A 461,373-nucleotide genomic window follows, 5' to 3' on the forward strand; every position below is an offset into this window, starting at 1 on the left:
TGCACCGTGGGTGCGTAGCCAGACACCGCTGTTATACAAAGGCGAGCAATTGCTGGCCTGGCCGGGTGTTGGTGTACAAGCCGAATTCCAGGCGACCGAAGGCGAGCACGGCTGGTTGCCGTTCTGGCAGCCCGATCGGCCGTACCAACCCCTCTAAGCGGCCAGTGGCGCGGGGTGCTGCGCCAACCACGCCCATTCCTCATCGGTGTACAAGCGAGAGCGCGTCAGAAAGCGCAAGCCGGTGGGGCGTTCCAGCGAGAACATACCGCCGTTGCCGGGGATCGCATCAATCATTAAATGAGTATGTTCCCAGTAGCTGTACTGTGATTCGCTCATATAAAACGGCACGCCGCCGATTTCGCCCAGCAAGACATCGGACGAGCCCACCATAAACTCATCGCGCGGGAAACACATTGGCGCGCTGCCATCACAGCAGCCACCGGACTGGTGAAACAGCAAATCGCCGTGCTGCGCTTTAAGTTGCTCAATAAGCTTGAGCGCCTCTGGCGTTGCGGTGACGCGGGTAACCTGGTCGGTCATGCGGGTCTCCTTGTCAGGGCATGGCGGCCCGGCCTATTGCCACTGGCCGCCATGCAGGGGATGCGCTTAGAAGAAACCCAGCGCCTTGTCTGAATAGCTCACCAACAGGTTCTTGGTTTGCTGATAGTGATCCAGCATCATCTTGTGGTTTTCACGCCCGATGCCCGATTGTTTGTAGCCACCAAATGCCGCATGCGCCGGGTAAGCGTGATAGCAGTTGGTCCAGACCCGGCCCGCCTGGATTTCCCGGCCAAAGTGGTAAGCCCGGTTCACATCCCGCGTCCACACGCCAGCGCCCAGGCCGTAGAGGGTATCGTTGGCAATTTCGAGCGCTTCGGCTTCATCTTTGAAGGTGGTCACCGACACGACCGGGCCAAAGATTTCTTCCTGAAAGATGCGCATCTTGTTATTGCCCGCAAACACGGTGGGCTTGATGTAATAACCCTTGGTCAACTCACCGTCAAAGCGTGCCGGTTCACCGCCGGTAAGGCACTTGGCGCCTTCTTGTTTACCCAGATCCAGATAAGACACGATCTTCTCAAACTGCTCTTGTGAGGCTTGTGCGCCGATCATGGTATTGCCATCCAGCGGATGGCCCTGGCGGATGGCCTCCACGCGTTTGATGGCGCGTTCCATAAAGCGCTCGTAGATCGATTCCTGCACCAGCGCACGGGAAGGGCAGGTACACACTTCGCCCTGATTGAGCGCAAACATGGCAAAGCCTTCCAGCGCTTTGTCAAAAAAGGCGTCGTCGGCACGCATTACATCGTCAAAGAAGATATTCGGGCTCTTGCCGCCCAGTTCCAGCGTGACCGGGATCAGATTCTGGCTGGCGTATTGCATGATCAAACGGCCGGTGGTGGTCTCACCGGTAAACGCAATCTTGGCGATACGCTTGTTGCTGGCCAGCGGCTTGCCGGCTTCCAGACCAAAGCCGTTGACGACGTTGAGTACGCCCGGCGGCAGCAGGTCTGCAATCAGGTCTAGCAAAACGAGGATGGAGGCCGGCGTCTGTTCAGCCGGTTTCAGCACGACACAATTGCCCGCAGCCAGCGCCGGGGCCAGTTTCCAGGTGGCCATCAAAATCGGGAAATTCCACGGAATGATCTGGCCAACCACGCCCAGCGGTTCATGAAAATGGTAGGCAATGGTGTCGTGATCGATCTCGGAAATCCCGCCTTCCTGCGCCCGTACCGCGCCAGCAAAATAGCGGAAGTGATCAATCGCCAGCGGGATATCCGCCGCGCGGGTTTCGCGGATCGGCTTGCCGTTATCAATGGTTTCCGCCACGGCAAGTACTTCCAGATTGGCTTCCATGCGATCGGCAATCTTGTTCAGGATATTGGCGCGTTCTGCCGGCGAGGTTCTGCCCCAGGCGCCTTTGGCGGCGTGGGCGGCATCCAGCGCCAGTTCCACGTCCGCTGCCTGTGAGCGCGGTACCTGGCAGAACGGCTCGCCGGTAATGGGCGAGACATTGTCAAAATAGCCGCCATCCACCGGCGCAACCCACTTCCCGCCAATGTAGTTTTCATATTGTTTGCGATAAGGGAAGGGCAGATTCAGGAACTTCATCTCAGCGTGGTTCATTTGACCGGTTCTCCTCTTTGAGTGGGGCAAGTGTTGTCACCTGTACCAGCCCCGGTGGGGCCAACCACACTGTTGCAAGCGCTGTGCCACCTTGTGCTGCGTATGCATCAATCACGCAATGTGCTGATTTTTCGGGGTTTTCCGGCCGGGGCTGGCGAAGGGTGTCGGTGCTTTTGCGCCAGAATGCAACAGGTGTTACATTGGCTGGTGAACAGTCAAGGCCTTGATTCTGAACGAAAATCTCGTTGCACTGCAGCACGGATTGACGACCTGCGGAGAGCCCTGTGCCCTATTCATCATTCCAGCCGCTGGGCGAAACGGCCATGCCGCTGGACCTTGCCACCTTGCGCAACGCCCACGCCCGCTCGCGTCAGTTTGGCCTCTCGGAAAACACCCGGCCGGACTACGCTTTGCTCTCGCCCAATGCGCTGGCGCAACGGCTTGACCAGCACCGCCTGTTCTACGAGCACGCGCTCCCGCTGGTCGAAACGTTGTATCAGCAGATCGCCAATACCCACAGCATGATCGTGCTGACAGATGCTTCCGGTCTGGTGTTGCATTCATTGGGGGACGACGATTTTCTGGCGCGCGCACAAAAAGTCGCGTTGCAGCCCGGGGCCATCTGGACAGAACAAAGCCAGGGCACCAATGCCATCGGCACGGCCCTGGCAGAACATCGGCCCGCCACGGTACACGGCGACCAGCATTTTCTGAAAGCCAACCAGTTTCTGACCTGCGCCAGCGTACCCATCCTTGACCCGCATGGCGGCTTGTCGGGCGTGATTGATGTGACGGGCGATTATCGCGGTTATCACCGTCACACCATGGCACTGGTACGCATGCAGGCGCAAACGCTGGAAAACCAGCTCTTGCGGGATGCGTTTACAGACGTGCTCTACCTGGGGTTTCACGGCCGGCGCGAGTTCGTCGGCACGCTGATGGAAGGCATTGCCGCTTTCTCGCTGGAGGGTCACTTGCTGGCCGCCAATGGCAGCGCGCGTTTTCAGTTGGGGCTGGAAGACGATATTGCCGGTTTGCGGTTTGATGCGCTGTTTGATCCCGGTATGGAACATGTGCTGGCGCGTTGCCAGGCGGCGGGTGAGGGCTGGGTGACCTTGTGTTTGCATAACGGTGTGATGGTGCAGGCCCGCGCGGCTTTGCGCTTGCGTGATGCGCCCGTGGTGACGCGCGTGTCGCCGCGCTTGTCACGGCTGGGATATCTGAATACCGGTGACGCACAACTGGCGCGGGTGCTGGAGCGCGTTGGCAAGGTGCTGGGGCGGGATGTGCCGGTGTTGATTACCGGGGAAACCGGGACCGGCAAGGAGATGCTGGCCCAGGCCATGCACGGCGATTCACCGCGCGCGGATAAATCCTTTGTGGCGGTCAACTGTGCCTCGATTCCGGAGACGCTGATCGAATCCGAATTATTTGGCTACGCCGATGGTGCATTCACTGGTGCGCGGCATAAAGGCCATCGCGGCAAGATCGTGCAAGCCCACGGCGGCACGCTGTTTCTGGACGAGATTGGCGATATGCCGCTGGCCTTGCAGGCGCGGTTGCTGCGCGTGTTGCAGCAGCGCGAGGTCATCCCGCTGGGTAGTGCCCAGGCCGTGCCGGTGGATATTGCACTGATCTGTGCCACGCATTGTGACCTGCCGGCCATGGTGCAACGGGGCGAATTCCGGGCCGATCTGTATTACCGCATTCAAGGGCTGACCGTGCGGCTGCCACCCACGCGTGAGCGCACGGACCTCGCGGCGGTGATCCGCAAAATGCTCAATGCCGAACAAACCGGGCAGCTGCGTTACACGCTCTCGCCGCAAGTCATGGACCTTTTTCTGGCCTACGCGTGGCCGGGCAATTTCCGGCAGTTGTACAACGTACTGCATACCGCGTGTGTGCTGGCGGGGGACGAGACAGAAATTACCCTGGCGCATTTGCCGGATGATTTTGTAATTCTGGCTGAAGCGGGCGGCCATGCTCAGGAGAGCAGCGCCGGCCGCCTGGCAACGGTGACGCAAACCGCCATCCAGTCTGCGCTGGCCGAGCATGAGGGCAACGTGTCAGCGGCAGCGCGGGCGCTGGGTGTGTCGCGGAATACGATTTACCGCAAGCAACGGCATTGAGGGGTGAGGAGGGGGACGTCCGCATGCCTCTGACTCGTCATTCCTGCGAAAGCAGGAATCCAGTCCGCCCGCCACAGGCGGGCTTTCACTGGCAAACCAATTCGGTGCCTGCGGCACGTTAGTTACACCTGGATTCCGGCGTTCGCCGGAATGACGCCGTAGTTGTTTGAATCCGGGGTTGCCATGCAGATCGGCGCTTGAGCGGCAGCGTCTCCCCGTATTGCGCCTTGCTTCTTCCTGGCTATGAAACGATCCTGAGGAAGGGCAGGCGCTCCGCGCGCAACTTACGCGACCAGTTTCTCCAGCACCCGGCGGTAGACGCCAGCCAGCTTGGGCAGGTCTGCCACGGCCACACACTCGTTGAGTTTGTGGATGGTCGCGTTCAAGGGGCCGAACTCCACGACTTGCGGGCAGAACTTGGCAATGAAACGCCCGTCAGATGTGCCGCCTGTCGTCGAGAGTTCCGGCGTGATGCCGGTTTCTTCCTGAATGGCCGCCTGGATGCTGTTCACCAGTTCGCCCTGGCCGGTCAGGTACGGCTCGCCCGACAAGCTCCAGCTGATTTCGTGTTCCACGCCGTGCTTGTCCAGAATGCTTTCCAGTTTGGCTTTCAGCGTGTCGGCCGTATTCTCGGTAGAGAAGCGGAAGTTGAACAAGACTTCAACGGTACCCGGGATGACATTGGTGGCCCCGGTGCCGCTGTGCATATTGGAAACCTGCCAGGTGGTGGGCGGGAAATACGCATTGCCCTTATCCCACTCGGTCACGGTCAGTTCCGCCAGCGCCGGCGCCAGGCTGTGGATGGGGTTTTTGGCCAGATGCGGGTAGGCAATGTGACCTTGCACGCCATGGACGATCAAGTGACCAGAGAGCGAGCCGCGCCGACCGTTCTTGATCATGTCGCCAAACTGTTGCGAGCTGGTCGGTTCCCCGACAATGCAAAAATCAATCTTCTCATTGCGGGCGGCCAGCGTCTCAATCACCTTGACCGTGCCGTCATGCGCCGGGCCTTCTTCATCTGACGTAATCAGATAGGCAATTGAGCCCTTGTGGTCGGGATGGTCCTTCAGGAATGCCTCGGTCGCGGTAATGAACGCAGCCAGCGATGCTTTCATGTCTGCGGCCCCGCGGCCATACAGATGACCATCGCGGATTTCTGGTGCAAACGGATCAGAGTGCCAGCGATCCACCGGGCCGGTCGGTACCACGTCGGTGTGGCCGGCAAAGACCAGCACCGGGCCGCTATCGCCTTTGCGCGCCCACAGGTTGTCCACCTCGCCAAAACGCAGGTGCTCAATATGGAAACCCAGATTAGCCAGGCGCCGCGCCATGATGCTTTGGCAGTCAGCGTCATCAGGGGTGACAGAGGCACGGCGCATCAGCGCTTCGGTCAGTTCCAGGGTGGGATCGCTCATGGTCTTCTGTTTTTCTCGTAATCAGTGGTAATCAAATAAAGGTCAGGTGAAGCCGGGCAGGGCTCAGGCCGGTTAGCCGAAGATGCCTTGATACAATTCGGGTTTATAGCCCACGGTGATCTGACCATCGCGCTCCAGCACCGGGCGCTTGATGACAGACGGCTGGGCCAGCATGACGGCAATGGCCGATTCGGCATCGACGACGCCTGCTTTGGTGGCCTCATCAAGCTTGCGCCAGGTGGTGCCCTGGCGGTTTACCAGCGGCTCCCAGCCTGTGCGGGCAATCCAGCCGGCCAGCAATTCGCGGCTGACACCGTTCTTTTTGAAGTCATGCCATTCATAGTCGTGGCCTTGTTCAGTCAGCCACGTGCGGGCTTTTTTAACAGTGTCGCAATTGGGGATGCCATAAAGCTTCATGGGTATGCTCGTCATATGAATTCTGGTGCGTGGCGGCTGGGGTAGGGCCCATGAAAAAGGGCCGCTTTTTGCGGCCCTGATTATGCGGCTTAACGCGCATCAATGCAGCATCAATGCAGCGAAATATTGAAATTGAGATCAGGCGCTGCGGCCTCGCCCGTTTTCTTGCCGGAAGACTGATCTTGCTCTTCGACGGTTTGGGCGTTGTTCACCATCCAGGACAGGTTGGTGGCCGAATCGGCGTTGCGCAGCGCTTCATCCAGTTCTACTTCGCCAGCGCGATACAAGCGATAGAGTGACTGTTCAAAGGTTTGCGAACCTTCCGCCAGGCTTTGCTCCATGGCTTCCTTGATTTCAGACAGTTGCCCGTCCCGGATCAATTCAGCAATGCGCGCGGTATTGAGCAGGATTTCCACCGCAGGGATCAGTTTGCCTTGTTTGTTGCGAATCAAGCGCTGGGAAATGATCGCTTTGAGCGAGGTAGAAAGGTCATACAGCAGGCTCTCGCGCGCTTCTTGCGGGAAAAAGTTAACCAGACGCGCCAGCGAGTGATAACTGTTGTTGGCATGCAGCGTACTGATACACAGATGGCCTGCCTGCGCGTATTGCATGGCGTAGGTGACGGTTTCGCGGTCGCGCAATTCGCCAATCATCAGCACGTCTGGCGCTTCCCGCATGGCGTTTTTCAGTGCGTCATTAAAACTGTGGGTATCCATGCCCACTTCGCGCTGGTTCACCAGGCTCTTTTTGTGGGTGTACAGATACTCGATCGGGTCTTCCATGGTCAGGATGTGGCCCGAGTGATTCTGGTTGCGGTGTTCCAGCATGGCCGACACGGTAGAGGACTTGCCGCTGCCGGTTGCGCCTACCACCAGAATGATCCCGCGCTTTTCCATCACCAGATCTTTCAGCAGACCCGGCATGCGCAGTTCTTCCAGTGTGGCGGCGTTGGGCTTGATAAAGCGCACCACCATGGCCACGCTGCCGCGACTCTTGAACACGTTGATCCGGAAATTACCGATGCCTTCCAGCGCCATGCCAAAGTTGAGTTCCAGGTCTTTTTCAAAGCGCGCAATGTGCTGCGGGCTCATGATCTGGTACACCAGTTGTTTGACGTGATCGGTCCCCAGAACCTGATTGTTGACCGGGTAACACACCCCCTGGATCTTGATCGTGATCGGCGCATTGGCTGACAAAAAGAGGTCGGACGCCTGGCGTTCCGACATCAATTTGAAAAACGGCATCAGGTTCATGGTTCTTCCTTCCCGGTTTTATTCAGCAGCCGGCAAAATCGGCCCGGACCGCACGCCCCATCCATACGGGCTGCGGTCCGGCTGACTGGCTGGCGGCTTTTATGCCTGGCCCTGGCGTAGTTCCCGACGCAGAATCTTGCCCACGTTCGATTTGGGCAACTGGTCACGGAACTCGACAAGACGCGGTACTTTGTAATTAGTCAGTTGTTCACGGCAATACGCAATCAATTGCGCTTCCGTGAGCGTCAGGTCTTTCTTTACCACGAAAATCTTGACCGCTTCGCCGGATTTATCGTCAGGCACACCAATGCAAGCCACTTCCAGTACGCCCGGATGTCGCGACACCACGTCTTCCACCTCGTTGGGGTAAACGTTAAAGCCGGACACCAGCACCATGTCTTTCTTGCGGTCGGCAATGCGGAAAAAACCGGTGGTCGACATGATCGCTACGTCGCCCGTACCCAGAAAGCCATCGGCCCCCAGTACCTTGTCGGTTTCATCTTTGCGCTGCCAGTAGCCCTTCATGACCTGCGGGCCCTTGATAAAGAGCTCACCGGCTTCGCCGGGCGGCAGAACCTGGCCCTGATCATTGCGGATCTGGGCATCCGTGGACGGAATCGGCAGGCCAATCATGCCATTGTATTCACGCAACGTCATCGGGTTGATCATGGCCGCGGGTGAGGTTTCGGTGAGCCCGTAGGCCTCTACCAGCGTGACGCCAGTGACTTTTTTCCACTTGTCAGCGACGGACTGCTGTACCGCCATGCCGCCGCCCAAAGTCAGCCGCCAGGTGGAAAAATCCAGCTTGAGAAAGTCCGGGTTGTTCAGCAACGCGCCAAACAGGGTGTTAACGCCGGTGATCGAGGTCACCGGGTATTTGGCCAGTTCTTTGACAAACCCCGGAATATCGCGCGGGTTGGTGATCAAGAGGTTGGTAGCGCCCAGCTTGGTAAAGATCATGCCGTTCGCGGTCAGCGAGAAGATGTGATACAGCGGCAGGGCGGTCACAATCAGTTCCTGACCATCGCGCACCGCGCCAGAAATCCACGCATGCGCTTGCTGCATATTGGCCACGATATTGCCGTGCGTCAGCATGGCACCCTTGGCTACGCCGGTAGTGCCGCCGGTATATTGCAAAAACGCCAGATCGTCGTGGGTCAGACGGACCGGGCTGAAATGCAGACCCTTGCCAATCTTGAGTGTGCTGTTGAAGTCGATGGCGCCGGGCAGGGAGTACGCCGGCACCATTTTCTTGACGTACTTGACGACGCTGTTCACCAGCAAACGCTTGGGGAAATCCAGCATGTCGGCAATTTCGGTCACGATCACATGCTTGACGCTGGTATTGCCGATGGCTTTTTCCAGTGTGTGGGCAAAATTGGCGACGATGACAATGGCCTCGGCACCAGAATCTTTCAGCTGGTGTTCCAGTTCGCGCGGGGTATAAAGCGGGTTGACGTTAACGACCACCATGCCGGCTTTCAGAATGCCGAAAAGGGCGACCGGATACTGCAGCAGATTGGGCATCATGATGGCGACACGTGTACCGCGTGCCAGCTTCAGATCCTGTTGCAGGTATGCCGCAAATGCCGTGGTGAGCTCGTCAAGCTCGTGATAACTGATGGACTTGCCCATATTGATGAACGCGGTCCGGTCAGCATATTTGACCAGTGTTTGCGTGATCACGTCCGGGATCGACGAGAACTCTTTCATATTGATCTCGTGGGCGATTCCGGCGGGATAACTGGAAAACCAGGGGCGGTCCATGTTTGTCTTCTCCATGTTGAACCCATCTATGGGCTCTTGTTTTGGCGATACTCTAGTGCCGGAACGCATAACCAACAAGCCGGTTATCTACTATGGCGTCCGGGTTTACGCCAGAGTTTCGCCAAAGTCTTGTTTCTGATAGAATCGGGTTTATCCCCTGGTGAGGCGTTTTACGATCAGTTGATCGGTACCCGCACGCAGCAGGGAGTGCTTGAGAATGGGCGCTGTTGTAGCAGCCCATTTTTTGTTTGCGAAAAGGATTTTGCGTTTTTATGGCAGTGAGTCTGCAAAGTGTGCTTGAACTGACCGTCCCCGGCCTTGGTTATGAGCTGGTGGATGTGGAATTGGCCCCGAACGGGGTTGTCCGCATTTTCATCGACAAACCAGGCGGTATTACCGTGGAAGATTGTGCCACGGTCAGTAATCACCTCCAGCGCCTCTTTGAGGTGGAAAACATCGGCTACGAACGCCTTGAAGTGTCGTCGCCGGGGCTGGATCGCGTGTTGAAAACGCCTGCTGATTTTGAGCGCTTTGCCGGCCAGATGGTTCGCGCAAAATTGCGACTGCCATTGCCGGACAAGCGTAAGCGCGTGTTGGGCAAGCTGATTGGCTTTGAAGACGGCCGCGTCGTCATTGAAGCGGATGGTGAACGCCTGAGCCTTGAAATGACGCAGATCGATAAAGTGCGTCTGGAACCGCAGTTCTGATTCCAGACGGTGAGTGAATACCGACAATACAGCTGGCCGGGCTTTGCCGGGGGAAATAGACAATGAGCCGTGAAATTCTGTTGCTGGTCGACGCACTGGCACGTGAAAAGAATGTTGAAAAAGACGTCGTGTTTACCGCGCTGGAACTGGCGCTGGCCTCGGCGACGAAAAAGCGTTACGACGACGAAGTGGATGTCCGCGTTTCGATCGACCGCGAGTCGGGCGATTACCGCAGCTTCCGCGTCTGGACGGTGGTAGAAGACAACGACCACGAAGAACCGTCCCGTCAGATTGCGATTACTGATGCACCAGATTACGACAAGGATCTGGCGCTGGGCGATACCTGGGAAGAAGAACTCGAGCCGATCGAGTTTGGCCGCATTGGCGCGCAAACCGCCAAGCAGGTCATTTTGCAGAAGATTCGTGACGCTGAGCGTGAACAGAATCTGAACGACTTCCTGGATCGCCGTGAACATGTGGTTAACGGCACCATCAAGCGTATCGAGCGCGGCAACGCGATCATCGAACTGGGCAAGCTCGAAGCGGTGCTGCCCCGTGACCAGATGATCCCCAAGGAAAACCTGCGCGTGGGTGACCGCGTGCGTGCTTTCTTGCTGCGCATTGATCGCCTGGGCCGGGGTCCGCAACTGGTGCTGTCGCGTATTGCACCAGAATTCATGTGCAAGCTGTTCGAGATGGAAGTACCGGAAATCGAGAACAGCCTGATCGAATTGAAGGGCGTGGCGCGGGACCCTGGCATGCGTGCCAAGATCGCCGTCAAGTCCAACGATCCGCGTGTTGATCCGCAAGGTACGTGTATTGGCGTCCGCGGCACTCGTGTAAATGCAGTAACCAACGAACTGGCAGGCGAACGTGTCGATATCGTGCTGTGGTCTGCCGACCCGGCGCAATTTGTGATTGGTGCGCTTTCTCCGGCTGACGTGAGCTCCATTGTGGTGGATGAAGAAAGCCACGCCATGGATGTGATCGTTGACGAAGAAAACCTCGCCATGGCCATTGGCCGTGGTGGCCAGAACGTGAAGCTTGCTTCCGAGCTCACCGGCTGGAAACTGAACATCATGACGGTGAATCAGGCTGAAGAGAAAAACGAAGCCGAATTCACCAAGGTCCGCGAACTCTTTGTGAAAGCGCTGGACGTGGATGAAGATGTAGCCGATGTGCTGGTGCAAGAAGGCTTCAATACGCTGGAAGAAGTGGCCTATGTGCCACTGAATGAAATGCTCGAAATTGAAGCATTTGATGAAGACACCGTGAACGAGTTGCGCGCCCGTGCTCGCGATGCCCTGTTGACCCAGGCCATCGTGCACGAAGAACAACTGGAACATCAGACCGAAGATCTGAAGAGTCTGCAGGGCATGACGGCCGAACTGGCCGGCAAGCTGGCCGAGCACGATATCCATACGCGAGACGACCTGGCCGAGTTGGCTGTCGACGAACTGGTGGAAATGACCGGTATCGCCGACGACGATGCCAAACAGTTGATTATGAAGGCCCGCGAGCATTGGTTCGCATAAGGCGGGAGGAATTGCATGAGTGAACTGAAAGTCAGTCAATTCGCGGCAGAGCTGAAAATGCCGTCGCAAGAATTGCTGGAGCAACTGCGGGCGGCAGGTGTCGCCAAGCAAAATGAATCGGATTCCGTAACGGCCGAGGACAAAACACGCCTCCTGGATCATCTGCAAAAGAAGCACGGCGCTGCCGGCGACAAGCCGCGTATTACCCTGCAACGTAAACAGACCAGCGAAATCCGCAAGACCGATGCAACAGGCAAGGCCAAGACCATTCAGGTCGAGGTCCGCAAGAAGCGTGTCGTGGTGACGCCGGAAGTGCCTCAGCCCGCTGTTCAGGCTGAAGCTGCCCCGGCACCCGTTGCGGCACCGAGCGCACCGATTGTGAACGCAGATGAACGTGCTGCACGTGAGGCAGAAGCCAATCGCCAGAACGAACTGTTTGCCCGCCAGGCCGCCGAAATGCGTGCCAAGCATCACCGTGGCGAGCCGCGTCGTGATGACGCGGTTGCCGAAGCAACCACAGTTGAGGCCGCACCGGCAGAAGCTGTCGCTGTCGTGGCAGAACCTGCTCCCGCGCCAGTCGTGGCCGAGCCGGTAGCCGCACCTGTTGCTGCAGCACCGGCACCCGTGCCCGCACCGGCTCCGGCCGTTGCAGCACCTGTACCTGCTCCGGCACCGGCACGCGCTCCGGCCCATGCGTCGACACGTTCGGATGATTCTCGTCCACGTATCGGTATGCGTGTTGAGTTGCGCAAGCCGCGTAACGAGCCGCTGCGCGCTCCGGAACCTGCCAAGGCCGCCGCACCTGCGCCGGCTCCAGCCCATCCTGCCGAGAAGAAAAAGGGCGAGAAGGGTTGGGAAGATGATCGTCAGAAACGCGGTGGTGGTACTGGCCCCGGCGCTGGCAAGAAGGGTGGTTTGCGTACCAAGGGTGGCGACGCCGGTAATAACGACTGGAAGTCCCGCAAGGGCGGTCGTAACAAGAACCAGCAGCAACACGATGCCAACGCCCACGCTTTCCAGGCGCCGACCGAGCCGATTACGCATACCGTTGAAGTGCCGGAAACCATCAGCGTGGCCGATCTGGCACACAAGATGGCCGTGAAGGGTGTCGAGGTCGTCAAGGCGCTCATGAAAATGGGCATGATGGTTACGATCAACCAGGTGCTGGACCAGGAAACCGCGATGATTGTCGTGGAAGAAATGGGTCATACCCCGGTTGCCGCCAAGCTGGACGATCCGGAAACCTATCTGGGCGACGACGACAAGAGCGAACACGAACGGCTGCCACGCGCACCGGTTGTGACCGTCATGGGTCACGTTGACCACGGCAAGACCTCGCTGCTGGACTACATCCGCCGTGCCAAAGTGGCCGCGGGCGAAGCCGGCGGTATTACGCAGCATATTGGTGCCTACCACGTCGAAACCGAAAAGGGCGTGATCACCTTCCTGGATACCCCGGGTCACGAGGCGTTTACCGCCATGCGTGCTCGCGGTGCCTCGGCCACGGATATCGTGGTGCTGGTGGTGGCTGCTGATGACGGCGTGATGCCGCAGACCATTGAAGCGATTCACCATGCCAAGGCAGCCGGTGTGCCGATGGTGGTTGCGGTCAACAAGATCGACAAGCAAGGCGCCAATCCGGAGCGTATTCGCCAGGAACTGGTTGCGCAGGAAGTGGTACCGGAAGACTGGGGTGGTGATACCCAGTTTATCGAGGTCTCTGCCAAGCAAGGTACAGGTATCGATACCCTGCTCGACGCGATCTTGTTGCAAGCCGAAGTGCTGGAACTGACTGCGCCGATCGATGCGCCGGCCAAGGGCATCATCATTGAAGCCCGTCTGGACAAGGGTCGTGGTGCTGTGGCGACCATGCTGGTACAGACCGGTACGCTGAAGAAGGGTGACGTGTTGCTGGCGGGCGGTGTGTTCGGTCGTATCCGTGCCATGCTGGATGAAAACGGCAAGCCGATCAGCGAAGCAGGCCCATCCATCCCGGTGGAAATTCTGGGTCTGTCCGAAGTGCCGCGTGCGGGTGAAGACGCCATGGTGCTGGCCGACGAGAAGAAGGCGCGTGAAATCGCCTTGTTCCGTCAAGGCAAGTTCCGCGACGTCAAGTTTGCCAAGCAACAAGCGGCCAAGCTGGAAAACATGTTCGCGCAGATGGCCGAAGGCGGCGAAGTTCAACGCCTGCCGATCATCATCAAGAGCGATGTACAAGGTTCGCTGGAAGCGCTGGCTGGTTCGCTGCAAAAGTTGTCGACCGACGAAGTGCGCGTGCAGATTCTGCACTCGGCGGTGGGTGGCATCAGCGAATCCGACATCAACCTTGCTTTGGCTTCCAAGGCGGTGGTGGTGGGCTTTAACGTGCGTGCCGATGCAGCTGCCCGCAAGCTGGCAGAGCAAGAAGGCGTGGACATCCGTTACTACAACATCATTTATGATGCGGTAGATGACGTGAAGGCAGCGCTGTCGGGCATGCTGGCTCCGGAGAAGAAGGAGCAAGTGATCGGTCTGGTGGAAATCCGCCAGGTGTTCGTGATCTCCAAGGTGGGTTCGATTGCTGGTTGTTACGTGCTGGACGGTATCGTCAAGCGTGGCGCAGGCGTTCGTGTACTGCGCAACAACGTGGTGATCCATCAAGGCGAACTCGAAACGCTCAAGCGCTTCAAGGATGACGTCAAGGAAGTCAGATCGGGCTACGAATGTGGTCTGCAACTGAAGAACTACAACGACATTCAAGAAGGCGATCAGCTGGAAGTCTTCGAAATTGTTGAAATCGCCCGTTCGCTGTAATCAGGCGAATGAGTGTAAGGGGCAGGCTGCTTGAAGCGTGGGGCGTGAAGCAGGGGGTGGAAAGGTGATGCCGTAACAGGAATCCCTTTTTGCTTCCCTGCTTTGCGGTTCACGATCTTCAGGAGGGCTTGCCCCTTTGTATTTTCAGCCCGCTTCGTTTCACATTACATGTATCACCACTGACGGGTTCCAAATCATGCCCAAGCAAACAAAGAATTACTCGCGCGCCGATCGCCTGTCGCAGCAGTTGCAACGCGATACGGCCCAACTGATCCGCGCCGAGCTGGATCACCCCAAGGCGTCGCTGATTACCATTACCGATGTGGAAGTCACGCGCGATTACTCGCACGCCAAAATTTTCTACACCTTCCTGGGTACGCCGGAAGATGCCGCAGATGTCGCCGCCAAGCTGGAAGCGGCCAAGGGCTTTATCCGTAGCCAGTTGGCCAAGGGTTTGTCGCTCTTCAAGATGCCTGAACTGCATTTTGAATATGACCACTCGGTTGAGCGCGGCATGGCACTCGATAGCCTGATCCAGAAAGCGACCAGCCTTTCCAGCGCGCCGGATGACCAGCATGAAGATTGATTGTTTGCTGCTTGCTCCTGAGTGCGGCGATGGCCAGGCAAGACCAGGCACGGCGCACAAAGGCGGGCGCAGCATCGATGGGTCTATGCAAGGAGGCCTTTTTGGGTCGTAACGCAGTATTGCGCAGCCAGCGCGGTTTTCAGGAGTGAGCAGTGGCCAAACGAAAGATTGACGGTGTCTTGTTGCTGGATAAGCCGTTTGGCGTTTCCAGTAACAATGCCCTGCAAAAGGCCCGTTGGTTGCTGCAGGCAGAAAAAGCCGGTCATACCGGCGTGCTTGATCCGTTTGCGACCGGGTTGTTGCCGCTGTGTTTTGGCGAGGCGACCAAGTTTGCCCAGCGTATGCTGGATGCAGACAAGGGCTATCGCGCTACGTTGCAACTGGGCCAGGTGTCGACCACGCTGGACGGCGAGGGCGGTATTTCGCGTAGTGGCGAAGTGAGCTGTGATCGAGCGCAGATCGAAACCGTACTCAAGGCATTCACCGGCGATATCGAGCAGGTGCCGCCTATGCATTCCGCGCTCAAGTACCAGGGCAAGTCGCTGTACGAATACGCCCGCCAGGGTGTCGAGATTGAACGTGCCGCGCGCGCGGTAACGATTTATACGCTCGATATCGTCAGTTTTGAGGGTGACGTGCTGGTGCTGGATGTCTCTTGTTCCAAAGGGACCTATGTGCGCACGCTGGCCGATGATATTGGTCGGACCCTGGGTTGTGGTGCCTACCTTGCCGGTTTGCGCCGCACGCGCACGGCCGGTTTCTCGCTGGATGATGCAATCGGCCTGGACGAATTTGGCCAACTGGAGATGCCGCAGCGCGAAGCATTGCTGATGACGCCAGAAACACTGCTGACCGATTTGCCGCAGATTGAACTGGATATGGCGGACACTGATCGTATCCTGCATGGCATGAGTGTGAGCCGCCGGGCGGGCTGGCCCGACGGAGCGGGGCTCTTTCAGCTTTACGGCACCCCGCAAAACGGGCATAATCGCGCGTTCCTTGGTTTGGGCGAAGTGGCATCCGATGATGTGCTGCGGCCCAAACGTCTGCTAAGCACTGTGTAAGCAGTGTCTTGGTTAATGGAGCAAACCCGGGTTAGTCGCTCGGCTTTGCTTGTCTGATCTGAAAACCTGCCGTTGTGGTGGTTTGAGATCATTTATCGGAGTAACAACATGACTGTTTCTGTGAGCCAGAAGGCTGAAATCGTAGGTCAATTCCAACGCGCCGCTGGTGATACCGGTAGCCCGGAAGTGCAAATTGCACTGCTGACCGCACGCATCAACGATCTGACCCCCCACTTCAAGGCCAATGCCAAGGATCACCACTCCCGTCGTGGTCTGTTGAAGATGGTGTCCCGTCGTCGTCGCCTGCTGGACTACCTCAAGCGCACCGATGCTGATACCTATCGCAACGTGATCTCGAAGCTGGGTCTGCGCAAGTAATGGTCCGCGAAAAAGTCGCAGTGAAAACTGCGACTTTTTTGTTTGGGGCACCCCGCCTGACCGACACGGTTGGGCGGTCAGAGGGCACTTGTCCATTCATTCTGGTGATCTGTAGTTCAGAATGAATCGACAGGTGCCTTTTTGTTTTCCGGTTTGCCGGAAATAAAAAGGTTTCCTGGTTGTCCCGCGTGTTTGTCAAATCGCAGTTCCGGCGGCAAACAAACGGGTGATGGACTGTGCTGGAACTGGCGGTCACGGACAAGGTCTTGTGAATGCGAAGCGGCCCGCCGGCTGTGCATCATTGGCACAGCGGTCAAAGCCTTGATGCTTCGCTCTTTTGTCCCGGATGGTACTGGCTTGCGCCGAACACAACGCGACCTTTATCGTCTCCCGGCCTGACCGCAGCGGCAATCGCACGCGCTTGTGGCCGAAAAGCGCATCACTGAAAAGGATAGCAATCCGTGTTCAATAAAATTTCGAAGTCTTTCCAATACGGCAAACACACCGTGACTCTGGAAACGGGCGAAATCGCTCGCCAGGCCTCCGGTGCGGTTCTGGTTTCCATGGATGATACCGTGGTGCTGGTCACTGTCGTGGCAGCTCGCGGTGTCAAACCCGGTCAGGATTTCTTCCCGCTGACCGTTGATTATCAAGAACGTACCTACGCTGCGGGTAAAATCCCCGGCGGTTTCTTCAAACGTGAAGGTCGTCCTTCCGAGAAAGAAATTCTGACCAGCCGCCTGATCGATCGTCCGATCCGTCCGCTGTTCCCGGAAGGTTTCTTCAATGAAATCCAGATCATCGCCACCGTGGTGTCGCTTGATCCGCAGATCGACTCTGATATTCCGGCCATGATCGGTGCCTCCGCTGCGCTGGCTATTTCCGGTGTACCGTTCCAGGGCCCGATTGGTGCCGCGCGCGTGGGTTATGCCAATGGCCAGTACCTGCTGAACCCGACCAAGGAAGAATTGGCGACTAGCCAGTTGGACCTCGTGGTGGCCGGTACCGAGAAAGCCGTGCTGATGGTGGAATCGGAAGCGCAAGAACTGTCCGAAGAAGTCATGCTGGGTGCCGTTGTGTTTGGTCACGACGAAATGCAAAAGGCGATCAACGCCATCAACGCATTGGCCGATGAAGTCAATCCGGAACTGCTGGAGTGGGATGAGCCCACCGCTGACAGCGCGCTGGAAGCACAGATTGGCGAGATCGCCGGTGCCGATATCGGTGCTGCGTTCCGTATCGCCCAAAAGCAGGCGCGTACCGCCAAGCTGAGCGAAGCCTGGGACAAGGTGAAGGCTGCACTGATCACCGAAGACACCGATACCCTGCAAGCGAACAAGATCCGCGGCATTTTCCACAATATGGAAGCCAAGATCGTTCGTAACCAGATTCTGGACGGTTTCCCGCGTATCGACGGCCGCGACACCCGCACCGTACGTCCGATCACCGTGCGTACCGGCGTGCTGCCGCGTACCCATGGTTCCGCTCTGTTTACCCGTGGCGAAACGCAAGGTCTGGTTGTCGCCACGCTGGGTACCAAGCTGGACGAGCAGAAGATTGATGCGCTGGCTGGTGAGTATTCCGACCGCTTTATGCTGCATTACAACTTCCCGCCGTACTCCACCGGTGAAACCGGCCGTGTTGGCACACCGAAGCGCCGCGAAATCGGCCACGGTCGTCTGGCCAAGCGCGCGCTGATCGCCGTGCTGCCGAGCGCAGAAGAGTTTGGTTACTCCATGCGCGTGGTGTCGGAAATCACCGAATCCAACGGTTCGTCCTCGATGGCCTCCGTGTGCGGCGGCTGCCTGGCGCTGATGGATGCTGGCGTACCGCTGAAGAACCACGTGGCGGGTATTGCCATGGGTCTGATCAAGGAAGGTAACCGTTTTGCCGTGCTGACCGACATCCTGGGTGATGAAGATCACCTGGGTGATATGGACTTCAAGGTAGCCGGTACCGATGCTGGTGTGACCGCGCTGCAGATGGACATCAAGATCGACGGCATCACCAAGGAAATCATGAAGGTGGCACTGGACCAGGCCAAGTCTGGTCGTCTGCACATCCTGGGCATCATGAAGTCTGAAGTGGCCGGCGCCAACGCTGAGGTGTCGCAACACGCACCGCGTCTGTACACCATGAAGATCAACCCGGAAAAGATCCGTGACGTGATCGGTAAGGGCGGTTCCGTGATCCGCGCACTGACCGAAGAAACCGGCACGCAGATCGACATCCAGGAAGACGGTACCATCACGATTGCCTCCATCAGCGCCGAAGGTGCCGATGAAGCCAAGCGCCGCATCAGCGAAATTACCGCTGAAGTGGAAATCGGCAAGATCTACGAAGGCCCGGTTGTCAAGATTCTGGACAACAACGTCGGTGCTATCGTCTCGATCATGCCGGGTCGTGATGGCCTGGTGCATATCAGCCAGATCGCCAACGAGCGCATCAAGAACGTGTCTGACTACCTCAAGGAAGGTCAGGTTGTTCGCGTGAAGGCGCTGGAACAAGACGAGAAAGGCCGTGTGCGTCTGTCGATCAAGGCTGTACTGAACGACGAAGCCGGCACTGCGCCGGTGACGCCGGAAGCGTAATTGATCCGGTGCGGGCGGCCCGGCTGCCCGCATGCAGCTTCACAAAAACCACGGCTTGCCGTGGTTTTTTTATGACCGTCAGACCAGGCGCCCCGCCTGAGGGCTCAAGAACTTTCGGGCATTGATGTCATCCCATAGGCTGGTGCTCAGCATCAACACATATACCCCTTCTGGAGAATCACCATGCGCGCAGTGTTGCAAACCGCTCCGGGCGGTCCCGAGACTCTTTACGTGGGAGAAGTCGATCAGCCACGCCCAGGCCCCGGCCAGTTGCTGGTCAAGGTGCATGCCGCTGGCGTAAACCGGGCGGATCTGATGCAGCGCGAAGGGCACTATCCGCCTCCGGCAGGAGATTCCACCATTCTGGGGCTGGAGGTGGCCGGGGAGGTTGCTGGACTGGGTGAGGGTGTCGCTGGTTTCGTGCTGGGTGATCGGGTGGCTGGCCTGGTCGGTGGTGGTGGCTATGCCCGTTATTGTGTGCTGGATGCCGCAATGGCACTGCATATTCCGGCAGAGCTGGACGATGTTGCCGCGGCCAGTCTGCCTGAGGCCTGGATGACGGTCTGGTTCAATCTGATTGAACTGGGTAACTTGCGGGAAGGTATGCGGGTGCTGGTGCATGCCGGTGCATCTGGCGTGGGCAGCGCCGCCATCCAGCTTTGCAAAGCCTATGGGGCCTGGGTGGCCGTTACCGCTGGCGGGGTCGAGAAGGGGGATTACTGCAAAAGCCTGGGCGCCGATATGGTGATTGATTACAAAACCCAGGATTTTGCATCGGAGGTAAAACGCGCAGGCGGAGTTGATCTGATCCTGGATGGGGTAGGTGGTGATTATCTGTCACCTAACCAGGCGTGCTTGAATCCGGATGGACAGATCATTGTGATTGGCATGCTGCGCGGCCCGCAGACCGGGATCAACATGGGGCTATTGCTGGTCAAGCGGCAAACCGTACGCGGCTCCACTTTGCGGCCGCAGGCTTTGCCGGTGAAGCGCCGGCTGGCGCAAGGCGTATGTGATTACGTGTTACCCAGGCTGATCAGCGGCCCACTGCGCATCACCGTCGATAAAGTATTTGACTGGCAAGCGGTCGGAGATGCGCATCGCTACGTGGCAGAAGGCAAGAACCTGGGGAAGGTGATCTTGCGGGTGAATGACCCGGATTAGGGTCGTTTTTGATGAGGATCAAGCGCTTGCAAAGTTCCCGGTTCTGCCTGACAAAATCGTAATATATATTTGTTGATAACAATTCTCATTTAGATTAGAGTGCATTCCATAGCTTCACCGGTGCAGGGTGTACCGGTGACTGACCACCAGCCAGATGGCGATGGAGTGCTTCATGAACGCATTTATTGTTGGCGCAGATACCCTTGGCAATATCCCGGATGTACTGAATCAGTACGGGATTGCCATTCACAAACATGTATCTGGCCGCAACGCCGCTCACCAGCGCAAGCCAGCGACACTTAAAGGCGTGGATCTGATTATCCTGTTTACGGATTTCCTGGGACACAACGTGATGCGCCACTACCGTGAAATGGCGCATGAGGAAAACATCCGCTTTGTCGCTTGCCGGCGTTCGGTGTGTGCGCTGTCGCAAAGCCTGGACAAAGTATGTTCGCCCCGGCAATGCGACGACTGTCCGGCGCATAAAAAACACTAAGTCCGGTTAGCTGCCGGCTTTGCTGGCCTCTGGTGGGCCGGCGAAGCGATAACCGTTTTTGGTGCTTTGTTTGATCTCATACATGGCCGCGTCCGCAACACTGAGTAGCGCCTCAGCGTTGACAGGCTCGCCGGGCAAATGCAGTGCAATGCCGATGCTGGTGGAGAGCGTGATCTGATGCTCACCCAGGTCAAACGGTTGTTGCATGGCCTGCACAATCTTCTGGGCGACCCGGGTGGCGTCCGTTTTGGGGTTTTGCAGGTCTTCCAGCAAGATGGTGAATTCATCCCCGGCCAGCCGTGCGACTGAATCGGTTTTGCGCACACAAGTCTGTAATCGCCGGCCGAAGGTGGTGAGCACCTCATCACCCGCATCATGACCAAACTGGTCATTCACCGCCTTGAAACCATCCAGATCAAGGAAGAACACCGCTAGCGGCTGCGGGTGGCGCTCCTGGCGTTCGCACGCGCGCTGGATTAATTGCAGAATCGCGCGCCGGTTGGGCAAACCGGTCAGCGGGTCCTCCATGGCCTCGCGGCGGAGGGTTTCTTCCAGCCGTTTACGGTCACTCAGATCAACGCCCAACGTAAAACAACCGCGCACGTGACCATCTGCGGCCAGGTCGGGAATCATGCTCAGCCGCACGTCGCGGGGATGATTACCCGTGTCCAGATGAATGTCTGCCGCACTTTTGTTGCCAGAGAGGGCATTGCGTACCAATCCCTCAATCAATGCCCATTCTTCAGGGCTGGCGACATCCGGAATCGGTTGATCGATCAGCAACTGCGGGTCGCGACCAAACCACTCCTCATAGGTCGCGTTCATATAACGGCAGCGCAGGTTGGCCTCAACATAGCCAATCAGCACCGGCACATTGTCCATGATGGTTTGTAGTTGTTCCTGGTTTTCACGCAGTTCGGCCTGGGCATGTTTGCGCGCCGAAATATCGTGCAGAAAAATATTGAACAGATAGCGCCCGTTGTCCCAGATCGGCGAGACCGTCTTTTCGACCTCGATCGGGTGGCCATCCTTATGGCGCGCATGCATTTCGCCGCGTTCAAACAGTTGCGGCAGATCGGCAAATTCCACATAGGCCCGCACCGCCGCCCGCACGGCATCGCGATGCTCGGGCATGATGATCAGATCGGCAAAGTTATTGCCCATCGCCTCGTCCCGCGTCCAGCCAAATGTTTCGGTAGCTTGCTGGTTCCACTCTACGATGGTGCCTTCCTGCGTGGCGCCGACAAACGCCTCCAGCGCGGTGTCCAGCGTGTCGCTCAGCCGCCGTTTCTTGATCAGGGTCTGATCCTGGATAACCCGCAATTCGCCCAGGGCCCGCGCCAGTTGCACATTGGCTGAAGTCAATTGCTGGGTACGGGCCGCGATCTCTGCCTGCAGGCTGGCTTGCAGTGCTTGCAGTTCGGCCTCTGCGGCCTTGCGTGCCGAGATATCCTGGGCAATCAGCACCAAAAACCAGGGTTGCCCGGTTTCACCCCGGAACAGTGAGTAGGTGAGTTCCAGCCAGACTTTGTGGCCCTCGCGATGCTGTACTTGCTCTTCGGTACGTTCGCACTCGCCGCCGTTGATCAGGCGTTCCCGCCGGGCAATCATATGGGCTGCGGATTCTGGCTCCAGCAACTCATTCAGCGGCACAGCCATCAGCGAGGCCACGCTGTGCCCCAGCAGATTGGCAAACCGCGCGTTCACCCGTAGCCAGTCGCCGTCCAGGCTGAGGTGGGCGACGCCGACCGCGGCTTGTTCAAACGTGCTGAGGAACAAACCTTCCTGGTGAATGATTTCTTCGCTGGCACGCGCCTGTGATAAAGAGGCCCGCAAGGCAAATTCACGGGCGTGCAGTTCTTTTTGTACCAGCATGGCCACGTCGATCAACTGGTCGATTCCGGCCTGATCCAGTTTGCGCGGTTGCGAATCAAACACGCAGAGCGAGCCAATGCGATAGCCACTGAGTGTTTTGAGTGCCTTGCCTGCGTAAAAGCGGATGTGGGGTGGTCCGATGACGGATGGATTGTCGTGAAAGCGGGGGTCTTCGCGCGCGTCTTCCAGGACAAGCAGATCATCGACAATGATGGTGTGGCCGCAGAAAGAGACGTCGCGCGCGGTGCGTTTGCCGGTGAAGCCGTAACAGGATTTGAAAAACTGGAAATCCGCCGCCACCAGCGAGATCAGCGCGTTTTCCACGCCAAACACCCGGGCTGCCAGCCGGGTTAACCGGTCCAGCGCAGGATCCGGGTCGCTATTGAGTAAGTTAAGCTGGTTAAGCGCTTGCAAACGCGCTTCTTCATCAGGCGGGATCGGCGGTGTGATCATATTGCGCCTGAGTCAAAGACAGCCTGCCAGAGCGTGATACGAGAGCGGATATGCATCAAAGGGCCTGTTCTCCGTGTTTTGTCTGAACACCGGGAGGCGGTATGTTCTTCCTGGATCATAGGCGGTTTTACGCGGGAATTCGCTATCGCATTGCCCGTGTCCAAAGGCATTACTGAACGGAACTGCGCCGATACAATATGGTCATCCGCCAAAGTGCGCCAACATGAAGTTGATGAATTCGCTTAACTTGGGTGTGGGCTGTCGGTCAGCCTGATAAATCAGGTGCATAGGGCGGGCCGGCGGCGTGAAGTCAGGCAGCAATTGCACCAGTCGCCCACAGGCAAGATCATCCGCAAGCACCGCTTCTGACTGCATGACAATGCCAAACCCGGCCAGTGCCGCGTTGCGCAGTGCCTGGCCATTGTTGATGGTCAGGCGCGCCGGCACCTGGACCTGGATTTCGCCGGATTCACCAAACATCCGCCAGGTGTGCTCGGTTTCCCACCGCAGAAAATCCATGCATTCATGGTGGGGCAGGTCGGTGGGTAACTGCGGCGTACCGCGCCGAGCCAGATAAGCTGGACTGGCGCACAACAGCATGCGATAGGGGCGCAGAGGCCGGGCGATCAAGCCAGAGTCATTGAGTTTGCCGATGCGAATCACCGCGTCATAGCCATCCTCCACCAGATCCACGACCCGATCGTTCAGATGCAGAGCCACATTGATTTCCGGAAATGTCTGCAAGAAGCCGGTGAGTGCAGGGGAGAGCTGATTGGCACCAAATGAAACCGGTGCGCTGATGCGTAACTCACCCCGCGGAGCATTGCGCAAAATGTCCACGCTGGCGTCAGCGGCCTCTACCTCGGCCAGGGCCTGACGGCAGCGCTGATAGTACATACGGCCCGCTTCGGTGAGACCTTGCCGGCGCGTGGTGCGATTCAACAAGCGCACGCCCAGGCGTTGTTCCAGCGCCTGCACATGTTTGCCTACCATGGTTGCCGAGATATCAAACTCTTTAGCGGCAGCGGTAAATCCGCCCAGATCGACCACCCGCACAAAAATCTCCATGCTTTGCAAACGATCCATCGCGCGCCATTTATAACTTGTGGTTGAAGGTGTTTCAAAAAATAGCACATTTATCATCTGGAGATTGGCAATGATAATGGGTTCGTGCCTTGCAAAACGATGACCGTTTTGCCACATACCAGGGAGAACGCACCATGTACATACTAACCGCCAGCTATTCTCAAAGCCCCGCTGCTGTGGAACCGCATATTGCGTCTCATGGTGCATGGGTGAAACGCTATCTGGAGGCTGGGGTGTTTCTGGCTGCCGGCCCCAAGCGCAGTGGTCTTGGCGGGGTGATTTTGGCGCAAGTGCCATCCCGCGAGGCTTTGCGACAAATTCTGGCTGAAGATAGTTATGTCACGGCCGATGTGGTGAACTACACCATCGATGAAGTTGACTTCAAAGTCACCCTGCCGGAGCTGGATACGCTCAAGGGCCGTTAAACCAGGATGGGGCAGCGTAGCTGTGCATGAAAAAAGCCGACCAGCAGGTCGGCTTTTTGTTGGTCTTGCACAGGCTCAGAAGCGTTCCGGCATGCGTTGCAGCAGAATGATGCGTTTGTTTTCCAGACGCACATAACCGCCGAAGACCAGTTCCTTGAGAATCCGGGCAATCATTTCCCGCGAAGACCCCACACGGTCGGCAATAGCTTGTTGGGTGAGGGGCTCGTTAATGATCATGGTGCCGTCTGCCTGTTCATGCACCATCCCCTCGAACAGGGCGCGTACACGGCCATAAACATCCAGCAGTGCCAGGTTTTTCATGGTGGCGGAGAGGCGGCGCACCATGCGGGCCAGCGACAGGATGAGCTTGTCTTTGATTTGCGGATAGGCATCCAGCGCCGTGCGGAAATCCTGCTTGGTAAACATGAGGAAGGTGGAGTCTTCCTCGCACTGGGTGGACCAGCTGCGCGGTTCGTCGTCGATCATGGAGGTCTCGCCAAACACGTCACCGGCTTCCCCGATCAGGAACACGAATTCCTTGCCTTGATTGTCGCTGGTGAACGAACGGGTGCGCCCCTCAACGAGAAGGTACATGGCTTCACCCGGGTCGCCTTCGCGAAACAGGAAGGTGCCTTTGGGTAGATGGCGGCGTACTGCGGCTTGCAGTACCACTTCCAGGTCTTCGTCTGAAAATCCTTCAAACGCAGGGATCTGGCTGAGAAAGTTTTTCAAGGTAGTATCCATCTATGAAACATCTCCTGTGCTCACTCGCCGTCCTTGGCCGGCGCAGAGGCTGCTGATGTGTTGTGTTGGTCAGGCGCTGCCTTTTTCTTTTCTTCAGGATCAGGGCCGCAGTCTTCAGAACTGCTTGGCACCACGTCCATTTTTCTGGCCAGCATATATTCGTTCATTTCTTTCCAGCCGGCAAAGATATCCGATTTGGCGATTTTCGGATTCCGGCTGAAACAATCTTCCAGCGCTCTACCGCTATGGCGGCAGGCCGCTCCAATCGCTTTGCCGTTGGCTTGCTGTTTGTTCAGCAATGTATTGACCTGATCACAGCCGCTGAGTGCCGTAACGACAAAAAAAAGTCCTGCGAGAGGGCGAAGTCTGGACATGAGGTTTGCAACCCGTAGTTGATCGGTTAACGGCTATATCGGGCTAAACCATACTTTACTTTAGTTGCTGTAAAGCAATTTGCCCGCTCGCAGACAATTTGCAAGGGCCTGGCTACAAAATGGGGAATATCTGAACGTCAGAATGGCGTGCTGCCGCGCTAAAGACGCTGATGGCCCGCAAAGATCATTTGCGGGCCATCAGGCGGATGAAACGGGGAGCAAGTAGCGGATGACCAGGCTTAACGAGGCTGCTCAATGCCCGCCAGCAACCAGCGGGTAGACGGGGCTTTTTGCTTGGTGAAATGCCAGATTTCTTCAAATGGCTGGACTGGCGCGTTCACATATTCGCTGACCTGGCCTTTAAAGCGCACGCTGGCCAGCACGCGGCCAGGCTCATCCGAAATATCCAGCAGATCAATATTAAGCGACGGGAAATCTGCAATCTCCCGGTTGGTGGCAATTTCTGCCTGCAACTCGGTAAAGAGTTCCGGGGTCAGGTATTTGCGCAATTCATCCAGTTGCTCTGGCGAATTCATTGCCTGCAGATGCTGAAAACTGGCTTTGGCATGCCGCAAAAATGCTTGTGTATCCGTGCCATCTGGCAGACTGGCGGGCGCGCCCTGGCCGTTTTGCATCAAACCTTCGCCAATCCGGTAAATTTTTTGATTGTTTTGGGTATTCAGGCGTGAGTCATTCCAGCCTGGCACCGGCCGGGTTTCCGGGTAGGGGTCGACCACCGGGCGCTCGCGCCGACGCAAAAACATGAAGCCAGCCAGCGTGAGCCCACCCAGCAAAATCAGCCAACCCCAAGGCAAGCTGCTGCCGCCCTGATCGGCACTGGCGGCAGAGGCGTGCTCGCCATTTTTCGCGAGCGCATAGCCGGCTGCAGCGCCCACGGCTGCGCCGGCCAGCGCCGGGACCAGCACAGAGCGCTGTGGCTGTGGTTGGGGTTGCTGCTGTGGCTGTGCCGGAGTCTGTGGCGCGGGTGCGCTGCGCGTAATCTGGCTGCGTTGCAGACCGGCGGAACGGCCACCGCCCAGACGCGCGGCTTCGGCCGGCCCGGTGATTGCAATTGCAAGAGCCAGAAATACAATAAAGAAACGTGATCCGGGAATACGACTACGCATTAACGACAGTCCCTGGTCAATCGATTGTCAGGTTGTGCATTGGTGAACCATGAATCGTACATTAGTAAGGGCTTAAACTGCTAATTTCAAGTGCCACTAAATGACGATTTTTGTGTATACGATACAGGCCGTCTACGCACCTCATAGCGGTATGGGCGGTATTTTTGAGCTAACAGGCTGTAAGTACGGCAACTTTCCGCCGGGCCAATGACGGCTGGCCGACAAGGGCTGTTACCGATCCGTGCAAAGCGAAATTGCGCGCCGGCAAGAATAGCTTTCCAGTCCGGAATCTATTTTCTTACGACTTGCGATGTGTTGCGAGACGGCAGCGACCTGACTCATGTATCAAGAGTCTGGCATCTGCCTGCGGGTCGCAAGTACAAAAAGCTGAAAGGCGCCGGAAGAAAGATCAGCTGCGCTGGCCGCGCTCGATGGTGACGCCAACGCGCCCCACCTCATGCAAAATGCCCAGCTTGGTGACGGACACGCGGGTCCAGGGAGCGGAGAAATCCTGCATAATCAAATGGGCAATATGCTCGGCCAGTGCTTCGAGCAGCAAAAAGTGCTGTTCGGCCATGGCGGCGCGCAGATGCTGCACCACTTTGTCGTAATCAATGGTGTCGGTCAGGTTATCGGACACACAAGCGCGTGTTGATGGCAGGCCGATTTCAAGATCAAGTTCGACTACCTGGGGGGCAACACGCTCCCAGTCATACCAGCCGATCAGGGTTTTGGCGCGCACGCCGTGCAAAAAAATGATGTCCATACCACTCCTGGCGCGGGTTCAGTTTGACGTTCCCGGCTGCGGATCGCTTACAATCGAAAACTCGTTATTGTAGTGGATTTCCAAATGCAGTCGTTAATCGTCGTGCTGGCCGCTTATCTGATCGGTTCTCTCTCGTTTGCGGTGATCGTATCCCGCGCAATGGGCATGGCCGATCCACGTACGTATGGCTCGGGTAACCCGGGAGCGACCAATGTACTGCGCTCCGGCAACAAAAAAGCCGCGTTGCTGACGCTGCTGGGCGATGCAGCCAAGGGGCTGATCGCTGTCCTGTTTGCCAGTTTGCTGGTTGGTTTGTGGCAAATCCCCCAACCGCACGCGGTGATTGCTGCGGCCTCGCTCGCGGTTGCCGTGGGACATATGTGGCCGGTCTTCTTCCGCTTCAAGGGCGGCAAGGGTGTGGCGACAGCAGGGGGGATTTTGCTGGCACTCGATTGGCGCTGCGGCCTGATTACCCTGGGGGTATGGTTGATTCTGGCCAAGGGTTTCAAGATTTCTTCCGTCGCAGCGCTCGTTGCCGCCGTAATCGCACCTATCCTGACGTGGTATTTCATCCCGCAGCGTGAGTACCTCTATGCCGTGCTGGTGATCTCGGTGCTGCTGATTGCGCGGCATCATGAAAATATCCGCAAGCTGTTGCAGGGCAGCGAAAGCCGCATCAGCGGGCGGGACGAAAGTCGCTCCTGATTGCGGCGTGTGGTTGTGGACGTCTGCGCAATCCAGCAAAAAGCCCGGCATGGACCGGGCTTTTTGCTGGGGTGTTTCTTGCTGGCCAATCAGACCTGCTTGGTGTGCTGCCGTACGATGCGGGCTTTTTCGCGCACCCACTCCCGTTCTTTCTGCGTCTCGCGCTTGTCGTGCTGCTTCTTGCCTTTCGCCAGACCGATATCCAGCTTGATATAGCCATTCTTGAGATGCATGTTCAGCGCGGCCACGGTATAACCGGAACGCTCGACCTTTTCGGCCCACTTGAGAATCTCGTGGCGTTTGAGCAGCAACTTGCGTAGCCGTACCGGATCTGCATACACGTGTGTCGAGGCAGAAACGAGCGGCGTAATATGCGACCCCATCAGCCAGAAGTCGCCTTTGGAAAAGATCACGTAGGATTCTTTCAGCGCAACCCGACCGGCGCGAATGGATTTGACTTCCCAGCCTTCCAGTTGCAGTCCGGCTTCAAGCCGGTCTTCGATAAAATAGTCGTGAAACGCTTTACGGTTATCAACAATCGTCATTTCTTTTGCCATTCGGGCTCATCGTCTGAATAAAGATTGTACCGGGTGGCGCGATTTCGAGGTATCACTGTGCAAATTTGTATTCTTTATACCGGCGGCACCCTCGGCATGCGACCGGGGCCGGATGGTCTGGCGCCAGTGCCGGGCTTTCTGACACAGACCCTGCAAGCCCGGTATCCGATGGTGCAAGTGCTTGAATATGCGCCATTACTCGACTCCAGTGATATGACGCCGGCGGACTGGAATCGCATCGCCACCGACATTGCCCAACGGGCAGAGCAATACGATGGATTTGTGGTGCTGCATGGCACGGACACCCTGGCCTGGACCGCCGCTGCACTCTCGTTTGTGCTGGCCGGCCTTGGCAAGCCGGTGGTGGTGACCGGTGCCCAGCACCCATGGGAGGCCGCGAAGAGCGACGCACCAGGCAATGTGGCGGATGCCATTGGTCTGGCTGCCAGCGGGGCGTTGGCCGAGGTGGCTGTGGTTTTTGCCGGCGTGGCATATCGCGGCAACCGGGTACGCAAAATGGATTGCGAGCGGGATGCTGCATTTGATAGCCCCAATTGCCCGCCGCTGGGTCAGCGTTTTGGCAATGGTTGGGCATTGAACAGTTTGCCTTTGCCACAGCCCGCCCATCAGGGTCTGCTGCCCGTCAAGCCGGGTGCGCGGGTAGTGCGCTTGACGCTGGCGCCTGGCTTTAGCGCAAGTTGGTTGGCGCAGTCATTGCTGGTTGCACCGCTGGATGGCGTGGTGCTGGAAACCTACGGCAGTGGCAATGTGCCCGCAGATGCCGAACTCAAAGCCGCAATCGAACAACTGGCCAGGCAGGCGTTGGTGGTCAATTGCACGCAATGCGCGGCAGGGGCCGTACAAATGGGCTTGTATGCTTCCAGCAAAAGTTTGCTGGAGGCCGGCGTGCTCAATGCACATGACATGACTCCTGAGGCTGCCATCGCCAAGTTGTATTGGGTGTGTGGTCAGACAGAAGATCTGGCGGAACGGCGCCAGTTGTTTGGGCAGAACCGGGCAGGGGAGTTTGACCCGGGGGATTGATTTGCAGATTGGGTAGCGGCAGACAGACGGTCCATGGTATAGTTGCCCTCTGTTCTCGATGGCGGGTCTCCCCGCATGGCTAGAAGGTGAACTTGGTCAGGTCCGGAAGGAAGCAGCCACAGCTTTTGATGCCAGTGCCGGGGGTCGGGCTCGCCACCCCTCCCTTTTAGTTTTCCCTGTTATTCTCCCGAATCTCTTTCAAGACCGATCTGTTTGCGGCCGGTACTTCGTATTTTGGCTTCGCGCGCGTTTTGCAAACCTTCCCAGGCTTTCCCGCTTTCTTCGATGTTTTCCCGCCTGATGTGATTTGTACCTGGAATAGCTTGACCCGCATCAACACGTCATACCCCGTGTGAGCGCAATATCCACTTCGCAAGCTGATGCTTCGTGTATCTCCAGTGGAATTTCCGCCGCGCTAGTCGCGGCGTTTTTTTTGCCTGTGACCCAGCGCCTTGTCAGTGCCGGGAGCCAAATGCATAATGCGCCATCCAGTATCTGGTTCTGTCTCAATGAAGGCTTTTTTCGACCTCTTCCCGGTCATCTTCTTTTTCCTGGCGTTTTTCTTCAGCTCGCACGATCCTGCACATGCCGCGTCTCTGGCCAGCCACGTGCCCGTCCTGTCGCAAGTGATTCTTGCCGCCCAGAATTCCACACCACCCAAAACCCCTGATCAGATTGCCATGTTGATCGCCACTGCGGTCACCATGGTCGCCAGTGTCGTGCAGCTGGTGTTTGCATGGATCAAATGGCGCAAGATCGACAAGATGCTGATCGTCAGCTTTGTCCTGATCATGGCCATGGGTGGTGCCACACTCTATTTTGATAACCCGGACATCATCAAATACAAGCCAACCGGCCTGTACTGGATCTTTGCCGCCGTCTTGCTGTTTTCGCAGTGGGTGCGTGGGCAGAACTTGATGAAGGTGATGATGGGCAAGCAGATGTCGCTGCCCGAACCAGTCTGGAATGGCGTCAATTACGCCTGGGTGCTGTTTTTTGCAGTGATGGGTCTGTTGAATATCTGTATTGCCCAACTGTTCAGCTATAGCACCTGGGTCAACTTCAAGCTGTTCGGAACGTTAGGTTTGACGGTGGTTTTTGTCGTGGCACAAGGCGTACTGCTGAGCAAACACATGACCGACGAGCCCGTCCAGCGCGGCAATCCGTCGGACAAGGACTGAAAAACATGCCTCTTTACGCAATTATCGGTACACACTTGCCCGATACACTGGAAAAGCGCAATGCCGTGCGCCCGGGCCATCTGGCACGGCTGGGAGAACTCAAGGCGCAAGGCCGGCTGGTGCTGGCCGGGCCATTTCCGGCCATTGATGCGCCCGATCCTGGCCCGGCGGGCTTTACCGGTAGCCTGATTGTGGCCGAGTTTGAATCGCTGGCCGCAGCGCAAAAATGGGATAGCGAGGACCCGTATCACCAGGGCGTCTACGGTCAAACCAGCGTGAAACCCTTCAAGCAGGTACTTCCCTGAACTCTGGTATGATGAATTCGCTACAAGTTGAGCTGCAGCAAAGACTGGCGGCTCTTGAACCTGAAACCCTGATCGTGCACGATGACAGCGCCGCGCATGCCGGACATGCTGGCAGTGGTGGTGGCGGTCACTTCGAAGTCACGATTGTGGCGCAGGCCTTTGCTGGTCTGGGCAAGGTGGCCCGACACCGCAAAGTGTATGCACTGGTGGCAGATTTGATGCCTGCGCGCGTGCATGCGCTCAGCATCAAGGCGCTGACGCCTGATGAGCTCTGAGAACGCCGTCGGTGTTCCCGGACATATAACTTGATATGTATGCAGCATTGAACCGACAACATTCAAAGGAATCGTAATGCGTTCTACCAAGCTTCTTGTTGGCGCCCTGGTTGGTGCCCTGATTTCCACCTCGGCCATGGCCGATGGCAGCGTTGCGACCGTGAACGGCGTGGCCATTCCGCAAAGCAAGATGGACATGATCGTCAAGCAACTGGCTGAACGCGGCCAGAAAGATTCGCCGGAACTGCGCGACCGTATCAAGCAACAGCTGGTGACGAACGAAGTGCTGTATCAAGACGCCGTGAAGAAGGGCGTGGACAAGTCGGCTGACGTGCAATCCCAACTGGACGCCGCCAAGCAACAGATCGTGGTCAGCACCTACGTGAACAACTTCGTCAAGGCCAACCCGGTTAGCGACGCTGATGTGCAGAAAGAATATGACCGCGTGATCAAGGCCAACTTTGCTGGCAAGGAATACCACGCTCGTCACATCCTGGTGAAGACTGAAGCTGAAGCCAACGACATCCTGGCCCAGCTGAAGAAGGGCAAGAAGTTTGATGATCTGGCCAAGGCCAAGTCCATCGACACCCAAAGCGGTGCTCAAGGTGGCGATCTGGGCTGGTCCAGCCCGACCAACTACGTGCCGGAATTCTCCGCTGCCATGACCAAGCTGACCAAGGGTCAGATCACCCAGACTCCGGTGAAGACCCAGTTTGGCTACCACATCATCAAGCTGGAAGATGTGCGTGATGCCAAGGCTCCGCCGCTGGATCAAGTGAAGGGTGAAATCTCTCAACAACTGGAACGTCAGAAGGTTGAGAAGATGGTGAGCGATCTGCGCGCCAAGGCTACTGTGCAGTAATTAGTAGTTCTGGTTTGGCCTGCTGGTTTCACTGGCTGGCCCCGCCAAAACAAAAACGCCATGCATTCGTGCATGGCGTTTTTGTTTTGTTCACCCGCAAATGCAGTCAAACGATTACAGCTTGCTGGTCAACTCCGGCAGCAGGGTAAAGAGATCACCCACCAGCCCGTAGTCGGCATACTGGAAAATGGGCGCATCCGGGTCCTGGTTGATGGCCACCACTGTCCCGCTATCTTTCATGCCGGCCAGATGTTGTACCGCACCAGAGATGCCAATGGCCAGATACAACTCCGGCGCGACCACCACCCCGGTCTGGCCCACTTGCCAGTCATTGGGCGCATAGCCTTCATCGACCGCTGCCCGTGATGCGCCAAGCGCTGCACCCAGCTTGCCCGCCAGTGGCACCAGTAATTCCTGGAATTGTGCCGCGCTACCCAGGGCGCGCCCACCAGACACCACTGTTTTGGCGGTGGCCAGTTCCGGGCCCTTACTGACCGTTTGCTCGGCACTGATCCATTGTGCCAGGCGCTTGTCCTCAGTGGCCACTTGCCACCCAAGCGGCTCGATCGGGGCGGCGGGCTGATTGCCGGCCGCCGCAAAGGCGGTCGGGCGGATGCTCAAGACGCGCACCGCATCGGCAGTTTGTACGGTGGCGTGGACGTTGCCGGCATAGATGCCACGTACAAAGGTGTCGGCGCTCACGATCTTCAGCACGTCTGAAACCATGTTGGCGTCCAGCAGCGCGGCCACGCGCGGCAACATGTTGCGGGCGTAAGTGCCCGACGCAGCGATCACATTCTGGTATTTGCCCGCGATGCTGGCGACCAGCGGCGCGATACGCTCCGCTTCCTGGTGAGCAAGGTCTGTGCTTTCCACGACCAGAACGCGGCTGACGCCAGCCAGTTGTGCGGCTTGTTCCGCAATCCCGGCAAGCCCTTCGCCGGCAACCAGTACGTCGATTTCCCCGCCAAGTACAGTGGCTGCGGTGACGGCGTGGTGGGTGATAGCCCTCAATTGGCCATTTTGATGTTCTGCAAGCAGGAGGGTGCTCATGGCAGTACCTTTGCCTCGGACCGCAGGCGTTCAATCAATTCGTCAACACTGCCCACCTTGATGCCGGCTTTGCGGGCAGGGGGCTCGGCAACCTGGAGCAAGGTGGTGCGCGCCGTGGCAGCTACGCCCAAATCTTCGGGTGTCAGGGTTTCCACCGGTTTCTTGCGGGCTTGCATCAGATTGGGCAGCTTCACATAGCGCGGCTCGTTCAGGCGCAGGTCACTGGTCACCAGGGCGGGCAGGGGCAAGCGCAGGGTCTCCTGGCCGCCATCGACTTCACGAGTGACGGTGACAAAGCCGTTTTCCGGTTCAAGGCGGGAGGCCGCAATACCTTGGCCGATACCCAGAAGTGCTGCCAGCATGGGGCCGGCCTGGGCGGAATCGTCGTCAATGGCTTGTTTGCCCAGCAGTAGCAGGTCCGGGTTTTCCTTGCGGGCCACGGCTGCCAGCAGTTTGGCGACGGTGAGCGAGTCTGTTGCTGTGGCGTGTTCGACCAGAATGGCCCGATCTGCGCCCATGGCAAGGGCGTGGCGCAGGGTGTCCTGCACGCTCGCGGCGCCAATGGATACCGCGACGATTTCGGTGGCAATACCTTTTTCTTTCAGGCGTACGGCTTCTTCCACGGCAATTTCGTCAAACGGGTTCATGCTCATTTTGGCGGCGGCAATATCCACGTCGGATTGATCGGCCTTGATGCGTACCTTGATATTGGGATCAACGGTACGTTTAACGGCAACCAGAATTTTCATGTGTTCTCCTTTGTTCTTGCTTTGTGCGGCACCGGCTTACCAGAGTTGTTCCACCGCCAGATGGCCAGGCACACTGCGGCGGGCGAGCGTAAAGCCACGGTCGCCAAGTAATTTGCGGGTTTCATCGACCATATCCGGGTTGCCGCAAATCATGATGCGTGAGCGTTCGTGATCCAGCGCAATGCCGGTGTGCGCTTCCAGTCCGCCATTGGACAAAAGGGTGGTAATGCGCTCGCTCAGGGCACCGGGCATTTCTTCGCGGGTGACGATGGGCACGTAGTGCAGCTTGTGCGCAAACTCGCTGTAATACTCGTGACTGGCAAAACTGCGGATGGTGTCTTCATACGCCAGTTCGGCCTTTTCGCGCACGCTCTGTACCAGAATCAACCGGTCATATTCTTCCCAAGCAGAGAAGTCGTAGAGGATGGACAAGAACGGCGCCAGGCCGGTGCCGGTGGCCAGCATCCACAGATCCTTGCCTTGCTCGAACCGATCCCGCGTCAGAAAACCGTAGGCGGTTTTATCTACATATAAGGTGTCACCCACTTTCAGGCGTGACAACTCGCTGGTGAATTCGCCACCGGGTACGACAATAGAGAGGAACTCCAGGTGCTCGTCATAATCGGCGGACAGGATGGAGTACGCCCGCCAGACGATCTTGCCGTTCTTTTCCACACCCAGCCGGGCGAACTGGCCGGGTACAAACTTGAATGCATCGCTGCGCGTGGTGCGCAAAGTGAAAAGGCTGGGCGTCCACGTATGCAGATGCGTGATCGTCTCTGCCGTATATTTTTCGCTAGCCGTCATGGTTTTATATTCCTGCTGGTTATCTAGATTTGCATCTTAAACACAGGTACAATATCTGTAAATTTGAATTAATAAATAAAATATATCCAAGGTATAGATATGAGATACACGCTCAGGCAGATGGAAGTCTTTGTCGCGGTGGCACGCTCTGAAAGCGTCTCGCGGGCCGCAGAAGCATTGTCTTTGTCCCAATCAGCGACCAGTACGGCGCTGGCAGAACTGGAAAAACAATTCGACACCCGCCTGTTTGATCGCTACGGCAAACGGCTGCAACTCAATGAACTCAGCCGCCAACTGCTTCCCCGCGCCATTGAACTACTCGATCGGGCTAACGAGATTGAATCCACCCTCGCGGGCGAGTCCGGTATCGGCCCTTTGCGCATTGGTGCCACGCTGACCATCGGCAACTATCTGGCCACGCTGCTGGTGGGCGAGTTCATGCGGGTGCATCCGGGTAGCCGCGTCAATATCTCTGTTCACAACACGGCCACGGTTGTACGCGATGTCGCCCACTTTGAACTTGATCTGGGGTTGATTGAGGGAGAAATCCAGCACCCTGACCTGGATATGTTTCCGTGGGTGGCGGACGAAATGGTCATCTTTGCCGCGCCCGAACATCCGCTCGCCCGCCAAAGCACAGTCACACTGGAAGACGTGCTGGCCGTGCCCTGGATTATGCGAGAGCCCGGCTCCGGCACGCGGCAGACCTTTGAATATGCCATGCGACATGTACTGGCCCGGCTGGATGTCCGCCTGGAACTGGAACACACCGAGGCCATCAAGCGCGCGGTGGAATCGGGCCTTGGCATCGGCTGCATTTCACGGCTGACCCTCAAAGAGGCTTTCCGTCGCGGCAGTCTGGTGCCGCTGGAAGTGCCGGGTCTGGATTTTCGCCGCATGTTCCATTTTGTGCTGCACAAGCAAAAATTCCGTACTGCCGGGATTGAGGCTTTTATCGAACTGTGCCGGGATGCCGCGCGCGATGTGGAACGCAGTGATGAGATCGTCCTGCGCCGCCCCGACGGCCAACCGGTGGAATACCGCTAGCCGCCGTGATGGTCTTTTTGTGGCCTGACCCTTGGTTGTTCTTCTTTACCTTTATCTATTCACTCAATTCAACCTCTATCCAGGTGTTTCATGCAGCGCGATGTAATGGAATATGACGTAGTAATCGTTGGTGCCGGTCCGGCCGGCTTGTCGGCGGCCATTCGCTTCAAGCAACTGGCGCAGCAAGCCGGGCAGGATTTCAGCGTATGTGTGCTGGAAAAAGGCGCGCAAGTGGGCGCGCATCTTTTATCTGGTGCGGTGCTGGACCCTGTGGCGCTCAATGAACTGATCCCCGACTGGCGTGAGCGGGGTGCACCCCTCCATACCGCGGTGACGCACGATCGTTTTCTGGTACTGGATGAAGACCTGGCCTGGACTATCCCGGATGTCATGATTCCGCGGCTGATGCGTAATCATGGTAACTACATCATCAGTCTGGGGGAGTTTGGTAGCTGGCTGGCCGGGCAAGCCGAAGCGCTGGGTGTCGAAATCTACCCCGGCTTTGCGGTGGCAGATGCGGTGTATGCCGAAGATGGCTCGGTCAAGGGTGTGCTGTGTGGCGATATGGGCATTGGTAAGGACGGCAAGCCCAAGGCCGACTTTACGCCGGGGATTGAAATCCATGCGCGTTACACCCTGGTCGCGGAGGGCGCGCGGGGCTCGCTCACCCAGGTGCTTGAGCGTCAATTCAAACTGCGGGACAACACACAGGTACAAAAATTCGGCCTGGGGATCAAGGAGTTGTGGCGCGTTCCCAAAGACCGGCACGAAGCCGGGCTGGTATTGCATACGCTGGGGTGGCCGCTGGGCGGGCGCGCGGGCGGTGGGGCGTTTATCTATCACATGGGCGAAGATCTGATATCGCTCGGCCTGGTGACCCATCTGGACTACGCCAATCCGTCCTTGTCCCCGTATGAAGAGTTCCAGCGTTTGAAACGACACCCGGCCATTGCCGCCATGCTGCAAGGCGGGGAACGTATCGGCTATGGTGCGCGGGCCATTACGGAAGGCGGCTGGCAATCCTTGCCGGAACTGGCGTTCCCCGGCGGGCTGTTGCTGGGCTGTGCGGCGGGTATGGTCAACGTGCCGCGTATCAAGGGCAATCACAATGCCATGAAGAGTGGCATGCTGGGGGCAGAGGCCGCGTTTGACGCTTTGGTGGCTGGCCGTGCCCACGATACCTTGACAACTTACGCCGATGCCGTGGCGCAAAGCTGGATCGGGCGCGAGTTGCGCCAGGTCCGCAATATCAAACCGGCGCTGTCGCGTTTTGGCGGGTTGTTGGGCACGCTCTACGCCGGTGCTGAACTGTGGCTGGATCAACTGGGCTTGACCGTGCCGTGGACGCTCAAACACACCAAAGCAGACTACGCGACCCTCAAGAGTGCACGGGAAATGCCGAAATTGGTGTATCCGCTGCCCGATGGGGTGTTGACATTTGACAAGGCATCCTCTTTGCAACTGTCCAACACCTGGCATGAGGCCGATCAACCGCCACACCTTGCTTTGGCGCATCCGGAGGAGCATATCAGTGTGAATCTGGCTGTCTATGGTTCGCCTGAATCACACTATTGTCCGGCGGGTGTGTACGAGATCGTGCAGCGGCAGGGGCAGCCTGCATTGCAGATCAACGCGCAAAACTGCCTGCACTGCAAAACCTGTGATATCAAGGATCCGTCCAGAAATATCACCTGGCTGGTGCCCGAAGGGGGCGGCGGGCCGGGTTACCAGGGGATGTAGCTGTAAGACTGGTCGACGGAAAAGTGTTTGTTTTTGGCTGCGTATACGGTGTTCTGCTGATCAGTTTGTCTTGTTCTATGGTTTAATGGGTTTACAAAAAATTAAAAACTTTCTTACATCGTAAGAATTTGGATGGTTGCGGGTGCAAACGTAATGCAATGGTTTGTACCGGCGCAGGGCGTCGTTTATGCTCCGCAACAGTCATTGGACTCTCAGAACGAAGCCCCACACAGTGATGCAACAACTGCTCGCGCGGCTGCGCGTTTTTTCCCGGGAAAACCGGCTGGCTCTGCGACTGGTCGTCGCCGTGATGGTGACGAGCGTGCTGGTCGCTGCATCGCTGGCGTTTTTCCTGGCGCGCCAGGAATACCAGCGCAGCCTCTCCCAGATCCGCTCTGACCTGGAAACCCTCTCGCGCAGCGTTCGGCCACAACTGGCGGTCAATCTGTGGCTGGTCAACACCGAAGCGGTGCGCACCCAGCTCAACTCTTTGCTGCAAACCAAAGTGGTGGGCTACGCCGAGCTGGTGGAAACCGACGGTTCGCGCTATCAAGCCGGCGAATTGCCGTCTGACCAGCGCTCTGTGGTCAGCATGACTTTCCCGGTGGAATACCTGCATCCGCTGACCAATAAATCCGTGCGTCTGGGGCAGTTGACGCTGGTCAACACCCTTGACGGCCTTGAATCTGAAATCACGGATCAACTCAAACGCATTCTGCTCTTGCTGGTCACCGGCATGGGTGCGGCGGCGCTGGCATTTATATGGTTATATCACCGCTTGATTGCCCGGCATCTGCGTTATATCGCGGACTACACCCGTCACTTCAATTACGAACGCCTGTCCGCACCCCTGGTGCTGGCCCGGCCGCCCGGTACGGCCGACGAACTGCAAACGCTGACGGATGCCTTTAATGCCATGCGGCGCAACCTGTTGCAGGGCCTGAACGAGCGTGACACGGCCCAGCATGAGTTGCTGCGTGAAAAAGAACTGGCCGAAGCCACCTTGAGTTCGGTTGCGGACGCCATTGTTACGACCACCGCTGACGGCAAGGTCAAGCTGTTGAACCCGGCGGCAGAAACACTGACAGGGTGGCCCTTTGCCGAAGCCTCTGGCCGGCCGATTACCGATATTGTCATGACCGTGGATGAAGCCAGCGGCACACGTCTGTCCCGCTTGCTGGCCGAAGCGCTGGAAGGCGGCCATGCCGCCACGCGTGAAGTCGCCACGCTGGTGAACCGTCTGGGCCAGCGTTACCGGGTAGAGATGGCCATTGCTGCTGTGCCGGATGAACACGGTATTGGCCTTGTGGTGGCACTGCACGATATCAGCGAGGCGGAAGCCCTGACCGAGCGCCTGGCTTATCAGGCCACGCATGATGAACTGACCGGGCTGACCAACCGCCGTGGCTTTATGGGCTCATTGGTACAAGCCAGCGAAACCGTGCGCGAGAGCGGCAGACCCTGCGTCTTGATGCAGCTTGACCTGGACCAGTTCAAGCTGGTCAATGACACCTGTGGTCACCTGGCTGGTGACGAGTTGCTGCGGCAACTGGCGCGCCAATTGCTGGAAATTGTCCCGATCGGGGTGCAAGTGGGGCGCTTGGGGGGCGATGAGTTTGGCTTCCTGATGCACGACGCCACCACCGAACAAGCCCAGCAACTGGCCGACCGTATTTTGCAAGCGCTTGAACAGTACCGTTTTGTCTGGCAAGACCGCCCGTTTACCGTCACTGGCAGTATGGGGCTGGTGATCATGGATACCGAGGCGCGCAATCTGCAAGAAGTGATCAGCCGGGCAGACGTGGCCTGTTTTGCTGCCAAGGAAGCGGGGCGTAACCGCCTCTCCTGGTATCGCGGTGGTGAAGTGAATCTGGAGCAGCGCCACAACGAACTGCAATTGCTGGCCACCTTGCGGCAGGCCGCTGAACTGAACTGGTTCCAGTTGTATTTCCAGCCCATTGTCTCCTCGGTCGATGCGGATGAATTGCACTATGAAGTGCTGCTGCGACTGGTGGGAGAGAACAGCAAAGTGATCTCGCCGGGGGCGTTTATTCCGGCCGCCGAACGCTATGACTTGATGGCGACCATTGATCGCTGGGTGGTGTCGCACGCCATCAGTTTCCTCGCGGCTCAGGAACGCTCGGGTCGGCCCATGCCGATGTTGTCGGTCAATTTGTCCGGCAAATCGCTCAATCGCCAGACGCTGGCCTTTGTACTGGAGCGGCTGGATGAATCCAGTGTGCCGCCAGAAAACCTGTGTTTCGAAATCACCGAAACCAGCGCCATTGCCAACATCAAAGAATCCACCCTGTTTATTGAGGCGCTGCGCACGCGCGGCTGTCGCTTTGCGCTGGATGACTTTGGCAGCGGCTTCTCTTCATTCACTTACCTGAAAACACTACCGGTCGATTACCTCAAAATCGACGGCAGCCTGGTGCGTGACATCGTGGAAGACCATGTCAGCCTGCAAATGGTGATTGCGGTGAACCACATCGCCCACGCCATGGGACGCCAGACCATTGCGGAATACGTCGAATCTGCCGCGATTGCCGACAAGCTACGCGAGATTGGCGTCGACTATTTGCAGGGATACCACATTGGTATTCCCTCGCCCAATATGGTGCTGGAGCCCGCCAGATATAGCGCCTGAGTGGTCCCGATGGGTATGTAAGTATTCTTCCCGATTGGTGAAACAACTCGCCCGCCGCACAGTGTGCCGGGCGGGTTTGTTTTTATGAGAAGGGCAATGACGCGGGGGCGCGTCACGCCATGCTCAGTCGATATAAATAACAGCAACAGATAAAGCTATAAGCGGTTCTTGGGAGGTACAAATGACGATGCGCATGCGCTTGATGCTGCCGGTGATGCTGGTGGCGCTATTGGGTTTTGGCGTTACGCTGGGATATGTGTTGTTTGGGCAGGGCCTGGCGCTGGACGGGCTGGCTTATACATTCGCCGCATTCAGTTTGCTGGCTTTGGCTGGTGTGGTCTGGTTTGCCGCCGGCTTTGCGCTGCAGCCCATCAATACCTTGCAACGCAGCTTGCAGGATATGGTCGGTGGCAAAGCAGGTTTGTCGGTCCGCTTTGCAGAAGAGGGCGAACTGGCGGAGCTGACGCGCCCGTTGAATCAGTTTGTGAGCACACAGCAATCCGTGCTGCGTGAAATCCAGCGGGAAATGGAAGCGCTGGCCCTGAGCCTGCACGAACTCACCGCCGTAACCACACAAATTTCCAACGATACGCGCGTACAGTCTGATCACGCGTCGGCCTCTGCGGCCACCGTGGGACAGATTACGCAGAGTATCTCCAGCATTGCCTTGCGTGCGCGGGACGTGGATGAAGCCGTGCTGGATACCCAGTCGATCTCCAGCGAAAGCGCGCAAGCGGTGATGGGCGTCTCCAGTGAGGTGGCTGAGGTGGCAACCGCCATGCAGTCGCTAGGCACTGCCATGGATAACCTCAGCCAGCGCGCCCGCGAAATCAGCGGCATTGTGGTGGTGATCAAGGAAATTGCGGATCAGACCAATCTGTTGGCCCTGAATGCCGCCATTGAAGCGGCCCGAGCCGGCGAGCAAGGGCGTGGTTTTGCGGTGGTGGCCGATGAAGTCCGCAAACTGGCCGAGCGCAGTTCTTCTGCCACCGTGGATATCGCCCGGCGGATTGATCTGGTGAACGCGGAGACCAATGCCGTGTTGTCCGACATGACCCGAACCTCAACCGGCGTCGCACAAAGCGTGGACAAGGCGGAACACGCGCGCAAGCACATGCTGGCTATTTCTGGGCGCATGGACGAAGTAGCCCAGGTCGTGCGGCAGATTGCCGATGCCACGGCCGAACAATCTTCCGCCACCGAATCCATGGCGCGTTCCACAGAGCGGGCCAGCGGGATGACCCGGGCAACGGATTCGGCGCTGCATCAGGCCCGCCAGACCTTGCAAAGCGTGGATGAGCGCGCCAAAACGCTCTTGAGCGCAGTCGGCAAGTTTCATCTGGCGGACGTGGAAGTGCTGCACTGGTGGTTGTCACGCAGTGAAGCGCGCGCCGTGTTTGAACTGAAAACCCGCCTGAACGCACAGGGCCATCACTGGATGGATACCCGCACCAGTGGCGGCGACCCGATGGCGGCGCTCAATTCCCGCGTGCAATCGGGTAATGCGCCGACCGCCGCCGCCAACCGCATCATCAATATTGGCAAGTGGTCCAAAATGGGTGTGCTGGCCGATCTGAACGAGATCGCCCAGCGGCAGCGCTGGTCCAGCGTGCTGCCGGCCGTGCTGGATAAAATGATCCAGGTAGATGGCAAGTATGTCGCCGTGCCGCTGGGTGCGGCGCGCGTGAATACCCTGTGGGTGAACCTGCCGCTGATTCGTCAGGTGAATGGCCAGCAGCCGCGCACATGGGATGATTTCTTTGCGCTGTGCGACAAACTCAAGGCGGCGGGTATTACACCGCTGGCGGTGGGTGAGCAAGACTGGCAGATCGCCACCATGCTCGAAACCATCATCCTCGCTGAGGGAGCCGAGTTTCACCGCAACTGCTTTGTGAAGCTGGATGCTGGCGTGTTGGGTGGCGCGGGCATGGCGCGGGCGCTGGAGCGTTTCCGCCGCCTTAAGCCCTATTGCACGGAAGACGCGGCCGGGCGGGACTGGAACCTGGCGACGGTGGACGTCATCAACGGGCGTGCTGCCATGCAGATCATGGGCGACTGGGCCAAACCGGAGTTCATGCAGGCCGGTAAAGCGCAGGGCAAAGACTACATGGGTTGGGCTGCACCGGCGGCGGCGGGAGAATTCAGTTTTGCCTGCGACTCGCTCATCATGTTCAAGCAAAAAGATACGGACATGCAGGTGGCACAGCGTGATCTGGTCGAAATGCTGATGGGCCAGGAAGGCCAGGAAGCGTTCAACTTCTTCAAGGGCAATGTACCCGCGCGATCTGATACCCCCATGAGCCGCTACGACGGGTACTCTCAGGAAACGGCGCGTTCTTTTGCACAGGCCGCCAACGCCAATGTATTGGTGCCGTCTTGGGCGCACAGCCAATGTTTGCCGGAAGAAGTGCGGGGCGCCATTTTCGAGATTACCCTGAAGTTCTGGCGCAACGGCAATATGAGCGCGAGCGATGCCGCGCGCATGATGGGTGAAGCCGCCCGGCGTGGTTGATGGGTGAGGGTGGGTTGGTCCTGCCGCAGCAAATAGAGCCAGTTCACCCGGTACCACCAACAAAAAGCCCCGCAATTGCGGGGCTTTTTGTTGGTCAACCATCAATATGGAGGATTACTCCACGCGATAGTTCGGTGCTTCCTTGGTGATCTGCACATCATGCACGTGCGATTCACGAATACCGGCAGAAGTGATCTGCACGAACTCGGCTTTCTCGTGCATCTGGGCAATGGTCGCGCAACCCAGATAACCCATGGAAGAACGCAGACCGCCCACCAGTTGGTGAACAATTGCCGTTACCGGGCCCTTGTACGGGACACGGCCTTCAATGCCTTCCGGCACCAGTTTGTCGGCGTTGGCGGTGTTTTCTTCCTGGAAGTAACGGTCGCTGGAGCCTTGCTGCATGGCACCCAGGGAACCCATGCCACGATAGCTCTTGTAAGAACGACCCTGGTACAGTTCAACTTCACCCGGTGCTTCTTCGGTACCTGCCAGCAGGCCACCCAGCATGACGGTGTGGGCACCGGCAGCAATAGCCTTGGCGATATCACCAGAGAAGCGGATGCCGCCGTCAGCGACCAACGGCACGCCTGTGCCAGCCAGTGCGTCAGCAACGTTGGCGACTGCGGAAATTTGCGGCACACCTACGCCGGCCACGATCCGCGTGGTGCAGATAGAACCCGGGCCGATGCCTACCTTGACGGCATCAGCACCCGCATCAACCAGTGCACGGGCGGCAGCGGCAGTGGCGATATTGCCGCCAATCACCTGAACATTCGGGAAATTGCGTTTAACCCAGTTCACGCGGTTCAGCACCCCGGCGCTATGACCGTGGGCGGTGTCGACCACAATGACGTCCACACCGGCTTCGGCCAGCAGGGCCACGCGTTCTTCCGTGCCATCACCCGTACCCACCGCTGCACCAACGCGCAGACGGCCCAGCTCATCTTTGGAGGCCAGCGGATGTTCGCTGGTCTTGATGATGTCTTTCACGGTGATCAGGCCACGCAGCTGGAAGCTGTCATTCACCACCAGCACACGCTCCAGCTTGTGGTCATGCATCAGGTGGCGGGCTTCATCGATCGATGCGCCTTCACGCACGATCACCAGCTTGTCTTTTTGCGTCATGACGCTGGAGACGGGCACATCAAGACGGGTTTCAAAACGCAGATCGCGGTTGGTGATGATGCCAACCAGCTGGCCTTTGGCATCAATGACCGGGAAACCGGAAATACGATGTTGTCGGGACAGATTCAGTACATCGCGCACCAGCATGTCAGGCGACACGACCAGCGGGTCTTTCACCACGCCGGATTCATACCGTTTGACTTTGGAAACTTCAGCCGCTTGCAGCTTGGCAGACATGTTTTTGTGAACGATACCAATGCCGCCTTCCTGAGCGATGGCAATCGCCAGAGGGGCTTCGGTCACGGTATCCATGGCTGCGGAGATCAGCGGCAGGTTGAGCCGGATGTCACGAGTAAACTGGGTACCAAGGCTAACGTCGCGAGGGAGGACGTCAGAATGGGCCGGGACGAGCAGAACGTCGTCGAAGGTCAGGGCTTGCTGCACGATGCGCATGTGCGAATCCTTTCACGCCAAAAGTCGATTATACCGGGTATGCCACCGTAAGACTATGCCGACGTACTGACGTTTTACCGGTGCCGTGTTGCAATTTGTACAAGGTGGCGGTGGCTGGCAGTGACTTCAAGGGCCCGTCAGGCGGCGCGCGGGACGGGGGCGCCAACGGCACGGCGCGCGCCAGGGTTGAAGTGCTGCGCTTGCGCGTTGCAACGCCTTTTCTCTTTCCTCTCTCTTTTATATATGCGATCACAGCGGGTCCTGTCGCGTTCGCGCAGCACCTGGTGCGGGGCAAAAGGCGCAGAACACCTGCTTTCTTTCATGCTGCCGTGCTGTTGCGTAGTATGGGATTCAACATCGTAGAAAATCGCCGTGAAACGGCGCTGCGGGCTAACCCGGCGGGCGGTGACAAGAAAACGGGGTAGTCATCCCGGTACAAGCGGCAACGACCGCAATCCACAACAAGGAGGACGGCATGGAGCATGCCGGGGCGACACTGCATCAACAAGAAAAGGGGGTGTGCGCGCTGATCTTGTCCGGCGGCGGCGCGCGGGCGGCCTATCAGGTGGGGGTTTTGCTGGCGGTGGCGCGCATCTGGCGTCACGGTGAGGCCAACCCGTTCCCGATTATTTGTGGTACTTCGGCCGGGGCCATCAATGCGGCCGGGCTGGCTTCCCGGGCCAGTGCATTTCAGTCTTCCGTGCGCCATCTGGCGCGTTCCTGGTTATTGCTTTCGCCTGATCGGGTTTACCGCGCCAGCGTCATGGCGCTGATCAAAAGCGCGGGCCATTGGGTGATTTCCGTGCTGGCGGGCGGTTTGGGGGAACGCAACCCCAAATCCTTGCTGGATAACGCGCCACTGCGTGATCTATTAAGTGAGCTCGTGGATTTTGACGGCATTGGTCGCGCCGTCGAGGATGGCGCTCTGCTTGCGCTGGCGATTACTGCGTCCGGATATACCTCGGGCCAGTCCGTCAGCTTCTTCCAGGGCGCTGCAGCACTGCCTGATACCTGGCAGCGAGCCTCACGCGTGGGTGTGCGTGCGGATATTTCGGTCGAGCACCTGATGGCATCCAGCGCTATTCCACTGGTTTTCCCTGCGGCGCGCATCAACCGGGAATACTTTGGTGATGGTTCGGTACGGCAAATTGCGCCCCTTAGCCCGGCCATTCACCTGGGGGCGAACAAGCTGCTGGTGGTTGGAGTAGCGCCCCATGCAGAGCCACCTGCGCGGGAAAAGGTCAATGAGTACCCCTCGCTGGCGCAAGTCACCGGTCATTTGCTCAATAGTGTGTTCCTCGACGCGCTGGAGGCCGACCTGGAGCGTGTCCAGCGCGTCAACAACACCATCTCCTTGTTGTCTGAAGAGGTGCTTGCCGCACATCGCACCAGCCTGCGCCCACTGCAAGTGTTGACCATTGCGCCATCGCGCCCCCTGGAGCGCCTGGTTATGCCGCACCGCAAGCGCTTTCCGCCCGGGTTGCGCTTCTTGTTGGGTGGGTTGGGGGCCTTCAGGCGGCAGGGTTCTATCCTCTCCAGTTATCTGTTGTTTCATGGGGACTACGTGCGGCAACTGATCAAACTGGGATATCGCGATGCCATGAAGCGCCGGCGGGAACTGGAACAGTTTCTGGCTGACTGAGTCATCACGCCGGGACGGGGGCATACGGGCTTGTCATCGACATAATCTTTGCTGGTAGAATATTGATTGAAAAAATCAATCGATCAGCGCGATAGGCAATGCTGGCGATTCCCACTGCAGGTCATGTTGCCCGCTGGCGTTTTTACCCGCGATGACTGGCGTTTGCCGGGCAATTTCCCCAAACGTGTTTCCTGTGAGAAGGTGAGTTATGTTCGTTCGTTGGCGGCTGGGTTTTCTGGCACTGAGCCTGATTTGCGGCGGTGCTATTGGATACGCGTTGTACCTGCAATATCAAGAATTCCTGAGTCCGTGCCCGCTGTGTATTTTTCAGCGTGTCGGCATTATCTCGTTTGGCCTTGTCTCTTTGCTGGCGGCGTTGTTTCCTTTGCGCCGTGCAACCTGGTTCTGGCCGGCGCTACTCACGCTTGTGGGATTGGCAGGCGCCAGCGTGTCGGCCCGTCAGGTTTATCTGCAATATTTTCTGACTGACAAATCGTCGCTGGGCTCTTGCGGGCCGGGCCTTGAGTACATGCTGGATAACCAGCCGTGGCTGCAGGTATTCCGCTCTGTGCTGGTCGGACATGGCGAATGCGCTGTGATTGACTGGAAATTTCTGGGCCTGTCGCTGCCGTGCTGGACGCTGGTGTTGTTCCTGGCGTTGATTGCGGCCGCGTGGCTGATCCGTGCCTGGCAAGGAGGGCGCAAGTGACCCTGACAGAACTGCGTTATATCGTGGCAGTGGCGCGTGAGCGCCACTTTGGCCGTGCTGCCAATAGCTGTTTTGTATCGCAGCCGACTTTGTCGGTGGCGGTGAAGAAGCTGGAAGACGAACTGGGCGTCACGCTGTTCGAGCGCGCGGCGGGCGAAGTGACGCTGACACCTATTGGTGAGCGCGTGGTTGAGCAGGCCCAGCGCGTGCTGGAAGAAGTCCAGGTGGTCAAACAGTTGGCGGAGCAGGGTAAAGATCCGCTGGCGGGGGCTTTGCGGCTGGGCATTATCTATACCATCAGCCCTTATCTATTACCGCACCTGATCCCGCATCTGCGTGAAGCCGCGCCGCAAATGCAGATTTTGCTGGAAGAAAACTACACTGGCCGCCTGGCGGAGATGCTCAAGCAGGGCGAAATCGACGTCGCTATCCTGGCGGAGCCGTTCCATGAGCCAGGTATCGCGACGCAAGCGGTCTATGACGAGCCATTTGTAGTGGCCACACCCAAAGGGCATCACTGGGAGAAAGAGCGCGCCATTGATGCCTCCATGCTGGCTGAAGAGAACGTGCTGTTGCTCTCTCCGGGTAACTGTTTCCGCGATCATGTGCTGCAGACCTGTCCGGACCTGAACCGTGAAAGCCTGCCAACGGGTAGCTTGCAGCGGACCTTGCAGGGCTCTTCGCTGACGACCATTCGCCATATGGTGGCTGGCGGTATCGGCGTCACCGTGTTGCCGGCAACCTCGGTGACGGCGGCGGACGAATCCTTGCTGAGTATTCGCCCGTTTACCGAACCCGTGCCGACCCGGCGCGTGGTGCTGGCCTGGCGCCGCAATTTCCCGCGGCTGGCTGCGGTCGAAGCGGTGCGCAATGCCATGCTGGCGAGCGATCTGCCGGAAGTCACTTTTCTTGATACGCAAGACCCGGTGCCGGTTGCGGCCTGAGGTCTGCGGTGGCGGGCGGCATGATGTGCTGCCTGCCTATCTTGTTTTTCTTGTCCCGTTTTGAATGCCCCCTTCGCTTGAAGGGGGCTGGAGTCAATCATTCATGGCATTGCCTGTCGTTATCATTGGGGCCGGTCTGGCCGGTTACAACCTGGCCCGCGAGTTCCGCAAACTCGATGCCGAAACCGGTCTGGTGGTCATTGCCGGCGACGCGGCCGATTTCTATTCCAAGCCCATGTTGTCCAATGCGCTGGCCGGTAACAAAACCCCGGCGACACTGGTGATGAAATCGGCAGAGAAAATGGAGGCTGAACTCAATGCCACCATTTTTGCGCGTACCGAAGTGGTCGGTATTGACCGCGAAAAACAGATGTTGATGCTCTCGGACGGGCAGGTACAGCCGTATCGTGATCTGGTACTGGCGGTCGGCGCCGAGCCGGTGCGCTTGCGTTTGGGGGGTGATGCGGCGGACGAAGTCTTGTCCGTCAATCATATTGATGATTTTGCCTGGTTTGCCGGCAAGCTCGACGGCGTCAAGCGCGTGGTCATCCTTGGCGGTGGTCTGATCGGCTGCGAATTTGCCAACGACTTGCTCGCTCGCGGGATTGAGCCCGTGGTGGTCGAATCTGCCGCGACACCGCTGCCGCGTCTGTTGCCGCCCCAGGCGGGGCAATGGTTTGCCGACAAAATGACTGGGGCAGGGGTGCGCTTTGTGTTTGGCGCCCTGGCCGGCGCGGTTCACGCGGCTGGCAACGGATTTGCTGTGGAATTGAGCACCGGCGAACGGCTTGAGGCTGATCTGGTCCTGTCCGCGGTGGGGTTGCACCCCAATAACAGCCTGGCGGACGCGGCCGGTTTGAAGGTGGAGCGTGGTGTAGTGGTCAATCGCCAACTGCAGACTAGCGATCCGCATATCTACGCCCTTGGCGATTGCGCCGAGGTGGAGTCGCTGCATTTGCCCTTTGTGATGCCGATCATGCATGCCGCACGGACGCTGGCACAGGTGCTGGCGGGTAAAGAAGCCAGTCTGCATTACCCGGCCATGCCGGTGCTGGTCAAAACCCCGGCGTGCCCGACGGTCGTCTCGGCTCCTGCCAAAGATGCGCAGGGTGCCTGGCAAGTTACCGTGACTGAAGAGGGCGTGGACGCGCGCTTTATTGGCCAGCAAGGGCAGTTGCTGGGATTTGCCCTGTGCGGTGTGGCGACGAAAGAGCGGCAGGCGTTGCTGCCGCAACTGCCGGCGGTGTTGGCGTGATTGTGCTGGTACAGAGATAAAAAAACGGGCTCCGGCCCGTTTTTTTATCTGCAGGTGTTGCATCCTGCGTCACAAGACCTCATTTCAAGTGCTTGAAATCGTTTTGAAAACGATTCAGTCCAGGATGCTGGTCAAGCTTTACTGGTTTTCCCGTACAACCGGTTCTATACCCAATTTGCGCAATTTGCGAATCGCCGCATCAGCATCGGCCTTGTTCTTGAACGGGCCGATCTGAACGCGGGTTTCCAGCCAGGCGGGCACACCGGCGGCTTGTAGTTGGGACAGCAGTTTGTCGGCATTGGCCGCATGCTGGAATACACCGGCCTGAATGGTATAGCCGTTGTTGCCGGCGTGCACTTCGAACTTCCCCGCAGCAACAGGGGTCTCAACAATCTTTTCCGGTGGCGGCAAATTGAGTGCCGGTTCGGCCACTTTAGGTGCGGGCGCTGGTGCCGGGGTGTTGCCTGCGGGTGGGTTTACAGGCGCCGGAGCGGCGTGACCGGGTGCTTTGACGGGGGCGGCCACTGGCGTCGTTACGGGTTGCTGTGGCGCGGGTTCCGGCGTTTCGGTCGTTGGTGCTGGTGTTGCTGCGGGTGCAGAGGCAATCACCGGCGCGCTGGCTGCAACGGGGGCAGAGGCGACGGCAGAAGCCACAGCGCTGGCCTTGATGGCCGCGATGGCGCTGGCAGCAAGGGCAAAGCGGGGTGCAACGATGGTGGGTTCAGGTTCGCCGCTCTGGCTGTGATCCAGAAACCAGATGGCGGCAAGAACGATGACGATGAGCCCGGCAGCAATGCCAAGGCGCCATGCCAGTTGCTGTTTAAGCCGGGATTGCTCGGCTTGATGCAGGATGGGGTCGAGTTGGTCGCTCATCTGCCGCAATGTTGTTGAATTTGTTATAATGTTTGGCTATTTGGCTGAAGAGCACCGATTTTTGGCCCCCGATTCAGCAGCAATGCCGTGCTGTTAGTAGCATTGCCGCATGAAGTAAACACGTAGAAACAAGTTAAGTCAAATCAACCTGGAGTAGGAAAACAAATGGCTATTGAACGTACCCTCTCGATCGTAAAGCCGGACGCTGTTGCCAAGAACGTCGTCGGCAAGATTGTCGATCGCTTCGAGTCCGCCGGCCTGAAAGTGGTTGCTGCCAAAATGAAGCAACTGTCCCGTGCTGAAGCTGAAGGCTTCTACGCAGTGCACGCAGCACGTCCTTTCTTCAAGGACCTGGTTGACTTCATGGTTTCCGGCCCGGTGTTTGTCCAGGTGCTGGAAGGCGAAGGCGCCGTGCTGAAGAACCGCGACCTGATGGGCGCAACCGATCCGAAGAAGGCAGACAAGGGCACCATCCGCGCCGACTTCGCTGAATCGATCGATGCAAACGCTGTACACGGTTCCGATAGCGCCGAAAACGCCGCGATCGAAATCGCTTATTTCTTCCCGGCTAGCGAAGTTTACAGCCGCTAAGGCGTAGACGACGCGGGAGCACTGGTATGTCGGTCAATTTGCTGGATTACGATGCCGAAGGCCTTACCGAGCTGATGATCAGCTACGGTGAGAAGCCGTTTCGCGCTAAACAGTTGATGAAGTGGGTTCACCAGCACGGTGAGGCCGACTTCAACAACATGACCGATATTGCCAAGGGCTTTCGGGAAAAACTGGCGGCGGGCGCAGTCGTGCGCTCGCCCGCCATGCTGGCTGAACATGTGGCCAGCGACGGCACCACCAAGTGGTTGCTGGATGTCAATGTCGGCAACGGCATCGAAACCGTGTTCATTCCTGAGGATGATCGCGGCACCTTGTGTATTTCGTCGCAAGTAGGTTGTGCGCTGGAGTGTTCGTTCTGTTCGACCGGCGCCCAGGGTTTTAACCGCAATCTCTCCGTGGGCGAAATCATTGGTCAGTTGTGGTGGGCCAATCGCCGCCTGAGTGCCGAACAGGCCCGCGTCGGTGTGCCTGTCAACGAAGATACCCGCATTGTCACCAACGTGGTGATGATGGGCATGGGCGAGCCCCTTGCCAATTTTGAAAATGTGGTCAAAGCCCTGCGGCTGATGCTGGACGACAATGCCTACGGTTTGTCGCGCCGCCGTGTGACCTTGTCCACCTCCGGCATTGTGCCGGCGATGGATCGTTTGCGTGATGCGGTGCCGGTGGCGCTTGCCGTCAGTCTGCACGCCTCCAACGATCGTCTGCGCGATGAAATCGTGCCTATCAACAAGAAATACCCGCTGGCGCAGTTGCTGGCAGCCTGTAACCGCTATCTGGAAAAGGCGCCGCGCGACTTCATTACCTTTGAATATGTGATGCTTGCCGGTGTGAACGATCAGCCAGAGCATGCACGAGAATTGATTGCGTTGCTGCGCGACACCCCCTGCAAGCTGAATCTCATTCCATTCAATCCCTTCCCGAATTCGGGCTACAACCGTTCCGGCCGTGATGCTATCCTCGCGTTCCGGGATATCCTGATGAACGCTGGCTACATCGTCACTGTCCGCAAAACGCGCGGCGATGACATTGATGCAGCCTGTGGCCAACTGGCCGGTCAGGTACAGGACAAGACGCGTCGCACAGCCAACCGCATGGCGACGGAGACGCGGCCCATCCAGTTCAGATAAAAATACCAATACAGGGGAAGTGGAATGATCCGGCGGTACATGGTTTCCTTGATTTGCTTTGCCATGACAAGCCTTGCCGCACCTTGGGTGCAGGCTGCATCTTCCGACGACGAGATGTCGCAAACTGACCGACGCGCCATGTTGCATACGCAACTGGCGGCGGAATACCTCAAGCGCGCGCAATATACGGTAGCGGTGCAAGAGGTCAGAGAAGCGCTGAGTTCCAACAGCCGCTATGCCCCGGCCTATGGGGTGCTGGGCCTGATTTATGCCGAGTTGCATGATGATGCCAAGGCGGTTTCCAATTTCCAGCAAGCCCTCAGCATTGCGCCCAATGACTCGGATATCAACAATAACTTTGGCTGGTATTTGTGTAATCACTCGCGTCAGCAAGAGGGTATCCAGCATTATCTTGTGGCGGTGAAGAATCCGCTGTACGCCAATGGCGATAAGACCTTCGTCAATGCCGGACAATGCGCGGTGAGTCTGAAGGACGAAAAAGCGGCCAACAGTTATTTCCTGCAGGCATTGCGCCTGCGTCCGGATAGTGTCGTGGCGCGCCAGGAACTGGTAGAGCAGGGCCTGCGCACCAAGGATTACGTCCAGTCCCGTCAGTACTACAACGAGTTGCAGCGGATGGTGCAACCGAGTTCCGGGCTGACCTGGATGGGTCTGCGTCTGGAGCATGCGCTCGGCAATACCGAGGCGGAAACCCGTCTGGCCAATCAGCTCAAGAGCCAGTACCCGGACTCCATCGAAACCACCCGTCTGTTGAGCGGTCAGCTTAACTGAAGCGGCCTTACCTGCATTGGACCTCGTAAACCGGTCCCAGTCTGACCGGCGGAAACATCCGTGATGAGCGAACAAGAACAAACCTACGCGCCAGCATTCGGGCCTGGAGCCCGCCTCAAAGCCCAGCGTGAAGCATTGGGCCTGAGCCTTGAGCATGTCGCAACGCAGCTCAAGCTGTCGGCGCGCCAGATTGAATCGATCGAATCTGATCATTTTGACCAGTTGCCGGGCAATACCTTTGCCCGTGGCTTTGTGCGCAATTACGCCAAATTGCTGCAACTGGATCCGGCGCCTTTGCTGGCCCAGCTGGAAGCCTTGTTGCCGCGTGAACGTGTCCAGGTGGCTTTGCCGCATCTGGTGGAAGAAAACAATTCATTCTCCGTCGGCAATGGTGGTGGCGGTGGTGGTGGGCGGGTGCTGGGCATTGCCGGCTTTGTGCTGGCGTTTTGCGCGGCACTTGGGGCAATTTTCTGGTATTTGCAGCAACCGCCTTCACCTGAACTGAATGCGGCCCAGGTGGCGTCTGAACCACAAGCGGCGTCTGAACCTGTTGTAGAGATCGCCAGCGCCCCGGTTGCGTCTGACGTGGCCGCCTCGGCACCGGTGGTCGCTGTGGCTTCGGTTGTGCAACCCACGGCAGCACCGACCCCGATTCCGACCGTCGTGCCGACCAGTGTGCCGGTGGCGACGGCACAGGGTGCAACCCCGACGCCCACGCCGGCCGTGATTGGCAATGGTGAACTGCGTATCGTGGCGGATGAAGACACTTGGGTGCAGGTAGTCGATGCCAATGGCAATCGCCTCGTCAGCAACTTGCTCACTGCAGGTTCTGATCGCAGTCTGGGTGGCACGCCGCCGTATCGTATCAAGATTGGCAATGCGCCAAAAACCCGTGTCTGGCTGCGTGGTCAGGTCGTGGATTTGTCGCAATACACGAAAACACAAGTCGCTACGTTCGAACTGAAATAACAACAACGACCGAGCGGCATTGAAAGCAGAAGCAAACATCATGATTACCGACAACATTCCGCGCCGGGCTACCCGGCAGGTGCGTATCGGCAACGTATGGGTGGGAAGTGACCACCCGATCGTTGTCCAGTCCATGACCAATACCGATACCGCAGATGCCAGGGGAACGGCAGACCAGATCTATGATCTGTGGCGCGCAGGCTCGGAAATGGTGCGGATTACCGTCAATAGCCCGGAAGCCGCGTCGCAGGTGGCGCGCATCCGCGACATGCTGGCGGCGCGTGATTGCGACGTGCCCATTGTCGGTGATTTCCACTTCAATGGTGACCGGCTGCTGCGCGACTACCCGGACTGTGCTGAGGCGCTGGCCAAGTACCGCATTAATCCGGGTAACGTCGGCAAGGGTTCGAAAAAGGACGAGAAATTTGCGTTCATGATCGAAAAAGCCGTCGAATATGACAAACCAGTGCGCATTGGCGTGAACTGGGGCTCGCTTGATCAAGTGCTGGCCGTGCGTTTGATGGATGAAAACGCCAGACTCTCCAAACCGCTGCCCGCCGAAGCGGTCATGCGCGAAGCGCTGATTCGATCCGCGCTGGATTCAGCCGCACAGGCTGTGTCCTGGGGCCTGTCGCCTGACAAGATCATTCTGTCGTGCAAGGTGTCGCACGTGCAGGATCTGATTGCCGTCTACCGTGATCTGGCCGGCCGTTGTGATTACCCGCTGCATCTGGGGCTGACCGAAGCCGGCATGGGCTCCAAAGGGATCGTCGCTTCCAGCGCCGCCCTGGCTGTGTTGTTGCAGGAAGGCTACGGCGATACCGTGCGTATTTCGCTGACGCCAGAGCCGGGTGGCGATCGCACCAAAGAAGTGGTGGTGGCGCAGGAACTCCTGCAAACCATGGGTTTGCGCTCGTTTACCCCGTTGGTCACGGCGTGTCCCGGGTGTGGTCGGACCACGTCCACTGTCTTCCAGGAACTGGCTCAGGGTATTCAGCAGTTTTTGCGTGAGCAGATGCCGGTGTGGCGTTTGCAATACCCCGGCGTGGAAGACCTCAAGGTGGCGGTGATGGGCTGTGTCGTAAATGGCCCGGGTGAATCCAAGCTGGCCGACATTGGGATCAGCTTGCCGGGCACCGGCGAAGTGCCGGTTTGCCCGGTCTACGTAGATGGCGAAAAAACAGTAACGCTCAAAGGTGATCGGGTGACTGAAGAGTTCCTCGCCATCGTGCAGGACTACGTGTTGACGCGCTATCAGGAAGGCGGGGCCAAACGACGGGAAACCGCCGCGCCGCGTACGATTCCACTTAAACAAATCTGACCGCTGCGCGCCGCCCCGAATGGGCGGCGCGTGTCTTTACCCATACCGGATTGATCAAATGAGTAAAAACATTGAGGGCGTTCGCGGCATGAACGACGCGTTGCCCGTTGTGACCAAAGGCTCGCCGATTGCGACGCCTGCCTGGTTGTACCTGGAGTCTGTCGCGCGTGAATGGCTCAACGCCTACGGCTACAAGCAAATCCGCACACCGATCGTGGAGTCCACCGACCTGTTTGTGCGCGGTGTAGGCGAGCACACGGATATCGTTGAAAAAGAAATGTACTCGTTTGAGGACAAGCTCAATGGCGAGCGCCTGACACTGCGGCCGGAAGGTACGGCCGGTACTGTACGGGCGTGTATTGAACATGGTCTGCTGTACAACCAGACGCAGCGCCTGTGGTACATCGGGCAGATGTATCGGCATGAGCGCCCGCAAAAAGGGCGCTATCGCCAGTTTCACCAGATCGGCGCTGAAGCTTTCGGGTTTGAAGGTCCGGATGTGGATGCCGAGCAGATTGTCATGCTGGCCGACCTGTTCAAGCGTCTCGGCTTGACGGGCCTGACACTGGAACTGAACACCCTGGGTGAGGCGAGCGAGCGGGCAGCGCACCGCTCAGAACTGATCAAGTATCTGGAAGGTTTCAAGGACCAACTGGATGAAGACGGCCAACGCCGCTTGTACACCAATCCGCTGCGCGTACTGGATACCAAAAATCCGGCGTTGCAAGACATGGCCAACAACGCGCCGCGTCTGCTGGATTTCCTGGGCGAAAAATCCCGCGCCCACTTCGAAACGCTGACGGCGCTGCTGGATGCCGCGGGTGTCGCCTATGTCATCAATCCGCGTCTGGTTCGCGGGCTGGATTATTACAATCTGACCGTGTTTGAGTGGACGACCACCGAACTGGGTACTCAGGCCACGGTCGGTGGTGGCGGCCGTTATGATGGCCTCGTCGAGCAACTGGGTGGCAAGCCTTGTCCAGGGGTCGGATTTGGCTTGGGCATTGAGCGCCTGTTGCTGTTGCTGGAAGCTCAAGGCATTGTGCCCCCGGCGCAAGAACCCGATGTTTATCTGGTGCATGCCGGCGACGGCACTGGCACGGCTGCTTTCAAGCTGGCTAATACCTTGCGTAGCGACGGGTTTGCCGTGGTACTCAACTGCGGTGGTGGTAGCTTCAAATCGCAATTCAAGAAGGCCGATGCCTCTGGTGCGCGCTTTGCCGTGGTCATTGGTGATGAAGAAGTGGCCAACGGCACAGCCAATCTGAAAACGCTGAAAGGCGAGGGCGCTGGCGCACAAGTGACATTGCCTTTGGCCGACCTTGCCGCGCAAATTCGGGCATAATCCGAAACCTGATCACCGATGCGACGTCATGCGATGACGGCGCATTTATCCACATAACAAGCAGCACAACAGGAAATCAGAATGGCTTTTGATTTGCAAGAACAGGAACAGATTGCCGAACTGAAGGCAGCCTGGGAAAGTTGGGGCAGGTTTGTAGCAGGCGCAGTCGTCATCGCGCTGATTGGCTATCTGGGCTGGACTGGCTGGAACTGGTACGCCAACAAACAGGCGCAGGCCGCTGGCGACGAATACTCGGTTTTCGAGAAAGCCTACGGCGTAGATCCGACCAAGGCCGGCGCGCAAGCGGACGCGCTGAAGAAAGATTACCCGAACAGCCCGTTTACCACCCGCGCCGCTTTGCTGGCCGCCAAGGGTGCTGCGGACGCTGGCGATACCAAAACGGCTACGGATCAACTGACCTGGGTGATTGCCCATTCGGCGGAATCTGCCGTGCGTGACGCCGCCCGCATGAGCCTGGCCGCAGTTGAGCTTGACCAGAAACAGTACGACGTTGCCCTCAAGACCCTGAGTGGTCGTGAGAACGAGTCTTACACCGCATTGTTTGCCGAAGCGCGCGGCGATGTTCTGGCCGCCAAGGGCGATGCCGCCGGTGCCCGTGATGCATATAAAGACGCTTTAGCCAAGCTCGACAAGAGCGCCGGTAATGCCCGCTTTGTTGAAGTAAAACTCGCTGCTCTCGGAAATTCCTGATATGTCTTTGCAACGTCAGTTTGTTCGTGGTTTGTGCCTGAGCGCAGTAGCCCTGGCACTGGCCGGTTGTGCCGCTCCCAGCAATGCGCCCACACCGTCGCCGCTCCCCGTAGTCAAGAACACGGCCAACGTGGCTGTACAGTGGCGTGCTTCTGCCGGTAGCGAGTCGGAGTTCCTGCGTTTCTTGCCGGCCAATCTGGGTGACCTGATGGTCGTGGCGGGCGCGCCTGATCGCCTGACTGCGTACAAACTGGATCGTGGCACCGTGCAATGGCAAGTCCGTCTGGAAAAACCGGTTGCCGGTGGTGTTGGTGCGGGTAATGGTGTGGTTGCGGTCGGCACTCTCAAGGGCATGGTTTATGTCTTTGATGCCAACGGCAAACCGCTGTGGAATAGCCAGGCGACCAGCGAAATTGTCGCGCCGCCTGCCATTGCCAACGACGTTGTGCTGGTACGTACCGGTGATGGCAAGATTTCTGCCCTGTCGATTGCCGACGGTTCGGTAAAGTGGCAGTTCTCTCGCCAGTTGCCTACCCTGACCCTGCGCAACTATGCGCCTCTCACTGTGGCAGATGGCGTTGTGTACGCCGGCTTGCCGGCAGGTCACCTGGCCGCATTGTCGGCTGAAGATGGCCGTGTGCTGTGGGATAACGTGGTCGCTCAGCCCAAAGGGGCCACTGAGGTCGAGCGGGTCGCCGACGTTGTTTCCGCACCGCTGATCAGTGGGGGCTCTGTCTGCGCTGCCGCTTACCAGGGTCGCGTAGGTTGTTTTGACCGCCGCAGTGGTTCCACCGTCTGGTCGCGTGAAGCTTCCAGTTATTCAGGCGTTGCCGTTGACGGTAACAAGGTCTTCCTGACCGACGATCAAGGCCATGTGCGCGCTTTCGAGCATGAAACCGGCCGTAGTGTCTGGGATCAGGACAAACTGGCCGCACGTATCGTGAGTGCACCCTCCATCCTTGGTGGTTACGTCGCTGTGGCGGATTACCAGGGTTACGTTCACCTCTTGAACGAAGACGACGGCAGTTTCGTCGCACAAATCGCAACCGACGGCAGCCGTATCGCCGCGGCACCGCAAACCTTCTCTGACCATCTGATCTTGCAGTCCCAAAAGGGCGATGTTTATTCGGTTGGTATAAAGTAAACGCATGAAGCCAACGATTGCCCTGGTAGGGCGCCCCAATGTGGGCAAATCCACACTATTCAACCGGTTGACCAAAACGCGGGATGCGTTGGTCGCCGATATGCCCGGCTTGACCCGAGATCGTCACTACGGTCACGGCAAGGTGGGTGATCGTCCGTATTTTGTAGTCGACACCGGCGGTTTTGAGCCGGTGGTGGACGAAGGCATCTTGCATGAAATGGCCCGCCAGACGCTGCAGGCCGTAGACGAAGCCGATGCCGTGATTTTCATTGTGGATGGCCGTACCGGCATTACCCCGCAAGACAAGATCATTGCGCAGCGCCTGCGTGAGAGCCAGCGCCCGGTCTGGGTGGCCGTCAACAAGGTTGAGGGGATGACCCGCGGCGTTGTGGTGGCCGACTTTTACGAGTTGGGCCTGACCGAACCGACCGCCATTTCTGCCTCTCATGGCGAGGGCGTGCGCGAACTCATCAGTGAAGTGCTGGAACGCTTCCCGGTTGACGAAGAATCGGCCGAAGCCGATCACCCCAAGTTTGCGGTGATTGGTCGCCCCAATGTGGGCAAGTCGACGCTGGTGAACGCGGTGCTGGGTGAAGAGCGCGTCATTGCGTTCGACCAACCGGGTACGACGCGTGACTCGGTATACATCGATTTTGAGCGTAACGACCGGCACTACACCATTATCGACACAGCCGGTATGCGCCGTCGCGGCAAGATTGATGACGTGATCGAGAAATTCTCGGTCATCAAGACCATGCAAGCCGTGACCGACGCCAACGTCGCCGTGCTGGTGCTCGACGCCACGCAAGAAGTGTCTGATCAGGACGCCCGGCTGGCCAGTTTTGTGCTGGAAACCGGCCGCGCGCTGGTCGTGGCCATCAACAAGTGGGAATCCGCCGACGAAATACAGCGTGACCGTATCAAGCGCGAGATCGACCGCAAGCTCACCTTCCTTGATTTTGCCAAATTCCACTACATCTCTGCCTTGCGCGGGCAGGGTGTCGGTGATTTGTTCAAATCCATCGACCAGGCGTATCACGCGGCGATGATCAAGATTCCAACGCCCAAGCTCACCCGTGCGCTGCAACTTATGGTGGAGCGTCAGCAACCGCCGCTGTCCGGCAAGATTCGCCCCAAGCTGCGTTACGCTCACCAGGGCGGTACCAATCCGCCGGTAGTGGTGGTGCATGGCAACGCGCTGGAACAGATTCCGGCCGTGTACTGGCGTTACCTTGAACGCAGCTTCATGACCATGTTCAAGTTGCAAGGTACACCCTTGCGCGTACAGTTCAAACGCGGGGATAACCCCTTCCAGGAAAAACTGGAAGAGCCGAAAAAGCAGAGTTTGATGGAACGCCGCCGCAAGGTGGTTGCGGGCAAAAAAGAAGAAAGCCGCAAGAAGCTGGCGGCCCACAGGGCCAAAAAACCGCTTCGGCCATAGCATGTTTTGCGGCCAGGCAATGGTAACTTGCCTATTGGCAGCTAACAGCTTTTGTACTATAAGCGTAAGACAGGTTGTAAAAAGCAAAGCAAATTAGAAGATTTGCGATTCACCACCAACAATAACGCATCGGAGAATTAAAACATGAGTACCAAGGGGCAAATGCTACAAGACCCGTTCCTGAACATCCTGCGTAAAGAACACGTTCCGGTTTACATCTATCTGGTGAATGGCATCAAGCTGCAAGGCCAGATCGAATCGTTCGATCAGTATGTTGTCCTTTTGCGCAATAACGTGACGCAAATGGTGTACAAGCACGCCATTTCGACCGTTGTGCCGTCGCGCCCGGTCAATATTCCGCATGAGCACCCGCAATCGGCCACGGTTGCCGCTGCCACGCCGGAAGCCTGATCAGTCTGACTGGTAGAAAAAAACCCCGGAGGTTTGGGCCCCCGGGGTTTTTTTCTGGCCGGATGCTGCCATATTGCTAGGTACGGCCGTGCCGGGGCGAACTCTCGCCGGCACATGTTTTTCATCTTTTGTTCCAGTGATCCAGAAAACTTATGTTCGAACGCCACAAAGGCGGGGACCGGGCGGTTCTGGTCTGTCTTGATTTCAATGAGCCAGACTACCGCGACGGTCAGGAAGAATTCGTGCAACTTGTCGAGTCTGCCGGCGTGACGCCGGTGGCCATGATCGAGGGTAGCCGGCGCAAGCCTGATCCGGCGTTTTTCGCCGGTACCGGCAAGGTTGAAGAAATTGCCGAAGCGGTACGTGCCAACCAGGCGGAGCTGGTGATTTTCAACCATCAGTTATCTCCGGCGCAGGAGCGCAACCTGGAAAAGGCCATTCAGTGTCGTGTCGTGGATCGCACCACGCTGATTCTGGATATCTTTGCCCAGCGGGCCCGGACTGCCGAAGGCAAGTTGCAGGTTGAACTGGCGCAGTTATCGCACATGTCCACGCGTCTTGTCCGCGGCTGGACTCACCTTGAGCGACAAAAGGGCGGGGTGGGTCTGCGTGGCCCGGGTGAAACGCAGCTGGAAACCGACCGCCGCTTGCTGGGTATCCGCGTCAAGCGCTTGAAGACGCAACTGGAAACCGTTCAGAAGCAACGGCAGACCCAGCGGCGCGCGCGTGAACGTAGCAACCAGTTTTCGGTCTCCATTGTGGGCTATACCAATGCGGGTAAATCCACGCTGTTCAATGCATTGACCAAGGCCAATATCTACGCGGCAAACCAGTTGTTTGCCACGCTGGATACCACGTCACGCAAGCTGTTCCTGGATCAAGAGCATTCCGTGGTCATTTCCGACACGGTCGGATTTATCCGCCAGTTGCCGCACACACTGGTGGCCGCATTCCGCGCCACGCTGGAAGAAACCATCCAGGCAGACCTGTTGTTGCACGTTGTTGATGTCAATCATCCGCTGCGTGACATGCAAGTTGAAGAAGTCAACAAAGTTTTAAATGAAGTAGGTGCGGAACACATCGAGCAGTTGATGGTCTGGAACAAGATCGACCTGAAAGGGCTTGCGCCAGCAGTCGAGCATGACGAGTATGATAAAATCCGTGCGGTTCGTGTAAGCGCCGCGCAGGGGGAAGGGCTCGATTTGCTGCGGGGCGCGCTGGTCGATGCAATGAGTCAACCCGTCGAGGAATAACAAGATCCCATGAGTCAAAACGATCCGCAGTGGGGTGGTGGCCGCAAGGATGGCCCGCCCGATCTGGACGAAATCATTCGTAACTTCACCAACAAGCTGTCCCGTTTCTTTGGCGGTGGCAATCGGCCGCCGTCATCGTCGGGTAACCGTGGCGGTATTCCGGGCGGCAGCACGGGCGTTGTTGCGATTATCGGCATTGTTGTTGTGTTGTGGCTGGCCTCCGGCTTTTACGTGGTCGATGAGCGTGAGAACGCGCTCATCCTGCGTTTTGGCCGCTATGTCGAAACCGTCAACAAGTCAGGCCTGAAGTGGCACTACCCCTGGCCGATTGAAGCGCGCGAAATCATCAACGTGACCGAAATCCGCAGTCTGGAAGTTGGCGGTCGTGGTGACAACGGCAGCGATGAGTCGATCATGCTGACGGGCGACCAGAACATCCTGCAAGTGCAGCTTGAAGTGCAATACACCCTCAAGTCTGCGCAAGACTTTGCCTTCAACAACCGCTTTGTGGATCGCGATGGCAAGGACATGGTCAAGCAGGCTGCAGAAACAGCCATTCGTGAAGTCGTCGGCCAGAACAAGGTGGACTACGTGCTGAACGAAGGTCGCGGCAAGATTGCCGAAGACACGCGAGACCTGATCCAGAATCTGCTGGACCGCTACGGGGCCGGTATTACCATTGCCCGCGTCAATATCTCGGACGTGCAGCCGCCGGAACAGGTGCAAACCGCGTTTGCTGATGCGGTCAAGGCACGGCAGGATCGGGCGCGCCTGATCAATGAAGGTACGGCTTACGCCAATGATGTGGTGCCCAAGGCCAGCGGTACGGCTGCCCGCCTGATGGAAGAGGCGCAGGGCTACCGTCAGCGTGTGGTCTCGCAGGCAGAAGGCGATGCATCGCGCTTCAAGCAGGTCGCGACCGAGTACGCCAAGGCTCCGCAAGTAACGCGTGAACGCATGTACCTGGATACCATGGAACAAATGTTCCAGAAGACCACGAAGGTACTGGTGGATCAGAAGGGCAGCGGCAATTTGTTGTATCTGCCACTGGATAAACTGATCCAGTCGACCAATCCCGCTCCGTCTGCGGATGTGGCCAAGCCGGCAGCACCGGCTGACACCAGCGCAGATGCCACCCCGGCCACCACGGCTGCCGCTCCGGCGGCGGACCGTGCCGGGCGCGACGGACGATAACAGGGAGTGGTCATGAATCGAATTATTCCGACCCTTGCGGTCATACTGGTTGTGCTTTTCGTGCTGAGCCTGGCGCTCTTCACGGTGGACCAGCGGCAGTACGCCGTGGTGTTCCAGTTCTCTGAATTCAAGCGCGTGCTTAAAGAGCCGGGTATTTTCTTCAAGGTGCCGCTGCTGCAAGACGTGCGTTACTTTGATAGCCGGATCCAGAGCATTGACGAGGCTGAGCCGGCCCGTATCCAGACCATTGAAAAGATGAACGTCAAGGTCGACAGCTACATCAAGTGGCAGATTGTGGATGTGGAGCGCTATTACCGCGCGGTGGGTCTGGACGAAAGCAAGGCGCGTGATCGTCTGCGCAATACCGTCAACAACATGCTGCGTGACGAGTTCGGCAAACGCACCGTACAAGACGTGATCTCAGGCCAGCGTGATGCTGTCATGGCACGGGTGCAGCAAGTGGCTGATGCTGACGCGGCGCGGATTGGGGTACGCGTGGTCGATGTGCGTATCAAGCGCGTTGAACTGGAAGACAGCACGCTGAACTCCGTGTACGAGCGCATGCAGTCTGAGCGCAAGGCCGTGGCCAATCAGTTGCGTGCAGAAGGTTCTGCTGCCGCTGAACAAATCAAGGCCGATGCAGATCGTCAGCGTGAAGTATTGCTGGCCGATGCCTACAGCCAGGCGCAAGCGCTCAAGGGTGAGGGCGATGCCAAAGCTGCCGCGATCTACGCTGATGCTTATGGCAAGAACCCCGAGTTCTATTCCTTCTACCGCAGCCTGGAAGCCTATAAGCAAAGCTTCAACAAAAAGTCTGACCTGATGGTGGTCGATCCTAGCGCCGATTTCTTCAAGTACATGAAGAATCCTGGCCCCGGTGCGACTGGCAAGGCAGGCAAGTAAGCACACCTCCTTCCTGGCGTTTGCACTCACGTCAGAGGGCTTTTGCTGCTTGTGTTTGCGGGGCCTGTGCATATTGCAAAGGCCCCGCATGCACGATATGCATGTGCGGTAGTCTGACCTTGTACATCCATTCATGAAGGCCCTTGTGGCAGTTCTTGCCCGCGAAGGGCGGCATTCATGAGATAATACGATACGAAAATCACGGCCCCGGTGCGTCCTGCGCGCCAGGGCCTTGATTTGTCTGGATTTTCTGTCATGCGGATTTTTGAGAGTCCGCAACACTCCTGGTTTGAAAATGCGTAACTGGATTCTGCCGGAATATATTTCCGATGTGCTGCCCCGCGAAGCTCGCCAGATTGAGGCAATGCGCCGTGGTCTGCTCGATCTCTTCTCCCGCTACGGCTATGAACTCGTCATGCCGCCGCTGGTGGAATACGTTGAATCCCTGTTTTTGCATGATGATCCCGCGCTTGATCTGAAAACCTTCAAGCTGGTCGACGAAATGACTGGCCGTCAGATGGGCTTGCGCGCAGACATTACGCCGCAAGTGGCACGGATTGATGCTCATATCCTGAACCGCCAGGGTGTCGCGCGGCTGTGTTACTCCGGCTCTGTGGTCAGTACCCGCCCGGACGGCATTCTGTCCACACGTGAGCCACGTCAGATTGGCGCGGAAATCTACGGCTGCGCGGATGTCGCCGCTGACGTGGAAGTGATTGAGCTGATGTTTGAAAGCCTGGCCTTCGCCGGGCTGAAGAACGCCCGGCTGGATGTGGGGCATATTGGCCTCTTTCACGCGCTGGCGGATGCCGCCGGTATGAAGGGCGATCTGCGTGATCAGACCTTCAGCGCCCTGCAGCAGAAAGACCTGCCCACGTTGTGCGAACTGTCGGCCGGTCTGGATCCGGCCATTGCCGCTGGTTTGCAGGCGTTGCCCGCACTGTACGGCGGTTATGACGTGCTGGCGCGCGCACGCGCTGCCATGCCGCCGCTGGCTGGGGTGAATGCTGCGCTGGCCGCGCTGGAAACCCTGTTTGCCGCATTGAAGATGCGTGGTATTGCAGTGCGCTTTGATCTGGCGGAAGTACGCAGCAGCGATTACCACACCGGTCTGGTCTTCGCCGCCTATGCCAATGGCTTTGCCAATGCCGTGGCGCGCGGTGGCCGCTATGACAGCGTGGGCGAAAAATTTGGTCGTTCCCGTCCGGCCACCGGTTTCAGTCTGGATATGCGTGAACTGAGCCGTTTGCCGTTCCCGGAAACCGCAGCCGCCATCCTGGCTCCGGCCGGCGATGACGCTGAACTGATTGCAGCCGTGCGCCGTCTGCGCGACGCCGGTGAAACCGTGATTGTTGATCTGGGCGTCAAGCCCGAAGAAGTGGCTGTCAACCGCCGCCTGGTACTTAAGGGTGGCCAGTGGCAAGTTGATCCGCTTGTCTGATACGCGGGCTTTTCGCAGGGTTGTCTGCTAAAAAGCGGGCTGCCTGAATGTAAATGATTGTTCTATCTGGTTAAATCGAGGTTCTGAATGAGCAGAAACGTAGTCGTGGTCGGTACCCAATGGGGTGACGAGGGCAAGGGCAAGATCGTCGACTGGCTGACCGATCACGCCCAGGGCGTTGTCCGTTTCCAGGGTGGCCACAATGCGGGTCATACACTGGTCGTGGGCGGCAAGAAGACGGTGTTGCGTCTGATTCCGTCCGGCATTCTGCATCCGGGCAAGGATTGCTTTATTGGCAATGGCGTGGTCATTTCGCCGGAAGCCTTGCTCAAGGAAATCGACGAACTGGATGCCGCTGGCATTGACGTCGCTAGCCGTCTGCGCATTTCTGAAGCCTGCCCGCTGATCTTGCCGTACCACGTGGCGCTGGATCAGGCCCGTGAAGCGGCCAAGGGTGAAGCCAAGATTGGCACCACCGGTCGTGGTATCGGCCCGGCCTATGAAGACAAGGTGGCCCGTCGTGCCATCCGCGTGCAAGACCTGTTCCACCCGGAACGTTTTGCCGCCAAGCTCAAAGAAAACCTGGAATACTACAACTTCCTGTTGACCCAGTACTTCAAGGCGCCGGCGCTGGATTTCCAGACCGTCTATGACCAGACTCTGGCATTCGTTGAGCGTATTCGCCCGATGGTGTCCGATGTCTCGCGCACCTTGTATGACCTGAACAAGGAAGGCAAGTCCCTCTTGTTTGAAGGCGCGCAAGGCACTTTGCTGGATGTGGATCACGGCACCTATCCGTATGTCACGTCTTCCAACTGTGTGGCTGGCGCGGCGGCACCGGGTGCTGGTGTGGCACCGCAGATGCTGCACTACGTGCTGGGCATTGTGAAGGCGTACACCACGCGCGTGGGTTCTGGCCCGTTCCCGACCGAACTGTTTGACGAAGTCGGTGCCGGTCTGGCCAAGCGCGGTAACGAGTTCGGCTCCGTAACCGGTCGTCCGCGTCGTTGTGGCTGGTTTGATGCGGCTGCGCTCAAGCGCTCCATCCAGATCAACGGTGTGTCCGGTCTGTGCGTGACCAAGCTGGACGTGATGGACGGGATTGAGACGATCAATTTGTGTACCGGTTACAAGATCGACGGCAAGATTGTCGACATCCTGCCGGTGGGCGCAGAAGAAATCGCCCGTTGCGAGCCGGTGTATGAAGAAATGCCGGGCTGGAGTGAATCCACGTTTGGCGTGAAGCGCTTTGAAGACCTGCCGGCCAATGCCCGTGCTTATCTCAAGCGCGTGGAAGAAATTTGCGAAGCCCCGGTCGATATCATCTCGACGGGTCCGGATCGCGAAGAAACCATCGTAATGCGTCACCCGTTCGGCGCTTGAGCCTGACTGGTGTTTGCCAAAAAAAGCCCCGCATTGCGGGGCTTTTTTGTTGGGTGGCGGCGTTCAGGCGCGCAGTTGCGCCAGCAGTTCTTCGCATTGTGCGCGGGCGCGCTGAAAGTCCAGGTTGCTGATGGCATCCTCAATCCTGGCCCCATGTTCTGGATACGCCGCGTTCAAACCCGCCTTGATTTGATCAAACACGCGCGTGGCTTCCATATTGGCAGAAGCCAGTAGCCGAGACAGGGTTTCCAGGTCGCCCGTGATGGTCAGTGCCGAGTCCGGGACTGTGGTGCTGCCGGTATCGCCTTCTGATGTCTGCAACAAGGCCAGCAGGGCTTTGACGTTGCCGCAGGTTTCTTCCAGCGCAGCACTGACCTGCAACAGCTTTTCACCGATCGCCTTGTCGGGGATGTTGTCGCGTAAGTCCGTCTCTACCTGCCGTACCTGCAAGGCCAGATCCGTCGCGCCCACCGTGCCGGCAGTGCCCTTGAGGGTGTGCAGCAAGCGCGCCAGCGCGTCTTGCGGGCTGCCAGGCCACCATTGCGCCAGTTGTTCGTTCATCTGGGCACTGGTACTCAGAAAACTGCCCAAGGCCCATTCAAACAGCGGCAAATCACCGCCGAGGCGCGCTAGCGCTGCGGCGATATCCAGCCCGCGCTCTCCGGCTAGCTTGAGGGCTGCTGGCGGAATCACACCGCCACTGCGCAGTTGTGCGGGTGGCGGGGTGAGGGCGGGTTCGACCTGGCGGGTAAACTGCCGGATCACCGCCACCAACTGGTTGAGATCGAAGGGTTTGCCGACATGGTCATTCATGCCCGCATCAAGGCACGCCTGGCGATCGCTGGCCATGGCGTTGGCGGTCATGGCAATGATGGGCAGGGTATGCAGGCCCAGCTTGTGACGAATCTCCCGCGTCGCGGCGTAGCCATCCATGTCGGGCATCTGGATATCCATCAGCACGGCATCGTACTGCGGATGGGCATTCTGGACGGCCGTCACGCCGTCGATGCCGCCACCCGCCACATCGACCTGGGCGCCTTCGTTTTTCAACAATTCGCGCGCGACCTGTTGATTGGTCGGATTGTCTTCCACCAGCAACAGACGCAGGCCGATCAAGCGCTGGCCTGCACCCGCTTTGCGGGCCGGCGCGATGGTGGTGCCCTGATTGGCACGGGCGTCCGCTACCGCATCGAATAAAGTGGAAATCGTGATGGGTTTGACCAGAAAACCATCCAGCAGGGCTTGTTCGCTGGCAAGCCGCTGCGCCAGCATTTCGCGCCCGTGCGCGGTCACCATGACGATCAAGGGGGAAGTGCCACTGGGGGTGATCTGCCGGATGTGCTCAGCGGTTTGCCAGCCATCCATGTCCGGCATGGACCAGTCGACAAAGATAACGTCGTACGCGCGGCCACGGTCAATGCTTTGCCGGAGCAGATCGAGCGCTTCCAGGCCTGATGCCGCAAGGTCGGCGCGCCAGCCCAGCGAATCAACCATGCGCGAAATCACCTCGCGCGCGCTGGCGTTATCGTCGACCACCAAGGCCCGCACACCACGCAGATTGGCCAGTGCGGGCAGACTTTCTTCCAGCGATATCTCCGCCCCGGTGGCCTGCAGCACGATCTCGAAATGGAACTGGCTGCCTTTACCCGCGGTGCTTTCGACCTCCAGTTGCCCACCCATCAAACGCACGAGGCGCTGACTGATGGCCAGCCCCAGCCCGGTGCCGCCAAACCGGCGGGTGGTCGAGACTTCAGCCTGGGAGAATCCTTCAAAGATATGGCTGATTTGATCTTGCGTCATGCCAATCCCGGTGTCGCGCACCGAGAACTGCACGGTCAGTTGCTCATCGCGCCGGCGTTTCAGCCGCACCGACAGCACCACCTCGCCGTGCTCGGTAAATTTGATGGCGTTACCCGACAGGTTGATCAGCACCTGCTGCAAGCGCAGCGCGTCACCAATCACCAGTTCGGGCAGGGCGGGGTCAATATCGAACAGGATTTCGATGTTCTTCTTGCCCACACTGGCAGACAGAATGACGCCGATATCCTTCAGCAGTTTGTCCAGCAAGAAGGGGTGTGGGTCGAGTTCCAGTTTGCCGGCCTCGACCTTGGAGAAGTCCAGAATATCGTTGAGCAAGCCCAGCAACGCCTTGGCGGAGGATTCGGCTTTCTCGGTGTAATCGTATTGGCGGCTGGTCAGATCGGTTTGCTGTAACAACTGCAGCATGCCAAGGATCGCGTTCATGGGCGTGCGGATTTCGTGACTCATATTGGCCAGGAAGTCCGATTTGGCGCGGGTGGCCGACTCGGCGCTTTCCTTGGCCTGGCGCAGGACCGCTTCATCACGCTTGTGCGCGGTGAGGTCCATGGCAATGCCGAGGAAGCCGAAAATCCGGCCTTCGGTGTCGCGCAGGCTACTGACCGTCAGCAGCACGGCAACCCGGCTGCCGTCTTTGCGGATATAGGTCCATTCGTTGGAGTCCGGCTTGCCCAGGCGGGACTTGGCGACAAAGGTTTCAAACCCCGGCTCCACCAGATAACCCAACTCCTCGGTCAGATCGCGCGCGCGGCGTTCCACTTCTGCCGTGTCATGCATGATGCGCGGTGTTTCCAGATCAATCACTTCATCGGCCCGGTAACCCAGCAGGCGTTCAGCGGCAGGGTTGAACAGCTTGATCAGGCCGTCTGAATCCGTGGCGATGATGGAATAACCTGCGCTTTCCAGAATGGCCGCCTGTAACGCCGAGAAGGCCTGGATCTGTCCGGTGCGTTCCTGCACCTGCTGCTCCAGCGTGGCATTCAGCTTGAGAATCTGCGCCTCGGTTTCCTTTTGCTGGCTGATATCGCGCACGGTCTTGGCTGCGCCATCAATTTGCCCCGCCGGGCCGCGGATGGGGGACACGGTGACCGATACCGTGATCAAGCTGCCGTCCTTGCGACGGCGCACGGTTTCAAAGTGCGGCACGATCTCGCCATGACCCACCCGGCGCAGGATTTCCGCCTCTTCATTGGCCCGATCCTCCGGGACGACCAGTTCGCGGATCGTATGCCCGATGGCCTCTGCCGCGCTGTAGCCAAACATGCGCTCGGCGGCGGAATTCCAGGAGGTCACCACGCCTTGCAACGTCTTGCCGACGATCGCGTCGTTGGAGCCCTCTACAATCGCGGCCAGTCGTGCCTGGTCTGCACCGGCCCTGAGGCGGCGGTCCACATTGACCGAGTACAGATAAATCACCCCCGCCAGCAAAATGGCGCAGGCCAGCACGATCAGCGCGGGCTCCAGCGGGGAGAGCAGATTCAGGTCCGAGATGAACTTGGGCAGGGCCGCAATCTGCGCGTGCCAGACCTGACCATAACGGTGAATATCCGCCTCGTAGACAAAGCCTTGTTGCGGCTTGCGGTCGCTGAGCGGGGAGGCAAAAAAATTGGCGTTTTTATCGTTGGTATCCAGCGCCGAGAGTTTGACGGTGATCTCGCCATCCCGATAATCAAAGTGCTTCATCACCGCACTGACGACCAGCGGGGTATACACCCAGCCTTGGGTCGCCTCTTCGCGTTCGGCCGGGTTGGCTGGCATATTGCCATCCCGATAGACCGGCATGACCAGCAAAAACCCCAGATTGGGCTCGCCCTTGGGCAGGGTGAGGCCCAAGGGCCGCGTCAGCGTGGCTTGTCCGCTGTTCATGGCATCACGCAACGCGGTCAGGCGAGTTGGCTCGGAGGCAATATCCAGCCCGATCACGCGGTTGCCGATCTCTTGTGGCACAAAATACTGGACCACGTATTTGTCGCCGGTATGTGGCTGCAACTGGAATATATGAAAATCCGGCTGGCCGTTGGCACGCTGGTTGATGACAAATACAGACTCTTGCGCTGCGGGGACACGCCGTACAAAACCATATCCACGCGCCCCCGGAAATTCAGAGTGCAGGTCCAGTGAGTTGCCATACTGAATAAAACGCGCCTGGGCGGCATCATCGCCCACCACCCCGGACACCGCACCGCGTGCACCGCGCAGACCATATTCGTAAATGCGTAATTGGGTATCGATTTGCTCTACTGCGCGCTTAGAGCGCGATAAAAAGCGCTGATGCGCTGCCGCTTCATTTTCTGTTTGCTGATGGTGGGCGAGCAGGGCGGCCAGTATCAGGCCCAAAGCAACAATGATCGCGGGCATCCACCTTGGACTATTGATCTGCAAACGTTCTCACTCCTGAGTGGGTGCATCCTGGCGAAGCTGACAGGGGCGGTGATCGGGGGTAATGCATCACCATAAAGCCGTGCCGTGAAAATCCTGTACTTCCTTGTAATCGGTGCTATCCAGTAATTAATAAGTCATTCAGCAGAAAAAATTGCATTAGTAAGTGCCTGTATAGCAAAGCAATGACCGGACTGCCGCACTGGAGAGAAAACTTACGTGTTTGCTGTCGAAGAACAGTGGCCCCGACCGACTATCCTGATCGTTGACGACGCAGTAGAGAATATCAAGCTGATAAGTCATGCACTGTATGGCATGGCCGATTTGCTGTTCGCTACCAACGGCCCGGATGCATTGCGCATTGCTGATTCCAGCCGTCCCGATCTGGTGCTTCTTGATATTGAAATGCCAGGCATGGATGGGTATGAAGTCTGCAATGCCCTCAAGGCCAACCCTTACACCAGCGAATGTGCGGTGATTTTCATCACGGCCCATGAGGGGACGTCTTACGAAACGCAATCGCTAGCTGCTGGTGGCATCGACTTTCTCAACAAGCCGATCAATGTACCGATCTGCCGCCTGCGGGTGCAAAACCAGCTCACCCTCAAGCGCCAGAAAGACGAACTGGCACAAACCCGCCGTGATCTGGCCGACCTGGTTCACCACTTGCCCTCGTTTGTTGCATTCTGGGGCGCAGATACCATCAATCGTTATTGCAATGACCAATTGGGTCACTGGTTCGGGATTTCTTCTGCCCGCATGCTGGGCATGTCGCTGGACAGCGTGCTCAATGAAGAAACCATGACCCAGTTACGGCCACACTGGGCGGGGGCCATGGAAGGGCGGACCATTTCGGTGGAGGTGACGCTGTTTCCGTCTTCTGCCCGCCGTCGTATCGCCCAAACCACCCTGGTGCCCAACTGGCAGATGGGGGTGGTTGCCGGGGTGCTAATGGTGCTGACCGACATCACCGATCGCATCACTGCCGAACGCGCGCTGTGGGAAGAAAAAGAGCGTATGCGCATTACGCTCAATTCAATTGGTGATGCGGTCATTGCCACCGACCAGCAGGGGCTGGTGACCTTCATGAACCCGATTGCGGAAGAAATGACCGGCTGGCATTCGTCCGACGCCATCGGCAAGCCCATCGATAATGTCATGGAGCTGCGAGACGCCAACAACGGCCACGTCTTGCGTAATCCCATTTATCTGGCGCTCAAGGAAGAGCGGATTGTTGGCATGGCGCTCAATTGCAACCTCGTGGCCTTGAGCGGTCAGCAATCGGCCGTGGAAGACTCCGCCGCGCCTATCCGCAATGTGACCGGCGAGGTTTCTGGCGCCATCATCGTATTCCGTGACGCCAGTGAAGCGCGGGCCATGGCCATCAAGATGAGCTACCTGGCCAGCCATGACCCGCTGACCGGCTTGCCCAACCGCCTGTTATTGCAAGACCGGATTTCTCACGGCCTGCAAGTGGCCCGCTGGAGCCAGACCCACGTCGCCATGCTGTTGCTGGATCTGGACTACTTCAAGTTTGTGAACGACTCCATCGGCTATACGGCGGGTGACGATTTGCTGCGCCAGATTGCCCACCGGCTGGAAAAAGAACTCTCTGCCACCGGCACCATCGGCCGCCTGGGGGGGGATGAATTTGTGGTGTTGTTACCCGAGTTGCGTTCGATCAACGAGGCTGACGAGGTTGCGACACGCCTGCTGGCTGCCATGGGCGAGCCATTTGAACTGGATGGCAACCGCTTTGATCTGTCCATCAGCGTCGGTATCAGCCTGTTTCCGGATGATAGTTCTGACGAAGAAACCCTGATGCGCCACGCCGACGTGGCGATGCACCGCGCCAAACAGGACGGGCGCAACCGCTACCGGTTTTTCTCCACCGAACTGGAAGACCTGGTGTTAAGCCGGCATCTGCTGGAACGCCATCTGCGCGAGGCCCTGCAGGAAAACCGGTTTGAGGTGTTCTACCAAAGCAAGGTCAACGCGCGGGAAGGGCGGGTCATCGGGGCTGAAGCGCTGGTCCGTATGTACAGCACGGAGGGCGAACTGCTCTCACCAGGCCGGTTTATCCCGCTGGCCGAAGAAACCGGCTTGATTGTGCCACTGGGTAAAATGGTACTGGAAATGGCCTGTCAGCAGGCCGCGACCTGGCAAGCCCAGGGGCACGTGCTGAAAATGTCGGTCAACATTGCGGCGGCCCAGTTTGCCGCCGGTAATTTCCCGGAGGTTGTCGCAGAGGTGCTGGATCACACCGGGTTGAATCCGGATCTGCTGGAGCTGGAAATCACGGAGGGCACCTTGATGAGCGACGCCAATGCCGCCCGGGAAACCCTGGTTGCCCTCAAGGAACTGGGAGTGCATGTCTCACTGGATGATTTCGGTACGGGTTATTCCAGTCTGGCCTACCTCAAGCGGTTTCCGCTGGACACGCTCAAGATCGACCAGTCCTTTGTGCGTGACATGCTCAATGACAAGAGCGATATGGCCATCATCCAGACCATCATTGCACTAGGCCAGACACTGGGAATGGAGCTGGTGGCAGAGGGTGTGGAACTGCGCGAGCAGGCCGAGATTCTGGCCAGTATGGGCTGCCACATCATGCAGGGCTATCTGTATGACAAACCCAAGCCTGCCAGTGAATGGAGCTTTGTTGAGGCAACTGGCATTGCACGCTCCATTTCCGGCACTTGACCCTTGATATGACAAGGGTATTACCGTTTGTCAGCAGGTGAATTTTGTTACTGGATTGAGAATTGTTCTTGTTAGATAATGAGAACAGTTATCAGTAACAAGGCCGGTTTCATGTACGTCTGTATCTGTAATGCAGTGACCGAAAAAGATATTCACACCGCCGTAGACCAGGGCATGCGGACCTTTGCGCAAGTGCAAATGGCGACAGGTGCCGGTACGTGCTGTGGGCAATGTACAGATTGCGCCAAGAACACCATGCTTGATGCTATTGAGGCTGAAGCCATTCGTGGCTGGGAAGAAATGGACGCCATGGCGGCCTGATGTTCACGCAGACTATCCAGATTCAAAAGTAACGGCCGGGTTTATCCCGGCCGTTACTTTTGTGCCACGTATACCCGCTGCAAACCAGCACGCCCGCTCAGGTGGGGCTGCCGCTACCCATCTGGGATTGCAGATAGTTCTGTGTACCCACGGTACCCAGCAGGAACAGTTGTTGTTCCAGCCAGTGCGCGTGATCCACTTCCGTATCGTCCAGCAGACCCACCAGCATCTCGCGCGTGACGTAGTCTTGCTCGCGTTCACACAGCGCAATGGTGTCCTTCAGCGCCTTGGCGACTTCGTATTCGGTATCGAGGTCGTTCTTGAGCATGGAGGGCACATCGGTGCCGATACGCAAGCGCGTGCGCGTCGCCACGTTGGGCATGCCTTCCAGAAACAGAATGCGCTCCATCAGCCGGGTGGCGTGGCCGATCTCGTCCTGGCGTTCGTGGTCAATGCGTTCAAACAGACGGTGATAACCCCAGTTCTTGTACATCTGGCTATGCAGAAAATACTGGTCAATCGAGGTCAGTTCTGCGGCCAGCAGGTGATTGAGTGCGTCAATAACGTTGGTCTTGCCTTGCATGAGAGCCTCCGGTTCAATCGCCCATCTGCGCTTGCAGATAGTTGGCCAGACCCACTTCCGGGATCAGACCGAGCTGGGTTTCCACCCAGTCCACATACTCTTCTTCTTCTTCCAGCAGTTCTGTCAGCATATCGCGGCTGACATAGTCCTGGGCTTGTTCGGCGTTTTCAATGGCGCCGCGCAGCGTGGTCAGATAACCGGTGGTGAGCTTGAGATCACAGGACAACATTTCCTGCGGGTTCTCGCCAATCATCAATTTGCCCAGTTGCTGCAGATTGGGCAGGCCTTCCAGAAACAAAATGCGTTCGATCAGTTCATCGGCACGCTTCATGGCGTGGATTGACTCGTGATACACATGGTCGTTCAGCCGCTTGTAGCCCCAGTTTTTGTACATGCGCGCATGCAGGAAATACTGGTTAATAGCGGTCAATTCATTGGTGAGCACGGTGTTCAGCGCTTTCACCACATCAGGATTACCCTGCATGATGCTTTCCTCTTGTTGTCGGGCTGACCTTTTATTTTAGAACAGCCTGCCGCGGATCACTGCGATAATTCATCCGTTTCCCGCCGTTTGCAGAACGTGTTAGGCTGCGCGCCGAGGCTAAAAAGGTATAGATCACCATGAGTCAACCCACGATTTCGCAAGACCTGATCGTTCTGGCCCACGAACTGGCCGATATTTCTGGTCAGACCATCCGCAGCTATTACCGTCATGATGTGTCGATTGTTTCCAAGGCCGACGACAGCCCGGTTACGGTGGCCGACCGTGAGGCCGAGCGCGTCATGCGTGAACGCATCCGCGCCGCGCGCCCCAATGACGGCATCATTGGCGAAGAACATGGCGAAGAAAACACCGATGCTGAATGGGTCTGGGTGCTCGATCCCATTGATGGCACCAAGTCCTTCACCGTCGGCCGGCCGCTGTTTGTCACGCTGATTGGCCTGCTGCACTTTGGCAAGCCGGTGCTGGGCGTCATCAACCAGCCCATCGTCAACGACCGCTGGATTGGTGGTGTTGGCGTCCCCAGCACACTCAATGGCAAACCCATTGCGGCCAGTCAGATCAGCGATCTGGCTGAGGCCCGAATTGGCACCACCGGCCCGGAGCATCTTCAAGCCTGCGCGGATGTCTTTAAGGATCTGGTCAAAGCCTGCCGTTACCCGGTCTACGGTGGTGATGGTTATCTATACGGGCAAGTGGCAGCGGGCTGGCTGGATATCGTGGTGGAAGAGGGCCTCAAGCTGCATGACTATGCCGCATTGGCACCTGTCATCATTGGCGCGGGCGGGGTCATGACCGATTGGCAGGGCGAACCGTTGCGTCTGGGCAGTGCTGGCCGGGTGCTGGCGGCGGGGAATGCCGCACTGCATGCACAAGTGCTCCCCGCTTTGCGCAGCTTGCCGGTATAATCAGCGCATCGCAAAAAAACAAACACGGTGTTTTGCATCCATGGCTCAAGATATCAATTACGTTTCTGAATTCACCCAGTTCATGCGCGGCTACCTGGCCGAGCATCAGGATGTGGCCAAGGGCCAGGTCGAAGGTCGTTCCCTGCTCTGGGACAAAGCCCCGATCAATCTGGATGAAAAAGCCCGTAACGACGCCTCCCGTGTGGCGCAAAAGTCCTATCCGTACCAGGCTGACTGATCACACCAGATTGCCTGTACGTCCCTGAAAAAGGCCGGTTTCCGGCCTTTTTTCACGCCTGCTGCCAGCACAAACCGCCGGGCAAGTACACCGCCGCATGGGCGATGTGCATGGTAATATTCGGCCCTCACAAATTTATGCCCAGTCTGATTGATTCAGGAGCTTGTCATGCGTATCGGAACACCACTTTCTGCCACTGCCACCCGTGTCATGCTGCTTGGCTGCGGCGAACTGGGCAAAGAAGTCATCATCGCCCTGCAGCGTCTTGGGGTGGAAGTGATCGGGGTGGATCGTTATCCGGACGCGCCGGGCATGCAAGTGGCGCACCGCAGCCATGTCATCAATATGGCGGATGCCAAGGCTCTGCGCGCCCTGGTGGAGCAAGAGCGCCCGCATCTGATCGTGCCGGAAATTGAAGCCATTGCGACGGAAGAGTTGCTGCGCATTGAAGCGGATGGCCTGGCCGAGGTGATTCCGACTGCCCGTGCCACCAATCTGACTATGAACCGTGAAGGCATCCGTCGCCTGGCTGCAGAAGAACTGGGCCTGCCGACATCGCCATACCGCTTTGCCTCCTCGCTGGAAGAAATGCAGGCCGCCATTGCCGAGATTGGCTTTCCGTGTCTGGTCAAGCCGGTGATGTCCTCCTCGGGCAAGGGTCAATCCACGCTGCGCTCTGAGGCCGATGTGGTGCCGGCCTGGGAATACGCGGCCAGTGGCGGCCGCGTGAACCAGGGCAAGGTGATCGTTGAAGGCTTCATTGATTTTGAATACGAAATCACCCAGTTGACCGTGCGTGCGATGGGTGAATCGGGCGAGGTGGAAACTTTCTTCTGCGACCCGATTGGTCACGTGCAAGTGAAGGGCGATTACGTGGAAAGCTGGCAGCCGCAACGCATGAACCCGCTGGCGCTGGAACGCTCACGCGATATCGCCAAAAAGATCACGTCCAATCTGGGTGGCCGCGGCCTGTTTGGCGTAGAGCTGTTTGTAAAGGGTGATGAAGTCTGGTTCTCTGAAGTCAGCCCGCGCCCGCACGATACCGGCCTTGTCACTCTGACTAGTCAGCGTTTCTCCGAATTTGAACTGCACGCTCGTGCCATTCTGAAACTGCCGGTCGATGTTGCCCTGCGTGAGCCGGGTGCCAGTGCCGTTGTGTATGGTGGCATGGAAGAAAAGGGCATTGCTTTTGAAGGCGTCGAAAAAGCCCTGGCCGTGCCGCGCGCCGATATCCGCCTGTTTGGCAAGCCGGAAGCGTTTGAACGCCGCCGTATGGGCGTGGCCGTAGCCGCCGGTGATAACACCGACCAGGCTCGCGAACGCGCCAAGCTGTCCGCCAGCCTGATCAAACCGGTCAAGGGTTGAGTGTGGAAGAAGTAACGCAACTGACGCCGTATCAAATGCTGGGCGGCGAAGCGCCGCTGCGGCATCTGGTTGACCGTTTCTACGACATCATGGATACCGACCCGCGCGTGTTGCCATTGCGGCAAATGCACGGGCCGGACCTGACCCCCATCCGCCAGAAGTTGTTTGAGTTTTTGTCGGGCTGGCTGGGTGGCCCGTCGCTGTTCATCGAGAAATACGGTCACCCGATGTTGCGCGCGCGGCATATGCCGTTTGCGGTGGATGAAGACGCACGGGACCAGTGGTTGCTGTGCATGTACACCGCCATGGATGAAGTGCCGATGGAACAGGCGCTGCGGGATCACCTGGAAGATGCGTTTTTCCGTACTGCGGATTTCATGCGGAATCGGTGATGTGTTTGAGCAAAAAAGGCCCCGTGTTGAACGGGGCTTTTTTTGTGGGTAGTACGCGGATGGGATGTTGTTTTGCGTGCATACCACATCGTCATTCCGGCCGCCGCAGGTGGCCTTTGCCGGCAGATGCTACTGCGTAGCCCGGATGGAGCGATAGCGGAAATCCGGGATGGCGGGCCTGGTTTATATTGCTTTGGGTGTAGGGTGGATTTGGAGCGAAGCGACAATCCACCTTCGCAGTGTGTGTTAGCGCCTTCGGCGCGGGTTGAAAGGCATTTGATACCGGCGGTGGCCGGAGCACGTTACTTTCTTTGCTTCGCCACCTCGGCGGCCCCAAAGAAAGTAACCAAAGAAAGGCGACCCCTGCGACAGTGCCCTTCGGGTTTCCTGTGCTTCTCGCGTGGCCCGGCGGGCTCGGGAACTCGCTACGCTCAGACACCCCTCGCCGAAACCCCGGGCCCCGCTGCGATGCTCGGCGCTGCCGGAGGGGAGGCAAGTCAAAAGCAACGTCAACGTCAACGGCAAACCCAAACTATCTATGCGCAAGAATGGTGGGGCTTGCCCACCACTTCGTCATTCCCGGCCTCGGCGCCCCCCTTGGCGGGAATCCGGCTGCACAGTCAGTCAGAACAGTCGCCTCAAACCCCGCCCTCATAGCCGGCCTGCCGCCAGGCCTCAAACACCGTCACTGCCACGGCATTGGATAAATTCAAGCTGCGGTTCTGCGGAAACATCGGCAAACGCAAGCGGTTTTCCGGCGCAAACTTTTCCAGAATCTCAGCCGGCAGGCCGCGCGTTTCCGGGCCAAATACAAACACGTCGCCAGGCTGGTACGTCAGTGTCTGAAACAGCGAACTGCCCTTGGTGGTCATGGCAAAAATACGGGCGCTGGCGGGCAGGGCAGCGATGAGCGCAGCCCAATTCTCATGTACCTGCATTTCGGCAAATTCGTGGTAATCCAGGCCGGCGCGGCGCATGCGGGCGTCATCCAGGGCAAAGCCCATGGGTTTGACGAGGTGCAAGGTGCAGCCCGTGTTGGCGGCAAGCCGGATGACGTTGCCAGTGTTGGGCGGAATTTCGGGCTGGAACAAGACGATATGGAACATGTTTACAAGTCTGGAAATAAGAAAAAAGCCCACAAGGGCGCACAAATCAAGTCAGATTGCCGGTTGGCACGATTGCGCCATGCCATGGCGATAAGGTTGCTGCTAGAATCACCGGCTAATCAAGTTTTAACCGGATTGCTGCATGAACACCGCCACGCTGCTGATCAGTTGCCCTGACCGTAAAGGTCTGTCGGCTGCCATCGCCAACTTTCTGTACACCTACAACGCCAACATCGTGCATTCCGATCAGCACCAGGATGTGACAGACGATCTGTTCCTGATGCGGGTGGAGTGGGATCTGACGGATTTTACGCTGGATATGGCAGCTTTTGCGCCGGCTTTTCAGCCGATTGCAGATCGCTTCAACATGCAGTGGAAAGTGGCGTTGACCACGCGCCGTCCGCGCATGGCGATTTTTGTCTCTAAATATGATCATTGCCTCGTAGATTTGCTGCATCGGCATCAAAGTGGCGAACTGGCGTGTGATATTCCGCTAGTGATCTCCAATCACGAGGATTGCCGTGCGATCACCGAGTTTTACGGCGTGCCATATCACGTCATTCCGGTGAACAAAGACAACAAGGTGCAAGCCGAAGAGGCCCAACGCCAGTTGCTGCAAGACAACGGTATCGATCTGATTGTGCTGGCACGTTATATGCAAGTGCTGTCACATGACTTCACCGCCCGCTATCCGCAACGGGTCATCAATATCCACCACAGCTTCTTGCCGGCATTTGATGGTGCAAAACCCTATCACCGCGCCTTTGCCCGTGGCGTAAAGCTGATCGGTGCCACCAGCCATTACGTCACTGAAATTCTGGATGATGGTCCGATCATTGAACAAGACGTGATCCGGATTTCGCACCGCGACGATGTGGAAGAACTGGTGCGTAAAGGGCGCGATCTGGAAAAAATCGTGTTGTCCCGTGCGGTGAAATGGCATCTGGAAAACCGGGTGCTGGTGTTTGCCAACAAGACCGTGATTTTTGCCTGAGTCCAAGAGCCTGTTCATGCTATTTGCACGCCAGCGCCGGGCCATGAAAAGGTCAGGCACAAGGCGTGCGACGAAGCCAATAGTCCGCTATTGGCAAGGAGTGCAACGCAGTGAATGACCTTTTCATGACCCGGCCCTGCGGGGTCATGTCGCAAGCAGCACGCTACGGCGTTGCAGGCCGCTTGTGGTACGTGTACCACGGCGCGACTTGCGCCTTGTATCGTACCGCTTGCAACATGAACGCCGGTGCGCAAATAGCATGAACAGGCTCTAGCAAGTGCTTTCACGTTTTCTGCGGGATGCACTGGATGTCTGCCTTCTGCGCATCAAAGCGCTGGAAGAGTACAGCTATGCGGCGTGGATGCCGGCGGTGTGGTTGTGCCTCGTGGGCATGGCTGATGCCGCTTCAAGCAATGATCTGGATGCCAGCCTGGGCGGGCGCCTTGTGTTTTTTGTGGCGCTGAACTGGCTGGAAACGATCTTGTTGGCACTCTGGCTGGCGCTCTGGTACCGCATTACCGAAAGAAAACCACTGGAAGGCAGTTTGTTTCCGCTCATGGTGTTGTGTTCAACGCCAGAACTGATCGCCCCCGCAGTCGCCCAATTGCCGGATGCGCTGAATAACCTGCTGCAACTGGTGATGATGGCGTACGGCCTGGTGATTTCTGTGCGCGCCCTGATGATTGCCACACGGCAGAAATTATCCAGTGCCATGATCGCGGTCTTGTCTTTTTTGCCAGTTGCTGTGTTGCTGGCCTCCGGTGCCAACGGCATCGCCAGCGAACTGGGCTGGGTTCAGGATGAACCCCCAACCAGCGCCCCCACCGCCGAGGAGATCGGGTTGTGACCGCTTTTCGCTATGTAGCGACCAGCCAGGATGGCACCAGCAAACGCGGCATGATTGAAGCCGATACCCAGCGTCAGGCGCGCAGCTTGTTGCGTGAGCAGGGTTTGTGGGTGAGCGACCTGGGTGAAATGGATGCCGGCAACGGCAAGCGCTCGGGCCGCAAGGGCCTGGGCGGGCAGCGTCTCGCCGTCTGGACCCGCCAGTTTGCCACCTTGCTGGATGCCAGCTTGACGGTAGAACAAGCCCTGGCCGTATTGATCGAACAAAGTGAAGATGAGCGCGAGAAACAACTCGCGGGCGCTTTGCGTAGTGAAATCTTGTCTGGCGCTTCGTTGTCGCAGGCATTGTCACGCCAGGGCAAGGCGTTTCCCGAGTTATATCGCACCATTGTGGCCGCAGGCGAAGAGTCTGGCCGTGCCGCGACGGTGATGCAGCGTCTGGCCGACTACCTGGAGGCGCGTGCCGCGCTAGCATCCAAAGTTGCGCTGGCGTTTGTCTACCCGGCCGTGGTGATGGCCGTTTCCGTGATTGTGGTAGTCGGTTTATTGACCTGGGTTGTGCCACAGATGGTGACGGTATTCCAGAGTGCCAAAACCGAATTGCCGTTTCTGACTCGAGCCATGTTGTGGGCCTCTGCAGCGGTCCGGGGTTGGGGCTGGCTGATTTTGCTGGTGTTGATCGGCCTGGGGGTCGGTGGCTGGCAAGCGCTCAAACAAGAGTCCGTGCGTCGGCGCTTTGATGCCTGGCGCTTGCGTGTGCCGCTGTTTGGCCGGTTTGAACGCGCGGGTAATACGGCGCGGCTGGCCTCCACACTGGCCATTCTGGTGGGCAGTGGCGTGCCCTTGCTCAAGGCTTTGCAGGCGGCGGTGGGCGTGATCAGTAACTTGCCGCTGCGCGAAGCGGTGCAGGAAGCCGCCCGCCAGGTGCGCGAAGGCGTGCCGTTATCGCGTGCGCTGGCGCAAAGCCATCTTTTTCCGCCGGTGCTGATCCACTTGATTGGCAGTGGCGAAGCTACCGGCCGCCTGGAATACATGCTGGATAAAGCCGCAGCGCAGCAAAGTCTTGAGCTGGAAAACCGGGTTGCCACCTTTACCAGCCTGTTGGGGCCGATCATGGTGCTGGCCATGGGTATTGTTGTGTTGTTGATTGTGCTGGCGATTTTGCTTCCTGTTTTTGAAATGAACCAATTGGTCAAATGAGGATTTCCATGTTTGCAGCAGCATCCCGCCGTGCCACCGGCGCCGCCCAGCGCGGTTTTACCCTGATCGAAATTCTGGTGGTGATCACCATTCTGGCTATCCTGGGCGCGTTGATTGTTCCCAAAATCATGGATCGGCCTAACGATGCCCGCGTGGTTGCGGCCAAGCAGGATATCCGCTCGGTTGTGCAGGCGCTCAAGCTGTACAAACTGGATAACGGTCGTTATCCGACCACTGAACAGGGCCTGAAAGCCCTGGTCGAAAAACCCACGGCCACGCCGGCCCCGACCAACTGGAAAACCGGTGGTTACCTGGAAAAACTGCCCAAGGATCCGTGGGGCAATGATTATGTTTATCTCAACCCTGGTCTGCATGGCGAGATCGACGTGATGAGTTACGGTGCGGATGGCCAGTCTGGCGGCGAGGGGTATGACGCCGACATTGGCTCCTGGCAAAACTAAGTATCCATCTGCCATCCATGAATCTGCAGGCGCGTGCGGCGCGCGGCTTTACGCTGATCGAAATTCTGGTCGCGCTGGCGCTGATCGGCATCATTCTGGGGCTGGCGGTCGTCAAGCTGGGCCAGTCTGACGGCCAGATTGCCGAGCGTGAAGCCAATCGTCTCGCCGCCGTGCTGGAATCCGCACGGGACGAGGCCATTGCTGGCGGCCGCACGGTGGGCTGGTCCACGGACGGTCACGGCTACCAGTTCTGGGTGCAGGACGACCAAAGCAACTGGCAGGCGATTCCCAATCATGAAGTGCTCAAGCCCTACGAGCTGCCGGGTGATCTGCGTATTACCCGGCAGACCGCCAATTTGCGTGAACTACGGTTGGGGCAGCGCATTGTGTTCGAGGCATCCGGGGTGAACCAGCCGTTTACCGTGGATATGGAAGTGGGTAGCAATCACTGGTTGCTGGAAGGCGATGTCATGGGGCGAGTGAATGCCCGCAAGGTGGAGCCCCATGCCTGAGCCGCGGGTATCTGTCATGCGGCAACGCGCCTTTACCCTGATTGAGGTCATGGTGGCACTGGCCGTGGTAGCGATTGCGCTGATGGCGGCGCTTAAGGCCACCAGTTTTGCCACCGACTCGGCCATGGATTTTCGTACCCGCATGCTGGCTGGATGGGTGGCGGAAAACCGTTTGGCGGAACTGACCGCCCGGCGTGACTTTCCTGAAACCGGTCAGTCCAGCGGTAACGAAGACCAGGCCGGCGAGACGTTTATCTGGCGTATCAATGTGGGCCCATCGCCCAATCGTTCGTTCCGGCGGCTGGAAATCACGGTCTATGAACAAAAAGACCAGCAGCATGCTGCTGCCACTCTGGTGAGCTATCTTGCACGCGTCCAATAACCCCGCTGCTGCCCGGCAGCGGGGCTTTACGCTGCTGGAAATCCTGATCGCACTGGCCATTTTTGCGGTGATGTCGCTGATCGCGTTCCGGGGTCTATCCACCATGGTGGATACCAAGTTGCGCCTTGATACGGAAACCACCCATTGGCGCGATATGACACTGGTGCTGGGACGGTTTGATGATGATCTGACCCAGGTGCTCAACCGGCCCTGGCGTGATACCACCGGCGTCTCCCAGCCCGCGATGGAAGGCAATGCCCAGCCAGACAACCCGAACTGGCCGCTGTTGCAACTGGTGCGTGCCAACCGTGATCAGGAGCCACTGCATGTGGCTTACCGGCTCAAGGAAGGTCGTCTGGAAATGATGCAGTGGGACAGTCTTGACCTTGCGCCCCGCGCGGAACCGCAGATTCACACCATGCTCGATCATGTCGAGCGCTTTGAAGTGACCTTCATGGACAGCGGCAGCGTGTGGCAACCCGTCTGGCCCGTGCCAGGCAGTACGGATGTCTTGCCACGCGCGGTGCGTATTGTCATGCAACAAACCGGGCAGGGCCCGATAACACGGATTTTTGCCCTGCCATGAGACAAGCCCGCATGACTTCAGCCGCACGACAGCGCGGGATTGCCATTCTGACGGCCGTGGGGCTGGCCGCGCTGGTGGCTGCGCTGGCGGCCTGGATCGCCTGGCGGCAGGGTTTATGGTTTCGCCAACTGGAAAACCAGATGGACCAGGCCGAAGCCATGGGTGTGGTGCGGGCCTCCATTAATCTGGCGCGACTGACACTCAAAGATGATGCCCGCCTTAACCAGGTGGATCATATGCTGGAGCCGTGGAATATCCCCATTCCGGCCATTCCGGTGGAGAATGGCCGTACGGGCGGGCGTGTTCTGGAGCAGAACGGATTTTTCAACCTCAACAACCTGGTGAGTGATGCCGGGCAGGCCAACGAGGTCGAAATCACCGCCGCAAGGAAGTTGTTTACGTCCTTATCGCTCTCGCCCGACCTGGTGAACGCCCTGGCCGATTGGGAAGACGCTGATTCGGATGCCCGCAGCCCCGGCGGTGCGGAAGACAATCAATATCTGCAAGCGACGCCGCCATATCGCGCTGCCAACCAGCGTTTGACGGATTTGGGGTCGCTTAATCGCGTAGCGGGCTTCACGCCGGACGTGATCAATACATTGCGGCCGTTTGTCACGGTGTTGCCCATTCAGACCGCCGTGAATGTCAACTTTGCCAGCGCTGAAGTCCTGGCTGCGGTGGTGCCGGGCCTGTCGGTTACCCAGGCGCAAAGCGTGGTCGCCAAACGCGCCGGCTCTTACTTTGCGACGACCACCGACTTTATCAACGCATTGCCCGATGCGGCGAAGCCGACAGTGGTGGCGGCTGATCTGGCGGTGCAAAGCACCTACTTCATCAATGAGATTGATGCCCATTTCGGGCGGGTGAGCTTGCGCTATGCCGCCTTGCTGGAGCGGCGCACCACGGATATCCCGCGTATCGTCTGGCTGCGCCGCGAGTAATCACGACCAGTCAGGCCAGAGCGTCCTGAGGGAGGGGCGTCACGCCGGCAGGCGGCGCTGTTCCTTGGGGAGTTCAACATGCACGATCAGCCCGTGCGGTTTGGCATCCAGCAGGGTGACTGACCCGCCGTGACGCTCGGCAATCTCCTTGACGATCGCCATGCCCAGGCCGCAGCCGTTACCGGTTTGTTCGCGACGGTAAAAACGTTCAAATACACGCGGCTTGTCGTCATCCGGAATACCAGAGCCGCTGTCTTCCACCTCGACCACATAGCGCGTGTCATCCTCGGTCAGGCGCACCGTGATATTGCCGCCGCGTGGAATGTATTTGATGGCGTTTTCAACCAGGTTGACGAACAGTTCGCGCAAGAGGGCAGAGTTACCCTCAATCACGGCTTCGGTCAGGGCGGTATCACAACCCAGATCCATGCCGGCGGCCAGTGCCCGGGGGACGGATTCTGCTGTCAGGTCACGAATCAACCGGGCCAGATCCACTTTGACGCGGGGCATGCCGCTTTGCGTGCCCGGTTCCGAGCGCGCCAGCGTCAGCAGCTGATTCACCAGGTGAATACTGCGCGTGGCGCTGGTGTGCACCATGTGCAGCCGGGCGCGCAACTGCTCTGGCTCCGTCTCACGCATGGCCAGTTCGGTCTGCGATTTCAAGCCGGCCAGCGGCGTGCGCAATTGGTGGGCGGCATCTGCAATAAACCGGCGCTGCCGCGCTACGCTTTCATGCGTGGTCGATAACAGTTGAGTCAGCGCCTTGGCCAGTGCGTGCAATTCTTGCGGTGCATGGCTGAGTTCAAAGGGGGCCTGGTCTTGCGGCGTGCGTTTTTCCACAAGGCGTTGCAAGCCATTGAGCGGGCGCAAACCGCGGTTGATGCCCAGCCAGACCAGAAAGCTCATGACCACCAGCAAACCCCCCAGGGGCAGTGCAATGGTCAGCATGATCTGGCGCGACAGGTGATTACGGCTAGCCAGGCTGCGGGCCGCCTCAACGTGAATCCAGCGGGTCTGGCCCTGGCCGGTTTTGTCGAGCGGGTAATAGACGGAAACCATGCGCACCGGCGAGGGCAGCTGCATCAGGTTGCGATATGCAGGCTCACTACCAGGCGTCTGGCGAGGTTCGGGGGAAGTCGGAAAACTGAAGTTGCCAAGGATTTTCTGGCCATCAGGGCCGGAAATGGCATAAAGCAGCTGGTCGTCCTGAGGGGCATCAAGCAAAAGATGCGTCGCTTCGGGGTAACGGGCAACCACTTTGTCGTCTTCTACATGCACTTGTCTGGCCAGCGAATCGGCCAGTTGCAGAAGACTGTTGTCGATCACTTCATTGGCAAAGTGACTGGCAACCTGAAAACTAAGTAACGCCCCAGCTAGCCACAAGACTAGCTGGGGTATCAAAAGCCAGAGTAAAAGCTGGCGTTTGAGCGAATACTTAGCCTGCATCGAACGCTGTGTGGGGTTGCTGTTTCTCCAGCAAATAACCCAGACCGCGGATGGTGCGAATCACGACACCACACGGCTCCAGCTTTTTACGCAGACGGTGAACATAAACTTCAATGGCGTTCAGACCGACTTCCGCATTATCCGAACCCAGTTCAGACACAATCTGTTCTTTGGTCACAACACGATCAATGTTGGACATCAGGATTTCCAGCACCGTCAGTTCACGGGCAGACAAATCCAGCGGGGTATCATTGCACCAGGCGCGCTGACCTGCACGATCCAGGCGCAGGTTGCCCAGTTGCTGCACCGACTGCGGCAGAATCTGGCTGCGGCGCAGCAGGGCGCGCAGACGGGCTTCCAGCTCGGCAAATTCAAACGGCTTGGCCAGGTAATCATCTGCACCTGCATCCAGACCGGCAACGCGGTCTTCCAGACCGTCCAGCGCAGTCAGGATCAGAATGGGCAGGGAAGGCTTGTGCTGGCGAATGTTACGCAGCACCGTCAGGCCGTCCATGTTGGGCAGGCCGATATCCAGCACGACCACATCGTAATCATTGTGAAGAAGAATCTGCAGGGCCAAAGAACCATCGTTCACACAGTCGACCTGAAAATCGGCCTGCGACAAACTGGTTTTCAGGGCATCCGCAAGAATGAGATCGTCTTCGGCGAGAAAGAGCCGAGTGCTCATGAGGGGATTCCTTCCGGTTGTAAGATTAAGCTTACCGTTGAGTGTAACTGGAATTGGCAAATTGCCCAAGATTTTTTTTGCATTATTGTTTCGCGCCGAATTTTTGAGCGCGTAGATTGGCTATTTTAGCGGCTTCCAGCGGGGTTTCACTGGTTTGACCTGTCGTCGGCCAGTTTGTAAGTTGAAGGGCTACAAAGTCAGCTAAAGCAGCAATCCAGGCCGGATCGTCATTAAGACAAGCAATGTGGTTCAGCGTCTTGCCACCAGCTGCCAGAAAAGTCTGCTTACCCTCCATGGCGATCTCTTCCAGCGTTTCCAGGCAATCGGCCACAAAGCCAGGGCAAAACACGTCTACGGTCTTCACGCCACCGCGTGCCAGTTGGGTCAAGGCCACGCTGGTATAGGGTTCCAGCCAGCGGGTCCGCCCAAAGCGGGATTGAAACGCCACGGTGTATTCGCTTTCTTCCAGTTGCAGTGCCGCGGCCAGCAGGCGCGCGGTTTTCTGGCAATGGCAAAAATAGGGGTCCCCCTGATCCAGGGTATAGCGCGGCAAACCGTGAAAGCTGAGCACCAGATGCTCGCCCCGGCCATTTTGTGACCAGCTTTGCCGCACGCGGGCAGCCAGGGCCGCGATATAACCGGGAAAGTCGTGCCAGGCCTTCACCAGATGCAGTTCCGGCGTATTGCGGTATCGGGCCATCTGCGCAAATACGGCGTCGTAAGCGCTGGCCGTGGTGCTGGCGGCATATTGCGGATACATGGGCAGCACAAGAATGCGTTCGCAGCCGGCTGCCTTGAGTTCATCCATGGCGCTGGCGACCGAAGGGTTGCCATAGCGCATGCCCAAGGCTACGGCGGGGCCGGGCGTGCCATAGCGGGCGGCGCGTTCACCCAGCAGACCTTTGAGCAATTTGGCCTGTTTGGTACTCCACGTCAGCAACGGCGAGCCGTCCCGCGTCCAGATCAGGGCATATTTGGCGGCAGATTTGGCCGGGCGCGTGGTCAGCACAAACAGATTGAGGATGACCCACCAGATCAGGCGCGGGATTTCCACCACACGCGGGTCGGACAAAAACTGGCGCAGGTAGCGACGCACGGCGGACGACGTCGCGGCGTCGGGAGTACCCAGGTTGATCAGCAGAATACCGGTCCTGGCGATACTGCCGTGGCGGTAGTCAGGCTCTTTTGCAAAACGCGGCATGCAGCGTCCTTGGTTGGCGGGGTAAGAGGCTGGCTTCTTGAACTGGCCAGGCAGGCAAGCTGCCTATCATAACAGCCGCACCGCACCCCGACGAAGGTCCGGACAACGGCGGCCAGGTTTCTTCTGTCGGGCTGCGCGCGTTCAGGTTAGAGTGGAGCCCCCTTGATTCCGCGCGCTTTCGCTGCGTTGCCACCATGACCAGTCCCTTGTTGCTGGATGTTCCGGAACAATTGCAAACCGACCGTCTGCTGCTGCGCGTGCCGCGAGCGGGGGATGGCGTAGCGGTCCACGCTGCGGTCGTAGAAACGCTGCCACTGTTGCGGGCTTTTCCGGCCTCGCTGCCTTGGGCGATGTTTCCGCCGTCGGTGGCCGCGTCAGAAAGCTGGTGTCGTGAGCGCGCGGCGGCATTTCTGCTGCGTAAAGATTTGCCATTTTTGGCGTTTGACCGGTTTACAGGTGAGTTGGTGCTGGCAACCGGGCTGCATCGACCGGATTGGCAGATTCCGCGACTGGAATTAGGGTACTGGTGTCGGGCTTCCCGTCAGCGGCAGGGATATGTGCAAGAAGCCGCCGGGGCTTTGCTGGGGCTGGCATTTGAGACATTGGCCGCGCGCCGCGTAGATGCTTTTTGCGATAGCGACAATACCCGTAGTCGGCAAGTCTGCGAGCGGCTTGGCATGGCGCTGGAGGCCGTCTTGCGCAACCATCGCGCCACCCCGGATGGGGTGGTGGGCGATAGCTGTGTTTATGCCATCACCCGCGGGTAGACGAGCCTGCGCGAAAGCGCCGCGTGGCACGGGCAAAGCCCGGTAGCGCATCGGCCGCCTCGCCATAGCGGATGGTCAGATACTGGCTGGCGATGGCAATGATCTCTGCCTGTTGGCGTGGCAAGCGGGCTGCGGCACGGCGGGCGTAATGCAGCGGGCCTTCGCCTGTCGCCGGGCGAATGCCAGCTCGCACCAACTTGCGCTCAAAGCGTTGCCAGTGGCGTTGGGCGACATCCGGGTGGCGGCGAGCCCGGCGCTCCCAGGTGGCGATCAGGTAAATGATCAACATGATGCCAAAGCCGCCACCCAGCAAACCCACAAACGCGGGCGAGACCAGATTGTCGACGCCCATGCGATTCAATATCTGCATCTGCCGTGCGGCATCGTAGCCGACCACCCATTTGTCCCAACCGTGCATGACCGCATCCCATTGCAGCCGGGTGCTGTTCAGCCAGCCCGCTTCGTTACGCAGCAGATACGGGAGCGGATCGGTCGTGGGGATGGCCTCCTGCAGGCCGCGCGTCAGGCGATCCGGGGCGACAACGGCGGTGGGATCGACCCGCTGCCAGCCCTGGCCTTCCAGCCAGACCTCGGTCCAGGCATGGGCAGCGGCCTGACGCACAATCCAGTAATTGCCAGCGCGATTGTACTCACCGCCCAGATAGCCGGTGACCACGCGCGCGGGTATGCCAGACGAGCGCATCAAAAAGGCAAAGGCGCCCGCATAGTGTTCGCAAAAACCGGCGCGGGTCTGGAACAAGAGTTCATCGACCCGGTTGCGCCCGGTCAGTAGCGGCGGCCCCAGGGTATACCGGTAGCCACCTTGCCGCAGAAAGGCCAGCGCCGCATCAATGCGGCCCGTCGGCGGTAAACCGGCCCATTGTGCTGCCAGAGCCCGGGCCTGCGGGTTGATGTCCCGGGGCAGGGTCAGATCGCGTTTGAGCCGGAGATCGCTTTCATCCTGGATAATCCAGCGCGGCGCACTGGTGAAGGTATAGCGTTCCCGCTGGGAAACCGGGCTGCGTGACACGGCCTGCAGGCTACTGGAGCGGCTCGTGTCTGCGGGCAACTGGATCGGCACGTCCAGCGCCATCAGCCAGGTGCGCTGGGTGGGTTCCAGCGTTATGGTGTAGCGGTATTGCGGCCCCTGAGGGACCACTGCGGTCAGTTTGCTGTCCGGCAATCCGGCCCGCCAGGTGCTGCCATCGAACGACTCCAGCACCGGACCACGCCAATACATCTGGCTGCGCGGCGGCGGGGTGCTGTCAAAGTCCACCCGGAACGCCACGCTATCATCCTGCGTCAGATCGCTGATACTGCCCGGCGTCATGCTGTCAGACATGCCGGTGCGGGCTTGCTGGGTATCGTTGGGCATGCGCCAGAGCGGTGTGGCAAGGCGTGGAAACAGCACAAACAACAGCAGCGCAATCGGCAGCGCCTCTGCCAGCATACGGCCGATACGCAACAGGTCTTTGCCGGAGACCTGGCCGTCTTCGCGCAGCCAGGTCAGCAATTGCAGACAAATGAGCAGCATGGCGACAACGGCATAGGCCATCATCAAGGGTGATTGCGACAGCAGAAAACCGGTGCTGCAGGCAAAAAAAGCCAACAGGGTCAGCACCCGTACGTCACGCTGGCTGGTGGTTTCCAGAAATTTCACGGCAATCAGGCTACCCAGCGCCGCAACGCCACCTTCGCGTCCGATCAGTGTGTGGTATTGCAAGAAAACAGGGACAAACAACAAAAACGCCACGCCGATGCGGATCACCGGCCTGGGCACAGGCAGCCCCTTGCGGGCCAGCCAGATACGCCAGACCAGCGGCAACAGCACCAGCACGCTGTGCCAGAGCGGCACCTGCAATAGCACCGGGCCGAGCGCGCAGGCGACGGCAGCGGCCAGCACATAAAACGGGGCCAAGGGGAGCGGTGTGCCTGTCATGGGGTTTTCCCGGCCGGCCCAAACAAGGCCAGCGTACGCAAGCAAGTGTCGCGGTGCCCGGCGCCGCTAGCCGGGGCCAGGCGCTGGCCGGGGAGCTCCAGCGTGTACGGGCGGCCGGTGGCATCGGCGCGCAAAACCCACGCGGTCAGGCGGGACAGACGGGCCTCAATGCCCAGCCCGGCCGTGTCTTCCCAGCGCAGGTGCAGCATGGCCGATTGCGGTGTGTCATGCGTACGCACGGCCAGCCATTCCAGTCGCGCGGATTGTTTCCAGGCAATTTGCCGCAGGGTGTCGCCAGCCTGGTACTGCCGCAAGCCGGCAAAGTCTTCCTCCCCGGTGCGTTGGCGTAGCCCGGCAACTTCTTCGCCCGCGCCGGAGGGCCATGCTGGCGCATCAGGTTCCGGTGCGGGATAAACCAGGCATTGTGCCTGCAGATGCACCACGGTCCAGGCCCGACACCAGCCGGTGGGAAAACGTGTTTCGATCGTCATGCGCGGCAATGCCAGCCAGCCGCGGCCGGTCGCAGGTACGGAGAGCCAGACTTGCGTTTCGCTGGCGGCCGCCACGGCCAACGGGGTGGTTTCCTGCGCGGTGCCGGCACGCAGGTGCAGACCAAACCGCGCGTAGTTGCGGGCATCGCCCAGTTGCAACGGAAAGTGCGCAGTGTCGCCGGCAAACACGGCAGACGCGGGGAGTGCTGTGACGGTTAGCCCCAATAAATTGCGGAAAGACTGGATCAAACCGGCGTGCCCCAGACCCAGCATCAAAAAGGCAAACAGATAGGCAAGGCTGAGCTGGTAGTTGATGGCCCCGATCAAGACCAGCACGCACGTGACCGCGTAGCCCAGTCCGAAGCCACTGGGGAGCACGTAAATGCGGTTCTGCCGGACACGCACAGTGCCCGTCACCGCAGGGTGGCGCTGCGCCATCCAGCGCTGCATGCGCTCCTGCATTGAAAAAGGCCAGTTCACGCGGGGTGCTCAGGGAATCGCAATTGAAGCCAGCAGATCGCGCGCGATATGCGGGTCTGGTTGACCATGGATGCGCCCTTGCAAGCGGTGGCTGGCCACCGCTTTGAAAACGGCCTGGACGTCTTCCGGAATGGCAAAGTCGCGTCCATCCAGCCAGGCCCAGGCGCGTGTGGCGGCAACCAGGTCAAGCAGCGCGCGCGGCGACAACCCGTAGGTCAGGCGCTCGCTGTTGCGGGTGGCTGCGGCCAGGGCCTGCACGTAATCCAGCAGCGGGGGCGCGATACGGACAGCGGCTACAGCCGCCTGCGCGGCCAGCAACTGCTCTGGCAATACGGTGGGGCGCAATTGCGCCAGCAGCGTACGGCGGTCTTCTCCTGCCAGTAGTGCGCGTTCGGCACTGACACTGGGGTAGCCTAACTCCAGCCGCATCAAAAAACGGTCAAGTTGAGACTCCGGCAGGGCAAAGGTACCAATCTGGCTTTGCGGGTTTTGTGTGGCAATCACAAAGAAGGGTTCGGGTAGCTTCCAGGTTTTGCCATCGGCACTGACCTGGCCTTCTTCCATGGCCTCCAGCAGCGCCGATTGGGTTTTGGGCGGTGCGCGGTTGATTTCATCGGCCAGCAGTACCTGACTGAACACCGGGCCACGGTGAAAACGGAAACTCTCGCTTTCCCGGGCATAGACCGATACCCCCAGCAGGTCTGCCGGCAACAAGTCGCTGGTGAACTGCACGCGCTGAAACTGCAAACCCAGCGTCGCCGCCAGGGCGTGCGCCAGCGTAGTCTTGCCCACCCCGGGGACGTCTTCAAACAGCAAATGCCCGCGTGCCAGGACACAGGTCAATGCCAGTCGCACCTGGTTTTGCTTGCCCAGAATCAGGGTGTTGAGTTGGGTTAACGTTGCAAGAAAGGGCTGGAGCATGAGCGATCTCTGCGGGTAGCGGGTCTGGATGGGTCGGGATCAGTCTTGACCGCGACATGGGCCAGATGGGGGCGGGTTGGCGGCATGCCAGTAGCATCTACTGATATGAACCGGATATTAATCTGAATCGCCCTGCGCTGCGTAGTGCAAGACTATGGGCTTTGCCTTGGCGGCTTGCGAACGCGTAAACTCTGCGGACAGGCGGCGTCAGAGGTGCCGCCCGGCGATTCTGCAACCAGTTCAAAGATCCGGTACCGGACGGGAGTTGGGCGTTTGGCAACAACCAGAAACGATGTGACTGCCTATATCAGCGCCAGTGCATGCACCATGCACGAAATGGGCAAGGGCCATCCGGAATGCCCGGAGCGTCTTTCCGCCATTCAGGATCGGTTGATGGCGGCCGGTCTATGGGACACCTTGCTGCACGTCGAGTCCGAGCCCGCCAGCTATGCGCAATTGGCGCGTGTCCATGACACTGCGTATCTGGACAAACTGGCGCAGATGTCGCCCTCGCACGGGTATGTTCATCTGGACCCGGATACCGCCATCAACCCCTACAGCCTGCGGGCAGCCTATCACGCTGCCGGCGCCGGCATCAGCGCCGTGGACATGATCATGCGCGGCCAGATCCATAACGCCTTCTGCGCCGTGCGCCCGCCAGGTCACCACGCCGAACATGCCAGGGCGATGGGATTTTGCATGTTCAACAATGTTGCCGTCGCGGCGGCGCATGCGATGGCGCAATACGGGCTGGAGCGCGTTGCCATTGTTGATTTTGACGTTCACCACGGCAATGGCACCGAAGATATTTTCTGCAAAGACCCGCGCGTGCTGATGACGGGCTGGTTCCAGCACCCGTTCTTTCCTTATTGCGGCGATGTACCGCTGGGCGAGAACATGAAAAACATCCCCAAGCCCCGTGCCACCACCGGCCCGGATTTTCGGGCCATGGTCAGCGAGCACTGGTTGCCGGCGCTGGACGCGTTCAAGCCGCAATTGATTGTGGTTTCAGCCGGGTTTGACGCGCATCGGGAAGACGACATGTCATCCATGGGGCTGGTGGAGTCAGACTATGCCTGGGTGACGCAGGAAATCGTCAAGCTGGCGGATTTGCATGCCGAGGGGCGGGTGGTGTCGATGCTGGAAGGCGGTTATGACTTGTCTTCACTGGCGCGCAGTGTGGCGGTACATGTGAAGGAACTGGCGGGGTTGTAAGGGGACTTTCTGCAAAAGTGGGTCTCAAGTCCGCAACCGTCTGCACGCAAGAAGGGTCTGTTGGCTACCTGCGGCTTCGTCATTCCGGCGGAGGCCGGAATCCAGTCGTAAACATCTGTGCTGCGGACGCCGCAAATGGTGTGTCGGTGCGTAGGGCGGATTCGGAGCGTAGCGACAATCCACCAATGCCAATGCAAAGGTGGATTGCTGCGCGAATCTACCCTACCGTGCTGGATTCCGGCTCAAGGCCGAAATGACGAAGTATTGGTTTGCGAGATGCGATGAACTGGCCGCACCCCTCAAGGCTTTACCAGCTCCGCCAGCAACTCTTTCACCCGCACCGCGCGTAAAGGCGCTTCCGGCCAGTTGCCTTCCAGGCGCAAACGGTCCTGGCCGGCCAGCCGGTAGTTCTTTTTGCTCTGGATCAGCGTGATGATCTTCATCGGATCAACCTGCGTGTTCGCAGCAAAGCTGATCACAATGGCACTGTCGGCGGCGTCAATCTTGGTAATGCCAATCGGCTTGGCCAGCATGCGCAGTTTGTGGCAATCCAGCAGCACCTTGGCGGGGTCGGGCAACAGGCCGAAGCGATCGATCAGCTCTTGCAGCAGGTCGTCCAGCTCGTCCGTGGTTTCGCAATTGGCAAGGCGCTTGTAGAGACTCAGGCGTTCATGCACATCCGGACAGTATTCATTGGGCAACAGGGCCGGGGCGTGCAGGTTGATTTCGGTGGTGACCCCCAAAGGTTGCGAGAGGTCGGGCTCGATGCCTTTTTTGAGGGCTTTGACCGCTTCATTTAGCATTTGCGAATACAGCGAGAAACCAATTTCCTGCATCTCGCCCGATTGGGAATCGCCCAGCACTTCACCCGCACCGCGAATTTCCAGATCGTGCATCGCCAGGAAAAAGCCGGAGCCCAGTTCTTCCATCATCTGGATGGCTTCCAGCCGTTTCTTGGCCGACGAGGTCATGCCTTCCACATCCGGCACCAGTAGATAGGCGTAGGCCTGGTGATGGCTGCGGCCCACGCGGCCGCGCATCTGGTGCAACTGCGCCAGACCGAACTTGTCGGCCCGGTTCATGATGATGGTGTTGGCATTGGGGATATCAATGCCGGTTTCGATGATCGTCGTGCACAGCAAGACGTTGAACCGCTGTGCGTAGAAATCGCGCATCACATGTTCCAGCTCACGCTCGCGCATTTGACCGTGCGCCACACCCAGCCGGGCCTCGGGCAACAACGCAGCCAGTTTCTGCTGCATGTTCTCGATGGTTTCGACTTCGTTATGCAGAAAGAACACCTGCCCGCCGCGCTTGAGTTCGCGCAGCACTGCTTCGCGGATCACCCCTTCATTGAACTTGGCAACAAAGGTCTTCACCGCCAGGCGGCGTGATGGGGCGGTGGCGATCACGGAGAAATCCCGCAGACCTTCCAGGCTCATGGCCAGGGTACGAGGGATGGGGGTGGCGGTCAGGGTGAGCACGTCGACGTTGGCGCGCAGGGCCTTGAGCTGTTCTTTCTGGCGCACGCCAAAACGGTGTTCCTCGTCGATGATCACCAGGCCCAGCCGGGCAAATTCGACATCCGGCTGCACCAGCTTGTGCGTGCCGATCACGATATCCACCTGACCATCCGCCAACCCCTTGAGTGCGGCGGCGACTTCTTTGGTGGAGCGAAAGCGTGATAGTTCGACAATCTTGACCGGCCAGTCGGCAAAGCGGTCAGAAAAGGTCTGGAAGTGCTGTTCTGCCAGCAGGGTAGTCGGTACCAGAACCGCCACTTGTTTGCCACCCGCAACCGCCGCAAACGCGGCGCGCAGGGCCACTTCGGTTTTGCCGAAGCCCACATCGCCGCATACCAGGCGGTCCATCGGGCGGCCCAGCCGCATATCGATCAGCACCGCCTCAATGGCGGCTTCCTGGTCGGCGGTTTCTTCAAAGCCAAAGCCTTCGGCAAAGGCTTCGTAATCGTTGTATGACCAATCGAAGGCATGACCTTCGCGTGCGGCACGACGGGCATAGAGGTTCAATAGTTCTGCGGCGGTATCACGGACTTGTTCCGCTGCGCGGCGTTTGGCTTTATCCCACGCACCGGAGCCCAGCTTGTGTAGCGGCGCGGCATCTGGCGAGCCGCCGGAATAGCGGCTGATGACATGCAGTTGCGAGACGGGCACATACAGCTTGTCGCTACCCGAGTATTCGATCAGCAAAAGCTCGGTTTCACCCTCGCCCAGGTCCATCGAGATCAAACCTTGATACAGACCGATGCCATGCGCTTCGTGCACCACCGGATCACCGATTTTCAGCTCGGACAAATCGCGCAGCATGGTGTCGGTATTGCTGCGTTTTTGCTGTTTTTTGCCACGTGATTGCGCCACCGCGGCATACAGATTGCCTTCGGTGATGATGGCGAGTTTTTCTTTGGCCAGCACAAAACCACGATACAAGGGCGCCGGCGCGAGCATGACGCGCTCCTTGCCCTCGATAAACCCTTGCCAGCTTTCGGCCAAAGCGGGTTTGAGCCCGTATTCGGCAAAATACTGCGCCATGGTTTCACGCCGGCCCAGACTCTCGGCACAGATCAGGACACGACCTTTGAAGCTGTCCAGAAAGCTGGTGAGTTTGGCGAGCGGATTGTCGGCGCGACGATCAACATCCAGCGGCGGCAGCGCTTCGGCCAGGTTTTCGTCTGCGGCGCTCCCGAATTCCAGCCGTGGCCAGCTCTTGCAGCTGCCAAAGAAGGTGTCGGGCATCAGGTAAAGATCGCCCGGTTTCAGAATGGGGCGGTCTTTTTCCCCAGACAGATTGCGGTAGCGATCTTGCGTATCGGCCCAGAAACGCTGGACGGCCTCTTGCAGATCACCGCGCAGCACCAGCAAGGCGCTGGCGGGCAGGTAGTCGAACAGGGTCGCGGTGTGTTCAAAAAACAGCGGCAGGTAGTATTCGATACCGGCGGGCGTAGCGCCGCTGGAAATATCCTTGTACAGCCGGGACTTGGACGGATCACCCTCGAATACTTCCCGAAAACGCTGACGAAACCGCGTGCGGCCGCCGTCATCGATCGGGAACTCCCGCGCCGGCAACAAGCGTACCTCTGGCACTGGATACAGGCTGCGCTGGGTATCCACATCAAAGGTGCGGATGGTTTCGATCTCGTCGTCAAACAGATCAATACGGTAGGGCAACGGCGAGCCCATCGGGAACAGATCAATCAAGCCGCCGCGGATGGAGAACTCGCCCGGGCTGTACACCTGGGTGACATGGCTGTAACCGGCAAAGGCCAGATCGGCACGCATTTTTTCTGCGTCGAACTTCTGGCCCTTTTTGATAAAGAAGGTGTAGCCCGCCAGGTATTCCACCGGTGCCAGTCGCCCCATGGCGGTTTGCACCGGCACGATGACGATATCCGCCTTGCCCTCGCGAATCTGCCACAGGGTCGCCAACCGCTCAGAGATCAGATCCTGGTGCGGCGAGAAGTGATCGTACGGCAGCGTTTCCCAATCTGGCAGCATGACCACGGCTTTGTCCGGCAGCAAATACGCCAGTTCTTCCTTGAGGCGGGTGGCCTCATGGGCGGCATCGGTCAATACCACCAGCGGACGGGCACGGTCGGAGTAACGCGCCAGCAAAAGGCTGTCGGCGGAACCAGGGGGCAGGGCAAGTTGCAGACGTTCGCCTGCGCGGGGGATGGCGGGAGCGGACACGGGGCGGCAGGGGCAGGCGGTAAAGGCGTCATTATACGTGTGTGAGCGGCCAGGGGTGAGGCGTAAGTGTGTGTGGGCCTCTTCAATGCTGTAAACTTCACGGTTCACCCAGTATTCGCCACGATCATGGCAAGGCATCATGGATCAAAAAGTCATCCACGGCTTTCACGCCGTCACTTCGCGCCTGAAGCGCTTTCCCGATAGCGTGCTGGAGTTGTATCTGAACGCCGCGCGCATGGACCAGCGCTCCAAAGACCTGGCGCGGCTGGCGGAAGGTCAGGGCTGCAAGGTGCATCTGGTCGATATCAAACGGCTGGATGGTCTGGCTGCCGGTGGTCGTCATCAGGGTGTGGCCGCGCTGATTGACGCAGGCAAGTCGTACATCACTGTCGATGACGTGCTCGATGACCTTGACGAGCCGCCGTTCCTGCTGGTGCTTGATGGTATTACCGATCCGCACAATCTGGGCGCGTGTCTGCGTGTGGCCGACGCCATGGGGGTCCACGCGGTCATCGCCCCCAAGGATAAGTCGGTTGGCATTACAGCCACGGTATCCAAAGTGGCCTGCGGCGCGGCCGAAGTCATTCCGTACGTGATGGTGACCAATTTGGCGCGCACCCTGCGCGAACTGCAGGAACGCGAAATCTGGATTGCCGGCACGGCCGGTGAAGCAGATACCGATCTGCATCACTTCAACCACACCGGCCCGCTGGCCTGGGTGATGGGTAACGAAGGTGATGGCATGCGCCGGCTGACCCGCGAACATTGCGACGTGCTGGTGTCGATTCCGATGTTTGGTTCGGTCGAAAGCCTGAATGTATCGGTGGCCAGCGGGATTGTGCTGGCGGAAACCCGCCGGCAGCGGGTGATGGCCACGCGCGCCTGAGGCTGTGTGCCTCAAGTCCGGCTCTAAGTCCGGCGCAATATAAAAAAAGCCGATCAGTCAAACTGATCGGCTTTTTTCATTTCAGCGTTGCTTATTGGGCAACGGTGGTCTGTGTACCCTGAATGTCGACCTCAACACGGCGATCCGGCGCCAGGCATGTCACGTAACGCGCACGGTTGCCAATGCCATTGCAGCTAGCACCTGTGACCGGATTGGCGGAGCCCATCCCCTGTACCTCGATACGGTTGGCAGGCGCGCCACGACTGATCAGGTAGGCACTCACCGCCTGGGCGCGGCGATAGCTCAGATCCTTGTTCAGTTTGGCGGGGCCGGTGCGGTCCGTGTAGCCAACCACAATAGCGCGGCCGTCGCGGGCGTCGATATTGGCAACCTGTTCATACAGCTTGTTCAACTCGTCACGACCTTGCTGAGTGATGGTGGCTTTGCCGGAATCGAACAGCACGTCAGACTTCAGCGAGAAGTGGCGGGTTTCCATCGGCGGTTTGGGCGCGACCACTTGGGCCTTTACCGGTTCCGGCGCAACCACGACTACAGGTTCTGCGTGAGGTGTCGGCATCGGGGTGACGGCGACCGGTGCCGGGGCAGCCTTGGCGCCAAAGTGATAGTTCAGGCCCAGGGTCACGCTGTTGCTCTTGATCTTGACGCCATTATCAGACGGCGAGGTGGCAAGCCATTCACCGGTCAGGCCCCAGGCCGGCGCAATTTTGTATTCCACACCCAGGCCGCCATGGAATGCGTTGGCAGAGAAGTCGCGAATGACATCGGTGCCTTTGATGCGGCCGTAACCGAGTTTGGCATAGGGCATCCATTGCGCAATCTGATAGCCCAGCTTTACATCTGCGCCCCAGCCATCAGTGCCGAAATTGCCGGCATCAACATTGCTGTTTGCCTTGCGGTCTACATAATCGTAAAAAAGATCTGCGCCGAGCACAAAATTGTTTTTGAATACGTAGTTGTAGCCAACTTCCGCGCCGGCGGTCAGGCTTTCGGTTGTGTTGTCCTTATAGTGGTTGCCACTCAGCTCCAGCTGATTGTAACCACCTTTGCCGCCAATATAAAAACCGGAGAAATTGTCTGCGGCTATGGCATGCAGGCTGAGCACTGCGGATGCAATAATCAGTAATTTCATTTTTTTGGACTTCATTTTTGTCTCCCGACGCGCTGAAAATTAAATGAGTGCCCGTCAGAAAGATATGGGGAAAAACAATCTGTTGAATATCTGGGCACTGTGCGGCATTCCATGAATTCTGGCACGACGCGAATCGTGCAGGGCGCTGGTTGTCTTTGCCAAGTACGGATAATCACATATCGGTATTTTTCAGATTATTCTGTGGGGGGTGCGGGCGGGGTCAAATGGAATTGACAAAAAATGGAAGGTGGTTATTGATTTTTGATAAAACTTTTAAGATCAATATTATTGATATTTTATTTATCAAATAAAATGGTTGTGTGTTGCATTGCCGTAATGCTGAGCGACCTCAAGGCACGATCGGGATTACGAGATGTATTTGCAATGAAACAAAGAGGCAAAAAAGAGGCAAACGCACGCTGGGTGCGCAGTACGAAACCAGGGCGAACGCCTGGCTTCGTACTGTTGAGGAGGTTATTTCCAGCGCCCGTCGCTTTTGGCTTTGGCCGGTTTGGCTTTGGTCGGCTTGGGCGTTGGGGTGTCCGACGTGCTTTGCAGATCCAGCCCGCTGTCGTAAGCACCCTTGATGGCCTGAGCCAGTTGCAGCACAGCCGTGGCGTACAGCGTACTGCGGTTGTAGCGCGTGACCACATAGAAGTTGTTAAACCCCATGTAGTAGTTGGTCACGCCAGGCTCGGTTTCCAGGCTGAACAGCACGGCTTGCTGATTGGGGTCAGTCTCATCCAGCGGTTGTACGCCTTTTTTGACCAGTTCAGCCACGGTGTAATGCAGGTTGAATTTGTCGGCCAGCAAGTCGTCTTCAGCACTGGCTACGTTGACCGGCACATAGGTATCGCCATCCCGCTGCCAGCCGTGGGCGGCCAGGAAGTTGGCGACGCTGGCAATGGCGTCTTCTGGCGTGCCCCAGATGTCACGGTGATGATCGCCATTCCAGTCAACCGCGTACTGGCGGAAGCTGGATGGCATGAATTGCGGCATGCCCATGGCGCCTGCGTACGAGCCCATAAACGTCAGCGGGTTTTCGTTTTCCTCGCGGGCCAGCAGCAGAAACTGCGTCAACTGGTCCTTGAAGTAGTCCGCGCGGCGCGGGTAATCAAAGGCGATGGTCGTCAGGGCGTCAATCACCCGGAACGAGCCGGTATTGCGGCCATACAGCGTTTCTACACCCAGGATGGAAGTGATGACTTCCGGCGGCACACCGTATTTGTCGCTCACCGCGGTCAGCGCATCGGCATTGCGGCGCATAAAGCGCGCGCCACCCACAATGCGCTGGTTGTTGATGAAATTGCCCTTGAACTGATACCACGGCCGGCCGGTCGAGGGGCGATCCAGTACGGCGATGATGCTGGGCTTGGTAACCACCTGACCGAACAGCGTGTTCAGACTGTCGCGGTCAAAATTCTGGGTGTTAACAAGGGAATCCAGATAAGACTGCACCTCTGGCCGTTTGAGCAAGGCGTCATCGGCGTGGCTAAGGGCAGGAGCAAAAACGGCGGCAAGGGCAACGCTGCACAGCGCAGCGCGAAGCTTTACGAGCATGGGAAATCCGGGTCAGGGCAGGGCGGAAGCGGGTGCGATGACACAGCACCCGCAGGCAAGAGCACGGCCAGGTTCAGGCTGATGCCAGAATCCGGTTCTCGTACCTTACCGAATCGAGTTCAAAAAACAAGGTGCCATATTGCTCGAACTGCTGGCAGTTGTAAAAAGCCAGAGCAGCGTGATTCTGACTGTTGACCGATAGCCACAGTGCGCAGTGGCCGGCGCGTTCTGCCGCAATGGCCTTGCAGGCGGACAGCAAAGCGCGGCCGATTCCCCGGCGGCTAAAGCGCGGCAAAATGTAGAGCGTTTGCAGTTCGACGTCGGTATGTGGCACCGCGGGTTGGTAGGCGTCAAAATCCAGTGCCGCGTATCCCACCAGATGCTCACCGTGACAGGCCACCAGAACCACATGGCGCGGGTCCGCGATCAGCCTGGCAAAATACGGGTCAGTAAAGGTACTAAAGACATAATTGGCCAGGGCCGGACGGACGCCGCTAATGGCGTAAGTCTGCAACCAGACCGTCATGGCCAGTGCCGCCAGCGTAGAGGTGTCTTGCGCTGCGGCGGGACGGATGGTGATGGTATCGGCGGCTGCAAGCGTCATTGGGATAGCGCACTAGATAGCAGTTTGGCGGTGACATCAACAATGGGAATGATGCGCTCATAGGCCATGCGCGTGGGGCCAATGACCCCCAGCGTACCGATGATCTGGCCATTGGCGCGATACGGCGCGGTAATGATGGAACATTCATCCAGCGGGGCAAGGCCGGATTCGCCACCGATGAAAATCTGCACGCCATCTGCGCGGTTGCCTAGTTCCATCAGTTGCAACAGGGCCGTCTTGCGTTCAAACAGTTCAAACAACTGGCGCAACTGACCCATATTGTTGGCGAGATCGTCGCTCTCCAGCAGATTGCGCTCGCCCGAGATCACCAGTTCTTCCGAGGTGTGATCCAGTGCGCTCTGGCCATATAGCACGGCGCTGTTTAACAGTTCGGCCAACTGGCCTTTGACCGAGCGTACCTCGGTTTCGACAAACAGACGCAACTCACGCCAGGTCTTGCCGGCGCAATTGTCGTTGAGGAAATTGGCCGCCTCAATCAGCTCTGCGGGCGGGAACGCCGTTTGCATCTGGATGATACGGTTTTGCACATCGCCGTCATCCGTCACCAGAATCAGCAACACGCGCTTGTCAGACAGCGGCAGAAACTCGATCTGCTTGAGCACGGTGTCCTGGCGGCGGGGTGACACCACCACGCCGGCAAAGTGCGTCAGTTGCGAGAGCAGGTTAGAGGCTGCGGTGATGGTGCGTTGCGGGTTATCCAGCGGCAACGCGCCCGGTTGCAGGCCAATATTTTGCAACGACTGCACCGACATCAGGCTATCGACAAAGAAACGGTAACCCAGCGCGGTCGGAATCCGCCCGGCCGAGGTATGCGGGCTGGCCACAAAACCCAGTTGCTCCAGATCGACCATCACATTGCGGATGGTGGCAGAACTGATATCCAGGCCGGAATACTGCGACAACGCGCGCGAGCCCACGGGCTGTCCGTCGGCGATGTAGCGTTCGACCAGTGTTTTCAGAAGGATTTGGGCACGATCACTGAGCATGATCCGATTCTAATGTGGTTTGTGTTTAGGGTTAAAGTCTTGTCATGCGTTGTTGGTGTCGGGAGACGCTTGTGGTCTGAAAGTGCGAAGAGTCCTCCCTTGTGGTTAAATGCAGCCGTATTTGTCTGGATCAAGCCATGCAGAGCCTATTTAAAACCATTGTGCTGGTTGGCCGTTTCAACACCCCTACGCTGGGTGGTCCATTGCGCCAGCTCGCCGGCACTTTGCAAGAGCTGGGCGCGCGGGTGTTGATCGAGGCAGAAGTGGCTGCCGAACACGGGATTGAAGACATCCCGGTGGTAGATCGTCTTGCCATTGGCAAGCTGGCGGACCTGGTGATCGTGCTGGGTGGCGATGGCACCATGCTGGGTGTGGCCCGGTTGGTGGCACCGTACCGGATTCCGGTCATTGGCGTTAACCAGGGGCGGTTGGGCTTTATGACCGATATTCCGCTCAAGGACATGGAACGCACCATCAGCGGCATGCTGGCCGGGGCCTTTGTGCCGGAAGAGCGCATCTTGCTGGAAACCACCGTCAAGCGCGATGGCAGCAAGGACACCGTCAACGCACTGGCCTTCAATGACGTGGTATTCAGCCGTGGTTCCACCGGCGCCATGATCGAGTTTGAAATCTTCATTGATCGCCAGTTTGTGTACAGCCAGCGTTCGGACGGCCTGATTGTGTCCACACCCACCGGCTCTACCGCGTATGCCCTGGCCTCCGGTGGCCCGATCCTGCACCCCAGCTTGCCCGCCATTACGCTGGTGCCGATTTGCCCGCAATCGCTTTCCAACCGCCCGATCGTGATCAACGATACGAGCGAAGTCGAATTCCTGCTCACGCGCAACTCGGATGCGCGGGTGTACTTTGATAACCAGTCTGACTGCGAACTGCGCGAGAAAGACCGGGTGATCATCCGGCGCCATCGCAATACGCTGCGTATCCTGCATCCGGTTGGATACAACTATTACGATATGCTGCGTGACAAACTGCACTGGGGCGAAAAGCTCCTCTGAAACCTGATCACGGCTGCCCATGCTGCTCTCTCTGAATCTGAAGAATTTCGTGATTGTCGACAAGCTGGCGCTGGCGTTTGCGTCCGGCCTGTCGGTGTTTACCGGTGAAACCGGGGCGGGCAAGTCGATTGTGATCGATGCGCTGGGCCTGTTGCTGGGCGATCGGGCCGATGTGGGCATGGTGCGCCACGGCACAGAAAAAGCCGAACTTGCCGCCGAATTTGATATCAGCAAACTGCCGGCCGCTCAGGCGTGGCTGGCCGAGTCCGAACTGACCGGCGACGACGCGGAGAACGTCAATTTACGCCGCACGCTGGATCGTCAGGGCAAAAGCAAAGCGTTTATCAACGGCACGGCCGCCACCTTGGCACAACTGAAAACCCTGGGCGAAATGCTGGTGGATATCCACGGTCAGCATGCCCATCAGTTGCTACTGCGGCCAGAAACCCAGCGCGCTGTGTTCGATGCCTTTGCCGGCGCGACGGAGGTCGCCACGGAGGTGGCTGGCTACTGGCGGCAATGGCAACGCGCGGAAGAAGAGTTCGCCGCCGCCAGCCGTAACGCCGCCGCGTTTGAAGCTGAACGCGAACGGTTGCAGTGGCAGATCAATGAAGTCACTGAGCTGGGTCTGGGCGAAACGGAATGGGAAGAACTGCAAGGGGAGCACCGCCGCCTGCAGCATGCCGCCAGTTTGATAGATGGTGTGCAATCCGCGCTGGATGTGCTCAGCGACGGCGACGAAAACTGCCAGGGCTGGCTGGGCAGCGCCACCCGCCGCCTGCAGGAACTGGCTGGTTACGATGAGCAGTTGAACCCGTCGCTGGACTTGCTGGCGGGTGTCGATGCCCAGCTGGCCGAAGCCGTGAGTGAATTGCGCCGGTACGCGGATCATCTGGAACTGGACCCGCAACGCTTGCAAGAGGTCGAGACCCGGCTGGATCTGGTCTGGCGAACAGCGCGCAAATACCGCATCGAACCGCCAGGCCGGTTGCCACTTGCGCTGCAAGAATGGGCCGGCCAACTGGATGCATTGGGTGGCGGCGAAGGGATTGTCCGCCTGGAAAAAGCCGTGGCGACGGCACGCGCTGCCTATGAAAAACGGGCAGCACAGCTCTCCGCATTGCGGCAAAAACAATCGGCGCCGTTTGCCAAAGCGGTCACCACCCAGATGAAGCCGCTGGCGCTGGCCGATAGCGTCTTTACCGTCGCATTGACGCCCGTCGCAGCCGGTGGGCATGGTCTTGAAGATGTGGATTTCCAGATTGCGCACGGCGATGCCGAACCGCGCCCACTGGGCAAGATTGTCTCGGGCGGGGAATTATCCCGTATCAGTCTGGGTATCCAGGTGATTACCAGCGGTCTTTCCGGTGTGCCGACCCTGGTTTTCGACGAGGTGGATGTCGGCATTGGCGGGCGCGTGGCAGAAATCGTCGGACGCATGCTGGCTGACCTGGGCAAGGCGCACCAGGTCTTGTGCATTACCCATTTGCCGCAAGTGGCCGCCTGCGGCGATCAGCATTTCCAGGTGAGTAAAGACAAAGGCAACGCCGGCATTGTCAGCCATGTTGCCGCGCTGGATGATGCCGGGCGTATCGAAGAAATCGCCCGCATGCTCGGCGGGGTGGATATCACCGAGACCACGCGGCGTCATGCTGCGGAGTTGCTGGGCCATGTCTGAACCGGCGGAACTGTTGCCGGTATTGCATGAATGGTCTGAGGCGCAAATCGGGTTCATGCAGGCCGCGCTGGCGGAAGCCGCCCAGGCCCAGGCACTGGGCGAAGTCCCGGTTGGGGCGGTGGTAGTCCATAAAGGGCAGATTATCGGGCGCGGCCATAATCAGCCCATCACCCGGCATGACCCTTCTGCCCATGCGGAAATGCTGGCATTGCGCGCTGCCGCAGAGCATCTGGGTAACTATCGCCTGCCAGGGTGCGAGCTATATGTGACGCTGGAACCTTGTTTGATGTGTTCTGGCGTCATGATGCATGCGCGCTTGGCGCGGGTAGTGTTTGCGACCACCGACCCCAAAACCGGTTGCGCGGGCAGTGTGATCAATCCGTTCATGGATGCCCGGCTCAATCATCACACCGAAGTGCTGGGCGGCCTGCTGGCCCAGGACGCCGCCGCCCAGCTGAAGGCTTTTTTTGCCGAGCGCCGACGCCAGCAAAAGGCGTTGCGTGACGAGAAAGCGACCGGCGCCGCCTGAGACTGTGGCGGCCAGACAAGGCCACCGCGCCAGCCCTATGTTGCTCAAATTGCGCGCCGTACATGACAACTGGTTATCGCGACGCATCCTCATGCTAGAGTCTTGCGCATGGTCGCGGACAAAACGCGATCGTGAATAAACAGATTGCGAACACGGTGAGCCAGCAGGCCGCGGCAGTTGCGCAGCAAAAGACGGGCCGCCGGTTGTACTGCAATCAGGCAAAAAAATACCCGAACGAGGATGAAGAATGAGACAGCTATTGTTGCTGCCGCTGATGGCGGTGGCTGCGCTTGCGCACGCCGATAAAGTCGTGTTCCAGGACGATTTCAAGGGTGACCTCTCGCAATGGGTGGGTCAGAACGGCGACGGTACCGTGCCCATGCATGGCGCGATCGTGGACGATCCGCTGCGCCCCGGTGGCAAGGCGCTCAAGTTCACCAAGAAAGTGTTTGGCGGAGACCTTTTCTCCAAAACCCAGTTTGCCGAAGGCAAAAAATACACGCTGACGTTTGATTACCTGGGCACATGTAGCTCCAGTTGTGGCGGCGTGGTTGGGTACACGGCTGATTTTCCGGGACGTGATAACTGGCTGGCCGGTGCGGCCAAGCTGGGCGGCGGCGCGGAAGTCCTCAAAGACAATAATCAGTGGAACAGCTACAGCATTGATTTCAAGGGCAAGTTTGCCTTTCACCTGGCGCTGGAACAATGGGTGAATGGTTCCGGCGAGCCGGGCACCTCCATGTTTGCCAATTTCAAGCTGGTTGAAAAAGAGGATGGCGGCGGTGATGCCAAACCGGCCGCTGCCGCCGCCGCTGCAGTTGTGGGTGGCGTGCCCGCGCCCGCCAAACCGCAGTTTGTGGCGTACTACCCCGCCTGGGCGACCGGTCGCACCCCACCGTATTTTGTTAAAAACATGGAAACCTCCGGTCTGGCCAGGCAGGTCACCGTCATCAACTACGCCTTTGGCAATGTGGTAGATAACAAATGCGTGGTGGGTTATCCGGATCAGGATTACAAACAACCCGTTGATGCCGCCAATACGCTGGATGGCAAACCGGATGCCGGTAGTAATGGCCTGTTTGGCAACTGGAATCAGATCAAGCAACTCAAGCAAAAGCATCCTGACCTGAAAGTGGTGATTTCGCTGGGGGGCTGGACGTGGTCCAAATACTTCTCGGACGCGGCGCTGCCCAAAAACCGGGAAGCCTTTGTGAAATCGTGCGTGGACACCTTTATCAAGGGCAATATCGATGGCAAGAATGGTCTGGCCGCCGGTGTGTTCGACGGTATCGATATCGACTGGGAATACCCGGGTACAACGGGTAACGAAGGCAATATCGTGCGCGATGAGGACCCGAAGAACTACACCGCGCTGCTGGCCGAATTCCGCAAACAACTGGATGCCGCCAAACCAGGTTATCTCTTGACCGTGGCCGCCAGCGCCGCAGCCAACGTCTACAACAATATCGAGAGCGAAAAAATCCAGGCGTCGGTGAACTGGATCAACCTGATGACCTATGACTTTGCCGGCCCATGGGACGGCATCACCGGTTATCAGTCCAACCTGTTCACGGGCCCCAAGGATCGGTTCTCCATCGACATGGCGGTGAAGGATTACATCGACAAGGGTGTGCAGTCAGGCAAACTGGTGTTGGGTATCCCGTTCTACGGCTATGGCTGGGTGCCAGGCAGTATGGACACACATGGCATCCACCAGGCGGTCAAGGCCAAGGCCAAGGGCTCCTCGGAAGAAGGTATTGCGAGCTATGCCGAGATCAAAGCCAAGGCGGGTGACGTATACCGTGACGACAAAACCCGCGCCATTGTCAAAACCGCAGGCGGCGAAATCTGGGTTTACGATGATCCGCAAGTCATCAAGGACAAGATCGACTACGTGAAAAAGATGAAGCTGGGCGGTATGATGGCTTGGGAAGCCTCTCAGGACACGCCGGATGGCGAGTTGGCCAGCACCATCTACACCGGGCTGATCAAGCACTAAGCGCCACGCGCGTGACCCAAAACGGAGGCTTTGGCCTCCGTTTTTTATTTACCCAGTTTTCCGGCGACACATGCATATCGAGATCGACCTTGCCGCGCAAAGCCTGCGCTTGTACGAAGAAACCCGGTTGCTACGCCAATACAGCGTTTCTACCGCTGCGGCGGGCATCGGGGAGCAGCAGGGCAGCATGAGAACCCCGCGTGGCCTGCATACCGTGCGCGCCCTGATCGGCCATGATTTGCCACGCGGCAGCGTTTTGCGTGGCCGCCGTGCTACGGGCGAAATCCATACCCCGGCGCTGGGCGCACAGTTTCCCGAACGGGACTGGATTCTGAGCCGGATCATCTGGTTGTCGGGCTGCCAGCCGGGTTTTAACCGGCTGGGTGCGGTCGATACGCTGCGCCGCTATATCTATATCCACGGCACGCCAGACGACCAGCCCATGGGCCTACCCGCATCGCACGGGTGCGTGCGCATGCGCAATGACGATGTGATTGAGTTGTTCGCGCTGATCCGGCCAGGAATACCGGTCCTGCTGCTGGAAAATCGGGCTTCCGGCTCACGCCATTATGGGTCGCCGGTGCCTGCCCACGCGCAGGCTGATCTGGCCGCGCGCTTGCCGGCCAGCGCACCGATCTTGCCGACATCTCCGGCGCCAGGTGGCGATCGCCTGGCATGGGCATTATGGCGAGGGGATGGACAGCTACAAGCGCTGCTGCATTTGCAACCGGGGTCCGGCTTGCGCGTGCAGATGGCACAGGATGCAGATCCGACCGCATGGTTTGCCCTGTGGCCAGCCGCGCAACAAGCCGCGACGCTTTGCGGCTGGCGTGAGGTCCGCTTGCTGTTGCCGGCCGGCCAAACCGCGCCGGAAGGCTTTGCCGCTATCCGTTCGTTGCCGGGTGCCGTACTCTGGCGTTGCTGGCTCGCCGGCGTTTGAATCCCGCTCTTAGCGCGGGGTTTGCACTTTAGGAACGTCGCTGCAGGCCTGCACCATTTCTTCGTAAGTGTGCAGGGTCTGGTCGGCGGAGTCGATCCGGGTTGGCGGCAAATCGCGCAGTTCAAACGGGCTGCCCAGCACGGCGGCCATGATCTGGGCGTGCGGTAGCCGTTCACGGAACGTCTGGATCAGATTGTCGAACAGGTCACCCTCGGTTTCAGGAATCACGCTGATCAAGAAAACCACGGCCACGATTTCCGGATTCACCTCGTTCGGGATAGGCCCTTGTAAGTCTTCCAGCGCCAGGTGGCGACCATCAATGTGCTGCGTACGCAAGATGCGCACCAGAATTTCAGCCGCCAGTTCATCGCCACCAGAACCCAGCCCCACCGCAAGTACAACAGAACCTTCCGGCGCATTGATCGGGCCTTGCCAGCGGCCGGTTTGCTGTTCGCGGCGCGCGCGCAACTGACGGCCCAGGCTGACTTCTTCCAGTACCGATTGCCGGCGATTGCCCTTTACCGGCTTGCCAGAACCACTCAGGGTTTCAATCACCGTGCCAATCACCGTGCTCACACGTTTTTGCTCTGCGCGTGAAATGGTTTTGCTGGCGTAGTCCATGGCCAGCATGTGTACCGCAGGGCGCAAGACCGTATCGCAATACACGGCAAGGGGTTTTCGCTTGAGAAAAGCGCGGGCGCTGGCGATGATTTCATCCGCATCACCTGACAGGGCGCGCTGATAGAAGTTTTCCGGCATGGTCAGTGCGGGGACTTCACCCAGCAGGATTTCCAGAAATTGCAGCCCCTTGATATAACGTCCGGCCACCACCAGGCACAGCGTCAGCGGCGTGGAAAGCACCAGCCCCACCGGGCCCCAGATCCAGCTCCAGAAAATCGCGGCGATCACTACAGACAGAGGCGAGAGGCCGGTGGTATGCCCATATAGTTGTGGTTCAATCAACTGCGCGACCAGCACCTCAATCAGCAGAAAGAGGCCCAGCGTCATCACCGCCATTTCCCAGCCTGGCGCAATGGCGGCTGCCAGCAAGGTGGCGCAGAAAGCGGCGATCCATACGCCGACATAGGGCACAAACCGCAGCACCGCTGCCATCACGCCCCAGAGCAAGGCTTGTGATAAGCCAATCAAGCTCAAACCCAGCCAGATCAGCGCGCCTACCGCAATGTTGACCGCAAACTGCGACACAAAAAATCGGGATAACCGCGTGCCGGCATCATTGACCGCCATGGTGGTCCCGCGCAAATCGCCAGAACCAATCAACCGGATCAAGCGGTCGCGCAGGGCTTCATGCTCCAGCAACACAAAGATCAACACCACAAACACGATTCCGGCGGTTTCCAGCGGCCCCCAGACGGAGGTAGCGATACGGGTTAGCAGCGTGAACGGACTGGGCGGGCTTTGTTGCACAGTAACGGCCAGTGGTTTGTTGGCCGTGTTGTGGGCGTCCTGGGTGGTCGGGTCAGGTGTGGCGTCTTCATTCCTGGCAAACATCTGGGAGATCACCCGGTTGGCCTGGCCGGTCACCAGATTGAGTTTGCCCAGGGTCATTTCATCCAGCGTGACCACTTTGCTGCGGATCGTATCCTCGTACTGCGGCAAGCTGGCGGCCATGTGAATCACCTGCAAGCCGATGACCAGGCCTACAAACGTCAGCGCGACAGAAAGGCCAGAGACGGCCACCACAATCGAGCCCACCTGGCCGAACCCGACGCGGCGCAACCAGCGGATCAGCGGCGCGATCAGCAAGCTCAAGATAATGGCCAGCGTAATGGGGATCAGCACATCCCGGCCAAAATACAGCAAGCCCAGAACCGTCGCCGTACCCATGATCTGGGCCAGCTTGTTGGTGGGGGTGGAATCGTTCTTGAGCAAGTTGCGCACGGCATTCATATCGCGAGGGTCCGCCAGGATTCGGGAGCGTTACGGGTCCGGTGCATTGTGCCAGCACCGGCGTGTGGCGGCGTGAAAATCAACAGAAGAAAACCAGGCGGGCCTGGCACTCGCCAGAGCTTGCCACGGCTTGAACAGGGATGATTGCATCCAGGGCCCGTGGATGTACCTGAAAAGACTATAAATGACTGCAAATGCAATCAAGAGCGTCCAACGGGAGCGGGCTTGAGCGGGTGAGGGCGGGTACCCTATTGATTTGCACTCTCCATCAATCCCCCTGATCAAACAGGGCAGGCGAACTTGGAATTAAAGATCACTGCGTGAGGCAATGAGAATATCCAGCAGGGACGCCGCCGTTGCTTTTAAACGGTCTGTGTCCTGATATACACGCTCAATAACCACAAGCCCGCGGGTGAAGGTCACCAGTAGCCGTGCCGCGCTCTCCGGCGAGCAAGTCAAAGTTGACTGGCTCTCTTTGGATTGCAGGCTGGAAGCAAGAATGCGTTCCAGTCGGTCGAGCATTCCTCTGAGCACATCAGCTACTGGTTCTTCCAGTTGATCACCCGTAAAAGCTGTTTTGGTCGACAGGCATTGCCGTGCTCGCCGGTCATAACGACGACCCCCGTTTTGCGGTCCACCAATATGCACGCCATCCGGTGGTGTTGTTCGCCAATATCAATCATCCGTTTGCCCATCGCTCAAGCATTGAGTTGGCCGAACTGCAGCAGCAGCCCTTGTTGCGCCGGGAAAAGGGTTCAACCACGCGCACCGCGCTGGAAAAAGTCTTGCAACAGGCCGGCGTCAAACCGCAGAACGCCATGGAAATCGGCAGCCGCGAGGCGCTGCGTGAAGCCGTTATCCGCGGGCTGGGGCTGGGCATGGTCTCGGAGGCGGAATTCATCCCTCACCCCTCCATCCGTCCCATCCGCATTGAGGGCGACCCCATCTACACAGAAACCTTTGTGTACTGTCTGCAAGAGCGCAGGCAGAGTCTGCTGGTGTCCTCGTTCTTCGAAGAAGCACTATCCGGGCAGACAGAAATATAAGGTCTCGCGCCTGCTCCCGATGCTGCCGGGCAGCGGCCTGAGCGGTCGTTCGCACTTGCGCAGTTCAGAGGCAGCAATGAGCCGGATAGCCGAATCGTTTTTCAATGCACCGTGGCGAACGCTGCGAGGTGCCGTTGAACATGCTGTGCTATACCGATCTCAACCCGGTCTATCCCAATGTCGCTGTCACCTGCACGTTGTGTCGGGAGGGTATCTTCACTACGTGAGGCACGGTCATGCAATTTCTGAGAAATATCCTGCTTTGCTTTGGCGTGTGTCTTGCTGCTGCAAGCTCCGCCTGGGCTGCAGACAAACCCAATATCGTCATGATCATGGTCGATGACATGGCTCCGATGGATGTCTCGGCCTATAACCGTGGCCTGGGCGCGGTGACCACACCCAATATCGACCGCATCGCCAAAGAAGGGATGATGATTTCGGACTACTACGCCCAGCCCAGTTGTACGGCGGGGCGTGCTGCGTTCATTACCGGGCAATATCCGATCCGCACCGGGCTGACCGCTGTGGGCCAGCCTGGCGCAAAAATCGGTCTGCAAGCCACTGATGTAACCCTGGCACAGTTGCTCAAGGCGGAGGGCTACGCGACCGGCATGTTTGGCAAGTCTCACGTCGGTGATCGCAATGAATACCTGCCCACCGTGCATGGTTTCGATGAGTTCTATGGTTTTCTGTATCACCTCAACGTGATGGAAGTGGCAGAAATGACCAACTTCCCCAAAGACCCGAATTTCCCCGGTATCCCGCGCAACATGATCCACGCCGTGGCAACCAATACGGATGACGCCACCGAAGAGCCGCGCTGGGGACGCGTCGGCAAGCAGAAAATCACTGATGAAGGCCCGCTGACCATCGAACGGATGAAGACGGTTGATGACACCTTTACCGACATGTCGATCGACTGGATCAAAAAACAGAAAGCCGCCAACAAACCGTTCTTTCTGTGGTTCAACCCGTCGCGCATGCACCAGAAGATTCACGTCAGTAACCAGTGGCTGGGCAAGAGCGGGCACACCGAATACACCGATGCGGTCATGCAGCTGGATTCACTGGTGGGCAAGCTGCTGGATACGCTGGACCAGCAAGGCCTGAGCAAGAACACCATTGTCCTGTTTACCTCAGATAACGGGGTAAACCTGTCGCACTGGCCAGACTCTGGCGCCGCGTCTTTCCGGGGTGAGAAAGGCCTGACCTGGGATGGCGGTTTTCGCGTGCCCATGCTGGTGCGCTGGCCGGATCACATCAAGCCAGACACCTGGACCGGCGAGTTCATGACCTCTGAAGACTGGTTGCCGACCCTGATGGCGGCGGTGGGCAAACCGGATGTCAAAACCCAGTTGCTGACAGGCCTGAAGGTGGGCGACCGGACTTTCAAGAACCATCTGGATGGCTACAACCAGCTGGACATGTTGACCCAGCCCGATGGCAAATCAAAACGGCATGAGTTCTTCTACTTTGCGGAAACCAGCATGAACGCCGTGCGGGTTGATCAGTGGAAGATCCACACCGCCATCAAGGACAAATGGATGGAAGCCGCCAGCCAGATCCCGGGCGGTCTGGTGATCGACATCAAGGTTGATCCGTACGAACGCTCACCCGAGGCCGGTGACCACTTCCGCTGGCAGCAACAGCGCAGTTGGGTGATCCCCATCCTGCAGCCGTACATTGAAGCGTTCCAGAAAAGCATGAAGGATTTCCCGCCCTCACAAAAGGGCTCCCCGGGGATCGGGATGGCTTCTATGGACGACGACTGACAGCGCGTTGCTGAACCTCTGGCCTCGATCAGCGCCGGGTCAGTTCGGTTCGGTTGCCATTCCCGCGCCAACCCACAAACGGGCCACCTTTGCCAGGTGGCCCGTTGTGTTTGGGGTTTCTGGTTTCTGAAAAGACTTCAGCGCAGTAAGCAGCCTTGCTGTCATCCGCCATTTCTTTGCTTTGCACTGCAGTGCTTATCGCTGGCTGATGAAAGCGATGGTCCTGCCGTATACAAGCGTTGCCCTCTACGTGGTTCAGTCATGGCTTACCACTTCATCTTGATACCCACACGGGCGCCCAGCGCGTTGCTATCACCGACATCCTGCAAGCTCATCCGGGCCAGTACTTCACCGTAAGCGGTGTAGCGGTCATCATCCCAGTTCAGCGATGCGCCCATGCCCACGCCAGCCCACCAGGCCTGCAGCTTGTTCTCGACGGTCACGTCAGAGACATGTGCCGAGGTGCCATTGAGATAGTCGTAATAGACGTTGGCCACGCCATAGAGATGCGAGCGACTGGCTTTGCCGTTGGCGGCGATCCACTTTTGCTCGTGATCCAGCGACAGACCAACACGGTTCACAAGGCTGCTGCCGTTGTCGGCGGAGACCTGTGCGTCGTAGGGGTCTGTAAAGCTGTCAAAACCGGCTTGTGACCAGGCCAGTTGCACCTGTGGTGTGAGCGACCAGCCGTTTTCCAGAGGCAGGCGTTGGCCGGCTTCCAGGCTGGCGGCGTAACCCCGACCACCGTTGCCATCCGCCACGCGACGGGCCAGCGCGGTGGAGTTGAGGTCGGTATCAAACCAGGTGATGGTGGCCTGGCTATCCAGGTAGAAGCCGTTGTTGCCATACCAGGTCAGCGTGCCGCCAAAGCCATAGCCTTTTGCATCCACCGTACCGGTGCCGAAGTCCGAGCGGACATCCGAGTTGGCCGTGCCGTACTGGAAGGTAGCGCCAGCCACCAGCGAACCCGCATTGCTTTCGTAGACCGGGGCATCGATACCCGCCTGGAACTTCCAGGTGCGGATGTTCTGGCTCATGGCGGCCGTGCTGCTGTGTGGATCGTCATGCGCGTGCTGGCCGTCAATCTGCGCCCAGGCGCCACGGCTGATGCCGCCTTCGTGCGTGGCATCTACCGACCAACTGCGGTTACCGACGCGCTCTTGCAGCGTGCCCAGTTCATTGAGCGTTTGCAGCAGGCGGGAATACGCTTCATACAGCGGGACTGTTGGCGCATACAACGGCTGCGTGGCCGCCGGCGTCGATGTGCTCGGCGTACTGGTCAGGTCAGACTCATCCAGCGTGGAACGCAGGTACCAATCGCCATCCGCCGGGGTGCTCACGCCGCCCTTGTACAGGCGGTATGCGTAGGCACCCGCCACGACAGCGGGCGTGCCCTTGTACAGATAATCGCCCACCAGGGTGAAGCTACCGTTAGAAACGCCGGCCACCTCGATGATCTTGATGCCATCGACCGTCTGCACGCCGGTGCCGCCGACATTCACCACCTTCACAAAGCTGCTGCCGGCGGTATCGCCAGTGATGTCCAGCAGACCGGTCGTGGCACTGTCACCACCCAGTCTGGTAGCGATGCGCACCGTGCCGCTGTTGCCAATGTAATTTGCCAGCGTCAGCACACCGGCGCCATTGCTGCCCGGCATCACGATGCCGCTGTTGGTTACAGTGCCGGTGACCACGCCTGAGCCAGACAGCGTACCACCCGCGTTCACGGACACCGGACTGGTGATGGAGCCATCCACTTGCAGTGTGCCCGCGTTGATATTGGTCGTGCCGGTGTAGGTGTTGGCCGCCGTCAGCACCGTGGTGCCCATGCCGACCTGGCTGACACCGCCCGCGCCACTGATCGTGCCACCATAGGTGTAGGTATCCGCACGGTTGAAGGCCAGGCTCGCGCCGCTGTTCACGGTGACATCGCTGGCCATACTGCCATCCGTGCCGCCGTTACCGATCTGCAAAGTACCCTGGTCTACCGTCCACGGCAGGGTGAGGGCATCGGTGCCGATCAGCACCCAGGTGCTGGTGCCCGTTTTGATGAAGGTATCGAAATACCGGTACTGCGCGGTGTCACCCAGGGTGGAGGCATCAAACACGCTGTTGGTACTGCCGCCCAGTTTGAAGGTGTCGTTGGTGCCGCTCTGGCTGGCAATGACGTTGCCAATGATGTTGGAGCCTGCTTGCAGTTCCAGCGTGGCCACACTGGTCGCCGTTGCGCCGAACTCAATAGCATTGGCGTAACCCGCGCCCGCAATCACCGTTCCGGAATTCACCATGTTGATGGTCGAGCTGGAAAGTGCCGAAAAGGCCGCTGCGCCCCGTCCGCCTTCTAGTGTTCCCGTGTTGGTGAGGGTCACCGTACCCCCGCCAATCCGGATGGCATTGCCACCGATAGTATTGGCATCCAGTGCCGTCCCGCCACGGATCATGCCATTGTTCACGATACGGACAGTGGCGCCGGAGAACACGCTTACCCCTGCGCCTGCAACCCCTCCGCCGGAGCCATCACCACCGAGAATAACGCCAGTGCTGGAATTAACCAGCGAGGTCGCGGTAACCATCGAAACACCGGCCCCCAGCGTGCTGCTGGTGGTATCAAAATTGACGGAAGTACCGCCCTTGATCGAACCATTGTTGGTCAAAGGGGCCCCGCTCACCAATGTCACTCCAACGCCACCCGCGCCAGTGGCACCAGACTGGTCGCCACCCCTGATCGTCCCATTGGTGATATTGACGCCCTGAAACCCCACAGCCGCCAGCGACAAACCCATGGCGGGCGTTGTGCCGGCCAGACCTGTGTAGTTGCCGTTGAAGGTCCATACCCCATTGGTATTCGTGGTGAACCGCCCGATGGTACTGGTGGTGGCTTTTGACAGAACAAACCCTTGGGTGTCCAGCGTGATGGGCTGGGTCGCTGCCGAAAATGATACCGTGCCACTCACTGTGAAACTGGCTGCCAGTTTGATGACGGCGTTCGCGTCACTAGTGCTGTTGATGGTCGTGATGGCATCGCGAAGTTGGGCTTCACTGCTGACGGTATACACCGCAGCCGAAGCACTCAGCGGAAACAACAAAGATACAGCCAGTGCGATTGTCGTAACCCGTGGTCCACGGTTATAGGTCTCGCGCCTGTCCCGGCGCGTAGTGAACGTCATATAGCCCCCGTACACGTTGCGTGTGTCTTGATAGTTACAAGCGGTACAAAATCGTACCGGGGGCAAATATTACGGTAGGTAGTACGTAAGAATATGACTATGTACTAATGAAATAGACCAACGGCATATCCTTCGGCACTCCCGGTTAAATCGCGCTTGTACCTGCTGAGTCGGCGCACCCCTGAACTCAAACGCTTCCAAACGCCTGCTTCTTCCAGCCAGCCATGACCGGGTTGGGTCGATAGCGGACGTCCCTGCTTGTGTTGTGGAAAGACCGCTTCGACCGATGAGCCGCCGGGGGGCGCTGGCGGCAAATCGGCCTAAGCAGTCTGTTACCCCATTTGTTCTGAAAGTCTGCTCAGAGTCGCATACCGGCCATTTCTCTGTTGCCGGCACCGAACGTCAACTTTCTTCCCCTTTGAAGCGCGCAGGGGCGTGTTACCATCTGCGCCGTGCCGTTTTTATTGCCTTGCAGCATGTGGCGGCGCTGCACCATTGCCATGATGCGGCCAACGTTGGCCACTTTTCTGTCGTCTTCCCGCCTTGTCGCTGGTCGCGGCGTAACCTGTTTTCTGCTGCCGCACGGCGCCTCCCATGATCATTCTGAAAAACGTGGCCTTGCGCCGCGGCACCAAAGTCCTGCTCGACAACGCGTCGGTGACGCTCAATCCCGGTGAGAAAGTCGGCCTGGTCGGCCGCAACGGCGCCGGCAAATCCTCGCTGTTCGCGGTGCTGAACGGCACGCTGCACGAAGACGGCGGCGATGTGTCGATCCCGTCGCAGTGGCGTATGTCGCAGGTGGCACAGGACATGCCGGAAACGGCGCAGACGGCGACCGAGTTTGTGGTCGAAGGCGATACCACCCTGCTCGCCGCGCAGCAGGAGGTGACCGAGGCCGAGGCCGGTGAAGACTACATGCGCATGGCGCACGCCTATACCGCGCTCAACGATGCCGGCGCCCACGACGCGCCAGCACGGGCGCAGGCACTGATTCTCGGGTTGGGTTTCAGCGTCGCCGAGTTGCAGCAGCCGGTGAACAGCTTTTCCGGCGGCTGGCGCATGCGGCTGCAACTGGCGCGGGCGCTGATGTGTCCGTCCGACCTGCTGCTGCTGGACGAGCCGACCAACCACCTGGATCTGGACGCGCTGGTATGGCTGGAAGCGTGGTTGAAGCAGTACGCCGGCACCATGGTGGTGATCAGCCATGACCGCGAATTCCTCGATGCCGTCACCAACGTGACGCTGCACGTCGACAATGCCAAGCTGGTGCGCTACGGCGGCAATTACAGCAAGTTCGAGGACATGCGTGCCGAACAGCTGGTCCTGCAGCAAGCGGCACTGGCCAAGCAGCAGGAAAAGATGGCGCACCTGCAGAAGTTCATCGATCGCTTCAAGGCCAAGGCCAGCAAGGCGAAGCAGGCGCAGAGCCGTGTCAAGGCGCTGGAGCGGATGGAGAAGATCGCGCCGGTGCTGGCCGATGCCGATTTCCAGTTCGAATTCAAAGAGCCGCAGAGCCTGCCGAACTCGATGCTGTCGATGACCGGCGCGGTGTTCGGCTATCCGGCGCCGGAGGGCGCGCCGGCAGACACGCCGCCGACGGTGATCGTGCGCAACGTGAACCGCACCGTGCTGGCCGGGCAGCGTATCGGCATTCTCGGTGCCAACGGCCAGGGCAAGTCGACGCTGGTGAAAACCGTGGCCGAGGCGCTGCAGGCGGTCGGTGGCGAAATCATTCGCGGCAAGGGGCTCAATATCGGCTACTTCTCGCAGCAGGAGCTGGACGTGCTGCGGCCGGAGGACGATCCGCTGCAGCACATGTTCCGTCTGGTGCGCGACACCCCGGCGGCGATGCGGCCGTCGGCCAACGATTGCCGCGAGCAGGGGCTGCGCAATTTCCTCGGCACCTTCAACTTCAGCGGCGACATGGTGAAGCAGGCGGTCGGCAGCATGAGCGGCGGCGAGAAGGCGCGGCTGGTGCTGTGCATGATCGTGTGGCAGCGGCCGAACCTGCTGCTGCTGGATGAACCGACCAACCATCTGGACCTCGCCACCCGCGAGGCGCTGAGCGTAGCGCTGAACGAGTTCGAAGGCTCGGTGATGCTGGTCAGCCACGACCGGGCGTTGCTTCGCGCGGTGTGCGACGAATTCTGGATGGTGTCGCGTGGTGGGGTCAGCGATTTCGCGGGTGATCTGGACGATTACCAGGTCTACCTGCTGGAAGAAGCCAAGCGCCGGCGAGAAGAGGCGGCCGGCAAGCGTTAAGCCGGCCCGTCTGCGCGTTACCACCTTGCGGCCAGGCATAGGGCAGGATTGCCTACAGGAGCCGGGGCAGTCCTCTTCCAATAGGTAAGCGGCCATTTTTCATCGAGCCGTCGAACGTCAGTTTTGGCCGACTTGCCGCCGGCGATGAACAAGCTCAGGCAGGTCATCGGCCTGAGCGGACTTTCCGATTTTTTAGCAGGCATGTCCAGTTACGGCTACTGAGCAGCCCTTCGCTGGAGATTTGACGTATCTAGCACGGCGGGATAATTCAGGGTTTACAACCTCTAAACAGCCGGGTGGGGGCTAGTGCGGATACATCAGTTCCTGCCAAATAGCGCCCAACCACGGAAACAACAACGCCTACCTCGATGGTGGGCATTGTTGTTTGTGCGGACTATCTTCAGAAAAGCATAAAAACAAAAATAACAAGAGCAGCAATCGTAGCCAATACCAAGAGCCAGCAATATATGCGTACTTCAATGTCCTTTATTTGAAGAAACCTGAACGACCAAATAAACGAGCTAAGTCTTGTTGATGTAGCGTCGAAATCCATCACCTGGGGGCTTGTCGGGGCTAAGTTTGAATATAATTCTTTATGCCGTTTTCTAAGAACGCTCAGTAAACGAGCATATAAAACCCAAGACCCAAGGATCAAAAAAGCATAACCAATTAACCAACAGTGCTCCACGAGCATAGTTACTACTTCCATGCACTGCCTCCGGTAATGTTGGCTGATGTGGTTCCCCCGATCATTGCGGGACTTACAGAGCAGGAGCCCCCGTTCAAATAATATGACTGGCTAAAGCTTACCCACAACTGCCTTCCTCCCCACAGTTGAACCGGTCTTGGTATAGGTGACGCAAGGGGCAGCGAAACATTTAACCTCGCCAACGGCTCGAAGCTCGCCAGTCAACTTACGGGAGAATCTGCTAGACCGACATTTATGCTGGCGGCTATTCACTCCAATTTAAATTCCATCACTGATCCTGTATCGCACGGCCGTTGATAGCCGAAAGCGGACGTCTGTGCTCGTGCAGTGGAAAGTCCGCTTCGGCCGAGAAGCACGCGTTGGCCGAACAGCCTATGGTGTGAGGCGTGTTTACGTACGCCAGTACAGGCGCTGGCCATCTCGCTATCGGGTTATCCAATCCAGCAATTTCTGCCCATTCGGTCGCAACTTATCCGCAGGGGAGGTCCGGCTAAATCATTACTTATAAGTCAATAAAAAATCAAAATAGCCCTTACTCTGTTACGAAACTCATTTTCTTCGATATGGCCATCTGCTTTATCGAAAATTTCTGGATCCGGTTCGAAATCTTCAACTGGCCAAAATAGATTTTCCATAAGGTTTTCCGCTGCACTGCTAAGCGTAATTTTCTTATCAAGAAAATCTCGACGGAGAGAAAGATATTTCTCTACAAAGTCTATAGCCGAAAGATCCTCATTCGAAAAAGACTGAGCCAATTTCTCCAAATTTATGCTTTGATCCATCAGCATGCATTTCCCTTTAAGCGCAAATTTTCTGCTTGCTTGACTCTAGCCGCATCCACCAATCGTGGATGAATATGTGCGACTGGTTGTTTTGGCGATGAGGCCGGTAGACCGCTTCTGTCCGATAACGGCCAATTTAGCACACTGGCCTTAACTTCCGCTCAGGCCGATTAGCCCCCAGATGCAGGAGGAGCGCCTCCACCGGAACCGCTGACCGCTTTAATTGCTTATTACCAGGCTACAGAACAGAATCGGCTGATCATTCCAAGGAACGGAAGACACCAGCCAACTTGGTCATGGCGATTTCGATCTCTTCTTCACTGATACCGCCGTAACCAAACAACAGGCCTTGGCGGGGTTCTGTGTCAGCGTAAAAGCCCGAAATACCATACAGACCCACTCCTTGTTCGCGTGCGGCCGCGATGACGCTACTTTCAGTCAAACCTTGTTTGAGCAGGGCGGTAAGGTGGATGCCGGCAGCAGGGATGACTGGCTCCAGCCAGGCGGCGAGCGGCCCCTTTAGGTGTTTCAGCAATACGTCCCGTCGGGCTTCGTATTGCTTGTGGATACGCCGCAAATGCTTGGCAAAATCGCCGTCCAGTATGAAACGGGCAATGGCCGCCTGGGTAAAGGTGGAGCTATGCCAATCGACAATCTGTTTGGCTTTTAACAGCGCGCCAGAAAGGGATAGCGGTGGCACGATATAGCCCACCCGCAATTCTGGAAACATGGTCTTGGAGAACGTGCCGACGTAGGCCACCAGACCAAAGCGGTCCAGACACTTGAGCGATTCCAGCGGGCGTCCATCAAAGCGGAATTCGCCATCGTAGTCGTCTTCAACAATGGCAGCGCCCGTGTTTTGGGCCCACTCCAGCAAGGCAAGGCGCCGATCCAGGCTTAACGGCATGCCCAGGGGAAACTGGTGCGAAGGGGTCACGTAAACCAGCCTGGCTTCCTTGGGTAATAGATCAACCCGCAAACCCTCCGCATCGACTGGCACGCTGATGACTTTTGCCCCGGCCGCAGTAAAGCAGGCACGTGCCGGTGGATAGCCAGGTTCTTCCATGGCCACGACATCTCCCGGATTCAGTGTCACCCGCGCCAGCAAGTCCAGCGCTTGCTGCGCGCCGTGCGTCACGATCACGTCTTGCCAATTGCTGGTGACCGCGCGGTTGAAAGCCAGGTAACGGGAAATCCCCAGCCGCAGTTCTTGCTCGCCGGCTGGGTCATGATAGGCCGCTCGGCCACGAGCTTGCTGCCGTTGGGCGTGGTTCAGGCAGCGCCGCCACGGCTCAAATGGAAAGCGCGATTTATCGGTCACGCCACCCAGAAAGTCGAGCGGTGGCGTGCTGCCAAATTCGGGCATGGATAGCGCAGCCGGCAAGGACTCCCACAAGGCAGTTGGGCGAGCCCGATGCACGATGGGCGCGCTGACCGGAATACGTTGCAGGCCATCCGCCACAAAAGTGCCGTCACCTGGCCGGCTTTGCAAAAAGCCTTCTGACAACAGCCGTTCAAACACATCCAGCGTGGTCTTGCGCGACACGCTGAGCTGGCTGGCCAGATCGCGGGTGGAGGGCAAACGCTCGCCCGCAGGCAGACGGCCGTCAACAATGCCAGCGCGTAGTTGACGGTAAATCTGGCCAGCCAGATCGGTTTTGCCCTGCAGGGTGATGTGAATGTCCATGCCCTGAATCTTTCCGCAAAAGCCGGGTACGGGTCCAGACCCAAAGCGGCGGTGTCACCTTTATCCCGCCTCAGTTGTCCTGCAACGGGCCAAAAATATTGATGAAATTACCTTCCGGATCCCGAATCAGTGTGGATTTGAGATGCTCTGTGGTTTTTTCTTCCGCCCAGCAAATCTCGACATCATGGGCGCGCAAAACAGCGGTGGTGGTTTTCAGGTCTTCGCTATGCAGTACCAACGCCTTCCAGCCCAATTGCGACAGATGAAACGGCGGTGGGCTGCGGTCAACCGGCCGGAAATTGGCGCCAGTACGGGTAATCAGTTCAATCCGCAGGCCGGCGCCTTCCAGCACGGCGTAACGGGCACCGACGATCGGGAACTCGCCTTCGGTATCGACCTTGAAACCCAACACGGATTGATACCAATTCACCATATTTGGCAAATCCGCGACGGCGAGCGCCAGATTGCTCAAGCGCAATTGGCCATCAAGTGAGGGTGGTGAGATGTGCATGGCTTTGCTCCTGTGGGTTGATCTCGGGCCAGTGAGTGCTTGCCCCTATACTCGACCAGAACAAGCACGTTGCCGTACTATCGAAAGACTGAATTCGTGCGAGACTTTCGAACATGTTGCAGGCAGAAGAGCTGGCATTACTCCAGGCCATTCGGGATACCGGCAGCCTTTCCCGGGCGGCGGCAAAGCTGGGCAAAGCGCCGTCTACGGTGTCGCATGCCGCGCGCCAACTGGAGTCTCGCGTGGATGCCTTGCTGTTTGATCGGCGCAATTACCGATTGCAACTCACGCCGGCCGGTAACTTGCTGATGGACGAGTCCGCGCGGCTGCAACAGGAGTCGGCCCGCACCATGCAGCGGGTGCGCCAGGTGGCCAATGGCTGGGAAGAGCGCCTGTGGATCGTCACTGACGAGCTGATGGAGTTCGAAACCTTGTTGCCGGTCATCAGGGATTTCGACGAACTCCAGTCCGGCGTTCCTTTGCGCATTACCAATGAAGTATTGGGCGGTACCTGGGAGGCGCTGCGGGATGGCCGTGCCAATCTGGTCATTGGTGCCACCAACGAACCACAAAAGATGCCCGGCGTGAGCTGGCGCGAGTTGGGGCGACTGGAATGGGTCTTTGCGGTCTCTCCCAAACATGTGTTGGCGGCCATGCCAGAACCGTTGAGCCGTGAGGCGATCTCTGCGCACCGCGCCGTGGTGGTGGCCGACAGCTCCAGGCAAACAGAAGGCCGCGTGTATGGCGTGCTGGGTGGGCAACCCGCGCTAGCGGTGCCCAGCATGCGGGCCAAGATGCTGGCCCAGTGCGAAGCGCTCGGTGTGGGGTGGTTGCCGCGTCATCGGGTGGCGCACCTGTTGCAGGAGGGCAAGCTGATTGAAAAACGCACCGCCCAACCACGCGAGCCCAATATCCTGTACGTGGCCTGGCGCGAAGAACTGGCCGGTCGAGCCTTGAAATGGTGGCTGGAAAAACTGCAACAGCCGCGGCTGGCCCAGCGTCTGGTCGATGGATTGACGCGTTAGCCCGCCGCCTTGCTTCACTTGGGTTCAATTGCCGGCGGGCGGCAAGAACCCGACCAGGGCAGCCGTCACTTGCTCCGGCTGCTCTTCGGCCACCCAATGCCCTGATCCCTTGATCTGTGCCACGTGAACGTCAGTGGCCACGTTCTGCAGATGTGCGCCAATGATCGGGCCGAAGCTGCCATCTCCGCCAATACCCAATACCGGCATGGTCAGTTTGTGCTCGGCAAATTTCTGATTGGCAATCACATCTTGCGGAAAGGCGCGGTAGTACTCGAAACCGGCGCGCATGGCACCCGGCATGCTGTACTGGCGGGCGTAGACGGCTTCCACTTCGTTGGTAAACGCGCGCGAGTTTACGGCTTCGTTGTTGTGGAACCAGGCCATGAATTCCTTCTCGTGCCCGGCCATCAGCATTTCTCCGACATCACGCTGACCAAAGAAAGCGAAATGCCACACGCGCGGTGTTTGTACAATGTCATTCCACGGCGCGATGCCGGGGAGCGGGACATCAAGAATGGTCAGCGTTTTCACCTCGGTCGGGTGTTGCGCGGCATAGGCATACGCCACCATCCCGCCCATGTCATGCCCGGCGATGTGAATCTTTGGTCCGTAGCCCAGCTTGGCGACCAGATCCCGGATGTCTTCAGCGATGTTGGCCTTGTCGTAGCCCGTGGCGGGTTTGCTGGTGTCGCCCAGTCCGCGCAAATCCGGGGCTATCACGGTATAGCCACGTGCGGCCAGTTGCGGCATGACAAACCGCCACATGTACGAGGTGGAACCCCAGCCGTGTAGCAAGACCACGGGCGTGCCGTGACCCTGGGCGATCAGGTAGTGGTAGCGCACGCCATTCACGTCGATCTTGCCATCAGTAGTGCGCGCGGTGGCAGCGGCCACGGCTGCGGGGGTGGGGCCGACGGTCGCCGCGGTGCTCATGCCGGGCAGAGCCAGCATCAGTGCGGTCACAACGGTGGCTACGCTGCGCGAAAGAAGAGGGTATCGGTTCATGGTCTTGAGTCCGGAGGAGTGGAAATCACCAGTGGAAGTCTGCGGTTTGTTGCGCAGGGTGACACACCAGAAAAGCGCCGGAATCGTTCGATGGTGTCGCACATGTGTTGGGCGATCGACCTAAGACCTCTGGTCTATGCCCAAAGCCGTAAGCGCCAGCAGATTTTTTCGCAGCAAGTCCCCCCCGGCGGCTTGTGCGGCGCGGGGTATGACCAAGGGTGGATGTGGTCATGCCCGGGCCGCGTTTATGGTGCCCTCACGCCAAGTTGAGGGACGATGAACATGAATGCCTTGGGGATGTTGTTGTCAGCCTTCGTGATTGCCATTCTGGGGCTGATGTTTTTTATCTGGTCGAACGGGCGCAGTCTCTTGACCGGGGGTGAGGAAGCAGCCAGCGAGATTTTCAGTGCAGGCGAAGTCGGCCTCGTTGAAGACCCCGCCGGCACGCCCGCCAGTCGCACCCGCTTGCAGTCCAGCAGCACGGGCCATGCCCAGGTGGGGCAGCATGTCGATGAGGCTGACATTCTGGCGCGCATCGAGTCTGACAAATCGACATCGTTGATTGTGCTGATCATGATGACCGCGGCGGTGTTCTGGCTTTTGCTGGCCTCTACCTTCGGGCTGATCAGTTCCATCAAGCTGCACCAGCCAGACTGGTTAACAGGTTCCATGTGGCTGGGCTTTGGCGTGACCCGGACCATTCACCTGAATGCCGTTGCCTACGGCTGGGCGCCCATGGCCTGTTTGTCCAGTTGCATCTGGATACTCCCGCGCCTTCTGAAAACGCCGCTGCGCAGCGGACGGTGGGCCATTCTGGGCGGGGCAATCTGGAATATCTCACTGCTGGCCGGGCTGATTGCCATTGCCACCGGTTACAACAGCGGGCTGGAATGGCTGGAGATTCCGCTGCCCATCGCCACCGGCATGGTGGTGGGTGGTGCGATGGTCGGCATCCCGCTGCTCGACACCCTCGGGCACCGGCGCACCCGCCATCTGTATGTCTCGGTCTGGTATATGTCGGCGGCGTTGTTCTGGTTTCCGGTGCTGTTGATCGTGGCCAAGATGCCGGTGCATGTCGGGATCGAACAAGCCACCGCAAACTGGTGGTTTGGTCACAACGTACTGGGGCTGTTCTATACGCCGCTGTCACTGGCGACCATCTATTATCTGCTGCCCAAGATCATTGGCCGCCCCATTGAGAACTACAACCTGTCCTTGCTGGGTTTCTGGACGCTGGCTTTTTTCTACGGGCAGGTGGGTGGACATCATCTTGAAGGCAGCCCGGCGCCGGCCTGGCTGATCACGCTCTCCATCGTGCAAAGCATGATGATGATCATTCCGGTGGCGGCGTTCACCATCAACCAGCACATGACCATGCGCGGCCATTTCCGCATGTGGGTGCATTCGCCCACGCTGCGTTTCATCCTCATCGGCGGGATGATGTACACGCTCAGTTCATTGCAGGGTTCGTTTGAGGCGCTGCGCTCCATCAACACCGTGACCCATTTCACGCACTTTACCGTGGCCCATGCGCACTTGGGGTTGTACGGCTTTGTCACCATGGTGATGTTTGGCGCGTTTTACTTCATCCTGCCGCGGGTGCGCGGGTGGGAGTGGCCTTACCCATGGGCAATCCAGCTGCATTTCTGGCTGGTGGTGCTGGGCTTCGGGCTGTACTTCACGGCGCTCACGATTGGCGGGGTGCTGCAGGGGCTGGCCATGCTGGATGCCAGCAAGCCATTCATTGATTCCGTGACCGTCACCCGGCCCTGGTTGATTGGCCGCTCCATCGGCGGCGGCATGATGACGCTGGGGCATGTGGTGTTTGCGGTGCATGTGCTAGCCATGGTGTTCAAGCTGGGCCCCAAGCGGCATACCCAGGCCCTGTTCTGGCGGGATGCCATGCCACCAGGCCTTGCACCCAATCTGGCCACGCAGCCGGAAGGGGCCGCATCATGAACTTGATGAACAGCGAGGGCCTGCTGGTCGGGGCCTCTTTCATGATGGGGCTGACCATCACGGTACTGATCGTGATTCCGTATACGGAAGTCAGTGACCTGCGTCCGCCAGACAAGCTCAAGCCGTACTCGGAACAAGCGCAACGCGGGCGCGAGATTTACCTGCAAAACGAGTGCATGGCCTGCCATTCCCAGCAACCCCGCAGCCTCAGTCAGGCACCGGACCTCCAGCGCGGTTGGGGCAGGGCACCGACTGCGGCGGACTATTACTACGATCGGCCGGTGTTGCTGGGCACGATGCGCACCGGGCCGGACCTGTTCAATATCGCCGCGCGGCAGCCCAGTGTGGATTGGCATCTGGGCCATTTGTACCAGCCTCGGGCTTATGTCAAAGACAGCATCATGCCCAGCTACCGCTTCCTGTTTGTGATCAAGTCCAAAGCCGCACCGGGTGACAAGGTTGTTCAGTTGCCACCCGCATGGCGGCCGGCTTCGGGCGTGGTGGTGGCGACACCCAAAGCGCTCGACCTGGTGGCCTATCTATTGTCGCTGGATCACACCTATCCCATCGATAACGCACCCGTGTTGCCGCCCGCTGCTTCAGCGCCAGCGGTGGCCGGGCAGGGAGTGCTGCGATGAGCCAGCAAGACAGCGATACCGTGCAGCAACGGCGCGAAAACCCCGACCCCAACGAGCAGGTCAAGCCATTGCCGTTTGCCATCATGCTGGTGATTGCGGCCTTGTTTACCTTTGGCGTGGTTTACATCGCCGAAACGCCGCTCAATCTGCCTGGCACATGGGGAGATCAGCGGGTGCTGGCGGACATGGCCGCGCCGGTAAAAAGCGCGACCGCAGATGGGGCTGCGTTGTTTGCGGCCAATTGCGTTGCATGTCACCAGGCCACGGGTTTGGGTGTGCCCGGTGCATTTCCGCCGTTGGCAGGTTCTGAATATCTCAACGGCAAGCCGGATGTCACCATCCAGATTCTGCTGCATGGCATCAAGGGCAGCATTACGGTCAAGGGCAGTACTTTCAATGGCGAGATGCCCAACTTCGGCGCCAGGTTTTCTGATGCCGAAATTGCTGCGGTAGCGACTCACGTGAGGAGCCAATGGGGCAATAAAGGCGTGGCGATTGATGCGGCTGCTGTGGCGAAAGGCCGCGACCTCACCAAGGCGCAAACCACGCCGTGGAACGGTGGGCAGGATCTTGAAAAATATCGCTGACGGGCTCAACGGCAGTCTGGGCCCCACGATCACGCTGACCTGCTGCCTGCTGTTGTGTGCGCTGATCACCACTGCATTGTTGACGCGCGGTTTTGAGGGCTGGACGACGGAGGCATTACGTCGGCACGCCATCATGGACCATCCCTTGCCATTGCCTGCGTTGCAAGTCATGGACGAAACCGGCAAGCAGCAGCGGCTTGATCAGTATGTGCGTCTGGACGGGCGTGTGGTACTGATCGACTTTATCTACACCCGCTGCAACAGCATTTGTACGGTGCTGGGGGAGCAATTTCAGCAAGCACAAGCCCATATCGAGCAACATGGACTGCAGCAAAAAGTCAGGCTGCTAAGCATCAGCTTTGACGCGCAGCACGATACCCCGGCCGTGTTGGCCAGCTACGCCAGCCGCATGCATGCCGATCCCGCCATGTGGCACTTTGCGACCGTGAAGGGCCGCGCCAGTCTGGATCTGCTGCTCCGGCAGTTTGGCATTGTGGTCATCCCCGATGGCTACGGCGGCTTTATTCATAACGCCGCCATTCACGTGGTGGACCGCGAGGCCAGGCTGGAGCACATCTATGACCTGGATGATTTTGACCAGGCGCTGGCCCATGCACTGGCGCTGCACGCATGAACGCGGGTGAGCTGCGGCATGAAATCCGCCGTTATCGCCTTGCACTGTTGATTGGCGCGCTGATTGGTGCGCTTTGGGGTAGCCGGCACCCCATTGAATCCCGAATGGGGCTGCACATGCTGGGGCAATTCCCGGTACTTGTTTGGGGTGGAGTTTGGCTGGGCGCCAGGTTGCCACTCTCCTGGCAAGGCAAGGTGGCGCTTGTTAACCGCTTTGGGTTGAGCGGGCTGGTATTGGCATCGCTGGTGACGGCGTTCTGGATGATCCCGGCGGCACTGGACCTGGCGGTTGCCAGCAGGGGTGTCGATATCCTGAAAATGCTGGCGCTGGTCGCCGCCGGGCTGGCACTGCAACAGTCATGGCGGGCGAGCGGTCGCGCTTTGCAGGCGTACTTCCTGATCACGTGGAGCATGATGACGGTGACGATCGGGCTGATCTTTCAGGACCCCACCACGCGGTTGTGTAACTACTATCGGCTGGATGATCAACAAATAGCGGGATACGGCCTGGTTCTTGTCGGGGTGATGATTGTGGTCATCTGGTTTTGGCAGGTGGTTGCAGAAACGATGCGCCCCAAAGACAGTGCATTGGATCGGGCAATCAACAAATAAATGCCTGGGGAGGGGAACGACCCTTACCGAGCCCGATGCCTCCACGGCAGCCCCAATGAGTTTGCCCCACCCGACTTGTCCGGTGGGGCAAATTCATTCGGTTACAGCTGGCTCATGCCTCCATCAATAATGATTTCGGTACCGACAATGAATGCCGATTCCGGTGCACTCAAGTGCAAAACGGTGGAGGCGAGTTCTTCCGGCGTACCAAAGCGGCCCAACGGAATCTGGCTACGGATATGTTCAGCGACCGAGTTGAGCGTGTCGGAATCCATGCCCAGTTTGCCGTACAGCGGGGTAGCCACCGGCCCGGGGCTCACGACATTCACGCGCACTCCCTGGGGCAACAGTTCTGCACTCAAGGTTTTGGCCAACGAAACCAGCGCGGCTTTGCTCGCGGCATAAATGGTCGTGTTGGGCATACCAATATGCGCGTTGATCGAACCATTCAGCACGATGGCGGCACCGCGATTGAGCAGTGGCGCAATGGCCTGGATCTGGAAGAACGGGCCTTTGACGTTGATGCCAAAAGCCGCGTCAAAAAAGTCCTCGGTCACATCGGCCAGCCCGGCAAATTTGGCGATACCCGCATTGATAAATACGGCATCAAGCCGAAGGTTCCGGCTGGCAAGGCTTTGGCCCAGCGCTTTGGCGTCAGCCAGACTTTGCGAATCCGCACGGATGGCAATGGCTTTGCTGCCGATTGCGGCCACCGCCGTGGCGAGTGTGGCGTCGTCGCGCCCGGTGATGACCACTTGAGCGCCTTCTTTGGCAAAGGCCTGCGCAGTTGCGAGACCGATGCCGCTGCTGCCACCGGTAACCAGAACAGTTTTGCCTTCAAAACGTTGCATGATGCGTCTCCTGATAGATTTAGGTTGGGTAGGTCTCGTTTTGACCTTGAAGCCATTGTGCTACCCGGCCTGTTCGGCGCCGTGCCAGGAATTAACTCAGGTCGTGCGAAAAAATCGAATGATTTGTCGTGCGTTGTTCAACTGGCTGCGCTTGCAGAAGCAAGGGCGGGGTTACTGAAAGGGGGCAGAAGACGCGAATGCTTGTCGGGTTGGCTACGCGTGGTCGAAACCAGACCGCGTGCCAGCGCAATCGAAGCAGCCTCGGTCCGCGAGTTGGCCCGCAATTTGCCCAGAATGGCGCCGACGTGGGTTTTGACCGTGCCCACCGAGATACCCAGCGCTTCTGCGATATCCTGGTTTCCGGCGCCGCGGGAAATTTGTTCCAGTACCGACATCTCGCGCGGGGTCAGTGCTTCGTGTCCCAGGGTGTTCACCAGGTTTTGCGAAACGGCATGGCAGACATAAATGCCCTGATCCACCAGACGGTGGATCGCCACCCGCAGCTCGTCGGCCGTGGCGCCATAGAGCATGTAACCGTGAACGCCCACGTTCATGGCGCGGCGGACATCCCACTCCAGATCCCGTGAGGTCAGCACCATGACGCGCGGTGCATAAGCGGGGTAGTGCGAAACCCCCTTTTGCCGCTCGACGAATGCCAGTGCGAAGTCATAGTCCGCAATGATGACGTGGCTGACGCCAGGCTCGAACTGGTTAATGGGCAAACGCGGACGAATGCGGTATTTGAATTCGGCAAACCGGCTCATGACTTCACCCAGTCCAAGGCTGATCAGTTGATCGGCGTGAACAATATCAATATTGATGTTTGATCGTGTATCCATGGCACTAACCCTCCGGCATTTGAAGAAACGGACTAATCACCCAGGGGCTGTGGACCAGCCGCCTGCAGTGCAGGTGATTGAAGTCTAAGCACCGGCATCGCTGTCATCTGGATCGTAAATGCCATTCGACTGCGGTAAGTTGGGCTGATCGTGCCATGTCGCTTTCATGACGTTCCAAGTGTCCCGTTTTATGTCAAAGTCATGCTCAGGGGCGGGCAAGCCATTGAATGACGTACCGAAATACGGCGATGGGTGTACGGATTTCTCTATCCAAAGTCCGGGTTGACGCCACTTGGTGATGGGGCTGCGGCTAACATGGAAGGCCAGGGTTTCAATGACCTCAGTTGTAGTCCAAATTTATGCTAATGACATATATGGTCATCAGCCCTGGGCAGAAAATTTCGAGAGAGATGGGTCCACATGGAAAATACCGGCCAATCAGTGAGCTCATGGTCTGCCGTTGACCTGCCTCTGGCTGATCGCTTTGATCAATATGCCGAGACGATGGCCAAGGCCATGACCCCTTTGCGGGTGGTGCAGTGCCCCACAGACGCATTTGAACTGGATATGCGCTGGGCCGACCTGGCAGGCAACACCGTCTTTAATGTGCACGGTTGCCCGCATGCCTCGGTCCGGTCAGTCCTTGATATCGAACGCAGTGAAGAGCGGTTTTTTCATCTTCTGGTGAACCGCGTTGGCGAAATGCATTTCGACAACGTGAACCGGTTTGTGACCCGGGCCGATGACGCGCTCTTTTACGACTCCCGGACCAGAATGACGCTGGATACGCCGGCGACTTTCGAGATCGTCAATCTGCGCCTGACCGAAGACTTCGTCGGCAAATGGGTATCCGATCCTGACGTGTTGCTGGGCAGCCGTATCGATTCAAAAGCCGGTTGGGGTGCTGCCCTGTGTGCGTTTGCCGGTCAGCTCACGCCAGAATTTGTGGTGCGTCCGCCGTTCTCGCAAGAGTTGATCGTTGACCAGCTTGGCGCATTACTCGCCCTGGCAGCATCTCATTTTGATGGGGCGGCCCATTACGCAGCAGCGCCGGGGCTGCGCCCGCGAATTCACGACTGCATCAGGATGCGTTGCTCAGAGGTGCGTCTGGTCGCGAGCGATGTGGCTACAGCACTCAATATTTCTCCGCGCAGTCTGCACCGTGCGCTGGCGGCGCATGGCGAGACCTTCGCGGCGGTGTTGATGGCGGCGCGTATCGCGGTCGCAAGACGGATGCTGATTTCGAGACTCTACGACAAGCTCAACGCCGGCGAGATTGGCAAACGTTCGGGCTTTGCCGACGCCTCCCATTTTGCGCGCGTCTTCAAAAAGCACATTGGGCTGAGCCCTACGGAATTGCGCGCTGCTTCGCGCAAATAAGCCAAAACAGTCCAGTTTTTGACGGAAGAAAATGATGGATACCCCTATTCGCCAGATTCAGAAGTGGGCCTCTTCCCAGATTCCCGCCCAGGAGCGCTTTGGTTGTTTTGCCGAGGTGATGGCGAAATCATTCACGCCGCTGAAAGTGGACAGCTGCATGCGCAATGAATTTGACATCACCGTGACCTGGACCGATTTCGGGACTAACTCCGCATTTCGCCTGGCCGCTTGCGAACATGTCTCGGCCAGGGGAAAGCGTGAAATCGCGCAAAGCGAAGAGCGGGTGTTCCATCTGTTCGTGAACCTGAACTCCCGCATCCATTTCACGCACCTGAACAAACTGACCGCGACGCCAGGCGATGCCCTGTTCTACGACTCCAGAATTGATATGCGGCTTGAATTGCCCGAGGTGTCGGACGTCGTGAACCTCAAGTTATCTGAAATATTCGTCAAGCAATGGGTAGCCCGACCGTCTGTGCTGCTGGGGCGTCGTATCGACTCACGCTTTGGCTGGGGCAAGGCCTTGTGCGCTTTTGCCGGACAATTGACGCCACAAGCCATCCAGCGCTCCCCCGTACCGCGAGACGTTATTTCTGATCAGTTGGGGGCCTTGCTGGCGTTGACCGCCGGTGAACTGGATACCACGACCGAACCCCCATCCCGACCTGAAATCAGTTTGTGCGACAAAATCCGCGATTGCGTCGCCCAGCACTGCGTCAATCCGGCGCTGGTTGCCGCCGAAATAGCTCAGGCTTTGAATATTTCGCCCCGAACGCTGCATCGAGCGCTGGCCGGCCGGGGAGAGACTTTCGGCAATTTATTGATGTCGTCGCGGGTGGATGTTGCCCTGCGCATGCTGACATCCCCCTCGTTCAAACGGCTGACCACCGCAGAGATCGGCAGACGCGCCGGTTTCACGGACGCCTCGCATTTCGGCAGGGTGTTCCGCAAGCATGTGGGCACGACGCCGGCCCAGGTCCGGCAGGTGCAAGGCACACGATCCGATGCCTGATGGCACATACAAGCCATGTCTTTTGACAGGCTGGCAGGCAACGGCCATCTAGCGCCCGCGCCCGGAGATAGCATAAGCGTGGGGGACTGGCTGCTTTGACAGGCCACCTCAGGTACCTTCACAAAAACGGCAATGGTGCATCACATGGCAACGGACAAGCACGAAAAACACCCCGTCATCCAAGTCTGGTCTACGAATGAAGTCCCCCGCCCGCAGCGCTTTGATTATTGGGCGAATGCCCTGAGTCTTGCGCTGACGCCCATGCGTGTCGACAGCACCAACGAGCGCGACTTTTCCGCGCAGTTGACTGCGACGTCACTCGGGCCGATTTCTGTCACGCGCTGCAAAGGCACCTCCCACAACAGTCACCGGGCGCGCCGCGAGTTGAGCTATAGCCAGGAACACAGTTACCACTTGCTGGTCAGCGTGCAAAACGACTGGGGGCTGGTGCATCGCGGACATCACCTGCTGTCCCCTGGAGACGTCGTCTTTACCGATTCACAAGTTGCGCACGATGTCGTGATTGAATCCCGTTTTGACATCGTTAATCTGAAATTGCCGGTGGATTGGGTCAATGCCTGGCTACCAGACCCAAGCCTGCTGGTGGGGCGGCCAATCTCAAGGGGCGAGGGTTGGGGGCAGACCTTGTCGAGCGTGTTGAGCTGTCTGTCTCCCGAATTCGTGGCCTCCGCCCCGGTGCCGCACTCTGTGCTGGCCGATCAGATCGGTGCATTGCTGGCCATGAACGCCGGTGGCGTGAATCCGCCCAAGGCGGCCGATCGGGCACTGCGCGACGCGGTGCACGACTGTATCGTGCAGCGGTGTAGCGAGCCCATGCTGACCGCCAGCGACATTGCGGCGTGCCTGAGCGTCTCCGAGAGCGATCTGCATGCGGCCTTGTCCGCGTTTGCCGAGACCTTTGCAACCAGTCTGCTGGCGGCCAGGGTGGACCTGGCCACCCAGTTGCTCACTTCGCCCGTCTGGGCGCAGCTGACTGAAACCGAGATCGGCCGGCAAGCGGGTTTTGTGGATATGGCGCATTTTGAGCGCGCCTGCTTGCGCTGTAACGGGCGTACTCCGGCCCAAATGCGAACCTCCCAATCCCGGCAATAAATCCCGAACCGGTCTATCTCGATGGTGATAGCCGCAATGCAGACTGACTGTTGATTCGGGCCCGTAGAAGGCGGCGTAGTTTTCCTGTGGCGGGGCGCAACTGCCGGCGCGTTTTGGCAGACCGCTCCCGTCTGTAAACCACAAGGAGAAACATCATGCCAAGTACCATGTTCTACGCAAAAAATCTCCCGAATTGGGAGCGCATCTTGCGTGTGATTGCGGGCCTCGCGGTCGCTGTACTCGCCGTTTACTACTGGCCCGGAATGATAGGCTGGATTGTCGCCATTTCTGCGCTGGGGATTGTGGCCACCGGGCTGGTGGGCTTTTGCCCCATGTGCGCCATGGCAGGCCGCCGACTGGCCAAGGCTGCCGCAAAGAAGTGAGCTTGCAAGCTGGCATGTGCAATTTTTTCGCACATGCTGGCGCATCTCGTGAAACGGCACGGCGAGCTGACGCGGGCAAGATCAAACCGTCCAGACTTCCACGGAAGACAAATCATGACTCACGCTATTCAACGCCTGCTGACAGTGGCTATGTTTGCCCTGGCTCTGGCGGGCGCGCAGGCCGCCGAACAGGTCGAACAACATACCCGCAGCGTTGCGGGGGTGCCCATCCACTATCTGCAAACCGGCTCGGGCGATGGCACACCGGTGGTGCTACTGCACGGCTACGCCGAAGAAAGCGATATGTGGATTCCCCTGATGCAGCAACTCGCGCCCCAACGCGTCGTCATCGCCCCGGATTTACCCGGCGCAGGGCAGAGCGGATTTCTGCCGGCCTACACCAAGGTGGCCATGGCCCAGTCCATCCACGCGCTGGTTCAGCAACTGGGCTACAAAAAAGTCAAAATCGTTGGGCATGACATCGGCCTGATGGTGGCCTATGCCTATGCCGCGCAGTACCCGGATGAAACCGACAGCGTCGTGCTGATGGAGTCTTTTTTGCCAGGAGTAGGAGATTGGTACAAAACCTGGCAACGGCAGGACAAATGGCATTTCCACTTTTACGGTGATACCGCAGAAAAACTCACCGCCGGCCGCGAGCGCATCTATCTTGATCATTTCTGGAACGATTTTGCTGCGGACCCACAACACGCTGTGCCGGAACATACGCGCGAGCAATGGGCCGCCGTTTACGCTCAACCGGGCAGGATGCATGCGGGGTTTGAGTGGTTCCATGCGTTTGAACTGGATGCGAAAGACTTTGGCGAGCTCTCAAAAACACCGCTGACCATGCCGCTCCTGACTGTGGCGGGTGAAAAATCCGCAGGGGTGTTTCTGATCGGCCAGGGCAAGTTGGTCGATCCCAACGCCCAAGGCATCGTCATCCCGGGTGTGGGCCACTGGCTGATGGAAGAAGCGCCGCAACAAACCATGGCCATACTGACCGCATTCATCAACGATCCAGCCTCGGTTCAAGGCATTGCGAACCGATAATGCCAGCCAGGCCAACCATTGGAGTGCTTCAAATGTCCAAAGAAACCAGAACCGCCATCGTGACCGGGGCCTCGCAAGGTATTGGCGCCGCACTGGCCATCCGCCTTGCCGCTGACGGTTTTCAGGTGGTGGTCAACTACGCCAATAGCCGCGCAGGTGCTGAGAAAGTGGTCGCAACCATCGAGGCTGCAGGCGTTGTTGCAAAAGCCGTTCAAGCAAATGTGGCGGATCCGGCTGCGGTCGTCAGTCTCTTTGATTTTGCGGAAGCCGAGTTTGGGCCGGTTGATGTGCTGGTGAACAATGCTGGCGTTGCCAAAATGGTGCCCTTGGCGGAAGTGAGTGATGAGGACTTCCAGCAGTTAATGGCGGTCAATGTAACGGGCACTTTCAATGGTATGCGTGAGGGGGCTCGCCGTGTGCGCGACGGTGGCCGGATTATCAACTTCTCAACCAGCCTGATCGGGAATTACGCGCCGGGCGGTGGTGTTTATGCCGCGACCAAGGCTGCGGTCGAAGCGATGACTCACACCCTCGCAAAAGAACTGGGTTCCCGCCGAGTAACGGTGAATGCCGTTGCACCCGGCCCGGTCGCAACCGACATGTTTTTTAACAGCCGGTCGGCTGAAGCGGCGAAGAGCGCAATCAATGCCATTCCGCTGGGCAGGCTTGGGGAGCCTGAGGATATTGCGAACATCGTGTCTTTTTTGGCCAGCCCGGAAAGTGAATGGATCAACGGGCAGGTGATCAAGGCCAATGGCGGCCGCAACTAAATCCTGTGAACAGGTGGCGAGGAGGGGCGCGCGTTCACGCCAATATCCAGCCGCTCACTAGCCGCCCTACTTAACGCCATAAATTGGTACGGCTCAGCTCCAGCACTTGCGCGGCCCGACCATCCAGAATGGCGCGGGCCACATACAGACTGAAACCGCGTGCTTGCGAGAAAGTCACTTTGGGTGGCATGGCCAGTTCTTGCCGATTGGTGACGACGTCGATCAATGCCGGGCCATCGTGGGCAAAGGCGCGCGCCAGTGCGGCATCAAGATCAGCCGGGTCTTCTACCCGTTGTCCATACAAGCCCATGGCAGTGACCACGGCCCCAAAGTCCGGGTTAACCAGTTCGGTGGCCGTTTCCAGGAAGCCGGCGGCTTTCATTTCCAGCTCCACAAAGCCCAGCGCGCCGTTGTTGAACACCACAATCTTGATCGGCAGCTTCTCCTGCACGGCAGTGATCAGATCGCCCATCAACATGGTCAGGCCGCCATCTCCGCACAGCGCCACCACCTGGCGTTGTGGCGCCGCCGCTTTGGCGCCCAGCGCTTGCGCCAGCGCATTGGCCATCGAACCGTGATTGAACGAGCCAATCAGCCGGCGCTGGCCGTTCATTTGGAGATAGCGCGCCGCCCACAAGGTGGGCGTGCCTACATCGGCGGTAAAGATGGCATCCGGCGCGGCCAGTTCGCTAACCCGCTGCGCCAGATATTGCGGATGAATCGGTTTGCGCCCGGCATGACCCACCGCCAGTTCATCCAGTTCTTTGCGGGTTTTGGTGTAATGCGCCAGCGCGCGGTCCAGATGAGTACGGTCACTGCGCGCTGCCAGCGCAGGCAGCAACGCCCGGATAGTCTGGCCCACATCCCCCACGACGCCCAGTGCCAGCGGGTGGCGCAAGCCCAGCCGTTCGCCGGCCAGATCCACCTGGATCACTTTGGCGTTTTGCGGATAAAACTGCCGGTAAGGAAAGGTGCTGCCCAACACCAGCAAGGTGTCGCAGCTTTCCATGGCGTAATAACCACTGGCAAAGCCAATCAAACCCGTCATGCCCACATCATACGGGTTGTCGTATTCGATATATTCCTTGCCCCGTAGTGCATGCACCACCGGCGCTTGCAGTGCCTCGGCCAGTTGCACCACCTCATCATGCGCACCGGCACAACCGGCGCCACACAAGAGGGTGATGTTTTTGCCCGCGTTGAGTAACGCCGCCATGTGTTCCAGTTCGGCTGCCGCTGGCAACACGCGCGGTGTGGCCTGGCGCGGCCAGACCGGGTCTGGCGCATCGGTGGCCGCGCTCAGCGCCACATCGCCCGACAGCACCAGTACGGCGACGCCTTTACGGGTCAGCGCCGCCTGAATGGCGGTGCCCAGCATGCGCGGCAATTGCTCTGGTGTGGCGACCAGTTCGCAATACACGCTGCATTCCTTGAACAGAATCTGCGGGTGGGTTTCCTGGAAGTAATCGCTACCCACTTCGCCGCTGGGGATATGCGCCGCAATCGCCAGCACCGGCACGTGGTTGCGCTGGCAATCAAACAAGCCATTGATCAGATGCAGATTACCCGGCCCGCAACTGCCGGCGCACACCGCCAAGCCCTCCGTGATCACCGCCGCTGCACCCGCCGCGAACGCCGCCACTTCTTCATGCCGGGTGTGTACCCAGCGCAGGCCTGGCTTGCGGCGGATCGCGTCGGTAATGCCGTTGAGCGAGTCCCCGGCGACGCCAAAAATCTGCGAAACCCCCAGCGCTTCGAGCGTGTCGATGAGTACGTCAGCAACCAGTCTGGCCATGTAAGAGCGTCCTTGTGATGGGAAAGTACTCGATCTGCGTCGTTCAAAGGTCCGTTTTATCTGGCGGTCGGGCATAACCGGCCCATGCCGAACACTGGCCGACGCTCCTGAAACAGGCCGGGTCAATTGCGCTGCCGACCCAAGGCTGCAGCCTGCGCCCCAGACTTGCTTGTTTTAGGTGAAGGGCGTCAGTTGCGCCAGTAATTGTTGGCAGCTGCGATCGTCGCAAATTCGGTGGCTACGATCTGACAGGTCTGCAGCAGCATGCCCGCGTTCTGGCTATAGATTTCACGCAGATCTTCGCGGATGGCCGCATCCGGCTGGGCTGCCTTGACGATCAACCGCGCCATTTTCATGGCGAGCGCACGGCCTTCTTCAGGCGTGGCGACGATCAACGAATTGTTGGGAATCAGATCAGATGACATGCGGGGCTCCGTAGCTGAGAGGGGCGTTTCATCGCTAAGTGGATGCCGCATTATCTGGCCCGAGCCCAGGCGTCGGAACCCATCTGAAGGCGTAGCCCGGACTATGCACCAGGCGTGGGTACACTTCCCGGTCAGACCGTGTTTAAAAAGCATAAAGCCCGGTCATTTGATCGGGCTTTATGCTTTTTGTCCTCTTCAGGCAGAGGGTGGTGTGGTGGTTGCAAAAGGCCTGCATAGCGCCTGCATGAGGGCATGGCAGCAAAAAGAAAACCGGGCAGAAGCCCGGTTTTCCTTGCAATCAACCAACCTTTAAGTCCGGATTAGAAATCCGAACGGAAGCCGGTCAGCACCGTGAAGGTGGTCTGGCCATTCTTGGCAACCAGCGAGCCAGAGTTGTTCTGGAACGCGAATTGGGTGCCGGTCTTGGCGCCGCTGTTCTTCAGGCCAACAGCGGAGGTGTACCAACGGGTTTGCTTGGACAGATAGTAGACCGACGACAGGGAGTACTGTTGACCGGTCAGGTCATCCACTTCGTAAACCTTGTTGGAACGGCTGTACAGAGCTTGCAGTTCGAACTTCGGGTTGAACCAGTAGTTACCGGTAACCAGGTAGTTGTTCCAGTTGTACGTGCCCAGGGTCGGAGCCTTGGAGTCATGTTCGGTGGAAACACGTTCCCAGCCCAGGCCCAAGCCCAGACCGAAGTCGAAGTTGTACGATGCGGCCAGTTCAAAGCCGTCAGTCTTCGCGCCGTCAGTCACGTTGTAGGTGGTGACAGGCGGAGTAGCGGTGTTGGTGGTACCAGTGGTATCGCCAGTGGAGATGCCGCTGATCTGGCTGAACGAACGGTTCTTGGCGTACTGGTACACAGCAGCAGCGTTGAAGCCACCGAAGTTGTACAGGCCGGCGATACCGTAGATCGGGGACGCGCCGGTGGAGGTCGGGGAACCGTCCAGACCAACGTTAGCGCGAACCTGGAAACCACCCCAAACTGGCGATTCGTAAGCCAGGTTGTCGTTCAGACGGGTTTGCAGCTGACCCCAAGTACCATTCTTGCCCTTGAAGTCGGTGCTGTCGAGGAAGTCATCGAACAGGCCGGACAGCTTGGAAGCAGTGAAGGTGTTCTTGTAGGTGTTGTCGTAGTTACCAGCGCGGAATGTACCGAAGTCAGCGCCAGTGAAACCGATGAAGGAGTTACGGCCGGCCCAGGAACCGCCGCCCAGGCTCTTTGGCTTGGTGCCGTTGGTGTCGGCGTTAGCCGGAGCAGCGCCAATACCGGTTTCCAATTGCCAAATGGTGGCCCAGCCGGCGTTGTCCCACTTGTCCACGCCCTTGAAGCCGATGCGGGAAGAGGAATCAACGATACGGGTGGTGCTGGCGTTCGTCGGGGAAGTACCGTTGTAGTCACCGAAGTGATCGTATTCGACATCGGCACGGATAGAACCGTAGATGGTCACGTCGGCCAGAGCCAACGGGGTAACAAAAGCAGCAGCCAGAGCTGCAACCATGATTTTTTTCATTTGGACTATCTCCGTTTGCGGATAACAATGCAGACACTTTCGTCTCTGCAACTTTGAAACCGAGGCGGGTAAATCAGCCTGAGGCTAATTTGCCATTGCCGGATTACGATGAAACTTCGTGAGACCCGTGGTTTCGTTTTGACTGGGCTGTTCGATCACGCGTATCGAATCGTCTTCTTGTGAAACCGGCGCCAGTCTAGGACCGTATGATGACAGAAATATGACATTTATAGGTCTGCAAGCGCTTATGGATACAACTCATATTCCAAAATATATAGGAAAGCACCCTAAAACGGTCGAATATTGGGGATAACCACTAAGAAAAGCTGCTTTTTTTCAGACTTGTTGTTGTAGAAAAACAACTACAAAAAGTAATGATGACAGGCTGCAACAGATCAACTACGCCTTAAAAACCACAATTGGCCGGAAATTACAGTGGCAATGAATGCTGCTAAATCCTTTTAAGCCAGATAAATACAAGCTTGTACGAAAAAATGACCCGGTTTTGACAGACCGGGTCATTTTTTTGAGATTGCCTTGCAGCAGACGAGCGTTGATAAAAAGCTTGCCAGCGGTTACTTTTTTCTGTTTGAAATTCCTGGCAGGAATATTTCTATAAAAAAAGTTTAGTAGATCGGGCAAAAAATCAGGCAAAAAGCTGTGCCAATGCAGCGCCGGGTTGCGCCGCGCGCATAAAAGCTTCGCCCACAAGGAAGGTATGTACGCTGTGCTGGCGCATCAGTTTGACGTCGTCAGCAGTGAGAATGCCGCTTTCCGTGACGGCGATACGATCGGCGCCAATGCGTGGCAACAGATCAAGCGTGTTTTGCAGGCTGACTTCAAAGGTACGCAGATTGCGATTGTTGACGCCCACCAATGGGGTGTTCAGTTCCAGCGCCAGATCCAGCTCTTCGCCGTTGTGTACTTCAACCAGTACGGCCATCCCCAGCGCGTGGGCGATGGCTTCCAGGTCTTTCATCTGCGCCAGTTCGAGTTCTGCCGCAATCAGCAAAATACAATCGGCACCCCAGGCGCGTGCTTCAAACACCTGGTATTCATCGATCATGAAGTCTTTGCGCAGCGCGGGCAGGGCGCAAGCGGCGCGTGCGGCTTTCAGATAATCTGCGTGCCCCTGAAAATACTGCTCGTCAGTCAACACAGACAAACAAGCTGCGCCATGTTCGGCGTAGCTTTGCGCAATCGCAGCAGGCTGAAAGTCTGCGCGAATCACGCCCTTGGATGGGCTGGCCTTTTTGACTTCTGCGATCACGCCAGCCAAACCGGCAGCATGTTTTGCCCGCAAGGCGCCGACAAAGTCACGTACATCCTGGCGTGACTCGGCCTGCTCCCGGATGGTGGCCGCGGAGATCGCCTTTTTGGCGGCTGCCACCTCGTCAACTTTGGTGGCGATAATTTTCTTCAGAATGTCGGACATGGCGGATTAACCTGGAAATTGCTTTGAAAAGCGGATCAGCTCATCGAGTTTGGCGCGGGCTGCGCCACTGGCGATGATTTCACTGGCAAGTTTAAAGCCTTCTTCCAGGCTATTTGCCACATTGGCGGCGTAAATGGCGGCACCGGCATTGAGCACCACAATATCGCGGCACGGACCGGCCTGGTTATTCAGTACACCTTCTACTTTGGCACGAGACTCTGCCGCATCGCCGGCATGCAGTTCTTTGAGTTCGCAGAAGGCAAAACCGTAATCACGCGGGTCAAACAGGGATTCAGTAATGTTGCCGTCTTTTAGTTCGGCAATGCGCGTTTTGTCGCAGAGCGAGATTTCATCAAGGCCATCCAGGCCATGCACCACCAGCACGTGGCGGGAGCCGAGTTCTTTCAATACCCGTACCTGAATGCCCACAAGGTCCGGATGAAACACGCCCATCAACTGGTTTTCTGCGCCAGCCGGGTTGGTGAGTGGGCCCAGAATATTAAAGATGGTGCGTACGCCCATTTCTTTGCGTACCGCAGCCACGTGTTTCATGGAGCTATGGTGGCTGGGCGCAAACATGAAACCCGCACCGACGTTATCGATACAGGCGGCGACTTGTTCCGGATTCAGGTCCAGGCGCAGACCCAGCGCTTCCAGCACATCGGCGCTGCCGCTGCTGGAGGAGACCGCACGGTTGCCGTGTTTGGCAACACGCCCCCCTGCGGCGGCGACCACGAACATGGCGGTCGTGGAGATATTGAACGTATGCGCCTTGTCACCGCCGGTGCCGACAATGTCGACCAGATGCGTGCGATCTGCCACATGTACCGGTACGGCGAACTCACGCATCACGGTCGCTGCGGCCGCAATTTCAGAAACAGACTCTACCTTGGTGCGCAGGCCCATCAACAGGGCGGCGATCTGCACGGCTGGCATCTGGCCCGTCATGATCTGCCGCATCAGGTACAGCATTTCGTCGTAGAACAATTCGTTCTGGTCAATCAGGCGGTTCAGGGCTTCCTGGACGGAAATGGTCATGATGGGCTTTCCTCAGTGATCCAGTTATCAATGCTTGGTAAATAAGAGCGGGGCTGAGTCGCTCACGAAATCCAGCAGTGCGGCATCCCTTTTGGGGGGACAAGGCGCGACGGGTACGGCAAACAAGCGCAACGCAACCAGCAGGATTTTGCGAGTGACTAAAGACTCAGGCCCATTCCTTGAGGAAGTTGTCCAGCATCTGGTGACCATGCTCGGTCAAGATGGATTCCGGGTGGAACTGCACGCCTTCAATGGGGAGTGTCTTATGGCGCACGCCCATGATCTCGCCGTCATCGGTGCAGGCCGTGATTTCCAGGCAATCGGGCAAGGTGGCGCGCTCGATCACCAGCGAGTGGTAACGGGTGGCGGTAAACGGTGAGGGCAGGTCTTTGAATACGCCTTTACCGGTGTGCGTCACCAATGAGGTCTTGCCGTGCATCAGCGTCTGGGCATGAATGATGTTACCGCCATACGCCTGACCGATGGATTGATGGCCCAGGCATACGCCCAGAATCGGCAGCTTGCCGGCAAAGTGCTGGATGGCGGCTACCGAAATACCGGCTTCCAGCGGCGAACACGGGCCGGGAGAGACGACCAGATATTTGGGCTTGAGCGCTTCGATCTCTTCCAGGGTGATTTCATCGTTGCGGTACACAACGACATCCTGTTTGAGTTCGCCAAAATACTGGACGAGGTTGTAGGTGAACGAATCATAGTTGTCGATCATCAGCAGCATGGTGTTATCTCCGTCAGCGATGCAGGGTTATCAGGCGTCAAGACCGCGTTGAACAAGCTCTGCCGCGCGCAATACGGCGCGGGCCTTGTTCAGCGTTTCTTGCCACTCGCTCTGCGGTACGGAGTCAGCCACGATACCGGCGCCGGCCTGCATATACAGCGTTTCGTTCTTCACGACGGCCGTGCGCAGCGCGATCGCCACGTCCATGTCGCCGTTAAAACCCAGGTAACCCACAGCTCCGGCATAGACCCCGCGCTTGGAGGGTTCCAGTTCATCAATGATTTCCATGGCGCGAACCTTGGGCGCGCCAGATACCGTGCCGGCCGGGAAGGTGGCCTTAAGGACGTCGATGTTCGACAGACCTGGCTTGAGCTTGCCTTCCACGCTAGAGACGATATGCATGACGTGAGAATATTTCTCGACCACCATGCGATCCAGCACCTTCACGCTGCCGGTTTGCGCTACACGGCCAGTGTCGTTGCGACCCAAGTCCATCAGCATGACGTGTTCGGCAATTTCTTTGGGATCAGCCAGCAACTCTGCCGCCAATGCCTGATCTTCTTCCCGCGTTTTGCCACGCGGGCGGGTGCCGGCGATCGGGCGCACGGTAATGGTTTCGCCTTCCAGTCGCACCAGAATTTCGGGCGAGGCGCCGACCACGTGCATATCGCCAAAGTGATAGAAGAACATATACGGCGACGGGTTGAGTGAACGCAGCGCCCGGTACAGGCTCAGTGGGGACTCCGCAAAGGGCAGTTGCATGCGCTGGGACAGCACCACCTGCATGATGTCGCCATCCAGGATGTATTCCTTGGCTTTGCCAATGGCGTCCTTGAAGCCGGTTTCGCCAAACTCCGAGTTCGGCGTGGTCACGTGCTCGGAAGGGCCTTGCAGCGGCATCGGGGCGGGCTCACGCAGCTTCATGCGCAGCGACCACAGGCGGGCTTCGGCTTTGTCATACGCTTCCGGCACGGCCGGGTCGGCGTACACCACCAGGTAGAGCTTGCCGGACAGGTTATCCACCACGGCCAGTTCTTCTGACAGCAAAAGCTGGATATCGGGTGCGCCAATCACGTCCGGCTTTTTCACCGCAGCCAGTTTGCGCTCGATATAGCGGATGGTTTCATAGCCAAAGTAGCCCACCAGGCCACCCATAAAGCGCGGCATATTGGCTGGAATGGCGGCCTTGTAACGGCTTTGGTAATCGTGGATGAAATCCAGCGGGTTGCCGTCGTGCGTTTCAATGACACGATCGTCGTGAATGACTTCGGTGTGTTCGCCGTTCACCACAAGGCGGGTGCGGGCGGGCAGACCAATAAAGGAATAGCGGCCAAAGCGTTCACCACCGACAACGGATTCCAGCAAATAGGAATACGGACGATTGGCCAGTTTGAGGTAAACAGAAAGCGGGGTGTCCAGGTCTGCAAACAGTTCCAGGACAACGGGGATGCGGTTATAGCCTTGCGCAGCGAGCGCTGCGAATTGTTCACGCGTCAGCATGATGACTCCGAACGAAGATTGGTTTGAGACAGTGCGAGGGGCTTGCGGCCGTAATCAGCAGCTACGCCATCGCCATTCAAGCCAGATTTCGTTGGAGTGGAATGCCATTTTGGGATTCAGGTCTGCGTCAACAATAGGGATAAATTTCGGGAACCATCTTGCCGAACTTGCCCGGATTGGTCAACCGGCAGATGTGTGGCGGCGTGATGGGCTGTCTCATCTGCCGCTGGCAGGCCTGGGGGTCGCAATAAAAAATCCGGCCATCTTCTGACCGGATTTTTCAATGCGCACAATGGCTTGTTTACTGAGGAGCCATGTTGCCAGCGCCTGGCAGGGGCGCATTTTTGGGCCACAACAACCAGATGCGCCCCTGTTGCTTTGTGCGCCCGGCCAACTCGCCGGCCGCATCACCCGTACCCCAAAACAGATCAGCGCGCACGGTGCCGGCAATGGCACCCCCGGTGTCTTGCGCGGCCAGCGGGCGGTTTAGCGGTTGCCGGTTATCCGGGCGGGTGGAGGCCAGCCACACCAGGCTGCCCAGCGGTACCGCGCGCGGATCAATCGCCGTACTGTATTCGGCGGTCAGCGGCACGCCCATTGCGCCTTGCGGGCCTTCGCTGGATGGCGGCAACGTGCGGAAAAACACATAGCTGGGGTTGCTGCCCAGCAGGTCCGGAATGCGTTGCGGATTGGCCGTGGCCCAGGCGCGGATGGCCTGCATGCTGACTTCACCCGATTTGAGCTGCCCTTGTTCCACCAGCCAGCGGCCAATGGGTTTATAGGGGCGGCCGTTTTGATCGGCATAAGCAATGCGCAACTGACTGCCATCGGGCAAGCGGACCCGGCCTGAACCCTGAATCTGCAGGAATTGCAGGTCCATCGGGTCTTGCAGCCAGGCCAGCACTGGCGCGGTAACGCCTTTGTCATTGATGGTGGCGGCATCCGGGTAGGGCACCAGCTTGCGGCCGACCAGTTTGCCGCGCACGCGCTTGCCCTTGAGTTCTGGATAAAGGTCATCCAGCGCCACGATGATCAGATCATCCGGCACGCCAAACACCGGAATAGTGGCCTTGCTGGTTTTGCTCTGGCTACCGGGATAGATGGGCTCGTAATAGCCGGTGATCAAGCCGTTCTGACTGCCGTCCGGATTTTGCAGTGCCCATGGTTGCAGGCGGTTTTGCATAAAGCTGCGCACCGCGCCGGGGTCTTGCGGAACTTGTGCCGCATCGGTGCAAACCGGCGCCCAAACGGCATTACGGCTTAACTTCTGGCAGCCCGCGCGCCAGGCGTTAAAGCCGCCAAGGACATCGGTATCGCTGGCGCCGGGCAAATCTGCCCACTGCGCAGTCTGATATTTGACCGGGGGTGTTGTGGCCGCAGGAGTCGATGCCGTCGGCGGTTGGGTGGGGGGCTGCACGGGCGGCGTGGTACACGCCGCCAATAGTGCGCCCAGGGCAATGCTGGCCAACAGCAGCGCGCTGCGGCGATTACACGGTTGCGTCATCCGCCGTGGCCTCCTTCGTGGGGTTCGAGTCCCTGGCGCAGCGCAGCGAGGCCGGCTTTCTGCAGTTCCAGGGTTTTTTCGGTCATCTGCAGCAGGTTGACCTGCATGGTCAGCCATTGTTCAACGGTTTTGAGCTCGGCCAGTTTGCGGTCGATTTCTTCTTCCGTCAGCGGCGGCATAAAGGGGTTGGGCGCGCCGCTGGCGGTGTTCTTCCACATCTGCGCAAAAAAACCGAAGGGATCGCCCGGATTAAATCCGTGTTCACTCATTTTGCCTTCCTCCTTTGTGGTCGCGGCTGCGGGTAGTGCAAAACAAAACCGGAACCCGCATTGCCGCGGATTCCGGTTCATTGTGGCAAGCACTGCGTCCTGACGCCAGCACAGACGTCATGGCGGTGCCGGTTTATTGCGCCAGCAGGTTCAGCTCGTTCTCATGCGTGGCTGCCTCGACCGAGGCCAGCGCGGTCATGTTGACCACGCGGCGTACCGATGCCGTTGGGGTCAGGATGTGCGCAGTGGCCGGAATGCCCAGGAGGATCGGGCCCACAGTGAGGCCATCACCGGCCGTCATCTTCAACAGATTGAAGGAGATATTGGCGGCATCCAGATTCGGCATGATCAGCAGGTTTGCATCCCCCTTGAGTGTGGAATGCGGGAATACGCGCTGGCGGATTTCGGCCGAGATCGCCGCATCGCCATGCATTTCGCCGTCGATTTCCAGCTCGGGCGCGCGTTCGCGCACCAGTCGCAAGGTCTCTTGCATTTTGCGGGCGGACGGGCTGTCGGAGGTGCCAAAGCTGGAGTGCGACAGCAGCGCCACTTTGGGTGCGATGCCGAAGTTGCGCACGGCCTCGGCTGCCATCAGGGTGATGTCGGCCAGTTGCTCCGCCGTCGGGTCCTGATTCACATAGGTGTCGGCGATGAAGATATTGCCGGTGGGCAGCAGCAGGGCATTCATGGCCCCGGTGGTGGCCGCGCCTTGCTTGGGGCAAAGCACATTGGTCACATAGTAATGGTGCTGATGATAGCGCCCGGTCAGGCCGCAAATCATCGCGTCGGCTTCGCCGCGTTTGACCATCAGCGCGCCGATCAGCGTCGGCTTGCCACGCACTTCCAGTTGCGCCTGTTCTTCCGATACACCCTTGCGCATCATCAGGCTGTGATACAGCGTCCAGTACTCGCGGTAGCGCGGGTCGTGTTCGGGGTTGCAGATTTCAAAGTCCACACCCTGTTGCAGACGCAGGCCCAGTTGTTCGATCCGCTTAAGAATGATCTTGGGGCGGCCAATCAGAATGGGTACGCACAGTTTCATGTCCACCGCTTCTTGCACGGCGTGCAATACGCGCTGGTCCTCGCCCTCGCAATACACCACGCGTTCTTGCTTCTTGCGTGCGGCAGAGAAAACGGGGCGCATGAACAGGTTGGACTTGTAGACGAACTGGGTCAGCTCTTCCACATACGCATGCATATCGGTGATCGGGCGCTCCGCCACGCCGGTATCCATAGCGGCTTGGGCTACAGCCGGAGCGATCTTGATGATCAAGCGTGGATCGAACGGTTTGGGGATCAGGTATTCCGGGCCAAATTTCAGGCTTTGGCCGCTGTAAGCGTCGGCCACCACGTCGGATTGCTCGGCGTGGGCCAGGTCTGCAATTGCCGTTACGGCGGCACGCTTCATCTCTTCATTGATGGTGGTCGCACCCACATCCAGTGCGCCCCGGAAGATGAAGGGGAAGCACAGAACGTTGTTGACCTGATTGGGGTAGTCCGACCGGCCGGTACACACAATCGCATCCGGGCGCACGGCTTTGGCCGCAGGTGGAGAAATTTCCGGGTCCGGATTGGCCAGCGCCAGGATCAGTGGCTTTTCTGCCATGCGTGTGACCATCTCTTGCGTCACCACGCCGGGGCCGGACAGGCCCAGGAAAATATCCGCGCCGGTAATGGCGTCGCTGACGGTACGGGCGTCCGTATCCCTTACATAACGGGCTTTGGTTTCGTCCAGGCGCTCGTCCCGACCGGCGTAAATCACACCCTTGGAGTCACACACCAACACGTTTTCACGCTTCAGACCCATGCCGACCAGCAGGTCCAGACACGCAATGGCGGCGGCGCCCGCACCGGAACACACCAGTTTGACGTCTTCAATTTTCTTGCCCACGTAGCGCAGGCCGTTTTTGACGGCTGCACCGGTAATGATGGCGGTGCCGTGCTGGTCATCATGGAACACCGGGATGTTCATGCGTTCGCGCAGTTTGCGCTCAACGATGAAGCACTCTGGCGCTTTGATGTCTTCCAGGTTAATGCCGCCGAACGTGGGTTCCAGCGAGGCAATAATATCGATCAGCTTTTCGGGGTCGTTTTCGTCAATTTCGATATCGAATACATCAATGCCGGCGAACTTCTTGAACAGCACGCCTTTGCCTTCCATGACGGGCTTGCCTGCCAGCGGGCCGATATTGCCCAGGCCCAGCACGGCTGTACCGTTGGAAATGACGGCAACCAGATTGCCACGGGCCGTCATGTTGCGGGCTTCGGCCGGGTCTTCCACGATGGCCATGCAGGCGGATGCCACGCCGGGCGAATAAGCCAGCGCCAGATCGCGCTGGCTGGCCAGCGCTTTGGTGGGGACAACCTGAATCTTGCCGGGACGCGGGAAGCGATGATAATCCAGTGCTTTTTTCTTCAGTTCATCATCCATGTAGAACTCCGATACCTTTGACTTTGTAGTGATTGAGTGTTGTTAGTTTGTGCAAACGCAATAGTTCTGCCGGTTTCCTGTGATGCTCCGCGCCTCTTCCCCTGAAAACAAGTCAGGGTTTTGCCGAATAGGGAAAGCGCGCTGGCGCAACGGACTGGAACCTGTTCTGTGTTGGCGGTCTGAGTAGCGGAAACAAACAAGGGGCCACCGGCCCCTTGTTTAAAACGCGCTCAATGCTGTGCGGCAAAGCGGATCGACACCGCATCATCTCCCAGCCATGTTTTGAGATTGCTCACCAGATCATCATGCAAGGTCACGCGCCAGGCATAACCCAGCGCCAATTTGCAGCGCGCATTGTCATTGTGATACTCCACCTCAACCTGACACGCGCCGCCGGACCAGTTGTCCAGCGTCTGCCGCAGTTTGGCCGCGTCCGCATTGCCGTTGAATTTGAGGGTCAGCGCCTGGGCAAACTGGCTGCGGGCCTCTGCGATATCCATCACCCCGTCGGCAATCACGCGCAAACCGCCCGAGAAGCGGTCTTCGCTGATCTTGCCGGGGATCACCAGCAGCGCGTCTTCCGTGAGCTTGGTGCGGTTGGCTTCAAACACCTCGGAGTACACCGTGACGTCCTGCTTGGCCCAGCCGTCATCCAGCGTCACAAACGCCATGCGGCCGCGCTCGCCATTCTTGACCCGTACGCCAATCACAATGCCGGCGACATACTGGATGTCCTTGCGCGGTTGCAGGCGATCCAGCCGGGTTTTGATGAAGGCTTTGACGTCTTTGGCGTAGGCATCAAACGGATGACCGGACAGATAAAAACCAATCGCCGGTTTTTCTTCGGCCAGGCGGGTTTTATCGTCCCATGCCGGAACCAGAATACGCTCGACCGTGGGGGCCGCCGCAGGCTCGAACACATCAAACAGGCTGCCCTGGTTGGCATTGGCCGCAGCATGCTCGGCCACGCTCATGGCTTGTTCCACATTGGCCAGCAATTGCGCACGATTGGGGTCCAGTGCATCAAAGGCACCGCCGCGAATCAAGGCTTCCAGCACGCGCTTGTTCACTTCCTTTTTGTCGGTACGCATGCAGAAGTCATACAGATCAATGAACGGGCCGTTGGCTTCGCGCTCGTTCACGATCATGTTGACGGCGCCTTCACCCACGCCCTTGATGGCGCCCAGCGCGTAACGAATCTGCTTTTTGCCGACCGGCACAAAGCGGTACATGCTGGCGTTGACGTCTGGCGGCAGAATTTCCAGGCGGTTTTTTTCAATGCAATCGTCGTAGAACACCTTGAGCTGATCGGTGTTATCCAGTTCGGAGCTCATGGTGGCGGCCATGAACGCCGCGGTGTGATGCGCCTTGAGCCATGCGGTGTGATAAGACACCACCGCATAGGCCGCCGTATGCGACTTGTTAAAGCCGTACTCGGCAAACTTGGTCATCAAGTCAAACAAGTGCTCGGCCAGCGCCGGGTCGTAGCCTTTTTGGGCTGCGCCTTCGGCAATGGTGACGCGGTGCTTGGCCATTTCTTCGGGCTTTTTCTTGCCCATGGCCCGGCGCAGCATGTCAGCGCCGCCCAGGGTGTAGCCACCGATAATCTGCGAAATCTGCATCACCTGTTCTTGATACACGATCACGCCGTAGGTTGGCTCCAGGCATTTTTCCAGATCGGGGTGGAAATAATCCGGGGTTTCCAGACCCTTTTTCCGGTTGATAAAGGTATCCACCATGCCTGAGCCCAGCGGGCCCGGCCGGTACAGGGCCAGCACAGCGATGATGTCTTCGAAACGGTCGGGCGCCAGTTTTTCCAGCAGGCGCTTCATGCCGTCCGATTCAACCTGGAATACCGCGGTGGTGTTGGCGTCGCGGAAGACCTGATAGGCCGCCTGATCGCCAAAGCCCAGGCTCATCAAATCCAGATACTCGCCCGTTTGCTCTTTGATGTACTGCAGGGCGAGTTCAATAATCGTCAGGTTTCGAAGGCCCAAAAAGTCGAACTTCACCAGGCCGACTTGTTCCACGTCGTCTTTGTCGAGCATGGACACGGGCGAAGAATCAACCCCACTGGCCTGGTAAACCGGGCAGAAGTCCGTAATCTGGCCTGGTGCAATCAACACGCCGCCGGCATGCATACCAATGTTGCGGGTCAGGCCTTCCAGCTTCTTGGCCAGTTCCCACAGTTGCGCAACTTCTTCTTCGTTTTTGACGCGCTCGGCCAGTTCCGGGACCATCTCGGTGGCGTCATCCAGACTGTATTGCTTGCCCGGCGCAGCCGGAATCAGCTTGGATAGACCGTCAACAAACATATAGGGCAGATCCAGCACGCGGCCTACGTCACGCACCACCGCCTTGGCGGCCATGGTCCCGAACGTGGCAATCTGGCTCACCGCTTCTGCGCCGTATTTACCGCGCACATATTCAATGACGCGCCAGCGGTTGTCCTGACAGAAGTCGATGTCAAAGTCGGGCATCGAAACCCGTTCCGGATTCAGGAACCGCTCGAACAGCAGGGCGTATTCGGTCGGGTCGATATCGGTAATGCCCAGCGAGTACGCCACCAGCGAGCCCGCACCCGAACCCCGACCCGGGCCGACCGGGCAACCATTGTGTTTGGCCCAGACAATAAAGTCCGCCACGATCAGGAAGTAGCCCGGAAAGCCCATCTGGATGATGGTGTCCGTTTCGAACTTGAGCCGGTCCTGGTAACGCGGCCGTTCTGCGTCACGCCTGGCTTCGTCCGGATATAGCTGCGCCAGGCGCATTTCCAGGCCTTCCTTGGCCTGGTGCACCAGGAAGTCGTCCAGCGTCATGCCATCCGGGGTAGGGAACAGCGGCAAGAAGTTCTTGCCCAGCACAATGTTCACGTTGCAGCGCTGCGCCAGCGTGACCGTGTTGGCCAGTGCCTCGGGCAGATCGGCAAACAAAGCCTGCATTTCTTCAGGGGTCTTGAAGTACTGTTCTTCGGTGAAGACGCGCGGGCGGCGTTTGTCCGCCACCACGTAGCCTTCAGAAATGCAGGTGCGCGCTTCGTGCGCCTTGAAGTCATCGGGCGCCATAAACTGGATCGGGTGCGTGGCGACCACGGGCAGGCCCAACTCAGAGGCAATATCCAGATGGCCTTGTACGGAGGGTTCGCACTCTGGTCGGCCACTGCGTTGCAATTCCAGATAAAACGCGCCCGGGAAATGCGCGTGCCACCACTGCGTCAGTTCGATTGCACCGGCCATGTTGCCGTTGAGGATGGCCTGACCAATTTCACCATTGTGCGCACCAGACAGACACAAGAGCCCGCTGTTGTCGCCCGTATCCAGCCATTCTTTTTTCAGCTCGGCACGGCCACGGTACTGGTTTTCCAGGTAGGCGCGGGTGAGCAATTCGCACAGGCGGCCGTAGCCGTCCCGATTGCGGGCAATAAACAGTACGCGCGTGGGTTTGTCGCGATCCTCGGTGTTCTCTATCCAGCAATCGAGCGCCACAATGGGCTTGAGGCCACTGCTGCGACACGCTTTGTAGAGCTTGACCATGCCAAACAGGTTCATCAAGTCCGAGGTGGCAATCGCGGGCATGCCCAGTTTTTTGGCCTGGCTGACCGCATCGTCAATGCGGACAATGCCGTCGGTCACAGAGAATTCGGAATGGAGGCGAAGATGGATAAAGGCAGGGGTATTCATCCCTAAATTCTATCACCGCTACCAGGGCAGGGGCAGGCGCTGGTGAAACAGTGTGGGGGCCCGAACTTGCATTTGAAATAAATTCCAGGGTAAGGTGTTGATTCCTAAGAAGGAGTCTTTTGCCTTATGGATGCAAGCGCAGTGAGTAGTCAAAGCAGTGCAGTGACGCAGAGCATGAACCAGTTTGATGCAAGCACACTGCAACCCGCCGCTAACGCCAATGCGGTCAACGTGGCCGTCATGAAAAAAGCGAACGATGCGCAGGCCTCTGCCGCACTGAGTTTGTTGCAGGCATTGCCGCCGGTGCCGCAGTACAACAACCCGTCTAATCTTGGCAATGCCGTAGACGTGAAGGCTTGATAGCCAGATCAAACAACTGTTTGATCTAGCAGATAAAAAAGCGACCAGACGGTCGCTTTTTTTAATTCTGGATTTTTCTGGTGCATTGCACAAAATAAGATTGACATACGAGCGTGTTCTGCCAGAATGGGGCTCAAATGTTGCATTGCACAACTACTTAGGAAAAATCATGACGCTTGGTTCCAACCGTTTTGCCGAAGAATTTTCCCGCGCTCAGCAAGTCGGGATCGAACAGTCTCTGGGTTTTGCCCGCACCGTCCTGACCGGCACTGAACGCCTGTGGGCAGTGCAGCTGGGTTTTGCCCGTTCGCTGTTGTCCGACAATGAAGTGGCTGCCAAATCTTTGGCCGGCGCTAAAGATGCCACAGAGGCGCTGATCGTTCAGCGTGAACTGCTTGAGCCGGTCGCCGAGAAAACCACGGCTGCCTGGCGTGAGGCTGTGAGCGTTGCTCAAAGCACACAGAAAGAACTGGGCGAACTGGTAGAAAAGCATTTCAAACAGACCAGCGAAGAGCTGCTGTCGGGCCTCGACAAGCTGGCTGAACAGTTTCCGGCGGGCGCTGCTGGCGTCAAGAGCCTGCGTCAAGGTGTGGCAAGCACGTTTGACGCTTATGACTCGGCTGTGACTGCTGCGCGCAAGCAAGGCGAAGAATGGCTGGCCGCTACCGTGCAAAATGTAGAAAAGGCAGGCGCTACTGCGACCGCAGCCCGTCGCAAAGCCGCTGCCGCCTGATTCGGACAAAGCATTCCCCGCGCATATCTGCCGATTGCGCTAATGGCCCCTCTCTGAGGGGCCATTTTTTATTGGGGTGAGGTACTGCGGATACGGCGGGGGCTGTTCAGGCCTGGGTGGCGGGTTGGGCTGCCAGGAACCAGTAGGCCAGTTGCCGGGCGGGAGACTCGGTCGTCATCGGGTTGAGCAACAAAGCGCATTGATCGGCAAACCACGGCCGAAACGGATCGGTGTCGGCGGCCAGGTATTGCCTGGCTTCGGCCTGCAAGCGGGTCATGCCCTGTTCCATGAGTGCCTGCCAGGATTTCAGGTCAAACGTGCTGCTTGAAGGCTGTTGCAGCGCGTGCAACATCCATTGCCAGACGGACTGGGACTGCGTGGCCCAACTGGTGGCAATGCCATTCATGAATGCGCCTGCTCCCGGGCCACCTGCATGCAGCCAGGCTTTCGGCATGGCAGGCGCCAGGGCATCCAGCACCGGTGTGGCCAGTGCAAAATCGTCATGACTGCCGCCGGCAGCGACCATCCAGCCCATTGTTTTGCCAAATGGATTTTGCAGATTGACGGCCAGGTCAATCATGCGCCAGCCCGCTTTTCTGGCGGCAGCAAGGTGCTGCAAGTAAATATCCATGCTGGCCGGATTGATCAGTACCAGCGTGCTATCCGGCGTTGGTGCAGGGGGCAGGGCCGCAGGTGTTTCCGCCGGGAAAAGCGGCAAGCCCAACCCGGCCATGCCCAACCGTTCCAGAATGGCAGAGGCTTGGGTGGCCGGGGCAATCAGGCAAAGTTGGGCGATCATGGTGATGATCAGCTGCTTTGGCAGCTATTCATCAACTGCTTGAGACCGTCCAGGTCCTTGAGTTCGATCAGGCGATTTTGCACGCGCAGCAAACCTTGATCCTGGAAGCGGGAGAGGGTGCGGCTGACGGTTTCCAGTTTCAGGCCCAGATAGCTGCCAATTTCCTCACGCGTCATGCGCAGATGGAAGCTGTGCTGAGAGTATCCGCGCAGGGCAAAACGCTGCGACAGATTGAGCAGGAAAGCCGCAATGCGCTCTTCCGCCTTCATGTTGCCCAACAGCAACATCACACCGTGATCCCGCACAATCTCGCGACTCATCAGGCGATACAGGTGTCGCTGCAGCGATGGAATGCGGCGCGACATGGTTTCCATTTCAGTGAACGGCCACTCACACACTTCGCTGTCTTCCAGTGCCACCGCATCGCAGGTGTAGTGCTCGGTGCTGATCGCATCCATGCCGATCAGTTCGCCATTCATGTGAAACCCGGTGACCTGCTCCCGACCATCTTCCGACACGATACTGGTCTTGAAAAAGCCCAACCGTACCGCGTAGAGCGAGTGAAACGGCTCCCCGGCCCGGTACAGCGCTTCGCCACGCTTGATCGGGCGGCCCTGGGTGACCAGTTGGTCAACCTGGCGCATTTCATCGGGAGACAAGCCTACGGGCAGACACAACTCGCGCAGACTGCAATTGGAGCAGGCGTGCCGCAGTTGCTTAAGACCGGTTTCACGTAACTGGATAGGTGAGAGCATGGTTGTTTTTCCACTTGGACTTCAGATAATTGCCTGCAGGCCAGAGCCAAAGTCACGGTTGGGGGCTGGTCTGTCAGAAACGGTTGGTCGCTGAAGGCATCTAATATTTACACGTGCGAAGTAGATGCGAGCATCATGCGATTTGCTTTGATCTGTATCAAGTAAATATCTCCAGGATGGAGGCAAACTCTTTACCCTGAGTTTTCAGGGTAGGACAAATGCATACTGCAGCCTTTATCCAGCAAGTCGAGTTTGATCGTCCGCTGATCGAACGTTACGATGGCCAGGGGCCACGCTATACGTCTTATCCGACGGCGGACCGGTTCGGGTCCCTGGATGTCGGGATCTACGCCGACACGCTGCGCCAGTCGCGCGTGGGTGAGGCGGATCGTCCGGCATCCCTTTATTTTCACCTGCCTTTTTGCAACACCATCTGCTACTACTGCGCCTGTAACAAGATCATCACCAAAAATGAAAGCAGGGCAGTTGAATATGTTGAATATCTTAAAAAAGAAATCCGGCTGTTGGCAAATATATTGCCATACACAATGAAAGTTGGCCAGATTCATTTTGGTGGTGGTACGCCCACGTTTTTGCCTGACGCGCAATTGGCCGATTTGATTGCCGAAATCAATAAGAATTTTCATATTTTGCAGAATGGCGAATATTCTATTGAAATTGACCCGCGTAAATTACAACCGGCAAAAATAGGTCTACTGGCGAATGCCGGCTTTAATCGTATGAGCGTTGGTGTGCAGGATTTTGACGAGCGGGTGCAGCGCGCGGTCAACCGCATTCAGAGCGAGGCACAAACCCGTATCGTCATTGATGCGGCGCGCAGCATGGGTTTTCGCTCGGTCAGCATTGACCTGATCTACGGTCTGCCCTTGCAGACGGTGGCCAGTGTCATGCGTACAATGGATCGTGTCATTGCGATTCGGCCGGATCGATTGGCGCTCTATAATTACGCGCATTTGCCTGAAAGATTTAAAACACAGCGTCAGATTGATGCAACAACATTGCCCTCCGCATCAGAAAAACTCGATATCTTGCAGTCATCAATTGAAAAGCTGACCGCCGCAGGATATGTGTATATCGGTATGGATCATTTTGCGTTACCGGATGATGATCTGGCGGTGGCGCAACGCCGTGGTACCTTGCAGCGCAATTTCCAGGGTTATTCCACCTGGGCGGAATCTGATCTGGTGGCATTTGGTGTCTCCGGTATTGGCAAGGTGGGTGCGGGGTATTTCCAGAATGCCAAAGATATTGACCAGTATTACGCGCTGCTGGATCAGGATCGGCTGCCGGTTGAGCGCGGATATCAGTTAACCTGTGATGACCTGTTGCGCCGCTCCGTGATCCAGGGGCTGATGTGCCGGTTCAATCTGGATTTCGGTCAGGTAGAGACGGCCTGGCTGATCGACTTCAATACCTATTTTGCGCCAGAGCTTGCCGTTCTGGATGCCATGGCGCGCGACGGCCTGCTGGTGATCAATCCGGATGGCCTGGAAGTCACCCCTAAAGGGCGCATGGTGATCCGCTCGGTGGCGATGGTATTTGACCGCCATCTGCGCGAGAAAACCACAGCAGCCCGCTACTCCCGCCTTGTCTGAATCCCGTGCCGTCGCCTCAAACTGATTTGGGGTAAGCTTGCCGCTTTGTGGCGCCACCGATGGGGTGGCGCGGTTCGGCGTGCTTTTCCTGACGGGATTTTCCTTGCACGACTTTGATCTCCTGGCCTTTTTGCTGGCTGGCTTTTTGGGTGGCGGCCATTGCTTTGGCATGTGTGGCGGCGTGGTTGCCGCTTTCAGCCTGCAATTGCCCCCGGGGCCCCGCTTGCGTTACCACCTGGGTTTTAATCTGGGGCGCGTGGCAGGTTACGCGCTGATTGGCGCGCTGGCCGGCGGCGTGGGTGCGTTGCCCCTGCTGGTGTCGTTGCAAGGGGTCAAGCTGGCTTTGTATGTGCTGGCCAACGTTTTACTGATTGGTGTCGGTCTTTATCTTGCAGGCTGGTTCTCCTGGATTGTCTTTATAGAGACCGTTGGTCGGCCCGTATGGCGATTTTTGCAACCGGTTTTAAGGCGGCGACTGCCGATCAAACGCTGGCGGGACACGCTGGTGGTCGGTGCGCTGTGGGGTTGGCTGCCTTGTGGGCTGGTTTATACGGCGAGCTTGTCAGCTTTGTCCTCTGGCGGCATGGGGCAGGGCGCCTTGATAATGCTGGCGTTCGGGCTGGGGACATTGCCAAACCTGCTGCTGATGGGCCAGGCGGCAGGTGGTGCCATGCAGTGGATGAGAAAGCGATTTGTCAGGGTGTTGGCAGGGTTGGCTTTTATTGCATTTGGCATATATCGGCTGGTTTCAGTGCTGCTATTTAGTCATATGGTGCTTTGACAGACTGTTCAGGGGTGAATAACTCAACTAAAATCTGTCAGCTTATGCCTTTTGCATTGTTGAATAGCACCGGAACAGAGCATGCCCACGCCGATACTTGTCGTCGACGATTCATCCATAGCGCGCAAGATGCTGATCAAAGCCTTGCCGCCCACCTGGGATGTTCAAATCACCCAGGCTTGTAATGGCAACGAAGCTGTTGCCGCTTATCGTAGTGGCAAGGCTGATGTGATGTTTCTGGATCTGACCATGCCAGACATGGACGGATACGCAGTGCTGGAAACCTTGCAAAAGGAAGGCTTGAATTCCTTTGTGGTCGTTGTCACTGCAGATGTGCAAACGCTGGCACGTGAGCGCGTACGGGCGCTCGGTGCGGCAGCCTTTGTTAAAAAGCCGGTCGATCCGGCCAGTATTGAGGCTGTGCTGCGCGAGTACGGGATCAAGTTATGACTGTTATTGCCTTGACGGAAGAGCAGCGCGACGCGCTGCAGGAAATCACCAACATTGGCATGGGCCGCGCTGGCGCATTACTGGCGCAGTTGATGGGCGGTTTTGTGCATTTGTCGGTGCCGGGCATTTCTCTGGCTGATGCCGACAATATTTCCGGCACCATCGCCCAAACGGTGGGCCGTGAACTGGCAGTGACCGCCGTCCGTCAGTCGTTCTCTGGCACCTTGCGTGGCGAAGCCATGGTCATTTATGACGAGCGTGGCTGCCGCAATCTGGCTGACCTGATGGGTTATGAGGACGAAATCGGCGCTGCGACCGAGCGTGAGTTGCTGCTGGACGTCGGCAATGTGCTGGTTGGGGCCTGTTTGAATGGCATTGCCGACCTGCTGGTATCGCCACTGTCTTATTCCCCGCCGACCCTGATTGCAGAGAACGCTGAGGTTGATCGTTTGATCAATCCGGATCAACTGACCTGGGATTACGCGCTGTTGATCCAGGTGCGCTTCACGCTGGAAATCCGCGACTTCACCTGCCATCTGCTGACGCTGATGCCGGAAGAATCGATTTCGCAATTGAAGAAGGCGCTTGATGCATTCATGGAAAGCATCTGATGCTGGAGACATTGCGCAATTTCATCGTCAGTGAAGTCGGCGTCGGCATTTTTGCGGTAGACCGCGAATACAACCTCTTGCTGTGGAACCGCTTTATGGCGGATCACAGCGGGATCAGTGCCCAGGATGCTTTGGGCCGCAACCTGTTTGAACTGTTCCCGGATTTGCCGCAGAAATGGCTATCCAAGAAAGTCGACAGTGTATTCATGCTGCACAATTTTGCGTTCACTTCCTGGGAGCAACGGCCGTGGTTGTTCCCGTTCCGGCATAACCGCCCGATCACGGGTGGCATTGATTTCATGCAGCAAAACTGCACCTTCATGCCGGTGCGTGAGGCGGATGGTGAAGTCAGCGCGGTCGCCGTCACGGTCAATGACGTGACCGACGTCGCGGTGTACCAGAGCATGCTCAAGCAGGCGATGGCCAAGCTGGAGGAAAGCTCCAGCCGCGATGGTCTTACCGGCGTGTACAACCGCCGCTTTACCGAAGCGCGTCTGCTGGAAGAAATCGGCAGGGTAGAACGCTACCAGGCGGACACCTTCAGCGTGATCTTGCTGGACCTGGATCACTTCAAGCAGATCAACGATACGCACGGTCACCTGGGTGGCGATGAGGTGCTGTGCGAAGTTGTCGCACGCGTGCGCAACGTACTGCGTGATACCGACGTGTTCGGACGCTACGGCGGCGAAGAATTCCTGCTGATGCTGCCGCAGACCGGACGGGAAGGCGCGGTGGCCGCTGCCGAACGTATTCGCAAGTCCATTGCCAGTTCGCCCATTCTGTACAACGAAGTACCCATCAACGCCACCGGCAGCCTTGGCGTGGCCACTTACGAAGTCGGCGCGCCCAAGGTAGAACGCGTCAAGGCGCAGGCCGATCTGGCACTGTATGCCTCCAAGCGCGCGGGTCGTAATCGCGTGACGTTCTACAGCGCACAAATGGTCGACAAGGAACTGGGCGCGGGTTAAGCGCCGGTTTCTTGCTGCGGCAACCCCTCTTTTTTGGCAGCGTGCGTCGTGTTCGACCCGCCAGGGCAGCGCCTGCGCGACGTCATGATGCTGTCATGCAAACACGCCCAAGTCCAGGCCACCGGACTGTTGCATTTGACCCACGCCGCGCCGCAAAAAATTTTTTGTAAGCGCACGTTACCGGCGCTTTGCCGATAAATTCCTGTCAGATCAAGCAGTTCCGTTTTTGATCGGCCAAGCGGACGATCAATTTAGTAATTCAGATAACCGTCATATCGAGAAACGCCCATCACCCGCGATCGGCCTCGTCTATAACAGTAAGCGAGAGGGCGCGATGCCCTCCCGTTGTCCAGCGCCGCCCCTTGCTGTTTGCCTCTCAAACCCCACCTGGCGACGCGTGGCAGCCGTATCCCATCCAACAAAGCTGGAGATGCGTCATGGACGTGTTCAATCACTATGCCTCGCGATACGAGCGCACCCGCGAAGAAGAACTCACCCTGAAGGAATACCTGGAGCTGTGCCGGCAAGATCGGTCGGTGTATGCCACTGCGGCTGAACGCATGCTGATGGCGATCGGTGAGCCAGAAATGGTCGATACCCGCCTGGACTCTCGCGCCTCGCGCATTTTCCAGAACAAGGTGATGCGGATTTATCCGGCGTTCCGCGAGTTTTACGGCATGGAAGAGGTCATCGAGCAGGTGGTTTCGTACTTCCGGCATGCGGCGCAGGGGCTGGAAGAAAAGAAGCAGATTCTTTATCTGCTGGGGCCGGTAGGCGGGGGCAAGTCGTCCATTGCGGAAAAGCTCAAAGAGTTGATGGAGCGCGTGCCGTTCTATTGCATCAAGGGCTCGCCGGTGAATGAGTCGCCGCTGGGGCTGTTCAACGCAGAAGAAGATGGCGAAATCCTCAAGGAACAGTACGGGATTCCCGACCGGTATCTCAAGACGATTCCCAGTCCGTGGGCGGTCAAGCGCTTGCACGAGTACAACGGCGACATCAACCAGTTCCGCGTGGTGAAGCGCTATCCGTCCGTGTTGCGGCAGATTGGCATTGCCAAGACCGAGCCGGGCGATGAGAACAACCAGGATATTTCCTCGCTGGTGGGCAAGGTGGATATCCGCAAGCTGGAAAAATACGCCCAGGATGACCCGGATGCGTACAGCTACTCGGGCGGGCTGTGCCTGGCCAACCAGGGGCTGCTTGAGTTTGTGGAAATGTTCAAAGCGCCGATCAAGGTGCTGCACCCTTTGCTGACGGCTACGCAGGAAGGCAATTTCAAGGGTACGGAAGGCTTTGGCGCGATCCCGTTTGAGGGGATTATCCTGGCCCACTCCAACGAGTCTGAATGGAAGCAGTTCCGCAACAACAAGAACAACGAGGCGTTTCTTGACCGGATATACATCGTCAAGGTGCCGTATTGCCTGCGTGTGTCGGAAGAAACGCGTATTTACGACAAACTCCTGCGTAACTCGTCCCTGTCTGCGGCGCCTTGCGCACCGGGCACGCTCAAGATGATGGCGCAGTTTGCCGTGTTGTCCCGCCTCAAAGAGCCGGAGAACTCCAGCCTCTTTTCCAAAATGCTGGTGTATGACGGCGAAAACCTCAAAGACGTGGACCCCAAAGCCAAATCCATGCAGGAGTACCGGGATTTTGCCGGGGTGGATGAGGGCATGAACGGCCTGTCAACGCGCTTTGCGTTCAAGATCCTCTCACGCGTGTTCAATTTTGATCACCAGGAAGTGGCCGCCAACCCGGTTCACCTTTTATACGTGCTGGAACAACAGGTTGAGCGCGAGCAATTTCCGCAGGAGCAGGAACAACATTACATCGCGTATATCAAAGAATATCTGGCGCCCAAGTATGTCGAGTTCATTGGCAAGGAAATCCAGACCGCTTACCTGGAAAGCTACTCGGAGTACGGCCAGAACATCTTTGATCGCTACGTGACATTTGCCGATTACTGGATTCAGGATCAGGAATACCGCGACCCGGATACCGGCGAGAGCTTTGATCGGAACTCGCTGAACAACGAGCTGGAAAAGATCGAGAAACCGGCGGGGATTTCCAATCCCAAGGATTTTCGCAACGAGATCGTCAACTTTGTGCTGCGGGCGCGCGCCAGCAATAACGGCAAGAACCCGGCCTGGAGTAGTTACGAAAAGCTGCGCACGGTGATCGAGAAGAAGATGTTCTCCAACACCGAAGAATTGTTGCCGGTGATTTCGTTCAACGCCAAGGCCAGTACGGAAGACCAGAAAAAGCACGAGGACTTTGTGAACCGCATGGTGACCAAGGGCTACACCCCCAAACAGGTGCGGCTGTTGTGCGAGTGGTATCTGCGCGTACGCAAATCGTCGTAACCGGGCGGCAGCCAAAAAGCTGCTGGCTACGTTGCCTGGCCGGCCGCGCGCAAACTCGTCGTACTCACAGGTACTGCGCGCGCCTTGCCAGCACCGCGTCGCTGCTTTTGGGCCGCCGCCTCAGCCGGAGTGGCGGGTCTTTGGTGGCCCGGCTGTGTAACCCGCTCGGGGGACTTATATGCATCATCTGATAGACCGGCGTTTGAACGGCAAGAACAAATCCGCAGTCAACAGAGAGCGTTTTCTCAAGCGTTTCAAAAGCCAGATTCGTGACGCCGTGGCGCGCTCGGTCAAAGACCGCTCGATTACGGATATTGAACGAGGGGAAAAGGTTTCGATTCCGGTGCGTGATGTCAACGAACCGACCTTGGGGCATGCGCAAGGCGGCGTGTGGGAGCGCGTGTTTCCGGGCAACAAAGAGTATTTGCGCGGGGACCAGATTGATCGCCCCGAGCAAGGCGGTGGGGGCGGCGGCAGCGGTGGCTCGGGTCAGGGCGGCGGCGGGGAAGACGATTTTGTCTTCGAACTGTCGCGGGAGGAGTTTCTCAACTTCTTCTTTGATGAGCTGGAACTCCCTAACCTCGTCAAGCGGCAGTTACAGCAAACCATCACCTTCAAATCCATCCGTGCCGGGTTCACCAGCGATGGCACGCCCACGAATATTCATGTGGTACGCAGCCTGCGCAGTGCATTGGGCCGGCGCATTGCGCTCTCGGCCGAGCCCATGCGTGAGCTTAATGAAGCGCAGGAAGATCTCGACAAACTACTGGAAACGCGCAGTGAACATGATCCCTTGATCAAGGCGGTCATGGCGCAGATTCATGCGCTGAAAACGCGCGTCGCCAACATCCCGTTTATTGATCCGTTTGATCTCAAGTATTCCAACCGCATCAAGATTCCGCTGCCGACCACGCAGGCGGTCATGTTCTGCGTGATGGATGTCTCTGGCTCCATGGATGAGAACAAAAAGGATATTGCCAAGCGTTTCTTTATCCTGCTGTATCTGTTCCTCACCCGCATTTACGACAAGATTGAGGTGGTGTTTATCCGCCACCACACTCAAGCCTACGAAGTGAACGAGGACGAGTTCTTTCATGCCCGCGACACCGGCGGCACGGTGGTCTCCAGTGCGCTCAAGCTGACGCGCCAGATCATTGAGGCGCGCTATCCGTCCTCAGACTGGAATATCTATGTGGCACAAGCCTCTGACGGGGATAACTGGGATTCAGATTCGCCCCAATGCCGCGAGATTCTGCAAAACAACCTGCTGCCGTTGTTGCAGTACTACGCCTATGTGGAAATCACCGAAGGGGAGCCGCAAAACCTCTGGTACGAATATGAAATGGTGGCCCAGACGCACAAGGAATTTGCCATGCGTCGCATCAGGGACGCGTCTGAAATCTGGCCCGTGTTCCGTGACCTCTTTCGCAAACACCCGGAAAAAGCGGTCGCCTGAAAAGGCACCCCGCCCGAGGATTGAGCGCCATGACGACAACTCGCACCCGCAAAACCACGAGCGACGAGCCGGAAGCCCGGCCGCCGCGCAGAAAACCCTTGTCGCTGGGCTCGGAGTGGACCTTCGAGCTGATCGAAACGTATTACAAAGAAATCACCCGCATTGCCAAAAACTTTGGCCTGGACACCTATCCGAACCAGCTGGAGATCATTTCTGCCGAGCAAATGATGGACGCCTACGCCTCGGTTGGTATGCCGGTGATGTACAACCATTGGAGCTTCGGTAAACAGTTTTTGTCCACGCATAAGCATTACCAGCGCGGGATGATGGGGCTGGCGTATGAGATTGTCATCAACTCCAATCCCTGCATTGCGTATTTGATGGAAGAGAACACCATGACCATGCAGGCGCTGGTGATTGCGCATGCCAGTTTTGGTCATAACTCGTTCTTCAAGGGCAATTATCTGTTTCGGACATGGACCGAGGCCGATGCCATTATCGACTACCTGGTGTTTGCCAAACGCTACATTGCCGAGTGCGAAGCGCGGTATGGCGAAGACAAAGTGGAAGAACTGCTGGATTCTTGCCACGCGCTGATGAACTACGGTGTGGACCGCTACAAGCGCCCGCAAAAGCTGTCGCTGGAAAAAGAACTGGCGCGCCAGGCCGAGCGCGAGCAATACCAGCAATCCCAGATCAACGAAATCTGGCGCACTTTGCCGCGCCGCTTTGAAGAAGAACAGGCCGTTGCCCCCAAGCGGTTTCCGGAGGAGCCGCAAGAGAACCTCTTGTATTTCATCGAGAAATTTGCGCCCTTGCTGGAGCCCTGGCAGCGCGAGATCGTGCGCATCATCCGCAAGATCGCCCAATATTTCTACCCGCAACGGCAAACCCAGGTCATGAACGAGGGCTGGGCGACGTTCTGGCACTACACGCTGATGAACCAGTTGTATGAAGAGGGCCTGATCACTGATTCAGCCATGTTCGAGTTCCTGCATAGTCACACCAATGTGGTGATGCAGCCCGGCGTCGACAGTCCGTATTTCAATGGTATCAACCCGTATGCGCTGGGTTTTGCCATGTATCGGGATATCCAGCGTATCTGCCAGAACCCGACCGAAGAAGACAAACGCTGGTTCCCGGATATGGCGGGCTCTGACTGGTGCAAAACGCTGGACTTTGCCATGCGCAACTTCAAGGATGAAAGCTTTGTGGCGCAGTACCTCTCGCCCAAACTGATCCGGGATTTCCGCTTTTTCAGCATTCTGGATGATGACGAAAACGCCACGCTCAAGGTCTCCGCCATTCACGACGACGCGGGTTACGCGGAGATCCGCTCGCAACTGGCTTCACAGTACAACCTGGCGTATCGCGAGCCCAACATTCAGGTGTATGACGTCAACACCCGGGGCGACCGCTCGCTGACACTGCGGCATTACCAGTACCAGCGCCGGCCGCTGGCCAATAGCGTGCACGAAGTCCTCAAGCATATTGCGCGGCTATGGGGGTTCTCGGTCAAGCTGGAAAGTGTGGATGAGGACGGTCAGGTGATCCTCAGTTACGACTGCAAACTGGAAAAGCGCGGCAGCCCGTTTTGAGGGGTGAGGGCAAGAAAAAGCATGCATACCCCTGACTCGGCATTCCGGCGAAAGCCGGAGTCCAGTTGTAAACCACCGTGCCGCAGGCACTGAAAACCCGGAGCCCGCTCCGGGGTTTTTATTGCCTTTTTTGCCCGGCTGGCCGTTTCTATAGCCATGACTGGCCCAGTTGCGTCAGGATGTCCGTCATCTTTCCGTTGTTGTGGATACATGCCCCATGTGGAATCTGATGTCGATTCATATCCGCCAGTTAACACTGGCTTGCGCCACCATACTGGCCTGTCTTGTTGCGCCATCCGCCCAGAGTGCTGCGACCGGTACACCGTACGCCATCAACGGCACCTGCGAGGGTTTGCCACGCGTTGCCCTGAAAACGGCTCCCGGGTTCTGTGTGGGGCTGGCCGCCACCGGTCTGGGCATGCCGCGCGGCGTGCTGCCCATGCCGGATGGCTCTGCGCTGCTGACCGATATGGGCGGCTGGGGCAAGAACAAAGGCCGCTTGTTGCGGCTGGTACGCCACCAGGGTGGTTTTGACAGCATCACACTCCTTAACGGACTGGACCGCCCGCACGGTTTGCAACTGGGGCCGGATGGTCTGGTTTATCTGGGCGAGGCGGGCCGCATCAGCCGCTTCAACCCTACCGACGCGCAGCCCAGACTGACCACGGTGATTGATCAGCTGCCGGACGATGGACGCCATCCGATCAAGGTTTTCGTGTTCGGCAAAGATGGCGCTTTGTTCGTCAACTTTGGCTCGGCCACAGACAACTGCGAAGGGCGCATTGACACCAGTCAGCCCCCATTGCAGCAATGCAAAGACATGCAGACCGACCCGCAGCGTGCCTCCATCTGGCGTTACACCCAGCAAAACGGCCAATGGCAGGGCAAGCAATATGCAGCGGGGCTACGCAATTCCATGGCGCTGGCCATCCACCAGGGGACTGGCGCGTTGTGGCAGGCGGAAAACAGCCGTGATTACATCAACCGCAAATTGCCGGGACTGAAAAGCGATGAAAACCTGCCGCATGAAGAGCTTAACCTGATCCACGAAGGCAGCAACTACGGCTGGCCGTATTGCTACGACAACAATATGGCCGCGCCGGAATTTCCTGACGCCGATTGCGGGCTGTTTGCCAAGCCGGTCATGTTGTTGCCGGGGCATGCTGCACCATTGGGGATGGCCTTTTACGATGCGCCAGGTGGTCTTGCGGCATGGCGCGGCAGTCTGATCATGGGCTGGCACGGCTACCGCAACAACGGCCACCGGCTTGTCGCCATCCGCTTTGATAACAGCGGCATGCCCCAAGGTCAGCCGCAAGAACTGATCAGCGACTGGGGTGACGCGCCGGGCAAGCACCCCATGGGCGCACCCACGGATATCAAGATCGACAAAGAAGGGGTGATCTGGATCACGGAAGATCGCAATGGCGATCTGTTGATCATGACACCGGTGCGGATGCATTGAGTAACACCATGCCCCAGAACATCTACGACAATCCGGCCTTTTTTGATGGCTACAAAGCCTTGCGCCAGAACGATACCGGTCTCAATGGTGCGGTGGAAATCCCTGCGCTGCATGCTTTGTTGCCGACGCTAAACGGGTTGACGGTGCTGGATCTGGGTTGCGGTTTCGGTGATTTTGCCCGCTATGCGCGTGCACATGGCGCTGCGGCGGTGGTGGGGCTGGATATCTCACACAATATGCTGGCAGAAGCGCGTCGGCTGACGCACGACGCGGCCATCCACTATGAGCTTGGCCAGATCGAAACTTTCCAGGCCGCGCCGGGTAAGTTTGATCTGGTGGTGTCGTCCCTGGCATTGCATTACGTGGCGGACTATGCGGCGGCGGTTCGGGCGGTATGGTATGTGCTCAAGCCGGGTGGCTATTTTGTGTTCTCGGTTGAGCATCCAGTGTGCACGGCGAATCCGGTGGGTTGGATCAAGGATGAGGCGGGCAAAAAACAGCACTGGCCGCTGGATCACTATCTGGCGGAAGGGCCGCGTGATACCCGCTGGTTTGTCGAGGGAGTCATCAAATATCACCGCACGCTGCAAACCTGGGTGAATGGCTTGCTGGAAAACGGGTTTGTGCTGGAGCGATTGCTGGAACCCGGGCCGACGCTCGCGGCACTGGAAGCCCGGCCCGAGTTGGTGGACGAAACTCGCCGGCCGCCTTTTCTGCTCTTGCGTGCCCGCAAGACGGGTTAACACCTCAAGCGCTGCGGATCACCTGCACCATGGCAGCCAATCCGCTGGCGCGAGAACTGGACAAGAAACGCTGTAGCCCCAGGGTTTGCAAGAGCCCGCCAAAATCAAAGCTGGCCACTTCAGCAGCGCTGCGCCCGGCGTAGGCCGCACAGACCAGTGCCAGCAAGCCTTTGACGATGCGCGAATCACTGTCGGCCCAGAGTTGCAGGCGCTCATCTTGCCACTGGGTCAGCAGCCACACTTGCGCCTCGCACCCGGCCACACGGTGTTCATCAGTTTTCAATTCATCTGGCATCGGGGGCAATTCACGCGCCAGTTGAACCAGTAAGCGGTTTTTGGCTTCCCAGCCGTGCGCCGCTGCCAGTCGCCCCATCAGTGCGGGCAGGGCCAGTGTCTCTGGCAGCGCGGGCCAGGCACTCATTGCAATAGCTCCAGCGTGTCTTCCAATGCAGCCAGCAGGGCGTCAATATCCGCCGTGGTGTTGTACAAGGCGAGCGAGACACGCAGCGTACCTTGACTGAGGCCCAGCGATTGCATCAGTGGCCCGGCACAATGGTTGCCCACGCGCACGGCGATATCGCGCTCATCCAGAAATTGCGCCACGTCGTATGGATGCGCCCGGCCAAAGACCAAAGAGGCAATCGGCCCTTTGCCCGGTGCGGTACCGACAATGCGTACGCCATCCAGATAAGTGATGCCATCGGCCAGTTGCTGGTACAGCGCGGTTTCATGCTGAGCGATGGCCAGACGGTCTTGCCCGGCCAGCCAGTCCAGCGCGGCGGCGAGTGCCACGGTCTGGGCAAACGCGGGGGTGCCCGCTTCAAAACGGCGCGGGGCAGGGGCGAAGGTGGTGCCGTCGAATGACACCCGTTCAATCATTTCGCCGCCGCCTTGCCACGGTGGCATCTGCGCCAGCAATTCGGCACGGCCCCACAACACACCAATGCCGGTTGGCCCGAATACTTTGTGGCCGGAAAATACATAAAAATCCGCACCCAGCGCAGCAACATCCACCCCTTGATGGGCAATGCCCTGCGCCCCGTCCACCAACACACATGCGCCCACGGCCCTGGCGGCGGCAATCATCTGCTCCAGCGGTGGGCATACCCCCAGCGCGTTGGACATCTGACTGATCGCCACCAGGCGCGTGCGTGGGCCCAGCAGGTCGGCAAACGCGGTCATATCAATCTGACCGTCTTCCTGCAACGGAATCGGCCGGATCACTGCGCCGGTACGCTGGGCCACCAACTGCCATGGCACGATATTGGCGTGGTGCTCCAGCGTAGAAAGCAGGATTTCGTCGCCGGCCTTGAGTTCACTACCGCCCCAGCTATATGCCACCAGATTGATGGCCTCGGTCGCACCGCGCGTAAACACAACCTCTTGCGCATTGGCGTTGATGAAGCGTGCCACGGTCTGTCGCGCCGCCTCATACGCTTCGGTCGCGGCATAACCCAGCCGGTGCCCGCCACGATGCACATTGGCGTTGCTCTCTTCATAAAACCGGCGCTCGGCATCCAGCACCACACGGGGTTTTTGCGTGGTGGCGGCGTTATCCAGCCAGACCAGCTCCGGATTGGCAGCCAGCAACGGAAAAGCGGCCCGATCGGGCAGTGGCGAGTGATCCATAAACAAGACGACCATGAAGCAACAGATGCGCATTGTATAATGCGCCGATGGCTTACAAACAACCGATCTCTGTCCTCGTCGTCATCCACACGCCTGATCTGCAAATCCTGCTGCTGGAACGCAAGGGTTACGCGGATGGCTGGCAGTCTGTGACCGGCAGTCGTGAAGGCGAAGAACTGCTGCCTGACACTGCCCACCGCGAAGTATTTGAAGAGACCGGTCTGGATACCAATCGTTATGAGCTGGCCGACTGGCATTACAGTTCCGACTACGAAATCTACCCGGTCTGGCGATATCGCTACGCCCCCGGCGTCACCATCAACACCGAACACGTATTCAGCCTGCAAGTACCGTTTGCCCTGGATATCACCCTGGCGGCCGACGAGCACACCCGCTATCGCTGGGTAGAGTGGCAAGTCGCGGCGGAAATGGTGTTCTCCCCCTCTAACGCGGAAGCGATTCGCACGCTGGCCGGGCAGCGTTCAGCGCCGCGCTGAGGTCTCCGCACACGGTGTACGCGGCAAGGCGCGCGGTCTGTCGCATACCCCGGTGATGCCGCTGACCAGTCCAAAAGCCTGCCTGCCGGGCTGGTTTTGTGATCTATAGTGTCCGTATTCAGGCGTCGCCTGAATCATTTGCATGCGTATTTTTATTACCGGACTCTAACAGGATTTGCTATGCCCAAAGGAAACTACACCTATGTGCCTAAACAAGGTCTTGATTCAGGCGCAGATCATAAAGAAAATGCCAATGCATTGGTGTTTCATCTGGAGTCCGGCGATAAAATAATGACCCAGGTCCATTATGAAAATATGGATTTCAGAAATCTGAATTACCTCGATAAAATTGCCAGATCCATATTAAGCATCTGCCATTCGGCAGACAGCCCCGATTTCGTAAGGCAAAATCTGGTGGATATGAATACCGTTGCCGTTTATCCCTATGGCCCGGTGCTGGTAGTGGCCTGCAGTGGAAAAGTAACCCTGAACAGAAACCTTATCCTGTCTTGTCTGGGTGATACTATTGCAGATTATGGATTTTCGAGTATTTTGATTATTGGCGGGGGCGGCCCGCAGCAACAACATGCGGAAATGCAAATTGCGGATTTCCATCTTGTCCATCCGCCGGAAACAGGGTGGGGAATTATTGGTGTTTCGAAGCCTTGCTGCATATTGTGTGCCGAGAAACTGGATGATTTGAATATCAATTATTCTTACTGGCATGATCAAAATGTCGGCAGCATCGCAAAACGCAAAGCACATGGCGGATTTAGCGCCGGGTGGATACCTCCGTTATATACGAAATAGTCTTGTATAGAGGGCGCGCCGTTCCAGCGTCGGGTTGCTCGAATGGATTTGTTTTTGGGCATGGGATTACCAGGGGGCCGTGAAGATGGGACGGCGGCATGGGTGATTTTTGAAGCTGGTGGCCGACTTATGGAACATCGTTCGAAATTCATGTCTAACAGATTATTCCTGTTGCTGTGCAATATCCTGTTTTGTATCCAGCGTGAGAAAATGGCGTAAATCATTGAATAATATGGAAAGAAGAATCAAGGTCGCCTCCTACAACATCCACAAAGGCTTGTCGCCGCTGAACCGGCGGCTGGTGGTGCATGACGTGCGCCACGCGCTGCACAATCTGGCGCCTGATGTGGTGTTCTTGCAGGAAGTCCAGGGCGAACACAGTTCGCGCGCGCGCCAGTTCAACTACTGGCCCACCACGCCGCAACACGAATATCTGGCCGGAAACGACCTGTCTTTTGCCTACGGCCGCAACGCCATCCACCGGCTGGGGCACCACGGTAACGCCGTGTTGTCGCGCTTTCCGATCACGCGCTGGGGCAATCACGATATCACGCTCAACCGCTTTGAAAAGCGCGGCCTGCTGCATTGCGTGCTGGAGATCCCCAGCTGGAATGTGCCTTTGCATGCGTTCTGTGTGCATTTGAATCTGCTGGCGCGTGACCGTCGCAAGCAACTGGCGGCGATGGTCGAGCAAATCCAGAATGAGGTTCCGAAAAATGCGCCGCTGGTGATCGCCGGCGACTTCAACGACTGGCGTCGGGAAGCAACCCATATTCTGGGCTCAGAACTGCATGTGATTGAGGCCTTTGAAACCATGCATGGCTCGCCGGCGCGCAGTTTTCCGGTGCGCATGCCAGTGCTCTCGCTGGACCGCATTTATGTACGCGGCTTTGGGATTGAGGTAGCGGACGTGCTGGGCGGCCAGCCCTGGTCGCATTTGTCGGATCACGCGCCGCTGTACACCGTGCTGCGGCGAGGTTGAGCATGGACGGCTACCTGCCGGGTAACCGCATCAAACTGCTTAAAAATGGCGCTGAATATTTCCCGGAGTTGTTAAGCGCCATCGCGCGGGCGGAGCGCGAAATTTTCCTGGAAAGCTATCTGTTTGAGCTGGATGTGATTGGCGAGGCCGTGTGCGAGGCGCTGATGAAAGCGGCGCAGCGTGGCGTGGAAGTCAAAATGCAGCTGGATGGCTTTGGTGCGCGCAAGTTTCCGGATGCGTGGAAAGAACGGCTGGCCGCAGCTGGCGTCTGGTTGTTGTTTTTCCGGCCAGAGGTCAAAGCCCTTTCGTTTAACCGGCAGCGCTTGCGTCGGTTGCATCGCAAGCTGGTGGTGGTCGATGGTGTGCTGGCTTATGCCGGTGGCATCAATATCCTGTCTGATTACACGGGCCAGCCTGGCCCCGAACCGCGCTACGACTATATGGTGGAGGTACGCGGGCTGGTGGTGCCCCCCATGCATGAAGCGGCAGACCGACTGTGGCGGCATACGGCGTGGGTGCAGGTAGAAACAGACTGGGCCCGCAGTCGCCGGGAGCGGCCGCCTTATGAAGAAGCGGGCGGGGCGCTGGCGCGGTTCGATATCCGGGACAATCTGCGCCACCGCCACACCATTGAACATGAATATCTGGATGCCGTCGCCGCGGCACAGCACGAAATCATTGTGGCCTGCGCTTATTTTTTGCCCGGTTACCGTTTTCGGCACGCCTTGATTGACGCGGCCCAGCGCGGGGTAAAGGTGGTGTTGTTGCTGCAAGGAACGCTGGATCATGCTTTGTTGCAGTACGCCAGTCGGGCGTTTTTCCGGCAATTTATTGAGGCAGGTATCGAGATCCACGAATATGTCAGCGGCTATATGCATGCCAAAGTGGCGGTGATTGATGGGCTATGGGCGACGGTGGGTTCGTCCAATATTGACCCGTTCAGTCTGTTGCTGGCGCGTGAAGGCAATGTTTTTGTGCGGGATACCGAGTTTGCCGGCACGCTGGCTGCGGATATCCGCAAGACTATCGAGACGTCTGCCCGGCCTGTGGTGTTGCCCTTGCATTTGCGTGGGCCTGGTGGCTGGCGCATTAAACCCTGGATCAGTTATGGCATTGTCCGCTTCTTGATGGCGGTTTCCGGTTTCGGCGGGGAACGTTACCTGAAATAACAATTGGCTACGCAATTTGTGATCGGCTTCACTTTTAACAATGAATTACGGCCGCTTGTCGGCCGTTTTTTATTACCGTTTCTCCAATTGTATCGAAAGGTTATGGGCGATTGACACGCATTGGTGCGCTGAGTAGATTTCGCAAAAAAAACACAACCGCACAATAAAAACCACCGCAATTGCTACCCGCAATATCGGTCTACAAACAATCAATCAGGAGTCCTGATCATGAACAAAATGATGCGAGTTGTTGCTACCCTTCTGGCCGCTGGTGCCGTGTTTGCCCCTTTGGCTGCGCACGCTGACACCCCGGGGCCGAACCCGTACTATTTGCACGCGCTGAGTGACCTGCGTGACGCACGTGGTTATCTGGATCGCATTGATAGCAATCAGGTCCAGAAAGATGAAGTCAAAGCGCTGGAAGAAATCGATGCCGCTATTGGCGAAATGAAACACGCGGCGATTGATGATGGTAAAGACATTCACGATCATATGCCGGTTGATGCAGGTCTGAAACATACTGATCGCTTTCACAAGGCACTGGAATTACTGAATCGCGCTGAACAAGATGTTTCTCATCAGGAAAGCGATCCGGCTGCCATTGAATTGCAGGCTCGTGTTTTGCACCATATTCATGAAGCGCATCATGCTGTTGATCACGCCATCAACGCAGCGCTGGAATAAACCCCGGGTTGATACGAATTGACAGGTGGTGAATGTCGTCAATAAAAAAGGCCGCAATTGCGGCCTTTTTTATTCATTAATCCGTTGTTATTCAGATTGTGGTGGTTCTTTGGGTGCTTTGGCTGGCGGCTCCACCCGTTCAAATTCCACCGCTGCCCGCAAGACCCCACGCAGCATATCGACTTCTTCCTGATCCAGTTGGGCGCGCTGCACAATCCGGCGCACGCGCGGCATAAGCCGCTTGGGTTTTTGGGTGCGCAAGAAACCAATGGTGATCAACGTGCGTTCCAGATGCTCGTAAAAGAGTTCCATGTATTCATGGCTGGGAAGGGTGCGTTTTTCTTCCAGATGACTCACGTCATCCAGCAGCGCCGCGCGCAATTCGTAGCACAGCACCTGCACCGCTTGCGCCAGGTTCAGGCTGGAATACACCGGATTGGTCGGAATGGTCACGAGGCGGTTGCATAGCCGTACCTCATCAATGGTCATGCCGTTGGTTTCGTTGCCGAACACGAGCGCAATGTTGCCACCCGCCGTGGCCTCGGCCAGCAGTTCCGGCACCAGTTGGCGCGGGGTGTGCAAGGGTTGTACCAGTTCGCGGCGGCGTGCGGTCATGGCCACTTGCAAGGTGGTGCCGACAAGGGCTTCTTCCAGCGAACTGACCACGATCGCGCTATCGAGCACGTCGTCCGCGCTGCTGGCGAGGGAACGTGCGACGTCTGACGGAAATTCTTTCGGGTTGACCAGATAAAGTTGCGTCAAGCCCATGGTTTTCATGGCGCGGGCCGTAGAGCCAATATTGCCCGGGTGCGAGGTATTGCACAGCACAACGCGAAACGCAGCGAGGGTCTGATTGGCAAGCAGGCCAGTAGCGGGAAGGTCAGGTGAATCAGTCATGAGAGGCGATACCAGGAGATTTTTTGGTCGGCGCTGACAAAAGGGCCGGAAATTCAGTACAATAGCGGCTATATTTGTTTTCGATCTTTACAGGCTGATTCGCAACGCATACTGCGCTGCCCGGATCAGTGACAATCTACATCGTCATGCATGGGCCGCTGGCCGCATTGCCATTGTGAAATGGCATTGCTGGTTGCGCTGTCAATCAGCCTGTTTCAATCTGCCAGGGGTAATTCATGCATCCGATGCTCAATACGGCCGTTCGCGCCGCTCGCCGTGCCGCTTCCGTCATCCAGCGCGCGTCCAATAATCTTGATCTGATCACGCCAGAGAAGAAAGGCCACAACGATTTTGTGTCCGAAGTGGATCGCGCCGCTGAACGGGCCATCATCGAAACCATTCTGGAAGCCTACCCCAAGCACGCCATTCTAGCAGAGGAGTCCGGCCAGTCCGGCAATTCCGAGTACGAATGGATTATTGATCCGCTTGATGGCACCACCAACTTCCTGCACGGCTTCCCGCAATATGCGGTGTCGATTGCCCTGGCGCACAAGGGTGTGGTGACGCAGGCTGTGGTGTATGACCCCAACCGCAACGACCTCTTTACCGCGACGCGCGGCGTGGGCGCGTTCCTGAATGATCGCCGTATCCGTGTTTCCAAGGTGCGCGAACTGTCTGACGCGCTGGTCGGCACGGGCTTCCCGTATACCGATTTCAAGCATCTGGATACCTACCTCAATATCTTCCGCGAAATGGCCCAGAAGGCCGCCGGCGTGCGTCGCCCAGGTGCTGCGGCGCTGGATCTGGCCTACGTGGCTTGCGGCCAGTTTGATGGTTTCTTTGAGTTCGGCTTGAAGACGGTCGATATCGCAGCCGGTTCCTTGCTGGTGCAAGAAGCGGGCGGTCTGATCACCGATATTGAAGGTGGCGAAAACTATCTGCAAAGCGGCGACGTGATCTGCGGTACGCCACGCGTGTTTGGTCAGATGCTGCAACTGATCCGCGCCCACACCAAGTAATTGCTGTGCCAAACGGAGTTATGGCCATGCCAGATTCCGATTCCCGCCTGGCGGCGCTCAACGCCGCCTATATGGCGACCCGCTATGTCATTCCCGCTCTGGGTCTGACATTGCGGGTGGGCCAGACTTCTCCTGAACTCGATGCCTTGCTGCGCCAACGCCATATGCAAGGCTGGATGTTTATCTCTGCCTGTAACCCCGGATCACAAGCCGTACTTTGCCAGCATGAAAACCTGGCACGTCATCAAAACTTGCTCGATGCCCTGAAAGCGGCGCAATTCACTTTCTTTGAAGGCTATGGCGAAGGTGACGATGGGCTATGGCCGGCTGAGCCGTCTGCGTTGGTGCTGGGTGTAGATGAGTCTGCGGCCCGTATGTGGGGTCAGCGCTTTGAGCAAAACGCTGTGCTGTTTGGCGTTCAAGGCGGAGCCGTACAACTGCTGTGGTGTCGTTGATCTTGCGGTTTTTAACGTTATTCGGCAAAAAACCGCAATAATTTGCAAGTTTCGGCATGACGAGGCTAGAATGTCCGCATGTTTACCGAAGAACGTCACCAAACCATTCTGGATTACCTGGCCGAACAAGGCCGGGTGACGGTGCTGGAACTCGCCCAGCGTCTGCAAGTGTCGGACGATACCGTGCGCCGGGATTTGCGCGCGCTCGATGAGTTGGGCTTTTTGCAAAAAACCCACGGCGGGGCGGTTTCGCTGGAAGTGCCGCGCATGGCCCGCGCCCAGCGCGCCCAGGTATTGCCACAAATCAAACAGCAACTGGCGCAAGCGGTTGTGACCCATATCGAACCCGGCCAGACGCTGATGCTCGATGCCGGTCAGAGTGTGTTGGCGGTGGCGCAAGCGTTACCAGATATGCCGCTGACTGTGATTACGCATGCGCTGGATATCGCCAATGCGCTCAGTCAGCGTCCGCAAATCCGGCTGATTCTGGCGGGTGGCCTGTGGGATGCCCGGCAGCGCTTGTTTGCTGGTGCGCAAACTGTGACGCAGATTCAGACCTTACGGGCGGACTGGGCGATCATGGGCGCCTGCGCCGTACATGAAAAACTGGGCCTGACAGCCAGCGACGCTGCGGACGCCGAGGTCAAGCGCGCCATGCTGGCCGCCAGCGCGCAAACCATACTGGTGGCCGATCACAGCAAAACCGGCCGCAGCGAACCCTTCTTTGTCTGTCCCGCGCAGCACTTTACGCACTGGTTTACCGACCGCGCACCCGGCTGGGTGAATGCGCCTGCCGGTTTGCAGGTGATCGGGGCAGGGCATGTTTCTATAAATACGGAGAAAACCGCATGAATCGACTTAAAGTCGCACTGGTGGGCTACGGCTACGCCGGCAAAACCTTCCACGCCCCGCTGATCGTGGCGGCCCCTGGTTTGCATCTGACTACGGTGGTCTCTAGCGACCCGGCCAAAGTGCATGCGGACTACCCCGATGTGAACGTGGTGGCGCACGCCGCCGAAGCCCTGGCCGATCCGCAGATTGATCTGGTGGTGATCGCTGCGCCCAATGACCAGCATTTTCCGCTGGCGCAGGCAGCACTGGCTGCCGGCAAACATGTGGTGGTCGACAAGCCGTTTACCACCACGCTGGCTGAGGCGCGTAACCTGATTGCGCAGGCCAAAGAAGTCGGCAAAGTGTTATCGGTATTCCAGAACCGCCGTTGGGATGCGGATTTTCTGACCGTCAAAAAGCTGCTGGCCGATGATGATCTGGGCCGGGTGGTGCATTTTGAATCGCACTTTGACCGGTTCCGCCCGGTGGTGCGTCAGCGCTGGCGTGAGGCCGCCGGGCTGGGCAACGGTCTGTGGTTTGACCTGGGGCCGCATCTGGTCGATCAGGCCCTGCAACTGTTCGGCCGCCCGGAAGCGGTTTATGCCGATCTGGCCGTCATGCGGGATGAAGCAGTGGCGACCGACTACTTTCACGTTATCCTGCGTTACGAAGGTTTGCGGGTGATCCTGCATGGCAGCACCCTGGTCGCAGGCGGCCCGCGCTTTGTAATCCACGGCGACAAGCGCAGTTTTATCAAGCAAGGGCTGGATACGCAGGAAGCGCAACTTAAGGCCGGTGGCAAGCCGGGTGATGCAGATTGGGGTAAAGACCCGCTGGATGGTGTATTGATCACCAGCGTGAATGACGTTGAAGAAACCGCTGCCGTGGTCACCAAAGTGGGTGACTATCGCGCGTATTACAACGGCGTGGCCGCGGCCATTGCGGAGGGCAAACCCAACCCGGTATCGGGTGAGGAAGCGCTGGCGGTCATGGCGGTGATTGAACTGGCGCACACCAGCGCCAGCATGCAGCGCGAATTGCCGTTTACGGTTTAACCCCGGGCTTTGCCATTCACTTGAAAAGGGACCTGCATGACCGATTTTGCCCAAGACCTGGCGATCATCGCCCGGCAAGAACAAGCGCTGCAATTTGACCGTTTTGATACGGATGAAGCCTGGAAGCTGGGCTGTCGCCTGCGGGATATGGCGGTGGCCCGCAAAGCGCCGATCACCATTGAAATCACCCTGAATGGCCAGCGTTTGTTCTATGCCTCCATGCCTGGTACGACACCGGTGAACGACGACTGGGTGCGCCGCAAGCGTAATGTGGTCGAGTTATATCACCACAGCACTTACTTTGTGGGCCAGGGCAATCGCCAGTCTGGCATGACCCTGACCGATAAGATTGGCGTGCCGCTGGCGGACTATGCCACCAACGGCGGAGCGTTTCCGCTGTTGATCAAGGGTGCGGGCTGCGTGGGGAGCGTGATTGTTTCTGGTCTGGCGCAGCGCGATGACCACGGTTTTGTGGTGGAAGCACTGGCAGCGCATCTGGGTGTGTCGCTGGACGGGTTGATGCTGGATTGAGGTGGTTGGTTGCTGATTAAAAAAGCCCGCAGATGCGGGCTTTTTTGTTTTGCCAAAAGGCATCAGGTATTGAGGCTATGCACCCGGGTTACAACGGGACGGCCGCGCTCTGTGGTTTGCCATAAGTCGTAACTCATTTGTGCTCGTAACCAGCTTTCTGCGCTCGGCCCCGCATCTGGGCCGTTGAGCCAACTCTCCAGCCGCAGGGCCATTTCCGTAGAAATGCCTGCGCTGCCATGCAGTATGCGCGAGAGTGCGGCGCGGGTAATGCCAAGCTCGTTGGCCGCCTGAGTGACGGTGAGGCCCAAGGTGGGCAAAATATCCTCACGCAGGGTTTCGCCAGGGTGGGGAGGGTTGTGCATTCTGATGGGCATCAGTGGTAGTCCTGATATTCAACAAGTTCGGCATTGTTACCGTCAAAGCGAAAGGTCATTCGCCAGCTACCGGAAACAGAAACAGCCCAATGGCCGGCCAGATTCTCGGTGAGCGGGTGAAGCCGCCAGCCAGGCATATTCATGTCTTGTGGGGTGGTGGCGGCATCCAGTTGGGCTAGCTGTCGCCGCAATCTGGGCGCGTGGTTCGCCTGAATGCCCGTGGTCTTGCCTGTCTCGAAAAAGAGCCGCAAGCCCTTATGCTTGATGTGCTTGATCATGCATTCGAGCGTATAGCCAAACTATACACTACAAGCTGCGATAGATCAGGGGCGTGCTGATCTCTGATAGGTTAATCCACCAGCGCCAACGCCTGCCGCGCTGATTCTTCATCCGTCACCAGACCGGACAGCCAGCGCCCGCGCAACGTGGCATTCAATGCGCTGTGCTTGCTGGCACCGCCGGCAAAGGCGATCACCGGGCGATCTGTGGCGGTGGGCAATTGCAAACTGGTCACGCGGTCGGTAATGGGTGAGGAGAGCGGCCGGCCTTCGTGGTTTACCGCGTGACCAATGATTTCACCGGCGGCGCCTTCAGATACCAGTTGGCCGATTTCTTCCTTGCTCAAGAAGCCGTCTTCTTCCAGCGGGCAGCCCGGGCCGACTGAACCAATCCCGATAAACGTCACATCGGCATGGGCGGATAATTCGCTCACCACGCGGTAGACGCGGTGGCTGCACCATTGGCGGCAGTCTTCCGCACTGTCTGCAATCAGCGGGGCGGGCAGCATGAAGTATTTGCTGCCGGTTTTCTCGGCCGTGCGCAGCGCCACGTCGTAGCGGTTGGAGGCACCATCGGTGGCGATCGCACCCACCATGGACACAATGCGGTGTTGCGGGCGATCAATCTCTGCCAGTTCGTCGATCACGCCCTTGAGCGTCCGGCCAGAGCCCAGATTCACCACGATGGGTGTCTCGGACTGCAAAAACTGCGTCATGACTTCTGCGCCGGCCACGGCCAGCATGCGGCGCAGGCCTTCAGATTCGCCACTGGCGGGCACCACACGGCACAAGCTCAGGCCAAAGCGGGCCTTCATCTGTTCGGCCAGGGCAAGGCAATCGGTAATGCCGTGCTGGATGTTGACGCGCACCAGGCCCTGTTCTACCGCATAGGCCACCAGTCGCTGTGCCATCTGGCGGGAGATGCCCAGATGATCGGCAATCTCGTGCTGGGTATTGTTGGCGACGTAATACATCCACGCGGCCCGCGCGGCCTGATCCAGTTTTTCTTGCTGTTTAGACATCACTTGCTCCGTTGTGCCCGTCTTGCTCTGGCAGACAATGCCCGCCGATTGTAGCCATTTCGGGCTCTCTCGGGCAGTCGCCGTGCCGGTTTTGGCATGGGCAAGATCGGTGCGTCACATTGGCATTTGCTCTAAATGTGGGCAAAAGCTTGACATTGCGCAAGTGATGTTTGATTATTTGCTCGTGTAGTGATTAATTGCTCACTACGCGATGACGAGGATGCGGGCCTGCCAGCCTGGCCGGCAAGCTGATTTGCTGCTTCTGACAGTCGCAAAAACTTCAGGACCGGATGTACTGGAGTAAATATGCGGTCATTTGCAGATAACAAGCCGTCTTTTGACGTCATCAGAGATCGAACGACACGACGGGAACGCAACACAGTCCATGCTGGAGATTGCGAAATACAACGTCGGCAATGCGGTACCCAGCAAGCAGGAGCGGGTTGATGAATGCACCATACAGGGGCTTTATATCTACATGTCATGTAGTCGCCGCCGAATTCATCGCTCAACGTACAAACGTTTGGAGAGACAAAGCATGAAACGCAACGCCATGATTTGCGCCGTGAGCGCGGCCACCTTCGCCGCGGCCGGTTTTGCCAGCGCCGCCACCGTGACCATCGCCACCATCAACAACCCGGACATGATCGAACTGCAAAAACTGTCAAAGCAGTTTGAAGCTGCCAATCCGGATATCCAGCTCAAGTGGGTGACGCTGGAAGAAAACGTGCTGCGCCAACGCGTGACGACCGACATTGCCACAGGTTCGGGCCAGTTTGACCTGATGACCATTGGCGCCTACGAAACCCCGATCTGGGCCAAGAAAGGCTGGCTGACACCGCTGAACCTGCCCGCCAGCTACGATGTGAACGACGTGATCAAGCCCGTGCGTGACGGCCTGTCGCTGAACGGCAAGCTGTATGCCGTGCCGTTCTACTCGGAAAGCTCCATGACCTACTACCGCAAAGATCTGTTCGATGCCAAGGGTCTGAAGATGCCGGATCAGCCTACCTGGAACGACATCAACGGCTTTGCCGAAAAACTCAATGACAAAGCCAATGGCGTGTATGGCATCTGCCTGCGCGGTCAGGCGGGCTGGGGCGAGAACATGGCCCTCGTCGGCACCATGGTGAACACCTTTGGTGGCCGCTGGTTTGACCAGCAATGGAAACCGACGATTGATACGCCGGAATGGAAAAAAGCCGTCACCACTTATGTAGACATCCTGGGTAAATACGGCCCTCCGGGGGCCAGCGCCAACGGTTTCAATGAAAACCTGGTGCTGTTTGGCAGCGGCAAGTGTGCCATGTGGATTGATGCCACTGTGGCCGCCGGCATGCTCTACAACGGCAAGGAATCCAAGGTAGCCGACAAGGTGGCCTTTGCCCAGGCCCCGATCGGTACCAGCCCGAAGGGCGCGCACTGGCAGTGGATGTGGTCGCTGGCCGTGCCCAAGTCGTCGAAGAATCAGGATGCAGCGCAAAAGTTTGCCGCCTGGGCCACCAGCAAGGAATACATCCAGCTGGTTGCCAAAGACCTGGGGTGGGCGTCTGTACCGTCCGGCACGCGTGAATCCACTTACGCTAATCCGGAATACCAGAAAGCGGCACCGTTTGCCGGCTTTGTGCTGAACGCCATCAAGACCGCCAGCCCGACAGATGCCACCGTGCAGAAGGTGCCGTATATCGGCATCCAGTTCGCCACCATTCCTGAGTTCCAGTCCATTGGCACGGTGGTGGGGCAGCAAGTGGCCGGGGCGCTGACCGGCAAGAGCACCGTCGATGCCGCACTCAAGGCGTCACAAGCTTCGACTGAACGCGCAATGCGTCAGGCTGGTTATCTGAAGTAATTCATGTGAGGGGTGAGGGGGGAGGAGTGAGGTGTAAAAACAGCCGCGGTTGGCGGTTTTACCCCTCACGCCTCACTCCTTACACCTCACAGCGGAGCCTCTCATGACTCAACACGTTCTAGATGCCTTGCCAGCGGGCAGTCCGGCTACCGTCGCGCCGATATCGCCGCGCCGCGCCAGCAATCCTTTGGCAAAACTGCTGTTAACGCCGTCGGTGGCTGTCCTGTTTTTATGGATGATCGTCCCGCTGGCCATGACGCTGTATTTCTCGTTTATCCGCTACAACCTCCTGAACCCGGATCAGACCGGTTTTGTGGGACTGGATAACTACAGATATCTGCTGGAAGACCCGACGTTCTGGCCGTCCATTGGCCACACGCTGGTGCTGATTGGCTCAGTGCTGGCGATCTCGGTCATTGGCGGCACGCTGGTCGCCGTCTTGTTTGACCAACCCTTTGCAGGCCGCGGTATTGCTCGACTCCTCGTTATCGCGCCCTTTTTTGTGATGCCCACGGTCAGTGCGCTGATCTGGAAAAACATGGTGTTGCACCCGGTGTATGGCCTGTGGGCCGGCATCTTCCGTCACCTTGGCTTGCAGCCGATTGACTGGCTGGCGGACTACCCCATGTGGTCGGTGATTGTGATGGTGGCGTGGCAATGGTTGCCGTTTGCCTTCCTGATCTTGCTCACCTCACTGCAATCGCTCGATACCGAGCAAAAAGAAGCCGCGCAACTGGATGGCGCCGGCCCGGTACGCATCTTTGTCTACATCACGCTGCCGCACCTGTCGCGCGCCATTGCCGTGGTGATCATGATCGAGACCATCTTTTTGCTGTCGATCTTTGCCGAGATTTTCACCTCCACCGCCGGTGGCCCAGGTACGGAAACCACCACGCTGACCTGGCTGATTTACTCGATCGGCTTGCAACAGTTTGATATCGGTATTGCCTCTGCGGGCGGGGTCATCGCGGTGATTCTGGCGAACGTCGTGTCGTTCTTCCTTGTGCGCATGCTCGCTAAAAACCTCAAAGGGGAGTACGACAAATGAACGAAAAAGCCCCGATCTGGGTCGGTGTGCTGGGCTGGGCCGTGGCGCTGGTGATCTTTATGCCCATCTTCATCATTGCCATTACCGCCTTCAAAACCGAACAAGACGCGTATTCACTCACCCTGTTTTTTACGCCCACCCTGCAAAGTTTTCATGAAGTGTTCGAGCGCAGCCATTACCTGTCGTTTGTCAGTAACTCGGTGATTGTTTCGTTTGGCTCGACCTTCTTGTCGCTGGCCATTGCCGTACCGGCAGCGTATTCGCTGGCGTTTTTTCCGGGCAAACGCGCCCAGAAAACGCTCTTGTGGATGCTCTCGACCAAAATGATGCCCGCCGTAGGGGTGCTGATCCCGATCTACTTGCTGGCCAAGAATGCCGGTTTGCTCGATAGCGTGACGGGTCTGGTCATCATCTACACGCTGATCAACCTGCCGATTGCGGTGTGGATGGCCTTTACGTACTTCAACGAAGTCCCCAAGGAAATCCTGGAAGCCGCGCGTATTGATGGCGCCAGCGCCTGGCAGGAAATGCTGCACCTGCTGCTGCCCACCTCGCTGCCGGGTCTGGCATCCACGGCCTTGCTGCTGGTGATCCTGTCGTGGAATGAGGCGTTCTGGAGTCTGAATCTCTCCAGCTCCAACGCCGCGCCGCTGACCGTGTTCATTGCTTCGTATTCCAATCCGGAGGGGCTGTTCTGGGCCAAGCTCTCGGCGGCATCGCTGCTGGCGGTCGCCCCCATTCTGTGTCTGGGCTGGATTGCCCAAAAGCAACTGGTGCGCGGCATGACCTTCGGGGCGGTGAAATGACACTCAGCCATCTGATCTGCGATTGCGACGGCGTTTTGCTGGATAGCGAAAGCGTGGCGCTGGCGGCGATTCTGGATGGGCTGTCGGGCCGCATGGCGCGGGATCAACTGGATCAATTCTTGCGCCCGCGTCTGGGCATGACCATGCATCACATCGCAGAGGATATGGCGCGCGATCTGGGCCTGCGGCTGACGCCAGAAGAAACACTGCATCTGGAAACCTCGGTCGAAGACCGCTGCATTGCCGAAGCCCAAGCCATCAACGGTGTGTTGGCTGCCTTGCAAAGCGTGCATTTGCCCATGGCGGTGGCCAGCAACAGTAGCCAGGCACGGGTAGAGGCCGGCTTGCGCAATGCCGGTTTATGGAGCCTGTTCGCAGGCCGCGTCTACACGCCGGGCCGTGGGCTGCGCCCCAAGCCCGCGCCGGATTTATACCGCGCCGCATGCCAAGGGTTGAGTGCGGTAGCTGCAACAACCCTGGTGCTGGAAGACAGCGTTGCGGGCGTGACCGCCGCGCGCGCTGCCGGATTGACCGTGCTGGGGTTTGTCGGCGCGCGCCACGGCGAGCCCACGGCTGCGCAGCGCCTGCGTGATGCCGGTGCGACCGATGTCTTTGACGATATGACCACCTTGCCGGCGCGACTTGCCGCCTGGCATTAACTCGACACATAACGGTTTGCACCAAGCCAGACCGACGAAGGAGCCCGATATGGCCAGCATGACCTTGCGAGATGTGCAGAAAAGCTACGAGACGGTAGAAGTGCTGCGCGATATCAATCTGGATATCGCTGATGGCGAATTCGTGGTGTTTGTCGGCCCCTCTGGCTGCGGCAAATCCACCCTGTTGCGCATGATTGCCGGGCTGGAAGAAATCACCGGTGGCGAATTGAAGATCGGTGATGCGCGCATGAACGATGTCCCCGCCAGCAAGCGTGGCATTGCCATGGTGTTCCAGAGCTACGCCCTGTACCCGCACATGACGCTGTACAACAACATGGCGTTCGGGCTGAAGATTGCCGGTAAATCCAAAGAAGAGATTGATGTGGCGGTCAAGCGCGCAGCAAAAATCCTGCACATTGATCACTTGCTGGACCGCAAACCCAAGGCGCTCTCCGGCGGCCAACGCCAGCGCGTGGCCATTGGCCGCGCTATCACTCGTGAGCCGGCGGTGTTTTTGTTTGATGAACCGCTCTCCAATCTGGACGCCGCGCTGCGCGTGAAGATGCGGCTGGAGTTCGCCAAGCTGCATGATGACCTCAAGACCACCATGATTTATGTGACCCATGATCAGGTCGAAGCCATGACGCTGGCCGACAAGATTGTGGTGTTGTCCGCCGGCCGCATTGAGCAAGTGGGCTCGCCGCACACCCTGTATCACCACCCGGCCAACCGCTTTGTCGCCGGTTTTATTGGTTCACCCAAGATGAACTTCATTGAGGGCGAAGTGGCTGCCATCGGGCCGGATCATATCGTCGTCAAGCTGGCTGGCGGTCAGCAAACCGCTGCGGTGGATGGCACTGGTTTGAACGTGGGTGACAAGGTGACGCTGGGTATTCGCCCGGAGCATCTCGCGGTCGACCCGGCCGGGCAGTTTCAGGCCACCGTCACCGCACAAGAATCGCTGGGGGATCACGCTTTTGTCTATGCCAGCTATGCCGGTGCACAGGAAGGACTGATTTTGCGCGTGCCTGATGAAGACGAGTACGTCACCGGCAGCGCCATCCGCCTTTCTGCTGATCCCAATCGCTGCCATGTCTTCAATGCCGAAGGGCTGGCCTGCCCGCGCACCCGGATGCTTGCCGCAGCCTGAGTTTTAAAGATGGGATGGTACGTCGCGCAAACCGGGCCTTGCAGGGCAGCCGGGGGCGGCGTGCGGTCAAAAGAAACCAACAAGGAGAACATCATGACCATCAACGCAACTGGCCCGTATACCTGGCTGCATCTGGGCGCGGGGTCATTTCACCGTGCGCATCAGGCCTGGTATCTGCACCGCCTGCGCCAGGCCGGCGACCACACCTGGACGCTGGCACTGGGCAATATCCGCGAAGACATGTCGCCCTTGCTGGCCGCGCTGGCACGGCAAAAGGGCGAGTACACGCTGGAAACCATCACGCCGGAAGGCGTACATGAGTATGAAACGGTGCGCTCCATCAGCAAGATCGTCCCGTGGGATGCGCAACTGGCCGCACTGGTCGAAACAGGCGCGGCGGCGCAGACCCGTGTGATCTCGTTTACTGTGACCGAAGCGGGCTATTACCTTGATCAGCATTTCAAACTGGATGTCACCAACCCGGATCTGGCGGCGGACCTCAAGGGGGACAAGCGCACGATTTATGGCGCGCTGCATGCCATTCTGAGCGCGCGGCGTGCGGCAGATCAGGGTCCGGTGACGCTGCTGAACTGCGACAATCTGCGCCACAATGGCGAGCGCTTTCGCGATGGCATGCTGCAATTTCTGGCGCTGCGGGGCGAAACCGGTCTGGCGGACTGGGTGACGGTGAACACGGCCAGCCCCAATTGCATGGTTGACCGGATTACCCCGCGTCCGGTGCCCGCCGTGCGGGAGCGGGTCAAGGCCGCCACCGGGGTTGATGATGAAGTGCCGGTGATGGGCGAGAGCTTTATCCAGTGGGTGGTAGAAGACCACTTTATTGCCGGCCGGCCCGCGCTGGAAAATGTCGGCGTCGAGATGGTCGAATCCGTGCAGCCGTATGAAGAGGCCAAAATCCGCATTCTCAATGCCAGCCATAGCTGCATTGCCTGGGCGGGCACCTTGATTGGCCTGACCTATATTCACGAAGGCACTCATGTGCCCTCGATCCGGCAAATGGCCTACGCCTACGTGACCGAAGACGTCATCCCGTGCCTTTCGCCCAGCCCGCTTGATCTGGGCAAATACCGCGATGTGGTGCTGGACCGCTTTGGCAACCCGAGCATCCAGGACAGCAACCAGCGCGTGGCGGCCGACGGGTTCTCCAAAATTCCGGGTTTTATCGCGCCCACGCTGAACGAGTGCTTCAAACGCGGCGCAACGCCTGGCGCCACGGCCATGTTGCCAGCGCTGTTTTACGTATTCCTGCAGCGCTGGGCAGATGGCAAGCTGCCATACGAATATCAAGACGGCATTCTGGACGCCAGCGCTACCCGCGCCATGCTGGCCGCCGCCGACCCGATTGCCGCATTTTGTGCCGATCCGATGTTATGGGGCGCCATTGCTGGCAAGCCGGAGTTTGTTGTGCTGATGCGCGAGTCGGTGGAACGGGTCAACGGTTGGCTGGCGACACAGTAAGGCTGCACACAGGAGAGGTTATGTATCTCGGCATTGATCTGGGCACTTCTGAAGTCAAAGTGGTGCTGCTTGATAGCCGCAACAACATCGTTGCCAGCGCTGGTACGACGCTGACCGTGAGTCGCCCGCACCCGCGCTGGTCAGAACAAGACCCCGCCGCGTGGTGGGATGCCACGGTGGATGCCATCGACAAACTGCGGGCGGCACATCCAGCGCAGTTTGCCGAGGTGCGCGCCATTGGCTTGTCCGGCCAGATGCATGGTGCTGTGGTGCTGGATGCCGCAGACCAGGTACTGCGCCCGGCCATCTTGTGGAACGACATGCGCGCCGCTGATGAATGTCGTGAACTCACCGAACTGGCGCCAGATCTGCATCAAATTGCCGGCAACCTGGCCATGCCGGGCTTTACCGCGCCCAAACTGCTGTGGCTGCGCCGGCATGAACCGGAGGTCTACGCCAGCACGGCCACCGTGCTGCTCCCCAAAGACTGGCTGCGTTTCAAACTGACGGGTGAAAAGGCGTCCGATCCCTCGGACGCCGCAGGCACATTGTGGCTGGATGTCGCCCGGCGTGACTGGTCTGACACGCTGCTGGCCGCCACCGGCCTGACCCGCGCACAGATGCCCAAGCTGGTCGAGGGCGATGCGGTGTCTGGTTTTCTGCGGCCGCAGTTGGCGGCACGCTGGGGCTTGTCGACCGGCGTCATGGTCGCGGGTGGCGGTGGCGACAACGCGGCCAGCGCAGTCGGCATTGGCGCCACCGTGCAGGGTGACGGGTTTATCTCTCTGGGGACGTCTGGTGTGATGTTTGTGGTCAATGACCGCTTTCGTCCCAACCCGGCGTCTGCCGTGCATGCCTTCTGCCACGCTTTGCCCAACCGCTGGCATCAAATGAGCGTGGTGCTGTCCGCCGCCAGTTGTCTGCGCTGGCTGTGCCGGCTGACCGGGACCGATGAAGCCACCTTGCTGCCAGAAGTGGCTGCATTGTCGCTGGACATGCTGGATCAATCCCCCGTGTTCTTGCCCTATCTGTCTGGCGAGCGCACACCGCACAACGACCCGTTCGCCCAAGGGGTATTCCACGGCATGACCCATGCGACAGATCGGGCCATGTTGGGTTACTCCGTACTGGAAGGCGTGACGTTTGCGCTCAAGGATGGGCTCGACGCTTTGCGTGCCGCCGGCACAACGGTCGATACGCTCTCGCTCATGGGGGGTGGCGCGCGTAGTCCGTACTGGGCGCAACTGATTGCGGATGTGCTCAACCTGCGCATCATCACCCACCACGGCGGCGAAGCGGGCGGGGCGCTGGGGGCCGCCCGCCTGGGCTGGTTGTGCGCGGGCGGTAACGAGGCCGATATCTGCCAGAAACCGCCGGTGCGGGCCGAGTATCTGCCGCAGACGCAGCGTGCCGACGTACTGGCGCATCGCCTGGCGTTCTATCGGGATGTCTATCTGCAGCGCCCGCAAACGCAACTGGTTCGGGGTTAATCGGGCCGGACGCGCTGGTATGTCCTATATTTACCCGGATAAAATTTGACCTGATATTTTTATCCGGGTAAATTGCAGCCTCATACTCTGTGAGGCACACATCATGACGAGGCTGAAAGCCAACGGTATCGAACTGGCCTGGGATAGCTTTGGGAGCGCATTGGCAGAACCCATTGTGCTGATCGCCGGGCTAGGCAGCCAGATGATCCGCTGGACCGTGCCGTTCTGTACGGCACTGGCCGCCCGGGGCTATCGCGTTATCCGGTTTGATTTGCGTGACACCGGGCAGTCCACGTACTTTGATCACTATCCTGCGCCCGATTTCGCTGTGTTGACAGCCGAACTGCGCGCCGGCCGGCAACCTCCGCTGGCCTACACGCTGGAAGACACGGCGGCAGATGTAGTCGGTCTGCTGGACGCATTGGGCATTGCCCGGGCCCATATTGTCGGGCGCTCCATGGGCGGCATGATTGCGCAGTTACTTGCCAGCCTGTATCCGGAACGGGTGCTGTCACTGACCTCCATCATGTCCAGTTCTGGTAATCCGGCGTTGCCTGCGGCCGCGCCGGAAGTCATGGCGCTGATGACCCGCCCCGCGCCAGACCCGCGGCTGGATGAAGATGGCTTTGTTGCGCATGGGCTCGCTTTTGCCCGGCGCATTGCCGGCACTGGTTCTCCGTTCAATGTCGAACAGCACGAGATACTCCTGCGGGAGGAATGCCGGCGCGGCAGGAGCGCAGGCGGTTTTGCCCGGCAGATTGCCGCGATTGCGGCTTGCGGGGACCGTACACCCGGACTGGCATCCATTACCGCGCCTGCGCTGGTAATCCACGGTGCGGATGACCCCGTGTTTTTACCGGCGTGTGGCGAGGACACCGCGCGAGCCATCCCCGGTGCTCGTTACATGTTGCTGGCAGGCATGGGGCACGATCTGCCGCCCGCGTTATATGAGACGGTGATAGAGGCCATTGCCAGCAACTGCCAAGGCCCAGGGTAAACACGACTTGAGGCCAGGGGCGCGGCTCTGGTTTAATCAGTCCAAACTGATTGCCAATATGCGCCGCAGCCACAAGCCGGCAGCGCTTTGAAAATGGATTACCCGCCCATGCAAAAAACCGCGTTCGCCAGTGACAACACTTCCGGTATCTGCCCGGAAGCGCTTGAATCCTTTATTGCTGCCAATACTGCCAATATGGCGTCTTACGGTAATGATGAGTGGACCCGTCGCGCCTGCGATGCCATTCGTGACCTGTTCCAGACCGATTGCGACGTGTTCTTTGTGTTTAACGGCACCGCCGCCAATTCGCTGGCGCTGGCCTCGCTGGTGCAGAGTTATCACAGCATCATTTGTCACAAGCTCTCTCACGTCGAAACGGACGAATGCGGCGGCCCGGAGTTTTTCTCCAACGGCACCAAGCTGTTGCTGGCCGAAGGCGAGGGCGGCAAGCTGGATGTCGAAGGTATCGCCCGCCTGGTCGCGGCCCGTACTGATATCCACTATCCCAAACCGCGCGCCGTGACCATCACGCAATCGACCGAAGTTGGCACCGTGTATTCGCTGGCAGAAGTCCAGGCCATCGGCGCGACCTGTCGGGAGATGGGTCTGGCGTTCCATATGGATGGCGCACGCTTTGCCAACGCCGTAGCGCATCTGGGTGTCAGCCCGGCGGAACTGACCTGGAAAGCGGGTGTAGATGTACTGAGTTTTGGCGGCACCAAGATGGGTATGCCAGTGGGTGAGGCCGTGGTGTTCTTCAATCACCAGTTGGCGCAAGACTTTGCCTACCGCTGCAAACAGGCCGGGCAACTGGCCTCCAAAATGCGTTTTCTGGCCGCGCCGTGGGTGGGCATGTTGCAAGACAATGCCTGGCTCAAACGTGCTACCCATGCCAACGCTATGGCCACACGCCTCTCGGATGCGCTTGCCGCGTTGCCGGGCGTGTCGCTGATGTTTCCCACACAAGCCAATGCCGTATTTGTGAACTTGCCTGCCAACGCGGCTCAAGTGCTCAAAGAGAAGGGCTGGGCGTTCTACAGCTTTATCGGTGCCGGCGGTGCGCGCTTTGTGTGTTCGTGGGCAACCACAGTTGAAGAAGTAGACACGCTGGTGGCGGATGTACAAACCGGGCTGAGCGTCGCTGGCTAAACTCTCTGTGACAGTGGCGTGACCGTTTATTCCTCTGGCGTGCGCGGCCGGCCGTAGTGCCATCTATGCTTTCATGATTACACCCAGCACCAGCCCCTGGGGGAAAAATGAAAACCGCACTTCGGCTTTGGTCACCCATGCTTGTTGCTGTCCTGACTGCATGTGGCGGGGATTTCTTTGGCAGTTCTGACAGCGCCCCGGCGCCGGCTGCAACGCCGGCGTCGCAGCCTTCTGCAACCCCGGTACCGACCACTCTTCCAACCCCCACGCCAACCCCAGCGGGCACGGCAAGCTATACCATCGGCGGCACACTCTCCGGTTTGAGCGGGGGAGCAGTGATCCTGCATAACAACAGTGATGTGCTAACGCTTCACGCCGATGGGCCTTTCACCTTTAACGTGACCGTGGCTGCGGGCGGTGGCTACCAGGTCGCGGTGGCTACCCAACCGTCCGGTCAGATCTGCAAGGTGACGGCGGGGAGTGGGGCTGGTGTAGCGGCTGATGTGACCAGCGTTGCGGTACATTGCTCGGCGCCGGTGATCCAGTTGGCACCCTCGTGGGCGTTTGCCAACCCCATCGCCACGGCCGTTGACGGGCAGGGTAACGCCTATGTGGCGGACGGAACGACCGGTAACGTGTACAAAATTGCGCCAGGCGCCACCACGGTGACGCCGCTGCTGGCTGGCTCGCCTTTTGCTGCACCAGCGGCAGTTGCGGTGGACGGCGGCGGTACGGTCTATGTCACGGATTTCAGTGGTGGAGGGCTCTACAGCATTGCGCCAGGCGCAGCCACAGCCACACAAATTGCCCCTGGCACGTTTCCGAATCCGGCCGGCATTGCCATTGATACAGGTGGCAATGTTTACGTGGCTGACGACACTATCAACGATATTTTCAGGATTGCCGCCGGTACGACGAGTGCGACCCCGCTGGGGGTGCCCATTAACGGGCCGCAATTTATCGCGGTAGATACCGCCGGCAATTTATATATCACCGCAGGCGCCAATATTTATGAGGTTGCCGCTGGTACGTCGATTGCCAATCTGCTGACCATTTCTCCCGCACTGGTGCAGCCATCCGGCATTGCCGTGGATGGTGCCGGCAACTTGTTTGTCGCCGACACAGGGAGCAATACCTTGTACAAAATCGCCGCAGGCACCGGTGTTGCCACCCCAATCCCGACGGGTTCCGTATTGCTTGATACGCCAGTTGGCCTGACCTTGGGGAGTGATGGCAATCTGTACGTGGCCGATTATGGCGATGCCAGGGTGTATGAAATAGTGCTCCCCTGACACTGCTGCCAGACCCCTTCGCCAGAAAAGCCCGCCGTTGCGCCGGGCTCTGCCGCATCGGCAAAAGCCGGTCAGTCACGTTAGAATACGCCCCATTTCCCTTCAGACAGACTCCGGCTGCCCCAGGGCGGCCGCACAGGAACGCACAATCAATGGCTGTAGCACCAACCTCCAAAGCGAAATCCGGCAAGGTGGATTCGTCCACACAACACACCCCGATGATGGCGCAATATCTCGCGCTGAAAGCAGATCATCCGGACAAGTTTGTGTTCTACCGGATGGGGGATTTCTACGAGCTGTTTTATGACGACGCGGTCAAAGCCTCCAAATTGCTGGACATCACCCTGACCACGCGCGGGCAGTCGGCGGGTGAGCCGATTCGCATGGCGGGCGTGCCCTATCACGCGGTGGAACAATATCTGGCCAAGCTGGTGAAGTTTGGCGAGTCGGTAGCCATTTGCGAGCAGTTTGGCGATCCGGCCACCACCAAAGGCCCGGTAGAACGTCGCGTGGTGCGGGTGGTGACGCCCGGCACGTTGACCGATGCCGCTTTGCTGGACGACAAAACCGAAAACCGTATTCTGGCGCTGACGCTGGAAAAGGGCGCGCTGGGGATGGCCTGGTTGTCGCTGGCCTCGGGCGACTTTGCCTTGATGGATACCACGGCAGAAAAACTGGTTTCTGAACTGGAACGGCTGCGCCCGGCGGAAATCCTGATTGCAGACGGTGCTACGCTGGCCCTGTTTGATCAAATCAGCGCGCCGGTGCGTCGGCTTTCCCCATGGCAGTTTGATCGTGAAAGCGCCGCACGTAATCTGACGCGCCATTTTGCCGTGCATGATCTGGCTGGCTTTGGCGTCACCGATGAAACGCTGGCGCTGGGCCCGGCAGGCGCTTTGCTGGAGTACGTCCGCAGCACGCAAGGCGGCGTGGTGCCGCAACTGGCTGGCCTGCGCGTAGAAAGCCATACCCAGTTTATTGAGCTGGATGCGGCCACCCGGCGCAATCTGGAGCTGACCGAGACCATTCGTGGCGAAGCATCGCCCACACTGTTCTCCTTGCTGGATCGCTGTGCCACCGGCATGGGATCGCGCCTGCTGCGGCATTGGCTGCATCACCCGCTGCGCCAGCATGGGCCGATTCTGGAACGCCAGGAGGCCATTGGCGCGCTGGTCGAAAACGGCGCCTACATTGATATCCACCGGGTGCTGGACGACGTGGCCGATATTGAGCGGATTGCCAGTCGCATTGCCCTGCGCAGTGCCCGCCCGCGTGATCTGGCCAGTTTGCGGGATAGCCTTGTTTCACTGGCAAACTTGCCAGCCGCATTGCCGGTGCAGCCATTTTTTGCCGGCCTGGCGCAAGCGTTGCAGCCTGACCCGGCGTTGCATAGCCTGCTGGCGGCCGCCATCAAGCCAGAACCTGGTGTGGTGCTGCGGGAAGGCGGGGTGATTGCAGACGGTTTCTCGGCAGAACTGGATGAGCTGCGCGCCATTCAGGTCGGCGGCGGCGAGTTCCTGACCCAAATGGAAGCGCGCGAACGCGAACGCACCGGTATTGCCAATCTGCGCGTGGAATACAACCGCGTCGCCGGCTTCTTTATCGAGGTCACCAACTCGTATCTGGATCAGGTGCCGCCGGAATATCGCCGCCGCCAGACCATGAAAAACTGCGAGCGCTTTATCACGCCCGAACTCAAGGTGTTTGAAGACAAGGCGCTGTCGGCACAAGACCGCGCGCTGGCGCTGGAAAAACAGTTGTATGAAACCCTGCTGGAGGATTTGCAGGCGCATCTGCCGGCTTTACGCCTGGCGGCGCATGCGGCGGCCACCGCCGATACGCTGGCGTGTCTTGCCGCACGTGCGGTGGAGTGCAATTACGTGGCGCCGCAGTTTGTCGATGAAACGGTGCTGCACATCGACGCCGGCCGCCATCCGGTAGTGGAGTCGCAGATTGATGACTTCATTCCCAACGGCGTGGACTTTGCCGCCACCCGCAAACTCCTGCTGATTACCGGCCCGAACATGGGTGGTAAATCGACCTATATGCGCCAGGTCGCCCTGATTGTGCTGCTGGCGCATGTGGGTTCCTGGGTGCCGGCAACGGCTGCCACCATTGGTCGGGTAGACCGTATCTTTACCCGCATCGGCGCGTCTGATGATCTGGCGGGCGGGCGCTCGACCTTTATGGTGGAAATGACCGAAACCGCCAACATCCTCAACAATGCCAGCGAGCACTCGCTGGTGCTGATGGATGAAGTCGGGCGCGGCACCTCCACCTTTGACGGGCTGGCGCTGGCCTGGGCCATTGCCCGCGCCTTGATTGAGAAAAACCGCGCCTACACGCTGTTTGCCACGCACTACTTTGAGTTGACGCGACTGGCGCAGGATTACCCTCAGGTCGCCAACGTGCATCTGGACGCCGTGGAACACAAAGACAAGATTGTGTTCCTGCACGCCGTGCAAGAAGGGCCGGCCTCGCAAAGCTACGGGGTGGCCGTAGCCAGCCTGGCGGGGGTGCCACGCGATGTGGTGCGTCAGGCGCGCCGCAAGCTGGCGGAACTGGAACAACACAGTGTCACCAATGGCTTGCAGGGGGATCTGTTTGCCGCGCCGCTGGCGGATGAACCCGAAGAGCCGGTTGCCGACCCGTTGCTTTTGGCGCTGGATGAGATCAATCCGGACGAGCTTTCTCCGCGAGATGCGTTGCAAGCTTTGTATCGACTGAAAGAAATTTCCGTAAATTTGTAACCAGGTTGCTTACCAATCGTAAGGTGGTGTGATCAGGTAAACAATGCATTGGACCGTCCGTCTATTTCCCCTATCGTTTGCAGGGTCGTTTGCTAGCATTCCGTTCTGGTGACGCAGGACAGCTCAACCAAACCCTTTGTGCATACCAATAAAAAAGCCTTGAGGAGTTGATTGTGAATATTGCAAGTGAGCCGGTGAATCACCCGGCAAATGGCCCGGATCCACTGGATTCGGGGGTTGCGCGGTTTCTTGGGCTGACCGGAACGGACGACGGTATCAAGCTCAACGACATCCGCTCCAAGGCCGCCAGCGAGCTCAAACGCTTCGGTGACGACCTGGGTCAGCATCTGCAGGAAATCGGGATTACCGTGCCGCCGGCGATTCAGTTGCGCAGTACGGAAGAAGGTGGTGTGGCCATATTTGGTGACCACTTTGGTAAGGAAAAAATTGAATCTTTCATGAATGCGGATACCCGCCTGATGAAGTGGTTCAAGGAAGTGGAAGTCCTGCACGAGATTTTGCGCCGGGCTGAACTGCGGGGCACCGGCCAGACGGCCGAGGGTCAGCACTTCAATCTGGGTCTGACCAGTCTGGGCAGCATTGCTTTTTTCTCGGCAGATTGACGTTTTTGCAGGACCACAACAAGACCGCCAGCTGGCGGTCTTTGTTTTTGTAGCGTGTGTCCGGTAAATCAACACGTTCAGCACCAGCACGGCCGAACTGGCTCTAAGTTATAATCGTGGATTGTCTTCAGGAAAGAACGCATGAAAACCACCCGCGCGCGTCGGCCGCAACCTGCCATCAGAGAGCAAAAGTCCGGGGAAAACCAGAAAGCTGCCGCGGGCGTTCGTCGCACGCGCACTAAGGACGCCTCCGACAACTGGCACAGCGGTCCGCGTGAAGAAACCAGTGGGCGCGGCGCCAAGCCGGCGCCACGGACTGGCGCGCGCGCGGCAACCACTGCACGCCCGGCCAACACGCGCCCGGCCACCGCCACGGGCGATGCGCCAGCGGCGGCACCCACTACCAGCAAGCCTCCACGTACCGGCCGCGTGGCACGCGCCAAGAAAATGCTGGTGCGCCACGGCTCGGCCAAGCAGGTGGAAACGCAGAAACAGCTGCGTGCCAAGCGACTCACCTCTGACCAGGTGGGGGAAGAACGGCTGCAAAAAGCCCTGGCCTACAGCGGCTGGGGCTCCCGGCGTGAAGCGGAAACCTGGATCGAACAAGGCCGGGTTTCGGTGAACGGCAAGATTGCTGAACTGGGCGCCAAGGTCAAACAGGGTGACGACGTGCGCGTGGATGGCAAACGCGTCGCCTTGCGCTGGGCCGACCGCTTGCCGCGCATTGTGATGTACCACAAGCAAGAGGGTGAACTGGTCACCCGCGATGACCCGCAAGGCCGTGTCACTGTGTTTGATCGTCTGCCCAAGCTGGCTTCCAGCAAATGGGTGGCAATTGGTCGACTGGACTTCAACACCAGTGGCTTGTTGTTGTTGACCACCTCTGGCGATCTGGCCAACCGCATGATGCACCCCAGCTTTGAAGTGGAGCGTGAGTACGCCGCGCGGGTGCTGGGCGAACTGACCGGCGAGCAGATGAACGAAATGACGCGTGGCGTGGAGCTTGATGACGGCCAGGCACACTTTGATCACATCTCGGATTCGGGCGGCGAGGGTGCGAACCGCTGGTATCGCGTGGTGCTGCGGGAAGGGCGTAACCGCGAAGTGCGGCGCATGTTTGAGCACTTTGAGTTGACCGTCAGCCGGTTGATGCGGGTGCGCTATGGCATGTTCCATTTGCCGGCACGGCTCAAGCGTGGTCAGTTCTATGAACTGAACGAGACCGAAGTGCTGGCCGCGCTCAAGTGGGCAGATCTGCGCATCAACGGCCAGACCAAAGATTTCTGATTCAGACTCCGGGCAGCGCCGACGCAATGAACAAGGCATTTACCAAAGAAAGCGATGATGACGGCGATCTGCCGCCAGAACTGCAGGTACCGGCCGGCAGCAAAAACTACATCACGCCGGGTGGCTGGAAAAAATTGCGTGGCGAGTTGCATCACCTCGTCAATAAAGAGCGCCCGGAACTGACGCAGGTGGTGAACTGGGCCGCCAGCAACGGCGATCGCTCGGAAAACGGCGATTACCTCTACGGTAAACGTCGTCTGCGCCAGATTGATAGTCGCATCCGTTTTCTGACCAAGCGCCTTGAAAACGCAGAAGTGGTTGACCCGGAAACCCGCGAAGCCACTGACCAGATTTTCTTTGGCGCCACCGTGACTTATGCGCGCGAAGATGGTCGGGAAGAAACCGTGAGTATCGTTGGGGTGGATGAAACCAATCCGCCGCGTAACCACATCAGCTGGACTTCCCCGGTTGCGCGGGCGCTGCTGAAAGCGCGCGAAGGGGATGCGGTGTTGTTGCGTACGCCCGGTGGCATCGAAGAGCTGGAAGTTCTTGCCGTGATGTATGTTGCGGTAGAGACAGACCCGGCCGTCTGATTTCATCCGCTTTGCGGCATGCGGACAGCCTCGGTATGCTGTTTGCATGACAGAACAAGAACTGACCGCACCCGCCAGAGCCAGCCTGTTTCGCCGCGTCTTGCGCAATATGGCGTGCCGCATTGCGCTGGCTTCACTCATCCTGTCCGCGCTGGGCTACTACTACAGCTACACACGCTACCAGACCGAAGCCCTTGCCAATCTGGGTAAGTACATCGAAGCGCGCAGCCAGATCGAATCCAACCTGTTTTTACAGGCGGAAACCAATACCAAACTCCTGCGCAACGAGTTTGTCCGGCGTTACGCCCTGATCCAGAATTCTGATCCGGGGCCGGAATTTCACCGGCTATTCAAGCAAGACCGGGACGGGATGTGGCGCATTCGCCCAGAGCTCGATGACTTTGAATACAAAGCCACCGTGGCCATCTTGCCCCGCGTAAAACTCACCGACGAATTCATGCGGCAGGCCTTGCTGGCTTATGAACTATGCGGGCAGTTCGGCATTGCCAACCGTAACCGTTATTACGATACCTTTGTGGACCTGAATGTCTCGGATGGGAGCGTGATGTTCCTGCCGGACCTCAACTACGCTCGCAATGGTTCGGTCGCTGATTTCGCGGTGGACCTGGAGACTGAACTGGGGGCCACGCCACAGCGCAACCCGGAACGAAAGACCTTCTGGACTGGCATTTATTTCGACAAACAAGCCATGGAATGGATGGTCTCGGTGGTCACGCCCATCGACTACCTCGGCCGCTATATTGGCGGCTCCGGGCAGGATGTCTTGCTGGATCAACTGATCCAGCGCACCAATAGCGTCAGCATTCCCGGTACATACAATTTCATTGTCACCCGTGGCGGGCAGTTGATCGCCCATGCGGATCGCATGACCCAGATTCACCAGGCGCATGGCGAATACGACCTGCGCAGCGTGAATGACCCACTCCTGCGGGACTTGTACTACGCCGCCATCAAGGCCACGCCTTCGCAACCGTTTGTGGAGTCCCCGGATGGCAAGTCCTGGTTGGGGGTGTCCGCCATTTCCGGTGCGGACTGGATGTTTGTGGTGGTGTATCCCAAACGGCTGTTGCAAGAAAAAGCCGCAGTCGCGGCCAGTATGGTGTTGCTGCTGGGTCTGGTGGCCTTGCTGGTGGAGCTGGGCTTGCTGGCCTGGGTGTTGAAAATGGATGTCGCCCGGCCGCTGTCACGCCTCAAATCCGCCATTCAGACGCTGGCGCATGGGCAGTCCTCTGACCAGCTGGACACGCAGCGCGACGACGAACTGGGTGAGCTGGCCCGCAACTTTGATGTGATGGCACAAAAAGTAGCCAATCACCGGCAACACCTGGAAGAACTGGTGGCGGAGCGCACCGCAGAACTGGCCCAAACCAACGCCAGCCTTTCCAGCGCTAACCAGCAACTCACCCATCTGAATGACGAGAAAAACGAACTGCTGGCCATTGCCGCGCATGACCTCAAAAATCCGGTCGCCAGCATTGGTGGCATGGCCGGGCTGGTGGCGGGCAAGTTACATGAATGGCCGGCAGAACGCGTTAAATCCCGGTTGCTGGGCATCCAGCAACTGGCCGGGCGTTTACAGCAGATAGTGAGCAATCTGCTGGATATTCATGCGCTGGAATCCGGCCAGTTCCGCGCCCACCTGGAAACGGTGGAGATTGATCTGTTGATGGCCGAACTCCTGCAAAGCTGGGATGCGCGCCTGCAAGACAAATTCCAGCAAGCCGGCTGGCTGCCCTGCGGCCTGACGGTGCAAGCGGATCGGGAAGGGCTCTGGCAAGTGCTGGATAACCTGCTGTCCAATGCCTCCAAATACTCGCCACCCCACAGCACCATCACGCTGACAGCGCTGGTGCGCGGCAGCGTGGTGGAAATCCGGGTAACCGATCAGGGTCCGGGGATTGCGCTGCATGAAATGGACAAACTGTTCCTCAAATTCAGCCGCCTGTCTGCTGTGCCCACGGGCGGCGAGCATGCCACCGGCCTTGGTTTATCGATCGTGAAACGGCTGGTAGAGAGCATGCAGGGTAGCGTTCATTGCCATAGCCAGTTGGGGCACGGCGCCACCTTCTTTGTGACTTTGCCGGTTGCGGGCGCAGGGTGACGCGGACCGGCCCAACGGGTAAAATGCCCGACTTCAAAAAGCGATTGTTTGCGGAGTTTTTCCTTCATGCGCCAGTACCTTGATTTGCTGCAACACGTGCTCGACCACGGCACACGCAAGGAAGACCGCACCGGCACCGGCACGATCAGCCATTTCGGCGCACAAATGCGTTTTGATCTGGCCGAGGGGTTTCCGCTGGTGACCACCAAGAAAACCCACCTCAAATCGATCATTTACGAATTGCTGTGGTTTTTGCGTGGCGACACCAACGTGAGCTGGCTGCAAGAACACGGCGTCAGCATCTGGGACGAATGGGCGCGCGAGAATGGCGACCTGGGCCCGGTCTATGGTTATCAATGGCGTAGCTGGCCGACTGCGGATGGTCGCCATATTGACCAGATCGCCCAGGTCATCGGGCAGATCAAGAACAACCCGGACTCGCGCCGGCTGATTGTGTCGGCCTGGAATGTGGGCGAGATTGAAAACATGGCGCTGCCGCCGTGTCACGCCTTTTTCCAGTTCTATGTGGTCAATGGCAAGCTCTCTTGCCAGTTGTACCAGCGTTCGGCCGATCTGTTTCTGGGCGTGCCGTTCAACATCGCCTCTTACGCGTTGTTGCTGATGATGGTGGCGCAAGTGTGCGATCTGGAGCCGGGCGAATTTGTCTGGACTGGCGGCGATTGCCACATCTACATGAATCACATGGAACAGGTGAAAACCCAGCTCACGCGTGAGCCACGTGCTTTGCCGACCATGAAGATCAATCCGGCCCGCCGCGACATCCTTAGTTTTGAATACGAAGACTTCACCCTGGAAGGGTACGACCCGCATCCGGCGCTCAAAGGCGCGGTTGCGGTCTGACCGACCTGGCCGCTGGCAAGGCCCGCCTGAGTGCGGGCTTTTTCTTTTGCTGTGGCAGCTATCATTTGAATTGCCCAGCCACCCTGTTTTGATCGCCGGCGTTGTTGCCGGCGCGGAGTTTGCCTTATGAATCCCGTTGCCAATCTGGCTTGTCTGCTGCCCAAAGCGGAGCTTCACCTGCATATTGAAGGCACCCTGGAGCCCGAACTGGCATTTCGCCTTGCCGCACGGCATGGTGTCTCGTTGCCGTATGCGGATGTAGAAGCCCTGCGCGCCGCATATGATTTTTCTGACCTGCAATCATTTCTGGACTTGTATTACGCCGGCGCCAACGTGCTGCGTACCGAGGCCGACTTTTATGACCTGACGCACGCTTATCTGGCACGCGCCCACGCCGACAATCTGCGTCACGTGGAAATCTTCTTTGATCCACAAACCCACACAGAACGCGGTGTGGCATTTGAAGAGGTGCTGGGCGGGATTCGGCGTGCCTTGCTGGAAGCGGAGCGGGAATGGGGCATCAGCTTCAAGGTCATCATGTCGTTCTTGCGCCATCTGTCTGAGGCGGATGCGCTGGCGACGCTGGAAGAAGCGCGCCCCCACCTGCACCGCATTGACGGCATTGGCCTGGATTCCAGCGAAATGGGCCATCCGCCCTCCAAGTTCGCCCGCGTCTTTGCCGAATGCCGCGAACTGGGCCTGCCTGTGGTCGCCCATGCTGGCGAAGAAGGCCCACCCGAATACATTGAAGAAGCGCTCGACCTCTTGCGTGTAAAGCGGATTGACCACGGCGTGCGCGCGCTGGAAAGCGAGGCGCTGATGCAGCGGTTGGTGGATGAGCAAATCCCGCTGACGGTTTGTCCGCTCTCCAACGTCAAGCTCAAGGTGTATGACGATATGTCCATGCACAGCCTGCGCAAGATGCTGGCACGCGGCGTTAAAGTCACGATTAACTCGGATGACCCGGCGTATTTTGGCGGTTATGTAAACGCCAACTTTGTCGCCTGCGTGGAGTCGCTGGGCCTGACTGAGGCGGAAGTTATCAAGCTGGCCCGCAACAGCATTGAAGCCAGCTGGCTGGATAGTGCGCGGCGCGATGCATTGCTGGCCGCCATTGACGACACCGTTGAGGAGTGGCGCGCCCGCTAAGCGCAGCCAGCAACAGCTCAAAAGCCAGGCAAATGCCTGGCTTTTTTCATGTTGGCCACCGCCGATACAGTCACTATCAGGCAAGGCCCTAAAGTGCCCGTGTACTTGACTGGTTCGTACTACAACTTTTCCTCCTCGCACTACGATCACTCCCCATAAAGACGTTCGTACGCTTGAGGAGCAACATGCCAGGACCTGACGCCAGCAAAACGGATCGCATCATCGGGGAGATCGGGCGGCGCATTGTGCAAGGTGAATACCTGCCCGACACACCGCTGCCTACGGAAGCCGATCTGTGCGGGCAATTTCAGACTTCACGCAACCTGATCCGTGAAGCCTTGCGGGTATTGGCGGCAAAGCGACTGGTGGTTACACGGCGGTTCCGGAGTGTGGCGGTGGCAGCGCAGAGCCAATGGAACTATCTGGATCGGGATGTCTTGCGCTGGGCGCTCACCAGTGGCACGACACCGGGCCTGATCGACGCCATGACCGAGGTGCGCAATCTGGTTGAACCCGCCGCAGCGCGCTGGGCCGCGGCGCGTGCCACTTCGGCCGATCTGGCGAAGATGGAGGCGGCACTCAACCAGATGAAAGCACACAACCAGCAATGCGATGCTTTCGGCAAGGCCGACCTGCAATTTCATGACGCCGTGCTTGGTGCCGTGCATAACCCGGTTTTGCAGCAACTGGGCAGCGTACTGGGCGCGCTGCAACAGGTTGTCTTCAGCCAGACCTATATGGGCGATGTTGAAAACATGCCGCGCACCCTGCGTGAGCATCAAAACCTGTATGAGGCGATTCGCCACCAGCACATTGCCGACGCTGAAGCCGCCGCGTTGACGTTGATTGCCAGCGCTACCGCCAGACTGAAGGACGCCCCGTGACTCATGACTATATCGCCCTTGATTGGGGCTCAACCAACCTGCGCGCCTGGCGCTATCAGCAAGGCCGCTGCGTGGATGAATTGCGCGCACCCTCCGGCGTTACCCAACTGGGCCATGAAACCGCGCAGCAGGCCTTTGCCCGTCTGCTCGGGCCGTGGCTGCAACAGCAAGATGTCCCGGTGATCATGGCGGGCATGATAGGCAGTAACGCCGGCTGGATAGAAGCGCCGTATATGGCGTGCCCGGCCCGCTTGCCCGACCTGCGCCAGCACCTGGTCCAGGTGACCCCGGCTTTGCCGGTGCGGGCCTGGATTGTCCCCGGTCTGAGTATCAACCGGGAGGGCCACCAAAACGTGATGCGTGGAGAAGAAACCCAATTGCTGGGCGCCCATGCCATGCAGCCTGCGCAGTATTACCTGCTGCCAGGCACGCATTGCAAATGGGTGCAGATGCAAGCGGACAAGGTGATGGATTTTCAAACCGTGATCACCGGCGAGTTACACCACGTCTTGTTGAAGCACTCCCTGCTCGGCGCGGGGCTGCCTGCGCAAATAGCTGACCCCGGTGCGTTTGCGCTGGGGCTGGAAACGGGGCTTAACGACAGCCATATTCTGGGCCGCCTGTTTCAGGGGCGCGCCGCCCGCGTGCTCGGGCGCTTGCCTGCCAGTGCAGTGGCGGACTGGTTGTCCGGCTTGCTGATCGGCAACGAAGTCGGCCAGATGCAGCAGCAATGGGGCATCCAGCGTACAGAACCTCTTGTCATCGTCGGCAGCCCGGCACTGGCACAGCGCTATCAACAAGCGCTGGCCGCCACCGGCTTGTCGTCCACGCTGGTCGATGGCGATACCGCATTTCAAACCGGAATCAGGAGCATTGTGCATGACCTGGCCTACTAAATTGCCCCTCGTCGCCATTTTGCGTGGCATTACACCGCCGGAAACCGAGGCCCATGTTGAAGCGCTGCTTGATGCCGGCTTTGACGCCATTGAAATCCCGCTCAACTCGCCGGTCTGGGAAATCAGCATTGGCCAGACCGTACGCCAGTTTGGTACCAGAGCGCTGATCGGTGCCGGTACCGCGTTATACGCCGATCAGGTGGCGCGCCTGCACGGATTGGGTGCCCGGCTTGTCGTTACCCCCAACACCAATCCCCAGATCATCCATAGCGCCGTGCAGCACGGCATGTTTGTCTGCGCCGGTTGTGCCACGGCGACAGAAGCCTTTGCCGCGATCGAAGCTGGCGCACAGGTGCTGAAAATCTTCCCGTCGGTCTCGTTTGGGCCGCAATACATCAAAGCCCTCAAAGCGGTTTTGCCACCGCATGTGCCCGTGCTGGCGGTGGGTGGCATTCATCCTGGCAATCTGGCGGACTATTTGCGGGTGGGCTGCACCGGGGCAGGGCTGGGTGGCGATTTGTACCGGGCAGGACAAAGCGCTGAACGCACGCTGGAACTCGCCCGACAATTTGTGGATGCCTACAGGAGTGCCACAGCATGAAGATCACCCGCATCACCACCTACCGCCTGCCGCCGCGCTGGTTGTTCCTCAAGATAGAGACCGACGAGGGTATTGCCGGCTGGGGCGAGCCGGTGATTGAGGGCCGGGCCCGCACCGTAGAAGCGGCCGTCCATGAACTGGCCGAATATGTGATCGGACAAAATCCGGAGCGGATTAACGACCTGTGGCAGACCTTGTATCGCGGCGGGTTTTATCGCGGCGGCCCCATTTTGATGAGTGCCATTTCCGGTATTGATCAAGCTTTGTGGGATATCAAAGGCAAGGCGCTGGGTGTGCCGGTGTATCAATTGCTGGGTGGTCTGGTTCGCGACAAGATCAAGGCGTATAGCTGGGTGGGTGGGGATCGGCCGGCAGACGTGATTGCCGGCATCAAGACCTTGCGTGAAATCGGTTTTGATACCTTCAAGCTCAACGGCTGTGAAGAACTGGGCATCATTGAGAACAGCCGCCAGATCGACGCCGCCGTTGCCACCGTGGCGCACATCCGGGAAGCCTTTGGTAACGGAATCGAGTTCGGGCTGGATTTCCATGGCCGTGTCAGCGCGCCGATGGCCCGGGTGTTGATCAAGGAACTGGAACCCCACCGGCCCTTGTTTATTGAAGAACCGGTTCTGGCAGAACAAGCCGAGTATTACGCTCGCCTCGCCGCACAAACGCATCTGCCTATTGCCGCCGGCGAGCGCATGTTCTCCCGCTTTGAGTTCAAGCGGGTGCTTGCCGAAGGTGGTTTGGCCATTGTGCAGCCGGATTTGTCGCACGCGGGCGGCATTACCGAATGCTACAAGATTGCGGCCATGGCTGAAGCGTATGACGTGGCGATTGCGCCGCATTGTCCGCTTGGCCCCATTGCGCTGGCTTCCTGTCTGCAACTGGATTTCGTCGCCCGCAATGCCGTGTTGCAGGAGCAGAGTATGGGCATTCATTACAACAAAGGCGCGGAACTGCTGGATTACATTCTTAATCCGGAAGATTTCAAAATGGAGGGCGGTTATTTCAAGCCACCAGTCAAACCAGGTCTTGGCGTTGAAATCAATGAAGCTCTGGTGATTGAGCGCAGCAAAAACGCGCCAGACTGGCGCAATCCCCTGTGGCGTTATCCGGATGGCGCAGTTGCCGAGTGGTGAAGAACCCCCGTAGCCGTCTGATCCAGCTTTAAGCAGCTTTAAACGGCATTAAAAATCGCATTAAAAAATGAAGGCGTGCGTCCCCGCCAGGGGAAGTTGCGACCACGTAAAACGTAACTCGGGAATGTCGATAATGCAAAATATACAAAACACGCAAAAACCAACACGGCGGCGCTATCTAACGTTGCTGATGATCTTTGTGACGGTGGTGATCTGCTATGTGGATCGGGCCAATCTGGCCGTGGCCTCTGCGCACATCCAGCAAGAATTCGGAATTTCCCGCGCGCAAATGGGCTATATCTTTTCTGCCTTTGCCTGGACCTACACGCTGTTTCAAATTCCAGGTGGCTGGTTTCTGGATCGGGTTGGCTCAAAGCTGACTTATTTTATTGCCGTATTGGGCTGGTCTATTGCCACTTTGCTGCAAGGGTTTGCGGGTGGTCTGGCATCGCTGATTGGTTTGCGTGCGGTCACCGGCCTGTTTGAGGCGCCGGCATTCCCCACCAACAACCGTATGGTGACCAGCTGGTTTCCGGAACAAGAACGGGCTGGCGCAGTCGGGTTTTATACGTCCGGCCAATTTGTCGGATTGGCGTTCCTGACCCCGCTATTGATCTGGATTCAGGAAAAACTCAGCTGGCATTGGGTATTTATTGTGACTGGGGCCATTGGTATTGTCTGGGCGCTAGTGTGGCACGCCGCCTATCAAGCCCCGCGGCAAAGCCGAGGCATTAACCAGGCAGAACTGGACTACATTGCCGCAGGCGGCGGCATGATTGATGGTGATGCCACCGGCAGCAAAGCGGCCCGGGTTGCGGTGACCGCAGCCGACTGGAAGCTGGTTTTCAACCGCAAACTGATTGGTGTTTATCTGGGGCAGTTTGCCATTGCCTCAACACTCTGGTTTTTTCTGACGTGGTTTCCCAACTACCTGACCCAGGAAAAACATATTAGCGCGCTCACGGCCGGGTTTATGACCACGGTGCCGTTCCTGGCCGCTTTTGTCGGTGTGCTGTTGTCTGGCTTTGTGGCCGATACCATGGTGCGTAAAGGCAAGTCGATCGGCTTTGCCCGCAAGACCCCTATCATTTGTGGCCTGTTATTGTCCTGCTGCGTGGTTGGGGCCAATTTCACCAATGATCCGCTCTGGATCATGGTGCTGATGGCGATTGCCTTCTTTGGTAATGGCTTTGCCTCAATTACATGGTCCCTGGTTTCTTCACTTGCCCCGGTACGTCTGATTGGTTTGACCGGTGGCGTATTCAATTTTGCCGGAGGGCTGGGTGGTATTACGGTGCCGCTGGTAATTGGCTATATCGCCCAGGATTACGGGTTTGCACCTGCATTGATTTATATCTCTGTCGTGGCCCTGATTGGTGCGCTGTCTTATATCTTCCTCGTCGGTGATGTGAAACGCGTGGGTTGATGGCGTATCAGCCAATAACAATAAGCTTGAATGACGCAAATACATTGGGGACACAGCACGGCTTGTTTGATCAAGAAAAATCAACCGTGTTTAAGGAGAAGTTAATGGGCCAGTTTACCCGCAATACCATTCTGGTTGCGTTTGTGGCGATGTCAGTCTCTACCGCTTATGCGTTTGACCTGGATATCCGGGGCGAGTACCGCACTGGCAGCGAACAATATCGTTCTCGCGCCAAAATTGCCAATCAATGGAGCAATAATGTCGGGGCTTCGCTGGAGGCCGGCGTTTTTAACGGGCAGGGGAGCTTGAATAAATTCAAATCGGACTTCAATGAAGTTGAAGGCTGGTATTTATACAAGCCCAATACGGCGGTCGCATTCATTCCCGGCGCAGACTGGACATGGAATACCAGCGGCTCCACGATAAAGCCATTTCTTCGGGTGAATTGGGCTTTTGCCCCCACCTGGCGGGCGGATGTGCGCGCCCGTTATGACCACAATAATTACGACTCGGTAACAAAGTGGCATATGCCTGAGGGCCAGTCATATAGCAGTAGCAATGATCAGTGGCAGTTTGATTTCTGGTTGACCAAGTGGATCGGTGATAAAACCGCTATTGAATATAATTATGCCTGGAACAAGAAAGACGATAGCCAGTTTGTCTACAACAACGGGCATACCACTCAATACCTGCATAACCTGAAGACCAGCTACAAATATATGCCGACGGTGGTGCCGTATTTTGAAGTGGGCTACCTGGGTCATACGGCTGATCTGAATAATGATCAGGACGAGTGGCGTTTGCGTATTGGTACGGTGTTCACTTTCTGAGCGGGCATGCGGACAATAAAAAACCGGGGCGAGTGCCCCGGTTTTCTTTTGCGACCAGATTCCTTAGTCACGAATCACATTGAGCGCTTCATAGCAGGCACCCATGGTGTGGTAGTCCGTCTTGCCGGCGGGTGACTTTTCATCATCCACTTTGCCGTTTTCCGGCGTCAAAATGCGGTACCAGGCGCCGTATTGGTGATCGACAAAGTGGGCCCAGCTATACGCCCAGATGCGCTCATACCATTCCCAGTACTTGGGGTCGCGCGTGCGGTCGGCCAGCAGCGCCGCTGCCGCAAAAGACTCAGCCTGTACCCAGAAGTATTTGTCGCCGTCGTACAGTTTGCCTTGCAGATCGTAACCATAGACCAGCCCACCGTGCTGGTGATCCCAGCCAGACTCCATGGCGCGGTCAAACAACTCACGCGCGCGATCCAGGTGCCATTCGGCTGGCGCGTGCCGATCCAGAATCAGCAAAAGCTTGGCCCACTCGGTCTGGTGACCGGTCTGAAAGCCCCAGGGGCGGAAGATGTTGGTGCGATCGCCCTTGTTGTATTCCAGGTCCGGCGTCCAGTCGGTGCGAAAATGCTCCCACACTTGGCCACCGGTACGGCCCGCCTGAACAATGGTGAAGTTCTTGGCCAGCGTTTTAGCCCGCTCCAGATAACGCGCCTCGCCAGTCGCCTCAAACGCCGCCAGCATGGCTTCGCAGGCGTGCATATTGTCGTTCTGGCCGCGATAATCATCGACCTTCCAGTCGGCGCTGGCTTCGCTGGCGTACATGCCGTGCTCCGGCAACCAGAAGTGTTGCTCCATCAGCTCATAGGTTTCGCCCAGCCATTGCGCCGCATTGGCAATGCCACATCGCACACCGCAGGCATACGCCAGCATGACAAAGGCCAGGCCGTAGCACATATTGGTGGCCTCAAGGACCTGGCCGTCCTTCAATACCCACGCATAGCCACCGGTTTGCGGGTTGCGGTGGACGTTGCGGACAAAGTCGATGCCATGCTGTACGCGTTCTTTGTATTGTGGTTGCTGAAACTGCAACCAGGCCATGGCGTTGTTGAAAACAAACCGGGTAGAGGAGACCAGATGGCGGGTGGATTTGTCGTAAATCGTGCCGTCGTCTTTGTAATAATGATAAAACCCGCCGCTGGCATCGACCGAACGCGGGTCGTAGAACGACAAAGTGTGCTGGATATGGCCCAGCAAAAACTGGCGGCTGCGAAAATCGGGCTGTGCGGTACTCATGTGGTCTCCGTAAGGAAAGGGCAAATACGGACGGCGGAGGAAAGCGGGCGTCCATCGTAAGCCCCATGCGGCCTGGCTGACCTGCCCACTATACTTGCGTCCTTGCAATCAACTCCTGCGGATTTTACAGATGCGTTGCGGGGAGGTCTGTACGGTATCCCCCCACGCTTGCCTCGTGTCAGCAAGAGAGTTAGATTTTGATCATGTAGACAATCCGCGTGGCGTGTTGCCACCGGCAAAACCGTAATCAGGCAGGGAGCAACAATATGCGAAATCTGTTGGCATTGGCCGTGTTGTGCGGATGCGCTGCACTGGCGCAGGCCCAGATCTATAAGTGGAAGGATGCGAACGGGAATACCCAGTATTCGGATACTCCACCACCACCGACCGCCAAGGCGCAGGTGGTAAATGTGAAAGCGGTGCCGGTGACGACAGTTGCCGCTCCCAAAGGTGCCAGCGCTCCTGCCGCTGCCGCGAATAACGTGGCTTCCGGCCCAGCCAAGGTTTCTACGCTGGACCCCACGGCCTGCGCTAATGCGCATAAGCGGCTCGATTTCCTGCAAAACACCACTCGCATTCGTGCCATTAATGAGAAGGGTGAGGTGGAAATGATGGATGCCGACACGAAGCAAGCCGATATTAATACGACGCAAGCGAACATCAAGAAATACTGTGAAGAGTAATTAGGTTGATGCCGGGGGGGCCGGCAAAACAGAAACAGGCGCTTTAAAGCGCCTGTTTCTGTTTTGCCCTACCACCCCGAAGGGTTGGCAGGACTAAACCTGAGTGGTTTAGTGGTTAGTTCGAGACCGCCGTAATCAGCAGTTCTACACGACGATTCAATGCGCGGCCGCTTTCGGTGGCATTGGAAGCGCGCGGTTCATTCATGCCGCGGCCTTCTACTTGCAAGCGCACCGCATTGACCTGATGGCTGGTCAGATAATCACTGACTGACTGGGCACGTCGTTGCGACAGCGCCAGATTGGCATCGGCCTTGCCGACATTGTCGGTATAGCCAACGATGCCGACGGTGGTCTTGCCGTACTGGTTGAGCACGCGGGAGATCTTGTCCAGCGTAGGGGTAAAGCCGCTCTTGAGTACGGCCGAGCCGGTATCAAAACCTGTGGTGGAGGTCATGGTGACCTCGATCTGGCTATCGCTCAGGCGCTGCAGGTTAATATTGCCCGCCTGGATTTCAGGTGCCAGTTGCTTTTGCAGGTCTTTGGCTTGCTTGTCCATATAGGCGCCAATGGCACCACCGGCCAGACCGCCGCCTACTGCGCCGATCAAGGCGCCGCGACCACGGTGGTTCTTGTCGACAGCGGCGCCGATCACGGCACCACCGACCGAGCCAATCAATGCCCCGGTTTCTGTGTTGTTCATACTGCGCTTGTCACCAAGGTCGTTGGCACAAGCTGGAAGCAAAAGAGCGCTGATCAGCGCGGGAATGACGATTTTACGCATGCGGTTCTCCGGTACGGGCGGATGTTGTATGGAATGAGTCGGGTAGGTCAGCGAGATTATGTCCTGGTCAGCGTGCAACGCCGCTGTGCGCTAATCACATTCACCAGGGCAAAAAATCAGAATGCGGGGCTTGACTACGAATCAGGCTGGGCGTAGTCCGGCACCAGAGGCCTGAGGCAAAACGGGAAGGGCGCCCGGCATTGCGCCGGAGGCGCTCACACGCAGGTTTATTCTTCGGCGTTGCCGCCGCCCTTTTTCATGACCTTGCCTTCGGCCGCGCGCTGGCGGCGCACTTCTTTGGGGTCGGCAATCAGCGGGCGATAAATTTCCACGCGATCTTTCTCGCGCAGCACGGTGTCTGGTTTGACGGCCTTGGCAAAGATTCCCAGTTTGTTTACGGCGAGATCAATCTCCGGAAACTCCGCCAGAATGCCGGAGCGGCGCACGGCTTCTTCTGCCGTGGTGCCTTCGGGCACTTTCACGCTCAACAGCTTTTGTTTGTCACGGGTGGCGTAAACCACTTCAACAACGATGTCATGGCTCATGCGGGCTGCCTTCTAGTCGTAAAGCTTGTCGGCGCGCGCAATAAACGCATCGACAAAGGTATTGGTGATTCTGGCAAAAACCGGGCCGATGACGGCTTCCAGCATCCGGTTGGAGAATTCGTAATCCAGCGCAAACTCGATCTTGCAGGCGTCTTCATCCAGTGCGGTAAACGTCCATAGTCCGTGCAGGGCCTTGAACGGACCGTCAACGAACTGCATATCGATCTGCGTAAACGGGGTTTTTTCGTCACGGGTGCGAAAGAAGGTTTTGACCTTCATGAACTCAATCCGTACCGTGACATCCAGGATCGTATCGGTGTGTTCGTGCACTTCCACGCCGCCGCACCACGGCAGGAATTTCGGATAGTCTTCAACGCCGTCAACCAGGTTGAACATGCGTTCAGCGCTGTGCGGAACCAGCAAGGATTTTCGTATGCACTGCATGTCTATTGCGGCGTAAACTATCGGGCTTCTTGCGGGAAACAGTTCCCGCGACGCGACCACCCGTTTTGTTTGCACCGGTTGTGTGTAGTTGGAAACCGAAGCAGCAAACTGCAAACCAGAAGAACGGCGATTTACAAAATGACCGAGCATCCTACCGCCCCCGTCCCTGACACGCAACTTGACAGCCTGCGCTTGCCGCCTCACTCCGTAGAGGCAGAGCAATCGGTGCTGGGTGGCCTGTTGCTGGACAACCCTTCGTTTGACCGCATTGCCGACATTCTGGGCGAGAAGGACTTTTACCGCGAAGACCATCGCCGGATTTTTCAGCATATTGTCCGGCTGATTGAACACAATCGCCCGGCTGACGTGATTACCGTCGCTGAGTCGATGGATAACAACAACGAACTCAGTTACGTCGGTGGCCTGTCTTATCTGGGGGCGCTGGCCCAAAACACACCGTCAGCCGCCAATATCCGCCGCTATGGCGAGATCGTGCGGGAAAAATCAGTGATGCGGCAACTGGCCAGCGTCGCCAACGAAATTGCCGATGCCGCCTACAGCCCCAGCGGCCGCGAAGCCAGTGAACTGCTGGATGAAGCCGAATCCAAAGTCTTCCAGATTGCCGAGCAATCGGCCAAGGGGCAGCAGGGGTTTATCTCCATGCCGCCTATCCTGAAAGAAATTGTCGAGAAAATTGACTATCTCTACCGCCAGGACAATGCCTCTGAAATTACCGGGGTGGCGTCGGGCTTTGTCGACCTGGACAAGATGACCTCCGGCCTGCAAGGCGGTGACCTGGTGATCGTGGCCGGGCGACCTTCCATGGGCAAGACGGCATTCTCGGTCAACATCGCCGAGTATGTGGGTACCGAACTGAAATTGCCGGTCGCGATCTTCTCTATGGAAATGGGGGCAGCGCAGCTGGGTATGCGGATGGTGGGCTCCATTGGCAAGATTGACCTGCACAAGCTCAAGACCGGCCGGTTTGAAGATGAAGACTGGACCAAGCTGACCTACGCCATCAACAAGCTCTCGGAAGCCCCTATCTTCATTGAAGAAACCGGTGCCCTGAGCGCGCTGGATATCCGCACGCGTTGCCGCCGTCTGGCACGACAGCATGGGCAGCTGGGCTTGATTGTTATCGACTACTTGCAGCTGATGTCGGGCCGGGCCGGCGCCAAAGACCAGAACCGTGCTACCGAACTGGGTGAAATATCCCGTTCGCTCAAGGGCCTGGCTAAAGAGCTCAAATGCCCGTTGATTGCACTGTCGCAGCTGTCACGGTCAGTCGAACAGCGGACCGACAAACGCCCAATGATGTCTGACTTGCGCGAATCGGGCGCCATTGAACAGGATGCGGACATCATCATGTTCATGTACCGGGATGAATACTACAACCCGGATTCCCAGTTCAAAGGCCTGGCGGAGTGCATCGTCGGTAAACACCGTAACGGCCCGACCGGCAAGGTGCCGCTGGTCTTTACCGGCAAATATTCGCGCTTTGATAACGCGCTGGTGAAGCCGGAAGGCTGGAGCGGGGATCTGGAGTAACGGACCGAGGCTCCTCCGGCCTGTAGCCCGGATGAAGCGTAGCGAGAACCCGGGGTGGCTGCCCTGGCTCAGATCGCCCCCCGGATTGCCGCCTTCGGCTTTATTCGGGCCATGGACTGACCCAAAAACAAAGACCGATGGCTTTGCCACCGGTCTTTGTCATTATGGCGTGCTCAATACGTATAGAACATGCGCTGGATTTCTTTGGTGTCTTTGGTTTTGGTCAGCGCCAGCATCAGCAAAATGCGCGCCTTTTGTGGGTTAAGCGTGTCGGAGACCACAAAGTCGGTCTTGTCGTCATCGTTCTCGCCATTACGCAGGGTAGGGCCATTGCCGACACGGGATGAGCGCAGGATAAACACGCCTTGCTGGCGCAGTTCTGTCAGACGGGCCCGTACCGGCGTCGCCAGGCTACCATCACCCGTGCCGGCGTAAACGATGCCAACGTCGCCAGCTGCGACAAACGCGTCAATCGCCAGCGTGTTGGCGTTGGCAGAGCCATAGGCAATATCCACCGCTGGCAGGTGTTCCAGTCGGGAAACATCAAATTCGGTATCGGCCGTGTGCTTTTTGGTGGTGGCGCGGTAGTACTGCGGTTTGCCGCTGACGATATAGCCCAGATCACCCAGTTCTGGCGAGCGGAAGGTGTTGGCGAGCATGGTGTTGGTCTTGGTGACGTCACGCGCGCCCAGGATTTCGTCATTCATGGCCACCAATACGCCACGGTTCACAGAGTCCGGGCTGCCGGCGACGGCAACCGCGTTATACAAGTTGATGGGGCCATCGGCACTGATCGCGGTGGAAGGGCGCATGGAACCCACAATCACCACCGGTTTTTTGCTTTTTACCGTCAAATTGAGAAAATAAGCCGTTTCCTCAATGGTGTCGGTGCCGTGGGTGATGACGATGCCGTCTACATCGCTTTGCTTGAGTAGCGCGTTCACCCGTTTGGCCAGCGTCAGCCAGTTTTCGTTGGTCATGTTTTCAGAGGCGATCTGAAATACCTGTTCGCCGGACACATTGGCAACCTGTTTGAGTTCAGGCACGGCTTCGATCAGTTTTTCCACGCCCACCTTGGCGGCGGTGTAGCCCACGGTGGTGGTGCTGGTAGCGCCGGTTCCGGCGATGGTGCCGCCGGTGGCGAGGATGACCACATGGGGCAGTTTGTCGGCGGCCCAGGTGGCGGCAGCACTGCAGGTGATGGCAACGAACAGGGCGCGTTGGAACAGCTTGGTCAGCATATGACTCTCCAGACAATGTTTTTGGTCGTAAAACAACGAAACCTGTTCCCGGCAGGAGTTGGCGCGTTTTAAACGCCAAAGCCAGCACATGGGAAAGATTTGTCATGGCATAAAAAGCATGATCCGTGCCCCTTGCTGACGACATTGCTGAAAGTACTGTCAGGGATTTCGGTAATACCACCCATGTGGCGCAGTGAAATGGATGCGCTCAAGTCAATGATTGATAAGGAATAACAATGAAAGTGATCGCCTTTTCCAGCCAGCACCCGCAAGCCGCCGTTGACTACCCGCGCCCGGAACGGTTGGTGTCCGGCAACCCGCAGCGCACCACCTGGCTGCACTATGAGAATGCATTGAACGGGTTTTCGAGCGGAATATGGGCGTCTGAGGTGGGGAGTTGGCGCATTGAATTTGGCCCGCATGAAGAAGAATTCTTCAGCATCATTGAAGGCCGAGCACGGGTTTACGATGAGGCAGGCGCGTTTGCAGAGGTGGGGCCGGGCGAGGCGCTGGTGATTCCCGCCGGTTTCAAGGGCCGCTTTGAGGTTGTCGAGCCGGTAAAGAAGTATTTTGCGATCTACGAAAAGACCGCAAACTGAGGCGCAAAGTTGAAAGAGCCAGTTTGACAGCTATAAGAAAAGGCCCGTATGAACGGGCCTTTTCTTTCAACACAGTGTGGTGTTGAGCCTGACGCGCCAGACCACCTTAGTGGGTTGCGCTCTGGCGCTGCTGCTTTTCCACGACCAGTGCGTTATACGGGGCAAACAGATAGAACGGCGCAAACAGAAGCTTCCAGCCATGCATGGTGCTCTTGACGGTGAAATGCACTTCTTCAGCGTCCGTATCAAAAACGAGAGGCGGGGTTTTGCCCCAGTCAAGCTGTGCCTGCAGCACATGGCGGCCCGGGGGCAACGGTGCGCTAAGGCAATGGCCGGGCGCCGTGTGGCCCAGCGGGTGTCCATCAAGCAACATGCGCGGCTGTCGGCCCAGCGCGCCCTGACGATGAATCTTGATCGTTGGCATTGATCCTCCATCTTGTAGTTGTAACAGTTGCCCACCCGGCTACCCAGTATTGTTCCTTCCACTGGTCCCTCCCCGCGGCGTGTCCTGGCAACCGGACAGGGCACAGCGTACACGTCGGTATGTTGACCCGCCAGCCCCCAATATGCTTGCCGTAGCAAATAAAATGACGTGTTTGTTGGGATAGAGACTGATACCACTTGACCGTCCGTCAGGTCTATTCGGTGCGTGAGCAAAGCTGTCACGGAACTGAAAAGATGCTGTGTATCCGCCCATGAAAACGAATTCAATTCCGGTTTCGTGCCGTCAAACAGTGGCTTGCACTGCGCTGAGGCCAATATTGGCAACTTGAGCGTGTGGTCACGGGCTGCATATCAGCCTGGCATGCAGACCACTTGTGGCGTCGTGACCACAAAAAAAGCGGGCCGCAGGGCCCGCTTTACTGGTTGAGAAGACGGAGGATCGTTAGAGCGTTTCTGCCGCGTAATCCGCCAGCCGCGAACGCTCGCCCCGTTGCAGCGTAATGTGGCCGGAGTGCGACCAGGACTTGAAGCGGTCGACCACATAAGTCAGCCCGGAAGAACCCTCGGTGAGGTAGGGCGTATCAATCTGGCTGATATTGCCCAGACACACCACCTTGGTGCCCGGACCGGCGCGGGTGATCAGGGTCTTCATCTGCTTGGGTGTGAGGTTCTGCGCTTCATCGATGATCAAAAACTTGTTCAGGAAGGTACGGCCGCGCATGAAATTGAGAGATTTCACCTTGATGCGGCTGCGAATCAGGTCACGCGTGGCGGCACGGCCCCAGTCGCCCGCTTCCGCGTCGGTCTGGTTGAGTACATCCAGGTTGTCTTCCAGCGCACCCATCCACGGCTGCATCTTTTCTTCCTCCGTGCCAGGCAAGAAGCCGATGTCTTCACCCACCGGCACCGTGACCCGCGTCATGATGATTTCGGAGTAAATCTTGGATTCCAGCGTTTGCACCAGCCCAGCCGCCAGGGTCAGCAAGGTTTTACCCGTGCCGGCCTGCCCCAGCAGCGAGACAAAATCCACATCCGGATTCATCAGCATGTTCAGCGCAAAGTTCTGCTCGCGATTGCGGGCGGTCACACCCCAGATAGCGTTTTTCTGGTGCGAGTAGTCTTTCAGACTCTCGATCTTGGCGGCTTTGCCTTCCAGCTCCACCACGCGTGCCGCCATCGGGCGCTCGCCTTGCTGGAACAACAGCTGGTTGGGGTAGAGGTCAATGACTTCCGGGCCTTTCAGGCGCCAGTAGCTGCGGCCACCTTCCTGCCAGCTCTCCAGATCCTTGCCGTTTTTCTCCCAGAAGGTCTGATCAATCTCGCGCATGCCGGTATACAGCAGGTCGGTATCTTCCAGTACCTTGTCATTGAAGTAGTCTTCTGCGGCCAGACCCAACGCGCGCGCCTTGATGCGCATGTTGATGTCTTTGGAGACCAGTATGACCTGGCGCTTGGGCTGCATCTGTTGCAGGTGGTGAACCACGCCCAGAATCTGGTTATCCGCCTTGCCCATGGGCAATTGCGACGGCAGAACGCTGGTGATGGCCTCTGTCTGCAAGAACAGCCGGCCAGAGGCCTGGCCCTTGCTGGCGTCTTCCAGCGACACGCCGGCGTGCAGATCTTCCTCCCGGCCGGCAATCAGTTCCTCAATAAAGCGGCTGGTTTGACGGGCGTTGCGTGCAACTTCCGTCATGCCTTTCTTGTTCCCGTCCAGCTCTTCCAGCGTCATCATCGGCAAGAAGAGGTCATGTTCCTCAAACCGGAAGATCGACGTGGGATCGTGCATCATCACGTTGGTATCCAGCACGAACAGCTTCGTTTCCTGGGTTTTCTTCGTTTTGCGGGCGGCCATCGGGCTCTCCTTGTAGACGGGCGGATCAATACGCATGGGCGACACCAACAAAAAAGCCTGCGCGCGGCAGGCTTTCCCCCTTTATTTCAGGCCCTGCACGACGCTGAGCACTGCTTCAACGTGGCCGGGCACCTTCACCCCGCGCCACTCGTGGACCACCTTGCCCTCCTTGTCGATGACAAAAGTGCTGCGTTCCACACCGCGCACCTGTTTACCGTACATGTTCTTCATTTTCATGACGCCAAATGCGGCGCAGGCGGTCTCATCCGGGTCGGAAACGAGCTCGAACGGGAAGGCCATTTTGGCTTTGAAATTCTCGTGGGATTTGATGCTGTCGCGGCTGATGCCAAAGACTTTGGCGCCAGCGGCGGCAAAGTCGGCGTGTTTGTCGCGAAAGTCGGAGCCTTCTACCGTGCAGCCAGGGGTGCTGTCTTTGGGGTAAAAGTAGAGCACAAAGGCTTCGCCCTTGAGTGAGGCCGGATTGAAAGTCGCACCACCCGTCATGGGCAACTCTAAAGACGGGCAGGATTCATTGAGCATCTGTATTCTCCGTTGTTTTTCGGGATGCTTGCCCTTCTGACTTCATTTTGGTCAATGCAATCACAAGCGGCAAGTAAGAACAATCGTGTTTTGCAAAAATGCCGCAGGCGCTGTCATGCGCGGACAGCTTCTCAAAATACGCCGCGTTTGCGGGCGCGCAAGTACGTCGACCACACGCGCCAGTCAGGTGCAGTTACAATAACCCCCATTTTGTGTAGATGGTGTGACAACGATGAGTATCAAGTCCGATAGATGGATCCGCCGCATGGCCGAAGAGCATCAGATGATCGAGCCTTATGTGGCAGGCCAGGTCAAAGTGGTGAATGGCGAGCGCATCGTGTCGTATGGCACCTCCAGCTACGGTTACGACATCCGCTGCGCCGATGAATTCAAGGTGTTTACCAACCTGAATTCCACGATTGTCGACCCCAAGAATTTTGACGAGAACAGCTTTGTCGATGTCTCTGGCAAAGGCTATTGCATCATTCCGCCCAATTCGTTTGCGCTGGCCCGCACGGTGGAATACTTCCGCATTCCGCGCAATGTGCTGACGGTGTGCCTTGGCAAGTCCACCTATGCGCGTTGCGGCATTATCGTCAACGTGACGCCGTTTGAGCCGGAATGGGAAGGCTACGTGACGCTGGAGTTCTCCAACACCACGCCGCTGCCGGCCAAAATTTACGCCAACGAAGGTGTGGCGCAGGTCCTGTTCCTTGAGGCTGACGAAGACGACGTGTGCGAAACCAGTTACCGCGATCGCGGCGGCAAGTATCAAGGTCAGGTTGGCGTTACGCTGCCCAAAACCTGAGCCGGGTTTATCCCCATGATATCCCATGAAAAAAGACCGCCCTGGGCGGTCTTTTTTATTGTCTGGCGTCTGGCAGATTACTCCAGATCACTCCGGATCGACTTCCAGAATTTCCCGCCCGTTCAAAGGTTGAACCGGGCGCTGATTGTGATCGTAAAACTGTTGCAGCTTCTCCAGTTGCGCCTTGCTGATCTTCACCGGCTGCTTGAGTTCAACCCAGGTCACCCCTTCGGAACAGGGCGGTGTGGTCAGCGAACCAGAGTACGTGTAGTACCCGGAATTGGCGGGCAGTAATGCCGCCGGGTCGATCTGGATGCTATTGATCAGCCGCTCTGCGCCATGTTCTTGCGGCATCAGGTCTTCCAGTGTTTGCAGTACCGGGTTGCTTTCATCGGCCAGCTCAAACTGGACGGCCACGACCAGCAACTTGCCTTGGGCAGAGGCATGCACCAGATGCATATCCAGTGGGGACGACTTGCCGGCAAAGCGCTCCTCGCCCGGGGAGTGAAAATGGAACTGCTGCAACTTGTAGCTGGTGTCGCCCAGCGTCACGCTGTCTTTGTCCGGCGCAGCGACAAACTGCATGGCATGCCCGGTGTTCAAGAGATGCACCGGCAATGGCCCGTAATTGAACTGGATACGCGGTGTATTCACAGGTGCCTTGCGGGCGTTGGTGATATCAATGGGGGATTCGGCGCGGCCTTGCTCGCACAGATGAAAGTCCTGGCTTAAATGCCCCCAACTGGCGGGGCCTTCTGCGCCTTCATACGTCCAGTGCGGAGATGCTGCGGTGACCAGGCTGGCGGCGCTGGCCAGCAGAAGGGCTAGAATGGATTTTTTCAACATGTGCGGCTCTACTTGCTATCAGGATGAGGGCGCGCATTTTGCCCTGATTTGTATAGGCAGTTATCCGTATCAATCAAGTTTCTATTGTTATATTTGCCAATGCAATCAATTTAAGGAAAACCTCATGACTTATCAGGCGGCTGGATCACGCTATGACAAGATGGTGTACCGCACCTGCGGTAAAAGCGGCCTTAAACTGCCGGCCTTGTCGCTGGGTTTGTGGCATAACTTTGGCGGCACGACGTCGCTGGAGCACCAACGCACGTTGCTGCGCACGGCATTTGATCTGGGCATTACCCACTTTGACCTTGCCAATAACTACGGGCCGCCTTATGGCAGTGCGGAAAGCAATTTCGGTACCTTGTTCCGGCAGGATTTCAAACCCTACCGCGATGAGTTGATCATCTCCAGCAAGGCCGGTTGGGATATGTGGCCGGGGCCATATGGGCAGGGCGGTGGTTCGCGCAAGTATGTGCTGGCCAGTCTGGATCAGAGCCTTGCGCGGCTGGGGCTGGATTACGTGGACATTTTCTATTCCCACCGTTTTGATCCCGATACCCCGCTGGAAGAAACCGCAGGCGCGCTGGCGACAGCGGTGGCGCAGGGCAAGGCTTTATACGTGGGGATTTCTTCGTACTCGCCCAATAAAACCAGGGAGATGGCGGCCTTGTTGCGGGAGTGGAAAATCCCGCTACTGATCCATCAGCCGTCGTACAACATGCTCAATCGCTGGGTAGAGCATGGTTTGCTTGATGCGGTGGCGGATGAAGGTGCAGGTTGCATTGCGTTTACGCCGCTGGCGCAAGGACTGTTGACGGACAAGTACCTCAATGGCATTCCAGAGCATGCGCGCGTCAACAATCCTGGCGGCGGTTCGCTGCAAAAGTCCCATCTCAATGAAGAGAATATTGCCCGGGTGCGCGCGCTTAACGAGATTGCCCAGCGGCGCGGTCAGAGCCTGGCGCAAATGGCACTGGCCTGGGTTCTGCGTGACCAGCGTGTCACCACCGCGTTGATTGGTGCCAGCACCCCCGCGCAAATCAAGGAAAACGTCGCCGCGCTGGGCAAGCTGGATTTCACCGAGGCAGAACTCACAGAAATTGACCGCTACGCCGTCGAGGCTGGCATTAATTTGTGGGAAAAACCCGCCACGGATCAGCGCCCCTGATCCACGGCAGAGCCGCGCGCATGGCATGCTAGAATCGCTGCCATGCGCTATCACCTTGTCATTCCTCACAGCATCTGGCCGGATGCTGATCTGCAAACGCAAATGATCTCTGACCTCAAGCTGCCCGCGCTGGGCCAGATGCTGGGGCGTGGCCGGCGTATGCCTGCGCGCCCGCAATCCTGGCATGACTGGCTGGCAGAACGCTTTGAAGTGCCGGGCCTGCCCGCCGCGCCGCTGACGCTGGGGATGGATCACCCCGACGCCGAACCCGGTTACTGGTTGCGGGCAGATCCGGTGCATTTGCATGTCGGCCGGGATCAGTTGTCGCTGCAAGATGGTCATAGTTTCCCGATCAGCCAGGCGGATGCCGACGGACTCGTGCGCGCGCTCAATGGCTTATTCCAGGAAGACGGTTTTCACTTTGTGGCGGCCACCCCGCAACACTGGTATCTGCGCGTACCGCAGGACCCGCAACTGGTCTGTGCGCCGGTGGATGTAGTCAACGGCCGCAATATTGATCCGTTTTTGCCCAAAGGGCCGGATGCGCTGAACTGGCACCGGGCGCTCAACGAAATCCAGATGCTGTTTTATACGCACCCGGTCAACGATGCGCGTGAGGCGCGCGGCGAGCCCGCGATCAGCTCAGTCTGGCTGTGGGGCGGCGGCACATGGCCACTCGCGCATCCGCCGGTACTCCCGGCCAGCCGCATCTTGACCAATGATGTGCTGGTGCAAGCACTGGGCATCGCCGCCCGTACGCGTTTTGATGCATTACCCGCGCGAGTACAAGACCTGCCTGCGCAAGACGCGATGATTGTGCTTGATGCGTTGGGCACAGAGTTGATCGCCAACGATCCGCAAGGCTGGCGGAACGCCTGGCAACAGCTGGAGGCCGAGTGGTTTGCGCCGTTACTGGCCGACCTCAAGGCCGGGCGCATTGACAGTCTGGCGTTCTCCTTGCCGGAAACCGGCCTTGCGGTTGAAGTCGATCCCGGCATGCGCTGGAAATTCTGGCAAGGCGCACGCCTGCCGTGGCAGTTGTAATGCAAGCAAACATGAATACCACCAACCCGCATATCCAGTCCCGCACGGTTTCCGCTCAACTGGAAACCCGTTTGCGCAACGCCGGTTACTCCGCGCTGGAAGCGCGTTTGTATGCCGCGCGGGGCATTGGTGATGAACATGAACTGGAATACGACCTGACCCGGCTGATCCCCTGGTCGCAACTGAAAGGCGCGGCAGAAGCCGCCGTGCGCCTGGCTGACGCTATTGCTCGCCAGGAACGCATTTTGATCGTGGCCGATTACGATGCGGATGGGGCAACGGCCTGCGCCATCGGCATGAAAGGGCTGTCGCTGCTGGGCGCGACCATTGGTTTTGTGGTGCCTAACCGCTTTGAATACGGTTATGGCTTGACGCCAGAGATTGTGGAACTGGCGGCCGCACAGTCGCCAGACTTGATCCTTACCGTGGACAACGGTATTGCCAGCGTCGCCGGGGTGGCAGCCGCCAAAGCACGCGGTATTGATGTCTTGATTACCGATCACCACCTGCCTGGCGATCAGTTGCCGGATGCCTTGATCGTCAATCCCAATCAACCGGGCTGTGACTTTCCATCCAAAAATCTCGCCGGCTGCGGCGTGATGTTTTATGTCCTGATGGCGCTACGCGCCCAGATGCGGGAACGCGGTGCATTTGCCGACAAACCGGAACCCAACCTGGGCCAGTTGCTGGATCTGGTGGCGCTGGGCACGGTGGCCGACGTGGTCAAGCTGGACGCCAATAACCGCATCCTGGTGGAACACGGCCTCAAGCGCATGCGCAGCGGCAAGGCCAGTGCTGGTGTCCTGGCGCTGTTTAACGCCGCCGGGCGCAATCCGCAGCGGGCCAGTTGTTTTGACCTGGGGTTTACGCTGGGGCCGCGCCTGAATGCGGCGGGCCGGCTGGACGATATGAGCCTGGGTATTGCCTGTCTGCTGGCCGGTTCTGAGCAAGCCGCTTTGCCATTGGCCAGTGAACTGGACCAGATGAACCGTGCGCGGCGCGACATTGAAGCCGGCATGCGCGATGAGGCTGAGATTATTCTTGCCAGCGTCAATGTGGCGGATAGCTGGAGCATCTGTCTGTATCGCGCGGACTGGCATCAGGGCGTGGTCGGGATTGTGGCTTCAAGGGTGAAAGAACAATTTCACCGGCCAACATTGGTGTTTGCCGATGGCGGCGAAGGGGAAATCAAAGGCTCCGGCCGATCCATCCCCGGCTTGCATCTGCGTGACGCACTGGACCTTGTCTCCAAGCGTCATGAAGGACTGATCCTGAAGTTTGGCGGGCATGCCATGGCTGCGGGCCTTAGCCTGCGCACGGAAGATTTTGCGCGCTTTCAGCAGGCCTTTGAGGCCGTATGTCGTGAGTTGATGCCGGCTACCGCGCTGGAACGCATTATCGAAACGGATGGCGCCTTGCCGCAGGAAAGCTACAACATGGATGTGGTGGCGCGGCTGGACCATCAGGTGTGGGGCCAGGGTTTTCCGGCGCCGAAATTTCATGACGAATTCCGGGTGCTGGAGCAGCGCGTGGTGGGTGAGCGGCACCTCAAGGTCAAACTGGCGACACGTTTTGGCATGGTGCTGGACGGGATTCGCTTTGGCAGCCCGCAACCCTTGCCGGATAAAGTGACCGCCGTGTTTTCCATCAGCATCAATGAGTTTCGCGGTGAGCGCATCTTGCAGCTACAACTGGAACATTGCGAATAACACGTGTAAGCGCCAGTTCATTTCTCGGGAGGCAGTGCATTGACCTTGCAGCGGTGGATGTTCTCGGTTTTGTGTGCCCTTTGGCTCTGCATGGCGCACGCCACGCTGATGACGCCGCAGGAAGCTGCCGCCAGTGGTGACCGCGCCTGCAAGCCGGCCGCAGGCGGCATGCTGGATTGCATTGACGTAGATGCGCCGGCTGCTGCGCCGGCGAACGATGCCTCGATACAACCGCTGCCGGCCATGCAGTACCCGGGGGAGTCCATTCCCGCGCCGACCGTGGAACCGCCCATCAAACCCGCTCTGGACGATGTGCCCGCCACTTTGCCGGGCAATCAACTGACGCTGGGTTGGGATATCAACTTCGGCACCACCGCCCAATACTGGGAAATCTGGGATAACGGCCAATTGCGGGCGCGTACGCAAAGCTTTACCCAGCGCACGCTGCTCACCAGCAAAGACAGCGCGGCCAAGGCGATTTCCGTGCAAAGCGGCGTCTACACGCTGACTGATCTGGCCCCGGGTCGCCATGAAATCCAGATCAAGCTCTGCAACACCGGCACCCGGGGGGAACCGGTATGTACGCCGCTGGCCATCAATACCTGGGTGGGTGGGGACAAAGGCGACGGCAAGCCCTCTGCGCCGGAAATCGAGTGGTTGCCCTCATTCACCACGGGTGAGCCCGTCAAGATTACCTGGCATTTGTGGTGGGGTACGCCGGGGCATTACTGGCAGGTGCTGGACGACAAGAAAGTCTTGTATGAGTCGAGTGCGTTTGGTGAAGATTCCGCCCATAGCCAGATGGGCGAAACCACGCTCAACGGCTTGTCTCCGGGCAAACATAATCTAAGCGTGCGGCTGTGTAGCAAGCTGGCTTGTACACCCAGCGATATGTTCACCGTGGAAGTCGTCAGCACCCAACCGTCTGGCACCGTGCCGCAACTGGCGCTGGGTGCGACTACGGCTGATTCATACATCCTGGCGTGGTCTTTGCCTGTGGCCGCCGCGCCCAATGCACCGTTGCGCTGGCAATTGGTGGATGCGGATAGCAACGTGGGCTTTGGCGACGTGCAAAAACGCGCCGTACAGTGCAATCAGGGGGTGGAAGAGTCAGTTCAGACCGTGACCAGCACGCGTAGCTATTGTGGCAAGGTACGCATCCTGCGTACGGAGTCCCCGGCAAGGATGGCGGTCCAGGTGTGTTTTGACGATGATGACTGCCGCCTGAGTGCGCCGCTGCCGTTGGCTGAGATAGCAGCCCAAGCTGCGACACAACCAGCACCCGCCATGATCAGCAAGACGGCCTCTGAACCCGCTGCGGAAGCGGCGCCCCCAGTCGCCACACCGGCAGATGCCGACAGCAAGCCCTTTGATCTGCCCGATAACTTGACCCGCACGCCATCACGATGACTCATGCAACCGCCGCGCCTGATGATGGCTACGTATTTGTCTATGGCACCCTTAAACAGGGCTGTCGCAACCACCACTGGATGCGTGGCACGCCATGTCTGGGCGCAGCGCGCACGGTGCATCACTATGCGCTGTATCTGGAGCAGCGCATCCCGTTCCTGTTCAAGCATGAAGCCCGTTATCCGGTCAGCGGCGAACTGTACCAGGTCGACGCCGGGCAACTGGCGCATCTGGATGTGCTGGAGCGTCACCCGGAGTGGTACACGCGGGAGCGCATTGCAGTGCATGCGCCGGATGGCACGCAGGTATTGGCATGGGCGTATTTTTGCCCCGCACCCGTGGGGACGCTGCTTGCAGAAGGGCTCTATGTAGAGTCGCCGGATTGAGCGACGCCCGGCGTCGCCCTCAATCAAAAGCCGCCTCTACGGGCGGCTTTTGATGGGCTGGCAAAGATTACTTTGCGGGGCCGGTGAACTGGCTGGCCCCCAGTCCTTCGACCACCACATCAACCTCTACGGCCCCGGCATGCTGCAATTGCAGCGCCAGCTTGAAATGATCCCCTTCCTTGAGCGGCTTCTTCAGACCCGTCAGCATCACGTGGTAGCCGTGCGGGCTGAATGTCACGCTGGCCTTGGGCGCCAGTGACAGTTTGGGGACGGCGCGCATCTGCATCATGCCACCTGCCATTTTCATTTCATGGACTGAAGCCTCTGTCGCCACGGCGCTGTTGGCGCCAAGGATGACATCTGCTGCACCGCTGCGATTGTTGATGGTGAAATAAGCCGCACCCGTTTCGGCACCGGGTGGTGTGGCGGGTGACCACGCCTGAACTATCGACACTGCCGCTGCGGTATCGGCGGCAAGAGACGGCGTGGCGGTCAACAGAACAAAGGGCAGGGCCAGCAGGAATGCTGGGTATTTCAGTAAATTCAGCATGCGGATTTTCCGTGGTTTAACTGTTCTCAAGGCCCGAACGGGCAGGATCAACGACGAACAAACCCCGGTGGCCCGGTTGCGGGCGGCAGCGCACAGTCCGCTGTGACGGTGAGCGCTGGCATTAAAGGCAGCAGGCCAGCCACCATGTGCATGGTCAGTTGCGGCACCAGTACCGGCCATGGGGGCAGATGACTTTGCAGGGCGCACAACGGACAGGCGCTGGTCAGCAGGACCAGAGTACGTTGTCGTGCAGAACCCGCCTCTACCCGCACCCCGCCAGCGCTGCACAACACCGGATCGGCCTGAACGGTGGCAGATGCATGCAATAGACTGAATGTTGGCGCAATCGCCAACAGGCACGCCGCCAGCCATGCCAGTATGGTGCAATGCCATGCAGTCATTGGGGAGCGAATCCGCATCAGATCTTTGTTCCAGGCAGCAACATGTTGCGGATTCTAGACGCCTGCGGAAGTGCCCGATAGAGGGGCTAACTTCCAGGAGGCATACTTGAGCCTTTTTTGGGGCGGGTGCATGCAGGCCAAAGACTGGTTGTCGGCACTGGTGGTGGTCTTTGTGTGGGGCGTCAACTTTGTGGTGATCAAAGTCGGCCTGCACGGCGTACCGCCCATGTTGCTGGGTGCGCTACGGTTCACGCTGGTGGCGTTTCCAGCTGTGTTGATCGTGCCACGTCCACGCATCCCCTGGCCGCAACTGGTGGCGTATGGGGCGACGATCAGCCTGGGGCAGTTTGCCTTTCTGTTTTCGGCTTTGTACGTCGGCATGCCTGCCGGCCTGGCCTCTCTGGTATTGCAGGCGCAGGCGTTTTTCACGGTGCTTCTGGCTGCGCTGATCTTTGGCGAGCCGGTGCGCTGGCATAACGTACTGGGCTTGCTGGTGGCGGCAGCGGGCCTGGCGTTGATTGGCCTGCATGGCAACGGTGGCTTTAGCGGGCTGGGCTTTGTGTTAACGCTGCTGGCCGCACTATCCTGGGCGTCTGGCAATCTGGTCGTCAAACGGGTCGGGGCCGTCAATCCACTCAGTCTTGTGGTGTGGGGCGCACTGGTGCCGCCGGTGCCGTTCTTGCTCTTGTCCTGGTGGCTGGAGGGCCCGGCGCGTATCAGCGCCAGCCTGGCCAATCCTGGCTGGCCCAGCGTGGCCGCGCTGATTTATCTGGCCTATGTGGCGACCTGCCTGGGTTATGCCTTGTGGGGGCGGTTGCTGGCACATCACCCGGTGCGACAGATTGCGCCGCTGACCTTGCTGGTGCCGGTGATTGGGGTAGTGACTGCGGCACTGTCACTGGGCGAACACCTTTCCACGTTGCAATGGCTGGGTGGGGCCATTGTCATGGGAGGGCTGTTGATCAACGTGTTTGGCCCAACCGTGGCAGCGCGGTTATATCGCTAGCCGTAACGGGCTCAACTGCCGGCGCGCTTTGCGGCCAGATTGCGTTTTTTCAGTTCAGTCAGGACTGCATCGACATGGTCGCCCTGAATTTCAATCACACCATCCTTGACGGTGCCGCCTGAGCCGCATACCGCCTTGAGTTGACGGGCGAGGGCGGTCAGGCTGGCAAGGTCCATCACGGCCCCCTTGATCACGGTGACGCCCTTGCCTTTGCGCCCTTTGGTTTCCCGCATGACCCGGATAATGCCATCGGCAAAACCCGCCGGTTGTGCAGGCTGGCAGATGCACTGGGCCTCTGGCTGGCGGCAGTGCGGACACATGCGGCCGTGCTCAGTGGAATAAACCAGACCGCCTTGTGCCAACGGCTTCATGGGGTGTGCCTGTAGCTGGAAAGAAAGCTGTCAAGCATAGCAGGGCCATTCATGTCCGGGCACAGTTGCCGTGCATTTTTCCAGGAAAGAGTGGCATTTGCTGGCTATGAATTGAGAGTGCCGGCGGTGCTCGACGGCATCTTGCCAGGAACTCTGAATGCCCCTGCGTATAACGCTGCCGGAATGAATACCCAGATGTTGATGCTGACCCGCAAATCCCTGCTTCATCATTCCATTGTTGTACTGGTGGTGCTGGGCATCATCGCGGTCGCCACCATTCCGGTCGGTCTGATGACCTACGTGGCCGAAAAGCGGGCGCAAGTGCGCGAGTATGAAGCACTCTCCCTTTACGCCCGCCGTGGTCTGACCCGCATTGAAATGGTCTACAACAATGCTCGCGATGCGCTGGGCCAGATGCAGCAACTGACCGCGGAGCCCTGCAGCGACGAGTACATGGCCGATATGCGCCGGGTTTCGCTGATGCATCGGTATGTGCAAGACGTGGTCACACTGCGGGACCGTGACTATCTGATGTGCGGGGCCATGCTGGGGCGCTTTGCCCACCAGAACAGACTGGGCAAGCCCTCCTGGGAAGGGCCGCACTACCGGGTCTGGTTGCATGCCTATGATATTGAAGACACCGGTAAACCCATGCTGATGATTGCGGATGACACGCATGCGGTGTTGCTTGATCCGGAGTCGCTGGTCGATGTGGTGGTGGAAGACCCCACCTTGTCGCTCTCGGTCGTGGGGACCGGAACCAATGAAATTGTGGCCTCCTGGCATAACGCGCGGCCGGATTTCATCCTTAAAGGGTATAAAGAGTCCGGCAAACGCCAGGCCGATGGCGTCTATTACATTACCGTCAAATCAGCGCAGTTGCCGATTGCCGTGGTAGCGGGCGAGCCCTCCATCAATCTGCTGCGCCACTGGTACGCCGCGCTGCAAATCTGGCTACCGGTCGGCGTTGTGCTGGGCCTTGCCATTGCGGCCGGGTTGCTGATGTATATCCGCAGCCGGAGCTCACTGGTGGGGCAACTGCGCTACGCCATCCGCCGCCGGCAGTTGCAGGTTCACTATCAACCCATTGTGGACCTGGCCACCCGGCGCTGCATTGGCGCGGAGGCGTTGGTCCGCTGGCCGCAAGCCCGGGATGTGATGGTGCGGCCAGATGTGTTTGTCCCGCTGGCCGAAGACAATCAGCTGATTCAGCCGCTGACAGATCTGGTGCTGGACCTGGTGTGCAAAGACATGGCCACCTTGCTGCAATTGCGCAGTGACTTGTATGTGTCGATCAATCTGGCCGCTATTGACCTCAGTACCGACCGTTTCTGCGCGGTGCTCAAGCGCACCCTGGCGGCCTGCAGTATCGAGCCGCAGCGCATTGCCATTGAGGCGACCGAGCGCGGTTTCATGCATGCCCAAACCGCGGTCGGTATCATCCAGCAACTGCGCCAGATGGGGCACCGGGTATTGATTGATGACTTTGGCACGGGTTATTCCGGGCTATCTTATTTGCAGACATTCCAGGTTGATGTCCTGAAGATCGACAAATCGTTTATTGATACCGTGGGCACAGAGGCCGCCACCGCCAGTGTTGCACCGCATATTGTAGAGATTGGCCACAGCCTGCATCTGAAAATGATTGCCGAAGGGGTCGAGAGCGAAGCGCAGGCGGCCTGGCTGGTGGCGCACGGTGTACAGAGCGGGCAGGGCTGGTTGTTTGGCAAACCCATGCCGGCGCAGGCGTTTCTGGACTACCTGAACAATGAGCGCCAGCGGACACGTCATGTTTGAGGTGTGTCTCAGACATGAAAAAAGCGCCATTTCAGGCGCTTTTTGGTGGCTGTAAAGAACCCGCCGGCGGGCTCAGGGCGTCAGAAAGTAATTCAGCACACCATCCAGCCCGACATGATTGATGCAGTACGGCGCTTCGGCCTGGACTTTGGGCTTGGCATGACATGCGACACCAAAACCGGCCTCATGCAGCATGGGCAAATCATTGGCCCCGTCACCCATGGCGACTACTTGCTCCGGACGCAGACCCAACTCTTCGCGCATGCGGATCAACTCGGACTTTTTGCGCTGCGCATCGACAATCTCGCCAATCACCCGGCCTGTGAGCTTGTCGTCGATGATCTCTAGTTCATTGGCAATGGTACGGGTCAGATTCAAGCGGCTTTGCAGCTTGTGGGTGAAGAACGTGAAGCCGCCGGAAATCAGCAGTGTTTTTGCCCCGGCCGCCTGGAAGCCCTTGAGCATGACTTCCGCCCCGGCCATCAGTTTAAGGCGTTCGTCATACACACGCTGCAAGGCACTGGCGTCCAGTCCGGCCAGCAAGGCCACGCGGCGGGTCAGGCTCTCTTTGAAGTCCAGCTCACCGCGCATGGCAGCGGCGGTAATCTCCGCCACTTGTGGCTTGATGCCGACCATGTCGGCAATCTCATCAATGCACTCGATGGTGATCAGGGTGGAATCCATATCCATCACCACAAGGCCGATATCGCCCACGCGCAGGTCTTCCGGAATAAACGCCCAGTCGTGCTGCACGGATTCGCAAAAATCCGCGACCGCCTCCTGGTTGGCGATGTCCGCGCCAATCAGGTGAAACGCTTGCTGGTTCACCGCCTGGATTTCACCCGCGCCCGACAAACGCGCCAGTTGTTTGAGATTGGGGGTTTCAATGTCTGGAGCCTGGATAACAAGACGGTACATGGGCAGGTCAGTCGTCAATAGGTTGGATGGATTCAAGCGCCGTGGCACTTCTTGTATTTTTTGCCGCTGCCGCACGGGCAGGGGTCATTGCGCCCGACTTTGGGCTCTTCATTCTTGACTGTTTCCACTTTGCCAAAGCGCTTTTCCAGCCAGAAATACATCAGTTCTTCAATCAGCCACGGCAGTTCATCCAGCCGGTCTTCGCGCTGTTTGATGGTCAGTTTCTTTTCTTCTTCATCGTCCGGGTCATGACCCAGTTCCAGCGCAATGATGCGGGCGATGGTGTTGTAGAAGTCATCGCTTTCATCCATCTCGTTTTGCCAGGCTTCTTCGCGCACGGCCACGCCGGCGTGAAAACCCGAAGCCCAGTACTGGCCGATGGTTTCCTGCCACTTTTCATCCAGACCTTCGTCATTGAGGATCAGCGGGTAGTAAAGCGGCTCTTCACCCGGCCGCACCCGGCTCTTGGCCGAAAAGGCTTCGCGTACCGTGGCCGCGTGGCGACGGATCAGGTCCATGATGTCGTCGGCTTCGATCTTGTCGGAGAACTCCGGCACCTGACCATCAAACACGGCCGGCAGCCACTCGTCTTCCGGCACTTCTTCCGGGCCAATGTTCAGCGCCACCAGAAAGCCATCCAGCATTTCCAGATCCATGGTGGCTTCAGGCGTACGCGGACACATCAGGAAGGTATCCAGGCGATCAAATTCCTGGTCGTCGAGAGCTTGCACAGTCATTGCGTCAATCCGGTATCAGACAATCAAAGGCATATTGTACCTGTTACCGTCGGCTGCCTGGGGCACGGCCGTTGCCCTGGCGCGCCGCTTCGCCCACAATGCCGCCTTCTACCCATTGCCGGAGTTTTTCCATGAGCCCACGCCCAGAAGTCGTCCTGATTGCCGCTATGGGCAGCAACGGGGTCATTGGTATTGAAAACCGCCTGCCGTGGCGTTTGCCGGAAGACCTCAAGCGCTTCAAGGCACGCACCCTGGGTCAGCCCATCTTGATGGGACGAAAAACCTGGGATTCTCTGGGTCGCCCGCTACCGGGCCGGCGCAATCTGGTGATTACCCGGCAGACAGACTGGCAAGCCGCAGGCGCAGAAGCCTACCCCAGCATTGAAGCCGCTGTGGCGGCGTGTGCCGATGCGGCACGGGTCTTTGTGATTGGTGGCGGCGAAATTTACCGTCAATCGTTGACTGTGGCTGACGCGTTGTATTTGACCGAGGTTGAACTGGCGCCCGAGGGCGATGCGTATTTTCCGGAGTTTGACCGGACCGAATGGCAGGAAACCGCGCGTGAAGCGGCGGTGGATGAAGCCAGCGGCGCCCGTTTTGCCTGGGTGGACTATCACCGTAAGCGCTGAACGGCGCGCCCAAAGAAAAAGCGCCCTCAGGCGCTTTTTTTGTACCGGTCGCATGAGTCTGGTGCTAGTCAATGAACTCCAGCAGATCCGCAAAGTGATGAATGACGCGATCCGCGCCCAGATCATCCAGATTGCTGCCATAGCCATAACTCACCGCCACCACCGGGCAACCTGCCGCTTGTGCCGCCAGTACGTCGTTTTTGGAGTCACCCACCATCAGCAACTCTGACGGGCTGACTTGCAAGCGCTCGGCCACATGCAGCAATGGCGCAGCCGACGGTTTTTTCTGCGGCAAGGTGTCGCCGGCCACCACCACTTCAAAGTGTTCACTCACGCCCAGTGCGCGCAGCAAGGGCAGCGTATAGCGTTCCGGCTTGTTGGTGACAATGGCAAGGGCAAAGCCACGCTCATGCAGGCGGGAAAGGGTGATCTGCACTTGCGGGTAGAACGTGGTGTCGATGGTCAGGCCCTGCTTGTAGTGCAAATCGAAGTGGTTCATCGCTTCTTTTTGCAGCGCAGTGCCGGTAAATTCGGCCGCGTAGTCATCTGCCAGCGTGCGCGCCACCAGAGATGACGCGCCGTCCCCGACATAGCTGGCAACGCGTGCCTCGGTCAGCGGGGTGAGCCCCAGATCCGCACGCGCGGCGTTGGCGGCACGTGCCAGATCGGCAATCGAATCCACCAGCGTGCCATCCAGATCAAAAGCAAAAGCCTTGATATCCATAACCAGCCCTTAGCCGGCCACGTGGCGGTCAATTTCTGCATGCATGGCGGCAATGATGGCGCGGTAGTCCGGATGACCAAAAATGGCCGAACCAGCGACAAAGGTATCGACCCCGGCGGCTGCAATCTGGCCGATGTTGTCGACCTTTACGCCACCATCAATTTCCAGATGAATGTGGCGGCCGGTTTTGTCTTTGTATTTATCCAGCCTGGCGCGGGCCTGGCGGGCTTTTTCCAGCATTTCCGGAATGAACGATTGGCCACCGAAACCCGGGTTGACCGACATCAGCAGGACCATGTCGACCTTGTCCAGCACGTAATCCAGATAATCCAGTGAAGTGGCCGGGTTGAACACCAGACCAGACTGGCAGCCATGCTCGCGGATCAAGCCCAGCGAGCGGTCGATGTGATCGGACGCTTCCGGGTGAAAGGTAATGATGTTAGCGCCAGCCTTGGCAAAGTCAGGGATGATGCGATCCACCGGTTTGACCATCAGATGCACATCAATCGGCAGCGTAGTGTGCGGGCGGATGGCCTCACAGACCATCGGGCCGATGGTCAGGTTGGGTACATAGTGATTATCCATGACATCAAAGTGAATCAGGCTGGCCCCGGCCTCGGAGACGTTGCGCACTTCTTCGCCCAGTCGGGCAAAGTCGGCAGAGAGGATGCTGGGGGCGATGCGGTATTCGGCCATGAAAAACTCCGTGAAATGGATAAGACACTTCCCCCGATTGTATCGCAGAAGGGCTGCAGCCCGTTGTCATGGACTGCTAATATGTAAAACACCCTGAAAACAGGCATGAACAACATGAGCGAAAAGCCGGAATTTGTCATCGAGATCGTTCCGCAGGCCAGCTATGTGCCGGACCAGTCTGATGAGACAGAGGATCACTACGTATTTGCCTACCGTATTGCCATCACCAATCGCAGCGCGGTGACAGTGCAATTGATTTCCAGACACTGGATCATTCGCGATATGGAAGGTCGGGAACAGGAAGTGAGTGGCCTTGGGGTGATTGGAGAGCAGCCGGTGCTCGAACCAGGCCAGTCCTTTGAATACATGAGTGGCACCACCCTGGAGTGTCCGGTGGGCACCATGCGGGGCAGCTATCAGATGCGCACGACTGACGGCACCTTGTTTGACGCGCAAATCCCCGAGTTTTTGCTCTCTGTCCCGCGCACACTCCATTGACCTGTCTGCAGCGGCCGTAACAGCGTGCAGCGACGGCCAGACTTGACAGCCCAAAGCCGCGCCAGCGCCTGTTTTGCGCGCAGAATAACCTCCGGCAAGGCGGCAATACGCAACGCTCGTTCTGCCGCCGCTTCGCGCCCACCCGGCATACAGCTAGAATACGCCGCAGTGGAGGCCGCATGCGTATATTAGTTTCCAATGATGATGGGTATTTCGCGACCGGAATTGCGGCATTGGCTGCAGCACTGGGGCAGGAGCACGAGGTCATGGTTTGCGCACCCGAGCGTGACCGGAGCGGGTCCAGCAATTCTTTGACACTGGACCGTCCGCTCAGCGTCCGCCGGGCGCCCAACGGGTTTTTGTACGTCAACGGCACGCCTACCGATTGCGTACACCTTGCCGCGACCGGTTTGATGGAAACGTTGCCTGATCTGGTGATCTCCGGCATCAATCACGGCGCCAACATGGGCGACGACACCATTTATTCCGGCACCGTGGCGGCCGCAACGGAAGGTTATTTGCTGGGCGTGACGTCGCTGGCGTTTTCACTGGCCTCTCGCAATCCGCAGCACTTTGAAACGGCGGCGCAAGTTGCACTGGACCTGGTGGCTCAAAGCATCAAGCAGCCGTTTGATCAACCGACCTTGTTGAATGTGAACGTGCCAGATGTCCCCTATGGCGAAATCCGTGGCAAGCTCACCACGCGGCTGGGCCGGCGTCATCGCGCAGCTTCAGTGATCAAAGATGAAAACCCGCGCGGCGATCCTATCTGGTGGGTCGGGCCGGTGGGTGGCGCTGCTGTGTGCGGTGAAGGCACGGACTTTTACGCTGTGGCCAATGGTTTTGTCTCGGTCACTCCGCTTTCCATTGATCTGACTGCCTATACCGGACTGGAGACGGTGTCGAAATGGCTATGCGCATGAATTTCAATAATGTGCCCGGCATGGGCATGACGTCAGCCCGCACGCGCACCCGCATGATCGACCGCCTCAAAAGTCAGGGGATTACCCACCCGGAAGTCCTGACCATCATGGGTGAAGTGCCGCGCCATGCCTTTGTCGATGAAGCCATCTCGCACAAAGCCTATGACGATATGTCCTTGCCCATCGGGCATGGGCAGACCATCTCCCAACCGTATATTGTCGCCCGCATGACCGAACTGGCGCTGGGCGCGCCGCAGCGTGACAAGGTGTTGGAAATTGGTACGGGCTGCGGTTATCAGACCACGGTTCTCGCCCAGTTTTTCAAAACCGTGTACTCGATCGAGCGCATTGGCGGCCTGGCCAAACAGGCGCGGGAACGTTTATCGACACTGGGCGTCCTCAATACACGGTTGCGTCATGGCGACGGCAGTCGGGGCTTGCCCGATAGTGGCCCGTTTGACGTGATCATGCTGACCGCCGCCGCACCCATTGTGCCCGAGGCCATGATTGCCCAGCTCAAACCTGGCGGGCGCATGATTTTCCCGGTCGGGGGCGACACTCAGGAGCTGCGCATGATTGAAATCACGCCCGAGGGCCCGGTCGAACAACGGCTGGAACGGGTGAAGTTTGTCCCGCTGCTCCCAGGCATGGCGTGAATTTTTGGTTGGCCTGGTTGTACCAACCAGTGCTACATAAATGCGCTTGTTACACAAGCCAAGAACAATTGCTCGTCCGCAGCATCAGATCAAAAAATATCAGGAGAAATTGAGTGAACTGGCAGCGTCTTATTGCCCCCGCTACTGCGTTGTTGCTGGCCGCCTGCGCCAATCAGCCCACCCAGCCGGCCCCCATCGTTGATCGCTACCAGCAGGGCAACTCTGCGACCGCCAGTTCAACATCCCCTGTGGTCAAACCCCTGCCAGCCGCAGCGCCAGTCGTCACCGGCCAGGGTGCGGACACGTATATCGTCCAGAAGGGGGATGGTTTGTACCGGATCGCCATGGATCATGGCGTGGCCTGGCGTGATCTGGCGGCCTGGAACAATCTGGATGACGTCAACGCCATCAAGGTGGGGCAGGTCTTGCGCCTGACCCCGCCTGGCAGTGTGGCGGCTGCAACCAATGGCGGCGTAGAGGTCAAACCGCTCAAGGATACCGGCCCGGCCGCTGCCCCGGTTGCAGTGAATAAAAGTTATCCCAAAGCCATGAAGCTGCCGTACAGCCCGCAGAACGCTACCGCTATTGCCGCCATGGCTGAAGGCCCTGCCGTTGCATCAAAACCACAGCAAGAGGGCAGCACAACGCCCCGACCGGTGGTCGCTTCAGAAATTGCAGTAACGTCCGATAGTGTTACAAAAAGTAACGTAAAAGCGGCCTCCGGGCCAGCATCTGCTCCGGCTGAGGCCGCTTCGGGTGATGTGGACTGGATCTGGCCCACGCCAGGTCAGCCTGCCAAAGCTTTCAGTGATGAAAGCAGAGGTATTGATATTCTCGGAAAAATGGGGCAGTCTGTGGTTGCGTCAGCGTCCGGTAAGGTGGTCTATGCCGGAAGTGGCCTGCGCGGGTACGGCAAAATGATCATCATCAAGCACAACACCGAGTTCTTGAGCGCGTATGCGCATAACAGCAAGTTGCTGGTCAAGGAGGGCGACATCGTCAAGAAGGGTGAAAAGATCGCGGAGATGGGCAATACCGATGCCGACCAGGTCAAGCTGCATTTTGAAATCCGCAGATTTGGCAAACCGGTCGATCCAGCCAAATACATCCACTCAGACTAACCATGAACGATCAAATCGATATCCTGGAAGACGAAGCGTTACTTGAGGAAGAAGACCTCGAGTCAATCGAGAACGAAGCAGAAGGGGATGGTGAGGCGGAGTCTGTTGCTGCTGAGGAAGCAGACGCTCCTGTCTACGAAAGTACCGGTGACGTTACCCAGATTTATCTGAACGAAATCGGGCATAGCCCGCTGCTGACACCAGACGAAGAACGCGCCTTGGCACGGCGTGTGGTGCAGGGCGATTTTCAGGCACGCCAGAAAATGATCGAGCACAACCTGCGGCTCGTGGTGAACATTGCCAAGCATTACATCAACCGTGGCATGACCCTGCTGGACCTCATTGAGGAAGGCAATATCGGTCTGATGCATGCACTGGAAAAGTTTGACCCGGAACGCGGTTTCCGTTTCTCGACCTACGCCACCTGGTGGATTCGCCAAAGCATTGAACGCGCGATCATGAACCAGTCCCGGACGATTCGTTTGCCGGTGCATGTGATCAAGGAACTCAACGTCTACCTGCGTGCGCAACGCCACCTGGAAGCGCGTATGGGTCATGAGCCCACGGTAGAGGAAGTGGCCGCGCTGGTGGGCAAGCCAGTAGAAGATGTTCGGCGCATTATGGGTTTGAATGAACGCGTGGCCTCGCTGGATGCCCCGCTGGACATTGACCCCATGCTCACCATTGGTGAGTCGATTCCGGATGAGCAACATGAAGGCCCGGAAACGCTGCTGCAGAACATGGAAATCGAGCGTTATGTACGTGAGTGGCTCAAGCAACTCAACGACAAGCAGCGCATGGTGATCGAGCGCCGTTACGGCTTGAATGGCTATGAAATCTGCACGCTGGAAGACCTGGCGGCCAGTCTGAATCTGACTCGGGAGCGTGTCCGCCAGATTCAGATCGAGGCGCTGGAGCAATTGCGTCGTATTCTGCGTCGTTACGGGGTTACCCGCGACGTGGTGCTTTAAGCAACACGTTAAGTAACAAATACCTGTCTGATCATGCGCCGTTGTACAGGCGCATATAAAAACGGCTGAATGACATTGCGTCACTCAGCCGTTTTTATTGGGCAGCCCGGAAGGCTGCCTGCAGACTATTTATTTGCTGTTGCTGGCGATCTTGTGATCGGGCACCACGGTAAAGCTGAAGGTGCGATCCTTGATCAGATAATGGCGCGCCAGCGAATCCAGGTCCGCTTTGGTGATGCTCTGATAGTCCGCCGCGCGACTGCGTGCCCAGTCCAGTTTGGCCGGGATTTCCTGCGAGCCGTTGAGCACCGTGCCCAGCCAGTAGCCGTTGGTGCGTTCGGAATCCCGAATGCCGGTCAGGATCGGGGCGCGGGCGCGCTCCAGTTCGTCTTCGGTCACGCCGTGCGCCTGCATGTCGGCGGCAATCTTCTGTACCGCAGTGGTGACTTTGTCAGCCTGCTCTGGCTCTACCGTGATCAATACGCCGACCGAGCCGTAGCCGGTAAAGGTTTCGCTCAGTTGGGCAAAGGCTTCGGGACTGTAGGAACTACCCATCTGGGTGCGGATGGTGTCCCACAGGCGGTTCTTGAATACCTCGGCCAACAGGTTGAAACGGCGGGCCAGATGGATGTCGCGACCATCGGTGGCCGGCCACACCAGGTAGACCAGGCCTCGATTGATTTCGGTCGGTACGGTGTAGCGCAGGCTCTCTGCCTTGTCGGGGAAATTGACGATACGCTGACTGGCGTAATCAGGCTTGATTTCCCGCTCCGGCAGCGTGCCCAGCGTTTGCGCGACAGCGGCAATGGTCTTGTTGACGTCAATATCGCCGACAATGGAGATCTCCAGCGGGCCTTTATCCAGCTGCGGTTGCACCCAGGCTTTAACTTCGTCGAGCGAACGCCCCATCAGCACCTTTTGATCCGGAATGCCAAAGCGTGGGTCGTGATTGGCCAGCTCAGCAGCAATATTCGTCTGCAGCTTGCCTTCAGGGGTGTGCGCCAGTTCCGTCTGGGTTTCGACAATGGCCTTGCGCGCCATGGTCAGTGCTTCCGGCCGGTAGCCGGCATGCGTCAGGTAGGCCGTGAACAACTGCAGTTGCAACAGCAGGTTGTCCTGGTTGGTACTGCCACCAAAGGTAAAGGCGTCGTTGGATACCCGGAAATCCAGCCCGACTTGCTTGCCGGCCAGCGCGGCATCCAGATCATCAATCCCCAGTTTGTCGAGGCCGCCGGCCTTGAAGGCCAGCCATGACAACCAGGCCAGGCCCGGCTGCGTCGCTGCCGGCTCAGTCAGCCGGCCAGCCCCTACGCGCATGCTCAGGTTAATGGTGTTGGCCTGGAAGGGCGTCTGCTTGAGGTTAAGGCGTACACCATTGGTGAACGTGACTTGCGTGATATCCAGATCCGCCAGGCGCTTTTGCGCGGCCACTGTGCCGGCTTGCCCAAAATCCGTATAGGGGAACACCACTTTGTTCTCGTTGGCACTGCTGGTGCTGGCGACGCTCTGGCTTTGCGTCCACGCTGCCTTGATTTGTGCTTGCGGGTCGTCCAGCTTGACGTTACCGGACACAAACACACGGCGGCCGCCGCTCCAGGCATTACGCAATGCGGCCAGACAATCCGCTGGTGTGACTTTATCCAGCAGGGGCACGATCAGTGCCTTGTCCTGTGCCGGCGAGGTAAAGACGTTGCGGTCATTGAGTGCGTCAGCAATCGCACCTGCCAGGCGCTCAGAGCGACGCGTTGCGGCGCTCGCCACGGATTGATCCAGATCGGTTCGCATATTGGCGACCGCGACCTGCAGTTCCTGGGCGGTGAATCCGTGATCCAGTGCGCTGCGCAGTTGCAGGTCAATTAGCGCCAGTGCGGCTTGCCATTGCTCCGGCTTGGCCGACGCGCCCACGCTGCCGACGCGCACGGTCTGGAACATGTCATACACGCCGGTATAGGCGCCGTTCAGTGGCGAGTTTTCCTTGTGCGCCAGGATGTCCAGACGGCGGGACAACATATCCAGTGCCAGTTGCAGGGTCTGGTCGTTCAGGCGGATTTTGCTGCTATCGGCGCCAGGAAAGGGTTGCAGTGTCTGGATGCTGATATTGGTATTGGGGGCATCGGCTTCGTAGTGATAGCCAAAGCCGGTCTCGCTAATACTGGTCGGTAATTTGAGGTCCGGATCCGGGCGGGCGGGCGCACGCGGGGCAATCTCGCCGAACTCTTTCTGGATCAACGCCGTGGTCTGTTTGACATTCAGGTCGCCCACCGCCACCACAGTGATGCGATCCGGCCGGTACCAGGTGTTGTACAGGTCGACAAAACGATCACGTTTGCTTTGTTCAATCACCGGATCAAGCCCGATCGGCATGCGCTCTGCGGGCAAAGAGCCGGGCAACAGAAAACCGATTTCTGCCTTGTAACTGCGAAACGCGACGGAGTCCCGCGCGCGCTTTTCGCTCAGAATTACACCGCGCTCGCCATCAATCTGGTCCTGCTGCAGCAACAGCCCGCCAGAGAAATCAGCAAACACCTGCAAGCCCTCTTGCAAGGTATGCGGCTTGGTGTCCGGTAACTCCAGCTGGTAGACCGTACGGTCCTGTCCGGTATTGGCATTGGCATCGCTTCCCATGCCCATGCCAAGGCGCTGGAAGTAGTTGACCAGCGTGCCGGGCTTGTAATGCGTGCTGCCCTTGAACGCCATGTGCTCCAGAAAGTGCGCCAGGCCCTGCTGGTCATCTGTCTCGTCCAGTGAACCAGCCTTGACCAGCAATCGCAAGCTGGCGCGGCCCTTGGGTTCGCTATTGGGCATGATGACGTAACGCACCCCGTTATCGAGTGTGCCCCAGGTGATGGCGGGATCAGGTTTGATATCACTTTTGTCTTGCGCAAAGCCAGCTTCGGCGTGGGCAAGCGACACAAGGCTGACAGAAAGGAGCGAAGCGACAAGCAGCGTGCGGATCAAGGGCATGAAGGTTACCGAGGTTCAAGGAGATCAGATCACTGGTGACCGGTCTGGCGCTCAGGGCGCAAAGGCGGCCGCAAACCCGGGCGGGCAGGGTGTGCCTTGCCCGGGCTTCGGTTGCATTTGAATTAAATGCCGCGCAGAAGTTCGTTGATGCCGACCTTGCCGCGGGTCTTGGCATCCACTTTTTTGACGATCACAGCGCAATACAGGCTGTAGCTGCCATCTTTGGAGGGCAGGTTGCCCGACACCACCACAGAACCGGCCGGGATGCGGCCGTAAGTGACTTCACCGGTTTCGCGGTCATAGATTTTGGTGGACTGGCCGATGTAAACGCCCATCGAGATGACCGAGCCTTCTTCGACGATGACACCTTCTACCACTTCTGAACGCGCGCCGATAAAGCAATTGTCTTCGATGATGGTCGGGCCGGCTTGCAGCGGCTCCAGCACGCCACCGATGCCGACACCACCAGACAGGTGCACGTTCTTGCCGATCTGGGCGCAAGAGCCCACGGTTGCCCACGTATCGACCATGGTGCCTTCATCCACATACGCGCCGATATTGACGTAAGAGGGCATCAGCACCACGTTTTTGGCAATGTACGACCCCTTGCGGGCAACGGCATTGGGCACCACGCGGAAACCGCCGGCGCGAAAATCAGCCTCGGTATAGTCGGCGAACTTGCTCGGCACCTTGTCAAAATACTGGGTGCAGCCGCCGTCCAGCACCACGTTGTCGTTCAGGCGGAACGACAGCAGTACGGCTTTTTTCAGCCATTGGTTGGTTTGCCATTGGCCGTCCACTTTCTCGGCCACACGCCACAGACCCTTGTCGAGGCCGTTGATGGCTTCGTTAACGGCATCGCGCACTTCAGCCGTGGCATTGCCAGGGTTGATTTCGGCACGGTTTTCGAACGCGGTTTCGATCACGGACTGCAGATTGCTCATGGCTTTTTCCTGTCTCTTTTCAATGGTAGTGCGCGGCATAGCACCGGCCGCGCGGGTGTAATGAGGATTGATGACCGGCAGCAGCGCCGGCTTACAGACTTTTGCAAAACGCGACAATACGTTCAGCGGCAATCATGCAGTCTTCCAGCGGGGCCACCAGCGCGATACGTACCCGGTTGGCACCCGGGTTAATGCCATGCGCTTCACGGGCCAGATATGAGCCTGGCAAGACGGTGACATGATGTTCAGCATACAGGCGCCGGGCAAATTCCGTGTCACTGATCGGCGTAGCGGCCCACAGGTAGAACGAGGCATCCGGCAGGGCAACATCCAGCACGTGCGCCAGCGTGGGCGTGACCGCGGCAAACTTGGCCGCATAAAGCGCCCGGTTTTCAATGACATGCGCCTCGTCATGCCAGCCGGCCGCGCTGGCGGCCTGTACCGACGGGCTCATGGCACAGCCATGATAGGTACGGTACAGCAGAAATTTCGCCAGAATTTGCGCATCACCCGCTACGAAACCAGAGCGCAGACCAGGCACGTTAGAACGCTTGGAAAGTGAACTGAACACTACCAGGCGGCGATCGTCGCGCCCCAGTTTGTGTGCGGCCTCCAGACCACCCAATGGGCGCTGTTCACCAAAATAGATCTCGGAATAGCACTCATCACTGGCGATCACAAAACCATAACGATCAGACAGCGCAAACAGACGACGCCAGTCTTCCAGAGACGCTACCGCGCCGGTGGGATTGCCCGGCGAACACACAAACACCAGTTGCGTGCGCTGCCAGACCTCTTCCGGTACGGCGTCCCAGTCCGGCTGAAAATGGTGCTGCGCCAGGCAGTTGACGTAAAACGGTTCAGCGCCGGCCAGCAAGGCCGCGCCTTCATAAATCTGGTAGAACGGGTTGGGTGAAATCACCACGGGCTTGTGGTTGCCACTGGTATCGATCACGGCTTGCGCAAAGGAAAACAGGGCTTCACGACTGCCATTGACCGGAATGATCTGCGTGGCCGCATCCGGGGCCGGAATGTCATAGCGCCGGGCGAGCCACTGGCTGATCTCCCCCCGCAGCGCATCACTACCCAGCGTGGCCGGATAGGCAGAAAGCCCATCCAGATTGTGGATCAATGCATCCTTGATCAGTGCCGGCGCAGCATGCTTGGGTTCGCCAATCGACAGATTGACCGCCTTGAGTGCCGGATTGGGCGTAACGCCAGCAAACAGCGTTTTCAGCTTCTGGAACGGATACGGATGCAGATCATCAAGCCGGGGAGACATGGTTGCAGCGGGCCCTGGGGAAAATGACAATTATAACGGCGTTGTGAATCTGCCGACACCCAGCCGGCAAAAACGGCGGAGAGCTTTGCGCTGTCCGCCGTTCTGGTGAGTGCTGAAAGGGCGCTTACAGACTTTCTTTGGACTGCGAAGGGAAGTACTTCAGCAGTTTTTGCACCTTGGACGCCACGACCAGCGAGCAATACGGCTGTTCGCCATGCTGATTGAAATAGTTGTTGTGATAGTCCTCAGCCGGCCAGAAGTCTTGCGCCGGCGTGATTTTGGTGACGATCGGATCGCGGAACGTACCCGCAGCGGTCAGCTCCGCAATTTTTGCGCGTGCTTTCTGCTCTTGTTCGGCAGACAAGTAGAACAACTCGGAGCGATATTGCGTGCCAATATCATCACCCTGGCGGTTCAACGTGGTCGGATCATGAATGGTGAAATACACATCCAGGATGTCTTCGTACTTGATGACGCTGCTGTCAAAGTCGATCCGCAACACCTCGGCATGGCCGGTTTCTCCCGTGCACACGGCCTTGTAGGTGGGGTGATCAACGTGGCCACCCATATAACCTGATTGCACGGCAGTTACACCGCGCAGGCGCTGGAAGACGGCTTCCATGCACCAGAAGCAGCCACCGGCCAGTACTGCAACTTCTGTCGTCACTGCGTTTCTCCTTGTGGGATAGTTTGTTCACGCTTCTTGCGCGTGGCTTGTGTTATCAACAGCCCGGTTTATTGCCGGGCTGTCCGGATATTGGTCGGCTGCGGGCCGCTGAAATTACAGCGGTACGGGTTGATATCCAGCCCGCCACGACGCGTGTAGCGAGCGTATACCGCCAGCTTCATGGGTTTGCACTCACGCAGGATGTCGACAAAGATGCGCTCGACACACTGCTCATGAAATTCGTTGTGATTACGGAACGACACCAGATAGCGCAGCAGGCTTTCCCGGTTGATGGGCGCACCCACGTAATGAATTTGCACGCTGGCCCAGTCTGGCTGCCCGGTTACCAGGCAGTTCGATTTCAACAGGTTGGACGTCAGCGTTTCTTCCACCGGGGCATTGAGTTCGTCGCACTTCAAAATGCCCGGTGCAGGCTCATACTGATCGACTTCAATATCCAGGTTGTCGATGCAATAACCTTTCAGGTCGCCCATCTTTTGTGCGGCAAACGCGGCAGGCTCAAAGAGCTGGACGATGACCGGCGCGCCAGTCGCAGCAGAAAGATCGGCCTGCAACAAGGATTGCAGTGCCTCGAAGCCGGCCAGTTTTGTCTGGTTGAAACTATTGAGGTACAGCTTGAATGATTTGGACTCAACAATGTTCGGGCTCTCGGCCGGGATCAGAAAAGTGGCAATGGCCACTTCTGGCTTGCCGCGCTGATTCAGCCAGCTCAGTTCATAGGCATTCCAGATATCCATACCCATAAACGGCAGTGTTGAACCGACACCGATCTCGTCGCGCTTGCCCTTGCGCGGAATCGGAAACAACAAGGTCGGGTCATATTCGGTTTTGTAACTGACCGCTTTGCCAAGCGGCGAAAATTCAGCTTCGCTCATGCGCTTTCCAGTAAAAATTCGGGCCGGGAAGAGCTACAAATGCGCCCGTTCCCCGGACATTCAAGACAAATGACCTCGCCCGACACTTATTGTGCGGTATGGCGCGGTAAAAACAAAACCCCGGCAGCACCGGGGTTGGGGAGGAGAAAGCCAGGACAATTTAACGGTACTTGCGAACCAGACCGACCAGAACGCCGTAAATCTCCAGTCCTTCTTTAGGCCGAATGGGTGAGAACTCCGGGTTGCGTGGCAACAGGACGAACCCTTGTTTGTCTCGCCCCAGTTCCTTGAGCGTGTATTCGCCATCAATAATTGCGACCACGATATCGCCCACGCGAGCGGCGGGGCGTTTCTCCACAATGGCGACATCGCCATCATGAATGCCGGCCTCGATCATGGACTCGCCACGCACACGGATGGTAATGGTGGCGGAGGGGCGGTTGATCAGATAATCGTCAATGGAGAGCGCTTCGCTCATCGCATCATTGGCGGCCGCCGGCAAACCTGCGGGCACCGGAAAATCCGCCAGCTCACGCTCAAAGAACCGTTTGGTCGGTGCCAGGCGTTTGTCTGGGGTCATTTCAATAAACCCGGCCAGCATCAGGCGCTTGACCAGCGCAGAAACGGCGGATTTGGAGGCCATGCCCAACATTTCGCCAATGACGGCATAAGAGGGCAGGCTGCGGTAATCGGCATAATAATCTTGCAGCTTGCCGAGATACTCGTTATCGCGATTCGGGTTGCCCATGATCCACTCACAGAACATTCGTTCTCCAAAGGTTATGTGAACGAACGTTCTGTGTCAAATAAGATGCGTCTGAAGTGTGGCATCACGACGCTTCGGCCTGACCTCCGCGCATCAATCGATACGCAGCAAAACAAAGCCAGCGCGGTACAATGGCGGGTTAACGATTTTCTGGCTGGACTTGTTTTGCGTATCTATCTGGCCCCCATGGAGGGGCTGCTTGATCATGTATTGCGGGATGTGCTGACCCGGTCTGGTGGTGTGGACCTGTGTGTGAGCGAGTTCATCCGCGTTTCTGGCTCCTTGCTGCCCAAGCGCCTTTTCTACCGCTTTGTGCCTGAGCTCCTGAGCGGCGGCAAAACGCCCGCTGGTGTGCCTGTGCGCGTGCAGTTGCTGGGGTCTGATCCGGTTTGCATGGCAGAGAATGCGGAGCGGCTGGCATCCCTGAATCCGCCGGGTATTGACCTTAACTTTGGCTGTCCGGCCAAAACCGTCAACCGCCATGGTGGCGGCGCGTTACTGCTCAAGACGCCAGAGGTTATTCACGACGTGGTACGTGCGGTGCGCCAGGCCGTGCCAGCACACATTCCGGTGACGACCAAAATGCGGCTGGGTTATGAGGATCAAAGCCTGACCCTGGAATGCGCACATGCCATGGAAGATGGCGGCTCGGCAGAACTGGTTGTTCACGCCAGAACCAAAACCGATGGCTACAAGCCGCCTGCATACTGGGAAAAACTCCCGGCCATTCGTGAAGCTTTGCGTATTCCGGTCATTGCCAATGGTGAAGTCTGGACCGTGGCCGATTTTCATCGCTGCCGCGAAGTTTCCGGCTGCGAAGACGTCATGATCGGGCGCGGCATGGTTGCCAACCCCGGGCTGGCCCTGGAGGTGTGTGGCAAGGCGGGCCTGGCCTGGCATGAGTTGGCACCGCTGGTTCATGTGTTCTGGCATAACGTTGAAACACGAATCCTGCCAAAATATCAAAGTGGACGGGTTAAACAGTGGCTGGGCTATATGCGCCGCCATTACCACCAGGCTGATGCAGTCTTTATTGAAGGTCGCGCATTGCAGGAGGCGGGCGACCTGATCGCATTGATGCTGGACTCCATGCAAGCGGCGCAACCCATACCTGCATGAGTCAAGTTGCCTGCACACTAATGACTTTATGGCCGGATGATCCGGCCATTATCTTGATTTGACGACCAGTTTGAAATCACAGGAGGCGCCTTGATGGGGCTGCAGCTCGAAAGTATTTTGTTTGCAATCATGCAAGGGGTCAGCGAATTGTTCCCGGTGAGTAGCCTGGGGCATGGTGTTGTGGTGCCAGACCTGCTGCATTGGCAAATGGACACGCGGAGCGAGCAATTTCTGCCCTTTATGGTGGTGCTGCACCTGGGGACCGCACTGGCGTTGCTGGCGTATTTCTACAAAGACTGGATCGAACTGTTCCGCAACTTCTTCAAAGGCGGCGGCAACCCCAATAACGCGCTGGCGCGGCCCCTGTGGTTGATGGTGGCAGGCACGATTCCGGCAGGTCTGCTGGGCCTGTTGCTGGAAAAGAAAATCAAGCTTCTCTTTGGCAGTAGCACCATTGTGCTGGTGGTGCTGGTCATCAACGGCATCATGCTGATTGCCGGGGAGCGGCTGGTGCGCCGCACCACAGGCGGGCGCAAGCTGGAAGACCTGACCTTTGCCGGTGCCATCAAAATTGGTTTTGCGCAAAGCCTGGCGCTGGTGCCGGGGATTTCCCGCTCTGGCAGCACTTTACTGGGCGGCCTGTCGCAAGGCTTGTCTTACGAAGCGGCAGCCCGTTTTTCCTTCTTGCTGGCCACGCCCATTATTCTGGCCGCCAGCTTGCTGGAAGTCCCCAAAGCCATGCACGAAGCAGGCCCGTTACCCTTCGGGCAAATGGCGCTGTGCGGGCTGATTGCCGGCATCTGCGCATATATCAGCACCTGGGCGCTGATGCGTTATTTCAAGATGCATGAAGTCAAAGCACTCAGTCCGTTTGGCTGGTACTGTATTGCTCTGGGCATTTTGGGTCTGGCCGTCAAATTTGCATAAGGAACACGCAATGCCTTCACTCACGCATGGTTCGCAGCAACGCAAACCCTGGTACAAAGAACCCGGCCCCTGGCTGGTGGCACTGGGCCCGGCATGTGTTGTGGTGGGTAGTTTGTTCTGTGTGTACCTGGCGTTCTCGCGCGAGGATGACCTGGTGACCCAGAACTACTATCAGGCTGGGCAAACCATTAACGAGCGCATGCATGAAGACGCCAAGGCCAAAGCATTGGGGCTGGATGGGCAGTTGACCATCGATGTTGCCAAGGGGCAGGTGTCCCTTAAGCTGGACAACCCCAAGAACCAGCAGCTGCCCCCCGTATTACAACTGGACCTGGCCCACCCCACGCAAGAGAAGCTGGATCAGCATGTGGTACTGGGCAAAACGGAAGGCGCTGTTTATATCGCCAACATCGAACCTACGCGGGCAACCCGGTGGCACGTGATGGTGGAAAACCAGGATCAATGGCGAATGGAAGGTGAGTGGAATGCCAGGAATGGCAATGTAATCCACATCTTGCCAAGCGCCCCCACCACCGCACCGGCTGATAATTAGCCTGTTGGTGTGACATCCAGACACAAAACAGACACAAAACCCCGGCGCAACCCGGGGTTTTGTTTTGTCTCACGCGCACTGCCAACCTAGGGACGTGGTTGCAGCAGCCAACCAGTCTTTTGTCCCGGTTTGATTTGGCCGCGCAAACGCCATTGATTCTTGCCGTCTACCAGGGCCATCTCCCAGCGGGCTTCCCCCAAGGGATGCGCCAATTGCCCTTGCCAATTCTGGGCGCCCATGTCTTTGAGTACAATCTGCTGGTCATTGGCCGCCACCGTGGGGTGAATCAAGCGCAGCTGCAGCGGACCTGCGGCAGTTTGATTCAGCGTGAAATGCACCTGGCCGTGCTCATCAATGCCCCCCTCGGCACGCAAACCCAACCTGGCGGCAAACTGATCCCGCGCTACAACCTGAGTGACCTCATCACCAGTACGGGTGTAATCGTCCGCTACGGCACCATCATTGTGCTTGCCAGCCAGCCAGATCAGATTGATACACCCGAGGATGGCAATCAGCGGCAAGGCCAGGACGAACCAGGCCCAGGAGGGCTTGTACCACGGTTTTTTCTCTTGCATGGACTTCACGCGCTGACGGTTATTTACGGATTCTGCCCGATAAAGCTCGATTTTTCGCGAACTTCAATTTTCGGGTCGTCCCGGGCGGTCACAATAAAGTAAATCGGATGGCTGCCTGCCTTTGCATGCGCGGCATCGACGTGCAGACGCACGCCGACGTCCTCCTGGCCGGTCGCACTGACCGATACCGCGTTGCCGCCATCGACCAGCACTTTCATGCCTTCCAGCCCTTCGGCCTGAATCGTGTAGACATGGCTCTTTTCATCGGCGTTTTCGATCTGCAGCCGGTAACTGTTTTCCAGCATGCCGTCTTCCGCCTCACGCACCAGTGCCACGCGGTCGCGCGCGATATTGACCTTGACCGGTTGATGGTGCGCCAGAGACACCAGCGTAATCACGGCGACAATGAGCAGAATCACGCCATACATCAGCACCCGGGGACGCTTGAGACGCGACAGAAACTTTGACTCCGGGTAGATCTTGTTGAGCGCATTTTCCGTGGTGTAGCGGATCAGGCCGCGCGGGTAGCTCATTTTGTCCATGACTTCGTCACACGCATCAATACATGCCGCGCAGCCAATACACTCGTATTGCAGCCCATCACGAATATCAATGCCAACCGGACAAACCTGCACGCACATCTTGCAGTCGATGCAGTCACCCAGCCCCTCGGCTTTGTAATCAGCGCCTTTTTTGCGGCTGCCACGTGACTCGCCGCGCTCCAGATCATAAGAGACCACCAGTGTGTCAGCATCAAACATGGCGCTCTGGAACCGGGCATAGGGGCACATGTATTTGCAGACCTGCTCACGCAGCCAGCCGGCGTTGCCATAGGTGGCAAAACCGTAGAACAGCACCCAGAACGCCTCTAGCGGGCTGATGCCCAGGGTCAGGGTCTCGTGCCAGAGCTCCCGGATGGGGGTGAAGTAACCAACAAAGGTAAAGCCGGTCCACAGTGACACGACAATCCAGATTGCGTGTTTGGTCAGCTTAAGTCTGATCTTGCGGGCATTACGCGGGCCGTTATCCAGTTTGATCCGCGCCATGCGGTCGCCTTCGACCCACTTTTCTATCCACAAAAAGATCTCTGTGTACACGGTTTGCGGACAGGAATAGCCGCACCATAGTCTGCCGCCGATGGTGGTCCAGGCAAACAGGCCAAACGCGCACATGACGAGCAGGGCGGTCAGGTAGATGAAGTCTTGCGGCAGGAAAACCAGATTGAAAATGAAGAACTTGCGATTGGCCAGGTCAAACAGCAGTGCTTGCCGGTCATTGAGATTGACCCAGGGCATGCCGTAGAAAAACAACTGCGTGGCGATGACAAAGAAAATCCGCCATTTGTTGAACAACCCGTTAATCCAGCGGGGATAGATTTTTTTGTGTTTGGCGTACAGGCGAATTTCTTCGTATTCGCCCTGGTCGTTGACCTCGACCACAGTCACGGGAATGTCTTGCAGCTTCTTGCTCATGATGGCAATTCCTGTTGCGGGCCTGGCCGGCACTCCGGGGTGGGTCAGGTATTCACCAGTGGAGGGTGAAAAGCATACGGGCGGATTCAATCCGCCCGTATTTTGGTTGCCGCCAGGTGGCGGCTAACACCGTTGCGCAGTATTACTGGGCATTCTGGGCGTTGTGGGACAGGCCATACACATAACCAGCGAGTACGTGCACTTTGGCGTCGCCCAGGAAGTCTTTCCAGGCGGGCATCTGGTTGTTGCGCCCATTGGTGATGGTTTCAATGATGGTAGTTTCCGATTTGCCGTACAGCCATACGCCACTTGGGTGTGTCAGATTGGGGGCGCCCACGTCGATATTGCCGTGGCCATCCGGCCCATGACAGGCAGCGCAGACTTGTTTGAAGGTGGATTCGCCACGACCGGCACGCTCATCATCAAACTTGTTGCCCGAAATCTTCAGCACATAGTTGGCGACATCCCGCACTTTTTCCTCACCAAACGCGGCACCAAAGGCTGGCATCTGGCCGTGACGACCATTGCTGATAGTCTGAACGATCCGATCCGGCGTGCCGCCGTACATCCAGTCGTGATGAACCAGATTGGGAAAGCCCTTGGCGCCCCGTGCGTCTGCACCGTGACATTGCAGGCAATAGGTCAGAAACAGCCGCTTGCCGATTTCCTGGGCTTGCGGATTCTGTGCCACTTGTTCAATGGGCATCTTCAGAAACTGGTCGTAGATAGGGCCGTACTTGGCATCCGCCTGCGCCGTTTCCTGCTGGTATTGGCCAGCGGAACTCCAGTGGCGCAAGTTGCCAACAGCAATGCCCGGATACAGCGCCAGATAACCAACGGCAAATACCAGCGTGAGTACGAACAAGCCAACCCACCAGCCTGGCAGCGGGTTGTTGTATTCCTGAAGGTCGCCATCCCAGACGTGGCCCAGGGTTTCGACTTTCTCGCCTTTTTTTACTTTGAATACGGTCTGGCTCTTGAGCAGATATGCCAGACCAATGAGCGATACGACGACGATTACGGTGATGTAAACGCCCCAGAAACTACTGTAGAAATCATTCATTTATGACTCCGCGCGGTAAGCTGTCTTGTTTTGCCCAGACGAAGACGCAGGTAGGTCATCATCAAGCAGGGGCGCACGACCCGCTTCTTCCATCTCTGCCTTGGTGTTCTTGCTGAATGCCCAGATGATCAGGGCAACAAAGCACAGAAACCCCAGCACGGTGACGCTGATGCGCAAAAGATCCTGCCATTCCATATGCCTTACCTCTTGTTCTTCAAAGCCAGACCCAGGCTTTGCAGGTAGGCAATGACCGCTTCCATCTCAGACTTGCCGTCGGCATCTTTCACCGCGTTGGCGATGTCTTGATCGGTGTACGGCACGCCCACCCTGCGCAAGGCACGCATCTTGTCCGGCAGGCTTTGTGCATCCACACGATTGGCAGCCAGCCAGGGGAAGGCCGGCATAATGGATTCCGGCACCACATCACGCGGATTCATCAAGTGGGCGCGGTGCCACTCATCCGAGTATCGGCCACCGACACGAGCCAGGTCCGGCCCGGTACGCTTGGAGCCCCACAGGAAGGGATGGTCGTAGACCGATTCGCCACCCACCGAATAGTGGCCATAGCGCTCGGTCTCTGCCCGGAATGGCCGGATCATCTGCGAGTGGCAGTTGTAACAGCCTTCGCGCAGATAGATATCGCGCCCTGCCAGCTGCAGCGCGGTATATGGCTTGACGCCCTCAATCGGTTCGGTGGTTGACTTGGCAAATGCCAACGGCAGGATCTCGACCATCATGGCCACACTGACCGTGAGGATGGTCAGCAAGATCAGCCAGAAGACGTTTTGTTCAATCAGCTTCTGAATTCTTTCCATAGCTTGTTTTCTCCGTCTCTGGCTAATCAGGCGTGTGCATGCACTGCGGGAATCTGCGCATTCACCGGGGTGCCGGAGAATGCGGTACGCAGCGTGTTGTAGAGCATCAGCACCATGCCGGAGAGGAACAGCACACCACCCAGGAAGCGAATGATGTAATACGGATGGGTGGCTTTCACTGCATCAATAAATGCATAAGTCAGCGTGCCATCCGGGTTCACCGCGCGCCACATCAGGCCTTCTGTCACACCGGCAATCCACATGGAGGCGATGTACAGCACGGTGCCCAGTGTGGCGATCCAGAAGTGGACTTCGATCAGCTTGATGGACCACATCTGCTCACGATTGAAGAGGCGCGGAATCAGGTAGTAGATCGAGCCAATGGTAATCATGGCCACCCAGCCCAATGCGCCGGAGTGCACGTGACCAATGGTCCAGTCGGTGTAGTGCGACAGCGCATTGACGGTTTTGATGGCCATCATCGGGCCTTCAAACGTCGACATGCCGTAGAACGACAGTGCCGTGATCAGGAACTTGAGGATCGGGTCGGTGCGCAGTTTGTGCCAGGCACCGGACAAGGTCATGATGCCGTTGATCATGCCGCCCCAGCTTGGCGCCAGCAGGATCAGGGAGAAGATCATGCCCAGTGACTGTGTCCAGTCTGGCAGGGCGGTGTAATGCAGATGGTGCGGACCTGCCCACATATAGGTAAAGATCAGCGCCCAGAAGTGCACGACGGAAAGGCGATAGGAATAGATCGGGCGGCCAGCCTGTTTGGGCACAAAGTAATACATCATGCCAAGGAAGCCTGCGGTCAGGAAAAAGCCCACCGCATTATGGCCGTACCACCATTGCACCATGGCATCGACGGCGCCAGCATAGACCGAGTAAGACTTCCACAAACTCACCGGGATGAAAGCGCTGTTCACGATATGCAGCAGGGCTACGGCGAGAATAAAGCCGCCGTAGAACCAGTTGGCGACATAAATGTGTTTGACCTTGCGCTTGGCGATGGTGCCAAAGAACACGACGGCATAAGACACCCAGACAATGGCAATCAGGATTTTGATGGGCCATTCCATCTCGGCGTATTCCTTGTTGAAGGTAATGCCAAGCGGGTAGGTGATGACGCAGGAGAGAATGACCAGTTGCCAGCCCCAGAAGGTGAAGGCGGCCAGCTTGTCACTGAAGAGCCGCACATTACAGGTGCGCTGGACAACATAGTAGGAGGTGGCAAACAGACCGCTGCCACCGAAAGCGAAAATAACGCCGCTGGTATGCAGGGCCCGCAAACGGCCGAAGTGAAAATAAGGGCCAAAATTGAGTTCTGGCCAGGCGAGTTGCGATGCAATCACGACACCCACCAACATACCGACGATACCCCACACGACGGTCATGATGGCAAACTGCCGCACCACTTTGTAATTGTATGTGGCCTGGTTTTCCATAAAGCGCTCCGAAAAAGCTCCAAAACAGCAAAAGTAAATCTGTCATGCCTCCCCGTGGGGTCGGGGGCAGGTTGAAAACCTGCTATGCATTCTGAATAAGTCTTGTGTCGGGAATTTAGCCGGGCGGGCAGCAGCTCAGCTTTGATGCAAATCAAATTGCATCACGGATTCGGCCGTATCTTAGCGCGCCGTAAACCCGGAGTCAGTTATTTTTTAAGTTCAGACCCGTTTTGCGGCAATGCCGCATCAGCGGAGTCATCGTCTTGTAAAATGCGGTGCGCAGGGCCTTCCAGATCATCGAACTGCCCACTGCGCATACACCACCAGAATAGCGCACCAATCAAAAAAACCAGTAATACGGAAAGCGGAATGAGCAGATACAGGCTTTCCATTAGTTAATTCCTTGTTCTGGAGCGGTTTTTTTATTGCGCCGTAATTGATTGGGCGCAGCAAGACGCAATGCGTTACCCACCACCAGCAAGGAACTCCCGGCCATTCCCAGGCTGGCCAGCCAGGGGGTGATCAAACCGCAAATGGCCATGGGAAGTGCGACCAGGTTATACCCCAGCGCCCACCACAGGTTTTGCCGGATCACCCGCTGCGTACGGCGGGCCAGCGACAAGGCAAAAGGCAGTACATCCAGCTTGCTATCGTAAAGCACCGCATCGCCGGTGGACTGCGCAACATCGACCCCGGACCCCATGGCGATCGAGACATGGGCCAGCGCCAGAACCGGCGCATCGTTGACGCCGTCGCCCACCATCATTACGCGTTTGCCGGCCTGTTGCAGCTTTTGCATAACTTTGAGTTTGCCTGCGGGTGTGGCGCTGGCGGTATGGCTTTCAATGCCCAGCGTTTCCGCCAGTGCAGCCACGGCGGCCTCATGATCGCCGCTCAGTAAATGAACGGTATAGCCCTGGGTCTGCAAACGCTCAACAGTGGCATGGGCCTCGGCACGCACCGCGTCTGATAGAGTAAAACAGGCGATCCATTTGGTGGCGCAGGCCAGCCAGATATGTGTGCCGGCGGGTGCTTCTTCAGGTACGGCGGGCATGGGGGCAGCGCAATGAGCGGCTACAAACTGCAATTTACCGATCGTATATCCCGTACCCTCAATCATGCCGGTCAGGCCGCCGCCGGGGTGATTGGTGACGTCAGTTGCGTAGAGTGGCGTGTCCCGCAGCAATGCGTGCGCCAGAGGATGCTCGGAGTGTGCCTCCAGCGCAGCGGCGATGCCCGCAGCCCATTGTTCATCGCCATGCCAGACCTTGGTATGCACCAACTGCGGTTGACCCAGGGTGAGTGTGCCTGTTTTGTCGAAAACGATATCGGTCACGCGCGTCATGGTTTCCAGCGTATGTCCCCGAGACACGAGCAGCCCACGCAGTGCCAGGTGTCCTGTTGCGGCGGTTAGCGCCGCAGGTGTCGCTAGCGAAAGGGCGCAGGGACAAGAGATCACCAGCACGGCAATGGCGATCGACAAGGCGTGGTCCGGGGCGTGCCAATGCCAGAACAGCCAGGTGAACGACGCTACGAGCAGCAAGATCGCCACGAAGACGCCGGCCACCCGGTCAGCCACCTGGGCGATATGGGGCTTTTCGGCCAGCGCGCCATCGAGCAGGCGCACGATGCCGGCAAGGCGCGTGGCTTCGCCCACGTGCACAGTTTTGATGATAAGGGGGGAATCCAGATTGACCGTGCCGGCAGTGACCTCTTGCCGCGCAGCCTTGCTGACAGGTGCACTCTCACCCGTGAGTAGCGCTTCGTTAACGTGGCTGTGCCCCTGCAGCACCAGGCCATCGACCGGGATGATTTCTCCTGCCTTGACCAGCAAACGATCTTCCGGCTGGATGTGGATGACCGGGACTTCTTCGATTTGCGCATGGTCCTGCCCAGTCTGACGGTGGGCAAATGCCGGCAGCATGCCCGCGAGATCATCCAGCGCCGCCCCTGCGCGCCGGCGAGCGCGGCTTTCCAGGTAGCGGCCACTGAGCAACAGAAAAACAAACATCGATACGGAGTCAAAATACACGGCGCCGTGGCCGGTCAGCAGGGCCCAGGTGCTGGCCACAAACGCAGCCAGCACGCCGATGGTGACCGGTAGATCCATGCCGGCCCGCCCACGTCGCAGGTCAAGCCAGCTGGACACATAAAACGGCCACGCGGAATACAGCACGACAGGCAACGTCAGCAGAAAACCGGCCCAGTGCAGCAAGGACAACCACTGCGGGGCGATGTCCTGCTCGCCGTTGATATACACCGGCACTGTAAACATCATCACCTGCATCATCGATAACCCGGCTACCCAGAGCCTGAACAGTGCCGATTTGCGGGATTTGTCTGCGGCGGCTTCCTGGCGCGCGCGGTCATACGGCTGGGCGTGATAGCCAATGGCCGCAACTGCCTCCAGAATGGCGGAAAGACGGGTCTTGCTGTTGTCCCAGCGTACGCGGGCGCGATGGGTGGTGTAGTTGATGGAAACTTCTTGCACGCCGGGAATCCGTGCGATCTGGCGTTCATTGAGCCAGATGCAGGCCGCGCAGTTAATCCCTTCAATCAGCAGTGCGGCTTCCCGGCAATTGCCAGGTTCGGTAAGCACAAAGGTATGTTGCAGGGCCGGGTCATCGTACAGACGCAGACGCGCCTGCATTTCTGCTGGCAGCGGCTGGGCGCGGTCAGCAGGTTGTTCGCGCTGCACGTAATAGTCGCCCAGACCCGCATCAAGAATGCTCTGGGCCACCGCCTGACAACCCGTACAGCACACCGGCCGCGGGATGTCGCGCCAGGTAATGGAGAGGTGCAGACTCCGGGGAATGGGTTCGCCGCAATGAAAGCAGGGCTCGCTGGCAATGTCATTCATGATGGCAGCAATTGTAGCGGGTAGCCCCGCCGCCTGCGCGGTTTCTTACAAAATAGACCCGGATGTTTTCTTGTTCTGAATCAAATAAAAACGCCGCGAGTGCGGCGTTTTTATTTGGACCATGACAAAGAGGCTTGTTTATGCGCTCAGGCCAGACCTTTGGGTAGCGAGAAAACAATGTTTTCTTCCAGACCAGCCATCGGTACAACGGACTGCGCGCCAAACTGCTGAATACGCTCGACCACCTGTTGGACCAGGATTTCCGGCGCGGACGCACCTGCCGTCAAGCCAACGCGTGCCTTGTTGGCAAACCACTCCTCCTTGAGTTCGGTCTCGTTATCGACCATGTAGGCATCAATGCCCAGCGTGGTGCCCACTTCACGCAGGCGGTTGCTGTTGGAGCTATTGGGCGAGCCCACCACAATCAGCACATCCACGTCACGCGCCAGTTGTTTGACTGCGTCCTGGCGGTTTTGGGTGGCGTAGCAGATGTCGTCTTTCTTGGGGCCGACAATGTCCGGGAAGCGGGCGCGCAGGGCGTTAATCACCACCTGAGCGTCATCCACCGACAGTGTGGTCTGGGTGACATAGGCCAACTTGTCCGGCGCATTGACCTGCAATGCGCTGACGTCTTCCGGGTCTTCTACCAGGTACATGCCGCCATTGCCAGATTGCCCCATGGTCCCTTCGACCTCGGGGTGGCCCTTGTGGCCGATCATGACGATTTCATAGCCCTGCTCGCGCAGGCGCTTGACTTCAAGGTGGACCTTGGTCACCAGTGGGCAGGTGGCGTCATATACAGTCAGGCCGCGAGATTCTGCCTCACGCCGTACGGCTTGTGACACCCCGTGGGCGGAGAAAATCACGGTATTGCCGGAGGGTACGTCTTCCAGCTCTTCGACGAAAATCGCGCCTTTTTTCTTCAGGTCTTCGATCACGTATTTGTTGTGCACCACTTCGTGGCGCACGTAGATGGGAGCGCCGTATTTCTCCAGCGCGCGCTCCACAATGGCAATGGCGCGATCCACGCCGGCACAGAAGCCGCGCGGATTGGCAAGGATGATCTGCATGGTCACAGCGTCTTCTCCCTGGTGTGCTGCGGACGGGCGAGTGAATCGATCACCAGCAACGCAGCCCCGATGCAAATGGCCGAGTCAGCCACGTTGAACGCCGGGTAATACCAGTTTTTCCAGTAAACAAGAATAAAATCAATCACATGGCCATAGGCCACGCGATCAATCACATTGCCCAGCGCGCCACCCAGAATCAGCGAGAGGGCCAGGGCAAACCGTGTCTGTTGGTGGTGCCGGCGCAGGGTGTAAATGATAAAGCCCGACACCGCCAGGGCCAGCACGGTAAAGAAATGACGTTGCCACCCACCCGCGTTGGCGAGGAATGAAAACGCGGCCCCCAGATTGTAGGTCAGCGTCAGGCTGAAACAACCGGGGATCAGCGTGATCATTTCGCCAAACTGCAGGTGCGACTGGATCAAAAGCTTGGTGATCTGGTCGAACACGATCACCAGCACCGCGATAATCAACCACTTACGCATGCTTGCGAACCTCACCGGCGCCAAACAGGTTATCGACACAACGCGCGCACAGGCCCGGATGATCTGCGTGGCTACCTACGGTCGGCGTGTAGTGCCAGCAACGCTCGCACTTTTGTTCGGCCGAGGCGCTGACGCTGGCTTGCGCTGCTTCGCCGCGCGCCAGGGTGGCTTTGGATGTGATCAACACAAACTTGAGATCATCTGCCAGGCTGGCCAGCGCGTCATACACTTCACCATCGGCCGTCAGGGTGACTTCGGCCTGCAGTGAGGAACCCAGCTTGCCTTCCGCACGTTGCAGTTCGATTTCTTTTTGTGCTTGCGAGCGCACTTCACGAATCAGTGCAAAGCGTTGATCCAGCGCAGCGGCATCAGCCACTTGCGGCACACTGTGCAGCGTGGCAAAGAACACATTCTCTTCGTTGCCCAGCGTTTCCCACACTTCATGCGCGGTAAACGACAAGATCGGCGCGAGTACGCGAACGAGGCCCTGTGTGATGTGCCAGATGGCGGTTTGCGCAGAACGGCGACCTGCACTGTCCGCCTTCATGGTGTACAAGCGGTCCTTGATGATGTCCAGGTAGAACGAGCCGAGTTCTTCCGAGCAAAAACCGTGGATTTCCTGTACGGCAGAGTGGAACTCATAACGCTCGTACAGTGCGGTAACGCGATCCTGGAAGGCCTGGTAGCGCACCAGTGCGTAGCGATCCAGTTCCACCATCTCTTCGACCGCGACTGCATCGCCTGCCTTGAAGTCAGAGATATTGGCCAGCAAGAAACGCAGCGTATTGCGGATGCGGCGGTAGGCGTCCGAGGTGCGCTTGAGGATTTCTTGCGACAAGGACATTTCGCCGGAGTAATCCGCGCTGGCGATCCACAGGCGCAGCATGTCCGCACCCAGGGTATTGAAGATTTCTTGCGGGTCAATGCCGTTGCCCTTGGACTTGGACATTTTGTGACCGTGCTCATCCACCGTGAAGCCGTGGGTCAGCAATTGCTTGTAGGGCGCACGGCCTTCGGTCGCGCAACCCGTCAGCAGGGAAGACTGGAACCAGCCACGATGCTGGTCAGAACCTTCAAGATACAGGTCGGCCGGCCAGCCCAGTTCTTCGCGCTGACGTAGTACTGCGTAGTGGGTGGAGCCGGAGTCAAACCACACATCCAACGTGTCGCGCAGCTTGTTGTAGTGCTCGGCGTCTGCGCCCAGCAGCTCAGCGGCATCCAGCTTGAACCAGGCTTCAATGCCTTCTTTTTCGATGCGTTTGGCGGCTTCTTCCAGCAAGGCCAGCGAATCCGGATGCAGTTCGCCGGTTTCTTTGTGGACAAAGAACGTCATCGGCACACCCCAGTTACGCTGGCGCGAGATACACCAGTCAGGGCGGTTGCCAATCATGGATTCCAGGCGGGCACGCCCCCAGGAGGGGAAGAACTCGGTGGCCTCTACCGCGGCGTTGGCTTTGTCGCGCAGGGTCTTGCCGTCTACACCGGCTTTTTCCATGGCGATAAACCATTGCGCTGTGGCACGGAAAATGATCGGTGTTTTATGGCGCCAGCAATGCGGGTAGCTGTGCAGCAGTTTTTCGTTGGCCAGCAGAGCACCAGTTTCACCCAGCAGTTCAACGATCTGCGGATTGGCTTGCCACACGGTCAGACCGGCAAAACGTTCGACGCTGGACTTGTAACGGCCGTCATCGCCCACCGGGTTGTCTTTGGAAAGATCGTACTTCAGGCCCACTTGCCAGTCTTCCAGACCATGCGCCGGCGCGGTATGCACGAGGCCGGTGCCCGCATCGGTAGTGACATGATCGCCCAGGATGATCTTGCCCTGACGATCATAGAAGGGGTGTTGCAGTGGCAGGAATTCCAGCGCAGCGCCCTTGGCATGACCAATCGATTTGCTGCCTTCAAAGCCATAGCGCTTGAGTGCGGCCTCTGCCAGTTCGCGCACCAGGATCAGCAGGCCCTTGGGGGTATCAAACAGGTCATAGGTCAGATCAGGGTGCACCGCGACGGCCTGGTTGGCCGGCAGCGTCCACGGCGTGGTCGTCCAGATGACGGCGAACGCGTCTTTGCCATTCAGAGACGACAGGTCAAAGGCTTTGGCCACTGCAGCGGCATCCAGCACTTTGAAGGCGACGTCGATGGCGGGCGAGGTTTTGTCTTCATACTCAACTTCGGCTTCAGCCAGCGCAGAGCCGCAGTCCACACACCAATGCACCGGCTTCTGGCCCTTGACCATGTAACCGTTGGCGTGGATCTTGCCCAGCGTGCGCACGATGTCGGCTTCGGTCTTGAAGTCCATGGTGCGGTAGGGGTGATCCCAGTCACCCATCACGCCCAGACGGATAAAGTCCGCCTTCTGGATTTCAATCTGCGCGGCGGCGTACTGGCGGCACAATTCGCGGATAAATGCCGGGGGCAGGGCGTAGGATTTTTCATCCAGACCATGCTCTTTGCGGTAATTCACGATGCGCGCGTGGATGTCCGGATTGGCCTTGATGGCGTTCTTGTCGCCCTTGGCCAGTTTTTCAATCTGGTGTTCGATCGGCAGACCGTGACAATCCCAACCCGGTACATAAGGCGCATCAAAACCCGCCAGCGAACGCGACTTGACGATGATGTCCTTCAGGATTTTGTTGACCGCATGACCCAGATGGATCTTGGCGTTGGCATAGGGCGGGCCGTCATGCAGGATGAACTTGGGGCGATTCTGTTCTTTGGCTTTGGCGCGCAGCTTCTGATAAATCTGCTGGTCTTGCCACGCTTTCAGAAAGCCCGGCTCACGCTTGGCCAGATCGCCACGCATCGGGAACGGGGTGTCGAGCAGGTTAACGGGGTACTTGTTCGACGGCTTGTCACTCATGTTTGCTCTGTCCTGGCTCGGTATGGGTATCTGGTTGAATCGGTTTGGTCTGTCTGGGTCAGTTTGTATACATGGGGTTGCCGGCGCCAGCCTCAACGGTGGGTGGCAAACCAGGCGCGCGCATCGTCGCAATCCTGATGAATCTGGGCGACCAGCGCTTCCAGACCGTTAAATTTGAGTTCGTCGCGTAATTTGGCAAGAAAGTTGACGCGCAAATGTTCGCCATAAATCTGGCGTTTGAAATCGAAAATGAAGACTTCAAGCACTGGCGCCGCCCCGGCACCCTTTACGGTGGGCCGCACGCCAAGGCTGGCAACACCTTGATAAGTACGCTCCAGCCCTTCGATCTCGACCACAAAAATGCCCATGGTGGGCGGACGATTGTGGCGGATGCGGATGTTGGCGGTCGGAAAACCCAGTTCACGCCCCAGCTTGTCACCACCAACCACCCGGCCGGAGATCGAGTAAGGCCGGCCCAGCAACTGTGCCGCCAGCGCCATATCGCCACCGGCCAGCGCCTCACGCACGGCCGTGGAAGAAATGCGCTGACCATCCAGCATGACGGGTTCAATGGAACGCACCGTCAACGCCGGGTTTTGCTGCAGTAATCCAAAGTCACCAGTGCGCTGCTTGCCAAAGCGGAAATCGTGACCGATCAGCAAAAATTGCGCATTCAACTGCCTGGCAATGATGTCATCCCGGAACGCCGCCGCCTCAATGCCGGCAAAGGCCCGGTCAAAACGCTGCAAGATGACGTAGTCCAGGCCCTCTGCAGCGATGATCTCCAGCTTTTCCCGCAGGCTGGTCAGCCGCGTCGGGGCGGTTTCTGGCGTAAATAGCTCACGCGGATGCGGCTCAAACGTGAGCAAAGCGCTCGCCAGCCCGCGATGTGCCGCTTCCTGGCGCAATTCGGCCAGCATGGCGCGATGGCCGAGATGCAGCCCATCGAAATTGCCGATAGTCAGAGCGGTCGGGGGAAGGGCGGCGGCGTGGACGCCACGGATTATGCGCATTGGTCGCAGCAAGACATTCAAAACGGACAATTTTAACGCCTGGCGGCCCTTTTGTCAGGACGGGCCGGTTCAGGAGGGTGCGAACGGGTTTATTCGGTCACCAGAACAGCACCATCGGCACGGGCAATGCCTTGCACAATGGTTGATGTGCCGACGCGCACGCGCACGTTCTGGCCTTCGCTGGCGTTGTTCATGGCGAAACCGTCGTTGCTGACTTCGATCTCGCCCACGCGGATCAGTACACGCACCTTTTGGCCTTGCTGGATCACAATCGGTGCCCGCAGCATTTCAGAGCGCACTGCCGCGCCAGCGGCTACGGCAGTGGTGAGCGTGCGCCCCAGTGCGATGGAGGGGTCCAGCACGACGCTGCCTTGCAACTGTCCCAGATCGCCTTGCTGGGGAGCCAGATCGCCCTCGGCCAGTTCATGGCCCGCCGCCAGCGGCTTGGCGGCCACGTAGTAGGTGGCTTGCACGCTGATCTTGACCGGCAGATTGATCGCCCATGTTGCACCATCAACGCAGGTCACCCGCAACATGCTGTTGCCCGCCAGGCGGTAACCGGGCGCGGCTTTGACATCCATGGCGTTGCAAGAGTCCAGCCGCAGGCGGTTATCCAGCTTGCCAAAGGTGTAACTGCTTTGCCCCTGATACTGGGACAACTGCTGATCAAGCCAGGAGCCGGCGGTTCGCTGAATGGTGGCCAGGTCAACCTGTCCGGCGGCCAGCGAAGGCAATGCGGTGAGAGCACAGAGGATAAACAGTAGGGAGCGCATCCGCCGATTATAGCGTGCGACATACGGCGTGTGTCCGCTCTGGCTGGTGAAGGCCCCCGCACTTGCCTACAATCCGCTCACTGCCCTGGATTTTGGCGGTGAGTCAGGTTCTGGCAATCAAATGGGTAATTCAAGTAATGATCGATCTACTGTTTGGCGTAACAACACTGGTGGCCTTGCTCGCCGGTGTTCTGGTTGTTTTCCGGCTACAGCAACTGGCCCGGATACAAGAGCAAGTTGTTGAAGCACTGGCCTCTGAACTGCATGCCAGCCAGCGCGAGATTCTGAACCAGTTTCATGCCGGTCTGGCCCGGCAAGCAGAAACCACACATACCGCACTGACCCAGCACGCCAGCCTGCTTAATACCGCCATCACCCGCTCTGGCGAGCAACTACGCAGCAATATGGGCGAAGCCTTTGACCGGTTACGTGCCGGTGTTTCCACCGAGCTGAACCAGACCCGCAGTGCGCTGGAACGACTGCAAATCACCCAGACTGAGTCCCTTTCTACGCTGCGCCTGGCCTTGACCACGGCGCAGGGCGAGTCTCGCGAACAGATCATGCGTCAGTTGGCAGAGATCTCTGAGTCCTTGCAATCCAAGCAGGACACGCTGCGCGAAGAAGTGCTGGTGAAGCTGGCGCAAATGCTGGCCGAGCAATCCAGACGTGAAATGGATCAACTGCGTGAAGCACTGGCGCTCACCAGCACACAACTGACCCAATCCGTCGCGCAATTGACGCAGACCGCAGACCAGCGCCTGGCAGAGATTTCCGGCAAGGTGAGTGAGCGGCTGGACGAAGGCTTCAAGAAAACCAATGAAACCTTCGCCAATGTGATGGCGCGACTCGCAACCATTGATGAAGCACAGAAGAAGATCGACGGCCTGACCACCAATGTGGTCAGCCTGCAAGAGTTGCTGGGCGACAAACGCTCCCGCGGCGCGTTTGGCGAAGTGCAACTGGAAAGCCTGGTGCGCAATGTGCTGCCGCCACAGGTCTACGAGATGCAATCCACCCTCTCAAACGGCACCCGGGTAGATTGCTTGCTCAAGCTGCCGGAACCCACGGGGTTGGTGGCGGTGGACGCCAAGTTTCCGCTGGAAAACTATCACCGCATGTTTGAGGCCGGCGAAGACCGCACCGCCGCACAACGGGCATTCCGGGCCGACATCAAAAAACATATCGACGATATCAGCGCCAAATACATTATTCCGAACGAAACCGCCGATGGCGCCGTCATGTTTGTCCCGGCCGAGGCGGTCTTTGCCGAAATCCACGCGTATCACGCCGAGTTGGTGAACCACGCCATGAAACAGCGCGTGTGGATTGTCTCGCCCACCACGCTGATGGCGGTACTCAATACGGCCCGCGCGGTCATCAAGGATGTGGAAACCCGCAAACAGGTCCACATCATCAAGGAAGCCCTGGGCCGGCTGGGTACAGAATTTACGCGCTTTGACGATCGCATGAAAAAGCTGGCAACCCACATCCGCCAGGCGCACGAAGACGCGCAGAATGTGGCCATTACCAGCGAGAAAATCTCCCGCCGCTTTGAAGAGATCGAACAGGTTCGGCTTGATGAGCCGCTGCTGGAGCAGCCGCCCGCAACCACAGCGGCCGCGTTGCCGCACTTGCAGGAAGCCCTGCAAGATGAGGAATGACAATCATCAGGTGACAGGTGGTGCAGAGGCCGTCGTGCGCGAATTCTGGCGCTTGATGCAGACCAATGACTTTGACGCCGTGGGCACCGTGTTGAGTGATGATTTTGTGGTGGAGTGGCCGCAAACGAATGAACTGATTCGCGGGCAGGCCCATTTTGCCGGGTTAAACCGTGAATACCCGGCCCACGGACCCTGGCAATTTACGCTCAACCAGTTGGTGGCCAGCCCGGAACAGGTGGTCACGGATGTATCGGTGACGGATGGAGTGCAGGTGGCCCGGGCCATTTCCTTCTTTACCGTAACCGCCGCAAAAATCAGCAAACTGCGCGAATACTGGCCAGAACCTTATGATGCACCGGCCAACCGCGCGCAGTGGGTGGAAGCGCTCAGTTGACTGACTTGCGTCAACCCGCCTTATCCCGCCACAAGGCCGTTGTGCAGCGGCGGCAGGCATATACCTTGTAACTGGCTGCGCTGCGCTTTTCATCAATGCCGATATCGGTCTCGCCGCAGAGGTGGCAGCACAACATGCCTCCCTTGAAATGGCGGCTGTGGCGCAATGCATAGGCCGCCTTGCCCGGCAGGCGCTGACGGCTTGATCGATAGACCAGGAGGCAGGCAAGGGCACCGACCATAAACAGGATGGTCAAAACCGGAATCAAGTGCGGCATGAAGAGTGGCAAGTCGGACCGTTTGGATAACGTTTTGACAATAAAAGCTGGGGAAGGCAAATTTTGCCGCGACAATTGTTGCAGTTTGCGGCGCGGCAGTCCAAGTGCCGACACGGTGACTGTCTTGCATTTGGTCTAAACGACCGCATCTGCGTCAACGGCCACAAGCCGGCAATCATGCCAGACGGGGCGGCAATCCGCCGTGCCCGATGACGGACCCAAAGGAAAAACCATGCGCATCCGCTTTTTGCGGCACAGTGACTTTCACCGCCTGTTTGAACTGGCCAACAAGGCCGGTGTTGGTGTCACCACCTTGCAGCCCAACGCGGAGCGTCTGCAGTCGCGCATTGCCGCCAGCATGGCCGCCGTAGCTGGTGAGCCACGCCTTGGCGACGCCAGTTATTTCTTTGCCCTGGAGGATGAAACCACCGGGCAACTGGTGGGCACGTCCGGCATTGAGTCTGCCGTGGGCATGCATGATACCTGGTACAACTATCGGGTAGGGCTGACGGTACATACCTCGCGCGAACTGGATATCTACAAGCAACTGACCACCCTGTTTCTGAGCTCGGACCTGACCGGCTCGTCCGAGCTGTGTTCGTTGTTTTTGCTGCCGGAACACCGGGGTAATGGCAATGGCGCGTTGTTGTCCAAATCCCGTTTCCTGTTCATGGCAGAGTTTCCACACCGCTTTGCCGAGCGTGTGATTGCCGAAATGCGCGGCGTTTCGGATGAAACCGGCCGGTCGCCGTTTTGGGAAAGTCTGGGGCGGCATTTCTTCAAGATGGACTTTGCCCGCGCAGATTTTCTCTCTTATGTGGGCAACAAATCGTTTATTGCCGAGTTGATGCCGAGCTACCCAATCTATACCTGCCTGCTGTCTGAGGAGGCGCAGGCGGCGGTGGCGGAGGTTCATCCGGCCACGCGCCCGGCGCGCAAATTGCTGGAGGCGGAAGGGTTTCGATATCGTGGTTATGTCGATATTTTTGACGCAGGCCCCAGCCTTGAGTGTGCTCTGACCGATGTTCGGGCGGTGCGCGACAGCCAACTGTTCAAGTCGCTCAGCGTCAACGCCACCCCGGAAGGGGGCGAATCCTGGCTGGTCAGTAATCGCAAACTGGCCGATTTTCGCTGCGCGCTGGCCATGACTCATCCACTGGAAGGCAGTCTGCCGCTCACCGCAGATGTGCTGCAGCGCCTTGAAATCGCAGATGGCGACAGCGTGCGTGCGGTGCGCCTTGCCCCGTGAAACGTCGTTGAGGCGAATGGTTCAAGCAAAAAGCCCGCACAATGCGGGCTTTTTTTTGCGGGTGTACGCCAGGGTGTAAAGCTTAGTTCGCTTTTTTCCTGGTGCTGCGCACGGGTTTTTTGCTGACGGCTTTGTTGCCTGTCTTGCCAGCCTTGGCGGTTGCCGTCGTAGCCTTGCCCTCTTTGGGTTTGCCGCAGACGGTTTCAACGTGCTTGTGCTTGCCTTTGCCGCGCGTGACCTTGCGGCAACTGCCACCACCCGCTTGCGGCTCAATGCCTGCTGCGGCAGAAGACTCGGCCTGATTGCTGCTGCGCGATGTGCCAGCCACGGCCAGCAGGCTGGCCAGCGTCGGCGCTTCACCACTCATGTCGGCTACCCGGCGGGCGCCATCGAAGCGGGTGGTCCAGTACGACTCATTCATATTGGCCACTTCAATGTCACGCCCGGTACGCGGCGAATGCACAAAGCGATTGTCGCCCAGATAAATACCCACGTGGGAGAACCTGCGGCGCAGCGTATTGAAGAACACGAGGTCACCGGGTTTGAGTTCGGTGCGATCAATATCCTTGCCCGATTGGCTCATTGCGAGCGCATTGTGCGGCAGGGTGATATTGAGAGAGTTCTGGAATACGTAACGCACAAACCCGCTGCAATCCAGGCCAGACTCAGGGGTTTTGCCACCCCATTTGTATTTGACCCCGATCAGGCTCATGGCCTGCAGCAAGAGCTGCTGCGCGGGTTGGACCGGGTTGGGCTCGTTGCCGCCACTGTCCGCTACAGATGTTTTATCCGGGGTGCTGCTTTTGTCCGCCGCTGCCTTGTCGGCGGGCCTGGCAGCCTTGCTGCTTTTGCCGCCACCCAGCCAGCCGGACGACGCGGGCTCAGAGGCCGCACCGGTGCCGGGAAGGTCGTCTGCCTGCGCCCCGTAAAACGTAAAGCCCAACACGAGGGCAAGAATCAGCCGTTCACATTTCATGGGGGCAAACTGTAACGGGGTGTCCGGATGCTGTAAAGCGGGAATTGCACCGCAAGCCAAGGCTGCCGGGAACGTTTGCAGCAGCCTCACACGGGGTTGACAAAGAAAGGTGGGTCACTGAAAAAGCAGCCAGAAAATACAGGGGGAACGCCTTTCGAGACCATTGCCCCATAATGGTTCCACTGCGCCATAAATATTACATGCGAGTAAACAAAGCTGCGGGCTGACACAGATTCCGCAGCAGAAATGGGTTATCTTGCACGGTGCATCGCCAATATCGTGGGAAATATAATCCAGCATGCTCAAGGAAACATTCACCGTCATGCGCGACCTGCCGCGCGTGCGGGAGATCATTTCGGTACTGATGCACCACGGACTGGGCAACCTCGTGCAACGTCTGGGCCTGGCCAAGGGTCTGGAGCGCGCCGGTGATTTGTTGCGCTTGCCCGGCGACCACGGCATTGAAGAGCTTGATCCGCCGGTGCGGGTGCGGCGCGCCCTGGAAGAATTGGGACCCACGTTTATCAAGCTGGGTCAGGTGCTGGCAACGCGGGTGGACGTGTTCACGCCAGACTGGATCGCTGAATTTGAAAAGCTGCAATCTCATGTGCCCCCCGTTCCCTTTGAGGAACTCCTGCCGGAACTGACGCTGATTCTGGGGCGTGATCCGCATGAGATTTTTCTGGAACTGGACCCGCTGCCTGTCGGTTCTGCCTCGATTGCCCAGGTGCATCGCGCCCGTCTGGTGACCGGTGAGGACGTGGTACTCAAGATCCGGCGTCCTGGTATTGTCTCCAAGATAGACTCGGATTTGCGCATCCTGCGGCAGATCGCGTCTTTGATGGAGTTTGAATTTCCGGAATCCCGCCGCTATCAGCCGGTCAAGATCGTCGATGAGTTTGCCAAATCCCTGCGGCGCGAACTCAGTCTGGCCGCAGAGGCGCGCAATCTGGAGCGTTTTGCCCAGAACTTTGCCGATCATGAAGAAATTGAAATCCCGCGCATTCATTGGGAATACACCAACGAATTCCTGAACGTACAAACCTGGATTGGCGGTCTGGCTGGCAACGACCTGGTTGCACTGGAAGAGGGTGGGTATGACCGCAAACTGCTGGCCGCGCGAGGTGCCGACGCCGTTTTGAAAATGGTGCTGATTGACGGCTATTTTCATGCCGATCCGCACCCGGGCAACGTCAAATACCTACCCGGTAACCGTATTGCATTTCTGGATTTCGGCATGGTTGGCCGCTTGCCGCACCAGCGGCGGGACCAGATTGTCGATTTGCTGGCCGCACTCGCGCGCCGGGACGAACACGGCATCATGGATGTCTTGATGGAGTGGACGGGTGACACGGTGGTTGACGAAGAACTGCTGGCGGCTGATATCGCCGGTTTTATCTTCAATTACGAGAACCTGCCGCTCAAGGATATCCAGATTGGCACCTTGTTAAGTGAGGTTGCGGTGATCATGCGCGAGCATGAAATCACTTTGCCGGCCGATCTTACCTTGCTGTTCAAAGCGTTGATTACACTGGAAGGATTGGGGCGTCAGCTTAATCCGGATTTCCAGATGATCGAGCAACTTACGCCGTTTGTGCGCAAGGTGCTGGTCGATCGCTACAAACCCCAGGCGCTGTACAAACGCTCCAAAGAGGGGCTGGCCGATGCGTTTGACGTCATCACCGGGCTGCCGCGTGATGTGGCCAAACTGGTGCGTCAGGCGCGGCGTGGTAACTTCCGGGTTGATCTGGATCTAAAGCGGCTGGATCGGTTTGGTACGCAACTGGCCAAAAGCGCCAACCGCCTGACCATGGGCATTGTGACAGGCTGTTTGATCATTGGTTCTTCCATTGTGATCACCGTCAAAGCGGGCCCCATGCTGTTTGGTCTACCCGCGTTTGGCTTTCTGGGTTTTGCGATCGCGTTTTTCAATACGCTCTGGCTGATTTTCTCGATCTGGGTATCGGGCAAGGAAGAGCAGTAGCCGTTTGGTGGCGACAATAAAAAACGGCCGCATGGGCCGTTTTTTATTGGGGACATCTTGCCTTAGTGCAAATGCCGTGGTGTTTCGCTCTGTGTTTCGTCTTCTTCCGGCGGCTCTGCGTGCAAGACCTCACCCTCTGGGTTCGGGTAGAGCGGTGAGCCGCAATCATCGCAGTAGTCGAGCGGAAAATCATGCTCATGCACGTGGATATCGACGATCCCCACGTCCTTGAGTTCGGCCTCGATTTCGGCAACGCAGTCGGTGTGTTCGTCTTCACCGTCCAGCAAGGGCCAGACCACCCCCTGAATCACCTTGTTGTCGCCACGCCGCAGGAAACCCACGCGATATTCTTCCAGCTGTTTGCCGGCAAACGGCCCAATTACGGCCTGCAGGTCACGTGCGGTGACGTTGAGTGTGAGCATCAGGAACGACACCGTGGCGCGCAGTGCATAAGCGCGCGAGGCACGGTCCGCTTCGCGCCAGGTGCCGTGATACGCGCCCGGCAGCAGTGTTTCCGACGCTGCACCGGGCAGCAGCGGCTGCAGTACGCTGCCGCCCTGGCGTCGCCACTGGGTTTCCGCCTCTTCCTGATCGCCGTCATCTTCCTGCCAGCGAAAAATCGCTTCACCGGCCGGCACCAGTACCGCGCCGATGATGTAGCGGGTATCCGAGAGAAAAGCCCGGGTTTCCGGCAGCGTGCGCGGGTCCAGCTTGAGGGTGCCACTCCCTTGCGCGGCCTGGGCCAGCGCTTGCAGCAACTCCAGTGTTGGCACAAATCCGCGGGGCAATTGATCCGGACTAAACAAGAAGTCGGCAATGGCGATGAGCGCATGCCGGGCAAACACGTGCGCACGCAGTTGTGTCTGGGTATTGCGCACGGTATCGGCACTGACCTGACCGGATGCAATCTGCCAGCGCGACCAGGTGAGCAGCGGTGCGGTAAAGAGCAGGGCGTCCCACGGCTTGCCATCTATCGTCAGCGAGAGGGATTCGCACGTACTCTCAATAGCGTCGGCCAGCAGCGTATACGCTTCGGCGTCGCCCTCCACCAGTTGGTCGAGCGCACTGGTGAGCGTGTCCTCGTCGCGGTCTTGCAGCAATTTGTCGACAAGAGCGAGCAAGCGGCGGCGCCAGAAGTTGTCTTCCAGCTGGCTGGTCGATGCGGCCATGCCCTCTGCCAGACGAACCAGTTCAACTTCGTCTGCCGGACTGCGGCCACGACGGGTAGTGCGATTGCGCTTGAGCATGCGGATAGGGGCCCGGGTAGGTAATGCGCGATTTTAGCGCGTCAGCTTGCGCTGTGCGTAGATTGTGGCGTTACGGCCAGCACGCGCAGCTGCAACGTTCGGCCTGCCGGGCCGGGCCAGTCTATGGTTTGCCCGACGGACAAGCCCAGCAAGGCACTGCCGACAGGGGCGAGGATGGATATGCGGCCTGCGGCAATGTCTGCGTCTTGCGGGAAAACCAGGGTAAACGTATGTGTTGCGCCCGTGACATCGTCAATAAAACGGGCGGTGCTGTTCATGCCGATGACGTCGGCCGGCATGTCCTCAGGCTCGACCACCTGGGCGCGGGCGATTTCGTTTTCCAGCGCAGACAAATCAGCGTCGCTGCGCGCGATCAGGGTTTCCAGGCGCTCCACATCCGGGCGGGCGATGGTCAGGGTGGGTTGACGGGTCATTTCGACTCTCCTTGTCTGAAAGTAACAAAGCCAGGCTTGCGCCTGGCTTTGGGGGCCGCAATCGGGTCACGGCATGAACTGGAGTATAGGATGAAATGACGCCGGGTTTGCCAGGATGTAAATAGTTGGCTTCAGTGACTGTCTGCCAGTGCCATCAGCGCGGCATCCTCACCATATTGCGGGGCGGCGGACACTGCGCGAAACCCCCACTTGCGCCAGAACGGCGCAGCACCAGCCACGGCGACAAGGCGTGTTTGCTTAAAACCGCGCTGCCGCCCCCAGGTCAGCGCCGCCTGGATCAGCAACGGCGCTATGCCACGTCCGCGTGCCTGTGGATCAACGGCAAGATCGTGCAGAAAGTGCGTGTCCGGACGCGGGGGAAGTTGGTGCAAGGACTGGCCCAGCGGCGGCGGCGAATCGCCCCGCCACGGATGGGTGAAGAAGTATCCCAGCACTTTGCCGCCACTTTCCGCCAGCCAGCTCGATTCCGGAGACAGCGCCAGTCTTGCGGCAAAAGTGGCAAGCGGCTCATGAAAATGCGGCTGGTAGCACAGGCGCTGAATGCGATCAATGGCGGGCAGATCGGCTGGTACAACGGGGCGAACAGTGAGCAAGTGCAGCGAGTTCATCACAAAGGGTTTGACGGCGGGGTTGGGCAGTCTGCCTGCTTCGCGCTGTCAGGGCAAGCCGGTAAACTGACGGGATTAATCCGGGTGCTGCTTTGAAAATGAATGTCTGTTTGTCTTGTGGCGCATGTTGCGCGGCGTTTCGCGTGACGTTTGATGCGTCCGAACTGGAAAGCGAGGGCGGTCTGGTGCCTGACGGCGTAGCCGATCGCGAAACCAGTACGCTTTACCGCATGCGTGGCACGGACTACACCAGGCCACGCTGCGTTGCGCTTGTTGGCGAGATCGGCAAAGCGGTGCATTGTGGTTTGTATCGAGAGCGCCCCAATCCATGCCGGGAGTTTGCGCCGCTGGCTGAGGTGGGTCAGTTCAGTGACGGCTGCAATCGGGCGCGGGCGCGTCATGGTTTGCCGCCACTCGACTTCTAGCGGCAGCCCATAAAAAACGCCTCCCGCAGGAGGCGTTTTTTATGTCAGACCAGCTTATTCGCCAGAGCGATCGGTACGACGGGGTGCATCACCACGCGGGCGGCGGGCTTCGCCACCGAAGCGATCATCGCGACGCGGCTGATTAAAGCCACCTTCACGACGGGCGCCACCACCATTGCCGCCAAACTCACGCTTTTCGCCAAAGCCGCCTTCACGCTTGCCGGCATAACCGCCACGGTTTTCACGCGGGGCGCCGCCATCACGGTTAAAGCCACCTTCGCGCTGACCGTATTCACGGTTGCCGGTTTCGCGGTTGGCAAATTCACGCGGAGCACCATCGCGGTTAAAGCGATTTTCGCGCGGAGCGCCATCACGATTGAAACCGCCTTCACGCGGCTGGCTGTCGCGGTTGTTGCGATAGCCGCCTTCCGGACGCGGGCGATTTTCAAAGCTGCGTTCCTGACCGTTGCCACCCAGATTGCCGTTACGGCGATCGTTGAAGTAGCTGTTGTCACGCGGTGCGTGTTCGCGATTTTCATTGTTGAAGCGCGGTGCGCTGTCGCGGTTGCCGTAACCCTGACGATCACCACCTTGACGCGGACGATCACCAAAAGAGCGGCCACCGCCACCATTCGGACGACGATCATCAGTGCGGCGGGCGCCCGGCTGGAAGCGTGCTTCCAGCCCTTCCAGGGTCATGGTTTCAAAGTTGACTTGATAACGCTTCTTGATGCGGGTCAGCAGCACGAAATCGTTACGGGTCACCAGCGAAACAGCCCGGCCGGAGCGGCCAGCACGGCCGGTACGGCCAATGCGGTGGATATAATCTTCAGAGAAGCGCGGCAGATCAAAGTTGATCACCTGGCCAATACCGGCCACGTCGATACCACGGGCAGCCACGTCGGTGGCAACCAGCATATCGATTTCACCACGGCGCAGTTTGTCCAGCACCTTGCGGCGGCTGCGTTGCGGCAAGTCACCGTGCATGGCGTCCGCCTTCAGGCCGGCGACACGCAGCCAGTCAGCGATGCCATCAGCATCTGCCTTGGTGGCAGTAAAGATGATCGACTGGGTGCCGGCAGCGGCTTCAGCCAGTGCAGCGGTCAGCTTGAGCTTGTGCTCGTAGCCGTCGGCGTAGTGTACGGATTGCTCGACGTTGGCGGTAGGCAGACCTTGCGGTGCCAGTTCCACCTTGCGCGGATCGCGCAGCATCGGGCGGGCAAATTCCTGCACGGTTTCAGACAGCGTGGCAGAGAACAGGGCGGTCTGACGTTCTTCCGGCAGTTCGGCCACGATGGCCTCGATGTCTTCAATGAAGCCCATGTCCAGCATGCGGTCGGCTTCGTCCAGCACCAGCAGTTCCAGGCGACGGAAGTCGATACGACCACTGCGCATCAGGTCCATCAGGCGACCTGGGGTAGCCACGACGATTTCAACGGGCTGGGCCAGTTGCTTGTGTTGTACCGGGTAAGGCACACCACCGACAAGGCTGACGACCTTGCAGCGCGGGATACGACGGCTGAAATTCATTGCCACTTTGGAAACCTGTTCGGCCAGTTCACGTGTCGGGGTCAATACCAGAACACGCGGGCCCTTGCCGTGATGCTTGGGCGGACGGGCCAGACGGTTGAGTGCAGGCAACAAGAAAGCGGCGGTCTTGCCGGTGCCGGTCTGGGCGGAGGCCATCAGATCGTGACCTTCCAGCAAAACGGGAATGGCGGCGGCTTGAACGGGAGTCGGGCTGTGCAGACCTTGTGCAGTCAATTCCTGCACAATTTCAATAGCGAGGCCGAGCGACGAGAAAGAGGTGTCCTGATCCTGAGCCGGATCATGGGCTACGTGCGACATGATTGTTTCCTGGTTACGGTTGGCCGGCTGCAAAAGGGCCGGCGAGCATCGACCTAACCAAAAAGACAACCGCAATCAAAAATCGAACGCAGGGCGGCAACAGGTCAGGGGGCGATGAAAATTTCTAGCGGGACTACGTAGTCCCGAGGCGAAGGGCGAAACTATATAGGGGTTTTTCAGTTCCTGCAACAAAATATACAGGATTTTCTTATTTTGTCGGTAACAAAACTACATTTTTGCACGTGTATCGCCCGCAAAGGGCCGCCAGGTATCAACGCGGTGTCACCCTGGGCTTGATGCCAGACGGCAATTCATCCCTGGCGCCCGGCGCGACACCTGCCGCAACGGCCGGCAGTGCCAGCAGATATTCGCGCAGCACTCGCTGTTCAATACGTGCCCGCTGACCCAGTGGCACCGGCAATTGCAGGTGCAGATTGAACGCTTCCCGATCATCCAGCGAAATCCGCACGCGCGGCTCGGTTGGCGGTGTATCGACCGCGTAATTGCGTTCCAGTTCGCGAACATGCATGAGTAGATCATCCATGTATTCCGCAATGACCGCAGCACCAGCCTCCAGCAAGGCAGATTCCGCCGTTTGCCAGTCCTCGCCCCGATTCAGCGCAATATGAATGGTTTGCAGTACATAGGCACCCAGCATGGTCTCGTTGTAGACCGGCGTGGAGAGGAACATGGAGTTGGGAATCACCACCCCGCGCCCGACGGTACCTTTGTTGGGGAGCGCGGCAGAAGACTCGACCAGCGTGGTGTTCAGGAGGTTCATGTCAATGACCCGGCCGCGAATATGCCCGACTTCAATCCGGTCGCCCACCTCGAACGCGCGGCTGGTTGTCCGGTAAATGGAGCCGAGCACGCACATGATGATTTCTTTGGTGCCAATCACAATCGCCGCTGCGATGGCCACCAGCGAAACGGCAAACGCCTCGATCTCATGCCCCCAGATCACAACCGCGCCCAGTACAAACAGGATCAGCGACACATTGCGTGAGTACACCATCAACCGGCGCTTGTCCTCGGGCTGCAACTTGGAGCGACTCAAAATGGCGCGTCGCACCATGGCGTGCCCAAACAGCAAGATGACAATCAGGCCGAGCGAGATAAACAAATCCCGCAGGAAGGCGACATCCGTAATGGTAGAGAGCAGGTCTTTGATCATGGGTGGGCAGATAGGGGCAACAGAAGGATTGTAGCAGGGCGCCTTGGCGCGCCGGGGCGTTTGCAACCATAAGTCCATACCGGCGGCAATGGTCAAGCCAAATGCTGCCAGACTTGCGGCTTGACGAATATCAGACCAAATTGATGCAATCCGGGTTTTGCAGCGCAGAGGAGCAGTACATGAACTGGGTCTGGCTGGCTATTGCCATTGTCGCCGAAGTGATTGCCACCTCCGCACTCAAAGCCGCTGACGGATTTTCAAAACTGACGCCATCCATCATTGTCGTATTGGGCTACGGCATTGCGTTTTACTGCCTGGCACTGACTTTGCGCAGCATTCCCGTCGGCATCGTTTACGCCATCTGGTCCGGCATTGGCATTGTGCTGATCTCACTGGTTGGGTATTTCGTGTATCGGCAACAACTGGATATGCCTGCAATAATCGGGCTGGGCCTGATTGTGGCTGGTGTCGTTGTGATCAACGTGTTCTCCCATTCCAGCGTTCATTGAGTACCCACCCGAATGCATCTCAGGCCGTAGTTGCCCGGCATGTACAGTCCGGCATCTGCTGCATCCGCTTGTTACAAACCGCCGGCAGAACCTCTGCCAGACTGTTTACAGAACCAAAAATCCGGACATCACCGGAGGAGGCCCCATCATGAATTCCTGCCTGCTGCGCTGGCTCTTGACCGCGCTGCTGACATGCTTGCCATTGAGTGCCATGGCCGCATCCGGTCAGGTTGCAGCCATGGGCGGCCTTGTCACCGCCACGCATTCCGACGGCAAGATTGACGCACTCCACAAGGGCGATGACGTCAACAAAGGCGATGTCATTGCGACGGACGCCAATAGCTGGGTGGTCCTGAAAATGGAAGACGGCGCCAGCCTGACGCTGCGACCCAAGGCCAAACTGCGTATCATCGATTACGTGTATGACCCGGATAACCCGCAAAACGGCCGCAGCTGGCTCTCTTTGCTGCAAGGCGCCTTGCGTTCGGTAACGGGTGCCATTGGCAAACTCAATCACGATAGCTACCAGCTCACCACACCCACGGCCACCATCGGCATCCGTGGTACAGACTATGACGTGGATGTGGTGCCGGCCGACAATGCCGATGGGCTGACGCCAGGTACCTACCACACGGTTCACACAGGTGGCACTACGTTTCGCGGCAAGGATGGCAACGCGGTGAATGTTTCACCCAAACAGGACATGTTTACCGGCGACAGCGCACCGCGTCCCCGCCGCATGAAAGCCAAACAGGACAGCGTCTGGGCCAGCATTGCCAATTTTGATTTCAAGGAAAAGATCAACGGCGTCCTCGACAGCATCCACAAACGGGTGCGCGGCGGCTACACGCTCAATACCAAGTCGCTGGGTCGGGGCCGTGAACAGGTGGAACGCTACCTGGATCAACATCCGGAAGAAACCGCGCGCCGGGTCATGCATGAGGCGCAGGGCAAGCAGGGCGCACCGGAAGCTGCCATGCATACGCATCCGCAATACAATAAATGGCAGCCCGGCAAACCGCTGCCACCCGTTCGACAATACCCGCGCCGCGCCCATGAAGGCGGCGGACACAAAAAGAATCAGGAATAAGCCAACATCAAACGGGCCTGCGGGCCCGTTTGATGTTGCAGACCCGCCAAAAGGACAAGAGAGACCATGAAGCAAATCGATCGAGACCAGCTTGCACTGCTGGCTGCCAGCGCCGCCGCATCGCCACGCCTGCGCGCCAATCACAATATGCACCCGGAACTGGCCGACCCGATCCAGCGCCTTGCCATTGCCATGGAGCCGGGCACTTACGTGCGCCCGCACCGCCACCCGCACACCTGGGAGTTATTGTTTCCGCTGCAAGGGCGTTTTCTGGTGCTGCATTTTGATGAGGCTGGCGTTGTGGTGGATCGCGCCATTCTGGGCGAAGACACTGCCATTCTGGAAACACCGGCGGGCACCTGGCACGCGGTCTTGTCGCTGGATGAGGGTGGGGTGATTTTTGAGGTGAAGCACGGTCCATACATGCCGATAGCGGCAGATGACTACACCACCTGGTCGCCGGCAGAAGGCACGCCAGGCGTCGCTGAATTGATCGCCTGGTACGCCACGGCAGAGATTGGCGATCGCCACCCCGGCTAGCCTTTGGCCGAAAAGCTGCTGACGCTGGGCGAGGGTGCTGCCGCACCATAAACACTGGCCGGCGTTGCCGCAACCACGCCGGGGTCGGCCTCGGCATCGGCTGGGGCAATGCGTTTTTCGATGCTCAGGCGGCGTAGCCATGCCGCGGTGGAGACCTCGGCCACCGCAGGCAGGGTGGCGACCACAGGGGCCGCTGGCGTCGCGGTGGGTGCCATTTCTTCGGCGTCGTCCGCCTCTGGCCGGCTGGGTGTATGCCCGCGTGCAGCCAGATTGAAACGCGATTGTGGTGTATTACCTTTGGCACGAACCACAGCAATTCCCATGAGCCTTGCCACGGGACCGCTGCCACGTAGTTCTGTCGTCATGGAAGCACTCCTGTTGGTGTGCCTCCATCATCCGGATTGCACTCCTGAGGCGCTGTGAAATGTTGCGGCTAATCAAACGTAAATATTGAAGATCAGAGGGTAAATGCCTGAGGGTATTCAGGTTTTTTGTCCGGTTGGTCATCCGTTCATAAGGCGGCCATACGCCGCTGTATTTCTTCATCCGAAACGTCTTCTACGTGCGTGGAGATGTGCCAGTCATAGCCATCCGGATCAACCACCGAGCCGGATCGGTCACCATAGAACTGGGTTTGCACGGCTCGCGTTATCCGGGCGCCCAGCGCTACTGCCTGCGCCACGGTGGCATCCACATCAGGCACATACAACACGATGCTGATCGGGCAGCCGCCCACGCTGGCCGGGCTGCGCGCGCCCATGTCCGGGTTTTCATCCGCCAGCATGATGATGGCGCCATTGATAACCAGTTCCGCGTGCCGGATTTTGCCGCTGTCGTCGGCCATGCGGGTGCGTTCGGTGGCACCAAACGCCTGTTGGTAGAAGTCGATTGCGTTGGCCGCGTTATGGCTGATGAGGTAGGGGGTAATGGCTTGCATGCCATCCGGAACGGGTTTGACTGTGCTCATGCTTGAACTCCAGAAAGAGAAAAAGAACCGGGCCATCTGCACCAGAACGCATCCGGCCTTTTAGGGTTTGCACCAAAATCAGGCTAGCTGACACCAGCCCGGGCCGTGCGGATTTTCTGTGGACATCTAACGGTGGAAATAAAAATATTTATAAAAATCAAATTGATACAAACAAATACTCTCGGGCAATCCGCCATCTGGTCCCACCGGGCACGCCCTTTGCATAGGAGTTGGGCAACGAGGGGTGCGACGTGTTCGCATCGTCTTTCAGGAAAGCTAGGGTTCCGGTCCCCACGGGGATGATTACTGGTCCGAGAGCATTCCGGCCTTTCACCCCAGGGTGAATGCTGATCAGCCAACCCGATGTAACACATGGGCAAACTGGACGGCCATGGGCTCCACGGCGGGACAAAAGCCCGGGAGGTCGCGACAGATACGGTTGTTTGTACACGTTGTCTGCCCGCCTCTCGTGCCCGAATTGTCCAAGAGGAGCCTTGCCATGTTTGCCCGCCAAGCTGTCCGCCGTACCCTCTGTCGTATTGCCGCCATCTCTTTTGTCATGCTGTCCGCCTGGTCACCGCTGGCCCGTGCCGAGGTCAAAGTCGGTGTATCTGACTGGCCAGGCTGGGTTGCCTGGTATGTCGCTGAACAAAACGGCTATTTCAAGAAGTATGGTGCCGACGTCAAGCTCGTCTGGTTTGCCAACTACACCGATTCCATCTCCGCACTATCCAGTGGCCAACTGGATGCCAACTCGCAAACCTGGTCCGACACCATGGCGCCGCTCGCCAAGGGCGTGCCGGTCAAGGCCGTGCTGGTCAATGACAACTCGTTTGGTAACGATGCCTTGATGGTCGGCCCCAAGATCAAGACCTTTGCCGATCTGAAGGGCAAGACCATCGCGCTGGAGCAGTACAGCATTTCGCACTTTGTGCTGGTGACTGCGCTGGAAAAACACGGCATGTCGCTCAAGGACGTCAAGCTGACCAACCTGGCGGCTGGCGACGCTGCCGCTGCATTCATGGCGGGGCGCGTCGATGCCGCCGTGGTGTGGAACCCCTGGGTGAACACCATCCAGACCTCGGGCAAGGGGCATGCGCTGTTTACCTCCAAAGACATGCCGGGGTTGATTCCCGACCTGTTGGTGGCGCAAGACAAGGCGATCCAGACCAAGCGCAAAGACCTCGTTGGCATGATCAAGGCGTGGTACGAGGCACAGTCCTGGATTGCCGCCCACCCGGATGACGCTTCAAAAATCATGGCCAAAGTCGTCAGCATGAAGCCGGATGAATACAAGGCGTTCTTGCCGGGTACGCGCTTCTTTACCGCCAAAGACAATGCGGACGCGTTCAATCCGGCCAGTCCGACCTCGCTGGCCGCCGTGGCCCCCACCATCAATAAATTCTTGCTGGAGAACAAGCTGGTCGATGGCAAGCCGGACTTTGCCAAAGGTCTGGATGGCTCTTTGATCAAGGAAGCTGCGAAGTAATGCGCGGGGCGGGCGCAGCCGCGCCCGCCCGGTTTGACAAGCAAAAAGGAAACGCCCATGTCCGCCCCTGAGAGTATTCCCACTGGCGTCGCCAGCCCGCCTCACCGGCGGCCCCGCAGCACTTTCTGGGCAATCCGCGGCCATCTGGAGCGCCATCAGTACGCATTGATTGCGCTGTCCGGACTGGCTTTGCCACTGCTGATCTGGTGGGCGCTGGCGGCCACACAATGGGTCTCGCCGGTATTTCTGCCAGGCCCGGCACAAGTCGCCGTCCGCCTGGGTCAATGGTGGGCAGAAGACAATCTGGCCGCCGATATGGCAATCAGCGCATGGCGGGTTTGCGCCGGCTGGGCCTTGTCTCTGGTGGTTGCGTTGCCGCTGGGGTTGTTGATAGGCACGTTTCGCCCGGTGCAGGCTTTGCTTGAGCCGCTGACCGACTTTATCCGCTACATGCCGGCGGTGGCGTTTGTGCCACTGGTGATGCTGTGGGTGGGGATCGATGAGGGCGCCAAGGTGGCGGTGATCTTCATCGGCACGTTTTTCCAGATGGTGCTGATGGTGGCCGAAGACGTCCGTCGCGTGCCGGATACACAGATCGAAGCCGCCCAGACCATGGGCGCCACGCGTGGCGAGATCATTCGCCTGGTCATTATTCCGTCGGCCAAGCCGGCGCTGCTGGACACCTTGCGCATCACCATGGGTTGGGCCTGGACGTATCTGGTGGTGGCAGAACTGGTGGCAGCCAATTCCGGCGTCGGCTTTGCCATTCTCAAGGCGCAGCGCTTTTTGCAAACCGACAAGATTTTTGGCGGCATTTTGCTGATTGGCGCCATGGGGCTGGTTATCGACCAGATTTTCCGCCTGGTGCACAAACTGGCGTTTCCGTGGCTGTCCAGGAGCTAAGCGCATATGACCGAAAAAATTGAAATCCGCAGCGTCAACAAAGTGTTCGGACGTGGCGCGCACGCCGTCCAGGCCTTGCAAGACGCCAATCTCAATATTGGCGACAACGAATTCATTACCTTTGTGGGGGCCTCCGGCTGCGGTAAATCCACGCTTTTGCGCATGATTGGCGGGCTGGAAACACCCACCAGCGGGCAAATTGTGGTCAACGGCCGCCCGGTGGATGGACCCGGTGCAGACCGGGCCATGGTCTTCCAGCATTACAGCCTGTATCCCTGGCTCAATGTGATGGACAACATCAAGTTCAGCCGGCGCCTTGCCGTGAACCAGCAAAACCGCAGCAGTGCGGATGTCGAACACGCCAGTGGTCGCGCCGATGCATTACTGAGCCTGATGGGCCTGACTGCGGCCGCCCGCAAATATCCGGCCCAGCTCTCCGGCGGCATGCAGCAACGCGTCGCCATTGCGCGGGCGCTGATGAGCAAGCCGCGCATCTTGCTGATGGATGAACCCTTTGGCGCGCTGGATGCGCAAACCCGCGAAGTGATGCACGACCTGATTTGCCACGTGCGCCGGCTGGAAAAAGTGACCATCGTCTTTGTGACGCACGACGTGGAAGAGGCCATTTACCTGGGGGACCGCGTGGTGCTGATGGCACCGCGTCCGGGTCGCATTGACACGCTGTATCACGTGCCATTGCCGTTTGCACGCAACCAGGACATGAAGCTGGCGCCGGAATTTGTCCGCCTCAAACGGCAGATTCTGGATCGTATCCGCGACACCGCAGGCGTCAAAACCGATCTGGAACAATTGCAGAAACTCTCAGGCATCAGCGCTTGAGACAAGGAGAGAACATGAACGATTTTTCGCTCATTCCCGCCAACCCACCCGCGTCCACCCCGGTGGATACCCCGGCCTTCTGGCGCAATTTTGCCGCCGATTTACCGACAGACACGGTGCTGTGGTCCGACATCATGCCCGGTGGCGCCCATTGGTCTGGCGTGATGCCGCGCGGTAGTACGCTGCGGTTTGTGGCGCTGGAAGCCGAGGCCAATCTCTCGCTGGTGCTGTACAGCGCCCGGGAAAAACTTGAACGCTACAGCATGCCGGATTCGCTCAAGGCCCAGCACACCGCACACTACACGCGCGGCCATGTCTTGATGAGCGACATGGGACGCTCACTGGCCTCCATCACCGCCGACACCCTGGGCTGGCACGATCCGCTGGGCGCGCTGCTAGATAGCGACAACTGCCAGCGCAAGTATGGCGAACGCAATTTTGAAGCCGCGCGCAACGCCATGTACCGCAATGGCAAGGACGGTTTACTGATTGAAATCGGCAAATACGGCCTGAGCCGCCGCGACCTGATTGCCCCGGTCAATTTGTTCAGCAAAGTGGTCGTTGATCCGCAAGGGCGCTTTGTGTTTGTGCCGCATCACAGCAAAGCGGGCGATTACGTCGAGTTGCGCTTCGATATGGATACGCTGATTGCGTACTCCAGCGCGCCACACCCGCTAGACCCGCGCCCGCATTACGCGCCGGCCAAAACGGGTTTGGTGGCCTGGCGTTCGGGCACGGCAAAGCCGGATGACTATTGCCGCCAGTTCCGCCCGGAAAATGCCCGCGCTCTGCATAACGCTGATATGCAATATCTGGTTTGAGACCAAGGAGTCGTCATGACCGTGATCGATCACAAAGTCACCGCCACCGCAGCGGCCATTCGCCTCAAGGACAGCGCACTAGACCCCGCCCAGGCCACGCTGGATCACTGTCAGCCCGCCGGTGCGCCATGGCTGCATTTGCTCAAGCAGGGCCAGACCCTGCGCATTGTGGATCTGGAAGGCAATCAGGCCGCAGACGTGCTGTTCTATAACCAGCACGATCTGGCCGAACACTACAGCGCCACGGAAACCATGCTGCGACAGGGCGGCATCTACCTGACCACTGGCACGACACTGTATTCCAGTGATGGCAACGGCATGCTCACGCTGGTGGCCGATACCTGCGGTCGCCACGACACCCTGGGCGGGGCCTGCGCCGCAGAAAGCAACACGGTGCGGTACGCGCTGCAAAAGAAATACATGCACTCTTGCCGGGATAACTACCTGCTGGCCATCCAGCACGCAGACATTGGCCTGACCAAGCGCGACCTGGTGCCCAATATCAATTTCTTCATGAATGTGCCGGTGACCGAAGAAGGCGGGCTGAAGTTTGACGATGGCGTATCGGCCCCCGGTAAATACGTGGAATTGCGCGCCGAGATGGATGTCTGGGTGCTGATTTCCAACTGCCCGCAACTGAACAATCCCTGCAATGCGTGGAACCCCACACCGATCCGCCTGCTGATCTGGGATTGATCCGCCAGTACACACGCCACGCCCTTTGCACACCGGGACGACCCGGCGCTGCCCGGAAGACGCGGGACGACCCGCACGCCGTCAAGGCCGCCACCATGTTCACCAAAGTCCTGATTGCCAATCGCGGCGAAATTGCCTGCCGCATCATTCGCACACTCAAAAAACTGGGTATCGCCTCCGTGGCGGTCTATTCGGAAGCAGATCGCCACGCACAACACGTGCTGCTGGCGGATGAAGCCGTTTGCGTCGGCCCGGCTCCCGCCGCTCAAAGCTACCTGCTGAGCCACGCCATTCTGGCCGCAGCCAGGACCACCGGCGCCCAGGCCATCCACCCCGGCTATGGTTTTTTGTCTGAAAACGCGGCATTTGCCGAGGCCTGCGCGGCCAACGGCCTTGTTTTCATTGGCCCCAAACCAGACCATATGCGCGCGTTCGGTCTCAAGCACACCGCGCGGGAACTGGCTCAGCAAAATGGCGTGCCGCTGCTGCCTGGTACGGGCTTGCTGGCCGACGCCAGCGCCGCCCAGATGGCCGCCACACAGATTGGCTACCCGGTCATGCTGAAAAGCACGGCGGGCGGTGGCGGGATCGGCATGCAGTTGTGCCGGGATGCCGCCCAGCTGGCTGACGCCTGGCAAACGGTGGAGCGCCTGTCAAAGAACAACTTCAAAGATGGTGGCATTTACCTGGAGAAATTCGTCGAGCACGCCCGCCATATCGAAGTGCAAATCTTCGGCAATAGCGATGGCAAGGTGATCCACCTGGGTGAACGGGATTGCTCTACCCAGCGCCGCAACCAGAAGGTGATTGAAGAAACCCCGGCGCCACACCTGAGCGAGGCGCAGCGCACACGACTGTGCAACACCGCCGTGCAACTGGTGGCCTCGGTGGGTTATCAATCGGCCGGCACGGTCGAATTTGTGTTCGACACCCAAACCGGCGAATTCTATTTCCTGGAGGTCAACACCCGTCTGCAGGTAGAACACGGCGTGACCGAACTGGTCACCGGCGTTGATCTGGTGGCCTGGATGCTGCAAGCCGCTGCCGGCGAAGGCCCGGATTTTGCCGACTACGTGCATCAGCCGCGCGGCGCGGCCATGCAGGTGCGCGTGTACGCGGAAGACGCCAACAAACAATTTCAACCTTCTGCCGGCTTGCTCACGCAGGTGTGTTTTTCTGCCGACGCCCGCGTGGATAGCTGGGTGGAACAGGGTACGGAAGTGCCGGCGTTTTACGACCCACTCCTTGCCAAAGTGCTTGCCCATGACACGGACCGTGCCGGGGCGCTCGCCCGCATGCAAGTCGCGCTGGCACAAACCCGGCTTGATGGCATTGAAACCAATCTGGACTACCTGCGGCAGATTCTGGCCAGTGCCACCTTTGTCGAAGGCCGGCAAATCACGCGTTCTCTTGCCACGTTCGCCTATGCGCCACGCACCATTGATGTGGTTGAGGCCGGGGTGCAAAGCAGCATTCAGGATTATCCCGGCCGTACCGGCTATTGGCACATTGGTGTGCCGCCGTCCGGCCCCATGGATAGCCATGCCATGCGCCTTGCCAACAAGCTGGTCGGCAATGCGGCTCACGCCGCCGCACTGGAGCTGACCGTGACCGGCCCGACCCTGCGCTTTAACTGTGCCACCACCATTGCGCTGACCGGTGCAGCCATGCGCGCCACGCTTAACGGTCAGACGCTGCCGCTGTGGCAGGCCATCCCGGTCAAGGCCGGCGATCAAGTGCTGATCGGCGCCATTGAGGGGGGCGGTTGCCGCAGTTATCTGGCGATCGCGGGGGGTTTTGATGTGCCGGACTATCTGGGGAGTAAATCCACCTTTACCCTGGGCCAGTTTGGTGGTCATGGCGGGCGCACATTGCGTGCGGGTGACGTTTTGCATCTGGGCGACACCCAAGGCCAGCCCGCCGCACTGCCCGCACAGGCCATTCCGCATTATCCAACCCACTGGGATATCGCCGTCCTCTACGGCCCGCACGGCGCGCCGGACTTCTTTACCGATGCAGACGTGGAGATGTTTTTCGGCACGGATTGGGAGGTCCACTACAACTCCAGCCGCACCGGCGTGCGCCTGGTCGGCCCCAAACCGCAATGGGCCCGCGCGGATGGCGGGGAGGCCGGGCTGCATCCGTCCAATATTCATGACAATGCCTATGCCATTGGTGCCATCGACTTTACGGGCGACATGCCGGTAATTCTTGGTCCGGACGGCCCCAGCCTGGGCGGCTTTGTCTGTCCTGCCGTGATTGTGCAAGCAGAACTCTGGAAGATGGGGCAGTTGCGGCCCGGCAATACCGTGCGCTTCAAGCGGGTGAGCCGGGCAACGGCTGCGGCACTGGAAGCCGCGCAAGAAGCCGCAATCGACCAACTGGCTGCACCGGCCAATGTCACTGATATCGGTGCAGAAGAAAGCCCGGTCGTACTGAGCCTGCCGGCCGAGGCAGATCGGCCCGCGCTGGTCTGCCGCCAGGCCGGCGACAAATACCTGTTGCTGGAATACGGCCCGCTGATGCTGGATCTGAATCTGCGATTCCGGGTGCAGGCACTGTACAACTGGTTTGAAGCGGCGCAACTCAAGGGCGTGATTGATCTGACGCCGGGCATCCGCTCGTTGCAGATTCATTACGACAGCCGCGCCTTGCCGCTGGACCAATTGCTGCTGCAGGTCAAAACGGCAGAGGCGGCACTGCCGGCGATTGACGAAATGACCGTGCCATCCCGTATCGTGCATCTGCCGCTGAGTTGGGATGATCCGGCTACGCGGCTCGCCATCGAAAAATACATGCAATCGGTTCGCCCGGATGCGCCGTGGTGCCCCAGCAATATCGAATTTATCCGTCGCATCAATGGTCTGGCGGACATTGAGGCCGTCAAGCGCATTGTGTTTGAGGCCAGCTACCTGGTGATGGGGCTGGGCGATGTGTACCTGGGCGCGCCCGTCGCCACGCCGCTGGACCCGCGGCACCGGCTGGTGACCACCAAATACAATCCGGCGCGCACCTGGACACCAGAAAATGCGGTCGGCATTGGCGGGGCCTATATGTGCGTTTACGGCATGGAAGGGCCTGGTGGCTACCAGTTTGTCGGGCGCACCATCCAGATGTGGAACCGCCACAAGACCACGCGGGATTTTGTCCCCGGCAAACCTTGGTTGCTGCAGTTTTTTGACCAGATCCGCTTTTACCCGGTCAGTGCCGAGGAACTACTGCAATTGCGTGAGGATTTTCTGCAAGGGCGTTTTGAACTCAAGGTTGAACACACCGAGTTTCGCCTTGGCGATTACAACCGCTTTCTGGCGCACAACGCCGACAGCATCGCCGCGTTCAAGGCCACCCAGCAAGCTGCGTTTGACGCCGAGCGTGCCCATTGGGAGGCCACTGGCGCCAATAATTACAGCCTTGATCAAGTTACTGGCGCAGACGCGGCAGAAGACACCGACTTGCCCGAAGGCGCGCGTGGCGTACCCAGCCAGGTAGCTGGCAACGTCTGGCAAGTGCCGATCAAGGAGGGTGATCTGGTGGCGGCGGGCGATGTCATCATGATTGTTGAATCGATGAAAATGGAGATCAACATCACGGCACCGGCAGCGGGCAGGGTGCTCAAAGTATTGTGCCAGTCCGGCACGGCGGTGGCGGCGGGGCAGAATCTGCTGGTGTTGCAGCCAGAAGAAACCGTCGCCGCGTAACCTCAGGCCGCGTCTGGCTGCTGGTCAGGCGCGGCAGCAATAAAGGCGGGCAGGGTCTGGCAATGGGCATCGATGGCATTGATCCGTGGGTAGGCGGCAAGGTCACAGCCAAAGCGGCGGGCGTTGTAGACCTGCGGAATCAGGCAGCAGTCGGCCAGCGTTGGCGCATTGCCAAAGCAGAAGTCGCCAACAGGCCAGCGGCTCAGTTGTGCTTCCAGGGCGGTGAGCCCGGTATGCACCCAATGCTGATACCACGCCTGTTTGGCGGCATCAGCCACGCCCAGCCCGGCTTGCAGGTATTGCAGTACCCGCAGATTGTTGACAGGGTGAATGTCACAGGCGACCAACAGCGCCAGAGCCCGCACCCGCGCCCGGTCTGCCGCCGCCGTGGGTAGCAAGGGTGGCGTCGGGGCGACTTCTTCCAGATACTCCATGATGGCCAGGGACTGCGTCAGGGTGACATCGCCATGTTGCAATATGGGCACCAGACCCTCTGGGTTGAGACTCTGGTATGCCGTGGCATGCTGCTCGCCGCCATCACGCAGCAGGTGTATCGGCACGGTGCGGTATGGCAAGCCTTTCAGATGGAGCGCAATGCGCACGCGCCAGGTCGCTGAGCTGCGAAAGTATGAATACAACGTCAACCCGGCCGCCATGATCCTTACCCCAGTGCCGGCAAGACTGTGCCGCAGCACGCGCCAAAGCCGATGCTCACCGCGCCCGGCGCATGGCAACGTCCACGCAGAATGACCTCGTCCCCATCTTCCAGAAAGGTGCGCTGTTCGCCATTGGCCAGCGTGACCGGCTGTTTGCCGCCGTGGGTGAGTTCCAGCAAGGAGCCTGCCTCATGCGCTAACGCGCCCGATTGCGTGCCGCTTCCCAGCAAGTCACCCGGTTGCAGATTGCAGCCGTTGACGGTGTGGTGCGCCACCATTTGCGCCATGCTCCAGTAGGCCTGCGCAAAGCTGGATTGCCCCAGCCGTTGTGGCGGCAAGCCGGCTTCATGCATGGCGGCGGTACGGATGGCGACTTCCAGTTCAATGTCCAGCGCGCCAGATTGCCGATGCGCCGGCGTGTCCAGATAGGCCAGTGGCTGCGGATCACCCGCCGGTCGTGTCCACGGCTGCCGGAAGGGGGCAAGCGCTTCCAGCGTCACCACCCAGGGCGAAATGGTTGTGGCGAAATTTTTAGCCAGGAATGGACCCAGTGGTTGATATTCCCACGCCTGGAGATCGCGTGCCGACCAGTCATTCAGGAGGCACAGGCCAAAGACATGTTGGTCTGCGGCATCCAGTGCAATGCGCTCGCCGGCGGTGTTGCCGGCACCGATCAAGATGCCCAGTTCCAGCTCATAGTCCATGCGCCTGGCCGGGCCAAATACCGGCTGCGTCGCACCAGGGGGCAAGGTTTGCCCGCACGGCCGCGCAAAACGCTGGCCCGATACACCGATGGAGGACGCCCGCCCGTGATAGCCAATCGGCAGCCATTTGTAGTTGGGTAACAGCGGGTTATCTGGCCGAAACAGCGCGCCAACGTGGGTTGCGTGGTGGATGGAGGTGTAAAAGTCCGTGTAGTCACCAATACGCGCGGGCAACGCGTATTCCACCGCCCCTTGCGCGATCAGCGTATCGGCCAGCACGGCCTGTGCCGCCGATCCCTGGCGGAGCGCCCGCGACAGTGCCAGCCGTAGCGCGCTGGTCGCAGCGCTGCCCAATGCCATCAGATCATCGAGTGCATTTTGCCGGCATGCATCCAGCAGGGCGGGGTCTTTGATGCCCGGCAAACCGTCCACGCACAGGGCGTGAGTCAGATCGAGCACCTGGTCGCCAATGGCAATGCCGATGCGCCAGGCCTCAGCACTGCCCGCGCGGCGGAACACGGCAAACGGCAGGTTCTGCAGCGGAAAATCGGCATCCGGCAGGTTGGCGGAGGGTACCCAGCTTTGCAGCGAGGGGTTGTGGGTTTCATTCAGCATGGGTCCACCCTGATCTGACCGGTAAAGCGGCTCTCCAGCCCTTGCCAGCAATCGGCATAACCTTGCTGGCGCAGCGGGCTGGCTAGCGCGTCGTGACTCACCAGCATGGGCAGGCGCGTTTCAAACATGAAGGCCATGGTGTCGGTGAGGTAGTCGGCCGTGTGCGTATCGGCTTGCAAAGCGCGCGCCACGGTGGCCGCATCGGGCCCGTGCCCGGTCATGCAAGGGTGCAGGCTGGCACCTCCAGGGACGAAACCGGCGGTCTTGGCGTCATAAGCGCCGTGGATCAAGCCCATGAATTCACTGGCAATATTGCGATGAAACCACGGCGGGCGGAACGTCTCTTGCGCCACCAGTACGCGCGGTGGAAACACCACAAAATCAAGGTCATCGACGCCTGGTGCCTCGGAGGGGGATTGCAGGACCAGAAAAATCGAAGGGTCCGGATGATCAAAGCTGACCGAACCCAAGGTGTTGAACCGGCGCAGATCATATTTGCAGGGTGCGTGATTGCCGTGCCAGGCCACCACATCAAACGGGGAATGCGTGAGCGTGCCTTGCCACAACCGCCCCAGATAACGCGTGATCAATTGCGTGGGCACAGCGCGATCTTCAAACCAGGCCTGCGGATAGTAAAAGTCGCGCGCGGCAGCAAGGCCGTTGGCGCCAATCACCCCCAGGTCTGGCAGGCGAAAGGGCGCACCCAGGTTCTCGCAGACATACCCGCGTGCCGTTCCTTCGGTTAACGCGATGGCAAAGCGGATGCCGCGCGGGATGACCACAATTTCTTGCGGTTCAACGTCCAGCAAACCCAGTTCGGTGGCAACCCGCAGCGCGCCTTGCTGCGGCACGATCAGCATCTCCGCATCGGCATTGCAGAACACGCGTTCATGCATGCTGCGACTGGCTGCGTACATATGAATGCCAAAGCCATGTTGCAGCGCGGCGCTGCCATTGCCCGCAATGGTGAACAAGCCATCGACAAAATCGGTGGGTGTAGCGGGCAGGGCGGGCGGATACCAGCGCAACGGCACCGGCGGCGTCGCGATGTCCAGCGCGGCCCCGAACCGTGGCTGTTCATAAGGCTGGTCGCAAACCTGTCCGGCGACGGGGCGGATGCGGTACAGCCAGCTGCGCCGGTTCTGGTGGCGTGGTGCGCTAAACGCGGTGCCCGATATCTGCTCCGCGTACAGGCCGTATGGCACATGTTGCGGCGAGTTATGCGGTGGCAGCGCGCCGGGCAAAGCCTCGCTCTGCAATTCGCTGCCAAAGCCGGCCTGGTAGTGCAGGGTCATCTCTGGCACCCGTCAGATCACGCCACGGCGGCGCTGATCTTCTTCAATGGAATCAAAGAGTGCCTTGAAATTACCCTCGCCAAAGCCTTCATTGCCTTTGCGCTGGATGATTTCAAAAAATAGCGGACCAATGACCGTATCGGTAAAAATCTGCAATAGCAGGTCTTCCTTGCCGGTTTTATCCATGGGCTCGCCGTCCACCAGAATGCGGTTGCGCCGCAGGCGGTCCATGTCTTGGTGGTGATCGGGCAGGCGGCTGGGCAACTGTTCGTAATACGTGTCCGGCGTATTCAGAAATCGAATCCCGTCTTGCCGCAGTTGTTCCACAGCCGCGTAAATATCGGCAGTGGCCAGAGCAATGTGCTGGATGCCCTCGCCATGGTGCAGGCGCAGGTATTCGGCAATCTGGCTTTTATCATCAGCAGATTCGTTGATGGGGATGCGAATCCGCCCACAGGGACTGGTCATGGCGCGCGAATGCAAGCCGGTTGATTTGCCCTTGATGTCAAAGTATCTGATCTCGCGGAAATTGAAGTAATCCGCATAGAAACTGGCCCACAAATCCATGTGACCGCGTTCGACATTGTGGGTCAGGTGGTCGATCCAGGTGAGTCCGGCGCCCGGCGGGTGCTGATCCACCCCGGCGATGGGGCGAAAATCCACGTCGTAAATGGTTTGCTGACCGTAGCGATCCACCAGATACACCAGTGCGCCGCCAATCCCCTCAATCGCCGGAATCTGCAATTCCATGGGTCCGGCGCCAGACTCAACCAGTTTTGCCCCTTTTTTGCGCAATTCTTCCACGGCATAGGCGGCGTCTTTTACCCGCAGCGCAAAGGCATTGGCACTGGGTCCGTGTGTGGCGGTAAAGCGGGCGGCCTGGCTGGCGGGTTCTGCATTCAGGATGAAGTTGATATCACCCTGACGATACAAGGTGACGTTCTTGCGCCGGTGGCGGGCAATGGCCGTAAAACCCAGTTTTTCAAACAGCGCGGCCAGTTCGGCCGGTTTGTCCGACGCGTATTCGACAAACTCAAAGCCATCCGTATTGAGCGGGTTGTCCCACATTGCATTCGCCTCCAGGGTTTGGGTGCCGGCATGGCTGGCTACGGCTTGTGGCCGTTGGTGTGCCGGTCGCAGATGGTTCTCATTTGAGCGCGGCGCAGTCTATTATTCAAACGAATAATTTCAATCCATTATCAAGAATATTTTATGAATATCACTTTGCGGCAGTTGCGGGCCTTCCTGGCGGTAGCCAATCACGGCGGCTTTACCGAGGCCTCACGCGAGTTGAATCTGACCCAATCCGCACTCAGCCTGCTGGTCAAAGATCTGGAGACCGAAATCGGCTTCAAGCTGTTTGACCGCACCACGCGCCGGGTGGTGCTCTCGCAACCCGGTGCAGAGTTTTTGCCTGCTGCGCGGCAGATTTTTGACGATTTACAGAGCGCCGTGCGCAGTGCCTCGGACCTGGCCACGCTGGAAAAAGGCCAGGTGCGCGCCTGTGCGCCCCAAGTGCTGGCCTGTACCTTGCTGGCGCCGGTCATTGCCCACTACAAGGCCGCGCATCCCAAGGTGGAACTCAAGCTGGTCGATACCTTGCTGGAAGATATGCTGGAAACGGTCGCCATTGGCGAGGCTGATTTTGCCATTGGCCCAGACCGCAAAAACGATGCCCATCTGGTGCGTACCCCGTTGTTCCAGAGCCCGTTTGCCGCGTGGTGCAGGGCGGATCACCCTCTGGCCCAAGAGACGCGCCTGAGCTGGGCAGCGCTGCAAGCGTGGCCGCTGATCATTATGGAAAGCGACTTCTCATCCCGCCTGTTGCCAGAACTGCAAAGCGCCGATGCGCAACTGCAATTCACTCCGGCCTATACCGTCGCGTATGTCACCTCGGGCCTGGGGCTGGCTGGTGCGGGGCTGGGCGTGGTGGTTGCGCCGGATTATGTTGCGCCACTGGCGGGCGCGTTCAATCTGCGACGCCTTGCGCTGGAAGGCCCGGCATTGTCGCGGGAAATTTCGGTCTATCGGCGGCCCGACCGGTCACTGTCTCCCGCAGCGGCACGGTTTCTGGAAGTGCTGGACGAGCAGGTGAAGGGACTGATGGTGAGCAAGTGATGAAAGTGAAGGGGGTGTTCTTGCCCGCATTGTTGCCCCGGATTCTCGCTTCGCTTCATCCGGGCTACGGTGCTGGCGCGTCAAAGAAACCGCTACCCCGTAGCCCGGATGAAGGCCGCAGGCCGGGAATCCGGGTGGCAATGCTCGCAGATGCGCCATTGCCCGTATGGCAACCCCCGGATTCCCGCACCCTCTGTAGCCGCCCTTTATTGCTTTCAGTGACTTTGTGGGGCGCTCGCCAAGGGGTACGCCTCACCCGTGTTACGTTTGTTTTTGTGACTTGACCCAAAAATACCGGATATAAAATTAAATTCATTAAATATCAAGGCAATAGGTTAACTTTTTAAAGTTAGATGTCACAAATATTACCCCAGCAATCCCCGTAGTACAAACGGCAAAATCCCGCCGTGCCTGTAGTAATCCACTTCAATTGGGGTATCGATGCGGCACAGCACGGTCACGTTATCCTTGCTGCCATCCGCCCGGGTGATTTCCAGGGTCAGGTCTTGTTGTGGTTTTAGATGCTCATCCACGCCCAGCACACTAAACGTTTCATCGCCCTTCAGTTTGAGGCTTTCAGCCGAATCATGGCCTTTAAACTGCAAGGGCAGCACCCCCATGCCCACCAGATTGCTGCGGTGAATCCGCTCAAAGCTCCTGGCTACCACCAGCTTTACCCCGAGCAGCAACGTGCCTTTGGCGGCCCAGTCCCGGCTGGAGCCCGTGCCGTATTCCTCACCAGCAAACACCGCCGTTGGCACACGCTGTGCCAGATAGTGTTGCGCGGCCTCGTACACGGTGGTCTGTTTGCCATCCAGCAAAGTAAAGCCACCCTCAACCCGGCTGCCATCTTCTTTGGCTGGCAGCATCAGGTTTTTTACGCGCACATTGGCAAAGGTGCCGCGGATCATGACGTCATGGTTGCCACGCCGTGAGCCGTAGCTATTGAAGTCCGGCCGATTGACGCCGTGGGCTACCAGATACTGACCCGCTGGTGTTTTTTCGCCAAATGAACCGGCCGGGCTGATGTGATCCGTGGTGACGGAATCGCCCAGAATCAGCAGTGCCCTGGCGTTTTTGATATCCCCGATCGACCCCGGTTGCATGGCAAAGTCATCAAAAAACGGGGGCCGGGCAATGTAGGTGGAGTCCGGCCAGTTATAAACCTGCCCCACGGGAGCGGGAATGGCATTCCACAGATCAAGGTCTTTGGTGAAGTCGCTGTAAAGGCGGCGGAAGACGTCCGGGTCCAGCGCGTACTTGAGCAAATCGGCCACTTCTTCATTGCTCGGCCAGATGTCCTTGAGATAAACCGGATTGCCGTCTTTGCCGTTGCCCAAAGGCTCGTGCGAGAGGTCAATGTTGACGCGCCCGGCAATGGCAAAGGCCACTACCAGCGGTGGGCTGGCCAGGTAGTTGGCGCGGATATTGGGGTGAATACGCGCCTCAAAATTACGATTGCCCGACAGCACGGCCGCTGCCACGACATCGTTTTTGGTGATGGCGTCATTAAATTCTGGCGCCAGATCACCTGCGTTACCAATACAGGTGGTGCAACCGTAGCCGGCCAGTGCAAAACCCAGTTGGGCCAGCGGTTCCAGCAGGCCGGTGCGGGTCAGGTACTCCGTCACCACGCGGGAACCGGGTGCCAGGCTGGTTTTGATGTGCGGATCAACGCCCAGCCCTTTTTCTACGGCCTTTTTGGCCAACAATCCCGCTGCCAGCAAGACGCCAGGGTTGGACGTGTTGGTGCAACTGGTAATGGCGGCAATCAATACGTCACCGTTGCCCAGATCGGTGCGGGCATGTGGCGGCACCACGCGGCTGGAGGTGGGGTGATTACCAATCATTTCCGCCTTGTTGGCGGCGGAGCCGGCTTCATCCAGCAGATTGTCAGCGGCCGGGCTGGCGGGCACAAAACCCAGACCAATGCGTTTTTTCAGATCATCTGCTTTTTTGCCAAAGCCGTTTTCAGACACGGGCGCCACGAACAGGGCCTCAAATTTCTTCTTCATGTCCGGCAGGGCAATGCGGTCTTGCGGGCGCTTGGGGCCGGCCAGGCTGGGCACAATGTCGTTCAGGTTGAGCTTGACCACGCGGGTGTAGTCAATCTGGCCGTGCGAGGGTACGCCAAACAGGCCCTGCGCCTTGAAATACGCTTCAAAGGTGGCGATTTCCTGCTCGGTGCGGCCCGTGCCTTTCAGGTAAGCCAGCGTTTTTTCATCGACCGGGAAAAACCCCATGGTCGCGCCATACTCGGGCGCCATATTGCCGATAGTGGCCCGATCGACCACCGACAGGCTGGCCGTCCCCTCGCCAAAGAATTCAACAAACTTGCCGACTACTTTCTCTTTACGCAGCAACTCGGTCACGGTCAGCACCAGGTCGGTTGCGGTCACGCCTTCATGCAATTTGCCCGAAACCTCAACCCCCACCACATCCGGGGTCAGAAAATACACCGGTTGCCCCAGCATGCCGGCTTCAGCCTCAATACCCCCCACGCCCCAGCCGACCACGCCCACGCCGTTGATCATGGTGGTATGGCTGTCTGTGCCGACCAGCGTATCCGGGTATGCCACGCCATCCTTGATTTGTACGCCGCGGAACAGGTATTCCAGGTTCACCTGATGCACGATACCTATGCCGGGCGGCACCACCTTGAAGGTGTCGAACGCCTGCATGCCCCATTTCATGAACTGGTAGCGTTCGCTATTGCGCTTGAATTCCATTTCCATATTCAAGCGCAAGGCATCGGGCGTGCCGTAGTAATCCACCTGGACCGAGTGATCCACCACCAGGTCTACCGGCACCAGCGGTTCGATCACCTTGGGGTCTTTGCCCAGTTTGTCGGCCACATTGCGCATGGCGGCCAGGTCTGCCAGTAGCGGTACACCGGTAAAATCCTGCAGTACCACGCGGGCCACCACGAAGGGGATTTCTTCCGTGCGCGCGGCGGTCGGGCCCCAGTTCGCCAATTGCCTGACATGCGCTTCGGTGACTTTCTGTCCATCGCAATTGCGCAAGACCGCTTCCAGCACAATACGGATGGACACTGGCAGACGGCTGATCTTGCCGATCCCGGCGCTTTCCAGTGCCGGCAGGCTGTAATACTGCAGTGGGCGGCCATCGGCCGTTTTCAGGGTTTTGAGGGTGTGATGCAGGTCGTGAGGCATTACGAAACTCCCGGGGCGGCAGGCACAACGCCAGTGTCATTGCGACCGGCATTTGTGCCGCAGGTTCGATGTGGTTACAAAACCATCTTTGTCGAAGTCTCCGCAAAACCCAAGTCATGCGCCGCCGCCCGGCAGGATGACCGGGCGGCGTTCAATAACGCCCGGCACCGACCGGGGTTTCCTGTTCAATGCCGGCCAGACGCGTGGCCCACGCTTGCAGCCATGTCTGTCTTTGCTCCTGACCCACTTTGGACGCCGAGTAATAAATCTGTGGCCGCAGCACCTCAAAGCCCACGAACTCCAGCATGCCGCGCTGGATCGGGCGCAGTACGGCGTTGATGTCGCCATTGGAGCCCTCCGGCAGATAGGCTTGTTCTCCTGCGCCGGTGGTGACTGACAGCAATGCCCTTTTGCCGCGCAGCATGCCGTCTTCGTACATGTGGCCGTAGCCGTAGATGCTGCCCATGGCAAACACCCGGTCCACCCAGCCCTTGAGGATAGCCGGCACGCTGAACCACCACAGCGGGAACTGCCAGATCATCAGGTCGGCCCATTGCAGTTTGGCAATTTCTGCCGCGACCTCAGGCGCAAATCCAGCGTGCTCGGTGGCGTGCATTTCTTCATATTGCAGCTTGAGAAAGTCCGGGTTCTTTACCGTTGTGAAGTTGCGGCGGCTGGAAACCGGATCAAACTGCATGGCGTAAAGATCGCTGACCTGAACCTCATGCCCCAGTTCGGTCAGTGTTTGTACGGTGATGTCGCGCAGTGCGCCGTTAAAACTGTCGGCCTCGGGGTGGGCATAAACCAGCAGGATTTTCATGTCGTTCTCCTTGGTGTCTGGCGCGCTGACCTAGCGAGCGCCGCCATCAATATCGATCAATGCACCAGCGGTGAAGCCGTTGGTGACCACAAATTCAATGGCTTGTGCCACTTCGTCAGAGGTTCCCACACGCCCCACGTGCAAGCCTTTGGCAATGCTGTCGAACAGGCCTTGCTTGGCCTCTGGCGCAAAGTCGTCGTAGGCTGGCGTGTCAATCAGGCCCGGTGACACCACGTTCACACGAATGGGGGCAAGCTCCTTGGCCAGTGCCTGGCCCATCTGCGTGATCGCCCCGTTGACCGCCGCCAGACCGGCTGTTCCGGCAATGGCAACCCGAGAGGCGGCACCCGACAGCAGGGTGATCGAGCCGTCTTTGCGCAGGTACGGCAGTGCCGCCCGGATGGAGCGCCAGTAGCCCAGCGCCTTTTGTTCAAACGCTTTGGCTAGCGCTGCGCCGTCGATGTCGCGGATTGAACCCCAGGCGGCGCTACTGGAGGCGGTGATCACCAGGTGATCAATCCGGCCCAGCGTGGCAAACAATTGCGCCAGCGACGCCTCGTCAGAGAAATCCACCGTGTATGCGCCAGCCTTGCCGCTGATGTGTTTCAGCGCGGCATCCAGCCGGGCCTGAGCGCGGCCGGCAATGATGACTTCTGCGCCTTGGGTAGCCAGGCGTTGCGCCGTAGCCAGGCCCATGCCATTGCTGCCGCCAATGATCAGAACGCGTTGATTTTGCAGGTTTTCCATGATGATCTCCGTGGTATTGGCCCCGTATTTCGGGGGAGTGAGGTCAGCATAAAATCCCGCCATGAATTCGTGAAATGGATTATCGTTATTTCAAGTATTCATGAAATGGATAGTTTGGAGCGCCCATGCACCTGGCCCGGCTTGATCTCAATTTGCTTAAATCCCTGGATGTCTTGCTGGCGGAGTGCAATGTCACGCGCGCGGCGGGGCGGCTCAATCTGTCGCAGCCCGCCTTGTCCAGCCAACTCAAGCAACTGCGGGCCTTGTTTGATGATCCGCTGCTGGTGCCCGGTGGCCCGCGCGGCATGCTGCCCACGCCACGTGCATTGGCCTTGCAGGAGCCACTGCGTGACTATCTGGCGCAATTGATGGCGCTGGTGGCAGAGCAAAAGGGGTTTGATCCAGCGACTGCTGCACGCACCTGGCGGCTGAGTGCGTCAGATGCGGTGCATTCGGTGGTGGTGCCGGGTTTGTTGCGTCGCCTGCGCGCCAGGGCGCCGACCTGCCGGTTGGCCTTGCTGCAACCCACGCCCAACCTGTTGCTGGAGATGGCCAGCACCAATGAGGTTGATCTGATCCTGGCCTCGCAACCGTCCATGCCGGATCAACTCAAGCATCGCGAGTTATACCAGGAGCGCTTTGTGTGCGTAATGCGCAAAGATCATCCGCTGGCAGCCAGGCCGCTGGATCTGGATACGTTCTGTGCGGTATCTCATTTATTGTCTTCCACATCGGGCGGCAAGTTCGAAGGGATTGTGGATGACACCCTGGCTGGCCTGGGTCGCACGCGCCATGTCATGTTGTCTGTGCCCAGCTTTTTGCTGGTGCCGTCATTGCTGGCCAATAGCGATCTGATTTCCACCGTACCGTTGCGCATGGCCCGCACCTGGCAAGATCGGGTGACCTTGTTGGCGCCCCCATGCGAGATTGCGGGCTTTGCCATGGAAATGGGCTGGCACCCGCGCAATCACGCTGACCCCGCCTTGCGCTGGTTGCGTGAGCAAATCATGGATGTGGTGCGGGAAGAGTTGGCGGCTTAAGTTGCCGCGGCGTTGTCCAGCCATTGGCAGAAAGCGCTGATGGCCGGGTCATCCATCATCAAGCGCGGCACAATCCAGCAAAAACCGCGCACAGGCACCACCGGCGCGGGCAGGGCGATGGCCAGGCGGCCACTTTCAATCTCGGCCTGCATCATTGGCAATGCGCCCAGCGTCACCCCCAGCCCATTGACGGCGGCCTGCAGCGTAAAGTGAAAATGATCAAACTGTAGCGTGGCGGCGGGCTTGAGGTCCGGTACGCCCGCCAGGGTTAACCAGCGTTGCCAGGCGGTAGGGCGCGTGTCGGCGTACAGCAATGTGTGCCGGGCCAGATCGGCCGGGCGCTGGATGGGCAATTGCCTGAGCAACGCCGGGCTACATAGCAGCACCTCTTGTTCTTCCAGGAAGGGTTTGGCGACAAAACCCGGCCAGTCACCCGGTCCGCGCCGGATTGCCAGGTCAAACGGCGTATCAATGCGGCTGATATCGCGGTCGGATGTCAGTATGCGCAGGTCAATATCCGGGTGTGCGGCCCGAAAATATGCCAGCCGGGGCAGCAGCCAGTGCAGGGCAAAGGTGGGGGTGGAGTTGATGGTGAGCCGGCGTTGCCGGTCGGGCTGCAACAATTGCGCCGTGGCGTTGGAGATCAAATCCAGCCCGTCTTGCACCTGTACGAGATAACGCCAGCCAGCGTCGGTCAGCTTGACGCGACCGCCGGCACGCTCAAACAACTGTACGTTCAGCCATTCTTCCAGTTGTTTGATCTGCTTGCTCACAGCGCCGTGCGTTACAAACAGTTCGTTGGCGGCAGCGGAAAAGCTTTCCAGACGGGCTGCAGACTCGAAAGCGCGCAGGGCATTCAGGGGTGGGAGGGCTTGGGTCATGCTGTGAGTATATCTCACAAGCCGTGTAGCGATTACTCGTTTGAACAGCAGGGTTATTGCGCGTATTCTGCCTCGCAGAACGGTTGTCGAACCCTGCTTGCAGACTTGCACGGCAACCGCATTTGTACAGGCAAGCTCCGTTGGCCGCGCGGCCATCCATCAAGGAAAACATCATGTTAGAAGCCTATCGTCAGCACGTCGCAGAACGCGCCGCTCTTGGTATTCCGCCGTTGCCCCTGACCGCCCACCAAACCGCCGACCTGGTGGCGCTGCTGGCCAACCCACCCGCCGGTGAAGAAGCCTTCCTGGTTGACCTGATCACCCACCGGGTTCCGCCGGGCGTGGATGATGCCGCCAAGGTCAAGGCCGCTTTCCTGGCTGCCGTGGCGCAAGGCAAGGATTCCTGTGCGCTGATCAGCCGCGCCAAGGCCGTTGAACTGCTGGGCACCATGCTGGGCGGCTTTAACATCAAGCCCATGATCGACCTCTTGGGTGATGCTGAAGTGGGCACTGTCGCCGCCGAAGGCCTCAAGAAAACCCTGTTGATGTTTGATTATTTCCATGACGTCAAAGAATTGTCGGACGCGGGCAACGCCAACGCCAAGGCCGTCATCCAGAGCTGGGCCGACGCCGAATGGTTCACCAGCCGTCCGGAAGTACCGCAATCCGTGACCCTGACCGTTTTCAAGGTCACTGGCGAAACCAATACGGATGACCTGTCGCCCGCGCCGGACGCCTGGTCCCGCCCGGACATTCCGCTGCATGCCCTGGCCATGCTCAAGAACACACGTGACGGCATCACGCCGGAAGAAGACGGCAAGCGCGGCCCGATCCAGTTTATTGCTGACCTGAAGAAAAAAGGTCATTTGCTGGCCTACGTCGGCGACGTCGTTGGTACTGGTTCCAGCCGCAAATCCGCCACCAACTCCGTGCTGTGGTGGACGGGTGATGACATCCCGTTTGTACCGAACAAGCGCTTTGGCGGTTACTGCCTGGGCGGCAAGATCGCCCCGATCTTCTTCAATACGCAAGAAGACTCCGGCGCGCTGCCGATTGAAGTGGATGTATCCCATCTGAACATGGGCGACGTGATCGAGCTGCGCCCGTACGAAGGTAAGGTGTTGAAAGACGGCGCAACGGTGGCCGAGTTTGCCCTCAAGTCCGAAGTGCTGTTTGACGAAGTACGCGCTGGTGGCCGTATCAACCTGATTATTGGCCGTGGCCTGACCGCCAAGGCGCGTGAGTCGCTGGGCCTGCCGGCCTCCGCACTGTTCCGCCTGCCGACCGCCCCGGTGGCCTCGACCAAGGGTTTCACCCAAGCGCAAAAGATGGTTGGCCGCGCCGTTGGCCTGCCAGAAGGTCAGGGCGTGCGTCCGGGCACCTATTGCGAACCGCGCATGACCTCTGTGGGCTCGCAAGACACCACTGGCCCGATGACCCGCGACGAACTGAAAGACCTGGCTTGTCTGGGTTTCAGTGCGGATCTGGTGATGCAGTCGTTCTGCCACACTGCGGCCTACCCGAAGCCGGTTGACGTCAAAACCCACCACGAACTGCCGGAATTCATCCGCAACCGTGGCGGCGTATCGCTGCGCCCGGGTGATGGCGTGATTCACAGCTGGCTGAACCGCATGCTGCTGCCAGATACCGTCGGTACGGGCGGTGACAGCCACACCCGTTTCCCGATCGGCATTTCTTTCCCCGCGGGTTCCGGTCTGGTTGCGTTTGGCGCGGCCACCGGCGTGATGCCGCTGGATATGCCGGAATCCGTGCTGGTGCGCTTCAAGGGCGAACTGCAGCCGGGCGTCACCCTGCGCGACCTGGTGAACGCCATTCCGCTGTACGCCATCAAGGCCGGTTTGCTGACCGTGGCCAAGGCTGGCAAGAAGAACATCTTCTCTGGCCGCATTCTGGAAATTGAAGGTCTGCCCAACCTGAAGGTGGAACAAGCTTTTGAGTTGACCGATGCCTCGGCAGAGCGCTCTGCCGCAGGTTGTTCGGTGCGTCTGGATAAAGCCCCGATCATCGAATATCTCAATTCGAACATCGTGCTGCTCAAGTCCATGATCACCAACGGTTATGGCGATGCCAAGACCCTGGGTCGCCGCATCAAGGCCATGGAAGCATGGCTGGCCAACCCGACCCTGATCGAGCCGGATGCCGATGCCGAATACGCCGCCGTGATCGAGATCGATCTGGCGGATGTCAAAGAGCCGATCCTGGCCTGCCCGAATGACCCGGATGACGTGAAAGTACTGTCTGAAGTGGCCGGCACCAAGATTGACGAAGTGTTCATTGGTTCGTGCATGACCAACATTGGTCACTTCCGCGCCGCTGGCAAGCTGCTGGAAGGCAAGCGCGACATCCCGGTCAAACTGTGGATTGCCCCGCCGACCAAGATGGACGCCCAGCAACTGACCGAAGAAGGCTACTACGGCACCTTCGGCACCGCCGGCGCACGTACCGAAATGCCGGGCTGCTCGCTGTGTATGGGCAACCAGGCGCAAGTGCGTGAAGGCGCGACCGTGGTTTCGACCTCGACCCGCAACTTCCCGAACCGCCTGGGCAAAAACACCAACGTGTTCCTGAGTTCCGCCGAACTGGCGGCCATTGCTTCGCGCCTGGGTCGCCTGCCGACCGTGGCCGAATACATGGCTGACATGGGCGTGATCAACCAGAAGGGCGCAGAGGTGTATCGCTACCTCAACTTCAATCAGATCGAAAGCTATCAGGCAGAGGCCGACAAGGCTGCGGTTTGATTTGAATGTCTGTGCAGTACAAGAAGAAGCCGGCTGATTCAGCCGGCTTTTTTGATGCCCGATTTATTGCTGGACTGTCACTGCAAGTGACGACTCAGAAACACCCTTTTTACCCTCGGCTTCGCCCATCATTTGCAGCTTGCTGCCCGCCGACCAGGTGCCCATTTTGATTTCCTGCCAGACGTAATAGATTTTGCCTGCTACCGCATCGAAATCCAGTACCGAATCGGTTTCCGACTTGGAAACCAGTTGGTGTTTACCGGGTGCAACCTCTGTATACAGATAGGTTTTTGCAGCGGTATCGCCAAGCTGTTTGTTATCCAGCAGTACATTCATTTTAATGGCGGCCCCGAAGTTTTCATTGCGGTACACATACAGACCGGCTTTTTCTGCGGGTGCCTTGAATTGTTTCAAGGCGAGATCTTGCTGGGCGTCGCCCTTGGGTACGGAGGCGCACCCGGCAAGCACCATAAGGCCAATCAAGGCGATCAGTAGTTTTTTCATTCTTGCTCATCCTGTTTTATGAATTGAAATGCGACAGTCCGGCCGTGCCTTTCCCGGAATGAAGCGCAAAGATACAAGGCGATACATTCCGCTTTCTTGCGTTGACGCAGACAAGGGAAAAACAAAACCGGCAAAGGCTGTCGCCATTCCCTTCAAAAATCGCCCTTGCGCAGAAATTTCCTTGCCCAATGGGTTCAAACGAAACGTGACCACTGCCTTACGTCATACCAGACGACTGTTTCCGGCCTTGATGGTTGAATCAATGGTCCGAGCCGGGTAAATTTCGCGCTCTCGGAATCATCCGACTTTCAACGGGTCCGCCCTTTACGTGGGCGACCACCTGGAGTTTTTTGCAATGAATACACAAACCGCGCAGCCCATCGTGGTGGCGGCGCTATACAAATTTGTCACCCTGACCGATTACGAAGCCCTGCGCGAACAGCTACGCCAGTGCATGGAAGATCTGGACGTCAAAGGCACGCTGCTATTGGCTGAAGAAGGCATCAACGGCACGGTGTCCGGCACGCGCGAAGCGATTGACGGCTTGCTGGCGTGGCTGAAAAAAGACCCGCGCATGCTCGATCTGGATCACAAAGAGTCGTACTGCGACGAGCAGCCGTTCTACCGCACCAAGGTCAAGCTCAAGAAAGAGATCGTCACCCTGGGTGTGCCGGGCGTAGATCCGAACAAGCGTGTGGGCACGTATGTCGAGCCGCAAGACTGGAATGCCATCATTTCTGACCCGGAAGTGCTGGTGATCGATACCCGCAATGACTACGAGGTAGCGGTGGGTACGTTTGAGCGCGCCGTGGACCCGGAAACCAAAAACTTTGGCGAATTTCCGGATTACGTCAAAGCGCACTTTGACCCTGCCAAACACAAGAAAGTCGCCATGTTCTGTACTGGTGGCATCCGGTGCGAGAAAGCCTCCAGTTACATGCTGGGCGAAGGGTTTGAAGAGGTTTACCACCTCAAGGGCGGTATTCTGAAGTATCTGGAAACCGTGCCGGAGCAAGAATCCTTGTGGAAGGGTGAGTGTTTTGTGTTCGATAACCGCGTGACGGTGCGGCACGACCTGTCTGAGGGTGATTACGAACTGTGCCACGCCTGCCGTGAGCCGGTTTCGATTGAAGAACGGCAATCGCCGCATTACGTGGCAGGGGTGAGCTGCCCGCGTTGCTGGGATACCCTGAGCGAAAAAACCCGCGCGGGCGCGCGTGAGCGTCAAAAGCAGATTGAACTAGCCAAAAAGCGCAACGAGCCCAGCCCGCTGGGGCGCAAAGTAGTTAGAAACGAGGAATAGGTGAGCGTCGCCCGGTTGCCCCAATGAAGGCCGTTGGCCGGGAGTGCGGGGCGGCCATGTTTACAGGGGGGAGTAACATACCCTTGCGTAATGCCGTCATTCCTGCGGAAGCAGGAATCCAGTACGCCCACTGCAGGTGGGCTCCACTGGCAGACCATTTTCAGTGCCTTCGGCACCCATGTTTGCACCTGGATTCCGGCGTTCGCCGGAATGACGGCTGGGGTATGTCAGCGACGTAGCCGGGACAATGTCCACCGGAAATCCGGGTCACAAAAAAGGCCCGTCACCGTTGACGGGCCTTTTTCATCTCTCACAATCCGTGCGTAGCCTCAGTCTTCCAGCGGCCGGGCCGGTGCTGGCGTACTGCCACGCACCCGTAAAGTCAGCCCGCGCAGGAAGTTGCGCAGCAACTGGTCGCCACAAGCGCGGTAGTTTTTCTGGCCTTCCTTGCGGAACAGGGCGGACAACTCCGGGCGAGATACCTCAAAACCCGCCAGTTGCAGCACGGCGTGCATGTCGTCTTCTTTGAGTTCAAATGCGACGCGCAATTTTTTGAGGACGATATTATTGGTGACCGACTCCTCAAGCGGCTGGGCGGGGCGCGTATCGTCCCGGCCGCGCCGGTAAATCACCAGTCCATTCAGAAAGTGCGACATGGGCAGGTCCGGGCAGGGCACATAACCTTCTTCGTCATCTTTCAGCAGCCATGACGCGAGCTTTTCCTGCGTAACTTTCATGCCACCCAGATCAAATACCGCGGCCAGTTGCGGGTCGCTCAGGTCCAGCATGTAGCGCACGCTGCGCAGGATGTCGTTGTGGGTCATGTCTGGATTATTCCTTCAAATCAGTAATGTGCGCGGCAACCGCCACGCCGCCGTATTGTAGCGCCTCGGCCGTGAACAGCGGTTGATATTGTCATGTCAGCCTTGTCCGCAGCTTGGGGTGGCGTGCATCAAATTCCTGATTTTTCTTGCGTTTTCGGCTTGATGACACTTGCGTAACACCCTCATTGCGGGCAGAATCCCGGCTCTCGTGGCTCGGGGTGTTTACCCCGAATTGATCAATGTTTGATGGCTTGCCCACCCATCCGCTGCGCGCTTTGCGCCGGCAAAGTGGCAAGACCTCTTAGACCTTCTAGCCCAGGGGGTGTGGGATATTATGAATATTCTGGCTACGGCTGCTGCCTTGCAGCTGGACATGTCCTCTCAGTTGCCGATTTCGGCATACTTCGATGAAACCCTGTATCAGCGTGAACTCGAACTCCTGTTCGAGCATGGCCCCAAATACATCGGCCATGAACTGATGGTGCCGGAAGTGGGTGATTACCACGTCCTGGAAAGCACCAACGGCGCCCGATATCTCAAGCGTGCCGCCACTGGCGTCAAAGCGCTCTCCAACGTCTGCCGGCATCGCCAGGCATTGATGCTGGAAGGGCGCGGCAATGGCTCGCACACCGTGTGCCCGCTGCACCGCTGGACCTACGACAACAACGGTCATTTGCTGGGTGCGCCGCACTTTGACGGCAATCCCTGCCTGCATCTGCCGGAAACCGAACTGGTGAACTGGAACGGGTTGCTGTTTGAAAAGAACGGCCGCGATATTGAGGGCGACCTCAAGAATCTGGGTGTCGCCAAAGATCTGGATTTCTCCAGTTACGTCTTTCATAGCGTTGCCGTCGATGAATACGAAGGCAACTGGAAAACCTTTATTGAGGTTTACCTGGAGGATTACCACGTCGAGCCATTCCACCCGGGTCTGGGCAAGTTTGTGACGTGCGACGACCTGAAGTGGGAGTTTGCCGATTGGTACTCCGTGCAGACGGTAGGCGTGCATAACGCACTGGCCAAGCCAGGCTCGCACACGTACCAGAAGTGGCACGAAGAAGTCCTGCGCTACAACAACGGCAAACAACCCCCGTATGGCGCAATCTGGCTGACCTACTACCCCAACGTGATGGTGGAGTGGTATCCGCATACGCTGGTGATTTCTACCCTGATCCCTACCGGTCCGCGCAGCTACAAAAACGTGGTGGAGTTTTACTACCCGGAAGACATTGCGTACTTTGAGCCGGAGTTTGTTGCGGCCGAGCAAGCGGCCTACCAGGAAACCGCCGTGGAAGATGGCGAGATCATCCGCCGCATGGAGCAAGGGCGCGAGGCGCTGTATGCCGCCGGTCGCAATGAAGTGGGGCCGTACCAGTCTCCCATGGAAGATGGCATGCAACATTTCCACCGTTTTTTGCGGCGCGAACTGGGCATGTAAACCGCACCCCGTTTCGACGGAAAAGTTCCGTAAAACCCGCCTGATGGCGGGTTTTTTCTTTTTCTTTACAATGCGTTATGGCGCGCTCCGCGTCGGCGTCCGTCTGTCATGCCCATCCGCAAGTTACCTGCATCAACCCCCAAACAGGAGGGGTAGAGTATGAGCGTACCCTCACAAAGGGCGCACTGACGTCACAACATCCAAGGAGATCGTCATGAAAAAGACCATCATCACTGCTTGCACGCTTGCGGCCGCTCTGGTTGCCGGCACCGCACTGGCCGGCGCGACCGGCGAACACCCGTATCGCAACGGCGTACTGGATAATTCGCCGTCGTTCTATTCGCACATGCAAGACCGGACATCCCAAGATAACAGCGCAGGTCTGAGCGGCTCCTCCACCACCAGCAACGCGACCAGCACCGATTCTTCGTCCAGCATGGATTCGTCCAGCCAGACCAATTAAGCAAGACGTGCAGTCCGTTGTACACACGCCCCGGCAACCCTCTATTGCCGGGGCGTGTTCATTTTTGGGGCCCAATGGCAGGGTGGGCGCCTTGTGAATAGCGCTCAGCGGCCATATGTTGAGCAGGTCCAATCCGGTATTGATCCATGAAACCCGCCCAGGAATCCGCCGCACCCCGCAACGACTGGCAAACTTTGCGCACCTTGCTGCCCTATCTGTTGCAGTACAAAACGCGCGTCATTATCGCCATGGTGCTGCTGATTGCCGCCAAAGTGGCTAACGTGGGCGTTCCCCTGGTGCTCAAGGGGATTGTCGATCATCTGGATGGCAGCAAAGGCCCGCTGGTGCTGCCGTTGGCGCTTGTCGGCGCGTATGGCCTGCTGCGTTTGTGTTCCTCCGTCTTTGGGGAAATGCGCGACGCGGTGTTTGCCAAGGTTACCCAGGGCGCCATTCGCCGCGTCGCGTTGCAGGTGTTCGATCATCTGCACGCGCTTTCTTTGCGCTTTCATCTGGCACGCCAGACGGGCGGCATGAGCCGGGATATTGATCGCGGCAGCAAGGGCATTGCGTTTCTGCTGAATTTTACGCTGTTCAACATCCTGCCCACGCTGGTGGAAATCTTCCTGGTGGCCGGGGTCTTGCTCAAAAAATACGACTGGTATTTTGCGGCCATTACCTTTGGCACCATCATCATTTATATCGGCTTCACGCTGGGCGTGACCGAGTGGCGCATGGTGTTCCGTCGCACCATGAACAATATGGATTCGGAAGCCAGTACGCGCGCAGTAGATAGTCTGCTGAATTACGAAACCGTCAAATACTTCGGCAACGAACGCTGGGAATCCGAGCGCTACGACAAGAGCCTGATGAAGTGGGAAGACGCTGCGGTGAAAAACCAGGTCTCGCTGTCATTTTTGAATGCAGGGCAGGCCGGGATTATTGCGCTGGGCGTCTCTGCGCTGGTCGGACTGGCCGCACAAGAAGTGGTCACCGGCAAAATGACGCTGGGTGACCTGGTGCTGGTTAACGCGTTCTTGCTGCAACTGTATGCGCCGCTCAACTTCCTTGGATTTATTTACCGCGAAATCAAGCATTCGCTGGCGGACATGGAAAAAATGTTCAGCCTGCTGGGACAGAATGCGGAAGTCAAAGACAGCCCGGATGCCATTGCGCTGAAAGCCCAGCGCGCCAACGTACGTTTCGAAAACGTGGACTTTGGCTACGAAAGCAACCGGCAAATTCTGCACGGCGTGTCGTTTGACGTGCCGGCAGGTCACACCGTGGCCGTGGTGGGGAGTTCGGGTGCGGGCAAATCCACGCTCTCCCGCTTGCTTTACCGGTTTTACGATACCAATAGCGGCAGTATCAGCATCAATCAGCATGATCTGCGTGGCTTGACTCAGGCGTCGCTGCGCGACCATATCGGCATCGTGCCGCAAGATACGGTGCTGTTTAACGACAGCATCTATTACAACATTGCCTACGGCAAACCCACCGCCACGCGCGCAGAGGTCATTGAGGCTGCCCGCTCTGCGCACATTTACGACTTCATCATGAGTCTGCCGGAAGGTTTTGATACGCCAGTGGGCGAGCGTGGACTCAAACTGTCTGGTGGAGAGAAACAGCGTGTTGCGATTGCCCGCACCATTCTCAAAAACCCGCCCATCCTGATTTTTGATGAAGCCACATCGGCGCTGGACTCCAAAACCGAACGCAGTATTCAGGCTGAACTCAAAGAAATCTCGGCCAACCGCACTACGCTGGTGATTGCACATCGGCTATCGACCATTGCCGATGCGGATGAAATCCTGGTCATGGAAGGCGGGCGCATTGTCGAGCGCGGCCACCACCGGGCGTTGCTGGCGGCCGGCGGCGCCTATGCGCGACTATGGGCCATGCAGCAGCAACATCAGGATATCGACAAACCTGTCGATGCCATCTAACCCCGGTGTTTGTCCTGGAAAAAACGGCGCCCTGCAGAGCAGGCGCCGTTTTTCATGTTGCGCCGCAGAATTGACCTTGCCCGATTGCGTGCATATAGATAAGGACAAGGTCGACCGATGACTGGGTCCATTCAGCCGTCAGGACGCCTGTAAAACAAGACACTGGAAATCCGGTGCCTTGCACGGCGACTGCAAACGGCCCCTGTGCAAGGCGTACGACCTGCACACGACGGCTCGCCACAGGCAGCCGCCAAAACCGTTTTTCCATGCCTTTCGCTCTGGCAATGCCAACTTGTGGAGTGATACCGGTATGACTACGCGCAGAACCCTCATCAAACTGTCTGTTGCCACCCTTGCCGCCGGCCTGCTGGCAGCGCATGCGTTTGCCGACGCCAACAAACCCGTCATTGCCTTGCTGCCCGGTGTGGTGGATCCGTTTTATTTCACCATGCACCGTGGCGCGGAAAAGGCGGCCAAGGAAGAGGGCGTGGAATTGCTGTTCCAGGTGCCCAAATCCTGGAACACCACGGAACAGGTGCCGATCCTCAAGGCCTTTATCGCCAAGAAGCCGGATGTCTTGCTGATTTCGCCGGTCGACAAACAACAACTGGTGCAGCCGCTGAAAGAGGCTGTGGATGCCGGCATCAAGGTCATTACGGTCGATACCTATATTGGGGATGGCAAATATCAGACCGGCAAGGGCGATGCGGATTTCCCGCTTTCCTATATCGCCTCTGACAACACCGAAGGCGGGCGCATTGCCGCGCGGGCGCTGGCCAAAGCCATTGGCGACAAGGGCGAGGTTTACTGTGAAGACAATAAACCCGGCATTTCCAGCACGGATGCACGGGTGGATGGTTTTCTGGAAGAAATGAAAAAGCACCCGAACATCAAGGTGCTCGATACCCAGTACAACGAGGATGACGCCAACAAAGCGGCCGCGCATATCGCCGCCATCCTGGCGCGCAATCCCAATCTGGCCGGCGTGTTTGGTGCCAATACCTTTTCTGGCAAAGGGGCCGCTGAAGGGGTGAAAAAAGCGGGCAAGACCGGCAAGGTCAAAGTTGTGGTGTTTGATGCGGTACCAGGCATTGATCAGGACATCAAGAGCGGCCTGGTGGATATCGCCATTGCCCAGAAGCCGGCAGAAATGGGCTATTACGGCGTGAAATACGGGGCCGATGCCGCCCGAGGCAAAAAGATTCCGGCACAGAAGGGCACCGGCTTTGTGGTGCTGGATAAATCCAATATCGATGGCGACGGCAAGCAGTACATCTATTCCAACTAAGAGGTTCCCAAAAGCAGCACCGACCCGGCTGAGCTTTGCAACAAGTTCAGCCGGTTTACCCGCCCTTGATGGAACCCGCTCATGGATGAATCCGGCAAACGGATGGATCGGCTGGCCTTGATCACCAAGGTCTGGCCCTGGTTGTTTCTGGCCGTGTTATTGGTGTTTTTTGAAGTCTGGGCGCAGATCGTTGCACGGCGCTCGTTTGTTTTTAACCTGTATAACGCCCAATCCATTTTGCTGGCGGCCAGTGCGCCGTTGTTGCTGGCGATTGGCCAGACCTTTGTCATCATCACCGCTGGCATTGATTTGTCGGTTGGCTTTGTCATGGGCCTGTCGGCGGTCTGCGTGGCGCAATTTACGCTGCTGGGCGGGCAATCTGTGGCGTCGCTGCTGCTGGCTTCGTTCGGCACCATGCTGGTCTGCCTGATTCCCGGCTACGTCAATGGCGTGCTGATTTCGCGCATGGGGGTGCCTGCTTTCATCGGCACTCTGGGGATGTATGGCGTGGCGCGTGGCGCGGGTTTTCTGGCGGCAGGCAGCGGGATGACGGTCTCGGTCAATCACGTCGGGCTGGCCTGGCTGGGCACCGGTTGGGTGCCCATCATCCTGACCGGCATCTTGCTGCTGATCATGCATTTTGTGCTCTCAAAAACGCGCTTTGGCCAGTACACCTACGCCATTGGTGGCAACCTGCAATCTGCTGCCCGCGCGGGAATCAACGTCAAACGACATCTGACCATCGTGTACATGCTGGCGGCGCTGTTTGCGGCGATTGGTGGCATTGTCTATACCGCGCGCTTTGCCGCTGGCGCGGCCAATGCCGGTGAATCCATGTTGCTGGATTCGATTGCGGCTGTCGTGATCGGCGGCGCCAGTCTGTTTGGGGGTACGGGAAATGTGATCGGCACGCTGATTGGCTCGCTCATCATTGCCGTCATTCAGTTCGGGCTGATTTTTATCGATGTGAACGCGTTCTGGCAGTTTATCGCCGTGGGTGTGGTGATCATTTTGTCGGTATTGATTGACCAGTACAAAGAGCGGCTGGGGAGGGAAGGCTGATGTCCAACCAGGCTTTGCTGGAAGTCGACAATATCTCTATCCATTTTGGCGGGGTACAGGCGCTGAAGGGGGTTTCGCTTTCCATCGCGCCGGGCGAGGTCGTCGCCCTGGCCGGAGACAACGGTGCGGGTAAATCCACGCTGATCAAGATTATCTCTGGCGTGTACAAAGCGTCGTCCGGCGCGGTGCGTTTTGATGGGCAGCCGCTCACGTTACTGGACCCGCAAGACGCCCGCAGCAAGGGCATAGAAACCATCTACCAGGATTTGGCGCTGGCGGACAATCTGGATGTCGGCGGCAACATCTTTCTGGGGCGCGAGCCCATGCGGCGCTGGTTGGGTTTGCCGGTGATCGACCGGGAACATATGCACAAGGTGGCGCAGGAAGTGCTGGACCGGCTGGATATTGTGATCCCGGAGCGCAAACTGGCCGGCCCGGTGCAGATGCTGTCGGGCGGGCAGCGTCAGGCCATTGCCATTGGCCGCGCCATCTACTGGAACGCGCGCCTTTTGATCATGGATGAACCCACTGCGGCGCTGGGTGTGCCAGAGCAACGCAAGGTGATGTCGCTCATCCAGACGCTCAAGGCGCAGGGCGTGGCCATCTTGCTGGTGTCGCATAATCTGCACGATATTTTTGCGGTAGCGGATCGCATTGTCGTGCTAAGGCGCGGCGAAGCTGTGGGAGAGCGCCGCGTCACCGAGACGCACGGCGAGGAAATTGTCGGCCTGATGGTAGGCAGCGAATACGCCACAACGACAGCCTGAAGTCAGTGTTGTGGCAAGAAAAACTTGATATATCAAAATGAAGTGAACCGTAGCGCAAGTCGGGATAAAATAGATTGGATAGTCCAATCCAGTGCTATCCGCGCCTGCGAGTATGAGTTTCATGAACCCCGACATCAGCAATCACGATTGCGCCGAACGCGTGCTGGAAGCCGCCATGCAGGTCTTCTGCGAGTCCGGCTACCGCGCCAGCATCGACCTCGTTGCTACACGGGCGGGTGTAGCCCGCCAGACCGTATACAACCGTTTTGGCAGCAAACAGACGCTGTTTGAATCTGCGCTGTCGGCCAAAGTAGAAGAAATGCTGGCCATTTTTGAGAATGGCAAAGGCAATCTGCGGGATCGGCTGATCGAATTTGGCGTCAGTTTTCGCGCCCGCGCGCTCACTCCCGAATCTGTCAACCTGCACCGGGTGCTGACCAGCGAAGCCTCGCGCTTTCCGGAATTGGGGCGTCACTTTTATCAAAACTGCGTGCAGCGCTGCACCACGCAAATTGCCGCAGAACTCACCAGGTCCATGCAGGCGGGCGATCTTCGGCAAGAAGATGGCGAGCGCACCGCCAACATGCTGCTCGACCTGCTGGCCAGCCGCGAAAAACTGGCCATGATCTTTGGTGAAGAACCGCCCGCGCTGGATCGGGAGCAGGAAACCGTCACCAATACCATTGATTTTTTTCTGCGGGCGCTCAAACCGCTGTGACTTTTCAGTAGAAACAAGTACTTGCAATGCCACCGCCCCGGATTTTTGCTACGTTTCATCCGGGCTGCGCATTTTGCTGCCGGTTCCGTAGCCCGGATGGAGGCGTAGCCGGGAATCCGGGGGAGAGCCTCCCCCTAGCAAGGAAGACAGATCTGCTTGGCGTTGCCACCCCGGATTCTCGCTGCGCTTCATCCGGGCTACGCATTTTGCGGCCGGTTCCGTAGCCCGGATGGAGGCGTAGCCGGGAATCCGGGAGAGCCCCCAACAAGGAAGGCAGATCAGCGTGGTATTGCCACCCCGGGTTCTGGCTACGCTTCATCCGGGCTACGCATTTTGCTGCCAGTTCCGTAGCCCGGATGAAGGCGTAGCCGGGAATCCGGGGGAGAGACCCCAGCAAGGAAGGCAGATCAGCTTGGCATTGCCACCCCGGATTCTCGCTACGCTTCATCCGGGCTACATGTTTTTGCGAGCGGGAAAGAAAAACGGCGCCGGAATCCGGCGCCGTTTTTTGTTTGCTGATCCGGCACGATCAGCCAGTGTGTTGACCGCCATTCATGGCAAGGTTGGCACCCGTCATGAAGCCAGAAAGATCAGACGCCAGATACGCAATCAAGCCGGCTACTTCTTCCGGTTGGCCCAGGCGGCCCACCGGAATCTGCGCAATAATCTTGCCGCGCACGTCTTCCGGTACTGCCATGACCATCTCCGTTGCAATATAGCCGGGGCTGATGGTGTTCACGGTCACCCCCTTTTTGGCCACTTCCTGCGCCAGCGCCATGGTAAAGCCATGCATGCCGGCCTTGGCCGCAGAGTAGTTGGTCTGTCCAAACTGACCTTTCTGGCCGTTGATCGAAGAAATATTGATCACCCGGCCCCAGCCACGCTCGGACATGCTGTCGACAAACTGTTTGGTGACGTTAAACAGTGAATCCAGATTGGTCGCCATGACGACTTCCCAATCGACTGCGGTCAGTTTGCGGAAGCTGGCATCACGGGTAATACCCGCATTGTTGACCAGCACGTCCACTTCACCCACCGTTTCACGAATACGTGCGGCCAGATTGACGCAAGCATCAAAGCTGGTGACATCGCATTCAAACGCATGAAAGGTAAAACCGGCATCCCGGGTCTCGCTGAGCCACTTCTGCTCTTTGCCGGGCCGGGAGTAGGTGGTCACTACGGTAAATCCACTCTGGGCGAGTGTTTTGCAAATGGCGGTGCCAATCCCGCCCATGCCGCCAGTGACCAGTGCGACTTTGGCCATGAGAGTCTCCTCGTTGTTTTAAGCGCGGAATTTACTGGTGGATTCCGGCACAATCCTGTTCCTGTGGTTGATCGTTTGCCCGATACAACCAATTCAATCATAAAACCTCTTTTTGAAAAGGGAATTACGAATGAGCCAAGATGGTGAATTGACAAGGAAAGTTCGAACCATTCTGGTTTCCGGCGCCTCCACAGGAATTGGTTATTGTGCGGTGCACGAATTAAAACGGGCAGGGTGGCGGGTATTTGCCACGGCAAGACAAGCAGATGACGTAGCCCGACTGGAAGAAGAGGGCCTGGAAGCATTGAGTCTGGATATTGCCGACAGTGCATCCATTGCCGCTTGCGTGAATGAAGTGCTCAAGCGCACCAATGGCACCCTGGATGCCGTGTTCAATAACGCGGGCTTTGGTTTGCCTGGCGCGGTGGAAGATCTCACGCGTGATGCAATGCGGCATCAATTTGAAACCAATGTATTTGGCACCATTGAATTGACCAATGCGGTGTTGCCCGCCATGCGCCGGCAGAAACAGGGGCGGGTTGTTATCAATAGCTCCATTCTGGGTTATGCCGCCATGCCCTATCGCGGCGCCTATAACGCCAGCAAATTTGCGCTGGAAGGCTTTGCCGATACCTTGCGTCAGGAACTCAAAGGGAGTGGGGTCTTTGTCTCATTGATAGAACCCGGGCCTATCACCAGCCGTTTCCGGCCCAACGCCCAGCAGCAGTTTGCCCGCTGGATCGATGCGGCCAACAGTTTTCATCGGCCATCGTATGAGGCCATGCAGGCGCGCCTGGCCAAGCCGGGGCCGGCTGCGCCGTTTACCTTGCCACCAGAGGCTGTTTTCAAAGCCTTGCTGCGCGCACTGGATCAAACCCATCCGCCAGCGCGCCTGCCGGTGACCGTGCCTGCCATTGCGTTCTGGTATCTGAAAAAGCTTTTACCAATCAATCTGCTGGATAAACTCTTGCTGGCTGCAAGTGGCGACGAACCGGGCTACAGTTATGAGCGCAAACAGCGCTGAGCCGCTTATGCATCTGTCAAAATCACAAACTGGCGCCCTTGTCCAGAATTGAGGGACAAGGGGTGTTCGTATAGAATACCTAATTCCAATCTGTACCCACTGCCATGACCAAGTACATCTTCGTTACCGGTGGCGTTGTTTCCTCTCTGGGGAAAGGCATCGCCGCCGCGTCTCTGGCCGCAATTCTTGAGTCACGCGGCCTCAAAGTCACCATGATGAAGCTCGATCCCTACATCAACGTGGATCCGGGCACCATGAGCCCCATGCAGCACGGTGAAGTCTTCGTGACCGAAGATGGCGCCGAAACTGACCTGGACCTTGGCCACTATGAGCGCTTCATCCAGTCCAAGATGAAGAAGCGCAACAACTTCACCACGGGCCAGATTTACGAATCGGTCATCAAGAAAGAGCGCCGTGGCGACTACCTGGGTAAAACCGTTCAGGTTATCCCGCACATCACCGACGAAATCCGGGCTTTCATCGACGCCGGTGCCAATGATGCGCAACTGGCGGTGATTGAAGTCGGCGGTACCGTTGGCGACATTGAATCCCTGCCGTTCCTTGAAGCCATCCGCCAGATGGGCGTGACACTGGGCAAGGAAAACACCTGTTTCGTGCATCTCTCTTACGTGCCTTACATTGCTGCGGCTGGCGAAATCAAGACCAAGCCAACCCAGCACAGCGTGAAAGAGCTGCGTGAGATCGGCATTCAGCCTGACGTGCTGATCTGTCGTGCGGACCGCGTGGTACCGGATGACGAACGCAAGAAGATTGCGCTGTTCACCAATGTGTCTGAACGCGCCGTTATTTCTTGCCCGGATATGCCGTCGATCTATCAGATTCCGCGCGTGCTCTCCAATCAGGGCATTGACGAAATCATCTGCAAGCAACTGCAACTGGATCTGCCGCCGGCCAATCTGGCGACATGGGACAAAATTGTCAGTGCCATCCAGAACCCGCAGCAGACCGTACACGTTGCCATGGTCGGCAAGTACGTCGACCTGACCGAATCGTACAAGTCGCTGATCGAAGCCCTCAAGCATGCCGGCATTCATACCGGTTCTGAGGTCAAGATCGACTTTATCGACTCGGAAAGTCTGGAAACCGAAGGCGTGGACGTCCTCAAAAATGTGGATGCCATCCTGGTGCCGGGCGGCTTTGGCAAGCGTGGTGTGGAAGGCAAGATTCGCGCTGTGAAATACGCCCGCGAAAACAATGTGCCGTATCTGGGTATTTGCCTGGGCATGCAGATTGCGTTGATTGAATACGCCCGCGACAAGGCCGGCATGGCCGGAGCCAACTCCACCGAGTTCGATCTGGAAACAGACTTCCCGGTGGTGGCGCTGATTGATGAATGGGTCAATCACGACGGCAAGATCGAAAAGCGTGACGAGAACTCCAATATGGGCGGCACCATGCGCCTTGGCGCGCAGGAATGCCGCCTGGATGAAGGCTCGCTGGCTGCAAAAATTTACGGCGCCGGTGCCATTACCGAACGCCATCGCCACCGTTACGAAGTCAACAACCACTACCTGCCGCGTCTTGAAGCGGCCGGCCTGAAGATCAGCGGCAAGTCCACCGGCGCTGAGCAACTGGTTGAAACCATTGAACTGCCGGAGCATCGCTGGTTCTTTGCCTGCCAGTTCCACCCGGAGTTCACCTCGACCCCGCGCGACGGCCACCCGCTGTTCAAAGCGTATATCGAGGCCGCCATTGCCAACGCCCGTGAACACGGCCGCGAAGGCGTGAGCTGCTGATCCATCAATTGATGACCTGTCAGTGAGCAACAGGGCGCGCAAGCCAGTCCGTGCGCGCCCGCCCACTCACACCTCACTGGAGCAAACCATGAAACTGTGCGGATTTGAAGCTGGGCTGAATCAGCCCTTTTTCCTGATTGCCGGCCCCTGCGTGATCGAAGGCGAGCAGTTCTCCATCGACGTGGCTGGCCAACTGAAAGAAATCACTACTGAGCTGGGCATCAATTTCATTTTCAAGTCCAGCTTTGACAAGGCCAATCGCTCCTCCGGCAAGACGTTCCGCGGCTATGGCATGGACGAAGGCCTGCGCATTCTGGCCAAGGTGAAAGAACAGATTGGCGTGCCGGTACTGACCGACATTCATGAAATCGACCAGATCAAGCCCGTTTCCGCCGTGGTTGATGTCCTGCAGACCCCCGCCTTTTTGTGCCGCCAGACCGATTTCATCCGTGCTTGTGCGCAATCGGGTATTCCGGTGAACATCAAGAAGGGGCAGTTTCTGGCGCCGGGCGACATGAAAAACGTGATCGACAAAGCGCGTGATGCTGCGCGTGAAGCCGGCCTGCCGGACGATGTGTTCATGGCGTGCGAACGCGGCGTTTCGTTTGGCTACAACAATCTGGTGAGCGACATGCGTAGTCTGTCGATCATGCGCGAAACCGGCGCACCGGTTGTATTTGATGCCACGCATTCCGTGCAATTGCCAGGCGGTCAGGGCACCAGCTCGGGCGGTCAGCGTGAATTCGTCCCCGTTCTGGCCCGTGCCGCTGTTGCCGTTGGCGTTGCCGGCGTGTTTGCTGAAACCCATCCGGACCCGGCCTGTGCCAAATCCGATGGTCCGAATGCCTGGCCACTGGGCCGTATGAAAGAACTCTTGACCACGCTCAAAACAATTGATGCAGCGGTCAAGGGCACGCCTTTTATCGAACAAACTTTGTAATTCAAATGGGCTATTCTGATAGCCGCACCGACCACTGGGTTTGAAAGAAGCAGCTGTATCAAGATCAATCACCTACAGAGGTAAAGCCAATGAGCGCTATTGTTGAAGTCATTGCGCGCGAGATTCTGGACTCTCGCGGCAATCCGACCGTCGAAGCTGACGTTCTGCTGGAATCCGGCGTGATGGGCCGTGCTGCCGTACCGTCCGGTGCATCTACCGGCGAACGTGAAGCACTTGAACTGCGCGATGGCGACAAGAGCCGCTACGGTGGCAAGGGCGTACTGAAGGCTGTTGAGAACATCAACACCGAAATCTGTGAAGCCATCATCGGTCTTGACGCCGCTGATCAGGCCTTCATCGACAAGGCCATGCTGGATCTGGATGGCACCGAAGACAAGAGCAAGCTGGGCGCCAACGCGATCCTGGCAGTGTCCATGGCTGTCGCCAAGGCTGCCGCTGATGAAGCCGGCCTGCCGCTGTACCGCTACGTGGGCGGTTCGGGCCCGATGGCTCTGCCAGTGCCGATGATGAACGTGATCAACGGTGGCGAGCACGCCTCCAATAGCCTGGATTTCCAGGAAATCATGTTGATCCCGGCTGGCGCCACCAGCTTTCGCGAAGCCCTGCGCTGGGGTGCCGAGATTTTCCACACCCTGAAGAAAATCCTGCACGACAAGCACCTGCCGACCCAGGTCGGTGACGAAGGTGGTTTCGCACCGGACGTGGCCAATGCTGAAGAAGCGCTGGACCTGTTGATGCAAGCGATCGACAAGGCTGGCTACAAAGCCGCTGACCAGATTCTGATTGCGCTCGATTGCGCTGCTTCCGAGTTCTTTGACAAGAGCACCGGCAAGTACGTGTACAAGAAGAGCGACAAGCGCGAACTGACCAGCGAACAGCAAGTGGATTACCTGGAAAGCCTCGTCAACAAGTACCCGATCATCTCGATCGAAGACGGCATGGGCGAGCGTGACTGGGACGGCTGGAAGATTCTGACCGACCGCCTGGGCGACCGCGTACAACTGGTGGGCGATGACCTGTTTGTGACCAACACCAAGATTCTGGCTGAAGGCATCAAGAAGGGCATTTGCAACTCCATCCTGATCAAGGTAAACCAGATTGGTTCGTTGTCCGAAACCCTGGCCGCTGTTGATCTGGCCAAGCGTTTTGGCTACACCTCGGTGATGAGCCATCGCTCTGGCGAAACCGAAGACAGCACCATTGCTGATCTGGCCGTGGCGACCAACTGCATGCAGATCAAGACCGGCTCGCTGTCCCGTTCGGACCGTATCGCCAAGTACAACCAGCTTCTGCGTATCGAAGAAGAACTGGGTGATGCAGCGTACTACCCGGGCTTTGACGCCTTCTACCAGGTGCGCAAGTAATAGCACCCGACAGCCGCCCGTATGAAATGACGCAATGTATGACACGTCATTAGAAAATACGGGGGGTCTGTAGTAACATCCAGAACCGGAGCAACCTTGCTCCGGTTTTTATTTCTACACATCAAAAATACATGCGGACACTCGCGATAGCCCTTGCTTTGCTGATTCTGTTGCTGCAATGGCCACTCTGGATAGGCAAGGGTAGCTGGCTGCGCGTCTGGCAACTGGACACCCAACTTGCCACGCAGCAGGGCAAGAACGAAAAGCTCAAGGAACGCAATGCCGCGCTTGAAGCCGATGTCGTCGATCTGAAGACCGGGACCACCGCCATTGAAGAGCGCGCTCGCAATGAGCTGGGCATGGTGCGTCAGGACGAAGTGTTCTTCCAGATTCTGGATGGCCGCAAACCGGCATCCGTCGTGGCCAGTTCAAGTCTGGATGCGCCACTCGCCGCCGCCAGCAATACGGCCTCTGCGGCCAGATAGGCCGTTGGCATAACAGTGACGGCGCCTTGCCGGGTCAAACTGTTATCCTTTTATCTGTTTGTTTTCTGTTTTTTTCAAAACTGTTCTGTTTTTGAGTTGGGCGCGATATAGTGCATTGACCCCTTTGCGGATGCGATGCCATGAACGACCTGAGCTTTGCCGCCGGCCGGCGTAAACCCGACACGCTCTACCACCAGTTGGCAGAAGACCTAGCGCAAGCCATTCTGGCAGGCAGGCTCAAGTGCGGCGAAAAATTGCCCTCTGTACGCAAGATGTCGGCACAGCGCCAATTGAGTCTGTCGACGGTCATGGAGGCCTATCGGGAACTGGAAGATCGTGGCCTGATCGAGGCTCGCCCGCAAAGCGGCTTTTATGTGCGCGCGGCCACAGCCTTTGCGACGCCCGCACTCACTCAGCCGCCCCAAACCCCGTCCAGCGTCGTTACTCAGGCGGAATACTGGCCCTATCAGTCCGGACAGATTGCCGATATCAAGGTTAATTTCGGCCTGGCGATTCTGCATCCGGATCATTTCCCATTGCAGTCGTTGCAGCGGCTGTTATCGCAAATCTCACGTCATGAGCCGGAATTGCTGGCGGACTATGGCACGCCGCCGGGCGATCCGGAACTGCGGCGGCACATCGCCCGGCGTGCGCTGGCCTGGGGTGGGCAGTTTGAGGCGGAAGATGTCATTGTGACGCATGGCTGTCTGGAGGCCATCAATCTGTGCCTGCGCGCGGTGACGCGCCCCGGTGATGTGGTTGCCATCGAGTCGCCCGCGTACTTTGGGGTGTTGCAGATGCTGGAGAGCTATCAACTCAAGGCGCTGGAAATCCCGACCCATCCCCAAACCGGGATTTCGGTAGAAGCGCTGGAACTGGCCACCCGCAACGGTCAGGTCAAGGCAGCGCTGTTATTGCCCAATTTCTCCAACCCCCTGGGCTGCTTGATGCCGGACGAGAACAAGCGGCGTCTGGTCGAGTTGCTGAACGAGCGTAATATTCCGCTGATTGAAGATGACCTCTATGGCGAGTTCTTTCACCACGGAGAACGTCCGCGCCCGGCCAAGGCCTTCGATAAAACCGGCAATGTGATGTTGTGCTCTTCGTTTACCAAAACCCTGGCGCCCGGTTTTCGGGTGGGTTGGGTAGTGGCGGGGCGCTGGCGCAGAGAGCTGGAGAAACTCAAGTTCATCAATACGTATTCAACCTCCACATTGCTGCAGAAAACCATCGCGCGGTTTCTGGAGAATGGCGGTTATGACCATCACCTGCGCAAATTGCGACGGGCCGTGGCCGATCAGCTTGCCTGTGGCGCGGCGGCTATCCAGCGCTATTTCCCGGCAGAAACACGTTTGAACATTCCTGTTGGCGGGTTTGTGCTGTGGGTGGAGTTACCGGCGGGGATCAATACCGTGGAATTACTGCAGAGGTCGATCGGGGAAGGAATTGTGTTTGCGCCCGGCGAGCTGTTTTCACCCAGCCGTAGCTACCGCAATTGCCTGCGGATCTGCTGTATTGAAACCTGGACCACACGGCACGAGCGGGCCATACAGCGACTTGGGCAACTGGCGCAAGCCCTGCTGGACGAACAAACCGAACTGACCATTCCGGCCGCGTAACCCGCTTATAACTGCTGCGGCACGGCGGCCAGTTGATCCGGGCTGTCTGATTGCGAGCCGTCCGCATCGACGTCCGTGCCCATGACCAGGGGGCAACTGTCCGAGCCGTTGTTCTGGATTTCTTCGCAGTAGGGCGAATAGCTCATCATGCACGGCGGGATTTTATGCTCCTGATCCACCCAGATCACCTCAAAGCGCTGACCACACACGCTATCGAGTATGGCTTCAAGGGTGCCAACATCATCCAGCATGTCCGCACTGACCGGTGAGACAAGCCCCAAACTCAACAGGCTTGCAAGAGAAAGACGACGTAGCATACGGCCCCCTTCACCAGCCCGGAGAGTGAGTCGGGCTCGTCAGAATAAGACCGTAATGACATTGTCAAGTTCTGGCCGGGATGCGCTTTATGCCGCTTGTTCTTACACGCCACGACGAACGGAAGGACGACCAGTGCCATGCCCGTGGCCAGCGCAAAGACCAGGTGCGCGGGGGCGTTTGCAGGCTGAAGCGGGCATTCGCCACGCCTTCAATCAGCACGGCGTCGGCGCAATCAATCCGCCAGGACTCACCCGGTCGCAGCACAATGTCCTGGCCGGGCACTGAGATCCAGATCTGGCCTTGCTCGCAGCGAATCACCGTTCGCGTAGCCTTTTTCAAACAGATCAGCGATGGACAAGCAATCAGGGTGGCTTTCATGACGCGCTCCGCAGCGAATTCGGATGAAGCCAGAATACGCAGCGCCCCGGCGGGCCGGTAGCCGCATCAAGCAGCACAGTTTGCCTTGGCAGTTGTAGTAAAACCCCAACTGTTATGCTGAACAGGGCTGAAAGCTGTTATGCGTCCAGCATGCGGTTAATCGTCTTCCGGCTCTTCGGCCGCTTGCGGCGGCCACGGCAAGCCTTTGCGCAAAGCGCGCAACAAGAACCTTGCCGGATCAATGGCTTGCACCAGATCACGTTCCACCGGCAGGGGTTCTCCGCTGAGTTCCGCCGCCAATATTTCAGCCGCCAGAGGCGCAAAAGTCAGCCCGCGTGAGCCCAGACCCAATAAACCATACAAGCCGGGATGACGGCGAATATGAAACAACTGATGCGCGCGGGTTTGTGCGTCGGCAGGCAATGGCAGGGCGCCCACCAGCGGCAAGCGATCAGTAGAGCCCGGACGCACGCACAGCCGGGTCAGGCCGGTTTGTGTCGGCGTTACTTCACAATGCGTAAACAAACTCTCGGTGCGCCGGATGTTTTCCTGCGCCGCCGCAGCTTGCTGGCCGGGCTGCACTATGGCCGCGCCCGCCGTGTGCCAGCCCGCCAGGGCCGGGGTCACGTAGCCCGCACCAGAAATACCGGTGGTTGCACCGGGCAGGGCGCCTTGCGCAATCAATGTGGTGCTGCGTGTCGATGCAGTGAGCGGTAACTCGGTCGCCTGGAGTAGTGACTTGGCGGCTGCGGCGTTGGCCAGAATCACGATCGGGGTGCTGGACAGCAACGCATCCGCCGGTCCCCAGACCTGCCAGCCGTCATCTACACAGATTAGCCGACTCACCTCGGCGTGAGCCACAAAACGCACCTGATCGCCAAACCGCGCCAGACTGGCGCGGCAAAAACTGGCGGGCTGCACCCATGCGCCCCGGGCGAACCACCAGGCACCCCAAGTGGTGGCCAGATTAAATTGCTGTGCCACTTGTTCCGGTGTGAGCCAGTCCAATAGATCAGCAGGCCAGGCCTCACTGCGCACAATCGCCTGAAACGTCTGCGCCTGGTCCGCAGTACGGGCCAGCTGGACCAGGCCTGGCATGCCCCAGACGGGTTGCATCGGCGCAGTGGCAAATCCGGCCAGATGTCGCAGCGTGTATTCACTCCCGGCGCGCGTCAGGCGCGCCAGCAGATTGTCATCCCGCGTGAAATGCGCGTGCATCAAGCCTACGTGATTGCCAGATGCGCCCTGCGCGGGCTCGGCGGACTGATCCAGTACGGTGACTTGCCAGCCACGGGCCGCCAGTCGCTCTGCGACGGCACAGCCCGCCATGCCTGCGCCCACCACAACGGCTTGCCGTGCCCCCGCATAGGCGGGCCGGGCATGGGGTGCGTGCGCTACCGTGCCGGACAAACGCCGTCGTTTGCTGCCAAAGCCGTCTTCCTTGCGTGCAATGAAACCGGCCTCGGCCAGCGCATCCCGCACGGTGCGGGCGACCGTATACGTCGCTAGCGTGGTTTCCTTGTGCGTGTTGCGCCAGAGGGCGCGCAAGACCTCCGGGGACCAGATGTCGGCGTTTTTTTCGGGCGAAAATCCATCAAGATAAATGGCGTCGATCCGGGCATCCAGCTGATTGAGCAGCGTGGCCGCCTCGCCCAGCAGTAGGGTGAGCGTTACACGACCCTCATCCAGATGCAGTCGGTGAAAGCCTGGCGTGAGCAGCGGCCATTGCACCCGCAATTGGGCAGACAGCGCCGCCAGCGCCGGATAATGCGCATGCAGTGCGGCGAGGTCCGCTATCCGGAATGGATGCTTTTCTACCGAGACAAAATGCAGATGGTCTGAGCGCTGCGGGTCGTCTCGCCAGGCCTGCCAGGTCACCAGAAAACTTAGCCCCAGACCAAACCCGGTCTCGGCAATGGTGAAGGTTTTGCGGGTGCGCCAACGCTCCGGCAGGCCATTGCCCAGCATGAAGACCGAATGCACTTGCGCTTCGCCACCGTTATCCGAATGGTAGACGTCGTCATACTCGCGCGACCAGGGGATTTGACCCCGCGCAAAGGCGAGCTCGGCAGGGACAAGCGGCGGATAGGGCATAAGGGGCGGTTTATTCTGCGGGGATACTCGGTACGGGTTGGCCTGATTTGTCCCAGCCCATGAAGTGTCGCAGCGTAAGTACAAAAGCCAGCCCTGTCACCACAAATATGCCGGCAAACCAGGCTTCCCCGCCAGCGTGGTAGATGGCCTTGAAAATTTCAATGCCAATGGCATAAATGCCCATCATGATCAGGCCCAGGGTAGCTGAAACCGTCCCTTTGGCGATATCGCTGGCAAACAGGGTGAGGCGGAAAATCCCCGCATTGCCCAATCCCAGCCCGAACGCGTACAAGCCCAGGCCAATGGCCATGCCCTGAAAGGGTGTATCAAACAGCAGGGTTAGCGCCAGCGCCAGCAGGGTGCCGGCAAACACCAGTGCGCCACCCAAGGCAATAACGCGCTGGATGGGGTAACGCCCGCCGATGGTCGCCAGTGCGATATTGCCCAAAATCAGCGAGCCAAACACCGGCAACTGCCACAGCCCGTAGTCGAGTGAGGAATGATGCTCGCCTTCCATGATGATGACCGGAGACTGGCCAATCCACGCCAACAGCGGCAAGCCCGCCATGGAAATGGCCATGACGCCGGACATGAAGCGGCGATTGGTCAGGACCGCTTTGTAATCCAGCCAGACCGACGTGTACGAGAAGGGCGCTTTACTGCGTGGCGCGGTTTCCGGCATCGCAAAATAAAGACCCACCCCGGCCACCGCCGCCAGACAGGCAATGGCCACAAAGATCATGCGCCAGGTGGTGAACGCCATCAGCGCCGCGCCCGTCAGTGGGCCAATCAGTGGCGCCAGCAGCGCTACATTGGCCATCAACGCAGTGACCTTGATGGCGGTTTTTTCTTCAAATGCTTCCTGAATGGCGGCATAACCTACAGCCACCAGAAAACACATGCCCATGCCCTGCAAAAAGCGCAGCGCCAGAAACACCGTCATATTGTGGGCAATTAGCGCCGCCAGGCATAGCGACACAAACCAGACCACGCCGGCCAGCATCACCGGGCGCCGGCCGATGCGGTCCGACAGCGGCCCCAGCAGCCATTGCAGGGACGCACCACCGATCATGTACAGGGTCATGGAGGTCGGCACCCAGGCCGAGCTGACGCCGAACTCCTGCGTGACGTGCAGCATGCCCGGCAAGATCATGTCGTTGGCGATGTAGGTGGAGAACTCGTACAGCACCAGACAGAGTGGAAACAGCATGGCCCCAAGATGCAGGCGGGAAATGGGCTTGTGTTGCATTGTCATTATCTTTGGCCGGGTGCGGTCCGGCCGGTAAAAAGCAAAAGGCCCGCAACGCGCGGGCCTCTCTGGCTCAATCGAACCAGTGGGTCTCGGTTCACAAAACTCAGCGAAGCGGTGCTGGCAAGGCGTGTGAAGCGCAGACAGTACTTTAGTACGGCAAGCGAGCACAACGCAGCCAGCAGAGTTTTGTGGGCCGAGACTAGTCTTCGCGGCGCATTTGGGGGAACAAGATTACGTCTCGGATGCTTGGCGAATCCGTCAGCAACATCACCAGGCGGTCGATACCGATACCGCAGCCACCGGTCGGAGGCAGGCCGTATTCCAGCGCGCGGATGTAGTCAGCATCAAAGTGCATGGCTTCGTCATCACCCTTGTCTTTCAGATCAACTTGCGCCTGGAAGCGGGCAGCCTGATCTTCCGGGTCATTCAACTCAGAGTAACCGTTGGCGTGCTCACGACCGACCATGAAGAGTTCAAAACGTTCCGTAATACCCGCCTTGGTGTCGCTGGCGCGGGCCAGCGGCGAGACTTCTGCCGGGTAATCGATAATGAACGTCGGCTCCCACAGCTTTTCTTCGGTGGTTTCGTCAAACAGCGACAACTGCAGACCGCCAATGCCATCGGTCAATACCGGTTTGGCACCAAGGCGCGCCAGTTCCGCCTTAAGGAATGTGCGGTCATGCAATTGTTCCTCAGTGTATTGCGGGTTGTAGTGGCAAATGGCCTGAGCAATGGTGAAGCGCGCAAACGGCTTGGACAGATCAACCGTTTTGCCTTGATATTCAATGACGGTGTGACCACAGACTTCCTTGGCGGCAAAGCGAATGACGCCTTCGGTCATCTCGATCATGCGATGGTAGTCGGCGTAGGCCTCGTAAAACTCCATCATGGTGAATTCGGGATTGTGCCGCGTGCTCATGCCTTCGTTGCGGAAGTTGCGGTTGATCTCGAACACGCGTTCCATGCCGCCGACGACCAGGCGCTTGAGGTACAACTCCGGCGCAACGCGCAGAAACAGCGGCATATCCAGCGCGTTATGGTGCGTGACAAACGGCTTGGCCGTAGCGCCGCCCGGAATCGGGTGCATCATCGGCGTTTCGACTTCCAGGTACTGCTCGCCGGTCATGTATTCGCGGATTTTTTGCACAATGCGCGAGCGCTTGATAAAGGTATCGCGCGCTTGTTCATTGGTGATCAGGTCAACATAACGCTGACGATACTTTTGTTCCTGGTCGGCCAGACCGTGGAATTTGTCCGGCAGCGGACGCAGGGATTTGGTCAGGAGCCGCAGTTCAGTGACCTGCACCGACAACTCACCGGTTTTGGTCTTCATCAGCGTGCCTTTGGCGCCCAGAATGTCGCCCATATCCCAGGTCTTGAACGCCGTGTAGACGTCTTCGCCCACGCTGTCGCGGCTGATGTAGAACTGGATACGCCCGGACACATCTTGCACGGTGGCAAAGCTGGCCTTGCCCATCACGCGCTTGAGCATCATGCGGCCCGCCACGCTGACGGTAATACCTTTGGCTTCCAGCGCTTCTTTTTCTTCGCCGTCGTACTTGGCGTGCAAGTCACCAGCTACATCCACACGCTTGAAATCGTTGGGGAAGGCCGGGCCTTTTTCACGCAGGGCGGCAAGCTTGGCACGGCGCTCGGCCATGATCTGGTTTTCGTCCTGGACAACCACTTGTTCTTGTTGATCGCTCATTTTCTTTTCCGTTATGTCTATGCGCGCCCGTTGCGCGACAAAAGGGGTGAGGCGGGGTTTACACGCCTTGTTTCAGGCTGGCTTCGATAAAGTCATCGATATCGCCATCCATCACACCCTTGAGGTTGCCCACTTCGTATCCGGTGCGCAGATCCTTGATGCGGCTCTGATCGAACACGTACGAGCGAATCTGGTGGCCCCAGCCAATATCAGACTTGCCGGCTTCCAGTTGCTGCTGTGCTTCCATGCGTTTGCGCAATTCGAGCTCGTACAGTTTGGCGCGCAGCATTTGCCAGGCTTCGTCACGGTTGCGGTGCTGCGAGCGGTCGTTCTGGCACTGCACCACAATGCCGGTCGGCACGTGCGTCAAGCGCACTGCAGAGTCGGTCTTGTTAATGTGCTGACCACCGGCACCGGATGCGCGATAGGTATCGGTGCGCACGTCGGCCGGATTGATTTCGATCTCGAAGCTGTCGTCCACTTCAGGATAGACAAACACCGAGCAGAAAGAGGTATGCCGACGGGCGTTGGAGTCAAACGGCGACACGCGCACCAGGCGGTGCACGCCGGTTTCGGTGCGCAAAAAACCAAACGCATAGTCGCCGGTCAGCTTGATGGTGGCGCTGGTAATACCGGCGACTTCACCTTCAGAGACTTCCATGACTTCCACGTTAAAGCCCTTGCGCTCGCCGTAGCGCACGTACATGCGCAGGAGCATGGATGCCCAGTCCTGGGCCTCGGTACCGCCCGCGCCAGACTGGATATCCACAAAGCACGGCTGCGGGTCCATCGGATTGGAGAACATCCGGCGAAATTCGAGCCGGGCGATTTCTGCTTCCAGTTCGGCCACGTCTTCAGAGACGGCGTTGACCGTGTCCCAGTCTTCTTCGCCGCGTCCCATTTCAAACAATTCTTTGGCGTCGGCTACGCCCTTGACCACGCGGTCCAGTACCAGCACCACGGCTTCCAGCGCTTTGCGCTCACGGCCGATTTCCTGGGCTTTTTTGGGGTCGTTCCAGATTTCTGGCGATTCTGACAGACGCACCACTTCTTCCAGCCGGTCTACTTTGGACGGGTAGTCGAGGTAACGCTTGAGTTCGTTGGCCCGCTCACCCAGATTGGTGAAGCGGTTTTCGATCTGGTTAAGCTGTTCGGCTTCCATGCTCGATCTAATTCATGTTCAGGGAAACCTGACATTCTAGCAGGGAAGCGGGCCAAATCAGACGGGCAAGGCGCAGAAAAATAAAAAAATCCGGCGACACGCTGCCGGATAAAAAGGGTGTGGGCCACCCATGATCACCGCGCCGACCCGGATGGGCCGGCGCACCTGGCCTTTTCAATCGTCGATCAGTCGATGCCGCGCCTCACGCAATGCCGCAGAAATCATGGCCAGATCAGTCGGACTGGCCTTGAGTTCTTCCAGCATGCGCTGCCAGGCGCCTACGGCCGCCTCGTGCACCGTTTGCCATGCCTCCAGCCGCGCCGCCACTGTGCCGTCGCTGCCTTGCCAGGCATGATCCACCAGCCGGGCATGCAGGCGCTGCAGGTCGTCCCGCGCCGCCAACCGGGCCAGTGCTTGCCAGCGATTGTCCCGCGGCAGACCTTCAATGGCGGCGTTCATCCAGTCAAACCCAAGCAGGACGTCCAGTTGCAGATATAACTGCAAGCGCTCGGTCAAGGCGCGCCGCAAGACCTCGTCGCGCCCCAGTTCCAGCAGTGGACCGGCGTACTCCACCGCCAGCACCTGCGCCGCCAGTGCCAGCGGCACGCCTTGCGCCACCCAGGCATCACGCCGGGTGTTTGCCCGCTCCGGATCAGCCAGCCACTGCGCCAGGCCAGCCAGGGCATCACGCACTGCGGCGACAAACGCCGTATCTTCCGCCACTTCCGGTGCTTGTAATACCCAGCGGGTGGCGCGCTCGGTCTGCCGGCGCAGAATCTGCAGCAGCGCATATTGCGTGCTGGCCGATACCCCGCCTGGTAACGCTTCGGCAGCCAGTGCCAGTTGTTCCCCGCCCAGCAAGCCTTCGGCCAGCACCAGCGCCTTGATCACCTGCGCTGGATGTCGCTCGGCTTCTTCACTCAGACGGAACGCAAACGTGACCCCTTGCCGGTTCACCGCGTGATTGGTCAGGATGGTGGCGACAATTTCGCGGCGTAGTGGGTGCTCGCCAAGGCGACTGCCAAAACGCTCGACCAGAAGTTTCGGAAAATAATCCGCCAGCAGGGAGTCCCATTGTGGATCATCCGGCAATTCGCTCTGCAGCAGGTCTTCGCTTAACACCATCTTGGCGTAGGCCAGCAGCACCGCCAGTTCCGGTCCGGTCAGCCCGGCGCCCGCCTGCTGGCGATCCAGGCACTGGCTGTCGGTCGGCAGGTATTCCAGCCGGCGCGACAACTTGCCGCGCGCTTCAAGCTGTTGCATGAAGCGCTGGTGTACGCTGAGCAATGAGGTTGATTGCTCGGCCTCCAGCGACAGCGCCAGGGTTTGCAGTTCGTTATCCCGTAGTACCAAGTGCCCGACGTCATCGGTCATTTCGGCCAGCAGAGTGTTGCGCTGCTTGAGTGTCAGATCGCCCGCACTCATGATCCGTCCGAGCAGAATCTTGATGTTGACCTCATGGTCGGAGCAATCCACACCCGCCGAGTTATCAATGGCATCGGTGAAGACGCGCCCGCCACTCAAGGCGTATTCAATCCGCCCCAGTTGGGTCATCCCCAGGTTGCCGCCCTCGCCAAACACTTTGCAACGCAAGTCCCGGCCATCCACACGCAAGATATCGTTGCCGCGATCATTGGCCTCCGCCTGGGACTGGGTGGACGCTTTGACGTAAGTGCCAATGCCGCCGTTGTACAAAAGATCAACTGGAGCGCGCAGCAACATATTAATCAGGGCCGTTGGTTCCAGGGCAGCGACGTCCACCTGCAACAGGGACTTCATTTGCGCTGACAGCGGAATGCTCTTGACCGTGCGCGGCCAGACGCCGCCGCCCTCAGAAATCAGCGCCGCATCGTAATCTGCCCAGGAAGAGCGGGGCAGGTTGTACAGGCGCTCACGCTCCTTGAAGGACGCTGCCGCATCCGGATCGGGATCGATGAAAATATGGCGGTGATCAAACGCGGCCACCAGCCGTGCTGCGGTCGAACGTAACATGCCATTGCCGAACACGTCACCAGACATGTCGCCAATGCCAATCGCGGTGAAGGGCTGGGTCGCCACATCAATACCCAGTTCGCGAAAATGCCGCGCCACAGAAACCCATGCACCACGGGCGGTAATGCCCATTTTCTTGTGGTCGTACCCCACCGAACCACCGCTGGCAAAGGCGTCATCCAGCCAGAAGCCGTAGTCCTGCGCCAGGCCGTTCGCCACGTCAGAGAACGTTGCGGTGCCCTTGTCGGCCGCGACTACCAGGTAGGGGTCATCTTCATCGCGCCGGTATGTATGGGCGGGCGGCACCACCTTGCCATCCACCAGGTTGTCGGTCAGGTCCAGCAAGCCACGAATGAAGCCCTTGTAGCACTCCACGCCCCGGGCGAGCCACGCCTCGCGCTCGGCCGGCGGATTTTTGACGATGAATCCACCCTTAGAGCCGACCGGCACAATCACCGTGTTCTTCACCATTTGCGCCTTTACAAGGCCCAGCACTTCGGTGCGGAAATCGTCACGCCGGTCGGACCAGCGCAAGCCGCCACGTGCCACCTTGCCGCCACGCAGGTGCACGCCCTCGACCTCGGTGGAGTACACAAAAATCTCGAACAAGGGGGCGGGTTGCGGCATGCCCGGCACGCGGGCGGAGGCAATCTTGAGTGACAAATGGCCGCGCGGCAGGCCGTCTGGTGCGGGCTGAAAGTGACTGGTCCGCACCGTGGCCTCGATAGCGCCCCGGAAAGCACCCAGTGCTTTTTCATCATCGGCCACAGGTAGGGCGCTGATGTGGGTGGCCAGTTGCTCGCTGAGCGTATCGGCCGCAAGGTCATCCACTGCTGCCGGGTCGTGCCTCAGATAGAACAATCGCACCAGATCGCGCGCGATGGCGGCATGCGTCAGCAAGCAATCGGCCAGGGTATCGACGGCGTTGCGCAGGTTAAGCTGCTTAAGCCAGCGGGCATAGGCTCGCAATACCAGTACCTCACGCCAGGCCAGGCCGGCTTGCAGTACCAGCCGGTTAAAACTGTCGTTCTCGCTGCGGCCATTGAAGACCGCGCGGAATGCCTCCAGAAAGCGCTGCCGCGCCGCAGCGTCTTCCAGCGCACCGGCTACGGGCAATTGAATGCCGATATCGATAATCCAGACCCGCGCGCCATCCTCCATTTGCAGGACATACGGGCGCTCGTCCAGCACGCGCACAGCCAGATTTTCCAGGAGCGGGATATAGTCAGAAATGGCGATGTCTTTGCCGTGAAACAGCTTGATGCGCCACTGGCGGGTGTCAGTGCGACTGGCGGGTGTCAGTGTGGCGGCCAACGGGCTGATTTCAGAGAGTTCTTCCAGTGCATCAATGTCATACACCGCCACCCGGGCATTGAAATCGCTGGTGTACGCCGGCGGAAACGCCCGCTGGTAGCGTTGATAGCGTGCCGCGCCGACTTCTTCGCCGCTGTGTTGCAGCAAGCTGTAACGCAGTTCGTCTTGCCAGCGCTGCGCAATCAGAGCGATTTCGCCTTCAATGGCTTGCGCGTCATAGTCCGGCCAGACGCCATGCGGCAGGCGCACGATGAAATGAATGCGCGCCAGCGGTGAATCACTCAACAACACATTGAAATCACAACTCTCGCCACCCATGCGCTCCAGCAACAATTGCTGGATGCGGGTGCGTACCTCGGTGGTGTAGTTGTCGCGCGCCACATAGAACATCACCGAAACGTACCGCCGGTAAATGTCGTCCCGGAACAGAACGCGCACACGGTTGCGCTCATGCAGGCCCACCACGGCCGAGACAATCCGGGCCAGATCGTCGACGCCGGTTTCCATCAGCTCATCGCGCGGCCAGGTGTCCAGAATATTGAGCATGGCCTTGCCACGGTGACCACTCAGGTCCACGCCACTTTGCAGCAGGACTGCGTCAATCTTGCGGCGTGCAACCGGCACTTCACGCGGGGGCTGTGTATAAGCAGCGGCCGTGTAAAGACCCAATAGCCGCAATTCACCCACCACTTTGCCGCTGGCATCAACGCGCTTGATGATGACCACATCCAGATAGGCTGGCCGGTGAATGGTCGAGCGCGAATCCGACTTGGTCAGGATCAGCAATGTTTGCGCGCTATACGCCAGGGCACGCAATTCCGGCGCCAGTTGGGCAAATGCGCGTGATGGTTCAGCGGCATTGCCGTTGCGCAGCAAGCCATGGCCGGAGTTGGGTTCGCTCATCAGCGCCTGCCCATCGGCACTCAACTGGTAGTCGCGCGTACCCAGAATGACAAAATGGTCATCCAGCAACCAGGCCAGAAACGCCCGGGTTTCGTCCAGCTCGGCGGCATCTACCGGCGGGGGATTGCTCGCCAGGTCATCCCGGCAGGCCGCAATGCGCGCCTTCATGCGGGGCCAGTCCGCAATGACCGAGGCCAGCGTGGCCAGAACGACTTCAATATTCGATTGCAGAGATTGCAGTGCGGCCGGATCAGTCTCCCGATCGATCTCGAAATGCATCCAGGATTCGGCCACCCCAGCGGCATCCAGCCTTTGCAGATCGCCACTGGCGTCCCGCTTTACATGCAAAACCGGGTGCAGCACGAGATGGACGGTATAGCCCGCCCGCGCCAGTGCCATGCTGACGGTATCGACCAGAAAGGGGAGATTGGGGACCACCAGTTCCACCACCGTATGCGATGACTGCCAGCCATGCTCGGGCGGGGTGGGGTTATAGATACGAACCAGCGGCTGGTCGGGCAACCGTCGCTGGCCGAGGCGCTGATGGGCTTGCGCTGCGCCCAGCCAGTCAGTTGGCGCGTGGGCGGCGAAGTCTTCTTCCGGCAGGTCGGCGCTCCAGAACCGCAAGAAGGACAGCAGGTCGGTGTCATCGCCAGCGAGCTGGAGTACACTTTCGAGAATGCCGGTGGCATGCATCGTACGGGATTTATTTTGAGTCATTGCAGCCATCCTTGATCAAAGCAGGACTGTCATCAAATCGGCGCTGCGGCTGGATGTCAGCCCGCAGAACCTGACTGACTGTATACGGAGCGTCAGGGCGTCGCCAACGGGGTTTCCCGCATTGGGAATAGTCCTGATTCGACACAGATTCAAGGGTGCGTGATAGTGGCCGACCCGCCGGCATATGACAGGGTCGGCACTTGGGATGATTCATTCTCAAAAACGACAGATGATCCTTACGAGATGCCGAGCGGTAGAACGGATATATATAACAATGAGCTAATATGCCTACCATTGCCTGAAACTGTCATTGGAGTGCCTGATGAATTCCGCCCGAGATGTCCGGGGTAGCCCAACGCCGAACGACACGCTGGTTGCGTGCCGTGACATGGCGCTCAAGCTGCTCTCGCAATCCATGGAGGGGTTCTTTACCCAGCTGGAAGAGACGTTCTTCACGCTGGCCGAAAACACCTATGACAACAAGTTGCGCGACACCTACTTTGCCGCTCGTTCCGAGTTGCAAGACAAGCGCGCCGTCATTCTGAGCGCATTCCGCCAGCAGTTTCTGGAAACCTTTGCGCAGCGCCTTGAAGGCAAAACCAGCAACGGTACCTTTTTCAAGGTAACCCAGTCGCTGGGCGAACTCTCGCTGGTCGCCAACGACGATTACGAAGAAAGCCTGACCGCCAGCGGGGTGGCCACTGCCCTGAAAAATTCTGGCGGTGACACGCTGCAACAACTGGAACAACGTCTGGCGCGCCTGATGCCGCTGTCGGACGATGCGTCTGCCTCCAATCCGCTCAGCCCGGATGTCATCTGCGAAGCCGTGATGGCCGCTTGCCGGGTGTTTGAAAGCGGCATTGGCGCCCGTCTTGCCGCCATGAAGGCGCTGGAAACCAATCTGTCGGGCCAGATTTCCAAGGTTTATACCGATCTCAACCAGTTCCTGATCCAGCGTAATGTTCATCCGGCCCCGGTGCGCGGCCCGGTGAGCCGTGCGCCAGCACGTGCCCCTTATATGGGTGATCGCGTACCGGATGCCGGTACACAAGCCGGTTATGACCAGGGGAGTTACGGCAACCAGCAACAATACGGCGGCGGCTACGGCCAGCAGATGCCGGGCTATGCCGTAACACCAGAACTGGTTGCCCACTTGCAGCAACTGGCTGCGGGCAACATGCAGCCGCAGACCCAAAGCTCGCTGCGTCCGGAGTGGTTTGGCTTTCTGAACAACCTGCAGCGCGATCCGCCCAACGCCGGTCTTGCCACCAATGGCCAGCCGGAAAACCTGCTGAGCGTATTGCGGACCACCCGCTGGGTGAATGAGCTTAACCGCGTCGACACCATGACCTTCGATCTGGTGTCCATGCTGTTTGACCGTTTGTTTGAAGACCAGCGCCTGCCGAACGCAGCCAAGGGCCTGTTGGCTCGCCTGCAGATTCCGGTGCTGAAAGTATCCATGCTTGATGGCAGCTTCTTTGCCCGCAAAGCACACCCGGCCCGTCAGTTGATCGACTTGCTGGAAGAAGCCTTCCTGGATTACGACGGCGAGCCCGACGACACCGACCCAAAGTTTGCCAAGTTCAGTGGTGTGGTGGCCTGGATTGCCGATCACTTTGAAGATGAAGTCGGTGTTTTTGATACCGCACTGGCCGACATCAAGCGCTTCCTGGCCGAAGAAGCCGCTGCGCTGGAACAAAAAGCCAGCGCTGCCGCAGACGATCTGCTGCAAACCGAAGTTGCAGAAATTGCCAGCGCCACCGCCACCACGCTGGTGCAAAGCCGCCTGGCCCGCGCCGGGGAAGTACCGCCACTGGTTGCGGACTTCCTGACCCAATGGTGGGCACCCGCCATGGCCAAAGCCTGGGGGCCGAATGGTGAGGCAGATCCGGTATTTGCCCAGCGCCAGAAAGCGCTGGACGATCTGCTGTGGAGCCTGCAAGCCAAGCGTGGTCCGGAAGAGCGCCTGCAACTGGTAAACCTTCTGCCTGGCATGCTCAAGATTCTGGAGCAGGGCGTAACCGAAACTGGCATGGATCAGACCGCCTCGCGTGCGTTTTTCTCGGAACTGGTGAATTGCCACGCCTCAGCTATCCGCACCGGTTTGCGTCAGGCTGCGCTGGAAACCGCACCGGCACCTGTGCTGCCGCCACCGTCCGCACCGCAAGGCGTGGGCGCCAGCGTCACCATGCATGCCATGCCGCAAGCCACTGAAACCGCGCCGGTCATTCAGGCCGAACCAGCTATTTCCTTTGCTGCCGCAGTGGCAGAGGCTGCCGCACCCGCCGCCGAAGACAACGATCTGCTGCCCAAGCGCGGCGAGTGGCTCTCCTGGACTGCCGATGATGGCGAAGAACGTCGCCTGCGCCTGTCATGGATCAGCCCGCTGGGCACACGCTATCTGTTCACCAACCGTGCTGGCGAAAACGGCTTGACGCTGACACGGGGCGACCTGGAAATGCATCTGGCCAGTGGCCGTCTGCAACGCTTGCAACGCGATGGCTCCGCCACGGAACGCGCACTCAATCAACTCAAGGAACAACTGGCCGCCTAAGCCAGCAGCGCCCACCGTAGTGCGACTTGCAAAAGCCCGGCCATGCCGGGCTTTTTGTTGCGCGGCATCTGGTAAAATGCGCCCATGATCCGACTCAAATCCCTGACTCTGCGGCGCGGCACCAAAGTATTGCTGGATCGCGCTGAACTCACCCTGTACCCCGGCAGCAAGGTCGGCGTGGTTGGCGCCAACGGCGCAGGCAAATCCAGCTTCTTTGGCCTTTTGCGCGGCGAACTACACCCGGACAGTGGTGACCTGGAACTCCCGCCACGCCTGACCATTGGTCACGTTGCCCAGGAAACACCAGCACTTTCTTGCTCTGCACTGGATTACGTACTGGACGGCGACAGCGAATTGCGTGCCGTACAGAACGAACTGGCCGCCCATGAGGGCGACGGCCTGCAGCACGGTGAATTGCTGGCCCGCCTGGACGCCATGGACGGCTACACCGCGCAGGCACGGGCGGCACGGTTGTTATCCGGCCTGGGGTTCTCGCAAGCCGAAATGAGCAAGCCGGTTTCGGATTTCTCTGGCGGCTGGCGCATGCGGCTGAACCTGGCGCAAGCGCTGATGTGTCGCTCAGACATTCTGCTGCTGGACGAGCCCACCAACCATCTGGACCTGGAAACGGTGGTCTGGCTGGAAAACTGGCTGCGCAGCTATCAGGGCATGCTGCTGATCATTTCGCACGATCGGGACTTTCTGGATTCCACCGTCAACGCCATCTTGCATGTGGGCGATGGTGCGCTAACGCTGTACACCGGCAATTACGAAGACTTTGAAAACCAGCGCGCGCAAAAACTGGCGCAACAGCAACAAGCTTTTGACAAGCAACAGCGCGAAATCGCCCATTTGCAAAAGTTTGTCGACCGCTTCAAAGCCAAGGCTTCCAAGGCCCGCCAGGCGCAAAGCCGGGTCAAAGCACTGGAACGCATGGAGCGCATTGCCGCTGCCCATGTCGATTCTCCCTTCAGCTTCACCTTCCGCGAACCCGAGTCCAGCCCGAACCCGCTGGTCAGACTGGAAAACGGCAGTGCCGGTTATTCGGTGGCATCGCCCATTTTGTCCAGCTTGAATCTGAGCCTGCAAAACACGGCGCGCCTGGGTTTGCTGGGTGTCAATGGCGCGGGCAAATCTACGCTCATCAAGACTCTGGCGGCAGAGCGCGACTTGCTCGATGGCAAGCGCGTGGAAGGCAAGGGCCTGAAAATTGGTTATTTCGCCCAGCACCAGGTCGACGCGCTGCGGCTGGACGAATCCGCACTGTGGCATATGCAAAAGCTGGACCCGGTGACTCGCGAACAAGAGTTGCGCAATTTCCTGGGTGGGTTTGATTTCCGGGGCGAGATGGCCTCCAGCCCGGTTGAACCCTTTTCTGGCGGTGAAAAAGCCCGCCTGGCACTGGCCTTGCTGATCTGGCAACGCCCCAATCTCTTGCTGCTGGATGAGCCAACCAACCACCTGGATATTGAAATGCGCCAGGCGCTTACCCTTGCGCTGCAAGACTTTGATGGCGCCATCATTGTGGTCTCGCACGATCGGCATTTGCTGCGCGCCACGGTGGATGATTTCTGGCTGATTGAAAATGGCACCGTGCGGCCGTTCGATGGCGATCTGGACGATTACACCCGCTACAGCCAGGAAGTACGTGCTGCCCAGCAAGCGGTTAACGAAACCCAGGATGCGGGCGACAGTGAGCAGCGCATCGACCGCAAAGCGCAAAAGCGCGCCGAAGCGGAGGCTCGCCAGCGGCTGGCTGGTTTGCGCAAACCGCTGGAACAGCAACTGGCCAAAATTGAAAAACAGATGGCCGTGTTGACCGTAGAAAACGACGAACTCACCGCAAAACTGGCCGACGAATCCATTTATGACCCGGCCAATAAAGAGGCGCTGCAAACTGCACTGCGGCGCAAGGCTGACGTTTCTACCCAGTTGGAAGAGGTGGAGTTGAACTGGCTGGACGTCTCATCCCGACTTGAAGAAATCACCGTAGAATAACGGTCTAATCCTCTGTTTTTGAAGAGGATTTAACACACAAAAGGCGACCCTTCCGGGGTCGCCTTTTGCACATTTGGTTGCATGATTGTGATATCGCTTACTGTATCTACATCAACGTGGCCGTCATCCTGACCGTTAAACGAACATAGAAAGCCCGGAACAAGAGGACCCGCCATGACCCACCGATCTCATCTTCTAGGTAGCCTGGCCTTGCTGGCCAGTCTGCTGGCAGGGCCCGCTCTGGCGGATGACCCGCCTTCTGAAGTGGCACGGCTCAACGAGGTGCAAGGCAGCGTGACCTTCGCCCCCGCTGGCAGCAGCGACTGGGCCTACGCCCCCATTAACCGCCCCATGACCGCCGGCGATCAACTCTGGGTCGACCAGGGTGGCCGCGCGGAATTACATACCGGCGCCACGGCGCTGCGCCTTGGCGACCAGACCAGCTTGTCTTTCCTGGCGCTGGACGACAACAACACGCAACTCAAAGTAACGCAAGGCGCACTTGGTCTGCGCGTGCGTAATCTCTACAGCGGCCAGCATGTCGAAATTGACACCCCCAACCTGGCGTTTGTGATCAACAGCCCTGGTGATTACCGGCTGGATGTTGACCCCAATGGCAATACCACGCGCATCACCGTGCGGCAGGGCAATGGCACTGCGCTGGGCAGCAATGGCAACAGTTTTAATCTGCATGACGGCGATCAGGTTTCCTGGACCGGCGCCGATCTGCAAGAACTGGCCGCGACGGTTAACCCGCCCTACGATCAGTTTGATGAATGGGCAAACGGGCGTGACCATCGCGAAGACGCCTCCGTTAGCGCGCGTTATGTCCCGCGTGACGTCACCGGTTATGAAAGCCTGGATGACAACGGCACCTGGCAAACTGTAGCCGATTACGGCCCGGTCTGGGTGCCGCACACCACGATTGTGGGCTGGGCCCCGTACCGCTTTGGCCACTGGGTGTGGGTTGCCCCTTGGGGTTGGACCTGGGTCGATGACGCGCCCTGGGGTTTTGCGCCATTCCACTACGGCCGCTGGGCCTACCTGGGTAGCCGCTGGTGCTGGGTGCCTGGCCGGCCAGAACCACGCCCGGTGTACGCGCCGGCACTGGTTGCTTTTGCCGGCGGCATCAATGCCTCAGTCCATATCACCATTGGTGGCGGCCCCGGTGTGGCGTGGCTCCCCCTTGGCCCTGGCGAAGCGTATCGCCCGGCCTATGCCACCAGCCCGACGTACATCACCAACATCAACCGAACGATCAACAATGTCACGGTCAACAAGACGGTGTACGTCAATCAAGCCGCGCCGAACGCCATCAACGGCATGGCAGCCAACAACTTTGTGCATGGCCGGCCGGTACAAGCGGCGGTTGCCACATTCAACCCGCAGCAATTTACCCACGCGCAATTCAATAATGCGCCCGGCGTAGCCCCCGTGGCGCAAAGTGTGGTGGGCAACGCCAAACCCGCACCCGCAGTGCACAACATTGCTTTTAACCGGGCCGTAGTCAGTACGCACACACCGCCACAACCGTTTGCCGCAAGGGATGATCTGGCCGGTCGCTACGCGGCGCACGCCGCTGTACCGGGCGCCGGGCCCGCACTGCAAACCACGCATGCCACTGCGCCAGCACCCCAGATCAATGTTGTCGGCCAGAACCATCCCGCAGGCAACGAGCCAGTCCACGCAACACGGCCGTTACCTGCGGTTTCAGGCCAGCCTCAACGCCCGCCGCAACAGGAACCTGGCCAGAAGCCGCAGGCGGCCGCACCGGCAAATAACGTGCCGCATCCGCCCACCAATCCGCGCGAACAACCGGCCGTGCAGAGTCGCCAGACCGAGCCACCGCAGGTGCATGAGCGCAGCAACCCGGTGCAAGACCAGCCGCGCCCACAGCAACAAGCGCAACCACGCCCGCAGGAAGAGGCCCGGCCGCAAGCGCAGCGGCAAACCCAGGAAGTGCCTCATCCCGCACCCACGGGACAATCCTCCTGGTCGCATGACAACCGGCCGACGCAGCCCGCCAAACCGCAACAGGGCCATAACGACGACCACCACCCGGCGCCCACGCACCGGCCACAGCCCAAAGAGGAACCGCAGCACAAGGATCAGTAAGGACTATTCTGGCAAGGCCATCCGGCCCGGCGAACGGGCAAGCCAGACCCCCAGCATGGCGATCATCATGCCCAGCCACATCAGGCCGGATATCGCCTCGCCAAAGGTCAGCCAGGCAATGATGGCGGTGGTGGGCGGGACCAGGAAAAACAATCCTGAGACCTGCCCGGCTTCGCCATGGCGCAGTAACCACAACAATATGCCGATCGCCCCGATCGACACCACCAGCGAGACCCAGAGCAGGGCAAAAATAAACGCGCCATGCCAGACAATGGCGCCCGGTTCGATCAGCGCGATGGGGGCCAGCACCAGGAGCGATATCACGCAATGAACGATGGAGGTGGCACTGACATCCACGCCGGCACAGAAACGCTTCTGATAGACCGTTCCCAGGCTAATGCTCAGCAGTGCCAACAGACAAAACGCCACACCCGCCAGCGTAATCACCCCTTGGCCCAGCTTGTGCTCAATGACCAACAGCACGCCGGCCAGACCCAACAGCAGGCCCAACCATTGGCGCCAGCCACGCTTTTCATCCAGCACCAGACCGGCAACCACACTGACGACTACTGGTTGCAGGCCGGCAATCAACGCCACCATGCCAGCAGAAAGCCCGTGATGCATCGCCTGGAATACACCGGCGAAATAGCCCGTCTGCACCAGCAATCCCGCCGCGATGACATGGCCCAGCAGGCGGCCGCGCGGCCATTGCACCCGCAGTAACGGGGCCGACAGCCCCAGTAGCAGCAGAACCAGCGCAAAGCGGGCCACCAGAAAATGCATGGGTGGCGCCCACGGTATACCCAGGCGCGCGCCAACAAAGCCGCTACTCCAGAGCAACACAAACAAGGCCGGGGCGATACGGGCAAAACGGTGAGTGGTCACGGCTGGGCAAACATCAGGCGGGCGAGGGCGTTGATCGTACCTGCTCGCCTTTCTGTCTGCCGCACATGCGTTTGCGACGCAACAAAAAAGAAACACCAGACAACAAAAAACCCCGGCGAACCGGGGCTTTTTTGCAGCCAGAAGGGATCAGGCGCTTACTTGGAAGCCGCCTTGGCCGAGGCTTGTGCCTTGGCCACCACTTCTTCCACCACCACGTCCCGCTCGTAGGCCTCTACGTAAGGGCGGCCATAGTAGCTATCCAGCAAGATCTGCTTGAGCTCAGAGATCAGCGGGTAACGCGGATTGGCGCCGGTACACTGGTCGTCAAACGCTTCTTCAGCCACTTGCTCCAGCTTGGACAAGAACAAGGCTTCTGGCACGCCGGCGGCCTGGATCGATGCCGGAATACCCAGCACGCCCTTGAGCTCTTCAATCCAGGCAATCAGCGCCTCGACCTTCTCATCGTCGTTCTTGCCGGTGAAGCCCAGATGCTCGGCCACATCGGCATAACGGCACTTGGCCATCGGGCGGTCATACTGACTGAACGCTGCTTGCTTGGTCGGGATATCCACCGAGTTGTAACGCACCACGTTAGAGATCAGCAATGCGTTGGCCAGACCGTGCGCCAGACCGAACTCGGCACCAATCTTGTGAGCCATCGAGTGGCAAACACCCAGGAACGCGTTGGCGAAGGCAATACCGGCAATGGTGGCGGCGTTGTGGACTTCTTCCCGCGCTTTCGGGTCTTGCGCACCGTTAGAGTAGGCAGACGGCAGATACTGCTTGAGCAGACGCAGCGCTTGCAGTCCTTGCGCATCCGAATACTCGTTTGCCATCACCGACACATAGGCTTCCAGCGCGTGGGTCACCGCATCGATACCACCAAAAGCGGTCAGGCTCTTGGGCATGTCCATGACCAGATTGGCATCAATAATGGCCATATTGGGGGTGAGTTCATAGTCGGCAATCGGGTACTTCATGCCGGTTTTTTCATCCGTCACCACCGCAAACGGCGTTACTTCAGAGCCAGTGCCCGAGGTTGTCGGAATGGCGACCAGCTCGGCCTTGATCCCCATTTTCGGGAACTTGTAGATACGCTTGCGGATATCCATGAAGCGCAGTGCCAGATCCTCAAAATGCACTTCCGGATGTTCGTACATCACCCACATGATCTTGGCCGCATCCATCGGGCTGCCGCCACCCAGGGCAATGATCACGTCCGGCTTGAACACGTTCAGCGCATGCACACCCTTGCGGACCACTTCCAGCGTCGGGTCGGCTTCAACTTCATAAAATACTTCAACTTCCATGCCCATCTGCTTGAGGATGCGGATGGTTTCATCGCAATAGCCGTTGTTGAAGAGGTACGGACCGGTCACGATAGATGCACGCTTCTTGCCCGCCATGTCTTCCAGCGCAAACGGCAAACAACCGCGACGGAAATAGATGCTCTTGGGGACCTTGTGCCACAGCATGTTCTCGGCTCTCTTGGCGACGGTTTTCTTGTTGATCAAGTGCTTGGGGCCGACGTTCTCGGAAATCGAGTTGCCACCCCAGGAGCCACAACCCAGCGTCAGCGACGGGGCCAGCTTGAAGTTGTACAAGTCACCGATACCACCTTGAGAGGAAGGGGTATTGATCAGAATCCGGGCGGTCTTCATCTTGTCGCCGAAATACTTGATCCGCTCTTCCTGCAAATCCTGATCGGTATAGAGGGCAGAGGTGTGACCAATGCCGCCCAGCGCCACCAGCGCCTCGGCTTTTTCCACAGCGTCATGGAAGTCTTTGGCGCGATACATGGCCAGAGTCGGGGAGAGCTTTTCATGCGCGAAGGCTTCTTCTTCACCCACGGACGACACTTCACCAATCAATACCTTGGTATACGGCGGCACCTTGATGCCGGCCATTTCTGCAATCTTCACCGCAGACTGGCCCACAATGCCGGCGTTCAGGCCGCCATCAATCAAGATTACCTTGCGCACGGCCTCGGTTTCTTTCTTGTTGAGGATATAGCCGCCCGATTTGGCAAAGCGGTCACGGGCCGTATCGTAGACTTCGTCCACAATAATCACGGACTGCTCGGACGCGCACACCACACCGTTATCAAACGTCTTGGACATCAGAATGGACGCCACCATGCGCTTGATGTCCGCCGTTTCATCCACCACCACCGGTGTGTTACCTGCACCCACACCAATCGCCGGCTTGCCGGACGAATAGGCGGCACGCACCATGCCTGGGCCACCGGTGGCCAGGATCAGGTTGACGTCCTTGTGATGCATCAGCGCGTTGGACAACTCCACCGACGGGGCGTCAATCCAGCCAATAATGTCTTTGGGCGCACCGGCTGCAACCGCGGCTTCCAGCACCAGGCGCGCTGCTTCACACGTGGCCTTTTTGGCGCGCGGGTGCGGGCTGAAGATGATGCCGTTACGGGTCTTGAGAGAAATCAGCGCCTTGAAAATGGCGGTAGAGGTCGGGTTGGTGGTCGGCACGATCCCGCAGATGATGCCGATGGGCTCGGCAATGGTCATGGTGCCGTAAACATCATCTACTGACAGCACGCCGCAGGTTTTTTCGTCCTTGTAGGCGTTGTAGATGTACTCGGAGGCAAAGTGGTTCTTGATAACCTTGTCTTCCAGCACGCCCATGCCGGTTTCCGTCACGGCCATGCGGGCCAGCGGGATACGGGCATCAGCGATAGCCAGTGCAGCGCTGCGGAAAATTTCATCCACCTGTTCTTGCGAGTAGGTAGCAAATTTCTGCTGGGCTTTTTTGACCCGCGCGACCAGGGCATCAAGTTCCTGAATGTTGGTTACAGCCATTGTGAACCTCCTTGAATGAATTCCTTTTGCAGCACTTGCAGCCATGGTGCGCTTTATGCAAAAAGCATGCTGCCAACTATTTACCGGCATCCATATTGAATAGTTGCATCGCGGCTAAACAGCCAGTCCGAAGCGATAGATAGTCATTTCGGCGTATACGATATCGTCATTACGCACTGCAAAATTTGATCTGTCTCAGTACTTGATCAACTTACGAGAAACACAGGAATTGTCCCCGCGCGACGGGCTGGGTCGGGGCATATACTGGGAAGTTTTTGCAAGGAAAACAGCAAGAGGAATGCATCGGCATTGCGCCGTGCAAAACAGGAAAAACCGGGAAAACAACAAGACAGGGCAGCCAGTATCAGCGCGATTATGTAACAAAACAACGCTACAAATGCCGTAGTTTCAGGGTGTTTTATTTCATGTCACAGACCGGTGCAGCGTCAGGCTTGCGCGGGCAGGTAGGGTAAAAGCTTGTCCAGGGTAACGGGATAATCACGCACCCTTACACCGCAGGCGTTGTAAATGGCGTTCGCCACGGCCGCGCCCGCGCCGCAAATGCCCAACTCACCAATACCTTTGATCTTGAGCGGATTGGCCTTGTCGTCTGTTTCCGGCAAGAACACCACCTCCAGTTCCGGCACGTCCGCATGGGCCGGAACGTGATACTGCGCCAGATCATGATTACTGAACACGCCACAATGCGGATCCGGTGCGGTGTCTTCCATCAGCGCTGCCCCAATGCCAAAGGTCATCCCGCCCAAAGCCTGTGAGCGCGCGGTTTTCTGATTCAGAATGCGCCCGGCCGCAAAGACAGAGAGCATGCGGCGCACGCGGATTTCCCCCGTGTCCCTATCTACGCCCACTTCCACAAAATGCGCACCATAGGCTTGCTGGGAGAACTTTCGCGCCAGATCACCCGGCCCGATCGCGCCTGCGGCCTCTACGCCTTGTGCGCCCGCCAGCGATGCCAGGCTGCGGCTTTGCTGGCCGTTACTGACCATGCCATTGGCAAACAGGGCGGTTGCCGGATCAAACCCAGCCAATAGCGCCAGCTTTTGGCGTAACGCATCGCACGCCTCAAACGCGGCAGAGCCGCCGCTGGCCGCGCCAAACGAGCCGCCAGAGCCCGCGGCAGCCGGGAACTCGGTATCGCCCAGCAGCATCTTCACGCGGGCGGGCGGCACCCCCAGCATTTCTGCGGCCACCTGGGTAAAGACGGTGTAGCTGCCTGTGCCGATATCGGTCATGGCCATTTTGATGGTCACCATGCCGTCGCTATCCACGCGCGCCGTGGCCTGAGAAGGGCGCAAGAAGTTACTGCGGATGGCGGCCGCCATGCCCAGCCCCACCAGCCAGCGCCCGTCGCGCACCTGCGCCGGCACCGGGTTGCGCCGATCCCAGCCGAAACGGCGCGCACCTTCGTCCATACAGCCGACCAGTTGCCGCACTGAATACGGCACATGGCGTTCCGGGTCTACGGTGGGTTCGTTACGGCGACGCAGTTCAATCGGGTCCAGTTTGAGTTTTTCCGCCAGTTCATCCATGGCACATTCCAGTGCCAGCAGACCCACGGCCTCACCTGGCGCGCGCATGGCCGAGGCGACCGGCAAATCCAGCGTAGCGAGACGGTGGGCGGTTTGGCGATTGGGCGCCGCGTACAAAGAGCGGGTTTGGGTGGCGGCAGATTCATAGCCGTTTTCGCCCTCGGTATTGCCGCTCCAGCTTTCATGGGCAATGGCTTGCAGACGGCCTTGCTGATCTGCCCCCAATCGCACGCGCTGGATGGTGGCGGAGCGGTGCGTGGTGACGTGAAATACTTGCTGGCGGGTGAGTGCCAGCTTGACCGGCCGCTGCAGCTTGCGGGCCGCAGCGGCGGCCAGAATGGCGTCGGCATGCACTTGTAACTTGGCCCCGAACCCGCCGCCAATATAGCGACTCACCACCCGCACTTGCGTGACCTCAATCTGGAATGTATGCGCAATGGTGGCCTGCGCCTGGGTCAGCATCTGGTTGGAGGTGTACAGCGTTAGCTGGTCGCCATGCCAGACCGCCAGCGTGGCGTGCGGCTCCATCATGGCGTGGGATTGATGCGGTGTGGACCAGATTTCATCAACCTGTACCGGGGCGCTGGCAAAGGCTTGCCCAAAATCACCCAGTGCGGAGTCTGGCGCTTGCAGTCCGGGTTTAGGCGTGCGGGCGGTGTCTTTGGCTGCGGCCAGATCATAAACACCTGGTGCGGCCTCGTAATCCACACTGACCAGCGCTGCGCCGGCGCGGGCGACCTCAAAACTCTCTGCCACCACCAGCGCCACCGGCTGCCCAAAATGCAGCACCTGCTCATCGACCAGTTGCGGCGCGGCGCCGGACTCTTTGCGGCCTTGTGGTGGCATATCGCGCCAGGTGAGCACCAGCCGCACCCCAGCCAGACGCTCGGCGGTCCGTGTATCGATAGTGCGGATACGCCCTTTGGCTATCGTGGCGGTTACCACAAACCCATATAACGGCACCCCGGCTTCGGCATACTCATAGGCATAGGTGGCTTGTCCGGTCACTTTCAGGTGCCCGTCAACCCGATCCAGCGGTTTGCCGATCAATCCCTGGCGATTGTCATCAATGGGGTTATTGCCCGCAGGTACCGACATATCCATGACGCACCCCGCCTTAAGCCTGGACCAGCGTCGCACGCAAGGTGCGCCGTGCCAGATCAATCTTGAAATCATTACCACCGTGGCCACGGGCGCCAGCCAGTAGTACATCTGCCGCGTGGTCAATGGCGCCGTCGGCCAGCAGGGCCTGTTCGGCCGCAGTCACCCGCCAGGGCTTGGGGGCTACGCCACCCAAGGCAAAGCGCGCAGAAACAATCCGCCCATCTTGCCGTTCTACCAGCGCAGCCACAGAGACCAGCGCAAACGCATAAGAGGCCCGATCCCGTACTTTGCGATACACCTGCACGCCTTTGACCGGCGGCGGCAACACCACGGCCGTGATGAGCTCCCCGGCCGCCAGATTGTGTTCTTGCTGCGGCGTATTGCCTGGCAGGCGGTGAAAGTCCGCAATCGGGATCACCCGGCGCTGGCCGGCAGCGTTGACGGTCTCGACCTGGGCATCGAGCACGCGCATGGCCACCGCCATATCGGACGGATGCACGGCTATGCATTGATCGCTACCGCCCAGGACCGCGTTCATGCGGTTCACGCCTTGCATGGCGGCACACCCGGTGCCGGGCTCGCGCTTGTTGCAAGGCAGACCGGGGGTATAAAAATAATTGCAGCGCGTGCGTTGCAGTAGATTGCCACCCGTCGTGGCCATATTGCGTAACTGGCCCGATGCCCCAGCCAGCAACGCGCGGCTTAGCACGGCATAGTCCCGGCGGATGCGCAGGTCAGCGGCGAGATCGCTGTTGCGTACCATGGCGCCAATACGCAGACCGCCTTCCGGTGTGGCCTCAATATGCTGGAGTGGCAAGCGGGAGATATCGACCAGATGCAGCGGTTTTTCGATTTGCAGCTTCATCAAGTCCAGCAAATTGGTGCCGCCGGCAATCAACCGCGCACCTGGCTGGGCGGCCGCGCGCGCGGCGGCTGCGGGGTCTGTGGCGCGCTCATAGCTAAAGGGGATCACGCTGCATCTCCCGCCACACTGCGTATGGCCGCGACGATATTCGGGTAAGCCGAACAACGACAGATATTGCCGCTCATGCGCTCGCGGATTTCTGCCGCGCCAAGCGTGGTATTGGCAGTCAGATCGGCGGTGACATGGCTGGGCATGCCGGCGCGCGCCTCAGCCAGCATGCCGATGGCGGAACAAATCTGCCCGCAGGTGCAATAGCCGCACTGAAACCCGTCATGCTCAATAAATGCCTGCTGCAACGGGTGCAATTGCCCGCCATGCGCCAGACCTTCAATCGTGGTGATGTCATCCCCCTCGCACATCACCGCCAGAGTCAGACAGCTATTGATGCGCCGGCCATTGACCAGCACCGTGCAGGCCCCGCACTGGCCGTGATCACAGCCTTTTTGGTGCCGGTCAGATGTAGATGTTCACGCAAGAGATCCAGCAACGTGGTGCGCGTATCTACAGTGGCGTCCATACGATGTCCGTTGATGACAAAGCGGGTCGGGCGGGTTGGGGCGGGCGCGGATGCGGAGGTGCTGTCTACCGCCAGTGCCGTCCCCGGTACCCCGAGCGATGCCAGTGCGGCACTGGCCTTGAGCAAATTGCGCCGGGTGGGGTCGGCGGGTTGATCGGGCCGGTTCATCGACGCGCTCCTGTCAGTGGCGGTGTGCGCTCGCTATCGCGCCAGCGCGGCGAGGGGGAGGGAATCCGCGTGCGATCCATCCGCGCCAGATCGTCACGGCTATCGATATCCAGATGCACGCCCGGATCGGCAACCGGCAAAAATTGCGCGGCTGCGGCGTCCCGTTCAATCAGGACGCGGGCGCCGGCATCCCCCTGCAGTTCGGCCAGCTGGTTGAAGTAATGTCCGGCAAAGCCGACCGGATGCCTGCGCCGGCCATTGAAGGCGGGCACCACCAGCGCACTGCCCGTCGCCAGCCGACGTGCCACCTGGCGAATGGTGTCAGGCTGGATAAAGGGCATGTCGGCCAGCGCTACCACCCAGCCCGCCGCGTGGGGCGTGTGCTGGACAGCCCAGGCCAGACTATCGCCCATGCCGGTATGTTCACCGCCAAACTCCAGTACGTGTAGCCCAGCCGCTTCAAGCAGATAACGCAACAGGACCTGTCGCGGCGAGACCACGGCCACGGAATACGGCACGGCATCCACCAGATTGATGGCGCTGCGTACTCCCAGGCGACTACCGTCACCCAGCGGGTGCAGCAGTTTGGGTGAACCAAAGCGGCTGGAACGCCCTGCCGCCAGCAAGACGCCAACCAACCCTTGCTGATTGCCTGGCTGGTGCAGGGCATCGGTCTGCTGTTTTTGCTGTGTCATGATGGAGTTTCCAGTGCGGCGTCGCGGTGGATAGCGCCATCACGGGCAACCAGCATGCCCCCCGTGCAGGCACCCAGCGCGGCCTTGATTTCGGCCAGGATGGCCAAAGCGACTTCTGCCGGCGTCTCTGCGCCGATATCCAGCCCGACCGGGTAATGCAGCACGCCCGATTCGACCAGGGCTTGCGCTTTGCTCCGGGCGCCCAGCTCTTCCAGCAAGCGCATGGTGCGCGAACGCGGGCCCAGTTGGCCGAGGTAACGCGGCGGCACTTCCAGCAATTGCGCCAGGATGCGCAGATCCTGCTCGTAGCTGTGGGTCATGATGACGGCCGCACTGGCGCGGGTGATGCCGGACGATGCGACCACTTCATCCAGATCCAGAATCGAGACCTGATCTGCGCTGGCAAAACGGGCAGGGCGGGCAAAGTGGCTGCGTGCATCGGCCACGGTGATGATCCAGCCCAGTTCTGCGGCCATATGCACCAGCGGCACGGCATCATGTCCTGCGCCAAAGATGACCAGATGCGGGGGCGGGGCGAGTACTTCCAGAAAAAATGTCACCTCGCCACCTTCGGTTTGATAACTGGACTCTCGCGACGCGCCCGCCGCCAGCACGGCGGCAAGATCGGCAAAGATGCGCTCCTGCAAGCTGCCATCTTCAAGGCGACCCGAACGTACCCCGCCCGGCGCCACAAACAGGCGTTGCCCGATCTCCAGATTACTCACGCCATTGCGACCGATGACCACGGCACAGGCGCCAGGCTGTCGCTGCAGGGCGATTTCCTGCAGCCAGTGCCACTGCGGCGACTGCTGCCCCACGTGCTCCAGCAGAATATGCACCGCACCGTTGCAACCCAGACCAAATGTCCATTCGGCCTCAGCGCCGGCACTGGTGTCATAGCGGCAAACCACCGGCGCACCGCCAGCGGTGAGCCACCAGGCCTTGCGGACGATGTCTGCCTCAAGACAGCCACCACTGACCGTGCCGGCATGCTGACCGTCAGCACATACCAGCATGCGCGCACCGGGGCGGCGATAGGCCGAGTTTTCGACCTTGACCACGGTAGCCAGCACCACGTCTTCGCCTCTGGCCAAGGCCGCGCCGATGGTCTCGACCATCCCGGGAACCGTGTTCACATCAGCCTCCTGCAAGCCATCCGGATTCTCACTCTGAACCTGTGAGCAGGCTGGGGCCGTCAGCACTGTCCCGCACTTTTCGTAGGTGTTTATCTGACAAGGCGGCCAGTATCCGCTGTAGGCTGGCGCGCACAGCACAACACCGGGCAGGCCGACAGAAAACGGGCCAACGCCAACGCACACTGGATCATCGCCATCAGCCTGCCAAGCGGAGACGCCCATGAACTGCAGCCCCATTCTCTTGCGTACCCCGGGACGCCTGCTCCTGCAGTGCGTATTGCAAGGCGCGCTGGTGCTGGCCCAGCCCACGGTTTGCCTGGCTGACAGTGCAGCCAGTAGCACCGCGACCCAAACCCCGCTGGCGCCGCGGGAAACCGCCTTTATGGATAGCGCCGCACGCGCCAATCTGGCGGAAATCCGCCTGGGTCAATTGATGCTGCAACGCTCCACCGTTGCGGAGGTCAAATTCTTTGCCAGGCGCATGGTCGAGGAACATCAAACCAATCTGGACGGACTAAACCAGTTGGCGGCGCAAAAAGGCGCACGCCTGCCCGATGACCTGAGCGTGGCCGACAAACAACTGTATGACCGGCTCAGCAAGTTGGGCTCGCCCCAGCTGGAACACGACTACATGGGCATTGCCGGACTGAAAGGGCATCTGGACGCCCAAAAGCTGTTCCAGACCTATCTGCAGGACGGCAAGGACAAAGACCTGCTGAGCTACGCCCAGATGACATTGCCCACCATTAACGACCACCTTGAAATGGCGCGCCATATGCTGGCCAATACCAGGAGCGAATAAGGCGCTGGCATAACCCGTCGCCGTATCGCGCTTGTCAGACCGGCCGCGCGGGGCCGGGGTGCTTTCTGCTACCATGTGGAACGATCGTTCTCATGTACTTGCACCCGCCATCCCCGAGCCCATCCACCGCACATGAATGTCGCCATACCCGCCAGCCGCACACTGGCCGACCCGTTTTATTACCTGAATAATTTCCGGCTGGTGCTGGACTGGGTGGCCACGCGCTATGACGATCTGCTTAACGACGAAGAACGCACCTTTGCCCACCGGTTTGCGGCGTTGCCCGAGCCAGCACAGGCCTTGCTGGTCCGTATGGTCACGCGCAAGGGCGTACTGTTCCGCGCCAGCAAGCTGGTGTACGCCGAGATTGGCGAGGTCCACGCCGCAGCAGGGCCGTTGCTGGCCCAAGGCTGGGTGAGCGACACCCCACACCTTGCTATTGAACAATTGTTCTCCTTGTTCACCAAAGGCGACCTTGCGCCCCTGACCGCCAATGCGCCGGCCGGCACAGCCCGCAAGCCGGAGCTGCTGGCCTGGGCGCAAGCCAGTTATCCGCAGACTCAAACACTGGCTGAATGGTTGCCCGGTCACAGCGATACCGTCTTCGAAAACAAGGTGGACGGGTTGTGCGAGCGCTTGCGGCTGATGTTTTTTGGCAATCTAAGCCAGGACTGGTCCGAGTTCGTACTGACCAACCTGGGTATCTACACATTTGAGCAAGTGGCCCTTAGTCCCGATAGTCGTGCGTTTCAGCAACGCGCCGATGTCGATCACTACCTGCATCTGGCCCATTGTCGCGATGCGCTGGAAGAAGGCGCTGACCCGCAACACGTGCTGGCGACCTTGCCGCAACCCCGGCCAGACAACCCCTGGCTGGCGCGTCGGCAGAGCCGGCTGGCCTTTCAGGTGGCCCAGCAACTGGAACGCACCAGCCAACTTGACGCCGCACTCGGGCTTTATGCCACATGTACTGCACCCGGCGCGCGTGCGCGCCATATACGGGTACTGGAAAAACTGAATCAGACCGCCGCCGCGCATGATCTGGCGTGTCTGGCCGAGCGCGCGCCGGAAAGTGAAGCGGAGTGGCAGCAAATCCACCGCATGTTGCCGCGCCTGCGCCGCACGCTGGGGCTGGCCAAAGCGCCCCGGGCCGCGCCACCCGCAGCGGCAGAACTATTGCTTAGCCTGCCGCCCCGGGCCGACAGCGTTGAAATAATCACGCGCGATCATCTGCATCAGGCTGAGGCCCCGGTCGCTTATGTCGAAAACACGCTGTTTAACGCGCTGTTCGGCCTGCTGTGCTGGCCGGTTATTTTCAGTCCGGTCCCCGGCGCGTTTTTTCACCCCTATCACCACAGTCCGGCAGACCTCGCCAGTGCGGACTTCCAGGCACGCCGTCAGGCCGGCTTTGATGCCTGTCTTGCCGAACTGGCCAATGGTCAATATCGACAGACCATCTTGCAACGCTTTGCAGACAAGCAAGGCATTCAGTGCAGCTTCGTTAACTGGGCGATCATCAGCGCGCCGTTACTGCAACTGGCGTTGCAGTACATTCCGGCCGGACACCTGCTGGTGATCTTCCGCCGCATGCTGGCAGACATCACGACCAATCGCACCGGCTTGCCTGACCTGATCCGCTTCTGGCCCGCCGAGCAACGCTATCAACTGATTGAAGTCAAAGGGCCGGGTGACCGGCTGCAAGACAACCAGTTGCGCTGGCTGGCGTACTTTGCAGAGCACGCCATTCCGGTTGCGGTGTGCTATGTGCAATGGGCTGATGCCGCATGAAGTACAACGTCGCGGTTCGTGAGCTGTGTGAATTCGTCGCCAAGCGCGGCGATCTGGATTTGCGCTTTACCCCCGCGCCCTCGGCGCAAGAGGGCATGGCCGGACACCAGACCGTCACCTTGCGGCGTGGTGCCAGATACCTGACCGAAATCACCCTGGCGGGCGAATTTGGCCCACTGCAAGTGCGTGGCCGGGCAGATGGTTACGATCCGGGTCAAAACCAGATTGATGAAATCAAGACTTATCGCGGCCGGCTGGAGCGCATGCCAGAGAACCATCGGCACCTGCACTGGGCGCAAGCGCGCATCTATGGCTGGCTGCTGTGCAAGACCATGGAACTCACCTCCCTGACGGTGGCGCTGGTGTACTACCACGTCACCACCGGCCGGGAAACCATTCTGCGGGAGGAACATACCGCAACCTCGCTCAAGGCATTCTTTGACGAGTGCTGCGGTACGTTTCTGGCCTGGGCGGAACAGGAAATCGCCCACCAGACCACCCGCAAAGCTGCGCTAACAACGCTGGCGTTTCCACACGCGGATTTTCGCCCTGGTCAGCGCGATCTGGCGGAAACCGTCTACAAAGCGGCCCACACCGGCCGCGCCTTGCTGGCCCAGGCTCCCACAGGTATCGGCAAGACCATGGGCACGCTGTTTCCGCTGCTCAAGGCCGTGGCCACCGACAAACTGGACCGGGTGTTTTGCCTGGCGGCCAAAACATCCGGGCGTGCCCTGATCCAGGAAAGCCTGACCAAACTGCGGCGCAGCGCGCCCGACCTGCCATTGCGCTCACTGGAAATGGTCGCGCGCGACAAAACCTGCGAACACCCGGATAAATCCTGCCACGGTGAATCCTGCCCGCTGGCCAAAGGCTTTTACGACCGCTTACCCGCCGCCCGCGCCGCAGCGCTGACGCGCTTGCATATGGATCAGGCCACCATTCGCCATGTCGCGCTGGATCACCAGATCTGCCCGTACTACCTGAGCCAGGAAATGGCCCGCTGGGCTGACGTGGTGAGCGGGGACTACAACTACTACTTTGACAGCAATGCGCTGCTATTTAGCCTGACGCAGATGCGGGACTGGCGCGTGGGTGTGCTGACCGATGAAGCCCACAATCTGATTGAGCGCGCCCGCGCCATGTACACCGGAGAGATGGCGCAATCCACGCTCAAAGCCCTTGGCAAGAACCCGCCGGCACCACTGAAAAAATCACTCAAGAAACTGGCGCACGCCTGGACTGACATTGTTGCGACACAAACCGTCCCTTATCTGGTGTACACCCGCCTGCCGGATCGACTGGTGATGGCGCTGATGTCCGTCGTGGCGGATTTTTCTGAGGTACTGGCCGAAGAACCCGACAGCCTGAGCCCGGATTTGCTCAACTTTTATTTTGATGCGGTGCACCTGACCCGCCTGGCAGAAACCTTTGGCCCGCACTCCTGGTTTGAGGTCACGCTAAGCGGCGAGGGCAGATACGCCGATTCCGTACTGCGTATCCGCAATATCGTCCCCGCTCCGCACCTGCAGCCACGTTTTGAAACCGCGCAGACCGCCGTGTTGTTCTCTGCCACCCTCAATCCGTTCGGGTTTTACATTGATACGCTGGGTATGCCCGCCACCACGGCGCAATCCGACATCTCTTCACCGTTTCACCCGGACCAGCTCAACGTGCAGGTGGTCACGGATGTCTCCACCCGCTTCAATGACCGCGGCGCCTCCATCGCCCCCATTGCCGATTTGATTGCCCGGCAGTTTGCCGACGCACCCGGCAACTATCTGGCGTTTTTCAGCAGCTTTGATTATCTGCAGCAGGTAGAACAAGCACTGCGGCAACGACACCCGCATCTGACGTTATGGCCACAACAACGCCAGATGAGTGAACCCGCCCGCAACGAATTTCTGGCGCGCTTTACCGAGAGCAGCGCCGGCGTCGGACTGGCTGTGCTCGGCGGTGCTTTCGCGGAAGGCATTGACCTGCCCGGCAGCCGTTTGATTGGCGCGTTTGTGGCCACGCTGGGGCTACCCCAGGTCAACCCGGTCAATGAAGAAATGCGCCAGCGGATGGATGACATTTTTGGCACGGGTTACGACTACACCTATCTGTACCCTGGTCTGCAAAAAGTGGTGCAGGCCGCCGGACGTGTAATCCGCACCCTGGAAGATCGCGGCACGCTGTATCTGATTGATGACCGCTTTGCCCAGCCGCGCGTGCGCCAGTTGCTGCCAGACTGGTGGCAACTGCAATACATGGCCTGCCGCACGTCCAGGCCCATTATTCCTGATCAGGCGTCACCCCCCACCTCACGCTAGACGTTCCAGAACCCAGGGCGTGTTGCTGGCTATCCACAGGTACCGCTTCAGACACCCACACACCGGTGACAACGCGTTGCGTCTGTCGGCAGCAAGACCACCTGCATGTTGATTTTACGACAGCGGAAATACCCGTCACGTTGAAAGCGTCGCATTACGCAATATGAGATTTATTTTGAGAAAATAATAAAAATCAATTGGGTAAATTTGAGAACATATTTCAATCAACAAAACATAAAAACATGCGGCGCAAGGGATATTGACATTGATTTAAAACCGGCACAGGATTGGCCGCAATCCAGATTTCCTGGGTTTATTGCTTCGAACAGACGACTCAATTGACCCGGCGGGCAATTGATAACGCATCATTGCACTGAATATTGATCTGGATTAAATATGGCACTGCAGAATTATTATTTATCAATTCCCGAATTACGGTTGGCAGATCGCCTTAGCGTGCGTGATCTGGACATTATCGAAATCATTGGCCGGCCTTACGAGTTAACCCTCACCGTGACCAGCAGCAGCGATATCGATCTGCTGGCGGCGCTGGACAAACAAGCCACCTTCTCCGTCTGTCCGGTGCCAGAAACCCAAAGCGCCCGCCTGGAAGCGCTGCTTCCAGCTCAACCCATCAAGCCTGAACGACAGTGGGGCGGCGTGATTCGCGCCATCTCCAAAATCAGTCAGTCGCATGACGAATTTGTATTTAGCATCAAAATGGCCCCGCGCCTTGCGCGGCTGGCCGATGATATTGATACCCGGCTTTATCAGAATGTCGATGCGCCCACCCTCATCAAATCCATCCTGAAAGACAAGCTGAATCTGACGGGCAATGATTACGTCATTAAAACCAGCAGACCGTATGTAATCCACGAACATTCAACGCAATACGGGGAGCGGACTCTCGATTATCTAAATCGCATATGCGAAGCCGAAGGGATTTACTATTTTTTCACGCAAACCGACGATGGTTTTGACGTGATTAATTTTGCCGATGATCAAAGCCAATACATCAAACCCGTCGGTGTAAAACTGTACAGGCCCGATTCGGGTCTGGAAAGCGGCTGGACAGAAGCGGTACTCAAACTCCAGACCCACGCCAAACCGGTGATCGGGAATTTCAGTTTTCAGGATTACAACCACCGCGCCACATTGCAGGCTGACCTGCAGGGCAACAAACTGACCCAGCAAGGGGCCAAAGGGTTTGTGGGTCGTGCCTACCAGTTTGGCCAGCATCAAAAAGACACCGAACAGGGCAATGCCGCTGCCCGACTGGCGTATGAAATCGCCCTGAACGAACAACTGACGGCCACCGGTGAAAGCACCGTGCTGGCCTTTGCACCGGCCCAGGTGTTCCGCACAGACCTGATCGACCCACAGGCCGAATTTGGCTGGGTGATCACCGAAGTCAGACACACTGCCGGTCGCCGCAAGGCATGGCTGAATGAATTCAAGGCCATCCCGTCTGACCGGGTGATTCGCCTGGCGCGGACCACCGTCAAGCCCACCATCAGCGGCACCATCCCCGCCCGCATCACCAGCCCCAGCAAATACACGAACGCTTATCTTAGCGAACATGGTTTTTATCGGGTGGCCTACGTTTTTGACGCAGACGCCAAGGCCGGCAAGTGGCCACCAGCCGGCTCCAGTCGGCTGATGCGGCTGGCCAGACCCTACGCCGGTGACACGTATGGCATGCACTTTCCGCTGATTGACGGGACTGAGGTGCAAGTTGCATTTCAGAATGGCGACATTGATCGCCCGTATATCCAGTCCGCATTACACGACCAGAGCAAGCCTGATCACGTCACCAACCTGAACCACACCAGAAACGTCATCAGAACACCGTCGAATAACAAGATTCGGCTGGAAGACAAAGACGCTCAACAACACATCAAAATCAGCACGGAGTACGGGAAATCCCAGCTCAACCTGGGCCACCTGGTCAACGCCGGTCGGGAAAAGCGCGGCGAGGGCTTTGAGTTGCGCTCGGATATGGCTGGCGTGCTGAGAGCGGAAGGTCTGTTTTTCACGGCCTACAGCCAGAACCGCGCCAGCGGCCAGGTGCTGGACATGCAACCCGCGCTGGATCAACTCAACCAGGCCATGACCCAGATGCAGGCGCTGGCCAAGGCCGTTGAAACCGCCCAGGCCCAGGTGGCAGACCTGCAAACGCAGAGCGACCTCAAAGACCAGCACATCAAGGAACTCAAAGCCGCCGTGATGTTGCTGGCCGCCCCCGCAGGCATCGCCCTGGTTACGCCAGACGCCATTCAACACAGTGCGGGTAAGAACGTCACCCTGACCGCCAAAAACAATATTGATGCTGGCGCTATGGACCACGTCACCGTCGCCGCCGGTAAAACCCTCTCCCTGTTTGCCCACCAGGAAGGCATGAAGCTCTATGCCGCCAAGGGCAAGGTGCAAATGCAGGCCCAGTCCGATGAGTTGCACATCAACTCGGACAAAGACATGCAAATCACCAGCAGCCACGGCCAGGTGACTGTGGCCGGCGACAGCAAAGTCACCATCACCAGCCAGGGCGCGTATATCAAGCTGGAAGGCGGCAATGTGGAGATTGGCGGCCCAGGTGATCTGAAGATCAAAACCGCCTCGTTTGAGTGGGTGGGGGCAGGCAATAACACGTTCGATCTACCCAAGCTGCCCGGCACCATTTGCTGGGAATGTCTGCGGCGCGCACTCAACAACGGCACACCCATCATTTTCAGGTAAACACCATGAACCAGCTTGTCTCTTCGACAGCCCCGGCGCAGCCGGACCCAATTGCAGCGGCACGTGAACAGCTAACGGCTTTACTTGACGGCCCTGGCCGACTGTTTGCACTCATTGACGCCGGTCCGGTGCCAGATGCTCGTCAGTTTGTGGTGTGGATGAAGCACTTGCGTGCGGTCTGTCTGTTCGGGCAGCCGCCTGTATGCCGCAGGCAACGCCCAGTACCGCTTTGAACTCATGGCGCTGGGTCATCCCAAACTCACTGACAGCAAGCTCACCATCGACGGTCAGACCCTGGACTACTTCAACCAGCGCCCGTCATGGGAAACCATCACCTGGCCTGGCGATGCACCCGACAAAGCGGGGGGCAGCCTCACCTGGGACATGCTGGACGGCACCCGCCATCGTGACCGGCAATTCAAGGGCACCTGGGGTTGCATCCGCTTGCTCGACAAGGCCACACTGGAACAGGTGGACCGCGCCAACTGGCACATTGACTGGACGCTGGAAGACAACATCCACCTGCGTTACGCCCTGCGCACGCAAGCGGGCACCGGCCCGCTGGAACTGCTGCAACTGCGGCACTTCAAACTGCCGGAAAAAATCTTTTTGACCGGGCGGGAGCCGGCCCCGGTCAAGGCGGCCAGCACTCCGGCATCCACGCCCGCTCAAGCCGATAAAGCGGCCAGACCATGAACAAAACCGAGAAAGCAAGACAGTTTGAAGCTGCGCGGCAGGCGGCACTGCCAGATGCAGTCAAGGCGGCGATGGCCACCTGGCCGGAATACGGGCGCGGCTACAATCACAGTTTAGAAAGGCGCACGCAGTGCATGGCCGCGGTTCACCGCATCGCCGCTGCATGGGGCGGTCTCTGCCTGGATAATGAATACACGCGAGCCAAGGACAAGCTGCGTTGCCGTTGTGCACATGGCCACGAGTTCGAATCCCTTGCGGAAAGTATCCAGCGTGGCTACTGGTGCCGAACCTGTTACGACGACCGGCGCAGGTTCACCATGGAAGACATGCATGCCCTGGCCAGAAAGCACAACGGCCTGTGTCTGTCTGACACCTATGTCGGCAGTCAGAGCCACCTGCAGTGGCAGTGCGAAAAGGGCCATATCTGGTTGGCAAAGCCCAATAAAGTCCAGCTTGGTCACTGGTGCAATGCATGCAACCTTGAAAGGCGGCGAATCAAGGCGGCCGAACTGCAGGCGATTGCGCAAGCGCGTGGCGGGGAGTGCCTGTCTGAGGACCCCATTTTCAGTAGAGTCAATGTGCGGTGGCGCTGCGCCCGTGGTCACGAGTGGGCCGCATTGGCCGGAACGGTGAGACGGGGAAGCTGGTGCCCGCAGTGCGCCATCCTGGCGCGCATCCACAAGAAAGGCAGCAAAGCCCGCCGCAAATATGAGGCGTCAGACCGCCATCAGGTCGATGGGGCTGAACTGCTTGCGCAAAAACCGGAAACGCAGGCATGAGCGTCACCGCATAACAGACCCATTATCCCCGATCAGGCTTGACAGTCAATTCCAATATATTGGATGATTCCTCCATCAAACAGGAGGAATAATCCTTGGATATCAACGCACGTCTGGCCGAACGCATCCGCAAGCTGCGCAAAGATGCCGGTTTGTCGCTGGACGAACTGGCCAGCAAAACCGGCGTCAGCCGCTCCATGATTTCCATGATCGAGCGCAATCAAAGCAGTGCGACTGCTACGGTGCTGGAGCGTCTGGCCTCCGGCCTGGGGCTGACGCTGGCCGATCTGTTTGCCGCAGATACCGCCGCAGATACCGCCGCAGAGCCCCTCTTGCGCCGCGCCGGGCAAACCGTCTGGCGTGATCCGCAATCCGGCTATATCCGCCGCAATCTCTCGCCCGCAGCCGCGCATGCGGCCTTGCAACTGGTAGAGGTGGTTTTTCCGGGCGGCGCGCGCATTGCCTATGAAACCGGGCTGCGTCAGGCGGTGGTACACCAGCAAATCTGGTTGCTGAGCGGGCAGATGCACATCAGCGTGGGCGAGCAGGTTTATCAGCTTCATGAGGGGGATTGCCTGGCGTTTGAACTCAATAGCCAGACCGCGTTTTACAACCCCACCCAGGACGACGCCCGCTATCTCGTCGCCATTTACAACTAAAACAGACCAACCCGGAGTTTGCATGTCCAGTCACTTCACCGTGGAGCGCGTTGCGCATTTATCCTCCAATATCCTGGAAGACCTTGCGCATATCCTGCACGCTTGCGTCGAAAACGGCGCGTCGGTCAGTTTCATGCTGCCGTTTTCACCTGCGCGGGCCCAAGGCTTCTGGCAAGCCATGGCCGGGGAAGTCGCCAATGGCAACCGGATTTTTCTGGTCGCGCGTGATGAGGATGGTCGCGTGGTCGGGACAGTACACGCCATCCTCAATCTGCCAGAAAACCAGCCGCACCGCGCGGATGTTGCCAAGCTGCTGGTGCACCCTGCGGCCCGCAAAGGCGGGATCGGGGCGGCGCTGATGCGTGAGCTGGTCAAGTCTTGCGCGGCCGCTGGCAAAACGCTGCTGGTGCTCGACACCGTCACCGGTGGCGCGGCAGAGCGGTTATACGCGCGCGAAGGCTGGACTGAATGCGGCAAGATTCCTGGCTTTGCCTTGATGCCGGATGGCGAGTTGTGCGGCACTACGGTGTTCTATAAGACGATCTGAACACGCGTTTTTGCTGGATGCCGCGCTAGACTCAATGATCCGCGCGTGATCTGCCCGTCCATTGTCCCACCGGGTGTCCGGCCAGCGATGCGGCAAAGACATCCGTGTGGTGCTGCCCAATGGTTTCCTCACACCGCGCCAGTTCTGCCTGTTGATCGGCCGAGAGCGGGCCTTGCCGCTGCATGAACAAGAGTGATTCATACAGTCGCAAATGCGTGTCGTAGTCCGACAGCATATGGATTTCGTCTTTCACGGTGCCTGGCTTGAACACGGCCTCCAGCCGCCAGACGATGTCATCCAGCCGCAGGCCATCGGCCAGCAACTCCACTGCCAGATCACTCAACGCCCAGCGCTCCGGCAAGTGTTGTGCTTCCAGCGCCTGCACCAGCGGTGATTGCTGTCCGGCTTCTGCCGGTTTGATCATTTGTTTCTGCGCCATGTGCCAGCCTCCTGGGTGTTTCTGCCAGTATGACCAGCAACAGAGAGCAGGGGATGCGGCAAGGTGCGCATCCGCCTGCCAGAATCGGCTGACGCTAACGGTCATTGAGAGGTACGGTTGAGCGGTACGGCGCGCAGATTGAAAACGGCAAAATGCGGCGCCGGGCTCACCCAGTGATGCGCGACTTGCCAGCCAGCCGCACTGGCCAGCGCGGTAAAGGCGGGCAGGGTGAACTTGTAGGAGTTCTCGGTATGCAGTCGCTCACCTGCCTTGAAGGCAAACGTGTGGCCGGCGGCATTCACCAGTTGATCGATGCGGCTGACCAGGTGCATTTCCATGCGGCTTTCCTGCGGGTTCCACAATGCCAGGTGCTCAAAGGCGTCCAGATTGAAGTCGCCACCCAGTTCCCGGTTGATGCGGACCAGCACGTTTTTGTTGAAGCGCTCCGTCACTCCTTGCCGATCGTTGTAGGCGGCATGCAGCGTAGGCTCGTCTTTGGCCATATCCGCCCCCACGACAAGCAGCGCGCCGTTGCCCAGCAGCCGATGCACCTGGCGCAAGAAGGCCACGGCCTGTTGCGGGTTGAAGTTGCCGATGGTGGAGCCCGGAAAAAAGCCCACCTTGTTGCAAGCGCGTACCGCAGAGGGCAGCGCCAGGGCGCGGGTAAAGTCATCGACCAGCGGGGCCAGCGCCAGGCGCGGGTAGGCCCGGGCCATGCGCGCGGTGGCGCTTTGCAGGGCGTCTTCACTGATATCAATGGGGACGTAGGTGCTGACCTGTGGCGCGGCATCCAGCAACAGGCGGATTTTATGGCTGGCGCCGCTACCAAACTCCACCAGTGCTGCATCCGGCGGGATATCTGCGGCAATCTCGCGCGCAATGGTTTCCAGTAACGCGGTTTCCGTGCGGGTCAGGTAGTACTCGGGCGTGTGGCAGATAGCCTCAAACAACTCGGAGCCGGCCGCATCGTAAAAATATTTGGGCGAGAGGTTTTTCTCCCGCGCCGACAATCCGGCAATCACGTCAGCGGCAAAACTGTCCTCGCTCTCTACCGTGCCCGCGCCCACATCGCGGGCCAAGCGCAGGCTGGAGAACATCCAGCGCTGTTCGGGCCGGAAAAAATTGCGGTAACTGCTGCGCGCATGGCCGGTTGGGGTGATTGCCGCGCCGCCGCGCAAGGTCATCTGGCTGACCATGAATTTACCGTTGTATTCACCCACGGCGGTCCGTTGCGGTTTGAAACCGGGATAGGGGCTGTAGGCGCTCTGCGTCCATTGCCAGGCCACATCGTCGCATTGCTCCAGCACGCCAGTACTGGCGGCGAACTCCCATTCGGCTTCGGTGGGCAGACGGGCTTCGGCCCAGTCGGCAAAGGCGGCCGCTTCGTAGTAGCTGACATGCTGTACCGGCGCATCCAGATTCACCGGCCGCAGGCCAGCCAGCGTCATCTGGCACCACACCCCGTCAACGTGTTCCCAATACAACGGCGCCTGCCAGCGTTCGGCCTGCACCAGGGTCCAGCCATCAGACAACCAGTACAGCGGACGGTTGTAGCCGCCGTCTTCCATAAAGGCTAGCCACTCGCCATTGGTCACCAGCCGGTCGCTGATTTCATAGGGTTGCAGCCAGACCGGATGACGGGGTAGCTCATTGTCAAAACAGAAGCCACCCTGGGCGCCGATCTCCACCTTGCCGCCGGCCAGACGCTGAAAATGCCCACGCCGACCGGCATGCGGCAATAACCATTGCTCGTCATAGGCCGGTTTAAGGCGGGAGCGTGAGAAAAGGTTCAGCACATCCATCAGGATCAGCTCCTGATGCTGTTCTTCATGCGCCAGTCCCAGCAAGACCAGTTCGGCCAGGTCTGCAGCCTGTTCGGACTGCAACAACTGCGTCATGAATTCATCGACATGACCACGATAGGCCAGCACTTCTTCCAGCAAGGGTCGCGTCAACAGGCCACGTTGCGGGCGCGGGTGACGGTCACCCAGGGCTTCGTAATAGGAGTTGAACAGGTAGCTGTAGTCCGGATCGAACGTTTCATAGTCCGGACAGTGCGGTTTAAGCAGGAAGGTTTCAAAAAACCAGGTGACGTGCGCCAGATGCCATTTGGTGGGACTGGCATCCGGCATGGCTTGCACCACCATGTCTTCTGCATCCAGCCGCGCGGCCAGCGCCAGGGTGGTTGCGCGCACTTCAAGATACCGCCGGGAAAGGTCACCGATCTCTACGGCTTCTTCCGGCATGGCGCGGGGCGCACTCATATCGTTCAGAAATCCCATCTCTGCACCTTTGCTGTTTAACGTGGGGCAATGCCGACTCAGCTTAGGGTATAGACATTACAACGGCATCAGAGGTGGGCTGATTGTCATGTAGGACCGCCTGTCCGCCCGCACGAGGCCAGCCAGGCCTCAGCGCGTACTACAGGTGGAACGCATGTTTGGCGCGGATTTTATGGGTTTCCCCGGCCACTTGAAACTCGATGTCACGCAGGGCAAAGCGGGTCATGACCGCTTCAATGGTTTCGCGCTGCGGCTTTTCGCCAAGCGGAAAATCCACAATTCGCCGCAGGGCGATGTCTTCCGGGAATTCGTTCTGGATCACGGCTTCCAGCACCAGGGAGTCCACCCGGGTCCAGGGCAGGTCAGTGCCAAAATCATAGTAAAACGTCTTTTCGCCATGCCAGGTTTGATAGCGGATCTGGAAATGATTCATTGATCACCCTCTGGATAAACAGCGCGCCATAATTTCATACGAAAGCAAAAACGAGAAGACAAGCCAGAACGCAAAGTGTTCTACCGCACAGCATCGACAAACGGCATGACATGCGAATGACAATCCGCCGGCAACTGTAAAACAGGTGCCGGGCAGATCAACGGTCAACAGGGAATGGCAGATTATTGCTGAGGGGCGGGCGGCGTGAGTGCTTCGTCTACGTAATGGACATAGACGTAGAAAATACCGGATTTCACATCGCCCTCATGCCGGCTGCAGGCATTGGCCCAGGCTTCTGAATCCGGGTGTTCTTTGCAGAACTGCGAAGCCTGTTCCATGAACTGGGCCAGTTGTTCCTGGCTGATGCCATGGCGCGGGGCATCGACGTGGATATACGCATTGAGTTCGACCAGACACGTCAACGGTGCCTGATCACAGGCATTCAGACGATCCACGTAGGGCCCGGCAAATACCGGAGCCGCAAGTAACAACAGAAGGGTGCAGAGAAGTGCTTTCATTGCCGATAGAGACGAGCCAGAACCGGACGCCAGCATAGCACGCCAAACCCGCTCTGGCGGCGCGTTCCCGCTAATATCCCGCCTCGTGCACAACGCCCGTGACCGCATCGACCACGGCCTGCGGTTGCTCTTGCTGGATGTAATGCCCTGAGTTGACCGATTGCACCTGGCCCGCGCCGGTCAGCACCAGCCAGCCGGCTTCTTCCTGATGGATCTGCGCTTCAAACCCACCTTGTTCGAGCAGGTCAAAGCGCGTGCGCACCAGCACGCGCACCGGTTTGCCCAGCGGGACCGCGCCTGCAAAACGGGCAAGACATTGATCCTGATCGTCAAACTCCGGCCGCATGGCCGGTGTGAAGACGGCGGCCCGCATGCCCTTGAGCAATGCGGCCTGCGCGCCGGCCTGATTTTGCATATTGCGCCAGTGATCCGGATGGGTGGCGTCCACCAGCACCAGTCCGGCCACTTCATCCGGATAAAGGCGCGCATAGGCGTACTGGTACAGACCGCCGATGGAGTGCCCCACCAGCACATACGGCGGCGAGACGCCGGCTGCGTGCAATAGTTGATGCAGTTCCACGGCAATGGTGCAGGGGTCACGCGGGCCCGGTTTGCTCTGGCTGGCACCATAACCCGGCCGGTCATAGGCAAACACCGGGTAGTGCGCCGCCAGCGCAGCAAATACGGTCGCCCAGGCGTTGCGATCGTCCCCCAGTCCAGACTGCAGCACCACCACCGGCTGCCCCTTGCCCGACAGGGACCAGGCCACTTTGCTGCCGTCCACCACGCTCGATTGCCCGTGATCCGGCACGGTTGAACACGCGGTCAGGGCAAACGCCAGCAAGATCGTGCGCAGCATGCTAAAGCTCCAGTCAGGGCGAACACAGCCAGTATCGGTGGCTTGGGTGAAAGCGCCATGAAATCCGCTGTGACCCGAATCACCGAGGCCCTACTCACCCGAATGGGCGAGGGGCTGACACGCCAGCCTATGGAGGCTGGACCAACGCACCCGCCGTATCGTGGCAACACGCAATACCACAACCCAGGAGAAACCCATGCAAGACCATAAGCAAGTTGCAGGCAGCTTTGTGACCACCCAGGATGGCGCACAGATTTTCTACAAAGACTGGGGCGTGGGTCAGCCCGTCGTGTTCTCCCACGGCTGGCCGCTGTGTGCAGACGCATGGGACCCGCAAATGCTGTTCCTGCTGCAGCGTGGCTATCGCGTGATTGCGCATGATCGCCGGGGTCATGGTCGTTCTTCGCAAACCGCCAATGGCAATGACATGGATACCTACGCCGACGACCTGGCCGCCGTGCTGGACGCGCTGGATCTGAAAAATGCCGTGCTGGTGGGGCACTCCACCGGGGGCGGCGAAGTGGCGCACTACATCGGTCGCCATGGCAGCAAGCGCGTGGCCAAAGCGGTACTGATCGGCGCCGTGCCGCCGGTCATGTTGCAGTCCGCCACCAACCCGGAGGGCACGCCACTGTCCGCGTTTGATGGCCTGCGCGCTGGCGTCGCTGCCAATCGCGCCCAGTTATACAAAGACCTGGCTGTGCCGTTCTTTGGCTTTAACCGGGAAGGGGCCAAGGTGTCACAAGGTCTGATTGACGAGTTTGTCCGCGAAGGCATGGCGGGCTCCGTGCTGGGCCACTATCTGTGCATTCGCGAGTTCTCTGAAGTGGATTACACCGAAGACCTGAAACGCATCGATATCCCGACGCTGATTTTGCATGGCGACGACGACCAGATCGTGCCGATTGCCGCTGCCGCACAAAAGTCCGCCAAGCTGGTCAAGGACGCCACCTTGAAGGTTTACCCCGGCGCATCGCACGGCATGTGCGCAACCGAAGCCGACAAGGTCAACGCGGATTTGCTGGCGTTCATCAAGGGCTGATCCCGGCGCGGATCAGGCGGAAGGATCAGGCTGAACAAAAGAAAAACCGGGTTTGCCCGGTTTTTCTTTTTCAGAATGCAAAGCAGGAGCAGCCAAACACGCCCCAGAAGCCAGTGAAATCGGTGATGGGCACGCTGGATCGGCGTGCCACATCATGGCTATGCAGATGGACAGTGCAGGGCCCGCTGCATTGGTGGGCCACCACAGCGCGCACCGGGTTGTAATGCCCCGGAACGCGCTTGACCGGAGACCAGTCTGGCATCACCGGCAGGGTGGGTGGCGCTAGCGGAGTGAATTCATCAGCCCCATACACAATGCGGCCACCCACCAGGGTCAACACCGACTCAATGTGCTTGATGGCGGCTTCCGGCACCGCAAAATAGTCCTCGCTCAGCACGGCCAGATCGGCCAGTTGCCCTGTTTTGATCTGACCTTTCTTGCCGGTTTCACTGGAAAACCAGGCGCTCCCCACGGTCCACAGTGCCAGCGCTTCCTCCCGGGAGAGCGTATTGGCCTCGTCATACAACTGGAGCCCGCCGACGGTACGACCACTCACCAGCCAGTACAGCGCCGTCCACGGGTTGTAACTGGCCACACGTGTGGCATCGGTGCCGGCGCCCACCGGCAGGTCGCTGGCCAGCATGCGCTTGACGGGGGGCGTATGCGCAGCGGCCGCCGCACCATAACGGCCGGCAAAATACTCGCCCTGGAACGCCATGCGATGCTGAATGGCAATACCGCCGCCCAATGACTTGACCCGCTCGATATTGCGTTCCGAGATGGTCTCTGCATGATCAAAAAACCAGTGCAGCCCGGCAAACGGAATGTCCCGGTTAACGCGTTCAAATACATCCAGCATGCGGCTAATGGATTCGTCATAAGTGGCATGCAAGCGGAACGGCCAGCGCTGGCTGACGAGGTGACGCACTACGCGCTCCAGTTCTGGCTCCATCTGCGGGGCAAGTTCCGGGCGCGGTTCCAGAAAATCTTCAAAATCTGCAGCAGAGAACACCAGCATTTCGCCCGCGCCATTCAGGCGCAAAAAGTCATCCCCGGCACCCGGCGCGGTCAGTGCCGTCCAGCGACTGAAATCCGCCAGTTCCTCGCCTTTTTTCTGGGTAAACAGGTTGTAGGCAATACGCACGGTCAACTGATTCGCCTGGGCCAGTTGCTGCACAACCACGTAATCATCCGGGTAGTTCTGGAATCCGCCGCCGGCATCAATGGCACTCGTTAGCCCCAGCCGGTTGAGTTCACGCATGAAATGGCGCGTGGAGTTCAGTTGATACTCCAGCGGCAACCGGGGGCCTTGGGCCAGCGATGCGTACAGGATCATGGCGTTGGGGCGCGCAATGAGCATGCCGGTAGGGTTGCCGCTGGCATCCCGCTGGATTTCGCCGCCGGGCGGGTTGGGCGTGTCTTTGGTGTAGCCGACCGCACGCAAGGCGGCGCGGTTCAGCAGGGCGCGGTCATACAAATGCAGGATAAACACCGGTGTGTCCGGTGCGGCGGCGTTGATCTCGTCCAGCGTGGGCAGACGCCGCTCGGCAAACTGGAATTCAGTCCAGCCCCCAACCACGCGCACCCATTGCGGCGCGGGCGTGACCTCGGCCTGCGCCTTGAGCATGCGTAGCGCGTCCGCCAGGGAAGGAACTCCCTCCCAGCGCAATTCCAGGTTGTAATTCAGGCCGCCCCGGATCAAATGCAGGTGGGAGTCATTCAAGCCCGGTATCACGGTGCGCCCGTTCAGGTCGATCAATTGCGTCTGGTCATTGCGATACCGCATGACTTCCGCGTCAGTACCCACTGCCAGGAATCGGCCATCCGCAATGGCCACGGCGCTGGCTAACGGCCTGGCTGGATCAACCGTGTGGATCGCACCGTTATGCAGAATGATCTCGGCAGACATGCGTATTCTCCATTCTCCGGATAAACAAGGATCAACAAGCGACGTCGATAAACGATCTGGGGGATGCCGCAGACGCAGGCCCGTCTGATTGGCGGCACACCCGGGCTTGCTCTGGCGCAAACCTGGCGTACACAAATCACCCTGGTCGGGACTGCGGCTCCACGCTGTTTTGTTGCGTCGCGGCATGCTGCGGCCCGCGCATTGCAGCAAAAACAAACCGGTTTCATCTATCTGATTTTATTGCTGTTTCGTGACAAAACGGCGCAATCTCATTGACCAGTTCGGGTCGCGCTGCCACATGCAAATCACAAAATCGTCATTCAATAAATACCCACTTCACGCTAATTACCGCAAAAAACCACACCAGTAGCATGGATTGAGACGATTTTTGCAGGAATAAAACGGTGAAGGCCGGGATTCACGATCAGCACGGCTTGCGCGCGCACTGGAAAGTCATGGCGGTACTGGCATGCCTGGTGCTGTTTTATTGCGGCCACCTGATCCGCAACTATTTGTATGCCGACTGGTGGCTGAGCGAGCGACCCGCGCTGGGCGACATCATTGCCTTTCAGCAACGCAACGGCGACATTCCCGCGCTGCTTCTCCTGAACACCAGCCATCATAGCGGCGTTCTGCACGCCACGGACCGCAATGAGCGGCGCACCATCAGTACCGCGGTCACCGTCATGCAGGGGCCATCCGGCGCGATTTCTTACCGGGTAAGCGGTGGCGACCTGGGCTTTACGCTCATCGCCGATAACGCCGGCCCCCGCTATTACACCTGCCGGGAATGCACCGGGCGGGATAGCCATTCCAGGCTTCCCGTTTTGTGGGAGGCCATACCGGCAGCACCTGCCCGTTAACGGCCCCGGCCGGGCCCATAAAGCCGCCAGCAAAATCACAAATCCCCATCAATAATTGCATTACATCGACATAACACCACAGTTGGAGAAAACACGATGGGCGCACGTACTCTGCAAAGCAAACTGGTCATTGCCGTCAGCCTGCTGGTCATCGTGACCGGTGTGGTCATTGCCGGCGCGGGCTACTTTTTGTCCAGCACCCAGCAAGAAGCTGAATCGCGCACCCAGATCAGCGCACAAGGCACTATTCTTGGCATTCACATTGGCAACTGGATTTCCGCCAAAGCCCAGGTACTGAACGCCTTCAAACCTGTCCCGCATGATCCGGGGCTGGTCGCCGCCATGGGCTACGCCCGTGATGCCGGCGGTTTTGCCAACGTGTTCCTGGCCTACCCGGATGGCACTCAACAAAACGCCAACAATGTGGTGCTGCCACCAGACAACAACGATCCGCGTAAATGGCATTGGTGGAGCCGTGCCGAAACGGAGCAAACCGGCACCTTTGTCGAAATGCCCTCGGTGGCCGCAGCCACCAATACGGCGGTATCGAGCTTTGCGCATGCCGTGGTGGATGGCGGCAAGGTCATTGGCGTGATCGGGGCGGATGTCGAGATCTCCAGCATCATGCAAGAACTCAAGCGCACTCAACTGCCGGGCGAAGGCTATGCCTTTATTGTTAACCCGGCCGGGCTGATTTTTGCCCATGGCGATCCAAGCCGCCTGAACCAGCCGGCCTCGGTGCTGGGTGCCGCGTTGACGCCGGCCATTCTGGAATCCACCTTTAACGAAAAGGGCTTTTCTGAGGTTGCCATCGACGGCCGCACCAAACTGGTTACCGTCCTGCCGGTGCCAGGCACCGAGTTCCGCCTGGTTGCCGTCAGCGATAAAGCCGCACTGCAAACCGCAACCCGCGCCTTGCTGTTCAAAAGCGCCATCATGCTGGTGGTACTGCTGATCATCATCATCAGCATCAGCGGCTACTATCTGCGTAGCCAGTTGCAACCCTTGCTGGGCATTCGCAACGCCATGCGCGAGATTTCGCAAGGCGATGCCGATTTGTCCCGCCGCCTGCCCATCCAGACCCAGGATGAAGTCGGCCAGACCAGCGAAGCCTTCAATCAGTTTATTGGGCAGTTGGGGCAGACCTTTGCCTCGGTGCGGGAACGCAGCCAGCAACTGGCCCAGGGCGTGGAACAGGCACGCCATGAAATCCAGCGCATTGCCCGGGAAGCCAACTCTATTTCTGACTTTGCCGGCCACAATGCGGCGGCCATTGAAGAGGTCACGGTCAGTGTGTCCGAGGTCGCCTCATCAGCGCGTCAGGCGGACGAGCTGGCCACCCAGACCGCTGAACAAAGCCATAACAGCGCACGCGACCTGGAGCAAATCACCCGGGAGAGCAGCCAGACGCGGGAAACCGTGCAGTCGATCTCCGGCATGCTCGACACGCTGGCTCAGCGCGCCAGTGACATCCGCTCCATCACTACCGTGATTGGCGAAATTGCCGGTCAGACCAATTTGCTGGCGCTCAACGCTGCCATTGAAGCCGCGCGGGCCGGCGAGCAGGGCCGTGGTTTTGCCGTGGTCGCGGATGAAGTGCGCAAGCTGGCCGAGCGCACCAGTAGCGCCACCAGCGAAATCACCGGCATGCTCGAATCAATCAGCCAGGAAACCGGCAGCGCCGCGCAAAACATGCAAGGCGCGCTCGATAGCGTCAGCGCGTCGGTCAATCTCACCACCAGCGCCAGCGAGCGCATGCACGGCGTTGCCAGCAATATTCAGGATATGGCCAGCCGGGTAGGGCACATTGCCGATGCCACACAAGAACAGCGCAACGCCACCAACGCCATGAGCGAGAGCACAGAGCAGATCAACCAGCGCATTGCCCAATCTGACAGTGCCTTGCAACGCACTTCGCACAATCTGGAAGACCTGGAAAAACTGGCGCAGGCGATCAATGCCGACTTTGGCCGGTTCCGCCTCTGAGTGCATCCACCACCCGGCACGCGTCGCCGTGCCGGGTGCCCCGGAAATTCAACACAAAAACAGGTTTTATGTCACTCAAACCGGTTTGAAATCAGAAAGAGGCTGACTACACTGGCTGTTTTCCATCCGTGAGAATGGTCATGAACAGTCAGCAAAGCCTGTTGCGGCGTCTTGATGAAATTGGACTTTCCCTGGCGCGCTGCGGCGACGCCATCGCCTTGTTTGGTCTGGGTTCCGCCGGTGTTGAGCGGGAGCGGATGGATCAATGGTCAGACCTGGATTTCTTTGCCATTGCCGCACCCGGCAAGAAAGCCCGGTTGATCGACCAACTGGACTGGTTGTCTGATATCCGCCCGTTGGCTTTCCAGTACCGCAATACCATTGATGGTCACAAGGTCATGTTTGATGACGGCGTGTTCTGCGAATTTGCCGTCTTTGAACTGGAAGAACTGCCCGCCATTTTTTACTCTCCCGGCCAGATGGTCTGGTCAGCACCGGGGATCACGCTGGACATCTGCCAGCCCGTTGCCCAACCGCCCGCCCCCAGAACAGAAAAATGGTTGGTTGGTGAAATCCTTGGCAATCTCTACGTAGGCTTGGGGCGTTATGCGCGGGGAGAGCGCCTGTCCGGCTTCAGGCTGGTCCAGGTCGATGCGGTCAACCGCGTACTGGAGCTCACCGCACTGACCGGCCCCGCCGCCGCACCCACGGATCGTTTTGCGCCGGAGCGGCGGTTTGAATCCAGATTTCCGGCAACGGCGGTCGACGCTTTCATGCCGGGTTACACCGGCACACCCCAGGCGGCACTGGCCATTCTGAGCTGGCTGGAAAACCGCCACGGCGTCAACGTCGCCATGTCCCGGCAAATTCGCCAATGGGCTGATGCGGCCGAGGCCCGTTTTCCGGGCGAATTAATGCAAACCACTCATCAGAGCTAGCTGATTTTTGATCTTAATTGCATGGAACATCCGGGACTAAGATAAGCGCCATCCTTACTCACTCCCGGAGCCATCATGCCCAACGTACCCACCGCCGCGCGCCAGTCCTTTGGCGCCACCGCACCCAAGCTGGCAGAACTGACGGATACCGTGTTGTTCGGTGACATCTGGGCGCGTCCGGATTTATCCGCACGCGACCGTAGCCTGATTACCGTCACCACGCTGGCCGCTCTCTATCGCACCAATGAATTGCCGTTTCACGTCGGCCGCGCGCTGGATAATGGCGTGACGCGTGACGAGATCATTGAACTCATTACTCATCTGGCGTTTTACGCGGGCTGGCCCAATGCCATGACCGCCATGAACATCGCCAAAGCGGTCTTTGCCGAACGCGGACTTTAACCCGCCCGAACCCTGCAACGGGCTGAGCCCGCACGGAGCAAACCATGGATTACCGTTATCTGGGCCGCAGCGCCCTGCAAGTTTCCCCCTTGTGCCTTGGCACCATGATGTTTGGGGGCGAAACCGATGAAGCCACCGCCCAACGCATCATCGCCAAGGCCGCCGAGCAAGGCATCAATTTTCTGGATACCGCAGACGTCTATCATGCCGGCCGCGCTGAAGAAATCACTGGTCGCGCCATTGCCGCGCAGCGAGACCAATGGGTGGTAGCCACCAAGTTTGGTTTTCCTGGCGGAACCGGCCCCAACCAGCATGGACAATCGCGCAAATGGATCATGCAATCGGTAGAAAACAGCCTGAAACGGCTGGGCACCGATTACATCGACATTCTGTACTTTCACCGGGCATTGCCAGGCTTGCCGCTGGAAGAAGGCGTGCGTGCCGTGGCAGACCTGATCCGCCAGGGCAAGGTGCGTTATTTTGGGGTTTCCAACTTCAAAGGCTGGCGCATTGCCGAAATGGCGCGGCTGGCAGACCAGATGGAGATCGATCGGCCCATCGCCAGTGAACCGCTCTACAACCTGGTGGACCGCACGGCAGAGATAGAACAGTTGCCGGCGGCCGCACATTACGGCCTGGGCGTGGTGTCGTACAGTCCGCTGGCCCGTGGCGTGTTAAGCGGCAAATATGCAGTCGACGCGCCACCACCGGCGGATAGCCGGGCAGGGCGTGGCGATCGGCGCATTCAGCAAACTGAATGGCGACCGGAATCCCTTGCCATTGCGCAAACCATTGCCGCGCACGCTGCCGCACGGGGCACGACGTCGATTGGTTTTGCGCTGGCGTGGGTGCTCAATAACCGGCTGGTCAGCAGCACCATCGCCGGTCCACGCACCGAAGCCCAGTGGGACAGCTATCTGGAAGCATTGCGCTTTACGTTGACCACAGAGGATGAACAACTGGTTGATCGCCTGGTGCCACCGGGGCACGCCTCTACACCGGGCTATACCGACCCGGGTTACCCGGTAGAAGGGCGACTGGCACGGCAGGCAGTTTGAGGCAGGGCGGCGCAAGGCCGCCACTTGCCCCTGCAAAAGGCCGGAGGTGGCTGGGTCAGACCAGTTCGACCTTGATCCAGTTTTTGGCGGTGGCATCCCAGTATTTGTAGGCGTAGCCGGCCTGAGCGGACAGATCGCGAATCTTGACGCGCTCGATGCCGTTGGCAATGCGGGTGCGGGCAACGGCATCTGCCTCGGATTCGGTATCGTGCAGGGTGATGCCATGACCTTCAGAAATCAGGGCGAACAGGGGATATTTCAGGAATTGTTTCATGACCGGCTACCTATGCCTGCACGCGCCGCCGCGGCAGTGCAAATCAACAAAAATAAAGGACTGTCTACTCCGGGTTAATTTTCTGTATTTGTAAGCACTTCACCAAAAGCAAACTCTTATATCGAGTATACACAATGACTTATGCCATTTTAATGTAAGAATAAAATGTACCGATGAACGGATAAAACGATTGTTTGCTATTTTTGCTTACTAAAAACACTACAGCCGTGCAGTAACCAGATAAAGCGCATCCGCCCGACATCTGCGCCCAAAGACCTGCCCCGCAAGGTTCATTCGGGAGCACAATGTGGTTTGTTTCATGAGAAGAACGCATAAATGGCCAGAGACAACTACAGCGACCTGCTGGCATTTGTTGCCGTCGCCCAGGCCCGCAGCTTTACCCGTGCCGCAGCCCAACTGGGCATATCCCAATCCGCCCTGAGCCACACCATCCGCAATCTGGAAACCCGCCTGGGTCTGCGGTTATTGACCAGAACCACCCGCAGCGTCGCCACCACCGAAGCGGGCGAACACTTGCTGCAGGCGATCGGCCCGCGCTTTGAAGAAATTGACAGCGAACTGGCCGCCCTGAGCAATCTGCGCGACCAACCGGCCGGCACCATCCGGATTACCGCTACGGATTACGTCACGCGCACCATTCTTTGGCCGCGCCTGAACCCCTTGCTGGCGCAATTTGCGGATTTGCGACTGGAAATCATCAATGATTACGGTCTGTCTGACATCGTGGCGGAACGCTACGACATTGGGGTACGGCTGGGCGACCAGGTGGCGCGGGATATGATTGCCGTGCGCATCAGCCCGGATCTGCGCATGACCATCGTGGGTTCACCCGGTTATCTGGCCCGGCAGGGCGTGCCCACCACACCCCAGGCACTGACCGGGCACAACTGCATTAACTTGCGTCTGCCGACGCATGGCGGCTCCTATGCATGGGAACTACAGAACGGACCACACCAGTTGCAAGTCAAAGTAGAAGGGCAAAGCACTTTCAACGGCAGCTATCAGATGCTGGATGCTGCCCTGAGTGGTGCTGGACTGGCCTACCTGCCGGAAGACCTGGCCTTGCCTTATGTCACCACCGGGCAGTTGCAATGGGTGTTGCCGCAATGGCACCCCACATTCACTGGATACCATGCCTACTACCAGGGCCGGAAACAGTTTTCCCGCGCACTGGCCCTGGTGATCGATACGCTTAAATACCCATATAGCGCCTGATCCGCAGCAGAACCAGTCCCCGCGCCAATTCCCGCCAGTCAGCCATTTTCTTACCAGACTTAGACCAAAGCGGTTTGGCCTCAGACAATGCGTGAACCATCCCCGGTGTTGCCACGCCCATCGCATATGCTTGCATTTGAAACCGTCATAAACCCATGATTAAAGCGGCCTTGACGTCCAAAAGAGCACAGTGCGGCATTGCACCACAAGACGCCTGACCCATCCCGTTCCTCGCCCTTGGGCGACCGGCCAGCGGCTTGATTCCTAGTTATTCTTTCAATTTGTCAACGAAATTGCTTTTCTTATTAGAAAGTAAAAAGAAAGAGTAACTGAGTTTTCAAGAAATTATTTCTTAATAAAGGAAGGGATCATGAGCAGGATTCGTATTTGCTGGCGCAGCATTCTGCTGCGCCTGTTCAGTTGCGCCTTGCTGGCACTGACCGCCAGCCAGGCCAGCGCCCAGGTCATTACCTACCACTACGACAACGCGCGCACCGGCACGACGCTCACCGAGACCACACTCAATACCACCAACGTCAATTCCAGCAGCTTCGGCAAGCTGTATTCGTTTGCGGCAGACGGGCAAATCTATGCTCAACCGCTGTATATGTCGGGCGTGAACATGGGCACGCAGGGCATCCACAACGTGGTGTACATCGTGACCGAAAACAACTCGGTCTATGCCTACGACGCAGACGCGCCAGGCAACCCGCTCTGGAAAGCCAATATGGGGCCACCCATGCCGGCGTCGGTCTGCTGCGAACCGCGCGACCTGTATCCCAGCATTGGCATTACCTCGACACCGGTGATTGATCCGGATACCGGCACGCTGTATGTGGTGGCAGAGAGCTACGAGAGCGGGGTTGGTTATTTCCGTATTCACGCACTGGATATCGCTACCGGCCTGGATAAAATTCCCGCCGCAATCATTCAGGGCAGCGTACCTGGCACATCCAGCGACGCCAGCGGCGGCATGGTTTCGTTCAGCGCGGTGCAGCACTGGCAGCGCCCGGGCCTGTTGTTGATGGATGGCAATGTCTGGGTCTCTTTTGGCTCGCATCAGGACGCGGACCCGTATCACGGCTGGGTGTTTACCTATAGCGCCGCATCGCTGGCGCAAACCGGCATTCTGTGTGTTTCCCCCGACGGGGGCGAGAGCGGCATCTGGCAGGGTGGCGTTGGCCTGACCGGCGACACCAGCGGCAACGTTTACCTGGAAACGGGCAACGGCGCCTTTACCGTGACCTCGGGCGGGCGCGATTACGGCGACAGCATTCTCAAACTCACTCTGGGCGCGAGCGGGCTGGTGGTCGATGACTACTTCACGCCCGCCACCCAGGCAGAAGACGCCGAGTTCGACTGGGATCTGGGTAGCAGCGGCATTTTGTTGATTCCGGGCACCCAGCTTGGTGTGGCGGGCGCCAAAGACGGCAAGCTATATGTCTTCAATACCAGCAACCTCAGCCACTACCACGCCGGCGGCGATCAGATCTTCCAGGAATGGCAAGCCACATTTGCCTATTCCGGCACGGAGGCGGGCGGTTTCTGGGGCGGCAACTATATCTGGTACAACAACACGCTGTTTGGCTACGGTGAACGTGATGTTCTGAAAGCGTTCACCTTTAACGGCACTAATTTCAATACCACCCCCATTGCCCAGGGCACGATCGCGCCGATCTCGGGCATCAGCAATGATCCGTCCATTTCTATTTCGGCCAACGGCACAACCGCAGGTTCGGCCGTGTTGTGGGCCACCTTCTCATCGACCGGCATTGCCAATGGCAGTTTGCAGCCCGCCGCTTTCTACGCCTTTGATGTAGCCAACCCGGGTCACATGCTGTGGAGCAGCAGTCAGAACAGTGCGCGTGATGTGCTGGGTAGCTGGGCAAAATGGGTGCCGCCCATTGTGGTCAACGGCAAGGTGTACGTCGCCACCTTTGATAACGCGGTCCACGTATACGGCTTGCTGCCTGCCACAACCAGCGGCGGCACCTTGACCGGCAGCGGCACCAGCCTGGTGACCAATGCCAACCTGACCACGGAAGGCACTGCCGACTGGATTCACTGGGGCAACTCGCCCGTCAACCGCAAGCGTGGCGTGACCTCGGTACTGAGCGATTTCACCGCAGTGGGCTCCGGCCCGGCCACCGCCTACAACAACGACCTGCGGCCATTAAGCTGGAGTGATGGCACCCCCACCACCGCAGCGGCGACCGACACCAACGGGGTGTATGTCAACGCGGCCAACAACGGGTTTGAATTTACCGCACCCGCGGACACCACCCAGCGCACGCTGGTGGTTCACGTGGGCGGCTGGAAAACCGCCGGCAAACTGACGGCACATCTGTCTGATGGCTCTGCGGCAGACTTTACCGACACCACCACCCTGGCAACCGGGCAGTACGACCGCAATTACACGCTGACCTACAGCGCCGCCTCAGCCGGGCAATATCTGAGCGTGCATTGGGTTGCCGCATCTGGCACCGGCAATGTCGCACTGAGCGGTGCGGCGCTGTCCGTAGCGGCAAGCAACGCACTGACCGTAGCAGCCGGCACCCCGCAAAGCACGGTCAGCGGCACCAACTTTGCCACCGCATTGCAAGCTCAGATCAAGAATGGCAGCGGCAACCCGGTCAGCGGCGTGACGGTGACGTTTACCGCACCCACCTCTGGCGCCTCGGCCACTTTTGGCGGACAAGCCACCGCAACGGCCGTCACCAACGCCAGCGGCATTGCTACGGCACCGGCACTGACTGCCAACGCCACCGCCGGCAGTTACACAGTCACCGCCAGCGCACCGGGCACATCCGGCTCAGCCAGCTACAGCTTGACCAACACGGCCGCAGCGACCAACAACAATGTCAGCAGTACCGCCGGCACACCGCAATCAACCACGATCAACACGGCTTATCCAGACGCCCTGCAGGTGCTGGTGAAAAACAGCAGCAACGCGCCGGTCAGCGGGGTGAGTGTGACGTTCACCGCGCCAGCCAGTGGCGCCAGCGGCAGCTTTGGCGGCAGCATCAGCGCCACCGCAACCACCAATGCCAGCGGCGTGGCTATTGCACCGCAGTTCACGGCTAACGGCGTGGCCGGCACCTTTACGGTGACGGCCAGCACAACCGGCAATGGCACGGCGGGCAGTTTCTCGCTCACCAACATTGCGACCAGCAGCACCGGTAGCGCGTTACTGAACGGGACGGGCGATAGCGCCACCACAACCGCCAGTCTGACCACGGAAGGCCTGGCCGACTGGGTGCATTGGGGCGAGGCCAGCCTGAACCGCAAAACCGGCGTCACCGCCAAACTCAGCACGTACACGGTGGTGGGCAGCGGCACGGTCAACCGCTACAGCAACGACCCCAGAACGCTGAGCTGGACCGATGGCACACCCACCGCCAGCGGCAGCAATGCGGACGGCGTGTACATCAGCGGCAGCAATAACGGGTTTTCACTCACCGCTCCGGCCGATACCACCACGCGCACATTGATCGTGCATGTCGGGGGCTGGAACAGCAGCGGCAAGCTGACGGCACATCTGTCTGATGGTTCGGCCAGTGATTTTGTCGACACCACGGCGCTGGCCAGCGGGCAATATGATCGCAACTACGTACTGACTTACCGGGCGGGTAGTGCGACCCAAACGCTGACTGTTAAATGGGTCATGGCCGCCGGCACTGGCAACGTCACCGTGAATGGCGCAGCACTGACGCAGCAGTCGCTCATTGTCAGCAGCGCGGGTACGCCACAAAGCGCGCCGGTTAACAGCGCGTTCACCACGGGGTTGCAAGCCAAAGTTACCAACGGCAGCGGCAATCCGCAAAGCGGGGTCAGCGTCACCTTTAGTGCCCCGGTCAGCGGTGCCAGCGCCAGTTTTGGCGGTGCCAGCAGTGCAACCGTCACAACCGACGCCAACGGTCTTGCGAGTGCACCGCAACTGACTGCCAACGGGCAAGCCGGCAGCTATTCGGTGACCGCCAGCGCCACCGGCATTACCACACCGGCCAGCTTCAGCCTGACCAACACGGCGCTCGCCAGCGGGTCACTCACCGGCAGCGGCGCACTGGTTGCCAGTAGCGTCAACCTGACCAAGGAAGGCTCATCCGACTGGGTGCATTGGGGAGAATCTCCGCTCAATCGCAAGGCAGGGGTAGCGGCACAAATCAGCACATACCAGATCGTCGGCTCAGGCACGATTTATCTGTACAACAACGACCTGCGCTCAGCCGCGTGGAGTGATGGCACACCGACCGCCAGCGCCACCGCCAATCTGGATGGCGTTTACGTCAGCAACACGGGCAACGGGTTCTCGGTTAGCGTGCCCGCCAGTACCACGCAGCATGTGTTGAATCTGCATGTGGGCGGCTGGAAAAGCGCGGGCAAGCTGACTGCGCATCTTTCAGACGGTTCTGCGGCAGACTTCACCGACACCACCACTCTTGCCACCGGCCAGTACGACCGTAACTACACACTGACCTACACGGCCGGCAGCAACGCCACGTTGATCGTGACATGGGTCATGAGTTCCGGCACAGGTAACGTCACCCTGAGCGGGGCGGCACTGCAGTAGCTGGCAGCAGATCGCAGTCAATCAGCAACGCAAAAATACAGCGGGCGACACCAGCAATGGTGTCGCCCGCTGTATTTTTGCGTGCAAACCCAAGGCGCTGGCTAACGCTCCGCCACCGTACCCACGCCTTTCAGCCGCGTTACCCGACCCAGCAAATCAAACCAGAAGGGCGCACCAAAGAGCGCGGATGTTGCGGTCACCAGCCAGCCGGCCATGCGCAACAACCACGTCTGCATATCGTCATCCCACGGGCGATCCGCCCAGCCAACGGGCAGGGTGGTCAACCACCTGGCCGCGTCCTCTCCGCCCATATTGGTCTGCAACTGATACTGCTCGGGCGAGAGTGGATGCAGCCACAAGGCCTTGAACAAATGAAAGCAATCAATATTGAATGCCACGGCAACGGCGAGCGCAATCAAACACGTCCAGGTTTGGGCGTCCCGCTTATACGCACCGGATATCCGGTCCATGCTGTTGTTGAACCAGCGCACCAACTCGTTACGAACCAGATCCGCATCTGCCTGCGTGCGCACCATCACCCCAAGCAGAAACGAGCGCAATTGCGGATCGGCAATTCCGTTTTCCACCCGGGCCGCCAGGGTGTCTCCGGGCAACTGGTGGATTAACTCCAGCAATGCATCAGCAAATTGCATGGGGTGGATGTAAGAGGGCTTGATCGTCAGTTCATCCAGCGACTGCGCCACCCCAAGACTCCTGGGGTTGATCAGTGCGTGGTTGTACAGCCACAGCAAAATCTCGGCGGAGGACTTTTTATCTGCCGCCACCGCCTGAGCCCCAGACGCAGGTGGCACATTAAGAACCTGCTTCAAGCCATTGAAAAGATTGGCCGCCCGCAAGGTCAGGCGTGAAGAGACCGCCTCATATAAAGAACTGGTCAGCAAGGCCACCATGGCAAAACAAGCCACGATAGCGGCAATGGATTCAAGCACTGCGCTGTTCAACATGGATCGATCTACCCTCAGTCAGCAACAAACATCATTTGTTTTGCGAAAACCATTTCCCGTACAGGTTTTCATACGTGCCATCTTCGTACATGGTCAACAGGGTTTCGTTGATGGTCTTGCGTAGCGGGCTGCCGTTGGGAAGCGCAATGCCGTACTTCGCCGGCCGAAATAGCGGCCCGACGACCATCAACTGATTGTTGTTCGTGCGCGCCGCCCAGTATTGCAAGGTGGGCGCATCAAACACAATGGCCTGGATATCGCCCTGCATCAGCATTCGCAACCCCTCTGCCGGGCTGGTGATGTTCTGGAACGGCAAGCCACGCTCAGCCAGATAATCCGCAGCCACCGTGCCCGGCACCGTACCAATTTTTTTACCCGGCAGATCTGCAGGGCCGCGAATGTCCGACTGCAAGCGGGCCACGGTTTGCGATGAAGTCACCGTAGCCGTGAGTTGCGCAATCAACACCACGCCGATCAGCCACATGGCAGGCACAAGAATGCGTTTGAACAGCCCCGCTTGCGCCCGGTCGCCATGTTCACCCGTGGCGATGATCAGCATGGTGATCCAGATACCTTCGCCAATCGCACGCCACCAGGGCTTCTGCAAATTGCGATCTTGTTTGCGCTCGACCAGCCAGACCAGATTGGCCAGCACAAACACCAGAATCACCGCAATCCCCAGCAATTGTCCCAGGGCCAGCCAGGGCACGGCATGAAACATGGTGCTGAATGAGCCATCGGTTTGCCCCCTGACCAGAATCTGCAAACCGGAATCAAAATACCCCAAAGAGAAATCCACCCGCTTTTCGCGCTCTGGCGTCATGGTAATCGCAGCAATAGCGACGTCCGCATCGCCCTGCTGAACCGCACCGAGTAGCTCGGCATTGGTCAGCACCGGATGCCATACAAAGTCCAGATGCTGACGCCGGGCAATTTCATTCCAGACATCAATACTGAAACCTTGCGGTGTTGCCGTCTGCGGCATGACAAAGGGAGCAATAGGGCCGATGGCCACCCGCAAAGGTCGATTGGCCACGGCGGGCGCACTGGCTGCAGCCTGCGGCGCCGAAGCCTCTGGCGCGGCCGCGGGCGACGCACCCAGCGCCAACATGAACATGACTGCCACCCACCATTGCGCCGCACCCCGCCTCATAAAGCTCTCCTTCAACCCCTGGTTCTGTTTTCGCCGCTTGCCAGCCAGCACTCGCAATGGCACGGCTAGCGTGGCTGTTCTGGCCTGTCGGTAATTAAAAATGGCACAGTGACCCGCTCAAGTCTGCCCCTTTCAACCAACGCCATTTTGCCGGCGGGTCAGGAGTAGTGAGGCCATGGTCACATCTGCAAGCGTACAAACCGCCACGCTGAGCTAATATTCCCGCACACCCCGTTGAGAAGGAGGGATTTTGTGGCCGCTCCCCATGTCTGCTCAGGTGCCATGCTGCAATGCGCATTCGGCGCAGCGCCCGCGCCCATGAACGTGCTCCCCGTCAACCGGGTATTGGTGGGCGGCATGCCGGGCGCAACCATCATGGATCACATTCCGATCGTTAATATCTCGCCCTTTGGCATGTGCCAGAGCCCCAGCAACCCGACGGTAATTGCGGCCACTGCCGCCGCTTTGGGGGTATTTACCCCCATGCCCTGTGTGCCTGCCACGCCCGCGCCGTGGATTCCAGGCGGGGCGCCGACGGTACTGGAAGGCAACATGCCCGCACTCAACGCCAATGGCATGTTGATGTGCCTGTGGGCGGGCGTGATCAAGGTGGTTCAGCCGGGGCAGATGACGGTCATGCTGCCCTGACGGTTGCTGGATGACGGTTATTCTGCGGGCTCGCCCTTCAGTTGCCGCCACCACCAGACCATCCGTGATACCGGTTTGCGAGCCGAATCCAGCGGGCGACCGTCGCTATTGAAGGCTTGCGCCTCTCCGCTGGGCGCACCGTCGTTGTAGTTGCTGCGCTCGGCCAGCCGGCCATTGGTGTGAAAGCGCTGTTGCATGCCATGCAATTGCCCCAGCCGATATTGTTCCACCTGGGCCACCGTGCCATCCGGGTAGTAGCTGACGGCCTCGCCATGCAACAGCCCCTGCCGGTAGGTGGCTTTGCGCTGCAACTTGCCATCTGGCGCAAAAAACTCTGCTGGGCCATGCGCTTTGTCTGCCGCGTAATGCATGCGTGAAGCCAGTTTGCCATTGCTATGCATGACAACCAGCGGCCCCTCCAGTACGCCATGTTTGTAGGGCAACTGCGCCAGCGGCCGGCCATTGGCGTGAACTTGCGCAGGGCCATGCAACGCTCCACTGGACAACTCACCGGTCAGGCGGGCATCGCCCCGTATCAGATCCACTTTTTCATGCGCTGCCGTCATGTTCTGTCCCGCAACTAGTTGATTTTGACGATGCCGCCCTTGAGGGTCAGCATGCCGCCGCCATCCACAGTCTGCTCGGCGCCGCCTTTGTTGGTCAGGCTGACGCCGGCATCATTGGTCATGGTGGTGCCGGCCCTGTTGGTCAGCGAGGTGCCCGCCTGATTTTCCAGTGATGTACCGGCTTTGCTGGACATGGATGTGCCCGCCTGCAAACTCAGCGCGGCGTCACTCTTGCCACTGAACGCACCCGTACTCTCGATACTGAGTGTGCCGCTGACCTTGATAGTGAGGTTGCCATCGACCGTCAGCGTGTAGTTGCCGGTGACGGTCTGGGCCAGATTGCCGCCGACCGTGCGTGTCTCGTCGCCGCCGGCCTTGACCGTGCGGTTGGCCTTGATATCCACGGTTTCATTGCCGGTCGACACCGTCAGACTGCGGTTGCCCTTTTGTACGGTGACGCTGTCATCGGCCTCCTGGATGGTATGCGTACGGGCGTTCTTGACCGTGCGGGTTTCGTCATGGCCAATGGTGTGCGTGGCATCGTTCAACACATTCACCTTCAAGTCTTTCTGCGCCTGCATAAAGACTTCTTCGCTGTCTTTTTTGTCTTCAAAGCGCAGCTCATTAAACCCGCCGCCGCCTTTGGATGAATTGGTCTTGATGCCCGATTGCGTCTGATTGGCCGGCAAAGCGTATGGCAGGGCGTTATCCCCGTTGTAAACACAACCGGTGACCAGGGGGCGGTCCGGGTCGCCGTCGATAAAGGTAACGATCACCTCTTGCCCAATGCGCGGAATGAACTGGATACCAAAACCCTTGCCGGTCCACGGCATGACCACGCGCACCCAGCACGAAGACTTCTCGTCATTGGCGCCATCCCGATCCCACGGAAACTGGATCTTGATGCGGCCATATTCGTCGGTCCAGATTTCTTCCCCCGCCTTGCCGACCACTACCGCTGTTTGCGGATGCATGCGCGGTTTGGGTGTGACGCGGGCAGGGCGGTAGGGGGTTGCCTTGGGCATGGCTTCGAAGCGATTACGGTAGTGGTCATGGCTCGCCTCATGCATCACCGAGGTCACTACCCAATCCATATTGAGCGCATCGTCATCATGCCCGGTCAGGGTGAACCAATGACCCGGCACCAGCCAGCGGCAATCGCTCTCGCCAATCAGGCGTTTTTCCTGGCTGCGCAGGCCATCAATGCGCTGTTTGGTCAGTGTGTCCCCGGTGGCTTTGACCACATAACTGCCCGGATGCTCATACATGGCCGGCGCACTCGCCACTGCCTGGGCTTGCGAGTACAGCGACGAGGTCGGCGTGGTGAACTGATAATCTGTCGCGCTATACGCACCGGTCACCGCCTGAATGGCGTACTGCGCCGAGCGGATGCCATGCAACTCCCGTACGCCGATTTCCTGCCCCATATACGGCACCTTGGGGCCGTTTGGGATCTGCGGAAATGCCTCGTTGTTATCCGCCAGCACCAGCGTGTGCTTGCCGTCTTCATGCGTGAAAAAATAGAAGATGCCGTCTTCTTCCATCAAGCGGCAGACAAAGGCGAAATCGGTCTCGCCGTATTGCACGCAATACTCACGCGGTGTGTAACTGCCGGTCAGGCTAAATTGGTAATCCGAGAAACCATTACCCTGAAATACAGCGGTGAGGATATCTTGCGTTTTCTGGTTCTGGAAAATGCGGTTATTGCTGGCCAGCGTCAGCCACCACAACCACGGGCGCAGGGTGAGTTGGTAGTGGTTGGCGGTGGCGTCGGTGGGGAGCTGGCGGATTTCAGCGACGAGTGCGCCGAAGGGGCGAGTCTGGGCATCATTTTGCAGTTTCAGCGTGACAGGTTTGGCAATCGCATCCGCCGAGGCTTGCGTGACTTCAGCCAGACCACTCAACGCAATTGCATTTACTGCCTGAATTTCCTCCCGCCCTGTCACTGATGCGGCCACCAGGCCCGCCAATGCGGGGGCCGAAAGCACCAGACTGGTTCCGAGATCATCAAATTTCATCTACTCTGGTCCTGCTGCAATAAGCGATATTTAACCGGGGATCTTACTGAATGCTTTTAGGCATCAACCGCTGAAATAAGATCGCTTGGGGTACGTAACCAGGTTAAGCCACATGGTATGAGTGGGTTGCAGATTGGCAATCAGGTAGTGTTGTTGATCCCACTCTCCCATACGCGCTTGCCATTGCGCCGGATACTCCTGCGCCGGGCAGGCAATATCCGCCCAGGCATCACAAATCACCGCTTGCTCGCTCCAGTTCGCAAAATTGTCGGGGAATTTTCCTTCGGCATCAGTAATTTGCCCCAGTGTCATGAAAATATGATCGCGCTTGGGCGTGCCCGGAGGCCCATCTGGATAGTACGCTGGCTCATAAAAGAACAAGCCTTGCTGGTTTAGATACCAGGCCACCGCACAGGTCATTTCAAGGCAGTTACCGATGCCTTCTCCCAACACGTACTCGCCATACCTGACCAGATCCAGTGCATTGCAATGACCCAGCACTGGATGCAATTTGCTTTTTTTAATCGCCTCCAGTCGTTGCCTGGACGCTTGCCGAGCCAGTGACAATTCATTTTGCTCATCAAGTGAAATACCCAGCCGGTCACCAGGAATCACGCGATTGTTGCACTGAATTCTGGCTCTGACGTAGTCCTTGGCGGCTATTGCGCTGGCAAGTCGGCTCATTGGTTTTATCCCGGGTTGCGAGTGGTTTTGCAGGTCATGCCGCTTAGTACCGCCCCAAAGCAAGGTCAGGTTGGCTGTTATAGCAAATGTTGCCGTTAAACATGCGTACCAACAATTGGCCACCAGCATTGTTGGTGCTATGCCCCAGCGTGGGCAGGTCAACACCCCCGATCTGTTGCAACTGGCCATCCCACTGCGTGAGGTGAGTTTCATAGGTGGACAAGGTAAACCCGGTAACCTGATGCTTGAAATTCCGGATATGGCCGCCCAGCAAGGATTGCGAATGTGGCAGCCACCCTCCGGCCAGGTCGTAAATCTGCCCACCTTGGTGCAGATTGAAAAAATCCTGGTCTATCAAAATAACAGAAAGGGTCAGATTGCTTTTCAAGCAATGACTCACCACATCCTCCGGGCATTGCTGGCGCTGCGCCTCAGCCAGCCCTTTGTTGCCATTGATATGACTACCGGTACTGATCAGCACAAAGTGATTGGGCCGAGGGTGGTTTATCAGATGCTTCAGGCGCGCCTCCAGCAATGTCATCACATCTGGATTTACGCGAGGGACGAACACTGCACTGACCTTCAACTCATACACACGATCCGGCAGCACGGCATCGTGATCTGCCAATGGCTTATGACTTATCTTTTCAATCAGCAAAAATGACAGCGCCGGATCAGCCTCGGCTCGCGCAAGGATGACGGGGCGCGCGAGCGCCCAGGTGATCTGGTGCCCCTCCAGATTTACGGTCTTGCTTTTGCCCATATAGATTACAAAAATCTGCACGCCATGCTCCCTGAAATTCACGCCGTTCGGTAACTTGAGTAGGGCAAAAACTCAGACCAGGGCGTCCACTGCATAAGCTGGACCGTAAACGCCCCGCCTATTGTCTGGGAGTCCTGCAAAAAGAACTGGAAGGTGCCGTTTTGCGCAATGCCAATGATCTGGAAGTTATGACCAAGCGTGGTGATATAAACCGAGTGCACAAGGATATACGCAAGAGGACTCAACCCGGCGCCGGACTGCTCCACGATGTGGGTAAATTCAGGTCGAAGCCAGGCGTTCTTTTGCAGGGCACGGGTGCGACTGTATTTGTTCAGAAACTGCCCAAGCCAGTTAAATGTGGCATCTGCATGGGGTTGCAGGTGGATCATCGAGAACTGGCCGCCACCCCAATCCAGAATCAAGACCGAACAGCCACTCTGGCGAGTGGTAACCCAAATACGATTAGTGCCTATGGTCACTTGGGCCGTCGGGTTAAGTCGATGTGGTGCGAGATTGATATGCGCCCGCTTGGGGGTCGATAACCCGGCTACATTAATGAGAGTGCCAGGCAAGATACCGGCCGCGGGGAAAAGGGTGGCCGCGTTGGCATTATCTCCAATATTGATGCGATTGCCATGCGCTGCAAAACACAACGATCCGGACTTGGTGTCGTTACCCACCAGATTGCCGACCGACAAGTAATGCGCGGCCAGCACGGCAGCCGGATTGCGGCACAAGTCGGTAAGTACATTAAAGGAGTTGATGCGCTGCAAGACGGTCATTGTGTCCTCATGAGCTTATTCCAGCGCCCATTCCGCCAATTTCCCCGTCACTTCCGTCATCAACACATTCTCGATATCCCGCGCACCCGCCGCCGTGCATTTGGCCAACACGGCCCGCACAATTGCATCATCGAACTCAAACGTTTTGCCGGTGGCGGTCTGATAGCGTTCCCGCAGTTTTTCCAGCTTGGCGCGCACAATGCCTTCGCGGGTGGATTCATCCAGCGGACAGTAGGGCACGACGGTCATGCGGGCCAGGAATGCGGGGCGGAAGGCTTGTAATAGCGTGTGATGCAACTGCTCGTTAAAGCGGGGCGTGCCGATCTGGCCGGCTGGCGCGTCCAGCAGCAACTCAGCCCCCACGTTGCTGGTCGCCAGCATGACGGTGTTTTTGAAATCCACCACCAGGCCAGTGCCGTCTTCCATGACACCTTTATCGAACACGTTGTAAAACGCTTCCAGCACGTCCGGGTGGGCTTTTTCGATTTCATCCAGCAGCACCACGGAATACGGTTTGCGCCGCACGGCTTCAGTCAGCACGCCACCACTGCCGTAGCCCACATAGCCGGGCGGGGCGCCTTTAAGCTGGCTGACGGTGTGGGCTTCCTGGTATTCGGAAAGGTTGATGCTGATCAGGTTACGCTCGCCGCCGTAGAGCGCATCCGCGAGGGCATAAGCGGTTTCGGTTTTGCCCACGCCAGTGGGTCCGACCAGCAAAAACACGCCCACCGGTTTTTGCGGGTCAGTCAGCCCGGCGCGGTAGGCTTGCAGCCGTTGCGCGATGGTGTTCAAGGCGACGTCTTGCCCCATGACCCGTTGCGTCATGCGCTGGGCGACCGTGCGCACGGCGTAGGCTTCATCGGCCAGCATTTTGCCGACCGGAATACCGGTCCAACCCGAAATCACGGCAGCAACCGCTTTTTTATCGACTTGCTCCGGCACCATCGGATCGTCCTGACGGATCGCGTCCAGACCGGCTTCCAGGCGGGAGAGTTCGGCAGCGAGTTGATCGATCCGGGCATCCAGCGCCGGGTCAGGCTGACCGGAAGACGGTTCCAGTGCCAGCAATTGCCGACGCACGTCCAGCAACTGGCGGACGGCTTCGCGCTCCTCGTTCCAGCGGATTTCCAGATCACGAATCGCGCCCATATTGGCGGCGGTGTCGGTTTCCAGCGTGGATATCCGGGCGGCGTGATCCAGCCCGGTGGTTTGTTCGCGGCGCAGACGGGCCAGCTCTTCCTGGGCGTTGGTTTGTTGGTGGCGCAGGTTTTCCAGTTGCGGTGGCACGTCGTGCTGGCCCAGCGCCACGCGGGCGCAGGCGGTATCGAGCACGCTGATGGCTTTGTCAGGCAACTGGCGGCCGCTGATGTAGCGGTGACTGAGTTTCACGGCGTCGAGGATGGCCGCATCCAGCACGAGCACGCCGTGGTGCTGCTCCAGCTTGGCGGCCACGCCGCGCAACATGTTCACTGCCGTGGCTTCGTCGGGTTCTTCCACCTGCACCAGTTGAAAACGCCGCGCCAGCGCCGGGTCTTTTTCAAAGTACTTTTTGTATTCCAGCCAGGTGGTGGCCGCCACGGTGCGCAATTCGCCGCGAGCCAGGGCGGGCTTGAGCAGGTTGGCGGCATCGTTCTGACCCTCTGCCGCGCCGGCCCCGATCATGGTGTGGGCTTCATCGATAAACAAAATCACCGGTTGTTCGGCGTTGCGCACGCCGTCAATCACGCCTTTCAGGCGCGCTTCAAACTCGCCTTTGACGCCGGCGCCGGCTTGCAACAAACCCAGGTCCAGCACGCGCAGGGCAACATTTTGCAAGGGTGGCGGCACTTCACCAGCGGCGATGCGCAGGGCAAGACCCTCCACCACGGCGGTTTTGCCGACACCGGGCGCACCCACCAGGATGGGGTTGTTCTGGCGGCGGCGCAGCAGAATGTCGATGACCTGGCGGATTTCGTTGTCGCGACCAATGATGGGGTCAATCTTGCCGGCGCGGGCATCTGCCGTGAGGTCTTGGGTGTATTGGTCCAGCACGCCCGGTGCATCATCACCCGACTGGCTGCGCGCAGCGGGGGCGCGTTCGCTGGCAACCACCAGCGGGGCCTCGCAAGAGGCGGCGGTCCACTCTTGCAGATTGCTGCTCAATGCTTCTTGTGCCACCCGCAGCAAGGACGACGCGCCATTGAGCAACAGCGCCCGCAATTCCTCCCGCGAGACCAGGCACAACAGCAAGACGCCGGAGCGGATGCTGGCCTGGTTGTTCACGCTGGTATACACCACGGCGTCTTGCAGCAATGACACCGTGTGCGCAGAGAACGCCGGGGTACGGGTATTGCCACGCTTGAAGCGCTCGATGGCAGCGTTGATTTCGGCCGCCAGCGCATCCCGCTCCAGCCCGAAGCGGGGCAACAGCCAGGGCAGGTCGCCGTTGTCGATGTCCAGTAATTCCAGCAGCACATGTTCCACTTCAATGTAAAAGTGGCCGTGTTCCAGACAGCGCTGTGCCGCCCGTTCCATGGCGGTGCGGCACCAGGGATTAAGCCGGCCGATCAGCGCGCTCAGGTCCAGACTCATGACAAGGTCTCCACGCCAGGCGCCAGGCGGCACTGCCGTTCGGGCGGGGTATCGGGCTGGCTTAGCCAGGTGGTCCAGCCCAGCCGGGCGTTGCTGCCCAGAATGGCGCGGGGCACTTCACTACCTTGCAAGCGCAAGTTGAGCCGGATACGCATGTCGATCCCGAAATAAAACGTCGCCAGCGCCATCAACTCCTGGTGGCGGGCACCGCCCGGCAAAAAGGTCTGAAAGTATTCAAAGGTCATCGGACCCAGCGTCAGTTGCAGGCCGGCTTGTTCGTCCCACACTTTGCTGCCGGCCAAGGCACCGCGTCCCAGCCGGTTATTGCTGGCACCACGCCCCAGCCGCGTTAGCGCGGTGGGCGGCAATTCGCTCCAGCCGCCATCAAACTGGGTAACGCGAATGGACATGCCAAATTGCCCGCGCACCAGCATCTGAAAACCGCTGACAGAGCGCCGCCGGTTAGAGAGGATGGTGGTACGGGCCAACAGCGCCGCATCCGCCACCGCTTGCCGGTCATGCAAAGAGGTCGGCAACAAACCGGTCAGCGCGCGCAGAACGGGGAACACCGGGCTGGTCGCCGGGCGGGAGAACGGCGCGGCGATGCGGTATTTGCATTCCACCCGGTTCAACTGGCCCAACAAACGCTGGTGAAACAGGTTGAGAAACGCCACCGGCGTATCGTCTTTGCGCATGCGCCGCGCTTGCAGCCACTCTTGCCAGGCATAAGGCAACGGGCCATCCGGCCCACCCAGGCCAAACAGGTTGACCTGCAAACGCGGTTGCGTCTGACCGGGCACGGGCGCCTGCAATGGGCCAAGGGCGCTGACGGCAAAGACCGGGGAGAGCGGGCCGGTCAAGCGCACGGTTTCCTTGCGCGGGTCGACCCCATGCCCCGGCGGCGTGGTGTCCGGGTGCAGCAACTGGAGCACCGACAGCGCCTGCCCGAATTCAAAGGCATGCGTCTGGCTGTAGAGCCGTGCGGCTACAGAATCAGCGGGTCGCCGACCAGAGGTTGCCATGTCTTGATTTCTCTATCCTGTTCCACCAGTACCGTCCGCACAAAGCGGTTGACGCTGGCGTATTGCGATAAGAAGTGGGCCAGCACACCAGAGAACAGTACGCGGCTGGCCCCGGCAAAATGCTCGGCATCCAGGGTGACGCGCACCTCCAGCCCATTGCGCCAGCCGCGCCAGGCCTGCCGCCCGACATGCGCCACCGCGCGCACGGTTTCCAGGTGGGTTAACCCGGAAATCTGCCGCCGATTGGCCTGGGTGTCAGACAGGTTGTACAAGGCCAGCATTTCCCGCAGCGCTGCCAGCGGCTGGGCGTCTTCTACCAGCGATAAATGATTGAGCGACAAGTGCGACACCAGCCGCCATTGCGAGCTGCCATCCAGATCGGCATCCAGCTGCGGGGAAGGGCGGTTCACCAGATTGACCTGCGCCACCGGGCCAGGCTGTTCAAACGACAAGCGCGTGCCCGGCGCCAGCGTTTCGGCCAGATGCCGGTTGGTACACAGCAGGTCTGCGGTCAGGGATTGAGACTGTGGCAAGGTGGGATCGAAGCCGGCATCCACCCAGGTCAGCATCATGTCGCTGCCGTGCCGGGCGCTGCCAACACCTTGTACCCGGCGAGCGTGCCACCAGACGCCGTTGTCTTTCTGGGCATGGCTAAAGGCAAAGTACGCGGGCACCTGCATGGCGTTGTCGGCCGAACTCACCCGCACTTTGCGGATAGCATAGATTTCTACGCTGCGCTCCCTGTGACTGTCCGCCACCACGCGGTATTCGCGGCGTGTGGCATCCGGGCGCAAGGGTTCTGAGGTGCGCGGGAATAAATTGACCACGGGCGCGCAGCCCAAAGCCAGATCCGAGGGTTGCAGGCTGATCCGGCTGGAGGGCGCGTTGTCAAAGGCAATGATCAGTTCGATTTGGCCGGTGGCGGCGGTGGGCACCTGCACAGGCAAATCAAACATGGCGAACTTGGCCGGACAGGCAAAGTACTCCAGCAGCAGTCGATAGGCTGGCAACACGCCATCTTCCAGCGGCAACAGGGCTTCGGTTTCGGTAAAGCCGGCCGCATGCGGCAAGGATTGGCCCATGCGGCGCGGGGACTCGCCCGGCAGGGCGACAAACATGGCCAGGCTGTGTGCACACAACAGGTCGTACAGCGCGGCGCTGGTCGTGGGTGATCCGGTCAGTTGTATGCGCAGGCTGTCCAGCGGCAAGGCATGCCACTGGTGGGGTGCCAGACAGTCAATCCGCAAGCGCAACGCGCTGCGCACATCACGCAAACCAGTCAGGGCCTGCGCTTCATCCGCAGGCAGCAACAGGGCATCACCCACCGTCAGCGGCCACACGGTAACGGGTGCGGTGGTGCGAAAATGAATGGTGTCGCCTTGCGGCGTATTCACAAACAGTGGGGTATCCCGCGCCACCGTGTACCCCTCGGCCACATTGCCTTTGGTGGCATCCGGCAGAAACTGCGCAATCCCCACCGAGGGCATGGGGCGCACGGCGTAGGGGTAAAGCTGTTCCAGCAACGCGTCACTCAGTTGCGAGTAACCGTCATCCAGTTGTCGTTGCAGGCGGGCGCTCAGAAACGCAAACCCTTCCAGCAAGCGCTCCACATGCGGGTCCGGGCTTTCATAGCCGGATAGTTCCAGCCGGTGGGCAATCTTGGGGTAGCGTTCGGCAAAATCAGCGCCAGCGTGGCGCAGCCAGGTGAGTTCGCGCTGATAGTAATCCAGCAGGCGCGGGTCGATGGAATCGCTCATGCGGTGTCGCCCAGCAGGGTATCCATAAACAGAATGGGGGCGTCGTCGCTATCGCCGGCCAGCTTGCCACTCACCTGGATGCGCAGGCGCTGGGGCTCGGCATCGTCTCGCGCCAGGTGGACCTGGGGCGCCAGAATGCGGGGTTCAAAGCGGGCGATGACTTCGGCCATGCGCCGGGCAATGCGGCTGAAATCGCCAGCTTGCGTGGTGCTAAAGGCACTCCAGTCATCCACGCCGTAATCCAGAATGGACAAACCCTGCTTGCTCGTCAGCGTGGCACGACGTGTATTGAGCAGGCGTGAGAGTTCGTCACGAATAGAAGCCGCCGCTGCGCCAGCGTCGTGCCAGCGCAGCGGCAGGGTCTCGGTGGACAGGTCTGGCTCGTCGTCGGCCAGCCTGTCCAGTAGCGGTACACGCAACATGAAAAGACTCAGGCTTTAACCAGCTTGTTGGCTGCCAGATCCCACTGCGTGGCTGCCGCGCCTTCTTTGGTGCCGTCGTCTTTCTGGCTGGTGAGGTCCCACTTGATCTTGGTGAAGTTCAGCGAGAGGGTCTCCACCGGTTTGCCACCTGCACCGCCACTGACCGAAATATTGGAAAGAATGACGTTGGTCAGGGTGTAGGTAATGAACGGCAGGATTTTGCCATCCTGATCCGCCGCATTACGGCCAACCGTGATGATGGCCGTGACGATGTTCTTGCCCGCGCAGCAGTACTCGTTCAGCGTCGGGGTCGAGGCATCGACAAACTTGGTCAGTGTGAACTCGCCAATGTGCGGCTTGCCGGAGGTACGCTCCGTGTTGCTCACGTCGTTGGTCACTTGCATGGCCACGTTATGGCTGTACGACATGATTTCGATCTTGTCGGCATAGCCTTCGATCTTGCAATCGCCTTTGATGTCGGCGCCAAGATCCAGAATGATTGAATCCATGATTTTCGGGTTCCGTATACGTTATCGGGATCAGGCGGCGGCCGGGGCGGGCAGGGCAGCAACGAGGCGGATGGATGCGGTCAGCTCTTCCAGCTGGAAGTGCGGCCGCAAGAACACCGTGGCCCGATACGAGCCCGGGCGGCCGGCGACCTCCGTCACATCGACCCGCGCTTCCCGCAGCGGGTATTGCGCCTTGATCTCTTGCGGGGCGTTGTCGTTGATCAGCACGTAATCGGCAATCCAGTTGTTCAGATAGGTTTGCACGTTGTCGCGCGTGGCAAAGCTACCGATCTTGTCGCGCATGATCACCTTGATGTAATGCGCAAAACGGGACGCGGCCAGCACATACGGCAACATGCCGGAAATCCGCGCATTGGCATTGGCCTCAGGCAGGTTGTACAGCTTGGGCTGGTTGGTGGTCTGACCACCAAAGAACACCGCCAGATCGCTGTTTTTCTTGTGGCACAAGGCAATGAAACCCAGTGTGTCGAGCTCTTTCTCACGCCGATCAGTGATCGGCACTTCGGTCGGGCATTTGAGCGCGATATCGCCAGAAGCAGTGGCAAACGTGTGGGCCGGCAAGCCTTCTACCGCACCGCCACCCTCCACGCCGCGAATGGCGGCGCACCAGCCATAGTGGGCAAAGGCATCGGTAATGCGCTGACCCAAGGCCCACGCGGCGTTGCCCCACAGGTACTTGCTGTGATCCGAGCCATCCACGTCTTCCACATAGCCAATACCTTCCACCGGGCGGGTGGCCGGGCCGTACGGCAGGCGCAGCAGCACGTGCGGCAACACCAGCGACACATAGCGGGAGTCTTCACTGGCCCGGAAACTGCGCCACTTGATCAGTTCGGTGCTTTCAAAGGCCTTGGACAAATCACGCGGCTGGGCCAGTTCGGTGAAGTTGCTCATGTCGAACAGGCGCGGGCTGGCGGCGGCAATAAACGGCGCATGCGCGGCAGCGGCCACGTTGGAGAGTTTTTCCAGCAGCGCCACATCTTGCGGATGACGGCCAAATTCGTAATCGCCAATCAGCACGCTGAACGGGTTGCCGCCAAAGGTGCCGTACTCTTCTTCGTAAATCTTTTTGAAGAGGGCGCTCTGGTCAAACTCCACGGCTTTTTCCAGATCGTTCTGCAGTTCTTGTTGCGACACGTTCAGCAGACGCAGTTTCAGACGCGTGCTGGTCTCCGTGTTCATGACCAGGTAATGCAGGCCGCGCCAGGAGGCTTCCAGCTTCTGCACTTCCGGGTGATGCAGGATTTCGTTGAGTTGATTGCTGATCAACTCGTCAATCTCTGCAATACGGTGGTTGATCATGGCCACCGTGTCTTTGTCGAGTTTGGACATCCCCTCGTCCAGCACTTGTGTCGCAAATTCAGACAACAAGTCTTTGGCGTAGGCTTTCTGCAGATCGTCGTGAGCCATGCGGCCCTCGGCAATGATGCGATCGAGCAAGGGCAGGTCAACGGTACTTTGCGCGCCGCCAGCGGCGGCAGTCTGGGTCTGTGCCATGAACGTCTCCGGTCGGCAGGTTAGTTGGCTTCAGGTGCAGCAGGGGCTTCTGGTTCTGCTTTGCCCTTACCCTTGGCGGGCGCTTCGGCGGCGGCGGCCGGCGCCGCAGTTGCATCGCCTTGCAGGGATTTCAGGTCCTGCGTATTGGCCACCACTTCTTGCAGCAATTGATCCAGTTCGTCATTGCCATCCAGCTTGGTCAGCAAGTCCCGCAGACGCTGGCGTGCCTCGTAAAGGCGATTGAGCGCACTGACCTGTTTGACGATATTGACCGGATCAAAATCATCAAACCGGTTGAATTTGAGTTCGATATTGAATTTGCTGCCATCAGCGGCAATGGCGTTATCCACCTGTACCGCCAGACGCGGGGCGACGGCGGCCAGCACGTCATTGAAATTATCCCGATCTACATCCACAAAGCGGCGCTCTGAGAGTTTCGCCGGGGCGTTTTCCGGTTTGCCGGCCAGATCGGCCAGGATACCCACCACCAGCGGCAATTCTTTTTTCTCGATGGCGTTGCCAATTTCAACGTCGTACGTAATTTGCACGCGCGGCGGACGAATGCGGTCCAGCTTGTGCTGTGTGCTTTCAGCCATGGTGACTCCTCACGCGGCGGTGTGCCCGCCGTTATGGTCCGGATGAAAAAAACCCCGCTACGGGGTCTGTTTCGGTTCTGCACTGCCCTCAGGAATCCCTAAACCAGACTGTGCGCTGCGTGACTTTAGTAAATGGAAAATTTAAAGCAAGTATGTTTACAAAATTAAAGACTGTTACTTATGACAGAATTTCATCATCTGTATGTAAAGAGCGACGCTACGTTTGAATTTTCAGTCATCGTTGGTATAGAGTGGCGCCACCGTGAGGAGCGAGAAGAGAACAGTGCGGCAAAAAACAATTCTCAAGCACCTGATATTGATGAGTTTATTTTTATTGAGTGCTTGTTCTCTGTTTCATCCATCGGTGAAATTACGCTCACTGACGATGGAAGTAATGCCAATGGCAAATGACAATGCACCCATTGCCGTTGATTTTGTCGTGATCAATGATCCAGAACTTTTAAAAACATTACTTACACTTTCGTCAGCACAATGGTTTACCCAGCGCGATCAATTTATTCGCGATTACCCGCAGGCGCTGAATGTGTGGGGACATGAACTGGTGCCGGGGCAAAAACTCACCTTCCAGAAAGTACCCATCGGCGGGCTGGCTGCGGTGGGTTTGCTGGTGTTCGCCGGCTATAACAGCCCCGGAGTACACCGCTTGCGGCTGGACCAGAGCCACGATGTACTGATCCGGCTGGATAACAAAGACCTGCAAGCAATCACCACCAATCGACCGACAGGCTTTTGAAAATGTCAGCGCAATCTGACAGCAACGCAGAAACGAGGGGGCGGCTTGAATTCGATTCCGGAGGCCATTTGCTGGCATGAGGGCATGCAGTTGCTGCCCCAGCATTTTCAGCAACAATCCCTGCGTGCCGAGGGCGTTGCCGCATTGCATGCCGGCGCCGCGCACCCCTGGTTCTGGGGCGTACACCAGCTTGAGCTGGATGAATCCGCCCTGAGTCAGGGGGTGGTGCGCGTGTTATCACTGATTGCAGTGCTGCCTGACGGCTTGCCCGTGCATCTGGAGCCGGGCGGCGGCACGCCATTGCAACTGAATCTGGCCGAGGTCATGGCCAGCGCCCAGCGTCAGGACCTGATGGTCTATCTGGCCGTTGCGCCGCTGTGGCGTGGCGGCCGGCTTGATCCGCATTCTGGCCGTTATGTATCAGAAGCGGGCGAAGCGGTGCCTGATCTGGCCAGTGGCGAATCGCCGGAGCCCCTGGTGCGCTGGCGGCCGGATTTGCGCCTGGCGACCGATGAGAGCCGCGCTGATTCGGTATGCATTCCACTGGTGCGCATGGGCCAGCAAGGCGGCGGCTTTGCGCGCTTGCCCTATGTACCGCCATCCCCCCGGCTGACCCCGGAATCCCCGCTGGGCCGCAAGATCGCCGCCTTATGCGCGCGGGTGCGGGAAAAAAGTGCATTTCTGTCTGGCCGGGTGAAGTTGGCGCGCCAGACTGGCCACACGGAAGACGTGGTCGAGATCTCCCGCCAGTTACGCTCGCTCTGGTCCCGTCTGCCGGAAGTAGAGGCCGCATTGTTCAGTCGCATCGCCCACCCGGCACAAGTGTATTTGTTGCTGGCCGGCATGGCCGGATCGCTGGCAACGCTGGACCCCGCACGCGGCATGCCAGCGTTTGCGCCACTGGTGTACGAGAACCTGCTGGGCGGGTTCGACGCCATGATCAACTGGCTGTTATCCACACTGGAAACCGTGCGCATGGGTTATCGCACGGTGGCCTTTGCGCACGACGCGCAGGGCTTCTGGATTGTGCTGCCCGAAGCCCTTGGCGCCGAAGACAAGCTGGTGATCGGACTACGCATGCCCGGCGGCACCAGCGAGAGCGCCGCCGCACAATGGCTGCAACGCACCATCATTGCCAGCGAAGCGCACATTGAAACCCTGTCATTGCGCCGCATGCGCGGCATGACCTGGCAACCCCTGGATCGGGGCTCGCAAGTGTCTTACAGCGTGGGCGATGACACGCGTCTGTTTGTGCTCTCCACGCAAAGCGAGTGGTTTGATGCCGTCCAGCACTTGCGTATCAATGCCAGCAGCGCGGGCGGCTATGTCGCGCCGTGGGAAATGGTGCTGTTTGTGCCGGAACAAGATGCTGAGGGCGCGCCAGATCATGGCTGATTTTGCCGGTGGGCGGGCAGGGACATTGCGGGAAGCGCCACTGAGCAGCGCCTTTGATGAGGTCTGGGTGGAGTGGCTTGCCCTGTGGCACAGCCTGCAAGAGGGCGCCGTACCTGAAACAGAGGCAGTACGCCGTGCGGCAGAAGAAGCCGCCATTCTGGTACGGCGACTAGCGCGGGTGGCGCTGGCACGGGCCGGGGCAGCGGCCACCGCCCAGGTGGATGCCGCGCAATTCGCCCTGATCGCATTGATCGATGAAACACTGCTGTTTAATACCTGGGCCGGCCAAAGCGCCTGGCAAGCCGCGCCACTGGAATACCGGCTCTCCGGCACCCGTACCGCAGGCGAACAAATCCCGGACCGGATCGAAGCACTATTGCGGGAGCGCGACCCGGCCAGCCGCGATCTGGCCAATGTCTATCTGCAATGTCTGCTACTGGGTTTTCGGGGGCGATTGCGGGATGGCGCAGGCATGGTGCAACACGAAGAATGGCGCCGCGCCTTGTTTGCCTTTGCCTGGCAGCGCGACCCGGATTATCGCCGCATTGCCGCCGTACTGGAGAAACCGGCCGCCATTCAACCCGCACGCCAGCAGGCACGCCGGCTATTGCCGGACGGCTTTCGCCTGGGACTCATTCTGCTGCTGATTGTGTTGGGCATGAGCGTGGTCGGGCATTTTTTCTGGCTGGACATCGCCCATCAACTTAAACCTGGCCTGTATATCAAAGGCGCGGACGAGGTGCGGCCATGAGCGGCGGCTGGGGCGTGATTGGCACGCTACTCCTGTTGCTGATTCTGTTTGTGCTCATCGCCGTGGTGGTGTGGTGGCTGCGGACCCGGCTGGATCGGCCTGCCCGCAGTTTCAGAACCATCTTGCGGCAGATGGAAAAAGACATCGGCATCAATGATCGCTACCAGACCCCCTGGGTACTGCTGGTGGGCGAAGACGCCGACGCCGCCAACGCACTCTGCCGTAGCTGGCGACTCACTCCGGTCAGCAAGCGCCACTGGTTTGGCCAATGGTGGTTTGGCAGTGACGGCGCGGTACTGGTGGCGCCCAGCGAAATGTTCACCCACGCCGAAGGCGCGCTACCGCAACTATCGGCCTGGCGCAGATTGCTGGGTGTGTTGCTGCGGGTACGTGCCAACCGCCCGCTGGACGCCGTCATCTGGACAGTGAGCGCGGATACCGTCTGGTCCAGCGATGACGCCAACGCCGCCGGCACTGCGGCCTGGCGCAAGTTTGCCGACCTGCAACAGCGGCTGGGTTTGTCTTTGCCGGTGTACCTGGTGGTCACTGGTATGGAAAGCGTGCCTGGCATGCTGGAATTTGCGCAGAACCTGCCCGACGACGCGCAGGAAATCATGCTGGGCTGGTCATCCCCGTTTATTCCAGGCACCGCCTGGCGGGGTGACTGGACCGACATGGCCATGGAGCACGTCTGCGCCACGCTGGCCGAAGGCGTGACCGAACTGGGCTCTCTGGCTGGCGGCACCAGCGAGGCCATGTATTTGCTGCCCCGCCAGTTCGATAGCATCCGCAGCAATCTGCACGCCCTGTGTGAGCCGGTATTCCGCGGCAATGCCCTGGGTGAGGCACCGGCATTCCGGGGACTGTACTTCACCGGCAGTTGGTCCACCGGCGACGCCTCGGCGGACCCGTTTACGCCTGCGCTGGCCAGCGGCAGCACCTCGCCCATGTTTATGGGACGCTTGCTGCGTCAGCGGGTACTGGCGGAACAAGGGCTGGCGCAACCGGTGCCGCGCATTCTGGCCATGCGCCAACGGTGGCATCGACTGGCAGAAATCGCGGCGGTGGTGCTGGCCGGTTTATGGTTTGCCGGCATGGTCTGGGTCTGGCATTCAGAGCGGGCCGATGCGCTCCACCTGGCCAATGCCCTGCGCGTGGTCAAAGATGATCAGCGCACCACGCGGGACGCCCTCAAGAGCAACGAAGCTGCCGCCCATGCAATTGATGACTGGTGGGCCGCCCTGGCCGCCGTGCCGCGCTGGCGATTTGCCACGCCGGTATTCCCCTCATCCTTGTTTTCAGAGATTGACGGCCGGATCGCCACTGTAGCCCAGGGCATTACCCGCGATCATGTGTTGCTACCCTTGCGCAATGTCCTGCAACGCAATATCGCCCAATTGCGGGCGGCCGGGGTAAGCAGGGATGAAGAGTCGGATGTCGAATCCGCCCCCGACACCTGGTCCAGCTATGCCAGCGCCAAACAACTGGTGGAAGACGCAGGCCGGCTGGAGCGGGCGGTGAACACCTGGAACCGGGCAACCAGCAACGGCATCACGCCCTTTGACGACTTGCTTGACCTGTCTAACCAGACCCTCAAATCTGACCTGCATGGCAACCGCGCAATCGAACGCGCGTACTTGAACAATGTCCTTAGCCAGGCCCCGCAGCCGCTGGCGGACCCGGTAGATTTGCTGGTCGCCAAAGACGATGTCTCCACCCACTTTGACGGACTGATGAAGGCCTGGTTAGACCGGCTTTACACCAACACCACCTTCAACCATGCGGCAGATGCCATCAAGCGCAAACTATCCGACCTGAGTGCCGGGCGCGGACTACCGGCCTCTGACTTGAGCCAGATGCACAGCAATATTGGCACCTTGCGCAATTTGCTGGCCGTATCGGACACCGCCTGGAGTCGCAACGCCAACCAGGACCTGGTACCAGGCTACGCCGCCATGATGAATGCCGCCCGCACCAGCCCACTGATTGGCGCACCCCAGGTCATTGAACTGGCCGACTACGCCACCAGCGCGCGCGAGCGCTTCCGGGACAACTGGATAGGCAATGATCGCGAGGGCTTTGGCGTACTGGAACAAAGCGGCAACACCATCCGCGTATCCGATGATGTGGTGAAGCTGGACGCCGCCGTGGTGCAATTACTCGGCCAGGATTTTATGGCGCGCTTGCTGGCGGGCGGCGACAAATCCGGCAATACCGCCGCAGGGGTGGGGCAGGGTGACGGTCTGGCGAATGCGCTGCGGTTCTACAACAGTTATCTGAAATACAGCGACCAGAACGCGCAACAAGTGCCGGGCCAATTCCGGCCGGGCGTGCTGGCCTCCGCCCAGCAAGGGGCGGCGCAATCCATGTGGGATATGGTCGGCAGCAGCGACCCGCAACTGAACGGCGATGATCCGGGCGAAGCCCAACTACTCACCACGCTCTCCCGCGAGGCCAATGAAGTGATTGCAGACCTGGATGCGCTGGGTCAGCATGATTTGTCCCAGTTGCTGACCCAGCGCATCAATCGCATTGCCATCGGCCAGCTACGCAGCGCGCAGGCCAGCCTGAAACAACTGCGTTTGTACGACCCACTCAAAGGCACCTTTGTCTGGTGGAACGGCAACAAGAACGCCAGCCTGCAAGTCTGGCGCGTGTCCTCGCCGCTGCAATTGCAGCAATACCTGACAGGCCAACTGGAAGATGTCTCGCGGCTAACGACCAACGTCGGCCCGGCGCTGGCCTGGCTGCAAAATCACAGCACATCGCTCAACGCCGATGAAACCGGCCTCGTGCAGCGCTGGATCTCGGTCTCCCAGGAACTGCAGAAATACAAGGATAAAAACAGCACCAGTGCGCCCGCGCTGATTGAACATTTGATCAGCAAGGACATGAACGAGATGGATATCTCGACCTGCGCCAATGTACTGGCCAGCGCCGGCCTGCCCGACGGGGACAACGAATTCGCCTTCCGGGCCCGGGAACTGGTGCATCTGGCCGCGCAGCGTTGTGACGGCCTGCGTGAGCAACTGGCCGCCACCGCCTGGGAAAAACTGGGCAGCTATTTCAATCAGTACATTGCGGGCCGTTTTCCGTTTACCAACGACCTGGCCGCGCCAGACGTAGACCCCGAGCGCGTGGCGGGCTTGTTACGACTGGTCGATGACAATCAGGTTGCCATTCAGGCCGGCTTGCAGGGCAACGCCTCACCCTATGCCGGCGCCGCCTTGCAGTTCTTGCAGGGCATGCAGCAATCACGCGCATGGCTGGCGCCACTGGTCCTGCGGGAGGGCGGCGTAGCGGGGCTGGACATCAGCGTTGCCTGGCGCACAGACAGAAGCAGCGAGGAGGGCGCGGATCAGGTCATCAACTGGTCTGTCGGCACAGGCAATCAGGCGCTGCAGTTCCCGCCGGCCGCGGCCGATCATGTGCGCTGGAGTATTGGCCAGCCTGTCAGCATGGGCTTGCGCTGGGCCAAAGACAGCCCGCAAGCCCCGCAAGGCGACCCGGACCAACCCGCACTCTCGATCGTGGACCGGCAAGCCCGCTGGGCCTATGGCGGGGACTGGGCCATGCTGCGCGCCTTGCGAGCGCACCTGGCCCCAGAAGCACTCGACGAATACCAGGACGGCACCACCCCCATGATGCTGGCCGTACCAATCTCCGCCTTGCCCGGCAAACCCGCGTACGCCCGCATGTTCCTGCGGGTTACCCTGACCAGCGCGGGCGGCAAAACGCCGGTACTGCTCAGCCCCCTGCCGGGCAAAGCCCCACCCACGCCATTCCGGGCCATTGCGCTGCCGGAAGGGAGCAACAACCGGATACAGGCTTTGCTGCAATGACCACGAATCGCTCTCATGCGTTGAATGACCAGCAAACCGACTGGCTGGACGAGTTGCTGGCGCAATTGCCCGCGTTGCTGGTCCCGGTAGCAGAATCCGCCCCGGCCGGACCAAGCATCCGCCATCAGCCGGCGTATGACGCCATCCGTGAAGCACGGCGCGAGGACGACGCAAATATCCCCACCGGCGTCTGGCAAAGCGATCTGAAAACCGCAGACTGGTCTAGCGTGGAACAGCAAAGCAGCGCACTACTACTGCAAAGCAAAGACCTGATGCTGGCTGCCTGGCTGGGTGAAGCCTGGCTGCACCGCTTTGGCCTGGCCGGCCTTGCGGCTGCGCTGAGCCTGCTGGAACAATTCTCGCAAGCCTTCTGGGCCGATCTGCACCCGCAAGCCACAGACGGCGACGAATCCTGGCGCACCGGCCCGCTGGAGTGGATCATCCGCACCTACACAGAATTTTTGCTGGTGCGCCTGCCCCTGCCAGGACTGGGGGTCGATGGCGACGCCAGCCACCCAGCCCTCAACCAATACCAGCAGTGGTTACGCCAGGCCAGTATCACCAGCGACAACAAAGCCGTGCGCGCCGCCACGGAAACCGCCAACAACGCCCTCAAAGCCTTGCGCCAGAACCTGCAACAGCCCGGCACCGTACCGCCGGTCATTCACGCGCTGAATCATCTCGCTCACGCCCAAGCCACGCTGGGGCGCTGGCACGACATCTGTAACGCGCGAGCCGGCGAACACGCACCTTCTTTTGCGCCCCTTGAACGAGTCATGACCCAGCTCAACCAGGTGCTGCATGATTTCCAGCAACTGCAGCCCGCACCCGAGTTGGCGCCCGAACCGCTCACACCCCCCACAGACCCGGAGCAAAGCGGGATGACAGAAGCCACCGCCCCCACGCCAGACCTGCCACGCACCGGCGCCACCAGCCGTGAAGACGCGTACCGGCAACTCAAGACCATTGCCGATTACCTGGCCCGCACCGAGCCTCACAGCCCGGTGCCTTATCTGATTTACCGCGCTGTGGAGTGGGGCAACAAACCGCTGCCCGCACTGTTGTCGGAACTGATTTCCAGCGACGCAGAAGCCCGTCGGCTGTGGGTGCTTCTTGGCGTATTGCCATGATTGAGGGCTGATTGGGGGCCAGGCATCAGACCTACCCACTCGATGCACCGCAGAGCAAACCCAGACCCTGAGTCCGGATCAAGGGCGGGGTCTACATTCCTTTCAAGTGAGCCCAAATGGATGACTTTGATCCCTATGACCCCTTGGGTTTGGGTCTAACCAATGACGCCGCAGATGAAAAACCCACAGCATCAGGCCCATCGGAGAAACTGGGCGTCTCCACTTTTTGGGAACAACTGCACGCCCAGCAAGCGGGGAAGGTGAAGTCGGTGCAGGGCGTATCTTTAGAAGGACTATTGCTAAAGTCCTACGACGAACTTAAATCATTAAAAACGGATTTTCGCACGGGAAATGACGGGTCAGATGGCCGCCCCGCACGACCGGCAAGGCATTTAAGTCCGGGCGTGATTTACGTTCGTGCCATTCCGTTCTGGGGCGGAAGCGGCCACGCGCTCATCGGCTCACTGGAACCCGGCCCAGGGCACTCTGAAAGGGTCTATTTTGTGCCCTGGAAGAAATACGAGACGGTGCATGCCGACCGCAACTGGTTCGAAAACTCGAACTGCAATTACTTCATGACCACCCCGCTATCTGGCTGCCGGTTTGTTTTGACGCACAACCAGGTCCTCCACGTTGCCGCCGACGCCAGCTACTCCCCGGAACCGCCCTATGGCACGGGCGACAGAACCAAAGCCGAGCACGCCGTAACAGGTGGGGCTCCATCCAGGAGACTGTCGCAGACCAGCAGTTCTGGCGGATTTCGCTACAAAAAAACGTCTGTGGTTTTTGGCATGAGAACCCCGACAGGGTGGGTTTACAAAGCATACCGACACGCTGAGGACGATTGGGTCATCTTCGACGAGCCTCCGCCGTAACCACAACCTGCAACTGCGCCGAATCTCAACAATGATGTTTGCACTATCGCCGCTGGCGATAGTGGCTGTGCCCGTTGCGCTGGAAACCGTGAAGGCCACCCGCCACGACACCGTGGAACGCGAAGCCAACAACGAAGCCGCAGCAGAGGCGGAGCGAATGGCGAAGGGACGTAAACCACGGGCGAGTGGGGCGCCTGCGTCCCCACAAGTCAGCAGGGCGAACAAAGCCGACATTCGGGCCATTCTCGGGGCGTCCGGCTCCGGTAAAACCACGTATGTCATGCAACAGCTACGCGAGGACAAACCTGATCGGCTGTTGATCTGGGATACCAAGGGGGAGTTTTCGCAGGAGGGCTACGCCGCGCCGGTTCGGTCCATCTCTGAACTGGTGGCCGCCGTGCGCAAATCGGAAAAGTGGAAACTGGCCCTGATTCCGTACGGCTCCCCGAACGAGCGCCGCAAACTGTTCGATATGTTCGCCGCGCTGGCCTTTGCGGCAGGGCGCTGCACCGTGGTGGCGGAGGAGATATCTGGCGTAGCGGTGGGCGGAAAAATCAACGCCCCCGGCTGGCAGGACATCATCAACCGGGGGCGTACCTACGGGCTTACTGTTTATGCGCTGTCTCAAAGACCGGCGCTCATGGACAAGGAAACGCTGGGCAACGCATCCCTGATCCGCTGCGGCCGCCCGGCTTGGAAAGCAGACGCCAAGATTATGGCCGATTGTCTTTTTGTGGGGTCGGATGAACTGCTGTCTTTGCAGGATCTTGAATTTGTACAGAGACAGAAGGGGTTGACGCTACGAGGGGTTGTGCACCCTGAATAATGGTCACAGTCTGCACCGGGGCGGAGGAAGGCGTATTTGATGGACTACCTTCCTTGTCACTTTTCTCTCCCGCAATGGCGGCAACAATTCCCCAAATGATTGCGCCAAAAAACAAAACAGCAGAGAAAACTAGCACGGCATAAGCAATTTTTTGCGTCCGAACGTGGGCGGGCTCGCCGACTTTAATGCGCTTCCACTCAAAATCAATAATTGCACGACCAACTGTCATTATCTCGGCATGCCAAATAGCAAGAGCTTCTTTGTCAGACCAAAGTTCAGTCTGCTGATAAACACGATCAAGCAACTGATTCAGGGCGACATGCTCAGGTCTGTCGTTTAATCTCAGACTCAGTTTCATAACACTAAGTGCGATTTTATTGAGCGCAGCCATTTTATTGTCTGAGAATCGGGCTACGTGTGCTTCGTGCAGGGCACGGTTCGTATTTTGTTCTGCCTCGCTTAGGTCAGCAAACTCTCGAGTGATTCTTTGCTCTTGTTCAAACAGAGTGCTAGTCATCGTAAACACGGCTGTTAGCTCTGCCAGTTCCGCCCGCAAGCCATCCACCCACGCCTGACGAAATTCCGAGATTTTTTGTTCTTTAGATACCGTAGAAACCAAGAGAGCCACGCCGCCGCCCGCAGCAGCAGTCATTGCCCCGGCAAATACATTCATTACGTCGGCACTCATAATCTTCCTCGGTTCATTTATATTGAGCTAGTGAAAACGTATCAAAGGGAGTCGGCTGTATCGTCTAATATTTTCCGCAATATCCGGGCAAATTCTTCAACCTTGTTTTCAAGGGTCTCTCGTTCTTGGCCGTTAAGCTGAATCCAAGCCCTGAATTGCTCCGCTCTTGTAACTCCCACTTCATTGCGGACATAGCCTAAATATGAGTTCACCATACTGACGATTTGTTGATGCATATCCGAAAAATGCACCTCTACATCAGAATCAAAGTAGATGGCGATTTTTTGCCATTCTGATCTAAGTGTGGCAACTGCCTTCTCAACCTTTTCTTTGCTCGGTGCAACGTCCCCCGCCGTGCCATGCCTTAGCAGGGCATATAGCCCGTCACGTGCGACAAGCAATATGCAATAAGCTTGCGCTGCTGCGTCCACCCTCTTTTCCCGAACCTTTAGGTAGGCAGCAACCGCTCTCTGCGACCGGACGGAGATATTTCCCGTCAATTCGGCAAGGGCAACCGCATGCTGATTTCTCAGCTCGGCAAGCTCCCGTTCTTGCGCTGCTCTCAGCTTGCTTTCAAAGGTGGAGAAACGCTCTTTGATTTTTAAGTCATATTCCCGCGCAACAACGAATTTGACTATGCCCCAAACGATTAAACCAAAAGCAGCCACACCGCCGAATACCTGAAAAAGCAGCCCGATAATCTCCTGCGCCATGCCACGATCCTTTCATAATCAGACGAGCGGGAAGGGGCATATTAGACGGGTGACCGTTACCCCACCAACTCCTAGATGACGCCCCTTTGCGGTGCGTTACTTTTTTGCCGATTCTTCGGGCTTGCAAGTTGTGTCTCACACATCAACCAAGCCCAAGGGAGGGCAACTCTGATGAATTCCTATTTGAAAACCGCACTGGTGGCCATTGTTGCCGTCGCCGTTGTGATGCGTGTTGATCCGCTCAAAAAGGTCGTGATCGGCGCTTAAGCCGGCCCATTTTTTCCGACAACAACAAAGAACAACAAAGGATCAATCGCACATGGGCATGCGCACGACAAAGTGCAGCCAGTAGTCGACATCGAGACTGGAGACATTTTCGCCTTATCATCGCACCATCTTAGTTCTTTTAGTTCGTATAATGTATATTGCGAATTCTAAAGGGCCTTTTTTGGCCCTTTTTTATTGCCAGTTGTAAGGGCAGGGGATTGGTCTTTTTTAAGCGACTGCCCGCTCCCATCGAAAGCAAGTTTTCCTAATAAATTCCTCCACTTCCGGCCCGCCGACCATTTCATAAATCTGCATCCATGCAAAGCGACTTGCATCGTTTTGTGCTCGCTCGACCATCATTGCAACGTAAATAGGATGTAATGGGACATTCAGTAATCTTGCAACCATGGTGGATGCATGTTCACCCAAATTGATGTTGCGGTGACGGTACGCAGAAACAGTGTTCTTATTGATCTCCAAAGCCTTGGCAAGACGGTAGTCGCTATCTATGCAAAGCTTTGATTTAACTGCGGAAAGAAGGAACTCTGTTGTCATCATAACCGCCTACTCCGTTCGCGATGTTATGTAGTAATACGACATTTATCGTCTAAAAAAAGGCTGCTTGCAACAGCCCAAAGCTCTTATGCAGCCCAATGGTCTGAGACTACATTACGCCCCGTAACACCCCTACCTGACGGGTGTTTATACCTCTTACTTACGGGGCGTAATCATGGCGCAAGATGCCGCATCAATAGCAATGAAGCGCAACACTCTGGAATGCCGAATTGATGAAACCCGCGTTCGTCTTTTGGTTGCAATTGAATTGCAATCCATAGTCGCAAAGCTTCAAAAACTCAATTCCAGCGAGGCAATGCGGATTGGGGACGAATTGCTTGATTTGGCCGATGTGTATTTGAAGGGGAACGAATAATGCGCCCCGACGATATGCCCCTGGTCGAAACCTCGCGCCTTGCCGCTCTGGCTCTGGTGAACCACATCAACCAACCTCAAGACACCGGCCCACGCCGCGCCTTCGTGCAAATGGAAGTGCCGGGCGCCCTCAAGGCTGAGGACCGGGATTTTCTTGTTCGCTACGCCCACCAACTGACCGAATACGGCGGCCAACTGGAACGGATGGCCCGTGGTGTGGACCTGCGCGGCATTGACGGCGTTACCCAGGCGGAACTGTTTGCAGTGGGCCGGGCCTGCGGCACGCTCCTGCACAAAATCGGCGTGCGCCTTGAACAAGACAAGGCCGCCCGCATGGTCGGCAAGCGCAACACCCAACTGAAACGCGCCGCATGACTCCCTATCACGAACAGGTGCGGGCGCGTCAGGACTGGCGCGAAAACGCGGACCTTGACCGCCTACTGTCCGGGCTCCCGCAATCGCTTAAATCCAGTCTCCGCCGTCACTGGAAACAACTACGCGGCGAGAGCCGCGACGGCACCGCACTGAGCGAAGCAAACACCTTTGTCCGCGAGTTTGCAGAGCAAATGAAGGCGCGTGGCCTGCCCATCGCAAGCGATGATTTCGACCTTGGCCAACTGGCAAAGCGTCAATCACAGCGACTGGCCGTCATGTACAAACACGGCGCCCCGGTGCTTGACGTTCTGGCTGAGGCAGGGCGCTTTGGCATCGACCTTTACCCGGCCAACATGGAAGAAGCGCGGGCGCTGGCCCTGCGCGTATGTGATGAAGCATGGTGGCGTGGGCGCCTTAAACGCAAAGTGACGGCCACCGTTGAACACGCCCATATACGCCTGCGCGACGTGTCGCGGATGGCTGATGCGTACATCACCGACGAAACCAACACCCTGATCCGGAAGCGCCGCGAACGCTCCGCCAAGGCGCTGGCACTGGCGGAAGCAACAAACGAAACCGGCTACACCGCCACGCTGGCGGAACTGGCCGCCAAGGGCATGGCCAACCGGTCAAACCGTCGCACTGAACTCATGGTGCGCGTGCGTGGCATGGAAGAAATCGCCAAGGATTTGGCGTGGTCCGGGGTATTCCTGACCATTACCGCGCCGTCCTCTTTCCATTCGGTCAAAAGCAACGGCAGGGCCAACCCGAAATACAGCGGCGCATCGCCACGTGACGCCCAGGCGCACCTGTGCGGCGTATGGGCGCGTACCCGTGCGCAATGGAAGAAAGGCAACGTTGCGCCGTTTGGTGTGCGCGTGGTCGAGCCGCACCACGACGGCACGCCGCACTGGCACGTGCTGCTGTGGGCGCCGGCTGACCGCATCACGGAAGTGGTGGATGTGGTCCACGCTCAGGCGCTGACCGTGGATGGCGACGAAAAGGGCGCGGACAAATACCGCTTCAAGGTCGAACACATCGACCCGAAAAAGGGTTCTGCCGTTGGCTACATCGCAAAGTACATCGCCAAGAACATCGACGGCTTTCGCGTCGGTGATGATCTGGAATCCGGCCTGAGCGCAGAAGAGGGCGCGGCGCGGGTTTCCGCCTGGGCAACCTGCTGGCGTCTGCGTCAATTCCAGACCATTGGCCAACCCCCGGTCACCATCTGGCGCCAGTTGCGCCGCGTGCCGGTTGAGGATTCCGCCGACTCCCTGCTGATCAACGACATGCACCGGGCCGCCGACATTGGCGACTGGTCCGCTTTCTACAAGGCCCATGCCGCACTGCGTAAAGCCGGCGTGTTCAAGGTCGGGTTTGAAAACGCCAACGACGTGGATAAATCCACGGGCGAGCACATCACGCCCCTGAACAAGTACGGCGAAGCCAAGCGCGTCATAGCCGCGGTTGTCGTGCGTGACGCTGCCGGCCAGATCATCGAGCGCGTACAGACCCGCGTGCATGAATGGTCTGTGAAATGGGGCCGGGCCGATCTGGTTTCCAAGACGCTGGCCCGCATTGAGGCCGGGTTTTCGGGTTTGGGTTTTGAGCGCAGCGGCGAAGCCGCGAGCACTCGGACCCGTGTGAATAACTGTAACCGCTCACCAGAACTGGAACGGTTGCAGGGGGAAGTTGCGGCGGCTAACGCCGCTTGGGAGGCGTCTTTGCACATCGTGCAGGCGCATTACGAAAAAATAAGGGGAAAACATGAAAACACTGGAAGCCTTGCAACAGGCGATTGCTGACGTTGAGTCGGCCAACATGATCAACGCCAAGGACCGGGCCGCCGCCGCATTGCGCGCCGTGTACGCCGTAGGCGCCGATCTGGCCGCGCAAGTGGCCAACGTCAACACCCGCCTTGCCGTGCTGGAGCGTCGCGCCGGCATCCTGCAACACACTGAGGGCTGACCATGGCCACCGCTCGCGCAATGCTGGGTGAAGCGCCGTGCCTGTGCTGCGGCAAACCGACGCCGGTCAAGGAACAAGCCAACGGGCTGGCCATCATGACTTGCAACTGGTGTGACGTGAAAGTGCAGTCATTCAGCAAGATTTCCGATGCCAAAATGCGCGCCCGCATCATCGGCGGCGCACCGGTCAAACCCGCCAGCCCCTCCCCGGCGCCAGCCGCTGCACCGGCACCGGCAGCAGAGCCAGCGCGGCGAGGCGGGCTGATTCTCTAATCGGCGGCGCCTTCGGTGTAAATCACACTGGCGATGCCTTTTTTGTCGGCAGTGTCGTAATAAATCCAGTCAAAGCCGCCCAACTGATCACGCGTAAGTGGGGCTGAAGCAAGAATTACGAGGCCGGGAACATCGAAAAACACACGCTTGAACATCAGTTCAGCGTCTGATGCCTGATCTTCCCGAACGATGGCCATGAGGATGGCGGGCAAGGGCACTTCTGAGCGGAAAAGGTCCGCCATATGCGCTCCTGCCCTGATGGCATAACCAATGCTGCCCGCTGGCACGCGGGCAAATATTCTGAACATATAGGAAGAAAGATGAGCAACGTTAATCAGACCAATTATGCGAATGGCGAGGAAATTAGCAACCCGTCTGTAGACGGTGGGCTTGATCCGTTTCTCGTACTGGAACATCAAGCCAGCCTGCACGATGCCGGCATTGCTGCGCAATACGCCGTGGCCACGGGCGAACCCGAACCCCTGCCGGCAGACCCTGCCGCCGAATTCGGCATTGTGCTGACCATGGCCCGCGCCGTGCTGGCGCCGCTTTATCCGTCCCTGAGCAAGGTTTACACCGACGACGTCATTGCCAATCTTAGCCGCGCTGCCGCGCCTGTCATGGGCAAATACGGTTTCACGTCCAACGGCTTCCTTGAAAAGTTTGGGCCAGAAATTACGCTGGCTGTGGTGGCTGTTCCCGTGGCGCTGGAAACCGTAAAGGCCATTCGCCACGACACCGCCGAACGCAAGGCAGCGCAAGAGCGCGAGGCCGCCAACGAGGAAGCAGCGAAGGCGGTAGCCAATGGCGAAGGGGCGTAAACCACGGGCGGGCGGGGCGTCTGCCTCCCCGCAAGTCAGCCGGGCGAACAAGGCCGACATTCGGGCCATTCTCGGGGCGTCCGGCTCGGGCAAAACCACCTATGTCATGCAACAGCTACGCCAGGACAAACCTGACCGGCTGTTGATTTGGGATACCAAGGGCGAGTTTTCGCAAGAGGGCTACGCGGCGCCGGTTCGGTCGATTTCTGAACTGGTGGCCGCCGTGCGCAAGTCGGAAAAGTGGAAACTGGCCCTGATCCCGTATGGCACGCCCAACGAACGGCGCAAGCTGTTCGATATGTTCGCCGCGCTGGCTTTTGCGGCAGGGCGCTGCACGGTGGTGGCTGAGGAAATTTCAGGTGTGGCGGTGGGCGGAAAGATCAACGCCCCCGGCTGGCAGGACATCATCAACCGGGGGCGCACATATGGCCTGACTGTTTACGCCCTGTCACAGCGGCCCGCGCTCATGGACAAGGAGACGTTAGGCAACGCTTCCGTAATCCGGTGCGGGCGACTAGCCTGGAAGGCTGATGCCAAAATCATGGCTGATTGCCTCTTTATCCCGCAAGACGCACTTTTGCAGTTACACGATCTCGAATTTTACGAACGAGAAAAGGGCACTACGACACACGGTCAGATCGTAATTAATCCCTGACAGTGTCGTTTAAATGTGAGCACAGACCGTTCAGATCAGGGAATAGGGTCTTGGTGTTTATTCCCATTAATCGTAGCGATTCAATCATGTACCCCCTTTGTTTTTCCGGGATAACGAGCTCCGTAAGTCTGCCTTTAAGTTCTGTATTTTTGTCTAGAGGGACGTAGGTTTTTGTTCGACTGGAAAAACGGTGCAAGGTAAACCAACCTTGTTGGGCGTTTACCCGTGCATTGTTGTTTTTGGGCTGAACAAAAATCGTCTTCCCGGCGCCAAATGGATCGAAGTCGGGGGCGTGTGCGCGGGTCTCCGTTGGAGGGTCACTAAACATATAGACGTAGACATCGCCTTCTTTCGCATCTGCGCATGCGAACCACAAAGCGACAAGAGGACTGGAGGTCCAGTCCAGCAGCCGTGTTTTCATTCCATGATGCTGAGCCACCACCATTAAATCCAAATCGCTTAAATTCGGGTTTGTGAGCAAGTGCGCTCCTTGAAGGCGAAACTGTTCAAGTAGTTTTTTTTCTCTTTCAATGGTGTCTTTCTTTGGATTGTCTCGGGCTATGTTGGGCACGAGATTTCCTCTTACAGCCTGTCCTCGAAAAAAAGCCAACTCGCCCAAAACAATAGGCCATTGAATTACTTCAATAAATTTTGAAAAACTCCCAACTTCATGGGATTCCATTTCTTTTGCCATTTTCTTCTTTTCGACGAACGGAAAGGGGCATATTAGACGGGTGACCGGCACCCCACCAACTCCTGGATGACGCCCCTTTGCCGGGCGTTTCTTTTTTGCCGATTCTTCGGGCTTGCAAGCTGTGTCTCACACATCAACCAAGCCCAAGGGAGGGCAAAACAATGAATTCGTATCTCAAGACCGCACTGGTGGCGATTGTTGCCGTTGCTGTTGTCATGCGCGTTGACCCGCTGAAAAAGATCGTGATTGGCGGCTAAGCCGTCCCGTCTTTTCCGACAACAACAGAGGATCAATCGCAATGGGCATGCTCAAGAAACAACTGAGCTTTATGAACGTGGCGCCGGGCGTGACGGCTACCGTCAATTTGCCGCTCGGCCCGACTTACGAACGCTGGATTTTCAATTTCGGCGGCACCACGTTCAACAAGTCTCACCTGACCGATATTCGCCTGCGGGTGAATGGTCGCGTCATCCACCAGTGCAGGGGGTCATGCCGGGATGAAGCGGAATTTTACCCAAATCCATTGCATCATATTGTATTTAAAAGAATAAAATTCCAGCCCCACTCTTCAGTGGATGCGTGGACTCAACCGATACGAGGAGCAAGGCAACCTTGAATGATCGCGAAGTAACCCGAAGGGGTCGGGTTCTGCGTGATGTTTTTAGGCTCGACCAAGGACTTCCCCCCTCTGAAGTTCAGGCTATAGATGCCCTGCCAGCCCACTTGCGTACCGCTTGCGTAAAAACCGAAGTGCGGCCGGAGGATGTCGGTTCGCTGGATAACACAGGCAAGTCCCTAACGCAGAAGGACTCCCCTCCGGCAGCAAGTGGATCAGCTGGCCCTCTTTCAGATGATGGGCGACGTAATACTCCGGCACCCAGACAATGCCCACCTCCGCAAGTACAACATCCACCATTAACGCCGGATTTCCACGAAGCGCATGTCTGCAACCATTTCCACATGAATGTCCGGGTATGCAACCAGCCCGATCACACTCAGGTCATGTTGCGTCCGAGGCAGGAATGGGCGGTCACCGCTCGTCCCTGAGCGGTCAACTGACGTAAAATATTGCCTCCCTTACACCAAACAAGGCGGGCTACGTGATCACACTGAATCCGGATCGTGAAGTTGTTCAGATCAATAACTGGGAGGACGTGCTGGCACTGCCCGCGTTTAACCCACGGCTTGACCCCGGGGCACACAAACTCAAGGAAATCATTGCCGGGTACACGATGCCGGAGAACGTGAATTGCGGTCTGTCCAACTGCCGGACGCCCCATCAACAGGGGTATGTCGTTCAGACCGAAGATGGCATGGTCACAAACATTGGCAGCGTATGTGGCAAGAACTACTTTGGGGTGGATTTCACCCGGATGTCCCGAGATTTCGAGCAGAAGGTCAAGGACAAGGATAATCGGGAGCGGCTGGAAAAGCATCAGCACCGGGTGTCCGGTTACCACTCGAGAATCAAGACCCTCCGGGCTGGTGACCGCGGCGGCGATTGGGTCTATCAGATGCAGGCCGCCCTGACGACTCCGAACAAGGGCGTACCCGTATTGATCATCCGGCAGCTCCGCGATCTGCAACGCACCGGCATTCGTGATGTGATGATGTCCCGCCCGGCGACGGAAGAAGAGATCAAGCTGGATGAAATCCGGCTGGGCGATGAGATCAAACAGCGGCCGTATTTCATCAGCGCGGTGATCGGTACCGTGGTGGGTGCCGAAGTGCTCGGGTCGGAAGATAACATCAAGAAACTACTGATCGACGATCTCACGCTGAAGCTCGAAGAGTTCAAGCGGGTGAAAATCCTGGAACTGTCGTCCACGCAACTCACCCGCTGGAACAAATACTTTTCCGACGTGGAGCTCAAGCTGACCACAGCCGGGCGGATTATTGCGGGTATGCAGACGCTGGCCACGCGGGAGAATCTGGGGTTTCTGGAAGCGCTGCTGAAGGAAGACAAAGAGAAAGCAGAGTTTGAGCGCTTTCTTATCCGGCTGGATTCGCCACCAGCTTCGGTCGAATAACTGGCCGCAACTGCTCTCATAAATTACGCCCGAAAAGTCCACTTGTTCTCGGATCATACTCACTGAGCTTTGAATTGTAAGCAAGGTGTGGATTGCATCCCGGCCAGCACCGCCCCCTTGGACGAGAGTGAGGGTCGGCAGGGATTTGCGTGAAAAATAGCCACTTCAAAGTCAAGTCGTTGAGCACTGCCGGCAGTTGCTCGAAATCAGCGTGAGGGCTCACATTGCCCTGATGGGTATTGTGTTTCATGGCGGCCTAGCACATCGGCGCTAGTTATGGAACAGAACAGGTTGTCGAACTCGGTCAAAATTCGACGGGCGGAGACATTTGCCCTTTCTTCCGGGTCGTTGACTAGCAAATCGCGGCCAGGGACGTCCCAGCCTGCCGGGCTGCGATCTGAGCCCACTGGCCTCTTCACACCTGGTTTTTCCATTTTGGCAGCAGGCATTCTGACGATTGCCAATTGGTTCTTCAGCCTTTGCAGGTCCCCACCCAGCCGCTCGCTAAAACATTGCTTTGCCTGATGCATAGTTCTGACGACTTCATACGCTCCGAGAAGCCAAAGCCACATGAGAGACTCTGCCCTGTCAATGCGTCCGCCGTTGATGCACACGGCGGAGAAGCCTTGGTCCAGATTCTCTATAATTTCGTCCGCTATTGTGCAAAGTACGTTCACCCGGCCTGAAAGGTAGAACGAGAATGCGCTGAGCGGGTCGCGCTCGAAAATCTGCTCTTCCGTTGGATTGAAAAGACAAGACTGAAATCGCTCGCGATATTTCATGTCGGCGTTACCTTTGATCGGTGCTGGAGGCGGCTATTTTTGCCCACCCCCTCGGAAAGGTAAAAGTTTTCACATGACGCTGATTTGTAGGTGACTGTCAGCCCTCAAAGGGCCCGGATAAATATGTGTAAAACCTGCCCTGCGCCTACAGGAGCCTCTTTGACTTCCAGGTATGGTTGCCGGCGGACGAGTTCACCAAGCTTTTTGCATCCATAATAGCGTGCGTCAAACGACGAATGATTCGTCAGGATGAATGACCCCACCGAAGCCAGAGGCGCCCAGCCGTCCTCGCCCGCCTTGGCGTCAACTGCGCCACGCAGAAGTTCTTCCAGCGGCGGCAGATTGGTGGACAGCCTCGACTCGATCGCCTTTGATTCCTGGATCTTCTGTGCCTTTGGGTCCGACGCGACCACGAGTGGTCGCAGTATCTCTGTAAAAACAAACTTGTCGCAGGCAGCAACAAAAGGCGCGGGAGTCTTCTGCTCTCCAAAGCCAAATACCGTCAGCCCAGACTCCCTGAGCCGGGTGGCGAGGCGCGTATAGTCGCTGTCTGACGAGACAATGCAAAAGCCGCCCATATCGCCCATGTGCAGCAAATCCATCGCATCGATGATCAGGGCGGAGTCCGTTGCATTCTTGCCGGACGTGTATGCAAATTGCTGGATCGGCTGAATGGCTTGCGTATGCAAGACCTCTTTCCATCCCTTGAGGTTGGTGGTGGTCCAGTCACCGTAAGCGCGCTTGACATTGGTTGTGCCATATTTCGCTATTTCGGCAAGCAACTCCTGAACAATGGACGCTTGCGCGTTGTCGGCATCAATGAGGACGGCAAGCTTGAGAGTGGGGGCGGTTGCCGGGTAGGTCATGGCATTCCTTGTTATGTACGGTTTTGCTTGTGCGTGGTTAATCGACTTGGCTTGCCGATACAGAGAAACCGGTGGCAATCAATCCACCTCGGGAATGGGGCCGACTCATAACACGATTGCGGGCAGAAAAATAAGACCCGCATGCCCGCCAAAATTGAAGTCACAAACCCCTCCGAACGCTCCTGGAATACTAGTGGAATTCCCTTTTGGCCAAAATCTCACCCGTCTTTTTCACGTAGTACACAACCTCTTTTACTTCGAACGGAATTGCCTGCCGCAGAACCACAACATCATAGGGCTGGTCTATAGTCGGGCTAATGATGGTTGGCGATCCCTCAATGAAGCTTGCTCCGATAATTTTTCCCACAAAAAGCACCGAAATCGGCTCCTTTGGCAGGGCCTTAGCTCGTGCTAAAGGGATGCTAAAACTGTCTTGGAATCCAGCCCCGTTTGACGTCATTAGCTGACCATACCAAGGACTGGTAATGTCAATGGCCAAGGCAAACTCTGTGGCACGGGTTCGACTGACGTCACGGCTTGAACCAAACGCGTTGCGGCCCGTGTAGGCGTCATACTTGCCAACGATTTCGTCGACCTCACATATCGTCCACTGGTTATAAGGGCCTTTCGTGGTGCCGCATCCATAGCCATAGCGCGGGGTGTGGAAGACCTCTTGATCAGGATCATATTCGAATCTGGAAAGGCGCTCGAACTTCTTAATTTGAAATGCGTAGAGTGCACCAGGATTCAAAGGTGCTATCGCACGGGGCAAGTCCAACGTTCGCGCCTCATACTCATCCGAAGTTTCGAATTCGCCCTTTCGCATGGATTCAGTTTTCTTCTCAAAAAACCTGTAAAAGGCGGTGGGGTTATTGCCTGAATAACCTGGCGGCAATCTCTCGGCCGTTGCATCAAATGGGGTCGGCGGCCAGCCTTCCTTGTTTACTGACTTGCCTACACTTGAACTGGGTTTTGTCGCCTCGACACATGGTGTGATTGCTGTCGCAATGAGAGATGCAATAAGGAGGGTTGCTCCGGGTTTCATGGCTGAGTTCCTGTATTTTTGGTTTATTTAATTTTTATTACTTTTACCAGCAAGCCCTGTTTTTAACCGGATGTATTGCTATGGAGACAAGGGAAAAGTCCACGACGGCGGCATAAAATTTGTTCCTGTACTTACTTTTTATTGATAAAGATCGCACTTTACCAGCTTCGATAAGGCGTCCCGGAGGTGCTAACAAGATCGTGACCGATGGGTACATTTCTTGAAATGCAAAGCGAATAAACAGCATCCCTTGCAAGTAATGGGTGCTGATTCGGTCCAACAGTGATGCTCTTCAGCAAGGAGCCAGCCTCATGCTGAGCACCCAGTTGGAACTCGACATAAGGAACGATGCCTGAGCGCCCGGGTCGGTATTTTATTCCTTGGGCTTGGTGTACCTCGTGATGCATTTCTGGAAACGCTTCAATTGTTTTAGCGAGCATGACTTCATCACTTACAAGTGGCCACGGAGATATCAGGCGCCATTCCTTTTCCTCCTGAAAGCCCTTGTGTTTGAAGATGGCCGCATAGCGCCTTATCGTAGCCCTCATAATTAATATTACGGCGTTGAACTGCATTTCCTCAGTTAAACCCGGCTGCAGTTCAAGCAAGTCTCGGAGAGCTCCACCAGGGTGCAAAATTTCATCCAGGTAATGAAGCAAAAAACCTGTCATTGCCTTGCGCTGGGTATCTTGGTCATAAATGCATTTGGCAAGCAGCCATTGCTGTTGTTTTTGATTTGCTTGATTCTTCAAAGCATCGAAGTCCCAACCCAGCGAATATCCGGTCTCGCCACCATAAGCACGCCATTGACTGAGCGTGTCATCTTGTTCTGAGAACGAAATCACAAATACGGGATCATCAAGTTTTTCAATGTTCTCATGAATGGCATGAAACACCCTCTTTCGGGTTTCATCTATTTCCGCTACCCACAATTCTTTCGCTACCTCTTTGGCCAGTTCCAGACCCAATTGAAATTCAGAGGTGTCGTTAAGGTAACGAATGGCAGTTGCCCACAGTGACAGCCCCTTCTCCGGTGGCGAGCCAAGAATGCCCATCAGTCCTGCAACCGTCGTGTAGTGAAATAGCCGGCCTTTTTCTGGGTATTCGCTCTGTATTGCTTGAACAGCCTGACTTGACATGACTCGCAAAGAGAGCATGTCCGCCTCAGCGTGAAAAGCGTGCTCCTCGGCAAGAAGCTGTTGCCACTTACTGTCCGTTGGGTCGGCATTCATCTGTTCCAGTTTGTGCCGTCTTTTTTTTAAAATGCCAGCGCTCAGTTTCAATTGCTCAAGTTGTTCTGATTTTGTCAGCGAGATCATTTTTATCAGCTTCACGATATTGGTTGCACCTCAAAGGGGTCGACTTCGGCTCGGTCGCACAAAAGGCGACAGCATCCAGACGAGTCATAAAACCCAAAGGCCTACGGCACTTCGCACCCGATATCGGGCATGTCATCCCAGCCTTCAACCGTTGGCAGCACACCCGGTGGCATTTCCGCCAACAGGTGCTCAATGGTGTCAGCTGCTGACTGGGTCTTGCTCCGGGGCTCCTGCGTGATCTTCCATGCCAACCAGCCGACGCGATGCGCCTGCGCATCATAGAGTGCGTGATGCCAAGGCTTTTCGGGTGTGTGGTGCGCCGCCATTGCCCTGCCGAACTCGGTTGATGCCATGGCGCATCGCAAATCCAGCCAGTCGGCGAAATTGGGTGGCCATTCTCCGTCGAGCGCATCCGCCAGCAGGTCGCGATCATGCTGCGAGTCGCACGCGATGGTCACGTTGTCTGGAAGTATGGCAAACCAGATGCGCAATCTGGCCTGTATTTCGGTTTTGCGCACCACTGCGCCGTCAATCTGACCCAGATGCGCCCAGACTGCCGATTGCACAAAGGCATTGCAGATCGAGCGATCGAAGTTCTGCACCTCCAGGTAGAGTTCGTGCAGACCATCCTCGCTCACTAGGCCAATGCTGATCAGCTCGCAATCAATGAAATCGGTAAATTCCGTGTCCAGAAAAAGGATCATTGCACCTCCGGACTGGATATTCTGATCCACTGGCCAAGCACCTCTTTGACACACTCAGGACAAAGGTCGAGGCTGATCGCATTGCCATCACCAAACACGGAAGCGTAGCCAGCGATCCGGAACAGGCTAAGGCCTTCATGCCAGTCCATATCTTCCGGCGTCAGCCGCCGCTGACAGCGATCACAGACGGAGGCGGCAACTTTGAGTGTGGTCTGCGTGGTGTATTCAAGCATGCTTTACGTGCCTCCGTGATTGCGAGTTGCCGGCTCAAGGTCCGGCACACTGGCTGATTGCAATGCAACCAGTTTGCCGTTAGCGGTAGCCAGTTCGAGCTCAAGGGCGTGGTGCCTGGCTTGCTGTTCCTGCAGTCCTTGGCGAGCGCCCTCCAGTGAGTTTAGCAAACCGCCGATCTGTGCATTGCCGGCGTCCCGTTGCTGTTGTATCTCGGTCAGTTGTTGCGGTAGTGCCCGCAATGGCTCTATTTCCTGCCGGAGTTGTCGTACCATCGCCTCCAGTTTATGCACCTTCCGCCCGGCCTCGGCTACGTCGGCGGACAATCGACCATTCTGGCGATTGAGCTGGATGATCTCTTCGTTTTTGCCGGTTAATGCATCGCGCACCTGGCGCAATTCGACCTGCAGTTGCTGTACCTGGTGCTCATGGCGGCTATTTTCCTGCTCTCGCTGCGCCTTGGCCGATTCGCGGAAGTGTTCCAGCGCCTCTCGGGCGTGCCGGTGCTTGTCTTCCAGCGACTGGCGGTGGGCTTCATTGTCCCGCAGGCGGTCATTCAGGTCATTGACCTGCTGGGTGAACCGCTCGTTGGTCGTATTTGCACCGGCCAGCGCCAGGCGGGCGACGGCAAGGTCGTGTTTTTCTGCATTCAGTGTCACTTCCGTGCGCTGGAGTTGCGTGCTCAACCCCTCAATCTCGGCGCGTTGCTGGGCAAGCAGTGTCTCTTTCTCCTGCAATTTTCCCTCGTGCTGCGCTTGCAATTCAGAAATGCGCGTTTCTGCCTCTTCGTGCAGGCGTGCGGCAAGCCTGTCGACCAGATCCTGAATGGCCTCGCTGACGGCAACGGTATGGCCTTCGCCTTCCTCTTCGGCGAGCTCACGCAGATAGCGGTGGATCGTGGTTTTGGATCCGGTATTGCCCATTTCGGCACGTACGGCGTCGATGGAGGGGTGTTTGCCCTGAGCGATCAAGGCATCCCGCGCTTTTCTGACTTCCGATTTGTAGACACCGCTTCTGGCCATCATGGTCTCCGAGACACGAATTTCATACTGGAATACGTAATATGTAATTACATACTATTTTTCCTGAAAATAAATTTCAAAATCACCAATTAATGAGGCGTGATAATGAATGATTATCAAGGGTGATGCCCTTGGTTGAGCACAATCACCCTCGACCACCTGAAAAATTCAAGCTACCGGCACATTGTCCATGTCGAGAATTCGGGCACAAAGCTGCTCAAGCACTGGAATTCTTATACCCTCCTCAAAGGCCATAGCCAGCCTCGTACCAATGAGAAGTGTATTTTTGTTCAAGTCGCCGTCATGTCCATAGAATGCGTTGACCTTGTTCGACAGATCATCGTAGCCAGCTACCCCGAGTACCGCTTTAAGTTCACCGTTGACTGCATCACCCAGGTTATTCACCCAGACAGTATGGGTTGGCGTATCAATGTGAACCGCGGGAAAAGGGTCTACAGGATTCACCCCCAAGAGATTGAGCAAGGTTCTGTTGTCGAACTCATGCTTAGGCCGCTCATGCTGTTTGGTTCTGTCTCCATCCGCGTCAAAGATGACAAAAACCGGAATTTTCAGGTCTTGAGCCACGATCAATGGTCTCGCCATCAATGATTTGCCCTGAGTGGCAACGATGTGAATGCCCTTGCGCCGGTATTGCTCGATCTGGCCAGTCAGCGCCAGCCAGGTATGGATGTAGGCAATATCTTCGAGCCCTTCAACAAGAACAAGTCGCTGGGTGAAGAACATTTCGCAAAGTGACGTCTGAAGTGCCTGATGTGCTCTGGCAATAGGTGCTGAGCGCTTGGGCAATGGCTCGCCGGATGCGGCAGCAAAGCGGGCAGCCAGATCGCCGGGAGTCATGGCGTGAATGGTACTGCCGCGAGTGGCAGCATCCATTCGCACCATGCGCACGTTCTCAAAATGCTCGCCGGAAACAAAATAGGGGCTGTGCGTTGTCACCATGATCTGCGCATTGCCCTCCGCCAATGACGACAGGACACTGGCGAGATGCCGAGCTTGGGGAGGATGCTGATATAGCTCAGGCTCCTCGCATCCGAGCAGCAACGTCGGGGCCTCTGCCTGATCAGCGCCGGCAAGCTCTTGCAACAAAGCCAGCAAATAAGAGCGCTGGAATCCATGGCCAAAGCGGGCAAGATCTCCCTCGAAGCCCGCTTCGCCCGCAACAACCCGTGCAAAAGGTTCGTCGACCTTTACGGCCTTGCTCACATCTTGCTGCCACGACAATTTGATTTCGGCTTCCGGATGGGCCCATTGAGAGATTCGGCTAGAAAGCGACCTTGAGATGGCTCCCAGCGTCTCCTGCTGCTGCGCTAACAATTCGGAGTAGCGAGCGCGGGTTTCATGCAGTAGCGCTCCCACCGAATCAGCGAAATTAACTTGGGTCCGGACCGTTCGGGCCAACAGCTTTCCAAGCGCAGTATTTTTGCTTTCCTGTTGTTCCTGCGAGGCATCCTTGACTGCAGGGACATAAATCCACTGGACGTACCTGGCTAACAAGTTCGAGCCTTTGCTGGCCCCGTAGAACTGATCCTCGCTATCAAGAGGTTCGCAGAGCTCAGGTCGAGCGCCTTCGTAGTCATGCAAGGCGCCGGCCATCGCGTCTTTGGTGGTGGCGGAAGGCAGATCACCAAATTGTGCTCGTATACCTGCATAAAGCGCCTTGAGTTCAGCGGCGGAGGCGGAATCCCCAAGTGCCTTGAAAAATGGTGAAAAAGCAGCCATTGCCATGCGCTGCCCATAATGCTTAACGGTGGCACGTCCCGTCGACACATCAAAAGTAGCCACGGCTTTAATGGTTAGCTCCCCGTGCCGGAAATAGTCGCTGAAGTCGGCCTGAGCTGCGTCGTTAAGCTGGTGAAACGTGACCGTCACCCTGATTGGCTCAGATGTATCGCACAGGTGAAAGTCCTCCTCGGTCAAGGAGGTCAGGTCCGTTGTGGCATTTTCCGTTTCCCTGAAAAACAGGTTCAGTGCGCACAGTACGGTTGACTTGCCAGCGCCGTTGGGACCAACGAGGCAAATATAAGGGTCAAAAGTGATGGCGGCTGATTTAATAGAGCGCAGGTTTTCAATGGCGATTGTTTTGATTCGCATGGTGTAACCTCAAATCATTGTTATGAATTGGCCTTGCGCGGCTTCATTGCGGGGACCAATGCCAATCAGGTGCCCAATGAGTAACGTAGACCAGTACCTCGAAGCAGCAACAAGAGAGAATACCCGACGTAGCTATAAGTCTGCGTTGGCTCACTTTGAAGTTGAATGGGGTGGTTTTTTACCCGCCTCAGCGGAATCGGTTGCCCAGTACCTTGCAAATTATGGAGGCGTGCTGGCTATCAGCACATTGCGCCACAGACTCGCTGCACTGGCGCAGTGGCATCAAGAGAATGGTTTTGCCGACCCCACGCGCGCGCATCGAGTTCGCAAGACTTTGCGGGGCATTCAGGCTCTACACCCGAGTGCGATAAAGCAAGCCGTTCCGGTCCAAATCGAACAATTGGCTAGACTGAATGATGCGCTATTGGTCATTGCCGCAGGCCCCACAACCGGAAGAAAACAAGGCGAGCGCGAGCGCGCTACTCGGGATCGCGCCCTTATCTTGCTTGGATTCTGGCGTGCCTTTCGTAGCGATGAAATTACCCGGCTACGGGTGGAGCACCTGAAGATAGAGAGTGGCGTGGCAATGGAATGCTTTCTTCCTAGATCCAAGGGTGATCGCACTTCTCAGGGGCGAACCTTTACAGTACCTGCACTGTCACGGCTATGCCCTGTGGCAGCGTGTGAGGCATGGTTATCCCTTTCAGGCCTTTCTTCCGGGCCAGTATTCAGAAGCGTGGATCGATGGGGGCATATTGGCAAAACAGGCTTGCACGTCAGCAGTATCACGCCTTTACTACGGCGCGCGTTCTACGCCGCCGGTATCGGAGATGGCGTGGCGCTGGGCAGCCACTCTTTACGTCGCGGATTCGCCGGGTGGGCTGCGACCAACGGTTGGGACGTAAGATCCTTGATGGAATATGTGGGCTGGCAGGATATGAAGTCTGCTGTTCGTTACCTTGATGGCCACGCTCACGAAATCAAGGAACGCATGGAAGCGGGTCTGGCGGCGAAAAGTTAGCGCTCGTCGACATGCTCCCGGCGATCCTGCCGCCGAGGATGAAGTGCCAACTTACTTATGTGATTTTGGTATCAGTCCTATTCCACTATCTACCTTTATCGCCCTAATGGTTGAGCAGTACATTGCCCCTTGTGAATTCAGGCCAAGGGCAACCCATGTACCAACGCAACTTTCCCTCATTCGGGTCCGCAATTAAAGCTGGCATATTTTGTTCCGCTTTGATTGCCTGCACTTTCGCGAGTGCGGCAGAACAAACTCCGCTGATTATCAAGGAACAGGGAAGCTTCGCGGCTGGTGGCTCCGTGGCTACGGCACCAGGCGCCTTTGATCCACGCAAGCCAATGGATCCGGCTGGCCAGAGTTATCACGGCGATCATGCCTACGCTTTCTATGAGATTCCTGCCAACGCCCGGAAATATCCGATCGTCATGCTGCATGGTGCTGGCCAGTTTTCCAAGACCTGGGAAACGACCAGCGATGGCCGTGAAGGCTTCCAGACCATCTTCTTGCGCCGGGGCTTTGGTGTGTATCTGGTCGACCAACCCCGTCGCGGTGATGCCGGTCGTAGCATGGTCGAAACGACCATCAAACCAACGCCCGACGAGCAACTCTGGTTCAACCAGTTCCGGATTGGTCTTTGGCCGACCTGTTTCCCGAAAGTGCAGTTTTCTTGCGATCCGGAGACGCTGAACCAGTTTTTCCGCGCGATGACGCCGAACACCGGCCCATACGATGAAAACGTCATCTCGGATGGCATTGCGGCCATATTCAAGAAGACCGGTCCTGGCATCCTGTTCACGCATTCCCAAGGCGGGGGGCCAGGCTGGCTCATCGCCATCAAGAACGCAAATGTCAAAGCCATCGTGGCTTTCGAGCCAGGCAGCAGCTTCGTTTTTCCTGAGGGTGAAGTGCCGCCGCCGATCCCGAGTGCATTCGACACCGTCAAGGGCGCGGCCGTGCCCTTGGACCGTTTCCTCGCACTGACGAAGATCCCCATTCTGGTCATCTACGGCGACAACATTCCCGATCACCCGGTCGATCTGCCGGCACAGGATAGCTGGCGTGCACGGCTGGAGATGGCGCAGTTGTGGCGCGACACCGTGAACAAGCACGGTGGCAATGTCACCTTGATCCACCTGCCGGATATTGGCATCCGGGGCAACACGCATTTCGCATTTTCTGACTTGAACAACGTCCAGATCGCCGACCTGGTGTCGACGTTCCTTGCGGAAAAACATCTTGATTAAAGCGCTTCGCCCGAACTGCCGCGAAGTCCCGCAACCCTATCAATCGCAACGAACAAGACAGGAGTTCAAGCTCAAATGAGCGATGAAATCGTCAACAAAAAACGGCGTGAGTTCCTCGGAAAGTCCGCGCTTGCTTTCTCATATGCATTTATCGGAGTTCCGGCCATGGCTACCACTTCCGCAGCAGCAGCCACCTTCGACTACAAGAAGACCCCGTTCACTCTGGTCTATGAAGGTGCGATCACCAGGAATGAGCCGGGCAAGGTCAACATCCACCCGGTCAATTACGACCTCAATGGCCTGAACATTGTCGCCAACGTCTACACGCCGGCCAACTACGATCCGAAGAAGAAATATGCAGCGATCGTGGTCGCTCACCCCAACGGTGGGGTAAAGGAGCAGACAGCAGGCCTGCATGCACAACGTCTGGCCGAACAGGGCTACGTCACGATCGCCTTCGATGCAGCTTATCAAGGTGGCAGTGCCGGTGAACCGCGCAGTGTGGACAAGCCCCAGTTCCGCACCGAAGACATCCACGGCGCAGCGGACTTCCTCACCCGTTATCCAGGTGTCGATCCAGAACGCCTCGGACTGCTCGGTATTTGCGGTGGCGGTGGTTATGCCTTGAATGCGGCCAAAGCAGACAAGCGCTTCAAGTCAGTGGCCACACTCAGCATGTTCAACTCCGGTCGGGTTCGTCGTAACGGCTATGCCGACTCGCAATTGAGCACCATTCATCAGCGCTTGCAGCAGGCGTCTGCCGCACGCGCCCAGGAAAAAGCCGGCGGAAAAATTCTCTATGCAGGCGATGCGGACATGACGGACGAACAGATCGCGGCCTTACCGTTCGATCTCTACCGTCAGGGCTACGAGTACTACTGGAGAACGCATGCGCATCCCGGTTCGACCTTCAAGTACACCCAGAGCAGTTTGCTCGACCTGATGCGCTGGGATGCGACTGACCAGATCGAACTGATCGAGCAACCCCTGCTGATGATTGCCGGCAGCAAGGCCGACAGCCTCTACATGACGCAGGATGCGTTCCCCAAGGCCACAGGCACCAGGGACAAGGAGCTGTTCATCATCGACGGTGCTACGCACATTGAAACGTACTGGGTGGAGAAATATGTGGACGCCACCATTGGCAAGCTGACGCCGTTCTATGCGAGAACTTTGTGATCACTAGCGACATGCCTGGATTCGCTTTGCTGTTGCCAACAGGGGAATGTTGATGACGAAGCAAGTTATAACGGACCGAAATGCCACGGTGGTTGCTCCTCCCGCGACCGTGCTGGTTGTGGGTGCCACTGGCAGCATTGGCCGCCTGGTGGTGGCTGAGGCCTTGCGAGCGGGTTACGCCGTTCGGGCATGGGTCCGGGATGAAACAAAGGCTCGACGTGTCTTGCCACCCGGGGCGCAGTTGATCGTTGGGGAACTCACCCACCGTGACGCTTTGTCCCGGGCAGTTGAGGGTATCGACGCCATTGTCTTTACCCTGGGCGCGGGAAGTGTGCGCGGTGAGCGTGCTGAGGCGGTTGATTATGACGGTGTACGCACCGTGCTGATGGGCCTCGGCAATCTCAAGCCACGAATTTCACTCATGACGGCCATTGGCGTGACGAAGCGCGAAGAGCCCCGCATGGGTGTGCTTGGTGGTCATGACTGGAAACGGCGATCGGAGCGGCTGGTTCGCAGTAGCGGGCTCGCTTATACGATCGTTCGGCCCGGTTGGTTTGACTACAACGAGCCGGATCAGCAGCGGTTGGTATTGCTTCAAGGGGATACCCGGTGGGCAAGTGATTCCAGCGATGGCGTGGTCGCTCGAAAGCAAATTGCCGAAGTGCTGGTCCACAGTCTGGCTACGTCCTCTGCCACCTTCAAGACAGTCGAACTGGTCGCCGAGTACGGGCCGGCAACGCGGGATTTTGAGGCGCTGTTCGCGCCGCTGACCTCGGATCCACCCGGCACCCTGGATGCGGTGCGTGACGTTGACAACATGCCGCTCAACAAAGAGCCCACGCGGGTTCGCGAGCAACTTGCCGCGCTCCACGCCGCCAGCCGCTGACTTCATTTGTTCCGAACGCGCTACAGCCAATCCCTGGCAAATGTCTTGCCGGGGGCGGGTTGGCTTCAGGCAGCGCCCGGATGCACAACGCGGGTCGGCCTCAGATTTCAGTTGAGAACGCCGTACCCATAACACGAAGGGACATCATGAAACGCCACACATGGTTTTTGGTGTTGTCGGGCGCGGTTTGGGCTCAAGTCGAGACCGTCCCTCTTTATGCTCAAGAAAAGGTATCACCCATGTCTGAAGCCTCTCCAACCACCACCAGCCCGCAACCAAGTCGGGCCCAGCAATTGATGGGCGACATCGACCCCAAGCTGGCTGAGCTGACCGACAAAGTACTTTTCGGCGATATCTGGGAGCGTAAACAGCTTTCCAGACGTGACCGCAGCCTTGTCACCGTTGCCGCACTTATCGCGCTCAATCGCCCCGATCAGCTCCGTTCGCACATGGCGCTCGCATTGCAGAACGGCGTCACCAAAGACGAACTGGTCGAGACGATCACCCAGCTCGCCTTCTATTCGGGGTGGCCCAATGCTGTTTCAGCAGTGTCAATCGCACGTGAGGTATTCCGGATGGCAGACGCTACAGCAGGCCCGCCCAGTACCGCTGAACATGAGGGAAAAATGATCACCGTGATTCACGCTGCTTCACAACCGTCCGTCCAGGGCTCTGCTGACTATTTCACCGGCTCGGTCCAGGTGGATTCACGGTTCCAGGCGGAGGCACCAGCACGCAGCGCGGGCGGAATCGTGACGTTTGAGCCGGGTGCACGTACTGCCTGGCACACCCATCCATTGGGACAGACATTGATTGTCACTTCCGGCACTGGTCTGGTTCAGCAGTGGGGTGGCCCGGTTCAGGTCATCAAACCGGGCGATATCGTCTGGATTCCGCCTGGGGTGAAGCACTGGCATGGTGCTACTGCGACGTCGAGCATGACACACATCGCAATCGCGGAAGCCCAGGACGGAAAGTCAGTCGACTGGATGGAACAGGTGTCGAATGCCCAGTATCAGGCGACTCAGCCCGAGTAATGCAAGGCATCACGCAATACGGTGAAGGCAGGTGAACTCTGGCGTCTACTCGGATAGTAGAGGTGGTAGCCAGGGAACGACGGGCACCAGTCCGAAAGTACGCGAACCAATCGGCCCGACTCGACATGTGCATGCACCAGATCCTCGGGCATGTAGGCCAGGCCCAGCCCCCTGAGGGCGGCATCCAGACGCATGGCGATATTGTTAAAGACAAGCTGGCCTTCAACGCGCACTTTCAGTTCTTCCCCGCCTTTCTCAAACTCCCAGGGGAAGATGCCGCCATAGGTTGGCAGGCGGATGGTAATGCAGTTGTGCCGGATGAGATCACGTGGTGTTTCGGGTTGCCGATGCCTTGCAAAGTAGTCTGGAGAACCGACCGCGGCCATTCGGACGTCCGGACCGATACGTATCGCGATCATGTCCTTTGCAACTTGCTCTCCCAGCCGGACACCTGCGTCGTAGCCTTCGGCCACGATATCCGTCAGACCGTAGTCAACCGTGATTTCGACATGAATGTCTGGATGGGTGAGCACGATGTTCGCAAGCGCCGGCTGTAAAACAGTAATCGCAGGATGTTCGCCCGAGGTGATGCGCAACCTGCCAGCCGGTTTGTCCCGGAACTCGCTGAGCAATGCCAGTTCGGTGTCGATTTCCTCGAACCGGGGAGCCACCACGCGCAGCAGATGTTCACCAGCCGCGGTGGCCGAAACACTGCGGGTCGTGCGAGCCAGCAGCCGGATGCCCAGCCGCTCTTCCAGCTGTCGCATGGCCCGACTCAAAGCAGGTTGCGACATGCCGAGCTTGGCCGCTGCGCGGGTAAAGCTCCGCTCCCTTGCCACGACCGAAAAAATCGCCAGCTGCTCGTAGCCTTCGATCGACATTTATTCGCTCCTGTTATAAACCCTTTCCGATTATGCCATCTAGTGTAGTTAATGGTGAGGGTCTACATTGGCCTTTATTGGAGGGCATCATGCAAACACGCAAACTTGGCAACACCCAACTCGAAGTATCAACCATCGGCCTTGGCTGCATGGGCCTGAGTCATGGATACGGTCCGGCCACGGATACCCGGCAAGCCATAGCACTGATCCGTGCGGCGGTAGAACGCGGGGTGACTTTGTTCGATACCGCTGAAGTCTATGGCCCCTATCTCAACGAAGAAGTCTTGGGTGAGGCGCTCGCCCCGGTGCGCGATCAGGTCGTCATCGCCACCAAATTCGGCTTTACGTTCGGCGACGACAACAAGCAGCAGATTCTCAACAGCCGGCCGGAATATATCCGTTGGGCTGTCGAAGGTTCGCTCAAGCGCCTGCGTACCGATGTGATTGATCTGCTTTATCAACACCGTGTCGATCCGTCAGTGCCGATTGAGGACGTTGCGGGCACGGTCAAAGATCTGATTGCAGAAGGCAAGGTCAAGCACTTTGGCCTGTCCGAAGCGGGTGCCCAGACGATCCGGCGGGCTCACGCGGTGCAGCCTGTGACTGCCCTGCAAAGCGAATATTCAATGTGGTGGCGTGAGCCCGAGCAGGAAGTTCTTCCAACGTTGGAAGAACTCGGTATCGGTTTTGTACCGTTCAGCCCGCTGGGCCGCGGCTTCCTGACCGGCGCCATCGGTGCCGGCACTACCTTCAGTAGTGACGACTATCGTAGCCAGGTGCCGCGCTTTTCGCCCGAGGCACTTGAAGCCAACCAGGCCTTGGTCGACAAACTTCATCAGATTGCCGAAAACAAGGGCGTGACATCAGCCCAGATCGCGCTTGTCTGGTTACTGGCCCAAAAGCCGTGGATCGTGCCGATCCCGGGGACGACCAAACTGCATCGCCTGGAGGAAAACCTGGGGGCCGCTACCATCACGCTGACTGATGATGAGAAACACAAGCTTGCCGACTTGCTGGCTCAGATCAAGATCGTGGGTGACCGTTACTCCCCCGCGCACCAGGCGCGTGTAGGTCGCTAAGCTGGGACGAATCACGATGTCATCCTCCCCGGACACGCTTCGTCGCACGCTCTTGACTGCGCTTGCAGTACTCCCACTCAACGGGGGTGCCGCAGCACATGACACCATGGGTGAGCAACGACGCACTGGATCGCGGAGCCTGGTGGCCTACTTTTCCCGCTCAGGAAACACACGGGTGGTGGCCGGGCTGATCCATCGCACGCTTCACACCGACCTGTTCGAGATTCGACCGGCCACGGCTTACCCCGAGGACTATCTGGAGACGGTCGAACAGGCGCGTCAGGAGCGCGATAGCGGTCGCGAGCGCCCGCTGGAAACCCGGGTTTCAAACATGTCGGACTACGACACCGTATTCCTTGGCTTCCCCATCTGGGGTGAAACCGCGCCGCCGGTGATCCGCGCCTTCCTCTCTGCGCACGATCTGGCCGGGAAAGCGCTGACCCCCTTTATCACCCACGGCGGCTATGGGACAGGAAACAGCCTGGCCGTACTCGCCAGCCACGCACCGAAAGCCCGGCTAATCCCAGGATTTGTGATGGAGGCCGATCAGGAACGGCGAACCATGAATCAAGTGAACGACTGGTTGAACGGCATCAAGATCAACAGCTAACCAACCTGTATTGCAGGCGGCTTTTTCCGGCCGGCAGAACCCATATCACCTTAATTTTTAGTGAGTAGAACCATGAAGATTCGCAAACTCGGCAATAACCTTGAAGTCTCCGCCCTGGGTCTGGGCTGCATGAGCATGAGTTCGGCGTATGGCCCGCCGGCTGACAAGCAGGAAATGATCAAGCTCATTCGCGCTGCCCACGACCGCGGTGTTACCTTGTTTGATACGGCAGAAGCGTATGGCCCGTTCGCCAATGAAGAACTGGTCGGTGAAGCGCTTGCGCCGATTCGCGACAAAGTCGTCATCGCGACCAAATTCGGTTTTGACATCGATACTGAAACGGGTGCTCGCCGCCCCGGCACCAACAGCCGTCCCGAGCACATCAAAGCGGCGACTGAAGCCTGCCTCAAGCGTCTGGGTACGGACCGCATCGATATTTTGTACCAGCACCGTGTTGACCCGAATGTGCCAATTGAGGATGTAGCCGGTGCGGTCAAAGATCTGATCGCCGAGGGCAAGGTTAAGCATTTTGGCTTGTCAGAGGCAGGCATCCAGACGATTCGCCGTGCGCATGCTGTGCAGCCGGTGACGGCAGTCCAGAGCGAGTACTCGCTGTTCTGGCGCGGCCCCGAAGTGGAACTGCTCCCGGTCCTTGAAGAACTCGGCATTGGTTTCGTGCCATTCAGCCCGCTGGGTGCCGGTTTCTTGACTGGCAAGATCGATGAAAACACGAAGTTCGACCCCACAGATTTCCGCAATAGCGTGCCGCGTTTTTCGCGTGAAGCGCGCAAGGCGAACCTTGCTCTGGTGGATGTCATCAAGTCGGTTGCGGAACGCAAGCATGCAACACCGGCGCAAGTCGCACTGGCTTGGCTGCTCGCACAGAAGCCATGGATTGTGCCGATCCCGGGGACAACCAAATTGCATCGACTCGAAGAGAACCTCGGCGCTATCGACCTGGAACTGACCAAAGACGATCTCAACAGAATCGCCGAAGAGTTGTCTGGATTTGAAGTCGAAGGTGAGCGATTGCCCGAAGCTGTGCTGAAAATGTCCAACCTGTGACCATCCGGGCTTGGGGCCATGATTCCATCAGTCAGAGCATCTGGCTGATGGAACTCATCAGGACATAAAAGCACCTCCGGGTGCTTTTTGTTTCTGGAGCGGAGACATCTTTGAGATGCACTTGTCGGTCAGCTTAAATCTCGGCCGTGGCCCTTGCCGCTTTTTCATACGCATGGCGGAAGGTGTCGCTGCGGATCCAGGGCTCGGGGGCGCGACGCAACCTGACCGAATATTCGCCAAAGCGCTTGATGTGCCCTGACAAGTACGGACTGAGAAAGCTCAGGTCCTCAGGGCGGATCTCATGTCCTTCGGTTTTAAGTTGCTCCAGCAATCTGGTCATGTCTACAGCATTTTGAAGAATGAGCGAAGTGGCGATCAGATCATTATAGCGGAGCCGTTTTTGCTGTTCGTTTGGCTCGTTGACCGGAATGACATCACCTCCAAATGACAGCCACTTGGCAAACCCGTTGTACGCTTCGGTTTTGTTGGTGCCGGCGGTAATGTCTTGCCGCAACTCCCGATCACCAATCCAGTCGAGCAGGAAGCAAGTTCTGACAATGCCGCCCAACTCCTGGGCCGCCGCATAGAGACGGTTGCGGCGACTGTACGAGCCCAGTTTGCGCAGTAGCACGGGGGACGAGATTTTTCCTGCGTGGATGGACAGGGCGACCTGCATCAGGTCCTGCCAATGCCTATGTACCAGGTCCCAATCCACCGTGCCGTCAAACAGGCGGCCGATATGTTTGTATTTCACGCCTTTATCAGGACGATAAAGCCGCAAGTTGCGCCAATTACGAATACGAGGCATCAGCTTGATGCCCAGCAGGTGAGTAAAAGCAAAGACGGTTGCAGACTGACCCTGAGTATCTGAATGCACCGTATCGGCTTGCACACTCAATCCTGATTTTAGTAGCCCCTCAATGACATAGACCGCTTCCCATACGCCTGGTGGAATAAAGTGCCGAAACACCGCCACGTAGTTATTGGCCACATGCCGATATGCGACCGCCCCGACCTTGCGGTAGCGGAAGTGGTAGTCGACCAGCAAGTTCTGGTCATAGAAATCGTACTGAGTGCCGTCTGCTGCAACGGTTTTGCCGTCACCCCATGCGCCTGGCAAATCCAGACGCAGATACACTTCATTCAGAAGCCGGTGCGCAGCCTCAAGGTTGTCTACTGAAAAATGGCGCCTGTTGGTGTATGAGAGGGTATGGGCTGTAGTTCCGGCTTTGGCGATATGGCGCGCTGTCTGGGTCGGACCCAGATTGCAGCCCATGGCAAATACAGTCAGCAAATAACGCTCAGCAGGTTCCCGGAGCTTTTGTTCGTTGCCAGACAGAGGCCCGAAAAACCGTGTAAACGACAACCAATGCTCAATGTTGGCCAATACATCCAGCAAGTGCCGTTGCGGCATCCGCTGTACGAGAAGGTTTTGCAGCTTGATTGCCGATTCGGGAATCTCCCTTGCCAAAGTGCGACGAATAACTGGTTCGCCAGTTGCACCCCAGCTGACATCGTCCGCGCAGTCCGGAAATCGTTCGTCCAGCGCATTGGCCTTGTCGGTCAGCCAGCTTCGCAATTCATCAACAAACTCGTCGGCATTGGTGGGGAGCCCGATTTTTTCACAGTACGCAGGTAGTATCTGCTCGCATTGCTCCCACGGCAAAAGTTGCTTCCGGTAGTCCGCAAAATCCTCTGAACCGGCAATGCACAAGTCACCCGAGCGAAGGTCATCAGCCAGATGAGAGAAAACACATATCTCAAGTGTACGGCGATCAAGGCCGTGCCCCGTGCGGCTGAAAAGCAGTTTTCTCCAGCGCTCTGAGACAAAAGAGAGATCCAGAGACTCTTCGATGATTTCGATGCGGTGCCGATCCTGGTAAATCTTGATGATGTCCAATGCATCAAGGAGCGCAACATCCTGAGTGGTCGGTTCTACGCGCAGTAAATGCACAAGCCTGAAGAGAATGGATCTATGACTTTTGTAAAAGGCCCAGATCCTGGGCAAATAGTTGAGTCCGCTGTTGGCTTGAATCTGCTCGCAGGTTTCAAGTAGTTCATCCGCGGACCCCTCCGAGACGTAATCGCGGATAGCGCGCCCTGCGCGCAAGTCGTCTGGTTCGTGTTTGATGATGCCAAGGACACCAGCGAAGGTGGCGGCAAGCCGTTCCACTTTGTCCCGCTGGCGTAATTGGGCCTGCTCCAGATCCTCGCGAGCCCGTTTGTGAATACTGTAAACCCTTCGCATGAACATCTCGGCCAGTTGATCCCTGGCGCGGATCTGCATGCAATGAATGAGCGCCAACAGGAGGGTTAGCCGGCGCGGCTGCGCGCACTCCTTTAGTTCAGATACGTCATAGCTGTAGGCCTGTTCGGCTAGATGCCGGATTTTGGCATGCGGAATGTCATGGAACGCGTCTTCGACATCCCCCAGACTTTCCAGCCATTCCAAATGTTCAACCAGCATTTCGAGGTGTTTTTTGGTTGGCTTCCGGGCGGACCGCTTCAGTGTGTTGTAGGTGTTTTGGCGGTTTTCGTAATTGCCACCTTCAAGCAGATGGCTTAGCGCCTGAATATGTGGCAACGAGATGCGTTCCAGAACAGTAGCGTAGAGTTCTGATTGCGAGCGGGCATGGGCCTTTTCCGCAATTTCATCCAGGGTTGAGAAGGCGGGGAGCTCATATTTTTGCTCGATCAACCCATCAACGACCCCATTAATGATGTCCAGCTTTTGATCCATAAGCCGAGCTGCGCCTATGGCCAGCTGTTCTGCAAGCGCGGTTGACGCGCCGCCGTGGGCGGGGTGCAAGCCTAGCCACTCACGCACCATCTTCATTTGCCGGTACAGCGTATTGTTTCCTGAGTAGCTCAGATTAATCCGCTCACCGTAACCCAGCACCCCACGAATGTGAGAAACGATCTGAGTTGGTATTTTTTCCACCGAAGGGAAGTAGTGAAGCTGTTGGCAGCACTTCAGAAGTGTAGCCAGCCCAAGGCGCAACGGCAGGGATGTGCTGCTTTTCTTGATCCAGGCGATCTCTTCCTCGGACGGGGTAAAAAAGCGAGTTAGCTCCTGGGTGCTATAGGAAGGTGCGAGGGCGGGGTAAGCGGTGCGACCAACTGAAGCCATGCTGCCTCCGGTTTGAAGTAAGGGCAGCGTAGCAGATTGCCAGAGACTTTGAATTTCAGTTCAATGAAATCATGTGGTTAGCGCTCGAATGGGTAAAATTCCGCCACATCCCGGCATGACCCCTGCAGCGGCGCCGATCTGGAAAGCCTGAACGCCTTTACCGGCATGGTGACCGATCCGGCCTTGCTGACGCTGGACCTGACCGAAATCTATTCCCGTGATGCCACGGGCCAGAAAATCGGCGCGCTTTCCACCGCGTCCGGCGTGTCCGCTGTGGTGCTGGAAGTGGACATCGCCGCCACTGCCGTGGCGCCGACGCTCGCGCTGTTTGCCATTGAATCGGCGCCGCAAGCGCTGTCTGTGGTCAACAAGCTGATTCGCTACTCCACCAACATCGGCGCGGCGGGCAAGTTCGCCCTGACCATCCCGTTTGGTGTGGTCGGCGGCTCCATGCTCAAGCGTTTGTGGATCAAGTCGGCCAACCTGACCGCGCTGGAAATCAAGGGCAACGGTCTGACCATCCACGACAGCACCAAGGCGTCTAACGAGTTCTGGCAGAAAGAGAACCGCAAGACCCCGCAAACCGGCTGGTATGTGGTCGATTTCGTGGTTGATAACAACCAGGAAGACCACCTGAACACCACGGCGCTGGCCTCCATGGAAATCAACGGCACGTTTAGTGCGGCGGAATCCGTCGTCTATTTCGGGGAATACACCGACCTGCTGGGCAACCTGTAACAAGGGGGCGCCATGGATGAAAACGGAAACCCGGTAACCAGTGGCCGCCAGTCTGCGGACTGGACCGACACGCTCATGAATGTGCTGGGCGGGCTGGGTAGCACCTACCTGAAAGGCAAGTACGGCCAGAACGACACGCAATACGTGGTCGGCCAGGACGGCAAGCTGTATCCGGCAGGTGTGCCGACAACCATCGTCGGCAATACCGGCACCAGCACCGGCAGCACCATGACCATTGTGGTTGTGGTGGCCGTGGTTGGCGTGCTGGCTCTGGTTCTGCTCAAGGACTGATATGGACCCAACACTCGCGGCAGGTTTGATCAGCGGTATTGGCAGCGCGGCGGGCGGTGGCCCGTCCTCCGCGCAAAGCTCCATGTCGTCCACGCTCAATCACTCGTTTGGTGACAACTGGGCAGTGAATTTCAGTGGCACGCAAACCACGGCACAGACCTCTGGCATTCCCGGTTCTTCGGATTCGGGCGGCATGGGTTCGCTGGGCGCTTCGCTCATGTCCCCGATGAACATTGCGCTGATTGGTGGCGCTCTGGTGCTGGTCGTCGTGCTGGCCAAGAAGTTCAAGAAATGAAACTGATCTGCAAGCGGGAGGACTGGTCCGAGTGGCACGCGCAACAACTGGCGCGCTCGGTTGGTGATGACCCGCTGTGCGATCTGGCGTTGTATCGCGGCATGGTTGAGGACGGCTCCGCCAATCTCTACACATTTCGCGACGCTCAAAACAATCCGGTCGCCTGCTACCTGCTCACGGTTGAGCGCTACGGCAGCAAGCGGGAGGCCGTGATTGTCGCGGCGGCCAGCGTAGGGCAGGGGCTCACTACCCCCGTTCTGGAACACATCAAGGCGCAATGCGTCGGGTGCGATTCCATCCGGGCACACACGTGGCGGCCCGGCATGGTGAAGCGATTAAAAGAGGCCGGATTCATGCCGGCTGAAACGGTTCTGAGGTGGACCAATGGGAAGTAGTAGCAGCAACAAAACGTCGAACACGGCAACGAGCGTTGACCGCCGACAGGCTTTGCAGGACTCCATCGGCGTCAGCGGCGATAACAGTTCTATCGACCTGAGTAACCGCAGCACCAACAACATTGATGCCAGCGATCACAGCATCACTCAGAACATTACAACCGACGGCGGCGCCATCGCCTCGGCGGCGGCCACGGCGCAAGCCGCCATTGCTGCCAACAAGGACGCGTTTACGTCCTTCGGTAACAACCTGCTGGATTCGCAGAAAAACGCCCTGGACTTCGGCGTGCATGTGACGGATTCGGCTTTTGATGCGGTAAAGGCAAGCAACGACAGCACGGCAGACATTGCCCGCATCGCCATGGCCAACAACGCGGACGCATGGAACAACGCCAAGACCGGTAACGGGCTGGGCGATCTCAAATACGTGCTGTACGCCTTCGCGGGCGTGTTCGCACTGATGATGTGGAAAAGGGGTTAAGCGATGCAGACATTGCGCCAGTCGTTCACCACGGGCGGCACCTGGAATCAGGCCACGTTTGCCCGCCTGTTTGTGCTGATCGATACACCCAACCCCATCAACGTCCGCCTGTACAACACGGGCGGAAAAATGATCTACGAGGCAACCGGCGTAGAAGCGGGTTTCTACACCGTGCCGGAAGAAAATTTCGCCCGGTTTGAGATCGATAACGCCTATGCGGGCGGCTCGGTCAAGGTGGGCGTCAGCCAGTCTGACAAGGCCGGTTACAACCGCGTCGGTGGCAAGATCGACGCCAAGATGATCGGCGCCACATCGGTGGTAAACGTGCCTTTCAAAACGGTCGGCACGACAGAAACCGCGCTGGCGGCGGCCAATCAGGGCCGGGCCTCGCTGCGTATCTGGAACAACAGCAGCAGTGACGTGTTTATCGGTGCGCCCGGCCTGAACATCAATGATGCCGCCATCAAGCTGGCACCGGGCGGCCTCTGGATCGAAACCGATGCGCCCGGCGCGGCATGGGTGGCGCTTGTTGCTGCTGGCACTGCGCCCGTCAAGGTGCAGGAAATCATCTGGTAACGCATGCGCCGCCGCACGCACATCCTCAATAGCCCGATCAATGGATCGGTCAACAGCTACGGAAGCCAAAGGCGAAAGATGGCCGGAGAAATCATTTATCACGCGGGCAACCTGCCGCCAGCCGGCGCACTGGTCGCCAATGGTCAACGGGTCAGCCAGACCACCTATGCGGCGCTGTATAGCGCAATCGGCTTTATCCATGGCCCGAATCTTGGTGACGGGACATTCCCGGTTCCTGATCTGCGCGGCGAATTCGTGCGCGGCACTGACTTGGGCCGCGACGTGGATTCAGGCCGGGTTATGGGCTCGCATCAGGGCGCAACTGCCTTCGGCAAGTATCTGGAGCGTGACGCATCGGTGGGCGCAAAGATCACCATTCTCAACGGCGAAAGCGCCGGCGACAGCACGTCCGATCACGGTTTGACCACGACGGCCCTGTCTGGCGCCAGCAATACGTCTATCGACTCGCCGCTGCTTGAGGTCCGCCCGCGCAACGTCGCGCTGCTGCCCTGCATCGTTTACTAAGGATTCGACATGCCAAAGATTTATACGAAAACCTGCTTTTCCTACAACCCGGCCAGCGGTGAATTCCAGGGCGAAACCATCGCATACCTTGATCCGTCCACGCCCGGCCAATACAACCTGCCGGCGTCCGCGACTTGGGCGGACCCGTACGAATTGGGTGATTGGGGCGGCCAGTGGCCGGTTTGGCAGGGTGACCGCTGGGCGCTGGTGCTGGTGGCGCAGTAATGGCGATCAACACCACGCGGCTGGCCGTGCTGGCAGCGGCGGGGTTGGGTATCTGGTGGGTGCTCCAGATCCGCACGCAAAGCGCGGGCGAAAGCCAGGACGAAAACGGCTTTTTCATTCCCGATGTGTTCGGGTTCATCAAGACGGGGCTGACCAGTGTCGGCAACGCAATCAGCGACATGACCGACATGGCAAATAGCGACTTTAAAACGAGCCTCACGCAAGGCCGTGGAAATCAATACGCCTCCGCATTGGAAGCGATCAACAGCAAATATGGAATGCCGCCATACCTGCTTTCACGCATCGCATATCAGGAAAGCCGGTTCAGGGATGACATTGTGTCGGGCAAGACGAAATCCAGTGCTGGCGCAGCCGGGATGTTCCAGTTAATGCCCATGCACTGGAAATACGTTGATCCCTACAACTGGCAGGCGGCGGGTGACTACGCAGCGAAAAACATGCTTTGCGTGTTCTACAAGCAGTTTGGCAATAGCTGGGTGAATGCCATTGCGGCATACAACGGCTATCCGTCGGTATTGAAAAGCTGGAACAAAAACGGGCGTGTGGTGCTGGATGAACTGGCCACACAAACTCAGGAATATGTGGCCAGTGTGATTGCAGATTTGGGCTGGGATTACTGAGCGAAGCGAGTTAGTTGCTGGACTCTGGTATTGCGCGAATTTGCCTCACACAGCAGCACAGCTTCACCGGCGCCGCTACCTGACGACCACGCCGCTCCAGTGAGCGTTTCGCAATCCAACTGAACAAGTTTTTCGTAGGTTGCAGCAGATTTCGCAACCGGATCAGAGAGAGAAAACAGCTTTTTGCTCTGCGGAAGTTGCTTCAAAAGATTCCGCTGTTCATCAGAGAGCTGCGTGATTGCTTTCTTTTCATCGGCAATAACGCCAAGCAGGCACTTTTCGACGTCCACATGAAAAGAGAGCTTTTGGCACTCTGCGATTGGCTGGGAAAAATCGCTGGCAAAACCGGTTGCAGCAGCAGTGGACAAGAGCAGGGCGGTGACAAGTTTTTTCATTTTTATAGTCCGGGGTGTGTTTGCGCGAAGCATAGCACGCCGGAAAAACGGTAAGGGGCAGGTGTGGTGTTTCTCACGGCCATGAAAAACAAGTACGTCTGGTACGGCGCGGGCGGCCTTTTGCTGCTGTTGTGGCTCAAGGCGCAAGCCAGTGGCAAATCCATGGTGACCGAAGCCGCAATCACCATCGGCGGGGCTGTGGCTGACGTTGCCGTGGCAACCGGTCAGGACTTGTACGACGCGGCAAAGCCGATTGTTGAGTATCCGCTAGCGGCGGCCAGATCGGCAGCGCAAACAGAGTTCATTGGTGATGTCTGGGGCGTGGCCGGCGTCATTCCGCAAGGGCCGGTTGAGGAAGCCATCATTCTGGATTACATGCCGACCGGGCAACTGGTGATGGATGGCCTGCCGCTGCTGGGTACGTATGTGGGTGTAAAGGCGATGCTGGCCGGTCGGGCCGTGCATCAATATCGCCAGGCGGTCGGCATTGAGCCCAAAGACCCGCCCGGCTTTCTGTCGAAGCTGTTTTAAGGGGAAACAATGAGTAGCAAAATCGAAGCGCTGTTGCGCCGTTTCAAAGAGCCGTCCACTTGGGCGGGCATTGCCGCGCTGGGTGCGCTTGCTGGCGTCAATCCGGCTGCACTGACTCAGATCGGCACGGCTGGTCCTGCGGTGGCCGCTCTGCTGGCTATCTTTCTTCCGGAAGCCAAGCACGCGCCGCAAGACGCATCGGTGGAATAATGACAGCGGCAGCGACGATCAAGAATCTGGCGGTGGCCGTTGTTGCCGGTGTGGCAGCGATGCTGATCTATGACAGCATCAAAAAACGGGCTGCGACGGCATCGCAACCCGTTGTCGGTTCACCGTCTGGCCCGCAACAGACGTTTACGGGCGGCATTATCAGTATCAATCCGGGATCGGCCAGCGCGGTACTGAATGCATCAATGCCAGACTCGGCCCGGATCGGGCCAACGGCACCACTGATTTACAACCTCTAGCTTGTAAAAGCGTGTTGATTGACTAGGTTGAGAGCGTCCCTTGTTGCCCCCTGCAACAGGACGCTGCCACCAGACTCACTCCCTGAAGTCTGGTGGCTTTTTTGTTAGCCTCGCCAGTTGTAGGCCCTGCAGAACATCTCAAAGAACTGCTGGTTGTACATCACGGGCGGCGGCCAGTTGCCTTCGTGTTTGCAACGCTGGATTTTCTCGATGACGCCACTGGTCCGTATGAATGCCTCGCGGCGCTCCACGGACAGGAAATAATGGTTCACAACGAAGTGCAGCCAGTAGTCGATGTCCAGCGCGGTGACCGATTCGGTTTTCCATCGCTTCTGATAAGCTGCCGACGCGACGCGCCCACGGCGCACGGCGAGATTGAATGCGAAGTTCTTTTCACGCCGCAGTTTGGCCAGCGTGGCAGGATGGATGTGTGGCGCCCGGGGATTCTGCTTTTGTTTTTGTTGCATGTATCACCTGAAGTTGTGCGGTTTTGTTGTTGTTTTACAAGGCGTTACAAAGAAGTGGGTTTTGTAGTTATCCTACGAAATGAGGGGCCCGGATCGTAGCTTTTTCGGGTTACCGGGATGTGACCATCAGTTCGTATAATGTATATTATGTTAAGTTACTAATGCGTCTGTTGTCATTCCTGGGGGTTCTGCGCAAGGTCAAGTCAGACAGGTTTTGCGCCCCTCTCGCAGTCTGAAAAGAAACCGATACTCCTTGAACCCGCCGACGAACGGCGGGTTTTTCGTTTCAAGGGCGCTACATGGATAACAACAGAAAATTTCCCCACACCGACTTTAAATCGAATCCGAACGACCTCATGCACGCGATGTTTTCCGTTTCCATGACGGAAATCGCACAGACATGCAAAGTCAGCCTGGACACCGTGCACGCATGGAAAAACGGCATAGAGCCCGTTCCGTACATGGCCTACCAGTTGCTGGTGTTCAAAGCATTGGGACGTATTCCAGAAGGTTTTGGCAGCTGGTCTGGCTGGACGCTGATTGAAGACCGAATCTATCCGCCCGGCGCAACCTACAAAGGCGCGGCTAGGCAGATTGAACTGATGTTTATTGATCACTACCGGATCGACCGACAGCTATGTGAGAACCAGGCGTCGCACATCGAGGGACTCCAACGCCGGCATGACTTTTACAAGCGCCAGTGCGGGCTTGAATCACGCTTGGGCATGATGGTTCTCAACCTGTTTGGATAACTACTTCTTGGCGCACGGCGTGTCTTGAAAAAGCACGCCACCGGAAGCATCACGACATTTATAGATCACGGTATTAGCCGGTTGGGGCTCTGAGAGCAACTGATCCATCGTAGGGCCAGCTTTCTTTAGCGGGGGCGCTGTGGAGCCCGCCGGCGCTATGTTGATTGGCGACATTGAAGCCGCTTCAGGAAGATAAACCTTTACGACCGGTGGCGCGTCCGGATGTGTCTGTTTTTGCCATGGCAATGCAAGCGTGGCGACACGACCATCTCCAAGAGAAAAATGAAATGGCCCCCAATGATCCAGCGCCGAAAATACGAGCAGATCGACCAGCAGAAACATAAAGATCGCGAGTTTCATTGTTTTTATGATCGGTTAACGTGACGCGATCATAGTCGAAAACCCGGTTCAGCAATAAGGGGGTCGCGGCACAGAATCCGGGCGGGACGCCCCGCCCTACTTCGCCGCTCGCACCCCGCAAGCGGGGCCCCAGTCGCGGCTCTCCAGATATTCGTAACAGTTACGATATATCCGACAGACGGTCTATTTATCGTCACTGTTACGCTAATGTATTTGTTATAATTATCGTAACAGTTACGTTAATGGTGCGACATGGCAAAGCAACCGGAAGACAAGAAAACTCTCGATCTGATCGAAGCCCCGAAGAAGCGCGGCAGGCCATCCACCGGCAATGCCAAGAGCGCCGCAGAGCGCATGCGAGCAATGAGGATGCGCGACAAGATTGATGGCGGCGCTACCGTAAAGCTGGATCACGAGGAAATTGCACTGATCTTGGCGGCGTTAAAAGCCCAATGGGGGAAAAGCTCCGCAAAAAATGCAACCTGGGATAACGGTGTGGCACAGTTACTGTATGAAAGAATAAAAACGTCGTAACTGTTACGCAAAACAAAGCCCCGCACATTGTTGCGGGGCTTTTATCATGAGTTGCCCTGGGGCTGGTCTTTCAACTGAGGGTCACGCTGTGCGTAGTCTGAGGTGCGGCCAAATGGGTCAATTGGCCATTGAGTCACCAAGTAGCGCAAACCGTCAGAACGCCGGGTCAGAAAAACGCCCCGCTCGGTTTCTGCAACGCCCCAACCCATTGCGCGAAGCTGGGCAAAGGTGAACTCCTCTTTCAGGTGAAAAGAGTCATCCAGCACCTCAATCCGGCCTTCAATGTGGTTATGGCCAGAAATCATGGCCGAGAGCCGCGGGCGATATTTACTGAACAAATCTACCGGATATTGCTCTGGAGAATAGGCCTTGCTTGTGTCCGCCACGGCAGGCGCAGAAGCCGCCGCAGACGCCACCGGATGAAGTTGTGCCGGCTGAACCGACTGAGGCACCACAGTAGGATTTTGTGGCACCTGATACGCAACGCTTTGCTTTGGTTTCTCTGGCACCTTGACTGGTGACGCATGAAAGAAATGCCAGAGATAGCTGATCGCCAATACCCCGCCCACAGCGGCCAGTGGCAGCCAGAACCTAAACGCCTTGGTCTTGAGAATGTTGGCGCGATCATCTGCATAGTGCGCCACGTTCTCAGCATCATCTCGTTTGGTCTTGTAGACGCCGAAGTACTTGGGGTCATATTTGCGCGTGCCACCGTTCACCTTGATGAATTTCTCAGGCTGTTTGGCTACCCACATTTCCCACTTGTAGTGGGTATCCCGCCCAATGGCCGTTTGCTTAACAAACAGCACCTTGTTCTCAACGCGGCGTTTCCAGATCGCGTGACAGTCACGCAAATCCTGGCCCATACAAACAATGTCCAAGCCACGATGACGATGCTGGGTTACAAACTCAGTCACCTTGTCAAGGATGTGACCCTTGGCTGGCCAGAAGTCCTGCAGCTCGTCAATAAGCACCAGTGAATCGTTGTCTACGAGCTCGTGGATGCGCGGTGTGTCATCCCATGCAATTGACGTCACCAACATGTCGACTTCGGCCAGTGGGCGGCCGGTCAGCTCCGCAATTTTTTCATGGTTCAGGCCCCGGATATTGGCAAAAACTCGACGGCCAGCCTTGACGGCAGGTAATAGGTGATAAATGACGGCTTCCCACGTCTTGCCGTGCCCCGGCAAACCTTCATGAAAAGTAATGGCCATTACCACTGCCCCAGCGTTGCAAGTTTGCGAAGAAGCCGGAAACCCACCCCGGCGCCAATGAGCGCAAGAGCCGGGCCAAAGCCTGTGGCAGACATAAAAAACAACATCCAGCCCGGCATTGACGAAGTCAGCGCATCAATACCACCGGACATGAAGTCCGGAACCGTAATCAGGTTCAGCAGTGTCAGCAGCGCATTGAAAAACATCTCAATCAACGCAACAAACAAGTCTGTAACCATGTCCCAGACCGCGCCAAAAGCAGCCTTCACCAGACCCAAAAACCATGCAACTACGCTGTCAAAGTATTTCGTCAGCCAAGACCAATCCATGATTGCCCCTTAAAAAACAATCGCGATCTTGAAGGCGTAAACAGCAGCCACGGCCAGAAGCACGGCCTTGATCAGCGGATAGATATTCATGGCTGTCGTTGAGCAAAACATATCGACATGCAGTGACGGGAAAACGCCTCCAAGCGGCATGGGCATGGAAGGCGTATCCCAAACGGGGCAAGAGCCAGAGCCATTGAAAGTGAAGAAGTTTTTGCCGGCTGAGAAAATCGGAAGCTTTGAGGCGGCCGTATAAAAGTTGTTGAACACATCGCTGAGTTTTTCACCGGTGGGCGTGTACAGATCACCCTTGCTCACTGCGCCAGTGCCTGTTTTGTCAGAGCCCGGGGTGTCCTGGCATGTCTGATTGGCCGGGCAAGGGGTCGGCGTCGGATTGCCGGTCGGTGCGGGTGTAGGTGTGCCCGTAGGAATGGTTCCGCCGGGAAGATTCGAGCACTTGGACAAGCACCCATCCGTATTGCTGGGCAATGAGGAGGTGGAATTGGTGCCTGTTTTTCCTCCACCCCCATCCAGTTGGCCAGGGCCGGTTGTGTCAGCCGGATTGGGGGTCGGAGTGACGCCACCGGGATCGGGGGTAGGTGTCGGCGTGGGGTTTGTCTGGGACGGAAGATGTGCGTTGTTAACGCAGACATTCTGACCTTGAACCTGCCCAAAGGTGGTATTTGCAGGGCAATCGGAGGGGCTGTTCGGGTTGTTGTTGCTGTTGGTGGAGGATGCGGATTTGGCAGTATCAGAACCACTGCAAGTTGCACCGGTTGTAGTCAACGTGCCATTAAAGGTGGCTGGCTGGCCATCGGTCGTAGATGCAGTAACGTCAATGCCACGATCAGCGCCGCTCAAATTACTTAACGTGGCAGTGCAGCCCTGATAACAGGCAGTCATCGTGCCAGCGCGGGCAGCGGCAGTGGCGCCTTTCGCGAGATTGTAATTGTTGATTAATGCAGAGCCCCCGGAGGATGTGGTACCAGGAACGGGGACATCAAAAGTGCCAAGATTTGAACCTGCCTGACACTTGCTGGGAGTCGGTGTGGGGGTGGGTGTAGGTGTCACGGAGGTGAAATGGGGCGAAATGCCGAGGCGATAACCTGCTTTTTGGCTCTGATCCGCATACCACGTGCATTCCCAGTACAGAATCTGGTGTGCAGGTGTGCCGTCGTCGTAATAAGCATCTGGCGTAATAGTGTTCTGAGCGCCGGGCCACGGAGCAGTGGAAGTGCATTTGGATGCGATAGCCAGAAGGTCGGACGGAGAGCCTTGAATCGCGTTGACGTCATCGCCAACCCAATAATCAAGAACGCCAGGTGGGCGGGGCCCAGCCAAAGCGGTGTTGCTATACGCAATGGTCAGCAGAAAAGTAAGTGCAAGCCAGATGGCGCGAATCCCACTGCAACCAAGTTTCATGTTTGTCATCCACCGAGAGGGGCGCACCGGAGCAACCAGTCAGCGCCAGAACCAGAATCAACGCTTGAAGCCCATGACAACTGCGCCAGCTACGCAGATGCCCAGGAGAAAAAAGAGAGCAAACCAAATCACGTGACCCCCAAATAAAAAAAGGGGCCGAAGCCCCTTTCGGCACGCAGATTAGGCGAACCAGCCAATCAGCTTGTTGTAGCCCCAGCGTGCAAAGCCCGGCAGCACCTTGATTGCAGCTACAGCGGTGATGGCTGCAACAACAGAAGTTGCATCAATCGCGCCAGAAACACCGGAAAAATCCAGCCCGCCAGCGGCAAAGGTAGGCGCAGCCAAAGCAGCGGCAGCAGTGGCAATACCAGCACGTACAAACAGCTTTTTCATCAGATTCGATTTCATGATTCAGTCCTTATGGGAACATTTTGATAACAGAGCCAAAGGCCCACGACACGAGGTAGCAGATCAAGACCAGGCTAAGACCGGTCATGAACGCTTGCTGCAACACGCTGGAATCTGGAACGGTCCAAAGGTCCATAGCGGGCTGCAAACTCTGGTATTCCGTGCCCGTCATGAGCACGTAGCCGGTACATACATCCGGCGTATCGGTTGTGATTGAAGTGGGTTGCGAAGCAACCACCTGGAGGCAGGCGGGCATCAGTCCTGGTCCCAGCGCTCACGTTCTTCTGAGCCATCAGCAAAGCCATCGCTGTAACCCTCGTCGTATTCGGTTTCACCTTCATCATCACCAATGCCGAACAAGTCTCTGAGCCACTCAAGCATGACGAACCCCTTTCAATTCACGGATTACGTAGTAGGCGGCCAGAATCCCGACATCAAAGCCGAAGACAAGAACGCCCCAAAGAAGCCAGTACGAGTCCATTAATTGGCCTCCCTGTAGAAACGAAACACGACCCAACGATTGAGGTTGTCCCGAGCGGTTTCTTCCGCGACGTCGAAAGCGTCAAAATGATCGGCTTGAGTAACGAGTGGGCGATAGTCGATACCACCCTCCCCGTCAGCCGCCATGAACAGCCCCGACTCGATGTCTTGAACAATGAAAGCCGGAACCATTGCCATGGTTAAACGGCCTTGTTAGCCACCTGCGGCGCAGCAGCACCCAGCGGCGTGAAATCAACCAGTTGGAATTTGGTGACCTTGCCGTTGGTGACCATGTCGAGCACCAGCTCGCAATCGCAAGGAAACTTCACGTCCTTGCGCGTATGGAACAGGTCGGAGGTTGTGGACTTGTACTCAGCACAACCAAGACCCCGAGCCTGCCCGCGCGAATTATCCAGATCGACAGCCGCGTAAATGGTCGTACTGTCATAAGCCTTGCCATCTACGGTGTCTTTGAAATACTTCATGCCAAGCACCTTGGCGTTTTGTCGAATAATCATGTTTTCTCCGTAACAGTTACGATAATTGAGCGCCGTCAGAAGCCCTGATCCACCAAGGCGCAATTGTGGCGGGAGCGTTAAAGGGGATTTCTTCCGCCCAGATCGGAGCGCCTGTATTGACGTCACAGTTGGGCATGCGCCAACGGTCAGCGAGCGTCATCGGCTTCGGTGCGAGGCGGTAATCGGGCATTTTGAGACGCTTGGGAACGGCCTCGATTTCGACCAGTTTCAGAAACTGTTCAGTGCCAAACACATTGCGAAGCGTCCAAACATATTTGCCGAACTGATGGCGGAAAATTTTTACTGCAGCCTGAACCGAGATTTCTGCCTGTTTGCGGGCAGTTTCAATGCGGGATTGTTTGTTTTTGACCCAGGCTAGCGCTGGATAGGCACCCGCTAGGTATTGGCCGGGGGCCAGAAGCATGTCAAAGGGGAGTACGCGACCGCGATTTTTGAACTCAACTTCTGCCCGGAACCATGGGGAGGACTCGCAGCCCTCCTTCTTGCCGCGTTCATAGCCACGGAAGAATTTACCGGACGTGCGTTGACCTACGCAGAAAGTACGGCCTTTGCCAGACGGGTTAATCCAGTTACCGAGTTGCTGAACTTCGGGTGCATTGCCCCGATAGCACTGATACAGGCCTGCGTGAAAGTCAGCCAGAGCACGGTCTACCGTGTACTCCTCACCCATAAAGTCGTCATAAGCAAGGTCAACGCGAGTTAAAGCCGGTTGTTCAGCCTGATCTTCAAGAAAATTGACGAGACGTTGTTCCCAGCCCGGTTTTGCAGCAGCACAGCCAGCGCCGGAAATCTGAACCATCATGCGGTCGTGCTGCTGTTGACCGCCAATGGCTACAAAGCCATAGTTGTCGCCCAGAATCCATGCGTTCTTGAAAAACTGAACACCGGCATGGCGCTTGCCAGTAATGCCGTAGCCGAAAATCGCGTCGAGCTTGAGACTCATAGAGAGCGCGTAATCGTCATCGTCTTGCAAAAAGTCGCCGAACACGTCGCAGGTCGACTTGTGGAAGGTGAACGTAACCCAGTCAACGAAAGCAGCATCACCCGCATTGCCGTAGCGAATCGGGTATTCAACAAGCTTTCCCTTGCCCTTGCCGGAAGTGAGCACCAGCTTGAAGGTCTGAGGTGGCTCCGTTTCGGTAGTTACCCCCATGTTATCAGTAGGGGTCTCAATGGCTGCGCCCTCTGCCTGTCCGGCCTGAGCGGCCGCTGGCGCGTCCGCAGCAGGCCCGAACAGGCGACGGACTCGCCCTTCTGAATCGGAAAGGCGATCAAGGCGTTCAATATTTTCGGGGGAAAGCGCACGTGCCACTTTGGCGTCAATCTGAACGAGTTGCTCAGTTGTAAGCCTCGCGTCAGCAATTTTCTGTGCGGGCGTCACTGCGGGCGATTGCGTGCGTTTACGGGGCATGTTTTGCGGTGCTATCGTGTCAATAGTTGTTGACACGCTAACATCAATAATCGTTTACATCAACGATCGTTTACACGGAGAGAAGCATGAACACGCTGGACGAAATTCTGGACGAGGCCGTCAAAATGCTCGGGAAGGAAAGCGACCGGCAACTGGCAATCCACATGGGCGTTACGCCTCAGTCTGTAAGCCAGTGGCGGAAGAAAATCAGCGCGCCTGATATGTATGCGTTAATGCAGTTGCAGCAAATCTTGCAACGAGATGCCCGAGAATTGTCCGCAATCATTGAGGCAGAACGAGCTAAAACTGAGGAAAAACGCGGGTTCTGGGAAGGTATTAAACGCGATTTCTCTAAAAACACCCTTCCGGTTGCCCTGGTTGTGGCGACGACGCTAGCCCTCTCCGGCTTGGGTGAAAAGTCATACGCAAATGATATGGCTTACAGGGAGGCTCAAAAGGCCAATGTATATTATGTAAAGCAATACACCAGACAAGCAGTAAGCAATCACAGCCTCCGCAACATCCCCTTTACTGCCGTACGGGCGGCCAGCCCGGCTTATCCCGGCCCGACGACATGACGCGAACCACGGCCGGATGCATGCAGCAACTCCGGTTTGCAGTTAAACGGCAGCCAGGACTGGCTCGGCACTGCCAAGCACACGCAATTTGATGACATCAAGATTGATTACTTCCCGTGCATGGAATCGAACTAGTTTGATGCCTGCGTCTTCAAAAACCGCCTCCACAAAAACGTCTCTGGCTTGCCGGTCTTTCCGCGCATGGGTTGCGTCATCCAGTTCGATCACGGCCACAATCTGGTGTTTTGCATCGCAGACCACAAAATCTGCGCTTTTCCGGTCAATCCTGCTCCGCCACTGCTGGCTTTTCTGTTTGTCAGTGACATCCACAATCCGGCTGATTTGGACCTGGGCAAAGATGTGGTGCTCTGGCAGCGCAGCTCTAAGCTTTTCAAAGAACACCACCTCTCCAGCGCTGCATAGTGTTGCCTTCTTTTTGTAGGGATATGGCCGGTCTTTCAGGCTGGTTTTGCCACCTTTCTTTTTGCTCAACACGGCCCCGGCAATGACCACCAGAACGATCAGAACTATTAGTGCTTTCATGCTTGCGGTTCCTTGTTATTGGTGGCCGCAAGTTACCACGAGCACTGCCTTTCTTGTGCATTTGTAAGGTTTTCTGTTGATCTAACGCCTGCGCATGTGCGGGTAGTAGTAACACCCGCACTTTGTCTCATGGGTGAGATTTTTACCCATTCCCACCCCCAACCGGTACGCTCCATCTCCCGGCAAAACTTACGTGCCGGCATCAGTTTTCACAGCTCAAGTAGTTTAAGCCACCCTTTGTCTAACAGACTGAAGTAAAAGGCAATTATTTCAAGTTACACCATAGTCATGATACTGCACGCAATGTTTTTGGTTTCAGCGATGGAAATTGCACTGATATACAAAGTTAGCCTGGAATAGATCATTACCGGATTGACCGGCAACTATGCGAGAACTAATCCTCACACATTGAGGGGTTACAGCGCAGGCATGATTTCCACAAACGCCAGTGTGGGATTGAAAGCCGCTGGGGAATGATGCTTAACTTAGACCGTTTTTACAGATTCCGGAGAGCCTGATGGTTGGTTTTAGACTAAGTGTAAAAATGCACTCGGATTCAAGCCATCGTTCTAGATAACCTTCGCGCGAGATGACGTCCAAATACCACAATCAGCACCCACACAAGAAAGAAGAAAATAAAGCCAACCACGACGAGGAAAAACAACTGTGTCCTATCGAGGCTCTTGTAGCGATCATCAAGAATTACAAATAGAACAGGGATCAGCGCATACACGGCAGGAATGGATAGAGAAAATGATAACTTCATCCGTCGAAAAGAAAACCACCCCCAAAGCAAACTCAATATTGCAGTAAATAGTAAATTTACCCAGTCAGCCAACGCATGATCTCCTGCAGCACTCCAGATCGCAAGATGCAGTAGCGAGTTCAACACCTCCAAAACAACAAAAGCAAAGAACATCACTTTCGTTGAGATTTCCATTAATTTTCCGAGCGCCTTATTCACACGCCGTCCATTAAGAAGTGCGTTCATTAATTATTGGCCTGAAAATAGATTCAATTATATTAAGTTGCAATGCTGCAATCTTGCACCTCAGTCGTCGCCCGAACTCCCGCCGCTGCCTGCTCTCCATTAGCACCCTCGACTGAGGATTCCCCAATACTTTCAAATCAGACCTCTGCGGCCTCATACATGCAGTGCCTTCCGTTTCTATAACGGAAACCGCACTGATCATTGAAGGGCTGCAATGTCGGCACGGCTTTTTCGATTCCTGTGCAGGTTAGCTGATTCTAGCCGTAAGCCGTACGAATATATGGCGCAGGGCCGTCACGGTTCACGGCCAGGCGTTTGGCCGAGCGATGCCGCCGCAGACTCTTGCCTTGCCATCCGCATCTCGCGTCCAGGCCCGCTGCAACCAGCTTATATCGATTACAACAAATGAACGCGCCCTGGTTTTGCGTTTGCACCCTTTCCCGGCTAGTCTGTAAACACTAAAAAATCAGCCCGGTTCCCCGCCATCCATGGGTAAAGCTTCCCGCCGTAAACAGCCGCTGCCGCAGGCCGCAGCTGAGTCCGTCAGCACACCTGTGTCCACCCCTGCCTCACCCGTCCGCCGCTGGTTGATCGCCGGGGCCTTGTTGCTGCTGGGGGCGCTGGTGGTGTTCTGGCTGTATCAGTTTCACCTGCTGGGTCGTAACGCGCCGGTCGGTTTGTCTGCGGTGCATGCCACGTTTGTCGATGAGCAGCGCTGTGCCTCCTGTCATTCCGCCGAGTTTGCGTCCTGGAAAAACGCGCATCACGCCAAAGCGATGGCACTGCCGACGGCAGACACGGTGGCGGGTAATTTTGAAAACGCCCGCTTTGACTACAACGGCATCACCAGCCGTTTCTACCGCAAAGGCAGTGAATATTGGGTGGATACCGATGGTGCGGGTGGCAAGGTGGGTAGTTATAAAGTGGCGTTCACCTTCGGGGTGGCGCCGCTGCAGCAATACCTGATTGCCATGCCGGGTGGGCGCTTGCAGGCACTGGGCATTGCGTGGGATGTCCAGCGCAAAACCTGGTTTCATCTGCACCCCAAAGAACAAGTCACGGCGGCGGATGAGTTGCACTGGACCAAACCGGCGCAGAACGCCAATTTCATGTGCGCGGAATGCCATGTCACCAACATGAAGCGCAACTACAACCCGGCGGATGATACGTTCAAGTCAACCTGGCACGCGCTGGGCGTGGGTTGCCAGGCGTGTCACGGACCCGCATCCAGCCATGTAACGTGGGAGACGGGCGACAAGTCCCAGCCACTGGCCGGGTTCGGGTTTGAAACGCCACTTAAAAACGCGCCTCAACAGACTGTGCTGGAAACCTGTGCGCGCTGTCATAGCCGGCGGGCGCCGCTGGGCGATGGCTTTGTACACGGGCAACGCCTGGCAGATGATTACTCACTCAGCCTGTTAACCGACGCCCTGTACGAGGTGGATGGTCATTTCAAGGAAGAAGACTTTGAATATGGTTCGTTCGCCCAAAGCAAGATGTTCATGAAGGGCGTGACCTGTGTGGATTGCCATAATCCACACACCGGCAAGACGCGCCTGCAGGGCAACGCCTTGTGCGTGCAATGCCACAACGCCACGGCGCCATTGCAGCGCACCGGACTGGATACCAGCACCTTGCAGCGCAAGGATTACGATACGCCCGCGCATACCCACCATCCGCAAGGCAGCGCGGGTTCGTCCTGCGTGGCCTGCCACATGCCGGGCAAGTTCTATATGGAAGTGGATTTCCGTCACGATCATGCGCTGAGCATTCCACGCCCGGATCTGGCACGGGAACTGGGCACGCCAGATGCCTGCACTACCTGCCACAAAGACAAAACGCCGGAATGGGCCGCCGCAAAACTGCAAACCTGGTTTGGCAAACAAACCCGGCCGGCCAGCTACGGCCAGATGATGCATAGCCTGCGCAATGGAGGCATCGGCGCGGCCGACGTACTCAATGTGCTGGTGCTTGATCCGTCGATTCCGCCCATTCGCCGTGCCACGGCACTGGAGGAAGCTGGCCGCTACCCCAGCGAGGCCATGGTGAAAACAGTCATCGTCGCCCTCAAGGATGCGGACCCCACCGTACGCATTGCGGCAATTCACGCCTTGGGTGTCTTGCCCCCGGACACCCGCCGCCCGTTACTGGTCCCGCTGCTGGCCGATACCGTGCGTGGTGTGCGGATAGAAGCCGCCCGGGCGCTGGTTGATGCGCGGGATCAACTAGGCACGGACCGGCCGCGCTGGGACCAGGTCATTGCTGAATACCGCCAGGTACAAGCCAGCCTGGCAGAACGCCCCGAGTCCCACCTCAATCTGGCCGGACTGGATCGCGAGCTGGGCCAGCACGACGCGGCGCGGGCAGAGATCAACAAGACCCTAGCGCTTAATCCGGACTTTTTGCCGGCCATCACCATGAAGGCAGAATACCTCTCTGCCGCAGACGATACTGCGGGCGGCATCGACCTCTTGCGTGCCGCCATTGCGCGCCACCCGGATGCGGGTCTGTTGTATCACGCGCTGGGGCTGGCGCAGATCCGGGCTGGTGATCGTCCCGGGGCGCTGCAATCATTGAAAATGGCATGGCAAAAAATGCCAGCGGATGCCAGTTTTGGTTATGTATACGCGGTGGCGCAGCACGATACCGGTGATCCTGCCGGAGCCATCAAGACCCTCGACGCTGTCATCAAGGCCCATCCGGAAAGCCGGGATGCCGCAATGACGGCCGTGCGGTACCGTATTGAAGCCAATGATGCCGCCGGGGCACAGGCCATTGCGGCGCGCTGGCTCAAGATCAATCCGGGCGAGCCTTCGCTGGGCCGGGCACCTGCCAGCAATGGGGGTTAAGCCGCCGGAACACACGAAGTCAGAACATTGATGCTGGCACACGAGCCGGGTTAGCCGGCAACAGTTTTGTAATCGCAAATTGTGAGGATGTTCCGCGATGCGTACTCAACTCATCTCCGCCTTTTTTGCCCTGCTGATCAGCGTCAGTGCCAACGCGGCTGAGCCGCTATCACTCTGGCAAGACAGCCCTGCCCGCACTGCGATCATCAAGTTTGTTACGGCCACCACCACAAGTGGCTCTCCGGACTACCTGCCGCCAGCGCAGCGTGTTGCCGTGTTCGATAACGATGGCACGTTGTGGAGCGAGCAGCCCATGTATTTTCAGGGGTTCTTCCTGTTTGACCGCCTGCGCGAGCTGGCGCCCCAGCACCCTGAGTGGGCCACGCAGGAACCCTACGCTTCTGCCCTCAAGGGTGATTACAAGAAGGTGCTGGCCGGTGGTGAGAAATCGGTCACCACCCTGTTAATGGCTACGCACGCAGGCATGACGGCGGACGAGTTTTCTGCCATTGTTGATCGCTGGATTCACACCGCCAGCCACCCCACGCTGAAGCACCATTACAACGAACTTGTCTACGCCCCCATGCTGGAAGTCATGACGTACTTGCGCGCCAATGGCTACAAGACGTTTATTGTGTCGGGCGGCGGCGTGGAATTCATGCGGGTGTTCGCGGAGGAGACTTATGGCGTGCCGCCAGAACAGGTGATCGGCAGCAGCATCAAGACCCGGTTTGAAATGCGTGATGGCAAACCGGTGATTGAACGCTTGCCAGAGATCGACTTTATTGACGACGGTCCCGGCAAGCCGGTGGGCATTGCCCGGTACATTGGCCGCAAACCGGTCATTGCCTTTGGTAATTCAGACGGTGACCTGCAAATGCTGCAATACACCACGGGCGGCAATGGTCCGCATCTGGGATTGATTGTGCATCACACCGATGCGGTGAGAGAGTTTATCTATGATCGGCAATCGCCGGTAGGCAAACTGGATAAGGCACTGGATGCCGCGCCAGCCAATGGCTGGATTCTCATCGATATGAAAACAGACTGGAAGAAAATTTACCCTTTCCAGTAAAACCAGAGCCTTCATGAGCCACCGCCGCAAACCTGCGCCACCAGCCCCCTCGCCGTCTGCCACTGTCCGTGCCGCAGCGGCAACTGAAAAAACCAAACCAAAGCGCAGCGCCAGTGTGCCGTGGCGGCAGTCCGCGTTGCTGTTTGTATCCGGTGCTGCATCCCTGGTGTATCAGGTCATCTGGGTCAAGCAGTTGGGGTTGATCGTCGGGGTGGATGTCTACGCCGTCACCACGGCCATCAGTGCGTTTTTTCTGGGGTTAGCCCTGGGAGGCTGGTGGCTGGGGCGCTGGGCAGACCGCGTAGCGCAGCCGCTACAGTTTTACGGCACTCTGGAAGTCGCCGTCGCCGTGAGTGGCCTGGCGGGGAGCTTGTTACTGGCCCATGCCGCACCCTGGTTTGCGATAGCCCAGGACCATATTGGTCTGCTGGCGTGGTTACCCTTGTTTTTGTTGATCGGACTGCCCGCGTTTTTTATGGGCGGCACCCTGCCCGCCTTGCTCCGTGATCGGGCCCCGGCGGACGGGCGGGTCGGCGGTACTGGCGGCGTATTGTATGCAGCCAATACCCTGGGGGCCATTGCCGGCGCGCTGATTGCCACATTCTGGCTGATTCCGTTACTTGGCCTGCAAGGCACCATCCTCGCCGCGGCAACACTGAATGTGGTGCTGGCGCTCGGCAGTTTCCTGCTATCTGGCGCACCACCTACCCGCGCACCTGCGATCATCGCGCCCGAGCTTGCGCCGGCACGTCGGGCCATTTTGCTGTACGCCGCGGCCGGGGGTATTGCGCTGGGTTACGAGGTGATCTGGACGCAAAGCGTGGTGCAGTTCATGAGCACGCGTACCTTTGCTTTTACCATGGTCTTGGTCACCTACCTGTTCGGCATCATGCTGGGCAGCGCACTCTATGCCCGTCATGCCGATCGCCTGCGCGATCCGTGGGGCGTATTTGGCGGGCTGATTGCCGCAGCCGGTGCGGTGGCGTTATTGCAGGTTGGCTTACTGGGGCCATGGTTACCTGCCACCCAAAGCAAACTGGCCAGCCTGGTGCTTGACGCAGGCGGCGGCAACCTGCTGGCCTTGTGCCTGCGCTTTGCCCTGGCGGGAGGCTATATGGTGCTGCTACCCACTGTACTGCTGGGCGCGGCATTTCCTGTCGTGTTGCGGTTAGCCGCCAATCCGGCACAGGTGGGACGCGATACCGGCAAGGTGCTGGCCCTCAATACAGCGGGCGGCATTCTGGGCACGGCGCTGACCGGCTTTGTACTGATCCCTTTGCTGGGGCTGGTTCATGCATTGTGGGTGCTGGCCCTGGCAGCTTGTGCGGTCGGCCTTGCTGCCGTCTGGCGCGGAGCCACACCGTTATCGCGCAAGGCCGTCTGGGCCATCACCCTGTTTGCCTTGATTCTGGGTTTTGTGGTGCCGGCAGACCGTTACGTGCGCCTGCTGGCGCGCACGCGCGGTGGCACATTGGTGCAGTGGGAAGAAACCGCCGCCGGTACCGTCGCCGTGCTGGAGCAAGGTCGGGGAGCGCAGCGTTTCCGGCGGTTATATATCCAGGGAGTATCCAATTCCGGCGACACCATGGCCTCGCTGCGCTATATGCGATTGCAGGCGCTGTTGCCGCTGATCATCCATCAGGGTGAACCCCGTTCTGCCATGGTGATTGCGCTGGGCACCGGAATTACGGCCGGGGCGCTGACTCAATATCCCGGTCTGACCCACCGCGTCACCGCTGAACTCCTGCCCGCCGTGGTCCGCGCCGTACCCGCATTCAATGGCAATTTTGATGTAGCCCATAATCCGGCCATGCAGATTCGGGTACATGACGGCCGGCAAGAACTACTGCGAAACCCGCAAAAATATGACCTGATCACCCTGGAGCCGCCACCTCCGTCGGCAGCAGGCGTAGTCAATTTGTACTCGCAGGATTTTTACGAACTGGCGCGCAATCGCCTGCAACCTGGCGGCCTGTTTGCGCAGTGGCTACCGCTGGCAACCCAGAACGATGAAGACAGCCGCGCACTGGTGCGCAGTTTTTTGAATGCCTTCCCCTATGCCACCTTGTGGACGACCGAGCTGCATGAAATGCTGCTGGTCGGATCGGCCCAACCCATTGTGCTGAACGCTGCCAGCATCAACGCCCACTTTGCCGCGCCTGCGGTGCGCAAGGCACTGACAGAAGTGGGCATACCCTCGCCCGCTGCGCTGCTGGCCACCTGGATTACCGACCACGCCGGGCTGGAACGTTACGCGGCACAGGCATTGCCCGTCACCGATGACCACCCGCGCATTGAATACGCCGACTGGTTGCGTCCGGGCGAATTTGCACGTGTTTTGCCGCAATTACTCAACGTGCGCTCCCCCCTCCCTCTGATGGGTGCCGATGCAGACCTGCTTGCCCGGATAGAAACGCAGCAACAGGCCTTGATGGATTTTTACGCTGCCGGTTTGTACGCCTACGCGGGCGACAAAGAAAACTGGCAAATCACGCTGGAACGCGCGCTTCAGGCCGATCCAGACAATCTTTACTACCGTCATTTCACGCCGTAGCAGTCATGCAAAACCCAACTATTTCCTGCTGATGTACGACAAGAAAACGGTTACAAAAGAAGCAGAAATCTATATTCCCAATGCTATAAACAGTACATCCATCAGGAATCGGTAACCTACCAGGGCTGCTATTTTTCTGCTGGCTGACAGGATTCTTTTTTGACTCTTGATAAATACTGTGAGGCCGCCTGCTCACTTAGCAGAGGGAAGATGTGAATATGTTCCAGCGAAAGTTACGCTATAGCGTCAAACAATGGCTACTACCGGCCATACTGGTCGGGCTGACTGCCCTGCAAGTCCAGGCTGCAACCAGCAGCAAGCCCAACATCCTGGTGATTTTTGGGGATGATATCGGGCAAGCCAATATCAGCGCCTACACCCACGGACTTGTGGGTTATCAAACCCCCAACATTGACCGACTTGCCAAAGAAGGCACCATGTTCACGGACTACTATGCCGAGAACAGTTGTACCGCCGGGCGTTCATCGTTCATTACTGGTGAATCCCCGTTGCGTACCGGGCTTTCCAAAGTAGGTGCGCCGGGTGTCGATGTGGGTCTGCAAAAATCCAACATCACCATTGCCCAGGCGCTTAAACCGCTGGGATACGCCACCGGCCAGTTTGGTAAAAACCACCTGGGCGACAAAGACCAATACTTGCCCACCGCGCATGGTTTTGACGAGTTCTTTGGCAACCTTTACCACCTGAATGCGGAAGAAGAACCAGAGCGCCCGTACTGGCCCAAAGATCAGGCATTCAACAAGCAATTCTCGCCACGCGGGGTCATTCATTCTTATGCCGACGGCAAAATAGAAGACACCGGCCCATTGACCGCCAAGCGCATGGAAACCATTGACGACGAAACCACCGCCGCCGCCATTGGCTTCATGCAAAAGCAAGTCAAAACCGGCACGCCGTTCTTTGTCTGGATGAACACCACCCGCATGCACGTGTTTACCCATGTGCGGCCAGAGTTCAAGGGCAAGAGCGGCATGGCGGGCAATGAATACGCTGACGGCATGTGGGAACACGATCAAGACGTCGGCAAACTCTTGAAAGCCGTAGATGACCTGGGTATTGCGGACAACACCATTGTTGTTTACACCACGGACAACGGGCCTAACCAGTTCTCCTGGCCCGATGCCGCCACCACCCCGTTCCGCAGTGAAAAAGACACCAACTGGGAAGGTGCGTTCCGGGTACCGGCTTTTGTGCGCTGGCCGGGGCATATCAAGCCAGGCACGGTCTCTAACGAAATGTTCTCCGGACTGGACTGGTTCCCCACCTTGCTGGCGGTGGCGGGCGACACCTCGGTGAAAGATCGCCTGTTAAAGGGTTGGGCACCCAAAGCGGGTGGCCCCACGTTCAAGAACCACCTGGACGGCTATAACCAGTTGCCTTACCTGGAAGGCAAACAGCCCAAAGGCGCGCGCGACGAGTTCTACTACTTTGATGACGATGGCGTGCTGGTTGCCATGCGTTACCAGGACTGGAAATTTGTCTTTTGCGAGCAGCGAGAACCCGGCGGCATGCAAGTGTGGGCCAACCCGTTCACCTGCTTGCGCCTGCCCAAAATTTTCAACCTGCGCATGGACCCCTACGAGCGGGCGGACATCGTGTCTGACCAGTACTACGACTGGATGACCAAAAATGTCTACCTGAACGAATTGGCGGTCGCCAAAACAGCAGAATTCCTGCAGACCTTTGTGGCCTATCCGCCCAGCCAGAAACCGGCCAGCTTCAGCGTGGACCAGATCCGCGCCGGGGTAGACGCCGAAATTGAACGCAACGCCCAGCGCGCCCGGACCATTAGCGGCGGCAAAGACTGACGCGCATTGCAACTTGCCTGACGCAGTAGTCACCCGGTCCCCATGCCGGGTGACTATTGATTTCCCTTTGCGATGCCATCGCACCCATTCCCTTTTACTCCGGAGTTCACAGGCCATGAGCAGCCGCGATGCCGTCACGCGTTTGCAGCAACAAATGGAAACCAGCATCAAAGGGCAGAGCGAACTGATCCGCCAGATGCTGATCGGCCTGCTGGCCAATGGGCATCTATTGCTGGAAAGCTTGCCGGGCCTCGCCAAAACCCGCGCGGTGAAAGCGCTGGCAAGCAATCTGGACGCGACCATGCGCCGCATCCAGTTCACGCCGGATTTACTCCCGGCCGACATCACCGGGTCAGACATGCTTTACCAGGAAAACGGCAACAACCGTTTCCGCTTTGAACCCGGCCCGGTATTTGGCAACCTGATTCTGGCCGACGAAATTAACCGCGCACCGGCCAAGGTGCAGGCCGCACTCCTGGAAGCCATGGAAGAACACCAGGTATCGGTAGGCGGCAACACGCACAAAGTGCCAGACCTGTTTATGGTGCTGGCCACGCAAAACCCCATTGAACAAGAAGGCACGTACCCACTGCCGGAAGCGCAGATGGACCGGTTTTTACTGAAACTACGGGTCAGTTACCCCGCCAGCGCCGACGAACTGGAAGTCCTGCGCCTGGTGCGTAGTGAAGAAACCGGCACACCCAACGCAGCCCTCGCGGCGGCGACACCCGTAGCGCAGAGCGACATATTCGCCGCGCGCGCAGAAATCCACGCGATCTACGTCAGTGAGGCCATTGAGCGCTACATTGTCGACTTGCTCTGGGCCAGTCGAGCCAACCATAACGCTGATCTGGCGCGCTGGATTGCCGTTGGCGCCAGCCCGCGCGGCGGTATTGCGCTGGATCGCGCCAGCCGGGCCCATGCCTGGCTGGAAGGCCGCGACCATGTCACGCCGGATGATATTCGCGCTGTGGTCTTGCCCGCCCTGCGCCATCGCCTGGTCCTGTCTTATGACGCCTACGCGGACGGGCTGGATGCCGACGCCGTGGTCAACAAGCTGGTGCAGTCGGTCGCGGTGCCGGCTTAAAGGCGCGTCATGGCAAATGCCCCCTCAATCCATCCGGACACCATCGGCACGGTGTATGTCGATGCGGCCTCGCTCATGCGGCTGGATCAATCCGCCGAAGGCCTGGTGTTCGACCCCTGGTTGCCCCGGGCCAGCATGCTGGCCGGTCGCCATGCCTCACGCATGCGCGGGCGCGGGCTCAACTTTGAAGAAATCCGGGGCTATCTGCGCGGGGACGACGTCCGCCATATTGACTGGAAAGCCAGTCAGCGCATGAACAAGCCACTGGTGCGGGTTTATACGGAAGAACGTGATCGCCCGGCGCTATTTGTGGTCGACCAGCGCATGTCCATGTTCTTTGGCTCCCAAAACGCCATGAAATCGGTCGTTGCCGCCGAATTGGCCGCCCTAGGCGCCTGGATTGCCCTGCGCGGAGAAGATCGCGTCGGTGCCCTGCTGTTCAATGACGAGACCCTCTTGCCGTTCCGTGCTTTGCGCAGCCCTGGCCGGGTGAAGGAAATCCTTGCGGCACTGGCCGGCATGAACCAGGCCTTGCACGCCCAAAGCAAAGTATCGGCCAAGGCAGGGCAACTGAACAAAGCGCTGGAATACGCACTGCGCATAGCCGCCCATGATTACCTGGTCTGCATTGTCAGCGATTTTACCGGCGCCGATGCACGCACCCGCCAATTGCTGCGCCAGTTAAGCACCCATAACGACGTGGTCGCCGCGCTGGTTCTTGATCCCTTGTTTCAGCACCTGCCGGCGCACGCGGGCCGTATGGTACTGACCGGGGGACAGTTGCAGGCAGAGTTCAACTTTGACACGCGCAGCGTGCGACAACCCATTGAAACCTGGTTTAGCGACCAGGAAACACAAGTAACCGAACTACTCAAGGGCAGCGGCGTGCCAACACTGCGGCTGGATACCCGGCAACCGGTGACAGAACAACTGCGCCGCATGCTGGGTGACCGCCGCCCGCGCCCGGCCACCCTGCACCGACCTGGAGACGCCCGATGAGCGATCCTCTGGCCGCGTTGCAAGAAATCCCCCCGCCACCCCCGGTAGCATGGACGCCGCAAACCTGGGGCTGGGCCGTGCTTTGTGTGTTCATGGTGGCACTCTTGCTGTGGGTGATCTGGCGCTTGTGGCAGCACCACAAAGCGCAGGCCTGGCGCCGCGCCGCACTGGCAGAACTGGCCGCCATTGAAACTGCCTTGCACGCCAACCCGCAGCAAATGACTGCTGTACGCGCCCTGCCCGCACTGGTCAAACGTGTGGCACTGATGATTGCTCCGCGCGATCAGGTGGCGCAACTCTCGGGCCCACAATGGTTGCAATGGCTGGACAACACCTGGCATGACAACGCGTTTTCCAGCGGGCCGGGCAAGCTGTTGCCGGCCCTGGCATGGCAACAGCACCCGCCGGCTGAAACCGCCGAACTCATTAACCTGCTACGCCGCTGGATTGCCCATGTACCAGCTTGAGTTTCCGCTGGCCGCACTGGCTCTGCCACTCCCCTTGCTGATCTGGCTTCTGTTGCCGGTCTACCGTGAAACCATGCCCGCCGTGCGCGTACCACTGTTCGAACAGATGGCAACGCTGGCGCACGCGCGGCCTTTAGCTGGCGCAGTGGTCATGCGCGCCAATTGGCTGCAAGTCGTGCTGGCCCCGCTTTGCTGGGGTTTGCTGGTGCTGGCCATGATGCGGCCCGTTTACGTCGAGCCCCCGGTTGAACGCATTGAAGCCGGGCGCGATCTGCTGCTGGCTATCGATCTCTCACAATCCATGGAGGCGCGGGATTACGTCAACGCCCAGGGCCAGCGACTTAACCGCCTGCAGGCCGCCAAACAGGTGATTGCGCCGTTTATTGATCGTCGGCGCGATGACCGCATTGGCTTGATTGCTTTTGGTGCCACGGCGTTTCCGCAAGCGCCGCTCACGCTGGATCATGACAGCGTAAAACAGTTGCTGGATGAACTGCAGATTGGCATGGCCGGCCCACAAACCGCCATTGGTGACGCCATTGGCGTCGGCATTCGCATGACAGAGAAATCCAAAGCCAAAGAGAAGGTATTGATTCTGCTGACCGATGGCGGCGACACCGCCAGCAAACTGCCGCCGGAACGTGCCGCAGGCATTGCCAGGGACAAAGGGCTGATCATTCATACCATTGGCATTGGCGACCCGAACGCCACCGGTGAAGACAAGGTTGATCTGGCCGCCTTGCAGAAAATTGCCGCCGTCACGGGCGGGCAATTTTATCGGGGAGAGAACCTGCGCGGGCTGGAACAGATTTACACCACGCTGGATCGTATTACGCCAGACAAGGTCAAGCGCCAGTCGCACCGTCCCAAACGTGAGCTTTTTTACCTGCCGCTGATGCTGGCAGGCGCTTTGATCGTGTTCTATCACGCGCTTATGTTGTTCATCACACTGATTCGGCGCCCGCGTCGCCGGCCACTTACGGCGTAACCGGCATGGATATCAATCTTGATGCCTTTCACTTTTTGCGCCCGCACTGGCTTTGGCTGATTGCGGTGGCGGCGGTGCTGGTTGTGTTATGGCATGCGCTGTCAGACCCCCGTCGCCGCTGGCGTGGCATTATCGCCCCGCACCTGTTAACGCACTTGCTGGTCGACCCTCACCGTTTCTGGCGCGTGCGCCCGGTCCACCTGACCGCACTCACCCTGACGGTACTGGCCGTGGCCGCCGCCGGCCCCACCTGGGAGCAAGAAGCCCCGCCGTTCTCGCAAGACACCGCACCGCTGGTCGTTGCGCTGGATTTATCCGCCAGCATGAACGCCACGGATATCCCGCCCACCCGGCTGGACCGCTGCAAGCAAAAGATCAAAGAGTTGATGAAGCTGCGTAACGGCGCCCGTACCGGCCTTGTGGTGTACGCCGGCACGGCGCATATGGTGGTGCCACCGACGGACGATCCGGATTTCATGGGCCTTTTCCTGGATGCGCTGGATACCTCGCTCATGCCACGCGCAGGCAAAAATGCGCTGGGCGCGCTGCAACAAGCAGACCACCTGCTGAGCAAAGAGCCCGCTGCCGGCACCATAGTGTTTTGCACGGATGGCTTTGACCGCAACCAGATTCCGGCGTTTGCCAAAGCCATTGGGCAGCAGCGTGCGCTGGTGTTGTTATTGGCGGTGGGCACAGCGCGTGGCGGGCCATTGCGCAGCCAGAATGGTGGCGTGGTGACCGATTCTGCCGGCCATCCGCAACAGGGCAAGTTTGATCTGGCCGCACTGCAAGCTGCTGCCGCCGCAGCAGACGCGCCACTCACCAGCGTGCGACTGGATGACGATGACGTGGCATGGGTACAACGCCGCGCCGTCAGCCATATGCAGGCGGCAGAAGAACGCAATGCTCAGGTTCGCTGGAAAGAAGCCGGTTATTACCTGTGTTTTCCGCTGGCACTGCTGGCGGCGCTCTGGTTCCGGCGCGGCTGGGTGGGTTCGCTGGCTGCCCGTACTGCTGCTGGCCGGTTTGTTTAGCGCACCCCGCCCGGCTTATGCACTGGACATACGCTGGCAGGACGCGTTCTTCACGCCGGATCAGCAAGGGCGCTGGGCCTTTGAACATGGCCAGTTTACCGAAGCCGCCAACCTGTTTGCCGACCCCATGTGGCAGGGTTGGGCGTGGTACCGCGCCGGCAATAACGCCGCAGCACTCACCGCTTTTGCCAATCTGCAAACACCCCAAGCGTATTTCATGATGGGCAACTGCTATGCCCGACTGAAAGACTACCCGCGCGCCGTCGCCGCTTATGACAATGCCTTGAAACTCCAGCCGGAGTTTGCCCAGGCCAGGGCCAACCGGGCACTGGTGGCGGCATTAATCCCCAAGGCCAAACCCCCGACCAAAGACCAGCAACAGCAAGAAGCACCCAACCTCAAACCCGATGAATTCAAGTTTGAAAAAGGCGACAAGGGCAAGGTGGTCAAGCTGACTGAAGCGCAACGCAAGGCGCTGGATGCAGACTTGTGGATGCGTAACCTGCACACCACGCCAGCCGACTTTTTACGGCAGAAATTTGCCATTGAAGCTCAGGGCCAGAAGCCATGAGACGGCTACTGCTGATCCTCTGCTTGAGTGTGTTATTGCCCTGCCCGGCTGCCTATGCGGCCAGCAGCATGGCGCGGGCCCACCTGGAACCCGCCACCCCCGTCATGCCCGGGCAGCTGGTGAAACTGGTGGTCGATGCCCTGACCACCAACTGGTTTACCGCCGCACCGCTTTACCCAGCCATTGACATACCCGGCGCCATTGCCAGCCCGCCAAGTGATGACGCAGAAAACTTCAATATTGAAATCAACGGGGTGAAATGGTTTGGGGTATCGCGCAGCTATATGATCACGCCGCAAAATGACGGCGACTTGAAGATCCCGGCCATCTCCCTGCAACTGGAGGTCGGCCAGGTGGGCAAAACCACGGCACGCACCCAGCCCCTCACCTTGTCCGTCAAGGCAGTGTCACGGCCTGCCGGGGCAGAAAACGCCATTGGCACCACCCGCTTGCAGATCACCCAGCAAATCAGCCGCCCGCTCACCGGACTAAAACAAGGTGATGCGTTTACCCGCACCATCATTGTCAGTGTGGATGGGGTGCAAGGCATGCTGTTGCCGCCAGTCTCTTTCCCGCCCGTGCCGGGGTTGGCGGTGTATCCGAAACAAGGCCAGATCAAGGACATCACCAAAGATAGACAGGGGTTTCTCGGCAGCACCCGGCAAGACGCCGCCACGTATGTTATCCAGCAGGCCGGCAACTACACACTCCCCGCCATCAGCGTGGTGTGGTGGGACACCCGCGCCGGGCAATTGCGTACCGCCGTTGCGCCCGCACTGACGCTAAGCGCAGCGGCAACCCCCGCCTACAAACCCGAACTGGCCTTGCCGACAGAGGCGTCTGGTCCGGCCCCCGCGCGCATTCGGCATATTGATGTCGTGCGTCTGGCGCAAATGGTTGCGGTAGTGGTGATTACGTTACTGCTGTTGTGGTGGTCATTACCGCATCTATGGCGCCGGGGTGTGCGCTGGTACCGGCGACCGCGGCAGATCAACGCGGCGCGCCTGGCATGGCACCAGTTGCGTATGGCGTTACGGGGGCACCAGCCGGCCAAGCTGGTGCCTGCGCTGTATCACTGGCTGGATGCCACCCAACCCAACGGGCCTGCCCAGTTGCGCAGCGTGCTGGAGGCAGCCCAGGCGGCCACCTGGCTGGGTGCGATCTATGACAAAGAGGCTACTGCTACGCCCCCGGCGCTCTCAGCCCAGGATTTGCAGCCTTCCCGAACAAAGCAAGAACCCAACAAGCGGTCTGCATTGACACCGCTTAATCCGGACAACCGCGCATTTTGAATCTACCAGGAGACAAACGTCATGCGTTCCTGTTTTTTTCCATGTTCGATGCTCGCCGGCCTGTTGGCGCTGGCCCTGCCGGCGGCCCATGCCACTGAAGGCGCACTAGGGCGGCCAATCACAGGCACGGCGGTGTCACCCGATATCGGCATTGTGCCGCCCGAGCCAGTGTGGATCGTGAATGTCGGTGAAATCTATCTGGATGGCACGGTCAGCGACGACCGGCTGGTGCCCATTGCGGGCAAAGAGTCTGCAGGGATCAGTGGCGAAATCTCTTTCACACAGGCTACGTTGATGAAAGTGTGGGACACCGGCGCCGGCCGCTGGAATTTCGCCTCCAGCTTCACCCTGCCTTATGTGTGGACCCAGGTCGACGGCACAGTGGGACTGGGGCCATTGCGCGCTGCCACCAGCCAGCAAGCATCCAACCTGTTTGATATCTACTTTGCGCCCATTATTGCCGGTTATCACATTTCAAAAACCGAGCATGTGGCGTTCAGTTTCAACGTCTGGGCACCCACCGGACAATACGACCCCACCAAACTGGCCAACCCCAGCCTGAACAACTGGACCTTTGTGCCGCAAGTGGCCTACACGCACATCTTTCCCGAGCAAGGCATGGAATTTGATGCGGTGAGTACCCTGCAGTTTTATACGCCCAATAAAGACACGGACTACCACAACGCGCCGCAATTCACCCTGGACCTGATGGGCCTCAAGCACTTTTCCAACAAGCTGGGGGTGGGTCTGGTGATGGGGACCACGCAGCAACTGGGGGATGATTCTGGCCCCACTGCCGCAAAACTCAACGG

At 58.3% G+C, this 461,373-nt stretch carries 428 protein-coding genes, 1 other RNA gene, 1 pseudogene and 1 riboswitch (2 of these 431 cut by a window edge); of the genes and pseudogenes, 249 read left to right on the forward strand and 181 right to left on the reverse strand.

Going from position 1 to position 461,373, the window contains the following annotated elements:
* Positions 1-157, forward strand: the final stretch of a protein-coding gene (gene tilS, locus HNQ50_RS05015; protein ID WP_184098253.1) for a tRNA lysidine(34) synthetase TilS. 1,193 nt of this gene lie to the left of the window's left edge; only the last 157 of its 1,350 coding nucleotides appear in the window; its start codon lies beyond the left edge, outside the window; the stop codon is at positions 155-157.
* Here tilS and HNQ50_RS05020 read toward each other — a convergent pair.
* Both HNQ50_RS05020 and adh read right to left on the reverse strand, forming a co-directional pair.
* Positions 154-540 carry a DUF779 domain-containing protein gene (locus HNQ50_RS05020; RefSeq protein ID WP_184098255.1) on the reverse strand — a complete coding sequence of 129 codons (387 nt, stop codon included), beginning with the start codon at positions 538-540 and terminating at the stop codon, positions 154-156. The genes tilS and HNQ50_RS05020 overlap by 4 nt on opposite strands.
* Before the next feature lie 66 nt (positions 541-606).
* Positions 607-2,127: an aldehyde dehydrogenase gene (adh, locus tag HNQ50_RS05025; RefSeq protein ID WP_184098257.1), complete on the reverse strand. Its 1,521-nt coding sequence runs from the start codon at positions 2,125-2,127 to the stop codon at positions 607-609.
* Positions 2,128-2,411: 284 nt separating this feature from the next.
* Here adh and HNQ50_RS05030 point away from each other — a divergent pair, with 284 nt between their 5' ends.
* Complete coding sequence (locus tag HNQ50_RS05030) at positions 2,412-4,256, forward strand: sigma-54-dependent Fis family transcriptional regulator (RefSeq protein WP_308419134.1); 1,845 nt, start codon at positions 2,412-2,414, stop codon at positions 4,254-4,256.
* A gap of 284 nt (positions 4,257-4,540) precedes the next feature.
* On the opposite strand, the gene dapE is transcribed toward HNQ50_RS05030, so the two are convergent.
* The 4 genes from dapE to fadD all read right to left on the reverse strand — a co-directional run bounded on the left by dapE (position 4,541) and on the right by fadD (position 9,108).
* Positions 4,541-5,671 (reverse strand): succinyl-diaminopimelate desuccinylase, encoded by a 1,131-nt coding sequence (gene dapE, locus HNQ50_RS05035; RefSeq protein WP_184098259.1) that lies wholly within the window; start codon positions 5,669-5,671, stop codon positions 4,541-4,543.
* Positions 5,672-5,743: 72 nt separating this feature from the next.
* A complete protein-coding gene (locus HNQ50_RS05040) occupies positions 5,744-6,088 on the reverse strand; it encodes an ArsC family reductase (RefSeq protein WP_184098261.1) in 345 nt (114 codons plus the stop codon).
* A 110-nt stretch (positions 6,089-6,198) separates the two neighbouring features.
* Positions 6,199-7,341 (reverse strand): PilT/PilU family type 4a pilus ATPase, encoded by a 1,143-nt coding sequence (locus tag HNQ50_RS05045; RefSeq protein WP_184098263.1) that lies wholly within the window; start codon positions 7,339-7,341, stop codon positions 6,199-6,201.
* A 99-nt stretch (positions 7,342-7,440) separates the two neighbouring features.
* Positions 7,441-9,108 carry a long-chain-fatty-acid--CoA ligase FadD gene (gene fadD, locus HNQ50_RS05050; RefSeq protein ID WP_184098265.1) on the reverse strand — a complete coding sequence of 556 codons (1,668 nt, stop codon included), beginning with the start codon at positions 9,106-9,108 and terminating at the stop codon, positions 7,441-7,443.
* 278 nt (positions 9,109-9,386) lie between these two features.
* Here fadD and rimP point away from each other — a divergent pair, with 278 nt between their 5' ends.
* The 9 genes from rimP (at position 9,387) to HNQ50_RS05095 (ending at position 20,422) form a co-directional block, all read left to right on the forward strand.
* Positions 9,387-9,815, forward strand: a complete 429-nt coding sequence (gene rimP, locus HNQ50_RS05055; protein ID WP_184099111.1) for a ribosome maturation factor RimP — start codon at positions 9,387-9,389, stop codon at positions 9,813-9,815.
* Between the two features lie 62 nt (positions 9,816-9,877).
* Positions 9,878-11,350: a transcription termination factor NusA gene (gene nusA, locus HNQ50_RS05060; RefSeq protein ID WP_184098267.1), complete on the forward strand. Its 1,473-nt coding sequence runs from the start codon at positions 9,878-9,880 to the stop codon at positions 11,348-11,350.
* Positions 11,351-11,365: 15 nt separating this feature from the next.
* Positions 11,366-14,143 (forward strand): translation initiation factor IF-2, encoded by a 2,778-nt coding sequence (gene infB, locus HNQ50_RS05065; protein WP_184098269.1) that lies wholly within the window; start codon positions 11,366-11,368, stop codon positions 14,141-14,143.
* A gap of 196 nt (positions 14,144-14,339) precedes the next feature.
* The gene (gene rbfA, locus HNQ50_RS05070; protein WP_184098270.1) at positions 14,340-14,729 is read left to right on the forward strand and encodes a 30S ribosome-binding factor RbfA; all 390 of its coding nucleotides are present in this window, start codon (positions 14,340-14,342) and stop codon (positions 14,727-14,729) included.
* Between the two features lie 152 nt (positions 14,730-14,881).
* Positions 14,882-15,793 (forward strand): tRNA pseudouridine(55) synthase TruB, encoded by a 912-nt coding sequence (truB, locus tag HNQ50_RS05075; protein ID WP_184098272.1) that lies wholly within the window; start codon positions 14,882-14,884, stop codon positions 15,791-15,793.
* A gap of 108 nt (positions 15,794-15,901) precedes the next feature.
* Positions 15,902-16,171 carry a 30S ribosomal protein S15 gene (rpsO, locus tag HNQ50_RS05080; RefSeq protein ID WP_184098274.1) on the forward strand — a complete coding sequence of 90 codons (270 nt, stop codon included), beginning with the start codon at positions 15,902-15,904 and terminating at the stop codon, positions 16,169-16,171.
* A gap of 461 nt (positions 16,172-16,632) precedes the next feature.
* The gene (pnp, locus tag HNQ50_RS05085; RefSeq protein ID WP_184098276.1) at positions 16,633-18,762 is read left to right on the forward strand and encodes a polyribonucleotide nucleotidyltransferase; all 2,130 of its coding nucleotides are present in this window, start codon (positions 16,633-16,635) and stop codon (positions 18,760-18,762) included.
* 183 nt (positions 18,763-18,945) lie between these two features.
* On the forward strand, positions 18,946-19,926 hold the full coding sequence (locus HNQ50_RS05090) for an NAD(P)H-quinone oxidoreductase (protein WP_184098278.1): 981 nt from the start codon (positions 18,946-18,948) through the stop codon (positions 19,924-19,926).
* A 172-nt stretch (positions 19,927-20,098) separates the two neighbouring features.
* Positions 20,099-20,422, forward strand: coding sequence for a DUF2325 domain-containing protein (locus HNQ50_RS05095; RefSeq protein WP_184098280.1), 324 nt, complete (start codon positions 20,099-20,101; stop codon positions 20,420-20,422).
* A 6-nt stretch (positions 20,423-20,428) separates the two neighbouring features.
* Here HNQ50_RS05095 and HNQ50_RS05100 read toward each other — a convergent pair whose 3' ends face one another.
* Together HNQ50_RS05100 and HNQ50_RS05105 are read right to left on the reverse strand one after the other, a co-directional pair.
* Complete coding sequence (locus HNQ50_RS05100) at positions 20,429-22,750, reverse strand: sensor domain-containing diguanylate cyclase (RefSeq protein WP_184098282.1); 2,322 nt, start codon at positions 22,748-22,750, stop codon at positions 20,429-20,431.
* 201 nt (positions 22,751-22,951) lie between these two features.
* A complete protein-coding gene (locus tag HNQ50_RS05105) occupies positions 22,952-23,836 on the reverse strand; it encodes a LysR family transcriptional regulator (RefSeq protein ID WP_184098285.1) in 885 nt (294 codons plus the stop codon).
* 134 nt (positions 23,837-23,970) lie between these two features.
* Between HNQ50_RS05105 and HNQ50_RS05110 the strand changes: the two genes are divergently transcribed.
* Positions 23,971-24,261, forward strand: coding sequence for a YciI family protein (locus HNQ50_RS05110; protein WP_184098287.1), 291 nt, complete (start codon positions 23,971-23,973; stop codon positions 24,259-24,261).
* A gap of 75 nt (positions 24,262-24,336) precedes the next feature.
* On the opposite strand, the gene HNQ50_RS05115 is transcribed toward HNQ50_RS05110, so the two are convergent.
* The 4 genes from HNQ50_RS05115 to HNQ50_RS05130 form a co-directional block, all read right to left on the reverse strand.
* Positions 24,337-25,005, reverse strand: a complete 669-nt coding sequence (locus HNQ50_RS05115) for a Crp/Fnr family transcriptional regulator (RefSeq protein WP_184098289.1) — start codon at positions 25,003-25,005, stop codon at positions 24,337-24,339.
* Positions 25,006-25,025: 20 nt separating this feature from the next.
* Positions 25,026-25,379: a hypothetical protein gene (locus HNQ50_RS05120; protein WP_184098290.1), complete on the reverse strand. Its 354-nt coding sequence runs from the start codon at positions 25,377-25,379 to the stop codon at positions 25,026-25,028.
* Between the two features lie 239 nt (positions 25,380-25,618).
* A complete protein-coding gene (locus HNQ50_RS05125; RefSeq protein ID WP_184098292.1) occupies positions 25,619-26,506 on the reverse strand; it encodes a Tim44 domain-containing protein in 888 nt (295 codons plus the stop codon).
* Between the two features lie 409 nt (positions 26,507-26,915).
* Positions 26,916-27,272 (reverse strand): dihydroneopterin aldolase, encoded by a 357-nt coding sequence (locus tag HNQ50_RS05130; protein WP_184098294.1) that lies wholly within the window; start codon positions 27,270-27,272, stop codon positions 26,916-26,918.
* Positions 27,273-27,356: 84 nt separating this feature from the next.
* On the opposite strand from HNQ50_RS05130, the gene plsY reads away from it, so the two are divergent.
* Entirely contained in the window at positions 27,357-27,977 is a 621-nt protein-coding gene (plsY, locus tag HNQ50_RS05135; protein ID WP_184098296.1) for a glycerol-3-phosphate 1-O-acyltransferase PlsY, read from the forward strand.
* 89 nt (positions 27,978-28,066) lie between these two features.
* Here plsY and smpB read toward each other — a convergent pair whose 3' ends face one another.
* Positions 28,067-28,522 carry an SsrA-binding protein SmpB gene (gene smpB, locus HNQ50_RS05140; RefSeq protein WP_184098298.1) on the reverse strand — a complete coding sequence of 152 codons (456 nt, stop codon included), beginning with the start codon at positions 28,520-28,522 and terminating at the stop codon, positions 28,067-28,069.
* Positions 28,523-28,591: 69 nt separating this feature from the next.
* On the opposite strand from smpB, the gene HNQ50_RS05145 reads away from it, so the two are divergent.
* The 6 genes from HNQ50_RS05145 (at position 28,592) to HNQ50_RS05170 (ending at position 32,201) form a co-directional block, all read left to right on the forward strand.
* Positions 28,592-29,578, forward strand: coding sequence for an asparaginase (locus tag HNQ50_RS05145; protein ID WP_308419135.1), 987 nt, complete (start codon positions 28,592-28,594; stop codon positions 29,576-29,578).
* 60 nt (positions 29,579-29,638) lie between these two features.
* Positions 29,639-29,736, forward strand: an RNA gene (gene ffs, locus HNQ50_RS05150) — signal recognition particle sRNA small type.
* 351 nt (positions 29,737-30,087) lie between these two features.
* On the forward strand, positions 30,088-30,759 hold the full coding sequence (locus HNQ50_RS05155; RefSeq protein WP_184098302.1) for a septation protein A: 672 nt from the start codon (positions 30,088-30,090) through the stop codon (positions 30,757-30,759).
* 5 nt (positions 30,760-30,764) lie between these two features.
* On the forward strand, positions 30,765-31,064 hold the full coding sequence (locus tag HNQ50_RS05160; protein ID WP_184098304.1) for a YciI family protein: 300 nt from the start codon (positions 30,765-30,767) through the stop codon (positions 31,062-31,064).
* A gap of 8 nt (positions 31,065-31,072) precedes the next feature.
* Positions 31,073-31,339 carry a BolA family protein gene (locus HNQ50_RS05165; RefSeq protein ID WP_184098306.1) on the forward strand — a complete coding sequence of 89 codons (267 nt, stop codon included), beginning with the start codon at positions 31,073-31,075 and terminating at the stop codon, positions 31,337-31,339.
* A gap of 76 nt (positions 31,340-31,415) precedes the next feature.
* A complete protein-coding gene (locus HNQ50_RS05170; protein ID WP_184098308.1) occupies positions 31,416-32,201 on the forward strand; it encodes a peptidylprolyl isomerase in 786 nt (261 codons plus the stop codon).
* 114 nt (positions 32,202-32,315) lie between these two features.
* Here HNQ50_RS05170 and HNQ50_RS05175 read toward each other — a convergent pair whose 3' ends face one another.
* The 3 genes from HNQ50_RS05175 to HNQ50_RS05185 are packed head-to-tail and all read right to left on the reverse strand — an operon-like array spanning position 32,316 to position 34,810.
* Positions 32,316-33,254 carry an electron transfer flavoprotein subunit alpha/FixB family protein gene (locus HNQ50_RS05175; RefSeq protein WP_184098310.1) on the reverse strand — a complete coding sequence of 313 codons (939 nt, stop codon included), beginning with the start codon at positions 33,252-33,254 and terminating at the stop codon, positions 32,316-32,318.
* The gene (locus HNQ50_RS05180) at positions 33,251-34,003 is read right to left on the reverse strand and encodes an electron transfer flavoprotein subunit beta/FixA family protein (protein WP_184098312.1); all 753 of its coding nucleotides are present in this window, start codon (positions 34,001-34,003) and stop codon (positions 33,251-33,253) included. Before HNQ50_RS05180 ends, HNQ50_RS05175 begins: the two co-directional genes overlap by 4 nt.
* A 36-nt stretch (positions 34,004-34,039) precedes the next feature.
* Positions 34,040-34,810 (reverse strand): ferredoxin--NADP reductase, encoded by a 771-nt coding sequence (locus HNQ50_RS05185; protein WP_184098314.1) that lies wholly within the window; start codon positions 34,808-34,810, stop codon positions 34,040-34,042.
* 99 nt (positions 34,811-34,909) lie between these two features.
* Between HNQ50_RS05185 and HNQ50_RS05190 the strand changes: the two genes are divergently transcribed.
* From HNQ50_RS05190 to HNQ50_RS05205, 4 genes are all read left to right on the forward strand, one after another.
* A complete protein-coding gene (locus HNQ50_RS05190; RefSeq protein ID WP_184098316.1) occupies positions 34,910-35,857 on the forward strand; it encodes a LysR family transcriptional regulator in 948 nt (315 codons plus the stop codon).
* Positions 35,858-35,947: 90 nt separating this feature from the next.
* Positions 35,948-37,597 carry an electron transfer flavoprotein-ubiquinone oxidoreductase gene (locus tag HNQ50_RS05195; RefSeq protein WP_184098318.1) on the forward strand — a complete coding sequence of 550 codons (1,650 nt, stop codon included), beginning with the start codon at positions 35,948-35,950 and terminating at the stop codon, positions 37,595-37,597.
* Between the two features lie 235 nt (positions 37,598-37,832).
* Positions 37,833-40,247, forward strand: a complete 2,415-nt coding sequence (locus HNQ50_RS05200) for an EAL domain-containing protein (protein WP_184098320.1) — start codon at positions 37,833-37,835, stop codon at positions 40,245-40,247.
* Positions 40,248-40,428: 181 nt separating this feature from the next.
* Positions 40,429-42,759, forward strand: a complete 2,331-nt coding sequence (locus tag HNQ50_RS05205) for an extracellular solute-binding protein (RefSeq protein ID WP_184098322.1) — start codon at positions 40,429-40,431, stop codon at positions 42,757-42,759.
* A gap of 114 nt (positions 42,760-42,873) precedes the next feature.
* On the opposite strand, the gene guaB is transcribed toward HNQ50_RS05205, so the two are convergent.
* A complete protein-coding gene (gene guaB / locus HNQ50_RS05210; RefSeq protein WP_184098324.1) occupies positions 42,874-44,340 on the reverse strand; it encodes an IMP dehydrogenase in 1,467 nt (488 codons plus the stop codon).
* 475 nt (positions 44,341-44,815) lie between these two features.
* On the opposite strand from guaB, the gene HNQ50_RS05215 reads away from it, so the two are divergent.
* The 4 genes from HNQ50_RS05215 to HNQ50_RS05230 all read left to right on the forward strand — a co-directional run bounded on the left by HNQ50_RS05215 (position 44,816) and on the right by HNQ50_RS05230 (position 48,890).
* Positions 44,816-45,982 carry a patatin-like phospholipase family protein gene (locus tag HNQ50_RS05215; protein ID WP_184098325.1) on the forward strand — a complete coding sequence of 389 codons (1,167 nt, stop codon included), beginning with the start codon at positions 44,816-44,818 and terminating at the stop codon, positions 45,980-45,982.
* A gap of 208 nt (positions 45,983-46,190) precedes the next feature.
* Positions 46,191-46,691: a disulfide bond formation protein B gene (locus tag HNQ50_RS05220; RefSeq protein WP_184098326.1), complete on the forward strand. Its 501-nt coding sequence runs from the start codon at positions 46,191-46,193 to the stop codon at positions 46,689-46,691.
* On the forward strand, positions 46,688-47,635 hold the full coding sequence (locus tag HNQ50_RS05225) for a hydrogen peroxide-inducible genes activator (protein ID WP_184098327.1): 948 nt from the start codon (positions 46,688-46,690) through the stop codon (positions 47,633-47,635). The genes HNQ50_RS05220 and HNQ50_RS05225 overlap by 4 nt, the downstream gene beginning before the upstream one ends.
* 103 nt (positions 47,636-47,738) lie before the next feature.
* Positions 47,739-48,890 carry an NAD(P)/FAD-dependent oxidoreductase gene (locus tag HNQ50_RS05230; RefSeq protein ID WP_184098328.1) on the forward strand — a complete coding sequence of 384 codons (1,152 nt, stop codon included), beginning with the start codon at positions 47,739-47,741 and terminating at the stop codon, positions 48,888-48,890.
* A 138-nt stretch (positions 48,891-49,028) separates the two neighbouring features.
* Here HNQ50_RS05230 and HNQ50_RS22295 read toward each other — a convergent pair whose 3' ends face one another.
* A complete protein-coding gene (locus HNQ50_RS22295) occupies positions 49,029-49,763 on the reverse strand; it encodes an SPOR domain-containing protein (protein WP_184098329.1) in 735 nt (244 codons plus the stop codon).
* A 165-nt stretch (positions 49,764-49,928) separates the two neighbouring features.
* Here HNQ50_RS22295 and ndk point away from each other — a divergent pair, with 165 nt between their 5' ends.
* From ndk to HNQ50_RS05310, 15 genes are all read left to right on the forward strand, one after another.
* Positions 49,929-50,354: a nucleoside-diphosphate kinase gene (gene ndk / locus HNQ50_RS05240; RefSeq protein ID WP_184098330.1), complete on the forward strand. Its 426-nt coding sequence runs from the start codon at positions 49,929-49,931 to the stop codon at positions 50,352-50,354.
* Positions 50,355-50,380: 26 nt separating this feature from the next.
* Positions 50,381-51,505, forward strand: coding sequence for a dual-specificity RNA methyltransferase RlmN (gene rlmN, locus HNQ50_RS05245; RefSeq protein WP_184098331.1), 1,125 nt, complete (start codon positions 50,381-50,383; stop codon positions 51,503-51,505).
* A gap of 63 nt (positions 51,506-51,568) precedes the next feature.
* A complete protein-coding gene (gene pilW, locus HNQ50_RS05250; protein ID WP_184098332.1) occupies positions 51,569-52,297 on the forward strand; it encodes a type IV pilus biogenesis/stability protein PilW in 729 nt (242 codons plus the stop codon).
* Between the two features lie 63 nt (positions 52,298-52,360).
* Positions 52,361-53,266: a RodZ domain-containing protein gene (locus tag HNQ50_RS05255; protein WP_184098333.1), complete on the forward strand. Its 906-nt coding sequence runs from the start codon at positions 52,361-52,363 to the stop codon at positions 53,264-53,266.
* Positions 53,267-53,306: 40 nt separating this feature from the next.
* On the forward strand, positions 53,307-54,587 hold the full coding sequence (gene ispG / locus HNQ50_RS05260; RefSeq protein WP_184098334.1) for a flavodoxin-dependent (E)-4-hydroxy-3-methylbut-2-enyl-diphosphate synthase: 1,281 nt from the start codon (positions 53,307-53,309) through the stop codon (positions 54,585-54,587).
* A gap of 58 nt (positions 54,588-54,645) precedes the next feature.
* Complete coding sequence (gene hisS, locus HNQ50_RS05265; protein ID WP_184098336.1) at positions 54,646-55,932, forward strand: histidine--tRNA ligase; 1,287 nt, start codon at positions 54,646-54,648, stop codon at positions 55,930-55,932.
* Between the two features lie 81 nt (positions 55,933-56,013).
* Positions 56,014-56,643, forward strand: coding sequence for a YfgM family protein (locus HNQ50_RS05270; RefSeq protein WP_184098338.1), 630 nt, complete (start codon positions 56,014-56,016; stop codon positions 56,641-56,643).
* 1 nt (position 56,644) lies between these two features.
* Positions 56,645-57,787, forward strand: a complete 1,143-nt coding sequence (gene bamB, locus HNQ50_RS05275) for an outer membrane protein assembly factor BamB (protein WP_184098340.1) — start codon at positions 56,645-56,647, stop codon at positions 57,785-57,787.
* Between the two features lie 4 nt (positions 57,788-57,791).
* Positions 57,792-59,228 (forward strand): ribosome biogenesis GTPase Der, encoded by a 1,437-nt coding sequence (gene der / locus HNQ50_RS05280; protein ID WP_184098341.1) that lies wholly within the window; start codon positions 57,792-57,794, stop codon positions 59,226-59,228.
* Positions 59,229-59,372: 144 nt separating this feature from the next.
* On the forward strand, positions 59,373-59,639 hold the full coding sequence (gene hfq, locus HNQ50_RS05285) for an RNA chaperone Hfq (protein ID WP_184098342.1): 267 nt from the start codon (positions 59,373-59,375) through the stop codon (positions 59,637-59,639).
* Positions 59,640-59,791: 152 nt separating this feature from the next.
* Positions 59,792-60,892: a GTPase HflX gene (hflX, locus tag HNQ50_RS05290; RefSeq protein ID WP_184098343.1), complete on the forward strand. Its 1,101-nt coding sequence runs from the start codon at positions 59,792-59,794 to the stop codon at positions 60,890-60,892.
* Between the two features lie 9 nt (positions 60,893-60,901).
* Complete coding sequence (hflK, locus tag HNQ50_RS05295; protein ID WP_184098344.1) at positions 60,902-62,086, forward strand: FtsH protease activity modulator HflK; 1,185 nt, start codon at positions 60,902-60,904, stop codon at positions 62,084-62,086.
* 12 nt (positions 62,087-62,098) lie between these two features.
* Entirely contained in the window at positions 62,099-62,989 is an 891-nt protein-coding gene (hflC, locus tag HNQ50_RS05300; RefSeq protein ID WP_184098345.1) for a protease modulator HflC, read from the forward strand.
* Positions 62,990-63,284: 295 nt separating this feature from the next.
* Positions 63,285-64,430, forward strand: a complete 1,146-nt coding sequence (locus HNQ50_RS05305; RefSeq protein WP_184098346.1) for an ATP phosphoribosyltransferase regulatory subunit — start codon at positions 63,285-63,287, stop codon at positions 64,428-64,430.
* Positions 64,431-64,517: 87 nt separating this feature from the next.
* Positions 64,518-65,813, forward strand: a complete 1,296-nt coding sequence (locus HNQ50_RS05310) for an adenylosuccinate synthase (protein WP_184098348.1) — start codon at positions 64,518-64,520, stop codon at positions 65,811-65,813.
* Between the two features lie 63 nt (positions 65,814-65,876).
* Here the strand turns inward: HNQ50_RS05310 and HNQ50_RS05315 are convergent, their stop codons facing one another.
* Positions 65,877-69,989: a CHASE domain-containing hybrid sensor histidine kinase/response regulator gene (locus HNQ50_RS05315; RefSeq protein WP_184098350.1), complete on the reverse strand. Its 4,113-nt coding sequence runs from the start codon at positions 69,987-69,989 to the stop codon at positions 65,877-65,879.
* Positions 69,990-70,229: 240 nt separating this feature from the next.
* Here HNQ50_RS05315 and HNQ50_RS05320 point away from each other — a divergent pair, with 240 nt between their 5' ends.
* Both HNQ50_RS05320 and HNQ50_RS05325 read left to right on the forward strand, forming a co-directional pair.
* Complete coding sequence (locus HNQ50_RS05320; RefSeq protein WP_308419136.1) at positions 70,230-72,713, forward strand: two-component system response regulator; 2,484 nt, start codon at positions 70,230-70,232, stop codon at positions 72,711-72,713.
* Positions 72,714-72,824: 111 nt separating this feature from the next.
* Positions 72,825-73,034: a (2Fe-2S)-binding protein gene (locus HNQ50_RS05325; RefSeq protein ID WP_184098352.1), complete on the forward strand. Its 210-nt coding sequence runs from the start codon at positions 72,825-72,827 to the stop codon at positions 73,032-73,034.
* Between the two features lie 97 nt (positions 73,035-73,131).
* Here HNQ50_RS05325 and bfr (HNQ50_RS05330) read toward each other — a convergent pair whose 3' ends face one another.
* Positions 73,132-73,617, reverse strand: coding sequence for a bacterioferritin (gene bfr, locus HNQ50_RS05330; protein WP_184098354.1), 486 nt, complete (start codon positions 73,615-73,617; stop codon positions 73,132-73,134).
* A 13-nt stretch (positions 73,618-73,630) separates the two neighbouring features.
* On the reverse strand, positions 73,631-74,101 hold the full coding sequence (gene bfr / locus HNQ50_RS05335) for a bacterioferritin (RefSeq protein WP_184098356.1): 471 nt from the start codon (positions 74,099-74,101) through the stop codon (positions 73,631-73,633).
* 137 nt (positions 74,102-74,238) lie between these two features.
* Here bfr (HNQ50_RS05335) and HNQ50_RS05340 point away from each other — a divergent pair, with 137 nt between their 5' ends.
* The 4 genes from HNQ50_RS05340 to HNQ50_RS05355 all read left to right on the forward strand — a co-directional run bounded on the left by HNQ50_RS05340 (position 74,239) and on the right by HNQ50_RS05355 (position 77,022).
* Positions 74,239-75,027 carry an inositol monophosphatase family protein gene (locus HNQ50_RS05340; RefSeq protein WP_184098358.1) on the forward strand — a complete coding sequence of 263 codons (789 nt, stop codon included), beginning with the start codon at positions 74,239-74,241 and terminating at the stop codon, positions 75,025-75,027.
* A gap of 40 nt (positions 75,028-75,067) precedes the next feature.
* On the forward strand, positions 75,068-75,265 hold the full coding sequence (locus HNQ50_RS05345) for a DUF3460 family protein (protein ID WP_184098360.1): 198 nt from the start codon (positions 75,068-75,070) through the stop codon (positions 75,263-75,265).
* A gap of 168 nt (positions 75,266-75,433) precedes the next feature.
* On the forward strand, positions 75,434-76,630 hold the full coding sequence (gene purT, locus HNQ50_RS05350; RefSeq protein WP_184098362.1) for a formate-dependent phosphoribosylglycinamide formyltransferase: 1,197 nt from the start codon (positions 75,434-75,436) through the stop codon (positions 76,628-76,630).
* 2 nt (positions 76,631-76,632) lie between these two features.
* Entirely contained in the window at positions 76,633-77,022 is a 390-nt protein-coding gene (locus tag HNQ50_RS05355) for a group II truncated hemoglobin (protein ID WP_308419137.1), read from the forward strand.
* Between the two features lie 638 nt (positions 77,023-77,660).
* Here the strand turns inward: HNQ50_RS05355 and trmL are convergent.
* Complete coding sequence (gene trmL, locus HNQ50_RS05360; protein ID WP_184098364.1) at positions 77,661-78,128, reverse strand: tRNA (uridine(34)/cytosine(34)/5-carboxymethylaminomethyluridine(34)-2'-O)-methyltransferase TrmL; 468 nt, start codon at positions 78,126-78,128, stop codon at positions 77,661-77,663.
* A gap of 142 nt (positions 78,129-78,270) precedes the next feature.
* On the opposite strand from trmL, the gene purU reads away from it, so the two are divergent.
* The 8 genes from purU (at position 78,271) to gspK (ending at position 84,050) form a co-directional block, all read left to right on the forward strand.
* Positions 78,271-79,122: a formyltetrahydrofolate deformylase gene (gene purU / locus HNQ50_RS05365; protein ID WP_184098366.1), complete on the forward strand. Its 852-nt coding sequence runs from the start codon at positions 78,271-78,273 to the stop codon at positions 79,120-79,122.
* 277 nt (positions 79,123-79,399) lie between these two features.
* The gene (locus HNQ50_RS05370) at positions 79,400-79,969 is read left to right on the forward strand and encodes a hypothetical protein (protein ID WP_184098368.1); all 570 of its coding nucleotides are present in this window, start codon (positions 79,400-79,402) and stop codon (positions 79,967-79,969) included.
* Entirely contained in the window at positions 79,966-81,168 is a 1,203-nt protein-coding gene (gspF, locus tag HNQ50_RS05375) for a type II secretion system inner membrane protein GspF (RefSeq protein ID WP_184098370.1), read from the forward strand. The genes HNQ50_RS05370 and gspF overlap by 4 nt, the downstream gene beginning before the upstream one ends.
* Positions 81,169-81,176: 8 nt before the next feature.
* Positions 81,177-81,629, forward strand: coding sequence for a type II secretion system major pseudopilin GspG (gspG, locus tag HNQ50_RS05380; RefSeq protein WP_184098372.1), 453 nt, complete (start codon positions 81,177-81,179; stop codon positions 81,627-81,629).
* Between the two features lie 17 nt (positions 81,630-81,646).
* Entirely contained in the window at positions 81,647-82,141 is a 495-nt protein-coding gene (gene gspH / locus HNQ50_RS05385; RefSeq protein ID WP_184098374.1) for a type II secretion system minor pseudopilin GspH, read from the forward strand.
* On the forward strand, positions 82,134-82,523 hold the full coding sequence (gene gspI, locus HNQ50_RS05390) for a type II secretion system minor pseudopilin GspI (protein WP_184098375.1): 390 nt from the start codon (positions 82,134-82,136) through the stop codon (positions 82,521-82,523). The genes gspH and gspI overlap by 8 nt, the downstream gene beginning before the upstream one ends.
* Positions 82,507-83,109, forward strand: a complete 603-nt coding sequence (gspJ, locus tag HNQ50_RS05395) for a type II secretion system minor pseudopilin GspJ (RefSeq protein WP_184098377.1) — start codon at positions 82,507-82,509, stop codon at positions 83,107-83,109. The genes gspI and gspJ overlap by 17 nt, the downstream gene beginning before the upstream one ends.
* Positions 83,110-83,120: 11 nt before the next feature.
* Positions 83,121-84,050, forward strand: a complete 930-nt coding sequence (gene gspK / locus HNQ50_RS05400; protein ID WP_184098379.1) for a type II secretion system minor pseudopilin GspK — start codon at positions 83,121-83,123, stop codon at positions 84,048-84,050.
* A gap of 39 nt (positions 84,051-84,089) precedes the next feature.
* Here the strand turns inward: gspK and HNQ50_RS05405 are convergent, their stop codons facing one another.
* The 3 genes from HNQ50_RS05405 to hemH all read right to left on the reverse strand — a co-directional run bounded on the left by HNQ50_RS05405 (position 84,090) and on the right by hemH (position 87,385).
* Entirely contained in the window at positions 84,090-85,433 is a 1,344-nt protein-coding gene (locus HNQ50_RS05405) for a sensor histidine kinase (protein ID WP_246428591.1), read from the reverse strand.
* 52 nt (positions 85,434-85,485) lie between these two features.
* Positions 85,486-86,184 carry a response regulator transcription factor gene (locus tag HNQ50_RS05410; protein WP_184098383.1) on the reverse strand — a complete coding sequence of 233 codons (699 nt, stop codon included), beginning with the start codon at positions 86,182-86,184 and terminating at the stop codon, positions 85,486-85,488.
* 82 nt (positions 86,185-86,266) lie between these two features.
* On the reverse strand, positions 86,267-87,385 hold the full coding sequence (gene hemH / locus HNQ50_RS05415) for a ferrochelatase (RefSeq protein WP_184098385.1): 1,119 nt from the start codon (positions 87,383-87,385) through the stop codon (positions 86,267-86,269).
* 194 nt (positions 87,386-87,579) lie between these two features.
* Between hemH and HNQ50_RS05420 the strand changes: the two genes are divergently transcribed.
* Positions 87,580-88,152 (forward strand): GNAT family N-acetyltransferase, encoded by a 573-nt coding sequence (locus HNQ50_RS05420; RefSeq protein ID WP_184098387.1) that lies wholly within the window; start codon positions 87,580-87,582, stop codon positions 88,150-88,152.
* Here HNQ50_RS05420 and HNQ50_RS05425 read toward each other — a convergent pair.
* From HNQ50_RS05425 to HNQ50_RS05435, 3 genes are read right to left on the reverse strand one after another with little or no spacing between them, the layout of a single operon-like run.
* Entirely contained in the window at positions 88,139-90,091 is a 1,953-nt protein-coding gene (locus tag HNQ50_RS05425; protein WP_184098389.1) for a transglutaminase TgpA family protein, read from the reverse strand. The two genes, HNQ50_RS05420 and HNQ50_RS05425, sit on opposite strands and share 14 nt — an antisense overlap.
* A complete protein-coding gene (locus HNQ50_RS22460) occupies positions 90,088-91,062 on the reverse strand; it encodes a DUF58 domain-containing protein (RefSeq protein ID WP_184098391.1) in 975 nt (324 codons plus the stop codon). Before HNQ50_RS22460 ends, HNQ50_RS05425 begins: the two co-directional genes overlap by 4 nt.
* Positions 91,063-91,071: 9 nt before the next feature.
* Positions 91,072-91,983: an AAA family ATPase gene (locus tag HNQ50_RS05435; protein ID WP_184098393.1), complete on the reverse strand. Its 912-nt coding sequence runs from the start codon at positions 91,981-91,983 to the stop codon at positions 91,072-91,074.
* A 273-nt stretch (positions 91,984-92,256) separates the two neighbouring features.
* Between HNQ50_RS05435 and HNQ50_RS05440 the strand changes: the two genes are divergently transcribed.
* The gene (locus HNQ50_RS05440) at positions 92,257-93,198 is read left to right on the forward strand and encodes a histone deacetylase family protein (RefSeq protein ID WP_246428592.1); all 942 of its coding nucleotides are present in this window, start codon (positions 92,257-92,259) and stop codon (positions 93,196-93,198) included.
* 299 nt (positions 93,199-93,497) lie between these two features.
* On the opposite strand, the gene mfd is transcribed toward HNQ50_RS05440, so the two are convergent.
* Complete coding sequence (gene mfd / locus HNQ50_RS05445) at positions 93,498-96,902, reverse strand: transcription-repair coupling factor (protein ID WP_184098395.1); 3,405 nt, start codon at positions 96,900-96,902, stop codon at positions 93,498-93,500.
* Positions 96,903-97,038: 136 nt separating this feature from the next.
* Here mfd and rlmB point away from each other — a divergent pair, with 136 nt between their 5' ends.
* On the forward strand, positions 97,039-97,788 hold the full coding sequence (gene rlmB, locus HNQ50_RS05450; protein WP_184099117.1) for a 23S rRNA (guanosine(2251)-2'-O)-methyltransferase RlmB: 750 nt from the start codon (positions 97,039-97,041) through the stop codon (positions 97,786-97,788).
* Between the two features lie 91 nt (positions 97,789-97,879).
* On the opposite strand, the gene HNQ50_RS05455 is transcribed toward rlmB, so the two are convergent.
* From HNQ50_RS05455 to hrcA, 4 genes are all read right to left on the reverse strand, one after another.
* Positions 97,880-98,953, reverse strand: a complete 1,074-nt coding sequence (locus tag HNQ50_RS05455; protein ID WP_184098397.1) for an outer membrane beta-barrel protein — start codon at positions 98,951-98,953, stop codon at positions 97,880-97,882.
* A gap of 459 nt (positions 98,954-99,412) precedes the next feature.
* Entirely contained in the window at positions 99,413-100,498 is a 1,086-nt protein-coding gene (gene mltB, locus HNQ50_RS05460) for a lytic murein transglycosylase B (protein WP_184098399.1), read from the reverse strand.
* Positions 100,499-100,571: 73 nt separating this feature from the next.
* A complete protein-coding gene (locus HNQ50_RS05465) occupies positions 100,572-101,102 on the reverse strand; it encodes a GNAT family N-acetyltransferase (protein ID WP_184098401.1) in 531 nt (176 codons plus the stop codon).
* Positions 101,099-102,109, reverse strand: a complete 1,011-nt coding sequence (gene hrcA / locus HNQ50_RS05470) for a heat-inducible transcriptional repressor HrcA (RefSeq protein ID WP_184098403.1) — start codon at positions 102,107-102,109, stop codon at positions 101,099-101,101. Before hrcA ends, HNQ50_RS05465 begins: the two co-directional genes overlap by 4 nt.
* 137 nt (positions 102,110-102,246) lie before the next feature.
* Between hrcA and HNQ50_RS05475 the strand changes: the two genes are divergently transcribed.
* The 5 genes from HNQ50_RS05475 to HNQ50_RS05495 all read left to right on the forward strand — a co-directional run bounded on the left by HNQ50_RS05475 (position 102,247) and on the right by HNQ50_RS05495 (position 108,271).
* Complete coding sequence (locus HNQ50_RS05475) at positions 102,247-103,125, forward strand: NAD kinase (RefSeq protein WP_184098405.1); 879 nt, start codon at positions 102,247-102,249, stop codon at positions 103,123-103,125.
* 19 nt (positions 103,126-103,144) lie between these two features.
* Complete coding sequence (recN, locus tag HNQ50_RS05480) at positions 103,145-104,803, forward strand: DNA repair protein RecN (protein ID WP_184098407.1); 1,659 nt, start codon at positions 103,145-103,147, stop codon at positions 104,801-104,803.
* Entirely contained in the window at positions 104,796-105,332 is a 537-nt protein-coding gene (tadA, locus tag HNQ50_RS05485) for a tRNA adenosine(34) deaminase TadA (protein ID WP_184098409.1), read from the forward strand. The genes recN and tadA overlap by 8 nt, the downstream gene beginning before the upstream one ends.
* A gap of 247 nt (positions 105,333-105,579) precedes the next feature.
* On the forward strand, positions 105,580-107,331 hold the full coding sequence (locus HNQ50_RS05490) for a glycoside hydrolase family 18 protein (RefSeq protein WP_184098411.1): 1,752 nt from the start codon (positions 105,580-105,582) through the stop codon (positions 107,329-107,331).
* A gap of 70 nt (positions 107,332-107,401) precedes the next feature.
* Complete coding sequence (locus HNQ50_RS05495) at positions 107,402-108,271, forward strand: L,D-transpeptidase (protein WP_184098413.1); 870 nt, start codon at positions 107,402-107,404, stop codon at positions 108,269-108,271.
* Between the two features lie 9 nt (positions 108,272-108,280).
* Here the strand turns inward: HNQ50_RS05495 and HNQ50_RS05500 are convergent, their stop codons facing one another.
* Together HNQ50_RS05500 and HNQ50_RS05505 are read right to left on the reverse strand one after the other, a co-directional pair.
* Positions 108,281-110,182, reverse strand: coding sequence for an AI-2E family transporter (locus HNQ50_RS05500; protein WP_184098415.1), 1,902 nt, complete (start codon positions 110,180-110,182; stop codon positions 108,281-108,283).
* Between the two features lie 306 nt (positions 110,183-110,488).
* On the reverse strand, positions 110,489-110,704 hold the full coding sequence (locus HNQ50_RS05505) for a hypothetical protein (protein ID WP_184098417.1): 216 nt from the start codon (positions 110,702-110,704) through the stop codon (positions 110,489-110,491).
* A gap of 74 nt (positions 110,705-110,778) precedes the next feature.
* Here HNQ50_RS05505 and HNQ50_RS05510 point away from each other — a divergent pair, with 74 nt between their 5' ends.
* A complete protein-coding gene (locus HNQ50_RS05510) occupies positions 110,779-111,228 on the forward strand; it encodes a LysR family transcriptional regulator substrate-binding protein (protein ID WP_221303023.1) in 450 nt (149 codons plus the stop codon).
* Positions 111,229-111,464: 236 nt separating this feature from the next.
* Entirely contained in the window at positions 111,465-113,000 is a 1,536-nt protein-coding gene (locus tag HNQ50_RS05515) for an arylsulfatase (protein WP_184098419.1), read from the forward strand.
* Positions 113,001-113,266: 266 nt separating this feature from the next.
* Here HNQ50_RS05515 and HNQ50_RS05520 read toward each other — a convergent pair whose 3' ends face one another.
* Positions 113,267-116,086, reverse strand: a complete 2,820-nt coding sequence (locus HNQ50_RS05520; RefSeq protein WP_184098421.1) for an autotransporter family protein — start codon at positions 116,084-116,086, stop codon at positions 113,267-113,269.
* A 675-nt stretch (positions 116,087-116,761) separates the two neighbouring features.
* On the opposite strand from HNQ50_RS05520, the gene HNQ50_RS05525 reads away from it, so the two are divergent.
* Positions 116,762-118,429 (forward strand): ABC-F family ATP-binding cassette domain-containing protein, encoded by a 1,668-nt coding sequence (locus HNQ50_RS05525; RefSeq protein WP_184098423.1) that lies wholly within the window; start codon positions 116,762-116,764, stop codon positions 118,427-118,429.
* 1,218 nt (positions 118,430-119,647) lie between these two features.
* Here HNQ50_RS05525 and HNQ50_RS05530 read toward each other — a convergent pair.
* The 3 genes from HNQ50_RS05530 to HNQ50_RS05540 form a co-directional block, all read right to left on the reverse strand.
* Positions 119,648-119,926, reverse strand: a complete 279-nt coding sequence (locus HNQ50_RS05530) for a colicin immunity domain-containing protein (protein ID WP_184098425.1) — start codon at positions 119,924-119,926, stop codon at positions 119,648-119,650.
* A 253-nt stretch (positions 119,927-120,179) separates the two neighbouring features.
* On the reverse strand, positions 120,180-121,607 hold the full coding sequence (gene pdxR / locus HNQ50_RS05535; RefSeq protein WP_184098427.1) for a MocR-like pyridoxine biosynthesis transcription factor PdxR: 1,428 nt from the start codon (positions 121,605-121,607) through the stop codon (positions 120,180-120,182).
* Between the two features lie 70 nt (positions 121,608-121,677).
* Entirely contained in the window at positions 121,678-122,118 is a 441-nt protein-coding gene (locus tag HNQ50_RS05540) for a VOC family protein (protein ID WP_184098429.1), read from the reverse strand.
* 113 nt (positions 122,119-122,231) lie between these two features.
* On the opposite strand from HNQ50_RS05540, the gene HNQ50_RS05545 reads away from it, so the two are divergent.
* Complete coding sequence (locus tag HNQ50_RS05545) at positions 122,232-123,143, forward strand: LysR family transcriptional regulator (protein WP_184098431.1); 912 nt, start codon at positions 122,232-122,234, stop codon at positions 123,141-123,143.
* Between the two features lie 24 nt (positions 123,144-123,167).
* On the opposite strand, the gene HNQ50_RS05550 is transcribed toward HNQ50_RS05545, so the two are convergent.
* Positions 123,168-124,148, reverse strand: coding sequence for an alpha/beta fold hydrolase (locus tag HNQ50_RS05550; RefSeq protein WP_184098433.1), 981 nt, complete (start codon positions 124,146-124,148; stop codon positions 123,168-123,170).
* Between the two features lie 276 nt (positions 124,149-124,424).
* On the opposite strand from HNQ50_RS05550, the gene HNQ50_RS05555 reads away from it, so the two are divergent.
* The 5 genes from HNQ50_RS05555 to HNQ50_RS05575 all read left to right on the forward strand — a co-directional run bounded on the left by HNQ50_RS05555 (position 124,425) and on the right by HNQ50_RS05575 (position 128,577).
* Positions 124,425-126,107, forward strand: a complete 1,683-nt coding sequence (locus HNQ50_RS05555) for a cbb3-type cytochrome c oxidase subunit I (protein WP_246428593.1) — start codon at positions 124,425-124,427, stop codon at positions 126,105-126,107.
* Positions 126,104-126,745, forward strand: coding sequence for a cbb3-type cytochrome c oxidase subunit II (locus tag HNQ50_RS05560; protein ID WP_246428594.1), 642 nt, complete (start codon positions 126,104-126,106; stop codon positions 126,743-126,745). Before HNQ50_RS05555 ends, HNQ50_RS05560 begins: the two co-directional genes overlap by 4 nt.
* Complete coding sequence (locus HNQ50_RS05565) at positions 126,742-127,332, forward strand: c-type cytochrome (protein ID WP_184098435.1); 591 nt, start codon at positions 126,742-126,744, stop codon at positions 127,330-127,332. The genes HNQ50_RS05560 and HNQ50_RS05565 overlap by 4 nt, the downstream gene beginning before the upstream one ends.
* Positions 127,316-127,966, forward strand: a complete 651-nt coding sequence (locus tag HNQ50_RS05570; protein ID WP_246428595.1) for an SCO family protein — start codon at positions 127,316-127,318, stop codon at positions 127,964-127,966. Before HNQ50_RS05565 ends, HNQ50_RS05570 begins: the two co-directional genes overlap by 17 nt.
* 116 nt (positions 127,967-128,082) lie before the next feature.
* Positions 128,083-128,577: a DUF1404 family protein gene (locus HNQ50_RS05575; RefSeq protein ID WP_184098439.1), complete on the forward strand. Its 495-nt coding sequence runs from the start codon at positions 128,083-128,085 to the stop codon at positions 128,575-128,577.
* A gap of 101 nt (positions 128,578-128,678) precedes the next feature.
* On the opposite strand, the gene HNQ50_RS05580 is transcribed toward HNQ50_RS05575, so the two are convergent.
* Together HNQ50_RS05580 and HNQ50_RS05585 are read right to left on the reverse strand one after the other, a co-directional pair.
* Positions 128,679-129,428 carry an SDR family oxidoreductase gene (locus tag HNQ50_RS05580; protein WP_184098441.1) on the reverse strand — a complete coding sequence of 250 codons (750 nt, stop codon included), beginning with the start codon at positions 129,426-129,428 and terminating at the stop codon, positions 128,679-128,681.
* 137 nt (positions 129,429-129,565) lie between these two features.
* Complete coding sequence (locus HNQ50_RS05585; RefSeq protein ID WP_184098443.1) at positions 129,566-130,267, reverse strand: response regulator transcription factor; 702 nt, start codon at positions 130,265-130,267, stop codon at positions 129,566-129,568.
* A gap of 441 nt (positions 130,268-130,708) precedes the next feature.
* Between HNQ50_RS05585 and HNQ50_RS05590 the strand changes: the two genes are divergently transcribed.
* The 6 genes from HNQ50_RS05590 to HNQ50_RS05615 all read left to right on the forward strand — a co-directional run bounded on the left by HNQ50_RS05590 (position 130,709) and on the right by HNQ50_RS05615 (position 135,978).
* Positions 130,709-131,647 carry a helix-turn-helix transcriptional regulator gene (locus tag HNQ50_RS05590; protein ID WP_184098445.1) on the forward strand — a complete coding sequence of 313 codons (939 nt, stop codon included), beginning with the start codon at positions 130,709-130,711 and terminating at the stop codon, positions 131,645-131,647.
* Between the two features lie 31 nt (positions 131,648-131,678).
* Complete coding sequence (locus tag HNQ50_RS05595) at positions 131,679-132,659, forward strand: AraC family transcriptional regulator (protein WP_184098447.1); 981 nt, start codon at positions 131,679-131,681, stop codon at positions 132,657-132,659.
* Between the two features lie 144 nt (positions 132,660-132,803).
* Positions 132,804-133,772 carry a helix-turn-helix domain-containing protein gene (locus HNQ50_RS05600; protein ID WP_184098449.1) on the forward strand — a complete coding sequence of 323 codons (969 nt, stop codon included), beginning with the start codon at positions 132,804-132,806 and terminating at the stop codon, positions 133,770-133,772.
* Between the two features lie 155 nt (positions 133,773-133,927).
* On the forward strand, positions 133,928-134,155 hold the full coding sequence (locus HNQ50_RS05605; protein ID WP_246428596.1) for a YgaP family membrane protein: 228 nt from the start codon (positions 133,928-133,930) through the stop codon (positions 134,153-134,155).
* Between the two features lie 114 nt (positions 134,156-134,269).
* Positions 134,270-135,208, forward strand: coding sequence for an alpha/beta fold hydrolase (locus HNQ50_RS05610; protein WP_184098451.1), 939 nt, complete (start codon positions 134,270-134,272; stop codon positions 135,206-135,208).
* A 32-nt stretch (positions 135,209-135,240) separates the two neighbouring features.
* Positions 135,241-135,978, forward strand: a complete 738-nt coding sequence (locus tag HNQ50_RS05615) for an SDR family oxidoreductase (protein WP_184098453.1) — start codon at positions 135,241-135,243, stop codon at positions 135,976-135,978.
* A 70-nt stretch (positions 135,979-136,048) separates the two neighbouring features.
* On the opposite strand, the gene poxB is transcribed toward HNQ50_RS05615, so the two are convergent.
* The 11 genes from poxB to dnaE all read right to left on the reverse strand — a co-directional run bounded on the left by poxB (position 136,049) and on the right by dnaE (position 152,308).
* Complete coding sequence (gene poxB / locus HNQ50_RS05620; protein ID WP_184098454.1) at positions 136,049-137,773, reverse strand: ubiquinone-dependent pyruvate dehydrogenase; 1,725 nt, start codon at positions 137,771-137,773, stop codon at positions 136,049-136,051.
* A 188-nt stretch (positions 137,774-137,961) separates the two neighbouring features.
* Complete coding sequence (locus HNQ50_RS05625) at positions 137,962-138,198, reverse strand: hexameric tyrosine-coordinated heme protein (protein ID WP_184098456.1); 237 nt, start codon at positions 138,196-138,198, stop codon at positions 137,962-137,964.
* Positions 138,199-138,518: 320 nt separating this feature from the next.
* The gene (locus HNQ50_RS05630) at positions 138,519-139,703 is read right to left on the reverse strand and encodes a porin (protein ID WP_184098458.1); all 1,185 of its coding nucleotides are present in this window, start codon (positions 139,701-139,703) and stop codon (positions 138,519-138,521) included.
* Between the two features lie 658 nt (positions 139,704-140,361).
* Positions 140,362-141,150, reverse strand: coding sequence for an indole-3-glycerol phosphate synthase TrpC (trpC, locus tag HNQ50_RS05635; RefSeq protein WP_184098460.1), 789 nt, complete (start codon positions 141,148-141,150; stop codon positions 140,362-140,364).
* Positions 141,151-141,156: 6 nt separating this feature from the next.
* The gene (gene trpD, locus HNQ50_RS05640) at positions 141,157-142,188 is read right to left on the reverse strand and encodes an anthranilate phosphoribosyltransferase (RefSeq protein ID WP_184098462.1); all 1,032 of its coding nucleotides are present in this window, start codon (positions 142,186-142,188) and stop codon (positions 141,157-141,159) included.
* A gap of 166 nt (positions 142,189-142,354) precedes the next feature.
* Positions 142,355-142,924 (reverse strand): aminodeoxychorismate/anthranilate synthase component II, encoded by a 570-nt coding sequence (locus HNQ50_RS05645; RefSeq protein WP_184098464.1) that lies wholly within the window; start codon positions 142,922-142,924, stop codon positions 142,355-142,357.
* Positions 142,925-142,954: 30 nt separating this feature from the next.
* Entirely contained in the window at positions 142,955-144,424 is a 1,470-nt protein-coding gene (trpE, locus tag HNQ50_RS05650; protein WP_184098466.1) for an anthranilate synthase component I, read from the reverse strand.
* Between the two features lie 301 nt (positions 144,425-144,725).
* Positions 144,726-145,928, reverse strand: a complete 1,203-nt coding sequence (mltA, locus tag HNQ50_RS05655) for a murein transglycosylase A (protein ID WP_184098468.1) — start codon at positions 145,926-145,928, stop codon at positions 144,726-144,728.
* A complete protein-coding gene (locus tag HNQ50_RS05660; RefSeq protein WP_246428597.1) occupies positions 145,925-146,290 on the reverse strand; it encodes a PhaM family polyhydroxyalkanoate granule multifunctional regulatory protein in 366 nt (121 codons plus the stop codon). Before HNQ50_RS05660 ends, mltA begins: the two co-directional genes overlap by 4 nt.
* A gap of 40 nt (positions 146,291-146,330) precedes the next feature.
* Complete coding sequence (locus HNQ50_RS05665; protein ID WP_184098470.1) at positions 146,331-148,628, reverse strand: NADP-dependent malic enzyme; 2,298 nt, start codon at positions 148,626-148,628, stop codon at positions 146,331-146,333.
* A gap of 230 nt (positions 148,629-148,858) precedes the next feature.
* Positions 148,859-152,308, reverse strand: coding sequence for a DNA polymerase III subunit alpha (dnaE, locus tag HNQ50_RS05670; RefSeq protein ID WP_184098472.1), 3,450 nt, complete (start codon positions 152,306-152,308; stop codon positions 148,859-148,861).
* A 126-nt stretch (positions 152,309-152,434) separates the two neighbouring features.
* Here dnaE and HNQ50_RS05675 point away from each other — a divergent pair, with 126 nt between their 5' ends.
* Positions 152,435-152,668 carry a putative motility protein gene (locus HNQ50_RS05675; RefSeq protein ID WP_184098474.1) on the forward strand — a complete coding sequence of 78 codons (234 nt, stop codon included), beginning with the start codon at positions 152,435-152,437 and terminating at the stop codon, positions 152,666-152,668.
* Positions 152,669-152,837: 169 nt separating this feature from the next.
* The gene (locus tag HNQ50_RS05680) at positions 152,838-153,401 is read left to right on the forward strand and encodes a phasin family protein (protein ID WP_184098476.1); all 564 of its coding nucleotides are present in this window, start codon (positions 152,838-152,840) and stop codon (positions 153,399-153,401) included.
* A 106-nt stretch (positions 153,402-153,507) separates the two neighbouring features.
* On the opposite strand, the gene HNQ50_RS05685 is transcribed toward HNQ50_RS05680, so the two are convergent.
* Both HNQ50_RS05685 and fnr read right to left on the reverse strand, forming a co-directional pair.
* Entirely contained in the window at positions 153,508-154,200 is a 693-nt protein-coding gene (locus HNQ50_RS05685) for a hypothetical protein (protein WP_184098478.1), read from the reverse strand.
* An 8-nt stretch (positions 154,201-154,208) separates the two neighbouring features.
* Positions 154,209-154,955 (reverse strand): fumarate/nitrate reduction transcriptional regulator Fnr, encoded by a 747-nt coding sequence (gene fnr / locus HNQ50_RS05690; RefSeq protein WP_184098480.1) that lies wholly within the window; start codon positions 154,953-154,955, stop codon positions 154,209-154,211.
* A gap of 218 nt (positions 154,956-155,173) precedes the next feature.
* Between fnr and hemN the strand changes: the two genes are divergently transcribed.
* The 10 genes from hemN (at position 155,174) to HNQ50_RS05740 (ending at position 167,003) form a co-directional block, all read left to right on the forward strand.
* Positions 155,174-156,571 (forward strand): oxygen-independent coproporphyrinogen III oxidase, encoded by a 1,398-nt coding sequence (gene hemN / locus HNQ50_RS05695; RefSeq protein WP_184098482.1) that lies wholly within the window; start codon positions 155,174-155,176, stop codon positions 156,569-156,571.
* A 79-nt stretch (positions 156,572-156,650) separates the two neighbouring features.
* Positions 156,651-157,352 carry a sulfite exporter TauE/SafE family protein gene (locus tag HNQ50_RS05700; protein WP_308419138.1) on the forward strand — a complete coding sequence of 234 codons (702 nt, stop codon included), beginning with the start codon at positions 156,651-156,653 and terminating at the stop codon, positions 157,350-157,352.
* Positions 157,353-157,433: 81 nt separating this feature from the next.
* Positions 157,434-157,802: a response regulator gene (locus tag HNQ50_RS05705; protein WP_184098486.1), complete on the forward strand. Its 369-nt coding sequence runs from the start codon at positions 157,434-157,436 to the stop codon at positions 157,800-157,802.
* Positions 157,799-158,413: a hypothetical protein gene (locus HNQ50_RS05710; protein ID WP_184098488.1), complete on the forward strand. Its 615-nt coding sequence runs from the start codon at positions 157,799-157,801 to the stop codon at positions 158,411-158,413. Before HNQ50_RS05705 ends, HNQ50_RS05710 begins: the two co-directional genes overlap by 4 nt.
* A complete protein-coding gene (locus HNQ50_RS05715; protein WP_184098490.1) occupies positions 158,413-159,381 on the forward strand; it encodes a sensor domain-containing diguanylate cyclase in 969 nt (322 codons plus the stop codon). The genes HNQ50_RS05710 and HNQ50_RS05715 overlap by 1 nt, the downstream gene beginning before the upstream one ends.
* A 437-nt stretch (positions 159,382-159,818) precedes the next feature.
* On the forward strand, positions 159,819-161,741 hold the full coding sequence (locus HNQ50_RS05720) for a PrkA family serine protein kinase (RefSeq protein ID WP_184098493.1): 1,923 nt from the start codon (positions 159,819-159,821) through the stop codon (positions 161,739-161,741).
* A gap of 178 nt (positions 161,742-161,919) precedes the next feature.
* Complete coding sequence (locus tag HNQ50_RS05725; RefSeq protein ID WP_184098495.1) at positions 161,920-163,197, forward strand: YeaH/YhbH family protein; 1,278 nt, start codon at positions 161,920-161,922, stop codon at positions 163,195-163,197.
* Between the two features lie 29 nt (positions 163,198-163,226).
* Positions 163,227-164,795 (forward strand): SpoVR family protein, encoded by a 1,569-nt coding sequence (locus HNQ50_RS05730; RefSeq protein ID WP_184098497.1) that lies wholly within the window; start codon positions 163,227-163,229, stop codon positions 164,793-164,795.
* 217 nt (positions 164,796-165,012) lie between these two features.
* Complete coding sequence (locus HNQ50_RS05735; protein WP_184098499.1) at positions 165,013-166,260, forward strand: PQQ-dependent sugar dehydrogenase; 1,248 nt, start codon at positions 165,013-165,015, stop codon at positions 166,258-166,260.
* 8 nt (positions 166,261-166,268) lie between these two features.
* Positions 166,269-167,003: a class I SAM-dependent methyltransferase gene (locus tag HNQ50_RS05740; RefSeq protein WP_184098501.1), complete on the forward strand. Its 735-nt coding sequence runs from the start codon at positions 166,269-166,271 to the stop codon at positions 167,001-167,003.
* A gap of 4 nt (positions 167,004-167,007) precedes the next feature.
* On the opposite strand, the gene HNQ50_RS05745 is transcribed toward HNQ50_RS05740, so the two are convergent.
* Positions 167,008-167,424, reverse strand: a complete 417-nt coding sequence (locus HNQ50_RS05745) for a SufE family protein (RefSeq protein ID WP_184098503.1) — start codon at positions 167,422-167,424, stop codon at positions 167,008-167,010.
* Positions 167,421-168,665, reverse strand: coding sequence for an aminotransferase class V-fold PLP-dependent enzyme (locus tag HNQ50_RS05750; protein WP_246428599.1), 1,245 nt, complete (start codon positions 168,663-168,665; stop codon positions 167,421-167,423). Before HNQ50_RS05750 ends, HNQ50_RS05745 begins: the two co-directional genes overlap by 4 nt.
* Positions 168,666-168,679: 14 nt before the next feature.
* Here HNQ50_RS05750 and nudB point away from each other — a divergent pair, with 14 nt between their 5' ends.
* The 6 genes from nudB to HNQ50_RS05780 all read left to right on the forward strand — a co-directional run bounded on the left by nudB (position 168,680) and on the right by HNQ50_RS05780 (position 172,774).
* The gene (gene nudB, locus HNQ50_RS05755; protein WP_184098505.1) at positions 168,680-169,129 is read left to right on the forward strand and encodes a dihydroneopterin triphosphate diphosphatase; all 450 of its coding nucleotides are present in this window, start codon (positions 168,680-168,682) and stop codon (positions 169,127-169,129) included.
* 180 nt (positions 169,130-169,309) lie between these two features.
* Positions 169,310-169,939: a nucleic acid/nucleotide deaminase domain-containing protein gene (locus tag HNQ50_RS05760; RefSeq protein WP_184098507.1), complete on the forward strand. Its 630-nt coding sequence runs from the start codon at positions 169,310-169,312 to the stop codon at positions 169,937-169,939.
* Positions 169,940-169,981: 42 nt separating this feature from the next.
* Complete coding sequence (locus tag HNQ50_RS05765) at positions 169,982-170,158, forward strand: hypothetical protein (protein ID WP_184098509.1); 177 nt, start codon at positions 169,982-169,984, stop codon at positions 170,156-170,158.
* Between the two features lie 13 nt (positions 170,159-170,171).
* Positions 170,172-170,921 carry an endonuclease/exonuclease/phosphatase family protein gene (locus tag HNQ50_RS05770; RefSeq protein WP_184098511.1) on the forward strand — a complete coding sequence of 250 codons (750 nt, stop codon included), beginning with the start codon at positions 170,172-170,174 and terminating at the stop codon, positions 170,919-170,921.
* Between the two features lie 2 nt (positions 170,922-170,923).
* Positions 170,924-172,090 carry a cardiolipin synthase ClsB gene (gene clsB, locus HNQ50_RS05775; protein ID WP_184098513.1) on the forward strand — a complete coding sequence of 389 codons (1,167 nt, stop codon included), beginning with the start codon at positions 170,924-170,926 and terminating at the stop codon, positions 172,088-172,090.
* 228 nt (positions 172,091-172,318) lie between these two features.
* On the forward strand, positions 172,319-172,774 hold the full coding sequence (locus tag HNQ50_RS05780; protein ID WP_184098515.1) for a hypothetical protein: 456 nt from the start codon (positions 172,319-172,321) through the stop codon (positions 172,772-172,774).
* Between the two features lie 87 nt (positions 172,775-172,861).
* Here HNQ50_RS05780 and HNQ50_RS05785 read toward each other — a convergent pair whose 3' ends face one another.
* Positions 172,862-173,671: an RNA methyltransferase gene (locus tag HNQ50_RS05785; protein WP_184098517.1), complete on the reverse strand. Its 810-nt coding sequence runs from the start codon at positions 173,669-173,671 to the stop codon at positions 172,862-172,864.
* 236 nt (positions 173,672-173,907) lie between these two features.
* On the opposite strand from HNQ50_RS05785, the gene HNQ50_RS05790 reads away from it, so the two are divergent.
* From HNQ50_RS05790 to HNQ50_RS05810, 5 genes are all read left to right on the forward strand, one after another.
* Positions 173,908-174,690 carry an inositol monophosphatase family protein gene (locus tag HNQ50_RS05790; RefSeq protein ID WP_184098519.1) on the forward strand — a complete coding sequence of 261 codons (783 nt, stop codon included), beginning with the start codon at positions 173,908-173,910 and terminating at the stop codon, positions 174,688-174,690.
* A gap of 26 nt (positions 174,691-174,716) precedes the next feature.
* A complete protein-coding gene (locus tag HNQ50_RS05795; RefSeq protein WP_184098521.1) occupies positions 174,717-175,145 on the forward strand; it encodes a DUF3293 domain-containing protein in 429 nt (142 codons plus the stop codon).
* A gap of 78 nt (positions 175,146-175,223) precedes the next feature.
* Positions 175,224-175,997, forward strand: coding sequence for a DeoR/GlpR family DNA-binding transcription regulator (locus HNQ50_RS05800; RefSeq protein ID WP_184098523.1), 774 nt, complete (start codon positions 175,224-175,226; stop codon positions 175,995-175,997).
* Positions 175,994-177,031 (forward strand): oxidoreductase, encoded by a 1,038-nt coding sequence (locus HNQ50_RS05805; protein WP_184098525.1) that lies wholly within the window; start codon positions 175,994-175,996, stop codon positions 177,029-177,031. Before HNQ50_RS05800 ends, HNQ50_RS05805 begins: the two co-directional genes overlap by 4 nt.
* Before the next feature lie 36 nt (positions 177,032-177,067).
* Positions 177,068-177,562, forward strand: a complete 495-nt coding sequence (locus tag HNQ50_RS05810; RefSeq protein WP_184098527.1) for a heme-degrading domain-containing protein — start codon at positions 177,068-177,070, stop codon at positions 177,560-177,562.
* A gap of 62 nt (positions 177,563-177,624) precedes the next feature.
* Here HNQ50_RS05810 and HNQ50_RS05815 read toward each other — a convergent pair whose 3' ends face one another.
* From HNQ50_RS05815 to HNQ50_RS05825, 3 genes are all read right to left on the reverse strand, one after another.
* Positions 177,625-177,936: a HigA family addiction module antitoxin gene (locus tag HNQ50_RS05815; protein WP_184098529.1), complete on the reverse strand. Its 312-nt coding sequence runs from the start codon at positions 177,934-177,936 to the stop codon at positions 177,625-177,627.
* The gene (locus HNQ50_RS05820) at positions 177,936-178,214 is read right to left on the reverse strand and encodes a type II toxin-antitoxin system RelE/ParE family toxin (RefSeq protein ID WP_184098531.1); all 279 of its coding nucleotides are present in this window, start codon (positions 178,212-178,214) and stop codon (positions 177,936-177,938) included. The genes HNQ50_RS05815 and HNQ50_RS05820 overlap by 1 nt, the downstream gene beginning before the upstream one ends.
* Positions 178,215-178,285: 71 nt before the next feature.
* The gene (locus HNQ50_RS05825) at positions 178,286-179,236 is read right to left on the reverse strand and encodes a sugar-binding transcriptional regulator (protein WP_184098533.1); all 951 of its coding nucleotides are present in this window, start codon (positions 179,234-179,236) and stop codon (positions 178,286-178,288) included.
* Positions 179,237-179,774: 538 nt separating this feature from the next.
* On the opposite strand from HNQ50_RS05825, the gene HNQ50_RS05830 reads away from it, so the two are divergent.
* From HNQ50_RS05830 to HNQ50_RS05940, 23 genes are all read left to right on the forward strand, one after another.
* Positions 179,775-181,085 carry an ABC transporter substrate-binding protein gene (locus tag HNQ50_RS05830; protein WP_184098535.1) on the forward strand — a complete coding sequence of 437 codons (1,311 nt, stop codon included), beginning with the start codon at positions 179,775-179,777 and terminating at the stop codon, positions 181,083-181,085.
* Between the two features lie 103 nt (positions 181,086-181,188).
* Entirely contained in the window at positions 181,189-182,133 is a 945-nt protein-coding gene (locus HNQ50_RS05835) for a carbohydrate ABC transporter permease (protein WP_184098537.1), read from the forward strand.
* Positions 182,130-182,939, forward strand: coding sequence for a carbohydrate ABC transporter permease (locus HNQ50_RS05840; protein WP_184098539.1), 810 nt, complete (start codon positions 182,130-182,132; stop codon positions 182,937-182,939). Before HNQ50_RS05835 ends, HNQ50_RS05840 begins: the two co-directional genes overlap by 4 nt.
* Positions 182,936-183,598 carry an HAD family hydrolase gene (locus HNQ50_RS05845; RefSeq protein ID WP_184098541.1) on the forward strand — a complete coding sequence of 221 codons (663 nt, stop codon included), beginning with the start codon at positions 182,936-182,938 and terminating at the stop codon, positions 183,596-183,598. Before HNQ50_RS05840 ends, HNQ50_RS05845 begins: the two co-directional genes overlap by 4 nt.
* A gap of 49 nt (positions 183,599-183,647) precedes the next feature.
* Positions 183,648-184,748 carry an ABC transporter ATP-binding protein gene (locus HNQ50_RS05850; RefSeq protein WP_184098543.1) on the forward strand — a complete coding sequence of 367 codons (1,101 nt, stop codon included), beginning with the start codon at positions 183,648-183,650 and terminating at the stop codon, positions 184,746-184,748.
* Positions 184,749-184,841: 93 nt separating this feature from the next.
* On the forward strand, positions 184,842-186,227 hold the full coding sequence (gene dalD / locus HNQ50_RS05855; RefSeq protein WP_184098545.1) for a D-arabinitol 4-dehydrogenase: 1,386 nt from the start codon (positions 184,842-184,844) through the stop codon (positions 186,225-186,227).
* Positions 186,228-186,247: 20 nt separating this feature from the next.
* On the forward strand, positions 186,248-187,717 hold the full coding sequence (xylB, locus tag HNQ50_RS05860; RefSeq protein WP_184098547.1) for a xylulokinase: 1,470 nt from the start codon (positions 186,248-186,250) through the stop codon (positions 187,715-187,717).
* Positions 187,718-187,820: 103 nt separating this feature from the next.
* Positions 187,821-188,714: an alpha/beta fold hydrolase gene (locus tag HNQ50_RS05865; RefSeq protein WP_184098549.1), complete on the forward strand. Its 894-nt coding sequence runs from the start codon at positions 187,821-187,823 to the stop codon at positions 188,712-188,714.
* Between the two features lie 108 nt (positions 188,715-188,822).
* Positions 188,823-189,863 carry a threonine aldolase family protein gene (locus HNQ50_RS05870; RefSeq protein ID WP_184098551.1) on the forward strand — a complete coding sequence of 347 codons (1,041 nt, stop codon included), beginning with the start codon at positions 188,823-188,825 and terminating at the stop codon, positions 189,861-189,863.
* 107 nt (positions 189,864-189,970) lie between these two features.
* Entirely contained in the window at positions 189,971-191,155 is a 1,185-nt protein-coding gene (locus HNQ50_RS05875; RefSeq protein ID WP_184098553.1) for an NHL repeat-containing protein, read from the forward strand.
* A 152-nt stretch (positions 191,156-191,307) separates the two neighbouring features.
* Positions 191,308-193,905, forward strand: a complete 2,598-nt coding sequence (mutS, locus tag HNQ50_RS05880; RefSeq protein ID WP_246428600.1) for a DNA mismatch repair protein MutS — start codon at positions 191,308-191,310, stop codon at positions 193,903-193,905.
* A gap of 173 nt (positions 193,906-194,078) precedes the next feature.
* Positions 194,079-194,528: a hypothetical protein gene (locus HNQ50_RS05885; protein WP_184098555.1), complete on the forward strand. Its 450-nt coding sequence runs from the start codon at positions 194,079-194,081 to the stop codon at positions 194,526-194,528.
* A 141-nt stretch (positions 194,529-194,669) separates the two neighbouring features.
* Positions 194,670-195,815: a 23S rRNA pseudouridine(2605) synthase RluB gene (gene rluB, locus HNQ50_RS05890; RefSeq protein WP_184098557.1), complete on the forward strand. Its 1,146-nt coding sequence runs from the start codon at positions 194,670-194,672 to the stop codon at positions 195,813-195,815.
* Between the two features lie 26 nt (positions 195,816-195,841).
* Positions 195,842-196,408: a transcription elongation factor GreB gene (greB, locus tag HNQ50_RS05895; RefSeq protein WP_184098559.1), complete on the forward strand. Its 567-nt coding sequence runs from the start codon at positions 195,842-195,844 to the stop codon at positions 196,406-196,408.
* 46 nt (positions 196,409-196,454) lie between these two features.
* Complete coding sequence (locus tag HNQ50_RS05900; protein WP_184098561.1) at positions 196,455-198,530, forward strand: ATP-binding response regulator; 2,076 nt, start codon at positions 196,455-196,457, stop codon at positions 198,528-198,530.
* Positions 198,531-198,596: 66 nt separating this feature from the next.
* Complete coding sequence (locus tag HNQ50_RS05905; protein ID WP_184098563.1) at positions 198,597-199,391, forward strand: thymidylate synthase; 795 nt, start codon at positions 198,597-198,599, stop codon at positions 199,389-199,391.
* Positions 199,392-199,517: 126 nt separating this feature from the next.
* Positions 199,518-200,540, forward strand: a complete 1,023-nt coding sequence (locus HNQ50_RS05910; protein WP_184098565.1) for an adenosine deaminase — start codon at positions 199,518-199,520, stop codon at positions 200,538-200,540.
* 185 nt (positions 200,541-200,725) lie between these two features.
* Positions 200,726-201,424, forward strand: a complete 699-nt coding sequence (locus tag HNQ50_RS05915; RefSeq protein ID WP_184098567.1) for a FadR/GntR family transcriptional regulator — start codon at positions 200,726-200,728, stop codon at positions 201,422-201,424.
* Positions 201,421-202,320: a 2-dehydro-3-deoxygalactonokinase gene (locus HNQ50_RS05920; protein ID WP_184098568.1), complete on the forward strand. Its 900-nt coding sequence runs from the start codon at positions 201,421-201,423 to the stop codon at positions 202,318-202,320. Before HNQ50_RS05915 ends, HNQ50_RS05920 begins: the two co-directional genes overlap by 4 nt.
* Positions 202,304-202,921 (forward strand): 2-dehydro-3-deoxy-6-phosphogalactonate aldolase, encoded by a 618-nt coding sequence (locus HNQ50_RS05925; protein WP_184098570.1) that lies wholly within the window; start codon positions 202,304-202,306, stop codon positions 202,919-202,921. Before HNQ50_RS05920 ends, HNQ50_RS05925 begins: the two co-directional genes overlap by 17 nt.
* Entirely contained in the window at positions 202,918-204,066 is a 1,149-nt protein-coding gene (dgoD, locus tag HNQ50_RS05930; RefSeq protein ID WP_184098572.1) for a galactonate dehydratase, read from the forward strand. The genes HNQ50_RS05925 and dgoD overlap by 4 nt, the downstream gene beginning before the upstream one ends.
* A 133-nt stretch (positions 204,067-204,199) precedes the next feature.
* Positions 204,200-205,492: an MFS transporter gene (locus tag HNQ50_RS05935; RefSeq protein WP_184098574.1), complete on the forward strand. Its 1,293-nt coding sequence runs from the start codon at positions 204,200-204,202 to the stop codon at positions 205,490-205,492.
* Positions 205,493-205,596: 104 nt separating this feature from the next.
* Complete coding sequence (locus HNQ50_RS05940) at positions 205,597-206,322, forward strand: oligogalacturonate-specific porin KdgM family protein (RefSeq protein ID WP_184098576.1); 726 nt, start codon at positions 205,597-205,599, stop codon at positions 206,320-206,322.
* A 63-nt stretch (positions 206,323-206,385) separates the two neighbouring features.
* Here HNQ50_RS05940 and HNQ50_RS05945 read toward each other — a convergent pair whose 3' ends face one another.
* Positions 206,386-207,573, reverse strand: a complete 1,188-nt coding sequence (locus HNQ50_RS05945) for an AGE family epimerase/isomerase (protein ID WP_184098578.1) — start codon at positions 207,571-207,573, stop codon at positions 206,386-206,388.
* 266 nt (positions 207,574-207,839) lie between these two features.
* Between HNQ50_RS05945 and HNQ50_RS05950 the strand changes: the two genes are divergently transcribed.
* On the forward strand, positions 207,840-208,256 hold the full coding sequence (locus HNQ50_RS05950; protein WP_184098580.1) for a DUF4124 domain-containing protein: 417 nt from the start codon (positions 207,840-207,842) through the stop codon (positions 208,254-208,256).
* A 115-nt stretch (positions 208,257-208,371) separates the two neighbouring features.
* Here HNQ50_RS05950 and HNQ50_RS05955 read toward each other — a convergent pair whose 3' ends face one another.
* The 3 genes from HNQ50_RS05955 to HNQ50_RS05965 all read right to left on the reverse strand — a co-directional run bounded on the left by HNQ50_RS05955 (position 208,372) and on the right by HNQ50_RS05965 (position 210,026).
* On the reverse strand, positions 208,372-209,037 hold the full coding sequence (locus tag HNQ50_RS05955) for a YiaD family glycine zipper/OmpA-like lipoprotein (protein ID WP_184098582.1): 666 nt from the start codon (positions 209,035-209,037) through the stop codon (positions 208,372-208,374).
* A gap of 227 nt (positions 209,038-209,264) precedes the next feature.
* Positions 209,265-209,582, reverse strand: coding sequence for an RnfH family protein (locus HNQ50_RS05960; protein WP_184098584.1), 318 nt, complete (start codon positions 209,580-209,582; stop codon positions 209,265-209,267).
* 12 nt (positions 209,583-209,594) lie between these two features.
* Entirely contained in the window at positions 209,595-210,026 is a 432-nt protein-coding gene (locus HNQ50_RS05965) for a type II toxin-antitoxin system RatA family toxin (RefSeq protein WP_184098586.1), read from the reverse strand.
* Between the two features lie 138 nt (positions 210,027-210,164).
* Between HNQ50_RS05965 and dnaB the strand changes: the two genes are divergently transcribed.
* Positions 210,165-211,577 (forward strand): replicative DNA helicase, encoded by a 1,413-nt coding sequence (dnaB, locus tag HNQ50_RS05970; RefSeq protein WP_184098588.1) that lies wholly within the window; start codon positions 210,165-210,167, stop codon positions 211,575-211,577.
* A 173-nt stretch (positions 211,578-211,750) separates the two neighbouring features.
* Here the strand turns inward: dnaB and HNQ50_RS05975 are convergent, their stop codons facing one another.
* Entirely contained in the window at positions 211,751-212,818 is a 1,068-nt protein-coding gene (locus HNQ50_RS05975; RefSeq protein ID WP_184098590.1) for a type II asparaginase, read from the reverse strand.
* Positions 212,819-213,054: 236 nt separating this feature from the next.
* Between HNQ50_RS05975 and HNQ50_RS05980 the strand changes: the two genes are divergently transcribed.
* The gene (locus HNQ50_RS05980) at positions 213,055-213,417 is read left to right on the forward strand and encodes a cupin domain-containing protein (protein ID WP_184098592.1); all 363 of its coding nucleotides are present in this window, start codon (positions 213,055-213,057) and stop codon (positions 213,415-213,417) included.
* 106 nt (positions 213,418-213,523) lie between these two features.
* Here HNQ50_RS05980 and HNQ50_RS05985 read toward each other — a convergent pair whose 3' ends face one another.
* The 3 genes from HNQ50_RS05985 to HNQ50_RS05995 all read right to left on the reverse strand — a co-directional run bounded on the left by HNQ50_RS05985 (position 213,524) and on the right by HNQ50_RS05995 (position 216,253).
* A complete protein-coding gene (locus HNQ50_RS05985; RefSeq protein ID WP_184098594.1) occupies positions 213,524-213,841 on the reverse strand; it encodes a hypothetical protein in 318 nt (105 codons plus the stop codon).
* A 462-nt stretch (positions 213,842-214,303) separates the two neighbouring features.
* Positions 214,304-215,713, reverse strand: a complete 1,410-nt coding sequence (locus tag HNQ50_RS05990) for a PhoH family protein (protein WP_184099133.1) — start codon at positions 215,711-215,713, stop codon at positions 214,304-214,306.
* Positions 215,714-215,794: 81 nt separating this feature from the next.
* A complete protein-coding gene (locus HNQ50_RS05995; protein WP_184098596.1) occupies positions 215,795-216,253 on the reverse strand; it encodes a peroxiredoxin in 459 nt (152 codons plus the stop codon).
* Between the two features lie 232 nt (positions 216,254-216,485).
* On the opposite strand from HNQ50_RS05995, the gene dcd reads away from it, so the two are divergent.
* A complete protein-coding gene (dcd, locus tag HNQ50_RS06000; RefSeq protein ID WP_184098598.1) occupies positions 216,486-217,061 on the forward strand; it encodes a dCTP deaminase in 576 nt (191 codons plus the stop codon).
* An 87-nt stretch (positions 217,062-217,148) separates the two neighbouring features.
* Here the strand turns inward: dcd and HNQ50_RS06005 are convergent, their stop codons facing one another.
* On the reverse strand, positions 217,149-217,907 hold the full coding sequence (locus HNQ50_RS06005; RefSeq protein WP_184098600.1) for a carbonic anhydrase: 759 nt from the start codon (positions 217,905-217,907) through the stop codon (positions 217,149-217,151).
* A 124-nt stretch (positions 217,908-218,031) separates the two neighbouring features.
* Here HNQ50_RS06005 and mgrA point away from each other — a divergent pair, with 124 nt between their 5' ends.
* The 5 genes from mgrA (at position 218,032) to HNQ50_RS06030 (ending at position 223,624) form a co-directional block, all read left to right on the forward strand.
* The gene (gene mgrA, locus HNQ50_RS06010) at positions 218,032-219,075 is read left to right on the forward strand and encodes an L-glyceraldehyde 3-phosphate reductase (RefSeq protein WP_184098602.1); all 1,044 of its coding nucleotides are present in this window, start codon (positions 218,032-218,034) and stop codon (positions 219,073-219,075) included.
* Positions 219,076-219,117: 42 nt separating this feature from the next.
* Positions 219,118-220,119, forward strand: coding sequence for a hypothetical protein (locus HNQ50_RS06015; protein WP_184098604.1), 1,002 nt, complete (start codon positions 219,118-219,120; stop codon positions 220,117-220,119).
* A gap of 11 nt (positions 220,120-220,130) precedes the next feature.
* A complete protein-coding gene (gene recJ / locus HNQ50_RS06020) occupies positions 220,131-221,828 on the forward strand; it encodes a single-stranded-DNA-specific exonuclease RecJ (protein ID WP_184098606.1) in 1,698 nt (565 codons plus the stop codon).
* Positions 221,829-221,918: 90 nt separating this feature from the next.
* A complete protein-coding gene (locus HNQ50_RS06025) occupies positions 221,919-223,238 on the forward strand; it encodes a chitinase N-terminal domain-containing protein (protein WP_184098608.1) in 1,320 nt (439 codons plus the stop codon).
* The gene (locus HNQ50_RS06030) at positions 223,235-223,624 is read left to right on the forward strand and encodes a gamma-glutamylcyclotransferase family protein (protein WP_184098610.1); all 390 of its coding nucleotides are present in this window, start codon (positions 223,235-223,237) and stop codon (positions 223,622-223,624) included. The genes HNQ50_RS06025 and HNQ50_RS06030 overlap by 4 nt, the downstream gene beginning before the upstream one ends.
* Positions 223,625-223,691: 67 nt before the next feature.
* Here the strand turns inward: HNQ50_RS06030 and HNQ50_RS06035 are convergent, their stop codons facing one another.
* Positions 223,692-224,174: a copper chaperone PCu(A)C gene (locus HNQ50_RS06035; protein ID WP_184098613.1), complete on the reverse strand. Its 483-nt coding sequence runs from the start codon at positions 224,172-224,174 to the stop codon at positions 223,692-223,694.
* 47 nt (positions 224,175-224,221) lie between these two features.
* A complete protein-coding gene (locus tag HNQ50_RS06040; protein WP_184098615.1) occupies positions 224,222-224,575 on the reverse strand; it encodes a hypothetical protein in 354 nt (117 codons plus the stop codon).
* A gap of 106 nt (positions 224,576-224,681) precedes the next feature.
* Here HNQ50_RS06040 and HNQ50_RS06045 point away from each other — a divergent pair, with 106 nt between their 5' ends.
* Entirely contained in the window at positions 224,682-225,581 is a 900-nt protein-coding gene (locus HNQ50_RS06045; RefSeq protein ID WP_246428601.1) for an EamA family transporter, read from the forward strand.
* 11 nt (positions 225,582-225,592) lie between these two features.
* Here HNQ50_RS06045 and HNQ50_RS06050 read toward each other — a convergent pair whose 3' ends face one another.
* The gene (locus HNQ50_RS06050; RefSeq protein WP_184098617.1) at positions 225,593-225,952 is read right to left on the reverse strand and encodes a translation initiation factor Sui1; all 360 of its coding nucleotides are present in this window, start codon (positions 225,950-225,952) and stop codon (positions 225,593-225,595) included.
* A 183-nt stretch (positions 225,953-226,135) separates the two neighbouring features.
* Here HNQ50_RS06050 and HNQ50_RS06055 point away from each other — a divergent pair, with 183 nt between their 5' ends.
* Positions 226,136-227,749, forward strand: a complete 1,614-nt coding sequence (locus HNQ50_RS06055) for an EAL domain-containing protein (protein ID WP_184098619.1) — start codon at positions 226,136-226,138, stop codon at positions 227,747-227,749.
* A 72-nt stretch (positions 227,750-227,821) separates the two neighbouring features.
* On the opposite strand, the gene serB is transcribed toward HNQ50_RS06055, so the two are convergent.
* The gene (gene serB, locus HNQ50_RS06060; RefSeq protein WP_184098620.1) at positions 227,822-228,667 is read right to left on the reverse strand and encodes a phosphoserine phosphatase SerB; all 846 of its coding nucleotides are present in this window, start codon (positions 228,665-228,667) and stop codon (positions 227,822-227,824) included.
* 32 nt (positions 228,668-228,699) lie between these two features.
* Positions 228,700-229,404, reverse strand: coding sequence for a UPF0149 family protein (locus tag HNQ50_RS06065; RefSeq protein ID WP_184098623.1), 705 nt, complete (start codon positions 229,402-229,404; stop codon positions 228,700-228,702).
* A gap of 131 nt (positions 229,405-229,535) precedes the next feature.
* Between HNQ50_RS06065 and HNQ50_RS06070 the strand changes: the two genes are divergently transcribed.
* Positions 229,536-230,033, forward strand: a complete 498-nt coding sequence (locus HNQ50_RS06070) for a dihydrofolate reductase (RefSeq protein ID WP_184098625.1) — start codon at positions 229,536-229,538, stop codon at positions 230,031-230,033.
* Positions 230,034-230,097: 64 nt separating this feature from the next.
* On the opposite strand, the gene HNQ50_RS06075 is transcribed toward HNQ50_RS06070, so the two are convergent.
* On the reverse strand, positions 230,098-230,757 hold the full coding sequence (locus HNQ50_RS06075) for a phosphoglycolate phosphatase (RefSeq protein WP_184098627.1): 660 nt from the start codon (positions 230,755-230,757) through the stop codon (positions 230,098-230,100).
* A 9-nt stretch (positions 230,758-230,766) separates the two neighbouring features.
* Positions 230,767-231,453: a ribulose-phosphate 3-epimerase gene (gene rpe, locus HNQ50_RS06080; RefSeq protein WP_184098628.1), complete on the reverse strand. Its 687-nt coding sequence runs from the start codon at positions 231,451-231,453 to the stop codon at positions 230,767-230,769.
* A gap of 114 nt (positions 231,454-231,567) precedes the next feature.
* Between rpe and apaG the strand changes: the two genes are divergently transcribed.
* The 5 genes from apaG to rpoS all read left to right on the forward strand — a co-directional run bounded on the left by apaG (position 231,568) and on the right by rpoS (position 235,622).
* A complete protein-coding gene (apaG, locus tag HNQ50_RS06085) occupies positions 231,568-231,951 on the forward strand; it encodes a Co2+/Mg2+ efflux facilitator ApaG/CorD (protein ID WP_184098630.1) in 384 nt (127 codons plus the stop codon).
* A 179-nt stretch (positions 231,952-232,130) separates the two neighbouring features.
* Positions 232,131-232,874, forward strand: a complete 744-nt coding sequence (gene surE, locus HNQ50_RS06090; protein ID WP_184098632.1) for a 5'/3'-nucleotidase SurE — start codon at positions 232,131-232,133, stop codon at positions 232,872-232,874.
* Positions 232,871-233,530 carry a protein-L-isoaspartate(D-aspartate) O-methyltransferase gene (locus HNQ50_RS06095; protein WP_246428602.1) on the forward strand — a complete coding sequence of 220 codons (660 nt, stop codon included), beginning with the start codon at positions 232,871-232,873 and terminating at the stop codon, positions 233,528-233,530. The genes surE and HNQ50_RS06095 overlap by 4 nt, the downstream gene beginning before the upstream one ends.
* Positions 233,531-233,643: 113 nt before the next feature.
* Positions 233,644-234,651 (forward strand): peptidoglycan DD-metalloendopeptidase family protein, encoded by a 1,008-nt coding sequence (locus tag HNQ50_RS06100; RefSeq protein WP_184098634.1) that lies wholly within the window; start codon positions 233,644-233,646, stop codon positions 234,649-234,651.
* Between the two features lie 2 nt (positions 234,652-234,653).
* Positions 234,654-235,622 carry an RNA polymerase sigma factor RpoS gene (gene rpoS, locus HNQ50_RS06105; RefSeq protein ID WP_184098636.1) on the forward strand — a complete coding sequence of 323 codons (969 nt, stop codon included), beginning with the start codon at positions 234,654-234,656 and terminating at the stop codon, positions 235,620-235,622.
* A 129-nt stretch (positions 235,623-235,751) separates the two neighbouring features.
* On the opposite strand, the gene HNQ50_RS06110 is transcribed toward rpoS, so the two are convergent.
* From HNQ50_RS06110 to HNQ50_RS06135, 6 genes are all read right to left on the reverse strand, one after another.
* Positions 235,752-238,586: a M16 family metallopeptidase gene (locus HNQ50_RS06110; protein ID WP_184098638.1), complete on the reverse strand. Its 2,835-nt coding sequence runs from the start codon at positions 238,584-238,586 to the stop codon at positions 235,752-235,754.
* Positions 238,587-238,708: 122 nt separating this feature from the next.
* Positions 238,709-239,530, reverse strand: coding sequence for a 2,3,4,5-tetrahydropyridine-2,6-dicarboxylate N-succinyltransferase (gene dapD, locus HNQ50_RS06115; RefSeq protein WP_184098640.1), 822 nt, complete (start codon positions 239,528-239,530; stop codon positions 238,709-238,711).
* 91 nt (positions 239,531-239,621) lie between these two features.
* Complete coding sequence (dapC, locus tag HNQ50_RS06120; RefSeq protein WP_184098642.1) at positions 239,622-240,812, reverse strand: succinyldiaminopimelate transaminase; 1,191 nt, start codon at positions 240,810-240,812, stop codon at positions 239,622-239,624.
* Positions 240,813-240,936: 124 nt separating this feature from the next.
* Positions 240,937-241,479, reverse strand: coding sequence for a peptide-methionine (S)-S-oxide reductase MsrA (msrA, locus tag HNQ50_RS06125; protein ID WP_184098644.1), 543 nt, complete (start codon positions 241,477-241,479; stop codon positions 240,937-240,939).
* Positions 241,480-241,547: 68 nt separating this feature from the next.
* Positions 241,548-242,375: an NADPH-dependent 7-cyano-7-deazaguanine reductase QueF gene (gene queF, locus HNQ50_RS06130; protein ID WP_184098646.1), complete on the reverse strand. Its 828-nt coding sequence runs from the start codon at positions 242,373-242,375 to the stop codon at positions 241,548-241,550.
* 160 nt (positions 242,376-242,535) lie between these two features.
* The gene (locus tag HNQ50_RS06135) at positions 242,536-243,141 is read right to left on the reverse strand and encodes a LexA family protein (RefSeq protein ID WP_246428603.1); all 606 of its coding nucleotides are present in this window, start codon (positions 243,139-243,141) and stop codon (positions 242,536-242,538) included.
* A gap of 165 nt (positions 243,142-243,306) precedes the next feature.
* Between HNQ50_RS06135 and HNQ50_RS06140 the strand changes: the two genes are divergently transcribed.
* The 3 genes from HNQ50_RS06140 to HNQ50_RS06150 all read left to right on the forward strand — a co-directional run bounded on the left by HNQ50_RS06140 (position 243,307) and on the right by HNQ50_RS06150 (position 245,740).
* Entirely contained in the window at positions 243,307-244,260 is a 954-nt protein-coding gene (locus HNQ50_RS06140; RefSeq protein ID WP_246428604.1) for a tRNA-dihydrouridine synthase, read from the forward strand.
* 93 nt (positions 244,261-244,353) lie between these two features.
* Complete coding sequence (locus HNQ50_RS06145; RefSeq protein ID WP_184098648.1) at positions 244,354-245,187, forward strand: undecaprenyl-diphosphate phosphatase; 834 nt, start codon at positions 244,354-244,356, stop codon at positions 245,185-245,187.
* 10 nt (positions 245,188-245,197) lie between these two features.
* Positions 245,198-245,740 (forward strand): FixH family protein, encoded by a 543-nt coding sequence (locus tag HNQ50_RS06150; protein ID WP_184098650.1) that lies wholly within the window; start codon positions 245,198-245,200, stop codon positions 245,738-245,740.
* 86 nt (positions 245,741-245,826) lie between these two features.
* On the opposite strand, the gene HNQ50_RS06155 is transcribed toward HNQ50_RS06150, so the two are convergent.
* The 13 genes from HNQ50_RS06155 to flgA all read right to left on the reverse strand — a co-directional run bounded on the left by HNQ50_RS06155 (position 245,827) and on the right by flgA (position 260,171).
* On the reverse strand, positions 245,827-246,315 hold the full coding sequence (locus tag HNQ50_RS06155) for a FixH family protein (RefSeq protein ID WP_184098652.1): 489 nt from the start codon (positions 246,313-246,315) through the stop codon (positions 245,827-245,829).
* Positions 246,316-246,338: 23 nt separating this feature from the next.
* Entirely contained in the window at positions 246,339-247,787 is a 1,449-nt protein-coding gene (gene ccoG / locus HNQ50_RS06160; RefSeq protein WP_184098654.1) for a cytochrome c oxidase accessory protein CcoG, read from the reverse strand.
* Between the two features lie 142 nt (positions 247,788-247,929).
* The gene (gene ccoP / locus HNQ50_RS06165) at positions 247,930-248,850 is read right to left on the reverse strand and encodes a cytochrome-c oxidase, cbb3-type subunit III (RefSeq protein ID WP_184098656.1); all 921 of its coding nucleotides are present in this window, start codon (positions 248,848-248,850) and stop codon (positions 247,930-247,932) included.
* Entirely contained in the window at positions 248,851-249,045 is a 195-nt protein-coding gene (locus tag HNQ50_RS06170; RefSeq protein ID WP_184098658.1) for a cbb3-type cytochrome oxidase subunit 3, read from the reverse strand.
* Positions 249,046-249,050: 5 nt separating this feature from the next.
* The gene (gene ccoO / locus HNQ50_RS06175; RefSeq protein WP_184098660.1) at positions 249,051-249,665 is read right to left on the reverse strand and encodes a cytochrome-c oxidase, cbb3-type subunit II; all 615 of its coding nucleotides are present in this window, start codon (positions 249,663-249,665) and stop codon (positions 249,051-249,053) included.
* Between the two features lie 26 nt (positions 249,666-249,691).
* Entirely contained in the window at positions 249,692-251,113 is a 1,422-nt protein-coding gene (gene ccoN / locus HNQ50_RS06180) for a cytochrome-c oxidase, cbb3-type subunit I (protein WP_184098662.1), read from the reverse strand.
* Positions 251,114-251,319: 206 nt separating this feature from the next.
* Positions 251,320-251,505, reverse strand: a complete 186-nt coding sequence (gene ccoS, locus HNQ50_RS06185) for a cbb3-type cytochrome oxidase assembly protein CcoS (protein ID WP_184098664.1) — start codon at positions 251,503-251,505, stop codon at positions 251,320-251,322.
* Positions 251,505-253,973, reverse strand: coding sequence for a heavy metal translocating P-type ATPase (locus HNQ50_RS06190; protein ID WP_184098666.1), 2,469 nt, complete (start codon positions 253,971-253,973; stop codon positions 251,505-251,507). The genes ccoS and HNQ50_RS06190 overlap by 1 nt, the downstream gene beginning before the upstream one ends.
* 146 nt (positions 253,974-254,119) lie before the next feature.
* The gene (gene ispH, locus HNQ50_RS06195; RefSeq protein WP_308419139.1) at positions 254,120-255,049 is read right to left on the reverse strand and encodes a 4-hydroxy-3-methylbut-2-enyl diphosphate reductase; all 930 of its coding nucleotides are present in this window, start codon (positions 255,047-255,049) and stop codon (positions 254,120-254,122) included.
* Complete coding sequence (gene lspA / locus HNQ50_RS06200; protein ID WP_184098668.1) at positions 255,046-255,525, reverse strand: signal peptidase II; 480 nt, start codon at positions 255,523-255,525, stop codon at positions 255,046-255,048. The genes ispH and lspA overlap by 4 nt, the downstream gene beginning before the upstream one ends.
* On the reverse strand, positions 255,518-258,385 hold the full coding sequence (gene ileS, locus HNQ50_RS06205; protein WP_184098670.1) for an isoleucine--tRNA ligase: 2,868 nt from the start codon (positions 258,383-258,385) through the stop codon (positions 255,518-255,520). Before ileS ends, lspA begins: the two co-directional genes overlap by 8 nt.
* 92 nt (positions 258,386-258,477) lie before the next feature.
* Complete coding sequence (locus HNQ50_RS06210; RefSeq protein WP_184098672.1) at positions 258,478-259,398, reverse strand: bifunctional riboflavin kinase/FAD synthetase; 921 nt, start codon at positions 259,396-259,398, stop codon at positions 258,478-258,480.
* A gap of 89 nt (positions 259,399-259,487) precedes the next feature.
* Positions 259,488-260,171 carry a flagellar basal body P-ring formation chaperone FlgA gene (gene flgA, locus HNQ50_RS06215; protein WP_184098674.1) on the reverse strand — a complete coding sequence of 228 codons (684 nt, stop codon included), beginning with the start codon at positions 260,169-260,171 and terminating at the stop codon, positions 259,488-259,490.
* 137 nt (positions 260,172-260,308) lie between these two features.
* Between flgA and HNQ50_RS06220 the strand changes: the two genes are divergently transcribed.
* Together HNQ50_RS06220 and HNQ50_RS06225 are read left to right on the forward strand one after the other, a co-directional pair.
* On the forward strand, positions 260,309-261,832 hold the full coding sequence (locus tag HNQ50_RS06220) for a DNA recombination protein RmuC (protein WP_184098676.1): 1,524 nt from the start codon (positions 260,309-260,311) through the stop codon (positions 261,830-261,832).
* Positions 261,822-262,226: a nuclear transport factor 2 family protein gene (locus HNQ50_RS06225; protein ID WP_184098678.1), complete on the forward strand. Its 405-nt coding sequence runs from the start codon at positions 261,822-261,824 to the stop codon at positions 262,224-262,226. Before HNQ50_RS06220 ends, HNQ50_RS06225 begins: the two co-directional genes overlap by 11 nt.
* Before the next feature lie 10 nt (positions 262,227-262,236).
* On the opposite strand, the gene HNQ50_RS06230 is transcribed toward HNQ50_RS06225, so the two are convergent.
* Positions 262,237-262,482, reverse strand: a complete 246-nt coding sequence (locus HNQ50_RS06230; protein WP_184098679.1) for a hypothetical protein — start codon at positions 262,480-262,482, stop codon at positions 262,237-262,239.
* A gap of 253 nt (positions 262,483-262,735) precedes the next feature.
* On the opposite strand from HNQ50_RS06230, the gene astA reads away from it, so the two are divergent.
* On the forward strand, positions 262,736-263,752 hold the full coding sequence (gene astA, locus HNQ50_RS06235) for an arginine N-succinyltransferase (RefSeq protein WP_184098681.1): 1,017 nt from the start codon (positions 262,736-262,738) through the stop codon (positions 263,750-263,752).
* 82 nt (positions 263,753-263,834) lie between these two features.
* Here astA and HNQ50_RS06240 read toward each other — a convergent pair whose 3' ends face one another.
* Complete coding sequence (locus tag HNQ50_RS06240; protein WP_184098683.1) at positions 263,835-264,728, reverse strand: C40 family peptidase; 894 nt, start codon at positions 264,726-264,728, stop codon at positions 263,835-263,837.
* A 322-nt stretch (positions 264,729-265,050) separates the two neighbouring features.
* Between HNQ50_RS06240 and HNQ50_RS06245 the strand changes: the two genes are divergently transcribed.
* Complete coding sequence (locus tag HNQ50_RS06245) at positions 265,051-266,712, forward strand: ABC1 kinase family protein (RefSeq protein ID WP_308419140.1); 1,662 nt, start codon at positions 265,051-265,053, stop codon at positions 266,710-266,712.
* Positions 266,713-266,774: 62 nt separating this feature from the next.
* Here HNQ50_RS06245 and HNQ50_RS06250 read toward each other — a convergent pair whose 3' ends face one another.
* From HNQ50_RS06250 to HNQ50_RS06260, 3 genes are all read right to left on the reverse strand, one after another.
* Positions 266,775-267,959 carry a DUF2863 family protein gene (locus HNQ50_RS06250; protein WP_184098687.1) on the reverse strand — a complete coding sequence of 395 codons (1,185 nt, stop codon included), beginning with the start codon at positions 267,957-267,959 and terminating at the stop codon, positions 266,775-266,777.
* A gap of 41 nt (positions 267,960-268,000) precedes the next feature.
* Positions 268,001-268,393: a nucleoside diphosphate kinase regulator gene (gene rnk / locus HNQ50_RS06255; RefSeq protein ID WP_184098689.1), complete on the reverse strand. Its 393-nt coding sequence runs from the start codon at positions 268,391-268,393 to the stop codon at positions 268,001-268,003.
* Between the two features lie 131 nt (positions 268,394-268,524).
* Positions 268,525-269,007 carry a GNAT family N-acetyltransferase gene (locus HNQ50_RS06260; protein WP_184098691.1) on the reverse strand — a complete coding sequence of 161 codons (483 nt, stop codon included), beginning with the start codon at positions 269,005-269,007 and terminating at the stop codon, positions 268,525-268,527.
* Positions 269,008-269,120: 113 nt separating this feature from the next.
* On the opposite strand from HNQ50_RS06260, the gene HNQ50_RS06265 reads away from it, so the two are divergent.
* Entirely contained in the window at positions 269,121-269,447 is a 327-nt protein-coding gene (locus tag HNQ50_RS06265) for a YkgJ family cysteine cluster protein (protein ID WP_184098693.1), read from the forward strand.
* Positions 269,448-269,501: 54 nt separating this feature from the next.
* Here HNQ50_RS06265 and HNQ50_RS06270 read toward each other — a convergent pair whose 3' ends face one another.
* Positions 269,502-271,295: a DEAD/DEAH box helicase gene (locus HNQ50_RS06270; protein WP_184098695.1), complete on the reverse strand. Its 1,794-nt coding sequence runs from the start codon at positions 271,293-271,295 to the stop codon at positions 269,502-269,504.
* Between the two features lie 271 nt (positions 271,296-271,566).
* A complete protein-coding gene (locus HNQ50_RS06275) occupies positions 271,567-272,469 on the reverse strand; it encodes a mechanosensitive ion channel family protein (RefSeq protein WP_184098697.1) in 903 nt (300 codons plus the stop codon).
* Between the two features lie 179 nt (positions 272,470-272,648).
* Here HNQ50_RS06275 and HNQ50_RS06280 point away from each other — a divergent pair, with 179 nt between their 5' ends.
* The 3 genes from HNQ50_RS06280 (at position 272,649) to HNQ50_RS06290 (ending at position 274,608) form a co-directional block, all read left to right on the forward strand.
* On the forward strand, positions 272,649-272,978 hold the full coding sequence (locus HNQ50_RS06280) for a DMT family transporter (RefSeq protein ID WP_184098699.1): 330 nt from the start codon (positions 272,649-272,651) through the stop codon (positions 272,976-272,978).
* A gap of 148 nt (positions 272,979-273,126) precedes the next feature.
* On the forward strand, positions 273,127-274,068 hold the full coding sequence (locus HNQ50_RS06285) for a FecR family protein (protein ID WP_184098701.1): 942 nt from the start codon (positions 273,127-273,129) through the stop codon (positions 274,066-274,068).
* A gap of 66 nt (positions 274,069-274,134) precedes the next feature.
* Entirely contained in the window at positions 274,135-274,608 is a 474-nt protein-coding gene (locus HNQ50_RS06290; protein ID WP_184098703.1) for a WbuC family cupin fold metalloprotein, read from the forward strand.
* On the opposite strand, the gene HNQ50_RS06295 is transcribed toward HNQ50_RS06290, so the two are convergent.
* The gene (locus HNQ50_RS06295; RefSeq protein WP_184098705.1) at positions 274,605-274,973 is read right to left on the reverse strand and encodes a hypothetical protein; all 369 of its coding nucleotides are present in this window, start codon (positions 274,971-274,973) and stop codon (positions 274,605-274,607) included. The two genes, HNQ50_RS06290 and HNQ50_RS06295, sit on opposite strands and share 4 nt — an antisense overlap.
* A 146-nt stretch (positions 274,974-275,119) precedes the next feature.
* Entirely contained in the window at positions 275,120-275,575 is a 456-nt protein-coding gene (locus HNQ50_RS06300) for a VOC family protein (protein WP_184098707.1), read from the reverse strand.
* A 265-nt stretch (positions 275,576-275,840) separates the two neighbouring features.
* Positions 275,841-276,000, forward strand: a riboswitch (guanidine-I (ykkC/yxkD leader).
* A gap of 74 nt (positions 276,001-276,074) precedes the next feature.
* On the opposite strand from HNQ50_RS06300, the gene HNQ50_RS06305 reads away from it, so the two are divergent.
* From HNQ50_RS06305 to uca, 6 genes are all read left to right on the forward strand, one after another.
* Complete coding sequence (locus tag HNQ50_RS06305; RefSeq protein ID WP_184098709.1) at positions 276,075-277,064, forward strand: ABC transporter substrate-binding protein; 990 nt, start codon at positions 276,075-276,077, stop codon at positions 277,062-277,064.
* Between the two features lie 57 nt (positions 277,065-277,121).
* Entirely contained in the window at positions 277,122-277,967 is an 846-nt protein-coding gene (locus HNQ50_RS06310; protein WP_184098711.1) for an ABC transporter permease, read from the forward strand.
* Positions 277,968-277,973: 6 nt separating this feature from the next.
* Positions 277,974-278,807 (forward strand): ABC transporter ATP-binding protein, encoded by an 834-nt coding sequence (locus HNQ50_RS06315; protein ID WP_184098713.1) that lies wholly within the window; start codon positions 277,974-277,976, stop codon positions 278,805-278,807.
* Between the two features lie 14 nt (positions 278,808-278,821).
* Positions 278,822-279,628 carry an urea amidolyase associated protein UAAP1 gene (locus HNQ50_RS06320; protein ID WP_184098715.1) on the forward strand — a complete coding sequence of 269 codons (807 nt, stop codon included), beginning with the start codon at positions 278,822-278,824 and terminating at the stop codon, positions 279,626-279,628.
* Between the two features lie 15 nt (positions 279,629-279,643).
* Positions 279,644-280,324, forward strand: a complete 681-nt coding sequence (locus HNQ50_RS06325) for an urea amidolyase associated protein UAAP2 (protein WP_184098716.1) — start codon at positions 279,644-279,646, stop codon at positions 280,322-280,324.
* Positions 280,325-280,419: 95 nt separating this feature from the next.
* The gene (gene uca / locus HNQ50_RS06330) at positions 280,420-284,022 is read left to right on the forward strand and encodes an urea carboxylase (RefSeq protein WP_184098718.1); all 3,603 of its coding nucleotides are present in this window, start codon (positions 280,420-280,422) and stop codon (positions 284,020-284,022) included.
* Positions 284,023-284,024: 2 nt separating this feature from the next.
* Here uca and maiA read toward each other — a convergent pair whose 3' ends face one another.
* The 4 genes from maiA to hppD are packed head-to-tail and all read right to left on the reverse strand — an operon-like array spanning position 284,025 to position 288,360.
* Positions 284,025-284,678, reverse strand: a complete 654-nt coding sequence (gene maiA / locus HNQ50_RS06335) for a maleylacetoacetate isomerase (protein WP_221303024.1) — start codon at positions 284,676-284,678, stop codon at positions 284,025-284,027.
* A 5-nt stretch (positions 284,679-284,683) separates the two neighbouring features.
* Positions 284,684-285,997 carry a fumarylacetoacetase gene (gene fahA, locus HNQ50_RS06340; RefSeq protein WP_184098720.1) on the reverse strand — a complete coding sequence of 438 codons (1,314 nt, stop codon included), beginning with the start codon at positions 285,995-285,997 and terminating at the stop codon, positions 284,684-284,686.
* Positions 285,991-287,292, reverse strand: coding sequence for a homogentisate 1,2-dioxygenase (gene hmgA, locus HNQ50_RS06345; protein WP_184098722.1), 1,302 nt, complete (start codon positions 287,290-287,292; stop codon positions 285,991-285,993). Before hmgA ends, fahA begins: the two co-directional genes overlap by 7 nt.
* 12 nt (positions 287,293-287,304) lie before the next feature.
* The gene (gene hppD, locus HNQ50_RS06350) at positions 287,305-288,360 is read right to left on the reverse strand and encodes a 4-hydroxyphenylpyruvate dioxygenase (RefSeq protein ID WP_184098724.1); all 1,056 of its coding nucleotides are present in this window, start codon (positions 288,358-288,360) and stop codon (positions 287,305-287,307) included.
* A gap of 144 nt (positions 288,361-288,504) precedes the next feature.
* Here hppD and HNQ50_RS06355 point away from each other — a divergent pair, with 144 nt between their 5' ends.
* Positions 288,505-289,410, forward strand: a complete 906-nt coding sequence (locus HNQ50_RS06355; RefSeq protein WP_184098725.1) for a LysR family transcriptional regulator — start codon at positions 288,505-288,507, stop codon at positions 289,408-289,410.
* A gap of 365 nt (positions 289,411-289,775) precedes the next feature.
* Here the strand turns inward: HNQ50_RS06355 and acnA are convergent, their stop codons facing one another.
* The 3 genes from acnA to HNQ50_RS06370 all read right to left on the reverse strand — a co-directional run bounded on the left by acnA (position 289,776) and on the right by HNQ50_RS06370 (position 294,150).
* The gene (gene acnA / locus HNQ50_RS06360; protein ID WP_184098727.1) at positions 289,776-292,583 is read right to left on the reverse strand and encodes an aconitate hydratase AcnA; all 2,808 of its coding nucleotides are present in this window, start codon (positions 292,581-292,583) and stop codon (positions 289,776-289,778) included.
* Between the two features lie 151 nt (positions 292,584-292,734).
* Positions 292,735-293,403 (reverse strand): NAD(P)H-dependent oxidoreductase, encoded by a 669-nt coding sequence (locus HNQ50_RS06365; protein WP_184098729.1) that lies wholly within the window; start codon positions 293,401-293,403, stop codon positions 292,735-292,737.
* Between the two features lie 30 nt (positions 293,404-293,433).
* Positions 293,434-294,150, reverse strand: coding sequence for an SDR family oxidoreductase (locus HNQ50_RS06370; RefSeq protein WP_184098730.1), 717 nt, complete (start codon positions 294,148-294,150; stop codon positions 293,434-293,436).
* 125 nt (positions 294,151-294,275) lie between these two features.
* Here HNQ50_RS06370 and HNQ50_RS06375 point away from each other — a divergent pair, with 125 nt between their 5' ends.
* Entirely contained in the window at positions 294,276-295,190 is a 915-nt protein-coding gene (locus HNQ50_RS06375) for a LysR family transcriptional regulator (RefSeq protein ID WP_184098732.1), read from the forward strand.
* Here the strand turns inward: HNQ50_RS06375 and gcvA are convergent.
* Positions 295,187-296,071, reverse strand: coding sequence for a transcriptional regulator GcvA (gene gcvA, locus HNQ50_RS06380; RefSeq protein ID WP_184098734.1), 885 nt, complete (start codon positions 296,069-296,071; stop codon positions 295,187-295,189). The genes HNQ50_RS06375 and gcvA overlap by 4 nt on opposite strands.
* 173 nt (positions 296,072-296,244) lie before the next feature.
* On the opposite strand from gcvA, the gene acnB reads away from it, so the two are divergent.
* Entirely contained in the window at positions 296,245-298,830 is a 2,586-nt protein-coding gene (gene acnB, locus HNQ50_RS06385) for a bifunctional aconitate hydratase 2/2-methylisocitrate dehydratase (protein WP_184098736.1), read from the forward strand.
* Positions 298,831-298,893: 63 nt separating this feature from the next.
* Here the strand turns inward: acnB and HNQ50_RS06390 are convergent, their stop codons facing one another.
* The gene (locus tag HNQ50_RS06390; RefSeq protein ID WP_184098738.1) at positions 298,894-299,334 is read right to left on the reverse strand and encodes a DUF2846 domain-containing protein; all 441 of its coding nucleotides are present in this window, start codon (positions 299,332-299,334) and stop codon (positions 298,894-298,896) included.
* A 355-nt stretch (positions 299,335-299,689) separates the two neighbouring features.
* Here HNQ50_RS06390 and trhO point away from each other — a divergent pair, with 355 nt between their 5' ends.
* On the forward strand, positions 299,690-300,637 hold the full coding sequence (gene trhO, locus HNQ50_RS06395) for an oxygen-dependent tRNA uridine(34) hydroxylase TrhO (RefSeq protein WP_184098740.1): 948 nt from the start codon (positions 299,690-299,692) through the stop codon (positions 300,635-300,637).
* Between the two features lie 329 nt (positions 300,638-300,966).
* Here the strand turns inward: trhO and HNQ50_RS06400 are convergent, their stop codons facing one another.
* Complete coding sequence (locus HNQ50_RS06400) at positions 300,967-301,461, reverse strand: YehS family protein (RefSeq protein WP_184098742.1); 495 nt, start codon at positions 301,459-301,461, stop codon at positions 300,967-300,969.
* 373 nt (positions 301,462-301,834) lie between these two features.
* Between HNQ50_RS06400 and HNQ50_RS06405 the strand changes: the two genes are divergently transcribed.
* From HNQ50_RS06405 to HNQ50_RS06435, 7 genes are all read left to right on the forward strand, one after another.
* A complete protein-coding gene (locus tag HNQ50_RS06405; RefSeq protein ID WP_373282226.1) occupies positions 301,835-302,899 on the forward strand; it encodes an aromatic ring-hydroxylating oxygenase subunit alpha in 1,065 nt (354 codons plus the stop codon).
* Positions 302,900-303,113: 214 nt separating this feature from the next.
* Positions 303,114-303,362, forward strand: coding sequence for a hypothetical protein (locus HNQ50_RS06410; RefSeq protein ID WP_184098746.1), 249 nt, complete (start codon positions 303,114-303,116; stop codon positions 303,360-303,362).
* Between the two features lie 146 nt (positions 303,363-303,508).
* Positions 303,509-305,305, forward strand: coding sequence for an ABCB family ABC transporter ATP-binding protein/permease (locus tag HNQ50_RS06415; RefSeq protein ID WP_184098748.1), 1,797 nt, complete (start codon positions 303,509-303,511; stop codon positions 305,303-305,305).
* 310 nt (positions 305,306-305,615) lie between these two features.
* Positions 305,616-306,593, forward strand: a complete 978-nt coding sequence (locus HNQ50_RS06420; RefSeq protein ID WP_184098750.1) for an ABC transporter substrate-binding protein — start codon at positions 305,616-305,618, stop codon at positions 306,591-306,593.
* Between the two features lie 81 nt (positions 306,594-306,674).
* Entirely contained in the window at positions 306,675-307,655 is a 981-nt protein-coding gene (locus HNQ50_RS06425; RefSeq protein WP_184098752.1) for an ABC transporter permease subunit, read from the forward strand.
* Positions 307,655-308,422, forward strand: coding sequence for an ATP-binding cassette domain-containing protein (locus HNQ50_RS06430; RefSeq protein WP_184098753.1), 768 nt, complete (start codon positions 307,655-307,657; stop codon positions 308,420-308,422). Before HNQ50_RS06425 ends, HNQ50_RS06430 begins: the two co-directional genes overlap by 1 nt.
* 121 nt (positions 308,423-308,543) lie before the next feature.
* Positions 308,544-309,140: a TetR/AcrR family transcriptional regulator gene (locus tag HNQ50_RS06435; RefSeq protein ID WP_184098754.1), complete on the forward strand. Its 597-nt coding sequence runs from the start codon at positions 308,544-308,546 to the stop codon at positions 309,138-309,140.
* Between the two features lie 529 nt (positions 309,141-309,669).
* Here the strand turns inward: HNQ50_RS06435 and phbB are convergent.
* Complete coding sequence (phbB, locus tag HNQ50_RS06440) at positions 309,670-310,404, reverse strand: acetoacetyl-CoA reductase (protein WP_184098755.1); 735 nt, start codon at positions 310,402-310,404, stop codon at positions 309,670-309,672.
* Between the two features lie 130 nt (positions 310,405-310,534).
* On the opposite strand from phbB, the gene HNQ50_RS06445 reads away from it, so the two are divergent.
* The 6 genes from HNQ50_RS06445 (at position 310,535) to HNQ50_RS06470 (ending at position 317,614) form a co-directional block, all read left to right on the forward strand.
* Positions 310,535-311,428 carry an SDR family NAD(P)-dependent oxidoreductase gene (locus HNQ50_RS06445; RefSeq protein ID WP_184098756.1) on the forward strand — a complete coding sequence of 298 codons (894 nt, stop codon included), beginning with the start codon at positions 310,535-310,537 and terminating at the stop codon, positions 311,426-311,428.
* Between the two features lie 104 nt (positions 311,429-311,532).
* Complete coding sequence (pyrG, locus tag HNQ50_RS06450) at positions 311,533-313,185, forward strand: CTP synthase (protein WP_184098757.1); 1,653 nt, start codon at positions 311,533-311,535, stop codon at positions 313,183-313,185.
* Between the two features lie 88 nt (positions 313,186-313,273).
* Entirely contained in the window at positions 313,274-314,125 is an 852-nt protein-coding gene (gene kdsA / locus HNQ50_RS06455) for a 3-deoxy-8-phosphooctulonate synthase (protein WP_184098758.1), read from the forward strand.
* A gap of 89 nt (positions 314,126-314,214) precedes the next feature.
* Entirely contained in the window at positions 314,215-315,510 is a 1,296-nt protein-coding gene (gene eno, locus HNQ50_RS06460) for a phosphopyruvate hydratase (protein WP_184098759.1), read from the forward strand.
* Positions 315,511-315,641: 131 nt separating this feature from the next.
* Positions 315,642-315,995: a cell division protein FtsB gene (gene ftsB, locus HNQ50_RS06465; protein ID WP_184098760.1), complete on the forward strand. Its 354-nt coding sequence runs from the start codon at positions 315,642-315,644 to the stop codon at positions 315,993-315,995.
* A 140-nt stretch (positions 315,996-316,135) separates the two neighbouring features.
* The gene (locus HNQ50_RS06470) at positions 316,136-317,614 is read left to right on the forward strand and encodes an aminotransferase-like domain-containing protein (RefSeq protein WP_184098761.1); all 1,479 of its coding nucleotides are present in this window, start codon (positions 316,136-316,138) and stop codon (positions 317,612-317,614) included.
* 5 nt (positions 317,615-317,619) lie between these two features.
* Here the strand turns inward: HNQ50_RS06470 and HNQ50_RS06475 are convergent, their stop codons facing one another.
* The 7 genes from HNQ50_RS06475 to HNQ50_RS06505 form a co-directional block, all read right to left on the reverse strand.
* A complete protein-coding gene (locus tag HNQ50_RS06475) occupies positions 317,620-317,931 on the reverse strand; it encodes a hypothetical protein (RefSeq protein WP_184098762.1) in 312 nt (103 codons plus the stop codon).
* 64 nt (positions 317,932-317,995) lie between these two features.
* A complete protein-coding gene (locus HNQ50_RS06480; RefSeq protein WP_184098763.1) occupies positions 317,996-318,310 on the reverse strand; it encodes a DUF2917 domain-containing protein in 315 nt (104 codons plus the stop codon).
* A gap of 156 nt (positions 318,311-318,466) precedes the next feature.
* Positions 318,467-320,404 carry a bifunctional tRNA (5-methylaminomethyl-2-thiouridine)(34)-methyltransferase MnmC2/FAD-dependent 5-carboxymethylaminomethyl-2-thiouridine(34) oxidoreductase MnmC1 gene (gene mnmC, locus HNQ50_RS06485; protein ID WP_184098765.1) on the reverse strand — a complete coding sequence of 646 codons (1,938 nt, stop codon included), beginning with the start codon at positions 320,402-320,404 and terminating at the stop codon, positions 318,467-318,469.
* A 10-nt stretch (positions 320,405-320,414) separates the two neighbouring features.
* A complete protein-coding gene (locus HNQ50_RS06490) occupies positions 320,415-321,653 on the reverse strand; it encodes an MFS transporter (RefSeq protein ID WP_184098767.1) in 1,239 nt (412 codons plus the stop codon).
* 202 nt (positions 321,654-321,855) lie between these two features.
* Positions 321,856-323,364 (reverse strand): lysine--tRNA ligase, encoded by a 1,509-nt coding sequence (gene lysS, locus HNQ50_RS06495; protein ID WP_184098769.1) that lies wholly within the window; start codon positions 323,362-323,364, stop codon positions 321,856-321,858.
* A 58-nt stretch (positions 323,365-323,422) separates the two neighbouring features.
* A complete protein-coding gene (prfB, locus tag HNQ50_RS06500; protein WP_184098771.1) occupies positions 323,423-324,526 on the reverse strand; it encodes a peptide chain release factor 2 in 1,104 nt (367 codons plus the stop codon).
* Between the two features lie 174 nt (positions 324,527-324,700).
* Positions 324,701-329,455, reverse strand: a complete 4,755-nt coding sequence (locus HNQ50_RS06505; RefSeq protein WP_184098773.1) for an NAD-glutamate dehydrogenase — start codon at positions 329,453-329,455, stop codon at positions 324,701-324,703.
* Positions 329,456-329,777: 322 nt separating this feature from the next.
* On the opposite strand from HNQ50_RS06505, the gene HNQ50_RS06510 reads away from it, so the two are divergent.
* The 3 genes from HNQ50_RS06510 to HNQ50_RS06520 all read left to right on the forward strand — a co-directional run bounded on the left by HNQ50_RS06510 (position 329,778) and on the right by HNQ50_RS06520 (position 336,122).
* Positions 329,778-332,009, forward strand: a complete 2,232-nt coding sequence (locus HNQ50_RS06510) for a DUF1631 family protein (RefSeq protein WP_184098776.1) — start codon at positions 329,778-329,780, stop codon at positions 332,007-332,009.
* Between the two features lie 84 nt (positions 332,010-332,093).
* A complete protein-coding gene (locus tag HNQ50_RS06515) occupies positions 332,094-334,007 on the forward strand; it encodes an ATP-binding cassette domain-containing protein (protein ID WP_184098778.1) in 1,914 nt (637 codons plus the stop codon).
* 174 nt (positions 334,008-334,181) lie between these two features.
* Positions 334,182-336,122 (forward strand): DUF6600 domain-containing protein, encoded by a 1,941-nt coding sequence (locus HNQ50_RS06520; RefSeq protein ID WP_184098780.1) that lies wholly within the window; start codon positions 334,182-334,184, stop codon positions 336,120-336,122.
* Between the two features lie 3 nt (positions 336,123-336,125).
* On the opposite strand, the gene HNQ50_RS06525 is transcribed toward HNQ50_RS06520, so the two are convergent.
* The 8 genes from HNQ50_RS06525 to HNQ50_RS06555 form a co-directional block, all read right to left on the reverse strand.
* Positions 336,126-337,007 carry a DMT family transporter gene (locus HNQ50_RS06525; RefSeq protein WP_184098782.1) on the reverse strand — a complete coding sequence of 294 codons (882 nt, stop codon included), beginning with the start codon at positions 337,005-337,007 and terminating at the stop codon, positions 336,126-336,128.
* A gap of 155 nt (positions 337,008-337,162) precedes the next feature.
* A complete protein-coding gene (gene adhE / locus HNQ50_RS06530; RefSeq protein ID WP_184098784.1) occupies positions 337,163-339,832 on the reverse strand; it encodes a bifunctional acetaldehyde-CoA/alcohol dehydrogenase in 2,670 nt (889 codons plus the stop codon).
* 446 nt (positions 339,833-340,278) lie between these two features.
* Positions 340,279-342,486 (reverse strand): xanthine dehydrogenase family protein molybdopterin-binding subunit, encoded by a 2,208-nt coding sequence (locus HNQ50_RS06535; RefSeq protein ID WP_184098786.1) that lies wholly within the window; start codon positions 342,484-342,486, stop codon positions 340,279-340,281.
* Between the two features lie 13 nt (positions 342,487-342,499).
* Positions 342,500-343,459: an FAD binding domain-containing protein gene (locus HNQ50_RS06540; protein ID WP_184098788.1), complete on the reverse strand. Its 960-nt coding sequence runs from the start codon at positions 343,457-343,459 to the stop codon at positions 342,500-342,502.
* Positions 343,456-343,818, reverse strand: a complete 363-nt coding sequence (locus tag HNQ50_RS22045) for a 2Fe-2S iron-sulfur cluster-binding protein (protein ID WP_308419141.1) — start codon at positions 343,816-343,818, stop codon at positions 343,456-343,458. Before HNQ50_RS22045 ends, HNQ50_RS06540 begins: the two co-directional genes overlap by 4 nt.
* On the reverse strand, positions 343,782-344,096 hold the full coding sequence (locus HNQ50_RS22050; protein ID WP_246428605.1) for a twin-arginine translocation signal domain-containing protein: 315 nt from the start codon (positions 344,094-344,096) through the stop codon (positions 343,782-343,784). Before HNQ50_RS22050 ends, HNQ50_RS22045 begins: the two co-directional genes overlap by 37 nt.
* Positions 344,093-344,791 (reverse strand): nucleotidyltransferase family protein, encoded by a 699-nt coding sequence (locus HNQ50_RS06550; RefSeq protein ID WP_184098790.1) that lies wholly within the window; start codon positions 344,789-344,791, stop codon positions 344,093-344,095. The genes HNQ50_RS22050 and HNQ50_RS06550 overlap by 4 nt, the downstream gene beginning before the upstream one ends.
* Complete coding sequence (locus HNQ50_RS06555; protein ID WP_184098792.1) at positions 344,788-345,927, reverse strand: XdhC family protein; 1,140 nt, start codon at positions 345,925-345,927, stop codon at positions 344,788-344,790. The genes HNQ50_RS06550 and HNQ50_RS06555 overlap by 4 nt, the downstream gene beginning before the upstream one ends.
* A 220-nt stretch (positions 345,928-346,147) precedes the next feature.
* On the opposite strand from HNQ50_RS06555, the gene HNQ50_RS06560 reads away from it, so the two are divergent.
* The 8 genes from HNQ50_RS06560 to HNQ50_RS06595 all read left to right on the forward strand — a co-directional run bounded on the left by HNQ50_RS06560 (position 346,148) and on the right by HNQ50_RS06595 (position 356,246).
* Positions 346,148-346,729 (forward strand): DUF4142 domain-containing protein, encoded by a 582-nt coding sequence (locus HNQ50_RS06560; protein ID WP_184098794.1) that lies wholly within the window; start codon positions 346,148-346,150, stop codon positions 346,727-346,729.
* Positions 346,730-346,861: 132 nt separating this feature from the next.
* On the forward strand, positions 346,862-348,517 hold the full coding sequence (locus HNQ50_RS06565) for a VRR-NUC domain-containing protein (RefSeq protein WP_184098796.1): 1,656 nt from the start codon (positions 346,862-346,864) through the stop codon (positions 348,515-348,517).
* A complete protein-coding gene (locus HNQ50_RS06570) occupies positions 348,514-350,829 on the forward strand; it encodes an ATP-dependent DNA helicase (protein WP_184098798.1) in 2,316 nt (771 codons plus the stop codon). The genes HNQ50_RS06565 and HNQ50_RS06570 overlap by 4 nt, the downstream gene beginning before the upstream one ends.
* 396 nt (positions 350,830-351,225) lie before the next feature.
* Entirely contained in the window at positions 351,226-353,565 is a 2,340-nt protein-coding gene (locus HNQ50_RS06575) for a type VI secretion system Vgr family protein (protein ID WP_184098800.1), read from the forward strand.
* A gap of 171 nt (positions 353,566-353,736) precedes the next feature.
* On the forward strand, positions 353,737-354,261 hold the full coding sequence (locus tag HNQ50_RS06580) for a type VI secretion IcmF C-terminal domain-containing protein (protein ID WP_184098802.1): 525 nt from the start codon (positions 353,737-353,739) through the stop codon (positions 354,259-354,261).
* Positions 354,258-355,040 (forward strand): hypothetical protein, encoded by a 783-nt coding sequence (locus tag HNQ50_RS06585; protein WP_184098804.1) that lies wholly within the window; start codon positions 354,258-354,260, stop codon positions 355,038-355,040. Before HNQ50_RS06580 ends, HNQ50_RS06585 begins: the two co-directional genes overlap by 4 nt.
* Before the next feature lie 95 nt (positions 355,041-355,135).
* Positions 355,136-355,699, forward strand: coding sequence for a helix-turn-helix domain-containing protein (locus tag HNQ50_RS06590; RefSeq protein WP_184098806.1), 564 nt, complete (start codon positions 355,136-355,138; stop codon positions 355,697-355,699).
* Between the two features lie 22 nt (positions 355,700-355,721).
* Positions 355,722-356,246 (forward strand): GNAT family N-acetyltransferase, encoded by a 525-nt coding sequence (locus tag HNQ50_RS06595; RefSeq protein WP_184098808.1) that lies wholly within the window; start codon positions 355,722-355,724, stop codon positions 356,244-356,246.
* Positions 356,247-356,277: 31 nt separating this feature from the next.
* Here the strand turns inward: HNQ50_RS06595 and HNQ50_RS06600 are convergent, their stop codons facing one another.
* From HNQ50_RS06600 to HNQ50_RS06620, 5 genes are all read right to left on the reverse strand, one after another.
* Positions 356,278-356,685: a hypothetical protein gene (locus tag HNQ50_RS06600; RefSeq protein ID WP_184098810.1), complete on the reverse strand. Its 408-nt coding sequence runs from the start codon at positions 356,683-356,685 to the stop codon at positions 356,278-356,280.
* A 101-nt stretch (positions 356,686-356,786) separates the two neighbouring features.
* The gene (gene egtB, locus HNQ50_RS06605; RefSeq protein ID WP_221303026.1) at positions 356,787-358,967 is read right to left on the reverse strand and encodes an ergothioneine biosynthesis protein EgtB; all 2,181 of its coding nucleotides are present in this window, start codon (positions 358,965-358,967) and stop codon (positions 356,787-356,789) included.
* Positions 358,968-359,106: 139 nt separating this feature from the next.
* On the reverse strand, positions 359,107-359,400 hold the full coding sequence (locus HNQ50_RS06610; RefSeq protein WP_184098812.1) for a hypothetical protein: 294 nt from the start codon (positions 359,398-359,400) through the stop codon (positions 359,107-359,109).
* Between the two features lie 182 nt (positions 359,401-359,582).
* Positions 359,583-359,918: a hypothetical protein gene (locus HNQ50_RS06615; protein WP_184098814.1), complete on the reverse strand. Its 336-nt coding sequence runs from the start codon at positions 359,916-359,918 to the stop codon at positions 359,583-359,585.
* Between the two features lie 70 nt (positions 359,919-359,988).
* Positions 359,989-360,777, reverse strand: a complete 789-nt coding sequence (locus HNQ50_RS06620; protein ID WP_184098816.1) for an alpha/beta fold hydrolase — start codon at positions 360,775-360,777, stop codon at positions 359,989-359,991.
* Positions 360,778-360,973: 196 nt separating this feature from the next.
* Here HNQ50_RS06620 and HNQ50_RS06625 point away from each other — a divergent pair, with 196 nt between their 5' ends.
* Positions 360,974-361,819 (forward strand): alpha/beta fold hydrolase, encoded by an 846-nt coding sequence (locus HNQ50_RS06625; protein ID WP_184098818.1) that lies wholly within the window; start codon positions 360,974-360,976, stop codon positions 361,817-361,819.
* A gap of 70 nt (positions 361,820-361,889) precedes the next feature.
* Here the strand turns inward: HNQ50_RS06625 and HNQ50_RS06630 are convergent, their stop codons facing one another.
* Positions 361,890-363,728 carry an amidohydrolase gene (locus tag HNQ50_RS06630; RefSeq protein WP_184098820.1) on the reverse strand — a complete coding sequence of 613 codons (1,839 nt, stop codon included), beginning with the start codon at positions 363,726-363,728 and terminating at the stop codon, positions 361,890-361,892.
* A 404-nt stretch (positions 363,729-364,132) separates the two neighbouring features.
* Here HNQ50_RS06630 and HNQ50_RS06635 point away from each other — a divergent pair, with 404 nt between their 5' ends.
* The 5 genes from HNQ50_RS06635 to HNQ50_RS06655 all read left to right on the forward strand — a co-directional run bounded on the left by HNQ50_RS06635 (position 364,133) and on the right by HNQ50_RS06655 (position 368,975).
* The gene (locus HNQ50_RS06635) at positions 364,133-364,591 is read left to right on the forward strand and encodes a hypothetical protein (RefSeq protein ID WP_184098821.1); all 459 of its coding nucleotides are present in this window, start codon (positions 364,133-364,135) and stop codon (positions 364,589-364,591) included.
* A 96-nt stretch (positions 364,592-364,687) separates the two neighbouring features.
* The gene (locus tag HNQ50_RS06640; RefSeq protein WP_184098823.1) at positions 364,688-366,577 is read left to right on the forward strand and encodes a methyl-accepting chemotaxis protein; all 1,890 of its coding nucleotides are present in this window, start codon (positions 364,688-364,690) and stop codon (positions 366,575-366,577) included.
* A 140-nt stretch (positions 366,578-366,717) separates the two neighbouring features.
* Positions 366,718-367,515, forward strand: coding sequence for a hypothetical protein (locus HNQ50_RS06645; RefSeq protein WP_184098825.1), 798 nt, complete (start codon positions 366,718-366,720; stop codon positions 367,513-367,515).
* Positions 367,516-367,590: 75 nt separating this feature from the next.
* Positions 367,591-367,917 (forward strand): carboxymuconolactone decarboxylase family protein, encoded by a 327-nt coding sequence (locus HNQ50_RS06650; protein WP_184098827.1) that lies wholly within the window; start codon positions 367,591-367,593, stop codon positions 367,915-367,917.
* 44 nt (positions 367,918-367,961) lie between these two features.
* The gene (locus HNQ50_RS06655; protein WP_184098829.1) at positions 367,962-368,975 is read left to right on the forward strand and encodes an aldo/keto reductase; all 1,014 of its coding nucleotides are present in this window, start codon (positions 367,962-367,964) and stop codon (positions 368,973-368,975) included.
* Between the two features lie 55 nt (positions 368,976-369,030).
* Here the strand turns inward: HNQ50_RS06655 and HNQ50_RS06660 are convergent, their stop codons facing one another.
* Complete coding sequence (locus HNQ50_RS06660) at positions 369,031-369,249, reverse strand: hypothetical protein (RefSeq protein ID WP_184098831.1); 219 nt, start codon at positions 369,247-369,249, stop codon at positions 369,031-369,033.
* Between the two features lie 336 nt (positions 369,250-369,585).
* On the opposite strand from HNQ50_RS06660, the gene HNQ50_RS06665 reads away from it, so the two are divergent.
* Positions 369,586-370,485, forward strand: a complete 900-nt coding sequence (locus HNQ50_RS06665) for a LysR family transcriptional regulator (protein ID WP_184098833.1) — start codon at positions 369,586-369,588, stop codon at positions 370,483-370,485.
* Positions 370,486-370,855: 370 nt separating this feature from the next.
* Positions 370,856-375,055, forward strand: a complete 4,200-nt coding sequence (locus HNQ50_RS06670) for a beta strand repeat-containing protein (RefSeq protein WP_184098835.1) — start codon at positions 370,856-370,858, stop codon at positions 375,053-375,055.
* Positions 375,056-375,156: 101 nt separating this feature from the next.
* Here HNQ50_RS06670 and HNQ50_RS06675 read toward each other — a convergent pair whose 3' ends face one another.
* Together HNQ50_RS06675 and HNQ50_RS06680 are read right to left on the reverse strand one after the other, a co-directional pair.
* Entirely contained in the window at positions 375,157-376,020 is an 864-nt protein-coding gene (locus tag HNQ50_RS06675; protein ID WP_184098837.1) for a hypothetical protein, read from the reverse strand.
* 31 nt (positions 376,021-376,051) lie between these two features.
* Complete coding sequence (locus tag HNQ50_RS06680; RefSeq protein ID WP_184098839.1) at positions 376,052-377,173, reverse strand: transporter substrate-binding domain-containing protein; 1,122 nt, start codon at positions 377,171-377,173, stop codon at positions 376,052-376,054.
* A gap of 252 nt (positions 377,174-377,425) precedes the next feature.
* Here HNQ50_RS06680 and HNQ50_RS06685 point away from each other — a divergent pair, with 252 nt between their 5' ends.
* Complete coding sequence (locus HNQ50_RS06685; protein WP_184098841.1) at positions 377,426-377,821, forward strand: DUF4280 domain-containing protein; 396 nt, start codon at positions 377,426-377,428, stop codon at positions 377,819-377,821.
* A 17-nt stretch (positions 377,822-377,838) separates the two neighbouring features.
* Here HNQ50_RS06685 and HNQ50_RS06690 read toward each other — a convergent pair whose 3' ends face one another.
* From HNQ50_RS06690 to tssB, 12 genes are all read right to left on the reverse strand, one after another.
* Positions 377,839-378,387: a toxin-antitoxin system YwqK family antitoxin gene (locus HNQ50_RS06690; RefSeq protein WP_184098843.1), complete on the reverse strand. Its 549-nt coding sequence runs from the start codon at positions 378,385-378,387 to the stop codon at positions 377,839-377,841.
* Between the two features lie 14 nt (positions 378,388-378,401).
* On the reverse strand, positions 378,402-380,405 hold the full coding sequence (locus HNQ50_RS06695; RefSeq protein ID WP_184098845.1) for a type VI secretion system Vgr family protein: 2,004 nt from the start codon (positions 380,403-380,405) through the stop codon (positions 378,402-378,404).
* A 63-nt stretch (positions 380,406-380,468) separates the two neighbouring features.
* Positions 380,469-381,089 carry a hypothetical protein gene (locus HNQ50_RS06700; protein ID WP_184098847.1) on the reverse strand — a complete coding sequence of 207 codons (621 nt, stop codon included), beginning with the start codon at positions 381,087-381,089 and terminating at the stop codon, positions 380,469-380,471.
* A 43-nt stretch (positions 381,090-381,132) separates the two neighbouring features.
* The gene (locus HNQ50_RS06705) at positions 381,133-381,852 is read right to left on the reverse strand and encodes a hypothetical protein (RefSeq protein WP_184098849.1); all 720 of its coding nucleotides are present in this window, start codon (positions 381,850-381,852) and stop codon (positions 381,133-381,135) included.
* A gap of 38 nt (positions 381,853-381,890) precedes the next feature.
* Positions 381,891-382,634 (reverse strand): hypothetical protein, encoded by a 744-nt coding sequence (locus HNQ50_RS06710; RefSeq protein ID WP_184098851.1) that lies wholly within the window; start codon positions 382,632-382,634, stop codon positions 381,891-381,893.
* A gap of 15 nt (positions 382,635-382,649) precedes the next feature.
* Positions 382,650-385,205 carry a type VI secretion system ATPase TssH gene (tssH, locus tag HNQ50_RS06715; protein WP_221303027.1) on the reverse strand — a complete coding sequence of 852 codons (2,556 nt, stop codon included), beginning with the start codon at positions 385,203-385,205 and terminating at the stop codon, positions 382,650-382,652.
* Positions 385,202-386,227 (reverse strand): type VI secretion system baseplate subunit TssG, encoded by a 1,026-nt coding sequence (tssG, locus tag HNQ50_RS06720; protein ID WP_184098853.1) that lies wholly within the window; start codon positions 386,225-386,227, stop codon positions 385,202-385,204. Before tssG ends, tssH begins: the two co-directional genes overlap by 4 nt.
* Positions 386,191-387,984 (reverse strand): type VI secretion system baseplate subunit TssF, encoded by a 1,794-nt coding sequence (gene tssF, locus HNQ50_RS06725; RefSeq protein WP_184098855.1) that lies wholly within the window; start codon positions 387,982-387,984, stop codon positions 386,191-386,193. The genes tssG and tssF overlap by 37 nt, the downstream gene beginning before the upstream one ends.
* On the reverse strand, positions 387,981-388,406 hold the full coding sequence (gene tssE / locus HNQ50_RS06730; RefSeq protein ID WP_184098857.1) for a type VI secretion system baseplate subunit TssE: 426 nt from the start codon (positions 388,404-388,406) through the stop codon (positions 387,981-387,983). The genes tssF and tssE overlap by 4 nt, the downstream gene beginning before the upstream one ends.
* A gap of 8 nt (positions 388,407-388,414) precedes the next feature.
* On the reverse strand, positions 388,415-388,915 hold the full coding sequence (locus HNQ50_RS06735) for an Hcp family type VI secretion system effector (protein WP_184098859.1): 501 nt from the start codon (positions 388,913-388,915) through the stop codon (positions 388,415-388,417).
* Between the two features lie 30 nt (positions 388,916-388,945).
* Positions 388,946-390,433, reverse strand: a complete 1,488-nt coding sequence (gene tssC, locus HNQ50_RS06740; RefSeq protein ID WP_184098861.1) for a type VI secretion system contractile sheath large subunit — start codon at positions 390,431-390,433, stop codon at positions 388,946-388,948.
* A 20-nt stretch (positions 390,434-390,453) separates the two neighbouring features.
* Positions 390,454-391,029, reverse strand: coding sequence for a type VI secretion system contractile sheath small subunit (gene tssB, locus HNQ50_RS06745; RefSeq protein WP_184098863.1), 576 nt, complete (start codon positions 391,027-391,029; stop codon positions 390,454-390,456).
* A 180-nt stretch (positions 391,030-391,209) separates the two neighbouring features.
* On the opposite strand from tssB, the gene HNQ50_RS06750 reads away from it, so the two are divergent.
* From HNQ50_RS06750 to HNQ50_RS06785, 8 genes are all read left to right on the forward strand, one after another.
* A complete protein-coding gene (locus HNQ50_RS06750; RefSeq protein WP_184099161.1) occupies positions 391,210-391,440 on the forward strand; it encodes a hypothetical protein in 231 nt (76 codons plus the stop codon).
* Entirely contained in the window at positions 391,430-391,783 is a 354-nt protein-coding gene (locus tag HNQ50_RS06755; RefSeq protein WP_221303028.1) for a hypothetical protein, read from the forward strand. Before HNQ50_RS06750 ends, HNQ50_RS06755 begins: the two co-directional genes overlap by 11 nt.
* Positions 391,784-391,828: 45 nt before the next feature.
* Positions 391,829-393,178: a type VI secretion system baseplate subunit TssK gene (gene tssK, locus HNQ50_RS06760; RefSeq protein WP_184098867.1), complete on the forward strand. Its 1,350-nt coding sequence runs from the start codon at positions 391,829-391,831 to the stop codon at positions 393,176-393,178.
* A complete protein-coding gene (locus tag HNQ50_RS06765; protein ID WP_184098869.1) occupies positions 393,171-393,929 on the forward strand; it encodes a DotU family type IV/VI secretion system protein in 759 nt (252 codons plus the stop codon). The genes tssK and HNQ50_RS06765 overlap by 8 nt, the downstream gene beginning before the upstream one ends.
* A complete protein-coding gene (locus HNQ50_RS06770) occupies positions 393,926-397,771 on the forward strand; it encodes a type VI secretion system protein (RefSeq protein WP_184098871.1) in 3,846 nt (1,281 codons plus the stop codon). Before HNQ50_RS06765 ends, HNQ50_RS06770 begins: the two co-directional genes overlap by 4 nt.
* Entirely contained in the window at positions 397,768-398,901 is a 1,134-nt protein-coding gene (gene tssA / locus HNQ50_RS06775) for a type VI secretion system protein TssA (protein WP_184098873.1), read from the forward strand. Before HNQ50_RS06770 ends, tssA begins: the two co-directional genes overlap by 4 nt.
* 116 nt (positions 398,902-399,017) lie before the next feature.
* Entirely contained in the window at positions 399,018-399,776 is a 759-nt protein-coding gene (locus tag HNQ50_RS06780) for a hypothetical protein (protein ID WP_184098875.1), read from the forward strand.
* A 31-nt stretch (positions 399,777-399,807) separates the two neighbouring features.
* A complete protein-coding gene (locus tag HNQ50_RS06785) occupies positions 399,808-400,602 on the forward strand; it encodes a P-loop NTPase family protein (RefSeq protein ID WP_184098877.1) in 795 nt (264 codons plus the stop codon).
* Here HNQ50_RS06785 and HNQ50_RS06790 read toward each other — a convergent pair.
* From HNQ50_RS06790 to HNQ50_RS06800, 3 genes are all read right to left on the reverse strand, one after another.
* The gene (locus HNQ50_RS06790) at positions 400,490-401,290 is read right to left on the reverse strand and encodes a hypothetical protein (RefSeq protein ID WP_184098879.1); all 801 of its coding nucleotides are present in this window, start codon (positions 401,288-401,290) and stop codon (positions 400,490-400,492) included. The two genes, HNQ50_RS06785 and HNQ50_RS06790, sit on opposite strands and share 113 nt — an antisense overlap.
* Positions 401,291-401,331: 41 nt before the next feature.
* Complete coding sequence (locus HNQ50_RS06795; protein ID WP_184098881.1) at positions 401,332-402,003, reverse strand: hypothetical protein; 672 nt, start codon at positions 402,001-402,003, stop codon at positions 401,332-401,334.
* Between the two features lie 495 nt (positions 402,004-402,498).
* On the reverse strand, positions 402,499-402,828 hold the full coding sequence (locus HNQ50_RS06800; protein WP_184098883.1) for a hypothetical protein: 330 nt from the start codon (positions 402,826-402,828) through the stop codon (positions 402,499-402,501).
* Positions 402,829-403,000: 172 nt separating this feature from the next.
* Between HNQ50_RS06800 and HNQ50_RS06805 the strand changes: the two genes are divergently transcribed.
* Genes HNQ50_RS06805 through HNQ50_RS06825 form a run of 5 tightly spaced genes read left to right on the forward strand, consistent with a single transcriptional unit; the run spans position 403,001 to position 405,815 of the window.
* Positions 403,001-403,201 (forward strand): hypothetical protein, encoded by a 201-nt coding sequence (locus HNQ50_RS06805; RefSeq protein ID WP_184098885.1) that lies wholly within the window; start codon positions 403,001-403,003, stop codon positions 403,199-403,201.
* Positions 403,201-403,575, forward strand: coding sequence for a hypothetical protein (locus HNQ50_RS06810; RefSeq protein ID WP_184098887.1), 375 nt, complete (start codon positions 403,201-403,203; stop codon positions 403,573-403,575). The genes HNQ50_RS06805 and HNQ50_RS06810 overlap by 1 nt, the downstream gene beginning before the upstream one ends.
* Positions 403,572-405,380, forward strand: coding sequence for a replication endonuclease (locus tag HNQ50_RS06815; protein WP_184098889.1), 1,809 nt, complete (start codon positions 403,572-403,574; stop codon positions 405,378-405,380). Before HNQ50_RS06810 ends, HNQ50_RS06815 begins: the two co-directional genes overlap by 4 nt.
* A complete protein-coding gene (locus HNQ50_RS06820; protein ID WP_184098891.1) occupies positions 405,343-405,543 on the forward strand; it encodes a hypothetical protein in 201 nt (66 codons plus the stop codon). Before HNQ50_RS06815 ends, HNQ50_RS06820 begins: the two co-directional genes overlap by 38 nt.
* A gap of 2 nt (positions 405,544-405,545) precedes the next feature.
* Positions 405,546-405,815: a hypothetical protein gene (locus tag HNQ50_RS06825; RefSeq protein WP_184098893.1), complete on the forward strand. Its 270-nt coding sequence runs from the start codon at positions 405,546-405,548 to the stop codon at positions 405,813-405,815.
* Here HNQ50_RS06825 and HNQ50_RS06830 read toward each other — a convergent pair.
* A complete protein-coding gene (locus HNQ50_RS06830; RefSeq protein ID WP_184098895.1) occupies positions 405,812-406,057 on the reverse strand; it encodes a hypothetical protein in 246 nt (81 codons plus the stop codon). The two genes, HNQ50_RS06825 and HNQ50_RS06830, sit on opposite strands and share 4 nt — an antisense overlap.
* Positions 406,058-406,135: 78 nt before the next feature.
* Here HNQ50_RS06830 and HNQ50_RS06835 point away from each other — a divergent pair, with 78 nt between their 5' ends.
* Positions 406,136-406,636, forward strand: coding sequence for a hypothetical protein (locus tag HNQ50_RS06835; RefSeq protein WP_184098897.1), 501 nt, complete (start codon positions 406,136-406,138; stop codon positions 406,634-406,636).
* On the forward strand, positions 406,620-407,291 hold the full coding sequence (locus HNQ50_RS06840; protein WP_184098899.1) for a P-loop NTPase family protein: 672 nt from the start codon (positions 406,620-406,622) through the stop codon (positions 407,289-407,291). Before HNQ50_RS06835 ends, HNQ50_RS06840 begins: the two co-directional genes overlap by 17 nt.
* Here the strand turns inward: HNQ50_RS06840 and HNQ50_RS06845 are convergent.
* Positions 407,281-408,036 carry an FRG domain-containing protein gene (locus HNQ50_RS06845; protein ID WP_184098901.1) on the reverse strand — a complete coding sequence of 252 codons (756 nt, stop codon included), beginning with the start codon at positions 408,034-408,036 and terminating at the stop codon, positions 407,281-407,283. The two genes, HNQ50_RS06840 and HNQ50_RS06845, sit on opposite strands and share 11 nt — an antisense overlap.
* A 247-nt stretch (positions 408,037-408,283) precedes the next feature.
* Here HNQ50_RS06845 and HNQ50_RS06850 point away from each other — a divergent pair, with 247 nt between their 5' ends.
* A complete protein-coding gene (locus tag HNQ50_RS06850) occupies positions 408,284-408,601 on the forward strand; it encodes a major capsid protein P2 (RefSeq protein WP_184098903.1) in 318 nt (105 codons plus the stop codon).
* An 84-nt stretch (positions 408,602-408,685) separates the two neighbouring features.
* Here HNQ50_RS06850 and HNQ50_RS22535 read toward each other — a convergent pair whose 3' ends face one another.
* Entirely contained in the window at positions 408,686-408,901 is a 216-nt protein-coding gene (locus HNQ50_RS22535; RefSeq protein ID WP_221303029.1) for a LysR substrate-binding domain-containing protein, read from the reverse strand.
* Positions 408,902-409,139: 238 nt separating this feature from the next.
* Between HNQ50_RS22535 and HNQ50_RS06860 the strand changes: the two genes are divergently transcribed.
* A complete protein-coding gene (locus HNQ50_RS06860; RefSeq protein WP_184098905.1) occupies positions 409,140-410,015 on the forward strand; it encodes a hypothetical protein in 876 nt (291 codons plus the stop codon).
* A gap of 206 nt (positions 410,016-410,221) precedes the next feature.
* Here HNQ50_RS06860 and HNQ50_RS06865 read toward each other — a convergent pair whose 3' ends face one another.
* From HNQ50_RS06865 to HNQ50_RS06900, 8 genes are all read right to left on the reverse strand, one after another.
* Positions 410,222-410,797 (reverse strand): hypothetical protein, encoded by a 576-nt coding sequence (locus tag HNQ50_RS06865; RefSeq protein WP_184098907.1) that lies wholly within the window; start codon positions 410,795-410,797, stop codon positions 410,222-410,224.
* Positions 410,798-410,901: 104 nt separating this feature from the next.
* Positions 410,902-411,663: an NYN domain-containing protein gene (locus HNQ50_RS06870; protein ID WP_184098909.1), complete on the reverse strand. Its 762-nt coding sequence runs from the start codon at positions 411,661-411,663 to the stop codon at positions 410,902-410,904.
* A 190-nt stretch (positions 411,664-411,853) separates the two neighbouring features.
* Complete coding sequence (locus tag HNQ50_RS06875; RefSeq protein WP_184098911.1) at positions 411,854-412,708, reverse strand: hypothetical protein; 855 nt, start codon at positions 412,706-412,708, stop codon at positions 411,854-411,856.
* 158 nt (positions 412,709-412,866) lie between these two features.
* Positions 412,867-414,027: a DUF2971 domain-containing protein gene (locus HNQ50_RS06880; protein WP_184098913.1), complete on the reverse strand. Its 1,161-nt coding sequence runs from the start codon at positions 414,025-414,027 to the stop codon at positions 412,867-412,869.
* Positions 414,028-414,128: 101 nt separating this feature from the next.
* Entirely contained in the window at positions 414,129-414,731 is a 603-nt protein-coding gene (locus tag HNQ50_RS06885; RefSeq protein WP_184098915.1) for a 3'-5' exoribonuclease, read from the reverse strand.
* Complete coding sequence (locus tag HNQ50_RS06890; RefSeq protein ID WP_184098917.1) at positions 414,728-414,964, reverse strand: hypothetical protein; 237 nt, start codon at positions 414,962-414,964, stop codon at positions 414,728-414,730. Before HNQ50_RS06890 ends, HNQ50_RS06885 begins: the two co-directional genes overlap by 4 nt.
* 3 nt (positions 414,965-414,967) lie before the next feature.
* On the reverse strand, positions 414,968-415,987 hold the full coding sequence (locus tag HNQ50_RS06895) for a DNA-binding protein (protein WP_184098919.1): 1,020 nt from the start codon (positions 415,985-415,987) through the stop codon (positions 414,968-414,970).
* A gap of 165 nt (positions 415,988-416,152) precedes the next feature.
* Positions 416,153-418,096, reverse strand: coding sequence for an ATP-dependent nuclease (locus HNQ50_RS06900; RefSeq protein WP_184098921.1), 1,944 nt, complete (start codon positions 418,094-418,096; stop codon positions 416,153-416,155).
* A 76-nt stretch (positions 418,097-418,172) separates the two neighbouring features.
* Here HNQ50_RS06900 and HNQ50_RS06905 point away from each other — a divergent pair, with 76 nt between their 5' ends.
* The 5 genes from HNQ50_RS06905 (at position 418,173) to HNQ50_RS22055 (ending at position 423,466) form a co-directional block, all read left to right on the forward strand.
* Complete coding sequence (locus tag HNQ50_RS06905; protein ID WP_184098922.1) at positions 418,173-419,117, forward strand: site-specific integrase; 945 nt, start codon at positions 418,173-418,175, stop codon at positions 419,115-419,117.
* A 155-nt stretch (positions 419,118-419,272) separates the two neighbouring features.
* Positions 419,273-420,364 carry an alpha/beta hydrolase gene (locus tag HNQ50_RS06910; protein ID WP_184098924.1) on the forward strand — a complete coding sequence of 364 codons (1,092 nt, stop codon included), beginning with the start codon at positions 419,273-419,275 and terminating at the stop codon, positions 420,362-420,364.
* 75 nt (positions 420,365-420,439) lie between these two features.
* Positions 420,440-421,543, forward strand: a complete 1,104-nt coding sequence (locus HNQ50_RS06915) for an alpha/beta hydrolase (protein ID WP_184098926.1) — start codon at positions 420,440-420,442, stop codon at positions 421,541-421,543.
* Between the two features lie 52 nt (positions 421,544-421,595).
* Positions 421,596-422,429, forward strand: a complete 834-nt coding sequence (locus HNQ50_RS06920; protein ID WP_184098928.1) for an SDR family oxidoreductase — start codon at positions 421,596-421,598, stop codon at positions 422,427-422,429.
* 146 nt (positions 422,430-422,575) lie between these two features.
* Entirely contained in the window at positions 422,576-423,466 is an 891-nt protein-coding gene (locus HNQ50_RS22055; RefSeq protein WP_246428606.1) for a (R)-mandelonitrile lyase, read from the forward strand.
* Here HNQ50_RS22055 and HNQ50_RS06930 read toward each other — a convergent pair.
* Positions 423,454-424,347, reverse strand: coding sequence for a LysR family transcriptional regulator (locus tag HNQ50_RS06930; protein WP_184098932.1), 894 nt, complete (start codon positions 424,345-424,347; stop codon positions 423,454-423,456). The genes HNQ50_RS22055 and HNQ50_RS06930 overlap by 13 nt on opposite strands.
* 89 nt (positions 424,348-424,436) lie before the next feature.
* Between HNQ50_RS06930 and HNQ50_RS06935 the strand changes: the two genes are divergently transcribed.
* The 3 genes from HNQ50_RS06935 (at position 424,437) to HNQ50_RS06945 (ending at position 427,101) form a co-directional block, all read left to right on the forward strand.
* Positions 424,437-425,426 carry an aldo/keto reductase gene (locus tag HNQ50_RS06935; RefSeq protein ID WP_184098934.1) on the forward strand — a complete coding sequence of 330 codons (990 nt, stop codon included), beginning with the start codon at positions 424,437-424,439 and terminating at the stop codon, positions 425,424-425,426.
* 142 nt (positions 425,427-425,568) lie between these two features.
* Positions 425,569-426,036, forward strand: a complete 468-nt coding sequence (locus HNQ50_RS06940; protein WP_221303030.1) for a flavodoxin — start codon at positions 425,569-425,571, stop codon at positions 426,034-426,036.
* A 72-nt stretch (positions 426,037-426,108) separates the two neighbouring features.
* On the forward strand, positions 426,109-427,101 hold the full coding sequence (locus HNQ50_RS06945) for an aldo/keto reductase (protein ID WP_184098938.1): 993 nt from the start codon (positions 426,109-426,111) through the stop codon (positions 427,099-427,101).
* A gap of 133 nt (positions 427,102-427,234) precedes the next feature.
* Here the strand turns inward: HNQ50_RS06945 and HNQ50_RS06950 are convergent, their stop codons facing one another.
* Entirely contained in the window at positions 427,235-430,231 is a 2,997-nt protein-coding gene (locus HNQ50_RS06950) for a Tn3 family transposase (RefSeq protein ID WP_184098940.1), read from the reverse strand.
* Between the two features lie 135 nt (positions 430,232-430,366).
* On the opposite strand from HNQ50_RS06950, the pseudogene HNQ50_RS22590 reads away from it, so the two are divergent.
* The 10 genes and pseudogenes from HNQ50_RS22590 to HNQ50_RS06995 all read left to right on the forward strand — a co-directional run.
* Positions 430,367-430,552 (forward strand): annotated as a pseudogene (locus tag HNQ50_RS22590) (major capsid protein P2); the annotation flags it as partial.
* Positions 430,538-430,969, forward strand: a complete 432-nt coding sequence (locus tag HNQ50_RS06955; RefSeq protein ID WP_444544600.1) for a hypothetical protein — start codon at positions 430,538-430,540, stop codon at positions 430,967-430,969. The pseudogene HNQ50_RS22590 and the gene HNQ50_RS06955, both read left to right, overlap by 15 nt.
* Positions 430,970-430,981: 12 nt before the next feature.
* Positions 430,982-431,260, forward strand: coding sequence for a hypothetical protein (locus HNQ50_RS06960; RefSeq protein WP_184098942.1), 279 nt, complete (start codon positions 430,982-430,984; stop codon positions 431,258-431,260).
* Position 431,261: 1 nt separating this feature from the next.
* Positions 431,262-431,555 carry a hypothetical protein gene (locus HNQ50_RS06965; protein ID WP_184098944.1) on the forward strand — a complete coding sequence of 98 codons (294 nt, stop codon included), beginning with the start codon at positions 431,262-431,264 and terminating at the stop codon, positions 431,553-431,555.
* The gene (locus tag HNQ50_RS06970) at positions 431,552-431,950 is read left to right on the forward strand and encodes a hypothetical protein (protein WP_184098946.1); all 399 of its coding nucleotides are present in this window, start codon (positions 431,552-431,554) and stop codon (positions 431,948-431,950) included. The genes HNQ50_RS06965 and HNQ50_RS06970 overlap by 4 nt, the downstream gene beginning before the upstream one ends.
* Positions 431,940-432,431 (forward strand): hypothetical protein, encoded by a 492-nt coding sequence (locus HNQ50_RS06975; protein ID WP_184098948.1) that lies wholly within the window; start codon positions 431,940-431,942, stop codon positions 432,429-432,431. The genes HNQ50_RS06970 and HNQ50_RS06975 overlap by 11 nt, the downstream gene beginning before the upstream one ends.
* A gap of 3 nt (positions 432,432-432,434) precedes the next feature.
* Positions 432,435-433,007, forward strand: a complete 573-nt coding sequence (locus tag HNQ50_RS06980) for a hypothetical protein (RefSeq protein ID WP_184098950.1) — start codon at positions 432,435-432,437, stop codon at positions 433,005-433,007.
* Positions 433,008-433,010: 3 nt separating this feature from the next.
* Positions 433,011-433,532: a phage tail protein gene (locus tag HNQ50_RS06985; protein WP_184098952.1), complete on the forward strand. Its 522-nt coding sequence runs from the start codon at positions 433,011-433,013 to the stop codon at positions 433,530-433,532.
* 9 nt (positions 433,533-433,541) lie between these two features.
* Positions 433,542-433,757 (forward strand): hypothetical protein, encoded by a 216-nt coding sequence (locus HNQ50_RS06990; RefSeq protein WP_184098954.1) that lies wholly within the window; start codon positions 433,542-433,544, stop codon positions 433,755-433,757.
* Entirely contained in the window at positions 433,757-434,398 is a 642-nt protein-coding gene (locus tag HNQ50_RS06995; RefSeq protein ID WP_184098956.1) for a transglycosylase SLT domain-containing protein, read from the forward strand. The genes HNQ50_RS06990 and HNQ50_RS06995 overlap by 1 nt, the downstream gene beginning before the upstream one ends.
* On the opposite strand, the gene HNQ50_RS07000 is transcribed toward HNQ50_RS06995, so the two are convergent.
* On the reverse strand, positions 434,392-434,793 hold the full coding sequence (locus HNQ50_RS07000) for a hypothetical protein (RefSeq protein WP_184098958.1): 402 nt from the start codon (positions 434,791-434,793) through the stop codon (positions 434,392-434,394). The genes HNQ50_RS06995 and HNQ50_RS07000 overlap by 7 nt on opposite strands.
* Positions 434,794-434,856: 63 nt before the next feature.
* On the opposite strand from HNQ50_RS07000, the gene HNQ50_RS07005 reads away from it, so the two are divergent.
* Genes HNQ50_RS07005 through HNQ50_RS07015 form a run of 3 tightly spaced genes read left to right on the forward strand, consistent with a single transcriptional unit; the run spans position 434,857 to position 435,791 of the window.
* Positions 434,857-435,324 carry a hypothetical protein gene (locus HNQ50_RS07005; protein ID WP_184098960.1) on the forward strand — a complete coding sequence of 156 codons (468 nt, stop codon included), beginning with the start codon at positions 434,857-434,859 and terminating at the stop codon, positions 435,322-435,324.
* 9 nt (positions 435,325-435,333) lie between these two features.
* Positions 435,334-435,534 carry a hypothetical protein gene (locus HNQ50_RS07010; RefSeq protein ID WP_184098963.1) on the forward strand — a complete coding sequence of 67 codons (201 nt, stop codon included), beginning with the start codon at positions 435,334-435,336 and terminating at the stop codon, positions 435,532-435,534.
* Entirely contained in the window at positions 435,534-435,791 is a 258-nt protein-coding gene (locus HNQ50_RS07015; protein WP_184098965.1) for a hypothetical protein, read from the forward strand. The genes HNQ50_RS07010 and HNQ50_RS07015 overlap by 1 nt, the downstream gene beginning before the upstream one ends.
* Positions 435,792-435,895: 104 nt before the next feature.
* Here the strand turns inward: HNQ50_RS07015 and HNQ50_RS07020 are convergent, their stop codons facing one another.
* The gene (locus HNQ50_RS07020; protein WP_184098967.1) at positions 435,896-436,258 is read right to left on the reverse strand and encodes a hypothetical protein; all 363 of its coding nucleotides are present in this window, start codon (positions 436,256-436,258) and stop codon (positions 435,896-435,898) included.
* A 299-nt stretch (positions 436,259-436,557) separates the two neighbouring features.
* Between HNQ50_RS07020 and HNQ50_RS07025 the strand changes: the two genes are divergently transcribed.
* The gene (locus tag HNQ50_RS07025) at positions 436,558-437,010 is read left to right on the forward strand and encodes a hypothetical protein (RefSeq protein ID WP_184098969.1); all 453 of its coding nucleotides are present in this window, start codon (positions 436,558-436,560) and stop codon (positions 437,008-437,010) included.
* Here the strand turns inward: HNQ50_RS07025 and HNQ50_RS07030 are convergent, their stop codons facing one another.
* On the reverse strand, positions 437,011-437,370 hold the full coding sequence (locus tag HNQ50_RS07030) for a DUF4124 domain-containing protein (RefSeq protein WP_184098971.1): 360 nt from the start codon (positions 437,368-437,370) through the stop codon (positions 437,011-437,013).
* Between the two features lie 252 nt (positions 437,371-437,622).
* Here HNQ50_RS07030 and HNQ50_RS07035 point away from each other — a divergent pair, with 252 nt between their 5' ends.
* Positions 437,623-437,904: a hypothetical protein gene (locus tag HNQ50_RS07035; protein WP_184098973.1), complete on the forward strand. Its 282-nt coding sequence runs from the start codon at positions 437,623-437,625 to the stop codon at positions 437,902-437,904.
* Positions 437,905-437,948: 44 nt separating this feature from the next.
* On the opposite strand, the gene HNQ50_RS07040 is transcribed toward HNQ50_RS07035, so the two are convergent.
* The 8 genes from HNQ50_RS07040 to HNQ50_RS22465 form a co-directional block, all read right to left on the reverse strand.
* Entirely contained in the window at positions 437,949-439,118 is a 1,170-nt protein-coding gene (locus HNQ50_RS07040; RefSeq protein ID WP_184098975.1) for a zonular occludens toxin domain-containing protein, read from the reverse strand.
* Positions 439,118-439,447 carry a hypothetical protein gene (locus HNQ50_RS07045; protein ID WP_184098977.1) on the reverse strand — a complete coding sequence of 110 codons (330 nt, stop codon included), beginning with the start codon at positions 439,445-439,447 and terminating at the stop codon, positions 439,118-439,120. The genes HNQ50_RS07040 and HNQ50_RS07045 overlap by 1 nt, the downstream gene beginning before the upstream one ends.
* A gap of 9 nt (positions 439,448-439,456) precedes the next feature.
* Positions 439,457-440,866, reverse strand: a complete 1,410-nt coding sequence (locus HNQ50_RS07050) for a hypothetical protein (protein WP_184098979.1) — start codon at positions 440,864-440,866, stop codon at positions 439,457-439,459.
* 180 nt (positions 440,867-441,046) lie between these two features.
* Positions 441,047-441,274 carry a hypothetical protein gene (locus HNQ50_RS07055; RefSeq protein ID WP_221303031.1) on the reverse strand — a complete coding sequence of 76 codons (228 nt, stop codon included), beginning with the start codon at positions 441,272-441,274 and terminating at the stop codon, positions 441,047-441,049.
* Positions 441,275-441,529: 255 nt separating this feature from the next.
* Complete coding sequence (locus HNQ50_RS22300) at positions 441,530-441,655, reverse strand: hypothetical protein (protein ID WP_281386140.1); 126 nt, start codon at positions 441,653-441,655, stop codon at positions 441,530-441,532.
* A 99-nt stretch (positions 441,656-441,754) separates the two neighbouring features.
* The gene (locus HNQ50_RS07060; protein ID WP_184098980.1) at positions 441,755-441,952 is read right to left on the reverse strand and encodes a hypothetical protein; all 198 of its coding nucleotides are present in this window, start codon (positions 441,950-441,952) and stop codon (positions 441,755-441,757) included.
* Positions 441,953-441,954: 2 nt separating this feature from the next.
* Positions 441,955-442,272 carry a hypothetical protein gene (locus HNQ50_RS07065; RefSeq protein ID WP_184098982.1) on the reverse strand — a complete coding sequence of 106 codons (318 nt, stop codon included), beginning with the start codon at positions 442,270-442,272 and terminating at the stop codon, positions 441,955-441,957.
* Between the two features lie 16 nt (positions 442,273-442,288).
* Complete coding sequence (locus HNQ50_RS22465) at positions 442,289-443,740, reverse strand: replication initiation factor domain-containing protein (RefSeq protein WP_184098984.1); 1,452 nt, start codon at positions 443,738-443,740, stop codon at positions 442,289-442,291.
* Positions 443,741-443,790: 50 nt separating this feature from the next.
* Here HNQ50_RS22465 and HNQ50_RS07075 point away from each other — a divergent pair, with 50 nt between their 5' ends.
* On the forward strand, positions 443,791-444,282 hold the full coding sequence (locus tag HNQ50_RS07075) for a hypothetical protein (RefSeq protein WP_184098986.1): 492 nt from the start codon (positions 443,791-443,793) through the stop codon (positions 444,280-444,282).
* A gap of 42 nt (positions 444,283-444,324) precedes the next feature.
* On the opposite strand, the gene HNQ50_RS07080 is transcribed toward HNQ50_RS07075, so the two are convergent.
* Positions 444,325-444,825, reverse strand: coding sequence for a DUF2726 domain-containing protein (locus HNQ50_RS07080; RefSeq protein ID WP_184098988.1), 501 nt, complete (start codon positions 444,823-444,825; stop codon positions 444,325-444,327).
* Between the two features lie 556 nt (positions 444,826-445,381).
* A complete protein-coding gene (locus HNQ50_RS07085) occupies positions 445,382-445,816 on the reverse strand; it encodes a hypothetical protein (protein ID WP_184098990.1) in 435 nt (144 codons plus the stop codon).
* Positions 445,817-446,304: 488 nt separating this feature from the next.
* Here HNQ50_RS07085 and HNQ50_RS07090 point away from each other — a divergent pair, with 488 nt between their 5' ends.
* The 12 genes from HNQ50_RS07090 to HNQ50_RS07140 all read left to right on the forward strand — a co-directional run.
* The gene (locus HNQ50_RS07090) at positions 446,305-448,665 is read left to right on the forward strand and encodes a tetratricopeptide repeat protein (RefSeq protein WP_184098992.1); all 2,361 of its coding nucleotides are present in this window, start codon (positions 446,305-446,307) and stop codon (positions 448,663-448,665) included.
* Between the two features lie 97 nt (positions 448,666-448,762).
* Positions 448,763-449,740 (forward strand): HAD family hydrolase, encoded by a 978-nt coding sequence (locus tag HNQ50_RS07095; RefSeq protein WP_184098994.1) that lies wholly within the window; start codon positions 448,763-448,765, stop codon positions 449,738-449,740.
* A gap of 13 nt (positions 449,741-449,753) precedes the next feature.
* The gene (locus tag HNQ50_RS07100; protein WP_184098996.1) at positions 449,754-452,294 is read left to right on the forward strand and encodes a fused MFS/spermidine synthase; all 2,541 of its coding nucleotides are present in this window, start codon (positions 449,754-449,756) and stop codon (positions 452,292-452,294) included.
* Positions 452,295-452,512: 218 nt separating this feature from the next.
* The gene (locus HNQ50_RS07105; protein ID WP_184098998.1) at positions 452,513-454,123 is read left to right on the forward strand and encodes an arylsulfatase; all 1,611 of its coding nucleotides are present in this window, start codon (positions 452,513-452,515) and stop codon (positions 454,121-454,123) included.
* 115 nt (positions 454,124-454,238) lie between these two features.
* A complete protein-coding gene (locus HNQ50_RS07110; RefSeq protein WP_184099001.1) occupies positions 454,239-455,210 on the forward strand; it encodes an AAA family ATPase in 972 nt (323 codons plus the stop codon).
* Positions 455,211-455,219: 9 nt separating this feature from the next.
* Positions 455,220-456,209, forward strand: a complete 990-nt coding sequence (locus HNQ50_RS07115; RefSeq protein WP_184099003.1) for a DUF58 domain-containing protein — start codon at positions 455,220-455,222, stop codon at positions 456,207-456,209.
* The gene (locus tag HNQ50_RS07120) at positions 456,206-456,676 is read left to right on the forward strand and encodes a DUF4381 domain-containing protein (protein WP_184099005.1); all 471 of its coding nucleotides are present in this window, start codon (positions 456,206-456,208) and stop codon (positions 456,674-456,676) included. The genes HNQ50_RS07115 and HNQ50_RS07120 overlap by 4 nt, the downstream gene beginning before the upstream one ends.
* Positions 456,663-457,664 carry a vWA domain-containing protein gene (locus HNQ50_RS07125; protein ID WP_184099007.1) on the forward strand — a complete coding sequence of 334 codons (1,002 nt, stop codon included), beginning with the start codon at positions 456,663-456,665 and terminating at the stop codon, positions 457,662-457,664. Before HNQ50_RS07120 ends, HNQ50_RS07125 begins: the two co-directional genes overlap by 14 nt.
* Positions 457,665-457,669: 5 nt before the next feature.
* On the forward strand, positions 457,670-458,698 hold the full coding sequence (locus tag HNQ50_RS21885) for a VWA domain-containing protein (protein ID WP_221303032.1): 1,029 nt from the start codon (positions 457,670-457,672) through the stop codon (positions 458,696-458,698).
* Entirely contained in the window at positions 458,691-459,269 is a 579-nt protein-coding gene (locus HNQ50_RS21890) for a tetratricopeptide repeat protein (protein ID WP_221303033.1), read from the forward strand. Before HNQ50_RS21885 ends, HNQ50_RS21890 begins: the two co-directional genes overlap by 8 nt.
* Positions 459,266-460,561 (forward strand): BatD family protein, encoded by a 1,296-nt coding sequence (locus HNQ50_RS07135; RefSeq protein ID WP_184099009.1) that lies wholly within the window; start codon positions 459,266-459,268, stop codon positions 460,559-460,561. The genes HNQ50_RS21890 and HNQ50_RS07135 overlap by 4 nt, the downstream gene beginning before the upstream one ends.
* Before the next feature lie 21 nt (positions 460,562-460,582).
* A protein-coding gene (locus HNQ50_RS07140; RefSeq protein WP_184099011.1) for a SphA family protein crosses the window boundary here: on the forward strand, positions 460,583-461,373 show its 5' portion. The gene runs 166 nt beyond the window's last position; the window shows 791 of its 957 coding nt (coding positions 1-791); it begins with the start codon at positions 460,583-460,585; the stop codon falls past the right edge of the window.

The organism is Silvimonas terrae (genome assembly GCF_014202765.1).
Classification (GTDB): Bacteria; Pseudomonadota; Gammaproteobacteria; order Burkholderiales; family Chitinibacteraceae; genus Silvimonas; species Silvimonas terrae.

Coding starts and splice junctions, on each gene's coding strand:
- HNQ50_RS05020 (WP_184098255.1), bottom strand. CDS start 540: ATGACCGACCAGGTTACCCGCGTCACCGCAACGCCAGAGGCGCTCAAG.
- adh (WP_184098257.1), bottom strand. CDS start 2,127: ATGAACCACGCTGAGATGAAGTTCCTGAATCTGCCCTTCCCTTATCGC.
- dapE (WP_184098259.1), bottom strand. CDS start 5,671: ATGAGCGATCCCACCCTGGAACTGACCGAAGCGCTGATGCGCCGTGCC.
- HNQ50_RS05040 (WP_184098261.1), bottom strand. CDS start 6,088: ATGAAGCTTTATGGCATCCCCAATTGCGACACTGTTAAAAAAGCCCGC.
- HNQ50_RS05045 (WP_184098263.1), bottom strand. CDS start 7,341: ATGAACCTGATGCCGTTTTTCAAATTGATGTCGGAACGCCAGGCGTCC.
- fadD (WP_184098265.1), bottom strand. CDS start 9,108: ATGGACCGCCCCTGGTTTTCCAGTTATCCCGCCGGAATCGCCCACGAG.
- nusA (WP_184098267.1), top strand. CDS start 9,878: ATGAGCCGTGAAATTCTGTTGCTGGTCGACGCACTGGCACGTGAAAAG.
- infB (WP_184098269.1), top strand. CDS start 11,366: ATGAGTGAACTGAAAGTCAGTCAATTCGCGGCAGAGCTGAAAATGCCG.
- rbfA (WP_184098270.1), top strand. CDS start 14,340: ATGCCCAAGCAAACAAAGAATTACTCGCGCGCCGATCGCCTGTCGCAG.
- rpsO (WP_184098274.1), top strand. CDS start 15,902: ATGACTGTTTCTGTGAGCCAGAAGGCTGAAATCGTAGGTCAATTCCAA.
- HNQ50_RS05090 (WP_184098278.1), top strand. CDS start 18,946: ATGCGCGCAGTGTTGCAAACCGCTCCGGGCGGTCCCGAGACTCTTTAC.
- HNQ50_RS05095 (WP_184098280.1), top strand. CDS start 20,099: ATGAACGCATTTATTGTTGGCGCAGATACCCTTGGCAATATCCCGGAT.
- HNQ50_RS05100 (WP_184098282.1), bottom strand. CDS start 22,750: ATGATCACACCGCCGATCCCGCCTGATGAAGAAGCGCGTTTGCAAGCG.
- HNQ50_RS05105 (WP_184098285.1), bottom strand. CDS start 23,836: ATGGATCGTTTGCAAAGCATGGAGATTTTTGTGCGGGTGGTCGATCTG.
- HNQ50_RS05110 (WP_184098287.1), top strand. CDS start 23,971: ATGTACATACTAACCGCCAGCTATTCTCAAAGCCCCGCTGCTGTGGAA.
- HNQ50_RS05115 (WP_184098289.1), bottom strand. CDS start 25,005: ATGGATACTACCTTGAAAAACTTTCTCAGCCAGATCCCTGCGTTTGAA.
- HNQ50_RS05120 (WP_184098290.1), bottom strand. CDS start 25,379: ATGTCCAGACTTCGCCCTCTCGCAGGACTTTTTTTTGTCGTTACGGCA.
- HNQ50_RS05125 (WP_184098292.1), bottom strand. CDS start 26,506: ATGCGTAGTCGTATTCCCGGATCACGTTTCTTTATTGTATTTCTGGCT.
- HNQ50_RS05130 (WP_184098294.1), bottom strand. CDS start 27,272: ATGGACATCATTTTTTTGCACGGCGTGCGCGCCAAAACCCTGATCGGC.
- plsY (WP_184098296.1), top strand. CDS start 27,357: ATGCAGTCGTTAATCGTCGTGCTGGCCGCTTATCTGATCGGTTCTCTC.
- smpB (WP_184098298.1), bottom strand. CDS start 28,522: ATGACGATTGTTGATAACCGTAAAGCGTTTCACGACTATTTTATCGAA.
- HNQ50_RS05155 (WP_184098302.1), top strand. CDS start 30,088: ATGAAGGCTTTTTTCGACCTCTTCCCGGTCATCTTCTTTTTCCTGGCG.
- HNQ50_RS05160 (WP_184098304.1), top strand. CDS start 30,765: ATGCCTCTTTACGCAATTATCGGTACACACTTGCCCGATACACTGGAA.
- HNQ50_RS05165 (WP_184098306.1), top strand. CDS start 31,073: ATGATGAATTCGCTACAAGTTGAGCTGCAGCAAAGACTGGCGGCTCTT.
- HNQ50_RS05170 (WP_184098308.1), top strand. CDS start 31,416: ATGCGTTCTACCAAGCTTCTTGTTGGCGCCCTGGTTGGTGCCCTGATT.
- HNQ50_RS05175 (WP_184098310.1), bottom strand. CDS start 33,254: ATGAGCACCCTCCTGCTTGCAGAACATCAAAATGGCCAATTGAGGGCT.
- HNQ50_RS05180 (WP_184098312.1), bottom strand. CDS start 34,003: ATGAAAATTCTGGTTGCCGTTAAACGTACCGTTGATCCCAATATCAAG.
- HNQ50_RS05185 (WP_184098314.1), bottom strand. CDS start 34,810: ATGACGGCTAGCGAAAAATATACGGCAGAGACGATCACGCATCTGCAT.
- HNQ50_RS05190 (WP_184098316.1), top strand. CDS start 34,910: ATGAGATACACGCTCAGGCAGATGGAAGTCTTTGTCGCGGTGGCACGC.
- HNQ50_RS05195 (WP_184098318.1), top strand. CDS start 35,948: ATGCAGCGCGATGTAATGGAATATGACGTAGTAATCGTTGGTGCCGGT.
- HNQ50_RS05200 (WP_184098320.1), top strand. CDS start 37,833: ATGCAACAACTGCTCGCGCGGCTGCGCGTTTTTTCCCGGGAAAACCGG.
- HNQ50_RS05205 (WP_184098322.1), top strand. CDS start 40,429: ATGACGATGCGCATGCGCTTGATGCTGCCGGTGATGCTGGTGGCGCTA.
- guaB (WP_184098324.1), bottom strand. CDS start 44,340: ATGCGCATCGTGCAGCAAGCCCTGACCTTCGACGACGTTCTGCTCGTC.
- HNQ50_RS05215 (WP_184098325.1), top strand. CDS start 44,816: ATGGAGCATGCCGGGGCGACACTGCATCAACAAGAAAAGGGGGTGTGC.
- HNQ50_RS05220 (WP_184098326.1), top strand. CDS start 46,191: ATGTTCGTTCGTTGGCGGCTGGGTTTTCTGGCACTGAGCCTGATTTGC.
- HNQ50_RS05230 (WP_184098328.1), top strand. CDS start 47,739: ATGGCATTGCCTGTCGTTATCATTGGGGCCGGTCTGGCCGGTTACAAC.
- HNQ50_RS22295 (WP_184098329.1), bottom strand. CDS start 49,763: ATGAGCGACCAACTCGACCCCATCCTGCATCAAGCCGAGCAATCCCGG.
- ndk (WP_184098330.1), top strand. CDS start 49,929: ATGGCTATTGAACGTACCCTCTCGATCGTAAAGCCGGACGCTGTTGCC.
- rlmN (WP_184098331.1), top strand. CDS start 50,381: ATGTCGGTCAATTTGCTGGATTACGATGCCGAAGGCCTTACCGAGCTG.
- pilW (WP_184098332.1), top strand. CDS start 51,569: ATGACAAGCCTTGCCGCACCTTGGGTGCAGGCTGCATCTTCCGACGAC.
- HNQ50_RS05255 (WP_184098333.1), top strand. CDS start 52,361: ATGAGCGAACAAGAACAAACCTACGCGCCAGCATTCGGGCCTGGAGCC.
- ispG (WP_184098334.1), top strand. CDS start 53,307: ATGATTACCGACAACATTCCGCGCCGGGCTACCCGGCAGGTGCGTATC.
- hisS (WP_184098336.1), top strand. CDS start 54,646: ATGAGTAAAAACATTGAGGGCGTTCGCGGCATGAACGACGCGTTGCCC.
- HNQ50_RS05270 (WP_184098338.1), top strand. CDS start 56,014: ATGGCTTTTGATTTGCAAGAACAGGAACAGATTGCCGAACTGAAGGCA.
- bamB (WP_184098340.1), top strand. CDS start 56,645: ATGTCTTTGCAACGTCAGTTTGTTCGTGGTTTGTGCCTGAGCGCAGTA.
- der (WP_184098341.1), top strand. CDS start 57,792: ATGAAGCCAACGATTGCCCTGGTAGGGCGCCCCAATGTGGGCAAATCC.
- hfq (WP_184098342.1), top strand. CDS start 59,373: ATGAGTACCAAGGGGCAAATGCTACAAGACCCGTTCCTGAACATCCTG.
- hflX (WP_184098343.1), top strand. CDS start 59,792: ATGTTCGAACGCCACAAAGGCGGGGACCGGGCGGTTCTGGTCTGTCTT.
- hflK (WP_184098344.1), top strand. CDS start 60,902: ATGAGTCAAAACGATCCGCAGTGGGGTGGTGGCCGCAAGGATGGCCCG.
- hflC (WP_184098345.1), top strand. CDS start 62,099: ATGAATCGAATTATTCCGACCCTTGCGGTCATACTGGTTGTGCTTTTC.
- HNQ50_RS05305 (WP_184098346.1), top strand. CDS start 63,285: ATGCGTAACTGGATTCTGCCGGAATATATTTCCGATGTGCTGCCCCGC.
- HNQ50_RS05310 (WP_184098348.1), top strand. CDS start 64,518: ATGAGCAGAAACGTAGTCGTGGTCGGTACCCAATGGGGTGACGAGGGC.
- HNQ50_RS05315 (WP_184098350.1), bottom strand. CDS start 69,989: ATGCCCGCGATCATTGTTGCTTTGGGCCTGATACTGGCCGCCCTGCTC.
- HNQ50_RS05325 (WP_184098352.1), top strand. CDS start 72,825: ATGTACGTCTGTATCTGTAATGCAGTGACCGAAAAAGATATTCACACC.
- bfr (WP_184098354.1), bottom strand. CDS start 73,617: ATGCAAGGCAAGACCAACGTTATTGACGCACTCAATCACCTGCTGGCC.
- bfr (WP_184098356.1), bottom strand. CDS start 74,101: ATGCAGGGTAATCCTGATGTGGTGAAAGCGCTGAACACCGTGCTCACC.
- HNQ50_RS05340 (WP_184098358.1), top strand. CDS start 74,239: ATGAGTCAACCCACGATTTCGCAAGACCTGATCGTTCTGGCCCACGAA.
- HNQ50_RS05345 (WP_184098360.1), top strand. CDS start 75,068: ATGGCTCAAGATATCAATTACGTTTCTGAATTCACCCAGTTCATGCGC.
- purT (WP_184098362.1), top strand. CDS start 75,434: ATGCGTATCGGAACACCACTTTCTGCCACTGCCACCCGTGTCATGCTG.
- trmL (WP_184098364.1), bottom strand. CDS start 78,128: ATGTTCCATATCGTCTTGTTCCAGCCCGAAATTCCGCCCAACACTGGC.
- purU (WP_184098366.1), top strand. CDS start 78,271: ATGAACACCGCCACGCTGCTGATCAGTTGCCCTGACCGTAAAGGTCTG.
- gspG (WP_184098372.1), top strand. CDS start 81,177: ATGTTTGCAGCAGCATCCCGCCGTGCCACCGGCGCCGCCCAGCGCGGT.
- gspH (WP_184098374.1), top strand. CDS start 81,647: ATGAATCTGCAGGCGCGTGCGGCGCGCGGCTTTACGCTGATCGAAATT.
- gspI (WP_184098375.1), top strand. CDS start 82,134: ATGCCTGAGCCGCGGGTATCTGTCATGCGGCAACGCGCCTTTACCCTG.
- gspK (WP_184098379.1), top strand. CDS start 83,121: ATGACTTCAGCCGCACGACAGCGCGGGATTGCCATTCTGACGGCCGTG.
- HNQ50_RS05410 (WP_184098383.1), bottom strand. CDS start 86,184: ATGAGCACTCGGCTCTTTCTCGCCGAAGACGATCTCATTCTTGCGGAT.
- hemH (WP_184098385.1), bottom strand. CDS start 87,385: ATGCCGCGTTTTGCAAAAGAGCCTGACTACCGCCACGGCAGTATCGCC.
- HNQ50_RS05420 (WP_184098387.1), top strand. CDS start 87,580: ATGACCAGTCCCTTGTTGCTGGATGTTCCGGAACAATTGCAAACCGAC.
- HNQ50_RS05425 (WP_184098389.1), bottom strand. CDS start 90,091: ATGACAGGCACACCGCTCCCCTTGGCCCCGTTTTATGTGCTGGCCGCT.
- HNQ50_RS05435 (WP_184098393.1), bottom strand. CDS start 91,983: ATGCTCCAGCCCTTTCTTGCAACGTTAACCCAACTCAACACCCTGATT.
- HNQ50_RS05455 (WP_184098397.1), bottom strand. CDS start 98,953: ATGAAGTCCAAAAAAATGAAATTACTGATTATTGCATCCGCAGTGCTC.
- mltB (WP_184098399.1), bottom strand. CDS start 100,498: ATGCTCGTAAAGCTTCGCGCTGCGCTGTGCAGCGTTGCCCTTGCCGCC.
- HNQ50_RS05465 (WP_184098401.1), bottom strand. CDS start 101,102: ATGACGCTTGCAGCCGCCGATACCATCACCATCCGTCCCGCCGCAGCG.
- hrcA (WP_184098403.1), bottom strand. CDS start 102,109: ATGCTCAGTGATCGTGCCCAAATCCTTCTGAAAACACTGGTCGAACGC.
- HNQ50_RS05475 (WP_184098405.1), top strand. CDS start 102,247: ATGCAGAGCCTATTTAAAACCATTGTGCTGGTTGGCCGTTTCAACACC.
- recN (WP_184098407.1), top strand. CDS start 103,145: ATGCTGCTCTCTCTGAATCTGAAGAATTTCGTGATTGTCGACAAGCTG.
- tadA (WP_184098409.1), top strand. CDS start 104,796: ATGTCTGAACCGGCGGAACTGTTGCCGGTATTGCATGAATGGTCTGAG.
- HNQ50_RS05490 (WP_184098411.1), top strand. CDS start 105,580: ATGAGACAGCTATTGTTGCTGCCGCTGATGGCGGTGGCTGCGCTTGCG.
- HNQ50_RS05495 (WP_184098413.1), top strand. CDS start 107,402: ATGCATATCGAGATCGACCTTGCCGCGCAAAGCCTGCGCTTGTACGAA.
- HNQ50_RS05500 (WP_184098415.1), bottom strand. CDS start 110,182: ATGAATGCCGTGCGCAACTTGCTCAAGAACGATTCCACCCCCACCAAC.
- HNQ50_RS05505 (WP_184098417.1), bottom strand. CDS start 110,704: ATGCTCGACCGACTGGAACGCATTCTTGCTTCCAGCCTGCAATCCAAA.
- HNQ50_RS05515 (WP_184098419.1), top strand. CDS start 111,465: ATGCAATTTCTGAGAAATATCCTGCTTTGCTTTGGCGTGTGTCTTGCT.
- HNQ50_RS05525 (WP_184098423.1), top strand. CDS start 116,762: ATGATCATTCTGAAAAACGTGGCCTTGCGCCGCGGCACCAAAGTCCTG.
- HNQ50_RS05530 (WP_184098425.1), bottom strand. CDS start 119,926: ATGCTGATGGATCAAAGCATAAATTTGGAGAAATTGGCTCAGTCTTTT.
- pdxR (WP_184098427.1), bottom strand. CDS start 121,607: ATGGACATTCACATCACCCTGCAGGGCAAAACCGATCTGGCTGGCCAG.
- HNQ50_RS05540 (WP_184098429.1), bottom strand. CDS start 122,118: ATGCACATCTCACCACCCTCACTTGATGGCCAATTGCGCTTGAGCAAT.
- HNQ50_RS05545 (WP_184098431.1), top strand. CDS start 122,232: ATGTTGCAGGCAGAAGAGCTGGCATTACTCCAGGCCATTCGGGATACC.
- HNQ50_RS05550 (WP_184098433.1), bottom strand. CDS start 124,148: ATGAACCGATACCCTCTTCTTTCGCGCAGCGTAGCCACCGTTGTGACC.
- HNQ50_RS05555 (WP_246428593.1), top strand. CDS start 124,425: ATGAACATGAATGCCTTGGGGATGTTGTTGTCAGCCTTCGTGATTGCC.
- HNQ50_RS05560 (WP_246428594.1), top strand. CDS start 126,104: ATGAACTTGATGAACAGCGAGGGCCTGCTGGTCGGGGCCTCTTTCATG.
- HNQ50_RS05565 (WP_184098435.1), top strand. CDS start 126,742: ATGAGCCAGCAAGACAGCGATACCGTGCAGCAACGGCGCGAAAACCCC.
- HNQ50_RS05575 (WP_184098439.1), top strand. CDS start 128,083: ATGCTGGGGCAATTCCCGGTACTTGTTTGGGGTGGAGTTTGGCTGGGC.
- HNQ50_RS05580 (WP_184098441.1), bottom strand. CDS start 129,428: ATGCAACGTTTTGAAGGCAAAACTGTTCTGGTTACCGGTGGCAGCAGC.
- HNQ50_RS05585 (WP_184098443.1), bottom strand. CDS start 130,267: ATGGATACACGATCAAACATCAATATTGATATTGTTCACGCCGATCAA.
- HNQ50_RS05595 (WP_184098447.1), top strand. CDS start 131,679: ATGATGGATACCCCTATTCGCCAGATTCAGAAGTGGGCCTCTTCCCAG.
- HNQ50_RS05600 (WP_184098449.1), top strand. CDS start 132,804: ATGGCAACGGACAAGCACGAAAAACACCCCGTCATCCAAGTCTGGTCT.
- HNQ50_RS05605 (WP_246428596.1), top strand. CDS start 133,928: ATGCCAAGTACCATGTTCTACGCAAAAAATCTCCCGAATTGGGAGCGC.
- HNQ50_RS05610 (WP_184098451.1), top strand. CDS start 134,270: ATGACTCACGCTATTCAACGCCTGCTGACAGTGGCTATGTTTGCCCTG.
- HNQ50_RS05615 (WP_184098453.1), top strand. CDS start 135,241: ATGTCCAAAGAAACCAGAACCGCCATCGTGACCGGGGCCTCGCAAGGT.
- poxB (WP_184098454.1), bottom strand. CDS start 137,773: ATGGCCAGACTGGTTGCTGACGTACTCATCGACACGCTCGAAGCGCTG.
- HNQ50_RS05625 (WP_184098456.1), bottom strand. CDS start 138,198: ATGTCATCTGATCTGATTCCCAACAATTCGTTGATCGTCGCCACGCCT.
- HNQ50_RS05630 (WP_184098458.1), bottom strand. CDS start 139,703: ATGGTTGCAGCTCTGGCTGCTGCTTTTGTTACCCCGTTGGCTCTGGCC.
- trpC (WP_184098460.1), bottom strand. CDS start 141,150: ATGTCCGACATTCTGAAGAAAATTATCGCCACCAAAGTTGACGAGGTG.
- trpD (WP_184098462.1), bottom strand. CDS start 142,188: ATGACCATTTCCGTCCAGGAAGCCCTGAACCGCCTGATTGACCAGAAC.
- HNQ50_RS05645 (WP_184098464.1), bottom strand. CDS start 142,924: ATGCTGCTGATGATCGACAACTATGATTCGTTCACCTACAACCTCGTC.
- trpE (WP_184098466.1), bottom strand. CDS start 144,424: ATGCTGACGCGTGAACAATTCGCAGCGCTCGCTGCGCAAGGCTATAAC.
- mltA (WP_184098468.1), bottom strand. CDS start 145,928: ATGACGCAACCGTGTAATCGCCGCAGCGCGCTGCTGTTGGCCAGCATT.
- HNQ50_RS05665 (WP_184098470.1), bottom strand. CDS start 148,628: ATGGATGATGAACTGAAGAAAAAAGCACTGGATTATCATCGCTTCCCG.
- dnaE (WP_184098472.1), bottom strand. CDS start 152,308: ATGAATACCCCTGCCTTTATCCATCTTCGCCTCCATTCCGAATTCTCT.
- HNQ50_RS05675 (WP_184098474.1), top strand. CDS start 152,435: ATGGATGCAAGCGCAGTGAGTAGTCAAAGCAGTGCAGTGACGCAGAGC.
- HNQ50_RS05680 (WP_184098476.1), top strand. CDS start 152,838: ATGACGCTTGGTTCCAACCGTTTTGCCGAAGAATTTTCCCGCGCTCAG.
- HNQ50_RS05685 (WP_184098478.1), bottom strand. CDS start 154,200: ATGATCGCCCAACTTTGCCTGATTGCCCCGGCCACCCAAGCCTCTGCC.
- fnr (WP_184098480.1), bottom strand. CDS start 154,955: ATGCTCTCACCTATCCAGTTACGTGAAACCGGTCTTAAGCAACTGCGG.
- hemN (WP_184098482.1), top strand. CDS start 155,174: ATGCATACTGCAGCCTTTATCCAGCAAGTCGAGTTTGATCGTCCGCTG.
- HNQ50_RS05705 (WP_184098486.1), top strand. CDS start 157,434: ATGCCCACGCCGATACTTGTCGTCGACGATTCATCCATAGCGCGCAAG.
- HNQ50_RS05710 (WP_184098488.1), top strand. CDS start 157,799: ATGACTGTTATTGCCTTGACGGAAGAGCAGCGCGACGCGCTGCAGGAA.
- HNQ50_RS05715 (WP_184098490.1), top strand. CDS start 158,413: ATGCTGGAGACATTGCGCAATTTCATCGTCAGTGAAGTCGGCGTCGGC.
- HNQ50_RS05720 (WP_184098493.1), top strand. CDS start 159,819: ATGGACGTGTTCAATCACTATGCCTCGCGATACGAGCGCACCCGCGAA.
- HNQ50_RS05725 (WP_184098495.1), top strand. CDS start 161,920: ATGCATCATCTGATAGACCGGCGTTTGAACGGCAAGAACAAATCCGCA.
- HNQ50_RS05730 (WP_184098497.1), top strand. CDS start 163,227: ATGACGACAACTCGCACCCGCAAAACCACGAGCGACGAGCCGGAAGCC.
- HNQ50_RS05735 (WP_184098499.1), top strand. CDS start 165,013: ATGTGGAATCTGATGTCGATTCATATCCGCCAGTTAACACTGGCTTGC.
- HNQ50_RS05740 (WP_184098501.1), top strand. CDS start 166,269: ATGCCCCAGAACATCTACGACAATCCGGCCTTTTTTGATGGCTACAAA.
- HNQ50_RS05745 (WP_184098503.1), bottom strand. CDS start 167,424: ATGAGTGCCTGGCCCGCGCTGCCAGAGACACTGGCCCTGCCCGCACTG.
- HNQ50_RS05750 (WP_246428599.1), bottom strand. CDS start 168,665: ATGCGCATCTGTTGCTTCATGGTCGTCTTGTTTATGGATCACTCGCCA.
- nudB (WP_184098505.1), top strand. CDS start 168,680: ATGGCTTACAAACAACCGATCTCTGTCCTCGTCGTCATCCACACGCCT.
- HNQ50_RS05760 (WP_184098507.1), top strand. CDS start 169,310: ATGCCCAAAGGAAACTACACCTATGTGCCTAAACAAGGTCTTGATTCA.
- HNQ50_RS05765 (WP_184098509.1), top strand. CDS start 169,982: ATGGATTTGTTTTTGGGCATGGGATTACCAGGGGGCCGTGAAGATGGG.
- HNQ50_RS05770 (WP_184098511.1), top strand. CDS start 170,172: ATGGAAAGAAGAATCAAGGTCGCCTCCTACAACATCCACAAAGGCTTG.
- clsB (WP_184098513.1), top strand. CDS start 170,924: ATGGACGGCTACCTGCCGGGTAACCGCATCAAACTGCTTAAAAATGGC.
- HNQ50_RS05780 (WP_184098515.1), top strand. CDS start 172,319: ATGAACAAAATGATGCGAGTTGTTGCTACCCTTCTGGCCGCTGGTGCC.
- HNQ50_RS05785 (WP_184098517.1), bottom strand. CDS start 173,671: ATGACTGATTCACCTGACCTTCCCGCTACTGGCCTGCTTGCCAATCAG.
- HNQ50_RS05790 (WP_184098519.1), top strand. CDS start 173,908: ATGCATCCGATGCTCAATACGGCCGTTCGCGCCGCTCGCCGTGCCGCT.
- HNQ50_RS05795 (WP_184098521.1), top strand. CDS start 174,717: ATGCCAGATTCCGATTCCCGCCTGGCGGCGCTCAACGCCGCCTATATG.
- HNQ50_RS05800 (WP_184098523.1), top strand. CDS start 175,224: ATGTTTACCGAAGAACGTCACCAAACCATTCTGGATTACCTGGCCGAA.
- HNQ50_RS05805 (WP_184098525.1), top strand. CDS start 175,994: ATGAATCGACTTAAAGTCGCACTGGTGGGCTACGGCTACGCCGGCAAA.
- HNQ50_RS05810 (WP_184098527.1), top strand. CDS start 177,068: ATGACCGATTTTGCCCAAGACCTGGCGATCATCGCCCGGCAAGAACAA.
- HNQ50_RS05815 (WP_184098529.1), bottom strand. CDS start 177,936: ATGCCCATCAGAATGCACAACCCTCCCCACCCTGGCGAAACCCTGCGT.
- HNQ50_RS05820 (WP_184098531.1), bottom strand. CDS start 178,214: ATGATCAAGCACATCAAGCATAAGGGCTTGCGGCTCTTTTTCGAGACA.
- HNQ50_RS05825 (WP_184098533.1), bottom strand. CDS start 179,236: ATGTCTAAACAGCAAGAAAAACTGGATCAGGCCGCGCGGGCCGCGTGG.
- HNQ50_RS05830 (WP_184098535.1), top strand. CDS start 179,775: ATGAAACGCAACGCCATGATTTGCGCCGTGAGCGCGGCCACCTTCGCC.
- HNQ50_RS05835 (WP_184098537.1), top strand. CDS start 181,189: ATGACTCAACACGTTCTAGATGCCTTGCCAGCGGGCAGTCCGGCTACC.
- HNQ50_RS05840 (WP_184098539.1), top strand. CDS start 182,130: ATGAACGAAAAAGCCCCGATCTGGGTCGGTGTGCTGGGCTGGGCCGTG.
- HNQ50_RS05845 (WP_184098541.1), top strand. CDS start 182,936: ATGACACTCAGCCATCTGATCTGCGATTGCGACGGCGTTTTGCTGGAT.
- HNQ50_RS05850 (WP_184098543.1), top strand. CDS start 183,648: ATGGCCAGCATGACCTTGCGAGATGTGCAGAAAAGCTACGAGACGGTA.
- dalD (WP_184098545.1), top strand. CDS start 184,842: ATGACCATCAACGCAACTGGCCCGTATACCTGGCTGCATCTGGGCGCG.
- xylB (WP_184098547.1), top strand. CDS start 186,248: ATGTATCTCGGCATTGATCTGGGCACTTCTGAAGTCAAAGTGGTGCTG.
- HNQ50_RS05865 (WP_184098549.1), top strand. CDS start 187,821: ATGACGAGGCTGAAAGCCAACGGTATCGAACTGGCCTGGGATAGCTTT.
- HNQ50_RS05870 (WP_184098551.1), top strand. CDS start 188,823: ATGCAAAAAACCGCGTTCGCCAGTGACAACACTTCCGGTATCTGCCCG.
- HNQ50_RS05875 (WP_184098553.1), top strand. CDS start 189,971: ATGAAAACCGCACTTCGGCTTTGGTCACCCATGCTTGTTGCTGTCCTG.
- mutS (WP_246428600.1), top strand. CDS start 191,308: ATGGCTGTAGCACCAACCTCCAAAGCGAAATCCGGCAAGGTGGATTCG.
- rluB (WP_184098557.1), top strand. CDS start 194,670: ATGAAAACCACCCGCGCGCGTCGGCCGCAACCTGCCATCAGAGAGCAA.
- greB (WP_184098559.1), top strand. CDS start 195,842: ATGAACAAGGCATTTACCAAAGAAAGCGATGATGACGGCGATCTGCCG.
- HNQ50_RS05900 (WP_184098561.1), top strand. CDS start 196,455: ATGACAGAACAAGAACTGACCGCACCCGCCAGAGCCAGCCTGTTTCGC.
- HNQ50_RS05905 (WP_184098563.1), top strand. CDS start 198,597: ATGCGCCAGTACCTTGATTTGCTGCAACACGTGCTCGACCACGGCACA.
- HNQ50_RS05910 (WP_184098565.1), top strand. CDS start 199,518: ATGAATCCCGTTGCCAATCTGGCTTGTCTGCTGCCCAAAGCGGAGCTT.
- HNQ50_RS05915 (WP_184098567.1), top strand. CDS start 200,726: ATGCCAGGACCTGACGCCAGCAAAACGGATCGCATCATCGGGGAGATC.
- HNQ50_RS05925 (WP_184098570.1), top strand. CDS start 202,304: ATGACCTGGCCTACTAAATTGCCCCTCGTCGCCATTTTGCGTGGCATT.
- dgoD (WP_184098572.1), top strand. CDS start 202,918: ATGAAGATCACCCGCATCACCACCTACCGCCTGCCGCCGCGCTGGTTG.
- HNQ50_RS05935 (WP_184098574.1), top strand. CDS start 204,200: ATGCAAAATATACAAAACACGCAAAAACCAACACGGCGGCGCTATCTA.
- HNQ50_RS05940 (WP_184098576.1), top strand. CDS start 205,597: ATGGGCCAGTTTACCCGCAATACCATTCTGGTTGCGTTTGTGGCGATG.
- HNQ50_RS05945 (WP_184098578.1), bottom strand. CDS start 207,573: ATGAGTACCGCACAGCCCGATTTTCGCAGCCGCCAGTTTTTGCTGGGC.
- HNQ50_RS05950 (WP_184098580.1), top strand. CDS start 207,840: ATGCGAAATCTGTTGGCATTGGCCGTGTTGTGCGGATGCGCTGCACTG.
- HNQ50_RS05955 (WP_184098582.1), bottom strand. CDS start 209,037: ATGCGTAAAATCGTCATTCCCGCGCTGATCAGCGCTCTTTTGCTTCCA.
- HNQ50_RS05960 (WP_184098584.1), bottom strand. CDS start 209,582: ATGAGCCATGACATCGTTGTTGAAGTGGTTTACGCCACCCGTGACAAA.
- HNQ50_RS05965 (WP_184098586.1), bottom strand. CDS start 210,026: ATGCAGTGCATACGAAAATCCTTGCTGGTTCCGCACAGCGCTGAACGC.
- dnaB (WP_184098588.1), top strand. CDS start 210,165: ATGACCGAGCATCCTACCGCCCCCGTCCCTGACACGCAACTTGACAGC.
- HNQ50_RS05975 (WP_184098590.1), bottom strand. CDS start 212,818: ATGCTGACCAAGCTGTTCCAACGCGCCCTGTTCGTTGCCATCACCTGC.
- HNQ50_RS05980 (WP_184098592.1), top strand. CDS start 213,055: ATGAAAGTGATCGCCTTTTCCAGCCAGCACCCGCAAGCCGCCGTTGAC.
- HNQ50_RS05985 (WP_184098594.1), bottom strand. CDS start 213,841: ATGCCAACGATCAAGATTCATCGTCAGGGCGCGCTGGGCCGACAGCCG.
- HNQ50_RS05990 (WP_184099133.1), bottom strand. CDS start 215,713: ATGGCCGCCCGCAAAACGAAGAAAACCCAGGAAACGAAGCTGTTCGTG.
- HNQ50_RS05995 (WP_184098596.1), bottom strand. CDS start 216,253: ATGCTCAATGAATCCTGCCCGTCTTTAGAGTTGCCCATGACGGGTGGT.
- dcd (WP_184098598.1), top strand. CDS start 216,486: ATGAGTATCAAGTCCGATAGATGGATCCGCCGCATGGCCGAAGAGCAT.
- HNQ50_RS06005 (WP_184098600.1), bottom strand. CDS start 217,907: ATGTTGAAAAAATCCATTCTAGCCCTTCTGCTGGCCAGCGCCGCCAGC.
- mgrA (WP_184098602.1), top strand. CDS start 218,032: ATGACTTATCAGGCGGCTGGATCACGCTATGACAAGATGGTGTACCGC.
- HNQ50_RS06015 (WP_184098604.1), top strand. CDS start 219,118: ATGCGCTATCACCTTGTCATTCCTCACAGCATCTGGCCGGATGCTGAT.
- recJ (WP_184098606.1), top strand. CDS start 220,131: ATGAATACCACCAACCCGCATATCCAGTCCCGCACGGTTTCCGCTCAA.
- HNQ50_RS06025 (WP_184098608.1), top strand. CDS start 221,919: ATGGCGCACGCCACGCTGATGACGCCGCAGGAAGCTGCCGCCAGTGGT.
- HNQ50_RS06030 (WP_184098610.1), top strand. CDS start 223,235: ATGACTCATGCAACCGCCGCGCCTGATGATGGCTACGTATTTGTCTAT.
- HNQ50_RS06035 (WP_184098613.1), bottom strand. CDS start 224,174: ATGCTGAATTTACTGAAATACCCAGCATTCCTGCTGGCCCTGCCCTTT.
- HNQ50_RS06040 (WP_184098615.1), bottom strand. CDS start 224,575: ATGACTGCATGGCATTGCACCATACTGGCATGGCTGGCGGCGTGCCTG.
- HNQ50_RS06050 (WP_184098617.1), bottom strand. CDS start 225,952: ATGAAGCCGTTGGCACAAGGCGGTCTGGTTTATTCCACTGAGCACGGC.
- HNQ50_RS06055 (WP_184098619.1), top strand. CDS start 226,136: ATGAATACCCAGATGTTGATGCTGACCCGCAAATCCCTGCTTCATCAT.
- serB (WP_184098620.1), bottom strand. CDS start 228,667: ATGTACCGTCTTGTTATCCAGGCTCCAGACATTGAAACCCCCAATCTC.
- HNQ50_RS06065 (WP_184098623.1), bottom strand. CDS start 229,404: ATGACTGTGCAAGCTCTCGACGACCAGGAATTTGATCGCCTGGATACC.
- HNQ50_RS06070 (WP_184098625.1), top strand. CDS start 229,536: ATGAGCCCACGCCCAGAAGTCGTCCTGATTGCCGCTATGGGCAGCAAC.
- HNQ50_RS06075 (WP_184098627.1), bottom strand. CDS start 230,757: ATGGATATCAAGGCTTTTGCTTTTGATCTGGATGGCACGCTGGTGGAT.
- rpe (WP_184098628.1), bottom strand. CDS start 231,453: ATGGCCGAATACCGCATCGCCCCCAGCATCCTCTCTGCCGACTTTGCC.
- apaG (WP_184098630.1), top strand. CDS start 231,568: ATGAGCGAAAAGCCGGAATTTGTCATCGAGATCGTTCCGCAGGCCAGC.
- surE (WP_184098632.1), top strand. CDS start 232,131: ATGCGTATATTAGTTTCCAATGATGATGGGTATTTCGCGACCGGAATT.
- HNQ50_RS06095 (WP_246428602.1), top strand. CDS start 232,871: ATGAATTTCAATAATGTGCCCGGCATGGGCATGACGTCAGCCCGCACG.
- rpoS (WP_184098636.1), top strand. CDS start 234,654: ATGAACGATCAAATCGATATCCTGGAAGACGAAGCGTTACTTGAGGAA.
- HNQ50_RS06110 (WP_184098638.1), bottom strand. CDS start 238,586: ATGCCCTTGATCCGCACGCTGCTTGTCGCTTCGCTCCTTTCTGTCAGC.
- dapD (WP_184098640.1), bottom strand. CDS start 239,530: ATGAGCAATCTGCAGTCCGTGATCGAAACCGCGTTCGAAAACCGTGCC.
- dapC (WP_184098642.1), bottom strand. CDS start 240,812: ATGTCTCCCCGGCTTGATGATCTGCATCCGTATCCGTTCCAGAAGCTG.
- queF (WP_184098646.1), bottom strand. CDS start 242,375: ATGAGCGAAGCTGAATTTTCGCCGCTTGGCAAAGCGGTCAGTTACAAA.
- HNQ50_RS06135 (WP_246428603.1), bottom strand. CDS start 243,141: ATGTTCTGTGAGTGGATCATGGGCAACCCGAATCGCGATAACGAGTAT.
- HNQ50_RS06145 (WP_184098648.1), top strand. CDS start 244,354: ATGGGGCTGCAGCTCGAAAGTATTTTGTTTGCAATCATGCAAGGGGTC.
- HNQ50_RS06150 (WP_184098650.1), top strand. CDS start 245,198: ATGCCTTCACTCACGCATGGTTCGCAGCAACGCAAACCCTGGTACAAA.
- HNQ50_RS06155 (WP_184098652.1), bottom strand. CDS start 246,315: ATGCAAGAGAAAAAACCGTGGTACAAGCCCTCCTGGGCCTGGTTCGTC.
- ccoG (WP_184098654.1), bottom strand. CDS start 247,787: ATGAGCAAGAAGCTGCAAGACATTCCCGTGACTGTGGTCGAGGTCAAC.
- ccoP (WP_184098656.1), bottom strand. CDS start 248,850: ATGAATGATTTCTACAGTAGTTTCTGGGGCGTTTACATCACCGTAATC.
- HNQ50_RS06170 (WP_184098658.1), bottom strand. CDS start 249,045: ATGGAATGGCAGGATCTTTTGCGCATCAGCGTCACCGTGCTGGGGTTT.
- ccoO (WP_184098660.1), bottom strand. CDS start 249,665: ATGGAAAGAATTCAGAAGCTGATTGAACAAAACGTCTTCTGGCTGATC.
- ccoN (WP_184098662.1), bottom strand. CDS start 251,113: ATGGAAAACCAGGCCACATACAATTACAAAGTGGTGCGGCAGTTTGCC.
- ccoS (WP_184098664.1), bottom strand. CDS start 251,505: ATGGAAAGCCTGTATCTGCTCATTCCGCTTTCCGTATTACTGGTTTTT.
- HNQ50_RS06190 (WP_184098666.1), bottom strand. CDS start 253,973: ATGAATGACATTGCCAGCGAGCCCTGCTTTCATTGCGGCGAACCCATT.
- lspA (WP_184098668.1), bottom strand. CDS start 255,525: ATGCGTAAGTGGTTGATTATCGCGGTGCTGGTGATCGTGTTCGACCAG.
- ileS (WP_184098670.1), bottom strand. CDS start 258,385: ATGAGTGACAAGCCGTCGAACAAGTACCCCGTTAACCTGCTCGACACC.
- HNQ50_RS06210 (WP_184098672.1), bottom strand. CDS start 259,398: ATGCGCATAATCCGTGGCGTCCACGCCGCCGCCCTTCCCCCGACCGCT.
- flgA (WP_184098674.1), bottom strand. CDS start 260,171: ATGCGCTCCCTACTGTTTATCCTCTGTGCTCTCACCGCATTGCCTTCG.
- HNQ50_RS06220 (WP_184098676.1), top strand. CDS start 260,309: ATGATCGATCTACTGTTTGGCGTAACAACACTGGTGGCCTTGCTCGCC.
- HNQ50_RS06225 (WP_184098678.1), top strand. CDS start 261,822: ATGAGGAATGACAATCATCAGGTGACAGGTGGTGCAGAGGCCGTCGTG.
- astA (WP_184098681.1), top strand. CDS start 262,736: ATGCGCATCCGCTTTTTGCGGCACAGTGACTTTCACCGCCTGTTTGAA.
- HNQ50_RS06240 (WP_184098683.1), bottom strand. CDS start 264,728: ATGAAATGTGAACGGCTGATTCTTGCCCTCGTGTTGGGCTTTACGTTT.
- HNQ50_RS06245 (WP_308419140.1), top strand. CDS start 265,051: ATGCGCGACCTGCCGCGCGTGCGGGAGATCATTTCGGTACTGATGCAC.
- HNQ50_RS06250 (WP_184098687.1), bottom strand. CDS start 267,959: ATGCTCAAGCGCAATCGCACTACCCGTCGTGGCCGCAGTCCGGCAGAC.
- rnk (WP_184098689.1), bottom strand. CDS start 268,393: ATGACCCGTCAACCCACCCTGACCATCGCCCGCCCGGATGTGGAGCGC.
- HNQ50_RS06265 (WP_184098693.1), top strand. CDS start 269,121: ATGAATGTCTGTTTGTCTTGTGGCGCATGTTGCGCGGCGTTTCGCGTG.
- HNQ50_RS06270 (WP_184098695.1), bottom strand. CDS start 271,295: ATGTCGCACGTAGCCCATGATCCGGCTCAGGATCAGGACACCTCTTTC.
- HNQ50_RS06275 (WP_184098697.1), bottom strand. CDS start 272,469: ATGATCAAAGACCTGCTCTCTACCATTACGGATGTCGCCTTCCTGCGG.
- HNQ50_RS06280 (WP_184098699.1), top strand. CDS start 272,649: ATGAACTGGGTCTGGCTGGCTATTGCCATTGTCGCCGAAGTGATTGCC.
- HNQ50_RS06285 (WP_184098701.1), top strand. CDS start 273,127: ATGAATTCCTGCCTGCTGCGCTGGCTCTTGACCGCGCTGCTGACATGC.
- HNQ50_RS06290 (WP_184098703.1), top strand. CDS start 274,135: ATGAAGCAAATCGATCGAGACCAGCTTGCACTGCTGGCTGCCAGCGCC.
- HNQ50_RS06295 (WP_184098705.1), bottom strand. CDS start 274,973: ATGACGACAGAACTACGTGGCAGCGGTCCCGTGGCAAGGCTCATGGGA.
- HNQ50_RS06300 (WP_184098707.1), bottom strand. CDS start 275,575: ATGAGCACAGTCAAACCCGTTCCGGATGGCATGCAAGCCATTACCCCC.
- HNQ50_RS06305 (WP_184098709.1), top strand. CDS start 276,075: ATGTTTGCCCGCCAAGCTGTCCGCCGTACCCTCTGTCGTATTGCCGCC.
- HNQ50_RS06310 (WP_184098711.1), top strand. CDS start 277,122: ATGTCCGCCCCTGAGAGTATTCCCACTGGCGTCGCCAGCCCGCCTCAC.
- HNQ50_RS06315 (WP_184098713.1), top strand. CDS start 277,974: ATGACCGAAAAAATTGAAATCCGCAGCGTCAACAAAGTGTTCGGACGT.
- HNQ50_RS06320 (WP_184098715.1), top strand. CDS start 278,822: ATGAACGATTTTTCGCTCATTCCCGCCAACCCACCCGCGTCCACCCCG.
- HNQ50_RS06325 (WP_184098716.1), top strand. CDS start 279,644: ATGACCGTGATCGATCACAAAGTCACCGCCACCGCAGCGGCCATTCGC.
- uca (WP_184098718.1), top strand. CDS start 280,420: ATGTTCACCAAAGTCCTGATTGCCAATCGCGGCGAAATTGCCTGCCGC.
- maiA (WP_221303024.1), bottom strand. CDS start 284,678: ATGGCGGCCGGGTTGACGTTGTATTCATACTTTCGCAGCTCAGCGACC.
- fahA (WP_184098720.1), bottom strand. CDS start 285,997: ATGCTGAATGAAACCCACAACCCCTCGCTGCAAAGCTGGGTACCCTCC.
- hmgA (WP_184098722.1), bottom strand. CDS start 287,292: ATGACCCTGCACTACCAGGCCGGCTTTGGCAGCGAATTGCAGAGCGAG.
- hppD (WP_184098724.1), bottom strand. CDS start 288,360: ATGTGGGACAACCCGCTCAATACGGATGGCTTTGAGTTTGTCGAATAC.
- HNQ50_RS06355 (WP_184098725.1), top strand. CDS start 288,505: ATGAATATCACTTTGCGGCAGTTGCGGGCCTTCCTGGCGGTAGCCAAT.
- acnA (WP_184098727.1), bottom strand. CDS start 292,583: ATGCCTCACGACCTGCATCACACCCTCAAAACCCTGAAAACGGCCGAT.
- HNQ50_RS06365 (WP_184098729.1), bottom strand. CDS start 293,403: ATGAAAATCCTGCTGGTTTATGCCCACCCCGAGGCCGACAGTTTTAAC.
- HNQ50_RS06370 (WP_184098730.1), bottom strand. CDS start 294,150: ATGGAAAACCTGCAAAATCAACGCGTTCTGATCATTGGCGGCAGCAAT.
- HNQ50_RS06375 (WP_184098732.1), top strand. CDS start 294,276: ATGCACCTGGCCCGGCTTGATCTCAATTTGCTTAAATCCCTGGATGTC.
- gcvA (WP_184098734.1), bottom strand. CDS start 296,071: ATGACCCAAGCCCTCCCACCCCTGAATGCCCTGCGCGCTTTCGAGTCT.
- acnB (WP_184098736.1), top strand. CDS start 296,245: ATGTTAGAAGCCTATCGTCAGCACGTCGCAGAACGCGCCGCTCTTGGT.
- HNQ50_RS06390 (WP_184098738.1), bottom strand. CDS start 299,334: ATGAAAAAACTACTGATCGCCTTGATTGGCCTTATGGTGCTTGCCGGG.
- trhO (WP_184098740.1), top strand. CDS start 299,690: ATGAATACACAAACCGCGCAGCCCATCGTGGTGGCGGCGCTATACAAA.
- HNQ50_RS06400 (WP_184098742.1), bottom strand. CDS start 301,461: ATGACCCACAACGACATCCTGCGCAGCGTGCGCTACATGCTGGACCTG.
- HNQ50_RS06405 (WP_373282226.1), top strand. CDS start 301,835: ATGTCCTCTCAGTTGCCGATTTCGGCATACTTCGATGAAACCCTGTAT.
- HNQ50_RS06410 (WP_184098746.1), top strand. CDS start 303,114: ATGAAAAAGACCATCATCACTGCTTGCACGCTTGCGGCCGCTCTGGTT.
- HNQ50_RS06415 (WP_184098748.1), top strand. CDS start 303,509: ATGAAACCCGCCCAGGAATCCGCCGCACCCCGCAACGACTGGCAAACT.
- HNQ50_RS06420 (WP_184098750.1), top strand. CDS start 305,616: ATGACTACGCGCAGAACCCTCATCAAACTGTCTGTTGCCACCCTTGCC.
- HNQ50_RS06425 (WP_184098752.1), top strand. CDS start 306,675: ATGGATGAATCCGGCAAACGGATGGATCGGCTGGCCTTGATCACCAAG.
- HNQ50_RS06430 (WP_184098753.1), top strand. CDS start 307,655: ATGTCCAACCAGGCTTTGCTGGAAGTCGACAATATCTCTATCCATTTT.
- HNQ50_RS06435 (WP_184098754.1), top strand. CDS start 308,544: ATGAACCCCGACATCAGCAATCACGATTGCGCCGAACGCGTGCTGGAA.
- phbB (WP_184098755.1), bottom strand. CDS start 310,404: ATGGCCAAAGTCGCACTGGTCACTGGCGGCATGGGCGGGATTGGCACC.
- HNQ50_RS06445 (WP_184098756.1), top strand. CDS start 310,535: ATGAGCCAAGATGGTGAATTGACAAGGAAAGTTCGAACCATTCTGGTT.
- pyrG (WP_184098757.1), top strand. CDS start 311,533: ATGACCAAGTACATCTTCGTTACCGGTGGCGTTGTTTCCTCTCTGGGG.
- kdsA (WP_184098758.1), top strand. CDS start 313,274: ATGAAACTGTGCGGATTTGAAGCTGGGCTGAATCAGCCCTTTTTCCTG.
- eno (WP_184098759.1), top strand. CDS start 314,215: ATGAGCGCTATTGTTGAAGTCATTGCGCGCGAGATTCTGGACTCTCGC.
- ftsB (WP_184098760.1), top strand. CDS start 315,642: ATGCGGACACTCGCGATAGCCCTTGCTTTGCTGATTCTGTTGCTGCAA.
- HNQ50_RS06470 (WP_184098761.1), top strand. CDS start 316,136: ATGAACGACCTGAGCTTTGCCGCCGGCCGGCGTAAACCCGACACGCTC.
- HNQ50_RS06475 (WP_184098762.1), bottom strand. CDS start 317,931: ATGCTACGTCGTCTTTCTCTTGCAAGCCTGTTGAGTTTGGGGCTTGTC.
- HNQ50_RS06480 (WP_184098763.1), bottom strand. CDS start 318,310: ATGAAAGCCACCCTGATTGCTTGTCCATCGCTGATCTGTTTGAAAAAG.
- mnmC (WP_184098765.1), bottom strand. CDS start 320,404: ATGCCCTATCCGCCGCTTGTCCCTGCCGAGCTCGCCTTTGCGCGGGGT.
- HNQ50_RS06490 (WP_184098767.1), bottom strand. CDS start 321,653: ATGCAACACAAGCCCATTTCCCGCCTGCATCTTGGGGCCATGCTGTTT.
- lysS (WP_184098769.1), bottom strand. CDS start 323,364: ATGAGCGATCAACAAGAACAAGTGGTTGTCCAGGACGAAAACCAGATC.
- prfB (WP_184098771.1), bottom strand. CDS start 324,526: ATGGAAGCCGAACAGCTTAACCAGATCGAAAACCGCTTCACCAATCTG.
- HNQ50_RS06505 (WP_184098773.1), bottom strand. CDS start 329,455: ATGACTCAAAATAAATCCCGTACGATGCATGCCACCGGCATTCTCGAA.
- HNQ50_RS06510 (WP_184098776.1), top strand. CDS start 329,778: ATGAATTCCGCCCGAGATGTCCGGGGTAGCCCAACGCCGAACGACACG.
- HNQ50_RS06515 (WP_184098778.1), top strand. CDS start 332,094: ATGATCCGACTCAAATCCCTGACTCTGCGGCGCGGCACCAAAGTATTG.
- HNQ50_RS06520 (WP_184098780.1), top strand. CDS start 334,182: ATGACCCACCGATCTCATCTTCTAGGTAGCCTGGCCTTGCTGGCCAGT.
- adhE (WP_184098784.1), bottom strand. CDS start 339,832: ATGGCTGTAACCAACATTCAGGAACTTGATGCCCTGGTCGCGCGGGTC.
- HNQ50_RS06535 (WP_184098786.1), bottom strand. CDS start 342,486: ATGGATATGTCGGTACCTGCGGGCAATAACCCCATTGATGACAATCGC.
- HNQ50_RS22050 (WP_246428605.1), bottom strand. CDS start 344,096: ATGAACCGGCCCGATCAACCCGCCGACCCCACCCGGCGCAATTTGCTC.
- HNQ50_RS06550 (WP_184098790.1), bottom strand. CDS start 344,791: ATGACACAGCAAAAACAGCAGACCGATGCCCTGCACCAGCCAGGCAAT.
- HNQ50_RS06560 (WP_184098794.1), top strand. CDS start 346,148: ATGAACTGCAGCCCCATTCTCTTGCGTACCCCGGGACGCCTGCTCCTG.
- HNQ50_RS06565 (WP_184098796.1), top strand. CDS start 346,862: ATGAATGTCGCCATACCCGCCAGCCGCACACTGGCCGACCCGTTTTAT.
- HNQ50_RS06570 (WP_184098798.1), top strand. CDS start 348,514: ATGAAGTACAACGTCGCGGTTCGTGAGCTGTGTGAATTCGTCGCCAAG.
- HNQ50_RS06575 (WP_184098800.1), top strand. CDS start 351,226: ATGGCACTGCAGAATTATTATTTATCAATTCCCGAATTACGGTTGGCA.
- HNQ50_RS06585 (WP_184098804.1), top strand. CDS start 354,258: ATGAACAAAACCGAGAAAGCAAGACAGTTTGAAGCTGCGCGGCAGGCG.
- HNQ50_RS06595 (WP_184098808.1), top strand. CDS start 355,722: ATGTCCAGTCACTTCACCGTGGAGCGCGTTGCGCATTTATCCTCCAAT.
- HNQ50_RS06600 (WP_184098810.1), bottom strand. CDS start 356,685: ATGGCGCAGAAACAAATGATCAAACCGGCAGAAGCCGGACAGCAATCA.
- egtB (WP_221303026.1), bottom strand. CDS start 358,967: ATGGGATTTCTGAACGATATGAGTGCGCCCCGCGCCATGCCGGAAGAA.
- HNQ50_RS06610 (WP_184098812.1), bottom strand. CDS start 359,400: ATGAATCATTTCCAGATCCGCTATCAAACCTGGCATGGCGAAAAGACG.
- HNQ50_RS06615 (WP_184098814.1), bottom strand. CDS start 359,918: ATGAAAGCACTTCTCTGCACCCTTCTGTTGTTACTTGCGGCTCCGGTA.
- HNQ50_RS06620 (WP_184098816.1), bottom strand. CDS start 360,777: ATGCTGCGCACGATCTTGCTGGCGTTTGCCCTGACCGCGTGTTCAACC.
- HNQ50_RS06625 (WP_184098818.1), top strand. CDS start 360,974: ATGCAAGACCATAAGCAAGTTGCAGGCAGCTTTGTGACCACCCAGGAT.
- HNQ50_RS06630 (WP_184098820.1), bottom strand. CDS start 363,728: ATGTCTGCCGAGATCATTCTGCATAACGGTGCGATCCACACGGTTGAT.
- HNQ50_RS06640 (WP_184098823.1), top strand. CDS start 364,688: ATGGGCGCACGTACTCTGCAAAGCAAACTGGTCATTGCCGTCAGCCTG.
- HNQ50_RS06645 (WP_184098825.1), top strand. CDS start 366,718: ATGAACAGTCAGCAAAGCCTGTTGCGGCGTCTTGATGAAATTGGACTT.
- HNQ50_RS06650 (WP_184098827.1), top strand. CDS start 367,591: ATGCCCAACGTACCCACCGCCGCGCGCCAGTCCTTTGGCGCCACCGCA.
- HNQ50_RS06655 (WP_184098829.1), top strand. CDS start 367,962: ATGGATTACCGTTATCTGGGCCGCAGCGCCCTGCAAGTTTCCCCCTTG.
- HNQ50_RS06660 (WP_184098831.1), bottom strand. CDS start 369,249: ATGAAACAATTCCTGAAATATCCCCTGTTCGCCCTGATTTCTGAAGGT.
- HNQ50_RS06665 (WP_184098833.1), top strand. CDS start 369,586: ATGGCCAGAGACAACTACAGCGACCTGCTGGCATTTGTTGCCGTCGCC.
- HNQ50_RS06670 (WP_184098835.1), top strand. CDS start 370,856: ATGAGCAGGATTCGTATTTGCTGGCGCAGCATTCTGCTGCGCCTGTTC.
- HNQ50_RS06675 (WP_184098837.1), bottom strand. CDS start 376,020: ATGTTGAACAGCGCAGTGCTTGAATCCATTGCCGCTATCGTGGCTTGT.
- HNQ50_RS06680 (WP_184098839.1), bottom strand. CDS start 377,173: ATGAGGCGGGGTGCGGCGCAATGGTGGGTGGCAGTCATGTTCATGTTG.
- HNQ50_RS06690 (WP_184098843.1), bottom strand. CDS start 378,387: ATGACGGCAGCGCATGAAAAAGTGGATCTGATACGGGGCGATGCCCGC.
- HNQ50_RS06695 (WP_184098845.1), bottom strand. CDS start 380,405: ATGAAATTTGATGATCTCGGAACCAGTCTGGTGCTTTCGGCCCCCGCA.
- HNQ50_RS06700 (WP_184098847.1), bottom strand. CDS start 381,089: ATGAGCCGACTTGCCAGCGCAATAGCCGCCAAGGACTACGTCAGAGCC.
- HNQ50_RS06705 (WP_184098849.1), bottom strand. CDS start 381,852: ATGGGCAAAAGCAAGACCGTAAATCTGGAGGGGCACCAGATCACCTGG.
- HNQ50_RS06710 (WP_184098851.1), bottom strand. CDS start 382,634: ATGACCGTCTTGCAGCGCATCAACTCCTTTAATGTACTTACCGACTTG.
- tssH (WP_221303027.1), bottom strand. CDS start 385,205: ATGAGTCTGGACCTGAGCGCGCTGATCGGCCGGCTTAATCCCTGGTGC.
- tssG (WP_184098853.1), bottom strand. CDS start 386,227: ATGGCAACCTCTGGTCGGCGACCCGCTGATTCTGTAGCCGCACGGCTC.
- tssF (WP_184098855.1), bottom strand. CDS start 387,984: ATGAGCGATTCCATCGACCCGCGCCTGCTGGATTACTATCAGCGCGAA.
- tssE (WP_184098857.1), bottom strand. CDS start 388,406: ATGTTGCGTGTACCGCTACTGGACAGGCTGGCCGACGACGAGCCAGAC.
- HNQ50_RS06735 (WP_184098859.1), bottom strand. CDS start 388,915: ATGGATTCAATCATTCTGGATCTTGGCGCCGACATCAAAGGCGATTGC.
- tssC (WP_184098861.1), bottom strand. CDS start 390,433: ATGGCACAGACCCAGACTGCCGCCGCTGGCGGCGCGCAAAGTACCGTT.
- tssB (WP_184098863.1), bottom strand. CDS start 391,029: ATGGCTGAAAGCACACAGCACAAGCTGGACCGCATTCGTCCGCCGCGC.
- HNQ50_RS06750 (WP_184099161.1), top strand. CDS start 391,210: ATGACAGAATTTCATCATCTGTATGTAAAGAGCGACGCTACGTTTGAA.
- HNQ50_RS06755 (WP_221303028.1), top strand. CDS start 391,430: ATGGCAAATGACAATGCACCCATTGCCGTTGATTTTGTCGTGATCAAT.
- HNQ50_RS06765 (WP_184098869.1), top strand. CDS start 393,171: ATGGCTGATTTTGCCGGTGGGCGGGCAGGGACATTGCGGGAAGCGCCA.
- HNQ50_RS06770 (WP_184098871.1), top strand. CDS start 393,926: ATGAGCGGCGGCTGGGGCGTGATTGGCACGCTACTCCTGTTGCTGATT.
- tssA (WP_184098873.1), top strand. CDS start 397,768: ATGACCACGAATCGCTCTCATGCGTTGAATGACCAGCAAACCGACTGG.
- HNQ50_RS06780 (WP_184098875.1), top strand. CDS start 399,018: ATGGATGACTTTGATCCCTATGACCCCTTGGGTTTGGGTCTAACCAAT.
- HNQ50_RS06785 (WP_184098877.1), top strand. CDS start 399,808: ATGATGTTTGCACTATCGCCGCTGGCGATAGTGGCTGTGCCCGTTGCG.
- HNQ50_RS06790 (WP_184098879.1), bottom strand. CDS start 401,290: ATGAGTGCCGACGTAATGAATGTATTTGCCGGGGCAATGACTGCTGCT.
- HNQ50_RS06795 (WP_184098881.1), bottom strand. CDS start 402,003: ATGGCGCAGGAGATTATCGGGCTGCTTTTTCAGGTATTCGGCGGTGTG.
- HNQ50_RS06800 (WP_184098883.1), bottom strand. CDS start 402,828: ATGATGACAACAGAGTTCCTTCTTTCCGCAGTTAAATCAAAGCTTTGC.
- HNQ50_RS06805 (WP_184098885.1), top strand. CDS start 403,001: ATGGCGCAAGATGCCGCATCAATAGCAATGAAGCGCAACACTCTGGAA.
- HNQ50_RS06810 (WP_184098887.1), top strand. CDS start 403,201: ATGCGCCCCGACGATATGCCCCTGGTCGAAACCTCGCGCCTTGCCGCT.
- HNQ50_RS06815 (WP_184098889.1), top strand. CDS start 403,572: ATGACTCCCTATCACGAACAGGTGCGGGCGCGTCAGGACTGGCGCGAA.
- HNQ50_RS06820 (WP_184098891.1), top strand. CDS start 405,343: ATGAAAACACTGGAAGCCTTGCAACAGGCGATTGCTGACGTTGAGTCG.
- HNQ50_RS06825 (WP_184098893.1), top strand. CDS start 405,546: ATGGCCACCGCTCGCGCAATGCTGGGTGAAGCGCCGTGCCTGTGCTGC.
- HNQ50_RS06830 (WP_184098895.1), bottom strand. CDS start 406,057: ATGGCGGACCTTTTCCGCTCAGAAGTGCCCTTGCCCGCCATCCTCATG.
- HNQ50_RS06835 (WP_184098897.1), top strand. CDS start 406,136: ATGAGCAACGTTAATCAGACCAATTATGCGAATGGCGAGGAAATTAGC.
- HNQ50_RS06840 (WP_184098899.1), top strand. CDS start 406,620: ATGGCGAAGGGGCGTAAACCACGGGCGGGCGGGGCGTCTGCCTCCCCG.
- HNQ50_RS06850 (WP_184098903.1), top strand. CDS start 408,284: ATGGGCATGCTCAAGAAACAACTGAGCTTTATGAACGTGGCGCCGGGC.
- HNQ50_RS22535 (WP_221303029.1), bottom strand. CDS start 408,901: ATGGTGGATGTTGTACTTGCGGAGGTGGGCATTGTCTGGGTGCCGGAG.
- HNQ50_RS06865 (WP_184098907.1), bottom strand. CDS start 410,797: ATGAAATATCGCGAGCGATTTCAGTCTTGTCTTTTCAATCCAACGGAA.
- HNQ50_RS06870 (WP_184098909.1), bottom strand. CDS start 411,663: ATGACCTACCCGGCAACCGCCCCCACTCTCAAGCTTGCCGTCCTCATT.
- HNQ50_RS06875 (WP_184098911.1), bottom strand. CDS start 412,708: ATGAAACCCGGAGCAACCCTCCTTATTGCATCTCTCATTGCGACAGCA.
- HNQ50_RS06880 (WP_184098913.1), bottom strand. CDS start 414,027: ATGATCTCGCTGACAAAATCAGAACAACTTGAGCAATTGAAACTGAGC.
- HNQ50_RS06885 (WP_184098915.1), bottom strand. CDS start 414,731: ATGATCCTTTTTCTGGACACGGAATTTACCGATTTCATTGATTGCGAG.
- HNQ50_RS06890 (WP_184098917.1), bottom strand. CDS start 414,964: ATGCTTGAATACACCACGCAGACCACACTCAAAGTTGCCGCCTCCGTC.
- HNQ50_RS06895 (WP_184098919.1), bottom strand. CDS start 415,987: ATGATGGCCAGAAGCGGTGTCTACAAATCGGAAGTCAGAAAAGCGCGG.
- HNQ50_RS06900 (WP_184098921.1), bottom strand. CDS start 418,096: ATGCGAATCAAAACAATCGCCATTGAAAACCTGCGCTCTATTAAATCA.
- HNQ50_RS06905 (WP_184098922.1), top strand. CDS start 418,173: ATGAGTAACGTAGACCAGTACCTCGAAGCAGCAACAAGAGAGAATACC.
- HNQ50_RS06910 (WP_184098924.1), top strand. CDS start 419,273: ATGTACCAACGCAACTTTCCCTCATTCGGGTCCGCAATTAAAGCTGGC.
- HNQ50_RS06915 (WP_184098926.1), top strand. CDS start 420,440: ATGAGCGATGAAATCGTCAACAAAAAACGGCGTGAGTTCCTCGGAAAG.
- HNQ50_RS06920 (WP_184098928.1), top strand. CDS start 421,596: ATGACGAAGCAAGTTATAACGGACCGAAATGCCACGGTGGTTGCTCCT.
- HNQ50_RS22055 (WP_246428606.1), top strand. CDS start 422,576: ATGAAACGCCACACATGGTTTTTGGTGTTGTCGGGCGCGGTTTGGGCT.
- HNQ50_RS06930 (WP_184098932.1), bottom strand. CDS start 424,347: ATGTCGATCGAAGGCTACGAGCAGCTGGCGATTTTTTCGGTCGTGGCA.
- HNQ50_RS06935 (WP_184098934.1), top strand. CDS start 424,437: ATGCAAACACGCAAACTTGGCAACACCCAACTCGAAGTATCAACCATC.
- HNQ50_RS06945 (WP_184098938.1), top strand. CDS start 426,109: ATGAAGATTCGCAAACTCGGCAATAACCTTGAAGTCTCCGCCCTGGGT.
- HNQ50_RS06950 (WP_184098940.1), bottom strand. CDS start 430,231: ATGGCTTCAGTTGGTCGCACCGCTTACCCCGCCCTCGCACCTTCCTAT.
- HNQ50_RS06960 (WP_184098942.1), top strand. CDS start 430,982: ATGGATGAAAACGGAAACCCGGTAACCAGTGGCCGCCAGTCTGCGGAC.
- HNQ50_RS06965 (WP_184098944.1), top strand. CDS start 431,262: ATGGACCCAACACTCGCGGCAGGTTTGATCAGCGGTATTGGCAGCGCG.
- HNQ50_RS06970 (WP_184098946.1), top strand. CDS start 431,552: ATGAAACTGATCTGCAAGCGGGAGGACTGGTCCGAGTGGCACGCGCAA.
- HNQ50_RS06975 (WP_184098948.1), top strand. CDS start 431,940: ATGGGAAGTAGTAGCAGCAACAAAACGTCGAACACGGCAACGAGCGTT.
- HNQ50_RS06980 (WP_184098950.1), top strand. CDS start 432,435: ATGCAGACATTGCGCCAGTCGTTCACCACGGGCGGCACCTGGAATCAG.
- HNQ50_RS06985 (WP_184098952.1), top strand. CDS start 433,011: ATGCGCCGCCGCACGCACATCCTCAATAGCCCGATCAATGGATCGGTC.
- HNQ50_RS06990 (WP_184098954.1), top strand. CDS start 433,542: ATGCCAAAGATTTATACGAAAACCTGCTTTTCCTACAACCCGGCCAGC.
- HNQ50_RS06995 (WP_184098956.1), top strand. CDS start 433,757: ATGGCGATCAACACCACGCGGCTGGCCGTGCTGGCAGCGGCGGGGTTG.
- HNQ50_RS07000 (WP_184098958.1), bottom strand. CDS start 434,793: ATGAAAAAACTTGTCACCGCCCTGCTCTTGTCCACTGCTGCTGCAACC.
- HNQ50_RS07010 (WP_184098963.1), top strand. CDS start 435,334: ATGAGTAGCAAAATCGAAGCGCTGTTGCGCCGTTTCAAAGAGCCGTCC.
- HNQ50_RS07015 (WP_184098965.1), top strand. CDS start 435,534: ATGACAGCGGCAGCGACGATCAAGAATCTGGCGGTGGCCGTTGTTGCC.
- HNQ50_RS07020 (WP_184098967.1), bottom strand. CDS start 436,258: ATGCAACAAAAACAAAAGCAGAATCCCCGGGCGCCACACATCCATCCT.
- HNQ50_RS07025 (WP_184098969.1), top strand. CDS start 436,558: ATGGATAACAACAGAAAATTTCCCCACACCGACTTTAAATCGAATCCG.
- HNQ50_RS07030 (WP_184098971.1), bottom strand. CDS start 437,370: ATGAAACTCGCGATCTTTATGTTTCTGCTGGTCGATCTGCTCGTATTT.
- HNQ50_RS07035 (WP_184098973.1), top strand. CDS start 437,623: ATGGCAAAGCAACCGGAAGACAAGAAAACTCTCGATCTGATCGAAGCC.
- HNQ50_RS07040 (WP_184098975.1), bottom strand. CDS start 439,118: ATGGCCATTACTTTTCATGAAGGTTTGCCGGGGCACGGCAAGACGTGG.
- HNQ50_RS07045 (WP_184098977.1), bottom strand. CDS start 439,447: ATGGATTGGTCTTGGCTGACGAAATACTTTGACAGCGTAGTTGCATGG.
- HNQ50_RS07050 (WP_184098979.1), bottom strand. CDS start 440,866: ATGAAACTTGGTTGCAGTGGGATTCGCGCCATCTGGCTTGCACTTACT.
- HNQ50_RS07055 (WP_221303031.1), bottom strand. CDS start 441,274: ATGAAATCGAATCTGATGAAAAAGCTGTTTGTACGTGCTGGTATTGCC.
- HNQ50_RS22300 (WP_281386140.1), bottom strand. CDS start 441,655: ATGCTTGAGTGGCTCAGAGACTTGTTCGGCATTGGTGATGATGAAGGT.
- HNQ50_RS07060 (WP_184098980.1), bottom strand. CDS start 441,952: ATGGCAATGGTTCCGGCTTTCATTGTTCAAGACATCGAGTCGGGGCTG.
- HNQ50_RS07065 (WP_184098982.1), bottom strand. CDS start 442,272: ATGATTATTCGACAAAACGCCAAGGTGCTTGGCATGAAGTATTTCAAA.
- HNQ50_RS07075 (WP_184098986.1), top strand. CDS start 443,791: ATGAACACGCTGGACGAAATTCTGGACGAGGCCGTCAAAATGCTCGGG.
- HNQ50_RS07080 (WP_184098988.1), bottom strand. CDS start 444,825: ATGAAAGCACTAATAGTTCTGATCGTTCTGGTGGTCATTGCCGGGGCC.
- HNQ50_RS07085 (WP_184098990.1), bottom strand. CDS start 445,816: ATGAACGCACTTCTTAATGGACGGCGTGTGAATAAGGCGCTCGGAAAA.
- HNQ50_RS07090 (WP_184098992.1), top strand. CDS start 446,305: ATGGGTAAAGCTTCCCGCCGTAAACAGCCGCTGCCGCAGGCCGCAGCT.
- HNQ50_RS07095 (WP_184098994.1), top strand. CDS start 448,763: ATGCGTACTCAACTCATCTCCGCCTTTTTTGCCCTGCTGATCAGCGTC.
- HNQ50_RS07100 (WP_184098996.1), top strand. CDS start 449,754: ATGAGCCACCGCCGCAAACCTGCGCCACCAGCCCCCTCGCCGTCTGCC.
- HNQ50_RS07105 (WP_184098998.1), top strand. CDS start 452,513: ATGTTCCAGCGAAAGTTACGCTATAGCGTCAAACAATGGCTACTACCG.
- HNQ50_RS07110 (WP_184099001.1), top strand. CDS start 454,239: ATGAGCAGCCGCGATGCCGTCACGCGTTTGCAGCAACAAATGGAAACC.
- HNQ50_RS07115 (WP_184099003.1), top strand. CDS start 455,220: ATGGCAAATGCCCCCTCAATCCATCCGGACACCATCGGCACGGTGTAT.
- HNQ50_RS07120 (WP_184099005.1), top strand. CDS start 456,206: ATGAGCGATCCTCTGGCCGCGTTGCAAGAAATCCCCCCGCCACCCCCG.
- HNQ50_RS07125 (WP_184099007.1), top strand. CDS start 456,663: ATGTACCAGCTTGAGTTTCCGCTGGCCGCACTGGCTCTGCCACTCCCC.
- HNQ50_RS21885 (WP_221303032.1), top strand. CDS start 457,670: ATGGATATCAATCTTGATGCCTTTCACTTTTTGCGCCCGCACTGGCTT.
- HNQ50_RS07135 (WP_184099009.1), top strand. CDS start 459,266: ATGAGACGGCTACTGCTGATCCTCTGCTTGAGTGTGTTATTGCCCTGC.